The following is a 461,373-nucleotide window of genomic DNA, read 5'->3' on the forward strand; positions in this document are numbered from 1 at the left end:
TGACAGCGCAAAAGTCATGCACGCCACAATCGGAATGTACAAATAGATGTCGAATAATGACAGTAGCCACTCATCGGCATAGGAAGTAATAAGCTTAATAAACAGTGGGTGAATGAGATAGATGCCAAAGCTTAACCCTGCAAAGTGATGAAGCCTAAGATTGGCGCTGGCATGTTTTTTCAGGGTAAAAAACAGCGCTAAAGATAGGGCAATGATATTCAGGCTCAGGTATGAGTAAAAATATAGATGGGTTAGGTAGTAACTACCGAAAAGGGTAGTTGCAAGAGAGCCAATGATAATAGCAACGCACCATTTATCTTTAGCCTTGAAACCATATTTAGCCACGTACCCACCCAAGCAGAAGTAACCTAAATAGCTCAAAAAATCATTGGTAAACAAGCTCACCTTAGCACTGAGTTCAAAGTATAAAAGCACAACATTAGTTAGTGCTGAGAGCGCCGCCAGCGCAAAACACACCACAGTGAACAGCAGGAATTCTCTTTGGCTTATTGATCTCAGTATCACTCTTAGAATGGGCGCAACTAAGTACAAGAACGGGATCATAAATAGATACCAAAGATGGTAGTAAGGCTCTCCCAATGCCCAACCCTTGGCAACGGTAAAATAAGCAGTGGTGACATCGCCCTTCAAATGATGCTTAAGCAATACCCACAGAGAATAAAATAACGACCAAAATATCAGTGGGATCAGTATCTTGCGGATTCTTTTCTTGAAGAATTTTTTATTGGATTCTTGCTTATCCAACAGTAAGTAGCCACTAAGCATGATAAATAGGGGAATGCACCATAGAGTCAAAGAGGCGTATAAGTTTCCTGCCCACCACTCACGACTGCCATAAACAGAGCTTGTGATATCAATACCGCTAATAAAGTCTGATGCCACATGCAGAACGATCACTGCAAATACGGCGAATACGCGTAGGTTGTCAGCCCAGTACAGAGAAACTTTATCAGCTTGAGTCAAAGTGAGTTACCTAGAGAGCAAAGGAGAATTGCCTCTAATCTAACGCACCCTTTGCTTTGATTACTAGTTTTTGAGTAAGTAGTGAGTCGAAGTTTAATGAAATGTGCCCAATCCTGTGCATCTGCATTAAATGAGGGAGAGCGTGCACAATATTGGTGAGCATTAAATGTTAAATCAAACTTTATTTCATACGTTTTCTTTAAATACAAGGGTTTAGCTGTGTTGGCATGGCGATTGCAATACACATTACAGTTTTAGTATAAGAGCATAACTAGGTATTTCGGTTACCTAGCAACGACATTGTTGAAAAATAGACATCTAGGGTTCCGACTGTATTTGCAGTGTCTGGTCCGAGAGTTGTCAACCTCACCAGAGGTCACACGGAGGGATAAAAGCCCGGGAGGCCAACCAATGAATATTTGGTTATGTCTCTTGTGCCAATCTCAATGTGCCCCATGGAGGAGGTAACCTATGAAACATTCCCTTAAAAAGCGCTTGATCACCCTTGCTGCCACCGTATGTGTGACAGCCTCACCGTTTATTTCATCCGCTGCACTGGCTCAAGAAAAAGAGAAGTTTACTCTTGCTTGGTCTATTTACGTAGGCTGGATGCCTTGGGATTACGCAGACTATTCAGGCATTGTTGATAAATGGGCTGATAAGTATGACATCGACATCGATATTGTTCAGGTAAACGACTACGTCGAATCAATCAATCAGTACACTGCGGGCCAGTTTGATGCCACTGTGATGACCAACATGGATGCTCTAACCATTCCAGCGGCCAGTGGAGTTGACTCTACTGCGTTGATTGTCGGTGATTTTTCCAATGGTAACGATGGAATCGTACTTAAGGGGGCGAAAGGGTTAGATGACTTGAAAGGTCAAAACGTCAACCTTGTTGAACTGAGTGTCTCACACTATTTAATGGCTCGCGGTCTAGAAAGTGTTGGTCTTTCTGAGCGTGACGTGAAGGTGGTGAATACCTCTGATGCTGACCTTGTTGCGGCGTTTACTACTAAAGATGTTACCTCTGTTGTTACTTGGAACCCTCTTCTAAGTGAGATCACCCAACAACCAGAAACCTCTCTTGTCTTTAGCTCCGCAGATATTCCTGGGGAGATCATCGACTTGTTGGTGGTTAACACTGACACCCTCTCCGAGAACCCCAAGTTAGGTAAAGCATTGACTGGCGCATGGTATGAAATCATGGCCATTATGCAATCTGAAAATGGTGATGATGCTAAGTCATATATGGCACAAGCTTCAGGTACTGATCTGCCAGGATACAAAGCACAATTGTCAGCAACCAATATGTTCTATTCCCCTAGTGATGCAGTCGATTTTACTAACAGTACGACACTAGCGACAACGATGAAAAAAGTCAGCGAGTTTTCATTTGAACATGGGTTACTAGGCGAAGGTGCTCCTGATGCTGGATTTATCGGTATTCAAACACCTTCCACAGTGATTGGTGATCCTGCCAACATCAAACTTCGCTTCTCTCCTGAATATATGGAAATGGCCGCAAAAGGTCAGCTGTAACCACATAAACAGGTTCGTTTTGAGGAAGTTGAAATGACAAAAGTAATAAACCGCCATCCTACTCGATATGGGCAGCTAGTGCTGGGATTGCTGCCATTTATCATTCTGGTCATGCTGTATATCACAGCCTCAGATGCGAGATTAGCAGCTAACTCTGCAGACAAACTACTGCCTGCGTTTGGCAGTTTCGTGGATGCTATCGACCGAATGGCGTTCACTCCAAGCAGGCGCACCGGAGAGTATCTTTTGTGGGTAGATACTCTAGCGAGTTTGACCCGTTTACTTATGGGGGTTGGCATCAGTGCTCTGGTTGGTTTGTCGGTGGGCATAGCGACGGGCATGGTGCCTTTGGTGCGCTCAACCTTCTCACCTGTTGTTACCGCAGTTTCTTTGATACCACCGATGGCGGTGTTGCCAATATTGTTTATTACCTTTGGATTGGGAGAGCTGTCTAAGGTCGTACTTATCGTGGTGGGCATCTGTCCGATTATTATTCGCGATATTCAGTTGCGAGTGCAGAGCCTACCGGACGAGCAGTTGATTAAGGCTCAAACCTTAGGGGGCAGTAGTTGGCAGATTATTCTTAGAGTCGTGTTGCCGCAGATCATTCCAAAACTGATTGATGCGGTTCGTCTAACGTTAGGCAGTGCTTGGCTGTTCTTAATTGCAGCAGAAGCCATCGTCGCTACCGAAGGCTTAGGCTATCGCATCTTCTTAGTGCGCCGCTACCTGTCGATGGATGTAATTTTGCCTTACGTTTTGTGGATCACTTTACTGGCGTTTTGTATGGATTGGTTGCTGAAGAGTTTGTCCAAGCGAATCAGCCCTTGGCACCATCAGGCACAAGGAGACGATAATGGATAGTGCTCAGCCGATCATCAAGATCAAAAATCTGTGGAAAGAGTATGGCGACAACATTGTGCTGGAGAAGTTGAATCTTGAGGTGCACGAGGGAGACTTCGTTAGCATTGTCGGGGCCTCAGGATGTGGCAAGACAACGTTTTTGAATATGTTGCTGGGCACTGAGAGTCCCTCTAGAGGCGAGATATTGCTAGATGGTGAGCCCCTTAAAAATGAGCCTAGTGTAGAGAGGGGGATTGTGTTTCAAAAGTACTCAGTGTTCCCACATTTGACAGCTCTACAAAATGTAATGTTGGGTGTGGAATTTGATGCTGGGGGCGTAAGCAGTAGTTTGCTGGGTCGACTTACCGGTGGTGAGAAGGCGAAAGCACAGCAGGTCGCTCTAGCGATGCTCGAACAAGTTGGCTTGCATGCAGCTAAAGACAAGTACCCACATGAGTTATCAGGGGGAATGCGTCAAAGATTGTCTATTGCTCAATCCTTGGTCAAAAAGCCAAGAATCTTGCTGTTAGATGAACCCTTTGGAGCACTGGATCCAGGCATTCGTAAAGACATGCACCAATTGATTCAATCCTTGTGTGCTGAGCAGAGCTTGACAGTATTTATGATCACGCACGATCTGAGCGAGGGCTTTCACTTGGGCAATCGTTTGTGGGTATTTGACCATGTGCGCAAAGACGAGCAAGCACCAGAGAGGTTTGGTGCCCAAATCACCTTTGATATTGATATCGATAAGCAAGTAGTGCCGAAATTGGTGTCAGATGCCCTGCCTGAAATAACACAACAAAAGATCGCATAAGGAGTTGATATGCAAATGAATAAACCGGCCCTATTCACGGATGTATTACCGGGAGCAGCACATTGGTCGATGAAAGTGCCAAAGGGGCATGTATTACGTTTTAAAGACCTGGAAGGGGGCGCCAACCTTAGCCTGCTGATGTACAACCCAGATAACCTGCTCGAGCGCTACAACGCGCCCGATACACTAAAGGGACAGCATACCTTTAAGCTCACAAATGGGAACTGTCTCTATTCCGATATGGGCCGAGTGTTTGCTTCTATTGTTCGTGATGATACTGCTTGGATTGATTCAGTAGCAGGGGTGGCAAATAAAGAGAAGGTCACCGCTAAATGGGGCGCGAGAGACTACCAAAGCGATCGCAACCAATGGAAACAAAATGGGTACGATTCGTTGTTGGTAGAAGTGGCGAAATATGGCCTTGGAAAGCGTGACCTAGCGGCCAACCTGAATCTCTTCAGCAAGGTCTTTACCAAAGACAGCGGTGATATTTGCTATCAAGAGGAACACAGCAAAGCAGGAGATATTATCGAACTGCGCTTTGAAATGGACACCTTAGTGGTGATGACGACCTGCCCTCATCCCATGAATCCGGCCAGGCTTTACCCGTTTAAGCCCGTCGAGTTGAGCTTGCTTGAGGCCGCGCCTCTATCTCAAGAGGATGCGTGCCTAAATTCTCGCCCAGAAAATGAACGTGGATTTGAAAATAATCGCCGCTATTTGGTTCAGCACGGATCATACACAGTTTAAGGAGTCAGTGATGATAGTAGAAAGTCCATTGAAAACAGAATCTGCGCTTTATAGCAATGCAGTGCCTGCTGGGGATTATTTTATGAAGGTGGTCAAGAAAGGGCAGACGATGCGCATTCTTGATCTAAAAGGAAACCAAGCGGCAGATACCTTATTCTACAACGCCAATGAGCCTGCAGAGCGTTATAGCGCGGTAGATACGATACGAGAACAAGGTAATGTCTACTTATCGACGGGCAGCAAGATTTTATCCGATCAGGGTAATGTCATGTTGGAGATTGTTGCCGATACTTGTGGTCGCCATGACACCTTAGGTGGTGCGTGTGCAACAGAGAGCAACACGGTGCGTTATGCCATTGATAAGAAGTGCATGCATGCTTGTCGCGATAGTTGGTTATTAGCTGTGGCTGAAAATGAACACTATGGCCTAACTAAGCGTGACATCACCCATAACATCAATTTCTTTATGAATGTGCCCGTTACTGAAGAAGGGGGGTTGACGTTCGAAGATGGCATTAGCGCTCCAGGCAAATATGTAGAACTTAAAGCGCACATGGATGTGATTGTATTGCTCTCTAATTGTCCGCAGTTGAACAATCCATGTAATGCATACAATCCGACACCAGTAGAAGTGATTGTCTGGAACTAGGTCGCAGATAGACCATAGGATCATGAGCAGGGGACGACCCCAGTCATTGCTCGAGTTTAAGCCGGGACGACCCGGAAATGTTGGACTCAACTATGTTTAGTAAGGTGCTTATTGCCAACCGCGGTGCAATTGCTTGCCGCATAATCCGAACGTTAAATCGTCTTAATATCACCAGCGTTGCTGTATATAGCGAAGCTGATGCCGATAGCCTTCATGTTTCACAGGCCGAAGAGGCTTTCTCTTTGGGTGAAGGCGGAGCGAAAACGACCTATCTTGATATCGAAAAAATTATCTCTATCGCTAAGCAATCGGGTGCGCAGGCTATCCATCCTGGCTACGGATTCTTAAGTGAGAATCCCGATTTTGTTACGCGTTGCGAACAAGAGAATCTTGTCTTTCTTGGCCCGACAATGGACCAAATTAATGCGTTTGGTTTGAAGCACTCAGCTCGAGAGATCGCGGAAAATGCACAAGTACCGCTTTTGCCAGGTACAGGATTGCTTACTGATAAACAACAAGCGCTATTGTCAGCTGAGAGCATTGGTTACCCAGTTATGCTGAAGAGTACGGCGGGTGGCGGTGGTATCGGCATGGAGTGTTGTTACAGCGCAGGAGAACTAGAAGATGCCTTCGACTCAGTAAAACGCCTTAGCGAGAACAATTTTAGCAATAATGGTGTATTCCTAGAAAAATTCATTCAACAGGCTCGTCATATCGAGGTGCAGATCTTTGGCGATGGTAAAGGGCAGGTTGTTGCACTTGGTGAGCGAGATTGCTCTGCGCAACGTCGTAATCAAAAAGTGATCGAAGAAACCCCTGCTCCTAATCTTTTACCTGAAACTCGTTTGGCACTGCAAAACACCGCTATTGCTCTTGCTGAGCAGGTGAACTATCGCAACGCAGGTACTGTAGAGTTTGTATTGGACAATCAGACTCAAGAATTTTATTTCCTAGAGGTGAATACCCGTCTTCAGGTAGAGCATGGCGTTACAGAAGAGATCTTTGGCGTTGATCTAGTGGAGTGGATGGTCAAACAAGGCGAAGGCACGCTGGATTTGCAACACGTAAGTAATGGACTTGAACCCAAAGGTCATGCAATTCAAGTGCGCTTATATGCCGAAGATGCCAATAAGAATTTTCAGCCGTGTGCTGGGCTTTTAAGCCATGTTGAGTGGGCTGATATGCCTGAGCTTAGGGTGGAACACTGGATTGAAGCCGGTGTCGAAGTCTCTCCGTATTTTGATCCTATGCTGGCTAAGCTCATTGTCCACTCAGAGGATAGGGCGACGGCCATTGCTAAATTGATGAGTGCTCTCGAGCAGTCGCAGATCTATGGTATTGAACACAATCAGCACTATCTCGCACAATTACTTGCGAGTTCCTTGGTACAAACTGGAGAGGTGCTGACTCGCTCTCTGAACGATTTCCAATATAAGCCCAATACACTGGATGTTATTAACGGCGGTGTGCAAACCAGCATTCAAGATTACCCAGGGCGAGCAGGATACTGGCATATAGGTGTTCCACCTTCGGGCCCCATGGACCCCTTGAGCTTTCAACTGGCCAATCAACTTCTTGGCAACACTCAACAAGATGCAGGTTTAGAGATTGTCATTTCAGGCCCAACCCTAAGGTTCAACATAGATAAATATATTGTTGTTACTGGCGCTAAGATCCAAGCAACGCTCGATACCTTGCCCATTCCAATGGGAACCGTGATTAAAGTGTCAGCAGGCCAGGTGCTAAAGCTTGGCAAGATCACTGGCAGTGGCGCTCGTAGTTACCTAGCGATTAAGGGAGGAATCGATTGTCCTGATTACTTGGGCAGCAAATCAACCTTCACATTGGGACAATTTGGTGGGCACGCTGGGCGTACCTTAGTGGCAGGTGATGTACTGCACCTGCACTCAGTACCGTTATGTTCTGAGCTGGAAGGGCAATCAGCACAGCTTCCCGAGATACAAGATGAGTGGGATATTCGAGTTATCTATGGTCCCCATGGAGCGCCAGATTTTTTCACTGACCAAGACATTCAAACCTTCTTTGATGCTCAATGGAAGGTGCACTTTAACTCTAGCCGCACGGGCGTTCGGCTCATAGGGCCTAAACCTGATTGGGCACGCACTGACGGCGGAGAAGCAGGATTGCACCCCTCTAATATCCACGACAATGCCTATGCTGTGGGAACCATCGATTTTACGGGTGATATGCCAGTGATTTTGGGCCCTGATGGTCCAAGCCTAGGAGGGTTTGTGTGCCCCGCTACCATCGTTAAGGCTGATTTATGGAAGATGGGACAGCTAAAAGCTGGTGATAAGGTGCGATTTACGCCTGTTTCGTTGTCTTGCGCTGAAAAAGCAGAGAGAGAACAACTCACGCAAATCGATGCGCTTTCCATTTCACCCATGCCCCTTGCTAAAGCAGATGTCATCTCGCCAATCCTGAAAATCTTACCTGCTGAACAATTCGGAGAACAGGTAGTCTATCGCCCTAGTGGAGAAGATTTCTTGCTGGTGGAATACGGTCCGCAAGTGCTTGATATACGCCTTCGATTTCGCGCTCACGCCTTGATGTTAAAGCTAGAAAGCCTTGCTATTGAGGGTATTAAAGAATTAACGCCAGGGATTCGCTCCTTACAGATCCACTTCGACAATCTGCTATTGCCAAGAGATAGGTTAATGACTTTATTGGAGTCATTAGAAGCTGAAATGGAGAACATTGACGAACTTGAAGTCCCTGCTCGTGTCGTGCATTTACCGCTTTCTTGGGATGATGAAGCAACCAAGCTTGCCATCAGAAAATATGACGAAGTAGTGCGTAAAGACGCCCCTTGGTGCCCGGACAACATTGAGTTTATCCGTCGCATTAATGGCTTAGATTCGGTCGAGGATGTGAAGAAAATTGTGTTTGATGCGAGTTACTTAGTTATGGGGTTAGGGGATGTGTATTTGGGCGCTCCCGTAGCGACCCCAATGGACCCAAGACATAGATTAGTCACGACTAAGTACAACCCTGCGAGAACATGGACTCCCGAAAATGCGGTAGGTATTGGCGGCGCCTATATGTGTGTCTATGGCATGGAAGGGCCAGGTGGCTATCAGTTTGTTGGGCGAACCTTGCAAATGTGGAACCGATACCGTCGCACAGAAGCCTTCAGCAAGCCTTGGCTACTAAGATTTTTTGACCAAATTCGTTTCTACGAGGTCACCCCTGAGGAGCTATTGACCATTCGTCAGCAGCATCCTCGTGGTGAGTATCCAGTGAAGATAGAGCAAACCCGTTTTTCTTTAGCGGATTATCAAGCCTTGGTGGATGAGCATTCAGAGGAGATTGCTGTGTGCCGTAAGCGTCAGCAACAGGCCTTTGAAGAAGAGCGCCAGCGCTGGGAAGCGTCAGGGCAAGCCAATTTTGTAGCTGAGGATATCTCAGAGCTAGAGCAAGATATATTCACCCTGACCGAAGGACAGGAAGCCATCGAAAGCTATGTCGCAGGCAATATTTGGCAGACCTTAGTAGAGCCAGGTCAATGGGTTAAGGAAGGGGATGTGGTGATGATCTTAGAAGCAATGAAGATGGAGCTTGAAGTGACGGCAAGTGTTTCTGGAAAGATCCATTCCATATGCAAACCATCTGGTTCTCAGGTTCAAGCGGGGCAGCCATTGATGATTGTTGAATGCGCAGAGCAATAAGGAATAAAGTGATGCAAGAGACTAAGCAGTTATTAAGTACAGGGCAAGCGGCTTTGACTATTACCGAGTTGATTGATTCATATAAGAGTGGGCAGCGTTCGGTAACAGAGCATTTACAGCAGCTACTTGTCAGCGCTCAACAAGACACTAACAACGCATGGATCAGCACCATAGAACAGCGACAGTTAGACAACTATCTAGCCAACCTTAGTGAGCATGATATTGACGATCTGCCACTATTTGGTGTGCCCTTTGCGATCAAAGACAATATTGATCTGGATGTGCTACCCACGACTGCAGGTTGTAAGGCGTTTACTTATCAACCTGAGTCATCGGCGTTTGTGGTGGAATTATTGATCGCAGCTGGAGCCGTTCCACTTGGTAAAACCAATCTCGATCAGTTTGCAACTGGGCTTGTCGGTACTCGCAGCCCTTATGGTGAAGCGCAGAATAGCTTTGATAATAAGTATATCTCTGGCGGTTCTAGTGCTGGTAGTGCGGTAAGTGTTGCTAAGGGACAAGTGATGTTTTCCTTAGGAACGGATACCGCTGGCTCAGGTCGGGTACCTGCGGCGTTTAATAACCTCTACGGACTCAAGCCTTCAAAGGGGTTGCTCAGTTGCCGAGGGGTTGTTCCCGCTTGCAGAAGTCTAGATTGTGTAACCCTATTTAGTCACAGTGCGGATGATCTGTCTTTGCTTTTATCGATTGTAGCTAAATATGACCAAGAAGATTGTTACGCACGGATAGCACCTCAAGAATCTATCACTGAAGTAATGGGTTCTATGAAAGGCGTTCGAGTCGGTATCCCGGCAGCAGAGCAGCTAGCCTTCTTTGGTAACGACGAATACATGAAGCTGTATCAGCAAGCGGTGCAGAATATCGAGGCACAGGGCGCTAAGTTGGTTGCTTTTGATCTCTCACCTTTTCTCGAGGCTGCATCATTACTTTACAACGGCCCTTGGGTTGCCGAGCGTTATGCCGCCATTGAAGCTTTCTTTGATACTAACGTTGAAGAATGCCTGCCTGTGATACAGCAAATCGTGGGTGGAGCAACGGGTATAAGTGCTGCGGATACCTTTAAAGCCATGTATCAGTTGCAGGCCTATAAAGTAGAGTGTGACAAGTTGATGCACAGTGTCGATGTGGTGATGACACCAACCGCGGGGACGATTTACACCATTGATGAAGTCAACGCTGACCCCATTAAACTTAATAGTAATCTAGGTTATTACACAAACTTTATGAACCTATTGGATTACAGTGCGATAGCCATTCCTGCGGGCTTTACCAATCAGGGATTGCCATTTGGCGTAACCTTATTTGCGCCTGCATTTAGCGATCAGAAACTACTATCCTTGGCTGGTGTATTGCAACTAGTTCCATCTAAAGAGCCAGAGATTCAGTTGAACAACGTTGAAACCATAGACATCATGGTGTGTGGGGCACATATGCAAGGTCTGCCGCTGAATCATCAGTTGCTAGAACTCGGGGGGAGTTTGAGAGATCGAACGAAAACTTCGGACAATTATCAGCTATTTAAGCTCGCTGGCGGCCTACCGATGCGCCCTGGAATGGTTCGTAATGAAGCGCAAGGTACCTGCATTGATGTTGAAGTCTGGACTTTACCTAGAGCTAATCTAGGAGACTTCCTACTGCAAATTCCTCATCCACTGGGCTTGGGCAGTGTAGAACTGAATAATGGCGAATGGGTAAAAGGTTTCATTTGTGAACCCATCGCAATTAAAGGCGCGCAAGATGTCACTGGATATGGCGGTTGGCGAGATTTCCTTGAGGCATTGGAACAGGAAGCTGAGGTGAGCTGAATAACTCCTAAGTAGCAGGTATCAATACAAATAAGCAGAGCTGTTCTGATTAAAATAGCTCTGCTTTTTCTTTTCTACTTGAGTGTCATTTTGAGTTAAAGCTGAGCCAATTGATCAACCTTTCGTTCAGCTTTAGTCCCAGCTCCTTTTATCAGGCCCACAAGCTTATCTCCCTTCCATTGAGAGGGTTCTTTACCCATTACCATTTGACTCATCAGATTCATTTCACTTCGAATAGCCTTGGCATCCTCAGGCTCAATATCTTGGGTGGTCAGCCACTGCTCTAGCAGTGATTGTGCCTTGATGGGCTCACCCTGCTGTATGGCTTCTATTAGCTCTGCTCTTAAAGGAAGCGCTTTACCATTGCTTACGCTTGGCGCTGTTGATGAGGCTTTCTGTCTGGTGCGTAGCCACATCACAGTAGAGAGTATCCATAAGCCGGCAAAGAGAGCGGTTAGCATTGGCCAGTAGCCGCTCTCTTTCACTGGCTGAGCATTGTTTTCAGAAGCTTGCGGTAGAAGAGGTGCGCTACTTGATGACGCGTTCGCATTGACGGTCACATTGAGCCCATTGACTTCACTGGTTTGGGATTTTTTGTTTGCAGAATCCCACCATTGAACGGGGACACTTGGCAGAGAGAATTTACCGCTTCTTTTTGCTATGAGCACCTGCTTGGTCGTCATAGTCACTGAGCCATCATCATTATTGCTAAACGCTGGCTTCTCGCTGTATACGCGAAAAGCCTCAGGGTTACTGATGGTGAGATTTGGCAGTTGCGCAGCGCTTAACCCAGCCGCTGTGAGCGTGATGGTTCGTGTTAGGGAGTCACCCTCATCTATCGTCACCGAGTCACCCGAGAGCTCTTTGTTGTTATCCAGTTGCCAACTTTGCGATAGGTCTAGCTTAGATGTGGGCAGCCACGCACCTTGATAACTGTCCGGTACAGGAAGTACCTTCAAGTCGACTTGCGGAGATTTACCATCAAGAGTGATGATACGGGTACTCGAACGGCTATTGCCGTAACGAACAACGCCAGTCAAAGTGGGAACCTTTATTGAGTAATCACCACGGCTGCTTGCGGTTACTCGAAACTCCTGGTCTATGATCAGCACTTCAACACCATCAAGCGTCGCTTGATATTGCTTAGGCTCAGATAGAGGCTCGATCTGTAAGCCCTGAGCTAGGGGTTGGGTTAGGTTTGGGTTTTGCAATCGGCGAGGGTCAACCTTAACGATGATGCGTGCATCGAGCTTAGTGCTCTCGTTAGGGTAAAGTTCTTTCTTGCCAATCTTAGAGCGAACTTCAATGATATCGTCGGTAGTTGGCACTTGCTCGCCAGCTGTGACTTTCAGTGTGATGGGGGCAGTAGTTGCATCATCCACTTTAAAACTTGGAATGGTGACTGTTCCTGTTTTTTGTGGAGCTATAGACACAGTCCACACACTGGTGTCGGTGCGCTTCATGTTGATGATATTGACCGATGAACTGAAGCTAGGCCTGCCTACATAGAAGTCATCGGATAGTGCATCAAAGTTAACCTTTTCGCCATCGAGTCTTTCGTCAGCGACTATTTTGAGCTGGATAACCTCATCTTTGCTGGCAGTGGCTTTGCTCACGCTGGCAGTCATATTCAGTGCCCACGATGAGAAGCTACAAGCTAGGCCTGTCACTAGGGTTATGGTGGTGATAAGGGGCTTAAATCTAATCATTATGGTTACCAATCTTTCCCTGTTGATGAGGGAGCTGCTTTATCTTTTGCTTGAAGGAGCATCTGTGCACGAAGCAAGTAGCTAGGATCTCTTACGCTTTCCACTTGCTCTAGCTTTCTAATATCAGGGTCTACTTCCTGCTGCTGTGAAGGGGATGCTGTTTGTTGTTTGCCTTCGTCTTGCTCATTGTTATCTAACTCTTGTTTATTGGCAGTGGCTTCAGCTTCAGCTTGAGCCTGCTGTTCCTGCTGAGGCTGTTGTTGTTCTGGCTCTTCACCTCGCGCCGATTTCTCTTGTGCTTCAGAGGACTCTGGTTGTGAAGGTTGAGATTGCGGATTATTCTGCGACTGCTCAGACTGCTCAGACTGCTCAGACTGCTCAGACTGCTCAGACTGCTCAGACTGCTCAGACTGCTCAGACTGCTGGCTTGAGTCTGATTGATCTTGGTTGCTGTTATTACTTTCGGACTGCTGTGACTTGTCCTGTTGATCCTGTTTTGAATCACTATCAGAATCTTGCTGTTGCTGTTGCTGTTGCTGTTGCTGTTGCTGTTGCTGTTGCTGTTGCTGTTGCTGTTGCTGTTGCTGTTGCTGTTGCTGTTGCTGTTGCTGTTGCTGTTGCACAATATCAAGGTTGTACTTGGCATCGGCATTTTCAGGCTCTTGCTGTAAAACCTTTTGGTAGCTTGCAATGGCTTTGTCTAGTTCGCCATTTTGCGCATACGCATTACCAAGGTTATAGAGAGAATCCGTATCAGAATGACCTTCAAGGCTAGTGATAGCACCTTCATAATTGCCACTCTCATATTGGGCAGCAGCGCGCCATTTACTATCTTTGAACGCCTGACTTGCCTGTTGATAATCCTTTTCTTGAAATGCTGCAAAGCCTCTTTGGTTAGCGTTTGAAAAAGCACTATCCAAGACCGATGCTTGTGCATGGTTAGGAGTAAAACCAAAACTCAATATCATCGCAACGAATGAGAAAATAACACCCTTACGGAACAATGGAAGAGCACACAGCAGCGCCAATGGCAGCAACCAGAAACCATTGTTGATCTTGGTTTCCAGTTCCTCACCTTTGGTATTTGTGTTAACTGCATCAAATGATGACTCAGAGACAAGGTTCGCTATGTCTTGGTTGTCGTGACGGTATTTCTCGAACTGACCATTCCCTGCTCGTGCGGCCGCGCGAAGGTGATCTAGTTGGGTTTTGGCAATAACCGTTTTGCCACTGTTGGTGGTCAATAGTGAGCCATCAGACAATTGAATCGGCGATCCTGCAGCAGTGCCAAAGGCAAGCACGGATAGAGTCCAATTTCCCTCGCTTAATTGCGCCTTGATTTGCTCTAACTCTTGCGTATCGAGATCATCGGCAAACAGTACAATCTCTCCCTGATTCAAGCCGGCTTGTTTCATTATTGATATGGCCTGCTTCACTGCCAAATCTGCCCTTGCTCCTTGTATCGGCATGATCTCTGGTGACAGGTTTTGAACAAGGTTGGCTAGGGTTGCAGAGTCAGTGGTTAACGGGCTTAACGTGTAAGCATCACCGGCATAGGCTACTAAGCCTGTTTGGCCTTGGTTTAACAATGGCAATAGATCTTGCGCCTTGTACTTGATCTGAGCAAGGCGGCTGGGCTTGATATCGTTGGCATACACAGAGCGAGACATATCCAACACCAGCACTCGTGCATTCTCTGATTGAGATGCAGGGATGGCTTGTTTCTCAAAGCTAGGGCCGGCTAACGAGACGGTGATGATGGTGCCAAGCAGTGCCACCCATCCATAGTGGCGTCTGCTGTTTGATGGCTTATCTGCCATTGCTGCTGCCAGATGAGAGGCGATCACTTGTGAGTTTGTGGTTGTGCTTTTTAGCCACATTATGATTGTGGCTAGGGGTATCAGTAAAAAGAAGGCCTCGGGATAAAGAAATTCAAAATTAGACATCATTTCTCCTTATCATCACGGTCACGATAACCAATAGTAATCCGATGAATGCGGGCCACATGAACCATTCTGTTCTGGGTCTCCAAGATTGAGTCGCCTTTTGGATAGGTTGCAGGGCATTGATGGTGTCGTAGATGGTGGCTAATTCTTTCGCATCACGAGCCCTAAAGTACTGGCCTCCGGTCATATTCGCTATCTTGATCAAGGTTTTCTCGTCAAGGTCTTCTGCGGTGTTTACTGTTTGAGTCATAAAGAAGTTTTGTACCTGCATCTCGCCAGCACCGACACCTATGGTGTAGATAGTAGTGTTGAACTTCTTGGCTATTTCAGCGGCTTGAATAGGATCTAGCACGCCTGAGTTATTGCTACCATCACTGAGCAATATCATTACGCGCTGCGGAGCGTCACTATCGACAAAGGTTTTGGTTGCCAAACCAATACCATCACCAATCGCGGTTTGGGTGCCGATGAGCTTCAATACCGTCTGATCCAACTGTGTTTTTACTGTCTCACGATCAAAGGTGAGCGGCGTCTGTAGGTAGGCATGATCCGCAAAGTACACCAGTCCCAGTCTGTCTCCTGAGCGTTTATCGACAAAGTCAGTGACTACTTGTTTCACTGCAGTAAGCCTGTCGATGTAATCGTTGCCTTCTCTCATGTCTTCTTGGCTCATGGAGTAAGACAGGTCGATTACCAACATCATATCTCTATGCTTAGGGTGAACCTCGATAGGGTCGCCGTACCAAACCGGTCTTGCACTGGCAATGACGAGTAAAATCCAAGCTAAGATAGCGAATAGCTTCGCAATCTTCTCTGATTTGTCGCGCGTCACCGTCGCCTGAGTGACATGGGGAAGCACAACCAGGGATGAAGATCTCTGTTCCTTTAGCAGGCGAAATGTCAAATAGGGGAGGGGCAGCGCGAGGAGCATCCACCACCATTCAAAGGTAAAACCACTCATGATGCGTTCCAGTCTTTGTATTTTCTTTTCGGCGGCAGGGCATGCTCAATCCAATACCCGCAGTCTTCAATCAAGGATGCGTTGAAAGCTTGACCCTTGACCCCTGATGAATACAGTATTGATTGCCACTGCTCTTTGTTTTGAGCGAAGCGAGGCGTAGCAAGTTGAGAGTCCAAAAACGACAGCCATTCAGATCCGGTTAGCTTGGCAATATCGTTACGTGGGAAGTAGCTCAACGCGGCCTGTCGCACTAGCTCTTGCGCTTCTGAAACCGTTAGATTGTGGGAGCCTTGCTTTAGAATGTGCAACGCAGCTTTTTTTGCTCGTTTTTTATTGCGTAGTTTGCGCTGTATAACAAGACTCAAGATGAGAGCGATAGCGATTAGCGCAAATAGACTCCAATATCCCCAAGGTAGAGGCCAAAGGCTGGGCTCAAGAGGTAAGTGAAGGGGCTTGAGTGGCAAGGTGTGTGTCTGATCAATCTGACTCATATCGTTATACTTAAAAAGAATGCTGAAGCAATTGTTGTAATAGCGGTGAGCCGCTGGAAACCTGCGAGAGCGTAATGCCATATTGGCTCAGTTGCTCGCTTAACTGCTGTTGTTGATGCGTGAAGGCGTGCTTTATGGAATCTTTGGCCTTGCTACTGGATAAATTCACGGAGAAAACTTGATCTCTACCCTGCAGTGCTTGAATACCTTTGGCCTGCGTGTCCCCAAGCTCTATTGGGTCGTAGATCTGGATTGCTCTGACTCGGTTGTGTGCTCCAATTTGAGTTATTGAGGAAATGTCTTGCTCAGAAAGCGTCGAGAAGTCACTAAGACAGATCAATTCGCTGCCCTTACGGCACAGATTAGCAAGGGCATGAAAGGGATCGCGCGGCTCATCGGTGAGAGTAGCGCCTCCCATCGTTAAACCTTGATTATGAATTTCGCACAAGCGGTTGAGTAGCTGAAGCACAGCGGTTTTCGAGCTAGATGGACGTATTTCAGTCAGCGTATTGCCGCAGCGAATGATCGCCCCTACTCGGTCTTTGCTACCAATAGCAATCCAAGAAAGTAACGCCGCTAGATGGCACAGTTGCACAGATTTGAAGAGCAGTTGAGTGCCGGTGAACATACTCGGGGTAAGGTCGATAAACAGCACGACCGGACGCTCGCGCTCTTCAGTGAACAGCTTGGTATGCACCTTCCCTGTTCGTGCTGTTACGCGCCAATCAATTTGGCGTACATCGTCGCCCGCTTGATACTGGCGCACTTCTGAGAAGGTCATCCCTCGCCCTTTGCGCGAGCTTGTATGTTGTCCATTGAGTTGTGACCAGAGGCTCTTCGCTGGTGGCTGCCAGCGCTTGCCGTGGATCTGGTAGAAACTCAGCTCTTCAACACTGACCGTCACACCATTGCTGGCATTAGGCAAATCACCTGAGGTGATTGCCTGTTCAAGCAGGTTCGCGCTACCGTCTTTGGTGGCGAACCAGCTGTGTAGTTTAAGGCCTTCAAACATATCTGACGGCCTTAAGCTGATGCAACTGTTCGCAGAAGCTCTTCGATGACCGCATTACCGGTAACGCCTTCGGCCTGTGCTTGGTAGGTCAGCAGCAGGCGATGGCGTAGCACTGGGAAGATCACTGCATGGATGTCTTCTGGGCTGACAAAATCACGGCCCGACAGCCATGCATTCGCTCGTGCAGCTCTATCTAAGGCGATGGTGGCACGTGGGCTGACACCCATTTCAATCCATTTTGCGAGATTGTCGCTGTAAGCTCGCGGATCTCGCGTCGCCATGATCAAACGAATGATGTATTTCTCTATGGTTTCGGCCATGTGAATCGACAAAACCTGTCGACGAGCCTCGAAAATATCTTGCTGTGATAGTGGGGTGTCGAAGTGCTGAATCTCCCCTAAAGCCTCGCCTCTATTCAAGCGTAGGATCTCTAGCTCACTCTCTGCGTTGGGGTAATTGACCTCAAGATGAAGTAGAAAACGGTCGAGCTGAGCCTCTGGCAGGGGATAGGTACCCTCTTGCTCGATTGGGTTTTGAGTCGCCATTACTAGAAATAGCTCGGGCAGAGGGTAGGTGGTCTGGCCCACACTGATTTGCTTTTCCGCCATAGCTTCAAGCATGGCCGCTTGTACCTTAGCTGGCGCACGGTTGACCTCGTCGGCGAGCACCAAAGAGTGAAAAATAGGACCTGATTTAAACTCGAACTCCCCTGTTTCTGGACGGTACACATCCGTACCCGTTAGATCGGACGGTAGCAGGTCGGGTGTGAACTGAACGCGATGAAAGCTTCCTTCAATGCAGTCTGCTAGTGATTTAACCGCGCGTGTTTTAGCAAGACCAGGGGGACCTTCTACTAAAATGTGACCATCGGCCAACAGCGCAACAAGCAGTTGCTTGACGAGGTTATCTTGACCAATAATTTGAGATTCTAGGTAGCGTTGTAGTTGCTGGAATGACTGCGCTGGCATGTGTGATGTTCCTTAAAGCGAGCATTTGAATAAATAGGTAGATGGGAAATTGACAAGAAAGTTCCCATTCAATTGCTATTGTTTTGATCCTAAAAACAGGGACCGATGATTAAGGTTAATATTTGGGCATTTTATCGTGAGTTCAAGGGGTTATAGACATCACTTGATAGTCAATCATAGGCTGTTCAACGGTTTTGATATATCGCATTGAGCCTTGAATGAACGCATTTACACATTCCTATGATGACGACAGTATCTAAGTCATTTAGACTTTGAACAATTCAAATAAAAGAGCAAACTTATGTCTATTCACCCGTTCCTTAAAGGTGAGCGCGTCGCGCTTACTGCACAGCTAACCATTCAACTCATTCAAAAACCAGACCTGCAAGATATTATTGCAATGCTAGACAACCCTAAGGTTGCAGAGTATCTGTTTTTTGCCCCAGCTCCTGCCGAAATGTATGAAGGCTACTTTGGGCCCATGATTGAGGGCACGGAGCAAGCGCTTAAAGAGAAGTCTTACCCAGATAACATCATAGGCGTCATTCGAGATACGGATGGTCAGTTCATGGGTATGGCTGCTGTGACTAGTGTGATGTTCCTAGAGGGGAATCATGAGGTTGGATACCAACTTCCCGAGCATGCATGGGGTCAAGGCATCGCCACCAAGGCGTGTCAATTTCTGACACAGCTTGCATTTAATGCCTTGGGAGCACACAAACTTTGTGCTGACTGCTATGCAGGGAATGTAGGGTCTTATCGAGCGCTAGAGAAAAGTGGCCTTGTTAGAGAAGGACTGCAAAAGGACTACTACAAACTAGAAACTGGTTTTGATGACAGGTTGCATTACGGAATGACTCGAGAGCAGTTTTTGGCCCAGTAAAAAAGTCTGCCTAGTGTGACCAGATGGGCTTGGTTACTACAAAGTCACTCTCGACACTACCGGTAATATTGGGGTTCTACAGCGCCCCATATCTATTCGAATTCCCTATAGGTTCTAACTGGATGAAGAAGCCAGAAAGGGTCAATCTATGGACTTAAATCTGATGCCTAGCCAGATGTAGTCAATGGTAATGGCCTGAATAAACCTTAATTTTTGAATAGAGAATGACATGAAAAAATATCTACTTTTAGTCGCGCCATTGGTTCTTAGCGCTTGTTCTGCAATTCCAGTTCAAGAAGATGCAAAAGGGGTTCGTATAGTCTCGGATTTAGATACTGAGCAATGTGAATTTCGCGGGGAAGTATCCGCTTCTCAAGGCAACTTCTTTACCGCTGATCTTACTACTGATGAGAATATCATTAAGGGTGCTCGCAACGAACTCCGCAATGAGACATCAAAGGTTGGTGGTAATTACGTACTGATAGCCAAAGCCGTTGATTCAAGTAATGAAGGTATCAGTGCTTATGGAGATTCAAGTGGGGTTGCAGTGAGCTCTAGTAAGGGTGTCTATAGTAGTGTTCTTGTGGGTGAAGCATTCTATTGTGAATAACCATGAGTAAATATATGGACTGTGGTGAGACTAGGGCCGTAGCGTATATGGTCAAGTATCTTCAATCAATTGATCGGAAGCACGTTATAGATGACCTTAGGTTTGACAAAGAATAGAAAAAATAAAGTACACACTATCAGCGTTTAAACTAATGAAGTGTGTGCTTTATTTTTTACTAAGTTTGTCGGCTAACGTTTCTAGCTTATGCAACCATAAGGAAGAACAAGCAAGTCGCTACAATCCCGATAAGTGCGTATGGGAACTGAGTTCTAGCATGCTGCATTGCTGTCACGCCTGAACCTTGTGCCGACAATACGGTAGAGTCGCTGAAGAAACATGAGTGGCTACCTGCAGCCGACGCAGAAAGTAGAGCGGCTACGGTTAAGTGTAGTGGCACACCAAGTTGTTCACCCAAAGGTAGGACGATAGGCATTGCTACAGCAAATACACCCCAAGAAGACGCTGTTGCAAATACTAAAGCACCTGTAATCATAAAGATAATTGCAGGGAAGTACTGTGCAGATAGCAGTGGGCTTACTGTTTCAATGACGTATTGCGTCACGCCTAGTGAATCATTGACGTTTTTCAACATGAAGCCACCGATAACCGTCGCTAGTGGCAGCAGCATCACCTTAATACCATCATAGATAGCATCGAACATGGAGTTCATTGAGATCAGGTTTTGCACACCATAGAAACACACAGTAAAGATAATGGCTACGAATACACCCGCTAACAGATCAATGCCAAAGTACCAGCTTGCGCCCACTAGCACGACCATTGGAAGCAAGAAGTTGATTAGACCCATTGTCGGGTTTGTGTGTGGAGCGATATCAGAGCCTAAGTCCATCTCTACTGAGTCGTCAGGTTGTACTTGCCCGCCTTTAGCACGTTTCTCTGCGGCCTTCATTGGGCCTAGGTCTGGTATTTTTTCCATCGCTACTAACAGTACAATCGCCAATGTCACCCAGCCGTAAGCCATGTAAGGAATCGCTTGGATGTAGGCTTTAATGCCTTCGCCTGCTTCTGCAGCACCGTTCGCTTCAAGAAGAGAACTAAAGAATATCGCCCATGTAGAGATAGGAACTAGGATACAGATTGGTGCTGCTGTTGAATCGACAAGGTAGGAGAGTTTTTCACGTGAGACATTGTAACCATCCGTTACTTTCTTCATCGAAGAAGAAATAGCAATCGCATTGAGATAGTCATCGATGAAGATCAAGATACCCAACCCGAATGTCATCAGCATTGATTGCTTACGACTTTTCACCTTGGTGACCAGCATATCTGAGAAGCTCAGGATGCTGCCGCCCTTTTCAAGAATGGCGATTAATCCGCCCATCAGGCCACAGACTAGGATGATCCATGCAATGGTTTCATCCATCATTACATCCATTGAGATGCCAACAATTTCTTCCACCGCTTGAGTTGGGTTCAGCAATAGGACACCAGCGATAGCACCGGTAAACAATGCTTCAACAGTACGGTGTGTAGTCAGTGCAAATAACAGCACTAGCCCAGTCGGTAATAAGCCCATCCATCCGTAGGCTTCGCCTTCAGCATGGTTTAATCCGATAGAGGTGAACAGTAGGAACACTGCTATCGAAAAGACGGTAATGAGTGTGTGTTTACTGGTAATTTTAAACGATGCAGGCATCGTCTTGGTCTGTGTATTCATGTAATAGTTCCTTTATTAAGCCGTATGTAGCATCCAGTCGATTTCGGTCGTGGTGATCGCACTCTCAAATTCAGCCAACTCGCTATGCTTGCAGGCTAGATACAAACCGATGAACTCTTTCGAAACAAACTGAGAGAGTTCACTGACTTCAAGTAAATTCAAGGCCTCGAACATACGTCTTGGTAGTTCAGGAGCCTCTTCATTAAGAGCAGGTGGACATTGCTCTTGCGTGTATTGGTCACTCGCTAATACTGAAGACAGCACTACGGCAGCAAGGATATAAGGATTAACGTCAGCACCAGCGATGCGGTGCTCAATTCGACGATTTTTAGGGTCACTCAGTGGCACGCGGAAAGACACGCCTCTGTGATTTGTTCCCCAGTCTGCCTTAGTTGGAACATAGGCACCGGGTACGAAACGGCGGTATGAATTTACGTTAGGGCAAATTAAACCGATAGAACCAGCAGATTGAGCCAGCATTGCCGTCATTGTTTGGTAGAAAAGAGGGCTTGCTTCGCCATTGTCTTGGCTAAACAAATTGTTGTTGTCCAAATCAAGAAGGCTGATGTGAGCATGCATGCCACTACCTGCTTCATCCGCAAAAGGTTTAGCCATAAATGTGGCATCGAAGTTGTGCTGGCTAGCGACTTGGCGAATCAAGCGCTTGGCAATGATAATTTCATCACATGAGCGAAGCACATCTTGAGAGTGGTTGAAGTTGATTTCAAATTGGCCTGGTGCAGATTCGGATAGTGCACCTGAGGTGTTTAGGCCTTGCGCTTGAGCCAGGGTATTTAGGTCGGTTAGAAATCCGTCATAGTCATCTAGACCATCGACATCATAAACTTCGGTGTTCTTTTCTCGGATATTCTTGGCTGGGTTCATTGCCTTAAGTAGCCCACCTGATTGGGTTCGTTCTTTATCGATCAAGTAGAATTCAAGCTCAAACGCCATGCATGGGTATTGGTTGTTGTCTTTAAGCTGTTCAAGCTGGCTTTCAAGGATGTTGCGGATAAAGAGTGGGCTAGGCTGAGTAGCAGAATCGTCCATCATGGTGAGCAAAACTTGCCCAACATTCTCTCTTGCTGTGGGTGTTAAAGAAGCTGGAACAGGAAAACAGATATTATCTGGTTCACCAAGCTCTTCACCCAACCCAGCTGATTCCACCACATTGCCTTTGGTATCGAGCGTAATAGTAGATAGAGGCAGTGCGATTCCTTTTCCTACCTTATCCAAAGCTTCTGCAGGGATACGTTTTCCTCTTGGCGTACCGTTGATGTCGGTAAAAATAAGGTCAATAAACTCTATCGTTGGCCAATTTTGTCGAAAATTTTTAACTTCCTGTCGAAACCATTCCATTTGAACTCTCCAAGGTTTTGTTTCGCTGTGTGTGTGAAATATTAAATTTGTTAAATCTAAACACACCTAGCAATCACTTATCCGCATAAAACTATGTAAAACAGTCGTTTAAATGCATATTAAAGCAGTTTTATCGAAAATCGATGTTTGTTTTGATTAACTTATTTTTAACACCTGAATGCGTTTTGCTCAATATATCGACCGAAATTACATGCCTTTAGGTAGAAAAAATCGACATGAATCACGTTTTGTTAAATATATCGGGCAAACAGGTTGATGGTTGGAGAGTGCAAATGTAGTGTGTTTGTTAAATAAATTGTACACGGAATGGCTATGTCAGACTCTCGTAAACCAATCATCGGTGTTGTCAGTTGCAGCAAGTCTCTTGGAGGCTATCAAATACAAGCTGTAAATGAGTTCTACCTAGATGCAGTCACTGATTTTGGCGGGTTACCTATCGTAATTTCTCCAAGAAGCACCTCGGATGACCTCGAGGTGATGTTGGATGTGTGTGATGGTTTTCTGTTTCCTGGTAGTCATTCAAACGTCGCTCCACATCGCTATGGTGCTGAGCATGTTGAACTTAAAACAGATGAAGCAAGAGACGAGATTTCAATCTCTTTGCTTCGTCATGCGATAGATAGAGATATTCCTTGTCTTGGCATATGCCGTGGTTTTCAGGAAATGAATGTCGCACTTGGTGGAACTTTAACCCCTGCGGTACATGAATCTGGTTATAATGATCATAGAGAAAGCCAAACTGATGATTTTTCTGAAAAATACGCACCTTCTCATCCTGTATTGGTGCAAGAAAACAGTAATTTTGAACGCTGGCTATCTCAATACAATTGGCAAAATACGCAAAGCTTCGATGTGAACACTCTTCATAATCAAGGGGTCAAAACGTTGGCAGCTACCTTAATGGTAGAGGCGACAGCCCCGGATGGCCTTATCGAAGCCTTCAGCCTCCCAGATCAAAGGTTCTTTGTAGGGGTGCAATGGCACCCTGAATGGCAAGCAACAAGTAATCATTTCTCTAAGATCTTGTTCAAAGAATTTATGATGGAGGCTTCTAACTCTTAAAGGAGCTTTATCAATGGACAACCAACTGATTGGTCAAAATATTGTTCAGTTGCGAAAACAGCATGGATTGTCACAAAGGGAATTGGCAGAAAAAGCAGGGATCACACACAGCGCAATCTCATCTATCGAGAATGCTAAAGTCAGTCCTTCTGTGAGTTCTTTACAAAAAATAGTGAATGTATTTTCACTGTCTTTATCAGAGTTTTTTACGTTTGACCAAGCAGGGAAAGCGGAAGAAAAAGTGGTATTTAAGCCAGATGAACTGGTTGAAATGGGCAGCGATACAGTATCAATGAAGCTTGTCACCAACGGCTCTAAGAAACAGGTGATCGGTTTTCTGATAGAAGAGTATGCCCCGCAAAGCACCACTGGAACGGATGAAATAAAACATGAGGGTGAAGAGGTTGGCACGATACTAGAAGGCGAAATCACGCTGGAGTATCAAGGCAACTCTTACATCATCAAGGCTGGTGAGTCTTATGTCATAGACACCACTGTGCCTCATAAATTTATAAATCACACAGGCAAGGCTTGCAGAATGATAAGTGCGCATACGCCAACCACATTCTAGTGGGCTTTCCTTGTTGTGATAAACAAGGAGAGTGTATGAAACTTAAATCTGATTGGCTTGAACTGCAACAAAGCCTAAACATCGAAGGCAGAGCCTACATTAATGGCGAGTTTACCGAAGCCATCTGTGGTGAACGTTTAGCGGTAGTCAACCCAGCAACAGATGACATCATTACAGACATCGCTCGCTGTCAATCTGACGACGTAGAATTAGCAGTAGGATGTGCTCGTCGCGCATTCAAACAAGGAGAATGGAGTAACAGTGCTCCTTCCCACAGAAAAGCGGTTCTGAACAAATTCGCGGATCTCATCGACGCTCATAACGATGAACTGGCCCTTCTTGAAACCCTAGATACGGGCAAACCTATTGCCCACAGCTCCTCTACCGATATTCCAGGTGCAGCCAATGCGTTGCGTTGGTACGCAGAGGCCATTGACAAGGTATATGGGGAAGTGGCCCCAACTGAAAAAGACGTGCATGCCTTTATTTCTCATCAAGCTATTGGCGTTGTGGCGGCAGTCGTTCCTTGGAACTTCCCTCTATGGATTGCATGCTGGAAGCTAGGCCCTGCACTGGCGGCTGGTAATAGCGTCATTCTTAAACCTTCAGAAAAATCATCTTTAACCGCTATCTTTCTTGGCAAATTAGCCTCTGAAGCGGGCTTACCTAATGGTGTTTTCCAAGTGTTGACTGGCTTCGGTCATGAAGTGGGAGACGCGCTCTCTCGTCACTCAGATATTGATTGCATCACCTTTACCGGCTCTACGAGAGTTGCAGGTCAACTGATGATTGCTTCTGGTGAAACAAACCTAAAACGCGTTTGGGCTGAAGCGGGTGGCAAGAATGCCAACATCGTTTTTGAAGATTGTGGCGACCTAGACCGAGCAGCCGCAGAAACGGCAGGCGGATGTTTCTATAACCAAGGTGAAGTGTGCGTAGCCGCAACTCGCTTGCTGGTCCATGAAAGCATCAAAGACGAGTTCGTAGAAAAAGTCATCTTAGCTGCAAAAAATTTCCAGCCAAAAGATCCTCTCGATCCTTCTTCTTCGATGGGAGCGCTGATAGACCAAGAGCACAAAGCTAAGGTGTTGAGTTATGTTGAACTAGGCACAGAAGCAGGCGCAACCTTGCGTTGCGGTGGTGATGTTGAAGGCCAAGGTGCATTCGTTGAGCCAGTGATCTTGGACAACGTCCATAACAAGATGCGAGTGGCACAGGAAGAGATCTTCGGCCCTGTATTGTGTGTCATTCCATTTAGCACAGAGCAAGAAGCCATCGAGATAGCGAATGATTCTCAATATGGCCTAGGCGCTGCACTTTGGAGTGACAACATCAATCGCGTTCATCGCGTGGCGAAAAAGCTTCAGGCTGGTTCAGTTTGGGTGAATAACTACAACGAAGGGGACATGACGGTTCCGTTTGGTGGCTTCAAGATGAGTGGTAATGGGCGAGATAAATCGCTGCACGCAATGGAGAAATTCACCGAAACCAAAACGACATGGATTCGTCTACAACCTTAAGCTCAAAAGATTAAGGTCGTCACTGATTAGATAAGGAATATTGTAATGAACAAACATACTGATTCGTTTTACGCTAATTCGATAGATAACATCGTTGAATATCCTCAGCTGCAAGACAACATTGAATGTGATGTATGTGTAGTGGGCGCTGGTTTCTCAGGTTTATCTTCAGCACTGCACCTAGCAGAGAAAGGCTTCAAGGTCGTGGTTTTAGAAAGTGCCAAAGTAGGCTTTGGCGCAACGGGCCGCAATGGTGGCCAGATCGTGAATAGCTACAGTCGTGATGTAGATGTCATCGAAAGCCGTTACGGTGAGAAGCAAGCGAAACAATTGTGCGACATGATCTTTGAGGGTGGCGATATCATCCGAGGTCTTGTGGACAAATATCAGATTAACTGCGACTTGAAACAAGGCGGGCTATTTACGGCACTGAACGCAAAGCAGTTCAAAGGTCTTGAGCATCACAAGAAAAACTGGGAACGTTATGGCAATGATCAGCTTTCAATTCTAGATGCTTCAGAAGTCGAGTCTGCAGTGGGTACCGATGCGTACGTAGGTGGCTTGCTTGATATGCGTGGTGGCCACATTCATCCGCTGAAGCTGGCACTGGGTGAAGCGGCTGCATTTGTCTCCCTAGGCGGACAAATCTTTGAACAGTCAGCAGTAACATCCATTGAAAAGGGTGCAAACCCTATCGCTCGCACAGCAACAGGTAGCGTTAAGTCTAAGTACTTAGTTCTAGCAGGTAATGCTTACCTTGGCGGCCTTGCTCCTAACATCAGCAACAAAGCGATTCCTTGTGGTACTCAGGTAGTTGCAACAGAGCAACTAACGGATGAGCAACTGAAAACCATCCTACCAAGTGATTACTGTGTTGAAGATTGTAACTACCTGCTTGATTACTTCCGTTTGAGCGCTGACAAGCGTCTGTTGTTCGGTGGTGGTGTTGTGTATGGCGCGAGAGATCCAAAGGATATTGAGTCGTTACTACGTCCTAAAATGGAGTCGATCTTCCCGCAACTTAAGGGTGTTGGCATTGACTATCAATGGACGGGTAACTTCCTACTGACTTACTCACGAATGCCACAATTTGGTTCGTTTGCCGACAATGTTTTCTACCTTCAAGGCTATAGCGGCCATGGAGTAACTTGTACACATCTAGCTGGCAAGTTATTGGCAGAGGCTTTAACCGGACACGCTGAGCGTTTTGATGCTTTTGCAGCATTAAGACACCCATCATTCCCAGGGGGGCGCCACTTCCAGATCCCATTTACTGCAGTTGGTGCAGCGTATTACAACCTTCGTGACAAATTAGCTATCTAAGAAATAAGGACATGACATGATCAGAATCGTTAAGTTTGCAGCACTGCAGTTGACTAAAAGCTGGGATCTTGAGGCAAACCTTGAGAAAGCAAAAGCCGCTATTCGTGAAGCCGCTGAAAATGGCGCAAATGTTATTGTGCCTCAGGAGCTATTTGCCGCACCTTACTTCTGTAAAGTGCAAGCCGCGAAGTACTTTGAGTTGGCTGAAGAAACTGACAAATCTCCCTTGATTGCAGAGATGAGCAAACTTGCTAAAGAACTTGGTGTTGTTATCCCGGTTAGCTACTTTGAAAAAGCCGGTAACTGCTTCTTTAATTCGCTAGTGATGATTGATGCCGACGGTGCTGTGTTAGAGAACTACCGCAAATCCCATATTCCTGATGGCCCAGGTTACAGCGAGAAATATTACTTTAGCCCTGGTGATACAGGTATGAAGGTATGGGATACAAAATTTGGTCGTTTTGGTGCTGGTATTTGCTGGGACCAATGGTTCCCTGAGTTAGCTCGCACCCTTGCACTGCAAGGTGCAGAAGCGATTTTCTACCCAACCGCAATCGGTAGTGAGCCTCAAGATCCGACGTTGGATTCTCGTGATCACTGGCAACGTACTATGCAGGGACACTCTGCTGCTAACTTAGTACCAGTAATTGCGTCCAACCGCGTAGGTGTTGAACTAGATGATGGCATCGAGACCACCTTTTATGGGTCTTCATTTATCACTGACCACACAGGTGGAAAGTTAGCTGAAGCGCCACGTGAAAGCGAAGCGATTATTTATGCCGAGATTGATTTGCAAGAAGCCACTCAAGCTCGTCATGCATGGGGACTATTCCGAGACCGTCGCCCAGATCTATACACAGACATCGCTAAGCTATCTGTGTAGGAGAGTAACAATGAAACTCACCACCACACCTAGCAATGATGGATACTACTTCCCTGCGGAATTTAAGGCCATTGGCGAAGTTTGGCTAGCTTGGCCAGAGCGTCGCGACAATTGGCGTGATAATGCATTGCCAGCGCAGAAGACCTTTGCGCGTATTGCCAATGCAATCTCTGAAGTAGTGCCCGTGAATGTAGCGGTCAATCAAGCGCAACTTCAGCAGGCTCGTGAATTACTTAAGCCGGAAATCGAGCTGTTTGAAATCCCTTTTAATGATGCTTGGATGAGAGATATTGGCCCAACAATCGTTGTTAATAGCGAGGGGGACCGTCGTGGCATCAGCTGGAAGTTCAATGCATGGGGTGGTGAGTATAATGGCTTATATGATGACTGGAGCCAAGATGATCTAGTGGCATCCGTTGTGTGTGATGCTATAGGCCTTGACCATTACAATGCGCCATTTGTTCTAGAGGGTGGTGCAATACATACCGATGGTGAAGGGACGCTTTACACCACCGAAGAGTGTCTTCTTAGCCCTGGGCGTAACCCTGAACTGAGTCGCCAGCAAATCGAGGACAAGCTACAGCAGTACCTTGGCATTGAGAAAGTAATCTGGGTGCCAAATGGCTTGTTCAACGATGAGACAGACGGTCATGTAGATAATCTGCTACATGTAATTGCTCCGGCTAAGGTTGTACTGAGTTGGACCGATGATCCACAAGATCCGCAGTATGCGTTATCCCGTGAGGCTGAAAGATGTCTATTAGCTCAGCGTGATGCGAAAGGAAGAAACATTGAAATTATCCGCCTTCCTACACCGGGACCTCTATTTTACAAAGAAGAAGAGGCGTCGGGTGTTGAAGCCAGTGAAGGAATGACACGAGAAGCAGGAGAGAGGCTAAGTGCTTCGTATGCCAACTTCTTGATGGTCAATGGTCATATATTTCTGCCATTGCTTGATGAGTCAACAGACAAGGTAGCCATCGATATTCTGCAGCATGCATTGCCACATTATCGAATCGTCGGCATACCCTCAAGAGAAGTGCTATTGGGTGGTGGCAATATTCACTGTATTACTCAGCAAATACCAGCGTAACGATTGATTCAATGCGCAAAAACAAAGGATTTAGAGGTTAGTTCTATGCACCTTATTAACAATAAAAAACTGCTCTCTTTTATGGCCTCAGAGTCAGACAATAGCATTGCAGTTAACAACCCTGCGACTGGTGAGTGCATTGGTTATGCGCCAATCACGTCAAAAGATGAGATCCTTGATGCTATTGAACGCTCAAAACTCGCTCAGCAATCTTGGGCGGAGCAGCCAGCAAAAGCACGCTCTGCTGTGCTGCAGCAGTGGTACCAATTGCTTCTGGACAATCAAGATGACCTTGCGCGCCTAATGACGCTTGAACAGGGTAAGCCGTTAGCTGAGGCTAAGGGTGAGGTGATGTACGGTGCAAGCTTTATCCAGTGGTTTGCTGAAGAAGCTAAACGCACCTATGGCGAGACTATCCCAGCGCCAAGTGGAGACAAACGCCTTCTTACCATTCGACAACCCGTAGGTGTCACCACGGCGATTACGCCATGGAACTTCCCTATTGCGATGATTACGCGTAAAGCTGCGCCCGCTTTAGCTGCGGGATGTAGCATGCTGATCAAGCCTGCTGAGGATACGCCACTTTCTGCGTTTGCTATAGCAGAACTGGCTTATGAGGCTGGCGTACCAAGAGATTTACTCATCATAGTGCTAGGTAAACAAGCGGCAGAAGTGGGCGATATATTTACTACTCACCCAACAATCCGCAAGCTTTCCTTTACCGGCTCTACACGAGTTGGTCGACTGTTGATGCAGCAAAGTGCTCAGGATGTGAAACGCACGTCTATGGAGCTTGGCGGGAACGCCCCTTTTATTGTGTTTGATGATGCCGATATTGATAGTGCAGTTGTTGGAGCTATGATGTCGAAGTTCCGTAATGCAGGACAAACCTGTGTCTGTGCGAATCGCTTTTATGTCCACAGCAAGGTCTACGATGCCTTTGTGTCTAAATTTGATGCTGCCGTTCGTGCGCTAAAGATTGGAAACGGTATAGAAGAGGGCGTCAGTATTGGGCCTGTTATTAATCAGGCAGCGAAAAACAATATCCAATCGTTAGTCAATAAGGCGATTGAGCAGGGTGCCGAACCTACTTCGAGCATTGAAGAACTGCCTGGATTGTATCTACAGCCTGTGATCTTGAAAAATGCTAAGCACAATATGGATATCGTCTCTCAAGAGATATTTGGCCCAGTAGCGCCGGTGATTAGCTTTGATACAGATGAAGAGCTCATCGAAATGGCCAACGATACGATTTACGGCTTAGCGTCATATTTTTATAGCCAAAACGTGCACCGTGTGTGGAAGGTAGCCGAAGCGCTGCAATACGGCATGGTCGGCATTAACGAAGGCATAATTTCTACAGAAGTCGCGCCTTTTGGCGGGGTTAAACAATCGGGTATTGGGCGTGAAGGTGGTAAGCAAGGAATTGAAGACTACATGGACATCAAATACCTCTGCTTCGGCGGCAATTAATAAAGGGACAGAACAATGACCAATCAACAGCTACACCAAAGAAGAAGCCAAGTTATCGCCAAAGGTATGGGCGCTGTATATCCACTCTATGTAGAGCGTGCTGAAAATGCACATGTGTGGGATGTAGAAGGGAATAAATATATCGATTTTGCTGCTGGCATTGCTGTAACCAATACAGGGCACTCTCACCCTAGAATTACTGAAGCCGTAAAAAATCAGTTAGACAATTTCTCTCATACTTGTGCCATGGTGACGCCTTACGCTCCCTTTATTGAGCTTGCTGAAAAGTTGACTCAATTAGTTCCTGGTGACTCAGAAAAGAAAGCGATCTTCTTGACTACAGGTGCTGAAGCTGTTGAGAATGCGGTGAAGATTGCTCGTGCAAAAACTGGTCGTAGTGGTGTAATTGCATTCAAGGGTGGTTTTCATGGCAGAACCAATCTGACGATGGGACTCACGGGCAAAATTGCACCTTACAAAGCCGGCTTTGGTCCATTCCCTGGTGAGATCTTCCATGCGCCTTACCCGAATGCATTTCATGGCGTTACTGTTGAGCAAAGCATGCAGGCACTGGAAGATTTGTTTAGCTGTGATATTGAGCCTTCTCGTGTTGCTGCGATTATTTTTGAACCCGTGCAAGGTGAGGGTGGTTTTTACAAAGCTCCGACCGAGTTTGCACAGGCACTGCGTCAGTTATGTGACAAACACGGTATTGCACTGATCGCCGATGAAATTCAAACGGGCTTTGCGCGTACAGGTAAGATGTTCGCAACAGAGCATCTTGGAATTGAACCGGATATGATGACCTTGGCGAAGGGCATTGCAGGCGGTTTCCCTATCTCTGCTGTAGTAGGCAAATCTGAAATCATGGATGCGGCGCAACCTGGCGGTTTAGGGGGCACTTATGCAGGCTCACCGCTGGCGTGTGTAGCTGGCTTAGAAGTACTGAAGATCATTGAAGAAGAAGACTTGTGTAATAAGGCGAAGGGTATTGGTGAGATAGTCAATGCTCATATGACCAAGCTTCAGCAGCAAGTCCCTTCTATCGGTGAGGTTCGTACTATTGGCGCGATGATGGCCGTTGAGTTTACAGACCCTAAAACAGGCGCCCCTCTTCCAGAAGTGACCAAAGCGGTCATTGGCAAGGCTCAAGAAAATGGTGTTATCTTGTTATCTTGCGGCGTGAAGGCAAACGTTGTGCGCTTGTTGCCACCGTTGACCATAGAGTCAGAAGTGTTGGTTGAAGGCCTACAAAAGCTAGAGAATATTATTCTAGAAGTGACTCACTCTTAAATTGCCTTTTGCTTAACATTGTTGATTAAAGCCCAGTTCATAATGAACTGGGCTTTTGTCTTTATGTCAGCGATGCGTTCGATATTGACGAAATCATCGCCTCTCTACGCACCTCTAAGATCTCTTCAATCATGGTACTTTTAGCCTTCATTCCAAAGTGGTTCGCATAGTTGTGGATCTTAGTTATCTCATCCGATTTTAGCTGGTACACCTCTTGTTTAAGGCGGGCATTGGCTTCGCTTTTGATCAAACCTTGCTGCTGAAGTAGTTGAATAATTTGAGTATCTAATGGGTGTTTTTTCTTAATCATAGGGTTATTGAATCAAGTTATTAGAAGGTGAAACTTATCGTTCTTATTGTGTGTCAGGTATGTTAGGAGGCTTTGATTACACTAGTGTTGCGTTTTTATTTGCATCGCTCTATCTGCAGATTACGCTCACAAAAAATCTAGAGGCTAGCTTTGCAGCGCTTTAAAAAGCACTGAAGCCTAATGGCAATTACCGTCGCAAGATAATGACTTAGATTGATATCTGATATAACTCGGCTTTGAATGATTTAGTCCTACAAAACGTATTCATTAACGGTAGAAGATATGGGGTAGTCTGAGTGAAATTAGAGCGATTTATAAGTAAATCGCTCTGCAGACATACAAACATCTTAGGTATTTTCTATGAAATTAAAGGCAATGTTAGCGTCGCTTTTGCTCACGCTCGTGTTTACGGGATGCGCCAAAACCACTGTGGTAACAAGCGATCAAGCATCAAAAATACAAGTACTTTATACGGTACCAAGTCAGCAGAATTATGAAGAATTGGGGCTAGTTTCAACCCAGACAGGACAAACCATTTTTCATGACAGAAGCAATGAAGGCATGTTGATTAAGCTACAAGAAAAGGCTTATAAAATGGGAGCAGATGCCATCATAGTGCGATCGGTTGATGAGAGTACATGGGGCTTTGTTGGCGATAACAGCACAGGCTTTGAAAAGGGTAAGGCGACAGCGGTTGCGATTAAATTTAAATCGTAAGCGAGAAGAAAGCTTAACCGCCCAAAACATGATTGCTTTGAGCGGTTATACATCAGTCCATAGAGTGCAAGCCAAACATGTTGCCTTCGGTATCTGTTGCTAGCGTCATGAATCCGTATTCTCCAATGGCCATTTTTGGCTGCTGGATACTACCACCAGAGCTAACAACTCTCGCTTCCTCTATGGCGCAGTCTTCACAAGAGAAATAAACCAAGGTCCCGCCAGCACCGGCTGATACGCCATTCATCTTAGCTAGCGCACCTGTAGCGCCGTATTGCTCCATGTTAGATGGAAAGCCCCACATTTCAATCTCATTGGCAGCAGGGTTGTCCATTTTTTCTAACTGAACGTTAAACACGCTTTGGTAAAAAGCGATAGCTCGCGGCATATCATCAACATAGATTTCGACCCAAGCAACGGGATTTTTAGCCATGACTCCATCTCCTATAACTGTGTTTGCGTTTAAGCTTATGCACAAGTTGGGAGAATGTCAGTGTTGAACTGGTTTAATCTGATGTTAGTGAGAATTGGCTTAACACTTGCTTTGCAAGGGCTTCATCGTCACTCTCAGAAAGCCCACTAATACCCACACCACCAATAACAGCGCCGTCTTTTTCTATTGGCAGGCCGCCCATGAAGCCTGTGATCTTAGGATCTGTCCAGTAGCTGAGTTGTTTACCCGTTTCTCGAGTGTGATCACCAAGCAATTCTGTCGTACCTTAATTACCAAGCGACTTTGTCATTACATTAACTACCAAGGGATTTTGACGGAACTCATTTAGCTTACCTTTTAAAGTAATTAATGGAGCTTTAGAAGGGGCGAAGGATGTTCTATATGGATTCTAAATCCCAATTTACCGTCGATATTATCTGCAAAATCATCGATGGAAAAATCAGTATCAATAGCGCTACTACCTTGCTCAACAAGTCTCGTCGAACCGTTGAACGTTATCTCTGTCGATATCGGAAAGAAGGTATTCGCTTCATCATTCACGGTAATCGAGGGCGAACTCCAGCCAATAAGATCCCTGAATCGCTCAAGAAAGAAGTTCAAAGCCTCATACAAACTAAGTACTTCGATTTCAATTTGCAGCATCTTTCTGAAGTTCTCAAAAAGAATGAAGGTATCGTCATTAAGCGTGAAACTTTACGCTCTTGGGCACACGATATCCATCATGTTAAACGTGCAAAGCGACGTAGAAGCCGCGTCAGAAAGTACCGAGAGCGTATGGAGTTACCTGGGCTTATGCTTCAAATGGATGGGAGCCCTCATCGTTGGTTTGGGGATGAGAAATCTTGTTTGATAGCGATGATTGATGACGCTACGAGTGATATTCATGCTCAGTTTTTTCCCTCGGAGACCACTGAAGGCTGCATGAAGGTGATGAGAGCTTACATTGAGAAGCGAGGGATATTTAAGACGCTCTACGTCGATAGAGCGGGCATCTTCGGTGGTCCCAAACGGAGCAACTTCTCGCAGATGCAACGAGCTTGTGAAGAGCTCGGTATTGAAATTATCTTTGCTAACTCCCCACAAGGGAAAGGGCGTATCGAACGATCATTCGATACTTTCCAAGATAGGCTGGTACCAGAGCTACGAGTACGCAAGGTCACCGACATGGAGAGTGCAAATCGGTATCTACAAGAAGAGTTCATCCCTAATTACTGGGATAAAAAGGTTCGAGTTCAGCCCAAAAGTTCCCGCTCTGCTTTTAAGCGCTTACCTCCCAATTTAGATCTGAATGGCATCTGCGTACAAAAAGAATATCGAACAATACGACGTGATCATACGTTCGGCTTTAATAACAAAAGGTATGTCATCGATTCGCCCATTCGTTACTCTATTGAAAATCAAAAAATAGAGATCCGATGCCAGTTCGATGGCACATTCTGCGCTTATTTTGGCCACCGCCGATTAGATATCACGGAGTTGGTTGAGCCTCGTAAATGCAGTGAATATGGCAAAGAGGTTCAGCGGAAAATTGAAGCACTGGAACTCGTTGAACAGCTCGGCAGTATATCTAAAGCCGCCCGTATCCTTGGCTGTTCTCGCCAATCGCTTTATACCTATCAGAAAATCATGGCAGAAGAAGGGCCTATAGGTCTGAAACGGATCAATAAACCCCTCAAGCGCAACAAGAAGCGTATATCGGAGCATGCAGAAGACAAGATTATCGAGCTGACGCTACAGAACCCTTACTTTACATTGATGCAATTGATGATGGAGTTAAAACAACATGACATCACCGTGAGTATCGGCACGATTAAAAACATCTGGAAGGAAGAAAACCTTAATACCAGAGAGCTTAGGATTAAAAAATCACAATCGCTGAATATCGAGGTTTAAGGCGAGAAGTATCAATCCTAGCTAGAATGAAAGAGCATGACAGAATCGGTTGGTACTTATCCCGTCAAGATCCCTCAGTAATGACATTACCCGTTTCTCGAGCCCACGCTCCTAAGTTGCCACTTGGCTGTCTATCCCGAGCTGAGGTATAGGCCTTGTTCTGAGCAAGCAAGCCCGCTTGTACGCTCACTCCATCCATGCGTGAAAATGCAATCAATTCCCCATGGGTATCGCAGATACAGACGGCAATGGCTGCGTCTCTTTGTATGGCGACCTGCTCAGCCTTGTTAAGCAGTTCATGCGCTATTTTGTGGTTTAACATGCGCTGCTCCTTCTATGGGATCTCGTTGCCTAAGCTCTTTTCGAGCAGGGTGAACCATTGGCCATGAGTCAGCTTCACTTGATTGACCTGTGCACACGCCTTGATTCTATCCAAGTTTGTTGTGCCGATTACAGGCTGAATGTTGGCTGGATGGCGCGTTAGAAACGCAAGAACTATCGCTTCACTGCTTACACCGTGCTCTTCGGCAAGTTGTGCAACATATTGGGCAGTACTGCGCACAACAGCACAGTCATCATTAAGGCCTACATTGCTGAATTTCCCTTGAGCTAAAGAACCCCACGATTGCAACTGAATACCATTGGCTTGGCAGTATTCAATGGTTCCAGTATCAAAATCAGAATGCTGACCTTGGTGGTTCTGAGCCATGATGCCACCTTGTACAAAATCCAGTTTTGCGAGGCTCATTTCCAGTTGGTTGATCACCAAGGGTTGATCTAGCGCGGATTGAAGATAGCGCATCTGATGCTGGTTCATGTTGGAAACGCCAAAGTGTTTCACTTTGCCTGATTGATGCAGCTGAGCAAAGGCTTGAGCCACTTCGTCGGTTTCCATTAATGGATCAGGACGGTGAAGTAGCAAGGTATCTAAGTATTCAGTGTTAAGGCGGCGCAGGATATTCTCTACCGATTCCAAGATCCATTGTGATGAGAAGTCATAGCGCTTGGCAGCATCTTGGTCTGCAAAGCGAATGCCACACTTTGACTGAAGATAGAGAGAGTCCCGCAGACTAGGGTCTTGTTTGAGTGCCCCGCCAAAGGCTTGCTCTGCTTTACCAAAGGTATAAATATCAGCGTGGTCAAATAAGTTAATGCCACTTTCAAGGGCAGTATCAATGATGGTGCGAGTTTGAGTCACATCGCTTGAGCTTACTGGTGCATTGTTCCATCCACCACCCAATCCCATGCAGCCATAAGATAGTTGACTGACGTTAGGGAGGTAGGTAGCAAGTGGCAGGACTTTATTGTTCATTGTTCGCTCTTCTAGTCGTTATTATCTGATGGATACATTCTATTGTTCGTAGTGAAAATGATAAGAGCTTATTTACGAACTCATTGTTCGTTATAATAAACAATGGAATAGATGGAGGTTGAATGAACGAACATAAGCGAGTGGAGCGTTTGATGCTCTTTGTTGAGCTAGGAAGGCAACTTAATTTCTCTCGAGCAGCAGAAGTTCTCGGTATTTCAAGAAGCTATCTTTCGGAGCAAATAAAGAAACTAGAGAGTGAGCTTCAGGCACCACTAGTGATAAGGACAACACGGAGCGTACGTTTAACTCCGGAGGGAGAGCGAGCTTATCAACAAGGGTTAAGCATTCGTAGTGCTGTGCTTGATCTGGAGAGAAACCTCAATAGTGAACACAATGAGGTTTCAGGACTGCTGCGCCTTACCGCGCCGAAGATGTTTGCGGAATCTATCTTGATGGGGCTTTGCCGAGCATTTAAACAGCTGCATCCCGAGATAACATTTGAAATCAACTCCAGCTATCAGTCATTCAATCTCAACCAAACGGATATCGATCTAGCGTTTCGCGCCACTCAATCCCCCCCTGAGGATATGGTGGCCTATCGGCTGTTTGACTATCAGCACTGGCTGGTGGCTTCGCCTAAGTATTTGCAAAGCTTTGGCGCTGTTGAACGAATTGAAGATCTTGATAAGCACCAATGCTTAACGACCTTACATCAGCGAACTTGGCCGTTGAAAACGACTGAGGTAGAAGTGAGCGGTTGGATGGCAAGTAATGACAATCGTATGCTTCGAGAGTTTGCATTAAAAGATGAGGGTATTGTGCGTATCGCCAGCTACTTTGTTGAAAACGATGTACACAATGGTGTGCTCACTCAGGTGCTAGCAGAAGAAACCTCTGACGCATTTAACTCTTTATATATGGTATATCCGCAACTGATTTATCCTTCGGCTAAATTGAAGGCATTTGTTGAGTTTGTAAAACTTAACGTCAACACTCGTCAGTGAGGACGGTGATAGTTGGGGGCGCACTATTTCTGTACTGCACCTGACAACCAAAGGTGCCACTTTTTTGGTCATAATCGTGGCTAAAGAAGATATTTATCTCCTTTAAGGCGCTGCGTTTATCGGTGAATAGCGGTGCGGCATTTCTATTTTTGTTTGCAGTATCTCTATCCACTGAGTCAATGTCTAGCCAGGCTTGTACTTGATTGTTGAGATCAGGAAAACTCACCTTAGAGTCAATGGTAGGGTAGCCTTCGAACAAGAGGACGTTAACGCCATTGAGTGTTATTTTGCTTTCTCCTTGGTCAGTTCCTGCGAGTACAGCTTTGGTATGAACTATCTCGATAGCACTGGTCATTGCTGCTGCCGCCTCTCTTAGGCTGGCGATTTTAGTGTCGACGCGATAATCAGAATATTTTACAGAGGCAATGACCCCTAGGATAGCAAGCAATACCAAAACGATTACCAGTTCAATTAAGGTAAAACCTTTGTGCCTAAAAGATAATGATTTCATGCTATTTACTACGACTTGTCTCGAATAAACCTTACCAAAGGCTGTAGAATACTACCACTCAATCCGTATGTCATCCTATATACATTTACAGTGTAAATGTTAGGTAAAATTGGGATGATGGTAATTCGTGTAGAGTACGAATATGTGATAGAGTCGTGAGCATCATACTTGATAGGTATTAGACGGGATTATTATGGCAAGAATTACCCAGAAGCAAAAAGAAGAAAACCTAGCTAAATATAACGCACTGATTGTAAAGGTCTTCCTTGCAGAAGGTTGGGAAAGCGTTACCTATGACCGACTAGCAAAAGAGACTGGTCTAAGAAAGAGTACCTTGCAGGGATATTACCCTTCAAATCGTGAGTTTGCGATGGCATTGCAAGGCAAGATTCTACCTATCATCATGTCCTGTCTTGATTTCTCATCGCGAGAAGCATTCATTCAATCTTGGGAGCAAGCGTTAACGGAGAGAGAGTTCTCTATGGTCATTCGCATGTTTGTAGCCAATGCTGCTAAAACAGAGTCCAATCCGTCTACCCAAAGAGGCGTGTTAAAGCTTATTGAAATTGTTTCGGAGCATCTGCCGAGTGAGGACGCTCGTGAGATCATTGACTTGGTCATGGGAAGGTCAGTTATGGCGCTGTTGTTTGATACAAAGTGTGACGCTTAAGTCTTGGAAAGCGCAATTCGTTGGCTACGGAAAATAATATAATTTTTTATATTTTGTAACCCGTTGTTTATTAATGCATTTAGATTGATTAACTTTAAAGCAAACGTTTGGTTAGGCATAAATGCATTGACTCTGTGATTTATATCAACATAATACCGCCCGTTTGCGTGAAAATCGCGCACACATAATCTTTTTTGAATGTGTAGTACGGAGAGTAAAATGGCGGGCGACAATAACTATAGTCTTGGGCCGGTTCCAGCCGAGGCAAGAAAAGGTATGGCATCATTAACCATGGTGATGTTAGGACTGACTTTCTTCTCGGCTAGTATGTGGACTGGTGGTTCACTGGGCACTGGGCTTAACTTCAACGACTTCTTCCTCGCTGTTCTCATCGGTAACCTTATCCTAGGTATTTACACTTCTTTTCTTGGCTACATCGGTGCTTCCACCGGACTCTCTACTCACTTATTAGCGCGTTTCTCTTTTGGTACTAAAGGCTCTTGGCTTCCGTCAGCACTGTTGGGTGGTACTCAAGTAGGTTGGTTTGGGGTTGGTGTGGCAATGTTTGCTATCCCAGTGCAAAAAGCGACAGGCATTGATACCAACGTTCTTATCGTCATCTCTGGTTTACTGATGACAGGTACCGTTTACTTCGGTATTAAAGCCTTGATGGTGCTCTCTGCCATTGCTGTTCCTGCGATTGCCGTGCTAGGTGGTTATTCAGTATTAACCGCTGTGGACAGTGTTGGCGGTCTTGACCAGCTACAACTTATCCAGCCTGAAACCCCTATCGATTTCTCAGTTGCTTTGGCTATGGTGGTCGGTTCGTTTATTAGCGCTGGTACCTTAACTGCTGATTTTGTCCGTTTTGGCAAGAAAGCATCGGGTGCGGTTGTTATTACTATGGTTGCATTCTTTATCGGTAACTCGCTTATGTTTATCTTTGGTGCGGCGGGCGCTGCAGCAACGGGTCAAGCGGATATCTCTGATGTGATGATGGCGCAAGGCTTATTGCTTCCTGCGATTATCGTGTTGGGCTTGAACATCTGGACCACCAATGAAAATGCGCTGTATGCATCAGGTCTTGGTTTCTCAAACATTACTGGTCGCTCAAGCACCATGCTGTCAATTATCAATGGCTTGGTCGGCACCATCTTCGCGCTGTGGTTGTACAACAACTTTGTTGGTTGGCTGACTTTCTTGTCACTGGCAATCCCGCCAATCGGTGGCGTTATCATTGCTGACTTCATGATGAATAAAAAACGCTATAAAGACTTCGCTAAAGCAGAGTTTGTTGCGGTAAACTGGGCAGCAATTATTGCGATGGCAGTCGGTGTAGCATCAGGTAAATTTATCCCAGGTATCGTGCCATTGAATGCGGTATTGGGCGGAGCGATTTGTTACTTGATTCTTAACCCGTTGCTTAATAAAAAATCCCTGACGGAACAAACGGCTTAAAGGTAATTTATGAGCTCATTATTAATCAATAATGCACGACTTCCAGGAAAAGTAGGCCTTCAGCAAATCCTGATTGAAGATGGTAAGTTTGCACGTATTGTGAATGCTACCTCAATTGTAGACTTTGCGGGTAAAACTCTGGATGCCGAGGGTGGTATTGCAGTTGCTCCTTTTTGTGAACCCCATATCCATTTAGACGCAACTCAAACGGCGGGTGAGCCAAGCTGGAATATCTCTGGCACCTTGTTTGAAGGTATCGAGCGTTGGGCAGAGCGAAAGCAAACCCTAACCATGGAAGATGTGAAGTCTCGTGCTAAGCAGACCTTAAAATGGCAGATTGCTAACGGCATTCAACACGTACGTACACACGTTGATGTTTCAGACCCGACACTGCTCGCTCTACGCGCTCTGGTAGAAGTGCGTGACGAAATGAAGGAGTGGGTGGACATTCAGATAGTCGCCTTTCCTCAGGAGGGAATCCTTTCTTACCCAAATGGTAAGGAGCTACTTGAGGAAGCAGTGCAACTTGGCGCAGATGTCATAGGTGCGATTCCACACTTTGAGTTTACCCGTGAGTACGGTGTTGAGTCACTGCATTACATCTTTGAGTTGGCTCGTAAGTACGACTGCTTGATTGATGTGCATTGTGATGAGATTGATGATGAGCAATCGCGCTTTGTCGAAACTCTGGCAGCGCTTGCTCATAAATATGAAATGGGCGATAAGGTTACTGCTAGCCATACCACTGCGATGGGTTCGTACAACGGTGCGTATGCGTCTCGCTTGTTCCGCTTATTGAAGATGTCTGGCATTAGTTTTGTGGCTAACCCGCTAGTCAACACTCACTTACAAGGTCGCTTCGATGACTATCCTAAGCGCCGTGGTGTAACTCGTGTGAAGGAGATGCTTGAAGCAAACATCAACGTTTGTTTCGGTCACGATGATGTGTTTGACCCATGGTACCCGTTGGGCACTGCGAATATGCTTCAAGTACTGCATATGGGACTGCATGTTACGCAGGTAATGGGCTACGACCAAATTAACAACTCACTTGATTTGATCAGCTCGAATTCAGCTAAGGCATTAAATATTCAAGAACATTACGGTATTGAAGAAGGCAAACCAGGCAGCCTTCTTATCTTGCCGGCTGAAAATGGTTTCGACGCGGTTCGTCGTCAGGTACCAGTGCGCTACTCTGTACGTCATGGTCAAGTTATTGCTGAGACACAGCCTGCACAAACGTCAATTCACCTAGACAAAGAAGAAGCGGTAACGTTTAAGCGTTAATCATTAATTCTTGAGTTAAAAGCCAAATCCCTCGATTTATCGGGGGATTTTTACATTCCACTGTAGTCTACTCCGTTTAGCCCCTAAATGAGTCAGCAGTAACCTTTCCCAAATCTGAGAATGCTGTTTTTTCAATACTTGAACTAATGGCAAACACATGACAAAAAACACCCCGCTTTTTAGCTATTAGACAGAAAATAGGGTGTTATAGTTTATTGAGGGATAAACAAAAAGCATGTGAAAAATGACTGACTTTCAATCACGGCTACGCACAAACATGTTGCTCAATTACTTCTTAGCTATTGAATAGGAAGCTATATGTGCTTGCACGGTTTGCAACTGAAAAATCAGTCCCATTCTATTATGTGTATATATTTCAGTTGGTTAGGTGGAACACTTGGGATATGCTGAAAGTATGAATTCGTGCCTGTACGATATTAAAATGTTAGCTGTATTCATCAAAATCACGCATACATGGAGAGTAAAATGTGGTTCAAAGATATAGAGTTAGAGTCGAAAAATATAAAACTTGTGCCTTTAAGAATGGATCACAAAGATGCATTGGTGGAAGCTGCATCTGACGGTGAGCTTTGGAAATTATGGTTCACATTTGTACCAAATAACGAAAGTGTTACTGATTACATTGCGACAGCTTTAGAACAGAAAGCCAAGGGTTTAGCTTTGCCTTTTGTTGTCATCGAAAAATCAAGCGGTAAGGTTATTGGCTCAACTCGCTTTTGCAATGCAGATCCAATAAATCAACGAGTAGAAATTGGTTACACTTGGTATAGCAAAAGTTATCAAAAAACATCATGTAATACAGAGTGTAAGTTACTTCTTCTAACTCACGCTTTTGAAAGCCTCAATGCTATTGCAGTTGAATTTCGGACAAGTTGGCATAATCAAGCTTCGAGGTCTGCTATTGCTCGTTTGGGTGCAAAGCAAGATGGAGTGCTTCGAAATCATCAGAAAATGCCTAATGGTGGTTATCGAGATACAGTGGTGTTCTCAATCATCAATATTGAATGGCTTTCGGTCAAAGAGAGCTTAGAGTTTAAGTTGTCAACATACAGCTAACAGACCCTAGCAACGCTTGCTGTTTTCGCTTCGCTCAAGTTTGGTACGCGTTGCTCCGCCAAGTGCCAGTTCGTTATTCTGTTCGTCATGGACGAGTTATTGCGCAAACTCAGCCCGCGCAAACCTCCATCCATTTGGATGAAGAAGAAACGGTGACATTCAAACGCTAAACGCAAAGCCCCTCTACTTTAAGAGGGGCTATTTCCTATCTACTTGCATCTTCCGATGTTTAAGTTTTAAAACTTATAGGCAATACCACCATAAACCGTACTCATATTCCAAGTTGAACTGGAATCATCATATTTACTATCAATCTCTGTAATGTCACCCTCATAAGCCACTCTAAGTGTCAGACCTTGGAAGGCATCCATAGGAGAATAATCGAGTCCAATACCGTAATGACCTGCAGGCCCAGTGTCGCCATCGAGGATCATGACATTATCAGACTGCTGTAAGTCGATTGCGGATACGCCTACCTTTACAAAAGGACGCAAGCCGTTATCGAAGGTGTAGCCAAGGTTTGCCGAAACTGAAAAAGACTTTGGAGAGAAGACCTTGGTGCTTATGTTGCTTTGTTGCCCAGAACTAGTATTTGTAAATTTGGCATTCACTTTGCCGTAATCATTATAAGATGCCTCGACCCCAACGATGCGATTGAAAAAGTAACCGCCATACAGGGTGTAGGACATGCCCTCAGCATCTAAGCTAGCGTTTGTAATGTTAGAGTTATCCTTTGCTAAGTCGGAGACAAAGCCACCATCATCAAAGCTAGGCTTGCCAACACCCCCGCCGACATACCAACCATTGGTTTCACCAGCAAATGTTGTACCAGAGACAAGAAGAGTGCCCACTAGGACCGCTATTGTGTTTAGTTTCATATTCCCCCCCACGGAGTATTGAAAATCAAAACATGAGGGTAACAAGAAGGTTACTTATTGATACGAATGCAAACGAAGTTGTCAAAATTGTTAGCGAGTTTCATTATCATAGAAAGCGTTTGCGTCTTGCCATAACCTCAAGCTTAGTTACCGTGACTGAGCAAGATAAAGATGTTGGTAATCTATTGAAAAATCTTTCTTTTACTATTCATGGTGATATTAAAAAGTTTTGTTATGCTATTCAAAGCAGGTGAGTAAATAGGGGTTACCAAGGGCCCATAATCTTATTCATCGACAATGACCCTCGCATTTTCAATGTTAAATTTCGTTATTGATAAAGCGTATTGAAAAACAGAACTCGGATAGCACACATAAAGGGATTGCCATGCTAAGGATTGCAATAGTTGCTTTGTTATTGGTATCACCTGTTAGCCTGTCTAAGGGCTTGGTGGATGTTGACTATGAAAGCCGGCTCAACAAGCAGCAACAAGCCATTTATGAATTGATTATCGACAGTGAAGTGACGGAAGAATTTGTAGAGATCGTAACTGTAATGCTCCCATTCAAGCAACCGATCCCGCTTATATATGGCAACTCTACCACTGAAGGACACGCTCAGTTGTTGAATGAGATAGAAGAAGAGGATGTATTAGCGGACCAACAGGAATCTTGCGAGGAAACTTATCGGTTATTGCTCGACAATTGGTATAGCAATTCACAACAACCAGAGACCTCGGTGTAATTTATGTTGAGATCGAGTGTCACTCTACTCCTTCTTCTACTCTGTCATTCGTTGCTTGCTGGTGAGCATGAGTCAAGGGTAGAGCATGTACCCTCATCTTTGTTTGAGTCTGAGCAGAGACCGACACCTAGACTTGTATGGGTGTATACCTATAAATCCGAGAACGAAAATCAGAGCCTGTATCGAGCTAGGTTTATATCAAGGATGACGCCCGATTGTATTGCGCAGATCGATTTTGATTCTGTAGAGGTTTTGAACAAGATTAACCGCAAAACTGAGTTTTCTTTAGTAGAGGAACAACTTAAAGGAAAAAGACCCGCCGGATTGTTGAGTATTACCTTCGATACCAAGGTTCAAGTACTCGAACAACGGGCCAACAAGCCGGGCTCAATCTCAATCGAGCAAAGCTTGTATAACTACAATATGTTTGTCGATGAAGCTGCCTTTGCTTATCAATTGCAACCCATCTCCGAAACTGAAGTGCTGGTGGATGTGCAAGCAAGTAATACGGTACGCCCTAGTGTTCCCGGATGGGTCAATAATCTGTTCCAATCTAACGTGGACGATAAGGTGTTGCATTTTCAAGCTGCGTTAACGGCACTTTGTTCAAACTGGAAAAAGCCAAGTGAGTCCTGAATCCTACTGGTTGATTGGGTTTGCCATGGTTGCGTTGAGCGTATGGAAAACCTATACAGGCCCGGCTTTGGCTGGGTTCTTAGGGCTGAGTTATCCCGAGATGTTTATGTTTAACATCCTTCCTGCAATGGGAGCGGGGTTCTTTGGTTGGTATTTTGGTTCTGTTTTAGAAGTGCCTTTACCGTTTAAAAGAGCAGTACACTTTCGGCCTAGGCTGCGTAAGTTTTTAAGAGCATGGAATCGTTATGGACAGATCAGTATGGCTCTGCTAGCGCCGATTTTGATAGGGATTCCTGTTTTTACCTTGGTATCACGTAAGTTAAAGCAGGGGGGGGTAAAAACCTTCACCCTGCTGTTTCTCTCTATCTTGCTGTGTAGTGGCGTGAGTTATTTTGGTTTCCTGCTTCTCAATTGGCAGGAATATATCGCAATCGAAGCCTTACTTCCTGATACGGTTGATCCTAAATAACCATGCCTCGCTTCAGCGCAAGCTATTACGCATTCCTACGGTAATACAAAGGAGTCCAATCACTAGCTCACTTTTTCTCCATTTCGATTTGTAAAACTATTGCGCATACTGCGTTACGCAATTTACTCTCGCTTATACCCGAATATCTAGTTATGTGGCCAAATTCACTACACCACTACACCACTACACATTGGTACAAATACTCAAAGAAATATACTCCCAGTTTAGATATTCTGAGTAATCAGTTCAGATATGTGCTGTGTGCTAAAAGAAAATAAACCACTGATAAAGTGGTTATTTTCAATGTTATGAAGTATCTAAATTGCTGTTGCTTTATGTGAATCTCCAGAATTTAGCTGTTCCAGAGCTTCTGTGTAGCCTTTAGATGTTATTATTGCTTCTCTTCCTTTTGGAGTAATAATATGAACTTCTGGCGTAGTTTCAAGTTGATTTAGTATGAAATTTTTACCTTTATTTGTTACAGGCATCATAGCTATATCATCACCAGCACATAATACTTTGACACGCACTTGTTGCTCATTATATGAAACGTTACCGAACTCTACTTTTTGCGTTTCATTTTTATTCATCTCTTGGCAACTAACACCAGCTATACGAACGAAGAGAGTCGCTTGTGCATTCATATAGAAGTAAACTCCATTATAAACGCCCTCAGCTTCTGGAGAGAAGACCGCCGCATTTCCTGATGTATCAGTCTTCACTGTCCAACCTGATGCACATGCAATTGAAGAAGAAGACATTAGCCCTACTAACATTAACTTGAGAATCTTATTCATTTTATCTCCGGTACTTAACAAACATAATCAATGTGTATTGCAAACAAATCACTGCTACAGAGCGACCTCTTCAGAAAATTCGTCCTGACCAACTTCACTCATTGCTGCCGTATAACCTTCTGCGGAGATATAACCTGTATGGCCACGTTTAGTGTTAATAGTGACACCTTTCTTTTTCAACAACTCGTTGTTCAAGAACTCAAGGCCTGCATCAGAAACTGGTGACATTTCCATGTTACCCTCTTCTGAGCACTTTATAGTTACTTTAACTGCTTGGTCGTTGTAAGTAACAACACTTGCTTTAGGCTCGTCCATCATACAAGACATGCCAGTTGCTTTCGTATTTACGATAAGGGTTCCATCTGAATCCATATGAAAGAATACACCTTGTGTTTTTCCTTCAACCGTATTTGAAACTGCAACTTTCTTACCTTCAGTTGTAGTTTCTACGTTCCAATCTGATGCTATTGCTACTGAAGACATACCAAGACTTATCGCTATAGCCAATGAGATTTTGTTCATAATATTTCCTGATTAAATTAAATGTATTAGTGCTTTTCGCTAAGGGAATATTAAGTAATGTCCAATATTCGTTCAATAGGAGAAATAGTTTCATGGCGGGATATGATAAACAATATATAATAACTGTATTTATCATAAAAAATATAAATATCATTGGGTTATGTCTTTTTTGAGTGTGCATTATGCACAGAAGTGATAGCAGATATAAGAATGTGTAATATTGTTTGCAACAACTAAATTATAGTGTGCTTTTAGACTTTTCTAAGCTAGGCTTTAACACTGTGTTTACTTAATATAAATGTTCGTGAAGTTATTTTTATGTACAACTAATTATCAATTAGTCTAAGTCTACTATTGATAAACTGGGATGTAAGTTAATTTACGTAAAACTAAGATTAATGAAATTGAAATAGCTTGAGTTATTTTGCCAACAGGTTTATAACGCTAAAAGCAATGCAAACAGCTAGAATACTTTACGTATCGTAACTCGAAATTGTCCAGAACCTTGCTGAGGGGGACTTAACACGAAATTGCCCCATTGCGTTTACGTTAGGTTTTCTACACGGCATTGAGTTTGGCATTTAACCTACTTTTCTCATGACAAAAACTCTAGAAATGTGGCTAAATTTGTTCATCCACTACAGCCTCACTCCCTTTTAGTTTCATGGAAATGTGAAGAGCTAGTTATTTAGTAAATATAAACAATAACTTGTGAGCTATTAGGTATTTAACAATGGCACTTTATGCTCCACTAACTCCAACTGAGTTTATGGAGAAACACCGTTGAAATTAGCAAAACACCACGCTCTTAGCGCGAGCCTCATTTGCGCTGTAACATTATCAGGATGCGGCTCAAGCACTGACAACAGCGATGCCACAGTCGTACTCGATGAGTCTTACTATACCGACCTCTATGATTGGAACAAAAGCAAGGGGCTCAATGAGAGCTTTCTTGGTCGCGGTATCAACATGGGTAACTTCTTTGAGTCCCCTAGTTACGAAGGTGAGTGGAATGGTGGCCTAACCATTCAAGCTAGTGATTTTGATAATATTGCTAGTCACGGTTTTGCGAGTGTACGCATCCCTGTTCGCTGGAATGCGCATGCGCTGGAAAACGCGCCATTTACTATTGATGCAGCATTTCTATCTCGAGTCCAGCAAGTCGTTGATGAGGCGATTCAAGAAGATCTGCGCGTGATCATCAATACTCACCACTACAATGAAATGTTCTACAACAAAGGTGAGTTTCAACATCACAGAGAAAGACTCAATGCAATCTGGAACCAATTAGCCATACATTTCCCATTGGATGAATACCCAGAGGATAAGCTTGTCTTTGAGCTGCTCAATGAGCCGCATGAAGAGGTGGGTGTCGATGAGTGGAACCTACTTATCGACGACTTAACTAGCCTGCTGTGGACAGACAATGCTGATACGCAGAACAACTCCCTAGGCCAACGAAAAATCATGATTGGCACGGCTGATTGGGGCGGCCCATTCAAACTGCCGGCCCTGAAACTACCGCAAGAATCTACGCCTGACAACACCATTATCACAGTGCACTTCTATGAACCATTTAAGTTCACCCACCAAGGTGCTGAATGGGTTGATGGCGCCAACAAATGGGCAGGCATGCGTTGGCTCGGCACTGATGCTGAAAAGCAGACGCTATATAACTATTTAGATGCAGTCTCTGACTGGAATAATGTGCAAGGGCGTGGATTTGAAATCAACATCGGAGAGTTTGGTGTCTATAGCAAAGTCTCAAAGCCCGAAGATCAAAGGGCTTGGACAGCTTTCATCGCCAGAGAGTCGGAAAAACGTAGCTTTAGTTGGCACTATTGGGAGTATAGTTCTGGATTTGGCGCGTATGACCCATATGCAAAGCAGTGGCGATCTGCGCTGATTGAGGGGCTTATTCCTACAGATAAGTAACAAAACGACACTGAACAGAGCTTATATGGACACGTGATGACGTCTCGCTATCCAAGCTAGGATGACCAGATATTTACTACGATTGGTATTAAGTACAATGCAAGCGGGGCTTAAATGTATCTTGTTCTCTACTGCCGACAATATCGGTATGACTGATTTCTCACGGACAAGCCGCAGAAGCGCCCACGCAATCAGAGCTTATGGCACTTGCTAACAACGTAATTAAGCCGGCGCTTTAAAGCCAACGCCTTAATAGGTCTGGATAGACTGCCTATTAGGGCGCCAGCATATGTGTGCTACTTCAAAACCACAGCAAATCGCAATAGCTTGGTCGCGGTGGGTGTTTTTTCTGATCATCTAATTGAGAATAATTGTTTGTTACACTTTGCATCTGTTACCAGTGCGTAAATTGATATCGATTAATTTAGTTAAAAATGTGTTTCCGTAATATGGGGTAACTCTTAATCACCTTGGAACGGAAGTACTATGAAGTTAAAGTCGATTCTCGCAATATCACTCATGGCTCCACTTAGCGCTATGGCAGACCATGACCACACTATCATTGATGGTTTAGATTTTGGTCCATTAGCGCAGTTTGTTGGTACATGGAAGTCTGTTGAAAGTGGTGGCGTAGATATCTCACCGGCTCAAACAGGAACACCGCAAGGCGAAGGTGCACCAGCGATCACCCCATTTTATGAGGTGATGACGTTTGAGGTTGCGGCTGACGCGGTCAATGCGAGTGAGCAAACATTAGTAGCTCTGTACTATAAGCAAGAAGTCTTTAGAAAAGCCGACGACTCAAAGTTTCATGATCAACGAGGCTACTTCATTTACGACAAAGATAACCAGATAGTGTACAACTCATTTTGTGTACCAAGAACTACCTGTGTGACTGCTGAAGGTGTCGCAGGCAGTGAGATGTCCCTCAAGCTATCAGATCGTGGCATCGCAGAGTCTAACTATATGAAAGATAATGCATCGACCACGGATTTCTCTATGAATATTAAGGTAGAGGGCGATACCTTAACCTATTCACAAACCACAGCGCTTGATATCTATAATCGCTCATTTGCTCATACCGACTCTTCGGTACTAGAGAGAGTAAAGAACTAGTTTTATCCAAATACTTCAATCAAAGGGTGACGCTTACGTTGCCCTTTTTGCTATTTAATCGGGGTAGCGCTGTTTAATGGAAGATAGGTTGAGAAGCCAGTTTCCTATAAATAGGATCACCATGGAGGCAATCAGCACTAGAGTGGGTTCAAAAGGCGCCTTTGCAGTCAGTGCTGGTGTTGCGCCTGCAACAAACGCAGAGATACATCCTACCAAGGAGCTTGCGGTACCAGCCTTCTTTGACACGATTGAAAACGCGTAGACAAAGGTGTGTATATAGATAATGGATGCAGTAAAGAAACAGATTGCAGGGAATGCGATGAACATCCATGTCTTGGCTCCAAAGGCCATAAAGCAGATGGCGAGCAACACTCCGCTACCGATTCCCGCCCCATAAATACGCATGAGCCATTGCTTATTCCAAAGCTTTTTAGCAAGTAAATGACGATAGAATATTTGTCCGGAAAGCCAAAATACACCCATCAAGAGGCTCACTTGACCGTAAAAATCGGCTGACTTGTCGAAGCCTTGTTGAAAGATGTAGGTGGCAAAGACATTGAAAGAAGAAATGATGGCGTAAACCATGCCAGCCGCGATGGTAAGACGGATGAACTGATCTTTGGTTAACACATACGAATAGCTGTCGACTAGGGTGCTTAGGTTAAAGCGAATCCGCTCTTTTAAAGTCTCGGTGAGTACTACAGTGACAAATAGGGCAATGACACCACTCATGGCAGAGAGGAAATAGAACACTGATTGCCACCCAAACCAGGTCTGCATATGACCGCCAATGAAAGGGGCAATAATCGGTCCCATAGCCCAAACCAGACCTAGGGTAGCAAAGTGTTTGCTGAGCTCTTCTCCTTCGAATACGTCAGCTAATACAGCCCTACCGATAACGCCAAAAAATCCAGCGCAGAAGCCCTGTACTACTCGCAATGTGATGAGTTGATCAAGGCTGGTGGCATGAGCACACATAAACAGGGAAATACTGAATAAGATGGCACTGACTGAACAAAGCCACTTTCTACCCAGTACGTCTGAGATATAGCCCGAGAGGATTTGAGTAATGGCATAAGCCATGAGGTAAGACGAAACGATCAAGCTTCCAGAGTGGTCATTTTCACCAAAATGCTGAGTGATAGCGGGCAATGATGGCACCATGATGTCCACGGCAAATCCAAGGGCTAGAGTTAATGCAAATACAGAATAGAAGCAGGTTTTTTGTTGTGCATTCATTAAGTTGGGGTCATCAAGATATCGATTCTTGAGTATAGGAGAGTTCGGCAATCGAATTACATCGATTGGATGTTTCACCAGCTGATAGATCTCCTAAAAAGAAAAAGGCCTCGGCGTAATGCGAGACCTTTCGTTCTTTGAGAGTAGACCTACTTGATATTAATGTTTCTATCGCGTTGGTCGTACATATCAGGTGTGGTGTGAACCCCCCCTGCGAAACCGGCTTTCTCAAGGGTTTCTCGCACGTCTTTCACATCCTCAGCGGTGACTACCACGTCCCTCGCTCCCAAGTGATAGCGTACGAAGGTAATCAGTTCCGCTAATTGCTGATCTGATAGCACGTCCTCGAAGCTTGCCATAGGCATGAAGTTCTTGTCTTCGACCAAGTAGGTGGGCTCTAAGCCACGCACGGTAACCGCTATGGTATTGAACGGGTCACGGTGCATTATGATGCCGTTATCTAGCAGTGCCGGTGCTATTGGATCTCGCCCTTTACCGTCTTCGCCGTGGCAAGCACCACAGGTTTGTTGGTAAATAGGGTAGATGTCAGAGTTATAGGCGCTGTCGTCAAATCCTTTAGGCTTTAATACAACCGCGTCAGGACTGATGAAGTTATCGGAATCCCCTTTTATGAGGTAGTAAGACATAGATTCCACGTCTTCTCTGGTCATCAGACTGAGGCTGTTTTTCACTACATCAGCCATTCCGGCAAAGGCAGTACCTTTCGCTGAATGTCCGGTATGTAGAAAATCAGTCAATACCTCGACATCCCACCCGTCGGTGTATAGCTCATTTGAGGTAATATCCGGGGCATTCCATCCATCGATGAGATTACCTTGGAATATACGGTCAGCAATGATGGCCTGAGCAATGTTACGCGGAGAATGACATTCAGAACAGTGTCCTAGGCCTGCGACCCAATACTTACCCTTTTGCCATTTTTCTACATCGTCTACGCTCTCTTTGAGCTCTGCTGGGACATCATAGGAAAGTGGATTGGTATCCATAAACACAATGTTCCAGCTAAGCAGTCCTAATCGAATATTCGACGGGAAGATCATGCTGTTGTCATCGTTACGCCTTGGCACTGCAGTGATAGATTGTAGGTATTCCCACATGTCGAGCATGTCCTGGTCTGTGACGTACTGATAAGAGGTGTAGGGCATAGCAGGGTAGAGGTAGCCATGACGACCTTTACCATCAACCAGAGCCGCCTTAAAATCTTCAAAGTCGTACTCTCCTATACCCTCGCTGGTATGGGGTGTGATATTGGTTGAGTAGACGGTACCGAAAGGGGTCACGAAGGGCAAGCCACCGGCAAAGGGTTCACCGCCTTCAGCACTATGACAGGCTACACAGTCACCCGCGTGAGCGAGATATTCACCGCGTTCAATAGCGTCAGCGTCTAAGCTTGCAATCTTTTCATCCCAATCTAAACGCGACTTGGTGATCATAGCGCCGATCGCTAGAATTTGGTTGCGTGACAATTGCCCTTCAAAGGCTGGCATGACGTTATTGAGACCAAATCGGATAGTGTGTTGGATCTCTTCTATGCTTCCGCCGTGAAGCCAAGTGTCATCAGAAAGGATGGGTAGGCCTAGCTCTTGATTGCTGATTGAACCATCACCATGACAAGCGGAGCAGTACTGAGTGAAGAGCTGCTTGCCGAGCTCGACCTTAACCGCTGGCACATTGGAATGACGTTGATTTAAAGAAGCTAAGTAGTAGGAGAGCTTCGCAATTTCATCTTCATTGAGGACCTCGTTGTACCCTGCCATTGCGCCATTGCGGCCTTTTTCAATGGAGTGAATAATGGCCTCATCACTGCCGCCATACATCCAATCGTTGTCGATGAGGTTGGGGAAGTGCTTTTGACCTTGGGCATTGTCTCTGTGACAAGCCGCACAATGGGTTTGAAATAGCATTCGTCCTGAGGTGGTAATGGCCTCATTTTGCGCAAGGCTCATTAATGAGGTGTCAGTGACCGTTGCGAATTGCTCGTCCAAGGTTGTACTCGTGGTACTTAGTTTGTCGTCACTTTGCTCCCAGTCCACCAAGCCTTGCCAATTGCCAAGCCCTGGGTACAGAATCAAATAGCCAACGGAGATAGAGAAGGCAACAAAGTAACTGATAAACAGCAGCTTAGGTGGCGGTGCATCATTTTCATCTATGCCATCAAAGGTTGCTAAAGACTTGTTTGCGTCCGCTTCGTGATTTTTGCGCCAATACTTGACGACAACTCCCACCATTAATACAAAGAAAACGACGGTGCAGATAACGGCCCATAAGTTCCAGAAACTACTCATTGAGTTACTCCTTCTGCCGTATCAACCCCGAGACTTTGCAGGTAACGTATCAATACCTCGCCCTTGGTTTTACCGCGCACCTGTAGGCGAGCATCGGCGATTTCATCATCGCTGTACGGTACACCCAATGTGCGCAGGGTGAGCATTTTGTCAGTGATGTCATCACCAGAGAGTTTTTGCTCAAACAGCCACGGATAAGAGGGCATGATAGAGGTCGGTATGACATCTCGCGGATTAACTAGGTGCAACACATGCCACTGGTCTGAGTATTTTCTTCCCAAGTTAGTGAGGTCTGGGCCAGTACGTTTTGAACCCCAAAGATTTGGAAATTCGTAGATATCATCCGGCTCTTGGTTGGCCCTGCCGTTGCGTTTAACCTCTGGCTCTAAAGGGCGTACCATTTGCGTGTGGCACACATGACAGCCCTCGCTGATATAGATATCCCTGCCTGCAACTTCTACGGCAGTGAGTGGTTTTGCCATGCTATTGGCTGCCAGTTCTGGTCCTCGGACAATATTGGGTACAATCAGCACTAATATTGAGAAGGACGCTACAACTATGGTCGCAATGATGAGAATAACGACCGATTGAGTGAAGTCTTTACTCATTATGCCGCCTCCCTTTTAAGCACTAGTTTGGGCATTTTGACTGTCTTATACAGGTTGTACACCATCAGTAGCAGGCCGAGTACAAACAGTGCCCCACCAAAGAATCGTAAGAATAACCAAGGCGCTTTGAAATCCATGGCTTCAACGAAGCTGTAAACCAGTTCGCCATTTTCACTTTGTGCGAGCCACATATAGCCCTCACCGATACCCGCCACCCATAGCGCGATGGCATAAATAGCGACACCGGCATGCGCCAGCCAGAAGTGCCACTTAATAAGTCGTGTAGAGTACAGCTTGTCTTTGCCCCACAGTTTCGGAATGAAGTAGTAGAAAACAGCAATACCGGACATTCCCACCCAACCCAGTGCGCCCGAGTGTACGTGACCGATAATCCACTCAGTGTTGTGTGCGAGCATGTTAAACCAACGAATCGCCAGCAATGGACCCTCAAATGTGGCTAAGCAGTAGTAAAGAATGGCCGAAAAGAAGAACAGCATAATGTAATCATTTTTCAACTTCTCTTTGTTTTGCAGCAGCGTCATAGCACTGTTGAACGCACCACCCCAAGAGGGTAGCCAAAGGATCAGCGACATCACGATACCGATGTTTTGCACCCATATTGGGACAGAAGAGTAGATGAGGTGGTGAGTCCCGGCCCAGGTATAGAAGCCGACCAACCCCCAAAAGTGAATCACAGAAAGACGGTAAGAATAGATAGGTCGTTCAGCTACTTTTGGAATGAAGTAGTAGTTCATTCCAATAACGCCAGCGGTTAACAGGAAGCCTACTGCATTATGACCCCACCACCATTGAACTATGGCATCTTGAGCTCCAGCAAAGACAGAGTAAGACTTCATCATTGAAGCAGGGAGCGCCAAGTTGTTGACTACAAAAATTAGGGCGATAACGATAATAAACGCGGCAAAGAACCAGTTTGCTACGAAAATATGATTGGCCTTTCGTTTTGCTAACGTGCCAAAGAAAAGGATGGCGTAGAGGACCCATACCAGCACGATAAGCAGGTCAATTGGCCACTCTAACTCTGCATACTCTTTTGATGTGGTGTAACCCAGAGGCAGTGATAAGAGAGCGAGCAATAACACCAATTGCCATCCCCAAAACACCATCCACGCAAGGCTTTTATTGAACAAGCCACATTGTCCGGTGCGCTGGGCGATATACAAAGATGCGCCCATTAATACGTTGACGACGAAGCCGTAAATAACGCCAGAGGTGTGCAGCGGACGCAGTCGACCAAACTGGAAGTATTCCGAATCAAAATTAAGGATGGGCCAATAGAGTTGAGCGGCAAGTACTACACCGATAAACATTCCTACTACTGACCAGATTACGGACGCCACAACGAAGTATTTGACGACCTTGGTGCTGTACACCGTGGTTTCGTTTTCCATCAGAGAGTCCTCTAAGGCTGCGTGTCTTGACCAAGTTGGGAGAAGTAGTAAGAGATATCTTCAATATCTTGATCGGTGAGGGCATCTGCTTGTTGCTGCATTAAAATAGCCAACCCACTGGTTCTTTCTCGCGCTTTGTAATCTTTCAATGAGGAAATGAGGTATCCCATTTTTTGACCGCGAAGGTTCGGATAGGGGTCAAGGGTGGAAATGCCATCTTCGCCATGACAAGTCATGCAGACTTTGGCCTTGGCTTTGCCTACTTCAAACTGTGCATCTTCTTGTGCATAAGCGGTCGCGCTTAAACCTAGTATTGCGAGTAACAGCACTTTCATCGGTGTAAATCCTTTTCCGATCCTCTATTCGAACGAAAGAGAGGTGTTGACAGATGTAGCCCAAAGTATAGTTAACCATTCGAATAAGGCGTTGCTTTGGCTACTTTTTTCTACGCATCTGAATAGGAAAAGGTTTAGTTTATTGAGGTCAAACACCCTATAAGTAAGAATTTTAGGGTGCTTGGCGATGACTATCATGGTTAAGCAGGAGCTAAGCTTTGGGGTTCGTTTGCCAGAGTTTGCATGAGTTCTGAAGCGTCTGCTTGCTCATCAGTTTGCAGGTACAACTCAATGAGTCTTGTTACCTCCCAATCAGCAAAGTACTTTTGCACTGACAGCAGTTGGGTCGGTTTGTTATTGTCCAAAATGAGCCAATGGGCTTGACCTTGATGGGATTCGGAGCTGATCAGGCGTTGGTCATCTACTTGCAAATAGTCTTTCAACATAGCCGCAAGCTCGCTCATGGGTAGGGTTGATTCAATTCGATATAAATAGCCACCTTGAACCTTTTGTCGTGCCCAGTAGTCAATGTCATTCAAATTCAGAGTATCTCTGGAAATGAAGACAGCGCAGCTGGCACTGGTAAATGAGGAGATCGCGACGGCGGAATGCTTGAATTCAGGCTGCCCAGATAATTCATCGGTGGTGTTGGCAATCAGTGCACAAGGTTTACTGTTTTTAGAGGTGGTCTCGTTCCAATGTATTGGCATAAACAGCTGTGATGGGGATAGCTCTGACGTAACCTTAGCTCGCACTAACGCCTCTCCTTGGAAGTTAGACACCTTAGCTAACTGACCGTCCAATATTTGGTATTTTGACGCCGTATCGGGATGTAGTTGTACAAAGGGTTCACTGGTGTGCTCTGCCAGTTTAGGGGACAGGCCCGTTCTAGACATGGTGTGCCAATGGTCTCTAACCCGACCGCTGTTTAGGATTAATGGGTGTTTGGCATTTGTTTTGGCCAATGGAGCTTGGTAGTTAACAGCAACAAATCGAGCTCGCTTATTAGGGGTATAAAATTGACCATCGTTGAACAGCCTCTGATTTACTACTTGGTCTTGAAGCTCTGTTACTGGCCATTGCTGCGGTTTAAGCTGGCTATAGCCCTTGTCGTCTAGCTGAGTTAAACCAATTAAATTAAGGTCACGTTCTAAGTTATCATTTCCTAGAGTCGTCAGCTTGGCGTACTCAGAAAATATCTCGCCCTCATGTATGTAGTCAAAGGCCTCTTTAAACCCCATTTTCTGCGCAACCTGACTGATGATCCACCAATCGGGCTTTGCCTCTCCGGGGCTAGGCAGAATGCGTCGCTGTCTTGAAATTCGGCGCTCGGAATTAGTCACCGTACCTGATTTCTCACTCCATCCTTGAGCTGGCAAAACGACATCGGCCAAGCGACTGGTTTCGGTATCAGCAATACAATCTGAGACGACTACGAGTGGGCATTTTTCCAGCGCAGATCGTATCTTGCCAGAATTAGGCAGGCTGACCATAGGGTTGGTGGCCATGATCCACACCGCCTTTATTTTCCCCGAGTCTATGGCATCAAACATGTCGATGGCTTTCAGGCCGGGCTGTGTGGCTAGGGTGTCCGTCTGCCAGTAATCACTGACGAGTCGCAGGTGCTCAGGGTTGTCAAACTCCATATGTGCGGTAAGCGTATTTGCTAATGCGCCAATTTCTCGCCCGCCCATAGCATTGGGCTGTCCAGTGACAGAGAATGGGCCGCAGCCTGTTTTACCTATTTTACCCGTGGCAAGGTGACAGTTGAGAATAGCGTTCACTTTATCTGAGCCGCTACTGGACTGATTCACCCCTTGAGAGTAAATAGTGATTACCTTGTCTGTGTTGGTAAATTCGCGGTAAAACTGCATTAATTGTTGCTCGGTAAGCCCTGTGATTTCTTCTATATTTTGTTCTGAAAGTGCAGCGTGAATGGTCTCGTCAAAATGATCGGTATGTGAGGAGATAAACTCGTGATCCAGCTCGTCCTGCTCGATAAGGTGCGAAAGTAAACCATTAAACAAAGCCACATCTGAGCCCGATTCAATAGGCAGATGGGTATCGGCAAGCTCACAGGTATCGGTCTTTCTTGGGTCAACCACTACTATCTTTAGCGAAGGGTTTTCTTGCTTGGCTGTGCGAAGTCGTTGAAATAAAACAGGATGGCACCAAGCAAGGTTTGACCCCACAATAACCACCATTTCTGCTTGCTCGAGATCTTCATAGCAAACGGGAACTGTATCGCTACCAAACGCTCGCTTGTGCCCGACAACAGAGGAGGCCATGCAAAGGCGTGAGTTACTATCGATATTAGCCGTTCCCATGAAGCCCTTGATGAGCTTGTTGGCAACATAGTAATCCTCAGTTAATAGTTGTCCTGAAACATAGAATGCTACGGAGTCAGGGCCGTGTTGTTGGATAGTTTGTGCAAATTGTTCTGCGACCATAGTCGTGGCATCTTCCCACGACAGTGCTTCATCAGCATGGCCCGTTTTTAGGGTTGGAGATAACAGGCGACCATCATGAATCACCGTCTCTCCTAGCGCTATCCCCTTAGTACACAACTTGCCATAGTTAGAGGGATGTTCCTTATCTCCACGTATCTCCAGTTCCCCCGAATGCTTCGGCCTGGCTTCGATTCCGCAACCAACGCCGCAGTATGCACAAGTGGTCTTGATCCATCCTTCATTATGTTCAGTCATGGGCGTTCCCTTTCATGTCTTAAGCTTTAATATCTATTACCTTGCAAAAATCAAACCAAAGCCCCAAAAAAAACACTATTCAAAAATATACCTTATAAAACATTCACTTAAATTCACATCTACCCCTAAAGTGGTATGTTATTATTGCTTTAATATGCTCTTTATGATTGTTTCTGCACCATTTTGATCAATTTTGCACCGCGAATGGACATAAATTGTGAGTTTATGTTTTTCTGTGTGAAATTTGCACAGTGTTTTTGCAAAGTAATTTATGGTTAAGTAATTGTTATTAAAGGTTAATAAATTTTAATTTTGTCTTAGATCAAATTATTGGCCTCCAATTTGCAGGAGTTGGCACAGAGGCGAATAAAAATTTGGTAGTGATGGTGAGAAGTCACGATGTACCAGATATAGGAGCAAAATAATGGGAATTCAAAGCAAATATCTAGGTCGAGTAACCTTAGTTGGAGCAGGTCCAGGTGACCCTGACTTACTAACGGTAAAAGCGAGCAGAGCCATACAACAAGCTCGATTTATCATGTACGACAATTTAGTGAGTCATGAAATCCGAGCCCTGTTCCCAGAAGAAGCAGAGAAAGTCTTTGTCGGTAAATCCAAAGGCATGCACTGCGCAACGCAAGATCAGATCAACACCTTATTACTGAATGCAGCGCTAGAAGGTAAAGATGTTTGTCGCGTGAAAGGCGGAGACTCTTTTGTGTTTGGGCGTGGCGGTGAAGAGATGCTGATGCTGGCAAAACAGGGTGTAGAAGTGGATGTCATACCGGGCATTACGGCCGCTTCAGGTTGCACTAGTTACGCAGATATTCCTCTTACTCACCGCGGTTTGGCTCAAGGCTGCACCTTTGTTACCGCTCACGCTGACAAAGAGCTCGATATCAACTGGGATGCACTGGCTCAGCTGAAGCAAACCTTGGTCTTCTATATGGGGCTGAGTAAAACGGACATGTTAATGGAGAAACTGACTAAGGGGGGATTATCAGAAAACACCCCCGTTGCCTTCATTGAGAATGGTTGCACCCCTAAGCAGCGCGTATTTATCGGCAAACTTCATCAGTTAACTTCACTTAAACAACAGCATCAAATTCAGTCGCCTGCATTGATTGTAGTGGGCGAGGTTGTGTCCGTTGCTGAGCAAATGGACTGGCTTGGTCAACTGTCTGGCAGGCAGCTATGCAAAGTAGAGCATGAGCAAACACTGCAAATGACGGCATAGTCGCAAAGGTATTTGGAAGATTACGCACATTAGTAACAAAATTCGGGTTTCAAGGAATGGATATTATGAAAAAGCAAAGAGTGATAGTGGTCGGTAATGGCATGGTAGGCCACAAATACATAGAAACACTATTGCAGCAGAAAAGGGATGACATAGAAATCATTACGTTTTCTGAGGAGCCACATCTTGCCTATGACCGTGTTCATCTTACCTCTTATTTTACTGGAGGTGCTAAGGAGTTGGCTTTAGCTGATGAGGGTTATTACACCGACAATGGCGTTAAGTTTGTGGTTAGCGATAAAGTGGTCAAGCTTGATACTGATGCCAAGCAAGTGATCACCGAAAGCGGTCGTATCGAACAATACGATTCTTTAGTGCTGGCTACGGGCTCTTTTCCTTTCGTTCCACCCATCCCTGGTAATGACGGTGATCATTGCCATGTATACCGAACCCTTGAAGATTTGGATGGAATTGAGGAATCAAGCAAGCTAAGCCAAAGCGGTGTGGTTGTGGGCGGTGGCCTTCTAGGTCTAGAGGCAGCAAATGCTATCAAAGAACTTGGCTTAGAAACCCACGTAGTTGAGTTTGCGCCGCGCTTGATGGCAGTGCAGCTCGATGACGGTGGCGGTGCCTTGCTTCGCCGAAAAATAGAATCGCTCGGTGTTTCGGTTCATACGCAAAAAGCGACCAGTGAAATCGTCGCGGGTGAGAATGCTCGCTATCGAATGAACTTTGCTGACGGCTCTCATTTAGAGACCGATATGATTGTATTCTCTGCAGGTATCCGTCCTCAGGATGAACTGGCTCGTGAAGCAAACATAGAGATAGGTGAGCGTGGCGGGATAGTAGTTAACGATTACTGCCAAACGAACCTTCCCGATGTCTACGCAGTAGGTGAATGTGCCCTTTGGCAGAATCGCATCTTTGGCTTGGTTGCACCGGGCTATCAGATGGCTAAGGTTGCTGCCACTCATTTACTAGAAGGCGAATCAGAGGCCGCATCATTTACTGGTGCTGATATGAGCACTAAATTGAAGCTGCTCGGCGTTGATGTAGCGAGTATCGGTGAGGTGCATGGTCAAACACCAGGCGCTCAGTCTTACACCTTTAGTGATGAGATTGACCAAGTCTATAAGCGTCTTATTGTCTCAGAGGATGGCAGCAAGATCATTGGCGCTGTGCTGGTGGGCGATGCTGAAGCCTATGGTACTTTGCTACAAATGAAGCAAAATGACATGCCACTGCCGTCGAATCCTTCCGTACTTATTTTGCCTAATGTTGCAGGTGAAGAGTCAGCCGGTATGGGTATTGATGCCTTGCCGGATAGTGCGGTTATCTGTTCATGCTTTGATGTGACTAAAGGTGATATTAAGCAAGCGGTTCAGGCCGGCTGCAGCACGATGTCGGCTCTTAAAGAAACGACCAATGCTTCGACGGGTTGTGGAGGGTGTAGCGCACTCGCAAAACAGGTGTTGGACAGTGAACTATTAAGCCTAGGTGTAGAGGTCAACAATGACCTGTGTGAGCACTTTGCCTACTCACGCCAAGAGCTCAGCGACATCGTTCGTGTTAATCAAATCAAAACCTTCGATGAACTGCTAGAGCAATACGGCAGTGGTCACGGCTGTGAGGTATGTAAACCAACGGTCGGCTCTATCTTGGCGTCATTTTGGAATGATTACATTCTGAAGAATGAGCATATGGAGCTGCAGGATACCAACGATATATACCTAGGCAATATGCAAAAAGACGGTACCTACTCTGTTGTACCGCGTATTGCAGGCGGTGAAATCACACCCGATAAGCTGATTGTGCTTGGGCAGGTGGCTAAAGAATTTGACCTGTATACCAAGATCACTGGCGGACAGCGTGTGGATCTATTTGGTGCAGAGTTAAACGACCTACCTATCATCTGGAAAAAGCTAGTAGATGCAGGCTTTGAAACTGGACATGCCTACGGCAAATCAGTGCGTACAGTGAAGTCTTGTGTCGGTAGCACTTGGTGTCGCTATGGGGTCGGCGACAGCGTTCGCTTAGCTATTGATATCGAAAATCGTTATAAGGGTTTACGTTCTCCGCACAAGTTGAAGTTCGCGGTATCGGGCTGTACTCGAGAGTGTGCTGAGGCGCAGTCTAAAGATGTCGGCATCATCGCCACTGAAAACGGCTGGAACCTATATGTGTGTGGTAACGGCGGTATGCGCCCTCGACATGCCGACTTGCTTGCCACTGACTTAGACGAAGCAACCTTAATCCAGTACATCGACCGAATGCTGATGTTCTATATCCGCACCGCAGAGCGCTTGCAGCGTACCTCTGTGTGGCTAGAAAACCTTGAAGGTGGCATTGAGTATCTAAAACAAGTGGTGGTTGAAGACAAGTTAAGCCTAGGGGTAGAGCTTGAAAAGGATATGGCGACCACTATTGGACAATATCAATGTGAATGGAAAACCACTCTTGAATCCCCTGAAAAGCTCAAGCGTTTCAGTCACTTCATTAATACGGACCAACGTGACAATACACTCAGCTTCGTTTCAGAGCGTGAGCAAAGGTTTCCAAACAACATTACTGAACAATCAATAGACGTGGTGGAGATCGATTGAGCGCCTAAACGCTCTATTAATCCCATAACCACGCATAACCAGAAATCATTTTCGACCTAGGAGAAAGACTATGAATCACTGGCAGACCATTTGCGATGTAACGGACATCACACCAAATGTTGGAGTTTGCGCCCTGATCAATGGACGACAAGTCGCGATATTCAACTATCAGCGAGCTGGCGCGTTATACGCTATCTCAAATTACGACCCAATCGGTAAAGCACAGGTCTTATCTCGTGGGATTGTAGGTTGCATTGGCGGAGAGCCTTGTGTGTCTTCCCCTCTTTATAAGCAACACTTCAGTCTAAAAACGGGACTGTGCATCGAAGAGCCTGAGGTCAGTGTGAAAACTTATCCTGTAAGACTGCTTGATGGCGCTGTGCAGATACAGGTTTCTGAAGCCGTCGCTGCTTAACATTTTTGTCCATTCGAGCAGTAGGCTGTCGCTGGAATGAAGGAATACAAGAAAAGGAATTATATTATGGATAACAGTAAGTTCTCTCTATTTTCGTTTAGTGGCAAGATGAAGGTCTTGCATCTTAGCTGGATGGCTTTCTTCATCACCTTTGTGGTGTGGTTTAACTTCGCGCCTCTATTGCAGATGGTAAAGGAAACACTTGGTCTTACTACTCAGGAAATAAAAACCTTATTGATCCTGAACGTGGCCCTGACCATCCCTGCTCGTGTAATTATCGGCATGCTTACCGATAGGTTTGGCCCAAGGCTGGTCTATTCTGCATTGCTCGCGATATGTTCTATTCCGTGTTTTATGTTTGCTTTTGCAGATTCCTTCCTGCAAGCCGCAGTTGCACGTTTCTTGCTCGGCTTTATCGGGGCGGGCTTTGTAGTAGGTATTCGCTTAGTCTCTGAATGGTTCCCGCATAACGAGCTTGGCACCGCAGAGGGCATCTATGGTGGTTGGGGTAACTTTGGTTCAGCCGCTGCGGCGTTTACTCTGCCTTCACTTGCGTTGCTATTCGGTGGTGATGAAGGGTGGCGTTATGCTGTTGCTATAACTGGCTTGATGAGCTTGGTGTTTTCATTCATTTTTTATCGCTCTGTTTCCGATACACCAAAAGGCTCCACTTACTTTAGACCTAAGCATTTGACTGCAATGGAAGTGACGTCAAAGGGTGACTTCTATTTCCTACTACTGATGAAAATCCCAATGTATGCGGTACTGGGTCTTCTCGCTTGGAAACTGTCTCCTAGCGGTATTAGTATGCTTTCTGAAATTGTCGTGAACTCAATATACGGCGGTTTGGTAGCTCTATATTTGTTGGAAGTCAGTCAAGTTTGGAAAGTAAACAAGACGGTATTTGAAAAACCAGTTGAAGAGATTCACCAATACAAGTTTAAACAAGTTGCGGTCCTAAATGTACTTTACTTTGCTACGTTTGGTTCAGAACTGGCGGTTGTCTCTATGTTACCGTTATTCTTTGCTGAAACCTTTGAACTGACACCAGTGTTAGCGGGTATGGTCGCGTCTGCATATGCCTTTATGAACCTAATGTCTCGCCCAGGTGGTGGTTGGATTTCAGATAAGTTTGGTCGTAAACCAACCTTATTGATTCTTACTGCTGGTCTTGCTGTTGGTTATTTCTTAATGGGACAAGTAGGCAGTCATTGGCCTGTATGGTTAGCTGTTGCGGCTGCTATGCTATGTTCATTCTTTGTTCAAGCTGGTGAGGGTGCAGTGTTTGCAACCGTTCCTCTTATTAAGCGTCGAATGACAGGGCAAATTGCCGGTATGACAGGTGCTTACGGTAATGTGGGTGCAGTGACTTACTTGACGATTCTGTCTTTTGTTAGTTATCAGACGTTCTTCTACGTGATTGCGGCTACTGCAGTACTTGGCTTTGTTACCTTGATCTTTATGGAAGAACCAAGCGGTAAGATTGCAGAGGTTAATAAGGATGGTAGCGTAACCTTGATTGATGTTTCTAACTAGATAGGAGTAGGGCCCAGCTTATTTGAGCTGGGCTCTATCCGTGCAAATTACTTGTATGAATATGCCAATCTCAACGTTAAAACTCGAACATGCAGGAACGTCGCTAACGGGCACCCGTGCTCAAAATCAAGATGCGATTTTACTGAAAATCCCCGACAGTCAGCACGACCTGATGCATAAAGGTATTGTGGCTTGTATTGCGGATGGCGTGAGTTGCAGTGACCAAAGTCAAAGAGCAAGTCATACTGCCGTCGTACAGTTTGTGAATGATTACTTCGCAACGCCAAGCAGTTGGAGTATTAAGCATTCGGCGGGTAAGATTTTAACGTCAATTAATACATGGTTATATGAAGAAGGAAGCAAGCAAACCCTCAATCATAATGGGTTAGTGACGACCTTTAGCTGTGTCATCATTAAATCGAACACAGCGCATATATTCCACGTTGGTGACACTCGAATCTATTTGTTTCGGGATGGGCAATTAAAACAACTGACCAAAGATCATCAACGTATCAATTTGGCCAAGCAAGCGTATCTTACTCGCGCGTTAGGTATGGATTCCAGTCTAGATGTGGACTATCAGCAACTGAGTTTGCAAAAGGGAGACCGATTCATCCTTACCTCGGATGGAGTGCACGATGCCATTGATGTTGAACCATTAGCGGGCTCTAACGGTTTCTCACAACAAGAACTGTCTGATTTACTTTGCCATCATGCATTTGAACAAGGTAGCCAAGATAACCTCAGCGCACTTGTTTTTGATGTCAGAGATTTACCCGCACATACACTTCCTGAACATCAGAGTTCAATGCTCTCTCGCTCTATTCCCCCCGTTTTAATTGAAGGCAATCAACTCGATCAGTTTACTGTGCTTAAAACGCTCTATTCAGGCTCGCGCAGCCATGTATATTTAGTGCAAGACGAATTAACCGAGAAGAAGAGGGTTTTAAAAGCGCCATCAGAGCAATATCGAGATGATATCGACTATTTAAAAGCCTTTGCCAACGAGTTGTGGGTGGGAACTCAACTCAAAAATAAACGAGTGATGCGTGTTTATCCAAGCCCGAGTAATAGCCGATTCGTTTATCAGATTTGCGAGTACATTGAAGGCATAACTTTGCGTCAATGGATGTATGATAATCCACGGGCAAGCTTACCCAAGACTCGTGAAATATTGAATGAAATCATTCAGGCGCTTCGGGTGTTCCAGCGGGCCGATATGGTGCACCGTGATCTCAAGCCTGAAAACATCATTGTGACTCCATCGGGAGAAGTGAAGATCATCGACTTTGGCGCGGTAAGAGTTAAGGGTCTTGAAGAAATTACGCCTGAATCACCGGATAGTATTCCTCTTGGCGCGGTTAATTACATTGCCCCTGAATATATAGATTCAGGAAAAGCCACTCTGGTTTCGGATTTGTTTTCGGTTGCAGTGATCGGTTTTGAAATGCTGACGGGGGAGTTGCCTTATAAGCCAACCACAAGTCAAAACTTGCAAGCTGCAAGGCATACCAAGTGGCTTTATCGCTCGTTGTCAGATTATCGTGACGATATCCCTACTTGGGTAGACCTTGTGTTTCGCAAAGCGACTCATTACCTGGCAAATAGGCGTTATCAGGTGCTTGGTGATTTTATTACTGATTTGTATGTGCCTAATCCAGCATTACAAAAAGAGCTAAAAGAGAGCCCGCTACTAAAGCGCAACCCGGCTTTGTTTTGGAAGAGCATTGCTCTGATAATGACAGGTTTTGCGGTAGTTCAAGCGCTGTGGCTGATATCTAATTAATACAAAAAAATGACCGCTGATGTATGCGGTCATTGAGGATCAAAGTTTACCTATGCTAGTGCTTATTGAGCTGCAACAGTGATTATCTGACGGATATTACTATTAAAAACCGCTAAGTCGTCACCAAACTGATCTGATTTTGCCATGCCTTTGGTGAATGGTGTTTGGAAATTTGGATTGCCTATTAATGTCAGTTTGTTAATAGCATTTGATTCCTGATTATTTAGATACATGTTTTTAAGTTGCTTTACTATGCCACTATCCATGTTAAGTGGAATTTCCACAGTTACTTGGCTTTTCTTACTTACTTGGTCACTTTTCTTCGTCACTTTAACTTTCGCCGAACTAACACCGTCTACAGCCACTACTTTTAGTTTAGCGAATCTGCTTAAGGTATTCGCATCATCGCTATAAAAGGTTTTGCTTAATTTCATTTGCTTCTTATCAGGGTTGTATGTCATTTGGATAAACCCTTTGCTGTTTGCATCAATGGCAAAAATTTTACGGTAGTACATAGTATAAATAGCAGATTGTTGATTGTTATCCGTGCCCTCTAATTCACAGGAAAACGTCGCGTCGGAAGTTAGTCTAGTCTCACATAGTTGATAGACCTGACTCTCTGTAAATCCAGCATCTTCAAACACCATAGCTATCTGTTGATTGTCGGCTATCCAAGCATCTTGTCCCGGATTATCTGTCTTTTTTAAGCCGTCATGATCTTCTTTTGATATTGGTTCTTTGTTTTTTAGATTCTTGCTGCTTTGGGTGTGGCCCTGAATTATTTGGGACTTGCTTTGTTGTTGCTGAGAGCTGGACTTTACCAAAGCATCAATGCCTTTCTGGTTTTTCTGCAGTGCGACTACTGCTGGAGAGTTCTTCAGAACTTTTTGAACTTCGTGATCGTTTGAATTTGAGCTACCGCAGCCAGTAAGAATTACAGGGGTTAAAGCCAAAGCTAATAGCGAGCGCTTCATATTATCTGCCTTTTTAAACTCGTTCATATTGGTTATATGAAACATAACCACTACACGCAGTAAAAAACATGAAGACTTCTTTATACAATGTGCCACTTAAATCGAATATTGAGATGATGAGAAAAATGAAATGGTGAGTGCGCTATCCGTTGAAGCTAGTAAATGCAGTGCACAATGAAATTATTAAATAGTGCGACAGTATCAAAGTAAGGTGGGTTGTGTAAGCGATGGTAGAAATGAAATCTTATGTTGAATCATGTTTTTCAAGCAGATAAACAAGGAGTGCAAGTAATAGCTACTCCTTGTTGAGATTTAAATTATGGTTGTGTCGCCTTAGTAGCAAACATATTCAGTGCCTTTGCTATCTTCGAGATAACCTCATCACAGCCTGTAATGTTGTGCCTTTCTTTAAGGTAATTCGGATCGTTATAGGTAAACCAAACCAATCCATGTTCATCCTCGGAAATCAGTGCTTTTTGCGGAAGGTCGATACCCACGCTCTGCTGGCAAGCCATCAATGGGGACCCGACTTTAGGATTACCAAATAAAATTAACTCTGTAGGGCGAAGCTCTATACCCACATTTTCGGCAGCTTCTGAATGCTTGATGCGAGCAAAGGTGGTCATGTTTTTTTCTTTTAACACGGCAATTAGCTTATCAGCAGTTTTAGAGACATCGTGCGAGCTTTTTATGGAAATGAGCCCGTTGCTGGCATGGGCGCTAAAGCTCATCAAAAACGTGATAAACAAACCTAGTATTCCCTTTCTCATGTAACCTCCATCTTCATTGTTATCCAGGGCCAACAGACCCTAACAATGAAGATAGTCGTCATCGGACTAGAGTCAATGTATTCGAGTGAAGAGTGGTAGATGCCCAGCGGAATGCCAGCCCAGCGGAATGCCGCCCAGAAAAGCACTCGTGCATGACGATTTTTTCATGTACTCACGAAGTGGCATGAAGAAGAGTCACTACCACATGGCAAGAAGAGGCGTCATCTCCGAGCGCTCCTATCGGAGATCTAAGTGCTTTGTGCACGATATGATTAGATACCCGATTAATACCAAAGAGTGAAGAGCAATCAATGGATGGTATTCCTTATTTGCCATTTAACGCCGAGATCCAGCGTCTTATTCCCCAAGCCTTTCACCAAAAACAAAAATGCCCGATACATAATATCGGGCATTCAAATAATTTAACGATTCAGATTCTCGAAGGAGTTCTCGAATGAGTTCTCGAATGAGTTATTAAGCTTGTTCGCTAGCCAGAGTTTCTAGTTGAGTCATAGTTGTTTGAGAAACAAGCTCGCCATCAACGTAGTAGCTAACGTTCTCGCCGTCACGTACGCCTGTTACAACAGACTTATCGCCATTGTTGTAAGTTACGTGCATTTCGATTGTGTTTTCATCGATAGCTTCGAAAGTAGAAGACTCAACTTCACGCATTGTGATTGGGTCTATTGGTGCTTCTTTTAATGATGGGTCTAGGCCATCGTTCATGTTGTACATGGTCTTTGTTTTAGTATCAAAGATGTGTGGCTTACCGTTGATAGGGTTTTTGCCAGACCAGAATTCGATTGAGTTGAATACTAGAGAATCCACAGCAACAGTAAGGGCGTATACAGGAGCAAGAAGCATGTTTACACCACCACGAGCATAACGGTTGTCTACCACTTCAAGGTTAAACTTCATTACATAACCCGTTACTGCGTTGCTACCAATACAGCCAGTTAGTGATGCTGCCAGTGCTGCCATACCTAATACTTTTAAACCAAACTTTTTCATTTAATAAACCCTATGAACTTTGAAACTAGTGAATAATAATCAGATTAGATCTTAATAAATAGCCAATTGGTGACATCACTCTCAAGCTAAATTATCCGATAATGAAGCGAGTCTTACTATCGAACTTGCAGTTGAGGTTTTAATGTCCACTACAAAAAGAAAATTAAAGTGTGTTGCTCATTGATCGCTATTTAAATCGTGTCTCTGGCACCTGTGATATGTTTCTGTGTAATTACTGATATCAGGGACGAGGGGAAGTATATCGATAGTTAAAAATAATGCTTACCAATTTGCGCCATCAGGTTTATTAAGTGAGATTTTTACTATTTGATGAGCTTTGTGGATGCAGCGAGGTTATCTCTCTATACATTTCAATAAGATAGAGGTTCTTTTGAGAAAGAGTGATTTATCGGAGAGGTGATGAATAATAAGCAAGCATTTGTGGATCTTCTGAGTGAAGAGTATCAACAACATTTGGCCATCCCAGCGACGCAATCGCATAAGAAGCGAGAGAGTAAACAGTTTATAAGAGGGTTAATGACGGCTTCACGTCTGCTTGGTGTAAGCTTTGATGAGTTGAGTGAGGTCGTTGGTTGCCAGTCTAATCAGGTGTCATCTAATGAAGATATGTTAGAGGTGCCGACTTACATTCGTGAAAATATCGAAATTGAATCACTGTAATTTAAGGCGGAATATCTATGAAGCGACAATTTGGCATATTTATGTTTATAGCTTCTTTCACGCTAGTTCCAGATTCCGCGCAAGCAACAACAGGGTTCTTACAAAGCGAAGAGTCTCAAGCCTTTGCTAAGGTGTGTTTTTACGATGTCCTTGGTGAGACGCATAGTCTAAATATTGGTGCTACAGATCTATGCCTATTGACTCATGACTTTGATGTGACGCCAAAACTTCAACCACCCACAGAAAATGCGCAAAAGACGGGCTTTTTCAAACAGGAGCAAGCCTCAGGGTTCAGCAAGCTTTGCTCCTATGATGTGCTAGGCGAGGTCTATGTTCTTACCATAGGTGGCACAGAAATCTGCCCTCTAACCTACAAGTTTTAAGGTCTTATAAGATAGTGACTTTCTCTATAGTGATAGGGTCTACCGGCAAGTCATCAAGTCCAAATTTTGAGTGTGTTTTCACCTTAGCAATAGCATTCACTACATCCATTCCTGCAGTAACTTGACCGAATGCGGCGTAGCCCCAGCCTTGATTGTTGGTTGCGGTGAAATCCAGAAAGTCGTTGTTATCTAGATTGATAAAAAATTGTGATGTAGCAGAGTGGGGTGCGTCGGTACGCGCCATCGCAACTGAGCCGATAACGTTCTTTAGTCCGCGGTTGGCCTCATTCACAATAGGATCGTGAGAAGGCTTTTCTAACAGGTTCTCAGTATGCCCGCCACCTTGAATCATAAAGCCGTCAATCACGCGGTGAAAAATGGTACCTTCAAAGAAGCCTTCCTCGCAGTATCTCAGGAAGTTTTTGCTACTCACTGGCGCTTTTTCCAGGTTGAGCTCTATGGTTATTTCGCCAAGGTTGGTTGTTAATACGATCATGTTATTGAGTTGCCATGTAAGGTTTGGAATAAGTCCTGAGTATACACTGAATACACGGCGTAAGCTTTGGCAGAGACTAAGTGGTGACTTTGCGGTAAAATCGAGCAAAATTCCTTCATTGATCGTGTATGAGCTTTAGTGATATCCAACAAAAATTAGCGTCCTTCACCTCCCTTGAACAAGTGTTCGAGTATTTTGAGGTGGATTTTGACCGTCGATTTGTCGAGGAATATCGTGTGCCTTTGTTCAAACGCTTTAATGGGTATCTACTGCTGGCAAAGCCTGAAGATTGGTTTGCTGCTCGACGAGTACTAAGAAACGCTTACTGTAAAATCCAGCGTGGGCGACTAGAGCCATCCACTCGCTCTGCGTGTCGAGGATGTACTTCTTGTCTACGTCGTTGAGCTTTAATGGCTTAACGGCTCCTCTGTAATATCTTTCATAACAATTCTTTGACAATTTATCGCTATGTTGATTAACTGGTACGACTAGTTGATTGACCGGTAAAGTGAATGCTCTCCACGCTTAAGAAAGCCAACTTATATCTTAACTATTTTGGGTTTAGTAAAGTCCCTCTGTTGTGGCTGAGTCGCCCAAAAATACTGGTTTTGGATGAAGAGATGGTCGAGATCAAGATCCCTCTAAAACGCCGCACAAAGAACCATTTAAACAGTATGTATATTGGTGCGCTCGTTATGGGGGCTGATGTTGCTGGTGGCTTTATGGCCGCAATGAAGGCGCAAAATCAAGGGCGAAAGATCTCACTGGCCTTCAAGGGGCTGAAGGCCGAGTTTTTGATGCGCCCTGAAAGTGATGTTCACTTTATCTGTCGTGATGGTCGCTTGATTGATGAAATGCTTGAACAGACGCTAACGACGGGTGAGCGTATCAATCAGGACGTGCGCATTACAGCCATTTGCCCTGATTTACATGGCGATAAGCCCATGGCTGAGTTTGATTTAACCTTATCTATCAAAGCTCGCTAGAGTTCGAAATCAAAACTTCAGATTGATGCTGATGTCGGGATTGAGCAACTGCGAGCGTTCGTGAGCTAAATCCTTGCGGCGATTTCGCAGTTTGTTGTATTTCTTGGTGTCTGAGGTTGCTTCCATTTGGTTGTCTAGTTCTGCGATCTGCGAGTCCAAGCTCATCAGCCTTTGCTGGCGTTGATACTCTTTTTTACCTAATTGATAGTTCTTTAAGAACTGTTCATCGTGGCAGACGTTGTAGTAGGTGCGGCCTTCTGAGCCCACTTTGTAGCCGTTGTCAGCAGAGCAGTAAACTTCTGTGCCTTGTTTAAACCCTTGTTGCCACTGGGATTGGTTAACAACGACACTCGCCTCTAAGCAATCTTTCGCATAATCGTTAACAATACTCGGGTCATTGCCCTCTTTCCCATCTTGATAACCAACATCATGCCAATTTGCTGATTGACATTGCTCAGGTGTCATACTGGCACATCCCGCCAACGAAGAAGCAATAAGTGCACCGATAATTAGGCGGCTCATACCTTAGTTCCTTTTGAATCCCATACAGAAGAGTGTCTCGCTACTATATTTTCTTAGCCAGACATGATGCTTTGCATTGTATGAATTTGAGCATAGGGACGAATAGAGGTAAGAACATTGATTCAATAATTGATGGGATATTGGAGTTTTATGCACTGTTTATGCTGGATATGAAACGTATTGAGGTTAAATAGAAGCATTCATTAGTGTATTGTTTGTGTATTAAGTGTGATTTACATCTCGTTACCGTCTATTTTCGAACAAACCCTTTAACAATGAGCTTACAAGTAAGATACTGTTCCGAAAGAATTTTAATTCAATAGGGAAGTTGATTATGCAAGAATTTGTGGATTTTCTGAATGGGATCATTTGGAGCCCCTTTCTTATCTACCTCTGCTTAGGTGCAGGTCTGTTTTATTCCATCTTGACGCGCTTTGTACAAATTCGTCATTTCTTTGAGATGTGGCGTTTGCTGTTATCAGGCAAAAGTTCGGAAAAAGGCATTTCATCATTTCAGGCGCTAGCGGTTTCGCTCTCTGGTCGCGTAGGTACAGGTAACATTGCTGGCGTCGCCGCCGCTATTGGTTTTGGTGGCCCAGGCGCAGTATTCTGGATGTGGGTTGTTGCCTTTTTTGGCGCTGCAACTGCATATGCGGAATCGACTCTTGCTCAAATCTATAAAGAGGAAGATGAAGGCCAATTCCGTGGTGGCCCTGCTTACTACATTGAAAAGGCCATGGGGCAGAAATGGTATGCGTGGATCTTTGCTATCGCGACTATCTTCGCCTGCGGTGTACTGCTTCCTGGCGTCCAATCCAACAGTATCGGTAACGCAGTTGAAGCGGCGTTTGGCTCTGGCCCTGCGATTGAAACGGCTATGGGTACGTTCAGTTTCGCTAAGGTTCTAACGGGTACTTTTATTGCGATAGTACTTGGCTTTATCATCTTTGGTGGTGTTAAGCGTATTGCTCACTTTACTCAGATTGTTGTTCCTTTCATGGCTCTGGCCTACATCTTGACGGCGTTTGTCATCATCTTGCTTCACATCACTGAAGTCCCTCGTATTTTTTCGATGATTGTAGGTGATGCCTTTACTCCTATGGCTGGCTTTGGTGCTGCTATTGGTTGGGGTGTTAAGCGTGGTGTTTACTCGAATGAAGCAGGGCAAGGTACTGGTCCACATGCGGCGGCAGCGGCTAACGTGGCGCATCCTGCGCAGCAAGGTCTAGTTCAATCGTTCTCTATCTATATTGATACACTGCTGGTTTGTTCTGCTACGGCATTTATGATTCTAATTACTGGTATGTACAACGTTCACGGTGCAGGAGAGGGAGTCTTTGTTGTACAGAACCTTTCGGAAAGCATTAGTGCGAATGGGCCGGTATTTACTCAGCTTGCTATCGACAGTGCGTTACCAGGTATCGGTAAGCCATTTATTGCGGTAGCGCTATTCTTCTTTGCCTTTACGACTATCTTGGCTTACTACTACATTGCTGAAACCAACATTGCTTATATACGCCGTACCTTCAAGGTAGAAGGCCTGATGTTCATACTTAAGCTTGTTATCATCTCGGCTACCTTCTACGGTACAGTGAGAACAGCAAACCTTGCTTGGGCGATGGGTGATATTGGTGTTGGTTTGATGGCATGGTTAAACATCATCGGCATTCTAATCATTTTCTTTATGTCTAAACCAGCACTTAAGGCTCTAAGAGATTACGAAGAGCAGCAAAAGCGTGGTGTTACTGTGTACACCTTTGATCCAGTCAAACTGGGTATTAAAGGCGCAACATACTGGGAGAAGCGATTGGAGAAATCGTCCAAAGAGTAGCACGACTAAAGACTCATAATTGAGGGCCCAGAGGACTTTTCTCCGGGCCCTTTTTAGTTGTGGTTCAATAAAACTGTCATCTTTAAGGGATAAACTTATTGAGAGATTTGACACCTTAACTCGAGCATGACAATTTGCATGGGCTTAGCCATTATAGTGTGATAGATTTTGTTCATGTAATTTACTTCTGAAAGTAAATTACATGAGTTTCATTAATTTGTGATCTCCATCACGTAATTTGGTGTTTTGGTCATTAGTTAATAACCAGAAATGTGAATCCGACCACGGCATTTATCGAATTGTATTATTATAATTCTATTCCGTTGTGTAGATTGTTCCGTCTGGAGAAGTATTTTGTCTTGGCCTATTGTTTTCGATTTTTTGAGTGTGCTTTTGCTAGTAGTACTAGCTGTGGCTGCTACAAAATCAATGGATGCGCTAAGAAAGACAATTTGGTCTGCACAAAAGAACCATGTTTCTGAAGAGATAGTGCGTAAAAGCCTCGCAAAACTGAGCTTGAATCGAGCTGTTTTGGTGCTAACGATCGCTACGATAGTGATCAAGGTTGCCTTAATCTTGGGACAGGTACTCGATTTTGACTCTATTGATAAGTCTGGTCTTCTCGACGATGCAGTTGTTCAATATATCGTCGTAGAATAAAGATTCTTTTCGTTCCCGACCCTCCTCCATACCTGTTTAACTTTCTTTCATTGGATTCAAATTTACCTGGTTGATAAGTTCAACTATGATAGAGTTAATTAAAACGCTTCTATATAACTTTATGGTAAATCAATGGATAAGAACCTAATCTCTGATACGATCTTTCAACTCGTACAATCATATAAGCACGCGATACGTGGCGAGCTGCAAGCGAATGATCTTGGTTTGAATGGAATGCATGTCCGCTGTTTAGGCTTCATCAGACAACGAAATCAATGCACAGCCAATGATATTGTACAGCACTTTTCCAGAGACAAAGCGCAAGTCGCACGCCTGGTGAAAGAGATGATTGGTAACGAGTGGATCGTGAAGTCTCCTAACCCTGAAGACAAGCGTAGCCAATTCCTATCATTGACAGAGCAGGGCATTTTACTGAGTGAGCAAATCGATGCAGCTCAGCAATCTATCCAAACAAGAATGAAGCAAGACCTAAGCGACGAAGAGCTAAAAGTATTCACAACCGTCGCACAAAAATTTGCTCGTAATTTATCAGAGTAAACTCCCCATTTGGATTCGTTTGGAGATCGACATATGCAGCTAATAGAGCCCTCGCTGGAATTTGAATCATCGTTTGCTCGATTTTATGAAGATTTCGCAACGAACGATGAGATCAACTCTGATTACTACCTAGAGGGTGTGCTGAATTTCAAAGCCTACATACAGTGCCTGAAAGATGAAGCTTTGGGCATTAATCTTGTAGAGGATTATGTGCAATGTAGTCATTTTTGGCTGGTTGATGCACAGAAGAACATCTACGGAGCTATTCGAGTTCGCCATAACATCGATACTGAACTACTCGCTTTAGAAGCAGGGCATATTGGCTACGACATAGCCCCTGAATATCGTGGCATGGGTTATGGCACATTGATGCTAAAGAAAGCGTTATTAAAAGCCAAAGCGATAGGGCTGCCTAAGGCTCTGGTTGTGGCGGATGAAGATAATATGGCGTCACGCAAAGTCATTGAAGCCAATGGCGGACAGCTAGAAAACGTTGTATTTGGTAAGGTTTATCCAAATCCTTTGGCAAGGTACTGGATAGAATGTCACTAAAGACTTTTAAGCTGCTAGCCTGTCTCTTGATCACAAGCCGGACTTTAGGGTACCCGTTATGCCAGCTTGGAAAACACCTCGGGGACGACGTTTATTAACCGCATGAACCAAAGTAGTGATCCAATAAGGCAAAAATTCTATTAGATCACATTTAGGTCGACTATCAGACTTGTGTATGAAAGTCAGGCTGCTAGCTTAAAGCTTTAATTGTTCATTTCGACGTAATCTAGGCCATAGTCGGTCAATGCAATACGATTATCTTCAAGGCGAATACACTCGCTACTTTCTAGCGTGTTCAATACCCTATCTAACGGCTCGTTTAGGTAATCCGTGATTGAAGAGTTCATTTCCTCAAAAAAACACGAACCCATAGGCTGCAAAGTAAGGAATCTAAGCGTGGTAAGGCTATCTGTGTGAAGAGATGAATGTAGTTGGGAGTAGAGCTTAGATTGCATAACTGTAGTCCTTTATTTTAGTTATTTTTCTTTGCCGTTAATGTGCCCAATATTGAGTGCAATGAAAGTGATCTTGATAGCAAGATGAATATGAATCAATGGAATAACCATTATTCCAATATTATATATTGTAGTGCCTAATCGATACTCCTTTTATACGATTAGAAAATTATATTATTATCCATTTGCCTCTAGGTGCTCTAAACCAATATCGGTCAGATGAATATTTTCACCATCAATCAGGATACACTGGTTAAACTCTAATAGGTTAAGTAAGGTATCAACCTTTTCGCATACTGAGTGATAGATGAAGAACTCCAATTCATCGAGCGTGACTATTCCCATAGGCTTTAAAGACAATAACTTAAGCACAGATAGGCTATCCAAATGTAAGTCTGGATTAATCTGCTGGCACGTACTTGATGGCATAATCTAAATCCTTTATATATGGTTATGCTACACGTACAAGATGCCTTGCTAATTTATGTTAGACTGTGACTCAATCGACATTTATATTAAAAATATTATTCATTATAATATCAACCGAGCAAAATAAGTCTATAAATGTAACTGAAGATTGCTAATTGTTTGTAATTATATTTGTGATGGTTCTGATCTTTTATAAATTATGGGCAATGTACTTGTGAATATTTATTCTATATGGGTAATCCTGAATAAAAAAAGCCAGAGATCGACTCGATCTCTGGCTAGTTATTTTCACTTACTGAGTGTATTGCTATTACTTATGCTCTACTTGATACTCAAGTTGGTAGAAGTGAGCTTCGCTTTCGCCATTGGTAAATTGATTGTATACACCCGCCTTAAAGTAGCTGAGTAGGTGACTCCAGTAGTCAATGTTGTGGTTCACTTTTTGCTCACCATCTACATTCACAACAAGAGTACTGTTGCCAACGATGATATTGAAATCCGTTGCGCCAGCCTTTGCTTTACCAAGGTCGTATTGTTTGTAAGCATTCTCTGACTTACAAGCAGGCTTACCCATGTTTTCTTTACCTTTCTTACCTTTACAGATAAGCGCATTGTCTTTAATTACTGCCCAGTAGTGTCCTGCAGTTTCGCCAGCGCCTTCACGCCATACTACGCGCAGAAGTGGGTGAGGGATATTGTCTTTACCATCAACAGTAACACCTTTGTTGTGTACTTGAAGATAGGTAATTTCATTCTGCTTTGAGGTAGAGTCTTTCATTGAAGCTTCTGGGTTTACCGGCTCAATGCTTGCGTTTAGATGGTAGAAAGTATGTGGTAGCGAGGTGTTAAAGTTCTTATGAACGCGAAGCTCGTTTCTTTTGTGATCTCCCGTCATCTTAAAGACGAAAGCCTCTGATTCTTTGTCCACATAAAATACTTCATTTACAACGCCAGAAAAGTCGGTGTTGGTTGCGATGTAAAGTTTGTTGCCTTTCTTGCCTGCAGGATCAGAGATCTGTAATTCTGATTCAGAAAGAATCGGGCGGTATTGCGCATAATCCGCAGGAATACCACGGTTGTCGCCCGCGTCATCAAAGGTGATGGCGAACGCTTGAGAAGATAAGAGTAGAGTAGTGGCTAGGCCAACAAGTTTTGTTTTATGAAGCGTCATTTTGAGGTTCCTCTGAGGACGTCTAGTTTCAATATTTTGTATTATTATATTGTTAGCTTGTGCGGATAAGGAACTAATCAATTCGTTTCATGTGATCAACTTCTACTTTGCAACGGTGATGGTGAATAAGTAACTGAATATTGATAGCTGTTTCATTGTTTTTCTAAATGCAGTTGAGATTAAGTATTTGTCTGGTCTATGTTTCGGTGTGAAATCTGAACTATACATTAGTAGGATTCACCAAAATGGCTAGTTAGATAATGATTAAACTAATGATCAAAGGATTTAATCTGCTTGTCTTGATCTGCACTTCGTTCATCGGTGCGGCCTCTGAAAAAGTGAAGCTCGAGAATCTACTTTTAGCTGAGCTACATGGTTCGCCTGGTACCGAGGTGATAATCAGTAAAGTCTATATTCCCCCAAACACATCGCTACCTAAGCACTGGCACCCAGGAGAAGAGTTCGCTTACATACTGTCAGGGAGTGTCACCCTCTGGCAGGAGGGAAAAGAGGATATCGTCATTAATGAAGGCGAGGTTGCTCAAGTACCCTTTCAGCAAGTTCACACCGCAATTACCGGAGATTCTGGCGCAAGTATTATTGTGTTTAGAGTTCATGAAAAGGGCAAACCCCAACGAGTGAAAGTGGATTGATTATAAGGCAATCAATAATGAAATAATCCTCTGTTTTTGCTGAAGATTGTTATGCTTTAGAGAGTGATAACAACCTAGGTTATTTTGATATATGCCACACTTGTTCGTCAATCGGCAGCGGATGCATGATGTAGTTCATCAGAACCCTGAATTAAAACAGCAGATCTTTTGGGAATCTCTCAATGCCATTGTGTATAAAGCGGGCGGAATTATCTTCATATTGGGCAGTATTTGCTTCCTGCCGCGATTTGAAGAGTACGTAGATATTGGGGCTATTTTATTTGTCATTGGTTCGATTCTTTATCTGATTGTCGCGTTTCACGACGTGCTTGAAGTGAATGCGTTCAGAAGAAGCAATGGCGGTATAGGGCGAGAGTTATGGCTAGAGTTCATCGCTTCATTCGCCTATTTACTTGGGTCTTTGCTCTTTACTATTGGAAGTGTGTTTTTTCTTAAAGAGGTAGGTTTGACCGTTGCCGGTGCCTGGTTATTTATTATTGGCAGTGCATTGTTTGTGTTTGGCGCAGTGGTCAATGTCTTTAGAATTCTTTATGAGGATTCGGTGATTACCCTACAATTAATGAACCTTACCGCTCTGACGTTTGTATCAGGTTCAGTGCTGTTTCTCATAGCCTCCGTTCCCTATCTTTGGACTATCGACACTGCACATGATTCTCACCAGTTATTTCGTTATTTGGCTTGGCAATACATCATAGGCAGTGTCTTATTTCTGCTCGGTGGTCTGACTAACTACTTACGTGCATTGCTGATTATTCGAAAGCAATTGGCTGATGCTGAGGGCTAATAAGCGCAGCTAGAGTATGCATCATAAAGTAGGTACAAAAAAGCGAGCCAAATGGCTCGCTTTTATCGGGGTAATAGAGAGTGTTAATTACTCTTCAACGTACTCTTCAATGCTTGGGCACGAGCAGATAAGGTTACGGTCACCGTAAACGTTATCAACGCGGTTTACTGTAGGCCAGTATTTCCAAACTCGTTGTGAACGAGAAGGGAATGCGCCTAGCTCACGAGGGTAAGGACGATCCCACTCACTGCTTGCTAGATCAACCTGAGTGTGAGGTGCGTTAACCAATGGGTTGTTGTCCAGTGGCCATTCGCCATCGCGTACCTTGTTCATCTCTTTACGGATGGCAATCATAGCGTCACAGAAGCGATTTAGTTCTTCTAGGTCTTCTGACTCTGTTGGCTCAACCATTAGCGTGCCCGCAACTGGGAATGACATGGTTGGGGCGTGGAAGCCATAGTCCATTAGACGTTTTGCAATATCTTCTTCACTGATGCCTGTTTCTTCTTTAAGAGGGCGGATGTCGATGATGCACTCGTGCGCTACTCGGCCATTCTTACCGCGGTAAAGAACTGGATAGTATGGTAACAAACGCTCCATTACGTAGTTAGCGTTTAGGATTGCCACTTCTGTTGCGTGCGTTAGCCCTTGCTCGCCCATCATTGCGATGTAAGCCCAAGATATCGGTAAGATAGAAGCACTACCCATATCTGCAGCAGAGACGGCATGATCTGAGCCTTGTACGCCATTTTCGATGTGACCTGGCAGGAATGGAGCCAAGTGAGATTTAACACCGATTGGGCCCATACCCGGGCCACCACCACCGTGTGGAATACAGAAGGTTTTGTGTAGGTTAAGGTGCGAAACGTCCGAGCCGATAAAGCCAGGAGTAGTCAGACCAACCTGTGCGTTCATGTTCGCACCATCAAGGTAAACTTGACCGCCAGCAGCGTGGATTTTTTCACATACCTCTTTCACGTGTTCTTCAAACACACCGTGGGTTGAAGGGTAGGTGATCATGATGCTAGATAGGTTCTCAGCGTGCTTCTCAATCTTCGCTTCTAGGTCAGCCATGTCGATGTTGCCATCGTCATCACATTTCACTACAACCACTTTCATTGACACCATAGATGCCGTTGCAGGGTTAGTGCCGTGCGCAGAGCTTGGTATCAAACAGACGTTACGGTGACCTTCACCACGTGATTGGTGGTAGCGTTGAATAGCGATTAGGCCTGCGTACTCACCTGATGCACCAGAGTTTGGCTGCAGTGAGAAGTCGTCGTAACCAGTGATTTCACAAAGCTTGGCTTTAAGGTCTTTTGCAAGAGCGGTATAGCCTGCAGCTTGTTCAATCGGCGCGAATGGGTGGATAGCACCGAATTCAGGCCAAGTAACAGGGATCATCTCTGCCGCTGCGTTTAGCTTCATGGTACAAGAGCCCAGAGGGATCATGCCGTGCGTTAGCGAGAAGTCTTTGTTCTCTAGCTGTTTAAGGTAGCGCATCATCTGTGTTTCACTGTGGTGAGTATTGAACACAGGGTGCGTTAGGAACTCTGACTCGCGGCGGCAGTTTTCTGGAATTGCAGCAAACTCGTTCTTTGCCACTTCTGCGCTAAGCGCTTCAATAGACTCTGTCACCTGGAATACGCTAAATAGCGCGACGATATCTGCAGTAGTCGTCGTTTCATCGAAACTCACACCTAGCTTGCCGTCTAGTTTACGCAGGTTGATGTTGTCACGTTGAGCCGCGCCGTATAGCGCCTCAGTTCTATCGCCAGTGTTAATGGTAATAGTATCGAAGAACGACTTATTACATAGCTCATAGCCAGCTTGAGTTAGGCCTGCCGCTAGAATTGCTGTCATGTGGTGCGTGCGACGTGCGATGGTTTTAAGGCCTTCGCTACCGTGGAATACCGCATAGAACGCAGCCATGTTGGCAAGCAGAGCCTGAGCGGTACAGATGTTTGAGGTCGCTTTTTCACGACGGATGTGTTGCTCGCGCGTTTGCATTGCCATGCGTAGTGCTTGGTTGCCGTTGGTATCGATAGATACGCCAATAACACGACCAGGCATAGTACGCTTGTGCTTGTCACGGGTAGCCATGAATGCCGCGTGAGGACCACCGTAACCCATGGGTACACCAAAGCGCTGTGCTGAGCCAATCACGACATCTGCGCCCATTTCGCCCGCAGGCTTAATTAGAGTTGATGCAAGAAGGTCGGTAGCAACTGTAACTAGCGTCTTGTTCGCCTGTGCTTTCGCGATGATGTCAGTGAGATCACGTACATCACCGGTAGTGTTTGGATACTGAACCAGCGCGCCAAAGACGTCTTGCTCAGGTAAGGAATCTAGATCGCCAATGAAAACTTCAAAGCCGATGTATTCAGCGCGAGTCTTAACCACTTCTATGGTTTGAGGGTGAACATCGCTTGCCACGAAGAAAGTCTTGCTCTTGCTCTTACCGGCACGCTTACACAGAGTCATTGCCTCTGCCGCAGCCGTCGCTTCATCTAGAAGAGAGGCGTTTGCGATTTCCATGCCTGTAAGGTCGATGACCATTTGCTGGTAGTTTAGCAGAGCTTCAAGGCGGCCTTGAGAAATCTCTGGCTGGTATGGAGTATACGCTGTGTACCAACCTGGATTTTCTAGAACATTGCGCAGGATTACGTTTGGCGTGAAGGTGTTGTAGTAGCCTTGGCCGATAAAGGTGCGCTTAACTTGGTTCTGCTGAGCAAATTTCTTCATTTCCTCTAGCATGCCCGCTTCGCTCAGCGGTGCGTCTAGAGTCAGTGGTTTCTCTAAACGGATTTGTTGTGGCACCGTTTGTTGAATAAGGTCATCTAGGCTCTCTGCCTTGATGCGCTCAAGCATTGTTTTTTGATCAGTTAAGTTGGGACCATTATGGCGCGCAACAAATTCGTTATCTGTACTCAAACTGCGTAGTAGATCAGTCATAATTCCTTTATACCTTACTTGAAGCCTTCTACGAGACTTTAGGGGTGATTCAGTTTCCTAGATGTGTGCTGCAATTCAGGCTTTCGATGTGGAGCATGCTTGCTCTCTTATACGCGTCTCTGAATGGCAAGATCCCCGCAGTTGCGGGGATACTTAGAAGCTATTGTTTTAACTTAATAAAACCGAAGAGAGTTACTCGTCTTCGATGCTAGCTAGGTAATCTTCTGCGCTAGTTAGGTTATCTAGCTCAGACGGATCTTCTAGTTTCACCTTAACAATCCAACCGCCTTCGTACGGTTCTTCGTTGATGAGCTCAGGGCTATCTTCTAGCTCTTCGTTAATTTCAACGATTTCACCTGTGATTGGCGCGTAGATGTCTGATGCTGCTTTTACAGACTCAACCAATGAAAAGCTGTCGCCAGCTTCAATGTTTTCTTCTACTTCTGGTAGGTCGACAAATACAACATCACCTAGCATCTGTTGAGCGTGCTCTGAGATACCGATAGTAACCGTACCGTCACCGTTGTCTTTTACCCACTCATGGCTATCAGCAAACTTAAGGGTGTTGTCCATTTTTTGAATCTCCAACTTAATCAGATTTGAATTAATAAAAGCACTATTGCAGATAAAATAAACCGAGTTGTTTACATTCTCAAGTCGAAATTTCCTATTGGAAACAAAAAATTCAAGAATGCAACTTATCTCTCACTTAATCTTACTCTATGCTCTTCATCCCAAGTACCTTTTTGTGGCACACTTTTCAGTCAAGAAATGGGAAGAAAATTAAGACGAAGGACCTCATGAAAGAATCTAAACTGGATGATTATCCATCATTAACCATAGAGAAGTCCTCAGTAGAAAACAGCGTTGAACCATTAAAGTTAGGTGACAAAATTAAGTCAATCCGTAGCCAGCTTGGTTTAACTCTTGAGGAGGCAAGTCAGCGCACAGGGCTAGCCCGCTCTACGCTAAGCAAGATAGAGAACGAGCAAATAAGCCCGACGTTTCAGGCGATGCAAAAGCTGGCCTCTGGGTTAGATATCGATATGCCGCAGTTGTTTGCCCCTCCCAAGAACAAAGGTGCGAGCGGGCGCAGAGACGTCACGATGAAGGGACAGGGCAAGCCTCACCCTACGCCAACGTATGAGCATGAGTTGCTGGCGACGGAGATGTCACAGAAGAAAATGATGCCATTCAAATCTGTGGTGCATGCTCGAAGCTTTGATGAGTTTCAGGGCTGGGTTAGACACGATGGTGAGGAGTTTCTGCTCATTCTGTCTGGTGAGGTTACTCTATACACCGAATTTTATGAGCCTTTAGTCCTTGCTGAAGGTGACAGTGTTTATTACGACGCTAACATGGGGCATGCGCTGGTTTCACGCAGTGAACACGATGCCCAAATACTTTGGGTTACAGCAAAATAGACCGCTTGAATGTAGCGGTTGTGTTACGAGACGAAGTTTCCTATAGTGTCGGCAAACGTTTGCTTAACTGCGAAACTGATATCAATCATTATGAATATGTTGCTCTGAGCCAAGTTAAGAAACATGGCGCAGAACACAGCTAAGGAGAGACAATGACTGAAGCTTTACTGAAAACCCCTTTACACGCCCTTCATGTTGAAGAAGGCGCAAAAATGGTGCCGTTTGCTGGGTATGATATGCCAGTTCAATATCCACTAGGGGTTAAGAAGGAGCACTTGCATACTCGTGATGCAGCCGGTCTTTTCGATGTGTCTCATATGGGGCAGCTTCGCCTTAAAGGCGACAATGCCGCTGCGGCGCTAGAGGCCTTAGTCCCAGTTGATATTATTGATCTTGCTAGTGGCAATCAGCGCTATGCGTTCTTTACCAATGAGCAAGGCGGCATCATGGACGATTTGATGGTGGCTAACCTTGGCGATCACTTGTTTGTGGTGGTAAATGCTGCTTGTAAAGAGCAAGACATCGCGCACCTTCAGGTAAACCTACCTGCGGATATTGAGCTAGAAGTTATTGATGACAGGGCTTTGCTGGCGCTTCAAGGCCCTAAAGCGGTTGACGTATTGGCCGAGCTAAATCCAGCGGTTAAAGACATGGTGTTTATGGATGTAGCTCGCCTTGAGTTGCTTGGTGTCGAGTGTATTGTAAGTCGCTCTGGCTATACTGGCGAAGACGGCTATGAGATCTCAGTTCCTGCTGAGCAAGCGGAAGCTTTGGCTCGCAAGCTCACCGATTCTGATCTGGTAGAGTGGATTGGTCTTGGTGCTCGTGACTCGTTGCGTCTTGAGTGTGGTTTATGTCTTTACGGTCACGACCTAGACACTACAACGACGCCTGTTGAAGCTAGCTTACTTTGGGCGATCAGCAAAGTACGTCGCGCTGATGGCGAACGTGCTGGTGGCTTCCCAGGCGCAGACATCATTCTTGATCAAATTGCGACTAAAGATGTTTCGCGTAAACGCGTTGGTCTAGTGGGTCAAACGAAAGCGCCTGTTCGTGAAGGCTGTAAATTGTTTGATGCTAACGATGTGGAAGTGGGTGTTGTAACTAGCGGTACAGCTGGTCCTAACGCAGGCAAACCGGTTTCTATGGCTTATGTACGCGCTGATCTAATGGCAGCAGGCACCGAGATCTTTGCTGAAGTACGCGGTAAAAAACTGCCGATGACCGTAGAAAAAATGCCATTTGTACCGCAGCGCTACTACCGCGGTTAATTGTCTTCAATTATGTCGAAAGTGACATTGGAAGGGCACATTATCGTGCCCGTTCAAGACTTAAAACAGGTACTTGAGGCTTTGCCTGAGCATATTGAACTGACTCACGCAGAGCCTGGCTGTATTACCTTTTATGTTCAACAATCCTCAAAAAAGCCTCATCGCTTTGATGTTTATGAAGAGTTCATAGATAAAGAAGCCTTTGAATATCATCAACGCCGAGTAAAAGAATCTCACTGGGGCGCTATCACCTCTAATGTGATTCGACATTACCAAGTCTCAGAAGAAAGCTAAAAATCATGCCTCTCAATCAAGTTACTCTGGAAAAACAATCTTTTACGCCAAGCAAGGTACTGTGTGTCGGCAGAAACTACGCGGCGCATATTGAAGAGCTAGGTAATGAAACCCCAGAAGACATGGTGGTTTTTATGAAGCCAAATTCTTCTCTTAGCCAACAGCTGAACAGTTTCCATGATGAGCCCTTACACTATGAGGCGGAGTTGTGCTTTTTAGTCAAAGATGGTGAATTTTCTGGGGTGGCTATTGGTCTAGATCTCACTAAACGGCAGACGCAAAGTGCACTAAAAGCAAAAGGCCTTCCTTGGGAGCGCGCCAAGGCATTTGATGGTTCAGCGGTTGTCTCGGAGTTTGTCTCCTTTGATGGCGACTTTAAAGAGTTATCGCTTCAGCTTTGGATCAACGATGAGCTGATTCAACAAGGCGGTGTCGAGCTTATGCTGTATCCACCACAGCTGATCAAGCAAGAGCTTAACAAGTTCACGTCACTGGAAGAGGGTGACATCGTGATGACAGGGACGCCAAAAGGCGTGGGTGTTGTTAATAGGGGGGATCGATTTGTGGGGCGTGTTTTGCAAGGAGATCAATGTCTTGTAGAACAAAACTGGTTGGCGCAATAAGTAAATAAGATGTTCCCCCAAATAACCAAAAGCCCTCTTTATACAATAGGATAAAGAGGGCTTTTATCGTTATTAATCAGATAGTAACAGTGCTTAACCTATTAAATGTCTGTACGTTTAATCAAGCGTACTTCATCAAAATAGGCTTCTTCATCAGAGTTAGGTGTTCCTTGGTACGTTAGAGCGAACTCATCAATTCGAACTTCAAGCTCTTTGTTGTTTTCTACTTGATAAAGTAACTCATCCTCTCCGACCGAAGTATCAACTTCCATATAGGCAAACACTTCAACATCGCTATTGGAAGCACTATCAAACTCAAGAGTTACTTGCTTGAAGCAACTTTTCACACTTCCTTCCGGAGCATCATCGAGATCCTTAATGTGTGCTTTTGCATCCGAAATGATCGTCCCTACGCTATTTTTAACGCCGTAATGTAGCGTAGATACAGAGTCATCCCCTTTATTGTCACAGTAGTAAAGGCTATATGTCATTGGTGTGTTCATAGGAATATTTGAGACTTTTTGGCTAAGACCTGGAGTCGCACTAAAGTCATAGGTATCTTCGCCTTTTTTAAAGCGTATGCGCGCCGAGCCATTTGTACCACCTTCGTCACTAAAGGCGGAATCACCTGAACTACCCACATCCCCCAAACCTTCACTGCTACCTTCTTGTTGAATCCAAAAATCACTGCTACCACCATCGGAGCGCCACTGACCCAAGTCGCCGTCTTGAATTCCTGCATTTAGCGTTACTTCACTCGCAAGTGCTAAAGACAATTGGCCTGATGTTTCTGTAGCTCCTGTTGTGAACTCATGGATAACCAGTTGGTAATCTGTATTTGATACATCACCGTCAAAGCTGTGCTCGCCGACGCTGATATTATATTTCCCTTTCACAAAGGCAGAGACTGCATGTTTTGTGTTGGGTGTCAGCGTTACTTCTTGATATGCACTTTGATCTTCTCCTATCACAACTAAGCTTGAGTTATAGCTAAAGGTACCTGAACCTGTAACGGAGGCATTGCCCAACCAACCTTCAGTACCATTGATAAACGCATAGTTGTTCAGTTCAGTTTCGTGGATTACTGGCTCAGGTTTATCGAAAGAATAGGATTGTGGACCTACATCATCATAATTGAGTGGCTCAACTAGTGGAGAACCATTAGTAATATCATCAGCACCCGCTAGAGTGATTTCATTGCGTGTAAGGCCATCCATATCAGAGGTTACTGCAACAAATTCCCCTCTATCGTATTCAGTAGCGTCAATACTCGATGAGTTTGATGGTCGGTATAAGCCATCGATACCTTTTACCAAATGAGCACTAACAAGGCTACCTGTAACTTTGTCTGTATCTGCAAAGGAATCACCATCTACAATATTGCCAACTACAACAGAATTGCTTGCCCAACCGCGGTCAGTTTCAACAAACACAGGACCGATGGCTTTATCAACAATGTTATTTGCAAAGTAGATCTGCTCTGGCTGTTTAGACTTACCCCCGCCATCGATGTTAATACTATTGATGCTGTCAATTACGGTGTTAAATGCCACATGAACATTTTCAAGTGGCTGATAGCCATTTCCGCCATCACCAGCGCCGTCAGTACCAAGAAGCACAATGCCACCATGATGGGTCGTCGACTTGTAACGGGCACCTTCGATATAGTTGTTTGTAACAATGTGTCCATCATCGACCAGTCTCAAGCCGCCTGAATAAGGGTAACCATCACCAAAAATGAAGTTGTTAGAGATGTTGTTGTGATTACCATGGCGATTGGTAATTGAACCATAGCTGTTACGGACAGTGTTTTGTGCAATTACGTTTTTTGATGCTTTATTTGAGATAACTTCAGCCTCAGCCTGAATACGCTCAAATAGGTTACCAATAATGAATGAGTTACCGGCATAGTGGTGCGTTTCACTTAGACCAGTACGAATAGCTTCATAGTCATTGTCGCTACTGCCAGCGTAAAGCTTGCCTTGTGTGGGCGGACGGTTAGCAAAGTAGTTCGCGTAAACAGTGGTGTGTTCAGCGATTCCCCCGTTGCCCTCGTCCATTAGCCCGCTTTCTCTTACTAACGAAACAATAGGGTTCCCGGTAGTTTTACCACTGAAAATATTGTGATCAATCCAGTTATGCTTGCCGTAGAGGGCTAGCCACACGCCATTTTCCTTGTTACTGGAAAGATTTTTGTCGCCATCGATATTCACAAAGACATTTTCAGAAATACGACAATGATTACAAAGTTCAGCAGAGCTAAATCGTGTTTCTAATAATTTACTACTCGCACTTTCTCCACCATCAAAGATAAGGCCATGTAACTGAACATACTCACCGCCCATAATGATTTTGGTTTCGCCGGTGATTGTTACCTGGCCTGGGTTAGTCGCTCGAACCTTAATTGGCGCTTGTTCTGTACCTTGGCCACCAAAAACAAGCTCTGCTTCGCTATAAGTACCATCATTAATACAGACAACATCACCAGGGTTCATCGCTTTGTCGTAAATACTTGGCTCAGAAATATACTCGGTGCATTCACTTGAATCGGAGCTTAAAAGGGTTTTAACACCTTGCGGCATATCTTTCGCAAAAGGTACCTCTGATGTTATTGGAATCGAGGGATCAAGTGGCGTTCCAGGTATTGATTCATCAGGATCCACTGGAATAGATGGCTCTAGTGGCGTCCCAGGTATCGAATTATCAGGGTCGGTTACTTGGCTACTTTGACTGGAATCATTACAACCGACGATCGCTAACGTTATCAGTATGGATAAAATACTCTTGTTCATGTTCCCTCTTATTTCAAAATGTTATTTCCTGTATCAATATGTTATTTAGTTTTACTTTGTGTTTATAGCGATCGATATCTCATTTGTATTACATGAGTACAATAATATTTAAGTGCCAGAGTGGTGCTGGTGTTTTTTTTGATAAAAAACAATGGCTTATAGGTTTGGTGTGTATTGATTGAAATGATAGGCTAATGATTAAATTCTTGATGTGCCTCACAAGGTAAGGGCTGAAGTAAGCCTAATTTGAACATGGGTTGGTTATTTATTGTTGAGGGGGATCACCTTTTTGTAGGTGTGTCTAAACCTAATAATAAAGCTTTCTATTTGTCGGAAGAATAATAACTCATTGGTGTGGATTATTATTCTAAGTGAGTTTAAATATGATACTGGGGAATATTCAAGTTGTTGCATTTTCTCATGATGTTCAATAGAGAAAGCTGAACGTTACTGCTCTACGAACATAGTTTAATTATTTAAGTACCTTTATTAAATTGCATATAAGGAGCAATAGAAGTTACCAAGCAATATAAGTGGCTATCACCTTTATATGTTGGGGAGGCCTATATAGCGTACTTTTTTCCGATCCCAGAGTAACGCCTTGAGATTCAGAAGTCTCTCAGGGCGCAACTATTGAACTGGGGTTACAGTTTTTAAAGCTTGATTATTCAGACGGTAATCTTTGCTTGAGTTCCAGTAACATCTGAAAAGCACTTTCGCCTGACATCTCGTACGGATTGAAATCTGGTGAGCTTGAGAACTGCATATTGATAAGGGCAGTTAGGTAAGACTCAGGGATGTCTCCCATAGACCAATCACCAAAGACTCTGGTGTGGATCTCTTGGAAATAGAGAATCTGTACATTGTCGTGTCTTTCGTCTTTCAAAATGCGGTTATAGGTCGAGTTCACAGCCTCTCTTGAGCCCTCTAAGCACTGTAAAAAATATTTGTTGTTGTGGCTTAAAAGACCAGTTAAATGACTCTGTTGATTGAATCTCCTAGAGGTAGTAAGAATGTCATCTAAGGTATGAGAATCACAGGTTGGAGATAGGGTACTGATATAAATTAATCGAGTTAGAACCATAGCCATCACTTCTATTTTTATCAAAAGACATTATCAAATATACTCTATGTCGCTGAAATTCCTAGGTGATCCCCTATGAGTTGTGCAATTGTGAGCTCGCATCGTGACACAGAAACCATTTCAATCTATTATTCGTTGCCAAATGGCTAGTTCTGGCCAACCTCAGAGACAAATCACGATTATCGCTCCGCCGGAGACAAATTATGATTATCGCTCATTAATTTATGGAGCATGATTATGAATACTTGGGTTAAAGATGCGATCGTTTATCAGATCTACCCCCGCAGTTTTAAAGACTCAAACAACGACGGCATTGGTGACATCAATGGTGTTCGTTCGAAACTCGATTATCTTCAGCAGTTAGGCATTAATACCCTTTGGTTAAGCCCTGTTTACGACTCTCCTTGTGATGACAACGGCTATGATATTCGTAACTATCAGGCCATTCTTGCGGAGTTTGGCACTGTGCAAGACTTCGACTTATTGCTGGAAGAGTGTCATCAACGGGGAATGAAACTGGTGATGGACTTGGTGATCAACCATTGTTCGGATGAGCATGAGTGGTTTGAGCAATCGAAACAATCAAAGACGGGACCCTATGCAGACTATTTCTATTGGGCTGATGAGCCTAATGATTTGAGGTCTGTATTTGGCGGTAGTGCTTGGGAGTATTGTGAGTCTCGCCAGCAATTCTATCTACATACCTTTAGTAAAAAACAGCCAGACCTTAATTGGGAATGTTCTGTTCTGGTTTCTGAAATTGAGCAGATGGTAGATTGGTGGCTAGACAAAGGCGTGGATGGCTTTCGAGTTGATGCGATTTCGTTTTTGGATAAATCAGGTATCGAAGATGCGCCGAATGGCACCTTTGCCACAGAAGCGTGCGTGAATAGACCGAAGGGACATGCACATCTGCGTAAACTAATGAGCAAGATACACACTCGTGATGTTCTCAGTGTTGGAGAGATCAATGCCAGAGATACCGGTGAGTTGTTGGATTATGTGCTCCCTTCACGTAACGAGTTTCAAATGGCTATTGTATTCACGCCACCAGAAATCGAAGTATTTCATGAGAACCTGAACCGATATTACAAGGAGCAGGTTAAGACTCGTATTGAGGTTCAAAGGCAAGGCGCTTGGAATGCAAATTTCCTCTCTAATCATGATAAGCCGAGACAAGTATCGCTTTACGGTGATGACGGAGAGTTTTGGTTACAGTCAGCAAAAGCGTTAGCCGTACTTAACCTTACTCAGCATGGCACCCCTTATCTATACCAAGGTGAGGAAATAGGGATGACTAACTGCTATTTTGATGAGATCTCTGATTATGATGACATTGATACTGTTGCCAAATATCAAGAGCAGCTAGAGCTTGGTTTATCAAGTGATGACGCCTTGGCACTGGTAAGTAAAGCCAGCCGAGACACCAGTCGGACGCCAATGCAGTGGGATGACTCAACCTTTGCCGGTTTCAGTGAAGCAACGCCTTGGCTGAAGGTCAATGAGAACAAGAGCACGATAAACGTAAAAGCTCAGCAGCAGGATACTGAGTCTATATTGCACTTTTACCAACAGTTGATTGAATTGCGACTCAGCTCTGAGACGCTAAAAACGGGAGAGACGTCGCTGTACGATACAGAGGATGCGATTATTGCGTATCAACGTGAGAGTGATAGCTGCACCTATTCAGTGATTGTCAACCTAAGCCCTGCAAGGGTATCGGCGCCTAATCTTCCTGAACTTCAATCAGCGGAGTTGTTACTCGGAGAGGAGCTAAACGAGTCTCTAGCGCCATACTCTTTTGCGATATATAAAAGCTAGAGCAGTGAAATTAGCGTTAAACATTAATACGTTTAACGCTAGTTTCAAGTTCAGCTACACTCACTCATCATAGCTTCATGCCTGAAACCTTGTTACAAAACAACTAACTGGGCGCAACTGTCCCCTCTCATTGAATTAAGCAATAAAGCCGTTTGGATGTGAAAGATGCGATAGCGTTCAGAAATATCTATAAAGTAGTTTGTAGAATGAACAATGAAAAAAGATGACAATAAAGCTTTACAGCCTGCTTTATTAGTGTACTATCCACTTTCACTCTGTGATTCAGAGTTATTAATGAAATATAAAGTAAAAGCAAAACCCTCAGTATTCCATCGTTATTGTTGTCATCCTCAGTGTTTCCTTAGCTTCATCGTAGCATTCAATAATTCAAGATTTCAGCGTCTCGCAATATTGCGAAAATAAATGATTTAAAAAATAAGGGACAAATTATGTCTAACAAAACTACTGGTATCGTAAAATGGTTTAACGAAGAGAAAGGTTTCGGCTTTTTGACTCAAGACAACGGCGGTGCAGACGTATTCGTTCACTTCCGTGCTATCGCATCTGAAGGTTTCAAGACTCTAGCTGAAGGCCAAAAAGTGTCTTTCACTGTAGAGCAAGGTCAAAAAGGCCTTCAAGCTGCTGACGTAGTAGCTATCTAAGTTTTGTCGGCGCAGATAGCTTTGGCTGTCTGCGCCAACTTAATACCATTAACTCATAACCCAATAATTTATATCGTAACACCGTAAATAAAAACCTCTCTCACATCTGCAAAATGTAAATGTCGTCAAGTTAGTTATTTCCTTCGCTACATCAATATAAATATTAAATAAGCTTAACTATTTCCATGTTGAATTTAATTTCACAGGAAAGGTTCAGTCGTATAAAAATTAAGGATATTTATGTCTCGTTCTATCGGTCGTAAGCGCTTTTGGTTCCAAAAAAAGTGCACAGAAAATAGTACCAAATTTAAAAAAGCTAGCTAATTATCAATACTTAGCTTCGCTGTAATGTCTTAGACTCAAGCCGTTTTCGTGATCCAGAACGCTTTGAGTTAATAAGAATCTCAATTTCTACACTACTCAATCCTCACAACAAACACGTATTACTCCCACAATCTTGCTCATCTCAACTATGAGCCTAGTTTCATTTCGCACCTACTAACATTTGTAAATCCCTTGAATTCATTGGCTTCAGGCATTAGTTTAACTGCCAATAGTAAATGGATATGAGAATGACCAAATGACTTCAGAAAGCAACAATGCTCAGCCTTGGGCACAACCAATGCCACAACACCAGTTTGAATTTATGTCTAAAGTACTGTCTGCGCCTTCCCCTATTGGGTTTGAAGCGGCGATGAGTTATGGCGTGATCAAGCCTGAGTTTGAATCGTTTATGCCTGAAGGTTGGGGTATTCATCAATTCAAAGGCAACGCGAGCATCGTGTTTGACTCTCACCCAGGTCGCGACGATCTTACGAGCGTTATGATCGTCGGTCATGCGGATAAGATTCGCATGCAGGTGCGCAAGATTGATAACGACGGCAAGGTTTGGATCAATACTGATTCTTTTTTACCGACGACCTTGATTGGTCATGAAGTTCAAGTCTTCTGCCAAGACCCAGAAAAGCTAGGCGCTTATAAAGTAATTAAGGGTGGAACTGTTGAGGCACTCGGTGCTATTCACTTCTCTACACCATCACAACGTACTGGTGAGCAGGGCATTAAGCCTGAATCGATCTACCTAGAGCTGCAAATGCACGGTGAAGACCGCAAAGCACAAGTAGAGGCTCTTGGCCTGCGTGTGGGTGACCCCATTTTACTCGACCGCCCTATCAAACGAGGCGTTGGCGTGGATACCTTCTTCGGTGCTTATCTTGATAACGGCCTTGGCTGTTTTTCTGTCACTGAAGTGGCTCGCACTCTTGCTTCTGAGGGCTTAGATAACGTACGAGTACTCTACACTATCGCGACTCATGAAGAGATTGGTCGCTTTGGTTCTACCCAAGTAGTGGGTGAGCTTAAGCCTGATGTATTAATTGCAACAGACGTAAACCACGATTATGAGGCGGCTCCTGGCATTGGTGCTCGTAATATGAACCCATTGAAAATGGGCCAGGGTTTTACGATTGGTCGTGGCTCGGTAGCTTCAGAATATCTAGTTCAGGTATTTGATACCTTGTGTCGTGAGAAAAGTATCCCGTTCCAGTTGGATTTCTCTGGTCGTGATATGGGCACAGACGGCATGGCAGCGGCACTTGCTGGTGTTGATAGTGCATCAATCTCAATTGGTTACCCCATTCGTAACATGCACACTTCATCAGAATCTGCTCATACTGGCGACTTACTTGCTTCTATCGAAGCCATCACGGAAGTTCTGCGTCATTTCAATAGCATGAATGATGGAAAGGGTATTACTCGCGATGACTTGAAAAACAGCCATATTCGATTGGACAACCTTTGATCTAAAGTGATGTAACCATTGTTTAAAAGCGCTCCTATTGGGGCGCTTTTTTGTGGGGTAAAGATACATTAAACACAGTTTTACAGCCTTGAGAGCAGTATTGGATGATCAACCCCAAATGTCCTTGTATACTCTGCTAGAAAGATCCTAATTGAGACAAGGGAACAACAATGCCTAAGGCAAGTGAAATCAAAAAAAGTGCTGCGATTGAGCACAACGGTAAAGTGTACTTCGTTAAAGAAATCAACAAACTAACGCCAAGTGGCCGTGCAGGTGCAAGCCTATATCGCATGCGTATGTATGATGTAGCGACAGGCGCAAAGGCAGACGAAAGCTTTAAAGCCGATGAAATCATTAACCTAGCAGATTTCAGCCGTCACCCATCTACCTTTTCTTACATCGATGGCGATGAGTATGTGTTTATGGATAGTGAAGACTACACTCCATACAACTTCAACAAAGAGAGCATTGAAGATGAGCTTCAATTCATCAATGAAGAAACACAAGGCATCTACGTATTGCTCGTTGATGGCAGCCCAGTAGCACTTGAGTTACCTTCAGTTGTTGAGCTTGAAATTGTTGAAACTGACCCGTCAATCAAGGGTGCTTCAGCTGCTGCTCGTACTAAGCCTGCAACGCTTTCTACAGGTCTTATTATTCAAGTACCTGAGTACATTGCTGGTGGAGAAAAGGTTCGCGTGAACACCACTGACAAAGCATTCATGGGTCGTGCTGAGAAGTAATCTCTCAAGCTTCCGAATTGAAAACGCAGTCGCTTTCTGGCCACTGCGTTTTTTTATGGGTGTTATACCAATCGTAGTAAATAACTAGTTATCAAAAAGTGCTGCCTTGTTATCCAGCGTTTTATCTACGTTATTTCTGACCACTTACTTACTGTGATTGGTATTGAATCACAAATTGCGATTTTGATCTCATCGATTAGCTTTTGCATACATCTAATAGCGCTATGCTAGAGTGACGTTAATTAAATGGATATTTTCCTTATGAATTTTCCTATTAAAGCTAGCTGTCAATGTGGACAGGTTTCTTACCTATTGAAGGCTAAGCCAAAGAAAGTAATGGCCTGCCATTGTACTGAATGCCAAAAGCTCGCCACTGCTCCCTATAGTGTTACTGCCGCAGTGCTTGCGGAGGATATCGACTTCAGTGGAGAGATGAATGAATGGCGACGCTCATCGGATAGTGGCAATGTGAATGCCGCTAAATTCTGCCCGCAGTGTGGTAATCGTATTTATCATTACAATCCAGCGGAACCAACCCTTCTGAAGCTGAAGTTAAAGCCTATTGATGCTGATGTTATGGCACTGTTTGAGCCGACAGCGCATATTTGGATTAAGGAAAAGCAAAGTTGGTTTGAGGTTCCTGAGGGTGTGACTGCCTTTGATACTATGCCGACATAAGACTTCGATTAGCTTTCGAATTAGTGAGTGTTAGTTTTATTGAGATGAAAAGCACTTCATAAGGAAGTGCTATTTAGGTCTTGAATAATGATTATAAATCGAGTGGCGTTAGGTCGTGATACTCCCACTTGTCCTCGTCTGTAATTTCTCGCATTACTTTACAAGGGTTGCCCACAGCGATGACGCCTGCTGGGATATCTTTGGTCACTACACTACCTGCACCAATAATGCTTCCCTCACCTATAGTGACGCCGCCACAGACGGTGGTGTTCGCTCCAAGCCACACGTTATCGTGAAGGGTAATTGGCTTCGACGCATATAGGCCGACAGCGGAACGTTGATAAGGGTCTATAGCGTGCTCCACACAGGCAAGTACACTGCCAGGCCCTATCATTACGTTTGCACCGATGTGCACAGTAGACGTATCTAAAATAACGCAATTGTAGTTGAGAAGCGCAAAGCCTTTGAAATGAATATTGAAGCCGTAATCGCAGCGAAAGTGAGGCTCGATGTTCATGAAGGAGGTCACTGTGCCAAACAACTCTTTGTATAGTGTTTGTCTCTGTTCCATGTCATCAGGATGAGAATTATTGAGCTCGAAGCAGAGTCGCTTTGCCTTGGATTGAAGCTTTTTGTCATCACGAGCAAACTTATGGATGAACGGCTGATTTGAGGTGAGCTTGTCGATGAAGTTCATGTGTATAGTCATGTTGAAAAATCAAACTCATACTTTACCAAGTTAACGCCATAAAAAATCGGGTATTAGTCTAGGAAACATGAATTGAAGACGCTGGGATTGCTCTTTCTTTAAGCTAACTTTTGATAGAGGTATTTGAACTTTGTTGGGGAAAATGAGTAAAACTTAGTACTGCAAAGCTAGTTCAAAAAAGCTATATTTAAAGGTAAGCTCAGGTGCAGTTGCAATGAGACTGATTTAATAGCTAGCTGATGATACCCCTTATTAGTAAGGCTAAGTCACTGGGTAACGGAACTACCTAGGCAGAGTGCACTAATTGATGGAGTAGGGTATGCATAAGGCGTTTAGATTGGCTGCATGTGCAGTCGTTTCACTCGGACCGGTTCACGCAGTGGCAACCGATGGAGGAGCGAGTACATACATCGTAAACGGAATATCCGTTTCAATTCAAACGTTCCCTTCGTTTTCTAGCCTTTACTTTGACCAACTAGACACCTCCGGCTTATATCAAAACTATTGCGGTGCGACGATTCTCGATGAATATCATGTGCTTACTGCTGCCCATTGTGTCGAGGGCGACTCTTACTACTATACATACACTTCTATTGCTCCTCAGCTTGAAAACGAACAGCAGGTTCTCAGTGGTAGTGTGCAATTGATTCGCGCTAGTGAGTTCTATTATCCAGACACTTTTGTCGACAATGAAGCGCTGAGCTGGCCTGATGATATCGCTATCGTTAAGCTAGAAAACCCAATGCCAGTAGACCCTTCTGACTACGTTACCCTTGCTTCTATGAATGACATCTTGGATTACGATGTGGTGGGAACAGAGATGGTGACCATTGGCCATGGTTACACGCGTTCAGGTACTGATGACTCAGATGGTTTACAAGGCACGACTCAAAGATTGCTTTCGAGATCTGGTTGTTCGTCGGCTGGAACGAGTAGCAAACAACTCTGCCTGATTGGCGACTACAGCCCTGAGACGGATTTACTCAACTCTACCTGTGGGGGCGACTCAGGTGGCCCTTTATATTGGTACAACGGTAGTCAATACGTTCAGGTTGGCATCACCAGTTACGGTCCTACCCAATGCGGAAACCCGGACTCTGACTACTCGTCAGCGTACACTGAAGTTGCAGAATATCGAGGCTGGATTGCTGACGTACTAGCGGGACGAGAGATACCTCAGGTTATCGTTACTGAGTTCGACCGAGAAAACTATACCCCTGACGAAGGAGATTCTGGCTTTGGCGATGAATCTGGCGGTTCTTTTTCTTGGGCTTGGTTGCTCGCTTTGATCGTTGGACGTGGCCTGCAATCTCATCGTTCTAGAAACTAAATCGATTGATTCTGTTTGTTGCGTTATTAAGCGGCTGTAAACAACTATTGTTGTTATAATTGCAACAATACCCACTGACTAATCTCATTTTATGCTCACTCGTTCTGATGATCTCGAAATTCTTCTCACCGTTGTTGATAGTGGTGGCTTCTCTGCAGCGGCTGAGGCGCTAGATATCCAAGTTGCTAGAGTGTCACGCTCTGTTAGTAAGGTTGAGACACAATTGGGTGTATCTATACTCAACCGTACAACACGCCGCGTCGAGCTGACGGATGAGGGGCGACAGTTTATTGAAGGGGTTAGGTTAGGGCTTCAACAATTGCAAAAAGCTGAGGACGATATTGTTTCTCGTGGTGAACTGCCAAAAGGACGTTTACGAGTTGATGCGGCAAGCCCGTTTGTGTTTCATCAGTTGGTGCCATTAGTAAAAGAGTTCAACCAAGCCTATCCGGATATTAAGCTAGAACTGACGTCCAACGAAGGCTTTGTCGACCTTCTAGAAAAGAAAACTGACATCGCGATTCGCATCGGGTCGCTGACCGATTCAACCCTTCATGCCAGACCTTTAGGCAAAAGCCCTCTATACATTGTTGCCTCGCCGGAGTACTTGGCTAGAAGAGGCATACCACAACAAACTAGCGACCTTTCTACTCATGACATCATCGGCTTTGCGGGGGTAAAGGTACTTAATGATTGGCCGTTAAGAGGTTTTTCGCCCTTAGAACAAACCTCTACCTCAAGTAATGGAGAGACAGTTAGACAGCTGGTACTTGAAGGAAATGGAATCGCATGCCTATCCGGGTTTATGGTGAACAAAGACATAGAGGCAGGACGCTTAGTGTCCTTACTGGACGGTGACAAGATGAGCAATACGGGACGTGAGTTGGTGAATGCGGTTTACTACCGCTCTTCTAACGTGTCAAAGCGCATCTCAGCGTTTATTGATTTCATTCAGCCCAAGCTCACCTTATAAACGGCCTAGCTGGGCGCTAAGATTCTTTTTGATCTACAGAGCAGTTAGAGAAAAGAGAGTGACTCTGTTTTGCGACCTTATCAGCCGCTCCTGCTTCTTGTGAGACGTGGTAAAGGTTATTCATAAAGAACCCTACGATAACGCCAAGAATAACAAATTGTATAGGCTTTAAATTCATTTCGACCCTCATAAATGATAACGACTTAGCCTTGAAAGTTAAGCGTAGACCGAATTTAGAGGGCTTTCAAAAGCGATTTGTACCGATAGACTACCTGAAGCACACATCTGCCCAACGTGCTAAGCCGGCAGTAACAGAGCCAAAGTAGTTGCCGCTCACTACTGGTACATTCGGTAATATCGTTTGTACGGCATTTCTAAGTACAGTAGAGCGTGCAGAGCCACCAGTCATGAATATCGCGTCCGGAGTAGTCTGCGATTGTTGAACGGCTTCAAGCACTAGCTTAGTTATCTTCTCTTTCGGTACTTCAATGGCTTGCTCCATCTCTTGGCTCAACACTGGAATCTCGACTATCTCACTAAGAAGTTTGATCTTGGCAAGATAGCTTTCATCCTCAGATAACGCGATCTTGGCACTTTCTGCTTGAGAAACGATGCCGTAGCCAAGAGCACCTTGGTGCACTTCGATCATTCTAGCCAATTTGGCTGGCTCACAAGCTTCGCGATGCAGTTGTCTGAGCAGGGCTAGGTTTTCTTTGCCGTAAAAGTCGCGTTGCGCCTGAACATTATTAATCAAAATAGAGTGCCAAAATTGGCTGATAGGTATTTCAAGGCCTGATTGTTTGCGGCTTCCCTTACCGAACTCAGTCATAAATTGCTTATAAGCGATATGGATATCGAGATCGTTACCCCCTACCAGTTGGCCGGTATGACCAAGTAGAGTTTCTTTACGATCACTTTTACCCAGCCAAGATGGGCCCATTTGAATCATGGAGCAGTCGGTTGTACCACCGCCGATATCAACCACTAACACGTTTTGGTTTGAAGTTAATGTGCTCTCGTAATCGAGTCCGGCGGCAACGGGTTCAAATTGAAACTCGACGTTTTTAAAGCCAGCTCTGGTAGCCGCTCTGAGTAATATGTCTTGTGCTTGCTGGTTTGACTCTTCTCCGCCACGGCCAAGGAAGTTTACAGGGCGACCAATTACCGTATCTTCAACGGCTTTTCCAAGGGACAGTTCAGCTTGAGATTTTACGTTCTCCATCATGGCGCAGACTAAGTCTTCGAAGAAGGCGAGCTGCACGTCACGTAGCCCTCTAGCACCTAAAAAAGACTTGGGTGATTTGATGTAGTAAACATCTTTTGGATCTTCTAGGTACAGATCCAGAGCCGGCTGCCCAAACAGGATTTCCTCTTCCATAACGTCAATGCCTTCCTCGCGGTTGGCACGAATTGCACGCTGCAACACCGCCTCACCGGGCTGAGTCATTGGCGTTATCTTCTTACGACGGTACAGGTATTCAGATACTGATTCAGAGGTGGGAGCGCACAAGGTCGAAGAGATGTACTTATCGCCATTACTGAATGGAATTTGGATTGCTTGGTTATCGATAATGTGTGCCACGGAGCAGTTTGCCGTACCGTAATCAAAACCTATTGCCATGTGTCCTCCAAAGATCAGTGAGTGCTACGAAAAAGGGGCGCAATTAAACCTTGTTTAGGTAGGGGAGGTCAAGGCAGTTAAAAGAAAATAAGTAGGGCAATCCAAATGCCACTTAAATGGCTGCGTTATGTCGTATTCTAATAGATACAAAACTGAGATTGATTTGTTAATTTGGTTAATGATTTCTATGTTATTTTGTAGTTAGAAGTTATAAAAAACGGCGAATTAATCAAAGATTTAGTTTTAATAGTCATGCTGCTTCTTTCTCTATTGCATCAGTTGTTTTCTGTCTTTAATATAGCCGACATTATTGCAAATAAAAGTGCTTCTCATTTGCGTTGTCGTTGTTTGTTTACATTAGCGCACGCTTACAATGTGTCATTGTGAGTGTATAGGGCATGAAGAGTTTGTCTCATCCGTCAAATGTACCAAGCGCCAATTTGAGAAACAGCCTTTGTTTGTATTACCTTATTCATTAATAGCTAAATCACAGATTTATGAGAAACCTATGAATCACACAAAAATGCGATATCTGCTTGTTGCGGGACTATCGATGACGAGCTCTCTGGCTATGGCTAATGAGCAAGCGACATTGCAAAAATCTCAGAATATCGAGACGCAGATAACGCAAGGTGCAGCAAAGACCCAAAATAGCGTTGTTAAGAGTAGCGACAAGGCGATGCAACTAGAAGCAGACATCGCTGGGCTTAAGCAAGAAGTTCATAACCTCTCTGTCTATAACTCACACCTTGAAGGCTTGATCGCAAGCCAAGGTAAAGAGCTTGAAGGGTTTGATGCGCAGCTTTCTCAAATCGATGATACTCGCCAAAGCATTGTTCCTTTGATGTACGAAATGCTAGAAGGTCTTGAAAAACTTAATGCTGAAGATCGCCCAATCCGCACTGAAGCAAGAGCTAAGCGCCTAGATAGCTTGAATGAAATGATGACTCAAGCCGACGTTAGCGACGCTGAAAAGTACCGTCGTATTCTAGAGGCGTACCAGATTGAAATGGACTACGGCACCAAAATGGGCGCGTATTCTGGCACCATTGAAGTCGATGGAAAGCCTATCATTGCTGAACTGCTATACCTTGGCCGCGTATCTTTAGTTGCACGTTCAAATGACCGCCAACGTTACTGGGCGTGGGATGACAATAGCAACCTATGGGTGTCACAAGATGGCGGTGTGGGTCGTGAGATTGATAAGGCGTTTGATGTAGCGGCTAAGCAAGCATCACCCACTCTTCTTCAACTGCCTATTTCTCTGACTTTTGTTGAGCAGAACAAGGTCGAAACAACACAGGGTGAGGAAAAGTAGTCGATGAAACATCACCTAGTAAAGTTAAGTCTAGTGTTAGCGTCAGTACTGTGTGTACTTCCGGCTCATGCTAGCCAAACGCTTCTCAATGATACCGCAGATGCAAAAACAACCGAGCAGCAACACAACACGCAGCGAGAAGCTGAGTTTGCGTCTCAAGAGGCTAAGCTTCAAAGCCAATATGATGCTCTGGTTAAGCAGCGTGCCAATCTTAATAAGTCGATAGACTCACTCAGTACACAATTTCAAGATAATGAACAAAAGCTTTCTGAAAAAGAGAAAGAGCTGACTCTAGCCACAGGCAGTTTGGGTGAAATATTTGGTGTTGTTCGTCAATCTGCAAAAGATGTTCAATTAGAGCAAGAGCGTTCGGTTGCCTCTATTGGTCTTGAGCAAGATGTAACGACCATCAATGACATCATTGAAGCAAAGTCTATCCCTTCTAAAGATCAGCTATACGGTCTTTGGCAGTCTTATGTTCATCAGATCAAGGTAAGCTCACAAGCCTCAATCATTGGTGTGCCTTTTGTGGGTGGCTCAGGTGAGATTGAGCAGAAGCAAGTGTTGCGCATGGGCGCATTCGCCTTGGCAGATGACAATGGCTACCTAGTGTGGAACACAGATAAGCAGATCGCTACGCCATATACAGTACAGCCAAAACAAGCTCTGACTATCAATGCAAATATGGGCGCTGAAATGCCAGTGGTTGCCATTGATGCTACACGCGGTGCGCTGCTGGAACAACTAGCCAATAATCCAACCTTGATGCAACGTATTGAGCAAGGTGGCCTAGTGGGTAAGATCATTCTTGGCTTGCTACTAGTGGGTCTTTTAATTGGTCTATATCGTGCCGTGGTACTGATGTCTATCAAGTCTAAGATTGCCAAGCAGCTAAAAGATGTAGACTCACCATCAGATGACAACCCGCTTGGTAGGGTTATGTTGGTTCACAAGCAAGACCAAAGCCCAACGGTTGAAGCGCTAGAGCTTCGTTTGTTAGAAGCGGTAATGGATGAACAAGAAACGCTAGAGCAAGGTATTTCTACCATCAAGTTGTTGGCGGCGCTTGCACCTATGCTTGGCCTATTGGGTACAGTGACTGGCATGATTGATACCTTCCAGACCATTACTCAATTTGGTAATGCCGACCCTCGAATTATGGCGGGTGGTATTTCAATGGCCTTGATCACAACCGTACTTGGCTTGATCGCGGCAATGCCACTACTGCTAGTGCATAACTTACTATCGAGCCTATCTGAAGGCATTCGTAATGTGGTTGAAAAACAAGGTGTGGGCTTAGTTGCTGAGCGTGCTGAGCGTAAACACACAACGGACAGCCAAATTGCACAAGAGGCAACGGCATAATGAACGACATTGCGTCAATTTGGGCGATGCTATCAGACGTACCCCTTGTCGGTTCTATTGAAGAGCTGATGTTTCGAGGTGGTCCGGTTCTGTGGTGGCTCGCCATTGTGATGCTGGTCTTTTGGGTACTTGTTCTAGATAGAATCTTGTATTTCTTTTGGGCATTTCCAAAGAGTCAACATGACTGGGTGCTTAAGTGGCAACAACGTACAGACCGTCATTCTTGGTACGCTCTATCGCAAAGAAGCGCATGGCTATCTGCATCAGAATCTGGCCTTAAGCGTTCACTTTCTTTGATGAAGGTGTTGGTAGCTCTGTTCCCAATGCTTGGGCTATTGGGAACAGTAACGGGCATGATTTCGGTGTTTGATGTGATGGCAGCCCAAGGAAACAGCGAACCGCGCCTAATGGCGGCAGGCATTTCTATGGCCACGATTCCAACGATGGCAGGCATGGTTGCCGCACTCGTTGGTATGTTTGTTTATTCAAGATTATATGGTTTGGCAGAACGTAAACAGTTGCATTTAGAGCGTCTGCTGCGAATCCATAGCTGAAGGTTAATATTATGAGATTAGGACGCCGCCGCGAGCGTAATGAAGAGGCACAGGTGGACATGACTTCGATGCTAGATATCGTGTTCATCATGTTGATCTTTTTCATTGTAACAAGCTCTTTTGTGCGTGAATCTGGCGTTGAGGTTAATCGACCTCAAGCTGCTCACGCAACCAGCCAAAAAGATGCGGGTATTTTCATTGCCATTACAGACACCAACCAAGTGTATATTGATAAGCGCTTGGTCGATGTTGAGCGAGTGCAAGCCACGCTAGAAAGTATGATCATTGACAAGCCCGATGCCTCAGTGGTGATTCAAGCCGACAAATTTGCCTTTAATGGCACGGTTGTTGAGGTGATGGATGGAGCAAAAGGTGCTGGTATTGAAAAAATCGCACTGGCTACTGCAGCGAAGTAGAGACCTTTGATGAAACGACTATTCATTGCACTGCCCGCTGCTATTTTGATGACCTTTTTTGTCTTCGGCTTTATGACCTGGCTGGTCAATATGGGCAAGTCGCCTTTGCCTGATCAAAAGCCAATGGTCAGATTTGATATGTTACAAGTCGAGCAAGATAGCCAAACGCAGCGTCGTCAGCGCCAATTGCCAGAACCACCGGAGAAGCCTGCGCAACCACCAGAAACTCAGGTCAGTAACTCAAGTAACGTATCGGAAAATTCAATCTCGCTAGACAGTTTAGATTTGCCTCAGGTTGCTTTGGATACAGCCGTTACTGGGCTAGCTATTTCAAATCCAGGCCCGATGAAGATTGCGCAAAACCAACAGGTGATGCCATTACATCGTATGGAGCCGCGATATCCGGCAAGAGCGCTGAGCCGCAAGATAGAAGGCTATGTTGTAATGAGTTTTACCATCAATGAAGTAGGAAACCCTATCGATATTGAGGTAGTGCAGAGTGAGCCTAGCCGCGTGTTTGATAGAGAAGCAACAAGAGCGCTACAACGCTGGAAGTACCAACCCTTGGTGGTGAATGGCAAGGCGACGCCTCGAGAAGGTCAAACCGTGAAGCTGGAGTTTAAACTGCAATGATGAACAGGCAATTTGTAACTCTCGTGCTGATGGCTCTTTTATTTGGTTCAAATGTGAGTGCTCAAGAGCTTAGCCGTTCTACTGCCAATCGGGTGCATCAAGCCTATGAACTGCAAAACCAAGGCGATGATGCAAAGGCGATTGAGGTTCTAGAGAGCGTAGATTCTAGTAGAGCCTTTGACACCTCTTATGTGCAGCGAATGCTTGGTATCTTGTATTGGCAAGAAGAACAAAGTGAGAACGCAGAAAAGGCGCTATCACATTCTGTTGAACTGAAAGGGCTGCCTGCTGAGCAGCATATCGAAACTCAGCGTATGCTGGCGGATATTCAGTTATCAAATGGAAAAATGAGCCATGCACTAGACAACTACCATCAAGTTATTGCCCAGAATAAAACTCAGAAATCTTTGGGTACAGAGACGATTCAGCAGATCTGGCTTCGCGTCGGGCAAGCTAACTATCAGATGGAGAACTGGCCTTCAGTATTAACTGCATCGAAGAGCTATTACTTTGCAGGTGGCAAAACGACCACGTCAGTATTGAATCTGCGTTTGGGCGCGGAGCTATCCTTGAAGCAATGGAACAATGCTCTTAAAACGACTTTGGCATTGAGAGGGTTAGAGCCAGAAGCCGAACGCTGGTGGACACAAACACTCAACCTATATTTGAGAATGGGTAACCATCAGCAAGCGCTGTCAACACTTAAGCAGTATGAAAGAGCTGGGTTTGAGCTAACCAAAGATCAGTATCGAATGATGGCTCAGCTTTATTCCAAGCAAGGTGTGCCAGAAAAGTCTGCTCAAATATTCCATGATTTGAACAAAGGCAATGAGACGAAAGCGAAGGATCTCGCTATTGAAGCGCAGTATTGGCAACAGGCGAGAGAGTGGGATCAGTCTCTTAATGCTTGGGCTAGAGCATCCAGCAAAGATAGCGACTATCGTTGGTCTTACATTCAGTTGCTTATGCAAAACAAGCAATATAAGACAGCGATATCCCAGTTAAACAAGGTTGAAGAGAGCTCAAGAAGAGAGCTAACGAGTGTCGAAGCGTATTATCGCTTAGGTGAGCGAGAGCAGGCGCTGAAGCATGCTCAAAAAGCCAATCAGATCAAATCAGACCGAGTGGCGCTGAATTGGATTCGATATTTGAATCAACCACAATAAATAACCAATGCTGCCTTCGGGCGGCATTTTTATGCGTGTTACCTTCTGCAAAGTCAGTTAACAATGCTTAGGTCTATTTATGCCACATCAATAGAAGCCTTTTCATTTTCTTGCAGAGGATTTCGTTTAAAATGCGAACAGTATCAATGTGTTGGTGGGTAACTTGTTGCATAATAATGATGCACCCGAAAAGCATGATGGATACGCCCAACGTTTAGCCTATTGACCCACTTTGTTAGTCTTCTCTGCAAATAGGTGGTGGGGTATGAACAAGAAAATGATGTTTTGGGGTAATCACGGAGGCACTGTTGTAGCGTTTACCATTGCGATGATTGCATGGGCGTTTAACCTGCATGTGCTATTTGGCGTTTTTATCTTAGCAACATTGGTCAAAGCCGCACAAAGTCACTAAAGAGCTGTGATACAGTTTGATCATCAACGCACATTTTAATTGATGTTTTGGGTCGCTATAGCGTTGTTCTCAACGCGAACTGGCTGACCCGTAGGCTACTTTTACATTGCGCAAGTGGGCTATTTTAAGATATCGACTCTTAACTTACGTTTATCTAATTCTTCTTCTAGAAACTTCAGTAACAGTTGTGTATCTGATTCAAAGTTCTCTTGATTGTTGCGACTATCTTTCCCTAAGTCAGTCAGCTCTATGGCGTTATTTATCAATTTTTGGCTATCCCTAACGGCTACTTCACCGGATGTTGCTCGTAGCTTCTTTGCTAAATTCACATAGTTGTAGATTGCGGAAAGAGTGTTAAGAGACACTTTAGACATTAAGGAAAACCTTTGGTAGTAAACACAGAGGCAGTCTATAGGATGAACTTTAACTTAGTGTGATCACTTTACGACAATACAGATAAATAGTGGGTTTTGGCCTTCCGCTTTTAATGTGTTTCTTCTAGGGCTTCCACTACACAATGCAGCGTTCACGATAGTGGGGGAAAGCTAAAAGGCCCGCTAAATTGTGTATTTAACGGGCCCTGGTTTTTCTATTCTACTTTAAGTCTTTGGAAGTACTCTTCATACAGCACGCTGGCTTCGCCAACTTCATCCTGCCAAGTACCAGACTCTAAAGCTTCTTTTGGTGGATAAACGTTAGGGTTCTCAGCGAACTCTTTTGGAAGTAGGTCATGTGCGGTAGCAACAGGGGTTGGGTAGCCAATCTCCAATGCAATTTTCGCCGCGTTTTCTGGACGTAGTAAGAAGTCGATCATTTTGTGAGCCGCTTCGGTATTTTTTGCTCCTGACGGAATGGCTAGGCTATCCATCCAGAATATAGTGCCTTTTTCTGGCCAGATGATATCGATTGGCGCACCTTCTTCACGAGCCATATAAGCCGAGCCATTCCACAGCATACCTAGGGAGACTTCGCCAGCCATGTATGGGTTAGCAGGGAAGTCGGAATTGAATACCAATACGTTTGGCATCAGTTTTTTTAGTTCTTCGTAAGCTGCTTTGATTTCATCAGGGTTAGTAGTGTTTGGCGAGTACCCCAGTTTAGTCAGTGCAATATGGAATACCTCGCGAGAGTCATCCATCAGCATTAATTGACCTTCCCACTCAGGGTTCCATAGATCATCCCACTTGGTGACTGTTGAGCTATCAACCATGTCGGAGTTTACACCAATGCCAGTTGCGCCCCAGATATAAGGGATAGAGTAATTGTTGTTGGGATCAAATGGCTTGTTTAGGTAGTTAGGATCTAGATCGGCAAAGTGAGATAGCTTGGTTTTGTCGATTTCTTGAAGCATGCCTTCTTTACGCATTTTTGATACGAAGTAAGTGGATGGAACCACTAAGTCGTAACCAGAGCCTTGAGTTTTTAGCTTGGCATACATGCTTTCGTTTGACTCGTAGGTGGAGTAAATCACCTTGATGCCAGTTTCCTTTGTGAAGTCTTCTAGCACTTGATTTGGAATGTATTCAGACCAGTTGTAGAAATACAGCTCTTTATCTGCAGACAGTGCAGGGAAAGAGAACAGTGTCGCCGCACAAAGGGCGCTAGCATAGAGTTTACTTTTCATTACGCTTCCATTTTATTATCGCTCGAAGACTTTGCCTTCACGGTTAAGTCGGTATGAGCAATGTAAACTTATCTGCTGGCCATATCTGACCAGCAGGGTTTTAAATACCCGATAATTTTAGACTATTTCACTTTTTCTCGTGCGAGAAGCTGGGAAATAATTACCAGTATTAGAGAGACAATTAGCATCACCGTTGCCAGCGCATTCACCTCAGGAGAGATGCCCACTTTTACCATAGAGTAGATCTTAAGGGGTAAAATCTCGTAGGCAGGGCCGGTAACAAAAGAGCTAATAATCACGTCATCGAGTGATAGTGTGAAGCTAAGTAACCAGCCCGCAGCAACCGCAGGCATGGCAAGGGGCAGAATGATTTGCTTTAGGATCACCCACTCGCCTGCGCCAAGGTCCTTGGCGGCTTCCAGCATTTTCACATCAAAGCCATTTAGGCGACTGTATACAGTGACCACTACAAACGGCAGGCAGAAGGTAATATGGGCTATCAACAAGGTAAAGAAACCGAGCTGCGCACCAATCACCAAAAACAGCGCGAGTAAAGAGATCGCCATGACAATATCGGGAGACATCATTACCACAAACAACATGCCGTTCACCGCTCGCTTACCCTTGAACTGATAGCGAAACAGCGCAACGGCGGTCAAGCTACCAATAATAGTGGCTGCGGTTGCCGAAAATACGGCAATGTTTAATGAATGCCATGCCGCCTGCATCAAGCTGTCGTTATTGAGTAAGCTTTCATACCATTTAGTCGTGAAGCCTCCCCATTTCATACCAAATTTGCTGGCATTAAAGGAATTCGCGATCAGCACAATAATCGGCAGGTATAAGAACGCATACACCAAGGTCATAAAACTAAATCTGAGTGTGCGCCCCATCAATCCAGCTCCACTTTTCTATTTAACAATTTGCCAGCGCGATAATATGCATAAAGCATAATGGCCATCGCTAGAGTAAGGGCGATACTGGTCGCCGCTCCAAACGGCCAATCTCGAGCATTGAGTACCTGACTCTTAATCACATTACCTATGAGTAGGTTCTTCGCTCCGCCCAGTAGATCGGAGACATAGAACATACCGAGTGCAGGTAGTAGAACTAACAAACAACCACCGATAATGCCTGGCATCGTTAGCGGTAACACAACACGAGTAAACGTTTGTAGCTTGTTCGCTCCTAAGTCTTTAGCCGCTTCTATATAGGTATCATCAAGCTTCTCTATGGCTGAATAGAGAGGCAGTATCATAAAGGGCAGGAGTATGTAGACGAGGCCAATCATTACTGCGGTTTCTGTGTACATGATGCGCATCGGCTTATCTATGATATCGATCGCCATCAGAGACTTATTTAAGATGCCTTGAGTGCCTAACACTATCTTCAATCCATAGGTGCGAATTAGAGAGTTAGTCCAAAATGGAACGATAACTAAGAACAGCATAAAGGGGCGCCACTTAGGAGGCATCTTAGCGACGATATAAGCAAACGGGTAGCCGATGATCAAGCACATGAACGTCGCGATTATCGCCATGTAAAACGAGTGCCACAACACCTTGGCGTACAAGGGGTCCATTAGACGAGCATAGTTGTCTAAGGTAAATGTCAGCTCAATTAGGTTGGCTTCATCACGAGTTAGAAAACTGGTACCAATGATCATGACATTGGGTACAAGAACAAACAGTGTTAACCAACCAACGATCAGCGCAATGATCGCGTTCTGAAGATTAAACCTCTTGCTCATCATGCAGGACGACCTCCCAACTCTCCACCCAAGTAATAGCAACCTTTTGGCCTAATGAGTGGTCGACATCTGGGTCGTCTTCATTAAAGAATTCACTGATCATCACCTTAAGTCCAGACTCTAGCTCAATCACTGAGTCTAAGGTCATTCCCTTGTAGGTGCGTTCAATGACATGGCCAACAATGCCTTTTTGCTCTGATTCGCGAATTTCTTCCAGTCGTAAATCTTCGGGGCGAAGTAGCACTCGCAGTTTTTCATTCTCAATGATGGGTTGATCAAAGTAGACGACAGAATCGACCCCCTCGATCGTGGCACGGATACGTTTCTCGTCTAGGCGCTCTTTGGCGATAGCATCAAAGACATTAATTTCGCCGATAAAGCGAGCCACAAATAGGTTCTTTGGCTCTTCGTAGATTTCACGCGGCGTTCCATCTTGTTCAACCACGCCGTCTCGCATAACGATAATGCGATCTGACATAGACAGCGCTTCTTCTTGGTCATGGGTAACAAAAATGAAGGTAATGCCAAGTTGACGCTGAAGTTGCTTAAGCTCCATTTGCATCTGCTTTCTTAGCTTGTAGTCCAAAGCAGATAGAGACTCGTCCAACAACAATACCTTGGGTTTATTGACTACTGCGCGGGCAATGGCTACACGCTGCTGCTGACCACCTGATAATTGGCTGGGTTTGCGCTGGCTCATAGCGCCTAGGCGAACCATTTGCAGAGCTTCCATCACGCGAGGCTCAATGTCGGCTTCGGCAACTTTTTGCATGCGTAAACCAAACGCTACATTTTCAAATACCGTCATGTGTGGGAATAGTGCATAGCTTTGAAAAACCGTATTTACGTGTCTTTGCTCTGCAGGAACGTCGGTAACATCTTGCTCAGCAAGAAGGATGTTGCCATTGTCGACGGTTTCAAATCCCGCAATCATGCGTAAAACAGTCGTCTTTCCGCAGCCTGATGGACCGAGAATGGTAAGGAACTCACCGTGGTTCACATCTAGGTTTAGATTTCCGATGATTTCTTTACCATCAAAACTTTTACTTACGCCTGTTAAACGGATTACAGGTTGTTCATTGTGTTGTTGAGCGTTCAACGTCTGTATTTCTCCTACGCACCTAGTTGCCTAGGCTAGATACTTTTATTTTCGATGTGAATAAGTCGAAAGGATAATAATATCAATAAGTTAAAATAAAAAACCGTCTGAATTTTCAGGCGGTTTTAGGCCCTAATAAACGTAATGATTTGCTAGGGTCATTGATGGCCCTAAGCTTAATCGAAACTATTGAAAAATTGCATTATTTTTTAACGATAAGCCCTTGTTTTTCATCGTTGCTTCTAAACACAGGGAAATTAAGGGTACGCTGAAGTTGAGTATAGATGACGCGGTGAATAAATGTGAGTTAACAAGACGCTTCTTCTTGAGATACCGTCTATATATATCTATGATTTAATTATAATTCTTTGTCTTGTTGAATCGATGGATCTTAATCTTCTTACTACGTTTCTCACGGTTTATCGCTGCCGCTCTATAACTCAAGCGTCTGAACAACTCGATCTTACTCAACCAGCGGTAAGTGCAGCCCTAAAGAGATTAGAGGGGGTAGTTGGTAAGGCTCTGTTTGTGCGTGAGGGGCGCGGTATTGCGCCAACGGGCGCCGCTGTAGCCCTCGCCAACAAGATAGAGTCTCCATTATCAGTTTTAGAAACTGTTGAGGCTCAGGATGATGCGCTCAAAGTACACTGCAGTGAAACGGTGTTACATCTACTCAAAGATCTCCCAGGAATGGAATTCTCTGATGCTCCTCTTGATGAAGAGGAGGTCTTCGACGATTTAATGAGTCAAAAGGTAGACCTACTTATTGATGTCTTGCATAGCAAGCGTCATTCATTTGTGGTGGAAGAAGTCTTTACTGAGGAGCCCACGTGCCTGACTCGTATAGATCATCCAAGAATTGGAGAAACTCTGACGTTTGAGGATTACTATAGAGAACAACATATTGCTCTTAAGATTCGTCGAAGTGAGATGAATACGATTGACTTTCTTTCTGATAAACCAGTGGCACCGCGTTCTGTCAAAGTGGAAACCAGCTCGATTTCAGGAATGCTAATGCTTGCCTCGGATAGCGATTATATAGCATCAGCTAATCGCAGTTTGGCTGAAAGAGTAGCTCCAATGTTGGGTCTTAGAATACACAAATACCCGATACCGCTAAATAACCTTCACTATCGAATGATCTATCATAGACGTTACCTCAATGATGAAAATCATAAACAAAAAAGAGAGCAAATAAAGGCAATCTTTAAACAGCATCAAAAGTAGCTTGTAATAGCTCATATCATGACTTTTGATGCCTCCATCTGGATATGGCTACCCCTAGCAGTCGCTATAACACTTGCTTTGATTGGTAAAAAGCGCGCAGCTTTTACCACTCTTGCTGTTGCTTTATTCGGGGCTTGGTTTGAGGCTCGCCTTTCAATAATAGGGCTGTTCGTTACTGTGCTTGGCTTTGCTATTGCTTCTCAAGTACTTAGAAATAAGGGTTTTAAAAAATACCTTGCCCTAGCTGTGACGATTACTTGGTCACTGAGTATGGCGCTGCATTGGCTCCCCGGTTTTTCCAATTTATTGGTCTTGGATAAGGTGCAAACAGGCCCTGCGAGTATCCCATTTACCATGTATCTTAACCTCGACAAGCCTCTTATCTTGTTTGCTTTACTGTTGGCCTTTCCTGGGTTACTAGGTAAAGCTAAGTCCGTTGAGTGGGGGGTGTTAGTTAAGCCCTTGCTCGTTTTGGCTAGCTTATTACCTATTGCCGTTCTATCTGGTGGGCTAGAGTATGAATTGTCATTACCGAGTTGGTGGTGGCTGTTCTTGTTAAACAACTTACTGTTAACCTGTGTGGCAGAAGAAGCTATATTTCGTGGTTTCATACAGCAAGAGATAAGTAAGCAATTGGGCTGGAAAATTGGCTTAATTATCGCAAGTATTTTGTTTGGGATTGCTCACCTTGCCGGAGGCTGGCAGTTGATTGTCTTTGCGGCTATCGCTGGCGCCTGTTATGGAATGGCCTTCTATCTTACTGGCCGCCTTTGGGTTGCTGTGCTGGTTCACTTTGTATTTAATTTCATGCACTTAATCTTTTTTACTTATCCTATTGCCATTAGTTAGCCAAGCATCATTGCTTTCAATAAATATAATTTCAGTTTATGTATTAACCCAAAATAGCTTTATATATCTAATGTGACCTTTATCTCATAATCCCCTCCATGTTCTGAGCACATCGCTCATCGTACCAAACACTGGAGATTCCAATGAAAAAACTTACCGTTCTATCTGCTTCAATTGCAGCACTTCTTTCTACTACCGCTATCGCAGCACCAGTTGAAGTTTACCTAGAACAAGACGTAGCATCGAACGCAGCCGACAACGGTGATTATGTAACAGAAGCAGGCGCAACCATTCAAACGTCTGAAGATGGTTATGTAAACATTGCTTTTGATGATCAAGGATACTTGGCTGCTGGTTACGGTTATGACTTCCATATGTCTGATCAAGTAGAGCTGAACCTTTATGGTGAACTAAGCAAGTGGGACGAGGGTGGTGATGCATTGGCGGAAGCTGTGCTTACTTATAACGTAAGCGACAACTTCAATGTATTTGGTGGCTACGCATACAAACGCTCTGAGTCGAATGACAGTGATATTGACCATGGTATTAACAGCAATCAGTTCATTGCCGGTTCATCTCTTTCTTATGGCGCGATTAGCCTAGACTACACCTACACACATGAAAACAGTGACGGTTCTAAAGATGGTTACGTTCATATCGGCAACCAGTCTTTTTACACAACAGGTGACTACCATACTAACCAACACGAAGTGGTACTATCTGCAGAGATGGACAACTGGAAGCCGTACGTTAGCTACACTTACCTGAACACTAGTGATCTAGAAGATCAATACAATAACACTAACAAAAACGACAACATCGTTACTCTAGGTGTTGCTTACCAATTCTAATTAAATACTAGCAACAACACTTGGCTAGGTGTTGATTTACATGCTAGTACATAAAGCAAATGGATTTGCTTCTAATTATTCTAAGGTTTACCCATGAATAGAAGCACTCGAAATAACTACCTCATTAACACTCTTGCTATTATTGGCTTATTGCTTTTTTCCGCGCTTCCTACTGTTTCAGCAAATATTGATACAACCTCTTATCCTGTTATGGATAAAAAACTATCTGTAACTCTTGGGCTTTATATAAACGACGAGTAATTCTAGTTACTTTGTTTACCAATAAGTTATTTACGTCTGCATAGTTTTTTAACGTTAGGTATCTACATCTAATTCTCGTTCGTAGGTGTGTCAATGACATCCTCTGGGAGCAATCATATGAAAAAGTCACTCTCATCACTATTGGTTATCATCGCAACTTCCGTATCTGTGCCTGTAACTGCTGAGGATTTTGACAGTGAGTCATTGTTTAGCCGTAACAACGCTGTTATGGCGGTAGGAGCAATAGATACAATCAATCAATACTGTGTTGAACTTGGCAAAATGCCAGCAGAGCTTTTTGAAGAGTTGACCTTAGATATGCGTGAAAATATAGAGAGATTATCAATTCAAATATCTGGTGAAGAATTTACCTTTAGTGAAGAGCATGAGATGTATATCGAGGGCATATCCTTAGGTGAACGCTTGATCCGCGATGCAGAGGAAGAAGGCTATGTTAAGCAAATGTGCGATCTGCCTGAATCTAGACAGATGATTCTATAACAATGCATCGACTCTATTTCTTTAAATAACGAACAGAAAGGAAATATAAATATCATTAATGTATGCTCTTAAGCTTACTTTATATATTTATGACAAACAAGTAAGTAAACTTCTCCGCACTAGAACGAGATAGTTTCTGATAATTAACTGAAACGCAGCATTATTTAATAGCTTTGCGTTGATCAGTATATTAGATTAATTATAAGTCAAACAGGCGCAGTAGTTACTAGAGGTTTTTGTTTGTTGGTGTAATAAAAATCTATAGATAACTTGCCTTGTTTGTTTATCTGTAGGGGATAAACAAATACGAACAACACTAAAAACAACAATTATTAAGCAGCAATATAAGCTGCAAAATTACATATCTACTACAAGTCCTAGTATGTGATTATTTTCTCAATATTGGATATTGATGCAGAAATGCTACTAGATTTGCAGCACATGGAAGTGTCTTTTTTTCTTAGACTCCAGTCCAATTCCCCTTTCTTTTTAAACCTTTCTTGCTGATGTTTTATATACGTTCAACTAGCCCGCTCATGAGCATCGCATAGAGTACAGCCAGCAGATTGAGTAGATCGGCTGATATCAACGCCTTAATCTAGAAAATCTTGGGAAAAGTAACGTATTGATTTTTCTTTGAAACACAAATAGTTCATTATCTAGGTAGTGATAGTTTGGTAAAGGAAAACAATAATGACCTATAAGCTAGAGGTGGACCTACACACGCATACGTTGGCGAGTGATCACGCTTACAGCACCATACATGATTATGTCAGGGAAGCGCCCAAGCGCGGTATTCGATTGTTTGCCAATACTGACCACGGTCCCGATATGGAAGACGCCCCCCACCGATGGCACTTTGTAAATAGCCTGACCTTTCCTCGCATGGCTGATGGCGTGGGCATTCTGCGTGGAATCGAGAGTAATATCAAAGATTTGCAGGGAAACATCGATCTTGATGAGCCTACGCGCGCCAGCCTAGATATTATCCTCACGGGTTTTCATGGTCCTGTATTCGCTCCGCAAGATATAGACTCGAATACTTTAGCAATGAGTAATGCGATAAAGAGTGGCAAGGTACATGTGGTCACTCACCCTGGTAACGTCAATTTTCCTATTCATATTGAAGAGATCGTAAAAACCGCGGCGAAGGAAAACGTTGCCTTAGAGATCAACAACAGTTCGTTCCTTTTCTCTCGTAAAGCCAGTTATTCCAACTGCCACAAGATTGCTGAGTTAGCTAAGAAATATGACGCACCACTGAGTGTCGGTTCTGATGCACATAACGCCTGGGATCTAGGACGCTTTGATAAAGCCAAAGCTCTGATCACTGACGTAGATTACCCAGCGGATCGTATTATCAATAACACGGTTGATTCGCTGTTTGCTTATCTCGCTTCCAAGGGAGTTGATATAGCCGATGAGTTTGAATTTTAATCTCTAATCTCATAGAAGCTCAGTCGTTATGCTGAGCTTTTTTCTTTGAAGCGCATTTATTATGAATCTAATAACTAGAATAATTTCAATTTTTTATGTCATGGCATTGACCGGCGTGATTGCCTTTTCATTGTTTGCTGGCGCGGTGGTTGCTCCCGTGATCTTCAATTCTTCTTCGTGGTTAGGCGAATCAGTACTTAACCGCTTTCAAGAAGGCTTAATGATGACAGAGGTCTTTGTAAGGTTGTCTTATCCGTTGATCGCTGTTTGCTTATTTTCTATGGCTTACGAGTTGCTCAACTATTGGAAGAAAGACTCCGATTGGATAGCACTCATTAGCATGAGTTTGATGGTAGGCACGGGTTTGCTTTTTGGCTTCTATTTCATTCCCGAAATCTTGCACCTTCAATCACAAGGCCCGGCGGTCACGCAAAGTCCTGTGTTCGCTTCAATCCATAAAACTTCAGAGATCTGCTTTAAAATCACAGTGCTGTCTGGGTTAGTTCTAGTGCTCCGCAATATACTGAAAATGAGTCGATAGACTGTTTATTTTTGCAATCATAGTTCAGTTTTCAAGTTCTCAAATCTTCGTACAAGATATTCAACAGAACGCAATAAGCCGTATCAAAAAGTGCCTCAAGCTAGATGAATAGCTTGAGGCACTTTTACGTTTGAAAACTAAATCTGATTAGTTAACTATTTGCCATTGCCATTGCCATTGCCATTGCCATTGCCATTGCCATTGGTTTTGAACTGGAATACAACAATCGCAGGATCATGATCTGAAGAGCGGTATGGGTCGCCATACTTTGGTAGGTCACCACTGTATTGAGTCGAGTATTCAAATAGCGTCGACTCTACCGCATTGATTGGCCAAACTTGGGCATCAATAACAAAGCCCTTCAGATCTGAATCCACCAAAACATAATCGAGTGTACCTACAGTGTCGTTGTACGAGTAGCTGTAGGTGTGTGGCTTCATTTCTTCAACGATATCTAGGTAACCATATGAATGCTCGATAAGGGCACCTTCTGCACCATGAAGTGGTGTACCGTCGGTTTCATCACCACCAATGTAGGTATTGCGTGCTGCACGAGTCTCATAGCCAGAAGGTGCATGGTCACGATTGGTTAGAACTAGCATTGGATCTTCTAGACCGTAGCTGTTTAGGTCACCCATTAGTACCTTGTAGCCGTCGATTTTCTCTAGCTCTTCCGCCAGTTGGTACGCCGCAGAGACACGGAAGTGTTCACAGCTACCCTGCAGATTGACGTCATTCTTTTGATCGTCAGTTTGCTCATCTTCCCAACAAGTAGATCCCTTAGACTTAAAGTGGTTGGTGGAGATAACTAGGTTTTCTTTGGCATGGTTTACTTTGAATGAAGCGGTAAATGCATCACGCTGGTACGCACGCTTAAAGCTTCCATCTTCAAGTTGTACGTGTTGTTGAGGTAGTTCAATGATGTGAATATCACGCAATTTCGCAGCTTTATCACGATAGATCATCTTGTTAGTGATGGCGTCTGTGCCGACATAACCTTCGCCTTCCAGCTTTGAAGGCATTGCGATTTCATACTGCTCTTTCTTGTCTAAGCGACTGTTCAGCTCTTCGACAAGGGTATGGATGGCAGATTGCTCATCAAAGCCGTTGTTTTCTATCTCAATTAAGCCATAGATATCAGCATCGATAGCAATGAGAGCAGAAACAACCTTCTCCAACTGAATCTCATACTCTTCAATACTCTCAGCACCTCGGTTTTGACTTAGCGGGTTATCACGACCACCAAATGGTGAGGTGAAGAAGTTCTCCACATTAAAGCTTGAAACAACGAGTTCACCTTCTTTGAGTGTTGGTGTCGTTGGACGTTCGTTCGCAGTGAAGGTTGTGTTATCGGCTTCACCAAGTACATACAAACGATACTCTGAATATGAGTAACCTAGTACACCGGTTAGGCCTTGCTCACCAAGTTGGGCGCCAACACGAATGTAATCGTCGGTTGTTCCTGTACCATTGTCTTTGGCAAAGTCAGGATACCAAGGCACGACACCATCGGCAGCTTTTGTTGGAGATTCAACGAATAGACGTCGGTCCGCATTGCTTTCATCTTGGGCTATCGCACCGTCTGTTAGAGGGACGTTGAATTGATTAGGATGGTAGTTGACCGTGTTGTTGCTCAATACCATGTTGTTACGATAAGTGCTGTAATCGAAACCAAAAGTACGCGCAACGTGCATGTCTGTTTGATCATTTACACGAACTAACATGCCTTCATAACGTTCCAGTGTTTGTTCGAAGCTTTCATCACTCCCAATAGGGGCAATAGCAGTTGCAGAAATCGTTGCACTATTGCCCGTGATTTCTACATAAGCAGGAGTGCTACTTGAGCCAAGTTGAGTCCAGCTATAATGCTCGTGAACCTTTGCCGTGACTATGACTTCATCACCGACCTCGATACCGCTTGTGCTCGCGTTAACAAAGATACCGTCTGAGGTTTTAGGGTTCCCGTCACCTTGTTGATCTTGCATAAAGAAGCCAGTGAGCAGGTCATTACCTAAGCTTGATTTCTGTACGTGGGTAACAATACCCGTAACCTCAAAGGTCTCGTCCGATTCGTATTTATGATTTTCTGGGTCGGTATAGGGTGACCACATTCCCTCACCCTGAAGACCCATGATAGTCTCAGGCTCACCGACTGGTGGCTCTGGGGGTTCAGGAAGTTCACAGACCTCTTCAATATTGCCTAGGTCACTCCAGTCGTTTGTTGGAAGAGTGAACCACTGTGATTCATCCCAGTTCGTAGTGGCTTGATAGGTGCAACGAACAAAAGTGATGTCCTTATTGAAATCGTGGCGGTCCGTTACAGCCGAATTAGGGCCAAACATATCGACGACTTCACCGTTCAACAATAAGCGAAGGGGGTCGTCACCATTGAAGTTAGTGATGTTACCGTTGAAGTCATCAACCCTACCTTTGAGGTCGTCATCAACAGCTGAGTTGTTGTGTCCTACGACATAAGTCTGAAAAGGTAAAAGAGTGATACCAGCAAGTGAATAGTCACTTGCCCAAACGCCACCAAAGTTGGTTTCTTTTTGGAGTATATAGCCATCAAGAGTAATCTCTTGGTCACCTATATTGGCTATTTCAATCGCTTTATTATAACCAGTTCCTTCTACAACCTCAGATATAATGATATCCGCACTCGCATTCCCTGCTAATAAGAAGCAAGGCAATGTCCAAGCTATTTTTAATTTACTCATGTTATTCCTTGTAATATATATGCATTATTTTGAAACGAATTTTAGAGATATATTTCGAAAGTTAAACATGCTCATGCTAAGAGATGCTCATAGTGATATTAAATGTGTAATGCTTTGGTAATAAATCTGTTCATTTATTATCCTGCCGTTAATTCCCAAGCGGTTCTTATCACATTTTATTGAGTTTTAATCTTTGGTTTAAATAAAAAATTCACAATAAGTAAATGTAAGAGATTGTTACTATTTGTTTTTATTCAATAATATTCATTTTTTTATGAAAATGACGTATTTCTTTAATTTTTTACCATTAGTATTCTCCCCCTCTACTGACTATCGGCAGTCGCAATCAAAAATACATGGGAATAAAATGAATAAGAAAATTCTAGCAGTGGCAATCGTTGCAGGTTTAGTAGGATGTAATTCTTCTAACTCTGACAACGACAATCAAGATCGTCCTATCAAGCAGGAGTTAAAGCTTTCTATTGCTCATATAAATGATACACACTCTGCTTTTGATGAAGTTAAATCGAGCTTTGTAAGCGACTACCTAATGCAAGGTAAACCAGTGTATACCTCGTTTGGTGGTCACCCACGTCTATTGGAAGCCGCAAATGTATATAAAGAACAGGCGGAACTAGAAGATCGAGCAATGCTATTTCTACACGGTGGTGATGCATGGCAGGGGAGTGCCTACTTCAAGATAAATAAAGGGCAGATGAATGCAGATATCCTAAGCCAAATGGGCTTGGATGCTATGGCAATGGGTAACCACGAATTTGATCTAGATAACGCAACGCTTGCTGAATTTCTTAATAACATTAACTTCCCTGTCCTTGGCGCGAACATGGACGTATCGTTGGATGCCGACCTTAGTGACGCTAATAACCTGCTCCCATACACTTTGTTTGCATTTGATGGCTCGAAAAAAGAGCAAGTGACTTTAGACACAATGCCGATGGATAAGCCAGTAGTCGCTGTTGTGGGCATGGTTTTGGAAGACATGCCTGCAATTTCACCTGAAACTGGGGATGTAGAATTTCATGGTGAGGTAGAAACGGCTCAATTGATTGTCAACGAACTCCAAGATAGTGGAGTAGATAAAATTGTGCTTTTGACTCACTTAGGCTTAGCAAGAGATGTAAGAATTGCCGAAAATGTTGATGGGATCGATGTGATTGTAGGTGGCCACTCTCATACATTAATGGGGGATTTTACCAATCTAGGTATGGCTGAGAATGCTGAATACGCTCAGATTATTGAAACACCAAATGGCGGTAAAACCTGTATCGTACAAGCTGGAGAAAAAGCGCAAGCAATTGGCCATGCAAATGTTCATTTTGGGTTGAACGGAGAGATCGTTTCATGTGAGGGAGGTAATACCTTGCTTTCGTCGGATATTTTCTACGCGGATAACATTAGAGATGAAGATTCATTGCTCAGTACAGAGCAAACTGATGAAGTGGCTGGATTTATTGATGATCAAGACAACATCAATATTACCAACGAAGATCAGGACCTTAGATCTCACATCGATGTCATCTATAAACCAGCGTTAGAAGAAGCGTACGGCGCTACAATTTCTTATGTTCCACAAGACATAATCCATGAACGTAGGCCGAACGATGGTGGTACGGATGAACATGGATCTAGAGTCGCCCCAATTGTTGGTGAAGGCTGGCTGCAGTGGGCAAATTCAGACGCAGTATTAAGTGAAATTCCATATAGTTCGGTTGATTTTGCCCTAGTAGGTGCTGGTGGTGTGCGTAATTCGTTGGAGGTGGGTGACTTCCGAGAAGGTCATGTTTCTCTGGAATTGCTGCCTTTCTCTAACTACATGTCTGTAATGCAAGTGAAAGGTTCAGTAGTCAGAGACCTTTTAACCGAGACTATCACTACTAGCCTTAAAGATGATGAGCATATGGGTAAATTCCCTTATACAGGAGGCTTGCGCTATGTATTCAATGAGCAGGTTGCACAAACATCAGGTTCGTTTGAGGTACTAGAAGTTCGTAATCTCACTGGTGAGTGGGTTGCTTTAAGTGATAGTCAAACCTATACCATCACGACTACAAACTACAATGCCAATGGAAACGATAATTGGGATGCTCTTTATGAAGCTCAATCGGATTCAGCTGACCGTTATGACTTAGTTATTCAAGGAGATACGGTCGTCGCGTACCAAGTGGATCGAGTAGAAAAAAATGGAGACTCGTTAAAAGCCATTTATACAAATGGAGAGCCAAACTGTGATGATTCTAATGTACAGTGCAATACTGATGCTCAAGCAGTGATTGATTACATTGCGCAAGAGCATCCAGTGCTAGAGGAGCTTCAAGAGCCTCAAGTTACGTTAAACTTATTGGACAGATAAAACTCTCAACCAATATTTCTACCAAGCCGGCTTTCATAGCCGGCTTTTTGGTTTCAACGTAAGTGGTCTCTACTCCAATCTAAGCTTGCAGTTTTGTTGTGCCTTTCTATTTATCGTCACTCTAAAAGTGTTATCCCCTTAAAAACAGCTAGTTAATTATCTTCGGTCGTCTTTTTTATAAGGCAACACTTTGACTTTATGCGTTATTGCTATGAGTTATAAGCGTTTGGATTATTACTAATTGGGTTTGCGCATTACTATCTTTCTCCTTATTTAGTTTGCTGTGATTAGAGGAATAGCTGTGCAAGGAGAAACACAAACACGTGTTGGCATCGTCCTAGGTTTGGGAATTGTGATCATTGGAGCACTCGCTCTGCAACAAGACATCTTTTTAAGATTACTATTAGGTCTTGGGTTGGGCGTTGCTTTGACCAAGGGTTCGATTGGTTTTGCTGGTAGTGTTAACCGTGCATACCGCAGAGGTTCAACTCAGCTGATTCAAACCTTGATGCTGATGTTTGTGGTGACCGCTATTATCAATGCCGGCCTGCTTCTTTGCGGTGGTATTGAGCAATATCAGCTTTGGATAAACCCTATTAATCTAGGCTTGATCGTGGGCGGCTTGATGTTTGGCTTTGGCATGACCTTATCTAGTTGCTGCGCTTCAGGGGTCATGGTTGAGATGGTCAGTGATGTCCCTCGTGCTCTAGTGACTTTGCTTATGTTTGGTGCTGGGGTATTCATAGGTTTACCTATTCAATCTTCTTCGTCGATTGTTCAACAAACCTGGATTTCTACCTCATCCTTTGAAGGACAAGGCGTGTTTTTACCTGATCTTTTCTCATGGGGACCGCTAAACGGTTACTTGATGTCAGTGGTTTTCACCATCGCAATGGCGAGTTTGGTTATCTACATTGCCCGTCGCTATGAGAACAGTCGTAAAAAAGAAGGCTCTTATCTTGGTGTCGATGGAGAGAAAGCGCGAGAGCAGATTGTTTCTAGCTCTTCTCCGTTAGGTATGCTGAGCGGCCTGTGGACTATGAACTTTGCAGCTATCGTGATTGCGATTATTTTTGGCATCATGATGGCAACGACTTCGGCAGGGTGGGGCGCTTCTACCCCATTTGGATTGTGGTTTGGTAAATTACTCATTGCCCTAGGATTGGATTCGCATTCCGTTGCTTCCTTTACACAACGACCAGAACACCTATTTACGATGCCATTTTTTGAGCACGGCGTATCAGTACAAAACCTAGGTATCTTGCTCGGTACCTTGATTGCGGTCTTTTGGTTGGGCAAATGGGCTTCACCGTTTAAGTCTCAATACACACTTAAACACTATGCGCTCTTTTCAATCGGCGGTTTGTTGATGGGTGTGGGTACGCGCTTTGCCAATGGCTGTAACGTTGGTGCACTGTATACCCCCATCGCCAATTTTTCTCTATCAGGTTGGATTTTCTTCGGTGCCCTAGTTGCCGGAGGCATATTGGGAAATCAGTTTGCTCGCAAGGTCAAACTGATTGCGACTGCACCAACGCCACAACCAATAATGCAGTAGACCGACAGTTCTAGTTATTGAATAAAAATGGGCGTATACGAGCCCATTTTTTAGTTATTTATGAAGCCATTTGGCTAACTAAATGGTTTTTTTACTTTCAAACTTGAAACCTTCGGTTCTACCTATTGCACGCGCAATCGTTTACCTGTATTTTCCTGCAACTGAAATATTTACTCACATTTTGAAGAAAATTACTCTTTTTCGAGATGTTTTAGACCAAATAAAGGAAATAGCATGTCCGAGAATACATCAACTGCAACCGGTAGTTGGCTTGATAGGTTCTTCTTGATTTCACAGCGTGGCAGTAATGTACGTCGTGAAGTTGTCGCAGGTTTAACCACCTTCTTGGCTATGGTTTATTCTGTGATTGTTGTACCAAGCATGCTTGGTGCTGCGGGCTTTGATCAAAATTCTGTATTTATCGCCACCTGTTTAGTAGCCGCATTTGGCTCACTATTGATGGGTCTTTGGGCGAATCTTCCAATGGCAATTGGTTGTGCAATCTCACTGACTGCCTTTACTGCTTTTAGCTTAGTGCTAGGGCAGGGCATTTCCATTCCTGTTGCGCTAGGTGCGGTATTCCTTATGGGTGTGATTTTCACAGCCATTACGGTGACCGGTGTTCGTCAGTGGATTTTAACTAACCTTCCAGCAGGCATTGCGCACGGAACGGGTATTGGTATTGGCTTATTCTTGCTTCTAATCGCAGCAAGTGGTGTAGGCCTAGTCATCAAAAATCCTTTTGAGGGCCTGCCTGTTACCTTAGGTGAATTCACTTCGTTCCCTGTGATTATGTCGATGCTTGGCCTGGCTGCTATTTTTGGTCTAGAGAAACGCCAAGTTCCTGGTGGTATCTTGCTAGTGATCATCGCGATCTCGGTATTTGGTTTAATCTTCGACCCTGCCGTTCAATACCAAGGTTTCTTCGCATTGCCAAATATTGGCGGCGAAAACTCGCTGTTTGGTACTATGGATATCATGGGCGCACTTAACCCAATCGTATTGCCAAGTGTGCTTGCTCTGGTGATGACAGCAATCTTTGATGCGACAGGCACTATTCGCGCAGTAGCAGGACAAGCTAATCTTTTAGACAAAGATGGCAACATTATTGATGGTGGCAAAGCGCTGACCTCAGACTCTGTTTCAAGTATTGTTTCTGGCGCTGTAGGTGGCGCACCTGCAGCGGTTTACATTGAGTCAGCAGCAGGTACAGCTGCGGGTGGCAAAACGGGCTTAACCGCTGTAGTGGTAGGTGTGCTTTTCTTGTTCCTACTTTTCTTGGCGCCAATTAGCTACCTAGTCCCTGCATACGCAACAGCTCCGGCGCTAATGTATGTTGGTTTGCTGATGCTAGGCAACGTTCGCAAACTGGATTTTGAAGACTCTGTTGATGCACTTGCTGGTCTTGTTTGTGCTGTGTTCATTGTACTGACGGGTAACATAGTAACGGGCATTATGCTTGGCTTCTTGTGCTTGGTTGTAGGTCGTGTATTCGCTGGAGAATGGAAGAAACTAAACCTTGGTATTGTGCTGATCACTATCGTTCTAGTTGTCTTCTATGCAGGCGGTTGGGCTATCTAAACCTTGTAGCCAAATAGTTTTCTTAAATACCTAGCCTTTGGCTAGGTATTTTTTTGCCCGCTGCTTTTGAAAAGTTCCTTTCGTATCTGCACACTTAAATCTCATTCAGCTCTTCACTCTCAGAATTTCCTATAGTTCTATGCATGCTGTGCATCTGCTTGCAGACACATGATTTATCGACATAGTACTTAGAGGAAAGAGTATGAACGTCAAAACATCTAGATTTAAGCTTCCCACCGTTTACACCATACTTTTTATAATTATTGCTCTTGTAGCTGCAATGACTTGGGTTATTCCGGCAGGAAAGTACGATTATAAAACTGCTGATACTCATCAGTTGATCAAGGCTGCTGATGTGGCTGATTATTCTGGTGGAGAGCGTTTACTGCCTATCCCTGGATCTTACACAGAATTAGAGTCTTCTCCTCAGGGTGTGGGAGACGTTTTACTTGCCCCTATCAAGGGCTTCCATGAATCAGCAGATGTCGCATTGTTTGTGATTATCATCGGTGGCTTTCTTGCGGTAACCATGCGCACAGGCGCTATGGACGCGGGTGTGGCCGCGGTAGTCGATCGTTTTAAAGGTCATGAACAGTTTCTAATTCCCATTCTTATGACCTTATTCGCCCTTGGTGGTACTTCATTTGGCATGGCCGAAGAAACAGTCGCATTCTGGGCGTTAATACTGCCGGTGATGAGTGCGGCAGGTTATGACCGTATGGTAACTGCAGGTGTTATTTTGCTTGGCTCAGGTGTTGGTGTTTTGGCATCAACCGTCAACCCGTTCGCTACCGGTATTGCATCTCGCTTTGCAGGTCTGCCCATAGGCGAGGGTGTCGTGCTTCGTCTCGCTATTTGGGCTACTTTGCTACTTATCGCCATTGTCTTTGTGATGCGTTATGCGGCAAAAACGAAAGCGGATAAATCTCTATCCATACTCGATGGCGTTGAGTTTGATGATGAATTCAGTAAAGAGCCTCAAACGCTAGAGTTCACTCCCATTCGAAAACTCACAATGAGTGTGTTTTTTGGTACCTTCTTAGTCATGATCTATGGCGTGATCCCATGGTCAGATATGGGGATCACCTTTGTTCCTACTTTGGGTTGGTGGTTCGATGAACTCTCTACCTTGTTCTTTACTGCCTCTATAGTGATTGCTCTCATTAACCGTGTTCCCGAGGCAAAATATATTGAGACCTTTATCGAAGGGGCTCGAGATCTTATTGGCGTTGCCTTAGTGGTAGCAGTTGCTCGCGGCATATATGTCGTTATGGGTGACGGGCAGATTATTGATTCTATCTTGAATTGGTCGGAGGGTATGGTTCAAGGGCTTAACGGTGGCGTATTTACCGTAGTTGCCTACATAGTACATATCGTACTGGCTTTCTTTATTCCTTCAACCTCAGGGCTTGCGACAGTTTCCATGCCACTGATGGGCCCACTTGCCGACTTCTCGAATGTCAGTCGTGACATTATGGTGACGGCTTACCAATCAGCGTCGGGATGGATCAACCTGTTTGCACCAACGGCGGGTCACTTGGTTGCGGGTCTAGCTTTGGCCCGAATCCCTTATGGACGATTCCTCAAATGGGTGATGCCTTTCATTGTCATTTCTTTCTTCGTTACGTGCGTGTTGCTTTATATAGGGGCCACGATTTAACGTTGAAAAATGCGCTTATATGAGCGCATTTTTTCTCTGCTTGATTATTACTTGAGTCACATATTGAAATTTTCTGAGCGTCTATCATTTCTATATTGAGGACAGTAATTGCTCAGAGGGAATAATCATGAGACTAAAGGGGTTGCTTCAACTACTTAGTGCGTTTGTTTTGGTGTTTATGCTGATTCGTCCTGCGCTGGCTGTTGAGCCGGTGTACAGTGATTTCTTTGGTAAAGCGATTCAGGGTTATGATCCCGTTGCTTATTTTACGGAGCGCAAACCTGTAGAGGGAAGTAAACAATACAAGTATGAATGGAATGATGCGACTTGGTACTTTTCCTCAAGTAAAAATAAAAGTGCCTTTATCGATAATCCTGAGAAATACGCACCGCAATATGGTGGCTATTGTGCTTGGGCTGTGAGTCAGGGGTACACCGCTAAGATAGACCCGAGTGCTTGGTATATCCACGACGATAAGCTGTATCTAAACTATAACAAATCCATTCAAGCTAAATGGCAAAGAAACGTTCCCGAAAACATCGCTAAAGCGGATGCTAGTTGGCCAAGTTTGTTAGCCAATTAGCTCAGAGCAATGATATTCCCTCAAGAGCATGGCTCTTCGAGTAGGGTTAAGAGCTTTTGGTGTGGAACATAAGTCAATCAGGTTTGTCCGTATTGAGCCAGAAACGGCTTAGACGATTTACAACATGCTGAACAAAAGAGTTTAAAGCATACGTATGCCTTGTTTCGTTGCAATCTCTTACGTTGCATCGCAACTCTTCAATAAAAGCTTCTTCGGTTTTGTTTTCTAAAAACATCTGATACATGCTGTTCTCTTATCAAAATGGTTTATTCAATGATGTATTAGATAGAGCAAATGTCATGCCAAGAAAACAATGGGCATAATTTCAATTGGTTAAGTTAGTTGCACTAAGAGCATTGTCATATAGATAATCTTTCTTGTTATCGATAATACAAATAGTTATCATTTGGGTAATCCAATGAGAATTTGATGGAGCGAAAAGGTGAGAAGGTATGTTTTGAGTCAATCAAGATTACTTATTCTTTCTCGCCTGTTTGTGAAACAAGCTCTAATCTAAAAGAATTAGGTCGTTAACCGAGTAGTGAATATGAGCCGAAAAAAACCAACACCAAAGCGCGTCACTGTAATCAGTTCTGATCAAGTATCCCCAAATATGCAGAGAATTCGATTAAAGGGTGAAGCGTTAGCAGCGTTTCCCGAGGATTGTGAGGGGAGCTATATAAAGTTCTTATTCGATTCTGAAGGCAACACGATTGCAGCTATGGTGGAAGGACAAAGACCTGTTATGCGAACGTATACGATACGTCGCTTTATCCCTGATGAAAGTACCATTGAGGTCGATTTTGTTCGCCATATTACCCACGACTTACAATGTGGTTTTGCGGCTCGCTGGGCCAATTCCGCTATGGTCGGAGATGAAATCAGCATCATGGGGCCTGGCCCAATAGCTGATATTAACTTAGAGGCCGATTGGTTCTTCATGGTCGCGGATATGACAGGCCTTCCGGCACTATCTGCAAAGGCTCGCACTCTGCCTTCTGATGCTAAGGGCTATGCTGTAATTCAGGTTCATGAGAAAGATGATATTCAGTCCATTGAACTCCCTACGAATATGCAAGCGGTATGGATCCATGCAGGAGATTCACTAAGTGAACATGCGCAAGCACAGACATGGCTTGATGGAAATCCATTTGTCTGGGTCGCTACAGACTTCGACTCTATGCGAGAGCTGCGACAGTACTTCAGAAATGATAAAGAAATCGATAAACAAGATATCTATATCAGTAGTTACTGGAAGCAAGGCGTGTCAGAAGATGGCCATAAGGCTATCAAGAAACAAGATGCTGAAGAGAGTGGTTTTTAGCAGTCGTAATGAGATTATCAAAAGCCCTGCATTTGCAGGGCTTAGTTTTTATGGGGTTGTTAGGGTCAACAGACCCTAGCTTCTATTTGCCGGAGTAATAAATAATCACAGCGTCATCATCTAGGGCTCTAGAGAATCCATAGCCACGGTCTTGCTTGATGTCTTTATGCACTCCGCCACCAATAGCTGGGTGGCGTTGGCGGAATTGCCCCAAAGTTTGCCAGTGTGCAAGAAGCGCTTGTCGCTCGGCATCTAGCGCCCAAACCATATCGGAACGAGTTCCTTGGTGAAAGTCATCGGCATATGGGCCAATGTCACGTGCCACCTCATCACCGTAATAGATCTGAATCGCCCCAGGAGAAAGCAATAAGGCATTAGCGGCGTTGCGTTGCATCTCTAACGATTTAAATCGAGCAAAGAACAATTCAGTGTCATGTGAAGACATATAGCTTACTGGGGTATAGCCAGGGTTATCTTGAATTTCTACACTGTAATTGGTGTAGGTTTTTCGCATATCAGAGAAACAAACCGCTCCACGGTCTAGCTGCTTTTGCATATCGAAGTTAATCAACGCATCAAAGCCTTCATCGGCATAAGGTGAGCGATAAGCAGAATGAGCCCATACTTCACCCATCATCCAAAAGGCTTCTTGCGGTCGGTTGTTCTCTTTTTGCCATTGAGCAAGATTCTCACTGGCCTTTGCCTTGAGGTCGAGCCACACATCACCCTCAACGTGTTTTACTGTATCTACACGAAATGCATCAATACCAAAGCGCTTAACCCAGTCGGTTTGCCACTCTACCAAGTAGTCAGCCACACGATAATCGTCTTTCTTAACCACTCGTGTGCCAGGGTTATCCAACAACCATTGTGGTGGTGTTACAGTCTTATCCGACTCGGTTTTAAAGTCAGGCAGTCCAGCTAGGGTGAGTGTTTTATCGCTGCTTCCCGGGCTGTCATAACCAGGTAAGCCAGAGCGAACCCAATCGGCTCCCCACCACTGCGACCAGTTCTCACTCTTGTAGTCGACAAGATCATGTGAAGAGTGCCAGTTTTTGCCAGGCTCAGGCTTCCATTGTGTCAGGTCTTTACCTTGAGCATCAGGGGTGAGTACTTGCAAATTATCATGCTGAATATCCGCAAGCGTAGCGTAGCCTGGGTGGTTGATGACCGCATCGAGCATGACCTTGATGCCACGCTTATGTGCCTCTGTGACTAATGTTTTTAGGTCTTCATCGTTGCCGAAATTTTTGTCAATCTTGGTAAAGTCTCGGGCCCAGTAGCCGTGGTAGGCATAAAATGGAAATGAGCCTTTGTCGCCGCCACCGACAAAGCCGTGTACTTGCTCAACAATAGGCGATAGCCAAATGGCATCCGTGCCTAGAGATTGAATGTAATCTAGCTTTTCTATAACGCCTTTTAGGTCACCGCCATGGAAAGTGCCGACTTCTTGTTGGCCATCCTTAAGGCGACCATAGCTGTTATCGTTACCTTGCTCTCCATTGTTAAATCTATCCACCATGACGAAGTAGATATTGGCGTTGCGCCAGTCTAGTGCTTTATCTACTTTCGGTTTGCTGACAAGCTTTTCGATGAGCATGACAGCGCCAGTCTCTCGAGTGGGGTTGAAAGTGACGGTGCCATTTTTCACTGTTGCGGTTTGCCCACTAAAGGTTTCTTTAAGCTCAGTGCCATCTGCAAAGGTGCCTGCAACGTTAATTACGGCTGGCATGTCGGTATAGGTTTCACAGCCTACTTTAGGAAGTGGGCGAACGAACTCTTTCTTGGTGGACTTCTTAGGTTGACGCTTTATGGACAGCGTTTGCTCTTGGTCGTCATAGGCTATGGCGTAATCGCCGGAAAAACGTATCTTAATGGGCAGTTCTGTTTCTGCATTACAGTTCAAACCAAGGGGGGTATTAAAACGAATACGTTGCTCTTCTGGTGCAACACACTCCCCATCAATGCCGGTGACCTTAAATACGTAACTGTCTTTATTGAGAGTGACAACGAGAGGCTCGTTCGCATTTAGTGGATAATCTCTAGCGGTGGTTGTGGTGGCAATGGAGACATTTGGATCTGCATACGCAAGGCTACTTGAGAGAGTGATGGCTGATAATACAGCGCAACAAGTGAGGCTTTTGTTCATGGTCATTAATACTCAATCCCTGATTTATCGATTGGGCCTAGAATGACCAAGGCTAGGATGGAGCTCAATTAAAGTGATTAGATTTTGTAAGCGAGATCATCAACTGTGCAAAGGTTGAGGCTGTTTGAGGGATTATTTGCGCCTCACTTTTTGTTATAGTATCAACCCACTTATGCCATCAAGTTCACATCTATGCGTCTGTTTCGGTTGTCTCTTTTTGCTAGTTTATTCTTATTGTCTTGGCCGTTACTAGCAGCGACCAGTCCCACTTGGTATTACCCCTTTATTTCAGAACAGTACTCATCTTGGAGTGAGACTGATTTTCGCCAATCCGGTGAATGGTTTGATTGCGCAGAAAACGATAAACCACTGTTTTGTACCGATGAGGTGAAGATTCACCATACCCCGATGTACGCAGAAGTTACCTTTGACCATGCCAAGGAACCTGTTTTAGAGCTCAATGGTGAGTTTAGCCTCACCTATTTCAATAATCTGCAATTAGGGCTTCGACAAGATGGCTTTCAATTGATGAAAGTAGTGATTGATGGTGTGACGCTCGATGTTGAATTGGCGTTGATCAACAAATCTGAAACTGAGGTAGATAGAGAAGTACTGCAGCTGATTAACCGCTATCCAGCGACCGAGCCAAGGGCCCTTTCTTGGCGAAGTGCTGATCAGAAGCGCTTTGTTGAGTGGCGCAGTGATGGCCGTTCGATTGAGATTGTTTATCAGAGGTAGGGTGTGGCTATGAGCCTTCTGAGGCACTGAAAATGTGGTGCTTAGTTCACACTTTGTCATTTAAACACCCCAATTGAAAACTCTGCAATTGAGCCCAACAAGCTCTGCGAATAGGATGGGCAACAAAGGTCTACGGACTTAACTTATCTCTTGGAGTTTTTCATGGTACAGAAAGTATCTATAGCCCCTCAAGGGCCAAACCTATCCGAACTTGTTCAAGGTTATTGGCGTGTTGGTGATTGGGGGATGAACCCTCATCAGCGCCTTGATTTCTTGAAGCAACATGTGGATCTCGGTGTAACGACGGTTGATCATGCGGATATCTATGGCAACTATGAGTGTGAGCGTTTGTTTGGTGAGGCGTTAGCGCTAGATAAGAGCATCCGTCAGCAGATTGAGATCGTTACTAAGTGCAATATTATGTTGTGTGGCGATAAGACACCTGAGCGTAAGGTTAATCACTATAACTCGTCAAAGCAGCATATTGTTGCTTCTGTTGAGAATTCACTGCGTAACTTGCAAGTGGAAAACATCGATGTGTTGTTATTGCATCGTGCTGACGCTTTGATGGATGCAGACGAAGTGGCTGATGCATTTGCTGATCTTAAGAGCTCTGGAAAGGTCTCACATTTCGGCGTGTCGAACTTTACGCCTCGTGGTTTTGAACTGCTTCAATCTCGTTTAGACGCACCACTGGTGACTAATCAGGTTGAGATTAACCCACTCAACTTTGATGTGACTGAAGACGGCACCTTAGATCTGATGCAAACATTGCGCACTCGACCAATGGCATGGTCTTGCCTCGGCGGTGGCAGCATCTTTAGTGGTACTAATGAACAAGCGGTGCGTGTTAGAGAAGAGCTGGAAGCCCTGAAGGAAGAGCTAGGTGCAAGTAGCATCGATCAGGTTATCTATGCTTGGGTTCGCAAACTGCCTTCTAAGCCACTAGCGATTATTGGCTCTGGTAAAATAGAGCGTGTTGAGTCTGCCGTTAAGTCCCTTGAGCTAACGATGACCAACGAGCAATGGTACCGAGTCTGGATCGCTTCAAAAGGGCACGGGGTGCCATAGGCCAACCCTCATCTTAAATTTAAGACCACGCCTCGGCGTGGTTTTTTTATGCTTACGACTTATTTGAGCCCCAAGCTAGCACAATGTTAAAGGCTAATTAATACTGAAGGGTAAAGATCCAAGCAATCTTTGCTCGGTATAAAGAGCATGAGTTGTTGAATTAGGAGCAGGACGCGCGATGCAGCAGTTAAGCAGTATGATCATGCAAAGACAGCGGTGGCTGAAAACACTATTGGTGAGTGCACTGTTGCTGACGCTTACAGCATGCACAGCCAAGCTTATGTATCGTAATTTAGATTGGGCCGTTTTGGAATTCATTGAGGACTATGTCAGCTTGGATGGCGATCAAGAAGAGATACTCGAACTTCAATTGAAGCAATTTACCCAGTGGCACAAAACCGAAGAGCTTCCGCGCTACGAAGCACAATTACAAACTCTCTATGATGCAGACCTATCGCTCGTCGATGAAGATTTCTTAATTGAGCAACACCAGATGTTTAGAACGCACATCAAACGCCTGGCTAATGAGATCACACCAGAGCTCTATTCTTTGTCTAGATCTATGTCAAAAGAGCAAATAGATGAGTTTTTGCGGAATTTAACCGAACAGCATCAGGACTATTCTGAAAAATATTCTCAAACAAGCGAGCGGAAGACGAGAACCCGTTACAAGGAGCGAATTGAGAAAAATTTGCGTAGATGGTTGGGAACTTTATCGATCGAGCAAAAAAACATCGCTTATGAGTGGTCGTCAAGCATAGAGCGAACACATCAGGACTGGGCGGTCTATCGGATAGAAACTCGAGATCGTATCAAGACCATGTTCGCTCGTAGAGACGACCCGTTTTTTTATCAAAAAGAGTTAACAACCCTTATAAACAATCCAGAGCAAGGTTATTCAAGTGAGCTCATAGGCAAATTGGAGCGCAACAGAGCATTAGCCAATCAAAGTATATTAGCCATCATATCTACCGCCTCTGCGGAGCAAAAGCAGCACTTTAAAGAAGAGATAAAAGATTGGTTAGAATTGGTTCAAGAGCTGCAATCTGACTGAACCTAAAAATCAAAAGACCTTTATTTGCCTTTTTTTAGTTATTGCGCTCAAAAAACTTCGTGCTGATTTCTAAATTACACCATGATTGAAATAATTAGTTACATATCACTGGTTAAGGTCGTTGATTTTCGCGAATACACTGAACGACTATTCATCTGTTTGATATGTTGAAATGAAGTCCTATATCGAAAAGATTATTGATTTAGAAAAAGGTTGTTCAATGAAAAAATCTTTACTTGCAGCGAGCTTGGCAAGCACCTTGCTTTTAGTTGGTTGTGGCGAGGCTCAGAAGCCTATGCAATCTGCAACTGCACCAACTGTAATTGTGGAATCGGCAGCACTTATCGCCCATCAGCCAAGTAAGGCTTACGTGGGTCGCGTAGAAGCGGTCGAGGATGTAGACATTACTGCACAGGTTACTGGCTACTTAAAAGAGCGCCACTTCCAAGAAGGCCAAATAGTAGAGAAAGGACAGCTTCTTTATACAATCGAACCTTCGTCGTTTGAAGCTCAAGTAGCGAGTGCTAAAGCATCTGTTGCGCAGGCAACCGCGAATTTAAAGCGCGCAGAAAACGATTATAAGCGTGCGAAGAATCTATTACCGAAGGGCAATATCTCGCAGTCAGAGTATGACGCTCGTCAAGCAGAACAATTAGGTGCGGCTGCGCAACTTGAAGCGGCTAAGGCGCAATTGTTACTAGCAGAAGTTAATCTCTCATATACCAAGATTACAGCTCCTTTCTCTGGACGTATCGCCGATACCAAGGTGAGTATTGGTGATTTGCTGTCTGCTTCTTCTGGCACTTTAACAACCCTAGTTAGCCTTGACCCTGTGCATGCTTCTTTCCAATTGAGCGAGCGAGAGCGTCTACAACTTGGCGTCGATAAATACGAAGGCGACGGCGAGTCTAATAGTGGTGAAGTAGAGGTAACGCTGAACCTTGAAGATGGCCAGCAACACCCTGAGAAAGGCACATTAGATTTCGTGGGTAACCGTATCGACCTAACCACAGGTACCTTGGCTGTGCGTGCATCAGTACCAAACAGCAAGCATACTTTATTACCGGGACAACATATCAATGTTGTTATTGCCTCGACAGAAAGCCAACCTGCAGTAGCAATCCCACGTCGTGCGGTTCAGACTGATATTGCTGGTGATTTTGTGATGATCGTAACCGACGGCAACGTAGCAGAAAGACGTAATGTCGAACTAGGCGTACAAACACCAGAGGGTGTGATTGTTAAGACGGGTCTTGGAGAGGCCGATAAGGTTATCGTTGGCGGGCTTCAGCGGGTACGTAATGGCTTGGCTGTGCAAATAGCTGACGCGAAACCAGAAGCGTCGGAGTAACGATATGCTGAGTCGATTTTTTATCCAGCGCCCTAAGTTTGCGCTGGTTATCTCCATTATCTTGACGCTGGCGGGTGCGATTTCACTGGCGGTATTGCCTGTGTCTGAGTACCCAAGAATCAGTCCACCTTCGGTAAGCGTAACGGCCTACTACACAGGTGCAAGTGCCGAAACCGTTGAGCAGGCCATTGCCGACCCAATAGAAACTTCGGTGAATGGCGTAGAGGGCATGATTTACATGTCTTCAAAGAGTGCTAACGATGGTTCGTATAACCTTAACGTGACGTTCGAGGTCGGTACAGACCCTGATATGGCACAGGTAAACGTGCAAAACCGTGTCACGCAGATAGAGTCTAAGCTTCCTCCTGAAGTCCGCGCTGTGGGTGTGACGGTTAAGAAACGCTCTCCTGATATGTTGATGGTATTGAACTTCTATTCACCTGAAGGTACCTACGACGATCAGTTCTTGATCAACTATATCAACCTTAATGTTAAAGACCAGCTGGCGCGTGTTAAAGGCATCAGTGAGGTGAGCGTTGTTGGTGGTGGTGAATTCTCAATGCGTGTTTGGCTAGATCCAGAGAAGCTAGCAAGCTTGGGTCTCACTACGCCGGATGTCTACGCAGCATTGTCAGAGCAAAACATACAGGTAGCAGCGGGTAAAGTAGGCGCACCACCGTATGAAGCGGCGACAGATGTTACCTTTAACTTGGTAACTAAAGGCCGACTAGAGAGCGTTGAAGAGTTTGAAAATGTCATGCTTCGCGCTAACCAAGACGGTTCAGCTGTTTACTTGAAAGATGTGGCTCGTGTTGAACTCGGTAAGAAGTTTTACGACGGCTCTGGTCAGTTCCGTGGCCAAGATGCTTCTATCGTTATTTTGAACCTTCAATCTGACGCTAACGCCCTTGAAAGTGGCGGCTTAGTTATGGAGATGCTGGACAACCTCAGCGTTAACTTCCCTGAGGGAATGGAGTACGAGAGCAGCTACGACACCACTATTTTCGTTGAAGAATCTATCAAAGGGGTGGTAAAGACCCTAATTGAAGCGATCTTGTTGGTAATCGCTGTAACCTACCTGTTCTTGGGTAGTGCGCGTGCAACCTTGATTCCTGTGGTTGCGATCCCTGTATCTCTTATCGGTACGTTTGCGGTTATGCAAATCACCGGATTTACTATCAATACAGTAACCTTGTTTGGTCTCATACTCGCCATCGGTATCGTGGTAGATGATGCGATACTGGTTATCGAAAACGTTGATACTACGATGGGTAAGGACCCTTCTCTCACGCCACGCAAGGCTACCTTGATGGCAATGAAAGAGGTAACCGGTCCGATTGTCACCTCAACCTTGGTATTGCTCGCGGTATTCTTGCCGGTAGCTATGTTGCCTGGTATCACCGGGATCATGTATCGCCAGTTCGCACTGACCATCTGTATCTCAGTGGTGATCTCGTCGATCAACGCATTGACTCTATCTCCAGCATTGTGTTCATTAGTACTGAAGCAAGGCGGTGGTAACACCTCTAACTGGTACAAGGCATTTAACAATGGCTTAGACAAGGTTACAGCAGGCTATGGTCGCCTTGCTGGCTTCTTGGTGAAGAAAGCGATCTTGTTGTTCGTGTTCTTCATTGCAGCGGTGGCAGCGGTAACTTACTTTGGTAAAAACACCTCAACAGCATTCGTACCTCAAGAAGACAAAGGCATCTTGCTAGTCAACGTGCAGCTTCCTGATTCCGCGTCTCTGTCTCGTACCGAGGCTGTAACTGATGAGTTAGTCGCGCTAATTGAGCAAGAGCCAGGTGTTGAAGGTATTACAGCCGCAACGGGCTACGCGTTTATGACAGGTGCAGCTGCTTCTAACGGTGCTTCTCTGTTTATCAAGTTGAAGACATGGGATGAGCGTGCTGCGTTGGATGGCGAGCATTCGTCGTTTGCTATTTCGAATCGTATCAATGGCATTGCCGCAAACAAGATCCCGGATGCAGTAGTATTTGCGATGGGTCCTCCAGCGGTTCCTGGTATGGGTTCGGCGTCTGGATTTGAGTTTGTACTTGAGGATACGCTGGGTCGTAGCCGTACGGATTTGGCACAATTGATGAACGATGTGATTCAAGAAGCCAATAAGCAACCAGAGATTGCGTATACCTTTAGTACCTTCCGCGCCAATGTGCCGCACTACTATGTGGACATTGATCGTGAGAAAGCGAAACAGCTTGGTGTATCTCTAACGGATATTTTCCAAACCCTTCAGGGTAACCTTGGTTCAATGTACGTGAATGACTTCACTATGCTAGGTAAGAACTTTAGGGTAACCATGCAGGCTGATAGTGAATATCGTGGTTCGATGGATGATCTAGGTCGTTTCTTCGTACGCAGCAACCAAGGCGTAATGGTTCCGTTAAGCACTTTAATTACCCATGAGCAGGTGTTTGAGCCAGATGTCGCTTGGCGTTATAACATGTATCGCTCTGCGGTCATTCAAGGCCAACCAGGCCCAGGGTATTCTAGTGGTGATGCTATTGCGGCAATGGAGCGCGTAGCAGAAGAAATGCTACCACAGGGCTACCAGTACGAATGGACTGGCATGGCATACCAAGAAAAATTGGCAGGTAATCAGGCAATCTACGCGTTTGCGTTAGCTCTGATCTTTATCTACCTATTCATGGTGGCTCAGTATGAGAGTTGGACTATTCCGATTGCGATTATCCTAGTGGTACCTATCGCAACCTTGGGCTCATTCTTGGCGCTGAACTTGGCGGGAATACCTTTGAACTTGTATGCACAGATAGGCTTGGTTCTACTCATAGCGCTCGCCGCAAAGAACGCAATCTTGATTGTGGAATTTGCAAAGAATGAACGTGAACAGAACGAACTAGAAATCGATAAAGCAGCGGTTATGGGTGGTATCCTTCGCTTCAGAGCGGTGAACATGACTTCTTGGTCGTTCATCCTAGGCATCTTCCCACTGGTGTTTGCGGCAGGCGCAGGTCACATCAGCCAGAACTCGCTGGGTATTTCCCTGGTCGGCGGTCTGTTGTGTGTACTTCTAGCGGGTACTTTGTTGATCCCTGGCTTCTACGCACTAATTCAAAAACTACGTGAAAAAGCCCACGGCGGTAGCACCAAGCTTGTAGACCTTGATGACGAATAACCGATAGGGTTGAATCGATAATGAATTGAAGAGCCACATGAAAATGTGGCTCTTTTTTTGTTTAGAGGACGTCATACTGCCATTTCTATTGCCACTGCGACTGTCATGCCGCGGAATAATACCAATCACACTAAGTAAGTGATCAGAAATAGCGTAGGAAAAATTCTCGAGGACGAGGCAGAATTTTTCGATAAGTAGTTATTCTACAATCAAAAATTCTAACGCAGTCATCGAGAACTTTAACAAGCTAGGATGACCAGTTATATAGTACGATTGGTATAAGGTGGCGTATACCGCTATTTCGCCACCGAAACCTCATCGAGCAAATACAAAATGGATTGATACGAGACGCCGCTGTGATGGGATAATCCTATCTCACAGGTTCTGCTGTTGCTGAAGCCTCTAGTGCAACCCTTTGGTACCTGCTCTTTAAGTGGGTGAACGGCTGCCGCATTAAGCTCGGGTGTGGTAAAGCCTTTATCTCCTGCCCAGCCACAGCACTGAATGTGTTCAGGCACAATTACCTTTGATGTGCAGGCATTCGCCAGTGTCATCATAGTCTGCTCGAGCCCCATTCGTCTTGAGCTGCAGGTGACATGAAGCATGACGGGTTCGTTGAGCGGTTTGATATTTAGATGCTCTAGCAAATAAGCTTCAGCAAACCCCGCGGGCTCAAGGATTTCTAATGGCCTTGAGAAGTGCTCAATGCTGCGCTTGGCACAAGGGCTGGTATCCATTAGTACTGGGTATTTTCCTTGGTCACTTGCCTGCCAAAGAACAGCCTCGAGCTCATTAGATTTTGAATGGGCAAGGTCATTCATCCCTTTGCTCTCATAGGGCATGCCACAACATTGCTCATCAAGCTGTTGTGGAATAACTATTTCAAAGCCTGCTTTGTTTAAAAGGGATAGCGTCACCTCGGTGAGCGACCTTTGATCTTGGGCGTCATTTTGCTGCCCCATGTTGCGACTAGCGCAAGAGGGCATATAGACGACTTTTTTGTTTGAAGTCTGTTGTGCTGAGGCTTGCTTCGCCAAATCAAAACGGTTGGCTTGTGGGTATTCTTTTAACCAAACCGGTGTGGCCTGCTTAGTGAGTTTGCGAAGTCCGTTAGTTAATTTTTCAACGGTGTTTTCGCCCATCAATTTTGAAGCGGTTTGATTGGCAGAGAGTCCCGTCTTTGCCAGTTTACTGGTGGTGGTAAAGTGATCGGCTGTCCATTTAGCGATAGAAGTATATTTTGCGTACTTCTCAATGCGTAATTGCTTAATAAGGTCGCCAGTATTAATGCCAACAGGGCAGCGGTCAGCACAAAGCCCAGTTGCTGCGCACGTATCTATGCCTTGATAATTAAAGGTTTCTTCCAGCTCTGAGGCGCTAGTATCTTCTCCGGCATCTCGTCTGCGCTGAAGTTCGCGATACAACACAATGCGTTGTCTTGGGGATAAGGTAAGCGTCCTTGAAGGACAAACGGGCTCACAAAAGCCACACTCGATACAGCGATCAATCAAGGAGTCTGCAGCAGGCATCGGCTTAAGATTTTCTATGTGTGAGTGTGGGTTGTCATTGATGATCACTCCAGGGTTAAACAGCCCTTCAGGATCAAACAGGGCTTTTATCTGCTGCATCAAGGCATAGCCTTCTTTGCCCCATTCAAGCTCTACATACGGAGCCATGTTCCTACCGGTGCCGTGTTCTGCCTTAAGTGAGCCTTGGTATTTGACTGCGACAAGGTCGGCAACATCATCCATAAATTGACCATAGCGTTTAATTTCTGATTGAGAATCAAAGCCTTGAGTAAACACAAAGTGCAGGTTGCCTTCTAGTGCATGACCAAAAATAATCGCCTCACTGTAGTGATATTTATCGAACAAGGCTTGAAGGTCGCGAATTCCATTAGCCAAATTTTCAACAGGGAAGGCCACGTCTTCGATGATCACGGTTGTTCCCACTTCGCGCACAGCGCCCACGGCAGGGAACATTCCTTTGCGTATACCCCAAAGGGTCGCAACGGTGGCGGACTCGCTGGTGAAAGGTACTGATTCTATGATGTTATAGGTTTCTAAGCCTTGCATGACTTGCGAGCATTGTTCATCAAGTTGTTGTGGGTTATGGGCGTGAGATTCAATCAAGATAGCCGTGGCATCTAGATCTAGATGCCTAATGAACTCTGGCATTCCTGATTTGTCAGCCACAGAGCGAAGTGCTCGTCCATCCATTAGCTCAACCGCTGCGACTGGCAGTTTCGATAGCGTTGTTACCGCCAGACTTGCCTCTTCAATGGTAGGCAATACAAGCAATGCTGAGGCCTTGTTCGGATGTTCTGCTACGGTGTTGTAGGTGATCTCTGAGATAAAGCCCAGAGTTCCCTCTGAACCTATCATTAGGTGTTCGATGACGTCGATAGGATCGAGATAGTCCACTAGAGCATTAAGGGCGTAACCTGTCGTGTTTTTGAGGCGGTACTTATGTTTAATCTTTTCTGATAGCTCAATGTTGTTGTACACATTCTCACATAGTGCGGTGATTCCTTGAATGAGCTCAGGGTTAGCAGATTTAAATGCTGCGATACTTTCAGAACTGCCGGTATCAAGCTGAGTACCATTACTAAACACCAGCTTCATGCTAGCAACGGTTTTATAAGAGTTCTGGGCAGTACCACAACACATACCACTGGCATTATTCGCCGCGATACCCCCTATTTTGCAGGTGTTAATGGAGGCAGGGTCAGGGCCAATCTTTCGCTGGTAAGGGGCGAGATACTTATTAGCATCCGCACCAATAACGCCAGGTTGCAGTACAATCTGCTCACCATTATTAACGATCTCGTGCTTTCTCCAGTCATCGGTTAAAGTAATCAAAACAGAATCCGACAACGCCTGACCAGATAAGCTCGTACCGGCCGCACGAAAGGTGCAGTGAATACCAAACTCGCGACAGCTATTAATGGCAAAAATCACTTCATCTAGGTCATTCAGCTGCAACACTATCTTCGGAATCAAGCGATAAAAGCTGGCATCAGTACCATACGCAAGGCGTTTGGCTTCCTGAGTAATGATGCGTTCGGGCGCAATTTTTGATGCCAGCAAGGCTTCGAGCTGTTGAAAAGAGTCAGAGGAAGGTAATTGGGTCATTAAATGCGTCCTAGTCGAAGTGTTTTCTAGTGATTAAACGGTTTTAACTAAAGAGTCTTGAGAGAGATCGTGGATAGTTTTTGCTCCAGTGAGGGTCATGGCAACGCGCATCTCCTTATCATAGAGATCCAATAAATTCTCGACGCCTTGCCCTCCTTGAGCCGCCAGCGCATAGACGAAAGAGCGACCCAGCAAAGTGCAATCAGCGCCGAGCGCCAACATGCGAACTACATCAAGACCGGTACGAATCCCTGAGTCTGCCAAGATCTTTAGATCGCCTTTTACTGCATCAGCGATTGCGGGTAGTGCTTTAGCACTCGATAGCACGCCATCCAATTGGCGACCGCCATGGTTTGAAACCACAATTCCATCGGCGCCAAAACGCACGGCATCCTTTGCGTCCTCTTCATCGAGAATACCTTTAATGATCATCGAGCCTTCCCAGCTATCGCGAATCCATTCGAGATCCTTCCAAGATATTGACGGGTCAAAGTTAGCCCCTAACCAGCCAATGTAATCTTCAAGCTTGGTTGGCTCACCTCTGTAGGTTGAGATATTGCCTAGATCATGAGGTTTACCCAAAAGCCCCACATCGAGCGCCCAGCTCGGATGAAGCATAGATTGTGCAATGCGGCGTAAATTCGCGTTAGGACCACTCATACCCGAATGCATATCTCGGTAACGCGCTCCGGGCACTGGCATATCAACGGTAAAGACGAGAGTCTTAACCCCAGCGGCTTTGGCACGCTCTAGAACATTTTTCATAAAGCCACGATCTTTTAATACGTAGAGTTGGAACCACATCGGTCTATTGATGGCAGGCGCGACCTCTTCGATTGGGCACACTGACACCGTTGACATGGTAAAGGGAATGCCTTTTTTGTCGGCAGCTTTCGCCGCTTGTACTTCACCGCGACGCGCATACATTCCCGTTAATCCCACCGGAGCTAGGGCAATGGGCATTGCTAGTTTTTCCCCAAATAGCTCGGTCTCTAGGTTGAGCTCAGACATGTTATTGAGCACTCGCTGTCTCAGTGCGACATCACCTAAGTCTTGGGTGTTATTTCTTAGTGTTCGCTCGTCATATGAGCCACCGTCAATGTAATGAAACAAAAAGGGAGGCAGCTTTCTTTTTGCTGCAGCTCGGTAATCGGTAGAAGCGGAAATGATCATATGTCAGCTCTTTTTTGTCTTTGTTCTTGGATCAAAAATGGGTTGTTGACGGCTTAGATTAAAGGAGCGGAAAGCCGGTACGTATTGGGTAAGTACTCAACAAAATTAGTTGCTAAGTACTTACTTTAGCTCATGAAAATTATTTCATGAGCACATCTGTAAAGTGAAATCCATAAATGAGAGTGAGGCCAATAATCCCTGTCATTACAAGGTAATAAATGGTGGGAATAATTGTCTTGCGCAGGGTGGCGCCCTCGCGACCTAAAAGGCCCACCGTAGCCGATGCCGCTACCACATTATGAATCGCTATCATGTTGCCAGCCGCCGCGCCAACCGCTTGTAATGCCACCACTACCGCGCTAGAGATAGTTAACGTCTGCGCTACCTCAAATTGGAACTGGCTAAACATCATGTTTGATACTGTATTAGAGCCTGCAATAAAGGCTCCCAGCGCACCTACGGTAGCACTAAGCATAGGGAAGGCAGAGCCAACAATATCAGCGGCAAAATTTGCTGTTGTGACAGGCATGCTGGCTAGGTCGGCACCGTTAACGCCAGAGTTAATAAAGATTCGCACCATAGGGATGGTGAACAACAAGACAAAGCCTGCACCTATGAGTGTTTTGCTTGATTCTCCAAAAGCGCTTGCTAATGGCTTTAGATTTCCAGATTGTAGAATGACCGCGAGTAGGGCAACCAAGACTAAGATGCCTCCCGGAAGGTAGAGCGGTTGAATCGCTGTGCTAATGCCTGTCTCACCAAGGATATTACCGAAGGATAGGCTGACGCTCTTTAGCATGCCTTTGAATTCAGGGCTAACGCGACTCCCCACAAGGATCACCGCGAGCATTACATAAGGTGCCCACGCCTTTGTTAAACTCATTGGCTTGCCAGTGGTCTTTTGATTGAGTTCAATCTTTAGAGAGCCTAACCATTCTGCTGGCCACTTGTCTTCACTCTCAAAATCCCATTGCTTTTTGGGTACTAGGAATCCCTTCTTCGCCGCCGTAACGACAATGGCTAAGCCAAGCAAACCGCCAATCAATGATGGGAACTCAGCTCCAAGAAATACGCCTGTTAATGCATAAGGAATGGTAAACGCAAAGCCTGCAAATAGGGCAAACGGCAGAATATCTAATCCCTCTTTCCAACTCTTATTTTTACCAAAGAAGCGAGTGAGCATCATCGCCATTAGCACAGGAATAAGAGTGCCTACTACCGCGTGTATCAGAGCAACACTTGAGGTGATTTGCTGTAGATAGGCATCCCAAGTAGAGCCGTGGGCGATAAGTGATTCACCTATGTTGTGCGTATCTAGTCCTTTGTTGACACCTACGATGATAGGCGTGCCAACCGCGCCAAATGACACAGGCGTAGACTGGATCATCATCCCCATAAGGACCGCAGCCAAGGCAGGAAAACCAATAGCGACTAGCAGAGGCGCGGCAATAGCCGCAGGCGTACCAAAGCCCGATGCGCCCTCGATGAATGAGCCGAAACACCATGCAATGATGATGGCTTGTATACGGCGATCGCTGGAGATATCTGTAAAGCCGTTACGAATGACTGTTATGGCACCGGTGTGCTTTAGAGTGTTGAGTAAGAAGATGGCACCGAAGACAATCCAAAGCACCGACACCGTAATGCCAAGCCCTTGAAAGATAGAAGCAAGCACCCTGTTTACAGACATGTCCCAGAACGCTAGCGCTATTACCACAGTTAATGTAAATGCCACGGGCATGGCTTTTTTAGCGGGCCAGTTGAGGCCGACCAGTAATATCGCCGCCACAACGATTGGCGAGAAGGCCAACAAGGCCAATAATGTTTCACTCATGGGTACATCCTCGTACTCTGATTTTATTTTGGCTGTACTGCTACATCAGCTCAGGAAAGTGTTTTTGTAATGGTTTTGTTAAGCGAGTGTGAATTTAGCCCTTTATTTTTTATGGATATAGCGAAATAATGAAAATGATTAATTCCAAAATTGGCATAATAAAATGCGAGCAGATGATCTTATTCTCTTTTCTCAGGTCATAGAACTGGGGAGCTTTAGTAAGGTGGCAGAGGAAAATAACCTTACAAATTCGGTGGTTAGCAAACGAATCGCCCGATTAGAGGAGGATGTAGGCGCGCAGTTATTATATCGAACAACGCGTAAATTGAGTCTGACGGAAGCAGGGAAGACTTTGTGGCATAAAGCAAAAAATGTGACTCAAGCCACCCAAGAAGCAAAGGACGCAGTTTCTGGTTTTGGAGAAAGTATCTCTGGACATCTTAAAATGTCAGTCCCCACGATATCGGGGGATTTGATCTTGGCAGATGCGATTGCTGAGTTCTGCAACTTGCATCCAGGGCTATCAGTAGACATGTCTTTAGATAACCGATTTGTGGACCTGATTTCTGGTGGATACGACTTGGTGATCCGTACCGGTTATCTTGAAGACTCAAGCTTGATTGCTCGCCATATCATTGATTCTCAATGGGTTGTTTGTGCTTCTCCCTCCTACATAGCCAAGCATGGCAAGCCAATTAAGCCCATTGACCTCACTGAGCACAACTGCTTGCAATATGCCTACCAAACTACAGGCGCGAGTGAGTGGGAGTTTAAGGGAGATAAGGGCAACTACATTGTGAAGGTCTCAGGAAGTTTCTCTACCAACAATGCTACTGCGCTGCGCAAGTCTGCGTTAGGGGGGCATGGTATAGCCTATGTGCCGAGGTGTTTGGTTTATCATGATTTTCGTAACGGGCAACTGGTAGATATTTTTCCTGATTTGGTGGGAAAGAAATTAGGCATATATGCTGTGTACCCCTTTACGAGGCAGCCACCAAACAGGGTCAAGCTATTGATAGAGCACATTAGGCAGCGTTACTTGACCATCTCGCACTATTTTTAGCCACACAAAGCTGGCTTACATTGTCCAGTGTCGGTAACAAGCAAAGATGGGTTATACTTCTGTTTTTAAACAAGAAGTTTTTAGGTAGGGGCCTGCATGTCACTGACCACACAACTGGCGCTGTTTCGAGACGTGGTGCAGCAAGGCTCTTTTTCCAAGGCCGCTGCTCTGCATGATATGGATAACTCATCGCTGTCGAAACAGATCAAGAAGCTAGAGGTGACCCTTGGCGTACAGTTACTTAACCGCTCAACACGCTCGTTCTCCATTACCTCGGCTGGGGAGGAGATCCTAGAGCAAACACACACCCTGCTTGATACCTTGGCGCACATTCATAGCATCGCGGATAGTTATCAATCTGTTCCTAAGGGCTCGCTTCGCATTACCTCACCTATCTTCTTTGGGCAGGAATATCTGCAACCGGTAGTGACTCGATTTATGAAACAGTATCCCGATGTTCAGGTCACTCTTTCTTTAGATGATAAACGAGTGGATATCATTGCTGATCACTTTGATCTTGCGTTTCGCATTAGCAAACTAAGAGAGTCCAATTTGATTGCGAAGAAGATTGCCAACACCAATTTTGCGGTGGTGGCCTCAGAGCAATTTATCGAGCAATACGGAGAGCCAAAAACACCACAACAGCTGTTGGAATTGCCAGCCGTGGTGTACAGCAATGGCAGTGTGACTTTAGATAGGATTCGTATCAGTGAGACTGCTCACTCGACCAACATGGTAACGCTAAGGATGCAGGGGAATTATAAGGTCAGTGACGTGCGCACTATGATGGGCGCGGTAAAGGATGGCCTAGGCTATGCGCTCATCGACTTGTTTAATCTTGACCAACCTATCTCTGAAACTAAGCTGGTGCCACTGCTGACAGATCATAAGCTCTCGACCATGGAGACAGGGATCTACGCCATCTATCCTCACCGAACACAGACCCTGCTGGTGAGTGAATTTATCCAATATGTCCAGCAACACATTGGCTCTCCGGCACTATGGGAAAGCCATATCCCAAACTACAAAGACTTATATCAATAAGGCGTTCGCGAAGATCTCTGCGAATACATTAAGATGTTTTACAATGTAACGCACTGACATGGTTCCAATAATCGACTATCGCCTGTAGAGTATGCAAAAATTTGGTAGAGAGCTAATTCATCTAGTAAGTCGAATTAGTGTGCATTAAGAATAAAGGATAGATAGGTCGTGGCTGAACAAGGGCAAACTTCGCTCCGTGTTGCTGTAATTGGTGGCGGAATCGCGGGTTCTACGGCAGCGTTACATCTCGCTGAACAAGGTATAGAGGTCACTTTGATTGAACAAAGTGATGGCTTAGTCAATGGTCCACCTATCTGTCATCTTCACGCTGGTGGCAACCTTTATCGCGAGATTTCTCAGCAGCAATGTGTAGATCTACTTAAGCAGTCCATTGAGACGGTTCGCCTTTTTCCCAATGCGGTTAATGCTCGCCCAACGGTTATTGCGACGCCACTCACTGACAGTAGCGATCCCCAGTCTTTGCTACCTCGTCTATCCGTTATCCAAGAAAGTTATCAATATTTGGTCGAGCAAGACCCATTGAATTGTGTGCTAGGTGATCCTAAACACTATTACTCTCAATACAGTCGCGCACAACTAAACGCGCTTCGCGAGAGTGAGCAACCTGAAAATCCATCGAGTCATGATGACTGGATGATTCCGTTCGCTCAGCATGTGGACCTAGATAACCTCAAATACCCTGTATTGGTGGTTCAAGAGTTTGGTCTTAGCGTTTTTCGTCTGGCAGCCAGTGTTACCCTGACCTTAGAGCAACACCCTAAAGCGCACCTGATGACAGGATGTCGCTTAGAAGATGCACGCTATGTAAATAATCAATGGCATTTAACTTATCAACTAAAACAGGGTGATAAGGAACAATTAGTCGTAGACTATTTGGTCAATTCCACTGGCTATAAAACGGGTACCATTGATGATTTTACCCACCAGTCGCAAAAGCGTTTAGTGGAATTTAAATCCGCATTTATAACGCACTGGGAGAATAGTGGCATCCATTGGCCTGAGGTGATCTTTCATGGTGAGCGAGGCACTCCTCAAGGAATGGCACAGCTGACGCCTTACAGCAATGGCTACTTTCAAGTCCACGGTATGACTGAGTCCATTACCTTGTTTGATAAGGGCTTAGTTGCAAGCGAAGAGCCAAGTTCACAGCCTAGGTTACCGTTAGAGCTTGAAGCAAAGATCACTCATGGCTGGCCTGAGTCTGCGATTCAACAGCGCACCCAAAACGCAATAGGGCATATGAGTCAGCATATTCCTACCTTTACGAAGGCGACTGTGGGTGGGAAACCGCTTTTTGGCGCTCAGCAAATCCCAGGTGAAGACCCAAGGCTACGTGTAGCAGACGTCTCATTTACCGAAAACAACTATGCGCGTATCGAGTTGGTAAAAGCTTCTTCGGCTTACCAAGCGGCGAGAAAGATCAAAGACCAGTTGCAACGTATACATAGCTCTGAGCAAACGCTAATGGTATCGGGTGTCAGTGTCGAGCAGGCTCACCCGAACCTGTCAGCTTTATCTCCTGAAAGAATTGAAGTGCGAGCTAAACAGCTGGCTCGAGATAGGGGGTATCCTGAAGCTCTGGCGATTCAAACCGGAACTAATAGCTGATTGGTGAAAGCATTTAAAGAATTGTTTTACTAACATCCGCTGGACGCATTGACCCTCTCACCGACATAACATAGAGCGAACTTATAGCTCGCTCTATGTAATACTAATCGTAGTAAATAACGGGTCATCCTAGCTTGTTAAAACACTCGATAACGGCGTTTTTCCTACCCTATTTCTGACCACACTACTTAATGTGATTGGTATATTTTAGATCGCTGGATTATTTTTTAGACCAAGCAAACTTTTCAAATACCTTGTCTACTGGCGTGTGAGCAACATGGTTTACGTAGTTACTGATCACTTTTTGCGAAAGACCAAGGATCACCTCAAGTACCTGCTGCTGACCGTAACCTGCACTAAAGAATGCCGCTAGGTCTGCTTCTGATACATTGCCACGCTCACGTACTACTGCAAGAGTGAAGTCTTTTAGTGCTTGAAGTTTAAGTGTTGGCATTGCTTCATCGTTACGCAGTGCTTCAGTCAGTGCAGGATCAACCTTCATTGAGTGTGCGATACCAGTGTGTGCAGGAACGCAGTAGTGACACTCGTGCTCAACGTTGATGGTTTGCCATACAACTGTTAGCTCTTCAGCATCAAACGAGGTGTTAGTGAATTGCTGATGCAATTGCGTGTATGCTGTTAGGATTTGAGGAGATTCAGCCATTACCGCGTAAAGACCTGGAACCATACCCATTTGTTTTTGTGCGCCTTCAAGGATTGCTTTGCTTTTCTCAGGTGCTGACTCAACAGTGTGTAGTTTAAATTCGCTCATTTTCTCTTTCCTATTCTCTAACTTATTAACTTTACTTACTTATTTTACTTCTGGCTCTAGTAGAACTTTGGTTACAAACAGGCGAACCATCGGTGCTACAAGGGCTAAAACTAACAGTGCAGCTGGCACCATTTGTGACACTGCGGTTAACCATGCATCGAAGAACACACCGTTTGTTGGTAATGTTTTAGCAACCATGATAGCTGGCATGCTAAGAAGCATAGTAGGTAGAACCATAGAAACCATTAGTGGGTACTGGAACTTACGTGGGAATTTTTTCATCATGCTCTCTCTTATGCTTAACAGTGATTGGCTAACTGATGGGGCTATATTAGTCCCTATCCTTGAAATCAAAAATAGGCAACATTGAACTTGAATCTTTCATATTTGAATGATTAACTCAGGGGGCAATCCTCAAGGGTGATCAAATATGAAAGCAAAGGATATCTCCAACCTCTACTTGTTTTGCCAATCTGTCGAGTGCGGCGGTTTTGCAGCGGCGAGTCTTAAAACTCACGTTTCAGCCCCAACGTTATCAAGGGCTGTGGCAAGTCTTGAAGATAAACTGGGTGAAAAACTGGTACATCGAAATGCCAAGCAGTTCCAACTCACGACGGCAGGCGATGAATACTATCAACGCTTCGCTGCTCTATTTATGCAGCTTAATGATGAATGGACACAGCTTTCTAACAGTCAGCCAGTATTAACGGGTGAGATCCGAGTATCTTGCCCTGAGCCATTTGCGGATAATTTCCTGCAAAAGATGGCGATTGAATTTATGCAGCTTCACCCAGAAGTCTCCGTAACCATTCAATTTAGCGCAGGCACAGAGCGTTTCTTTAATGAGCAGATTGACCTTGCGATTGTGACGACTCCACCTCATGCCAATCATTTAGTTCAGCGTCAGTTGTTTGAATCATCATTAATGCTAGCAGCATCGCCAAGCTATATTGAAAAACATGGTCAGCCAAAACGAGCAGAAGAGTTGATTAATCATCAGCTACTTTCAGGTAATAACTTGCCATATTGGGAGCTAAAAGAAGATGGCAACGCGATCCGTATTCCTTATCAGCCTCGCTACTCAATCAGCAGTCTACGTCTAAATATTGACGCGACATTGGCAGGAGCTGGGATCTGTATGATGCCAAGAGCGGCATTTGAAAAGCGTGCAGAAAAAGAAGAGTTAGTAGAGGTATTGCCAGATGTTGAATACCCAACGGGTAAAGCATTCTTGGTATGGACAGACAGAAAACTGATAGCGACCAGAGTGGTTGCTTTTAGAGACATGATTTTTGAGCGTTTTGGGCAATCAACTGAATTTTTGGCTTCGATTAACTCAGAGCGAGATTAGGGGCTGTATTGATGAAATGACAAACGCCAGACTAGACGAACTAATCTGGCGTTTTTTTGTTACTTTAACGATTACTTCTTACGAAAATATAGGAATGCATTCAACCAAGCTAATCCAAGAATAATCAGCGTCATTACCGGTGGCTTTGACTGAAGTGGCAATACTTCCGCTGGCACACTTGGCAATAGGTGAACATACACCGCAACAATCATAATTGCCGTTGTTAATAGTGTTGATAGCTGCATTGCTTTATCTTTAATCGATGTTGCTAGTGCCTTATAACCCATCATCACCACAAGCAGTAGTAAACCGGCAAAAATTTCACCTAATTGCCCCATCCATCGAGACAAGGTAGGGAAAGGCAGTTCACTCAGCGCAATCTGTTTTGCAAACATAGTAGTGAACGGGTCAAAGAATTTAACTGTTCCCGCCATAACCATAAAGGCACCAAGCAGTCCTGTTAGGATTTTCTGAACCTTAGTCCCAATACTATCGGTTTTGTCATAGCTGCGAACTAAAAAAATACCAGTGATTAGCAGCATTGTGCCGATAAGAGATAACTCAAGAATTAGTTGTGATGTGCTCATAGCAAACCTTCATTACGTGTTAGCAAGTTGATGTCGCTATTCTACGAAACACAAACGAATTCAAAAATAGACAGGTTTGATTGATATCCATTCAAAAATGCAAGATTGAATTGTATATGGATTTGCCTCCTAGACCACTTTGGGGGGAGAAGTGAGCTAGGAACATCATTTTTGAAAGTCTGCCAATCCTGCTTTTGAGCACCCTTTAATCAATCCTCACTAAGCATCAACTCCAGCGCTTAATCCACCAACTCAATGTTAAGACTTTCGAGTAAATTCAGCGCCTCAAAACGAGAGAATTTAGCTCCAGATAAACGGTTATTGTTTAAGTCGATGCCAAGGTTTGATGACTCAGTGAAGTCGACTTGTTCTAGGTTGGTGCGCATAAATAGGCTGTGTCTAAAGTCACAGTAGGTCATGCTTGATTGGGAAAAATCTCCCTCTCGGAAGTCTGCATCGTGCAACTTACATTCTGTGATGGTCAGTTCTTGGAGGGTAAGTCCAAACCAAGAGCAGTCGTTGAGGATGCAGTGTTTGAAGGACAGTTCGCAGTCGGCATGGAAGCTAGGCCAGTGGGCTGTCGTCCAGTCTATACCGACCAACTTACTCTCGTTAAAAGCAACCTGATACCAACGGCTGTTAGGGATCTTGATAAGGCTAAGGTTACAGCGAACAAATGAGCAATTAATGAAACGGCAATTGGAAAGCTTGGCTCCAGAAAAATCGCAGTCTACAAACTCACATTCTTCAAATTCAATATTACTGAACTCTTCATAAGCGAACGTCTGCTTAGAAAAGGATTTGTCGTAATATTGCTCGTTATTTTTCATTCCGTAATCCGTATATAGGTCATTGTTTAGCAGGCGTTTGATAGCTGCAGATGCCCATGCCTTAGATAAATTCTATGCATGGCAAGGCTGGCGATAATCAATACCATAGACAATATCATGAAGCCCAGGCTAATCGCATCGTAGTAGCTGAGTATTGCGATCATGACGTAGCTAATACTCTGTGAAAAGGTAGAGAAAAGCTTGAGACCGCCATCAATTCGACCACGATAGTTGTTATCTACTTCTAAGTTCATCTTATAAGTTCGCGCGATGCGATTGTAGCTAGAGAAGAAGCCAACTAACAAGGTCAATCCCACTATCATCTGAGGTGAAGGTGACAGTGCCATAGCTAATACGAGCAATCCAACGCTGAATAGACACGCCATCATCGCCTTCTCCGTGGCAAATTTGCTAAGCAATACCTTGACGAAGAAGCCACACATCAATGCCCCAAGGCCATAACTTAGGCTCCAACTTGCAAACCAAGAGGCTGAAATGACTTGCTCGCTAAAGTGTATTGGGATCAGTTTAGAGAGATAGGTGAGCGCTGGGTATCCAAGACAAGAGAGTGCCAAGAAGGCATAGAATCTTGGTTGCTTAGAAAATACCTTCTTACTTTCAATCAGTTGTGATGAAAACGAAGGCGAGGATTCTTGTCTAGGGCGACGATGATAAGTGGTAAGAGAAAAGCTAAGCAGTGACAGTGTGGATGCGACTGCGGCAAAGGTCGCAAATTGAGCCATTCCCCAGAGCTCTAGGAAGACAATACCTAATGAACCCGCACCTAGTGAAGTGGCTTGGAATACAATCTCTTGGTAACTGGAGTAGGAGGCATACTCATGCTGTTGGTAATTCTCTTGGGTAAAGGCGTTGTTGGTGCACCAGGCAAGATCGTTGGTTAACCAGAATACCAGCTGGGCAAAGGCCAAAACCCAGACGGAGATAGCCGGCTCTTGGGAAAATAAAAGCAATATCAATGCTGTCGTTACCTGGATACCTTGCACCAGCATTAAGATGGCTTTACGAGAATAGCGATCAATGAAGGTGGCAAATATTGGGGTTAAGAAAAACGATGACAGTGTGCAGGCTAGAGTAGTCAGAGCAACGAAAAGCCCCATGTCGCCTTGTTGCAGTAGAAACCAGGGCAGAGCCATCATGACTAAGCCTGACGATATTCCATCCCAAAATAACCCGCTTAGGTGTGGTAAGAATTTTTTGTTCATTGTTGTTCCTTGCAAGTCCATTTGCCACAAGCTTAATAGTTAAAGTTAACTTTAAGTCAATGCTTATTTCGTCTGTTTTTGGGACAAGAGAAAATAGCAATAACTGTGTTATTATTGATAAGTGATGCTTATTAGGTGGGACTATGGCAAAAGACTTAGCGGCTAATCTAGATCTTAATTTATTGCGTGTGTTTGTGGTGCTGTTTCAAGAGAAGAACACTCGTCGTGCGGCAGAAAGGCTGCATGTTACCCAGCCTGCGGTAAGTCAGTCTCTAAAGAAACTCCGTCACCACTTTGATGACCCTTTGTTCGTGAAGGTGACGGGTGGACTAGCTGCTTCAGGTTACGCTGAGCGGCTATATGATGTTGTGGCTCCAAACCTAGAAGTTCTGTTTAGCGGTTTGTCGTATCTTGATTCTTTTTCACCACAAGAAGTAACGCAGTCAGTAAGAGTCGCTCTTTCGCCACCTGCCATGATGGCGATATCGGGTTCTTTAATTCTTAAATTTAAAGAGTTAGCACCGAATGCAGAACTATCGATAGTATCTTGGTCTGGTCAGACGATAGAAGAACTATCTAACGGCGATACTTTAATAGGGATTCATTATGGGGATATTGCTTATCCTAAGAATATTCACCGCCATCAAATCGCTATGTTGACAGCCGGTGTTGCTGTTAGAAAGGGACATCCCTTACTTAAGGAACAAAAAGTTTTCCAACAGCTAGCAGACTATCCAATAGCCTCACAAATCATCCCCGGTTGGAATGATAAAAAAGTTGTTGCTGCGGAAGTCATGGGACGTTATGGGATGAAACTAACCGTAGGATTTCGTGCTGAAGAGAGCGCCGCATTGGTTGATGTAATTAGCCAAACCGATATGTTTATGCCAATAACAAGCCTTTTTCCAAGACATAGATATAACGATATTGCCTACCCAAACGTTCAAGTTCCTGATCAAGATCGTGACTATCCTTTATATTGTTACCATCACCTACGACACCGCAGGAGCCCCATTGTTGAGTGGCTATATCAAGTTATTCAACAGGTAGTGGAAGAACAAATATCACTCAATTTCGATAACTAATACTTATTACGGCTATTACTATTGCTACTTAGAGTGGAGTGCTACGCTCCTCTATCATAACCCGCATATTTTGAGCGAAAAGCTCAATTCCATTATGCGTCACAAGGATGTTTCGCTGACATAGAGTATTCGCGCTATGAAGCATTTTATCCGTTTTGTTTCCATTTCCTTTCTTGTCTCTTCCTTTTACACATCCGCTAAAGAAGTGCACTTTTCTCCTCATATTACGGCTGGGCCTTTGGTCGGTGCGGGTATCAGTGGCGTTGGTGGTCAGCTTGGCATTACAGAAGTGTTTGGTAGCAACACGCTTTACGCCAGCTTTGAGAAAATTGATTATCAATACCTTATTGACGATGAAGAGTGGAAAACCTATAGAGTCGGGATCCAACACCCCTTGAGCAAAGAGCCTAGGATTGCTTTTCAGTTTGAGTTGGGCGGCATTGATTATCAGGGTGAGCGTAGCCTCATCTGGAGCAAAGAAAGCCGTTCTGGCTCGGGCGTTTCTACCTCTGGTTCGGTGGTATTGAAGATCAATAACTATCTTGGGGTTAGAGGCGGACTCACCCTAAATTATATCGACCGCAAGAACACTTTTTTGTCCTATTCTACGTTCTCAACCGTTCACCTTGGTGTGGTTTTAAACACAAATTTTAACGGCTAATGCTAGGTTAAATCTGATTTGATGTTGCGCTATTTCCCCTAAGTGCTCCGATGGGTGGTTATGTAAACTTTTTCTGTTCTTTAGTGTGTCATTTTCCACCCATTTTACTCTTATTCATAAGTACCGATAAACTGAGGGATTGGGTAAGGTATTGAAATTATTAACCTTAACAGAAATATGACATTTCTGGCACGGTGTTTGCTCTCTAGTCGGCAAACTGCACCCATAGAAGGGGCAGATTGACCATCAAGGAGATAAACCATGTTTAAACCCCTCACTCTACTTTCTGTTTCTGCTCTAGCTTTACTGAGCTTCAATGCCAGCGCTAACTGCGATGATGGCGAGATCGTTATTAAGTTCAGTCATGTAACCAACACAGATAAGCACCCTAAGGGCATTGCCGCATCATTGCTTGAGGAAAGGGTGAACACTGAAATGAATGGTAAGGCATGTATGCAAGTCTTCCCTAACTCAACACTTTATGATGATGACAAGGTACTTGAGGCGCTTCTAAACGGTGATGTTCAGCTTGCTGCACCATCACTCTCTAAGTTTGAAAAATTCACTAAAAAGTATCGTATTTTCGATCTTCCTTTCTTGTTTGAAGACGTCGCTGCCGTTGATAAATTCCAAAACTCAGAGGCAGGAGACAAGCTGAAAAATGCAATGAAGCGTCGCGGTCTAGTGGGCTTGGAGTTTTGGCATAACGGTATGAAACAGATGTCGGCCAATAAACCATTATTGATGCCTGAGGATGCAAAGGGACTCAAGTTCCGTGTTCAAGCCTCGGATGTACTCGTGGCGCAGTTTGAGCAACTCGGTGCTAACCCTCAAAAAATGTCGTTTAAAGAGGTATACGGCGGTCTACAGACCAAGGTTATCGACGGTCAAGAGAATACCTGGTCGAACATCTACGGTAAGAAATTCTTCGAGGTTCAAGATGGTGTGACAGAAACTAATCACGGCATCCTAGATTACCTTGTGGTGACTTCAAATGACTTTTGGACTGAACTACCAGACGATGTGCGTACTCAGTTAAACACTATTTTGATGGAAGTTACTCAGACTCGTAACTCAGAGTCGTTCAAGGTTAACCAGGCCAACAAAGAGAACGTGATCGCCGCAGGTGGCACAGTGAGAACGTTGACTCCAGAGCAACGTCAAGCGTGGGTAGATGCTCTTCAACCAGTATGGAAGAAGTTTGAGAAAGACATCGGGGCTGAATTAATCGATGCCGCGCTCGCTTCAAATCAATAACTGGATAGGGCTTCTTCGGAAGCCTTAGTTTCACCCTAAATGGCGTTCTGCTTTTATAAGAAATCTAGATCGAACTAATGCATTCTCTTTAGGTGTGATTCCCTCTCGTACAACGGATGTGAGTACTACACGATGAACGATAATCATCAAACCGAATCTACTTGGGATCGAATTGGTCGGGTGACTGACCAAATTGAAGAAACCTTAGTCGCCTTTTTTCTTGGCACAATGACATTGTTGACCTTTGCCAACGTGGTCATGCGCTATGTGTTCAATGACAACATTTTGTGGGCATTGGAGCTGACCGTTTTCTTGTTTGCTTGGCTGGTATTGGTCGGCGCGTCTTATGGCGTAAAGAAACATTTTCATATTGGGGTGGATGCGTTCATCAACATCCTACCGGATAGAGCGAGACAGGCCTGCGCTATGCTGTCCGTTGTTTGTTGCTTGGCTTTTGCTCTGCTACTGCTAGTCGGCTCTTGGAACTACTGGTATCCATTTGCAACAGACAGAGCGTGGTATGAAACCGACGATATCCCTATGCCTGAGATCTTCCAGTTTATGTCTGACTGGCTCAATGAGGGGGAGCGCTATGAAAAGCTTCCACGACTGATCCCTTATATGGCTCTGCCAATAGGGATGGGCTTGTTGACCTTTAGGTTTGTTCAAGCCGCAGTGCGAATCTTTACCGGAAAAGCGGATCGCTTAATTGCAGGCCATGAGGCCGAAGAAGAACTAGAACAACTAAAACATGACAGCGCTAATATCGCTGAAAAGGGAGATTAGACGATGGCTGTTTTGGGATTGTTTGTCATGGTTATCCTGTTCATGCTGATTGGCGTGCCAATCGCTGTATCGCTTGGATTAGCCAGTATTCTATTTTTGATGATTCACTCTGATGCCTCATTAGCGTCGGTGGCACAAACCTTGTTTAACGCCTTTGAAGGGCATTATACGCTATTGGCGATTCCCTTCTTTATCTTGGCATCCAGCTTTATGTCTACAGGTGGGGTAGCTCGTCGTATCATTCGCTTTGCGATTGCTTTAGTCGGCTGGTTTAGAGGCGGATTGGCCATGGCGTCGGTTGTGGCGTGTATGATGTTCGCGGCACTGTCGGGCTCATCTCCGGCGACTGTTGTGGCTATTGGTAGCCTGGTTATTGTGGGCATGGTGAAGAATGGCTACACCAAGGAGTTTGCTGCAGGGGTAATTTGTAACGCGGGTACGCTCGGTATTCTTATTCCGCCTTCGATTGTAATGGTGGTGTATGCCGCAGCAACTGATGTCTCCGTTGGACGCATGTTCCTAGGCGGTGTGATCCCGGGTCTTCTAGCCGGTGTGATGCTGATGATTGCTATCTACATTGCAGCAAGAATTAAAAACCTACCTGCGCAACCTTTTGCTGGTTGGAGAGAGATTGGTGCAGCAGCTAGAGATGCCAGCTGGGGCTTACTGCTGATTGTGATTATTCTTGGTGGTATTTATGGCGGGGTGTTTACGCCAACGGAGGCTGCTGCGGTCGCCGCTGTGTATGCGTTTTTGATTGCCAATTTTGTCTACAAAGATATGGGCCCGTTTGCGGACAAGTCGAACAAGAAACCGTTACTGCTAAAGGTGGTACAGACTTTTGTTCACAAGGATACTAAAGACACATTGTTCGAGGCGGGTAAGCTGACTATTATGTTGCTGTTTATCATTGCTAACGCATTGATACTAAAGCACGTATTGACAGAAGAACGTATTCCTCAGTTAATTACAGAGTCCATGCTATCAGCAGGTCTCGGCCCCATTACATTCTTGATTGTCGTAAACATCTTGCTGTTGATTGGCGGTCAGTTCATGGAGCCATCAGGGCTATTGATTATCGTTGCACCTCTAGTGTTCCCGATAGCTATTGCTTTAGGCATTGACCCTATCCACTTGGGAATCATGATGGTGGTGAATATGGAGATAGGTATGATTACGCCGCCGGTGGGACTTAACTTATTTGTCACCGCCGGGGTGGCTAAGATGTCAATGTTAGGCGTCGTGAAAGCCGCACTACCTTGGGTTGGCGTGATGTTCTTATTCCTCATCATTGTGACTTACGTACCTTGGGTATCCACTTGGCTTCCGACCCTGTTAATGGGGCCGGAGATAGTGACTCGCTAGTCGGCTTTATAGTTGTCTTTATCGAGTTGATAACGCTGCATCTTGTCGTAAAGGGTTTTACGCGCAAGTTGCAGCGTTTCCATTGTCTGCTTAATACTGCCGTGATTGTCAGTCAGTGTTTGCTCCAAGGTATACTTTTCAAACTCCGCAACTTGTTCTGCCAAGCTCAGTTCTGATTTTTCGTTGGTACTTGAATTCTCAAGTGTAAGCCGACCTAATAGCACAAAGCGCTCTGCCATATTTCTCAGTTCTCGCACATTACCCGGCCAATCATGATTGAGCAGCAAGCTTAAATCTTGAGAGCTCAATGCTTGCGAGGTTTTACCATAGCGAGAGGCGGCAACCAGTAGGAAGTGATGGAATAGGGTCGCAATGTCTTCTTTGCGCTCCCTTAAAGGGGGAAGTTCTAGGGTGACAACATTGAGACGGTAGTATAAATCTTCGCGGAAACTGCCTTGCTGGGCTGCCTGTTTGAGGTCCACTTTTGTTGCGGCTATAACGCGAATATCAATTGGGATAAGAGAGTTTGAACCGACGCGCTCAATGGCGCGCTCTTGCAGGACACGCAGCAATCTTATCTGCGCCTGCATTGGCATCGACTCTATTTCATCAAGGAATAGTGTACCGTGTTGTGCGTGTTCAAGCTTGCCAATACGACGAGATTCCGCCCCCGTAAAGGCGCCTTTTTCATGGCCGTAAAGCTCACTCTCAATCAGGTTTTCTGGGATAGCGCCGCAGTTAACCGCGACAAAATTATTGTCTCGGCGACCGCTTTGCTCATGCAAAGAGCGAGCTACTAACTCTTTTCCCGTTCCTGTCTCGCCAAAGATAAGGATGTCCGCTGAGGTATCGGCAATATGAGTAATGGTCTCTTTCAGGTGCAGTATTGCAGAGGTATCACCAATGATGCGCGGCCCGAGTGTTTGGCTGGCCTTCAATGAGTTTCGAAGACGCTGGTTTTCTATGGTGAGCTGGCGCTTTTCAATGGCTCGCTTGGTGGTATCAAGCAATCTATCAGTGGCAAAGGGCTTTTCTATGAAATCATAGGCACCCTTATGCATCGCCTCTACCGCCATAGATATATCCCCATGGCCGGTAATAAGAATAATGGGAAGCTCAGGATGTTGCTTATTGAGACCATCCAGCAGGTCTAAACCCGATAGACCAGGTAGACGAATATCCGAGATGATAACGTGAGGTAGGGTGGTCTCCAGGGCTTGCAAGGCCAACTCTGCATTTTCATAAAACTGGGCTTCAATGCCCTCTAGCTCGAAGCTCTGCTTTAATGCCGAGCGGATCTCTGGCTCGTCGTCGATAATGAAAGCGTGGCACATAATTAGTCCTTAGCCGTGAGTAGTGAAATAGTGAATCGAGCGCCGCCAAGAGGGCTTCTGGCATACTGCAAGTGACCATAAAAGCTATCGATGATCTGCCGTGAGATGGAGAGTCCCAGACCCAATCCATTGTCCTTTGTGGTAAAGAAAGGTTCGAATAGGCGCGCGATCTTTTGCTCTTCGACACCGGCGCCATTGTCATCAATATGTATGAATAGCCAACCATCAGAGCTGTTTTCAAGAGAGATAGTCAGTTTAGGTTTTTCGAGACCCTTAATCTCTTGCATCGCATTGGTAAGAAGATTGACCAGTACTTGCTCCAGTTGAATTGGGTTCGCCAACACTGAGTAGGAAGAGGGGGCGGCCTCAATAAGGTTGATATTAAGAGATTTGAGCTGTGGGTTGAGTAGTGCTTTGGTAGAGAACAACACAGGATCCAATGCTATGTAGGTGAGGTCGGTGTTATCCGATTTTTTAGCAAAGGAGCGCAGTTGCTGGCTGATGTTTGCCATTCGCTCCGTGAGCTGGGTGATCTTTGAAAAATTCTCGGAAGCTTGTTCACTGTTTCCTTTGATTAGGTAACGAGCGCCGTTATCGGCATAGCTTCGAATAGCGGCGAGAGGGTTGTTGAGTTCGTGACTAATGCTGGTGGACAACTCGCCCAATAGTGCCAGTTTTGCAGCCTGGATGAGTTCACCTTGGGTTTTTATTAGCTGTTGCTCTGCCTCTGTACGTTGGCGAACCTCTACTTGCAATTCTGCGGTACGCTCTAGCACTTGAAACTCAAGCTTTTGTTTTGCTTCTGCTTGAATTCGGTCTATTTGTTGATGCTTCAAATGTCTATGTCGCGCCAGCAATAGCAGTAGGGACAAGACACCAAATATTAGTGCGACGATAACAGCGAAATTGATCATCGACCAATACAGATGCTTGGTGGAGACTAAGCTTCGGAGGTTTAATTTGGCTCTTGGAAAGCGCTCAACGAGAGTAAGAAACTCTCCATTGGTATTATTGTCTTTTAGGTTAAGCAGGCTAGGTGAAACCGTAAGATCGCCTGTGGCATTTAAGGGCTCGATATCAGCGTTTAAGTACTGCCGACTCTGCCTGATTTGTGTAAGGGTATCTTCAGGCAGATTGGTCAGGCTTTTGAAGAGCCAAGAGGGCTCACTAGACATGAATATGATGTTGTTATCGTCGGTGGCAATAAACGCACCTTGGCTTTGCTGCCATGTAGACTCAATAGCGGATAGCTCCATTTTCACTACCACTACGCCGATAATTTCCGCCGCATAGACAACAGGAAACCCGTAATAATACCCCCTTAGCCCAGAGGTTAAACCAAGAGCAAAGTACTCACTCTCTCTACCTTGTATGGCATCCTTAAAGTAAGGGCGAAAAGCGAAATTTTTACCGATAAAGGAGCGTTCTAAAAACCAATTACTGGCCGCAATGGTTGTTCCATAGGAATCTAAAAGGTAGGTGTCGGCTGCTGAAACGACTTCGTTTACATGGTCCAGATAACGATTGGTGATCTCTATTTGAGCACTGTTATTAGGTGTCAGCAGTGCGTTGATCAGTTCTTTGTCTTTTGAGATTAATTCGGGGATATGACTGAATTTATCCAGCTCGCTGGTGATGTATTGCGAGAGCTTTTCAATATGTGTTTCTTGCTGGCTAATTAATTCGTCTTTGGTTTCGTTCCACACCCATTGCCCACCCAATACTAGGGTGCAGACAAACAAAATCAATATCAGCAAAAATTGACGATACATTGCAGTAAATCAGTGAGATTCCAACAGGTTAGCTTGTTGAAAGTATATGTTAATTTAATGTAACTGCGATAAAGGGAGGGAGTTATTGAGAGGTGTGTATCGAAATAAAAAGCGCGAGCCTTAATTAAGGGCTCGCGCTTGTCATTCTATCTAGCAAGAGAGGTTATTTTTTACCGTGTACTTGCTTGTCTTCTTCTGTCAGTTCACGAATCTTACGGCTGATTTCACGACGAGTCTTCGAGATTTCAGCACTTGTGATGATGTGGTCATCTACACGGTCTTCGTAGTCTGCTTTCATGTTTTTCACGATCATAATGATCTCATCGTGAGTCATATCTGGCTTGATGTAATCCATCAGGTTGTCTAGCAGGTCAGCACGCTTGCGGTTATCACGAATTTTCTTTTCGTTGTCGAGGATTTCGCGCTTAAGCTTATTTTTGCGACGAGCTAAATTAACAATTTCATATACGTTGTTCATTTTCTATCCTTTAGAACCAATATTAAACTTAGGAAATTAAACCATAAGCTTTGGCAAACATACAGTGTGTAGATCAAGCTCTGAAGACTGCTGCCTGCTTTTTCTGCATTGAGAGCAAAACAAACATTAATTCATATGCTTGCTATCGCAACCTAGTCAATACTTGCATACAATCTTACTAAATGAAACATGAAGATGGATCCTAAGAATGTTATTGCAATTATCCCCTCTAGAAGCTCGTATTATTGGCTGCCTTATCGAAAAAGAAGTCACTACTCCAGACTACTATCCCTTGAGCCTAAACAGTTTAACCACAGCTTGTAATCAAAAGAGCAACCGTGATCCCGTGATGGAGCTTAGCGATGCAGAGGTATTAGATGGCATTAATGCCTTAACTGACCGTCGCCTCGTGAATGATGAAAGTAGCTTTAACAGCCGCACAGCGAAATATCGTCATCGGTTCTGCAATACAGAATTCGGAGACTTACAGTTTTCTGCACAAGAGAAGGCCATTGTGTGCGTGATGTTACTGCGCGGTGCGCAGACCCCAGGTGAAATCCGCACTCGTACTAACCGTTTGGCTCAGTTTGCGGATGTAAAAGAAGTAGAAGCGACTCTAGATAAACTGGCAAATCTTGATACCCCGATTGTGGTTAAGTTGCCACGAGAACCAGGTAAGCGTGAATCTCGTTATCAGCATCTATTTTGTGGTGAAGTGGATATCGAAGCGTTAGCAACCGCTGCGCCAGTGTCCTCGGTGAAAACACCTACAGCAGAAAAACTAGAGGCATTAGAGCAAGAGGTGGCGTCATTGAAATCAGAAGTGGCTGAGCTTAGAGCCTTGATTGAGTCAGTACTCTGAACAATAAAGCCATGAGTGAGTGGTTCGTCTACTTGATTCGAAATCGTCACAACGCGCTGTATTGCGGGGTGACGAATGATCTTGAGCGCCGTTTCTCGCAACATGCAAATGGAACTGGCGCGAAGGCACTTAAAGGTAAGGGACCCTTGACACTTGAGTGGTCTACAAATGTTGAGAATAAGTCGCAGGCATTGAAGTTGGAATACAAAATCAAGCAATTGAGTAAACAGCGCAAAGAACGTTTAGTTGCCGGTGAGTCTATCGCTCTTGAGGGGCTTACGTTATGAAGCTTTTGCTGATAGGGACGCTGTTGTCATTTTCTGCTTTTCAATGTTTTGCCGAGAACATGATACTTCGCGAGTACTGGGAGTATGACATGTATTTGGACACGTATCCTGAACAAAAAAAATTAACGGAAGAAATGGAGAAGCGTATATATCAAGCGCCTGTTCCTTTAGCGACACAACAGCAGCGTCCAGTTAAAATCGATATCGTCTATCCCGGTTCACAGCTATCCGACTATTGGTGGCGCAATATTAAGACCCTAGAACTTAGATTGCAGGAGCTTGGTATTGAATACGAGCTGAATAAATATTCTTCACGCCCTAATCTGGACTACCGTCAAGAAAGTGAAAGCCTGCAACAGGTACTAAAAAACAACTCTGACTATTTGATCTTCACTCTTGATACAAGCAGACACAAGAAGTTTGCTGAGAGTGTGATGAGCAATCCTAACACCAAATTGATTCTTCTCAATATTACGACTCCTATTAAGCGGTGGGGAGAAAAACAACCTTTAATGTACGTTGGGTTTGACCACATTAGAGGGACCCAGTTATTAGCTAACGAATACAAGAAAATGTTTCCCGATTCTGCGGATTACGGCTTGGTTTATTTTTCACCAGGCTATATCAGTGAAGCTCGAGGAGACACCTTTGTTAAGTACTTAAAAGATGATGGAGAATATGCGTTAAAACGAGCGTACTTTACTAAAGCTAACCGGGAGACTGCGTATCAGGCGACTATGTCGATGATTGAGCAGGAGAGCGATCTCGATTTTATCTATGCAAGCTCAACAGATATAGCGTTTGGTGTTACAGATGCGCTGTCTGAACTAGGTAGAGAAGACATCGCAGTCAATGGTTGGGGTGGTGGCTCAGAGATTGAAGCAGTGCAGAGCGGATTGTTGGATTTTACCGTAGTCAGAATGAATGATGATACGGGGCTCGCAATGGCAGAAGCCATCAAACTCGATCTGCAAAATGACCCTGTGCCTTTGGTATATTCAGGAGAATATCAAGTGTTCACCAAAAATGATGAATCCAGTCTAGCAGAAGCCTTGAAACTCAAAGCATTCCGATATTCCAATAGGTAAGCATGAAAGTAGTCGATAGAAAGATATCACTGACCACACAGATTATCCGCGTCGCATGGGTATCTTGGTTTGCGGTGATCTTAGGTTTTTTCTTTTACAACTATCAACTTAGTACTAAGACCTTTGAGACTGAGCTAGAGCGAAATTTCAATCAGACGGCTCGTGTCGTGAAGCAGCTCATGGAAAATCGCTTGCAAACGATCCAAGTGACTCAGGATATAGCCTCGAAGTCCCGCACTCTAATCGAGCTGTTTGATTCAGAGCAATATCGTGCGGTTGATAATTACATGCTAGAACTGGAAGAGTTTGATCCTGATGGTGCCGCTGATTTTCGTTTCATGTACCGATATGGAGAATTGGCTTGGGAGGATGGGAATGCGGCATTTTATGGCTTTAGTCATGCACAGTTAATGGCCTTGGGAAATGAGGTGGATTTTAGCAATAGTTGGTATTTCTTGGTCCCGTCTACAAGTCTTGGCAATAAACACACTATGATTCGCCGCTCTCCGCTGATCAACGCCGAGAGCGGAGAATTAGTCGGTTATTATTTTGTGGTTTTAGTGCTTGATAATAACCTTAGGCTCATTCGCAATGTGATTCTAGACGGCAATATTAATGACCTCATGTTGGTAGAAAATGGAGAGGTGATTGCAGCTTCATCTCCAAAGATGATTAAGCTTCTAGAGCAAGGTTCACCGTTAAGGCTTGAAGAACAGACTCAATATGACTCTGAAATGATCAGTCAAGTTGATTTAATTGTTGGGGGTGTACTAACACCTGTGAAGGCGGTATTTGTCCAAAACACGAGCAAGCTAGATAGGGTTGAGATCAGCTTTGCTGCCTCCTTAATGCTGGCGTTGTTCGCTATAACAGCTTCGGCAGTCATCATTACTCAAATTGTGCAACGCAGAGTAGAAAGAGAAATCAAAGGGGTGATGTATTTAGCAGACAGCTTTGATAGCGCCAAGAAAACCATCTCTTTTAAAGGCTCGAACATTATTGAATTTGACCGTTTAGGGCATACCCTTCAGGCTAGTATTCGACGTGAAAAACAGAAAGAAACCTCGTTTAAGAACCTGTTTGAGTTTTCATTATTGCCTACGGCGCTGCTTAATAGTGACAAGCAGGTTCTAGAGCTAAACCCTGCCGCTATTGAGGCATTTGCTAATGACAGGGGAGCGGTAGCTCTCAAGAAAGAGCTCGATACCTATTTTGATCGTGTGCTAGAAACCCAGCAAAACGCAGAGGTTGATACGCTCGTAGAAGAGCAGATTTATCGTTGGAGTATCGCTCCAATTTTGGTCGATGGTGCTTCTCCAACACTGGTCGTCCAAGGCAAAAATATTACTCAGTTTATTGAAGCTGAGCGCCAAAGTGAACGTGCTAGGCAAGAAGCTGAACAAACCGCTGTAGCTCGCGCTGAATTTTTGGCCAAGGTGAGTCATGAGATAAGAACGCCTCTAAACGGAATCTTAGGGATGGCACAGCTTCTCAAACAAGGTGCGATCTCTGATGAACAGAAACAACAAACGTATGTGCTGCATGAAAGCAGTGAGCATCTGCTGAACTTGCTCAACGATATTCTAGACTTCTCTCGGATAGACAAAGGGGGAGTGGTGATTGAGTATTCTGAGTTTTCCCTCAATCGAGCCCTAGAAACCATAGAGTCTTTTGCTGAGCCGAGTTGTTTACAGAAGGGTTTGAAGTTTGTCGTAAATAAGAACTTTGATGACGATGTAACGGTGCGAAGTGATCAAATGAGATTGACGCAGATCTTCCTCAATCTATTGACCAATGCAATCAAATTCACCTCCAAGGGCGCAGTGGCTGTGGACGTTGAATTACGCAATCGCCTGGCGGATAGAGCGGAGCTTTATTTCTCAGTGACGGATACGGGCATTGGTATTGCTAAAGATAATCTTGATAGCATCTTCTCATCATTTACCCAAGCGGATGCCCATATTAGTCGTGAGTACGGTGGCAGTGGTTTAGGCTTGAGTATTGTTAAAAGCCTAGTTAATTACCTTGAGGGTAAAATCAAGGTTGAAAGCCAGTTAGGTAATGGTAGTCGTTTCTCTATTACAATGCCGATTCTTACCATAGAGCGAAAGCAAGCCTTGCCCGAGATACAAGAGGAGCAATCTTTTGTCTTTGAGGGGGAGGTGAAGGTGCTGTTGGTTGAAGATAACAACACCAATGCCTTTGTTATTCAAGCCTTGGGCAAAAAGCATGGCTTAGTATTTGATTGGGTAACAGATGGCGTTCAGGCTATCAAAAAAGCCCAAGACAATCAGTATGACCTCATTCTAATGGATAACCAAATGCCCAACATGGATGGTGTCGAGGCGACTGAAAAGCTTCGTAACGAGCTAGGCTTATCAACTCCAATTATCGCCTGTACCGCAGATGGCTACCAGTCAACAGCCGACGCATTCTTGTCTGCTGGGGCAAATGCCGTATTAGTAAAACCTATTCTAGAAGAGAGCCTTGTACAGACCCTGCGCAAGGTTATGGAAAACGCTTAATGTTAAACTACGAACCTATTGATATTCCCTTTAACTATCGTCACACCTGTTGGTTTTGCGCCGAGCCAGGCAATGACATAGTTCAGTTTCCTAAGGTGGCTTCACCCTATCTTGCACACGTACCTCTACAACTTCCTGCGTGTCGTGAGTGTAAATTTATTGCGACATCTTGCATCACTGATTCTATTTGGGATCTGCAGCTTCAGGTGAACAATGCACTGATGAAGCGGTACGCAAAGCACCTTGGTATTGGCGTGAACTGGACTAAGCAAGAACTGGAAGAAACCACGTTAGAGGGGACCTCTTTCAAGGGCTTTACCGATAGCGCTTGGATGATGTACGAGATCGCGAAAGGACGAGTGGACTTCTCGGGCTGGCCTCTTGCCATTAATGGAGTGCCACTGGATATTATTGATGACAACTACAGCTATGACTTTGATGGAACACGTTTTATTAACTTTGATGCCGCAGTAGAGTTTTATCAAAAAGCGGAGTCTTTGAATAAATACCTTATCGATGGATTGGTCTCATTGCTGGGGCAAGATCGCTTCGCTTATGCATTGAGAGTGGCTCGACTGCACCCTTCTATCAGCAAACGAATGGCTGATGAAGTGCTTGCAGAGATTACCGAGCAAGAGTTTGACCGAGCGGAAATGCTCAAGCAATCTGAGCATCAATCTGGATTAAAGGATGTAAACATTGAGAGTATTTCTGCTGTTACTCTCGGCAGTGAGCAGGTGCAGCCAGAGGCCATAGCTTGGGCTATGAGGCGAGGTATTCGTGATCTTCTTGAATTGCAGCAGTGTGAAGATGCGTTCTTTGATGAACATGAGCATTTAGGTGGCGTCGCTGCCTTTGCTCTCTATCATGGCTTACAACTCTATCTAGAGGCACGACAAGATGATAGTTGGGGTGAACAACACGACCCCAACCATTCTCTGTGGCATCAGAATAGCTGAGGTTGTTCCAGACACTATGCTAATTAGTCGCTCTTCACTAACAAGCGATCAAGCAAGCTTGTTGGTAAGATGCGACGAAGAAAACCAAACAAGTAAGTGGGCTGCGTGACATAGTAACGCGCTTTTGGTTTCTGGCTGGTGAGTATCTTTTTGACTGGCATAAGAACCGCTTCGGCAGGCAAGGTAAATCGATTGGTAGAGGTTTCTTTGCCTAAACGCTCAATCGTATTTTGATAGTTTTTACTGTGTCGCGAGTTGTCAGTATCTATTGTTTGCTCAAATGCCTTGAGGGCATTTTCTCGAAACTTACTCACTATCGGCCCAGGCTCAATCAGACTCACTGAGATTGGCGTGTCCATCAGTTCTAATCGCAAGGTATCGGTATACCCCTCAAGGGCAAACTTACTGGTGTTATAGGCGCCACGATATTTCATTGCCACTAATCCCAACACCGAACTGTTTTGAATGATCTTGCCACCACCTTGTTTCAGCATGATCGGAATCGCTGCTTTGGTGAGTTCATGCCAGCCAATGAGGTTAGTCTCTAGCTGTGCTCGAAGTGCTTCGGTAGGCAGGTCTTCTAAGGCGCCGCATTGTCCGTAAGCCGCGTTATTAAACAGTACATCGAGTCTTCCGCCTGTTATCTCCAGCGCATTGGTTAAGCCAGAGTGTACTGACTTGGCGCTAGTGACATCAAGCTGAACGCAATTAAGCCCTTCGCTTTTGAGTCTACTTACATCTTCACTGCTTCGGCAACTGGCAATCACTGTGTATCCCAAGTGATGTAATTGCTTGGCACAGTGATAGCCAATGCCGCTGCTGCAGCCAGTAATTAAGATTGATTCCTTCATGTGTATCCTAAACAAGAGATTGATAACAACTCAATTCGTCGAGAGTAACAGACCCTAGTAATTCAACGAATCTACTTGCTCATTGCGAGACCATAAGATTATCACTAATCGCTTGGGAGATGATCTTATAAAAGCTTACCAGTTGTTCAAGGTAGGGTGACTGACAGAAGGGCAACTTATGCGGTTACTCGCTTTAGCCGAATCTTAATCTCTTCATTAATTAGGGTCTGTTGACCTTTTGAGGTTGTTTTTGTAGCGCTTTGTTGGGTATTAATACAAGGCAGTCGCTTTTAGGTGTGGTGGTTCCACATAAAAAGTGACTAACGCGGTAGGAATGCCCAACAAAGCGCTACCCGAAGGGCTCGGCAAGAAAGGCTCGTCCAGAAGTCATTTACTCTTCGTTGAGCGACTTTTGCTTAGATGACTAGGCGGCAATTCCCTCGCCTTGATTAAATGGCTTCTGGTCGAGCAAAATTTAATCGCAAAAGGTCAACAGACCCTAGTTTAAGAGTCAAAACTTTCTAGTGCCCTGCAGGCGCTTGTGTCTTCTTGTTAGGGTTGTGTTTAGGGATCTTAAGCAAGAACAAGAACGGAATAATCAATACAAACATCAGAGTAATGAAAGAGAAGGTATGCACAAACGCAACAATCTCTGATTGTTTGTGAAGCTGCTCTTGGAGTATGACTTGGGTTGTTGGATCGCTTAGTGATGAGCCTGTGTCACTGAGCCAATGCTGAAGGTTGGGATTGTAGGGGTTGATAGATTGACTCAGAGAGTTCCATTGCTCTTGAGCGCTTCTAAATTGGTAAGTGGTCGCGATAGAGATACCAAAGGAACTGCCTATGGTTCTAAATAGGTTGAAGATACTGGCACCTGCAACGCCTTGCTCCGGTTTCAGGGTTGTATAAGCGATAGAAGATAGACTTGAGAAGACTAAGCCCATACCACACCCTTGAATGACGCTAGGCAAAATCAACCAATAGAAGTCTATATTTTCTGAATACTGCGACATGATGATACCCGCTACACCACACAGCAAGGCGCCGATAGCGACCATCCCTCTTAGGCGATCATTATTCAGAAACTTAGCGGTAGCAATAAGCGTAATGGCAGCCGCAATACCCCTTGGCGCCATTAGTAGCCCGGTGGTATCAACAGGGTAGTTTAATGCACCCTCAAGCATCATAGGTAATTGTGCTGTAAGCCCAAACAAGGCGCTGGCGAAAATGGCCATCATGATTGAACCAAAGGCAAGATTTCGGTTGCCGATCATCCAGATAGGTGCAACAGGGCTGCGTGTTTTGAAGCTACGATGAACAAAAAAAGTAAGTCCGACAATGGCAGCGATGAGACTGACTTGAATCAGGCGAGATTCAAACCAATCTAATTGGTTACCCTGATCCAGTACCATTTGTAGCATGCCAATCCCTATGGCCATAGAAATCATGGTCGGCCAATCAATGGTGGTTTTGCTTTTGTTTGAGGTTTTCACAAACACAGAAATCATTGTGAGGCAGAATAGACCGACAGGCACGTTGACGTAGAACACCCAACGCCAATCCATGTTTTGAGTAATTAAGCCGCCTAAAGTGGGTCCTAAGATGGGGCCAAGTAAAATGCCAATACTAAAAATAGACATGGCCTTGCCACGCTCTTCAGGTGGAAATACGGATATCAATAGAGATTGGGAAAGAGGAATAACAACGGCGCCAAACATCCCTTGTATGATACGAAAGAGCACCATTGCTTCAATAGATTGAGCCTGCCCACAAAGAATGGAAGAGACCATAAAGCCAGAGACCGCGACCAAAAGCAGGCGACGCTCTCCTAGGTTGCTAGAGAAGAAGCTAGTAAGGGGAATAAATATAGCTTCTGCCATTGTATAGGCAGTTAACACCCAGGTAATCGTGTCAGAGGTTGCACCAAGCGCACCTTGCATCTGCGGCAGAGCCACATTGGCGATAGTCATGTCGAGTAGCACCATGATTGCAGAGGTCATTACTGCAATCACAATCATCCATCGCTTGAAGGGGGTTATTGTCTCCACCACTATTCTCCGCTTGTTGTATCCACGGTGACTTGAGTGCTTGAGCCAATTCTTAAGATAGGCTTGCTTGCGAGATCATCAGTGATCACAATTTTCACAGGAAAGCGTTGGCCTATTTTCACCCAGTTGCCGGTGGCGTTTTCTGGTGGAAGCAGTGAAAAGCTAGTACCGCTGGCAGGAGAGATCTTCGCAAGTTTTCCATGCCATACAGCATCAGGATACATATCGACTTTAATACTGACGGGCTGACCTTCTGAAAGGCGCGGCATTTGCGATTCTTTGAAGTTGGCTTGCACCCATTGTCCATACTGCTTCACTACTGGGAACAGTGGCTGGCCTGTTGCTACGAAGGTGCCTAGGTGGATTTTTACGTCCCCCACATAGCCATCAAAGGGAGCGCTAATTTCGGTATAGCTAAGATCAAGTTCTGCTTTTGCTAGTCGTGCAGCCGCTTGCTGAACGGCAGCTGATTTATCACCCTTGCCACCTTGCGCATCAATGGCTTGTTGCAATGATGCTTGTGCTGCATGCAAACGAGCTTGTGCGTCGGCAAGGTCAGTTCGGTCAGTATCAGCTTGCTGGATAGGGACAAGCTTCTTATCCACTAAAACTTGAGTACGTTTGTAAGTCTTTTGAGCGTTGAGCAGATTGGCTTTGGCCTCATTGAGTTGAGCGATTGCGGCGTTGACACCAGACTCTTGAGACTTGTTTTGCTGTAGCGCGGCTTGGTAAGCCGCTTGCGCTTCTTTTACGGCGATTTGATACGGCTGAGAATCGACAGAGATCAGGTGATCGCCCATATTCACAAACTGGAAATCATCAACAGAGACTTGGGTGATTCGTCCTTGGACTAATGGTGCGATAGAGACGGTTTTGCCGTGCACATAGGCATTGTCGGTAGAGGGGTGAAGATTACTGTAATGCCAGTAGTATGCCATTCCACCACAGACCGCTAGCAGTATGACAGCGGCAATGTATCCTCTAATGTATTTCTTCATAGTCCATCCAAAATATGACATTAAAAATCGAATGATTTGATGGACTAGACTATATGCTCTAATTTGAGGGTTTTGTATGCGAAAAAGTGCACACTTACTTTCAGTTTCTGTGTGTTCAGCTATTGCATAGCTCAATGTGGTATTTGCTTTGGTGAATCGGTGCTAGAGATTTAATTGTGTTGAAACTGTTGTTTCCCCATTGCTATTGATATCAATGGATTGCTGGCTACTTTGTGCCTTATTGAGCAAATAACACTCTAGAGCATCTACTTCTACCTGTGACATTTCCAAGTATAATTTGGTGCGTCGATAGAGGATATCTTGCGCAGAATGTGCGAACTCATACTCAAACAAATAGTCCACCTCAACAGCATACAATTGCTCTGAAAAGCGCTTACCTAGGTCTTGTTCTTCGCGCAGTGAATGAGCAATGATCAGTGCACGAGTACCATAAATACTGACCCAACGCTCGATGATGTCTTGGTTTACAAAAGGGGCCAATTCAATTAATTGTGCAAGTAGATCTTGTTTATCAAACTGTTCTGCACCCGGTAAAAGGGTGCCATCGGTTGTGCAGGGATGCATTTCAGGAAAAAAGCGTTCTAGCTTACCTAGCGCGGCATTCGCCAACTTTCTATAGGTGGTCAGCTTGCCACCAAATACCGATAATAACGGCGCAGTTTCTAGGGAGTGCTGGAGGGTGAGGGTGTAATCTCTGGTGATTGCCTGAGGTGAGTCAGACTCATCATCGCAAAGAGGTCGTACGCCACTAAAGCTGGATATGATGTCGTCTTTGACTGTGGTGTGCTTAAAGTGTTGGTTTACCACGTCTAAGAGATAGTCTATTTCATCATCAGAAATAGTGACCTTACGAGGATCGCCTTTGTATTCGACATCGGTAGTGCCTATCAAAGAGTATTTATCTAAATAGGGGATGACGAAAACAATGCGCCCATCCTGGTTCTGTAATATATAAGCGAATTCCTGAGAGTAGATTTTTGGAACTATGATATGCGAACCCTTGATAAGGCGAATGCCCATAGGTGATTTGGTTTGCACGGTATCGGTAATGAACTGTTTTACCCAAGGTCCGGTGGCATTGACGACACAGTGAGAGCGACGGGTCAGGCGCTCGCCGGTTCGGTGATCGATAAGCTCAACGGTCCATATCTTATCTTGCTGGGTAGCAGAAACCACCTCGCAGTAGTTTCGCACTTCAGCGCCGTTCTCTTTGGCTTGCATTGCATTGAGTACCACCAATCTTGCATCATCCACCCAGCAATCAGAGTACTCAAAGCCAACCTTAAATTCGTCATACATGATGCCGTCATCGCTTAGGGAAACCTTACAAGACGCGGGCAATGAGTTGCGTGTGCTGAGATAATCGTACAAGTACATCCCAGTGCGAATCATCCAAGCAGGACGAAGGAAAGGGCGGTGAGGCAGGCGAAATCTCATCGGCCTTGCTATATGAGGCGCCTTTTTAAGGATCACTTCACGCTCTGCTAATGCCTCTGAGACCAAGCGAAACTCGTAGTGTTCTAGATACCGTAAACCGCCATGAATCAGTTTAGAACTGGCCGATGAGGTGGCACTGGCGAAGTCTTTGGCTTCAAATAGGGCGGTAGACAGTCCTCTAGAGACTGCATCGGCTGCAATACCAACACCGTTGATACCACCGCCAACTACAATAATATCGAGAATCTGTGATTCGTGGTGATCGTGCTGTAATCGCTCTGATCTTGCTTGGTTCATTAGCTAACTACCCTATGAGAACGTTTACACTTTTAACTCGAAAAGTGTCCAATGCTAGTTTGGGTTTATACGTATAGCTTAAGACATTGCGATTAAGGAAATGGAGAGGCTAGGGCGATTTTCATAGTTTTGTTTGAAAATCACCCAGAATTGAGAGAGGAGTCTCTATTTTGAGGTGCAAGACTCCAATTCTTGACTGCGGGAGTCGGTATTACTGGCTGTTAACGTAGGCTTTAAAGCGCGCTTTGGTTGCATCGTCGGCCTTGCCGTACCAGAACATCAGCATCTCTTCTTCGGTCGTTGCTGTTGTGGTCTCTGGGAGTTGCGTTGGCGTTGCATTCGCTGTTGGTGTTTCAGCAACAGGCACTACAGTTACTTTCTGTCCAGAGGCTTGTGCTGCTGTTACTGCGGCATATGCAGCACTGTTGGTGGTTGCGATTGCAGTAGCGCCACCCGCGGCATTGAACTTAATCATTTCTGTTTCGTAATCGCGGCCAATTTGCATGCCCTCATACACCAACTTGTCTTGGGTCATCTCTATGGTTTGGTTGGACTCGTTCACCAATTTCCAATCAGGGTTGTTATTGAATCTCTGTGCTTCACGGATGTTGCGGTACTTAGGAAATTCAAACTCTAGATTCTCGTTCTCAGCGGTAAACTTCGCCACGATAACGTCAGAGTTCATTTTCTCGAACTCTTGGCCTTGTTTAAAGCTAGGTACGTAGCGAAATACGATCTGGTTTTCGCCGTCAGGCAGAATTGCTGTAGAGCTTGATGAGAAGAACCCACCGTCAATCTCAGGTTCTGTGCCGTTGACAAGTAGTAGGTCAACATCCTCAGGAAGACTGATAGTGACCTCTGCAAATGCAGGTGCAGTCAGTGATAGTGCTAGTCCGGTTAGCAAAATTTTCTTGTACATAGAGCTTCTCTAAAGTTTTGGGTCTAAGACCAATTTTGATTTTGAAAAAGTTTGGCTGAGTGTTTTTATCTCTGGCAACATTCTGTGGATCAAGTGCAGTTGTTGCAAGATCATCTGTGCAGATGTGCCATCACTCTCACGCCATTGTGATAGTTTGTGTTGGATATGATTGGTATCGAACACTTTTTCATCGAAGGGTTCATCACGCAAAGCCTTCTCAATAGCATCGAGCTTAACATGAATCTCCTGATATGCATCAATTACTAGCTTGTGTGTTGTCGCGTCACTGAGTTGTGTCCTATGTGCACCCAGCGCCGACACGTAACTGAGTAGGGCATGATTTAAGGTCAAGAAACGAAAACTTTCGTTGACGGCATGCTGATATTTACCGGGTTCGGCGAGCATATTGCTAATAGCCGCGCTCAGGTTCGCGTCATGGCTATGAGCAGCACGGCGAGCGATGCGGTAGTTGAGGTCGTCGGTTTTTCCTAGTCGATACTGAGCAATAATCTGAGCGAGGTAATTTCCGTTAGCCTTAATTGCTTGCGCCATAAGATAGGGCAATTTCTTTGCTTGCCAATCAGGCAGAATAAAGTAGACAGCACCTGCAGCCAGTAGGCTTCCTATTAGGGTATCAATCAACCTTGGGACAATCACCGCATATCCAGCGCCAAGTTGAGAGAACAAGAACAACACCAATACAGTAATAATTGCTGTTGCATAAGCGTAGTTGTGTAGCCTAAATGCAAAGAAGAGTACGCTGGAAATGACAATAACGAACAGTTGCCCTTCCACTTCAGGAATAAGAGTGAGCATCACGACGCCAAGGATCAATCCGGCAAAGGTGCCACTGATCCTATGGAATAGCTTTTGTTTGGTGGAGCTAAAGTTACGCTGACAGACAAATAAGGTGGTCAGTAGTATCCAGAACCCATGCTCAATAGAGAATAACTCAATGATGCCATAGCCAACGGTGAGTGCCGTTGCGAGCCTTATGGCATGGCGAAACAGTACCGAAGAGGGGGAAAGACTGTCGCTGATTCGCTGCCACATCTGTTTGGCGGTATGCGCGGTTCTATCATCCAGCACATGATCAAACGATTGTGCATCAGGGTTGTTCACGTTATTCAGCAATCTATCGACCGTACACAAGTTATTGAATAGGTACTGAAGCTGAGCTAAAGATTGTTGCCACTCAGGGTTACGTTGTTCAATGAGGTGAGTCATTGCTCCCTGAAGTTCATCCAAAGCGATAACCGATTCTTGACTGCGTTTATAAGGCTGGTTCAGCCTTAGGGATTCCGCTATATATTCGCACTCTTTGGCGTAGGACTGAATCAGGTGTTTGAATCGAAATAGTACATCTGAGCGTTCAAAATGCAGAGCAAGGTCTTGATAACGGTAGTGACTTGAGCTGAGTCTTTCATGCATATCTTGGGCAAGGAAGTAGATACGCAAAAATCGGTCACTCGGGCCATCGACATGCCCTTTCTTTGAGCGCTTTATCAGGGTGTCACGGCATAGCTCCAACGCTTCTACCGTATTTGCGTTAAGCCTGGCTTCCGCAATGCGCATCGGCTGAGGTGTAAGCCCTATCGTCGGGTGAAAAAGGCGACTCTTTGTGTCTAGGTAGCGTGATAGCTGATGAAAGGTCTGTGAAAGACTCAGCTGAACGGGCTGCATTGGCCACAAGCTTTGCCATATTAATGAAAGCAAATAGTACCAAGCCGCCCCTAGCAGCAACAGGATTGGCTGACTCCAAATATCGGTACTTTCGCTGGCCCCCAACATGGTATAGATAGCGATCAGCAATGAACCAAAGGCGATGCTCGCATAGCGCGGGCCAATGGCGCCTAGCATGATAAAAGTGAAGGTTGAAATGAATAACCCAAGGGCAAAAGCAAGGGGATAAGGGTAGAGCACCTCGATGGAAATACTCGCAATCGCAAAACAGATAAAGGTTAGGGTCAGTGCTTTTAAACGTCCCCAGAAATTGTCGTCTGTTTCCGCAAGAGCGGCTGCGATGACGCCAAGAACCAGTGGCGTGATGAGAGTATATTGACCTAGATACCAACATGGCAGTACGACACCTAACATGGTGACTAGGATGAGAAGGCTGTAGTTAATCGTTTTATTCGCCCAGTATTGGCGAAGTGTGGCAGAAGTGTTCACAGAGTTTTAGGCTAGCCTTTTTTAATATCTTGTTACTTTACACAGGGTTAATGCGATTTGCACTCAATTGAGAAGCGACTGTGCGTGCGATCTTACTGAACTTTCAAAGAAAAACCTAAAAATTACCTACCGCTTAATGCGTTCATTGGATTAATCATAGTAAACTGAAGCGGTTCAACCCGAAATCTTAAGGACAAGTACGCTAACATGCAGTTGCAAGCCACCCCGTCAGCTCGTTTTTTCTTACAAGACGAATACTTTGATATCAAGCTAGAGAAGGATCAGTTGGTTCTTACCTCTCGAGAGAATCAAACCTCGATCCCTTTTTCGGAATGGAGCGGTAAAACCTCCATTGAGCGTGGCTTAGTATGGGGAAGCATTACCTTTTATGGCTACCAACAACAGCAAGCTGATGAAGCGGTGCAAAACGCCTGGCAGATTCAGGGGCTATCTTGGGGAAAGGCCAAGTCATTTGGCCGAACTGCAGTTCAGTATTATGAAAAATGGCACCGCTTGCAATGTCGTCAGTTGAATCTCTACTTACCTAAGTGGCAACAAAAACTGCAATTGCTGCGTCAGAAGCCCGCTTACCTTGCACACTCAGAGTGGCGTTCTTGGCAAGAAATGGTGCATGCTGATCTTGAAGAAATGAACATCAGTTTGAATGATGCAAACCAGCGCATGCCTGAAAATATGCAAGAGGTGAATCAATGGCTATGTCCTAAAGGGGACATGGTTAAGGAGCGTAATGAACTCTGGCTCACCAATGAAACTCAGAACTGGCAAGTGCTGTTTGCTCAAATTGAAAACTCTCCTCTGAATGCATCTCAGCAAAAATCTGTCTTGCTAAATAACGATCACAACTTGATCTTAGCGGGAGCAGGTACCGGTAAAACCAGCGTGCTTATGGCTAGAGTGGCGTATCTGCTACAAAGTCATCAAGCTCAGGCTGAAGAGATTGCCCTGCTCGCGTTTGGCAAAGATGCCGCCACGGAGATGTCACAGCGTCTATCCAATAAAATAGGTGTGACCTCGCAAAAGGTGAATGTAAGTACCTTCCATAAGATGGCGCTGCATATCATTCAACATGTGGATGGCAGTCCTGCGAAGGTGAGTTCGCTGGCGTCTGAGACAAAGCAAAAGCAGCAGTGGTGCGCACAGTGGCTAAAAGAACACTGGACTAACGCCACCAACTTTAAGCGCTGGCAAAAACATCTATCACAGTGGCCCATCGCTTATTTGAAGGGAGATGTAGACCTTGGTAGCCAGTTTGAAAACCCGAAATTGATCGCTTGGCTTGATCAGCAGCTGGATCAACTGTGCTCGATGAATATCACCAAGAAATCCATTCAACAGCAGGTCATTGAGCATCCTGAGTACTCGCGTCTTAATAGCGAACTGCAGTTGGTGTGGCCTTGTTATCAAGCGTGGAAACAATACTTGAAGGAACAAGGTGAATTGGATTTCCATTCAATGATAGAAAAAGCCACGCAGTATGTGTCTAAGAATCGATTTAAGGCTCCATGGCGCTACTTAATGGTGGACGAGTATCAAGATATTTCTCCAGCACGCTTAGCTTTAGTTGAAGCGATTGTGAATCAACCCTGCGAGCAAGGAAGACGCTCGTTATTTGCTGTCGGTGATGATTGGCAATCGATTTATCAATTTGCCGGTTCTGATGTAAATCTGACAACAGGCTTCCTCGAACGTTTTCCTGATGCGGCGACTCATCATCTTGATACAACGTATCGCTTTAATTCTCAGATTGCAGATGTGGCGGGTGAGTTTATACTGCAAAACCCTCTGCAACTGACTAAAACGCTCACCGCACACAAGCAGCAGAAACAAAAAGCGGTCTCGGTAGTCGCAGAAGCTAAGCTAGAGAAAACATTGCAACGAGTGAACAATTCTCATAAGTCTTTGTCTGTTTTGGTACTTGGACGCACCCATAAAGACAAACCAAGTAAGCTTAAACAGTGGCAATCAGAGTACAGTAACCTCGAGTTTAACTTTATGACCTGCCACTCGAGTAAAGGGAAAGAGGCAGATGTTGTATTACTGATGGGAGTGAACGAGCATAACTTCCCACAAAAAGAGCGCGCACCGCATCTTGATGTTGCTCTTAAATCGAGTAATGAATCTTTCCCGTTTGCAGAGGAGCGTCGCTTGTTTTACGTGGCTCTGACTCGAGCAAAACAAGAGGCAATAGTGAGTTACGATCTTCAACCATCACCCTTTATCACAGAGCTACTTGAAGGCTCTTATGCGGTGAAAAAGAAGTAAGTCACTTTTTACTGCCAAAGAATGATGTTAAGGAACGGGCGGTAGTTTTTTTGCCGTCTTGATAAGCATCTAGTGGATTGGAGTCTTGACCTGATAGCCAAAGCCCACCATGTACTACCGCTGTAAACAGAAAAATGACCGCGACTCCCATTGCAATGAGTCCGAGTATGTCGAAGTAAACCATAACCAGAGAAAAGGCGCATAGGGCTAGGCATATAAGTGTTATCTTTTTACTCATAGTGACCTCAAACATTCTCTATTGAACACTCAGTGTAATACCAATCGTAGTAAATAACTGGTCATCCTAGCTTGTTAAAACACTCGATAACGGCGTTAGAATTTTTGATTGTAGAATAACGACTTATCAAAAAGTTCTGCCTTGTTATCCAGCGTTTTTCCTACGCTATTTCTGAACACTTACTTACTGTGATTAGGGTCTGTTGATCTTTTGAGTTTATTTTTGTAGCGATTTGTTGGGTATTTAAACAAGGCAGTCACTTTTAGGTGTGGTGGTTCCACATGAAAAGGGACTAACGCCGTAGAAATGCCCAACAAACGCTACCCGAAGGGCTCGGCTAGAAACCATTTACTCGTCGTTGAGCGTCTTTTGCTTAGATGACTAGGCGGCAAGCCCCTCGCCTTGATTAAATGGTTTCTAGTCGAGCAAAATTTAATCGCAAAAGGTCAACAGACCCTAGTATAACAGTCAAATTTTGAGTGTATTTTGAGCAAAATCATAAGTGCTGATACTATATCTTCTCCCTTCTAAACAAGTATTTAAAAGCGGGTGGGCATATTCGAAAATCTAGCGTTTATCTTGTTCTGGGCTTTATGCTGTTCGCTCTAGCGACCTTGTTCTCATTTGCGTCTCATCAAAGCTTGCCTTCCGCATCTGAGCTAACGATCCGCTCAGGACAACTCAGTTCACTGAAGTATCTTACTCCGGTGAAAGGGAGCAAGTCGGTACGCTTACAACTGATTGACGGCAGTTGGTTTCAATACTCGTCTAAAGCAGGTGATATTGAGGCTGTCTATCGGGCACTGCAACGTAACGGTGGGGAGCTTTTGCAGGTGGGATATGTCAATGGGTTTAGCGGATCTCCGGTTGGTGATGAGCGCCAGTTTCATAACGTACTTTCTTTACAAATCGGCTCTCAAACAGTCAGAAGCTATCAACAAATTGAAAAAGCATGGAAAAGTGACAATCAGTTTGCGGTGATGGTGAGTAAGGGACTTTTCATCGGCAGCACCTTGCTTTTATTATTCGGTGGCGCTGTTCGTTTTCGAGGTCAATAATGCCTAAATCTTTGCATTTGAACTATTTAATCTAGCAATGGAAGAGGAACAATTGAAAGTTGTAACTACAATATAGGGGCGCACACAGCTTAAACAGTGTTTAAGAAGGAGGTTCCAATGAACCTAAAAGTCATCGTGATATTGTCTTTGTTACTGGCCGTTATTTATCTGGGATTTAATAGCAATATTCCACAGCTGAATGCTTTCAAAAATTTCATTATGGGTACCTTTACCACAGAGGTTGCGGAGAACCGCGCTGGTACCAGTAACGATAACCGACGCAAGCGTCCAGCCCCTGAACCGTATGAAGAAGATACTGAAGTGGATGCCAATATTTACGTTGAGTAGAAGTCGTTTATTGATTAGCAAATATGATTAAGCCACCTTTCACTAGAATGACTAATTTAGGTGGCTTAACTGAAAGTAGTACTCAAAGGTAGTGAGGGCTGCTCTTTGGTCGCTATTCCTTTAGGTTCGGTCCGCTAGGTGCGATCCGCTAGGTACGTTTAGCGAGGTAAGACTCATAGTCTGGGATAGCGATCTCCACTTCCTCGCCGATCAAAGAAGAGTCAAATAGGAATCGCGCGGTAGCACGGTTGGTGGCAACAGGGATATTCCATACGCTAGCAATGCGAAGCAAGGCTTTTACGTCAGGGTCGTGGGGAGCGGCATTAAGTGGGTCCCAGAAAAAGATCATTACATCAATCTTCCCTTCTGCAATCATCGCACCTAACTGCTGATCGCCTCCCATAGGGCCACTGATCAGGCTTTTAATTTCTAGACCTGTTTCACGACTAAGTAGATGGCCAGTTGTGCCAGTTGCATACAAAGTATGTTGTTCTAGCTTTTGTAGGTTTTCTTTGGTCCAGTGAAGGAGTTCTTTTTTGTAGTGGTCGTGAGCTACTAGGGCAACGTGCTTACGAGCCTGCATAGTACGGGTAGTTTTTTCCATGGTTTATATACCTAATTTTTGTTGTCGTTTTATCAGATATTACCATTACTCTTATTGACTGTGGGGACAGATTTAAAAATTTGTTTTCCCTGATAAATTTGGTAGATTGTGCGCGATTAATTCAATGTCAGTGAAAGGAATAAGTATGAACAAAGCGGTCGTTATTTTCAGTGGAGGTCAAGACTCTACAACGTGCCTAGTGCAAGCTCTCACACAATTTGATGAGGTTCACGCGATTACTTATGACTATGGGCAGCGCCATCGTCAAGAGATAGAGATTGCACAAACCCTAGCTAAAAAGCTAGGCGTGAAAGCTCACAAGGTAATGGATGTAACACTTTTAAATGAACTAGCGGTTAGTTCGTTGACCCGTGATGACATTCCTGTATCTCATGAACTGGGTGAAAATGGCCTACCTAACTCGTTTGTCCCTGGTAGAAACATTTTGTTCCTTACCTTGGCTGGAATTTATGCTTATCAGGTAGGTGCAAAAACACTCATCACTGGTGTCTGTGAGACCGATTTTTCTGGCTACCCTGATTGCCGAGATGAGTTTGTGAAGTCAATGAACTCTTCCCTTGCTTTAGGTATGGATTATAAACTAGAGATTAAGACTCCGTTGATGTGGTTAAACAAGGCCGAGACATGGGCAATGGCCGATCACTATCAAGCCCTTGAGCTGGTGCGAGATGAGAGTCTAACTTGTTACAACGGTATAGTAGGAAGCGGGTGTGGCGATTGTCCTGCGTGCGTGCTTCGAGCCAATGGCTTGCAAGATTACTTAGATGATAAGACGAAAGTGATGGAAGACTACCTCTCTAAGGTTTAAGCCCTTAATTGTAATGCTAACAAAACGCCCACTCAATTTTGAGTGGGCGTTTTGTTTTTTAATGTTATCGAGAAAGCTTCCACCTATCGAATCTATAAGAAGAAGCGAATGTATTTGCGGCGTCTGATTGCTTAATCTGCTTCCAGTTTAGTTTTAAGGAAACAAGGTAATGAGTAATAAGGCTTTAGTTGTTGAGGGTGGGGCAATGCGTGGCATATTTGCCGCAGGAGTGTTAGATGCCTTTTTGGAGCAACAGCATAGACCGTTTGATTTTGCTTTAGGCGTGTCTGCTGGCGCATCTAATATGCTTGGCTATTTAACTGGGGCAAAGGGTCGTAGTTATCGAGTTATCTCTGAGCTCGCGACTTCTCGTAAGTTCTTCAACCCTGGGCGTTTCATTCGTGGTGGAAATTTAATGGATGTTAAATGGCTCAGTGAAACCTCTATGCAACGCTATCCGCTCGATCTTAAAAAGCTGTTTGAAGCCATGCCATTTTATGCCGCCACCACCAACATCAATACCGGATTAGCGGATTACTTTAAGGTGTCTCAGGACAATCTAGCTGATGTTATGGAAGCGACTACAGCACTGCCCATCGCCTACAAAAGGACGCCCTGTTTTTCTGGTGGATGTTATGCAGATGGCGGGGTAGCGGACTCAATTCCGGTGAAAGAAGCCTATCGAAGGGGCGCTCGTGATATCACAGTGATCCTGTCAGAGCCCTTGAGCTACGAAATGAGAAAGCTCAAGAATCCTCGCCTTATTAAGTTATTACTAAAAGAGAATTCGACTATTGCAGAGGCTTTGCAAACTCGCGCAGAGCGATACAATGAATCCTTAGCGTTTATTCGTAATCCGCCAAGTGATGCCAAAATTCGCGTGATTGCACCACCAGAAGATTTTCCGGTTAAGCGCCTGACTCGTAAAAAGAAATTATTGGACATTGGTTATACTATGGGCCTAAAAGCCGGCCAGGATCACGTATTAAATCTAAAAGGAATTGAACATCTCTCACCAGAGGAATGCTCCTCTTGCTATGCCTAATCTCATCCTGATCTTGCTTACTTTTAATGCTCATAGCCCAATACACAAAGGAACAGATCAAAAAGCCACCTCAGGAGGTGGCTTCATTTATTGATGTCTCAGTGAGAACAAAGGGATTCGTAACCGTTTGCCAGACTAACCAAATAAACTTTGTGCGATTTCTTCTTTTTCTTTCGCGGTGCGAGATAAATGTCGTTCAAGGAAGCTAGAAGCCTCCGCGAGTTTTCCTTCCTCAATCAAGCCTATTAGCAGTAAATGCTCTTCACATTCTTTTCTAGGTACTGGACGTTTTCCATTTACATTGTATTCCACTAAGCGTCGCAGTCGGTTTACTCGCTTTAATGCGTCTAGCAAGAATACGTTATTGGACATGCCTACTATGGTCTCGTGAAAGAGTACCCCCGCATTAAACATATCAGCGGCAGAGACCAGTTTTTGTTTGTTGTTAAGTATGTCGACTTGGGACATACGTAGCATCCGAAGCTTAGTCGGTTCGACAACAAAGCTGAGATCCCTCAATGCTTCTGGCTCGATCAGTTGCCTGAATCTAAAGCTTTGTGCGTAGGAGGTTGGTGAGGAGATAAACTCATTAAATTCCCAACCATAGCCGATATTTCTTTGCAGCCAACCATCTTTTTCCATGGCAATGAGTGCTTCTTGAATGCCCTTTCGGCTTTGCTGGTAGCGATGAATGAGCTCGTTTTCGGTAAAGCTTTTTTTGAGACTACCCGATAGATAGTCCTGCCCGATTGCGTAACACAATGGAGAAAGGTCGGTGGCTTCACTCTCTTGAGATGAAAGGTTAACAGACTGTCTTTCTTCTGGGATCTGAGCGAGAAAGAAGCCTTGATTTGGCTTTTTGACCAAGAATCCATTTTCTTGGAGGTGATTGAATGCATTGCGGATTGGGGTTCGAGAAACCTTGAGTACTCCGGCAAATTCAGTCTCTTTGATATGGGCACCCACTTCCAATTTGTGCTCTAAAACATGGCTCAATACCCTCTCTGCAAGTAGCTGAGTAGAGCTTGGTTTTTTACTGTTCGTTGTCGTATCCATACATATCGCTTTTATTGTCTAGCCTTTGGCACATTAAATTATGATCCATTGATCACCTAAAGAGTGCAGTTCAACAGTATTACCTATTAATTGTATTTTGTGAAGGATATGCATCAATTTGAATTGCGAATGTTAATAGTGTGTTGTATTTCACACTTTCAAAATACAATAAATCGTATTTACAAAAAATTAGAAAGTAACCTGTAATTATAAGTGATTGTTTTAAAAGGAATCATATCATCATTGCGTGCTTGGTAGATGTTTTTTTGTTGTTAACGCTATGTTGACAGTAGCGAGGTCTGCTGCCATAAATGTATTTGTGTTCTACAAAATACAATTTTTGAAAATGAAAATAGCATTAATACACGCCGTTGATATCGCCATTGAACCGATAAAACGTGCATTTGAAAATGAGTGGCAAGATGCAGAGATAGTGCATCTTTGGGATCAAACCCTAAGTACCGAGCGTGCGAAGACAGATGCTCTTACTCCATTCTTGTACCAGCGTGTCAATTCTCTTTATGAATTAGCGCGAGATGCGGATGTCGACGCTGTGATGTTTACCTGCTCAGCCTTTGGTGAGGCAATTGAAGCGTTAGCTATGCGCTCTGACATTCCGGTGTTGAAGCCCAATCAAGCCATGTTTCAACAAGCTCTCGAACTGAATAAACCCATAGCTATGTTGGGTACATTTGAGCCAGCTATGCAGGGAATGATTCAGGAGTTTCACCAGCAGGGTGAAGAAACTGTACAGCTAGAAACCCTGTGCTCGCCAGAAGCTCGCGCGGCTTTGAATCAAGGAGATCTTGATGCTCACAATCAATTGCTTTTGCAAAAAGTAAAGTCACTAAATGGGATTGATGCAGTGATGCTAGCGCATTTCTCTTCATCCGTTGCTAAGTCGTTAATTGAACAAGAAACCCAGAAAACTGTGTTATCCAGTCCAGAGTGCGCAGTTCGTTATCTAAAGCGTGTTCTTTGCTCTTAATTGAATGCGTCATTTACTACAAGTACGAGAGGAAACAATGAAATTATTAGTTCTACCAGGGGATGGTATTGGTCCTGAAATTACTCAAGCAGCCGTTAAGGTTCTTAACGTTGCAAATGACAAATTTAATCTAGACCTGAGCTTTGAATTCGACGATGTCGGTTTTGATAGCTTAGAGAAACACGGCACGACTCTTCGTCAAGAAACCCTAGACAAAGCTAAGACCTACGATGGAATCATATTGGGTACTCAGTCTCATGCGGACTATCCAAAGCCGGATCAAGGGGGACGTAATGTCTCAGCAGGTTTCCGAATAGGTTTAGACCTCTATGCCAATGTAAGACCAGCACGTTCGCGCTCTTTCTTGCCAACTAATATGAGTGAAGGGAAGAGTATTGATCTTGTGATCATGCGTGAGGCAACAGAAGGTTTTTACCCGGATCGAAACATGACTGAAGGTTGGGGTGAAGTGAAGCCTTCCCTGGATATGGCACTGTCTATTCGTAAAATTACGCGCCACTGCTCTGAGCGTATTGCACGTAAAGCATTTGAGCTTGCGATGTCTCGCCAAAAGAAAGTAACGGCTATCCACAAAGCGAACAGTTTTCATATGACTGATGGTCTGTTTCTTGAAGCCGTCAACGACATTGCTAAAGAGTTTCCGGAGGTTGAGTTGGACGATCTGCTAGTGGATGCGTCAACAGCTCACTTGGTTCGTACGCCTGAGCGTTTTGATGTTTTAGTCGCGACGAACTTCTATGGCGACATCATAAGTGACCTTGCGAGCGAGTTGTCAGGCAGTTTAGGGCTTGCTGGCTCAATGATGGCAAGTGATGAGCATTGCTGTGCACAGGCACAACACGGTTCTGCGCCGGATATTGCCGGCCAAGATAAAGCAAACCCTACTTCAATGATTCTTTCTGTTTCCATGCTAATTGAATGGATGGGACAGAAACATCAGAGAGAAGATTTGATAACTGCGTCAAAGGCAATTAACGCCGCGGTTGACGCTACCCTCGAAAACCCAAATTATCGCACTTCAGATCTTGGTGGCTCATTGGGCTGTCAGGCATTTAGTGATGCGGTATCAACCCAATTAGCGAGTAGCTAATTAACCTTGCTGAGCAATGCAGTACAGCACGAAATAACGTGAAATAAGTACCCAAAATAAAAAAGGAAAAACTCATGTCATTACTAAAAAAATTCGCAGTAGTTCCCCTAGTCGCTGCGGTTTTGGCATCACCTGTGAGCTTTGCAAAGGATCTGGATTATCCAACTAAACGCTTAAATTACACCATTGCTTTTGGGCCTGGTGGTGGTAACGATTTGATGTCGCGTACTGTGGTAGAAATCCTGAAGAAGTATAAATTCTACAACCGCAATATCCGCGTTGATAATCTAGCTGGAGGCAGTGGTGCGGTCGGTTTTAACCATGTGATGCAGCAGTCAGGTAACCCTTACCACCTGACCTCGACTAGTGGCAATTTCTTAGGAACGCCATTGGTGTCTAACACTGGATGGACCTACGAAGACTTCACACCAATTGGTCTTCTCGCACAAGATGCTATGTTCATTGTCGTTCGAGAGGATTCACAATTTAAGACAGCAAAAGATTTTGTAGAGTATGCCAAGGCTAACCGCATCACGATTGGTGGCACGGGTGCAGCAGGTCCAGAGCGTGTGGTTGCGAGTTTGTTTGCTGAGAGTGCTGGCTTTGATTATGACTACGTTCCCTCTCAAGATGGGGGTGGCATGGTGACCTCACTAACGTCGAAGAGTGTGGATGCTATTGTTGCTAATCCATCAGAGGTATCTGGTCAGATAAAGGCAGGGAATTTCCGTCCACTTGCTTACTCGGAGGCTCAACGCAGTACTATCTACACTGATGTCCCTACGTTTAAAGAGCAAGGCTATGATTTTGCCTTCTCCCTGCCTCGTGGTGTGGTTATGCCAGACAATGTCGATGCTGAGATACAGCAGTGGTGGGTAGAAACGCTACAGAAAGTGGTTAATACGCCGGAATGGAAAGACTATCTAAACACTAACAGCCTTTCGGGTAACACGGTTTGGGGCGATGACTTTGCCGATAACCTTGCTGCTACAAACGCTGATTTTAAAAGAGTCTTAACTCAGATAGGCGCAATTAAGTAGGTAAATAGGTTGCGCGGTCTTGGCCGCGCAACCAAGGAGAAATTATGCGTTTTTGGTTTTCACTTAGCACCTTATTGTTTTCTGTTAGCTTTACGCTCTATGGCCTAAACACCTTGAGTATGTATGACTTAAATGGAAGACCAGGCCCTGGTTACTTTCCTTTGATCATCGGTGTTGCACTGGTTATCTGTACTGGTATCAATGTCTTTAAAGACCTAAAAGAACTGCGCAGTAACAAAGCGGTAAAACAAGACAAAGCCTTGTATCAGAAAGATACCATAGCGGTCACAGTGTGCATTGCATTGCTGATATTTACCCTGAACTCGTTGGGGGCCATCGTCTCCATGATAGCGTTCTGTTTAGCGTTTCTATCTTACTTTAACAAAGGGAAACATCTGCAGAATGTTGCTTATTCAGTGGCCTTTCCTTTGGGTGTATTTCTTTTGTTTGATGTATGGCTGCAGGCGGGACTGCCTGATGGTCTATTACGTCTCTTTTATTAATCACAGGGAAATGTGTCATGTTCTTTGTTGAAATATTTGAAAATCTTTCATTTGGTTTATCGGTGGCGTTCACGCCGGAAAATCTTTTGTTCCTACTCATTGGTGCGCTGGTGGGTATGGTAGTGGGCTTGTTCCCTGGCTTTGGCCCGGCAGCGGGTATTGCCATCTTGATCCCTATGACCTTTGGTCTTGACCCAACGACAGCCATTATTATGTTGTCGGGTATCTATTATGGGTCAATGTATGGTGGCACGATTACTTCCATATTGATTAACACCCCAGGAGAGTCTGCCACAGTGGCATCTACCTTAGATGGCTACCCGATGGCACAAAACGGTCGAGCGGGCCCTGCTCTTGTAATGCAAGCGATCGCTTCATTTGTGGGTGGAACCTTAGGCGTCATCCTTATCTGTGGCTTTGCCCCTTTATTGGCTGATTTTGCCTCATCGTTTGGCCCGTCAGAATACTTCTTGATCATCATGTTAGGTTTGCTGTTGTTGACGACTATGATGGGTGACAATCGGTTGAATGGTGTGATTTCTGCTCTGTTTGGCTTTGCCATTGCTATGGTGGGCGTGGATTCCGTAAGTGGTGCTCAGAGATACACCTTTGGTTCTCCTGAGCTTATTGGTGGCATCTATTTTGTCCCTGTTGCCATTGGTCTGTTTGGTATCGGTGAGCTTCTTTACTGCATCTACACCGGTCAGCATAAGCGTGACAATGTGCGTGTCCAATTTAACTTCCGTTCTAAAGATTTCTGGCCAACGACCAAGGATTACTTCAGCTCTCGCTATACCTTTATCCGTGGCTCTGTGATTGGTTTTGTTGCAGGGGTATTGCCTGGCTCAGGTGCAACCATCGGCTCTATCTTGGCGTATTCGGTAGAGAAAAAGGTGGCGAAGAACCCAGAGGACTTTGGCAAGGGTGAGGTTCGTGGATTAGTTGCACCGGAGACTGCAAACAATGCCGCCTCAGCGGGTGCAATGGTGCCACTAATCTCCTTGGGTATCCCAGGCTCTGGTGCTACTGCGGTTTTGTTGGGTGCCCTGATGATGTGGGGTTTACAGCCTGGACCAATGCTGATTGACAACAATCCAGACCTTGTTTGGGGGTTAGTGGCCAGCATGTATATGGGCAACATGATCTTGGTTGCGCTGAGCGTCCTAGCTATCCCTCTGTTTGTTAAATTCCTCGATATTCCTTATCGACTTGTGGTGCCTGTGATCGTCATTTTGTGTGTTATTGGCTCATATGCGCTCAACAACAGCATCGTTGAAACGTCGATGTTACTCATAATGGGATTAGTTGGCTTTGGAATGAAACTCTATGGCTACTCTCCAGCAGCGACTGTGCTTGCCCTAGTTCTAGGTGGCATGGCTGAGAGCACCTTCTTGCAATCATTGATCATCAGTCAAGGTAGTCTTTGGATCTTCGTTGACCGACCAATTTCTTTGGTCTTAACCCTTGTGATGCTTGCCACTATCAGCCTTTCGATTGCGTTGCGTCTTTATAATCGAGTGCGTGCGAACAAGGTAGAGCAAGCAAACTGTAGCCATTCTCAGTAAAGGAGGACAATAATGAAGATTGGAGTTATTGCAGACGATTTTACAGGGGCAACAGACGCCGCAAGCTTTATCGTTAAGGGGGGTATGAGTGCCATTCAATTATCGGGCATTCAAGACTCGACCAAGGGCATTGATGTCGATGCTCTAGTCGTGAGCCTAAAATCGCGTTCTTGTGATGTAAACAAGGCTGTTAAAGATTCCCTAGAGGCTTGCGATTGGTTGCTCGATGAGGGGTGTGACCTTATATATTTCAAATATTGTTCTACCTTCGATAGTACTGAGAAGGGCAATATTGGGCCTGTGGTTGAAGCACTTAAAACACGTCTATCGCAACCCAGTGTTTTGCTATGTCCTGCCTTGCCAGTAAACGGCAGGACTGTGTATCAGGGACATCTGTTTGTATTTGATCGCTTGTTGTCTGAGTCTGGTATGCGTAGCCACCCTATAACCCCGATGACAGAGTCAAACCTACTGAGAGTGATTGGATCTCAGTCTGCGGCAAAGGCAGGCTTAATCAGTTGGCATGATATCGCTCAACAAAGGATTAAGGAAAAGCAGGCAGAGCTCGAACTTGCGGGAAAGGAACTCATTATCTGTGACAGTGTGAGTGATGAGGACCTAGAGCGACTGGCTGAGGTTGCTCAATCTCAAAAACTGGTTTCCGGTGGTTCAGGTTTAGTGGGCGCGATAGCGAAAACAGTTTCTGCAACGGATGCCTCATTGGAGGGCAAGGTACAGGTTTGTGATTCCCTTAAGGGCGTCGTTCTATCAGGCTCTTGTTCTGAGGTGACGAATGAGCAAGTGAACTCATACAAAGAGATCGCACCGAGTCTAAAACTAGATGTAAGTCGTTGCCTGAATGATGAAACATACCTCGAAGAGGTCCTTGTTTGGGTGGTCAGCCATACCAAGCAAATTTGTTTCCCTATGGTCTATGCCACTGTACGCCCTGATGAACTTGCCAATATTCAATCTAAGTTCGGCCAAAAAGCATCAATTGGTGTAGAGGCATTATTCCATCAATTAGTTAAAAAGCTCTATGGCATGGGCTTCAACACCTTTATTAGTGCTGGTGGAGAGACATCGGGGACCGTTACTCAAGCCTTGAGTATTGAGAGCTTTAGAGTCGGGCAAGAGATCGCCCCAGGAGTCCCTTGGATGTCTAGCATAGATGGCGAAGTTTGGTTGGCACTTAAATCAGGCAATTTTGGTGATGTTCAATTCTTTGAACATGCGCAGGAGCAACTAAGATGACGGAACAGGAACAAAGAGTGCAGATGGTGGCACTAGCGAAATCTCTATTTGAGCGAGGCTATGCGACTGGTGGAGCGGGAAATCTATCGGTAAGGCTAGATGATAACCGTGTTTTGACGACCCCTACGGGCTCTTGCTTTGGCCGATTGGATCCAGAAACCTTGTCAGTAGTGAGCATGACTGGTGAGCACTTATCTGGGAGCAAGCCCTCAAAAGAGGCCTCATTTCATTTAGAGATATACAAGAATCGGGAACAAGCGGGTGCCATAGTGCACCTTCACTCCACTTATTTGACGGCTCTTTCTTGCTTAGACGGTTTGGATAAATCGAATGCCATACAGGCATTCACGCCATATTATGTGATGAGGGTTGGAAAACTTCCTGTCGTGGATTATTTCAATCCAGGCGACCCATGTATTGGGATGGAATTGGGTAAACTAGCGCCTGACTTTAGGGCGTATCTCCTCGCCAATCATGGTCCTGTGGTAACAGGTAAAGATCTAGTCGATGCGACAGATAATGCTGAAGAGCTTGAAGAGACGGCAAAGCTTTATTTTCAGTTAAAGGGGAGCAAGGTGGCCTATCTTTCGGATGAAAACGTGGCCTACCTTGAGACTCGCGGTGCTTAGCGAGCTATTCGGGTAAAAGACACTCTAGTTCAATGGATCTTCGATTATCCAAAATCAGATAGTGAGTGAGCATCAAACAAAAGGCCACCTGTAAGGGTGGCCTTTAATGTGGATGATTAATCTTGATTAGAGATCAAAGCGATCGGCATTCATTATCTTGGTCCACGCAGATACGAAATCGCAAACGAACTTCTCGTTGGCATCATCGCAAGCGTAAACTTCCGCCAAAGACCTCTTCGATCGCTTGTTTGACTTCTTTGAGATCAAGCGATTTAAAGGCTTGTGCATAGTCATAGCTTTCGTCGTGAGGGTTCGACTTTCTGTCATTTTGATGAAGGATTTTTAGATTGAGTTGATTTGGCCACCAATCAAGATTCTGAATGCCTCTGCCACCAACTTTTGTATTACTGCCATGCATGACAAGACATTTTCCCTGATGTTTATTGTTTTCGTTTTGCATATTCGCCTCCAGTTTGCGAAGAACGCTGTAAACCTTTTGACAATTTTTGGCGCAGCTTTGTATGAACCGCGGTCTCTTGACCTAAACCCGTTATCAAATAATAACTTCCACCTACTATGAAGGGGTAACTTAGCCCTTATAGTCTTGATTTAAATTAAATGTTAATTGAGTTTGCTAACTATTTTCATTTGGAGTGCGGCACTTAAAAGGAGTGTGGTGATAAGCATCTGTATATTAAGGAAAAAATGGAACTGGATGACTATTCGTCGAAAGTGAAAAGGGCTCCGAAGAATGTTCTTAGGAGCCCTCAATGGTTATGTTGTTGTGTCATTGTCTTAATAATCACCCTCTGATATACGGCCCTCTATCGCGTAGGGGTCGTCTTCAAATACATGGTTAGCCCTTCCTCTCAGAGCCTCCAATTGCTGTTCTAACATGTCCATCGTCTCAAAATTCCCTTCTGAGCAGGCAATGTAAATTTGCTGCTCGAGATCCTCTATTCTGTCACGTACGGTCATCATAATCGCCTCCTCGGGTATCCAGTGCTTATGCTTACGAGCGACTTACTCAATTGGCTCACCATGAAGATTTTAATCTTCATTTTCAACTAACGAGTCATACCCTGACTTTCAACGGAATTATAGTTCATAAAATAGCCAGTAATGTTGTGCGTGGAGAGGACGGTATTAAGATCTAGCGCTAAGCTTTTGACTCTACTAAAAAAGAAAATTATTAAATTTTAGTGAGACAATGATGATAGAGATCCAAGGTATTGATCACGTGGTTTTGCGCTCAACCCAAGTGGAAAGCATGTTGTCGTTCTACTGTAACGTTCTCGGATGTGAGATAGAAAGGCGTCTTGCCGACGAGGGACTCACGCAGCTTCGAGCAGGTAATGCACTGATCGACATTATTGATGTTGATAGTCCATTGGGAAAGCTTGGTGGTAGGCCACCGCAACAAAACGGGCGCAATATGGATCACTTTTGCCTGCAAATTCAGGTTGTTGATCAACAAGAGCTCCTCACATACCTGCAAGAACATCAAGTGGAACTTCTGCCCGACGCTATCCGTTACGGAGCTACTGGGTTGGGGTGGTCCTTATACGTGCACGATCCTGAGAAGAACGTCGTAGAGCTTAAACCCATTTAGGCATAGGTTCTGAGACGTATTCACAGGAGAAATTGATACTGAGCCTACACATAAGCATGTGCAATCTGTCACTGTACAAACAGTAAGCTTACGCATTATTGACATAAAAGCAGGTGGCAAAAGAGACACTATCTCTATGAGAAATTTACCCTGTTAAGCCCGATGGAATTTACTGAACAAGACAGAGCTGCCCTATACGAAACATGGATGTCCCAAAAAGCCAAAATGCGTCTAACGCAAATGGAGATCTCCCGAAAACTAGGAGTATCTCAGGCTGAATTTGGACAATTACTTCGAGGTCGTGCCCCTCTAACATATCCATTTGTTACTCGCTTTTGTGAGTACCTAAAAGTGGATCCCGCTTATGCGATCCCTTCATTGCGAGTGAGTGTGACTGTTGAAAATAGTGTCGTGACCCTATGCTCGCGCATGTCCGTCGATGGGGATATCAGAAATGTGTACGTGGATGGCAATCAAGTGGTTGTGGAGTACGAGCACCGTATTTGTTAGTTTAATAGGCAGGTCGAATGACCTGCCTATAGCTACTGTTAATCCCTAAAAATCATTGCAATTTCCTGGGAACCAAAGGTAGTTGCCATTGACTTCACCATACCTGAACTCAGTTGTGCCCTGATCCGCATTTGCGCAAAGATAGTTAAACACATCTGCACTCATGCTGTTTGCATCAACAGAAGGTGAACGCAATGTAGAATAAGCGCCTAAGCTCCACTTTAACTCATGGTCAGCATCAAAATTCGCTATGTTCAACTGGTCATAGACTGCCATATCACTAGAAAATAAACCTATAGTTCCAGTTGAAACAGTACTAGCGGTGATGGTCGAACGCTCAGCTGCATATATGTTATTAGTAACGCTTAGGTTAGAGGCATCGATACTTGCACTTCGGCTAACATTGATATTGTCAGCAGTAAGGCTTCCTCCACTAATTACTGAGTTAATTTGGGCTTCTATTGTAAGCGCACTAGCGCTGTCAACCTTAAAGATACTGCCGTTAAATGCTTGGATCATATCTCCCGAAGTTACAGTGCTTGCTTGCACTTTAGAGCCTGAATCAACAAAGAAGTTGTTCGTTACATCGATGGTGTCGTCCACCTTAAGTATTGCACCTAAACGCATAGCGATTCCGTCACTGACAGACAAATTGAGTAAGTTGACGGCACTGTTTTCTCGCATTTCCAGCCAAGTTGTGTCTAATGAATCGCCTGATAAGACGCCACCACGACGCAGAATCACTTCTGAAAATGCCGTTAGATTTGGAATCCAAGAATAACCATTGTTCTTCACTTCAACATAGTTAGCTTGAATGCTCGAGTTAGTTGCAAATTGGCTGCTCGATACGATTAAATTATTGAAAATGGCGTCTTGGTTTAACCATACGCGCGAGCCATTTATTACTTCCAAATTAGCGTCTGCTTGTATATTGTTGAATGCTAATGTTGCATTACCGTCAACAAGGTAAACTGCCCCTTCGTTGACTGTGATGTTTTCTATCCAACCAGATCCACCTCCATCGTAGTGGAAACCATTAGGTACTATTAAGTTAGTGAAACCAACATTGGGCCTGTCAATGTGCAGGCTTCCACTGCTTTGAATAGAGGCTGTTTCGCTACTATCAGGGTGTGTGGTGAAAAGCATCTGGCCACGAGTCGCCTCTGCGTTATCCCAAAGACAGTCACCTTCTATTTGTATAACAACAAAATCAGAGTTATGACTGGCTGAGGTAAACTGCGCAAGTTGGGTCTCGTCCTCTGAGCAATCCACATCATAGAAAGCGGCGCTAGATAGCGATTGAGGGTTACTTACCTTGTCTAAAAGTACCTGAAAATTATTATTCATATCGCTTGCAGTGATATAGTCGCCTTGCTTAAAGGTGACCAAATCTTCTGCTACCGCGCCGGTAGAGATCGAGAGTAGTATCAGGGTAGTAAGAGTATTTAATTTCATGCTAAATCTTCCTTAATTTAAAGCCATTTGTCTGAATCAAAGCGTGCAGTGCCGAAGGTTGCGAGTGTTTCACTGTCACAGGCATCACCGATGCCATCACTGTCGTAGTCTTTTTGTTGAGCGTTCGGTAAGAATGGGCAGTTGTCCGTTGCGTCTGAGATAGTGTCATTGTCATCGTCTATATCGGTATTATCTCCCTCGCCATCGCTATCGCTATCTACCGTCTCATAAGGGTCTAATGGGAAGGCGTCGGCATTATCTCCAACTTGGTCCCCATCGGTGTCGTGGGTTTCGCTAGGGTCCTCAGGGAAAGCATCTGCATTGTCCCCAACACTATCGCCATCTGTATCGAGGGCTTCAGTGGGGTCTTCAGGAAATATATCTGCATTGTCGCCAACACTGTCGCCATCTGTATCGAGGGCTTCAGTGGGGTCTTCGGGAAATGCATCTGCATTGTCGCCAACACTATCGCCATCAGTGTCGAGGGTTTCAGAGGGGTCTTCTGGGAAAGCATCTGCATTATCCCCGACACCATCACCATCAGTATCTATGGCTTCATAGGGATTAGTAGGAAAGGCATCGGCATTGTCACCGATTCCGTCTTCATCTGAATCCAACCATTCACTGCTGTCGCTTGGAAACGCGTCATTGTCATCCAGAAAACCGTCGTTATCTCGGTCATCGTCGTCACTATCCTCGATTGCTTTGTACTCAGTACCATCAGTGATGATGACTTCATCGGGCTCAAGGTCTTTGATAACCTCAGCGATTTCCATGACTTCAGTATTTTGTGCTAGATAGTTTTCTGTCTCGGCTATTTCATTGGCTTCTTCAACCGTTTCAGGGATAACACCTGTTGCTACTAAGTTTCGAGCTTTGTTAGCAACCTCTGGTATTTCGGAGTAGTCAGACATTACTTTATCTTGCGGAACTCCGAGCATCTCGGACACCTCAGATATTGATTCTTCCTTGGTTTTACCTGTGGTATCCATTTCGATCTTAACGATTGTCGTAAAGGGAGTGATATTAGTTTCCCCTGCAGGAGCGCTTAAGACAAAGTCGTAGTTTATGGTCGTGTCTGGCGCATCTTCATCTATGGTTTCTCCCTTTATTGCACTAACAATAACCGGATAGTCTTGGTAATTATCGACACCAGATACGTCTAATAACGCAACCCCTCCTTCTCCACTTTTAATACTGGGTTCTTCCTCATCAAAAACGCCGTTCTGGTTTATATCGAGCCAAACCAGTGCGTTTCGTAAATATCCATCAATCGCTTTTACTTCTAGCATTTCCGTATTGGCGGTAGATTGAGATGAACCGTCATCACTACAACCTGCGAGAAAGCAAGAAGATATGGCGAGCGCTAAGATCTTCTTATTCACATTCAAACTCCTTCTTGAAATATTTCGTAACACTTGTCTTTTATTCGAGTATTAACTAATAAAAATAGGCCAGCAAATGTTAATCATATGTTTATTGAAATAGATCAATTGTGAATGGGATAAAGGAATAAACAGTAAAATTACGGATATACATAATATTAAATCTGTGTTTTTATTTTTAGGTTATATATAAATACTTAAGATAAAAGAAAGCATGATTTTAAATTTTTTATTCACAGAATAACGTAGATGTTACAATCTAAGGTAAATAACGCTTCTAGTTTGGTGACATCCAAGTGCACATAGTAAATCGAATAAAAAAAGAATGGTTCTTGGTTGGTATGGTTGTGGCTATCGCCATAGCGGTATTGACTCCTGAATGGGGAAAATCGGGAGGAATATTACACCTTGATACGGTCACCATATTAGGCATAGCTCTTGTGTTTTTCCTCCACGGTTTAAGCTTGTCACCAAAAGCGATCATTGAGGGACTATCAAACTGGAAATTGCATCTATATGTTCAGAGCGCCACCTTTGTTGCGTATCCACTTCTTTGGTTGATATTTGGTCAAGGCTTTATGGCGTATATGCCAGCAGCACTTGCCTTTGGTTTCTGTTATTTATTTGTACTACCAAGCACAATTTCATCCTCCGTGGCTATGACGGCGATAGGCAAGGGTAATCTCCCAGGAGCCATTTTTAACGCTTCTCTTTCTAGTATATTGGGTGTTTTCATTACTCCCTTGCTTATTCAAGCGTTCATGGGAATGGAAGGTGCTGAATTAAATCTGATGGATTCGGTGATTTCCATTTCCAAGATGCTTTTGCTACCTATGATATTAGGTCAGTTAATGAGACCAGTGCTGCTTAATTGGACTCAAGAACATAAATCAATCGTTAATAAGTTAGACAAGTATGTAATATTACTTATTGTCTATAGTGCTTTCTGTGATTCGATAGCCCATGGTATTTGGAGTGACTTTTCACCTTTATTATTACTGGTTTCAGCGCTTATTTGTTTTGCTGTGCTTATGGTCATGGTGCATTCGATTCAGTGGGGGGCAAAACGATTGGGTTTTAATCATCAAGATGAGGTAGCCGCGGTATTTTGTGGTACCAAGAAAACTCTTGCTGCAGGGATCCCAATGGCCAAGGTTATCTTTGCTCACGATCCCAATTTGGGGATGATACTGCTGCCAATCATGCTGTATCACCCAATCCAAATTTTCTACTGTGCGGTATTGGCGAACAAGTACGCCAAGGTGTCATTGGAAGCTTCTGAGGCTAAGTAAGCTTGTAAATACAAGTATTAGCAACTGCATAGCAGCACTAGATTCCCGCTAACAACACGCGGGAATGACCTCGTTGTTAGTGCAATGTAAGCCGGCAGGTATATCTATGCCGCCGAAAGTATCACTGGGTGTTGTTGTGTAGGGTGCGGGACTATCTGCGTTTTCCAGCGGTAAACTTCTTCAATGGTTTGTGAGTTCAATACCTCCCACGGCGTACCATCAGCGACGATATTACCGTGGTTTAATACCACGATTCTATCAGCGTATTGCGCCGCTAGGTTGAGGTCATGCAACACAGCCACAACGCACGCGCCCGAATCCGCTTGCTCTTTCGCAAGCTTGAGGGTGTTGTGCTGGTGGCTTAAATCAAGTGCCGAGGTTGGCTCATCAAGAAACAACACCTTGTTGTGCTTAACCGAATCTAATTGAGTGAGCACACGAGCAAAATGGACTCGCTGCTTTTCTCCTCCCGATAAGCTAGGGTACAAGCGATCAGCAAGGGGGAGAACCCCGGTTAGATTCATTTTCTCTCTAGCAATATGACTTATCGCTTTTTGTCCCCCAGATAGGGTTAATCCGCCCAACTCCACAACTTCTTGTGCGGTGAAATTAAAAGTCAGCGAGCTAGATTGTGGCAGTACCCCAAATTGCTTGGCGAGTGACTTCTTGTCCCAATCTTGAGTGGGTTTACCGAACAGATAGTGCTGCCCTGTATAGGGCATCTCGTTGCTGAGCGTTTTAAGTAGCGTACTCTTGCCTGTGCCATTGGGACCGAGAAACACGGTGAATTCATTGGGGTAAAACTCGATGTTTACCTTATCTAATATGGTTCTGTTGCCAATGCTGACCGAAATATCAGAGCACTGAACGGATGGTGTGCGCATTAGATTCGTCCCTTTTGTGAGATAAGCAGCCATAAGAAGAAAGGCGCCCCGAGGACTGCGGTAATAATGCCCACAGGGATCTCCAAGGGAGCGACCAGAATTCGCGATAGCATGTCAGAAATGAGCAGCAGCAATGCCCCAAGCACGGTTGCAAGAGGGATCAATATCTTGTGATTTGGACCTGCAATCATTCTTCCTAGATGGGGCACGATGAGGCCGATAAAGCCTATCATCCCGGCAAGGGACACGGTCACGCCTACACCAGCAGCGGTAAGTAAAATCAAGCGGCGTTTAAGTCGTTGCACGTCGATGCCTAGATGACCCGCTTCAGCCTCACCAAGTAGTAAAGCGTTTAGGTTTGCAGACTCGCGATAGAACAGAGCTCCAAGGATTAATAACACAATGCCTCCAAAAGCCACCCCAGCAAAGTTAGCTCCTGCTAATGACCCCATTGTCCACAAGGACAGATCACGTAAGGCTTGATCATCGGCATAATAGTTTAGAAGCCCTAACATTGCCCCAGAGAGTGCACCAATAGCGACACCTGCGAGCAACATCATAGTCACAGAGGTACCGTTAGGTGATGTGCCCAACTGATACACCACAAGGGTCGTAATGGCGCCACCTAAAAAGGAAAAGATAGGCACGGTGCCAAACATTAGAAGGGCAGGGTAGGTCGCAGCAAGAGACCCAAACACCACGATAGCCAACGCCGCGCCGAGTGCGGCTCCGGCAGACACACCGATAATCCCAGGGTCGGCTAAGGGATTACGAAACAGTCCCTGCATAACGGTACCACAGATAGCTAAGATCCCGCCGATGGCGATAGCAAGCAGAGTGCGAGGCAGCCTGACTTGCTGCACTATCATATTAACGTGTGCTGGCAATTCGGCGCTGGGCAGACCTGGCATGGTGAAGTCAGGCAATAAGGCACTCATGCTTTGAGTAAAGCTGATATCCATAGGCCCAACACTGATTGAGAGTATGCTAGCAAGGTAAACCCCAAGCAAAGCGATACCCAGTAGTGCGGGTGTTGGCAGTTTCAATGATGATGCGAAATTCATGATCAGTTGCGCTCAAACGTTTGGTGCAGAGATTGGCTTAACTCAACACTCTCAATACCAAAACCGCCAATAATGGCACTGCTTGGAATTGGAATGATCTTGTTGTTAGCAGCCGCTGGTGTGGCGACTAGTAGAGGAAACTTCTCGATAATCCCTTGTTGTCCGCCTAATGCATCCCAAGTACGCTGGGCAACTAAAATGTAATCTGGTTGGACGCCTACAATCGCTTCAAATGACATCGACTTATAAGAGCTGAAATTGCGACTAATTGGGTTGGTTGCACCCGCTAGCTCAATGATCTTGTCTATCGTCGTTTCAGAGCCTGCGACTGTTGCCGGTCTTCCTTCACTCAGCATGGCAAAGATAGCTTTTGGCTGGTGTTGGGAATCAAGATTCGACAAGGTCTCAATCTGTTGATGGAGGTCTTGTTTCAGTGCTTTCGCTTGTTCTTCTTTACCCGTTATCTTAGCAATGGCATCAATGCGCCCTGCAAGATCGGCTTCGCTATCCCCTGATGGAACGGTAATGACTTCAATGCCTGCAGATTTTAATAGCTTTAGGGTTGAGTCCGGCCCCATTTCATGGGAACCAATAACATGCGTTGGATTTTGTGCCATCAAACCCTCAGCGGAGAGCTGACGATGGTACCCCACCTGAGGCAGCGAACCAGACTTATCAAAGTGGCGACTGGTTACGTCAATGGCAACCAATTGATCCTTCGCATCTAGGGCGTACATAAGCTCGGTAATGCTAGACCCAACACTAATGATTCTATTTTGCTCGCCCGTTGAGTTGGCGAAAGCGGGCAGCGCAAAGACAAGGCTAAGTATTAAGAGGAACGGTTTCATTATTTACTCTCTTCCATGACGATATTGGTAGCGTCGATATTGTTGTTTTGAAGCCAAGCGAGAACCTTAAGCATGGACTCTACGTCGGCGGATTTATCCGGTGAGATAATCAAATCTCGCTTTGGTGATGTCTGCACCTGAAGCAGCAGTTCGTTAGTAAACTCTTCCCAGTTTGGGAAGCTAATGCCATCGATGGCCCATTTAGGCTCAGAGGCAAGAATATTGATGGCAATTACTTCTTTATCTTGATCGTTCAAGACTTGAGCATCGTCTGTTTGGGGTATCGCCACATCCATGGTTTTAATGGTGATGTTTGCAGTTAACAGAAGAAACACCATGACAATGAAGATGATATCCAGCAAGGGAGTGAGGTCTGGTGTAAATTCTTCATCAAACAAACTGGATTGCGACTTGATCATGCGACGACCTCTTCACAACTCTTGGCATTGTCTTGGCAGTCAATGTAGATGCCTTCGATATGCAGGTTGGTGTGGTTTAAGGTGTATTCGATCTTGGCTAGGGTTTTCTCAACCCACATGCTAAGCAGTTGTGCGCCAGTAATGGCGGGCAGGGCGATTAACAGGCCAACCGCGGTTGTAGACATAGCCAAACCAAGGCCATCGGCAAGAACCGCAGGAGAGATTGCCCCCGAGGTGTGCGCAAGTCCTTTAAACATATCAATCAATCCAAGTACGGTGCCTAGCAAGCCGATTAAAGGGCTGATTACACCGATAATGGATAAGATACGTATCCCTGATTTGTATTGCTGACGCTTTTTAAACAACCAAATGCTCACCGCTTCTTCACGCAGTTCTTTGGTAAAGCTGCGGTGACCAAGAAGCATGCGCATCGCTTGATAAATAATGGTTTTTCCCTGTAAATCTTGCTCTATAAACTGTTCAACTTGCACTGCATTGGAGAAGTTTATGTGGTGTACCTTGGAGAGAATCTGTGTGGTATGAGTTCGTCCATTAACCAGCATGAAAAGGGTGCGTTCAATAATGAGCATCAGAGTAAGGGCTGAGAGTATCGTCAGCGGTATGGTCATCATTCCGAGTTGGCCGTGAAGCGTTATCAAGATTTGCATAGTGTGCTCTAGTTAAGTTTGCTTTTAATTAAGTTGAAAGTTAATGGGAACCTGCACTCGGTAAGCGATGCGTTGCCCTTGCTCGTTTCGGCGTTGAAATTGCCACTCTGAAACGGCATTGAGCGCCGCTTCGTCTAACAGTTTGTGTCCAGAAGAATTCACCACTGTTTGCTTGATCTGCTTCCCTTCTTCATTGATCCAAATCTCCACCAATGTGCTTCCTTGCCAGCCGCGTTTTTGTGCAAGCCTTGGATAGCTTACCGGTGTTGGCTTAGCTGAAAATGTGGGCTTCTTGACCATTTTTGGTTTGCTAGCGCTTGCGGCATTAGTTGACGCAGTTTGTGGCTCTGCGGTCTCTTTCTCGTGTTTTTTCTCTACTGGCTTTTCTTTGGGCGTAGGTTCAATCTTTTCTGGTGCTTCTGGCTTTGGTTCAGTTTTTGCCGTTTTGACCGATTGAGGTGTTACAGGTTTGGCTTCCTCTGATGTCTTCTCAACCTTCTTTTTTGGCTTTGCAACGGGTTTCGATGTTGCTTTCTTTGGCTGTGGTTTTTCTACAGCTTCTTTCTTCGTTTCACTTTCTTTAGGTGCTGGTGGCTGAGGTTTTACTTTTTTCTTTTCGGCCTTTTTTTCAGGTTGAGCTAGAGAGACAAACTTAATGCTGACCGCATGTCCTTCATTGTTACTTGCGAGGCTTATCTCCTGCTTTGGCGCAGAGAAAGAAAGAGCAACCCCATGAATTAAAAGGGAAATACCGCCAGCGAGTAGATATCTGTATTTCTTCACTGTGTTACCAATTACGTCCTAATAAAAGGCATTATGCAGATAATGCGAATAATATCAATTATCATTTGCATTATTTTTAAAGATCAATATAGTAGTCACAAATTCGAGCGAATGAGATTTGTTCTCATTTAATTCTGTGGCACAAATAATAGCAATTCGCCACGCAGAACATTGAAAAGCAAGAAGAAATAATGAATCTTGAATTGAACAACCCAGCCCTGTTTGACCCAGAAGTTGTGGGCAACCATACCCCAGACCCATTGCGCTTCGCCTTTGCAAAAAAGAAAGGCCCGCACGCAGGTGGAATGGCAAAGCCGGTTCCTACTGAACTTACGCAATCAGCACTTACAAGTGCTTTCTCCGAACAAGGGGATAAGGGACCTCGTTGTCTTTATATCCATATTCCCTTTTGCCGTGTGCGCTGCACTTACTGCAATTTCTTTCAATATGCCTCTAGCACTAAGCTCATTGATGAATACTTTGAAGCCTTGAAGAAAGAGTTGTTATGGAAGGCCGCAATGCCTTGGAGTCAGGCATTTCCTTTTCAAGCTGTGTATATCGGTGGAGGCACACCAACGGACTTGAGTGCTAACCAGATCAAGCTATTGGGCGAGATGATTCGAAGCTATTTCCCTTTAACTCCAGATTGTGAAATCACGTTAGAAGGACGTATTAATCGCTTTGATGATCATAAATTTGAATCAGCCCTTGAGGGTGGCATCAACCGATTCTCATTTGGCGTACAGAGCTTTGATACCAAGGTTCGTCGTAGTGCCAAACGATTGAATGATGGTGAAGAAGTATTAGAGCGCCTACAGCATTTCGTCAGCTATGACAGCGCCCCTATTGTCATCGATCTTTTGTATGGTCTACCTCATCAGACCCTAGATACTTGGGCCTTAGATCTGGAGTTGTACTTAGAAAGCGGTGCACACGGCGTTGACTTGTACCAATTGATAGAAATGCAAAACCTGCCAATGGGGCGCTTGGTAGAGCAAGGGAAATTGCCTGAGCCTGCCAATACTCAAGTAAAGGCGAGCATGTATCAAATGGGTGTTGAGTTTATGGCTAAGCATCATCAAAGGCGTCTTAGCGTGAACCACTGGAGTTCAGACAATCGTGAGCGTTCAATATACAACAGTCTCGCGAAGACATCGGCACAGGTAATGCCTCTTGGCGCAGGGGCGGGTGGCAATGTGAATGGCATTAGCTCTATGCAATACCGTGATATGGAAAAGTACATTGAAGCGGGTAAGGCCGATGAGTTTGCGGCAGGAATGGCGTTTTACAGTGCGCCAAATGCCAGCCTAGTAAATACCATCAAGGCAGCCTTTGACGGAGGTGTTCTTAGTGAGAGGGTGCTGCCTCAAGGCATGTTTACAGCGCTTAAACCGCTGTTTGAAGCATGGCAGAAAAACGGGTTAGTGAACCTTAGCAGTGGCTACCTTTCACTAACTCTAGCGGGACAATTTTGGTCTGTAACGCTAGCGCAAAATCTAATACAGGTCGTTTCGAGTAACCAAAAACCGAATGACTTGTTGAATAATAATATCGACAAAAAAAGCATCAAAGCAGCTTAATTTTAGGGGAAGAAGATGTACACATCATTAACGAAGCAGCAGGTATTGGAAGCAGTTGCAACCATGATGGAAAATGACGATGCAGTCCCTGTGTCGCAGATGGCCAGTGAACTGAATTTAACAGAAGGCGAGATCACTTTTGTGTTGCCTTCCAGCATGGTGACATCAGTGCCGGGTGAGAAGGCTCAAGAACTATTAGAGGCTTTACCAGCTTGGGGCAAAGTCACAACTATCGTGCATTCGTTTGGTTCAATTTTTGAGTATAAAGCGCCTTTTCCTAAAGGTAAGGTTGCGCATGGTTACTACAACCTAATGGGGCGTGAAGGTGAGCTGCACGGCCATTTGAGGTTGGACCTAGTTCAACATATCGCTTTGGTGTCTAAGCCTTTCCGTAAGATGGCAAGCCACTACATGGGCTTTTACGATGAAGCAGGAGAGTGCGTATTTAAGGTGTACCTTGGCCGCGACAAGAAACGTCAACTTTTCCCAGAACAACTTGAGAAACTAGAGCAGCTTAAAAAGGAATTTGCATAATGAGCACTCAAAACGCAGAAGATCGCGCTGAGATTAAACAACAACGCCTACAAGGTCGTTTAGGCCCAGAGGTTCAAGAGTTTCGTAACGCTTGCCAAAGTCTGCAGTTAGCGACAATTACCAAAGACGGTCTTCCACACGTTAGCTACTCTCCCTTTGCGTTTGACCAAGCGGGTTACTATATCCTAGTGAGTGATCTAGCGGCTCACGGGCAGAACCTAAAAAGCAATAAAAATGTTTCTATCATGATGGTTCAAGACGAAGCATCAGCAAAGAGCGTACACGCAAGAAAGCGTCTTACTTTTGATACTACAGCCGAGCATATTGATAAAAATTCCGAACAGGGTAAGGCTGGCATTGAAGCGCTGATCGAGCGATTTGGTGAAATGGCTCAAAACCTAGCACAGCTGGGTGATTTTAATCTCTACAAGCTGACACCTAGCAGTGGTCGCTACGTTAAAGGCTTCGGTCAAGCATTTAACGTCTCAGGTAATGATCTTGTAGATTTCCTTCACTTAAATGAAGGACACGTCGAAAAAGAGAAGCAAAAAATCGCAGAACTCACTGCCGAGCAAGACTAGCTCTCACTTTTCATAATCAAACAATAACTCTAGCCGATTGATATTTTCAGTCGGCCGGGCACTTACATTTTTATAAAACGGATTTTGGGTCAAACCATGTACAAAAAAACAAGTCTGGCATTAGCCATTAGCGCAGTGTGTGCATCATCAGCCGTATTCGCAGAAGAAACCTTTACCTTTGACGAGGTGGTTGTTTCAGCAACTCGAACTGAACAGAATAAGAGCGACGTGTCTTCCTCTGTTGCTACGGTGAGTCGCGAAGATCTCGACGCGGAAATGAACAGCAATCTTAAAGACACCTTGAAATATACCCCGGGTGTTCAAGCTCAAGGCAGTGGTCGCTTTGGAGTATCGGGTTTCAATATTCGAGGAATGGAAGACAGTCGCGTTAAGGTCATGGTTGATGGTGTTCAGCAACCCGTACCGTATAACCCAGGCGCAAGCCAGCAACGTAAATATCAGAACACAATTGAGACAGATACGTTGGCAGGTATTGAGGTGAACAAAGGCCCGTCGTCGAGTTTGTATGGTTCTGATGCACTGGGTGGCGTGGTACTGATGCGCACTAAAAATCCAGAGGATGTCTTAGTGACTGACGGTGATGAACATCGCTTTGGCATCAAGTCTGGCTATTCTTCTGTGAACAGTGAGTTTAAGAACACGGCGACTTGGGCAATGCGCAAAGGTAAGTGGGAAACCATTGCAATGTTTACCTACGCTGATGGTAGTGAATATCAGACTCACGGTGATGGAGCCGATATCTTAGGCCCTGATCGTGGTGCAGCCGACCCAGCCGATACACAGCTTTACAACGGCTTAGCTAAGGTATTCTACCAAGCGAATGACAATCATCGCTTAGGGGTGACCTTTGAATACTTCGATTATCAATATGATTCATTTCTAGCCTCTGAAGAAGGCTATGAGATCATGCCGGGCTTCATGTATACCGATTCTTCTGTTGAAGATCACAACAAACGAATGCGTATTGGCTTCGAGCATGAATGGGTAATGAACACCCTAATGGCCGATGATTTGGCGTGGAAGATCTCTTATCAAACAACAGAGAGTGAGTCGAACAACTACGATACGACGAACTGGGTTTCCAATGGATTCCCAATTTACACAGACCGTATTCGTAATCGTCAGCGTATCGCACAAGATGATTCTTACCAGTTTGATATGCAGTTCAACAAGCTGATCATGGCAGATGGGCATTATCATGAGCTGACTTATGGTGGTAGCTTCCTATACAACGACTTTGCTTTGGAGAACACCGATCACTTTATTCAAAGTGGTACAGGCGCGCCTCCAAGCTCTTCTCCAGGTAGCACAGGTCTGCCTAATGCAACAGTACAGCAATGGGGTGTCTTCGTTCAGGATCAAGCCTTCCTGATGGAGGAAAAACTGGTTCTTTCTGCTGGCCTACGTTACGACTCATTTTCAACCGACCCTGAAACAACAGATGGTTATGGCGTAGAGCATGAGAGTAACGACAATGATGCCGTCACCGGTCGTATTGGTGCGGTTTATCACGTCGCAAATTGGCTCAGCCCATACGCACAAATAAGCCAAGGCTTTAAAGCGCCAACGGTCTACGATCTTTATTACTCATACAGCGAAGGTGCCATCTTCATGGGTAATCCAAACCTAGAAGCAGAGACCAGCTTGTCTTATGAAGTGGGCTTCCGTGGCAAGGGTAAGATTTATCAGTATGAAGTGAGTGCTTTCTACAACCAATACGATGACTTCATCACGAGTAAAGTGATTGGTCAGGCTGGTGATAAAGATATCATTACTATGGTCAACATCGATGAGGCGAAAATCTACGGTGCTGAGGCGGCAGGTACTATCCTTGGCCCTCAAGGAATGTACACTAAGTTGAGCATTGCTTATGCCTATGGTGAAGATGTGAATACGGGTCGTGAGCTAGATTCTGTCGCGCCACTGACAGGTGTCGTTGGGCTTGGATACGACAATGAGAACAAGACGCTAGGTGCGTTGGTTAACTACACCATGGTAGCGAGCAAAGATAGCTGGACTGAAGATGATAACGTTGAAGCGCCTTCTTATAGTTTACTCGATGTGACGGCTTACTACCGTCCAGTACAAGACTTAACCTTGCGCGCTGGCTTGTTCAATGCCTTGGATGAGAAGTACTGGCTATACGAAGATCTGAGTGGCAAAAATGAACGCACAGACTTTGATACTCAAGCAGGTCGAAACTGGGGTGTGAACGCAGAATACTTCTTCTAACTACGTTTTTAATTGATAGCCGAGCACCTACTATTAGGCGCTCGGCTTGTTGTGTTTTAGTGAATCTAAAATACGATATTCAATCAATAGTTAAACAACATTCCAATTCAAAGCGTACAATTAACACAAGTAAATGTAGAAAGGATTTTGTGTGACCAAACAACAAGCTGGCGATATGCCAAAGCTCAATAAACAGTGGTTATATCAGCAGGCGATGAAGCATAAGAAGATGCTTATCTACGCCAACTCTATCGCATTTGTTGCGACGCTGATAAGTGTACCTATTCCTTTACTTTTGCCTCTCATGGTTGACGAGGTCTTACTTGATAAGCCTGCCAAGGGGTTGGCACTCCTCAACTCATTTTTGCCTCAAGGTCTGCAAACTGCCACCGGTTATATCGTTACGGTTCTTCTTCTGATCATCATAATGCGGATCGGAAGTCAGGCTCTTAATATCCTGCAAACCCGTCAATTTACTTTGGTATCAAAGCAACTTACCTGTCAACTACGACAATGGATCCTCGATAAGCTAGGTCGTGTGTCCATGCAACAATATGAGGAAAAGGGCAGTGGGGGACTGACGTCTCATTTGGTGACCGATATAGAGACCATTGACAAGTTCATTGGCAATACGCTGAGTCGCTTTGTGATTAGCGTGCTGACAGTCATAGGTACTGGCGGGATTCTTCTGTGGCTTAATTGGCAGCTGGGCTTGTTTATTATCTTAATGAACCCAGTGGTTATCTATCTTTCTCGCATGCTTGGGCAAAGAGTTAAGCACCTTAAAAAGAAAGAAAATCAATCTTTTGAGCGCTTCCAGCAGAGGCTAGTAGAAACCTTAGACGGTATCTATCAGCTTCGTGCTGCCAACAGAGAGCAAGAGTACTTAGGCAAGTTAAAGCAAGATGCCGAGTCTATACGTAAAGATGCTGACAAGTATGCGTGGCAATCAGATGCTGCGAACCGCTTGTCGTTTTTGATGTTTCTGATTGGTTTCGAGATTTTTCGCGCTGCGGCTATGTTGATGGTGCTATTTAGTGACCTCACCATAGGGCAGATCTTCGCGGTGTTTGGTTATTTGTGGTTTATGCTGTCGCCGGTTCAAGAGCTGCTGAGTATTCAATATTCTTGGTACAGTGCGTCGGCTGCAATGAAGCGCTTGAATGGCATTTTGGATATGCCAGAAGAGAATCGTCCTATTGCGACTGTTAATCCTTTTGAAAAGGGTGAACCTATAGAAGTTGAGTTTAAGAACGTCAGCTTCGCCTATGATGCGGAGCGAAACGTACTGGATGACTTCTCGCTAAAGATCCCGAAAGGCAAGCGTGTGGCTTTGGTTGGTGCATCAGGTGGCGGCAAGTCAACCTTGATTCAGCTCTTACTCGGTATCTATCAAAAAGACAGCGGTGACATTCTGGTTAACGGGCATAGCATAGAAACAGTAAGCTATGAGGCATTGCGAAAAGAACTGGCGGTCGTGCTGCAACAACCGATGATATTCAATGATACGCTTCGTCAGAATCTTACCCTTGGACAAGAGTATAGTGATAATGAGCTATGGAGTGCCCTTGAGGTTGCTCAGCTTATTAGTCTAAAAGAGACGCTACCTAACGGGCTCGACTCTCATATCGGCCGTCAAGGTGTTCGTTTATCTGGAGGGCAACGTCAAAGACTTGCTATTGCTCGAATGGTTCTGAGCAACCCTGAATTGGTTATTCTAGATGAGGCGACCTCAGCGCTGGATACCTCTACGGAAGCCGAATTGCATCTAGCCTTGAATCGTTTCCTGAAGAATCGGACAACACTCATTGTCGCGCATCGGCTTTCTGCTGTTAAACAGGCCGACCTTATTTACGTATTAGAGGACGGCAAGGTGATTCAATCGGGTACTCATATAGACTTGATTGAGAAAGATGGGCTATATCAAACCCTCTATGGCAGTCTGCAGGCTGGTTAAATACAATAATAAAGCCGGCTATGAGCCGGCTTGTTACTTACTAGGTGAGAGGGTTACTGTGCGACGGGCATCTCTTTCAACATAGTATCGACGTAGGATTTTATCCTTTCTTCGCTTTTCTCAGGTTCTAATTCAGGTGCAGCGGCGCCTTGAGCTAGAGCTCTCCATTTTAGCTCCATAAGTGGATAGTTATACATGGCGATGAATATAGTGCCTTTTTGCTCTGCATTGCCAAAGTCTGAGGCGGGTATGCCAGTTGCTAGCTGTGTTTTGTCGAACAGATCGTCGTCATTTAATTCAGATTCAACCGCTACCCCGTAACCAACGATGAAGTTGGGTTGCTGTTTAAGTGACACTCTTTGATAGCCCTTTTCTTCAAGGCTTTTGCTGATGGCCTCGTTAAATACGTGTTTCAATGTTTTCTTGCTGACGCCTGACTCCACATAAGCCACACCTGATTTAGGGTGCCAAGCGTAGGTTTTCGCTCCTGGTTGAATAAGTTGGAAGTCACCGCTTGACACAATACCGATGGCAAAGTTATTGGCTGGTTTAGTCGTGGTGGTACAGGCGGATAAAACTAGGGCAAAAGCTATAGCGAAAAGCCACTTCATGATCACCTCAAAACAATAGAATAAGTAATGTTAAATATTTGTTTAATTGAATGGTTCATGAGGTAGAATAGACGAGTAAACAATTAAAAGTCCAGTTAAAACGGTAACATAGGGTTGTTACATTCTTGCATACATTTATACGAAAAGGATTTCATGTGGTGAAAGGAATTTATTACCCGTGGCTGGCGAGTACTCTCGTCCTACTGAGTTACTCGTCTCTAGCGGTAGAACCACTCTTTCCAACGCCTGCTGATGCAGAGCCCACAGTTGTTGATAAAGCATTTGATTTTGTTGGTGCCGATGGTGGGTTTGACCCTGATAAAGGGGTTGATATGAGTTATATCCCGTCAGTGTTCTATAACCCAGAACAAGAGTTTGGTGCTGGAGTCTTAGTGATTGGCTTGTATCAGACTGATTCTGCAGTGAACTATGAGCAACCTTCTTCGTTTGTAATTAATACTTATGTCTCAACTAACCTCTCTCTTGGACTTAGCTTCGATAACATTACCTTTCTTAATGATGGGCGCAATCGCTTTGAGATAGTGGCAGAGGCCTATGACGAGCCGGTTGTGTATTACGGCAAGGGGTATGAGTCGGCGAGTAACGATGAAAACAAGGTGCTGTATACACAAACCCTCCTTCAGGTGACACCACGCTGGTACCACAAAGTGGCTGACAATTGGTTCTTGGGCATCGGTGGTAACATCAACTACACCGGTACGAGAGATCCTGAAGTGGGGGACGAGGTGGTGATAGGGAATCCGATATTATTTGATGACTTAGAGTCAAATACTTCCTTCGGAGTACTAGGCGTCCTTTTGTATGACACTCGTAACTTCGTTGAAAATACCGAAACAGGCACTCTGTTGCAGGCTGATTTTGGAGCCTACTACAGTGACCTTAACTCGGACTCCTTTGGTCGTTATGATATCGAGCTTGCCCATTTTATCGACCTAGAACCTGTTCCTGGAGTGTTAGCTTTGCAAGGCCAAGGTAATTTTACTTCCGGGGAAGTGCCCTGGAACCGACTGCCTGATCTCGGTGGTGCATATGCTATGCGTGGCTATATCGTAGGGCGTTATAGAGACGAGCAAATGGCTATGATGCAGGCAGAGTATCGATTGCCAATATACCGTCGTTGGGGGAGTGTCTTCTGGGCTGGTGTTGGTTCTATCGGCGAAGATTTTGATGAGTTAAGCGATGATGTACTAACCACCTACGGTTTGGGGTTACGCTATCGACTAAAGGGACGAATTAATCTGAGGGCTGACTTGGGCTTCGGTGAGGATGAGACTTTATTTTACTTTAACGTCAACGAAGTATTTTAGTAAAGACCTGCGACTGCATTAAAGATGCAGTCGCTAGTAGGTAAAGCTGAAATTGGAACTAAAAGAAATGCCCTAACCCGTGTAGTGAAGAAATGATACTTGGTAGAGCAATTAGACCAATCTTAACCGCTACAATTATGGCAATCAGTCTTCCAATTTTATGGGTTGCCGCTTTATTTATCTCATCTGCATGTTGACTGTATATCATGCTAGTTACCTCATGAGTGAATGAACTTACCGTTCAAACCTACTCTTAATTGTGGTTAAAAAAAGCGCACATCATGAAAAGTTTGAACTGCATCTAGAAGGTGGTTCGGTTCTATGATGTTGACCACATAATGGAATATGAGTGCAATTTCATGTGTTATGAGTGTGGTTTCATGACTTTTTCACTCATAGAGGAAAGATCAGATTCCCGACCGGAGTACCGGCATAGAAGAATACTCAGGAATGACAGTAATTTAGACACTCTCACTCCACTTTCCACTCTCCGCACACAGCACTCCGCTCTCCACACTCGTCATTGCCGAAGTGTTTTATCGGCAATCTGAATGATGTACGTTGCTAGACCTTCGATAGGAGCACTCGAAGGTGACGAGGGTTGCGCTTTGCGTACACCAGTGACTTAAACAAACGCGTCATATAAAAGTCTTTTTTTGGCCGGCACCCTTATCGGCAACCTTCCATTTAGTGTGCTCTAAGATTCCCGCTAAAAACGTGCGGGAATGACAATATTCTTGCCCTGAACCACGCATAAAAAAAGCTCGATGCAATTAACATCGAGCTTAATCAGGAACCGAATACAACCTCGGTTTAGTTTGTTTCTTCTTTATCCGCTGTGATCGAAAGTAGCCAGATACAAATAGCAGCAACCGCTGCAAAACCACCTATGATAATCACGGGCATAGCGCTATAGCCTAAAACATGCCAAATGATGGATTCTAATTGACTCATAACTCTCCCTTACCAACCTTCAACGCCGTGCATATCTGGCAATTTATGTGCAATACCTTTGTGACAATCTACGCAGGTCTTGTCTCCTGAAGCAAGTGCCGTAGAGTGTTGCTTAACACTGCGATCGCCCTGTTCAGAAAAGTCCATGTAATCAAATTCATGACAGTTTCGGCACTCTAGAGAGTCGTTCGCCTTTAGACGGGCCCACTCTCGCTCTGCCAAGTGTCCACGACGAGCCTTGAACTTCTCTTCAGTGTCGATGGTACCGATGATATGAGCAAATACCTCTTTGGACGCTTGAACCTTACGCACTATCTTGTCAGTCCACTCATGAGGAACGTGACAATCAGAACAAATTGCCCGTACGCCTGAGCGGTTTGAGTAGTGAATAGTTTCTTGAATCTCTTGAACGATAGGCTCATGACATCCTGCGCAGAACTCTTCAGTATTGGTGTATTCCATCCCGGTATTGAACGCGCCCCAGAATAGAAGACCACCAGCAAACCCCATGAATAATATGATGCCTGCTGCAGCCTTACTCGGGGTTGTTAGTCTCTTCCAAAACGCTTTTAAAAATTTCATAAATAGCCTCTTTTGTTAACAACTAGCAAAGGTTATTGAAGTGAATCAACAGGTTTAAATTCGTTCTCTACCAGTGGTTTCGCATTTGCTTGCGGCACGTGGCATTGCAAGCAGAAGTAACGGCGTGGAGATACGTCGGCCAACACAGCATCTTCACGGTTTACGTAGTGAGTTACGCTCACCTTAGTAGCACCCATTTCGCTAGCATTTTTCCAGCTATGACATGCAAGGCACTTGTTTGCATTCAGTGAAACTTCATATCCTCTGATGTTATGAGGGATAAGAGGGGGTTGATACACGTAGTCACTTTGGATGACTTGCTCGCGAGGGTATTTTTTGAATGAGTCTGCAGCACGTGTTGCCTCTAACTCGCTCATACCACGTAAGGATTCAACGCCACCAATACCGCCCGGATTGTAGAGCTCCGCTTGTTCTACACCAGCGTTCTCTGCTTTTTCCATATCGGTTTGTTCAAGCATAGCGTCGTCCATATCGGGTTTCGCATTGCTGACACCTTCAACGTCCGCTTGCACAATTCCTGCGCCAATAGCACTTATTGATAACAGAGCAATCAACAGCTTTTTCATTATTATTTCTCCGCCTAATGGCTAAATTTTGGGGGCTAGACTACTAGCCCCGAATATTTGACAAAGGCCTAAGCCACTTTGGTGATCTTGACTGGACATTTCTTATAGTCAGTCTGTTTAGATAGGGGATCGGTTGCATCCAAGATCAGCTTATTGATCAGAATTCGCGCATCAAAGAATGGCACGAAAACTAAGCCTTGAGGCGGGCGGTTACGGCCACGAGTTTCGACACGAACACGGATCTCGCCACGTTTGTTGGACACTAATACCTCGTCACCACGACGTAGATCTTTTGCTTTAGCATCAGCGGGGTGGATGTAGCAGACCGCATCTGGAACAGCCTTATAAAGCTCTGGTACACGACGAGTCATAGTACCTGTGTGCCAGTGCTCTAGAACACGACCGGTACATAACCACATGTCGAACTCTGCATCAGGCACCTCTGGTGGAGCTTCGTAAGGAGCGGAGATAATCCACGCCTTGCCATCTGGCTTGCCATAGAAGTCCCAATCAGAACCTTTCTTAGCGTATGGATCCGAGCCTTCTTTAAAGCGCCATTGAGTTTCTTTACCGTCAACCACTGGCCAGCGTAGACCGCGCACTTGGTGGTAAACATCGTATGGGGCTAAATCGTGACCGTGACCACGTCCAAAGGTTGCGTACTCTTCGAACAGACCTTTCTGCACGTAGAAGCCTTGTGCCTTAGCGTCGTCGTTCAGCTCTTGTGCCTCAGATAATGGGTATTTGTCGATATGACCGTTTTTAAACAGCATGTCGTACATAGTTTTACCGCGATACTCAGGAGCTTTAGCCAATAGGTCTTCAGGCCAAACTTCTTCCATCTTGAAGCGTTTAGAGAATTCCATTAGCTGCCACAAGTCAGACTTCGCTTCGCCTACGGTTTCAACTTGTTGATACCATGCCTGTGTACGACGTTCAGCGTTACCGTAAGCCCCTTCTTTCTCAATCCACATTGCAGTTGGAAGAATAAGGTCAGCTGCTTGTGCTGTCGCCGTAGGGTAAGGGTCTGAACATACGATGAAGTTTTCAGGGTTACGATAACCAGGTAGACGCTCAGTGTTGATATTTGGACCCGCTTGAAGGTTGTTGTTACACATCACCCAGTACGCGTTGAGTTTACCGTCATTTAGCATACGGTCTTGCAATACTGCGTGGTAACCTGGTTTAGGCGGAATAGTCCCTTCAGGAAGCTTCCAGATATCTTCTGCAATCGCACGGTGTTTAGGGTTAGCGACCACCATATCTGCTGGCAGACGGTGAGCGAACGTACCTACTTCACGAGCTGTACCACACGCCGACGGCTGGCCCGTTAGTGAGAATGGAGAGTTACCTGGAGTTGAAATTTTACCGGTTAATAAGTGAATGTTATAAATCAGGTTGTTCATCCAAACACCACGAGTGTGCTGGTTAACACCCATAGTCCAAAGTGACATTACTTTAGTGTTTGGATCTGCGTATTGCTCAGCCAGTTGAACAAGATGTTCTTCTGAAACGCCTGAAATTTCACTCGCTTTAGCTGCCGTATATGGTGCTACAGATTTCGCATACTCATCAAAGCTGATGCCGGTCATATTGCCTGAGTTTGGATTTGCAGCCGCTTGCTGCAATGGGTCTTCATCACGCAAGCCGTAACCGATATCGGTATCTGCTTGTTTGAAGTGAGTGTGCTTGTTAACAAAGTCTTGGTTTACTTTGTTGTTTTGAATAATGTAATTGGCGATGAAGTTCGCAATTGCAAGGTCAGATTGAGGGTGGAAAATGTAGCCGTGATCCGCCAATTCAAAAGAACGATGATAGTAGGTCGACAGAACGTTCACTTTTACGTGAGGGTGGCTTAAACGGCGATCTGCAATACGAGTCCATAGAACCGGGTGCATCTCGGCCATGTTTGACCCCCAAAGTACGAACGCATCCGCATTTTCGAAGTCATCGTAACAACCCATTGGCTCATCGATACCAAAGGCGCGCATGAAACCTACTACCGCAGATGCCATACAGTGACGGGCGTTAGGGTCAATGTTGTTTGAACGGAAGCCTGCCTTCATCATTTTTGAAGCAGCGTAGCCTTCCATAACGGTCCACTGACCAGAACCAAACATACCAACGCTAGTCGGTCCGCTTTTCTTCAATGCCTCTTTCCACTTGTCTGCCATGGTATCCATAGCAACGTCCCAAGACACGGGAGTAAATTCACCGTTTTTATCGTACTTGCCATCCGTCATACGCAGTAGAGGCTGAGTCAAGCGATCTTGGCCGTACATGATCTTGGAAAGGAAGTAGCCTTTGATACAGTTTAGGCCTTTGTTTACTGGAGCTTCAGGGTCACCTTGAGTTGCAACCACCTTACCGTTTTGAGTCCCGACTAATACCGAACAGCCTGTACCACAAAAACGGCAGGGAGCTTTATCCCATTTGATCTTGGTTTGGTCTGAACTTGCGATCAGATTGGTAGCAGAAGCGGGAAGTGAAATTCCGGCTACCGCAGCAGCGGATGCTGCAGCGTTTGCTTTCACAAACTCGCGTCGTGTCATTTTCATAATGTGTCCTCTTGCGGGGTCGGTGAACCGATGCTGGCATCGGTTGTCGCCGTTGCATGTATGTCGGTGTCAAGGTTGTCAATATCGGATTCAATCTGGTGGTAAACCAAAGCCGTACTAATTACTTCAGGTAGGTCGTTAATTTCATCAATAGTAGTCGTGATAAAACCTTCGTTCTCTGTTTCCATAACCACAACAAACTTGCCTTCATCTTCGGCGTAAATCTCGGTGGCTGAAAAACTATTTACCTTGCTTCGGACGCTTTCCATCGCATCGGGAGCACAGTAAACAACAAAACTTGAGATATGAACTTCACTGGCTGGCATTGCTATCCTCATTGCAGTCAGTCATTGATATAGCTGAAACTGGGCAGGCGCTTATGCAAGCTCCACATCCAGTACACAACTGAGAGTCTAGTTTGGGTTGGGGGACATGCCCAACGCCAAAAGAAAATTGTATTGCTATCGGTTCGCATTCGTCGCTACAGGTGCGACATTCGACATTCTTAAATGCGAGGCAAGTATCTTCAATTTTAGCCGTTATTTGCCAAGGTGCCTCATTTGTGGCATTAAAAATTGGTTCAGGACAAACGTAAGAACATTGCTTGCAGAAGGTACATTCGCCTTTTTCAAAATCTACGCTGGGGTAACCACCGCTGCCTTTAACAATGATTTTGGTTTCACAAGCGTCAATACACTTGCCACACTGGGTACAGCCATCAATAAACTCAGAGTCTGCTTTCGCCCAAGGAAGTCGTTGACCTGTTTCATAAACAAGCTGTGATTTTGAGGTGCGCCGAGTAAATAATTTCCGTTTTGATAGATCGACCAATGTTGTCCCTAAGCTATTGAGCGTAAACTATAAATATGTACTTGCATTAATACCTACTAAGTTTAGGTGAATATATTGTAGGCGATATACCTCAAAAGGGTTAAAGTGGTGCGTAAATTGTTTTAGATCAATTAGTTAATGCTACCCAGATCACGATAATATTAATGGGATTTTAAGTGAAAAAAAGAACAGCTCAGTCCGTCTCTTTCACCATTGGTGGCGCAGTGTCCTTGATGGTGATTTTGTCCGCATTGACCATCATAGTGTCTGTTGTGACGGTATATTCTAGCTTTGATGATGCCGAGGCCGTGAATGTCTCAGGCTCAATGAGGATGCAAAGCTATAGGCTCGCTTACGATATAGAGATCGATTCCCCAGAAACAATTGGGCATATCGAGCAATTTGAAACATCTTTGTTCTCACCCTCAATGCAAAACCTTATTCGCTGGAATGTACCCACTGATATTCAAGAGGACTATCAGTCCATTGTCGATCGCTGGCATGTGATGAAGGACCTGTTGCTTTCTGGAAGGTATCCTGAATATCAGCAACACGTTCCCGTATTTGTATCTCGTATCGACAAGTTTGTACTTAAATTGCAGTTAAATACTGAGCAAAAGCTTCTCAATATGGTGGTGTTCAGTGGGTTTGGTTTGACCTGCATTATCCTTATCTCTTTAGTCATCATGCGCTTTGTTAGGCTCAAGGTGTTGCAGCCATTGCAATCTTTAGTTAATGCCAGCCGAGAGGTGGAGTCGCAGAATTTCAATGTGGTGTTGAATGAATCGGTCAACAATGAGCTGGGGGCGGTGGCTTCTACGTTTAATGGTATGACTCAAAACCTAAAGAACCACTATCAAAGGTTGGAAGCAACAGTAGAAAATAAGACAGAGGAACTGCGCCATGCAAACCGCTCGCTAAAGGTGTTGTACAAAAGCACCCAGCAACTTTCTGCATCACGACTGGCACCTGCGCATTTTCAACAGATCATCAGCAATATGTCGACGGTAGAGAACGTTGGGGCCGTCAAACTGATTATCGATGATAGCGCGGGTCAATCTACCGAGTTAATCGCGGGTGAAGTCTTTGGAGATGAATGGCAAGAGACACCGTTGATTCTTGATGAGGTGAGATTGGGGAGCCTATGTCTGCAAACGACAGCACAATTTGCTGAGCAAGAGCTCATCGATAATATGTCTTACATTCTGGCTCGAGGTATCTATTACAATCAGGCGCAAAAGAAGTTTGAGCAGCTTCTTATCTATGCAGAGCGAAGTGCTATCGCACGAGAACTGCATGATTCTCTGGCGCAATCCTTGTCGTTTTTGAAGATCCAAATGAGCTTATTGAAACGCTCGATGAAAAAAGAAGGCTCAATAGCCGAAATGCCGAAGTCTTCCGCTATCGTTCAAGAAATTGATGATGGCTTGCGAGAGGCATACACCCAATTGAGGGAATTACTCGGTACCTTTAGGTTCAGTATTGATGAAGCGAATTTTGGTGATGCGCTCAATGTGTTGATTGATAAGCTACAAACCACAACGGATGCAGAGATACATGTAGAGAATAACCTCTCTTCCATACAGCTTCAGGCTTCGCAGCAAGTTCATTTATTGCAGATCATTCGTGAAGCAACCAACAATGCCATCAAACATGCAGAGGCGAACATATTGCATGTGCAATGTTTGCAAGAAGGGGATCAAATTACCGTCGCTATCATAGATAACGGACAGGGATTTGACACCGAGATTGAGAAAGCAGACCATTACGGTCTATCTATTCTCAATGAGCGAAGCCAGTATCTCAATGGCAAGCTAACCATCACCAGTGAGCCCAATGTTGGGAGCACAGTACAAATAACCTTTACCTGTAAGGATGAATCTGACAGTGAGTAGTACCTATCGCATTATGATTGTGGATGACCATCCATTGATTCGTCGTGGCATCAAGCAATTGCTGTCGTTCGAAGATGAGTTCGATATTTTGTGTGAGGCAACCAACGGTACCGAAGCATTGGCGTTGGCTCATCAACATGAACTTGATCTTATCTTACTGGACTTAAATATGAAGGGGCTGTCAGGCTTAAATACACTGCAAGCACTGAGATCTGAGGGCATTACAGCAAAGATCGTGATCCTTACAGTTTCGGATTCACCTGCAGACATTGATGCCATCGTCAAAGCGGGCGCAGACGGCTACCTATTGAAAGATAGTGAACCCGATGAACTGATTGAACACCTTCATTCGGCCTTAGATGGTGATAAGGTATACAGTGATATTGTGGCTCAGCACATTCGTGACCGTGCTGAGAATCCAAGTTTGCTAGACAGTCTCACTGAGCGCGAGCTAGAAATCCTATCAAAGGTGGCTCTAGGTCACCGCAACAAGCAGATAGCGGATGTGCTATTTATCTCTGAGTCGACGGTTAAGGTACACATGAAGAGCTTATTGAAGAAGCTACAAGTGAAATCACGTACCGCTGCGACTATTTTGTATTTAGAGCATTATGGTTAATCTAGCTACAAGTATTAAAAAAGAGGCTCTGTGCCTCTTTTTTAATGTCTAATCCAGCGTAAACCCAATCTTTACCGTCACCTGCCAATGGGCGACTTTTCCATCCTCGATATGACCACGAACTTCCTGCATCTCAAACCAGCGCATGCTGTGCACGCTTTGACTGGCTTTTTCTACGGCGTTATTGATTGCGTCATCGATACCGACGCTTGATGATCCAACAATTTCCATTTTCTTATAGGTGTGGTGTGGCATCTAGGTTCTCCTTGAAATAATGATTGGAACTTAGTAAACCTAGTTGTGCTGTGAGAATGTGGCAAGATTTGATAGCTATCAGCTTTAGATCTTTTCCTGTAGTCGACAAAGGGCTAGATCTCCGATAGGAGCACTCGGAGATGACAGGAGCAGATATCGTCGTGCCCGAAGTGCTTTATCGGGCATCTGAGAGTGCAAAGAGCAAGCCAAACCTCAGTCTGGTAGTTGAAAGCGAAGAGCTAGGGGAGTTTGAGGCTTTCCCTTTGCCCGGAAAGCGGTTAGATCTCCGATAGGAGCACTCGGAGATGACAGGGTCAGATATCGTCGTGCCTGAAGTGTTTTATCGGGCATCTGAGAGTGTAAAGGGCAAGCCAAACCTCTGTCTGGTAGTTGAAAGCGAAGAGCTAGCGGTGTTTGAGGCTTTCCCTTTGCCCAGCAAGTGGTTAGATCTCCGATAGGAGCACTCGGAGATGACAGGGACAGATATCGTCGTGCCCGAAGTGCTTTATCGGGCATCTGAGAGTACAAAGGGCGAGCCAAATCTCAATCTATCAGCTATCAGCTAGGATAAAAAAAAGGCCCCTACAAAGTAGGAGCCTAGCAATAACAAACGAAGCGTTAGCTGTGGGTTAAGCTGTCAGCTTCGCTGTCAGCATTTCTTCTAGCTTAACTTGGTCTACTGCGAACAAGCGGATACCTTCAGCGAGTTTCTCTACTGCCATTGGGTCTTGGTTATGACCCCAGAAGAACTCTGCTTCTGTTAGAGGAGTAGGGCGCTCTTTAGTTGCACCGTTATCAACAAGCTTCTCTTCAACAACGCCTTCAGCATTCTCAAGATCTTCAAGAAGAGCAGGGCTAATGGTTAGACGATCACAGCCAGCTAGCTCCAGGATTTCACCGGTATTACGGAAGCTTGCTCCCATTACTACTGTTTTGTAACCGTGGTCTTTAAAGTAGTCGTAGATTGCCGTTACTGATTGAACGCCTGGGTCTTCGCTAGCAGCAAAATCACGGCCTTCTTTAGCTTTGTACCAATCCATGATGCGACCAACGAATGGCGAGATTAGGAATACGCCCGCTTCAGCACACGCTTGTGCCTGAGCAAATGAAAACAACAGAGTAAGGTTACAGTTGATACCTTCTTTTTCAAGTTGCTCAGCAGCACGAATGCCTTGCCATGTAGACGCTAATTTAATAAGAACGCGGTCTTTTGAAATACCCGCTTCTTCATACATCTTGATTAAGCCACGAGCGCGCGCGATGCTGCCTTCGGTATCGTAAGATAGACGAGCATCAACCTCAGTTGAGATGCGACCTGGGATAATACCTAGGATCTCTTTACCAATGTTTACTGCAAGCAAGTCACCGGCGTAGTTTAATTGTTGGTCTAGGTCATCAAACTTCTGCTTAGTTTGAGCAATGACGCTATCAATCAGCGATGCGTAGTGCTCAAGTTGAGAGGCTTTCAGAATTAGCGAAGGGTTTGTTGTAGCGTCTTGAGGTTTATATTTAGCAATTGCTTCAATATCACCTGTGTCAGCGACCACTACAGTCATAGAGCGAAGTTGTTCTAGTTTATTGCTCATGTCTTGTTCATCCTATACAAGAAAAACAGGGTGGTGGGGAGTGCCACCCTTAAAGATAGGATTAATCTAAGGTATTGAAGCGAGTTTGTGAATCATTTTCATTGGAAGAATGTGATAAAAATCTTACGCAAACGTTTACCGGATTTTACAAACAGGACATGACGGTTGTTTTGGTAGAGTAAACTCTTGCCATTTCATGCTTAGAGCATCAAACATCATTAATTTTCCGGGCTTGTGCGTGCCCAAATTTGACAGCAGATGGATAGCTTCCAATGCTTGCATACTGCCGATAACACCCACAACAGGCGCTAAGATGCCAGCCTCAACACAACTCAATTCATTAGCACCAAACAGGGTGCTTAAACATTGGTAGCAAGGCTCATCATCTTGATAGGTGAAGCTGATCACCTGTCCTTCAAGCCGAATTGCAGCACCTGAAACCAAAGGCGTTTTATGTTTGTGACACAGTCGATTTAACTGGTTTCTAGTGGTGAGATTATCACTGGCATCAATTATCAACGAATGATTGGCGACGGCGGTATCAAGCTCATGGTCATCTAAGCGACGCGCTATAGCGGTTATCTCACAATTTGAATTGAGCTGGGATAGGCTAGCTTTGGCTGATTCTACCTTTAGAGCGTTGATATCGGACTCGGTATGAAGAATCTGTCGCTGTAAATTGGAGAGCTCTACAACATCATCGTCGACAATGGTTAGCTTGCCTACGCCACCAGACACTAGATAAGGCGTTGCCGCACAACCTAAGCCTCCAGCACCAATAACAAGCACTGAGGCTTGTTTGAGGGCCTCTTGCCCCTCAAAATCAAAGGAGCGTAAGATGATTTGGCGATTGTAGCGAAGCATCTCCTTGTCGCTCAAGATTTCCATGTCAGCCTCTAATAAAGTGTTGAGTTAAACAATTGGATCTGAACGGTTTCTCCCGCTTCCACTCGGCCACGCTCGCGTTCAAGAATGACAAAGCAATTTGCCAGACTCATTGAACGGAAGGCTCCAGAGCTTTGGTTTCCCGTTGTTTCCACTTCAAACTCTCCGCGCTCGTTTATGGCATAGATACCACGTTGGTAATCCGTGCGGCCTGGACTTTTCTTGAATGAAGATAAAGTCTTAGCCGGTAAGGTTGGCGCTTCTTTCCATTTACTTTCGCCACCGAGTTTAGCTAATAATGGCTGAACTAAGATGTAAGCGGTCATAAAGGCGGATACCGGGTTTCCTGGCAGGCCGCAGAATAGGGCATCATCCAATTTGCCGAATGCAAAGGGCTTGCCTGGTTTTATTGCCAGTTTCCAAAAGCCAATTTCGCCTTTTTGTTCAAGGATATCCTTGGTGAAATCGGCTTCACCGACACTTACGCCACCGGAAGTCACAACGACGTCAGCTTCTGTCTTCGCTTTTTCAAACGCTTGCGCGAGTAGCTCCACATCGTCAGGGATAACGCCTAGGTCAACAACATCACAGCCAAACTTCTCAAACAAAGGTATGGTTCCGTAGCGATTGCTGTCGTATATCTCGCCTGCGCCCAGTGGCGTTCCTACAGGCTTTAGTTCATCACCGGTGGAGAAAGTGGCCACGATAGGCTTGCGGTACACCTCAACGTGCGCGACACCGAGTGAGGCCAGCATGGGTAGGTCACGTGCAGTGAGTCGCTTCCCTTTGCTAAGCACAAGTTGTCCTATTTGGATGTCGTCACCGAGTGGGCGGATATTCTGATTGGTTTTTACATTTGAAGGGTCAAACACGATACCTTCGTCAGTCACAGTGACATTCTCTTGCATTACCACAGCGTCGCACCCTTCTGGGATTTGTGCGCCAGTCATAATGCGAATACATGTTGCTTCTGGCCATTCTCCTTGTAGAGGAGCACCTGCAAAAGATTGCCCGACTAATGGAAGCGTTGACTGTGTATTTAGGTCTGCAATTCTTACCGCATACCCATCCATGGCTGAATTATCAAAAGGGGGAACATGAATAGGGGATAATATTTCACTAGCGAGTACTCGGCCAATAGCTTTGTCGAGAAGCAGTGATTCAGTCTCTTGGACGGTATGAGTGTTTTCGAGAATTTTGGCCATTGCCTCTTCAATCGGCATCAAGCCCGGAGCGTCACAGCAACCCATCATAATTCCTTGTTAGTACAGCGATAAAAAACAAACTGTAACACGATGCCAAGAGTGAGACACTTAAGTGATTAAATTAGATGATGTAATTTTGATGAAATCCAAGTATTCTCTTTCGCCATCGCGCAAATGTTGGTCGTGCGATGCAAAGATGTACAGATGGAGAGTTAAATGTCAGGTTTAAGCGAATCAGCTCTGCTGGTAAAAGAAGCACTTGCTAATCGTGGTTTAGAAACCCCAATGGTAGCCAGTGACCTTACTGCGGAAGATAAAAAGCAGCAGATTGAGCATCACATGCGTGAGATCTTAGGCTTATTGCAATTGGATCTAACGGATGACTCTTTGCAAGACACGCCAAAACGCATCGCTAAAATGTATGTGGACGAGGTGTTTTCTGGCCTAGATTACGCACGTTTCCCAAAGATTACGGTTATCGAAAACAAGATGGACGTGAGCGAAATGGTGCGTGTGAAGGACATTACTTTGACCAGTACCTGTGAGCACCACTTAGTGACTATCGATGGTCGTGCAGCGGTGGCTTATATTCCTCGTACCAAGATCATAGGCCTGTCGAAGATTAATCGCATAGTGCGATTTTTTGCTCAGCGCCCTCAAGTACAAGAGCGCATGACTCAGCAAATCCTTATTGCGCTACAAACCTTGCTTGAGAGTGAAGATGTTGCGGTTACCATTGATGCTACTCATTACTGCGTTAAATCTCGCGGCGTAATGGACGCAACCAGTGAAACTACGACCACCGCACTAGGCGGAATCTTTAAATCTAACGCGGCCACTCGTCACGAGTTTCTTCACGGCCTGCGTTAATCGTCTAGCTTGCTATCTATTGCGGTTTAATCTTCTTGTGTTGAGGTTTAAACCGCTCCGGCCAATACATGGCCACATATCCTGCTGATACCCACAACACCAATAGCGTTGCTATTGTCAGCTCGAACATCCCAAATTTATGTAGCCAATACCAATCTTCGTGTGCCAATTCAAACCATGTGGTCAGTCTCGACATGGCAATCGCACTGATCACTGATGGGAAGGTAACTGCAGCAATGGAAGGCTGGAATTTCAGTCTTAATAGGTTGATGTAGCATAGGTAGATAAGCAAGGTCATCGTAATGGCGATGCCGGCTAAAGCCCCCGTTAGAATTGCGTCCGGTTCTGGAAAATTCACTAAATAAGCCGCAAGGGTTAGGTTGATCGGTGCCGCCATGATGGCGAGCGTTGGGCGAGCTCGGCGAGGTAATTTTCCAAAGAACACTAAGCGATAGAGAACCAACGGAAGCATGAGGAAATAGATGCCAATACACAGCATAGCCATGTTTTGCGAAAAAACTGTATGCCCCAGCTCTGATCCCGCCAACGTACTACTGATCACGCCCACGGGATAAAGGAACCAACTCGGCACAATATTGACCATCTTAAAGTTGGCGAATTGAAATCCAAAAAATAGCACCATCATGGTGATATGTAGGCCCAACGAAGCAAACCATAACACGGATGCGATATCAGGAATCTCGGTGGCGAGATAGTCACAAAGTACCAGTAACGCCATGCTCATCGGCGCCATTAAACTGCCGCTGAGGGGATGCTTAATGTCAGCGATAAAAAGACGCGGGTTAAGTGTGTACTTTAGGAGTACTGGAATCAGTATCAGAGTACCAATTAACGCTAAATAAGGACGAATGACATTGCCAACATCTGGGATATACAATGCCCATGCCTGTCCTAAACCTATCAGTCCCAGTGCAAGCGCAGCTTGCGAAGGCGGAATGTGATGGAACCGATGAAATTTGCGTAACAAGTCTCTTATTCTCCGAGGGTAAAATGGCAAATCTGGAATGTTGCATATTAAACCGCAACCGAGCGCTTATTGCCATGATCAAAAAAGTAATAAACAATTCATTATCTGGTAATACTTGCAGTTTTTAAAATATGCGCCATAGTTAAATTGTGAGGTAAAAATCGAATCTGACAGGGAGGAAAGGGTTACCTCACTTTGATTAACATAAGTGTAATCGCAACACAGCTGAAGAGCCGTAAATACTTTAAAGCTCGTTAATAGTTCTCCGGTCAACAACCCGCGAGATTCGCAAACTCACGATTGAGTAACGAGACCAAAAGGCGCATGCAAAGTGCGCCTTTGTGCTTTCTGGCGTTTGTGAAAATGAGGGTAAATAGCCCTTTTTAGGCATCGTAGACCGTAAATCCTACCTAAGTTACAGTTTGTTTCATTTTCTTGTTTTTCCTAGCGCACCTAACCTGCTGAAAATTATAGATAAATTTATGTTTTAATTATGGAAACTTAGTTTGCGTATTTCGAGAATAAGACCTCTGTTTATTATTTGTACGACAAATGTATAATCCTCCATCTTTCAAGTCGTCGCATATCAATCTTTTGAGAGCATTTCTTGCTGAGTTTGGTGTGTTTTTCAATGAGGTGGTTGATGAAGGTTGTCGAATACGCATTAATGTCTGCGTTTGCTGTTGTCATTTTGTTTGCTCTTTTTAGTACTTTTATGGCGCACGCAGGTAGTATCTGGGGTACGGTTTTAACCATTAAATAAGTATCTCGTATCGAAGATTAGGGGTCCTAGTTAAGGACAATCATGCGCCCCTTTGTTTCTCCTTTCTTGCTTGTCTTTTCCTTCTTTGTTGCATCCTTAGTTTTAACCTTTCTCCATATGATTGAATCTTGTAGACTCTAAGCATAATTCATCTGCTCAGAACGGCGTCTATGTCTCGCAAAACACCCACTAACATCATTACTGGATTCTTAGGTACAGGCAAAACCACAACCATCTTAGAGCTATTGAAGGCTAAACCCGAGAATGAAAACTGGGCAGTATTGGTCAATGAGTTCGGTGAGATCGGTATAGATGGGGCAATCATGTCTGACAGTGGTGCCCTGATTAAAGAGGTGCCGGGAGGATGTATTTGCTGCACAGCTGGTGTACCGACGAGCGTTGCAATTACCGCTTTATTACGCAGCAACCCAGACAGACTCATTATTGAACCTACAGGTCTTGGTCATCCAAAGCAGATCATGGCTACGCTCTCCTCGGCTCAGTTCAGCCCATATATCGAATTACGTTCAACATTGACCCTCACAGATGCTCGATACTTCGATAATGAAAAGTACACAACAAACCAAAATTTCAAACAACAGCTGGAAGTGGCGGATATCATCATTGCCAATAAGAGCGAGCTAGCAGCGAAAGCGCAGGTTGCGACAATGCATGACTGGCTGCAATCTCAGAATATTCACTCTACTGTTATTAACACAACAAGAGGCGACATAGAACCGTCCCTATTGGATAGGTTTGTGAAACCAAGTGATGATATGGACATTGAAGAACACCATCATCACCATGCTGCACTAGAACCTCAGTTCCAATTACCCCCTAACCAAACCCATATTCGCAAAGAGAATAAAGGTCAGGGCTATTTCTCCTGTGGTTGGCTGTTTGGCGCAGAGATTACCTTTGATTTTGATTCTCTGTTTTCAATGTTAAGCGATCTTACTGCTGATCGTGTTAAGGCTGTAATGAATACTGATAAAGGCTGCTATGCGTTCAATAAAGCGGATGGCGTATTGTCGGTGAATGACCTGTCTCTAGAAGGGTTTGAGTCGCGTATTGAGGTTATCGATACCAAGCTAATGCCGTGGGATCAATTAGAAGAGATTTTACTGAATCTTGCTGGTGGCGATAATACCAATCATACTAAGTAAGTGATCAGAGATAGCGTAGGAAAAATTCTCGAGGACAAGGCAGGGTTTTTCGATAAGTAGTTATTCTACAATCAAAAATTCTAACGCAGTCATCGAGTATTTTAACAAGCTAGGATGACCAGTTATTTAGTACGATTGGTATAAATAGCGTCTGTAAGTAGGCGCCGTCGACTAGGAGAGTTAGACGTTACATTGAGCTACAGCTAATAGATAGCTGTAGCCATTGGTCTTTGAGCATAACGAACGCTTCTTACATTTCGTGACTACATTCTTCAGATAAAACAGTTAGCTTGGTCTTTTTCTTTGTTACGATGTGGCATGCTCAATAATACCAATCACAGTAAGTAAGTGGTTAGAAATAGCGTTTTAACAAGCTAAGATGAGCAGTAATTTACTACGATTGGTATAACAAGGAATGTTAAGTTTGACGCGCTCTCTCAACTCAATAACAACCTTACTGGTTGCCTTCGCTTTTTCAGCGTTATTTGTCGCTCTATCTATTCCCCTTGGAGAGATGTTTGGCAGTATTGTTATCATCATTGTATTGAGTAAATTAGGGGTTCAAACAAAGGTTCTCAAACATACTCTGGTACTGGTCCAACTGGCACTAGGTTTGAGTGTTGGAGGACTTATTCCTCCGTCATTCTTTGCCACTGGTTTTCCTCTCATTATGTTCGTTGGACTCGTGATTTGTATGGCATTGCAAGTGTCATGCGGCTACTGGTTATTGCAGCGCTTTTCGTGGAGTAAAGGGGATAGTTTACTTGCCTCTATTCCGGGCGCTATGGCAGCTGTCATGGTATTAAACGAAGCTCAAAAGGCACCTTCAGCTAAGGTTATCTTTGTACATACCTTCCGCCTAATCTTTCTTCTTTTGCTATCAGGGATACTCGTTTCACAGCAATCAAACACCAATTTGCTCGAACAACCTCTAGGCTTCAATGTTTTGACCTTTGGTTTGGCATTTATGTTGGCTGGAGGAAGCGGAATATTATTGAATAAACTAGGAATCCCCGCTCCTTACATGGTTACTGGGATGTTAGTGGGTATTGGATTAAACGGCTTCGTGCCGGAGCTCAACCTTTCTATCTCGCCACTTATTATGATGGTAGCGATTTCTGCTCTTGGTGTAGTAATGGGGCTGAGGCTTTGTAATATATCGGCTCAAGAGTTTCGTCGATTCACGTTTGCGAGTTTATGCGTCACTGTTTTGAGCCTAAGCGTGACCTTTATATGCGCGTTTGCTTTTTCTTTTTGGCTAGACAAGCCCTTTGTTGTCCTGTCGCTTTCTTGGATGCCAGGGAGTATTGAAGCGATGACAGTCGCTGCTCTCTATTTGGGGCTTGAGCCTGCGCTTATTATGCTAAGTCATGTTATCCGCATGATGATATTGCATATGGTGCCTGTTGCGGTGGTGGCATTTAAGCCAAGACAGCGTCAATAGCTATCTGGCTAGCCTGAAATAAATTGATTGAACGATCTCATGATACTCTGTGCCCAGCCCTGAACGTCGCGGATAGGGTCACTGGTAATGAACTTCCACATATCTTCGCCAAAGAAAAGACAGGCAATGATGAATAGGCCAATCGCAGGGTAAAGTAGTCTGCGAAGCATAATTCTTCCTCCATGAAGAAAGGGCGCTTGGGACTAAATATAGAACAATTATTCTAGAAATGAAAAACCTCAGGTCATAAAATGAGCTGAGGTTTTTGTATGTAGCGGTATTTTAGCGACAGTTTAGCGCTTATTTCGAAGATATCGCTTACGACGCTCTTCTTTCTTCTTAACCTTTGCTTCTTCTTTGCGGACGGCTTCTTTCTCTACCTCGATCAACTCTTCAGTGATCATTTCAGGGAGTTCGAGAGTGACCTGACCCAGTACGCCTTGTCGAAGTTCGTGCAACAAGATTTCGGAAGCCTTGTGCAGATCGACGCGTCCACCCGAGCGTAGCGCGCCACGTTTGCGACCAATCGCTTCCATCAATTCAATTTCAGTGTCCGGCAGTTCGTCTAGCTGGTAGCGCTCCATCAAGCGTTCTGGATACTGTTGTGCCAAATACTCAACAGTGTAAAAAGCCACTTCGTCGTATTCCATTGCCGTATCTTTGATAGCGCCAGTAGCAGCAAGACGGAAACCACTATGAGGGTTTTCTACCTTAGGCCATAAAATTCCCGGAGTATCAGAGAGCACAACACCGTTTTGCAGATTGATACGTTGCTGGCGGCGCGTCACGGCAGGCTGGTTACCCGTCTGAGCTATGGTACGCCCAGCCAAGGTGTTGATGATGGTCGATTTACCTACGTTTGGAATACCCATGATCATGGTACGAATGTTCTTACCCATCGCCTCGCGATGAGGCGCTAACTTGCGACACAATTCCATGATCTTATGGATTTCTTGAGGGTTCTCGGTAGTCACAGCCATCGCCTTAACACCCTCTTGAAGCTCAAAATGCTCAATCCACATTTGTGTTAGCTCTGGATCTGATAGATCTCTTTTATTGAGCACCTTGATACAAGGCTTATCACCACGCAACTCAGAGATCATAGGGTTCTCTGACGAGTAAGGGATGCGAGCATCTAGCACTTCGATAATGACATCAATCTGAGGAACGACCTCTTCGATCTCTTTACGAGCCTTATGCATGTGACCCGGAAACCATTGGATTGTGTTGTTAACCATATAAAAATTTGCCTTTTGTTTTATGGTTTTGCCAGCGGGAGAGCGAGTAGATTGTCATTGCGTACTACCTGCTGCCACTTGAGCTTTGATGTGATGATCTTAACACTTTATTTGGCAAGCGTGTACGTTGACGTAAAGAGCAGTGTAATGAGCGCCTTTTAGCTTCATCATTATATTGAATGGTAAAAGTGGCTATAGAGGTTTTACCCAGCGGAGCATTACTCTATATTTCCACCTTATTTGATCTTGATTAAAGTAGTTTAAAGAATCTAACCCTCTCTCAGAAGTTTGGCGAATTATTGTTCATAATCTAGTAAGTCTTCAAAGCCATTAGGGTCGCAAGAAGTTAAAACATTTAGTGGAGGGAATATGTACCAACAGCTTACTGAGGGAAAGAGAGTACAGATTTGGGCGCTAAGAAAGGAGGGCAAGACTCAAACAACGATCGCCAAGCAACTCCAGATTCACAAATCGACAGTTAGTCGAGAGCTTAACCGTAATTCAGGTCCCTATGGCTACGAACCTAAGCTTGCGCAGAATATGGCGTCTTACCGGAAAAAATACCATAAAGATGTGATGGGCAAAGAGTATGAAGAGCTTCTTTTAGAACTGAGCAAGCAAGGATTCGATACTCTCAAGAGTCAGGCTTTTCTACACCACCACCATCCTGAATTAACGGTTGAAGAAGTGGATTTGCTACTGAGCAGGAGCGGGTTGTTTAGTTAGATTAACTTTCTACTAAAAGTGTGATGGATATCTCGTGTTGCACTTGCCCATTTTTGAAATAGGGGAGCTTTTCATTGCTTGTTGCACTTGCTTCAGTTTCCCTTCTACTACCTTATCCCCAACGAAATTTGTTGTTGCACTTGCTCGATAACTATCTTCTCTGTGCCGTGTTGCACTTGCCTTTTATACACTCTTGTATGATTTTAAGTTGTTGTTTTTATTGTCTATTTTGTGCTTGTATTTGTTTGGTTTTCGTCTTGATAATTTGAGTAGGGTACTTATATAGTTGTGGAGAAACTTAAAAGGTTTTAACGACACACAGTCAAGGAGCTATCCCATGAGAAAGTTCAGTCATATAGGAATACCTACACAAACCGAGCATAGCGGCGAAAATTTTATGCAGGATATTGGCCTTTACGCTACCGATTATGCGAAGAGTGAAAATCAAATTGAATGGCTACGTTTTTTAGACGATAGCCCTATGCCTGAAGAGCTAAAAATTACAGCGCACGTTGCCTATGAAGTCGACGACTTAGAAGAAGCTCTAAAGGGACAAAAAGTATTAATCGAACCATTTAGTCCAAATGAATCCCTAAAGATTGCCTTTATTTTGGAAGATGAAGCGCCGGTTGAGCTAATGCAACATGTCTAAAAATTAATAATGAAATATCAGTTAAACCAAGAATTAAAATAGGAAGGCTAGGTATGAAAAAGTTTATTAATAATGCTGAAAACATCACGGTTGAGTTACTTCAAGGTTATGCAATGACATTTCCTACCAAGATTAAGGTTGTATCTGAAAAAATCGTAACTCGTGTTACCCCTAAAGATCCTAATAAAGTCGCTATCGTCACCTTAGGCGGTGCAGGTCACGAGCCAGCATTGAGTGGTTATGTGGGCGAAGGATTGCTTGATTACTCCGTGGTGGGTGACGTGTTTGCTGCGCCCGGTGCACCTAAGGTGTTAGAGGCGTTGAAAATGGCGGATCGTCCTGCTGGTGTCCTTTTGGTAGTGTTGAATCACGAAGGCGATGTGATGTCTGCGAACATGGCAATGGAGATGGCAACAAGAGAAGGCATTAACGTTAAGATGCTATTAACCCACGAAGATATTAGTGCGGGTTTGAACAGTGACATTAAAGATCGTCGCGGGCTTGCGGGATGTGTTCCTGTCTACAAACTTGTGGGCGCAGCTGCTGAAGAAGGACTCAGCCTTGAAGAGGTTTATAGAGTCGGCGAGAAATTCAATCAGTCTATGGCAACCCTTGCAGTAGCAATGAGCAATGCTACTCATCCACAATCAGGTATGGCGATTGGTGATCTTGCCAGTGATGAGATGGAAATTGGAATGGGGCAACATGGCGAGGGCGGTGGCGGTCGCATGAAAATACAGACCGCTGACGATACTGCGCACATCATGATTGACCAACTCTGCAAAGCTATTGATGTTAAGCCTGGTGATGACTTGATGCTGATGATTAATGGCTCAGGGGCTACCACTTTGATGGAAATGTTTATCGTTGCTCGTGCCTGTCATTTATCCCTACAAGAGAAGCAAACTAGCGTTGCTCGCTCAAAAGTAGAAGAAGTACTGACGGTACAGGAAATGGCCGGATTCCAAATGTGCATCGGCAAATTTGATAGTGAGACGCTCAACTATTGGGATAAGCCATGTAATGCACCTTATTGGGTTCAACAATGATTTAGGTTCTTGAGCGAGGTTTATCTCGCTGAATAAAACAACTAGCCCTACGAAATATTGAGTACGTGTATTTGATTATCCACGTAGGGCTGCGTATTGCCTAAATAATGGAGGAAATTATGACCGCATTAAATTCTGAGTTGCTATTCAATATGTTCGAGCATGCTGCGACTAATATCCTAGGCAACGTTGAATTGCTTAATGAATTGGATGGAAAAACGGGTGATGGCGATCATGGGACTACCATGTTGCGGATATGCCACTGCATAGAACATTTTCTAGAAAAAAGAGAGGGGAACTGGCGCGAGGAAATCGACAATCTTGGTTGGGATGTGATGAGTAAAGATGGCGGTTCTGCAGGTATGCTGGTGGGTAACCTCTTTATGGGAATAGGAGAGGGCTTAACTAGGGAGCAGCTAAGTGCAGAAGAAACTGCTCAAGCCTTTCAAAATGGTGTCGAGCGAGTGATGCACTTCAGTGGTGCCCATGCAGGTGATAAAACCATGCTTGATGCCTTGATCCCTGCGATACAAACAATGCAAGAAGATGTCAGCAAGGGTGCAGAGTTAGAAGATATGTTTGAGCATGCAGCTAAGGCCGCAAGGCAAGGTGCAGAGGCCACCAAGCAAATGATGCCGATGAGAGGCCGGGCGAAACACATGGGCGAGCGCGCATTGGGGCATATTGATCCGGGGGCCGTGAGTATGGCCATTTTATTTGAATCGTTTGATGAAGCTATTCATTTAGTGCACTAGGGGGCGAGCATGGCTGACAAAAATGGCAACGTCTTAGCAAAAAGTTATGGGCTTGATACCCCAGCCAAAAACTACCCGTTTCATGTAAAAGGTATGGAAAATGTCGACTGGGGCATGAAAGATAGGCTGAGCCGTATCTTTCGACCGGATAGTGGCAAGACCGTTATGCTGGCTTTTGATCACGGTTACATCATGGGCGCTACGGCTGGACTAGAGCGATTGGATTTGGCGATAGAACCCTTGGCCGAGCATGCTGATGCAATGATGGCCACTCGAGGCGCTATCCGAAGTTGTATTCAACCGAACCACAATAAGCCCTTGATACTGCGCGCTAGTGCTGGAAGCACAGTGTTGAAAGAAGACCTCAGTGATGAAGTTGTTGGTGTGGATATTGATGATGCGATTCGAATCAATGCCTCGTGCCTTGCAATACAGGTTTTCGTTGGCGCAAAGGGTGAGTGTTCAAGCTTAAATAACTTGGTGAAAACCATAGATGCTGGTGCGCGATATGGCATTCCAACACTGGGAGTGACCGCTGTAGGTAAGGAGATGGAACGAACAAATAGATACTTTATGTTGGCCACTAGAGTGTTAGCAGAGTTAGGGGCTCACATAGTGAAAACCTATTACTGCGACGACTTTGAAAAGGTAGTGGCGGCATGTCCTGTTCCTGTTGTCGTTGCTGGTGGAAAGAAGGTCCCTGAGCTTGATGCGTTAACTATGGCGTACCAGGCGATTCAAGCGGGTGCGGCTGGAGTGGATATGGGAAGAAACGTATTCCAAGCGGAAGATCCCGTGGCAATGATCAAAGCTATTTCTGGTGTGGTTCACGATCAATTAACCCCAACGCAGGCGCTAGACCTTTACCACACTGAAATACATTTAGCTCAATAAGGAAGGTAAATCATGAAATTTTCACAGTTTATATTTATACCGATTATCGTCGCGTTCTTGGCATTGACCATTCAGGTTTTGGATCAGCTGGTCGCTCCTCTAATGCCAGTGGTCGGCAACGTCGGTTTTGGTTGGATCGCCTTTATTGCATGGGCTATGTATTTTATGGCTGGCTGCAATATTGATGGTGGGATTAAGACTGTATGTGGCTATGTAGCAGGGATTGTGGCGTCAGTTGCGATCATGGAACTTGGTGGCGCTTTTGCCGCATTGGGATTCTTTGCTTTTCCTGTTGCCATCTTCTTTGTGGTAGTGCCGTGTATTTGTTTAGAGAGGTTTCCTCCGTTTGATTTCGTTCCAGCATTGTTTGTAGGGGCGGGCACATTCTTTGGTTTTATGTCTTATGTCTCCGGCGCTACATATGTGACAGCAACAATTACTGAGCTGATTTATTGCTTGATTGGTTTGGGATATGGATGGATGACGGTCGCATTGCGCACACGATATGAACAATATGTTGAAGATCATGCACACGAAGGTGAACATCTTCCGCATTAATTAAGGATAAATGTCTAAAAGCTCGGCCCGCAGCGGTCGAGCTTTTTCTGTTACACCTAAAATCTCAAATCAAGCTAATCTTTAATAGAGACCCTAATTCAAGGAGGGAGTATGGGATACGTTCTAGTGACGGGTGCCAGTGAGGGCATTGGTAAGGCTATTGCCTATAAATTTGCAAGGCAACATCATCCGCTTATCTTGGTATCACGCCAAGTCGATAAGCTCAATGTTATTAAAAAAGACATTGAAGAGTGCTATGGGGTTGAGGTGATCATTTGCCCTGCGGATCTCGCTGTGCCACTAGCAGTAGACGAAATGTACGACCGAGCTATGAAGCATGAGATTGAAGTTTTTGTTAACAATGCAGGCTTTGGTGATTACAACAGAGCGTGGGATGCGGATGTCGATCACGTCGCGAAGATGATCGATGTAAATGTTAAAGCGCTCACTAGACTCTCCTTACGATTCATTCAAGACCACAAGAGTAAGCCTGCAACATTGATTAATGTGTCGTCTGCTATGGGCTACGCTATTTATTCCGATGCAGTGGCGTATTCTGCGACAAAATTCTATGTCTCGGCGTTCACCGAAGGGATTGCGCAAAACCTCAAGGAAGGTGCTTTCCCCCTTAGGGTTAAGCTACTTGCCCCCGGTCCTGTCACTACAGAGTTTGAAAAAAACGCCATTACAAAATCCAGTATGAGCGAGAATCAATGGGAGGGACCGCATACCGCAGGGGAAATGGCAGACTTTGCTTATCGTTTGTATGCCAGTGACCAAATACTTTCTTTGCGAGAAGGTGAAACCATGCGGATCCAAGACCCGCTATTTGGGTACGAATAGAGCAAGTTAAGGGGTGCTTGCAGTTATTTGTGATGCGCCACTAACAAAGGCGTGTAGTAGGCTCTTTCACCACTATCAGGTTTCGATATAATTCTAAGCCCATTCACAGTTCATGCACTGACGTGCCGATGAGTTGAACATGCTTGAGAATCTGACGTGAAAAAACTGTTGTTGCTGCTAGATAGTATGATCTACTTTGATCGGCAGGTGCTAAAAGGTATTCAAACAAAAACTGAAGAACTCAGCCTCAAGGTTGAGCTTCACCTAGAGTCCTACACGGATACTAATTATCTGCGCTCCCAGAAGTGGGATTACGTTATTGCTGACCTCAATAAACCTAATGTCAGTGATGCTCTGCAAGATCTTTGCCTCCATACCTTAGTGTTTAGAAACCATGACGGGGGGGACATTCCTACAGGTTTTTCTTCCGTTACTGTCGATAATTTTGGCCTCGCTGATACAGCGCTGCAAAGCTTTAAAAACAGTGGCTATCAAGCCGTTGGTTACTACACTAGCCAGCAAGACAAAGATGCGCAGTGGTGTTTAGAGCGCCGTGCAGGTTTTACCCAGTCGGCCCAAACCGGCGGCTTTACCATCGTAGCGAATATTGAACAGGCAATTGCTAACAAGGATTTCCCAATAGGGGTGTATTGCTCTTCAGATCGCTCGGCAAGAAAACTGGTCAATCTCTGTTATCGTAATTCAGTCAGTGTGCCTGAGCAGGTTTCCATCATAGGCACAGACTATGATGATACGGAGCGGATGTTATCTTCAATTCCTCTTAGTTCTGTTGCCCTAAACCCGGTTGAATTAGGTAAGATTTGTATAGAAACGCTATTTAAATCAGTTAGGTACAAAAAAGCCTATCAAGAGGTGTTCTCCTCATACGAGCTGATCCATGGTCGTACAACGCAATCTGCACTTAAGCTAGATACGGTTCTGGTGAAGGCTGAAAGTTTTATTCGAAATAACTTTCATCGAAACATCAAGATAAAGCAGGTGACTGAATATTGTCGTGTATCAAGAAAAACCTTGGATAGTCGTTTCTTAGATAATTATGGTGAAACTACCCACCAATTTATTACCAAACAACGATTGGATAGAGCTAAGCATCTGCTTGTGTCAACCGATGATAGTATTGATGCTATTGCCAAACAATGTGGTTATCCCAACCAGTGCTATCTTTCTCAAGTGTTTTCAAAACTGCTAAGAACAACACCTAATCGTTACCGTCAGCAAACAGAAGATAAAGCGTCTTAAACATGCACGTTTATTAGTTATTTGGCGCTGTAACCCTTCTTTTTTATATATTTGGTAAGTTTGATTATCAATTTTATAACTGCGCTCTATCAAGCAGAGTTTCTTGGTATTAATCGCGATAATCCCATGCATTGTTTAAACGGAGTATCGTGATGACCCTATACAAAGATGCAGCATTCTCAACCCAAGAAAGGGTAGCTGACTTGATGGCGAGAATGACTATAGAAGAAAAAATTGCTCAACTTGGCGCTCAGTGGCTAATTCTAGATCCAGAAGGTGACCATAGAGAGCGAGAGCTTGAAATGAGTGATAGCGAATCTGGACGTACTGTCAGTGACAAATTAAAGCTGGGTATCGGTCAGATAACTCGCCCGCTAGGAACACATACGGTTTCTCCTGTTGATGGCGTTAAAGCATTAAACGAGCTTCAAAAATTTCTTGTGGAGGAGACTCGCCTTGGCATTCCCGCCATCTCTCACGAAGAATGTCTTGTTGGTTTGATGAGTTCAGAGGCGACCTTGTATCCGTCTTCCCTTAACTATGGACACACTTGGAATCCTGAGCTTATTTATAACGCGGCGAGTGACATCGGCCGTCAGGTTCGTGCGGTGGGTGCAAAACAAGGGCTTGCTCCTGTACTAGACGTGTCGAGAGATGTTCGCTGGGGACGCACGGAAGAAACTCTGGGTGAAGATCCATACCTAGTTGGCGTTATGGCCATAGAATACGTTAAGGGTTTGCAGGGCGAAAACAGAGACCTGTATGCAACTCTAAAACACTACGTAGGTCACTCAGCCAGTGAGGGAGCCCGTAACCACGCTCCTGTTAATCTAGGCTTTAAAGAGCTTAATGATACCTTTATGTTGCCATTTGAAATGGCGGTTAAACTCGGTAACGCAGGTTCAATCATGCCGGCTTACCATGATATCGATGGCGAGCCGTGCCATGCGTCTCATTATCTACTTACTGAGGTGTTGCGTGAACAATGGGGCTTTGATGGATTGATCGTAGCTGACTACGGTGGTATCGATCTACTTGCGGCTCACCACGCCGTTGCGGCGGACAGTGCTGAAGCGGCAGCACTTGCATTTAACGCGGGTCTTGATGTTGAACTGCCGGACGATGCTTGCTCGAACCGCCTAACAAAGGCGCTAGAAGCCGGTCTTATTACCATCGATACCATAGATACCATCGTTGAGCGCATCTTGAAAACCAAGTTTGAATTTGGTTTATTTGAGAACCCTTACACTGAGACCCCAACAGAGCCACTGCACAACGAGAAGAGCACAGAGCTTAGCTACAAAATTGCCAGTGAATCTGCAGTACTACTAAAAAATGACGGCACCTTACCTTTGTCTAAACAAACGCCTATTGCGGTTGTGGGTGCAACAGCCAACGATCCTCTAGCATTATTAGGTGGCTATAGCTTCCCTGTACACTTGATCTTAAGTGATACCGACAGTGGTGAGCTGAACTCAAATACTTTGCTGCAGAGCCTAAAAGAATCGTTTGAATCTGTGGAGTACGCAAAAGGCTGTGACATCCTGACTGAGCGTCGCGCCAACGCGCCAGTGTTCCCAGGTGATGTAAGCATGGCCATTGCACAAGACCAAACGTCACCAGTGAGTCAAGACACCTCATTTATCCAACAGGCTGTAGAGGTAGCTCAGCAAAGTGAAGTTATTGTGGCATGCGTGGGTGATTTGGCAGGCCTGTTCCAAACGGGCACTATCGGAGAAGGTTCAGATACCGATAGCCTCGAATTGCCAGGTGTGCAGCGTGAGATGCTGGATGCACTGCTAGATACGGGCAAACCTGTGGTAATACTAGTAACAGGTGGTCGTCCTTATCAATTGGGTAGAGCCGAAGACGAAGCGAGCGCCATTTTGTATGGATGGGCTCCGGGCCAAGAGGGAGCAAATGCGATTGCTGATATCCTTTCTGGCGAGGTGAACCCAAGTGGTAAGTTAACCTTGTCTATCCCTAAAAATGTCGGGGCAGTACCGTATTTCTACAACCATAAACTCAAGAGTGCGGGTACGCCAATTGCTTATCACTTTGGTTCTGCGTACAACTTTGGATTTGGATTAAGCTATACGCAGTTCGATTATAAAGATGTACTCGTGGGCAATACTAGCGTCGAATTTGATGGCAGTGTCGAGGTATCGGTGACCATCACCAATACGGGCAAGCGAGCGGGCGCAGAGGTGGTGCAACTCTATACCCGAGACAAGTTATGCTCTGTAGTGCGCCCGGTAAAAGAGTTAAAAGGATTCCATAAAGTATGGCTGCAACCAGGTGAGAGCAAACGTATCACCTTCAGTTTGCCAGTAGATATGCTCAACTTTACCAATGCCAAGCATCAACGCGTTGTTGAAGGTGGCGAGTTTGACATTATGATTGGTCGATCATCAAGCGAGATTGAACACAGCTCTATCGTTAACGTCAATGGTAAGGTAAATACCCTACCTAAAGAGTGGCGTATGATCTGTGAAACAAAAGAAGTTCAGTCGGCGTAAGCTACTAAACACAACAGGCCTTAATTCAAGCCACTCTTGCGAGTGGCTTTTTTGTTTGTTTCTGATTGCTGATGTAAGTGAGCTTTACACTTATCAGACATTAGATTATTATCAGTACCAAGTACTTAAAATTTCATGCGAAAGGGATTATTCAAGCAGATAAATGTTTCCTTGGCGTCAACTGGTAATCAAAAAATGGAATTTTGTGGGTATTATCGCGCTAGTTTTTTATAACGAACAAACTTCTTCAGGTGATTAATGAAAAACAACTACTCTATTCTTGCTATAGCCGTCTCATCATTGTTGATGGGGTGCTCTGACTCCGATTCCGATTCTGCACCAGAGACTTTTACGATCTCAGGGGTTGTACTAGACGATATATATCAGGCTAATGCAGAGGTTTGTATCGATTTTGAAGGATTGGATAATACTTGTGATTCATCATACTCCGCTATGACTGATGAGAATGGCCGATTTGAGTTTGAAGTTAATACCGAAGAGAAAGAACGTCTTTCAGAAGCAAAAATCACCGCCAAAATATCTAACGCGAACGGCTCAAACAATTACACTGCTCAAGCAAATACAGACTCAATCAAATACCAATCACTGATGATTGGATTTGAAGAGCAAGAGGTTGTTGTATCTCCATTCACTACGCAAGTAGTTAATGAAATTGCTTTAGATACTACGAACCTTATTAATGAAGCTTCTTATAAAAAATCGTCTAACACAGTTGTTGGTAAACAAAACTTAGATAGTGCAGATAATTTGTTTGAAGACTATCTGCTAGCAAGTGATCAAGATGTTTCTGATCGAGCGACCATAGCTAAGCAAGATATGGAAAAAGCCAATGAGATCAAGCAAGAAATCCTGAATGATATAAATGACAATCCAGACTCTCCTTACGCTGATTGGGATACTATCGAGGTAATTGTCAGTAACTTTTGGCAGCATAGCCATCACAACCATGAATTCACTCATCGTGTCGAGCATCTTGTCTACGCAACCAGAATTAATTCTCAGGGTCAGGAAGAAGACCGTAAAGAAGGTATTCAATGGTATGTTGAAGAATATCAAGATGGATTAGGCCTCCCATTGCAAAATTGGAGTGAAGAGCGAACTTGGATTTCAGGAAATACAGTACAAGTTCACGCCTTTTGGGAGTTTGACTATGACCAAGATGGTCTGTTTCTATTCAAAGGTGAAAAAGGCGCAGAGTATCAGTATCAAATCAATGAATCTGGATATGAGCAATACAGTGGTTATGAAACTTACAACGAAGGAAATCCAGCAGACGAAGGTGCTCAAGATCGAGGCGATAGAGAATGGGTGGAGAACTGCCCTATTGTTGAAGAGCTAGATAAGATCGGAACTGGCGATGTATTAGATACTTGTGTGGACTTCGTTGAGTATAGAGATGTAAACACCGCAGAGATAAAAAAAGGACTTCAAACCACCGATAATATGACGGAATGGCAAGCTCCTATTGGTACGCCTGTTGATGTGCAAAATGATAATCAGGATTACTACGAAGAAAGAACTCAAGAGTGGATGGATGACGAATCCAATTCATACACAACCAAACACGATTGGAATGCCCTGCATTACCATGATCCTGACATAGCACATCCAGAACCATTTAATGAGATCAAGATTGAAGGTGTGGATGAAAATGGAGAGAGTTTCTCGGATCACTCTACTCCGTATTGGGACAATATGTTGAGTCCGACGAATGATCTTGGGTTACGCGGAATTCAGATTTACAACCAAGTAAACCCGTTTAGCTGGAAGAGTACATCAAACGTTTTCTTACAAGAACGATACACTCAACATCTTGATGGTTCAGAAACCTATGTTAGTACAACACTGCGATTTGAAGGTGGAGATCAAGAACTTTATTATGTTGATGCAAGTGGCAAGCCAGAGATCTGGTCTGAAACAAACATTGAGTGGGATGAAGAATCGCAAGTTCTTGATGCAAAAATCAAGATCTATGACAAAGATAACCTTGATCTAGAGCCTGTGGTTAAACACTTCTTACTAGATAACTATGCACAATATGGAGATGCGATCTTTGCTGATATGAAGATTGATGGCTATCCAGGGAATGTTAATCGCCTTGCTTTTACTTCCGATATCTTTAGAGAGTCTGTTATCTGGAATGTGAGTGTGGAGAGTGAGCATGTCGAGCTACAACAAGTTGCAGACTTTATTTTTAAATCGGGCGAGAGCTTTTCATTTAAAGGGTATGCACAAGACTATGATATGAACAACCATCCATTTAGTACATGTGGTGAAGCTGTTCATGGTGGGATACAGAACCTTCTGCAGTTTGAAAAGGGTGGAGACATATATATTTCGATCCGTTGTGATGATGGTACGGGCGGTTCTTGGGTTAACGAAACTTACACACTCCAGATTGATGCAATTGATACCACAGGAAACTTTGTTGCTACATTGAAACAATGGGCACATGGTTCAAATATACTGGATGCAGACCCTCTCGCAACCGCAACTGTAACTTTCCAAAGGGCTAACTAGGTAACAGTAACTAGCTAATTCCTCAAAGCGCCATTCTATTGGCGCTTTTTTGTATTCATAGAAAAGGCTAGGGGATTTTCATTGCCTCATCAAGCATGAGTTGTAATTTGGATAAGACTAACAAGGATTTATCCGTCTTTGCGTGGTAACATTCGGCCCGTTTTCTTGCTATAGCCTATGCTATTGCTATCCACCTGTTTCTAATGAGTAATCTATGCCATTTACCAAGCTTGGTTTAAGCACACCTATCCTCAATGCCATCAATAAAGTTGGTTACGATAAGCCTACACCCATTCAAGAAAAAGCGATTCCGATCGTCCTAGAAGGGAAGAACCTGATTGCGGCAGCGCAGACTGGTACGGGCAAGACGGCGAGCTTTGTATTGCCAATCTTGGAGATGCTAAGCAAAGGTGAAACTCAGCGCAAGAAGCGTATTCGCGCCCTGATAGTGGTGCCAACGCGTGAATTAGCGATTCAGGTGGATGAAAAGATTAAGCAGTATGCTGAAGAGACCAAGCTCACCTCAATGGCCATGTATGGCGGGGTAGAATATCAACCGCAGAAGCAAGGCCTAATTGACGGTGTGGATGTGCTGGTTTCAACGCCGGGGCGCTTGATTGACCTTTATGGTCAAAAAGCGGTGTACTTTGAAGAGGTTGAAGTGCTGGTGCTTGATGAAGCTGACCGTATGTTGGACATGGGCTTTATTGAAGACATCAACAAGATCATTGCTCGTCTGCCACAAGATATTCAAAATTTATTATTCTCAGCAACCTTGTCTAACCCTGTTCGCGACCTTGCAAAGAGTGCAATTAACGACGCGGTAGAGATCTCTATTGCTAAGCATAGTGCTTCGAAGTCGAATATTGAACAATGGCTTGTGACGGTAGATAAAGATAAGAAATCTTCTTTATTGGCGCATATGATCAATGAGAATCAATGGGACCAAGCGCTTATCTTTATTGAAACTAAACACGGAGCAGCTAAGCTAGCGGCTCAACTTGAGAAGCGTGGTATTGCCGCAGAACCCTTCCATAGTGGTCGTAACCAAAAGGTTCGTGCTCAACTACTTGAGGACTTCAAGGCGGGTAAGATCCAGTACATGATTGCCACCGGAATTGGTGCACGTGGTATCGATATTGACGGGCTTCCGCGAGTGATTAACTACGACCTACCTTATCCTGCGGATGAGTATGTGCATCGAATTGGACGTACCGGCCGTGCGGACAAGAACGGCGAAGCTATCTCCTTTGTATCTAGAGATAACTTTAAGAACCTTTGCATGATTGAAAGTCGTCTTGGTCATTTGATTGAAAGACGTGAAATCGAGGGCTTTATTCCAAGCAAGGAAGTGCCGATCTCGATCTTAAACTACGTACCAAAACATAAAAGAGAGCCTAACGATTAGGTTTCTTTGATCGAATGAGAAAGGAGATACGATGACAAGTGCAAACAAACAGAAGGTTAAAGACCTATTAATAGCGACGCGTTATGGTATCTCCGCATCTGAGATGAAAACCGTTATTGATGTTGAACAGCAAGATGCATTAGCGATTATTGCTGAGCTAAAAAGTGATGGCGAAGACATTCAAAGCTTGGGCGAAGGAATGAACCCAGAGTATCTAGTTCTATATTCCATTGGGGAGATTGAGCCTTAATTTGATCATGAGGCTAGCGAGCGTCGTAGGTATTAGCGAACGCTGGTTGGAGAGGCATGATGAGGATTTTGATTTGGGTTTTATCTATGACAACAATGAGTGTTTTAGCATCGAGTAAGAGTGACGCATCTTTCCTGCACCTTTCAGAGATGAAGTGGCAATATCGCATCTTGTTGATACAAGATCGTCACGATTACCAACAAACGCTAACCAATGCCTCGGCAGAGATTGCAGACAGGCACCTAGTCTGGTTTCTCGTATCGCCTTCCCAAGTTGTTTCTAACTTGGCCGGTTCTGTTCCTGAGCCATTGCAACAAGATGTCAGACAGCGACTCTCAGACAAACCTGTGGTGCTGATTGGTAAAGACGGCGGAACAAAAATGCGAGAAGAGCGCCTAAGCTTACCCTCTATATTTTCCACCATAGATTCTATGCCCATGCGACAAGCTGAAATGAATAGCAAATTACTTTGAATCAGAGACAAAAATGCCACCTAAGAGACAATTCTAGGTGGCATTTTTTATGGTGTTTTTTGCTTACGCTGTTGCGATTTTTTAAGCTGCTCTAGGCGGTCATAAACAGCCTTGATTACTTTTCTTCATCCACTGTCCAGTGAATAATGACCTCTTTTTTACCCCACTCTCGCGCTTTTTCAACATCGTTACCCATGTAGATATCAATCTTCTTTGTCCAACGCTTATTCATCTTGTCGAGCACCAAATAAGTACCATCTAATCCTTCAATGGTGACTTCTTGATTGTGGGTGAGCCCCATTTCGATGAGATCACGTGAAACCGCGATAGACTTCATGCCTGGCTCTAGAGTATCCCCCCAAGCAGCTAAATTTGGTGTTGAGTCAGTTTCACCAACACTTGAGGTATACGCGCTAGCTGTCACCTTTAAGGATTGCTCATTACTGTCACACGCTGACAGAGCAAAAACCGCCAGTGTGATAGCGATATAAGAGTTAAATTTCTTCATAATGTCGTCCATTACCATTCAAAAATCCATATTGCGAATAACGATAGCGCCAGTCGAACGCTACTGCGTCATAGTAGCGTATTGCGTGATGTCTCAGCTATAACAAAATGCACTCATTGTCATAGAGCTTGTATTGTTGTTCCCTTGCTCTATCAGCTATGAATTAGATACAAAAATGCCACCTAAGAGAGAACTCTAGATGGCATTTTTTATGGTGTTTGTTGCTTACGCAATAACAGTTTCTTGAGGTGCGCTTGCTGCGAAAGCTGGCTTGCCAACAGGCAGGATAGTGCGCCCGTACTCTGCGTTCAGAACCTGTGCCATTGCGAAGTAGATCGCTGAAGCACCACAGAAGATACCTTCGATACCAGCAATGAAGCCGATAGTGCTGTTGCCAGTGAAGTCGTGAGCGGCCAGTAGGAAGAATAAAACGGTAAGTGAACCGAATACTACTTGTTTAGCGCGTGGGTAACGCAGCGAACCAATGAACATGAAGCCTGTGAAGATGCCCCATAACACAAGGAACCAAGCCATAAAGCCTGCTGGGCTTGCTGGTAGACCCATATATGGCATTACAATGATACCCACCAGGGTTAGCCAGAATAGACCGTAAGATGTAAACGCGGTAGTACCGAAAGTATCACCACGCTTAAAGCACATGATGCCCACAATAACTTGGCTCAAACCACCGTAGAAGATACCCATAGCGAGGATCATAGAATCCATTGGGAAGAATCCTGCGTTGTGGATGTTCAGTAGGATGGTAGTCATACCAAAACCCATCAGTCCTAGTGGAGCTGGATTAGCCAGTTTGTTTGACATTGAGTTACCTTATTCAAAAATGTGCGTAAAAATTCGACGGAGAGTTTAATGTAGACCCACTAAATTACAAAAGAATGAAAATGAGAACTAAGATTCTGTTTTTGGATTCTGTCGTGCATGACAAGCAATTAATGAAAGAATGTTGTGGTTCTGTCCTGAAAGCGCTTGGGCTTAGGCTAGTAAAGTAAAAAGGGGAGCAGCAAGTGCTGATCCCCTTAAGTCTTCAACTGTGCAACCTAGAGCTTAGTTAGTTCTAGGAGATGATTTCGCATATACGATGAATCCAAGACCTGCAATCGCACTAGATAGAACGAAAGACGTGATATTGGATGGAATGAATCCGTACAGCGCATAGCCTGTACCAGCGATAGCAAGAATGACAAACAGTGGCAGAGCAGGAACACGAATTAGGCGCTGTGCACCTGGCTGAGTTGAACGTAAACGCCAGACACCGATAAATAACAGTGCGTAGATGATCCACATAAGCGCAATAGGCAGGTCGCCATACAGATCAAAGATACCGTCATGAACACCGGTTCCAGCAAGGGCAAAGCCCACTAGCATGTAAAACGCCAGCAAAACCAACATGGTCAATCCAGAGCGAACCGGTAGGTTGGTTCTTGTGGAAACCGATAGCAGTGCTTGAGAGCCAATGAAGTTGCGGCGCATAGCAAGAGAGTAAGGCATACGCATACCTAACAGCATCAAGCCGTTAAAGCCGCCTAGTGCAGAGATAACGATGAAGAAAGATAGGGTTCTACCTAGGCTCTCACCAAAGAGCAGGTTAGCCACTTCAGAAACACCCATTTCACCATTGGCAAAAGCAGCACCCTCAGCCACTGATAACAACCCAAGGGTGAAGATGACGTATACCAAACCAATGATCGCTAGACCGCCAACCATAGCCAAAGGCAGGTTGCGCTGCGGGTTCTTGATTTCGTGTGCAATCGTGGTCACAAAGATCCAGCCATCGAAGGCAAACAACACAGGGATCATGGCACCTGCAATTGCAGCGGCAAAGCTCACCTGAGTTACTGAAGCGATCGCATCGGCAGATGCTGTAACTGCGTCGCCTTGGTAGAAGAAACCAAACAATGCGATAGCCAAAAGTGGGATCAGCTTTATTAGCGTTGCGATGCGCTGAAGTAGTCCGCCCAAAGATTCAGCCAACAGGTTAGCTGCGGCAAAGGTTACGAAATACAATGCAGAAAGACCTGCCAATACAGGCAGTGTGGGTTCAATTTGCAAAAATGCACAGGTAAATACCGCTGAGTAATAAAGGATAACAGCAAGAATGAGCGGTATATAAAGAACGGTTTGTACCCAACCAACGAAGAACCCAAAGCGCTCACCCCATGCGGTTTCACTGAACGACATCAATCCGCCGGTTTTAGAGCCCATTGATGCAATCTCTGAGATCACTATGGCTGCAATAGTGGTGAGTAACGCCGCTAAAACCCATGCGATCACTGCATAGGTGCCATTGCCACCTGTGGCTTGCAGAACAGGGCCTGCTTTAAAGAAAATGCCAATACCGACAACGATACCAACAACGAGTGACACTGCCGTACCTAAACCGTATTTAGGCTGTAACTTCTCGTGCACTTTTACTACCTCAATTAACTTCTAGCAAAAATCTTGAGCGATAAAACTCAAGCAAAAAATCCAAGGCGTGCAGTTTAGACTAACTGAAAATAAATGCGACCATAGTCATATAAGATAGCGATGGATTGCTCTAGATAATTATAGATTTCATCAAGGATAGGAGAGAAAGCAAGCGTTCTAAAGGTATCTAACGAATAAAAGACTGAGCCTGATTGATGCTATCAATGACCTTAGCTCTATCGACGCCTAAACGATTAGAGTCCAATACCATTGTCCAATGGGCGATAGCTTGCTCATATCGTGCGCTCATAAAGTGATCTGAGGCCATCAGTTGCAGTGCTGTTTCGTTAAATGGATCCATCTCTAGGGTAATGTCCAGTAACCCCTGAACATCGGCAGTGATGGTTTGTGAGTGTTGATAGTACTGGGCAGCAGCAAGGGCGGCAAATTGTCCTGCATAAGGGGCTTTAGAAAGCCTTATTGCGTAGTCAAAGCAGGTCGTTGCGGAGTCAAATTCATATTGGCCCATATACAATTGGCCAAGTTCAAACCAGGCCTTAGCATCGTTAGGGTTGTCGGTAAGATGTTGCTGCTTTTCCTCCATGACTTGTTCGATGGTCATCGGCTTCATAGCAAGGGGAGGGAGCGGTATTTCGTCTTTTAGTAAAAACCAAACACCCGATGCCAAAGTAAAAACAACCACAGTCGCCAAACTTGAAAGAGCTAGGCTAGCATTATTTGACAGCTGTCTGCGCAGCGCCACATAGAGTATGCCCGCTGTAATTAAGACTAAGCTGAATAATATCGCTGCCGTGCTTTGCATTGATTCTCCTGTGGCCCTTGATACTGCTGTGACAAGCAGGCTCCGAATTTATCGGAGCCTCGGTTGGATCGCTACGTTTTTAAGCAACGTTTAGTAGGTTGCTTCACGCGCTTTGGCTTCTTCTTCCCATTTTGGTACAACCGTCTTCAAGAAGTGTTCTTTCTCAGCATTCATCGCATCCATATCCATGCCAAGAGCCGCTTGTGCTTTCTCTTTGGTTGATATGTCAGGGATTTGTACTGGGTCTGTAATACCCTTCTTCGCAAGAAGGCGAATCGTCTTCGTTCTTGCATCTGCGGCTTTGTCTACCGCGGTACCTAGCACTTCTAGCGCAATCTCTGGAGCATGCATGTGCACACCGTGTGATGCGATAGCGTAATCCCAGCGCCATTGAGCATGACGAATATCTTGTAGGATTGGCTCCATCTCTTGCTCTGTCGCGCCAGCATCCCAAGCAGCTTTTGCCTCAAAGTGAGCTGCAACAATTTGCTTCTCTGCAGTCAACTTCATGTTTAACACTTGCGCTTTACGCGTTGAAACTATGCCTTGAAGTTGATCTTTGCTTTGAGTGTGACAGCTTGCACAGGTATCTTCGAAACGGTCGAATGGGTTACCAATCTTATGATCTGTGTAAACAGTACCATCTTCTCTTTCTACCTTAGGCATATGACAGTCAGCACACACGACGTTATTCTTGCCATGAATACCATCACGCCACGTTTCGTAGCCAGGGTGCTGAGCTTTTAGCATTGGGGCTTTAGATACGCCATGGGTCCAATCTGCAAAGCCTAGAGCATCGTAATAAAGTTCCATTTCGCCTACGCTTGTCCCCATATCCCAAGGGAATTTAACCGCATTTTTAGCGTCTTTCACGAAGTAGTACTCAACGTGGCACTGCGCACAAACGCTAGCTTGTTGGTCTAAACGAGATTGCTCCTCGAAAGGCTTGCCAATGGCTTGCATGGCGCGATCGACATAAGGGCGAGTAATGGCTAGTTCGGGTTCACCATTTTTGAATTTTTCGCTACCGGTATCATGGCAGTCAGAACAACCAATAGGGTTAACGATTTCGCCACCAAGGCGAGCCCATTTACCTTCAAAATAGCCGTCTTCACCGCGCTCATCAATGACACGAGCAACGTCAGGGCTCTTGCAGCTCCAACACGCCATTGGCATAGGTCCTGACTCTGCATCAGTAGGCCCGCCGGTACGCAAGGTTTGCCTTACATCGTCAACCGCATAAAAATGGCCGCGTGCTTTGTTGTAATCTTTGGCAAAGCCATAACCCGCCCAAAGGATGACCATGTTTGGATCACCAGCAAGCGCGTCGTCTATTTCTTCACTTTCGCTGGTGGCTTTCCAGCTATGATATTGATCGGGATGTGCTTCTTCGAATGCTTGATTACGCGGATCAATGCGTACTCCATCCTCGGCAGACGCAAAAGCACTGCAGGTCAAAAGACCTAACAAAGCTATAGGCGCGAAAAACCCTAGTTTCCACTGTTTGTTCACAATGCTATCTCCATATTCTCATTTTATGAATTGCGTTGTGGGGCAGCTTCCTAAAAAGAATCGGAGGTGAAGCCTATACGGTGGAGCTATATAGACAACGGAATAAGTGTAAGTGATAAATAAGAGGCCACAGTAGCTATTAATAGCTAAATTGATCTAGGTCAATTTATGCTATAGGAACAGATCACAAAAACTAACTTATATGTAAAAATTGATTAATGAGAATAATTATCAGTTATAAATCAACTACTTATAATATTTTCAGTGATTTATTTAATGGATCTGTGTCACTAATGCGGGTCAATAGACTCGTTATGTAGCACATAAGTAACTATTATTATCGTGTAAAGCGTTGTGGCTTATCCTAAATAAGAATTGATTGCACTTAGCTCAAATAATATTGAACTGAGAGTTGTTAATTAGTGGTCGAAATAAATTGGAATCAGTTCTATTTCGATTTAAGGAAAGGATACGATGGGCAATATTAAATTGACCATAGCCACAATGCTCCAAGCTTTATTGGCGCTGTGCCTATTTGGTTATTCTATTAATGCTTTGGCCAATGATGGTGTCCCTAGTGATTCAGCGACATCAGAGCGCTTTAAAGTAGAGTTGATAAGAGACAAAGATTACAAATGTACTCAATGTCATAAAGACTCTAAACACACTTTAGCTGGATCTCATGGACAAAATGTCATCGATGCAATCGGTAAAGAAGCCAATTGCACCGACTGTCATAGCAACATCGGGCCAGATCACCGCGACGGTGGAACAACCGTCATCAAATACACTGATGCTCAGTCTCAAGCAGGGACAGATAAGCAACAGCAATCCCCTGAGATGATACTTAAGGCAAACAGTACTTGTATGGATTGCCATACGCCCGAAGGCCTACGTGAATCCAGCTGGACTCACGATGTACACGCTAAGAACCTCACTTGTTCTAACTGCCACACGGTTCATGGAACCGATGCCAAGGTGCTGTCTTATGACCATAAGGCTATCGTCGGTATGTGTGTAGATTGTCATTCAGACTTCAACCACAAGCGCGAAGAGTAGGAGATGATATGAGTTGTTCTAGAAGAAACTTCATAACTGGCGCAGGCGCGGTCATCTTTACTACAGGTGTTGGCACGACAGCGGCAATATCGAGCCGAAGCTCGTTTGCCAGTGTCGAAGAAGAGGCGAAGATCAAATACGGCATGCTACATGATGAGAATGCCTGTATTGGATGTACTGCGTGTACTGAGGCATGCCGAGAGGTGAATAATGTCCCTGAGGGAGTCAGCCGTTTAGAGATTGAGCGCTCTGAACCCATAGGCGAATTCCCTGACGTGGAGTATCGATTTACTCGAGACTCTTGCCAACATTGTGAGAACCCGCCTTGTGTGTATGTGTGCCCAACGGGGGCCGCTTACAAGGATGAGAAGACTGGGATCGTTGATGTTAATAAAGAGAAGTGCGTGGGTTGCGGTTATTGCCTAGCAGCATGTCCGTATCAAGTGCGCTTCTTCCATCCAGAAAACAAATCAGCGGATAAATGTAATTTCTGTCGCGATACCAATCTTGCCGAGGGCAAGCAACCAGCGTGTGTTGAAAGTTGCCCAACCAGCGCATTGGTGTTCGGCGATCTGAATGATCCTAACAGCAATATCAACCAAGCAATTCAGGCCAAGCCAGTTTATCGTGACAAGGTCACTTTGGGTACTAAGCCTCAACTGTATAAAGTGCCGTTTGATAAGGGGGAGGTGTAACATGAATAGTGCATTTCATTTCGACTCGTTGGTGTGGGATTGGATCATTGCTATCTATCTTTTCCTCGCAGGGATGTCCGCAGGTGCGGTGATTGTTGGCTTATACCTTAAACGCAAGGTAATCACCGGCGACGCATCGGAAAATGGCATCATGAAAGCCATCGCATGGTTAGCCCCCTTTGGCATCATTGTGGGTCTATTGATATTGGTATTCCACCTGACTAAGCCACTCGATTTCTGGAAAATCATGATTTACTACAACCCAACGTCGGTAATGTCGATGGGTGTGATCCTATTCCAGGTCTACATGGCGGTATTGTTTGTCTGGATTGGCATCATATTTAGAACCACCATTATGAAGTTACTAGGTGATAAGTTTCAGTTTGTAGATGGCCTGCTTCTCAAGTTCAAAAGCTTCGAGAATGGCATAGAGTTATTCCTAGGATTCCTAGCCATTGCTCTGGCGGCCTACACAGGATTCTTGTTGTCAGCGTTGCAAACCTATCCGATGCTCAACAACCCTGTTCTGCCGATCCTTTTCTTGTTCTCTAGTTTGTCTTCAGGCGCGGCGGCGTGTTTGTTGTTTGGCATACTGGTGTTTAAAGAAGATGCCCATAGCTCAAGTGTGGCGTGGATTCATAGCTTTGAACGTCCAGTAGTGATGTTTGAATTGTTTGTTCTCGTTACATTTTTCACTGGTCTTATCTTTACCGGTGGACAACATGAAGCAGCCGCTTGGAATGCCATCGGTGGCGGGTTCTGGTCGAACTGGTTCTGGTTTGGTGTGGTGGGAATCGGTATGTTGTTGCCATTGGCAATGAACTACTTTAGCCCTTCTACTACTAAGCATAATCACGGCTTTATTCTTACAGTAACAAGCTTGAGTTTGATTGGTGTGTTAATGCTACGTACCTTTGTATTGTATGCAGGACAGATGACGGTCATTTAGATTTCGTCTGCTCAATACCCAGGTAACTTGGATTCGTTCGAGCTACTTGGGTTTATTTTTATAGGGAATGGGATGCTAGCGAATCTAGGGTTGTTTTGTTTGATCCTGACGGCAGTAGTCAGTAGTTGTGGCGTCACATTAGGGCTTTATAGCCTTTTGCTGCGCAAGCAAACTGTTGTGCCTGCGACTATCTCTCGTTCTTTGTCCGCTGTTGCCTTCCTTTTTTCTGGGATATCGCTATTGCTGCTGAGTTATGCGTTTGCCAGTGATGACTTCTCACTTTTGTATGTCTCGGATAATTCCAATAGTGCCTTAGCGTTGCCGTTTAAGATCGCTGCCACTTGGGGCGGTCATCAAGGCTCCATGCTGTTTTGGGTTGCCATAATTTCAGGCTGGGCTGTATTAGTTTCCAGGCGAAATAATAGTGCGAGTGATTTTCATGCTAGCTGGCTGATGTTGGCGTTGGTGGCAATTTTTAGCTGGTTTACTCTGCTGGTATCGAATCCCTTTGCAATGAATGAGGTGATGCCTCTTGAGGGGCGAGACCTTAACCCTATGCTACAAGACATAGGGCTTATTATTCATCCCCCGTTGTTGTACGTAGGTTATGTGGGATTTGCCTCTGTGCTGGCGTTAACCTGTGGCTACTTGATAGAGGCAAAGGACGAAGCAGATATCTTTAAGCGCTTAACCCGTCATACGCTATTGGCATGGGTCTTCTTAAGCGCAGGGATCATTGTTGGTGCGGGGTGGGCTTACTACGAGTTAGGTTGGGGTGGCTGGTGGTTCTGGGACCCAGTTGAAAATGCTTCTCTTCTCCCTTGGCTAACGGCGACGGCGTTAGTGCATTCCGTCATGGCAAGCCGAAAGCAAGGCCAGCTAAAGGTGTGGACCTTCTCGCTGGCAATAGTGACCTTCTGCCTTAGTATCCTGGGCACTTTTATTGTTCGTTCTGGGGTATTAACTTCGGTACATGCGTTTGCTGTTGACCCAAACAAGGGGCTGACATTGCTGGGGATTCTTAGCTTAGTGTTTGTGAGTGCCTATGTTCTGCTTATCCATCGCGCCGCTTCAATCAAGTCCAATGCTATCTCACGATTCTCCAGTAAAAACACCTTTATCTTGTGGGCTATCAACCTGTTTGTATTAGCCACAGCGATTGTCCTTCTCGGCACGTTTTATCCCATGCTGTACCAATTGCTCGGCTTAGGTAACATCTCCGTTGGTGCGCCTTATTTTAACTTGTTGTTTGCGCCATTAACGATTATTGCTCTGGTGGCAATGGGGTTAAGTCCACTACTCAAATGGCAGGCGCGGTCGGGTGTTTTTCCAAGGAAACTGGCGCTCATAAGCGCGTCGGTGAGTGCTTTATTGGCCTTTACCTTTATTCGTTACTACGCCCATCAAGACAGTGAGGTCGCAGCCACATGGTCCACCTATGCGTTCGTTACCACTTGGGCGGCACTATGGCTCACTGTGACCCATGTTCTTCGTTGCTTGCGAGTGCGCAAACAGGAATACAGATACAAGGTTTACCTGGTCTCTGTTGCTCATATTGGCGTCGCTATACTGGCCTTTGGAGCCAGCATGAACAGCTATTACTCTTACGAGCTGACCGTTAAGTTTGGTCCGACCAAACTGGGCTCAAATAGCGAGGTTCAGTTTGGTGATTATAAGATCAATTACCAACACACTAAGCTCTACGTTGCACCAAGCTATACCGCTGAACAGGGCGTCATCGAGATTACTGAGCCATCCGGCAATAGCGTGATTGCAAGACCGGAGAAGCGTCACTACCCCGTTCGCGTAATGAATATGACCGAGCCTTCATTAACGCCGTATTGGAATGGAGATGTGTATATCACCCTTGGAGAAAAGATCGATCCCGAGCATTACGCGGTTCGAATTCAGTTTAAGGCCTTTATTCGCTGGATTGGTATAGGTGGCCTGTTAGTGGTTTTTGCTGGTATCGGTTTACTTATCCGTGGTGTGTGGGTGAAACAATTTAATCCACGCAAGCGAAGAGCGATTACGCGGGAGTATCAAGCATGAGGAGACTATGGCGCTTGATGGTTTTATTGGCGTTAAGCCTCCCCTTCGGTTCACTTGTCCATGCGGCGGGTTATCAAAGCATCTCTCATCCTGTCGATTTGTTTGAGTTTGATTCTGTGGCTCAGCAAAAACAAGCGATTCATCTGGCTAAAACCTTGCGCTGCCCCATGTGTCAAAATCAAAATTTGATTGAATCTAACTCGGCGGTCGCCAAGGACATTCGACTTCGAGTGTTCGAGTTGGTGAAAGCTGGAAAGTCGGATCGTGAGGTGAAAGAGTATATGGTGGCGAGATACGGTGAGCACGTACTCTATCAGCCTTCGTTTAGCATGAAGAATGCCTTGTTGTGGGGGATTCCTATCGTACTAGGGTTGTTCATGATTGGTTTTAGTGTTGGGCATATTAAGCGTTCGATTCGAGGGATACATTGAGACAGCAATACCACTTCAGACGCTCTTTAGATGGTCAACTTTTGATCTGGGACGTAATCAAACTCGTTGAGATGGCACAAGCAATGCCAGTCATCACTGTGTCTCTTGATGCAATCCAAGAGCTAGATGAGGCCTTTTGGTATGATCTTGGCGGTGCTAAGCCAACCTGTCGCAATGTTGCTGAGCATGCCAAGTTGATTCAACAGACTGACCTTAACTATCCCATTATCTTATGTCATGAAGGACGGGTGATGGACGGCATGCATCGGGTTTGTAAGGCCTTGATGCAAGGCGCTACACATATCAAGGCTGTGCAGTTTACAAAACCTATTGCACCGCATTTCATCGACGTTGACCCAGAGACACTCCCTTATTAACCCTCGTAAAGCTCTAGTGGCAAATCATCAGGGTCTTTAAAAAAGGTAAAGCGATTTCCGGTAAATTCATCAACGCGCACTGCTTCTACCTCTACCTCATTGCTTTCTAAGTGCTTTATACAGCTAGCAAGGTCATCGACTTTAAATGCTAAATGTCTTAGCCCCTGAGCTTCTGGAGTGCTTGGGCGTTGTGGTGGAGATGGAAAAGAGAATAGTTCTATTTGTGTTCCATCAGGTAAGGCGAGATCAAGCTTGTATGAATCTCTATGTGCTCGATAGTTTTCTGCGATGATGTCTAAGCCAAGAATATGAGTGTAGAAGTGCTTTGATGTTTGATAGTCGCTACAGATGATGGCGACATGATGCGTACCCTTTAACATGGCAAATCCTGAGTCGTTGTTATTAGGCCATGGTAACACGAATAAAAAAGCTCAGCCGCGAGGGCTGAGCAAAGTCTCTAACAATGAGAGAGGAATAACATAGGTGGATTATTTCTTGCTCATCTCGTCCATTTGCTTTTGCAGCTGGTCGATTTGATTTAGTTTTGCCTTCACACCCAATGAAGTCTGGCTGATTGCCGCAGGGTTCAGAACTTGACCTTCTTGACGAGGGTACTGTCCTAGGGTTGCAAAGAACTTACCAAGCTCATCTTGTACCGGTACGAATAGCCACATGTTGTCTGCCATCCAGCGTAGGTACATGCCTGATTCGTGCGGTGCTTTCTCAAATGGGTCAGCACGTAGGTGGATGATCTTCGGCCAGTTAGACTCAAAGCGCACGGCGTCAGTGATGTTACCTTCTAGCGTTGCAAAGTGCAGTTTCCAGTCATTCCAGCGAATAGCGTTTAGCTCGCCGTTTGCAGTGAAGTAAAGCAGTGACTCACGAGGCCCTTGTTCTTGCTTACCTTCAAAGTAAGGCATGAAGTTATAGCCATCGATGTGTACACGCCACTCTTTACCGTTAGACGTGTAACCCTCAGCAAGCTTCTCCTTCACATCAGGAACACCAGCAGCGGCCATGATAGTTGGCAACCAATCTTGGTGCGCCATCATGTCGTTGTAGCGAGAACCAGGTTCAATGACGCCAGGCCAGCGAACAAGCTGAGGAACGCGCATACCGCCTTCCCACGTTGTGCCTTTCTCACCGTGGAATGGAGTAGCACCGCCGTCCGGCCAAGATACTGTCTCTGCACCGTTGTCGGTAGAGTAGATAACGATAGTATTGTCAGCAATACCCAGGTCATCCAGTTTGTCTAACAAAATACCAACGTGGTCATCATGTTCTAACATGCCATCGGCATAGATGCTGATGCCTGATTTGCCTTGGTATTTCTCTTGAAGGCGAGTCCAAACGTGCATACGTGTTGTGTTGTGCCAGATGAAGAAAGGCTTGTCCGCTTTAACGGCTTTTTCCATAAAGGCTAGAGAAGAATCTAGGAACTCTTCATCAGCAGTTTCCATGCGCTTACGCGTCATAGGGCCCGTATCTTCAATGCGACCGTCAGCGTAAGACTTGATCACACCACGAGGGCCGTAGTTCTTGCGAAACTCAGGGTCTTTTGGATAGTAGTAAGTCTCTGGCTCTTCTTCAGCATTAAGGTGGTAAAGGTTACCGAAGAACTCATCAAAACCGTGTTTTGTTGGCAGGTGTTGGTCTTGGTCACCCAGGTGGTTTTTACCAAACTGAGCCGTCATGTAGCCTTGATCTTTCAATAGATCAGCAATGGTTGGCGCCCAATCAGGAATGCCGTGAGTTGAACCAGGCATGCCGATGGTTAGAAGGCCAGTACGAAACGGTTCTTGACCCGTAACGAACGCGGCACGACCTGCAGTACAGGATTGCTGACCGTAGTGATCGGTAAATAGAGCACCTTCGTTAGCAATACGGTCGATGTTAGGCGTTTCATAGCCCATCATACCTTGGTTGTATGCGCCGATATTCCATAGACCAACATCATCGCCGAAGATGGCAAGGATATTTGGCTTGTCTGCGGCTACAGCTGACGCTGAGGCAGCTAACATTCCTGCTGAAATAGCCAGTTTGCTGAATTGATTAGTCATTGAGACTCCATCACGTTTAGTAGGGAAAAGGATTGCGACAGTTCAGCGAAGCAGAATTAGGCTTTTAACGTTACCCGCGACTAACACTAAGAGGCGAAAAGATGACTTATCTGAACTGCTGTTGGCACATAATGTAATTTTCAAGATGAGCGTTGTCGCTTTATAGACTGTATAACCATTGGTAATACAGCATCGATTTTCTTTATCAATGGAATGGGAGTTCAACGATGAGTGCTTTGTATATGAAGGGTTCAAGAGCTCTAATCATCTGAGGTGCCTAAATTAGTATCATTTTGTAGCAATATTTAACGCCGCAATTTTTGAGATAGACGTCAAATTATGAGATCAATATTATCTAGTCTCATACACAACAAGTAGAATAGCGCCACATTTCAACACCATTAAGCCTTTCCAAGCACAATGAAAAAATACGCACTGATTGCAGTTATTCTCTCCATTGCGGGGTTCTCTGCATTTTCCCTTCATACGACCGAAAAAGAAGCGCCAAAAGTGTCGAGCGCTCTCACCGTGGATACGACTTTTGCAGGGCAGGATACCCTTGAGCGTAGCGTTCATATGTTGGGCAATACATTTGCTCACCAATCCGTCGATATCAAACCAGAAGAGAAAGGAAAGGTCTCAAAGGTTTTGGTTAAATCGGGAGAGGAAGTTAAGAAAGGACAATTGCTATTTCTGCTTGATGACCGACATCAGCGCGCTGTGGTTCAGCGAGAAGCCGCGAGCTTGAAAGAATTGCAACGCCAGCACAGTAATTTACTGCGACTCTTACCTAATGGCGCCGTTCCGCAAGGAGATGTGGACGCAGCGCTGGCTAATGTTGAAATGCAAAAGGCTGAGTTAGATCTCGCTAGGGCAACGCTGCAAGACAAGCGAGTCACTGCCCCATTCTCGGGTACTTTGGGCCTAGTCGATATTACTATTGGGCAAAATGTAGAAAGCGAGAGCGTATTAACCACGCTTGATGACTCGAGCCATCTTAGATTGAATGTGGCACTTCCCGCTAAGTATTTGCGTCAACTTAAGGTCGGACAAACCACTAATCTCTCAAGCATTGAAGGGGCGAAGTCTGTAAAGGCCACTCTGACAAGTTTGGATAGCCGAGTAAACAGTCAAACGCAAAACATCCAAGTGCAGTTTCGCATCGACAATGATGAGGCAGACCTAACCCCAGGCAGTCTTGTACTAGGTGAATTACCGCTGCCGACCCAGGCCGAAGTCACCGTTCCTTTGCAGTCAGTGGTGTATCGAGGGCATGAGCGCTTTGTGTATGTGGTGCAAGATAGCAAAGTAGAAAAACGTCATGTGGAAAAGCGAACAGTGACACTTGGTGAGCGCACGGGTGAGAAAGTACAAGTCCTAGAGGGGCTGCAGGTTGGTGAAGAAATTGTTTATCGCGGCACGGTGAAGCTGCGTGAAAATGCAGAAGTGGAAGTCATTGAAACGGTAGACACTCACTTGCCAAGTGGTGACGTTTAACCATGAAACTGTCCGATTTTGCAATGTATCGCCCAACCTCGGCGATAGTGTTAAACATTCTGTTTATTGTGTTTGGCTTAGTTGGCGCAAGTATGCTGGCCGTTCGAGAAATGCCCGATGTGGAAACTAGTGTGGTCTCTGTGGGTACATCCTATGGCGGTAGTGCTTCATCCATAGTTGAGAGTCAAATAACTAAGCCTATCGAGGACCAACTTAGCGGCATCGATGGTATTGATTATATTTGGTCCTCTTCGTGGGATGGTTGGTCTGGCATCAACATTACCTTTAAGTCCGGTTACGACATGATTCAAGCGGTCAGCGATGTGCGCGATGCCGTAAGCCGAGCACGTGGTAGTTTGCCTGACGACGTTGATGAACCTATTGTGCGCAAGAACAGCAGTGAGGGTGACCCTTTCATGTGGCTCAATCTCACTAGCACTAAGCACGATCGCATCGAATTGAGTGACTATGCACAGCGGATATTAATAGAGCGCCTAAGCTTGGTGCCGGGTGTCAGCTCCATTAATACCTCTGGTGTGATTGAACGCGTGTTGTATGTGGAGATCAACCCAGAAGATCTTGCCGCACGCCAGTTAACCACCACAGACGTGGCGCAAGCATTGCGAGCAGAGAACCTGCAACTTCCTGCTGGGTATGTGAGGAATGAATCACTGAATGTGGTGGTTCGTTTAGAGCGTCTGTATCAAAAAGCTGAAGATTTTGAGCAGCTACAAATTGCCGAGAAAGACGGTCAATCTGTGCTTTTAAAGGACATTGCCAATGTCTACATAGGCGCCAAAAAAGAGACCACCACTTTTAAAGCCAATAACATCGATAGTATGGGCCTTGGCATTGTGGCTATGTCTCAAGCAAACCCTCTAACGGTATCGGATTCTGTTCTGGATGAACTCAAGTCATTGCAGCACTTTTTGCCTGAGGGTGTTGAGCTACAGGTTGATTACGACAGTACGGTTTTTATTCGTGAGGCTATAAAAGAGGTCTACATCACGCTGGCCATTACTGCTGTGCTAGTGACGGTAGTGCTGTATCTCTTTTTGGGACGACTCTCGACCACGATTGTTCCTGCGATAACCGTACCGGTTTCTCTTATCTCGGCATTTTCTGTTGCTTACTTGTGCGGTTACTCCATCAATCTAGTCACACTGATGGCCTTGATTCTGGCCATTGGCTTGGTGGTGGATGATGCCATCGTAGTGGTGGAAAACATTGTGCGCCATAGACGAAACGGTGCGCCGGCTATGGTGGCAGCGTTCAAGGGAACCAAAGAGCTTAACTTTGCCGTAATTGCCACCACACTGGTGTTGATCATGACCTTCCTGCCATTGATCTTTCTAGATGGAAAGCTAGGCAACATGTTCGCAGAATTTGCGGTTATTTTGTCTGCCGCTGTGGGCTTTTCATCCATTGCAGCCCTTACTCTTGGTCCCGTTTTAAGCGAGCTATTGTTCCGTAAAGAACTCGAAGAGCCCAACCGCGTTTGTTTGGCTGTCGATAACGGCGTAAGCCGTATCCAAGCACTCTATCGCAAGCGCTTAGAGTCGGTCCTGAAGTGGAAAACTTTCTCTCTATTTGTACTTATCGTCTGCTCTGCGGGGCTTTACTTTGTCTATCAACAACAGCAACGAGCGTTTGCGCCAGTGGAAGACAGAGGTGCGGTGAACGTTTATGTTGGCGGCATAGAAGCCACCAGCTATGAGCGAATGCTTAAGAGCATGGAGCAAATTAATGATCGCTTGATGCCACTCGCCTCAGAAGAGGGGCCCGTGGCCTCGCTTAATTATTCAACTCCTGCATTTGGCACATGGGCAGACCATCAAGGTTTCTTTATTATTCGCCTAAAGCACTGGAACGATAGAGAGATGAATGCCACTCAAGTGGTCAATCATATTAAAGAACTGACCCGTGATGTGACTGACGTGCAGGTGTTCCCCTATCAACCAGGCTTTGGTGGCGGAATGGGGGAGCCAGTGCAGTTTGTGCTGCAGGGTGAAGAATATGACGTCATCTATGAGATTGCCAAAGAGCTGGAAAAATCAGCGGAATCCAGTGGCAAGATGGATGGTATTAAGCTTGATTACAACCCGACCACACCAGAGATTTTATTGACGGTCAATCGAGAGGTCGCTCGAGACCTGGGTGTCAGTGTTAACGAGATCGCCTCAACCTTAGAAGTGTTACTCGGGGGCGCAACAGAAACTCGCTTTGAAGAGTCTGGTGAAGAGTATGACGTCTACCTTAAGGCAAATGAAGCTCAATTTAACTCTGCGGCGGACCTGAGTAAGGTGTATCTTCGCTCGAAAGAGGGAGAGTTAATCTCTTTAGATATCTTAGTGTCTGTGAATGATGTGGCTTCTGCGCGTGGCCTATTTCATTATCAACGCAAGAAATCCATTACCCTTAAAGCAAATTTAGTGGATGGAGTAACGCTAGGTGGCGCTTTGAATTACCTAGAGCAGCAGGCATCACCATTACTACCGCCTGGGTATACCTACGATTACGCGGGAGAGTCAAAGGATTACTATGATAACCAACGTGAAGTGTGGCTTATCTTTGCGCTGTCATTATTTGTCTCTTACTTGGTGCTTGCCGCGCAGTTCGAAAGCTTTGTGAGCCCTACGATCGTCATGTTGACGGTGCCGATAGGCTTGTTGGGCGGTCTGATTGGTATCTTGTTAGCTGGAGACAGCTTTAATCTCTATTCTCAGCTGGGGATGCTTATGCTCATTGGCATGGCGACAAAAAATGGCATCTTGATCGTAGAGTTTGCCAATCAGCTAAGAGACCGCGGTCAAGACGTTAAACAAGCGATTCTTAATGCTTCAGAACAGCGCCTTCGCCCAATTGTGATGACGGCAATGACCACACTTCTTGGCTCTATACCTATGTTGATTGCTACAGGGGCGGGTTCAGAGACGCGCTTCTCTGTGGGTATCGTTATCTTCAGCGGTATGCTGCTGACCACAGTGGTGACTTTGTTTGTCATACCGAGCCTTTATCTTTGGATTGGAGGTCATAGCCACTCCCCTGAAGCTCGTGTTAAGCAGGTCAATAACTTATTGGCGGAGCACACTTAAAGAAAAGATGCATCTTGTCGCATGTGGTTAATTTTTAGTCTATAACTCAATGGCTAAGCGTATAACTGATGTTGCTTTATGAGCTCAGTTTCGATCTCTTCGAAATTGAGCTAGGAATACACGACAAGGAGTTTCTATGAAGTCTTTCAATGGTGCTAAATGTAGGCTAGCTATCATAGCATCGGTACTAGTGGGGGTATCCACCGCCACTGTTGCTGCGGAAAAGCCCAATATCTTGGTGATCTGGGGTGATGATATTGGGCAGTCCAATATCAGTGCATACACCTTTGGTTTGATGGGCTACAAAACCCCAAATATAGACCGAATTGCCAAAGAAGGCATGATGTTCACCGACTACTACGGCGAGCAGTCGTGTACGGCAGGTCGCTCTACCTTCATTACTGGACAAAGTGTGCTGCGTACTGGCCTGAGTAAGGTGGGTTTACCTGGGGCAGATCTTGGCTTACAGGCAGAAGATGTCACCATCGCTGAGGTGCTCAAACCTATGGGTTACGCCACTGGGCAATTTGGTAAGAACCACCTTGGGGACAAAGATGAGCACTTGCCAACCTCACATGGCTTTGACGAATTCTTTGGCAACCTATACCACCTTAATGCAGAGGAAGAGCCTGAGAATATCGACTACCCGAAAGACCCAGAGTTTCGTAAGAAGTTTGGTCCGCGTGGTGTCATCAAATCTTATGCTGACGGCAAGATTGAAGATACAGGGCCACTGACGCGTAAGCGGATGGAAACGGTCGATGATGAAACCTTAGCGGCGGCCATTGATTTCATGGGGCGCTCAGTCAAAGCAGACAAGCCTTTCTTTGTTTGGTGGAATGCCACCCGAATGCACTTTAGAACCCATGTGAAGTCAGAACTCGCTGGTTCCACTGGCATAAGCAATTACGCTGACGGTATGGTAGAGCACGACAACCATGTTGGGGAGTTACTTAAAGCGGTCGATGATCTTGGCATCACAGATAACACCATTGTGTTTTACTCAACGGATAACGGACCACACATGAATACGTGGCCAGATGCGGGCTTAACGCCGTTCCGCGGAGAGAAAAATACCAACTGGGAAGGCGCTTATCGTGTCCCTGCAATGGTTCGTTGGCCGGGTAAGATAGAAGCGGGAAGCGTGTCTAATGAGATCATGCATCACATGGACTGGTTACCCACCTTTGCCGCCGCTGCTGGTGACGACGAAATCAAAGAGAAATTGGTGAAAGGGACCTCTGTTGGTAATACTAAGTACAAGGTTCATCTTGATGGCTATAACTTCTTACCACACCTAACGGGTGAAGAAGAGCAGGGTCGCCGAGAAGAAATCTTCTACTTTACTGATGACGGTGATCTCGCCGCTCTTCGTTACAACAAGTGGAAGGTGGTGTTCCTAGAGCAACGCTCTACAGGAACCTTGAACATCTGGGCTGAACCGTTCACGCCACTTCGCGTTCCAAAGATATTCAACCTAAGAATGGACCCCTACGAGGTTGCCGACAGAACCTCCAATACCTACTACGATTGGATGCTAGACCGCGCCTTTATGTTAGTGCCGGCACAGACCTACGTTGGCAAGTACTTGGCAACCTTTGAGGAATTCCCTCCAAGACAAAAAGCGGCAAGCTTTAGCTTGGATCAGGTAATGGAAAAACTGCAAACCCCGCAGAATAAATAAAACAAGGGGTAGAAACCTAAGACCAGGGCCAATTATTTGGCTCTGGTCTTTCTTTTTAAGCTATTGTTGTTAGTAGAAAAATTAAAAGTACGTTCGCTATAAGGGTAGTATGTTGAAACGATTTGGCAGGAAGCTATTTTTGTTCATCGCAACGATGGGAATTGGGTTCGCTCTATCAGTTGCGCAGGCTGAAGACGCAGGGTTTGTGGGAAGCAAGGCTTGCCTTGATTGTCATCAGCAAGAGTACCAACAGTGGCTGGGCTCCGACCACGAAATGGCAATGAAACACGCAGATGAAGCGAGTGTATTGGGTGACTTCAATGATGCTAGGTTTGAGTTTGCAGGGGTCGAAAATCGTTTCTTCAAAAAGGGCGAACAATATTGGGTCAATATTCAGGGTGATGACGGTCAATATCGTGATTATCAGATCAAATATACCTTCGGCTACGATCCTCTTCAGCAATATATGGTTGAGTTTGAGGATGGTCGTGTTCAGTTAATCCCATTTGCTTGGGATTCTCGCTCAAAAGAAGAAGGGGGTCAGCGCTGGTTTCACCTCTATCCAGACCTAACACCAACCGATGAGTTTTATTGGACTAACTCAGGGCAAAATTGGAACTTCATGTGTGCCGATTGTCACTCAACCAATCTAGAAAAGAACTACGACCGTGAAAAAGACATCTACGCCACCACTTGGTCTGAGATCAACGTGGGATGTGAGGCTTGCCATGGAAAAGGCCAAGCGCATATGACCTGGGCAAATGGTGATAGAACCAGTCAAGTTGTTCATCTGGGGTTTGACCGCGACCTTTCAAAAGCCGTGAAAGAGTGGGTGTTTGAAGAAAACATGCCAGCCCTGCAACCTAAGAGCATTCACCCTACCGACCAAATGACCATGTGTGCCCAATGCCACAGCCGTCGCACTCAACTGACTGAAGATAAAGACCATGTGCAGGGCCACTTACTTGATCGCTATCGATTGAGCCTTATTACGCCAGAGCTCTATCATGCGGATGGGCAAATCTTTGATGAGGATTATGTCTATGGCTCGTTTCTTCAATCAAAGATGGCGGAGAAAGGTGTGAGCTGTACCAATTGTCATAACCCTCACACCGCTAAGCTGGAAATTGTCGAGGAGGCGGTGTGTAGCCAGTGTCATTTGCCGACGAACTTTTCACCGGAAAACCATACCTTCCACGATAAAGACTCTGAAGCCTCAAAATGTACCACTTGTCACATGCCTGAGACGACTTACATGCAGGTTGATCCACGACGAGATCATAGCTGGCAGATCCCAAGGCCAGATCTCAGCACCCATTTAGGCACGCCTAATGTGTGCACCTCTTGCCATGAAGACCAAACCAATGAATGGGCATCTGAGTCATTAGCAAAATGGTTCCCCAATTCAAAACATCAAAATCAGCAACACTTCGCCGTGGCATTTTATGCGGCGGAAATTGGCTATCAAGGGGCTGAAGATGCACTGGCTTATACGGCGCAAGATAATACACAAAGGGACATTGTTCGAGCCTCTGCCACCAGTCGTTTAGCCCCTTATCAAGGAAAGAACATCACAGTGGCGCTTGCACGGGCAGTGAAGCATGACAGTGAGTTGATTCGAGTTTCTGCGGTGCAAGGCTCTGCAAGCTTTGAATTAAGGGATCGCTGGCAAATACTCGCGCCATTATTGGAGGACAAAGTACTAGGTGTGCGTACAGAAGCGGCAAGCGCGCTGGTGGTTTACTGGGCTGAGTTAAACGAGCAGCAAAAACAAGCCCTAGCTAAGCCATTGCAAGAGTACGTGGAGATACAAGAATTTAACTCCGACAGAGGCTTTGGGCGTACTAACTTAGGAAACGTCTATCGAGCGCAAGGTAATTATGCACAGGCGATTAAGGAATATGAGGGAGCCAAAGCGGTTGAGCCCTATTTTGCCAATAGCTACGTGAATCTTGCCGACCTTTATCGTGTACAAGGAAAAGAGCCACAAGTATTCTCGACTCTTAAGCAGGGCATTAAGGCGCAGCCAAAATCTGGTGCGTTACGATACAGCGCCGCTCTGTCACTACTGCGCCAAGGCAAAAATAATCAAGCCACTCAATATTTGCAACAAGCAACAGAGGTTGAGCCTGACAATGCGCAGTATTGGTATCTGTATGGCTTGTCGTTGGAATCGACAAGCGTGCCGCAGGCCTCTAAAGCGTTGGATAAATCCTTTAGAATCAGCGGCAACCCTCAGCAGCTCTACGCTCGATGCGAGATGTTGGTGAAATACAGTAAAGACCCAAGTATCGAGTTCCAAGCGCGTCAGTGCATCATTGAGCTTGAGAAATACGCCCCGCCAGAGGTGGTTAAAGGATTGCGAGCTAAGCTATAACGACGAACCTGTATAACCATTAGTTATGTTTATCTTGCGTAGAATAGAGATATTCGATGTTTGAGGATGAATTATGAGTGCGTCACAAGAAGCGGTTTCAGCGTTAGTCTCTCAGGTAGAGCAGTCTGTTGTTGGGCAGCGACACGTTGTTGAATCTTTAGTGTTAGGTCTACTAACTAATGGTCATGTATTGCTAGAGGGGCTTCCGGGAACCGCAAAAACCCGCTCTGTAAAGGCACTAGCGGATGCACTGCTCTCATCCTTTGGCCGTATTCAGTTTACCCCCGATCTGTTGCCCTCGGACGTCACTGGTACAGAGGTCTATCAAGACGTTGCTGATGGTTCGGGCAACAGCAAGCCACAACTGCACTTTCAGCCAGGCCCCATCTTCAATAGTATTGTGCTGGCGGATGAAATTAACCGCGCACCCGCTAAGGTACAGGCAGCGCTTTTAGAAGCAATGGCAGAGGGCACCATTACTGTGGGTGACGAGACGCATCAACTGCCTGATCTGTTCATGGTATTAGCGACACAAAACCCCATCGAGCAAGAAGGGACCTACCCTTTGCCTGAGGCGCAAATGGACCGCTTTATCTTAAAGGTAACGGTGGATTATCCCGACGATGATGCAGAGATGGACATCATGCGCTTGGTACGCTCTGAAGAGACCTCAAGCAACACTCAATCACAGCAACAGAACATAACCTCGATCGATCCAGTGCACGTGCTTAAGGCAAGAGAAGAAATTGCTAAAGTTGAGGTGTCGGAGATCGCAGAGCGTTATATCGTTGCCCTTGTCATGGCGACGCGTCACCCTAATCGCTACCCTGAATCAAATCTCTCTCGCTGGATTCAAGTCGGCTCAAGCCCTCGCGCAACCATAGCACTGGATAAATGCTCAAGAGCCTATGCTTGGCTCAAAGGCAGAGAGTACGTGCAGCCAGATGACGTTCGAGCTGTCGCTCATGGCGTACTTGGGCACCGACATACTCAAAGTTATGACGCATTGGCAGAAGGGATTTCTGCGAAGCAGGTAATCGATGAGCTTCTTGATACCGTAGCCATCGGCTAGTTGCTTTGCGGAGGTAACGCTATGAAATCAGCTCAACGTGAAGCCGGTGATGCTCGAATCTATTGTCAATATGCCCGCTTAGTTCAACTGCAGGGGCAGGTGAGCTCTTTCTCCTTTTTACCCCAATTGAAGGCGGGCACTATTTTGTCTGGCCGCCACCAATCCCTGTTTCGTGGCCGAGGATTAAATTTTGAAGAGCTGCGTCACTATCAAAATGGCGATGATATTCGCAACCTTGATTGGAAAGTCACAATGCGCACAGGTAAGCCGCACGTACGAGCCTACACAGAAGAAAAAGATCGCAACGTTATTTTGTGTGTTGATCAGCGCTCTAGTCTGTTCTTTTCCTCTATCGAGGTAATGAAATCCGTCGTCGCTGCTGAGGTTGCTGCTTTGAGCGCTTGGCGAGTGCTTAAGGACAGTGATCGAGTGGGCTTTGTTATGGCAAAGCCCAATAGCATTGATTGGTATAAACCGCAGCGCAGCCGCTCCCATTTGTTACATCGACTAAATTGTCTTGCCGAAGCCAATCAGTCCCTTAATGTTTCCTCTCAAGATAGTGAGTCGGCATCATTTGGACAGTTGATGTCGGTCATTACCCGCGTCGCAACCAAAGGCTCTACCGTCATAGTGCTCAGTGATTGGCATGGGGCAAAAGAGTCTGATGTTGATAGGCTGCAACAGCTTCAGGAGCATAATGATGTGCTTACGGTATTGATCTCTGACGAGTTAGAAGAAGAACTTCCTGCACGCTCTAATTGGGTGATGGGAGACGGTACCCATCAGCTGAATATCAGTGAATCGTCAAAGCTCAAGCAAGCTAATCTCGGATTAAAGCAACATCAAGAGCTCAAAAAGAGTCAGCTGGTACGTTTGATGGCAGCAAAAGGGCTACCTTTGATTCATCTAGATACATCCGGCAATCATCTAGAGCAATTTAAGCGTGGTATGGGAGCACATCGATGACGATACATACGCCACCGCAAAGCTATATGTTGCGTGATATTGTCGAGGTTGCTGTGGCACCGTCAGTCAGTTGGATGCCGCAAACCATTGGCTGGAGAGTCGTTGCTGTCATTGCATTGGCCTGCGCTATCGTTTGGTCCTATAAAAGCTTACAGCGTTGGTGGAGCAACCGATATCGACGTGAGGCCGTAGCCAGCCTGGATATGATGTTACAGGCGTGCAAAACCGCACAGGAAACAGATAAAGTCTATCGTCAGCAGATCTCTCAAGATGTGTATCGCGTTTTGAAGACAGTGTTGTCGGCGGTTGATCCACAAACACGACCGTTATATGGGCAGCCTTTTTTGCAATCTCTTGATGCTCAGAGCGAACCTAGGCTTGATGTATTCGCCAGTAAATGGTCGCATTGGCCTCAATCATTGCTTGTAAAGCAAAACGCCCTTGATAAGACGGAACTCTTGGCCTTGATTGCTGATAGTCAAGTGTGGGTGAAACAGCACCTTGCTCTAGCTAAAAATGCACAAGGGGAGATGAGCGATGCTTGATTCTTCTCTGGAGCTTTTGCACCCCTATTGGTTATTGGCTCTGCCTTTACCACTACTGGTGCACTGGCTCATTCCGGCCTATCGTACTAAGCAATCTGCCATAAAGGTCCCTTTTTTTGGCGTCTTGCTTAAGGCTCTAGGGGAGTTGCCGAACGAGGGTGCCAGCCAACTGCGTCCGTCCTTATGGCAGCGATGCATTTTGGTGATGTCATGGTGTTTAGTGATCTTTGCCTTATGTAAACCGACGATTCTCGGCGAGCCTCAAATACGTGAACGCTTAGGGCGTGATGTGATGGTGGTGGTGGATTTGTCTGGCTCTATGGCTGAGCAAGACTTCACTTCGCAAAGTGGTGACAAAATCTCTAGGTTGGATGCGGTAAAAGAGGTACTCGAAACCTTCGTCGAATCAAGAAAAGGCGATCGATTAGGGCTTATCTTATTTGGCGATGCGGCCTTCATTCAAACACCGTTTACAGCAGACCAAACGGTATGGCTTAATCTGCTTCAGCAAACTGATGTTGGGATGGCAGGAGCGAGTACCTATCTTGGTGATGCTATAGGCTTGGCTATCAAGGTGTTTGAAAACAGTGCCGAAACTCGCGGAGAAGGCGCACGTGAAAAGGTCGCGATTGTGCTGACCGACGGCAATGATACGGGAAGCTTCGTTGAGCCAATCGATGCCGCTAAGGTTGCTAATGCAAAGGGGGTGAAGATCCATGTGATTGCCATTGGCGATCCTGCCACTGTGGGTGAACAGGCCTTGGATATGAACACCATTTCGCGTATTGCGTCAGAGACAGGTGGTGAGGCATTTGAGGCTCTAGATAGAGAAGCACTGACCCGAGCTTATGAAGAGATTGGAGAGTTAGAGCCTCAACTCTATGAAAGCTCGACCTATCGCCCTAAAACCAGCGTGCACGCCTACCCAATTATGCTGGTGGTTGTCCTGTATTTGCTGGCCTTCATGGTCAGTACAGTGAAACGAATGGCGACAACGAATACCAATGAGACGACGAAGGAGAAAACGGATGTTTGATTCTCTTTTGTGGCAACAAGTGTTCACTCAATTTCATTTTATTAGGCCGCTATGGCTCCTTGCTCTTATTCCTTTAATGGCCGTGGTCTATCTGCGTTGGAAGCATGAGACCGTTGGTAGTTGGCAAGCCTTGCTACCAGATCATCTAAGAAAGCCTTTGACCATCGGCGATATGGGGTGGCGAAAGCAACTGCCTCTAAAATTGCTATTTGTCTCTATGTTGCTGGCAATTATTGTCTGCGCAGGGCCTACCTGGCAAAGATCACCATCGCCTTTTGGTGAAGACAAGGCATCACTACTGATTGCGTTGGATAACAGTCCCTTAATGCTGAACGAGGACTTGCCACCTAGCAGATTAGAGCGTTCAAAGCAGAAGGTGCAGGATCTCTTAGCACTTCGTGCTGGCGGGCAAACAGGCCTAGTAGTGTATTCTGGCACAGCTCACCTTGCCATGCCAATGACCAAAGACAGCTCTGTATTTGCTCCTTTCTTGGCGGCCATTGAGCCTAGCATTATGCCTGTCGAAGGGAAAAAAGCGGACAGCATTATAGCGCTTATCGATGAACAGTTGGCTAGTGATAAAGCGGGAACCGTACTTCTTATTAGTGACGGTATTACACCAAACAGTCTCGAACCACTTGCCCAATACTTTAATCAAAGTCGTCATCAACTGCTTGTTCTAGCCGCAGGCAACCAGCAAGTGCAAAGCAGTAATCCAATGGATCTCAACTCGCTGAAGCAATTGGCGAGTGAAAGCGGTGGGAGCATAGAGGTGATTTCCATTGATGGTACCGATATTAGCGCACTAAATCGAAAGATTGAACGTCATATGCAGCTTAACAATGAGTCAGCAATGCCATGGCAAGACATGGGGTATTACTTGCTAGTGCCTATCGCTTTATTGCTACTGTTTTGGTTTAGAAAGGGCTGGCTTGTTCAATGGGCACTGCTGTTTTGTGTTCTCACGCTTGCTTTGCCTGTGAACAAGGCTTATGCGTCGCTCGAGATGCACAAAGCCGAATCCACAGAGGCAAGCGTGGAACTAACGCAGTGGGACAAGGTTTCTCAAATGTGGGTCGATCTATGGCTGACTCCAGACCAGCAAGGGCAGTGGCACTTTAATCGACAAGACTATCTTGAGGCGGCGATTCATTTTCAAGACCCGCTTCGCAAGGGCATAGCCTATTATTATGCTGGAGAATTTAAACTGGCTCATGCGCAGTTCTTAAATGCAGACTCAGCCCTGTCACTGTTCTATGCGGGCAATGCGTTGGCCAGACAGCGCGAGTATCTCAAAGCTAGGGATTTGTTCGCCTATCTGCTAAAACAAGAAAAATGGGAGCTACCAGAACAACTTACCACGGATGTGGAGCATAACTTGAAGGCGATGCAGGCCATTGTTGATGAGGTGAATCGGCTCAGTGAGAGTCAGGCAGGCACCACAGACGGCCCTGAAGACTCAATGGAGCTAGGTGATAAGCCTCAGACAGGGGATGGCGCAGAAGACCAAGCGGTGGCAGCAATGATGCTAAAAGAGACGCTCAATGCCAATGAAATACTGGGTAGTGATGAGCTTGCTGATAAGTGGCTGCGTAAGGTGGAGTCCGACCCTAAGTTCTTTCTAAGAGCCAAGTTTCAAATTGAGTTACTTAATCGTCAAAGTGAGGAGCCAAGTAATGCGAAGTAACCTTTGGCGCCTTATCTTAAGCGCTTTCATGTCGATGGCGTTTACGACGAGTAGCTTTGCCAGTGACGTAGCGCAGCTGCAACGCAGTGGCGGTGTGCAGATCAAGAGCTGGTTGAATGATAATCAAGATATCGAACAACCAGAGCAGGTCACTATCAACGAGCAGCTCACCCTGTATATAGAAGTATCGACACCGCGCTGGTTTACGGGCGGGACTCGCATTGGTGGCATTGAAATACCGGATGTCATAGCCAAGCAGCGTTCTCAACTTGCGGTTAATTACGCAGAGAGGCGAAAGGGCGCGACCTGGTCAGTACAGTTATGGGAGATTAATTTGTATCCGCAAAGGAGCGGCGAGTTTGTTATCCCACCACTTGCGGTGCAGGTACAAGTCTCTGTTGACAGTGGCGTGAATGTGAAAGGTAACCTCTACACCGAACCATTGCGATTTACGGCTAGCTTACCAAGCGGGCTATTGACGGAAGAAACGCTTTGGATTAACAGCCCTAAGGCTGAAATAAACCAGCAGTGGCAACAGTCTAATCAAGAACTGAAGGCCGGAGATACCATTACCCGAACCATCCGTATTGAGGCAACAGATACCTTGTCGGTGTTATTACCTTCGGTAATGTCTACCGATAGCGTGAATAGAAATAAAAATTATCAAGCATATGCAAAGCCAGTGAGGCTGTCAGATACGCAAAATCGAGGTCAGTATCAAGCACAGAGCGTCGAGGAGGAGGTTTATGTGCTACAAACTGGGGGAGAGCTAACCTTTCCTGAGTACTCGATATTTTGGTGGGATTCAGAGCAAGGTGAATTGCGAGAATTGAGACTTGAGGGGCAGTCTTTCAAAGTGTCCCATACCTTCTCTTCGTGGGTGCGCTATTATAAAGATAACTTACTGATTACACTCTTTGTTTTCATTGTAGTTATTGGGTTTTATTTAGCGTTAAAACGCTATTATAAGAGCCAACCTAAGCCTGCTTGGTGGGTGTTTGTTCAAGAATTGAAATTAGGCAATGATCAGCGAATCCGGGCCTGTTTGTATGTTCGATTACGCTCTCAATCGGGTGATTTACAATTGAATGCATTGTCGAGCACTGTTGATTGGCAAATACTAGCGAACCAAATTCAAGACGAAAAGATCTCTTTTATTAAGGGATGTTCTCTATGGCGAGAAATAGGAAGACTGGCTAGTCAAAAAAATGAGCAAAGGAAATCGCATTATCTCGCTTTGCCTCAATTGGCGAGGTTAAATGAGCGCTACAAAGGCCCTAGATATTAGCCTAGGGGTAAACACAATAGGAACCTATGAAAAGTACTGAGCTTAATTTAATCCCTTTCTTTGTCGCTGTGTACGAAGAAAGCAGTATGTCTAAAGCCGCCAATCGTCTTGGGGTCAGCCAGCCAGCAGTAAGTAAGTCTTTAAAGCGCCTACGAGAGATTTATGACGATCCTTTGTTCCATAGAAGCCCTACAGGGGTTACGCCTACGACTTTTGCTGTTGATATTTACCCAGCGCTGTCTGCCTCGTTTAAGAATTTCACCTCCACCTTGTCTGCAACACGAGACTTTAACCCAAAAGATTCTCATCGTATCTTTTCGATTGCTTGCATAACCACTGTGGCTTACCAATTGATGCCGGATCTATTGGCGGCCATAAAAAACAAAGCGCCTAATATCGACCTTGAGGTACACCCTCTGTTTACCGAGGATCATGAGTCAGATTTGCGTTTGCAGCGATACGACTTGGTCATTGATATGCGACCAATGGAAAGGACATCGTTAAAGGTAATAAAGCTGGGTAGGGAAAGCATCAAGGTGATCGCTAGAGAAGGTCATCCAAGACTCTCTGGTGAGATTACCGTAGAGCAATTTCTAGCAGAGGGACATATCGCGGTGTCTCGTTGGAAGAGTCGAAGTGCGCTCTTGCATCACTTCAAAGAGTTGGATAATCGTAGGATTGTGTACCGCTCTCCTGGTGTACTTGAGGTGCTACCTGTGGTGTGTGGTACTGATTACCTTGCCCTGTTCCCAGTGTCTATCATCGAAACCATGGCCACGCATTTCCCGATACAAACCTTAGAGGCACCGTTTCTGGATATATCAGAAGATGTTTGCATGCTTTGGCATCCAAGTAGAACCACAGAAAATGGCCACAAATGGTTACGAAGCCAAGTGCAGTCAGTGTCAAAGGTGATCTTTAAAGATTAGGGTCTGTTGACCCCAGTGTGATGATATAAAAGGCCCACTTGGTATTATCACTCCTTAACAATACCAAGAGGGTCGTTAGTCTATATGTTATAGGCTATGCCAGCGTTTACCCGCTTCGAATCCTACGAGCGACGACATACGTTCTAAATATGTCGATGGAGTGCACTGGGTGTTTTCTTGCGCTTCAGTGAACTGGTTAAAGAAGGATTTGTAAATGGTGAACATATCTTCATTTGTACCAGTAATTGCTTCTTCTCTTGCTAGCTTTCTCGCTTTTTGAGTCAGGTAACTCTCAATTACGCTTGATTCCCCACGCAGTAAAGCGTGTTTGTTGATCCAGCCTAACTCGCCATTTGCGATGTCAGTAGTGATAGAGCTTTTAAGCAATGATAGTTTGGTTGTATCCATTGATGCATTCCTACTTAGTAATTATCAAAAGACCACTTTTCCAGCACAGCTCGCCTGTGACATAGGGAAAAGATCGGGGGCATGCTAGACCCAGAAAGCATCTTCGTCTACGAAATTCACACAAATTTACATTTATACCTATAAAGTGGTACATGAGCGGTATGCACCTCATTGCACTGCTTTTTTTCTTTCTAAATGAGGGATATACTCCAGTCTACTTGTCGGAGTGCCATAAGGCTGAGACCGTTAACTCGGGATCCGTTGAACCTGATCAGGCTAATACCTGCGAAGGGAACAAGAGTAGAGATCATAACACCCCAGATCTCTATCCCCAGATCATAGCTCTATCTGAGCGATGATCTGTCTTGTTGCATCAAAATCCGTCAAGCATTTTTAATAACCAATAGGAAAAATGCTATGTCGACACGTAAACAAGCAAGGCTAGACGCCAAAAACTTTATCGACTCATTGTCGGTAACGCCTTACCCCAACTCCACCAAACGCTACATTCAAGGTACTAGAGAGGATCTGCAGGTACCCGTTCGCGAAATCTCGCTACAAGATAGCTTGATCGGTGGTAGCAAGGACAACCCTCTATTTCAGCCCAATGAGCCTATCCACGTTTATGATACCTCGGGTGTCTACACAGACCCCAAGCATCACATCGATCTTTACTCGGGCCTTCCAAAACTAAGAGAGCAGTGGATATCAGAAAGAGGCGATACTGAGCTTCTTGATGATGTCAGTTCGGTATATACCAAGTCTCGCCTTGAAGACGATACGCTAGATGAACTGCGCTACGGTAACCTTCCTAGAATTCGTCGAGCCATTAATAAGCAGTGTGTGACTCAACTTCATTATGCGCGTCAGGGCATCATCACCCCTGAGATGGAGTACATTGCCATCAGAGAAAACATGGGGAGGCAAAAATTTGCCGATGAGCAACTCAATCATCAACACCCAGGTCACGCCTTTGGTGCCAACCTTCCCAAGGAAATCACACCAGAGTTTGTGCGCAAGGAAGTCGCTGAGGGCAGGGCTATCATCCCATCAAACATCAATCACCCAGAAGCGGAACCTATGATCATCGGGCGTAACTTCTTGGTGAAGGTCAACGCGAATATTGGTAACTCTTCGGTAAGTTCCTCGATCGAGGAAGAAGTAGAAAAGTTGGTATGGTCTACTCGATGGGGAGCGGACACGGTAATGGACCTGTCCACGGGGAGAAACATCCATGAGACTCGTGAGTGGATCTTGCGCAACAGCCCTGTGCCTATTGGTACTGTGCCTATGTATCAAGCCTTGGAGAAGGTAAATGGCATCGCTGAGAACCTTAATTGGGAGGTGATGCGCGATACCTTGATTGAACAAGCAGAGCAAGGGGTGGATTACTTCACCATTCACGCGGGTTTGTTACTGCGTTACGTGCCAATGACGGCAAAAAGAGTAACCGGCATTGTTTCTCGAGGTGGGTCTATCATTGCGAAATGGTGCTTGGCTCACCATCAAGAGAGCTTCCTCTACACCCACTTTAGAGAGATTTGTGAAATCTGTGCCAAGTATGATGTGGCGCTGTCTTTAGGAGATGGCCTGCGTCCGGGCTCTATCGCGGATGCGAATGATGAGGCTCAGTTTGCTGAATTGCGTACCCTTGGCGAGTTGACTAAGGTAGCGTGGGAGTATGATGTGCAGGTGATCATTGAAGGACCAGGGCATGTACCTATGCATATGATCAAAGAGAACATGGATGAGCAACTGGAGCATTGTGATGAGGCACCTTTCTATACGTTAGGGCCCCTCACCACTGACATCGCTCCTGGATATGACCACATCACCTCAGGTATCGGAGCCGCTTTGATTGGTTGGTACGGCTGCGCCATGCTGTGTTACGTGACGCCGAAAGAGCACTTGGGCTTGCCTAATAAAGAAGACGTCAAAACGGGGCTGATTACCTATAAGCTCGCGGCTCATGCTGCCGACCTTGCAAAGGGGCATCCTGGCGCGCAGATCCGCGACAATGCCTTATCCAAGGCGCGATTTGAGTTCCGCTGGGAGGATCAGTTTAACCTGTCTCTTGATCCTGAAACCGCTCGCGCCTTCCATGATGAAACCTTGCCTCAAGAATCTGGCAAGGTGGCACATTTTTGCTCTATGTGTGGCCCTAAGTTCTGCTCAATGAAGATCTCGCAAGAGGTCCGAGAGTATGCCAAGGATATTGAACAAGTCGCCGAGGATCAGTCTTTGCATATTAAGATGCTTGATGATCCCCTTGAAGGGATGCGTCAAAAATCTCAAGAATTTCTCGATACGGGTGCTGAGCTATACCATCCCAAGGAGCTAACCAGTCAGTCAGATTAACCAGTAACAGAAACACAAAGGGCTATCCAAGTGGATAGCCCTTATTATTTGTTGTTCGCAATTAACGGAAGTCTATTTCTCGCTAACCACTTCTCGCAATACCGTCCCTGTGGTGCCACTTGGCTGAGTGATCCCTAGGCTATTGGACAGTGTTGGTGCAATGTCATACGGAGTGACTTCGCGCTCAACCCTTTGAGGCTTGATCTTGTGCCCAGCAAAGATAACCGGGACATGGGTATCATAGCGCCATGGAGAGCCATGCGTAGAGGCCACGGTTAATCCGTCCATATCATTGATGTAGGTACGCGGTGCAAAGACCAAGTACACATCGCCAGAGCGATTCGGATGGTAGTTGTTGCTGACCATTTTGTTAATATGAGTGTCAGCCAAACGCCCGGAAGCCACATCGGAGCTGGTGACGGCGTAGGCGACGCCCTCAATCTTCATCACCTCTTGCGCGATGGCGGTTTGTAACTTGGCCAGATCGATGCCTTTCTCTTTGATTAGCTCATGATTCAGGTAAACATAAGGCTGTGCGTAAAGTCGAAAGATCTCTTCATCAACCCCGAACTCGGACTTAAGGCGTTGCTTAAGGCTGTCCGTGAGCAATGATTTTTTATCAAAGTAATTGGCGCGCTTAAGCCCCAATGTCGCCGCGATAGGAGATGCCTCTGGTGCTCCATGATCTGCAGACAATACAATCAGGGTATTGTCCAAGCCGACATGATGGTCAATATCTGCAAACAGGCTCTTCAATGTTTTATCTAGGCGAATAAGGTTATCCTCAGCCTCTAGGCTTGACGGACCATACAGATGCAACACGTAATCGTTTGAAGAAAAACTCACCGAGAGGTAATCGGTCACATCGCGACTGCCTAGCTTCTCTTGTTGCAATAAAACCTTGGCAAAGTCTGCAGTGATCTCATCACCTGCAGGGCTAACCGTGAGCATGGTTGAGTAGTATTGATAGCTTGCAGGGCCATAAGGGTGGGGAAACGTTCGTTTGAATCCCGCTAGATCAAACTTTTGCTCCTGAGATAGTTCTTCAAGGGTGTATTTATCTCTATCTAGAGCAAGCTCCCATCGCTTGCCGGAGTACTGTGCAGGGATGTTCTTTTCGTTCCACCTATTAACCCACACGGGATAGGCATCGTAGTAGTAATCACTAGTGACGAACTCAGAGGTTGCCTTTGAAAACCAAAATGCCTTGCCGGTATGTCCAGCCATAGAGATGGCACCTCGATCCTTAATAGAGACTCCAAAGACCTTAGATTGACCACTGTTTGATATCGTTAACTCGTCACTGAATGTCGATACTAAGATGGGAGAGGGAGATCGCCCATCTTGTTTAGCCGTGCGTTGAGTGGGGTCGATTTCGGTAGATTGGTCAACGCCAGCACCGCTGCTCAGCATGCTGTAGTCACCGTCTTCTACATTGTAGATAAGGCGTTCAAGACCTCTGTCATACCAAACGTTACCCACCATGCCGTGCACTGATGGTGGCGCACCTGTGGCTAGGGAAACGTGGCCGACAATGGTTTCTGTATTGCCGTGTTGATAATGGGCGTTGGTGTAGTAGACCCCCTGATCCATCAGGTAACGGAAGCCGCCTTCACCAAAATTGTGCTTGTATCGCTCAAGAAGGTCGCCACGAAGTCCATCAACGGTTATCTGTAATACGAGCTTGGGCTTAGCCTCAGCAGAAAATACAGGAGAGGAGATAAGACCTAGGCCTATCAAACTCATCGCACAGTAGCGTTTCATCATTGTTTTATTCATCCTTTTAACGAATTAGCGCGCGTCTCTAACAAGGCGCAGTCCCATATCCGACATAATTATAGACTGGCTAGCAAAGTCTCTTCGGTAGTTTTCAGATTCATTGTCGGCATAGGAAAAACTGCCACCGCGAACAGACTTATGGGCAAGTCCAATATCGGTATCTTGTGCGTTACTTGGATTGTGTATTGGTGAACTGCGATAAAATGTTGCTTCGTAGGCATCGATAGTGAATTCGCCCACATTGCCTGTCATGTCATACAGTCCTAGTTCATTAGGTTTCTTTTGACCAACGCGGTGTGCTCGATTGTTGGCATTGCCTGCATGCCATGCGACCTCATCGATGTTGTTTGAACCACTATAGGTATAGCCCTTAGATTGATTGCCACCACGCGCGGCAAATTCCCACTCGGCCTCAGTGGGCAAGCGGTACTTTTGACCTGTGATTTCATTGAGTTTGTCGATGAAGTAGTTCGCTTGCTGCCAACTTAAGTTATTGACTGGGATTTGAGGGTCTTTGAAGAAGCTTCTTGAATGGCCCATTACCTCTTCAAACAAAGACTGTGTGACCTCGAACTTAGAGATATAAAAGCTATCCACACTCACTTGGTGGGCGGGTTGCTCTGAGGCTTTGGCATCATCCGAGTCGGAACCCATGATATAAGCGCCCCCGGCAACGAATACCATGTCGGCTTCGATCTGAGCGGTCAGAGGGTGAGGTTCAAATAGTGAGCATCCTGTTATTGTTAACACTAGCGTCCATGCTAATAAAGGGCGAATAGTCGTCAAGCGCAGGTTCATATTTGGTCTCTGTCAAAAAATGAGACATTAGTTTAACAATTCTCAATTTTCCAAATGGTTATATGCGCAATAACAAGCCTTTGATATAACCAAAAGTTAAAATAAGGCTGTTTTTGGCATCCAAGATAACGGTATCGATATGTTGTTGACTCAAGGCCCGCAATTTAACGGCAAACCCTCAAAGCGAATGCATGTAATGGCGAAGCCCATTGGTGCTGCGTGCAATATTGATTGCAATTACTGCTACTACCTGAGCAAGCAGGACCTGTTGGACTACAAGAAGGGTTGTTCTCCAGAGATGAGTGAGCACGACCTTGAGCAATACATTAAGCAGTATATCGAGGCTCAAAATACGCCGGAGATTATCTTTTCATGGCAGGGTGGAGAACCGACTTTATTAGGGCTCCCTTACTTTGAAAAGATCGTTGAACTGCAGAAAAAGTATCAGCCTGTTGGCGTAAGCATCTCAAACGATTTGCAAACCAATGGCACCTTGCTGAACGCAAAATGGTGTCAGTTTTTGAAAGAGAACAACTTTTTGGTAGGCCTGAGTATTGACGGCCCAGCCATGTATCACGACGCCTATCGAACTAATAAAGCTGGGCGTGGTACTCACAAGCAAGTCATGGAAGCGGTGAAGCTCCTTCATGAATACCAAGTGAGTTTTGCTACGCTGACCTGTATCAATAACCTTACCAGCCGTAACCCTTTAGAGGTTTATCGATTCTTGCGTGACGAAGTAAAGTCGCCACAAATGCAGTTCATCCCCATTGTGGAACAAAAAACATTCCGCGATACCGCACCTCAGACATGGGAAGAGCAGCAGCAACCGCGTCAAGGTGATAAACGACTGATCCCGGGCTCAAAAAATTCTGTAATGGAGTCATGGTGTGTATCCGATGAGGCATGGGGTAACTTTCTGATTGCTGTATTTGATGAATGGGCGAGCCGTGATGTCGGCAAGGTGTTTGTGCAATATTTTGAAGCCTTTGTTGAGACTTGGATGGGGCGCAGAAATCCATTGTGCACATTAGGTGAATTTTGCGGTAAGGGTTTGGCGATGGAGCCAACAGGTGACGTATTCGCTTGCGACCATTATGTTTACCCAGAGTATAAAATTGGCAATATTCACGTCGATAAATTGGATGATTTGGCGTTCTCAAGTAAACAGCAGAGTTTTGGGTTTAATAAAACCAAGAGCCTAACCGAGCAATGCAACACATGTGATTACAAGTTTGCTTGCTTTGGTGAGTGTCCAAAGAATCGCTTTATTCGCACCCGTTCTGGTGAGCCAGGGCTCAATTACCTTTGTGCTGGGTGGCACAAATTCTATAAGCACGCAGACCGTTCCATTGCACATTTACTGAGAGTAATGGGCTACCCCGTCGCACATGGCAAGTTTAGCGATAAGATCGTAAGAGAGGCCATGTCTCAACCTCAGCCAAGCAATACCTTTGGTGCCAAGTTTTGATGAGTGTAAGAACCAATTTCTTTATTGCCTTAGCAGTGATGATGGCTTTACTCTTGTTTGCTCCATCTTCTAGCGCGGCCAATCGAACGGTAGAGCAGCTGTCATATATCGCTCAGGACAAAAATAACAAGCGCTCTGAGCGTATTGACGCATTAGAGCAGTTAACCCGTTTTCCAAGTCAAAGTGCCCTGATCGCTATCGCTCGCGGGCTTAAGGATAGTCATCATGATGTTCGGGAGGCGTCGGTTCGAGCATCAGCGCCATATCAATTTGCTCACCGCTGGCGTCTGCTGTCTCCGCTCATGGACGATTTAGTTTTAGATGTGAGAATAGCGGTCGCTGAAAACCTTGTCGTCGATTACGCAGCAATGAACGCAGTTCAAAAGAGACAGTTTGATCCTTTGTTTGATGACTGGGCTTCTACTTTGATTCTAGAAGATACTCCAGAATCTATGATGGCATTGGGCGAGGGTTATCTGCATATTGGTGACTATGGGGCCGCCAGAAATGTCTACGGGCAATTGATAGAGAGAGCCGAGGGCGGAGTCGATGCGTGGATTGGTATTGCTGAAAGCTATCGGCTTAATAAACAAGATGATGAGGCGTTAACTTCACTAAACAAAGCTTTAGTCGCTTTCCCAGAAGAGCCAAGATTACTGTATGCAAAGTCTCTAACGTTGGTGAGGCTTAACAAGCCAAAGCAAGCCGCGCAGAGCATGGACCATGCAGCTAATGTTGCGAAAACTAACAGTCAATATTGGTATGTCAATGGCGTACTTCAGGAGGCTTATGATCAACAACTGGCCTTAGACTCACTGAAGAAAGCCTATCAAATCTCAGAACAGCCAGAGCAGTTATATGCAATATGCGACTTTAAGATTCGCCATTCGGATAGTAGAGCGGAGGTATGCGTGATGCAGCTAGAAAAAATCGCGCCGCCACATGTTGTTGCCAATTTACGGAGTCGAATTGAGCAACGGGACGTTGTTACGAACTAATGCTCGCTTAACGTTTTTGCACAGCTTGCCAAAGCGCCTAATGTCATCAAAGTTGGGCGCAGTGCCATCTGAGATATAGTGCTCCCAATAACTAAGCTCTGTATCAACCAGTTCCATAAGTTTTTTAGGGCAGCCTACGCAATCTGTACCTGTACCGCAGACAAAGGTTTCATCTTCATACAGAGGTAGCTCAAGCTTTACCTGCTCGATAATATTGTGCATTGCAGTAAGGCGGTCAGGTTTGCGAGCGAGCATGGTCAATCTTTATACCATATAAAAGCACTATCATAATACAAATAGACTTGTGGTGTAGAGATATTTGAATAAAAAAAGTCTGCACTTTCTGTTTCAAAGTGCAGACCTTTAATTTTAATACGAGTTGTTCATCTATTACAGTCTAAGCGGCTTCTGCTTGCGCTGGGCAATCATGCTGCTGGGCGCGCTTATCCAATGCACCGCTAAAGCGAGTGAGAAGCAGTGCTACAATCACTACCACGCCGCCAATCCATGGAGTATGCATCAAACCAAGGCTTTCGTGAGCAACAATCATACCGCCCCCCCAAGAACCTATCGCGATACCTACGTTAAACGCGGCAATATTAAGTCCTGACGCTACATCAACTGCTTCAGGTGTATGCTTCTCAGCAAGGCTCACTACGTAAACTTGTAGGCCAGGCACGTTACCAAAAGCAAATGCACCCCACACCAAGATAGTCACTACCGCTGCAATAGAGTTGTAAGCCGTAAAGTTAAATACAAACAGTACAGTGGCCAAGCCTGAGAAGATGACTGTTAGCGCTTTGATTGGGCCCATCTTGTCGGCCATTTTGCCGCCCCAAATGTTACCAATCGCCACTGATACGCCATACACCAACATGATGATGCCGATGGCACTTGGGTTAAAGCCTGACACGTCTTGCAAGATAGGTGCTAGGAAGGTAAACGCTGTAAATGTACCGCCGTAACCTAGTGCTGTAATTGCATACACAAGCAGTAGACGAGGCTGAGTTAATACTTTTAACTGTGCTGATAGTTTTGCCGCTGGTGGCTGTTTTAGGTTGCTTGGCACAAGAAGAGCACTACCAATTAACGCAATAAGCCCCAAGATTGCCACAATCAAAAACGTTGCCTGCCAACCAAATGTTTGGCCAATATAAGTTCCTAGAGGCACACCCGTTACTAGAGCCACTGTTAAGCCAGTAAACATAATCGCGATAGCACTTGCTGCTTTCTCTTTAGAGACTAAACCTGTTGCAATAGTCGACCCAATAGAGAAGAACACGCCATGAGCAAGACCAGTTAAGATGCGCGCAAGTATCAAGGTGTTGTAACTAGGCGCCTGCCATGCCAAAAGGTTACCTGCGACAAAAAGGCTCATTACTGCAAGAAGTACTTTTTTACGGTTCCACTTACCCGTAAGCGCGGTAAGCACTGGAGCACCAATCGCCACGCCAAGAGCATATAGGCTAACAAGAAGTCCAGCGGAAGGGACTGACACATTAAGGTCAGTGGCCATAGTAGGAATCAAACCTACAATTACAAATTCTGTTGTTCCGATTGCGAACGCACTTAGCGTCAACGCTAGTAATGCTAAAGGCATAATCTTTCTCTCTCTATGCTGATACGGTGTGTATCAATCGATGGAGTGGATTATTCAGTAAAACCGGTTTGTGAAAAATAGTGTCTTTAACAAATTACTTTTGTTGTTTTTGAAATAATGAGAATTGAAAGCTGTCAGAGAGTAGCGATGTGCGCATGCTGTAAAGGGGCCCACAAAGGCCGATCCACTTCATCCCCGAACGCTTCTATCGGGGATCTATCAACGTACATGCATTTAGATTGCCGATAAGAGACCTCGGCAATGACGAGATTTCCTAGGATAGCAGGGTGCACAAAGGCCGCCCCACGTCATCCCCGAATGCTTCTATCGGGGATCTATTAACGTACATGCATTTAGATTGCCGACCGGAATGCCGGCCCAGCGGAATGCCGGCCCAAAAAAGACCCCGGCAATGACGAGTGTGTCTAGGTTAGCAGGGTACACAAAGGCCGATCCAAGTCATCCCCGAACGTTTCTATCGGGGATCTGAAACGTACAGGCTAGAGATTGCCGACCGGGGTGCCGGCCCAAAAAAGATCCCGGCAATGACGAGATTTCCTAGGATAGCAGGGTGCACAAAGGCCGCCCCACGTCATCCCCGAACGCTTCTATCGGGGATCTATTAACGTACAGCATTTAGATTGTCGACCGGGGTGCCGACCCAGCGAGGTGCCGGTCCAAAAAGACTTCGGCAATGACACGTTTACCTAGGCCCCAGCATCGGCATTAAAACCTAGTTTCTAGCCTTTTAAAAACAAGAACCCCTAAGACGCAAAAAAGCACGCCAACATGTGGCGTGCTCTTAGTCAAAACAGCTGTAATTATGGCTGCTGCTTAGTCGGCGCTAGCGCAATCTCGCGAATACACACATTTTGAGGTTGTTGGAATGCAAACAGTACAGCGCGAGCTACGTCATCGGCAGCAAGTACACCGCCCATGTCTTCTTTCCAAGAATCGTAACCGTCTTTAATCTCTTGAGATGAGGTGTGAGACAGCAATTCAGTCTCTACAGCACCAGGGGCAATCGTCGTCACACGTACATTATCAGCAGCCACTTCTTCACGAACGTTTTCGGAAATCGCATGTACCGCAAATTTAGTGCCGCAGTACGCCGCATGGTTAGGGAATGTTTTCTTACCCGCAATTGAACTGATGTTAATGATGGTACCGCTGTTGCGAGACTTCATTGGTGCTAGTACAGATTGCATGCCATTCAGTAATCCCAATACGTTCACATCGAACATGCGCTTCCACTCTTGCGCATCTTGAGTGTCGATTTGACCAAGAAGCATAGTACCGGCGTTGTTAACTAAACCGTCTACAGGGCCAAATTGTGCTTCTGCTTTTGCAATAGCAGCTTCAAATGAGCCTTGGTCGGTGACATCCACTTTTTCACATAGTGTGTTTGGAAGTTGAAGAGCCTCTAGTCTTTCAACACGGCGTGCAAGAAGAAGAAGAGGGTGCCCCTCGTCACTTAAGCGACGTGCAATCGCTTCACCGATACCTGAACTTGCGCCAGTAACAACAATAAGTTTTTTCATCATTCTTCTCCGAATATGGTTTGCAACACCCTTTGTGTCGATGAAGGCCATTCTAGTGAAGAATCTTTTGTTGATATATATCCCTTTAGGTAAAACACTGTTGCTATACTGCAACAATAACCTTGTGAATCTTTGAGGAAAGAATATTGAATAACAAAATACCGCCACCGTTAGTGATGCTGGCGTGCGGTGGGTTAGGGGGCTATATCGATGGCTTTTCGCTTACATCGGAGCCATTGGTATGGCTGTTAGCAATCGCCGTCTTTGCTGCTGGAGTATGGCTGGCCGTGGTTTCCATCGTTTCCTTTAAGCAGGCTAAGACCACGATCAATCCATTGGATCCCTCTCAAGCAAGCCTATTGGTGTCTCATGGCGTATTTAGATTTAGCCGAAACCCCATGTATGTATCACTCACCTTGTTCCTAGTGGCTTGGTCTTGCCTGTTACTGTCTGTAGCCGCGTTGGGATTTTGTGGCGTGTTTGTGTTGTATATAACCCAGTTCCAGATAAAACCTGAAGAGAAGGTATTGATGGTGAAGTTTGGCAAGCAGTATGAAGACTATTGCCACAAGGTGAGAAGGTGGTTATAGCCTATGTTGAATAAGGTGAACCTGTCGGAGATTCGTTCCTTTGTATTAATTGCACAGCTTGGCAATTTCACTCGCGCTGCCGATGCGCTAAAGGTGTCTCGTTCTCACATATCACGGCAGATGACACAGCTAGAGTCTGATCTAGGGGTGACCTTGTTGGTAAGAACCACTCGCACTCTCAAGCTTACTCAAGCAGGACAAAAACTATTTGCGCAGTGCCAGTTAGCTTTAGGGCATATTGACCAAGCGCTATTGTCGGCAATAGATGATGTTGAAGAAGTGAGGGGACACATTGCCATCAACTGTGTTGGTGGGGTATTGGGCGAAGATATCCTGGTACCTATGATCAATGAGTTTATGTCTCTATATCCAGATGTGCACATGAGTCTGGACTTTAGTAGTCATAGGGTCGACTTGATACAAGATGACTTTGATATCGCCTTTCGCATGGGAACGTTGCAAGATGCCAGCTTTGTCGCTCGAAAGTTACTTGATATTGATATGGTCACCTTAGCCAGTCCACAATACCTTCAGCAACATGACGTTATTTCTCACCCTAAACAACTAGAGAAACATCGCTGCTTAACTGGGTCTGTGAATCGTTGGAGTTTCGTTGGCAACGGTAGCCGTGAAAACTTTGAAGTGAATATTAGTGGCAATTTACAGTGTAAAAATGGTCGCGCTTTGGTGAACGGCGCTTTGTTAGGCAATGGTGTTATTCGTGTACCTCTGCTGTATTGTCAAAAGGAGGTCGAGGACAAAAGATTACAACAAGTATTTTCCGATTGGCATATACCTAGTGTAGACTTTTCAATGATTTACCATAAAGACAGATTCAGACCCGCACGTTTGGTTAGGCTGATTGAGTTTATCTACCAACAATTTGAATCACTGAGAACCGAACGTGATGCCCGAAAAGGAAAATAAGTGAATAGCTATCAGATTTTGTATAAAAAGAATGTGGTGTTAGCCGTGAATCTCGGCAATGCCAACGCTTCAGAAGAAATAAAAAGCCTTAATGAACAAGGGTTTAAGATTTTTAGTCGTATCATACAGGCAGTCTCTGAGGATCGAGCGGTTGCTATCTATCGTGCGGAAAACCAATCTACACATAGTGAACATGACGTTAGTATCAAGAATGTGTTTCTATTCAAAACCAATCGATTACGACGTCTTCCCTATCTGGGGTATTCGTTCTCAAGCTTTGTGGTTGCGGCGTTGAGTATGTTTATGCTCACACAGCAGGCGGGTAATTCAGGTGGTGGCGGTGCACTATTCTTACTCTTCCCGATCCTAATAGCGTTATTCTGGTTCTCTATTGGCCTATCGGTAGCACGCTGGAAAAACTGTGGTCATAAAGGGTGGTATTACGCGATTGCTTTGGTGGTCACTATGCTGATAGATACCTTCTTGATGGGGGTGGCAAGCACTGTACTATGGTTATATTTACTGTTTAACCCGCAATCAAAGAATATATAAGATAATAAAAAGGGGCGAATGCCCCTTCATAATATAAATTCAACATCCATTTGTAGTGGCAATTTCTATCAGTCTAGGCAAGCAGAGATTTATTCGACTTTAATAGCCTCTCAAGTTGCGGTGTTAAGTTGGTTCTTTTAGACATAGTCAATCGACCTGCCTCGTATAACTCCACAAGTACCCCATTACCACATGCATTGCATTGACCTTCACAACACATCTCATCTAGAAATGTATCCATCTTGTATGGGGATAATTTGAACCGTTCGACTTCATTGCCCTTATTGCAATTATATATAACCACTTCCATCTTCACTCCTTGAAGAATCTTATCTATTACTACTATTGCTACTACTATTACCCATAACACTAAAGTATTAAATTGAGCTAGTGCACATATTTTCTAACATGAAATAGTTATGTGAAAGCGATCAATAAAAATACGCTCTTATGTCAAGATTTTGCGATATGTATCTAGTTGTATACCTGCGTGCTGTTGCCAAAAATATAACAGCACGCAGTAAGCCCGTGAGTTCAATGTGATCGCTATCTAAATAATAGTTTTCTCAGAGGTGTTTTCATCACTAGATAAGTAAACGTGAATGAGAGGATGCTGCTGCCTAGCCACACCAACAGATCCTTTTGCCAAGTACCTAACTCAAAAAATCCAGCGAAATTGATGAGATAGATAACAAACAATAGGTGTGAGACATAGACACCAAGTGTCAGGTTTGCCAAGGGTTGAACCCATTTATGGCTGCCTAAATTAGGGTTGGCCAGTAGCCAAAAGAAGAAACCTAATGCCCAGATGGGTGTGCCAAAAAGATAGTCATGAACACGGAAATCCACATCAAAGCTAAGCAGATAGAAAGCCTCAAAGAAATGAATGACCAAACCCAATACCGTCAGCAAAATAGCAAGATTTGAGCCTATTCGAAGTTCAGAGCGACGAATCTCAAACCCTAGCATGATCATTAATAAGCTAAAGAAGGGGCCATTTCGAGTGTAAAACGGGGAGGCTATATCGGTTGCGTCGAAATAACTTCCAGCAAGAACGCCATAGATAAATAACACTAACCCTAGTGGTAATAGTAAACGACTTAGCTTTAATCTTATTGCTAGGGCAATGATCGCGATGCTTATTATTAATGCAGGTAAATACCAAAGATGAACCAAGCCACCCTCAAGAATGGAGTTAAAAGGCGTTTGCGCTAAAAAATCCCAATACATTTGACGTTCAGCTAAATACCCATCGGTTGCGACAGTCATTAGATTGAAGGGGGCAGCAAGGTAAATAACGCTCCAAACTAGCCAAACTATTGTTAGAGGCTTTATGTAGGTGAAAGCGGTAGGGATAGGGTTCAGGGATAACTTAGGTTGAAGCACGTAACCCGTCAACAAGAAGAAGTAGGGCACAGCAAAGCGACATAACTGATTGATGAAGTTGCCGAACCAAGCCGTGTCATTATAAAGCGGATAGGTGACGAACAATTGGCAGTGGATGGTTATTACGGCCAATATGGCGATTATTCGACCTAATTCTAGGCTAGGAATGCGTTGATTTTGAGTGGACATAAACAGATTCTTTAATGATGACACTGCTTTGTATATCAGACGTTGCATATGGTCTAGAGCAGAGTCAGAGCTTTACTTGAAAGTATTAAGCCTGTCTCAGTTTTATCGATAGGTGAACAAGGTTATTAACAAAAACAAAACAGGCCCGCCAAAGCGAGCCTGTTATTAACTTTTTGGAAGATTAAGCAGCGGCAAGTTGTGCTGATTTTTCTTCGCTGATAGGGCGAGTCACTAGAGATAGTGCAACACACACACCCATCATTACAGCAGAGATAGTGTACGCAAGACCGTAGCCTTCACCGTGAGTCATAGAGAAGCCAACAACTGCTGCGCCGATAGCACCACCGATACCCCATGCAGTGTAAAGCACACCGTAGTTAGTACCGTAGTTCTTAAGACCGTAGAATTCAGCTGTGATTGATGGGAATACCGCTAGTAGCGTACCGTAACCTACAGCTGCAATCGCAGTACCAAGAATCAGCGTTGCTTCTGATTTAAAGGTGGCAAATAGAACCATGTTAACGCCTTGCAAAGCAAATGCGATGAACAATGTGCGTAGGCCACCAATCTTGTCAGATAGGATACCCGCGCCGATACGACCGCCTGAGTTAAATACGGCAAGGATAGATGCTAGGTATACCGCGTTTGGTAGGTTCGCTTGAACACTTGCGATAGTAGTGATGTTACCAATGATCATAAGGCCAGTCGCAGAAGCAAATGCGTACATGATCCATAGAGAGTAGAACTGAGGTGTTTTCAGCATTACTTTCCAAGAGATGTCGTTGCTCTTCTTAACAGCAACAGGTGCTTTACCTGCTTTTACCTTAGGCGCTTCTGGTACGTAATCTGCTGGTGGGTTGTTGATTGTTGCCGCTAGAGGTACAGCAATAACAAGTACACCAACACCAAGGATAAGGAAGCTCTGGTCAATACCGTAGTTAGTAATAAGTGTAGAAGTCAGCGGAGCAAGGTATACCGCAGCGAGACCGAAGCCAGCAGCAATCAAACCGTTTACTAGACCTTTCTTAGATGCGTGGAACCATTTCATCGCAGCAGGAGAAAGACATGCGTAACCGAAACCGATACCAGCACCAGCCACCACACCAAATGTCATGCTCAGCATTGCAGGAGTCGTTGCAAAGCTTGAGGCAATCATACCTAGACCCGTTAGCGTAGCACCTAACATAAGGATGTTACGCGGACCCATGCGGTCCTGAAGGATGCCAGCAACAAGAAGAGCGATAGAGAAAGTAACCGTTGCGATAGCGTATGGTTGAGATGCATCTGCTGCATTCCAGCCTAAATCAGTAACTAGAGCTTTGTTGAATACACTCCATGCGTAAAGAATGCCTAAGCAAAGGTTGATACAGAATCCTGCAATCAGGATGCGCATCGCTTTATCAATCTTTTTCATCGTTTGTTCTCGGTGCCGTGATGGCTAGGTTGATTGTGTTAATTGTCTGAAACGTTAAAAAACTTTTTAGGTTTCTCAAAATTTCTAAGAGCGAGATGCGCGAATTGTACACAAGTTTTTTGTGATTTGAATCTCTTTTTACGAAAAATGGAAAATAATTTTGCGCTTTTTCGCCGTTGGCAAAAATTGAGAGATGGTTCGCAAATTTTGCAGCGATTTTCGCAGGATAAAACACTGGCTTTTACCTATTTATCTAACGGAATGTGATGTATTCGGCGTCTATGAAAGAAAGTTTTGCCTTAGCATTTTCTTAACAATTTAAACATCTAGATCGTTAATACCATCGAAAAACGGTTATATGGTGCTTAATTGATTTAAAACAATGTTAAATTGTTGCTCAGGTGTAAAATTAATGTGTATTTCAATGATTTAGACGAAAAATCGCTCAAAAAAACAGCTTGCAAACGAGTGTTTTTCAGTCAAAATACAGTGAAATCTAAGATTCCAAATTTGAAAGGATGCTTTACTAAGCTTTAGTGAGGTTACACATGAAAATATTTTTACTTCTACTTATCTCTGTTTCCGCGGGCGCAGCATCAGCTGAGCACCTAACTTCTTTCCTTTACGGACTGAGTACAGCATCGCTTGCTGTAGGTGTTTGCTTCTGGTTGGCTTTCCGTTCATCTCGTTGGCCACAACTTGCAGTGTTCCTTCTACTAACAGGCATGCTTTGCAAACTGACTATTACCGTTGTTTCGACCATTGTGGGTGTTAACGCCGGATTGATTACTTCGCCGTTGATCTTCTCACTTTCGTACCTATTTTTTGCGATCGCGACGACTTACGTGTACTTCTACTTCAAAGATAAAAGCACAAATCGCAAGCTAGGCTTGAATCAAGCGTAATCCTTAGCGTTTGGAATCATTATGAAAAACCGCTGTCGCGAAAGCACAGCGGTTTTTTTGTACCTGTTCACTTTTAGCCCCAAAATTTCACTATTCTTATATCAGTCACACTAAATTAGCTAGGATGATCAGTTATCTAGTAGGATTGCTATTACATACGCTTAAGCAATAGATGTTGAGGTATCGATCATGTACCGCCTGTATTCTCCGCAGCAAATTAAACAAAGTGAACCTCAAGCAGCCGATCTCGCCGGAATTACCCTTTATCAATTAATGGAAAGGGCTGGGCACGCCGCTTTTGAACGCTTGCAGTCCATGCTACCTAATGCCGGAAGAATTTTGGTTTGTTGTGGCTCAGGAAATAATGGTGGTGATGGTTTTGTGGTGGCTCGATTAGCGCTAGAGCTTGGTTATGAAGTAGACGTGTTTCAGCCTCCCTACTGTGAATCCAATACCCAAGATTCAGCGCAAGCGAAACAGCGATGGCTAAGTCATGGCAAAGTAATATCTAGCAATATCGATGAGTTAGGACACTATGACCTTATTGTTGATGGCCTGCTAGGTACGGGGTTAACAGGTAATGTTCGAGACAATCTTGCTAAGGTGATTAACAGCCTTAACCAATCCAAACTTCCAATTCTCAGTCTTGATATTCCCTCAGGTTTACATGCTGACACGGGCAGGATATTGGGGGTTGCGGTTAACGCTACTACTACGGTTACCTTCATTGGTAATAAAAGAGGGCTTGTAACAGGGCAGTCTAGGGATACCGTTGGCGAGCTTTACCTAGCCGACCTTGGTGTTGGATCTGAGTTCTCAAGCTTGGAAACAGAGTTAGCCTGCATTTTTGATAAAGAGGAAGCAAATGCCCGACTACCTAAAAGAAAGCACACTTCTCACAAGGGCCAGTGCGGTCGCACGTTATTAGCTGGCGGCCATCAAGGTACCAGTGGCGCTATTATTCTGGCCGCTCAGGCAAGTTGCCGCGTGGGGGCTGGATTAATTAGCGTGATGACTCATCAAGATACCATTAATCCATTGCTTGCACGCCAGCCTGAGGTAATGGCCATTGCTATAGATAAAGCGAGCGATGCAGAAATGCTTGTAGATGCGATGAACTCTGCGACCGTTATTGCATTAGGACCAGGGCTAGGCACAGATGATTGGTCTAAAAGGCTGTTTAAGCAAGGGATAGCGCAGTTAAAACCTAAAGTCATTGATGCCGATGGGCTGAACCTTCTTGCTCAAAGTGCTTCATCTTATGATTTAAGCCAAACCATTCTAACCCCTCACCCAGGGGAAGCGGCAAGGTTATTAGATTGTTCTGTTCAAGAAATAGAGCAAAATCGCTATGAAGCAGTTGAGAAGATCCAGTCAAAATATCAATGTGTGGTGCTGTTAAAGGGAGCAGGTACCTTAATATGCGATGGACAAATGACCTATGTGATCACAGCGGGAAATTCTGGCATGGCAAGCGGGGGAATGGGAGACGTGTTAACAGGCGTCATTGTCGGTTTGCTATCTCAAGGATTAAGTTTGATGGACGCTGCCTGTTTAGGGGCTTGGCTACATTCTACTGCCGCAGATAGAAATGCCAAACAATGTGGCAAGATTGGTATGCTAGCCACAGATTTGTTGCCAGAAATTCGTTTATTAGTGAATGGCTTAAGCCAGAATGGCTAACCAAGCCAACTCAATAGAAAGAAACTAAGTTGGCTGATTCTTCTAGCTATTATCGCACTCAGTCGCCTAGTGAGGTGGATGCGCGTCTACGGTCGGTTGCACCGTATAACTTCCCATCTTTAAACTCGATAGCATTCAGGCCACTGACGACTGGAATTACATGAACCTCATAGCCCATCTCAGTAAACTCCGGCACCAGTATCTCTGCAAAGGTGCGTTTTTCGACGAGTAAGCCAGTTGGATTGTAAGGTTTGGTGCGGTCGATCTTGGTTCCATACTGTATGTTCGGCAAATCGATGGCTGATTGTGCTGACATGTCCCAATCAATGACACCGACTACAGTTTTAAGAACGTAGCCAGGAATTTGCGAGCTTCCAGGACTTCCAACCACCAGTTTTAGGTCGCCACTTGGTGCCATCACCATCAATGGAGTAATGGCTGATCGAGGACGCTTTCCTGGCATGATGGCGTTTTTCAGCGCTTGCCCATTCACCTTAGGTGTAGAAGAGAAGTTGGCCATTTGCGCATTCAGTAGTACGCCATCTACCATCACTCCAGAACCCATACCCGTGCCCACAGTGCTAGTCATGGCAATGGCATTACCCTGTGCATCCACGATGGATATATGCCCGGTATCTTGGCTCTCAAAGCCGTCTAGGCTGGCTTGGTTCTTGGCTGAAACCTTGCCTGGTTTGACATCTTCTTTACTCATGATCCCTTGTTTTGGGATCAGCTCACCACGAGCTTGAAGGTAGTCTTTGTCGAGTAGTTCATTTACAGGGGTGTCGACAAAGCTTGGGTCTCCGGCATAAGCAATACGGTCCTCTTTGGCCAGCCTCATGGCCTCTGTCATGAGACGCCAAGGCTCGGCATCGGTGTAATGCATTTCATTGATCTTGTGGGATTCTAGCATCTCTAAGCTTTGAGCAACCAAAACGCCCCCTGATGCGGGATAGCCAAACGAGATGATATCGTGGCCACGGTAGGTCGATTGAACGATGTCTCGCTCGATAACTTGATAATTATTGAAGTCTTTGACACTTAGAGGGTGACTGTTATCGCCTAGTCTGGCATTCACCGTTTGAACAATATGCTCGGCCAATGGGCCCTGATATAGATAGCTATCACCATGTTTGGCAATCTGTTTAAGCGTTTCAGCCAACTCAGGATTGGTCATCTTGGTTCCAGTCGGCTTAATTTCTCCATCTTCCCAATACAAAGAATGGAGCTCAGGATCATCTTCGAGTCTTGATTCTTCACGCACCACGATATCGTAGGTATAGCTATTCATGGAGTAGCCGTTCTCAGCGTAGTCTATCGCGGGCTTTAATAGCTCTGCCCACTCTAGCTTGCCGTGCTTTTGATGGGTGGTGTAAAGCAATTTTAGTGTGCCTGGGATAGCGACTGACCGCGGACCAAGTATCTCATTTCGTGAAATGGCTTTACCGTTTTCATCTAAGAACATATCCGGCGTGGCGCTAGATGGGGCAGCGTCGCGACCATCGTAAGCAATGAAGGAGTTGCTTGCCTTTTCGTAATAAAGAGCAAAAGTGCCTCCGCCAATTCCAGTCATATCGGGTTCGACAACCGACATCACCATCTGCATTGCAACCATCGCATCTATCGCGTTCCCGCCCTGTTTTAGGATTGAATAGCCGGTGCTGGTTACATACTGATTGGTTGCGCTGACCATAAATTGATCACCCGTCGCATCCGATGTTGTAGGCAGAGGATAAGGACTTGCAAAAAGAGCGCTAGAAAATGTGGAGAGGAGTACCAAAACGGAGCGTTGCATATGACCTCTATAACTGTATTTATTTGCCAAGAGTAATAGTAGACGTTGATTGAGCATCTTAACTGCTTTGCTTGGTTAGTAAAATATCAATTAGTATGATTTTATACTTATAAATCAACACTATAAGTCTAGGTTATAGTTGAGGGTTTGCATTGATAGTTTTGCGTAATGATAGAGAGGGTTCTGAACCGCAGCATAGTTTGCATAGTGATTTAGTGACAAAGGTGTTGAGTGACTCAGTCGCCAAATTAAAGTGAGTTTTTCTGTGTTTTTTGTCGATACCGAGCAAAATATGAAAAATATTGAGTAGTCAGAGAGTGATTTTTATACAGCTGAATGGTGTTGGGAGGCTGATAATGAGACCGAGATCACTGTCTATTGAACAAGGGGAGTGCTGTAGAAGGAGAGCGTGTAAATTTTGGCTTTGGTAAGTATTTGATTTTAAATAATAATTTAATATTTGAAAGGCGCAGATTTGCAAGTTTCAAGATAGTAGCACAAAAAAAAACAAAAAATCAGTCTTGCGACAAATTTATCTGGCTCTATAATGCTGAAAACCGGAGCGTCTGCCAACGCTCCGGTTTTTTTGTGTCCGAAGAATGGTCAACGCTTCTGCCAAAGCACGACCTGCATTGTAATTGGCACATCATCTATTGAATCAAGGAAATATCACAATGCGTATCGAACAAGAACTTAAGTTAGGCTTTAAAGATGTATTATTCCGCCCTAAGCGTTCTACTCTAAAAAGTCGCTCTCAAGTAAATTTAACCCGCGATTTTACATTCAAGCATAGTGGTCGTCAATGGTCTGGTGTACCTGTAATTGCAGCTAACATGGACTCGGTAGCAAGCTTCGAAATGGCTGCTGCACTAGCTGAGCATGGCGTAATGACAGCGGTTCACAAACACTACACCGTTGAGCAGTGGGCTGAGTTTGCAAAAACTGCAGACAAGAAAACACTAAACAATGTTTTTGTTTCTACTGGCACATCAGATGCTGAGTTTGAGAAAACTAAGCAAATTATGGCATTGAGCGAAGATTTCATCTTCATCTGTGTTGATATCGCTAACGGTTACTCTGAGCACCTTGTTGAGTACGTGCAACGAGTACGTGCTGAATTCCCTGACAAAGTTATCTCTGCTGGTAACGTAGTAACGGGTGATATGTGTGAAGAGCTAATCCTAGCGGGCGCAGACATCGTTAAAGTGGGCATCGGCCCAGGTAGCGTATGTACGACTCGCGTTAAAACAGGTGTTGGTTACCCACAACTTTCTGCGATCATCGAATGTGGTGACGCAGCACACGGCCTTGGCGGCATGATCATCGGTGACGGTGGTTGTTCATGTGCTGGTGACGTATCGAAAGCATTCGGCGGCGGCGCTGACTTCGTAATGCTTGGCGGTATGCTAGCAGGCCACGAAGAGTCTGGTGGCGAAGTAGTTGAGCAAGACGGCAAGCAATACATGAAGTTCTACGGCATGTCTTCACAAAGCGCGATGGACAAGCACTCTGGTGGCGTTGCGAAATACCGTGCAGCTGAAGGAAAAACCGTACTATTGCCATACCGTGGTAGCGTTCACGGCACCATCTCTGACATCCTTGGTGGCGTACGTTCAACATGTACCTACGTAGGAGCAGCAAAGCTTAAAGAGCTAACCAAGCGTACTACCTTCATCCGTGTACAAGAGCAAGAGAACAACGTGTTCGGTAAAGAGTAAGTCTGAGATACTTCGGAAATTACGAACTAAAAAGAGCCGCTAAAGCGGCTCTTTTTTTGGTCGAAAATCGATAAGTGTCGGCAAAGTGTCGGCAGTGTAGTGGGAAATGTCTACGAATAAAGGTTCGAAAGAGGGTTGAAAGTAATGGCCTCTGTTAAATGATCAGGTGCAAAATGTGCGTAACGCATGGTCATTGTTATATCAGAATGACCAAGGATATCTCTGAGAACTAAAATGCTCCCACCGTTCATCATAAAGTGACTTGCAAATGTATGTCTCAATACATGGGTTGCTTGTCCTTTCGGGAGATCAAGACCTAGCTTGTTTTTTAGAATGTAACGAAAAGAGTGATAACAATCTTGTTCAAACAAACGTGCTGATGTTCCTTCACTTATCAGTTTATAGACCTCTTCTGAGATCGGGATGGAGCGATTTTTTTTGCTTTTGGTTTTGATTAAATTAACCCTGAAGGATTTTTTTCCGGATTTCTTATTCACAGCGGCTTTTAATTGAGAGCGTTCTAATTTTGCTGCTTCGTTCCATCGAGCACCGGTTGACCCGCATAGGGTCATAATTTTAAACATGTCTGCTTTTTTGTGTGCTTGTACATGTTCTATTAACTCTATTAATTGGTCGTTGGTGAGATACCCCATCACGGTTTCGTGTTCTTTAAAGGGCTTAATCTTGTCTAAAGGGTTTGGTCCGTGCCATTCTTCAAGTTCAATTAATTTATTGAATATCCCTTTAAATCGACGTAATTCAGAGTTGAGCGTAGAAACGCTAGGTGCACCTTTATTCCAACGTCCTTCGGTAAAAAGGATCTCCCCGCGCTGGCGCTTTCCGCGAAAATCAGCAAATGTTTTAGCATTAAAGGCACTTGCAGTGGGGTTCCCCATAGCATGCGCCATCTTAATCATTTTGCTGTAAATCGGGCCCTCATTCTTGAGTGTTGAACCATACAAACTGTGCCATATATGAACAATCTCAACGAGTTTACGACGTTCAACTTTAACATCTAACGAGGTTTTTTCATTTGCTTGCTCAAGCAACTGCTTTTCGTATTGAACGGCCTCACCTTTGGTTGCAAAACGTTTCCTTACTCGTTTTTTATCTCGTCCATAAGGATATGCATCTAAAAGCCATGGCTTCTGCTTGTTATCTCCGACTTTTTTTATGGTCATAATTTATACCTACTTGTATTTCAAGTTTGAAATTTTGTATGTTAGCTAGAGCTCTCACTCTAAAAACTGGAGTATTTTCAGAGTGAGATCTCTAGCTAATCAATGTCTTACAAGAAGGTAGTTTGATTGTGACCCAGCTTTTCTAATGCCTCCCTGGCTGCAAGCTCCCTCATTGCCACCATATTAACCAGGGGTTTCTCGCCTGGACGGTCCTTGGTTTTAATGATGATTTGCCCACGACGTGCATAATCTTTGACTGTGTTGAGGGGGATACCTGTATCTCGGCTGTATACCTCAAAGGTTACGAATGGGGCTGATGTAGTGACTAAATGGCATAGCATAGAAGGCTCCATTTTGTTTTGTTGAATCGTCATTTGTGTAGAGTACCTCGGATCAATTTTCGGGAAAGTCACAAAGCTGATTTGAAAGAAGCTTCTAGTGACGCCATAAAGAATTACTATATATAGTCGCCATGGTTCATAATGATCCTATATATAGTGTTTCAGTTGAGATTCGTTGCACTTCGTCTGTGCAGGAAGGATTAAATCACGGTCGCAAAAACGATTGGTGTTTGTTGTTAGATCTTACGAGTCGACTCGCAAATAAATAGTTTTTGAACCCAGTTATGGACGATTTTTAGGCAAAAATCTCCGACGGGTAGACTTCTCATACCAAGCTATCAGTAGGTAGGGTAATGTATATTTACCCTCTGAAACAATGACTTACACTCCGGGGTGGGTAAAGCAGGTTCACTTTTATCATCAATCTGGCTTGAATTATCTATCTAGGATCTTGGTATTGACGACGTTACCGAGCAGCAAACCTAACGAAGCATTGGATAGTTGTGAATTTTGAACAGAAAACGTACTACTTGAATGAAAGTATTGAACTTGAACTTGAACTTGGGAAAGGGAAAGGCCAGGTGCTGGGAACGCTAAAATTGCTTTTATCTAACGCTAAGAACATATTAGTTAGCGCTGAAAGAAGCTACTTGCGGGGGTCATACAAAGTCCTTTTCTATTGATTTGGCCTCTACTACGAATAGGGTTAGTTTGAATGGCCCTCGTTACTTCGCTAGTTATTACTATCATTAGCCAGAAATAAAACACGACACCGTTTTCTTTACCCACCCAGATACCTACTGAGCGGTAGGTGCAAGCTGAGCTAATTGGCTTGAGTAAGGTGAGAATAATGCTTTTCGCCACTCTACACTCTGTTTGGAATCAAGATGCTTTGGATAGAGAAATGTGCACTACCGCCGAATCAAGGTAACCCCAATGGTGGAAGTAAAGGTCAGTAGCTAAATGACGTAATACGTTGCCTCACTATATCTGCTAGGTGAGGATTAGCAGCCAATGATAATAACTACTGATTGTGTGACTGGGATAGGGGCGAAAGCTTTACACACAGCGCAGGGCAGACCGAAATGCTAGTAGGAAAAAAGCAACGGATTGTGACCAAATTCGTGCCTAAATCGCAAGGAAAACACTTGTGATTGGGTAGGGGAAGGCGCAGCCGAAATGCAGTAAATTCCTCCAAGTTAGGTAAGTGACCTAGAGGCAAATGGAGCAGTGAAATTGAGGTGCGACTTATTGGTTTTTTAGCTTCGATGGTAGATCGTCGATGGTTTTGCTTTCAAGACTAACTCAGACATACGCCCAAAGGGCCTGAAAGGGATAATATTGACTGTTACCCTGTAGCCACGATTTTTCTGAGGCATTGCCACAGGTCAAGATCTGAGTTGATCTTTAGCTGCGTTCCAGTATGAGTCTCAGGCAGGAGAAAGACTTCCGAAAATGGCCACCTTTTGTCTTTAAAATACTAATGAGAGACCGTTTATGCATGATGTGAGTCGCCTTGGGACAACAGCGCCTTAGAGGTAAAGTAACCGAGGCAGACCCCAAAGTATCTCATTGCATTTATTTTCCACAATAATGGTATCTTCAAAATCTTTCTTTTTTGAAAGGAACATCCCTTTGTCAGGGATAGTCGATATGGGTGGCAATTGTTGATACAAAACGTTCATCACTGCTGATTCAACGCGTTCATGAATTCTTTTTTCATCACCTAAATCGACAACGAATAATCTGAAGTTAGCTAGCTGATCATTAATCAGTGGGCTTAGGTCCGAACGACGCCTCTCATATTCGTCTCTATGATTACGTGCATAATCCCAACCATGCCAATGTTCATTTCGGATTCCATTTTTGATTGAGAGCATATCAAGCACATTGTACTCGCCGTTCAAGTAAGAACGGGAGTGTTCTTTGAATCGTGCTTTGAATAAACGCCGTGTTATTCCTGCTGCATAAATAAGGTAGCCGCCAGAGAACTCAAAGGTTTGAAGGTAGACCCCTTTTTGTTCTGGAAGAGGGGCCAATTTATTCGTTTCTTCAAAACCGGGCCAACTATAGGGCCCAGTCCAATTCAAAGGCTTAATCATACAGTGCTTTACTTCGCCGAAAATAACTACAGTTTATGTTAGAAGTTATCTATTTAGAAATCATCCCTCATGTATGCCGCAAGTAAGCATCGAGCTATATGTATTGGGTTACTACGGGACAACAGCGCCTTAATGCTGCTGCTCTAAAACCCTTATTCCCTTTTCTGAGCTAACGCACTTATCTGTGTGAACACCAAGCACTTAGTAAGGCCAACCTGCGCTCTAAGATAACCTCAGTTGAAGCAAGTCCTTTGGTGAATCGCAGCACCAACTCCATAAATGTGCGGCTCATAGAAATCTTACCAACGCGAGCACCATTCTGAAATATCTTTATCTATAAGATCCATGTTCGGTTCAAAACCGTATTTCATACAGTGTTCTTTATATTGCAATCTAAGATGATTGGATGTCTCTAGTTTAAATACCTCTTCCAACTCAGCGACTCTTTCATTTCTTGGATTTGGCTTAACAAACAATGAGGCCAAGGACTTTAAGAATAAGTTGGATTTGAGTTGACGAACTTCATTTATGAGATCTTTCCCACTTATTCCTACCACTGATTCAGCATGACGCATAGCCACTTCAACATGAGTTGGCTCACGCTCAATCCATATCTGCCTAGCAACAACAGCTCTTTTTCGCATAGCCTCGGCCTGCCGTTTGTCACTTGGACGATAGTCTAACGCATGATCCGAGCTCACCTTTGATGGTACGTCCATATTCTCCGAACTAAAATAAGTGGAAGCCACTTCCATCACAGCTCTATTAACCGCATCGTCAAAAACAGTTCTTAAAAGTTCATATAGAACCTTGTGTTCGTTTTCCTTACCATAGGCCAAGTTAGATAAGCTGACTGAAAACGGTGTATTATCCCACAGTCCTCGCTCATACTTGATCCGCTTTTCACCATAAGCGTATTTCGCTGACACCTCTTTCTTGACATCATTCAATAGCTGAGCGTAGCCATCGTACCAAGCAGCGATAATGACTCTCTTACGTTGATTTTCTCGCTCTCGTGCCTGCATTTTCTCAGCTAACGCCTGATCTTTTCGCTTCTTTTCAAGGAACCACTCTAGCTTTTCTCCCTCAAGACCTTGGCCATTTTCTGTCTTATTAAAGCCACTTTCACAAGAATCAAACTTACCGATGTATTTCTCTTCCAAGGCATCTAACTCATGCGGTTGGCACAACTCCAGAACCTCAAATTGGAAGAGCTTCGGCTTGTGAATTCGCCAAGCACGCTGTAGCTTGTCATTGTGATGTTTTTGGTGAGATAGATCGTAAAAGTGCTTACGCCAACGTCGGCCAATATTTTTCGCCTGACCTATGTAGGACTCACCCGATTTGATCTGATAGATTCGATAAATGCCGCAAAACCCCTGAGTAGAGTCGATAGCTCTTTCTTTGTCTTTGCGAGGTTTAAGCGGAGTCGGCATACGTTTTTTCTTCAAACGAAGCCATGCAGCTTCATTAACGTCCTCTACCTCGACGAGCTCAGGCTCTACCGCTTCAGGCTCGATAGAAACCAATGCAGTTCTTTCAAGTGCTACACCCGAAATTACTTCTACATCTTCAGCATCATAATCGTCAGCTGTCAGCGAGGCATGTGTTGGCTCATACTGAATTTCTGAGCACAAATATTCATTGCTTTTTGAACTCACGCACAACTCCATTTGGCGAGGTTAACCACATGTAAAATAGAACCTTTTTCTTCTATTATTTAACTTTTAGCAAAGCTTGGACGCTAATGTTTTCCTTAGATTAGTCTGCACCTGAAAGAACATCAACATTTTTCGATTCTACGATTTTTGAGATCAATTCATCACTGAATCCATCATCAAATTTACTTACCAAAGCTCGATTTGAAAAGGGACAAAAGCGATTTATGAATATCTCATTAAAATGTACCCAAGCTGGATCGGCATGAATAGGGTTGATAAAGTAAAGGATACTATCCGGAAGTGATTTAGCGGTTGAGACGATGCGATTTTTTACCAAAAATAGAAGTTCAAAGAAAAGAATTATAGAAGAGTGGGTATATGAACGCGTTGCTGATGAGCTTGAAATGGGTGAAATCAGAAAAGGGCTATGGACGAAAGCGAGAGGAATGTCTGATGGTGATGCGAACAAGTGTGAGAGTATTTATATTCAATTAAGGGCAGAGTCAATAGTTGACGAAGCAAAGATCATTCATGAAGCCGATGAAACCCAAATTAAAGAGCTCAAAATAAAACTAAAGGAGATGGAAAAGAAAGCAACAGCCCAACTAAGCAATAGTGAACCTAATTCATTGAGAAATAAGAATCCGGAAACACATGATAATTTAGAGCTACCCGATGATATGCCGAGTTATCTTAAGCCTCGAAATGCTACTAGCAAGGGTATACCTAAAAACGAAAATAAATATGAACAGTTGCAGGCGATGAATCTTCATGATGAGCAAAAAGAGGGCGACCTAGCAGAGAAGCAAAGTAAATCTCGATTTCTCGGGCGTATTCTCCCTCCACGCTAAGTAGCCTTGATTTATTCATTGCGGGTGAAGACTCGCTCAATTCAAAAGAGGCCCAGCGTATCTCTTATACAGGTATACACTCAGAAGTAGACTTTAAAGGCACAGTGCATCGGGACAAAAGCGAGTTGAATAACGCTATGTTTTTATCAATATAGATATTTAGGTTCTTGCATGGAAAGAAAGTTTGAAAGTGTTAGGTTGCCACCGGGAGTACGCAAAGGGATACCCAAGGTATATTTATTTCAGGGAAAATCTGGTAAATGGGTACTCCGAACACGCAGTCATATCATTCATAAATTTTTCAGTCAGGAAGATGCAGAGAGTTGGTGGAACCGCTTGTGTGACCATCGTGGAAGCCCACTGAAGAAAATTAACTACTTTGCACCCACCGCAAAAGCTAGAAGCGTAGACATAGGGCCGGCAGTAGGAGTTAGTAAAGAGAAAGTAGAAAAGCTGGCTAGAGATGCTGTAACCAGTGGTTATGAACCTAAATAGCTAATGAATCCATATCATTCCTCCCTTGGGACAAAAGCGCCTTAGATACCGGCCTAAATCGCAAGTTTATCTTATTTACATGAGATTAAGGGTTTGAATTGCCTCTACTGTCATTTTCGAACGGTCCCCTTTTTGGGGAGGAAAACCTGCTCCTCGAAAGTAGGTTTTTATTAATTGATTCCATTCCGAGTCGTGATAATCATCACTTGGCTTAAAAAGGTCAGAGTTGTACCAACATTCTTGAGCAATCATTGTGAGAATAACTTGGTGGTGTTCGGCATCAAGAGCTCCTTCGTACATATGGACTATTTGGTGCTCCCCAAGATATTCTGCAATTTGTTTAGCATCAGCTCTAGATTGCGTTAATGAACTAGCTATCTGTTTATTAAAGCAAAAAAGGACAACACCAAATAGTCTGAGTAACCTACAACCAAAAACAATATTGGTGCCCAATGCTTTTTCACCTGACAATTGCTGATAAATTTCAATGTAGCGAACTAAGGTCTCGACTTCTCGTAAAGATAAATGCTGAACTTTTATTATGTGGCTGATAAAAGAAAACTCGGCGTTTTCAGTTAAGTTTAGTGTTCCCAAAATCGGACTTTGCCTCACGAGGTTTCGGTAGTGGTGAACAGAAACTAGAGAATTGGTATAGCTAGTTGATTCAGAGAAGGAGTTCGGTAGGATAAAGGTAAATTTAAGAAATTTGTCTAAATATTGCTGAGCATTAACACTGTCTCCATATCTATGATTAATTGATGCTTTTAGTTGATTGGTATTGGTAGCTAGTACAAATTGAACCCCTTTGACTGAGAACGTGTGTTTAATCACCTCAAGTAAACTGACAGCAAAATCTGGTCGACATCGGTCGAGTTCATCGATGAAAATTATAATTGGCTTCTCTTTTGTCAGGTCAGCCATCGTTTTTTGTAAAGTTTCTAAGCTTTCATTGGCCTTAATATGGTCTTTTAAAAGCGACTCGACTGATGAATCTATAGTTTTGTCTGCTATTTGCTGAATTTCTTTATCAAATCCCTCAAAAACTGTATCAGTATCTTGTTTTAGAACGTGGGCAACGCCCGCTTTCGCCAAAGTTTTTAGACTATACCTAACAGTAGGTAAAATTTTCTGAACAAAGATTTCTCGCTGCTCACCATCGGGGAGAATTTTCAAAATTTCAGCCAATATTGTTAGCAAAGGCTCATCTGCATGGTCAGCTTGAAATGCATCGACATAAATCAAATGATGCGTGTCTTTTTCCATTATTAGGTTGACCAGTTTGAGGCAAAATTCGGTTTTCCCCGTTCCCCATCCACCATCTATTACCATAGGAGAAACATCTATTGGGGATTCAAGTAACAAAGATACTTTTTCTGCTACAGATTTTCGTTTGAAGTCGTCGCGTTCGGCAAAAGTTATATTTTTCATTTACTCAAGATCTCATAACAAAGTGGTTTTCATGTTTAGGGCATTGCATGATGGTTCCTTAAGTCTCACAACTCTCTGAAATCCTTAGCGCATCTTCTATTTCGACACCAAGGTATTCAATCGTCCTTTCTAACTTAGCATGACCAAGAAGCAGCTGGATAGCGCGTAAGTTCTTGGTTTTGGCATAGATCAAAGAAGCCTTAGTTCGACGTAAAGAATGAGTACCGTATTGCGTTTTATCTAGTCCAATTTCAGTCACCCAGCGATTAACCAAGGTGGTGTAGTAATGGTATGAGATGGGTTGCCCTTCACGTCGTGGGCTTGGGAATAGATAGTCAGTCGGCGAGAGTGAATTCTGGATGATCCACTGTGACAAGGTTTGTTGAGTCTTGGGTGTGATCTCAAAGTGTACTTCCTGCTGAGTTTTCTGCTGTTTAACGATGGTTCTCGACATTACACAGCCACTGCGACTGACATCTTGGACTTTCAGATTCCGCAAATCACACGACCTTAACTTACAGTCGATGGCTAAATTGAACAGCGCCAACTCAAAGAGGCGTTCTTCAAGCTCAAGCCGAATACGGATACGCCAGATATCTTCCAGTTTGAAAGCCTTTTTCTGTCCAACTCGTTTACCTTTATTCCATGCCACCATAATGAACTCCGCAACAAATAGATTGTGAATTAACCTCCAAAGTTTGGTGCATATATGGGGTTAAAGGGCTTATCAGTTTATGCCATTCATCAAAAAACTCGCATTCATAGTGAACTAACACCCCGTTTTATGTCTCTTAGGGTGTTATTATGTAACAAGTTTTTTGACCCATAGAGTTTCTCAACATGAATCAAACAGAACAGCAGTATTTGAAAGAGCTTGAAAGTAAGCTTTGGAACGCAGCGGACAAACTCCGTTCTACGTTAGACGCAGCACAGTACAAACATGCTGTGTTAGGTCTCATTTTTGTTAAGTACGTTTCTGACGCATTCAAACTACGTCAAGATGAGATCAAAGCAGACATTGCTAATCCTGATCACGAATACTACTTAGATTCTGCTGACTTTTCGGAAGAAGAACTAGCAGAAGAGATTGCTATTGAACTGGAACAGCGTGATTTCTACACAGAGAAAAACGTGTTCTGGCTACCTACTGAATCTCGTTGGCAGTTCCTGCAAGATAACGGCCCACTGGTTATTGGTGGTGCTGAGCTAGATATCAATGGCAAAACTAAGAAAATTACTTCTGTTGGGCACCTTATTGACAATGCTCTAGAGGGTATCGAGCGCGATAACCCGAAACTGAAAGGTGTACTTAACAAGTCATACTCTTCATTGAAGATTGACCAAGCTAAGCTTAATGAGCTTATCAACCTGATTGCGACTATTCCGTTTGTTCATGCCGACCTAAACAGTAAAGACATTCTAGGCCACGTATACGAATACATGCTTGGTCAGTTTGCACTTGCTGAAGGTAAGAAAGGTGGTCAGTTCTACACGCCAGCTTCAATCGTTACGTTAATCGTGGAGATGATTGAACCGTTTGAAGGTCGAGTGTACGACCCTGCAATGGGTTCTGGTGGTTTCTTCGTTCAATCAGAGAAGTTCATCGAGCGTCATGCAAACGAGAAGAAGGTTGATGCCCTTACTCAGAAGCAGAAGATCTCTATCTACGGTCAGGAATACAACCATACAACGTGGCAGCTAGCAGCGATGAACATGGCAATCCGTGGTCTGGATTACGACTTCGGTAAAGAGCCTGCTAGTACCTACACTAACGTACAACATCCTGATCTTCGTGCTGACTTCATCATGGCTAACCCTCCATTCAACATGAAAGAGTGGAACACAGGTGTTGATGATAACGATCCTCGCTTCAAATACGGTCAACCACCATCGGGTAACGCTAACTTCGCGTGGATGCAGCACATGCTTCATCACCTTGCTCCCGAAGGCTCTCAGGCGCTTCTGTTGGCAAATGGCTCGATGAGTTCAACGACCAACAACGAGGGTACTATTCGTCAGGCGTTAATCGAGAACGACTTGATTGAATGTATGGTAGCGCTTCCCGGTCAACTGTTTACCAACACACAAATCCCTGCCTGTATTTGGTTCTTAACCAAGAACAAGAACCCTCGTGTTGATAAGGCTGGTCGTAAGCTGCGAGGTCGTAAAGGTGAAGTTCTGTTTATCGATGCCCGTAACCTTGGTTTCATGAAAGACCGTGTATTACGTGACTTCAGCTTTGATGACATTAAGAAAGTAGCTGACCTATTTCATGCATGGAAAACAGGTGAAGAAGTTCATGGCGTAGCTTATGAAGACCAAGTAGGCTTCTGTAAATCAGCAACACTTGAAGAAATCACGAAACATGACTTCGTACTGACTCCGGGTCGTTACGTTGGTGCTGCGGAAGAAGAGGATGATGGCGTTCCTTTTTCTGAGAAGATGGCAACTCTGACTTCCAAATTAAGTGAGCAGTTTGCCGAATCGGCAACGCTAGAAGCTGAGATCAAGAAGAACCTAGCGGGGTTGGGTTATGAGCTTTGATTTGCCTTTTGAACTGCCAGTAGGTTGGGAAGCATTTACAGTTGATGAGTTAGTAAAGAATAAAGTTATTGCTAAGCCATTGGATGGAAATCACGGAGGAACTCACCCGAAAGCCTCAGATTATGTTGAGTCGGGCATTCCATTTGTCATGGCATCTGACCTATCTGGTGGTCGCGTTGACTTGACTGCGTGTAAGTTTATTACTCACGAACAAGCTTCAGGTTTGAGAAAAGGCTTTTCCAAAGTCGGTGACGTTTTGTTATCTCATAAAGCTACTATTGGTCGAACGGCAATAGTTCAAGACAATGATCACGACTATATTATGCTCACCCCTCAAGTTACCTATTATCGAGTGTTGGATGAAAGCAAGCTAAGTAATATTTATCTAAAATCATATTTTGATTCACGTTTCTTCCAGAATGTTTTGGGGTTATGGGCAGGTTCTGGTTCAACTAGGGCTTACCTTGGAATAACGGGTCAACTAAAATTACCTGTTATCGTTCCACCAATCGAAATTCAAAAAGTGATTTCTCGACAAGTAAACGCGCTGACTAAGAAAGTTACTGTTAACAATCAAATCAACCAAACTCTAGAAGAAATGGCGCAAGCTATCTTCAAATCGTGGTTTGTTGATTTCGATCCAGTAAAAGCCAAAATGAACGGCGAGCAACCAGAAGGAATGGATGCGGTTACTGCCTCGCTATTCCCAGAAAAGCTCGTTGAGTCTGAGTTGGGTTTGATTCCTGAAAGCTGGGAAGTTCGCTTGTTGAACCAGACATCTGAAATCAAATATGGAAAAAACCTACCGAAGACAAAGCTGTTGGACGAAGGCTATCCCGTATTTGGTGGAAATGGCGTAATAGGATATTACAGCTCCTACTTATATGAGGATGAGCAAGTATTAGTCTCCTGCCGTGGGGCAGCTTCAGGTAAGGTATTAAGATCACTACCTAAAAGCTTCATAACTAACAATTCATTAGTCATTGATCTATCTAACAGTATCTTGAACATCAACTATGTAGAACCTTATTTAAAAGGTTGTAATTTAGAAGAATACACATCTGGTTCAGCACAACCTCAAATGACAGTTGCCAATATGGCTCCGGTTCAAATACTCGTACCAAATGAAGATATTCTGAAGTTGTTTGATGAAATGGTTAAACCTCTGAAATCGAAAATTAGAGCAAACGAAAGACAAAACATTTCATTAGCAGCCCTACGTGACACACTACTTCCTAAATTGCTTTCCGGCGAAATCGAACTTACCAGTAGAAGCGAGGATCTATAGATGCCTACGGTTGGTTGGATTCAGGAAACAGCGATTGACCATTTTTATGAAAGGGGAACAGTTTCAGGAACAATTAGTGTAAAGCCTGTAACCTACAGCTGCAGGCATTGTGGAAAAGAGTTCCCGACTAAAGATGAAAGGGATTGGCATGAAGTTGAACATCCAATAGCTAATCCTATTCTCATCATTGACGGTCGAGAGGTGCAAAGCACTACGTTCAAGGTTACTAATGAAACTCAACCTAAAAAAATTGAGGCTGCTTTCGTTAAAAGATTTGTAGTCAACAATACTGAAGTCACTGGCATAAATGAATTACGCGAGTTAATTGCCAATGCTAAACAGCAGTTCTTTGACATTCAGCTATATGGTAACGAGACAAAAAAAGTAGTTTCGATTGATGTTCAGATCGCGGAATCTAGCAATTTAGCTAAGGTAGATGAAGAGTTTGCGCGGTGCTTTTGTGATACGGACTTTGGCGGTGATGCAGTAACGAGGTTTGTGAAGCAGACAGAAGGCTTACATGGTTGTGACTGGTACAGAGATGGTCTAGTTAGATATATTCAAGGTATTTTAGCCAAAGATCATAGGACAGATCTTCTTCAGTTTGGAGACTTCTCGTCTCGTCTAAATCAGTCATATTCTCTGTTGGCCGCTTACGACACTCCTTTGGCTCTATCTTTGTGCCAAATGATAAGGTTCGTAATGAATGATTTTCGGATTGTAAACCGAAAGAGCTTCATACCTGCATTAGATATCGCATTGAAATTCTTTAATAGAATGGAAGTTAGTAGTGCAACCATTGAGTTACATAAGCAATACAAGTTGCCCATAGACTATGCTTCTGAACTTATTCTTAATCGTTTCGTTAGTTACTACAGCGATTTTGGATTTGATACTTTGGTTAAAGAAATTAAGTCGACGAACCGTTCTGTTTTGTCGCTTCAAGATAAGCAGAAACTTGATTACCTTTGCTTTCGTAAAGCAGAAGATGAAGCAAATACAGAGATGATTAAACACTATGCTCGACGTGTTAAGAATCTTACAGAATTTTCCGAGCAATTTAGAAATTAAATAGGGTCATGAAAATGAACACTAAAAGAGAAACTCTCAGCCTTTCGGGCAAAAAAAAAGAAACGAGTAAACAAAGTGAGAGTGCGGCAGCGACTAAAAAGGTAGAGAAAAAGGACGTTACAACTTCTAAAAAACAGTTAAAAACACTTGCCGATATCATACATGATGTTTATCGCTTTGAACTGAAGAAAGATGGGACCCCTAAATCTATAAAAGTTAGCCGAGATCATTTAAATGCCCTAAAGCGTCTTAAGACTGTGGAAGATGAGCAATTTCAGTTAAACGAGAGCTTAATTAAGAATATTGCTGAACTTGATCCAACGTATAAGCATCTACTTGAACTGATAGTCTTTGCGGCGACTACACCTGTGAAAGTGAGGCATGCATTGATAAATTTTGCTGTACGCACAATTAGTCACAATTGGTCGGGAAGACTCGCAGGAAGTGAAAATGTTTTCGTTGAGTTTGCAGACAAAGTAGACATTACAAATAGGGATGTAATATCAGTCATTTGCAATAGACTGAAGAGCTACTTTGAACAACAGATACAGAACCGCAAGAAATCTGACTCTGATTCAAACGTTCAAGTTGATAAGCCAGAGGGCGAGTTCAAAATTAGCGCACAAGCGTTGAAGGAAAAATCTTCAAACTTAATAGCAATTGCATGCTTATGGGGCCTAGAAACAGGTAAGTGCTCTGCTGAAAAAGCGATAACACAGATGCAGGCTGTGTTATTAGGAGATGAAGAAGCTATTAATTTGGAGAGTAATGCTTGTTATGCGTATGCTGACTCGATAAGAACTCCAAATGAAGGTTTTAATGCTGTTATTCGCTACTTTGAATGGAAACGTGAATTAAGTGAAGAAAGACGTAAGCACGCCGAAAGCCAGTTGCAAGCTAAAACTGCTGATATAGCAAACCATATAAATCATATTTCGGCTCTAGAGCAAGAATTGAAAACTAAAAACGATGAAGTTCAAGCTCTAAGAGGTCAGATTGAGGAAATGCAAAAAGATTCACATGAAAGGCAGTTATCAGAGCAGGCTTCGCGAGTACATTTAAGAGATGACGCAGGTAAGGCTAAATCGAAGGCATATAACCTACTGACTGAAGATGTTGACCCAGCGATACAACTAACTTTGAAGGCATTAATGAGAGAAAAACCAAAAGTTGACGTTGCAATTCACAAACTTGAAGGGGCGCTAGAGAGAATTGAGGAGAACTTACGATGGTTCAAGTAGTTGGTATTGATTTTGGAACTACTAATAGCCTTATTTCAGTAGTGACCTACGATGGACGTGTTTATTCATTCGATGATGTCGGAAAGCCCCACCCATCAGTGGTGCGATACGAGACAGATCAAGTTATCTGTGGCAGGAAAGCAAAAGAAAAATTAGAGAAAGCTGGTGTTGGTGTGTTAGGCAACACAGTCCGTGGCCCTAAAAAGTTGCTAAAACAAACTGCTATTAATGTTGATGGACGTATTGTTAATCCTGTTGATGTAGTTACTGATTTAGTTCGCTATTTAAAAGACGAAGCTCTTAATGATGAAAATGCCGAAGCGGCTGACTTGACACGAGCTGTAGTGACAATTCCTGTTGATATGGATGGTCAAGGTAGAGTTGCTTTGAGAGAAGCTCTTCTGAACGCAGGTATTTATGTCGAAACTTTCGTTCATGAACCTTTAGCTGCACTTTATGCCTATTTCAAAGATTTGGATGATACAGAAGATGCTTTTCGACGCTTTGAAGGTCGTATGGTTCTGGTTTTTGATTGGGGAGGAGGAACACTAGATCTAACTCTATGTAAAGTAGTAAATGGGGCTCTTGTTCAAGTTCAAAATAAAGGTAATAACACTGTAGGCGGCGATTATTTGGATGAAGCCATAGTGTCGTATGTAGAAAAACAACATGCTAAGCAACATGGTTGGGACGAGGACAATTATCTTGAACGAAATCCTGATATGAAAGCAAAGCTTCTAGTTGCATGTGAAAAAGCAAAGATAGACCTTTCTTCAAAAGAAAAAACCAATGTGTTTTTACCTGAATATTATCAGGGAGATGATGAAGAGTCTGAGATCGATGTTTGGTTGACTAGAACTGAAATTGAGCAAGTCTGTTTTCGATTGATTCAAAAAGGAATACGAGAAATTGAAATGCTCTTATCACCTGAGCAAGCGGATATAGACCCTCAAACAATAGCACTATGTTTGGCAACCGGTGGCATGGTTAGCATGCCAACGATTAAACGACAATTGAGTGAAATCTTCGGTGTAGCCGCGCTCCACATTTCCAAAAAAGGCGACCGTATTATTTCAGAGGGAGCTGCTAGAATTGCTGCTGACAAATTGGATGTTACTCTGGCAAAACCATTTGAGTTACTGGAAGCTCGAAATTCAGTAGTAACAATGCTTAGACAAGGTACGGCTCTACCCAAACGAGGTTTTTCAATTCAACAAGAACAGTCTATGTATTGCACGGATCCACGTGATGGAACGGCATTAATGACGTTCAAAAGACCGACTATGATTGATAAAAGCGGAGCTTCTGACGCTAGAACCAATTATGGCAATGTTTCCGTGCCAATTAATCCTCATTTCCCTCCTTTGAGTGAACGTATAGTCGTTAATGTTCGAATTGATGACAATTTGATCGCACATGTTTCAGCTATTGGTAGTGATGAAGGGGAAGAGGTCAAAGCTCAGTTCTATGAGCTAGAGTTCGCTCTCAAGGCTACAAAAGGGCCAACTCATAGCAAAAAAAAAACTGAACAGTTAGATGCAAGTACAACTACTGGTGCAGGCACTGTAGCTTTAGCAAACGTATCTCGCTCCGAGCATAGGTGGGAGTTGGTACCCGGTGAGTTAATTAAAGAGCACAACGATAAAAATCCTTACCTAAAGAAAAATTATACTGAGCAGCAACGCATTGAATTGCTCAGGTATCAACCATGTTCTAGGTGTGGTGCAAAATGGAAGAAAAATTGTTGTACTTAGACTGTCCTATGTTGAAATCGCTTTCCGGCGAAATCGAGTTAGGAAGAGCAGGAGAATGTATTAATGACTGAGCAGCTTCAAACAGCAATTGCCTCTGGTGATATAGAAACCTTTAACTCGATTCTTAGTGAACAACCTGAACTGGTTAATCACGTATTTGAAAAAGAAAATCTCACCCCGTTTGAGCTAGCATTGAACTTTGGGTTCTCTAAGCTAGCTACAGCGGTCTCCGAGGCCGAAGGCTTTGATATCAACCATAATGGGCATAACCCATTGAGACTTGCTATTGATTTGGGCTATTTAGAGCTTGCTAAGCAATTGTTGGAGCAAGGTGCTAACCCAAACTATCGACCAACCATGATGAGTAGTGCTTTATTACTCTGCTTAGACAACGAGTATTTTGATTTAGCTACAGTGATGGTTGAGAAAGGAGCTGAGGTTAACATCCGGAATGACAAAGGTTGGACACCTCTCATATGGGCTTCAATGAAAGGTCGAGTGAAAGCTGTAGATTTTTTGCTAAAGCATGGTGCTTTAGTCGACATTTGTAACAACGATGGTTGGAATGCTGTTACAGGCGCCTACTTTAAACAACGTTTAGAGATAGTAGGAAAGCTACGTTCCGAAGGCGCAGTATTTAGCGCTAAGTTCTCTGAAGCAGCCATGTTATCTGCATTTAAAAATGGCCACATCAAACTCGCTCAAGAGCTTTTGGAAACAGGTTTAAATCCTGATGTTGAAGATGAAGAAGGGCAGTCTCTATTGATCCTAGCAATAGAGAAAGGTAATCGAGATTTTATCAAGGCGGTAATTTCAGCTGGAGCTAATGTAAATGTTGCAAATAGTTCCTCGATAACGGCACTTAGTTTGCTAGTAGCGAACGACGATTACGAAATGGTGAAACTTATGATTGAGAATGGTGTCGATGTAAACTTGGTTAGTAATTCGTCAAGAAGTATCCATGTGGCATCAAAGTTAGATCATCTAACGACAGCAGAGTTATTGATCGAGAGTGGAGCCGACATTAACAAACTGGATGCAAATGATTACTCACCACTAATGGTTTGTGCAGCATCCAATAGCGTTAAAGTTGCCTCTTTATTACTAAAAAATAAAGCGAATACAAAACTAAAAGCAGCCTATCGTGGCGATGCAAGGGAAATTGCAGACAAGAACAAGAACTACTTTGTTCGAAAAGCTATTGATGAAGCACTGGAGAATGTCGAGTGATTGAGCAAAGCTCGGTCTTTGATGCTGTTCGTCGGGGTTATAACGACCTAGAACTCTCGAGTGGCGGTGAGATTCTTGATTACTTTGCTGGCATTAGTCCTGACGTTATGTCGGGACATATCAGCAACATCAAAGGTATTGTCTTTGAGCAAGAGGTAACCAATGCCTTAAATGAACAAGGGTTTGAGGCAATTATGTTTGAGGCAACGAACCATCCAGTTTCAGATATTGCTTTGATGAGTGATAGTGACATTGCCGCAGAAGTCCAACTTAAAGCGACAGATAGCATTTCATATATCAATGAAACTTTGGCAGAAAACACCGACATTCCAATCATTGTAACAAGTGAAGTTGCTGAAGGTATTGATAGTGCGCTTGTTATTGACTCGGGCTTAGACAACGTGGCTTTAGAAGATGTAGTTGTAGAAACTCTGTCAGGGGCTGCAATAAGCTCAGTTGGTGATAGTGTGGCTAGTGACGCAGTGAGTGAAGGACTAGGTGAACTAGTTGCTGATGTGGCTTTACCTATCAGCCCTATTGGTGTTATTGGGGCTTTGTTTGGTTTACCATTCTTATAAGAGGAAACATGGCTAAGTTTTATCCAAACCTTGAAAATATTTCTCGACTAAAGGTAAAGCCAACAGAAGGAGAGTTGGCGTTGCTAGGTGTTTTTGAGCAGTCACTGGATGATAGCTTTGAAGTTTTTTTCAACCCTTTTTTAGATGGTGATAGACCTGATTTTATAATAGTAAAGGAAGGGGTCGCCATATTTGTTGTAGAAGTAAAAGATTACACTCTGTCAAACTACAAAGTTGACAGCTATAACAAATGGTCAGTTAAATCTGAGAGAGGGGAGTCGAGAATATCTTCACCTCAGTCTCAAGCTTTCACTTACAAGAAAAACTTGTATCAGCTGCATCTGCCTGTTTTGGGGTTAGAACAGTTAGGTAATAGAAATTTTTTTAATCTCGTTCATCCATTTGTATACCTTCATAAAGCGAGTAGAGAGCAAGTTAATAAGCTGTATCAGCCGGCTGAAGAAGAATTAAGGCAAAAGACAAATGAACTGTTTATTGCCCGCCGAAATCAGAAAATCAAAATCGATGTCTTCAATCGACAAACTGAAGGGTTATCGCGAACAAAGAAACGCATTGCTCGCGATAAGTCTATCGCTTACGCAGGGGATCAGACTACAAACTTAGTCAACAAGATCAAGAGTATTTCATCTCATGTGCTATTTGATAAACGTGTATATGATGACCTAAGACGTCGCTTAATGCCAAGTGAACACACGAAAAAGCAAGGCAAGTCGATTCCTTTAGACGACAAACAAATTAAATTAGCACTAAGTAATCAAGGTAAGGAAAAGATCAAAGGTGTAGCTGGTTGTGGAAAAACAGCAATTATCGCACAACGAGCCGTTAATGCTTATAAACGACATGGTGGGAAAGTGTTGATTGTTACCTTCAACATCACACTAAAAAACCTTATAAAAGACAGAATTAGTGACATTTTGGGCTTCAGAGATGAGCAAAACTTTGCCGTTAGCAATTACCACCAGTTTTTTAATTCTCAAGTCAACGAATCAGGTCAAGATATCAGCGATCTGATTGATAAATATGGCCTAGATAAGCTCTACAAAACAGATGTATTCAAGGACTACGACCTGAGCCGTTTTGATACTATTCTAGTCGATGAAGTACAGGACTTTGAGAGTGAATGGGTGAAAATTCTGAGGGATAACTTTCTTTATTCTGAAGCAGAAATGGTGTTATTTGGTGATGAATCTCAAAATATCTACGAGCGAGAAACGAAACGAGCAGCAGTTATTGCGCAAGGTTTTGGAAACTGGAAAAAGTTAAAGCGTTCGTATCGCACCAATCTAGACTCACCATTAAATCAAGTGTTTAAAGATTACCAATCCAAGTATCTCATTGAAAAATATACAGACACTGAAGTTCTAGAAACAGTACCGGTACAACAAGGGTTTACTTTTGAAACGTTGGAATACCATTCATGCCAAGATAATTGGGTAAGCCAGTCGTTTGAGTTGATACAAAAGGTCATTAAAACTAATAAGCTTGTCCCAAATGATGTAGTTGTACTGTCATCCAGCATATATCTTGTGCGAAGACTCGCGGAGCAATTTGCAAACCTTGAAAAAACGCATTGTATGTTTGAAAACTACAAAGAGTTAAGTCAGATAATACAACCATATAATTCTGATTTAACCCAAGAACGATTGATGATGATGTCTGAAGAGGAATTGCGATTAGCTATAAACCAGCATAAAGAGTTAAAGACAGACATTGAACGTGCAAGACGAACTAAGAAGAACCATTTTTATGCTAACAGTGGCCTGATAAAGTTATCAACGGTTCACAGTTTTAAAGGGTTAGAGTCAAAGACAGTTTTTTATCTTTTGGATGATAGAGATACACCTGAGATAGTTTACACATCAATTACTCGTTCTGTAGAAAATCTTATTGTTCTAGATGTCAGTGAAGAAAGTCAGTTTTCTGAGTTTTTTAATTCAAATATGAATAATCAAAACAATGGTGGAGGTCTGTTTTAATGATCACAGAAGACCAACTAGAACAACAGTGCCTTGATTGGTTTATCGATCAAGGTTATCTCTACAAAAACGGCTACGACATCGCACCTGACGGAGACTCACCCGAACGTGATGATTATCATCAGGTGGTGCTGAAGCAACGTTTATTTAATCAGTTGGTGATTTTAAACCCTGAATTACCAGTAGAGAGCCTTAATCAGGTAGTGAACACAGTAAGCACACCTGAAACACCTGTGCTTATAAAAAATAATCGAGCCTTTCATAAGCTTCTGATAGAGGGTGTACCTGTTGAGTACACCGTCATTGAAGACGGTCAGCCGACTCCAAAACACACCCATGCTCGCTTGATGGATTTTGCTAACCCTGATAACAATGAATTTTTAGTCGTAAATCAATTCACTATCACTGGTACTAAGGGTAATCGTCGTCCAGACGTTGTAGTGTTTATCAATGGCTTGCCAATATCCGTTGTTGAGCTGAAGAACCCAGCCGACGATCATGCGGATATATGGAATGCCTATAATCAGCTACAAACATACAAAGATGAAATTGCTGAGCTATTCGTGTTCAATGAAGCTCTGATTATTAGTGATGGATGGACGGCACGTGTTGGCTCGCTCACAGCGAACAAGGAACGTTTCTTACCTTGGAAAACGGTCTCTGGCGAGGATGATAAGCCGCTGCTTGAGTTCCAACTTGAAACGATGGTTCGTGGCTTCTTCAAACCAGAACTTTTATTGGATTACATTCGCTACTTTGTTCTGTTTGAAACCGACAGCGATAAGATCATTAAGAAGATTGCGGGATATCATCAGTTTCATGCCGTCCGAGCTGCGGTAGAAGCGACCGTAAAAGCAAAACAGGCCGAAACAGACTTTTCTTTGGTTGCAGATAATGTCGCCAAGTATCAAGTTCAAGCAACTAAGGGATTAGACAAGATAAAACCCGGAAGTGGTAAAGCGGGTGTTGTCTGGCATACCCAAGGTAGCGGTAAAAGTATCTCCATGGTTTGCTACGCCAGTAAACTGCTTCAGCAACCAACAATGAATAATCCTACGATTGTCGTCGTGACCGATCGTAACGACCTAGATGGCCAGCTTTACAACACATTTGGTATGGCTCAAGAGACACTAAAGCAGATCCCTCAGCAAGCTGATGATCGGGATACGCTGCGAGAGTTGCTACTGAACCGTCAATCTGGCGGCATTATCTTCACAACTATTCAGAAGTTTGCACTTTTGGCTGATGAGACGGAACACCCGGTTTTATCAGGTCGAGCCAATATTGTGGTGGTCTCTGATGAGGCTCACCGAAGCCAGTATGGTAACAAGTCTAAGCTGGTTGAAGTCAAAGATGAGAATGGGACTGTCAAAGCACACAAGTATGTTTATGGCTATTCCAAGTATATGCGTGATGCTTTACCTAATGCCTCGTTCATTGGTTTTACAGGCACACCAATCGCTATGGATGACAAAGACACACGTGGTGTATTTGGTGAGTACGTTTCTATCTATGACATTCAAGATGCGGTCGATGATGGTGCGACGGTTCCCATTTACTATGAATCTCGATTAGCCAAGCTAGATATCAATCAGGACAAGATTGAAGTTCTCAACGATGAAGTTGAGGATGAGATTGGAGAAGATGAAGAAACCGCTGACCGCGAAAAGATCAAATCGCAGTGGGCTGCTTTAGAAAAGTTGGTGGGAGCCGAGCCTCGCATTCAGCAAGTTGCCAAAGACCTTGTTAATCACTTTACTACGCGTACTGCTACTTTCCCCGGTAAGGCAATGATAGTTGCGATGAGTCGAGAGATCTGTGTCGATCTCTACAATGCTATTGTCGCGATTAAGCCTGAATGGCATAGCCTCGATCCGGAGAAAGGGGCGATTAAGATTGTTATGACGGGCAGTGCTTCTGATAAAGAGAAGATGCAGCCTCATATTCACGACAAGAAGACTAAGAAGCTTTTCGAGAAGCGCTATAAAGACACCGAGGACGAACTGCAATTGGTGATTGTTCGTGACATGTGGTTAACCGGTTTTGATGCGCCATGCTGTCACACCATGTATGTCGACAAGCCAATGAAGGGTCACAACCTTATGCAGGCTATCGCTCGTGTAAACCGTGTGTTTAAAGATAAACCAGGTGGTTTGGTGGTTGACTATATTGGCATTGCCAATGAGCTGAAAAATGCACTCAAAACCTACACCAATAGCCAAGGTAAAGGTCAGCCCACTGTAGATACGGCTGAAGCTTTCGCGGTGTTGATGGAAAAGGTTGATGTCATTCGTGGAATGTTTGCAACCCCAGTGGATGGTAGCGTTTTTACCTATCGACCTGACTTCGAAACAGATGCGCTCAAACTGTTACCGGGTGCGGTAAACCACCTTTCTGGTTTATCTCACAGCGATAGCAATGGTAAAGAAGTACGGGATGGTAAGCGTCGCTTCCTAGATGTAATGGCAGCACTCACAAAAGCGTACTCGCTCTGCAACACCATGGATGAAACGCGTGGCTATAAGAACGAGATAGCGTTCTATTCCGCGATTAAGACAGCTTTCATCAAGCACTCCACAGTCGATAAGAAACGTACAGACGAGGAGAGGAATACTGCTCTCAAGCAGATCCTTGATAACGCTGTTGTGGCTGATGGTGTGGATGATATCTTCACGATGGTTGGCCTTGATAAACCGAATATCGGACTTCTCTCTGAAGAGTTCTTGGAAGATGTAAAGAACATGAAAGAGAAGAACCTCGCGGTAGAACTGCTCGAAAAGCTACTACGTGACGAAGTGAAAGCTCGCATGAAGAATGACGTGGTACAGGAGAAGAAATACTCCGATCGCATAATGTCGACGCTTCAAAAGTATCATAACCGCAACATTGAAACGGCTCAGGTGATTGAAGAGCTGATTCAGTGGGCAAAAGAGATGCAAGAGGATGCAGAGCTGCTCGACAAACTGAACCTTTCTGTTGATGAGATCGCTTTCTATCGCGCACTTGTCGAAAACGAAGCTTCGGTTCGAGAGTTAGGTGATGACAACCTGCGCAAACTCGCAATTGAGCTGACTAATCAACTACGTAAATCAGCAACCGTGGATTGGCAAAAGCGTGAGAGTGTTCGTGCACGTATGCGCAATTTAGTTCGTCGTTTGCTACGCCGCTGGAAGTATCCGCCTGATGCGGCTGAAGAGGCGATTAAGCTTGTATTGGAGCAGGCTGAAGTGCTGGCTGATGGGTGGTATGCATCTTAAGTAGAATAAAGGTAAGGTTCTAGAGCCTTGCCTTTTGTGTATTTATTCATAGCTGGCTTCTACATGAAGTACGCTATTTGTAAGGTAACAATACAATAAGGTAATGAACTGGGTGTTGTTTAGACTATTGACCCTGAAAGATTTCTGTAAATTAACGATGTAGGTACTTCCGATCGACTGTTGTAGCCGTCTTTTTTATGGTTTTTGCTTTGCAATCAGCACTGAGGTGCGAGTCGTAGGTCTAGCATACTAGCAATCCCATTCGTGTGAGTTGGTGTTCAAGGCAGTACGCTTATCTGTAATACGGCCCGAATTATCTCCATCGATAAACTAATTTTCTGCATTTAGGCGTATGAAACCACTGTACCGTATTTCTGTGCTGTAACACCAAAGTGGAACATGGAATAAGCAATATAGAATGCTTCCCGTTACTAAGGGGCCCTTTGTTCTTTGAGTATTTTATTTTCAGCATCACTAAGTACGTCGCCCCGATAACCCATTTTTTACGAAAATAAACTTTGAACGCTGAAACCAAGTGGCTAGGGCTTTAACTTTCAATCTGCACAGTTGGCTCAAAAGTAAAACTGAACACGAAATCTAAGAGCACTTGTTTGTAATACCTAAAATACAAGGCAGAGGGGACTTCCCGAAAGGCCATTGAAAATGGGTAGGACCGACCCTTTTGGAAAGGGAACCTAAACGACTCCGCTCTCTGCCTTGTTTTCTCAGTGTGGCGATGTTGTCTCAGTCACCTGCGGCCAACTGAAGGGTTGTCCATCATAGACCAGTCAGCATAACTGCTAATCAAGGAAGTCTTCGAAAGAAAAATAGCGAGAAACCATGGAGATAAAGTCGTTGACTAGTCGCGTAGTTGGCGACTTTATTTCACTGCTGTGTGCGAAACACACAGCATTATCTTGTATCTCAGCTGTTGAACTCCTTGTTGGTTATTTCCAGATGGAACTCAGCGCAACTATCAGAAATCCCCTTAACCAACGAAATAGACTTGTCTGTTTGCTCTGTGTGGCTGACTATTCATGCCTTGTCTTTGTCTTTCTCCTTTGGCAGCGACGTTGTGCTGCTGCTTCGAAGCACGGTAAGTCAATGCTCGGGAGAAAGTTTTAATGTTGCTCCAGTCGAAAAACACAACATCCGTATTCATGGTGTTGCTAGATTTAGCGCGCTGCTCGCGCATTTCCAAACTCTAAATTCAGAATGAGAAAAAAACCTAAATTTCTTTTTTCCTGCGTTGTGAATGGGACTTTCGGGGCCGATTCGACCTGATAGAGTGATTGTGAAATCAATCAAATCAATAAGGTGGACATCATGTTGAGATTCTTCGGTGCAATGTTTGTTGCAATAGTGGTACTGCTGTCTTGCTCAGTAGGGGTATACAAAGCGCAAGATGATACGGTAAACCTGTATGAGTGCGCTAATCTTCAATGTCGGTACACGAGTGAAGTATTGGAAGGTAACTACTACATAGGGTTTGAAGATAAAGGGTGGGTAACGTTGTTGATGTCAGGCAACCAAGCGGTGCTTTCTGATGAGCTCGAGCTTCAATTTATGGGGTTTAACCCCTGGGTTGAAGGGATGAATTGGGTGCATTGGATGTTGATGCTTTGGGTCGCGTATATCGCGTTTACTTCCGCTAAATATCGAATGCGCTATGACATTTTGGATGTGCGCTTCAGAATGATTCAAGACGAACTGTCCGACAAGTTGGCGGAACTGGCTCGGTACAAAGGAAAGCAAGAGTTCTAACATGAGACAGGGTACAACAGCACTCCACAGTCGGAGCGCTGTTGTACCAATCGCCCAGTGATTACTCGGATGGGGCTTCGTCTTGAACGTTATCTTCTCCCGAATCTTTAAACTCTTCCGGTAATACACCTTCAACAAAGGCTAATCGCAACTTCCACAGTTCGCTTTTCAAGTATGATGTATTGTGCTCTGTCATCTTGATGTGGTGCTCTATCTTCTCAATATGCTCATTAAATTGATTGTATTTCATACCTTTTACCTCACGCTGAATTAATGGTATTTGTAGACCTGAATTGGCTTTCAACTGAGTTAGGTGAAGTAACTGCATTTAATTTTGGAGTTGTGTTTTTTATACGGTTATGGATATTGAGTCATCAAAATAGGGAAGGCATCTATGATGAGAGACGTCCGCTATCGCAAGTAGGCGAGGGTGATATCAGGCCGAAGGTGCCCTAATTCTTGAGACACAGCTTTTAGCGCGTCTTCGTATCGACAATAACGCATCAGTGTTTCCATTCGTTGTTGAGCATAGGTGTGTCTCAATCCGTGTGCTCCATGGCTCCAGTTAAGCACTCTTGTGGACGCTTTTGAGAATGAATCTGACCATTGCTTACCAAAGCCAATGTCGTAGTAGGTTTTGTAAGGAATATCTCTATCAGTTCGCCAGATAGGCTTTTCAAGCCGTCGTTCTTCCAATTCATCAGCGAGCGCTCTTGGAAGCCTTGCTTCCCTGCATAAACCCCCTTTACCAACGACAGTGTATGCGACCCAATCCTCCTGTCCTGCAAAGCGATATTCTGAATGGGCCTCTCGAAAATCGGGCTCTCTTTCTTCTTTAGGCAATAGGGTTCCCAGTTCATGGGCTCTGAAGCCTGCTGCTGCCGCAATACGAGTAGTCAGAGAGTGTCTGTCGCTTTGAGCCTGTTGAATCAAGTCAATTTGTTCATCGTCATAAGCTCGGGAGCGGGTGACTTCTTCTAGCTCAGTCTCTATGACCTCAAGGGTTTGCTTTTGGGCTAATTCACCGTTGTATCGCAGCAGAGACTGAATGGCTTGTCGGTCCATATCTAATTGCTTCTGACCCACGCAGACAGCGCGGTCTGTAAGAAACTGCATGGCGTGTTCTTTGGTGGCATGCCGAAGGCTGGTGCTCTTGTTGAGATTTAAATGCTGGGTGAACAGAGTGAGAGAGCGAGCGTAGTTTCGCTTGGTCCCCAAGCTGGGAAGGTTCAGTTTTTTCATCACATTCGAGGTTTGTTTCTTTGCGACTTTTAAGGGGTTTTTAATCTTGGTCATGTTTCTTAATCCATCGGTAAACGGTAGTTCGAGCTACCTTGATTTTTGTGTTGGTGAGCAGCCATGCATGTATTTCAGTGGTATTAGCCCCATTGCAATACAGCGCCAAAATCTGAAAGCCATACTTGTTTAACTTTGACGCAAGATAGCGCTTGCTTTTGCGTTGTATTTTTCGTTTTTCTCGCAGATTTTTGAGTTCTTTCTCAGCATTGAATTCTTCCATTACTTACTCACATTATTCGTTCGAGACCTCGTTAGAAATACCTCTTTAGGTACCGGTCTGAGTCTTCGACTTAATGCTTGTCAGCGTGCGAGAGACTTCAGCGTGTTTGACCACTTTTAACCCTTTCTCGAGCGGTTTCTTCTCGTCTTGAATGGGTCAAGTTCCCCTGTTTCATCTGTTCAGCTCAGGAAAGTCATGCTTTTCAGCGCCCGATGTCGGTGGGCTCCGGCTCTGCTCTGTGGCTAGACTCGATTTCGTCTGTTCGAGGTCAGTCGGTCCCGTCAATTCAGACATTTCGGTCTTAACGTGACGAGTCATATCGCTTCCTGCTCTTTTATGAGCCTCTATACCTACCAATGCAGGCTCCGGTTCGAGAGTCCGGACGCGTTAGTGCTTTGCACTGTTACTTTGGGTATGCGTAAAAGTCAGGGAGGAAAGTAGTGTCGTGCTCCAAAAGTGGAGCTTTTGGTGTGCGTGTGCTTGTCACTGTGGTTTTGAGCGCGTTAGCGCGGTGAAGCCTTATGCAGATTTAGGCCTCGCTGTGTCGAAAGTGTTCGACACAGCGAGGCCGATAGGCCGAGAAAATTTTTGAGCCCATGCACAAATCAGTGTGTATGGGCGAGGAGATTTTAAGGCGTTAAAAAGAACGCAAGGAGATTGCAATTTCGTAGATAACGGAAAGCATTAGCTTTGATGGTTTTAGCTTGGATAAAGTAGGGAGGACATTCAATAGCATGTCTTCTCAAAGAGATATTATCTCGACATAAAGATGAGTTGCTAATTTGGCAACCAACAACAATTGAACTAAACAGATGTGGAAAGGCATCGATTGTCTATATTTAGCTTTTAAAAGTAACATTTTGACGTACAATGCGTACCAAGTATTATATGTTGTTTTTGTCTGGAATATCCAATATTCTATTGTTGGCGCAAAATGGTAGCACGTGAAGACGATGGTTCGCGTACACTTCGTCACGTAGTTTACTGCCAGCAATTTGTGAATAGAAAGCGGCACTTTGATAATAGATATTGACGAGTCAGGCGCATATAAAGATTAGATTTGAGAAAGGTGCCAAGTTCAGGCCCAGTTTAAGACACTTTAGCAACAACTGTGTTTCTCTAGGTCTAACCAAAGATGAAGTTTCTGTACGATTAAAAGTTTCGACTAAAGCAGATCTGATAACTTTAATCGATTGCTTTGCGCGAAGATTTTCTCTGCATTAGTGTGACTAGCGCTATACCGCGGATAACAAATGAACTTATCCTACAAAATGAAATCAAATGTGCTTAATAACCACATTTGAACGGGTGTATCACTAGTAATCTAGGGTGTAACCATGGCTTGATGTTGAATAAGAGATATTCTGATAAGAGACAGTATTTGTCTCTAGTGGCTGTTAAATTTTAACTCGAGTCTTTCTTTGCATTTACCAACATCGCATGCAATTAGGCTGAACACATTTATATGATTTTTGACTACTCGACCTACTGAAAATTATGAAAATAGAAGAATTTGTACAGCAAATCACCGCAGTAAATAGAGCTTGGAAAGTAGCTCAAGAAGATTGTGATAACTACATCAATACACATATAGCGAAAATATTGCAGGAGCAAAAGTCTGCCTGGCAGGTTGAGTTTTACCGGTCTTATCCTACAAGTGTTTGGTTTAAAACAGATGTAGAAAACTTTCCTTCTGGTGACGTTTTTAGCGTTAGATTTGGCAATGAAGCAGTCAGGTCTACAGATGGAGATTCTAAATGGAATGCCGAACATATACCTAAGATTTTGCTTAAATCTCTTTTAACTGAATCAGAATACTTAATAGCTACACAACCAAAAGTTTGATTATGTCCTTAATTAATATTGTATTTATCTCATTTACAGTCGTTCTAGCAATTAGCTGTCTGGCGAAACTTCTATCATCTAAAGCACGGCATACTAAGACACTTGAGAAGATAGAAACTTCCTTTGAGGAGTTGGTATCTAGCAGAGGTGTACCGCTCTTTCAATTGAGTGATGAAGCGCAACTCTTAGCGAGCCAATCATGCGCGACACATAAAAGCAACAAGGGAAAGTTACTTTCTTTCGAAGATTCTTCAGTACTTCTACTTCGCTCTGTTGATTCAATTGTTACTCCTTTCAATAGTACTGCTTATAAATCGGTACCAGCAATACTTACAACAATAGGTATTTTGGGTACCTTTGTTGGTATTACTTTAGGTCTTGGTGCTCTTGACGGAATGAGTAAAGACTCCTCGAAACTCGTTGAACAAGCGATGGGGTTGATGGAAGGTTTAGGGACCGCATTTCTGACCTCAATCGCAGGTATGGCCGCTAGTTTTATTTTTATGATTATTCTTTCTTGGGCCATTGCAACTCAGGCTAAGAAGAGAAATGCACTTCTTCTCGAAATCCAACAAAGCTCAAAGTTGATCTCAGGTAATGATTTACTTCATCAATTGGTAGAGCATCAAAAAGAGAGCAAAAATGATTTAGCTGATTTTTCTGGGCTTATATCAGCTATCCAGCAATTAGTTGCTAAACCATCAGCGTTGTCAGCTTCTGAGTATCAAGAAATATCTGCTCGCAATACAGAAATTGTCGAAGGTAGAATTGATGAGCTTAAATCCGCCGTCTCTCACGAATTACAATCTCTGCAACAAGATGAGCAGTTACTAGCAAAAACTATTGCTCAGAGCCTTTCGGATTCCCTCAAAACTGAAGTTACTCAGCCAATTGCGCATGAGCTGTCAGCAATCACTACTAAAGTCAGTGTTATTGATGCTTTAGTTGAGAAAACAGTTACTCAGGAGCAGTTTGAGGAGAGTCTTTCTCATTCAGTAACTGTTCCAACCGTTCATAAACTGGAAGAGGTTATTACGGAAAACCGCCAGATGAACGAAGCGATGTTTGCTCTTTCAAGCGTACTTGAAAACTTTTCTGAGTCTCAGGCCACCCCCCTAACTGAAGAGCAGCTGGTCGACGCATTGAAGAAAGAGTTAGCAGAACCAATTGGTATTCGACTTAGTCAGAACAACCAAACTACGCATGAGGTAAGCGAAGGAATCTCTGAACTATCAGTAGTTATGTCTCAACTTGTGAATTCTACTCTGACTCAAGAGCAATTGATCAATGCAATGCAAGCTGAACTGGAACAACCGATTAGGGCACGACTTGACCAAAACAACCAAACTGCCCATGAAATTAGTGAAGGTATCTCTGAACTAACGGAAATAACCTCACTAATGAAGGGCTCTGCTTTGACTTATCAACAGTTGAGCAAAGTACTTCAAGACGAGGTACAAAACCCACTGAGTAGTCGCTTGGATCAAAATAACGAAACGGCAAATGAAATCAAACTTGGTATAGAAGACCTCTCGCGTTCGCGCATGGAAGAATTTGAGCACCTGGTTGAGAAAATGGGTGAAGAGGTAGTTCTGCCAGTAACTTCTGAACTGAGTGAAACAAACAAAATTGTGTCTCGTTTTGCAGATGTTACCGACGAACTGACCACACAGGTTGGTGAGTCAAACATTGAAATGGCGAAAGCTACCGCTGAGCTGGTGAAATTCCAAAACGATACTCTAGGCAAGCTAGATAGTTTTGCAGGTTCACTTGACCGTTCGTTAAATGAATTTGCAGACAATAGTACCAAAGCGCTGTCTGAAATCTCTGAAGAAGTTACCGGTATTGTTAAGCTGGGCAATGAATCCATAGAGAAGCAGACTAAGGCCTTCTCAACCATCATCGCAGACTCCAAGGAGATGTTTGACGAGCAGGCTAATACGCTTCGCACCGTCGGGGATGAATCCGCTAAGCTGATGAGCTGTGCTCGCCAAGAACTCGAAGCAGGTCTTGGTGATATTGATAGTAAGGTCGCTCGCATGTCAAATACTGTGCAAACAGAGCTTGAGAGTTTCAGAGATGCCTATCAAGCAAACCTAACTCATTACTTTGAAGAACAGAATCGTCTACTCGATGATTCTTTGAATGAGCAGAAAAGTGGCCTGAACCAAGTAGTTGAGAACTTTAGAGGCGTCTTTGAAGAAGAGTACACCAAACGTAAAGAGCTTCTTAACGATCTAGATCAACAGTTCAAGCAGCTTGCAGATGCGGCAGATCGAGTCCAATCGATGGCGAAAGCGATGGGATTAGAGAAAGCAACTTGGGCAAGTGAAATCCAGTTGGTTCAGCAGTCAATAGGGCGCCAAGTAACAGAACTTGGTAAAGCTTTCTCAGAGTCTTCCTCTCAGTTCGTGGCCGTTGCCTCGCAAATTCGCCCAGAGATGGATGATTACTTTAAGCGTGCAAATAAGTCAGTTGAAGAGTACTTCTCTTCATTTGATGCTACTTCGTCTCGAATTTACGGTCGTTTGGATCGTGCAGTAGACCTAATGAGTACAGTCATTGAAGAAGCGCAACATGAAAAAGCCGAACTTGCTGACAAGAAAGAGCAGGTCGTTTAATGGAAAACCTTACTGATTCTTCAGAAGAGCTAATCGACGAAACAGGTACCTGGCTATCAATTAGTGATTTGATGGCTGGCTTGCTAATGGTATTTGCTTTGCTACTGATAGCAACATTGGCTCAGCTGTTTCAATACCAAGAGCAATCAAAGAGCAACCGAGTTGTTATTATTGAGGAAATTCAAAAAGGTTTAGAGAAAGCAGGTATCGAGTCTAAAGTCGACTTAGAAACAGGTTCCTTATCATTAATTGAAGGATTAAGTTTTTCAAATAATAGATCTAGTCTGGACAAATCTTCGCGACAATTTTTAAACAAGTTGATCCCTATCTACAGCCAAGCGATCTTCTTAAACGAAAAAACGTCTGAAGAGGTTTTACACTTGGTTATTGAAGGGCACTCTGCGCAAGGTGAAGGACAAGGACGTGCTATGTCATTGAGTTTAAGTCGAGCAGAGGCGGTGACATCTCATATAGAACAGATGATATTTGCTTACAAAGGCCGTTTTATCGAGAAAATCTTACCAGCAGCTAGAGGTAATTTGGACGCAGACACAAACTTATCTGTTGTTCAGAACAGAAAAGTGGTTTTTCGTTTTGAGTTCAAGAGTCATGACTTGACCGAGCTAGTGGGTAAATAGAATGAATCGAAACTCTTGGTTTTTAGAGCCAGCGTTGCCGTCAACCATAAAGGTTAGCTCTCTTACTCCTCCTCTAGGTGGAGGCAGTCATCAAAACCAGAATCCATCCAGCTCTTTTACGCAGAAGAAGCTCGTAGAGCTGATTGAAAAACTGGAAAAATCAGAGCCTTTGTCATCTCTTGAGTGGTTAATAGTGCTGCGCTCTGAAGAGGAATACCAGGGTCTTGAAGCATTAGAAAAAGAACGAGCAGTAAAAACAGTGTGGGCAGCTCTTGAAAGAGATGAAGAGAAGTTTTCAGAACTAGCTAAGAAGTTGGTTTCTGGGATGGCTCGCAACTATGTTGCTATAGCGAGCTGGCTGTTGGGTAGCTTCCCTCGTGTTTTGCCAAAGTCTTTTCCGAGGCTTATAAAACAACAAATAGAGATAGCGCGCTACTTGGTTGCGGAGCAATACTTGCTATGTGCAAAAGCGGCCTTGACCAATGGAAAGGGCATAGATCTGTTTTTCAGTGGCTTAGATCTTGAACATCAAGGTTCGCATATAATCGCTATCGCATTGCAGGCGGAAGTAGCAATGCCGTTGAACCCTTCCACTGCCCAACTGACTTGGTGGAGAAGCTGTCAAGACTTTGTTTCTGAAGACAATACGATCGAGCAACTTGAGCGTCTGCTGGAAAAAACAAGATCTATTAGCAGTCATTCACCATTTGAAAAATGGATAAAGCATCGCTGCTTGCCTGATTCTAAAAACACGATCTGGTATCGACTGTCAAAAGTATCGCAATTAAAGCTAAAGAGCTTTTTTAACGTTACTGAATATAAGTCGGTGTCAAAAATCTTCGAGCTTTTAATTGAGACCAGTGACGATAGCTCTCTCAACGAACGGCAGGTGAAGAACCTCAGAAGCCGTATCATGTTTTGGGCCAATTACAATGATGTATTTAAACGAGTCCGTTTCTTTCTCACAGATAGGTCATCTTCGATTTTGAGAGACAAAGTGAATCTCGATGAGCTTCGTATTCAAACCATGACGTCGTCACCACTCAATAATCAGAGTGAGATCTGCGTATTCGATATGGGTGACTACTTCTTGGTTGAGCGCTTTATTGGACCTCATTTTGATTTGGGAATTTTCGAACGAACAGATGCGCTTGAGCAAGCATTATTTGAGAGCGAGTATTTGGATGCTGAGACTATCAGCCAATTAGAACCTGATTGGGTTCATGACCATCTGAGTTACTACCAAAACCGGATCGCAAGATTTTTGAATAGCAAAGGAATAAGACCAGGAAAGAGAGCGCCAGCTCACTGGTTAAAATCGTTAGCCCCAGAACAACAAAGACAAGTCGATGACGATAGAGACAGGCGTTATCGGAATATATTAGACAAAGCAACTTACTTTAAAACAGGAAGAAGATTCTAATGAGTAGCATCTTTCAAGACCCATTGACGATTACCTTTAGTGCATTAATCATCATTGGCGCACTAATTACAGCATTTAAATTGCATGGTGCGACCGGAAAATTGATTAAACAACTTAATCAGGTAAACAGTGAACTTGGCAAGTTAAAGCACCAAGTTGAGTACGATGACAGCGGTAATGAAATTGAACAGGATTGGACTCCTAATTCAGCGTCTATTGCATATCAAAACTACGACAAGATGCATTCACTGATTCAAAAAGTAAAGTATCTAGCACCTTCATGGGGAGCTTATCGTAGAAGCATGCAGCTTCCGGATACTCACTACACCCGCAAACAGGGGCAACCGCCAGCACTGAGAAATACTTTACAGGTTAACTCAGTATTCAATATGGAGACGGTTGTTGAGCCACATGTGAATGTTCGTCAATACACGGCTATCCCGAACATGCTGACGGGCGCTGGTTTATTGTTTACCTTTGTTGGTTTGATGATAGGTATTGGTGAGGCTTCGGTAGGTCTAAGTTCATCAGATATTGAATCGGCTAAAGCTTCGTTAAACCCGCTTCTATCTGGCGCTAGCATTGCATTTACTACCTCTGTAGTGGGTATTATCTGCTCTATGATTTTCTCTTGGTATGAGAAGTCGCGCTTCCATAAATTAGAAATCACAGTGAAAGACTTTAGTGATTATTTAGCGTCGCATATTGAGATGATTGACTCAGATAAATTGGCTGCGATGCAACTTGAAGCAACTGAAGCTCAGACAAAAGCACTGTCTGATTTCCAAGTGGACCAACAACGAATTACCGATGACACCATTCGCCGTGTATCTCGTGAATTCCGAGAATCCTTACTGGAGACTGCAGGCACAGAGATCAAGCAGATGGGTGTTGTCCTTCAGGAGATGAATACAGGGTTGTTGTCTAATATCGAGCGTTTCTCAGACGCGCAAGACAAGACATTGGAGACGACTTCGAAACTGACTTCTAATCTAGAGGCCTCGGTTCAAAGCTTGACCCAACAGCTAGCGACTTCAGTGGATGAGATGTCGTCTCGTGAAAAAGAGGTGATTACTCACGTCGAGAGCGTAGTTTCGGCGATGACAGATACAGTTCAAACGAAAGTAGTGGAGATTTCTGAGAACTACACAACCACCATGCGCGAAACGTCCGCTGAGTTTGCGAATATCCCGCAGCAGTTGGCTCAGCTAACGTCTGAACACATGAATAGTTCATTGCAGCAATATCAAACACTGACCAGTGAAATGTTGCCACAGATGCTAGAGCAGGTAGCAGAGAGTCTGAGTGAGCAGGTTTCTAATCTAGCTCAGCAGATGCGCACTGCAGAGTCTGCTGTAGCAGATTCGATAGCTCAACTTCCTTATGTGGTTGATAGTTTCAAGAAGATGAATACAGAGCTCGTTGGCAATGTTCAAGTGGTTAATCAGCTGAACTCAAGCTCGATGAACTGCTTGGAAGGATTCAACCAAGTGATGACTAACTTAAACTCTGCATCGCATCAGTTCGTTGAGGCTAACCAACAAACAAGTGACACGCTTCAGCAGTTCCAAGGCTTGGTTGAGCAAGTTCAAGTTAGCGTTATGACTACCGGCCAATCAAACAAAGCTATCTCAAATGCCGCAGAGCAACTGAATTCACTTGTTTCCTCGCAGGCTGGTTTTGCTGCTCAGTTTGAAGCTTCTCTGAATCAGTCTTTTGATCAACTCAATCAAGGCTTAGAACAATACGTTACCCACGCAAATAACCAGCTACTGAACATGGACAGCAAGTCTGCAGATGTTGCTAACAACCTAATGGAAGCGGCGAATGAGATTGGTGCGCTAGTAAACGATCTTTCGAGTACTGAGTATAAGAAGGCAGCTCAAGCGTGAGAATAAAGAGACACGGTGAAGAATCAAGCTACATGATGTCTGTTTCAGACATCATGTCTGGTTTGATGTTCATCTTCATAATTACCCTTGCGATCTTTGTTATCGACTTCTTGATTTCGTCGAGAGAACATGAAGAAAAGTTGCAAGAGTTGACTCAGATCCTGAGTAAATTTGAAGAGAATGATCGCATGCGTGGCGCCATGCTGACCGATATTCAAGATGCGCTAGCTAAACGTAGCATCGAGGTAGATATCGATGTGGAGCATGGTGTGCTTCGCCTAAATGAGAATGCTATCCGATTTTCTACGGGGTCGGCAGATCTGCGAGGAACGCAGCTAGACCGTTTGGAGGTTGTGGCTGAAGTACTAGCAGAGATTTTACCTTGTTATGGTAGTAACCAACCTGATAATGGAAAGTGTTTAGTTGATACTCAGGGTAAGATTGATTCTGTCTTTATTGAAGGACACACGGACAATGTCCCTATTGGAGGGCGACTTGCTCAAAAGTATAAGGATAACTGGGAGCTATCTGCGGATAGAGCCATGTTTACTTATCGTGAAGTTACTATCAGTCAGCCTCTGCTTGCTTCAATGCTAAATACCAATACTCAACCAGTGATCAGTGTGAGTGGCTACGGTGAGGGTAGGCCTGTTCCTGGACATGAACATCCTTATCCCAAAAGCGATCCTATCAACCGACGTATTGACTTCAGATTTATTATGACGCCACCAACAGTCACTGAGGCTCAAAATGCAATGGAGGGGAATCTCTGATGAGTAACTTCAGAGTCGCATCGTCATTGACTCATGCTTCGAGGCATATAGGCTCGCAATTAATGAATCAATCTTGGGCACCGACAGATGATGAGTTGCGTATTGGCTTTAAGCATACAGAGCGTTTAGCTCAGCAAAAACAGTTAAACACCAAGAACGTTTCTCTCTACGGTCAGAGGGTTATGGCGCATTTATGTGTTTTAGAGCCCTCGAAGCGAGCTGCTATGGGTAATGTACTGGAAGTCGAAGATTTCTGGCCACAAGCTCACTCGGTTTTTAAGTCACGCAACGATGTCATTAGCTGTGATGTACTTCTAACCAATATAGATAATCTGGCTCAGTCCAAGCTTTCGACGAAACTGCCAGAGCTAGCATCTGATATTTTTAATCTTTCATTAAATGTGAAGCTTGGTTCTAGTAGAGCTAAGCGCTTCGCATCCAATCATCAAGGAACTTTAGATAAAGGTGTTAGTAGCTTTGTTGGAGGTATAGAAGCTCAGCAGCTAGAGTGGATAGATGAAAAATTTGAACTCTTTAGCAGCTTAACAACAGAATTTGTCGATTCGCCTAATTTCCACTGGGTGAACCATTTCTTCCGCGTCTATGTGAAGCAAGGGTTTGTTTCTAATATCGATGTCTATTGTTCAGCAGAGACGTTGTCCGAGCTTCGTCGCTACATACCTCAAAGCACAGCACTGAGAGAGATTAGCGGTAAGGACATTTACGTGGTCATGCAGATTGGAAACGCTGTTGTTGCTTACTCAACGCAAGCCGAGGAATGTTTTATCGCTGAGCTAGGCACTAAAGTAGCCACCTTTAATGAGGTTGTTTACCAGTTGCCAGTACTCAAGTACAACCTAGGTATTCACTTGAGCAAAACCGGACTGTGGCAGTATCGAGCTTCATACATGCTAAAGAATGCGACAAAATTTGCACCTAAACGTGCTGACTACATGGTGAAGTAACGTGGCGAGTAAAAAATACTCAGACGATGGAAGCTATATTCTTTCTGTCTCAGACATCATGTCAGGTTTGATCTTTGTATTCATTATATTGCTCGCTGTGTTCATGATTTCTTTGATGACAGCAAACGAAGATAGCTTGCGTAAAGAGAATGAATATCAAGCCAATCTCGCAAAACTCAAAAGTAGAGAAGCGGAGCTTATTGAAAAAGAGCAGCAAGCCAACAAGATGCGAGTCAGCCTTGAGCAAAAGAATGCAGAGCTACTGAAGAAAGAAGTGGCATCTAAGGAGCTGCAGACGAAGCTTGAAGAACAGAACGATAAGCTGGTTACCGAGAGAAACGTCGCGAGAGGATACCTATCTGAGATAGCGAAAAATTCGCAAACTCGAGAGGCTTTACTTGAAGATATCGAAAGCACACTTCAGAAGCATGGGCTGGTGGTAGACATGGATATGAAGCATGGCGTGATGCGCCTTGGTGAAGATGCGATTCTCTTTCCAACAGGTAAAGCGACTCTGAATGACGCTTATCTTGAGCGTTTGCAGACAGTTTCCAATGTTCTGTCGCAGATTCTTCCTTGTTATGCAGCAATACAGCCGGAAAACCTGCAGTGTCTTCCTGAAACCAAAGGAAAACTGAACTCGGTCTTCATTGAAGGACACACCGACAATGTTCCAATCAGAGGTGCATTGCTAAACCAGTTTGCAGACAACCGAGATCTATCCACCGCACGAGCCAATTACACATTCAATAAGCTGGTTAATGATACTGAGCTTTTGAAGCAGATGCAGAACGAGCAACAGCAGCCTGTATTTAGTGTCAGTGGTTACGGTGACGACAGGCCAGTGGCAGATCATGCTCATCTTGAGCCAACTAATGATCCCAAGAATAGGCGTATAGATTTTAGGTTCATTATGTCGCCACCTTCTACCACAGATGTTGAGAAAGCTCTCGATGGGAACCTAGGATAGTTATTTGATAGTTTATTAAAAATCATGTTTGGTCTCGAACGTGGTTTTTTCTTAAACGATATGGCGCAAAGTGATCAGCATAACCTCACAGTCATAGATAGTATGGTTATGTGATGTGCATGAGTTCATCAATGTATAAAGCTTGCCCATGAACAATCACATATGAAATGACGCATCTCAGGAAATGAGGAGTTCGAATGCTTACACCTATTATCGAAGTCTGTGATGATATGAGAATATCCATTCACCATTTCCGGGTAGAATTTGGATAATGAATAAAATTCCCAAGAGCAAATTAAACTCCAATGTGAACCTTCGGAAGATCTTCAAGCAGTGCGTCTACTACATGAGTTTCAAAAAAGTTAGAGCGTCAAAACAGTTACAAATTTTAAGTGAAGTTACATCTAGTATAAGTGAATCATAGCTTTGACAGATTTTTTCAAGCTATACCTACAGGTTAAGGAAGCCTCGACGAGCAGTGAGTGTGTTACAAATAACGATCAACTGGTAACTGACTTACTCCATCATTCATGACGGCTGTGGTTATTTTATATCGACAGCCAATAATTTAATAAGCGGTCATCTTGTGATATCTAATACTTCTAACATATCTACACAGTCAGTTTCTGACTGGCTTAAACAATTCTGCCTTACTCGCAGTGATAAAATTCATTCTAATCAACCACTTTACCAGCTTCATATGACTCAATCGGAATATCGCGAGTTGGAGGTAGTGTTATCGAAAAGCCGAGATTTCCAACACACGTTACGTTTTACTAAAGAGTGGTGTGGCGCATTCACTCTTTATTGTGCGGAGTGGTTTAGGCGAGAGTATACCCAGAATTGGAGCTGGGAACCTATTTTTAACCGTTTAAAGTTTCGTCTATCGTCTGGCGATATTAGTGAAGCGATCCCTATGGGGCTTGAGGATTATTGGGGTAAAACTTTGTCGCGTTACAGCCAGTCTAATCGTAATGATTATTTAGGTTCTTTGTTTAGAGAGGGTGGGTTACCTTCTAATTTACTATCGCAGAATGACAATCACTATCAATGGACCTTTAACTCGGTGTTTGACAAGTACCAGGTCGCAAAAGAATTTGGTGATAGTGCGGTCAATGCCTACATTAGCAGTAAGGTTGTGTACCTTCCAGAATCGCTGCAAGGTGAAGAGTCAATAGAACTGATTCGAAACATGGTAGAAAAGCTAGACAGTTTTGTACACACCTACAATCTCGATGAACAAGCCGACCCAGTTGACTACCTAGAGCAAAATTATCCTCAATGGCGCGAAGTGTTCCCTTTACCATTGGATAGCGCTACAGGCACTTCGTTCTTAAGTCAGTTGCTTTCACGCGCAACGGAAGAAGTGCGTAAGGTAGCAAAGAAACGCCGCGATTTACGTTGTAAACACTATATCGATTTCGCTAACCAAAGTGTGATTAGTGATGTTTTATTACCGCTGAACATCATATTTGATATAAACCCAGTTCAATTGAGTAGTAGTCGAATTGAACTGGCTATCTTTGAAGGTGAGCGTCACTTAGCATCCCTTGGTACCTGCTTTGCTCAGTTTGAAAATGACAAAACGGTTGTTCGAATTCGCCAAAGTTTAGCATCAGTAGTGCGTGATTCGACAGGCAGTGAACTGTACGTTGTCGCATTGCAATCGGGTAGGCAGTTAGCTCAAGAGAGACTTGCAGGCAGTGCGGTTGATTGCGAAGAAACACCACTTACGTTAGTTCCGAGTGATGGTCGATGGCTCGTCGCAGGGCAAGCCACAGCCCGTACTAAGGTAGAAGAGGTTCTCGTACTGGCGCCAAGGTTTACAGAGTACACATTACAACGTGGTAGTTACACTCGTAATCCATTGCTCGTATTCCGGAGTTTAGAAACCTATACCTTAGAGGGGAAGGTTTCTCTTTCATTAGAGAATGGAGATACGTTTGTCATTACTACTGGTGCAGAATACTATGCTGATGATGTCTTCACTTTAAAGGGAGACCTTCTACCTTGGAAAACCATACCATCTCTAGTGTTTAAAGGCGTGCCGAAAATTGCAACGCAAGACGTTGGAGATATTGGCCTTGGCTTGAGTACCTACTTAAATGGTGAAGTTGCCCACAGCCTTGCTCCATCAGAAGTTAATGGTCGCCAGTTGTTGTCAGTCAAAAACCGTGACAACGAGGTGCTACTTAGAAAACGAATAGGTATTCTTCCTAAAGACTTTAAGTTGGAGTTGGTTCCGGGTGTGACTCCTTCAGAAGGTCGCGTACTTGTTTCCAGCCAGTCGCCACTCGTAGCGCATATTACAAACAAAGAGTTACAAGCTTCAGTTAAAAAGCCAGAAACAGGTATAACAGAGATTTATTTGAATTCTAATGGAATGCCTCCTGCGACGTTTGCACTAAATATTCAAGCTTCTTTGCTGTCTGAGCCCATTACTCTGATTGTGCCATATCCATCGACAGGTGTAACTGCGTTCAATGGAAACGGACTGCCTTTACAACGTCGTTTGTCGCTCGAAGATTTAGTCGGGAGTCGTATCAATCTCTTCACTCAGCAGGGAAGGCCAACACTTTACGAAATTACATTACTGAATTTATCTAAGCACAGTTCAGGACGCCGAGCTGCAAGCTTCAATTGGGATTACCGTGTAATCGACAAGCCTGTTGAGGTCAGCTTATATGGTCTTCGAGATCATGTCCTTGAACTACTATCGTTGAGCGAAAACTTAGACTGTGAGGTCGAACTTTCAATCAAAGGCTGTGGGCGAACGGAGCGTTTCGTCATTAGCTATTACTCAACGACTGTTAGCTACTACGATACAGGTACCAACTTAGTGAGCTTAAATAGTCGCACGCTGAGAGATGCATCTGGGGTTAAGGCGATCCTAACGGATCTCACTAAACCTGAACAAGCGCCACATCCACTAATCAGTCGTGTTAGCGAAGGGGTCGACACGGGAGAATATGAGCTCCCAAGTTTTCTGAATGATGGTGGACCATGGTTAGTATTACCGGCTGAAAACTCCAAAGTTGCATTTCGAGCTCGTTTCATTGCTAGCGATAAAAAAGATAGCGATGTTTTAGAAATCAATACATTGCAAAAAGCGGCCCGAGCATTTAATCCTCGTGATGAAGTGACCAGTATTGCAAAAGTGATTTCGCAAATGGCTGATGATTGGAACCATAGCGGTTGGACATATTTGCAAAGCACATGGAAGCAATTTCAATATTTACCAATGTCCACTTTTGAAGTGTGGCGTCATTTAGTACGAAACCCTAAAGCACTTGCCATCGCTTTGTTCAAATTTGATATGGACGCACAGTTTATCGCAAAACTTGAGACTCAACTGCCTGTTGTGTGGGAATTTGTACCGATCCAATGTTGGTTGGACGCTAAGAAGTTGTTTGGTGATGCTTTGCAAAAGCTTGGTGTAACTGGCGAAATGCAAGCAGATCTATTGGGCAAAATGATAGACAAGTTAACGCAGGAAATTTCTTCGCTTTCAGCCCTAGCACAATACCTTAAAAACGAAAAACTAGCTCAGCCATTTCCCATTCAGATCATGCAACCAATGATTCAAGGGCAGTGGTATCAAGATTTACTACGGCTACATAGTGATAATGATCATTGGCCGAATGATGGAGGGGACGACTTGCGTCAAATGTGTTCCTCCCTGGGTCTCATGCCATTCGACTTGACGGTAAATGCAGGGTATCAAACTGGTGTTGTATATGCGCCAATCTTTGCAGCTGGCGTCGCCTGTGGTCGAGTACCACAAGAAATTATTTCACGTTTTGAGCACAAAATGTTATTCGATTTTCGCCAGCTAAAAAACTTTGATCATCAATGGTTTGGTCCTTTGTTTAGTTACGTGGTCAACTACCTTACATGCAGCGCTTCTTAGGAGCATAGAATATGAATCGTTATTTCTCTTCTTTGGTTGAGCAGTCAATTAATCGCTCACAAGAGGCTACTTTAGGCGTACTTGGCGTCGCTAATTCAAGCTTACGCGAACACTTGAAGCAAGTGATGTCTGCCGAGAGTGGTGAGCCCCAATCTTTTATGGCGCCGCCGTTGTTCGAACACACCTTTGGGTGGGAGTTCGCTGAGCCCAATATGAAAAACTTAAAGGGTGGGTTACTTAATAGTGCAGTGGTTGATTCTCTCGATGACAAGTCCAATGGACGTTATCGTTTTGGAACCGAATTCCATCCCTTCAAACACCAGCTTACAGCATGGAAAACCTTACTTGATGAGAAACCGAAATCAGTAGTGGTTACCTCTGGCACAGGTTCGGGTAAAACTGAGTGTTTTATGGTTCCGGTAATCAATGACTTATATGAAGAGTATGCACAAACTCAACAATCTCTTGTTGGTGTTAGGGCGCTATTTCTGTATCCGCTTAATGCGTTGATTAATTCTCAACAAGAACGTTTGGACGCTTGGACGCAACACTTCGGCAGCAATCTTCGCTACTGTTTGTATAACGGCAATACAGAAAACAGTGAAAACAAAATGCGCTCGGCACAGAAAAAGCGTCCAAATGAAGTATTATCAAGGGAGTTACTGCGTAAAGAACCTGCTCCTATTTTGGTTACCAATGGCACGATGCTTGAGTACATGCTAGTTCGCCAAGTTGACTCACCAATTATAGAACAATCTCGTGCACAAAAATCTCTTCGTTGGATTGTACTTGATGAGGCTCATACTTACGTTGGGTCACAAGCTGCTGAATTATCACTTCAACTTCGTCGCGTGTTACAGGCTTTTGGGGTTGAAGCGAAAGATGTTCGCTTCGTTGCAACTTCTGCGACGATTGCGGGAGACGAAGCAGCAGGACAATTACAAACATACCTTGCCAACCTTGCTGGGGTTGAAACTGACCAAGTTAAAGTTATTGGTGGACGACGTGTTATCCCAAAGCTTGATTTTGTCGAAAAAAAATCACTTAGTCTCGAAGAGGCAGAGTCAATCGAACCGAAAGGCACTGAAGTTAAAAAAGGCAAGTATGACCCTGACGTAGCTCCAGAGCGATTTAAAGCACTGTGCGCTCATCCAGTAGCACTTAAGATACGAGAGATCATTGTTGATAGTGATAAGCCACTTACTTTAAAAGATATTGCTCAACAAGTATCAATAACACTGAATGGTGAGGTTATATCCCAACAGAAGTTGCTGCGATGGATAGACGTGTTGACTGGTACTAAGCCAGATGCATCAAGTGAAGCATTTTTGAAAGTAAGAGCTCATTTTTTTCAACGAATGACTAATGGGTTGTTTGCGTGTATTGATAAAGATTGCGGCTGTAAGAAAAACACGGCATTAGAACAAGGCTGGTCATTTGGCATGGTCTATGCGACTCACCGCCAGAAATGTGATTGTGGTGCACCAGTGCTAGAATTGAGTTTTTGTATTGAATGTAACGAACCACATCTTCTCGCCAGGGATAACAAAGGAAAGCTGGGCCAATGGAATGGAAGCGCTGGAGACGAATTTTCACTTCAACATGAGTCGGGAGAAGATGAAAATCAGCAAATCCAAGATGCTGAGGAAAACTCTAACACTCCTAAAATTTTTGGTAGTCGACTCGATGAAGAAGGGCATTTTGGTTCAATGATTATAAGCCCTGAGGGTAACCTCGGTTCATTGAATGGCGAAGGTTATGCACTGACTCATGATATGTCAGGACAGTCTCACTGTTGTAACTGCGGTTTTAGTGGTTTTAGTGGAAGCATGCCTTTAAGACGCGCAATGTTAGGTGCGCCATTTTACATAGCTAATGTTGTACCAACTCTATTGGAGTATTGCCCTGACTTTGAAGGGGAAAGCAATCACGTTGGGCCCCAGTCTTTGCCAGCTAGGGGGCGCCGATTAATTACGTTTACGGATAGCCGCCAAGGGACAGCTCGTCTTTCAGTACGAATGCAGCAAGAAGCTGAACGTTCAAAATTACGTGGTGCTGTCGTTGAAGTACTTAAGAACAAACAACTCGATAGCATGGCAAACCAAGAAGTAGTGAATGAGGGTATTTCGCCTTCAGAGCTGCGTGAGAAAGCTGCAGGCCTTCGTGGGCTTGGTATGGCTAGCATGGATGAAGCTGCTGAACAGTTAGAGCGTCAGGCTGATGCGCTTGAATCAGGAGCTATGGCATTTAAGCCAGTGTCTGTTTCATGGGTTGAAATGATCAATGAGTTAGCCAGAAAGAGCGACTTCAAAGGTGCAATGAAACTCTATAACCAATACTTATCCCCTGAAGTATTTAAAGATAGCGACGGCAGTTTAAAGCTAGCTGATATGTTGCTGTTTAGAGAGTTTTCTCGCCGACCAAAACGTCAAAATAGCAGTGAAACTCAAGGTTTAATAACAGTCAGTTATCAAGGAATTGAAACGCTTACGCGCTGTCCTGAAAAGTGGGAATTACATGGGTTGTTACTAGAAGACTGGAAGGACTTCATTAAAGTTGCTCTCGATTTCTACGTGCGTGAGAACAACTTTATGCGTATGGAAGATGAGGGGTGGATTAAGTGGATAGGTGGTCACTTTTCTGCAAAAGCTCTTCGCAACCCAGAATCTGACGAAAAAGATGAATGGCGTATTAAACGGTGGCCACAAATTAAAGGCTCACAACTCCAGAGGTTAGCTAAGCTGCTAAGTCTAGGTACAGGGCTAGATGCGAGTTCAAGCCATGGGCAGGATATCATCAACGGTTGGTTGAGGGACGCATGGAAAGTACTCACTGTAGATGCACGTGTGCTTACGAATGATGGTAACCAATATGCGCTTGATCGTCATAAAATGGACTTTTCTTTACTCGAAAAAGCGTACGTGTGCCCGATAACTAACAAGCTAATAGACCGCACATTTAAAGGTTTTACCCCTTATCTTCCACGTAAGGTCGAAGACCCTAAACTATATATTTGTACCGAAGTGCCATACCCACACATTTGGGAGTACGACATTAGCCAACTCGATTACGAAGAGGGCTTAAAATCATTGCGTAGTCAAGCCGCTCAGGATGACGCGATTCAAAAGTTGCGTAGCACTAACTTGTGGACTGATGTCAACGACCGAGCTCTAGAAGGTGGCTTCTATTATCGAACAGCAGAGCACTCAGCACAGCAAAGCGCTGACAGGCTGAACGATTACGAAGACATGTTCAAGCAAGGAAAAATTAACGTTTTAAACTGCTCAACGACTATGGAAATGGGGGTAGATATTGGCGGTATTTCGGCGGTAGTAATGAACAATGTACCACCACATCCGGCTAACTATTTACAACGAGCGGGACGTGCAGGGCGTAGCAAAGAGTCTCGTGCTATTTCGTATACTTTGTGTAAAGGCAATCCCCATGATCAGCGAGTTTTTGATAATCCTAAGTGGCCATTTGTTACCCAGATTCCTGCGCCCTATGTGGCATTTAATTCGGAACGTTTGGTACAAAGGCATGTTAACTCTTTATTGTTCTCGCTTTTCTTAAATCGCCATGTTGGGACAACGAACAAAGAGAAAACGAAACTGAATCTGGAATGGTTCTATTTGCCTGAACAAGATTCCGTGTGTGACCGTTTGTTGGATTGGTTAGGTAGTGATGCACTACAGTGGTCTAAGTCACTGGAGAGCTTAGTAAAAGGCACTGCTTTAAACGATCACACTTGCGAGACGTTATGTGATATCTCAGCGGATACAATTCGCCAATTGCGAGATCGTTGGTTTGAAGAATACCGCTATCTAACAAAACAATTGACGTCCGCGCTCAGTGATTCTCCTTATGAGTATCGCATTAACAAAGAACTCTATCGTTTAAAAAATGAGTTTGTTCTGCGTGAGTTAGCGTCGAAATCGTTTTTACCAGGTTATGGTTTTCCAACGGACGTTGTGAATTTTGATAACAATAATATTCAGGACTTTATTCGTGAAAAGCAGAATAACAAAACACCTAAGTCGGACCGAATTGACAATGTTTCGCGCAGCCGTGGTTTACCAAGCCGTAACCTTGCCGTTGCGATTCGTGAGTATGCGCCAGGTTCGGAAATTGTTTTAGATGGTCGAGTGTTTACTTCTGGAGGTGTGTCACTGCATTGGCAAAACGTACACGCTGATACCAATGAAGCACAAAAATTTGATTTAGCATGGCGTTGTGATTCTTGTGGTCACACCGGCTATGAGACTCAAGCGTCAGTGATGGCGGATCTGAATTGTAGTAACCCAGAATGTGCTAAACCAATTAAGCAAAAGCATATTCGCAGAGTGTTACAACCAACCGGCTTTGTGACTGATTTTTACGCAACGCCGACCAATAACATCGCTATGCAAAAATTCATTCCAGTTGAGCCGGCTTGGGTGAGTGCCGGGAACGCTGCGAGAGTGAGCTTACCGAATGATAAAATTGGGTACATGTTATCTAACACCGAAGGCACAGTGTTTAACCACACCTCTGGTGAGAACGGTACAGGTTACGCGTTGTGCATGACATGTGGTCGAGCTGAATCAATGGACAAAAATGGACATTTCCCTAAGATTTTGAATCCAACAAAGCCGCATCGTCCGCTTAAAGCACCGCAACGCGACAAGAAAGGTGATGATTCGGTAGAGTGTGATGGTTCGCCAACGTTGATGGAGTCCATTCACCTTGGTGCCCACACTAAGACTGATGTGTTTGAATTGAGTTTGAAAAATCCAGTTAGCAATGAATACATAGCAGATGACGCTGATGGGAGAGTGGTTGCAACCACTCTTGCGGTAGCCCTGCGCGCTGCACTGGCTGAACAACTTGGTATTTCGACATCAGAATTGGGTTATGCATTGCGTCCTGCAATCGTATCTGAAGGCGAAGTCGCGCTTGTAATTCAATTGTTTGACACTATTTCTGGAGGTGCGGGCTTCGCGAGCTCTGCGCATTTGCACGTTGAATCTTTATTACGAAAAATGGTTCGCAATCTAGAATGTCAAAGCTGTGAAACAGCTTGTGGTGATTGTTTATTGCAATCCGATACTCGCCGAGACTCTGATAGTTTAGATCGTCAAGCCGCTAAAGATTGGTTAGGCGATGGGTTTATTAACTTTGTCGGCTTGCCAGAAGATGTTCAATTGTTAGCTGGTGGCTATTATCAACCAAGTTCTATTGACCAAGCCGTGCGTCATTGGATTAACCAAGGGGCAACTTCGGTATTGTTTCAGTTACCGAACGATTTTAATAACTGGGACCTTTTAAATCCCAAGTTTAGAAATAGTTTGGTGACATACCTTGCTAAGGACAATGTTGACGTTACGATCGTGTTGCCTAATGTTGAACTAGACAGCGAAACGGAAATCGAGCTGATTGCTCTGCAAAACCTTGGTGTGAATTTCGCGTTATGTCAATCACAGACAGAACTGAATTCGAATATCGCGGTCCAGTTAAAAACTAGAAGCAATATAGTTTCACTCGCTACTGATACATATGAAAACTCTACACCAGGAGTAGGTTGGTTGAATGCTGGTGGGCTAGTGGTCGAAAGTGTCCAACTTAATTTAATAGATACAAAGCCTAAGCTTTTTGAAGTAAGCACGGCCAAACAAAGTGCGAAGAATGGTGAGTGGGAAATTACTACCCAGCTAAATGGCAAGTTAACGGGCTTTGGCGAACGATTTTGGATGCATCTATTTAAAAACGATGGTGACGAACTGCTCAAGTTATTGTCGAATGACCCTGTTGTCGAAGTCGCATACAGCGACCGTTATCAACAAAGTCCAGCTAGTTTGTTGCTTATCACACAAGTGCTTGGGTCACTGTGCAATGTGCTTTCCGCAAAACCGGTGTTGAAAGTCGCGACCTTGTTTAACGAAAAGGAACGTTCAGGTCAGTTTTTACATCAAGATTGGCTTTATCAAGATGATCACTTTGCAGTGTTCAAAACATGGATTGAGCATAAAGCCAAAGTGGAGCCGGTTCTTACCGTAGTTGATAGCCGAGCAGACATCGCTCACCGCAGGCTTCTTACTCTGACACTAGCTTCTGGCCAGAAGATTCATTTCAAGCTAGATCAAGGGATGGGGTACTGGCGTTTGTTCGAGCCACAATCAAACTTCCAAAGTATAAAATTTGGTTTTGAACTAGATCCCGTCCACCAGTTGGCACAATTACAAAAACTTGAAAAAGGGATTGCAGTAAGAAACAGTGAAGACTGGAGTACGGATATTTCGTATTCAATCCAAGAGTAATGTGGTTTAACTACCAGCGCTGTCTGATGTATTGTCGACAGCGCTAACCTTTTGTAAACATCCCCTAAAATAGGTGTATTCCGATTTAGAGTCATTTCTAGAGTAAACAGACAAAAACTAACATATGTTCATATGCAAAGCAGTTAGAGGAGGTTTAAAACATGTGGGCTATCTACTTTTGGTCTATGGACGACTTAACTGGACAGTTTATGTTTGAAATACTAGAGCAAACACTAACCAAAGATATAGGTGGGGCTGAAACTACTTTAGATTATTACAAAAATAATCATCCAGTTTCAAGGGCAATATACGAAATCAGAGTAGTGACTGTTCACTAACGGAAGAGTAGCTAGAGAGTTCTGCTCTAGTAACCTTGCTCGTCAAAGTAAGCGCAGTTCTGATTTAGTGTAGTACATGTAATCCAACGGTGGCTGTAAATGACTCTGTGTAACTGCCTCGATTGCGAAGTTATTTTCGTTCAGTACGCGCTCTTTTATAAGCTTGTAAAAGAATGTTCTCGAATTTACTCGTTAGAGGACAGATTGTTTATGATTGAGTTGAAAGTAATAACCTTTCGAGGGGATTACCAGCGACCTACCACATTAATGCATCAATTTACTACACCTGTGATAGCGAACAAGTGAATTGATACTAAGTTAATATATACATAAATAGATACGAATGTATTTATGTATTCACAGTGTCAATTAGTTGAATAATAACCCTCTTACTATATCAAATACTCACTGATTCCTGACGTTATCTTTACTTAAATAGATCTGTATTCGCTAGTCTATTAATGAAGGATATAAAGTTTCATATAAGGATATTAAATGAAAACTCACCATAAGTTATTTTCACAACTTATAAGTTTATTTTTTCTATTGCTCTTTGCTAGCAGTAGTCTTGCCGCTCAAGTGACCCATGTTTCTGAAGGCAAAATTGATAATAAAACCAGTATTGTCATTAGCTTAGAAGGAACAGTTCGTCGTCCTCTTGACATACCTGTGGTAAAGGATGAAAAGCGTGTTAACGCAAAATGGATACTGTCTGCTGATAGAACCTTCCAATACTTACCGATTAAACAATTTGGAATTGGTGAATATTCGGTGTCTTTGGCTGGTGCTCAACGAGGGGATCTAGACAAGGTCGAGACTATCTCTATTTACGAGTCCTCGCCATCAGTCCGAGTGTTGGGCCAGGGACCTTTTATTAATGCCAGTGGGGACAGGGCTGTTCCTATTGAAAGCGTTAATGCAACTGGTGCTTTGGCTTCTATCTACAAGGTTGAAGATACGCCTGAGCTATTTTCTGAATTCTACTATTCTAAGAGATTGAGTACTTGGTCAGCGCAACGTCTAAGAAAAAACTTTACCCACCAAACAGATCTAAGTTTCAAGCTTCCTCCAGCTGATGCCAACGAATCGAAAGTATCAAACCTAAAGCTTCCAGATGAGCTGCCCAATGGTTGGTATATCATTGCCATAAAACCCACTAATTCTTTTGATGACCCTAGTATCTTTCATGTTTTGCTCTCTGATATTGGCCTGCAGGCTAAGGTGTTTGATGAACAAGTGTCCTTGCAAGCTATTGATTTAAAGCATAATCGCCCGTTAACAACGGCGAAAATTACGCTACTTGGTAAGAATGGCGTTCGCAATACTGCAACCTTAAGTAATGGGTTTGCTCAATTTGATTATGCGAAACGCTCTAGTGACGATGTGTTTGTGGTCCACACGGGCAGCTCTCTTGCGGTGTTACCACTGAAAGAAGTTCCTTTAGATTTGTCTGACTTTGATGTTGGGGGAGTGAAAGACAAGGTCCTTAACGCGTTTGTATTCTCAAATCGAGACCTATTCAAGCCCGCAGAAAATGTGCCGGTGAATATTGTGGTGCGCGAAGAGTCAGGCAAGCTGAGTAAAACCCAAAGCGTTTTTGTAGAAGTTGTCGCTCCTGATGGAAAGGTAGCGATATCACGAACTTTGAATGAGTCTTTATCGGGTTTCTTTTCGCTGGATTTTACTATTCCAAGTTCCGCAAAGTTGGGTAAGTGGAGTCTAAATGTTCGTTCCAATCGTTCATCTAGCAACAACCTAGGTTCGTTCAACTTTAATGTCTCGGAGTTTGTTCCTGAGCGAATGGACTTGTCGGTCACTCTACCAAATTCAGTGGTTGCTGGTGAGGCTATTACTGGCAAGGCAGAAGGGCGTTACTTGTTTGGACAAGCAGCGGATGGCAATAAACTGGAAATTAACCCGACTTTACGCTCTATTGAGCATTTTACTGGTAAGTACAGCGACTATTTTGTCGGTAAGAAGCATTACATCTCCTATCGACAAACTCCTGATTCGGTAGAGATGAAACTCAATGCGAAAGGGGTAGGAAGCTTCACTTTAGATTCTATTTCTTCTAGTGCGCTGGACGGCCCTGCATTGTTAACGACAAACAATCAATTGTTTGAAACTGGCGGCGCTACCACAACTCGAGTGAGCAAAGTGCTTGTCTCCAACGGTAAATCCATTGTTGGTTTAAAACCAGCTTCTGACCAATTCGGCTATTTTGAAGATGCCCGATTTGGTTTAATCCTATTAGATAGCCTTGGTGAGAATGCGGTTGAAGGCAATATCAATATTAAGGTAGAGCGGAACCGAGGTGGTTACTACTGGATATACAACCAAAGCTCTGGTTGGGATTTACGACGCGATGATAAATGGAGAATCGTTGAATCTAAATCACTTGATATTAATACCAAACAAAATGAACTAACGATCCCTGTTGAATGGGGTCAATACCGCATTATTGCCACCGCACCAAGTGGTCAAGAAACTGTGTATCCATTTTATGTCGGCTGGCGTGATGGTGATAATCAAATCCCGGTAAAGCCTGATCAACTTTCAATGAAATTGGATAAGGAGAGCTACCTTGCAGGTGATTATCTTAATGTGGATATAACGTCGCCGATTAACGGTTTAGTGTCCCTCGAGTTGGTGGGTGATAAAACGTATGTGCACCAAACAATTAAGGTTAATGGAAAGCAAACAGCTCGCCTTAAGTTGCCGAGCAATCTTGAAAGACATGATCTCTATATAGTAGCGACGTTAGTCAATGCCGATCAGTCGTACGTGCGAAGATCGTTAGCGGTGGCACCAGTAAAATTGTACCGAGAACATAGAAAGCTCACTGTTGAGATTGATGCTCCTTCGAAGCTTGAGCCATTTACGACACAAAACATCAAAGTAAAAGTGTCAGGTAAAACAGACCTCGATGAAGCCTATGTTGTACTGTCTGTGGCAGATAAAGGCATTATCAACATGTCGCGCTACCAAGTCCCTAGTATTTTTGATTGGTTCTATGGGCACAAACGCCTGGGGGCTGACATCATTGACCTGTATTCAAGACAGTTTGAATCGCGCCCTTCTTCGTTTATTCGCCACAGATATGGCGGCGATGAAGATGCGACTGGTAATAAACCAATGGACAACTTAGTGGAGAGTAAGACTTTCAACACGGTTCTTGCGCCAGTTAAGGTGAATGGCAAAGGTGAGGCAAACATCGGCTTAGAAATACCTGATTACAATGGCGAAGTGCAGTTGGTTGCGACGGTTTTTGATGGCAATAAATTTGGTCAGAAAGTCGAAGATATCGCAGTAAGTGCCCCTATTGTAGCTGAGCTATCTGTACCTAGGTTCTTTGCTACCGACAATCAAAGTCAGGTGATGGTTGAAGCATCAAATCAAACCGATGATGTGCAAACTATTGAGTTGGCTTTGACAGCTAGCAATGGGATTTCACTGCAAGGTCAAAGTAGTAAAACAGTAAAACTAGCGCCGCAGCAAAAGGCCCATTTCCCAGTAAAAGTGAAAGTGGGTAATGTTATTGCGATGTCACAACTCACTTTGAGTGTGAACAGTGATGTATACAGTGTAGAGAGAAACTGGAGTGTGCCCGTTCGCTCGCCTTCCCCTTACATTACAAAGAAGACGACGCGAACTTTAGCTACTGGAGACTTTATCAATGTAACCCAAGCGCAGTGGAATGGTGTTCTTCCAATGGATCAGGGTATTAGCTCAATATCCTTTAGCCGAGTGCCTGAGATTGAATCGACAGCATTTGTACAAGGTTTGTTCCGTTATCCGTACGGTTGCGTTGAACAAACTACAAGTACTGCTTATCCATGGTTATTAGAGGATCAGTCCCTAGCACCACTCAAAGAGAAAGTACTTGGGGAGCGTACAGATAAGGATATGTTGCAGCGTGCAGTACTGCGCCTAGCGGACTATCAAAGATCTAACGGCGGTTTTGGTTTATGGGGCCGCTCCTCTCGAGAGGAAGCATGGCTCACCAGTTACGTAGCAAGCTTCTTCTTTGAGGTGAATGAAGCTTATCCTGGGTTAGTGAATAAGTCAGTTATGGATAAAGCGTTTAAGCGCCTACGTGATTATATCTATCAGAACTACAATACCGATGACAAAGCTTATGCAGGATATGTCTTATCGCGTGCGGGCCTGCTTTCTTATTCTGATGCTAAATCGTATCTATCTAAGTTAGATTCGGACAACAGCCTAACCAATGCTTATCTCGGCGCCATTTTCTATAGCTTGGGCGATATGCGTACCAGCAAGAAGTATTTTGGAGCGGTGGAGTACAGCAGTAAGCTTTATAGTCGCCATTATTACTACGACAGTCGCCTTTCATCGAACGCTAAGATAGTGTCGATGGTGAGTGCATTGGAATCTCAAGGTCCAATTAACGATCAATTAGCTGAGCTTCGCATTGAATCTGCTAAAGACATATTTAACGACCTTAATGCCCGACGATACTTCAGCACACAAGAAAAGTACGCGCTAGCAAAAGCTGGCTTTGAGCTTAAGGCCTTAAATGAACAAGAGGTACTGGTTTCTTACAATGGACAAGAAATAAGCGTAACTAAGCCTGTGCCAATGGAACAAGGTGATAAATTTTATAATTCATCGAACGACGTTGTTTATGTCACGGAATCCATTGAAGGTTATGCCGACCCAAGTGTTCTTAAGAGCTCGGTTGCGTTTGATAGAACAAGTCGAGAGTACTTCGATACAAGTGGTAAACCATTATCTCGCTCTTCTATTAATGTAGGTGACACCGTGATTGCTAAAGTCACAGTCCGCCTTAAAGAACATATTAATCGAGCGATGTTAGTTGATTACTTACCTGCTGGTATGGTGTTAGAGAACCCTAACTTTACCGCCTCTCAGGAATTATTGGACTCATTAAACTTTGTATCTGATAGCGCCGAAATGGAAGAGTTCAGAAATGACCGTTATGTGACGGCGTTGAATCTTCGAGCACATCGTACCTATCATTTTTACTACGTGATGCGTGCTGAGACCCCTGGGGTATCTGACGTCCCGAATGTGTTTATTGAGGACATGTACGCACCAGAACGATATATCTATCAACCTGGCTCTGTGCGTAGTTTGAGTATCAAATAATGAAGTTGCGAGTTATTAAAGCACTGACCATGGCTACAGCTAGCGCTGTAGCTATGGCTGCGGTTATTTGGTACATGCTCAATTGGCAATTTCCATTACCCGAGAAAAACGCTAAGAGCATAGCAATCAATGTGATTTCTGCGGAGGGGGAAACACTAAGGCAATTTGCAGATGCGAATGGCACGTTCCGTATTCCAGTCAAAGTAAGTGATGTTTCTCTCATCTATCTAGATTCATTATTAGCTTATGAGGACAGCCGTTTTTACTCTCACAATGGTGTGGATATTAGAGCCTTGTTGAGAGCATCTTATCAGCGACTTCGCTATGGGAGAATAGTCTCAGGAGGCTCTACAATCACGATGCAAGTTGTTAGGGTCTTATATCCGATAGAGCGCTCTTATGCTGGCAAACTGGTGCAAATCTTTCGAGCTTTGCAATTAGAGCAGCACTACAGCAAGCAAGAAATCTTAAACCTTTATCTTACGCATGTGCCTATGGGTGGCAATATCGAAGGCGTTGAGGCAGCGAGCCAGCGATACTTCGGAAAGTCGTCCCACAATCTCAATATCTCTGAAGCTGCACTGTTAACCGTAATACCCCAAAGGCCAAGTCTGTATCGTCCAGACCGATATCCTGAAGAGGCTAAGCTAGCCAGAAATAAGGTGCTAAGGCGTCTTATCCAAGAAGGGGTATTGTCAAAACAAGAATATGAACTGCTAAAAGGGGAATCGGTGGTTGCAGGACGAATGCCCATCAAACGCAAAGTGCCGTTACTCGCTCGAGAGTTAAAAAGTCACACTGCAGGCCAATCTGCTGTGGGTACCTTCATCGTTAAGGAGCTACAACAAAATGTCGACTCGATAGTTGCCCAGCGTTTTCGAGCGCTCTCTAATGAACTTTCTGTTGCAGTGATGGTAGTAGAGAATGAGTCGGGTAAGGTTCTGGCGTATAAAGGGTCGCTGGAGATGGATAATGTGCGCAGTTTTGGTCATGTAGATATGACCAAAGCGGTCCGTTCGCCTGGCTCTACGTTAAAGCCTTTTGTGTACGCTAAAGCATTAGATGAGGGCTTAATTCACTCTGAGAGTTTGCTGTTAGATATTCCCATGGAATTTGGCGATTACAAGCCTCAGAACTTTGATAAGCGATTTCAAGGAGAGGTCTCTGTAAGTGAAGCATTGCAGCGTTCTAAAAACGTGTCTGCAGTTTACTTACTCAGCCAGTTAGGGGTGCCTAATTTTGTCGAGAGCATGCAGGTGATGTCTTCTTCACTGCGATTAGCAGATATGAACTTAACTGTGGTGTTAGGTGGGGGCGGGTCAACCCTTCGCGAACTGGTGATGTACTACACAGCGCTGAGTCGTGAGGGCGTATCCATTAAACCTCGCCTTAGCATGGATTTTTCCATAGAAGAGTCGAAAATAATCAGTGCTGAAAGTGCATGGATAACAAAAGCGATCTTACAAGACTTGCGCGCACCTGATCGACCAAGAGCGAAATATGGGCGAAAAATAGCGTGGAAAACAGGCACAAGCTTTGGCTATAGAGATGCTTGGGCGATAGGAACGAGCAATGACTATACGGTGGGTGTGTGGATGGGTAGGCCGGACGGTTCGCCTTATGTAGGTCAAACAGGCGCAACAATGGCAGCTCCGATCTTGTTTGATGTTTTTGATCTATTACCAAAAGATACACAGAAAAACGCTAAGCCAGAAGCGGTAGAACGAGTGCAAATCTGCTGGCCTAGCGGACTTGCTAAAGCTATGGTGACGACAGAGGACTGTTTGGATAAACGCACTGCGTGGACGATTGATGGTGTCACGCCGAGAACCTTGCGAAGAGATATGCGTTTGTCATCATCCAACAAATGGCCACAGGAACTAATGTCATGGAAACAGAAGCACTCTGACTCCGCGCGGTTTATCGACATAATTCAACCTCAAGATGGCAGCCATATTTATCCTTATCAGGGCCAACTGTTATCTCTAAAAGCCTCAAGCAAAGACGTACGTTGGTATCTAGACGGTATTGTTAGCACCAGCAGCATCGAAGTTGAATCTTTATCAGGGCTACATGAGATAAAGGCTTGTAACCAAAATGTCTGTAACGCAATCCAAATTACAGTTTACTAAACGTATGGTTAGTTCGAAATTATGATTAAAAAATGCTTTCTTGTTTCAGTAATTATGCTGGTTGGCACCGCTATTTATTTAGCTTGGTTGCCTTTCAAGATGGTAGTGAACTCAATTGTGCCTACTGAGGTTATCACCACCAGTATTAATGATGACATTCGCCAAGGTCTAATAGAGCAACCCGCTTTTATCCAAAAAGTAGAGTCGCACAAAGGCTCTGCAAAAAGATATTTGTATCGTACACCACTCACCATGTTTACCACTGTCGATACTGGTCTTTACGATGTGTACGCCACCTACATCAATGGCAAAGGTGAATGGGTGACAAGAATGGGAATATACCCAGATAAAAATGCGGAAGTGTTCTTCCCGAAACAAATCGGCGGTATAGGAGGAGAGGTCGTTGGGCTTATGATCGCGACGATCAATAACATGATGGAGTGGGGTGTGTTGAAGCCGATGATCTATCACACGACCAACAATCCCGACACCAGCTTTGTAAGCAACGGATATGAAGCAGTGCCGAGGTTAGTTAAATGATGGTTATGGTGTAAAGATCTTGTTGAACTAGGCCAACCTATCCCGCTATTTTCATGTATTGTTCGTTAAATTGAGTGGCGATTTAATAAGCTTAAGACCCTCCCAAATGCTCTTAGCTCGCCATTGTCTACTCCAGAGACGGCAACAAATGACAGCATCAAAAACTACAAGTGCAGTAAGGACTTAGTCTATTTTAAGTCTGCTGAACTATGATTGAGTTGCGACAAATATCGCTCAGTTTCCAGCGCTAGCACTTCTTTGAGTGATATGATTTTTGTTGGACTGTATCCGTTAGAAAACCAAGTTGTAGGCTTGTACCATTTGAATTTTTTTAACTCTAATTCAGCGATATCATTAAGAATGCGTAATGCCATCATTTCATATCTCGCCGAAATTTCTTCTATAAACAAAGCTTGTTGTCGGACCTGCTTAAGCTCTTCTTTGGCTTGCGGTAATATGAATTTGAGTTGTGATATCTCTGCGTTAAGTTCTTTTGTTGCCTCAACTATTTTCTGAGCTTTTTTGTATGCGCCTTTTGAAGCAAAATACAAAACAGGTAAAGCGACAATTCCTCCAAGTGCAGCCATTCCACCGGTCATGCCTGCTCCGCCCGCTGCCAATGAACCGCCTCCAAACCAAGCTAGTGTTGCATTGGATGCCGCAACACCGGACAGGCCAGCAATACTAGCACCAGTTGAAGCGGAGCCGACGGTTGAAACTAGAGCCCAGGCTCCAACTGCAGTTGTACCTCCCACAACGCTGCCAAACCCAGCATCTACTACCGTATTGAAAGAGGTATTGAAGGTACTGATACTATTGATAGCTTGAGTTGAATTGGTAACTTCTTCTATTTCACATTCTTGATTCAGTACTGCTTGAACTTGTTGTAATACTGAATCTATTGACTTCAGGCGAATCCCAACTTGTTTAAACAAAACATCTATTTGTTTTTTTAGATTATCAACTTGGTCAAATAGTGGCTGATACTCTTCCAATACTCCGTCATATGCTAATTTTGCTTCTTCAACCTTAGTTGAACCACCAAAAGTAACTACTTTCGACGTAAATTTAAGAGTGTTGTTTAATAGAGTCATCGCTGGGCCTAGTGGTGGATAGTGCCCCAAGTGTATTTAGGTAGTGAAACTAGAGAAAGGAATAGTACGAATTCCAAAAGCAACTAGCCAAACTGGGTAGCACAATCATTGAGCATTAACTTATCTTACAACAGGATAAATAGGCTCACCCCAAAGCTCATGAGGGTTATTGATCATGATTTCTATCACCATAGGTACAAAGCTAGCAAGAAGAGCAGTGCAATCTTCTATCTGCTGGCGATTTACCTGACTGTTCCAGGTGGCGCCACCATGAAGCAGTTGATTTCGTAGGGTATAGAGTCGATTAAATATGATGCTTAGAACTTTGTCTGTTTTTCCGCTAGAGAGTGCTCGATGGCTGCTGCTAACGGATTCGGTCCGTTGAATCTTCCATTGTTCTTCTGAGATGGAACCATTCTGAGCGTCCCAATATGACTCAAAGATAAACTCATTGTTGAGCACGATACGAATCGTGTTTGAATATTCTTGCCATATGAAATTAGAGATGGATTTGCTCTCGTCCAGATCTACGATCTTCGTTAGAAACTGCTGAAATTTGCTGCGCTCTGACAGTAGTATCGAACGATCAATATGCTGGGCGTAAGCTGCATTAAATGCTATCCAATAGAAGATAAACTGACTATCCAAGTCTTCCGAGGATTCAGCTTTAGACAGCCAACTCAGTGCTCTATGAACTCTGACCGAAAGTGATACAGGATGCTGTTCTCTGACACTACGATGTAGGTCTTTAAGTCGTTCAAAATGCATATGAATCCTCTTCAAAGTTCATTAAATCAATTAGTTATGCATTCATCATGCAATAAAAATAGCTATTAGTATGAGTCGTGGCTCAAATAATCAAGATCAGAGTGGGTCTCGAGGGACCGTTCTTTATCTACTATTCATCACTTCAAATAACACCAGTTCTTGTTCAGCACCAATGATGACATAAATTACTATTTTCTATGACTGTCTTTACTTGCTGGTGGCGCAAGATGGCAAAAATCCCCTTCTCTAATTCGTTACACTTGCACTTCTTTTTCTGACACCCGAATCATCAATCTTTAGCGGTTATTAGACAGTAGAAAATCATTTATTTGACACCGTTGGTGGTTTTATAATACGCTTCTTGTGTCAAATAAAGGTGGCGCTATGAAAGAATACACAATTCAGCAGTTGTCCGACTTAACGGAACTGCCAGTTAGAACCATAAGGTTCTACATTCAAAAAGGGCTTGTAGATAGGCCGATAGGTGAGCGGAAAGGAGCACGATACTCCGATGAGCATATTGCTCAGTGCCTAAAAATTAAGAAGTGGACAGCAGCGGGCTTGTCTCTCGATAAAGTAGCGCAGGCATTAACAGAGCCACCAGCAGAAATACCCACACCAGCAAAGGCTGTGGGTGAGGTGTCGATGAAAACTTGCATACATCTTGCGGATGGTGTCGAGCTTACTATTGATGCCGACATTGCAAAACTGTCAGCGAGTGAGATACGAAGCTTGGCTAATACAATTATTGAACAATTGGGAAATAAATAATGAATTCAGTGACATCATCTCCATTACAAGGAGCATCGATTGCTATCGATTTGAATCTTCCTTGTGCCTCAACTCGCTTAACGCAAGTTTTTGTTAATGACAGTGATAGTGTCATTGAAGCTGTTTTTCAATTCCCGGTTCCTCGCAATGCTGTGCTAGGTGAAGTCTCTGTGGTCATCGCTGGTGTGAGATACGAAGGTCAGGTTTCAGCCAAACATAGAGCAGAACAAACCTATGAAAAGGGTGTATCAGAAGGCAAACGTAGCGTTTTGATTTCTGATCTTGGTGATGGGTTATATGAAGTCAATTTAGGTAACCTGGATGTAGAAGAAACAGCTGAAATTGAACTGTGCATCCATCAAATGATGATGTTTGATAATGGTCAGGCTAAGTACTTCTTACCAACGGTTATTGCGCCAAAATATGGTAGGAGCCGACTTCGACTAGAGCATCAGCCAACAAATAATGCTTTGGTGGAATATGCTTTTGAAGGACATATCAATATCCCTTCTGGTACAACGCTTACTGCAGGATCGCACAGTCTAGATATGCAAGCAGAGCAGGGGTTCTTCTATGGGCATCTAGACCAAGATATTAGCTTTACCTTCGATGCAAGTGAGCTCAAGAGTCATGCAATTAGTGTTGAGCATGATGGTGGTTACTCTGTTATGGGTTGCGTGGCAGCAAATGTCAGTCCACATAATCAAGGTAATGAGCGAGCAGTGCAACTGTTGCTGGATTGTTCTGGGTCAATGGGGGGTGTTTCAATGAGCCAGCTCAAGGACGGCCTTGAAGAGGCGCTACTTGACGTATCTATGACGCGAAAAATCAACGTTATTAAGTATGGCTCCAATCATCAAAGCTTGTTTCTGGAGCCTAGAGAGTTCTCGGGTGCTTATAAAGAAACTGTTTCGGAATGTGTTAACCAATTACGTGCTGACATGGGTGGCACGAACATTTATGGAGCGCTTGAGACGGCACTAGATCAAGTCTCGAAGTCTGGCGTTGAAACAGACATCATATTAGTGACCGATGGTCAGGTCTGGGAAGATGAAGACGACTTTGGGCGATTGCTAGAACAATCTGAAAAGCTGGGCGTGCGTATATTTTGCATTGGGGTAGGTTACGCTATCTCTGAGAGCATCTTGGGCAGGTTATCGGAGCGTACTAATGGTACTTTAAGTTTGGTTAACCCTCATGAGAATATGGCGAATGCAATATGTGATGTGATGGCAAAAAGCCAGTTCGGTGGGATGGCAGTGACCATTGCTCTTGAGGGAGACAAGTCGGCTTTTGTTGAACACCCTAGCTTTATCTACGGTCGTCAAATGGTGCCATTTTTCGCAAGAAGCCTAGCGCACCCGCAAACTGTGAGCATCAATATTGGTGAGCAACCACAAAACATTGCTGTGATAGCAGCTTCAAATGCGACAGAGCAACCTGTTAAGCAGCTTGTCGCCAATAGCTATATTGGCTCATTGTCTGAGTTGGAAGCGACACAGTACGCTGTTTCTCAAGGAATAGTGAGTAAATATACAAGCTATGTAATGGTCAGCACAGAAAGTGTTGAGAATGCAGATGGAATGCCAGAGTTAAAGCAAGCACCGCAAATGCAGAAGCGAGATAGATTAGCTTCACCGGTGATGATGCATAAGTCATGCAAGCACATTTCATCGGCAAGTTATTCATCGTCTTTGATCCCTGATGCTTGTCTTGATTTTGATGATGATCTTAGCGTGGATATGATTGAATGGTCTAGCGATCCTGAACCTTTGGTGCTTAGCTATTTAGAACAATTGACTCAAATCGACCAATATCTAGATAGAAGGCACGCTAAAGCGAAGCCGGCCAGAGCCGTATTATTGCTGTCATTCCTAATTGCGAATGGCTTTGATATTGAAACGCCAAACCAGAAAGTAGATGAAGCGCAATATTGTGCGTCTTTCTTATTGGATTTGGCTGATAGCCAAGGCTTTGAGTTCTCTGTTCGAGTAAGAATGCTACTTGAATCTTTTAAGCAGCTAGAGAGTATCTAGCTTTTTGGACGGTAAGAGCATTAGCTCTTACCGTTAATTTATGTGTTTTTATACTGAGATGAATATGATCAAGACATACATTGCGACGGACATTAATGGCAAGACTGTGACAGTATCTGCCTACACGGAAAGTGATGCTAGGCAGCAAGCTGAACAACTTTTAGGTTGGGGACAAGTCGTTTCCATGAGAGAGCTATAACTCCTAAAATTACCAATCCTCGAGTGCTCAATTCAACAGGTTCTACTGTTTGAGTAACTCGCGATAATCATGTTCTTTATCAACAACAGCGAGCACGTAGTGCCGTGTTTCAGCGTAAGGAAAACGGTTCGTTAATGATTCATAAATATCGTTGAGAGCGCCGGAGAACTTTCATAATCACATGGCATTAAGTGATAAGAAAAATATCTGGAAAAATGTAATTGTTAGTACGTATTTCATACAGACATTAGTGATAACTCAAATTCCTAGAATGGATGCAGTTATTGTTGTTTTCTATGGTTAGTGGATAAACTAGTAGAGGCTAAATATGAAAAAAGAACTGAGCAATGCTGATATCATGTCGTTTCTTGATAAAGTGGATAAACGACGAGAGAAGCTTCGTTCTCAAACTCAATTACATAAAGCGCTGGCTGAGCTAGATGATAGAACGACAGGAAACTCAGGCACTAGAGATTATGCTGACAAAGCATTTGATGATGCAAAGTACTTTGGGATAACAGAACGTTTTTGACGTTGTCTCATCTAGGACAAATTACCTTCTTTGGCTTTATACATTTGAGAATAGTTGAAGCTTTAACGCTGATACTTTGGACAGCTACTTCCGAATCTAAGTCTTACAACACTTCCGAAGATGCCCGTTTTGAGTAGTTAAAAATAAAACTAGTACACCAACACATAGCTTTTGCTTAGGTATGGTGGACATAAGAGTATTTAAGTCAGGGCTGATTGCTTGTGCTTTCTAGCAATTTCTTGTACTCATGTTCCTTATCCACTACGGCAGAGACGTAGTGACGAGTTTCAGAATAGGGGAACTGCTTTGTTAGTGATTGGTATAGTTGTTTAAACTCGGTTCTGTTTACAGCATCCCTTAATCTTTCGATAGAGGTGGTCTTAGTGAAGTGCTTTGCGACCGCACCAATACCGGCATTATAGGCTGCGATGGAAATGAGCAACCTAGAGTGTTCCGATTCAATATCTTTCAAGTACTTTTCTGTCAGAATATGAAGATATGCTGAGCCAACTTGTATGTTCAATATCGGATTCATCAATGATTCGTTCGGTATTTTTTGCCCGTCGAGAAAGAAGTTTGAGACGTCAGCGGCTGCGCTTTTCTCCATGATTTGCATTAGACCATAGGCGGGTGCCTTTGATACGGCATTGGGATTAAAGCGACTTTCGTTGTAGATGATAGCGAGAATAAGAGAAGGGGGCACTTGCCATTGTTTCGCGGCCATTTTTATATCATCTAAATATACGAGAGCCTTGTTGTCCCAGTATTGCTTCTGAGGGGTAATGCGGGTGGTAAGGATTCGCTCACCTTTGCGGGAAACCACTTCCGTAGTCACTGTGTTTGACTGTTGGACTTCGACGATATCGTCGATTTGTCTTTGCACCTGGCTTTGATGTGCTTGTTTGGCTGTCGATGAATCGTCAATAGTCTCGATGACAAGGGTTTTGCTTTGATAATCCTCTGTGGTTCGAGTTTGCAAGTCAGCTGAGTAATAAGTAGCGTACCTAAGCTTGTCCGTTTTAGTGTCAGCCCAGTGTGCTTTAGATTTAGCGACCTGCTGCTGATAATGTCTTTGATTGGCAGTAGATTGTGTTTGAAACTGCTCTTTGATAGTAGCTTGGGCATCTTGATAAGATGCGTTACTTAATAGGGGGACCAGTGCTATCAGCAAGGCACTTAACTTGAGTCCAACATTTTTGTTGATTAACCTGCTGATAGTCATACCTTATTTATCCCACAAGTAGCTGTAAGAAAGCCCAATTCTGTCATCTGAAGAGTCAAATAATGGCTCCTCCCAAGAAGCCACATCTAACGTGTGACGACCATAGCTTAGACCAATGCCAAATGAGGTGGCATCATTGAAGATCTCGTCATCAAACTGTCGCAAGCCAGCTCTGAGTGTTAGCTGTAACCCATCTTCGGTATTGGCTCCAAAGATAGCTAACTCTCCGCCAAATCGATTTTCAACTACGTTTTCAGAACTACTTAAGAAAAAGTGAGAAGAGTCCACATAGTCGTAGCTTCCGGTAAGCATGGTTCCAACATCACCAAAGAAGGTGGTCAATGCCAAGCTTCCTGCCAGTGCAGTTTTACTCGGCCTAATGATGATTTCTCGTCCACCGCTAAAACTACTTGAGTCGTAACTCATTTCCGTCTGGTAGCTAGCACCAAGATTTATCTGATAGCCAACCGCAGAGTGGGAAGTAAATGACATCATGTCTTGAGTTGACCATTTGTAGCCAACCGTACCCCCAAACTCGTAATCATCGGTAATGGCGTAGGTGGAGCCTGCATCGACCTGGGCCATATCACCAGTAACACCAAAGTGATGGTTGTCGACCTTAAATGCTAAACCCAAGCCGAGAAAATTACGGTCAATGTCTTTAAAGTTGGCATACCAGGAATCGGGGTCTTGAGTATTCTCACGAGTTTGAATTGTGCTTGACTGGTAATATAAACCTAGAGCGAAACCTGTCTTTGTAAATAGAGTTGCGGCCGCGTAGCTAAAATCTAGATCACCGGCCTCAATGCTATTATTTTCGTCGTTTCGTTTTCGCGTTTCTGCACCTTCGATCGTAAAATCTACAGCGTCTGTGCTAACTCCAGCAAGACCTGCTGGGTTATATATCCATCCAGTTCCATCATTGGATAATGAATGAAAAGCCTCTCCCATCCCCTTTGCTCTAATGCCTTCGGCAGTAGCAATAGATGACGTTGTTGAGAGTGTGAGTAATGTCAATCCTTTAACAAACTTGTTCACTTGTACCTCATAATTCTATGGACATCTGTACAGTACATTTTGTAACATATCGTTATTGTGCTTAACAAGGTTTTAGCTTTTGCAGGGAGGTAAATTGCGATCTAAACCAGTATTGCGCTATAAAAAATATGATGTACGACTTCTCCTTGTCATTACCGCTCTTATTCTTACTGGTTGTAGCACGTCAAACCCTCAGTGCGAACAAGCTTACCAAGAGTCACTTGAAGCCCCTCCTGGCGTATTCAAAGAGGTGGGTACTGGAGCAACATTCGGTGAAGCGAAACAACAAGCTCTTGAAAAGTTGGCTTATCAAAAAGAACTGCATATCTATCATCAGGTCGAAGTGAAAGAGACCATATTGGATGATTCGACCTCATCAAATGAATTTACTAGTGAGACTGAATTAACCTCCAACGCTTTGTTTAGAGCCCCTCTTCTTCAAAGCTATTCATGTGGCCAAAATAGTAAAATGGTGGTCGCAACTGTAGATAGTCGGACGCTGTCTCAAAGACTGGCAGATGTAGAAAACATTCACGCCTCGATATCTAAATGGTTTAAAGGCTCTAGCTGGGTGTTAGTCAATCAAGACTATGCTTTTTCTTTGGCCAGTAAAGGACTCGTGTTGCCCTTACGTGATGAGGATTTGTTGGATGTTTTTGACTCTCCAGATCCCAATATCAGTATTAATGGAAAAATGATTTGGTATGGAAAAAGGAGCGATAAATATCAGATCAATATCAATACATCGAGCTCACTGCACAGTTTGATCAAGTTAGGTGAAAATGGTCAGTTTGATGTGTTGTTTACGGATAAAAAAACACAATCTCACAAGTTTCAGGGTAAGGGCATTTTAAGGCATTTTGAGCAAGGTTCATCTGCGTTATTTATGCTTGTCGAGCATAAGCAGCCGATAGGGCAGTTTTTACCCAATGTAGGAGATGTTCTTACTCTCTCACAGCAACAGGCAGCATTGTCTCGTTTTGCAAGGCAATGGCAGCTTAATGATTGGGAGATAGGAACAGCACGGTATTACATCGCACAATAAAGGAAGATGTTATGAAAAGGATATTTGGATTGGCTTTAATTGCGTCGGCGCTGACCGCATGTAGCTCGACAGAGGAAGTAGCAAAAGCGGACTGTGCGTTCCCTGATAAATCAGAAGCACCAAGTTGGTACTGTGAGAAAGCAACGTCTACAGATCAGCCAAGTTATTTTTACTTGGGCTCTTCATCAGTGAAAGCTGAATCATCGACACAAGAACGTTTAGCTGTGGCTAATGCGACAGTAAAGTTGAGCCAGGAGCTTGATTCCAGCATCACCAGCTTGGTGAACGAGCGCGAACAGATCAACACCAGCGCAGGTGTTAGTGTCTCTAAAAAGTTTGTTGAGATTTCGAGTACGCTTATGACAGACACCAAGCTAACAGGGGTTCGTCAATACGAATCTGCAGTGGATGAATCTGGGCAACGTTGGGTACTCGTTGGTATTTCTCAGGCTGACTATCTCGATATAAAGCAACGAGTTATTGCTCAGTCTATTGAAGACCTGCAACAGCAACCGCTGACAGATGCAGAGCAAACTGAAGTGTTCTCACTGAAGTCATTGCTGAACTAATCTTGCTCTATGAATAGATGTAAACTTCTGTTTTCTATACTGATGTTGTCCATCCTTGTGGGGTGTGCGACTCAGTATAGTGACAATGAAAAAGCGTATGCTTTATATCAAAAAGGTGTCGACTCGTTTGAGAGTGGGCAGATATACAGCGCCCAAGATTATTTTAACGATGCTAAGTCTTACGTATCATCGGATACCTACCTTAAAATAGGAACCAAGAGTGAGTACAGCGAAATGACCTGTGTTAAGCGCTGTACGTTTACTCGAAATGTCAGTGGTAATCACGTTGAGTACAACCCGAACTACTATCTAAATGAAATTAAAAATGAAATTTACGAGCAAGAAAAACGCAAAGAATTAGCAGGGAAAATGGAAAACGCACCCAAATTAAAGGTATTAATGAGACTTGATGATACCGATGGTGACCGTATTCTTAACGCTGATGAGAAAGGGATTTTAACGGTACTTGTAACTAACACGGGCAAGAGTGATGCGGAGCAATTAACGCTGAAAGCAAAATCGAGCTTATCCTCGATTGCGTTTGCTGATAGCACTCAAGTGATTCCTGTTCTTCAAGTGGGGGAGAGTAAAAGGCTTTCATATCAGGTCACGAACTCTCTGCTCAGTCAAAGCAGAAAGGCAACCATTGCACTTTATGCTGAAGAGAAAGATGGAATACTTGAAGGTGATATCAAATCAAGTCTCTCAATTCGAACCTCAAAATATCGCACTCCAAAACTGACGCTAAAGCAAAAACCAAGTTCTAAAACGGTTGTTGCTGGAGATAGTACATGGCAAGTCTTTCAGCTTTGTAATGCCTCTAGTTACCCTGCACTGAATCTTCGTTTGTCCTTAACAAAACTGGATGTTGAATCTGTATATTCCAATATAGAACAGAGAGATATTCACGTTATTCCAGCCAAGGAGTGTCGAGAAGTGGTGGCACACTTCAAGCCTGAAGTTTCATTGAAACAAGGATATCGATTGAGAACGGCCTTAGTAGTCAATGACAATAAAACCGAGGTTGCCCATCTGCGTTTGGGGACTCGTGTTGACTACAGCGCAATGAGTGACGTCGAATTTATACAAGTGAAGTAGCGGCACTTGATAAAATGGTTCCAGAGTCTATTTCTATGTATGAATCTTTGTTTTTTGGGATGTAAATGGATGCGTTAGGCATTACTTCTTAGTTACCAGCGCAAAGGTTGCAATCGGCAATGATAAAGCCACTCCAATAGTCATGAGCGTGCCAAGCTGTTCTAAGTATTTGAACAAGATATCACTGATTGAAAGCGTATAGGTTACGCCTAGGATAATCATAAGATAAACAGCGAGCCCGATATAAAGGGAGCCTTCCAGTGCTCCTCTAATGTCAGTGGCTGAGGGCAACATGTACAAAGTGATGCTGGCAAGAACGAAAAGGCTCGCTAGGTCCAAAAGGGAAGAATGAATGGCTATTGAATATAGGGTTTCAGGGTAATCAGACCAAGAAGCACTTTGTAATTGAGCAATCAAGCTACTGACATAGGTCAACTGCGTTCCCTGGTATAAACAAACGCCCCCTATGATAAGAGGTGCAATTGATACCAACACATGCCCAACTGAACCCAACATGCTGTCAGGGCGTGTAAACATAACATACCCCATCGTCGGATTAGCTCTTGTCGGCATACGAAACAAGCAAACCTGTGTAACTTTGAAGCCGAGCATCTTAGCAATTAAGTAATGGCTCAACTCATGAAGAGTGACCCCAACGATGCCTGTTACAAACACAATCAAAGAACGAAAACGGCTCGTGTGTATGCATGAGTTGGCTAGGTATATTGCTAGAATGGCAATTAAGAAGTTCATGTAGTGGAAGCCTGTTCTTTGGAATAAGTATAAATCGTGAATTGCTTTGACATACAGACGTATGAAAGTAAGTAGATTTCCCTTATCAAAGCTGATAATAAACTTTATACCGAAGGGAAACTTCACTATGCCACTGCATCGTGACCCACACAAAACTATCTTTCACAAAACCTATAAACTAGGCCCCAAAGTGTCGGCAAAAATGTCTGCAGAGCTCATTATAACCCATTTCATACCACCAATATTCAATAACTTATGTGTTTCCCGCCTTGTTGCATAACGACCTAAGTTATTGATAAATAAGAAATGTGTGGTTCTTCTGATTTTCTACGGCATGTCTTCACAAAGCGCGATGGACAAGCACTCTGGCGGCGTTGCGAAATACCGTGCAGCTGAAGGAAAAACCGTACTATTGCCATACCGTGGTAGCGTTCACGGCACCATCTCTGACATCCTAGGTGGCGTACGTTCAACATGTACTTACGTAGGCGCAGCAAAGCTTAAAGAGCTAACTAAGCGTACTACCTTTATCCGTGTACAAGAGCAAGAGAACAACGTGTTCGGTAAAGAGTAAGTCGACAACAGTTCGTAAATCTCGAAATGAAAAGAGCCGCTTTTAGCGGCTCTTTTTTTGTTTAGATATTCAGCTAATAACAGTGATAGCTTCAGCTTTTAGGTTTGGTTATCTGTAGGCATGGCACTATTTTAGAACTGCAGCTCTTACTTGCTGTTCTAGTAAGTATAGGGTGTTGGCTCCTTCCATATATTGGGGATAATCTTGGAAGTTTTGTTGATGTTCTGGCGTCATTTGCATGATTTCTTCTGCTCTCATTAGCTTCCAATATAGAGGAGAGGTGCGCAACATAGCTAGCAGAGGTTTAAAGACCTCTTTCTCATAGGCCAAATAAAGATATTCTGTAATTATTTCACGCTCATCTTCAGACTGGATAGTCGTTTGAATGGCAGAAAGGGCTTTTTGATAATTAATATTTTGCTCGAGGTTCTGCATTACAGAGGTATTGTCTTCCGCTAATTTTTGAAGCTCATTGTTCACGCTATCTAACCAGGATTCTTTGGTTAGTTCATCATTTGTAATATTCTCAAATTGATGAACAAGTTTTTTTTCTATCTTGGTTTGAGCCTTCATAAGAACCTTGCGGACTTGCTGAAACGGCAGTTGATAGGTCTTTGACAGCTCAATAATTAAGGCGTGATATCCATCTTTAGGGAAGTGCATATTGGCTTTAAATATTGCGATAGCGTGCTCTTGTTCAGAGGTCAATTCACTCATTATTTATTAGAACCTTTGTTGTGATTTTGCAATGTTTCCAGATTTGTTACTAGCCAAAGCCTATAGACCAAAGCCGATTTTAGGTAGCATACGCACTGAACGAACGCCCCATGGTGTTAAATCTGGTTTTGGCTGTCCAGTGTAGTTACCCAAACAGATATAGCCTTTGGACAAGTAACGGTAGAGAAAATCGCCACCTTGCAACTTCGCGCTCTTTTCATCACTGAATGGCAAATGGATACGTTCTACTCTCAGGTCTGGCGCCATTTTAAAAGCAGAATAGGCTGATGATTTTACATCGTAAGCATCAAGGTTTTTTAACAGAGCTTTGTCAGACATAGATGCTTTCTTACGAATAAAAAGCATAATTAAGTGTTTTTGCTGCTCCGATGAAACAATAAGCATTTCCATGATAGGTGCTCCTTAAAATGATATGCAGTATATAAGGTTGAGAGATTTGAGGCCACGAATTAGGTCAGTGTTAGCCTCTTTTTCAAAGCGTAACCATAACGTCATGCATAAAATGAGTAGCAGCAAAGCGGTTTCTACCAACCTGATGATACATCCGTTTTTATGCTTCTTATTTATTTGCTGCCATAAATGCAACGATAGAATCGACGGCGGTATCTATATTGTTTTCGTATGTTGCATCCGCTCTCTTTGGCGGTTTGAAACTGTGGTCTCCGTCGGGAAGATAGACTACCTCAATGGACTTAGACAATGGATAGCTTTCTACCTCATGGCGCTTACCGAAGGTATCTTTTTCTCCTTGAATAACGAGCATAGGAGTATCTATGGTCTCAAGGTGTTCTGTTCTTAATTTGTCTGGTTTTCCTGGTGGATGGAATGGATAGCCAAGACATAAACAACCCTTCGCTTCGGTTCTTTCTAAAATCATAGAGGCAACTCGACCTCCCATGGACTTACCACCGATAAATAAAGGGAGGGTAGGATTTAGATTTTCTATCTCAGCCAGAAAAGCCTGTTCAAGCTTATCCATTTTGTCTGGCGGGCGGCGTTTACCGAGCTCTTTTGCTTTTTGCATATAAGGAAAGTCAAACAAGTGCACTGACACTCCTCGTTCGGTTAACTTTTTGGCAATAGTTTGCATAAACTCATTGTCCATTCCAGCACCAGCGCCGTGCGCGAAAATAAACTCAGCCCAACTCATCTCTATCCCTTAAGATTAATTTCAATCTACTTGTTACCATCAAACGTCGCTTTTAATTGTTCTAGCAACGCTTTTTGCTGTTCCGTTAATTGCGTCGGAGTATCAACTTGAATGACGACGAGTAAGTCACCCGTGACGCCTTTACGGCTGGTAACCCCTTTACCGGATACTTTAAATTTACGTCCGCTTTGCGTTCCAACGGGCACTTTGAGTTTAAATCGGCTGTCGAATACATTCACCTCAACTTCGCCACCGAGTGCAGCGGTCACCATATCAATATGACTGGTATAGATTAAGTTGTTTTCGTCTCTCTTCAATACAGGGTGTGAGCGAATGTTTATGATAATGAGCAAATCTCCCGAGGGTCCACCATTGGCACTAAGACCGCCTTTCCCAGAAAAACGGATTTTTTCACCGTCTTTTATTCCTTCTGGGATCTTAACGTTAATCTTTTTTTGTTGGCCGTTTATTGGTAGCTCAATGATTTTCTCTGCACCTTTCACGGCATCAACAAAATCAACGCTTAAGTTGAACTCAAAATCTTGCCCTTTTCTTGGGCGAGTGCGACCGCCTCCTCGCGATTGTGCAAATATATCTTCAAAACCGCCGAAGCCTTGGCTTTGTTGTCTGAAACCACCACCAAACATGTCTTCAAAGCCACTGCCAGAGAATCCAGATTGTCGTTGGCGCTGACCAAAGCCGCTGTTATCAAACGCGGCGTGACCAAACCTATCGTATTCTTGACGTTTTTCTGTGTTGGTTAATATCTCGTAGGCTTCTTTGACTTCCTTAAAGCTTTCTTCAGCCTGAGCATCATCAGGATTTTTATCTGGATGATATTTCATTGCGAGTTTTTTGTAGGCTTTTTTGATTTCTTTTTCTGAGGAAGCCTTAGAGACACCTAATACTTCATAATAATCTCTTTTGGACATGCTCTTTTTTCTCACTAAATTAACGCAAAAAGGGCGCACGAGTAGCCTCTTACGCCCTAAATAATGCCGCAATGGTATTCTTCTAAAATGAAGAACACAAACACTAAAGCATTTGCTGTAGATCCAAGGGCATAAGTGACAACTAGAGCCTGTGCCCTTGGGGCAAAGAGAAGAGATGAAAAGGTTAATCCACAAAGAGAAAGGATCACGCGGTAAGGATTATGGGCCTAGACTGCAACGGCGTTGTTAATGATCAATTCCGATCTGTGTAGCTAGCCCACTCAACCTACCGCTAGTCAGTCCTCTATATCGAGACATTGCTGTTTCAGAGGTCGAGCGGTCGTGATAGCCAGAGTCAGTTTTCCACTGAGCTAGTGTATTGTTCTGCACCATCAATACTGGACATTGAGTTAAATGGCTTTCCATGCTCATAGTTATCCATAGGACGAACGGCTAGGGGTGCCAGTTCGCCGATTTTAACTGACTGAATGGTCTTCAGTCTATTCGGGTAATAAAGGTTTGCTCGTCATCCACAAAAGCCACAAAGCCGCCGTAATAGATAAACACTCGACCACGCCCTTCAACTAGGCAGGCAAGCTGTGGGTTTAAATCTTCTTCGTTATTCTGGCTTTGAAAGGTGCCGGTATCGGTGATTACGCCGCTGAGTGCAGGCAAATATCCATAAGTGCGCTTAGCTTGCTCAATCAGGCTCAATTCGCTGGCAGTAGAGAAGCAAGAGGGGATTGCACCGGCGTCTTCGATAAACATCGTTTTTAGTTCTTCGAAAGCTGTAATCACCAGCCAGTCGATGCCGTTCACATGATGGATAAACATAGAGTTTCTCGTAAATTCTGATGCGGAGATTTTATCACTATCAGAGGAGAACGTATTAGGGTTTGTTGACCTTTTGAGGTTATTTTTGTAGCGATTTGTTGGGTATTAATACAAGGCAGTCGCTTTTAGGTGTGGTGGTTCCACATGAAAAGTGACTAACGCGGTAGAAATGCCCAACAGACCCTAGAGATTTAGTTGCTAAAGGCAGCAGTTTTACGCCATTTCCGGTCATTCAACAGACCCTAGATATATGGAAGGTAATCATTCTATTTTTTTAGTATGTAGATCATACATTTAGACACAATTTTATTGTGGTTACTCTTGCCATTCTGCTTGCTCCCTCGAATAAAATCCTAGGCCTCTGTGTTAATTTGAAATGAGTTAAGCAACTAAAACTCAGGGGTTAAATTCATGTTTAGTGTTCATTTGGCGTTACTGCTTATCGTAATATTCGTGGGGATTCGCTATGGCGGTGTCGCCTTTGGTTTGCTCGGCGGCTTGGGTGTTTCCATCATGGGGGTGGTCTTCGGAGTGTCAGCGGGATCGCCTCCAGTCTCCGTGATGCTCATTATTCTTGCTGTGGTTGCTGCATCAGCCACGCTTGAAGTCACCGGCGGTTTAGCACTGTTAGTTAAATTGGCGGAGAAAATGCTTCGTCGTAATCCAGACCGCATTGTCTTTTTAGCACCATTAACCACTTGGGGCCTGACCGCGTTAGTTGGGACAGGGCATTCAGTTTATCCTCTATTACCTGTGATCTATGATGTCGCTTACTCAAAGGGGATCCGCCCAGAGCGCGTAATGCCAATGTCTACAGTGGCAAGTCAAATGGGCATCACGGCTTCACCTCTTAGTGCCGCCGTTGCTGTTATGGTGACAGCATCCTTTGATAACAGTTGGGGAATTGGCCTGGGTTCTGTCTTATTGGTGACTATTCCTGCGACGTTTTTGGGGGTAATGGCCGCTTCTTTGTTCTCGCTTCGTCGTGGCAAAGAGTTGACCGATGACGCAGAGTTTCAAAAGCGTTGTGAAGACCCTGAATTCAAAGCTCAACTTGTAAGTGAAGTCATGGGATCTGAGCAAACAGCTGAAGAGAAGAAGATAGCTAAACGTGGACTGGGGTTGTTTCTGGGCGGTATCGCTGTATTGGTGTGTATTGCCATGTTTGGTATGGAACTATTGCCGAAGGGAACAAGCTTAGGCGTGCTGATCCAGATGCTGATGCTATCGGTAGGTGCAATCATTTTGATCACTTGCAACGTAAACACTAAGAAAATTGTCCGCAGTAATGTATTCATTGCAGGCATGTCTGCATTAGTCACCATTTTTGGTATAGCTTGGTTGTCCGATACCATCATTTCTCACCATAAGTCAGGCATCATTGAAGTGATGGGTGACATGGTACAAGCCAAGCCATGGTTGTTTGCTATCGCATTAGCCATGGGGTCTGCGTTCATTAAATCACAAGCGGCTTGCTTAACTGCATTACTACCATTGGGCATCAGTTTGGGCATTGATCCTGTCGTATTGATCGGAGTCATACCCGCTTGCTACGCTTATTTCTTTTTTCCATTTTATCCATCTGATCTTGCGGCAATTGAGTTCGACAGGACAGGAACAACTCGAATTGGTAAATACGTATTGAACCATAGCTTCATGGCAGTGGGCTTAATTGGAGTGAGTGTAGCGACCTGTTGTGGCTATTTTATCTCGATGGCGGTCAATTAAAATAGAGACAACTTAGCCGGAGTGAAGAAAGGGTCATTTGTTAATTCAACCAATGACCCTTTTTGTTGCATTGCTCTCTGATAAACATAGGTTCAACGATCTCTTCGCTTTCCTCGAAGTTCTTTAGAAATCCGATACGCCTGTAGAAGGAAAGCTCTACTATTCTGTGGTATTGTTTTTTGGGGGGATTAGCGGAAGTGTTCGAATACCCAATCGAAAAAATCGTCTGTTAAAAATAGCGTGCTGTTGAAAAAGTCAAAGACAAAATCTACAAGTAATGCGTTATCGCTTTCACTTGGCCAGAAGTGATTATGAAGTAGCTTACAAGTTGAATGTTGGGTAGATATTTAGAATGGATGGTTGAGCCGAAACTAAGTTGTTTACATAGGTTATGTTGATAAATTTGGAGGGTTCTAATGCTTATTAGAACCCTCCATACTTACTAGGCTAACTCTCGTTGCTCCCTTTGACAGGAATTACATTGCTAATGAATCTATTAATAAGCCGATTCAGGCTCGTAATAGAGGTTAGCGTTGTGTTTATCCACTAGCTCAGCAGCCAAGATGACGCGAGAGGGGGAGGTATGATACAGATTGCCCAATCTCTCGTTCTTCAAGCCTGTTACGCTCAGTGCAATGGCTGAGGCCACCATATTTGGTGGGTAGGTGACGGTTGCACGAACCACTGGGTCGCCATCAATAACCATCTTCATAATATCTTTAGAACCAGCGCCACCTAGCACGGTTTTAACGTCTGTTCGGCCAGATTCTTTGATGGCTTGCATTACGCCCTTAAGCATATCGTCATCTTGGCACCATACCGCATCAATTTGAGGGTGGCGTTGTAACATATTCTCCATTACCGCCAATGCTTTCTGGGTGGACCAGTCTGCAGGTTGGCTATCAAGGATCTCAATGTTTTTGTGCCTTGCCATCTCTTCATTGAACGCGTCAACGCGTTGCTTGTTGATAGGAATTGACATGCCTTCTAGCACTACAATTTTACCCTTATCGTTCATTTCTGAGGCAAGCCACTTACCACTCACGGTTCCCAGCCCAGCATTGTCACCAGCGATGAAGACGTTTTGCGCCGAATGCGCAAGCTCACGGTCAACCACGACAGTGTAGATGCCTTTGTTATAGGCTTCTTCAATGACGGTTTGCAGTGTTGCTGGGTTATGAGGAAGGATGACTAGTGCATCAATACCACGAATCATGAGGTCTTCAACATCGCCCACCTGCTTAGAGCCAGAACTGGCTGCAACCACATAGAACTCGAAGTCTTTTTCTTGCTTTCTAAAGTCAGCAGCGGCCTTTTCTGCCCACCACAACACGCCTCCTGTCCAACCATGATCCGCTGATGGTACTGAAATTCCAACCTTGTAGGTTTTAGCCCACGCCTGAGATGTGCACAGCATTAATGCCAGAATCATTCCAAAGCCTAACTGTGCAAGTTTTTTTATTTGTAGCATCTGTTAGTTCCTCTATGTTACAGGTTTTGACGGGTTACTCTGAACGCTTAAATTGCATTAATACTGCGAGCAGAATAACGGCGCCTTTTACCGTTCCTTGTAGATATGGGCTTACACCCAGTAGGTTAAGCATGTTGTTGATAATGCCTAGTATGATTGCGCCAACTACGGTTCCCCATATAGATCCTTTTCCGCCTGACATGGCCGTACCACCGATAACAACGGCAGCAATGACGTCTAGTTCATAGAACAGACCCGCATCCCCAGGGCTTATAGAATTGAGCCGAGAAGAGAGCATGACAGCGGAAACACCGACGGTGAATCCTAGTAACACAAAAGTGAGAAAAACGATTTTTTGTACATTGATGGCGGAGTAGGTCGCAACCTTAGGGTTTGACCCGACAGCGCAGACATGGCGGCCAAATGCGGTGTGCTTAAGAAGCACGTGTCCAATGACTGCCAATATCAAGAACACCCAAACAGGAATAGGTAACTCCAAGAAGTAGCCCGTTCCGATTTTCGGGTAATTAGGGTTGCTGGATACGACCTCACCGGCATCGCTAAGATAAAGGGTCAGCGAGCGATAAATAGACATTGTCGCTAGGGTTGCGACAAAGGCGGTGATCTTGCCCACCGTGGTCAACAGCCCATTAATGGCACCAAACAACGCGCCCAATACCATAGCGGCAACTATCGCAAGACTCACCGACATCCAGCCAATGCCCAAATAGTTGAGTAGCATGATGATCAATACGCCCACCAAAGCCAATGTGGAACCTACAGATAGGTCAATTCCACCGGCAATGATCACGAAGGTCATGCCTAGCGCAATGATCCCGGTATAAGAGACCTGCCGCAGGATATTGGTGAGGTTACGAGGTATCAGAAAATGCTCACTCGCTATTGCAGAGATGGCAAACAATACCGCTAAAGCGATGAGTGGCGCATAATTTCCCCAGTTTATGCGCTTAAGGCGTTCGCTGACTGTTGGTGAGCTTTGAGCGCTAATATTGTCTTCGGTAAGGTGGTGCAAATTATCACTCATAGAACCATTCCTTCTGCTTCTGATGTTGCTTCGGGATGAGTTAAGCCAGCGGCTAGCAACATGATTTGCTGTTCGGTGATGTCTTCCCCAATCAATTCCCCTTGTTGCTTACCCTCTCGCATCACAATTACCCGATTCGCAAGCCCAATCAGCTCTTCCATTTCAGAAGAGATGACGATAACAGCCAACCCTTGTTCAGTGAGGCTCTGAATAAAGTGATAGATGTCTTTCTTGGTATTAACGTCAACGCCACGAGTAGGCTCATCTAAGATGAGTATTCTTGGGTGGGTATCCATCCATTTTGATAGATAGACTTTTTGTTGATTTCCACCGCTTAAAAACTGAAGCTCTGTGTCTAGGTTGTTGGTTTTTATATCAAACTTTTCAACAAACTGTTCTGACTGTTGCTTTGTTTTTTTGTGCGCGATTAGGCCATTGGTGTATTTGTCCAGAGAAACCAGAGTAATGTTCTCATGCAGGTTAAAATTGAGAATCAGTCCGCTTCCTTGTCGGTCTTCACTCAAATACGCCAAACCCTGATTAACCGCATGCTTAACATTGGAGATTCGATAGTGATCGCCAAAGATCTTGGCTTTACCACTGGCGATAGGGCGTAATCCCATCAATGCTTCGGCGATCTCGGTTCTACCGCTACCCACGAGACCTGCAAACCCAAGCACCTCACCACTGTGGACATGAAAACTCACATGCTTAACCAGTTTCTTGAGGCTAAGGTCTTTGACCTCAAGAGCTACCTCTGATTTTGGGGTGGTACGCGGAGGGAAGATTTGATGGAGTTCGCGACCGACCATTTTAGTGGCCATATCGTGTTCGTTGATCTCGGCAACCTCGTCAACGGACACTAACTCGCCATCGCGTAGGATCATCAAGCGATCACATAGGCGTTTTACTTCCTTCAACTTGTGAGAGATAAATAAGATAGTGACGCCTTGCTTTTTAAGCTTATCAATCAGCGCAAAAAGAATATCCACCTCATGATTGGTTAAAACCGTCGTCGGTTCATCCATGATCAAAATACGTACATCGTTAACCAGTGCTTTTGCAATCTCTACCATCTGCTTTTCAGCAACGCTCAGTTGCTCAATCAGTGCGTCGGTAGAGAGTGGGGTATCGAGCATGGCTAACAATTGCTCGGTTTTCTTCCTCATGGCTGTTTTGTCTAGCAAGGCATATTTGTAGCTGGTTTTGTTGATTAACTCCTGCCCAAGAAAGATGTTCTCAAACACATTCAATGTGGGCACTAGGTTAAATTCTTGAGGGATCATGGCGATCCCGTGAAGTTTTGCATCCGAAGGAGCTCGAATATTGACGGGGTGGCCATCGATCTCAACCGTACCGCTGGTGGCGTGGTAAATCCCATTAATGATCTTTAATAATGTGGATTTACCCGCTCCATTTTCTCCGAGTATGCCAAGTACTTCTCCAGCATGAATATCGATACAGATGTCATGCAGGACGGTCACGCCGGAGAAGGCTTTGCTAATATTCTTCAGGCGCAATAGTGGAGCTATCGCAGTTTGAGCCATCTAAAACTCCTTAATCGATACCCAATGTCCATTTTGCTCTGAAGAGGCGATGACGGCGCTGATAAACCTCAGGCCATCCAACCCTGTATTTACGTCTGGCATCAAACTTCCCTCTAACACATCTTCAAGTCTGTCGCCTTGCTTGATGCGTGAGATACAATCTGCGGCCTCGGTGTAAAGGTTGGCAAATCCCTCGAGATAACCCTCAGGGTGGCCACCGGGCGTTCGCACTAAATGGCTTCCGGTATCTATGTAGGCATTACCACCTCGAGTGAGTAATTGCGTCGCTTGCCCAAGTGGACTAAAAAAGAGCTGATTAGGGTTCTCTTGGGCCCACTCTAGGCCACCTTTATCGCCGTAAATACGAATTCTCAATCCATTTTCATTGCCGGGAGCGACTTGGCTGCTCCAGAGCATACCTTTGACATTGTTATCAAAGCGCAACATGGCTTGAACATTGTCATCGAGTCTTCGTCCTTCCACGAAGGTAGTGAGCTCGGCACTGACTTGTTGCAAACTCAGTTGAGACATGAAGCACGCCAGATTGTAGGCATGGGTGCCAATATCACCTAAGCACCCAGCAGGACCAGAACGGCTCGGGTCGGTACGCCATTGCGCTTGTTTGTTATCGGTATGCTCTGTATCTGTGGTCATCCAGTCTTGAGGGTATTCAACCTGGATCAACCTCAGCTCCCCTAAGTCACCTTGATGAATCATTTGTCTGGCTTGACGTACCATGGGGTAGGCGGTGTAGTTGTGGGTCAACACAAACAAAACACCAGACTTGGTTGCGATATCTTTTAGCTGCTTGGCATCCTCTAAGCTTGAGGTCATGGGCTTATCGCAAATGACGTGAATGCCGGCCTCAAGAAAGGCTTTTGCCACAGGAAAATGCATGTGATTGGGAGTCACAATAGCAACTGCATCGATTCCATCTTCTCTTTGCGCTTCTTGCGTCGCCATTTGTTTGAAGTCTGAATAGGTGCGTTCAGGGTCAATGCCGAGTGCCTTGCCTGAGCGCATGGCTTTTTCTGTGGTTGAACTAAGAGCACCTGCAACCAGTTCATATTTCCCATCAATACGTGAAGCAATACGGTGCACAGCACCGATAAAAGCTCCCTCACCACCGCCAACCATACCTAGTTTTAACATTGTCATAATGGGCCCCTTAAACTAAACCAAGAATACGGCGGTTTGCTTGCAGATCCGTATCGGCATCAGCGAAATCATCGAACGCTTTGTCCGTTACTCGTATGATATGGCGGTTAACAAATTCAACGCCTTCGGCAGCACCAGATTCGGGGTGTTTCAGGCAACATTCCCATTCGACGACAGCCCAACCATCAAAGTCATACTGGGACAATTTAGAGAACACAGCGCCAAAATCCACTTGCCCATCGCCCAAAGAACGGAAGCGACCCGCTCTGTCAGTCCAGTTTTGATAGCCGCTGTAAACGCCCTGCATGGCAGAAGGGTTAAACTCTGCATCCTTAACGTGGAACATCTTGATTCTTTCGTGGTAGCGGTCAATAAAGGCCAAGTAATCAAGCTGTTGCAATACAAAATGGCTTGGGTCATAGAGGATATTGGCCCTTGGGTGATTATCCACGGCCTCTAAGAACATCTCGAACGTGATACCGTCGTGCAAATCTTCACCAGGGTGGATCTCATAGCAGACATCGACACCGGCTTCATCGAATGCATCTAAGATAGGCTTCCAGCGTTCGGCAAGCTCTGCAAAACCGGTTTCAACTAAGCCTTGTGGTCGCTGTGGCCATGGGTATAAAAACGGCCATAGTAATGCGCCAGAAAAGGTGACATGAGCGGTTAGGCCTAGATTTTTTGAGGCCTTTGCCGAAAGCATAAGCTGATTGACTGCCCACTTTTGACGAGCTTCTGGGTTCTTGTGGACATGAGGTGGGGCAAATCCATCAAACATTTCATCGTAGGCAGGGTGAACAGCAACCAATTGTCCTTGTAGGTGGGTACTGAGTTCGGTGAGTTGAACACCATATTTTGCCAGTACAGCGAGGAGGGATTGGCAATAATCTAGGTCGTTGGCGGCTTTTTCTAAGTCAATCATGCGAGGATCCCAAGTTGGGATTTGAACGCCTTTATAGCCAAGTTCACTGGCCCATTCAACAATGGATTCGAGTGAGTTAAACGGTGCATCATCTGAGCAAAATTGCGCTAAAAAGAGCGCAGGACCCTTTATTGTTTTCATATTCAATCCCTTCTATATTTACGATAAATGCAATCGATTACATTACGATAAAGAAATAAATGACTGTAATTGAAACTAATGCACCAATCGTGTTCTGAGTGAAAAATAATCTACACAAGCTACTATACAAGTAAATTTAAGTGTTTTTAGCAAGATGTGAGCGATCTGTGACCAGTGTGGGTGATTTATGGCAGATTTGTGATCACTTGATTTAGAATATTTGACCTAGTGAACAATTTTTGTCACAGTCAATATAATGTAATCGATTGCAGTGTATTGTGTGAATTTGGAGAGGATGTCATGCCGACAATTAAAGACGTAGCTAAAATTGCAGGAGTCTCTACTGCAACCGTTTCACGTGCGGTTGCTCAGCCCCATAAGGTGTCGGTGAAAACTCGTCAAAAAGTTGAGCAGGCTATCCAAGAGACAGGTTTTACACCAAACGCAACCGCGCGCAATTTACGCCGCAATGAATCTAAGGCTGTGATTGTGATTGTTCCGGATATCGCCAATATGTTCTTTGCCGATATCGTGCGAGGAATACAACTTGTGGGGCAAAAACACGGTTATAAGGTGTTGTTAGGGGATACTATGCATACCGTAGAGCGAGCCGAAGTCTATTTGGAACTGGCACGTTCAAAACAAGCTGATGGAGTGATCTCATTGACCTCTGAATTGCCCGAACAGTATCGCTCTGGCTCGGATATTCCAATGGTGATGGCGTGTGAATACTTCTCTGACTCATCCATTCCTATCGTTAGGATCGACAACGACGAAGCGGCTAAAAAAGCGATTGAATATCTTGTCGATCTGGGTCATCAAGACATTGGGTGTATTACTGGTCCCATGAGCAACCCGATTTGTGAAGCGCGTAAGTCTGGTTTTGTCTCGGCGATGAGTGCGGCCAATTTGCACTTTGACGATGCTTCTTTTGAATCTGGAGATTTTAGTTTTGATTCTGGCTACATCGCTTTCAATCGCTTGATCAAACAGAAATCAATGACTGCGCTGTTTTGCTTCAATGATATGATGACATTAGGTGCTATGCATGCGGCAGAAGAAGCCGGAATTCGTATACCGGAGCAACTGTCTATCGTAGGTTTTGATGACCTTTTGTTCAGCCAATACAGTAGCCCACCGATCACCACGATTAAGCAGCCACAAAAGCTGATCGGTGAAACCGCCATGAATGTATTGATTGGGTTGTTAACCAAGGGAGATGCCCCTAAAGAGACGGTGATTCAAACTCAACTGCTGGTTCGAAAGAGCTCGACGACACCTGGTCACATAGCCTCACGTCGAACAAGTTCAACCAATAGCGATGTAGACAACTAACGCTATCGTTTAAAGTGATGATCGATAGCGGTGCCTATTTACTCGACCAAAAACAACGCCAAATCCAATTTAATATCAAAGGAAGATAGATGAAAATTCATTACCTTGAGGTGGTAACACCTGATGTTGCTCTCGCTTGTGAGACATATTCTTTGCTTCATAGCGTTCAATTTAGCGCAGCAGATCCAAGTCTTGGCGGCGCGCGCACGGCAACACTGGCTAATGGTGGAAAACTGGGTATCCGAGCACCACTTCGAGACACTGAACTGCCAATAGTACGCCATTACATCCTTGTGGAAGATATTCAGGCCACTGTAGATGCGGCGCAGGAGTCCGGTGCAGAAGTTGCTGTACCTCCTATGGAACTGCCGGGGCATGGTCAGTGTGCCATCGTCATTCAAGCTGGGATTGAGTTGGGCTTTTGGCAACTCTAGATTCAGGTAAGAAGCAATGCGTTATTGTTGATGCTTAGCATTAAGGTGAAGCTCGCGTAGGGTGTTTCAATGACTGATTGTTTAATTGCTATGCGCTCAGAATAAAATTGAGGATTGAGAGATGAAGTCTGCACCGATTAAGGATGAGATTACGTTTGATGATTTTGCGAAGGTTGATATTAGAGTTGGCAGGATCATCGATGTTAGTGAGGTTACTAAATCTGACAAATTGATGAGACTAACAGTTGATTTTGGTGACCATACTCGTGCTATTCTCGCGGGAATTAAGCAAGAGCGTGAGAACCCAAAAGAAATCGAGGGTAAACAAGCGCTATTTGTAGTGAACCTGCCGGAACGAAAGATGGCGGGTGAGGTATCTCAGGGAATGCTGTTTGATATCGGCTACGAAGATAAATTAACACCTTGTTTAGCCTGTCCAGAAACGGAAGTACCTAATGGTGCCAGAGCAGGTTAACGGGGAATTCACCTTATTAAGTGGCGACCTTGTCACAGGAACACGATTTCACGCAGGTTTTAGCGTTTAATGCGCTGTTTAGGCTTGGTCGTCGTCATGAATCAAAGAGAGAAGTATGGTTTATATGTACCTAGCGGTAGCGATTGTTGCTGAAGTTATTGCAACAAGTGCACTAAAGGCGTCTGAAGGCTTCACACGCATTACTCCCAGCGTCTTAGTGGTAATAGGTTACGCTGTTGCTTTCTATTTCCTCTCACTAGTACTAAAAACCCTTCCCATTGGTGTGGCATACGCGATTTGGTGTGGTTTAGGCATTGTCCTCGTTACCATAGTCGGCGCATTGGTATATGGTCAAAAGTTGGATTTGCCTGCTGTCATCGGGTTATCACTTATCATCACAGGCGTCGTGGTCATGAATGTATTCTCAAATACGGTCAGCCACTAGCAAATCGTTTAACTACAATCTCTGACGCTTGGCGTGACATGATAAGTTAATATCGAGTAGACCTGTTAATCTGGGCTATGTCTAATAGTCCAGATTCAAGGTTTGTATGCGCACGATAGTTTTATTTATAGCAACGTTATTGAGTGTTAACTCAATGGCCAAAGTGAATAACAACTCAGAAGATTATGAGATAGTGGTTCACTGCGCTAATAATCCCAATGATCAAAGTACAAAGTGCAATAAGTTAAAAAAGAAATAATCTTTGATGACCACTCTTGATCTAGGATGTTCAATGACGAGTCAACGTGGATTTCAAGTAAGAATGAAGCGTTTTAGATAGGGATAATGCCATGTTCCTATCTTGCGCGATTGCCTAGAATAGAAGTAACCATATTTCATTGTAAACCATAAATTCAATCAATCTTAACTTTACTGGGTAAACTTATTCTAGGTGGAAAATTCATTTTATTTTTGATGAATTTAATGAACTAGCGTTTTGTCTGTACCAATAGAATTTTGGTATCTTTCCAATCTATTGGCTTAGAAAACAAGTAACCTTGGAAATTATTGCACTTTCGTTCTATTAAGTAATTTAGTTGGCATCTTGTCTCAACCCCTTCAGCAATGACCATAATCTTTAGTTTTTTCCCAAGCTGAATTATGGTATCTAGGATTTGTATGTTGATAGAACCTTGATCGATACTTTTTACAAAGAATCGGTCTACTTTTATATAGTCAATAGGTAGTTTATTCAACATGGATAGCCCTGTATATCCAGTGCCAAAGTCATCAATTGCAATTAAATATCCTAGATCTCGCAATATTTGCAAATGGGTAATGGTTTCATCGGTAATCAGCTCACGCTCGGTGATTTCTATGACAGGCAGGTATCCCATACTGGCAATATCGTCATAGTATATTTTCAGTTTATTAATGTTTTTATCAGATTGCAGATAACTAGGGGGTACATTGATACCAATTTTCTTTTTATTAAATCTCCATTCGCTTTGCGAGAGGTCTTGAATTACTAGTTTAAATACTCTATCAGTCAATGGATTAATCAAACCATGCCTCTCTGCGATCGGAATGAACTTTTCAGGAGAGATAAAACCCATAGTTGAATGATTCCAACGCACTAGAGCTTCAAAACCTGTAATATGACTATTCTGGTCAAATAAAGGCTGATAGTTCATATGAAATCCGCCCCGAGTAATTGCTTTTCTTAGCGCACTAATCAGTGCCGATTCCTCACTTGTTTTATGAATTAATAGATAGCTAACCAACAACATAGTTAGAAGTGTAAAAATAAAGATGCGTAGGAAGAGGTAAAAATAATGACTGAGTTTAATATTGATATGAAATGTCACATCTCTAATGTCATAGTAGCCAAACTGATTTAATTTATCGGTGACAGATTCAGTTTCAAAGAATTGAATATCCTCAAAAGCATCACCATAAATGGATCGGGTCCTTGCTATTATAAAGCTTCTATGAACAAGTACAAAAGCTTGGATCTCATCTATTTCTCGTTTTACTAAGATACCATTTGATAGGATATTAGAGTTCTTATTATGGTCAATTTGCTCTTTAAATGTAGAGAATAGATCATCTGTCCCGCAAACATACTTCCCTTGAACTGTGATATAGACGGAGGTGATTAGGTTCCCGTTGAATAGAGGGCTATAGTTGTCACAACCCACAGTTCTATACCTATTAACTAATTCATTTTTCCGAAAGTTGGTATACCCAAATATTGCGTTAGACTCTTCTTTGAAGGCAATTTCTTTTTCTCTTAAATCAGTTTTTGTCATTATTAGTGTGGCATAAGAAGATATCAAAGTTGATATTAGTATAATAATAATTGTTAGGGATTTTGATAATTTCAATGGCTTACGCTACGGATTAGTTAGAAAAGAAATAGCACTGTAGTCGGGATTACATGTTTCATCATTATGGTGTGCACTAGAAAAAAACGCTTGTCCATATGGCCAAGCGTATTTAGCAAGAAGACTAACAATGTTTGAGGAAAAACTAGAACTGGTAATTAAACTCTATGCGATGGTCACCATCGGTAAAGTCTGTATTTTCAGTCCAGTTGGCAAAATAACGGACGTTAGCTCTAGGTGTGATTTGGTAGCTAGCCGCAAACTCGTGTGCAAAAACGGCATCACTACCTTCAAAACCAGAGTCTTTAAACGTACCAGAACCTGAAATGGTGCCCATGTACATAGGGTTGTAGTTCAGCCAGAATTTATCTGTCACCGCAATTTTTGCATACATACCAGCAACATAGAAGGTACCGTGCAGATTGTAACGGTCTCGAGCTTGGTCGGCATCCAGATCACCACCAGTGCCTGGTACTAGCTCTTCTCCAGCCGCTACACCAAGACCTGCTAGAGGGTATAGGTTCAGTATTCCCATTTTTGGTAGAGCTTGAATGAAGCTGTAAGAGGCAGAACCCTGATTGCTATCAAAATCCCACGCAACATCAACTTGTGCACCGCGACCATTGGTCAGATCAACGGTAAAGTTTCTAAAGCGAATAGAGTCAATGCTGTCGTCTGTTTCACGGTTACTCCAACCTAAGGCCTCGCCAGCAAATCCTTTAATTTCTAGAACATTCATACCCATAGTGATGTCACTACCGGTATCGTAGGTTTGACCTATTTTGAGGTTCAATCCTTTATCTGTGTATCCCAAACCGGCTTGTGTGAAAACGGCCAAAGGATCAGACATATCTTGAACTTCAGTGTCCTCTTCAGAAGCAGCTGAGAATGACGTAACGCTAGCGAAAATAGCACTCAACAATAGGGAGCGACGCTTATTAACCATGAAAACCTCGATAAGAATGAGAAGTCGCGTCCCTGTACTTCATTTAAGTTGGGAATCACTATAAAGAGATATGTAAGTTAAGAGAATTTGCTTATACTTAACAAATGGTTAAGCACTGCTTAATGCATCATTTTTGAGGGAAAAATAAATGAAAATTGATCTCAATCTTCTCAAGGTATTTGCAACCGTTTATCAAGAGAAGAGCTTGAGCCGTGCGGGTGAAAAGTTGTTTGTTACCACACCTGCAGTCAGTCAGAACATAAAGAAGCTTAAAGAGTCGTTGGGGGAGGAACTGTTTGTTCTTTCGAATAGGCAATTTATACCAACGCCTTATTCCGATGATTTGTATCGGAAGGTACAACCTTTACTAGACGGCATCTCGCTGGCAATAACAGAGAGCAAAGAGTTTGTGCCTGCTGATTTAACAGAATCCTTTCGTTTAGAAATTAACCCTCACATTCAGTCATGGTTAACTTTAAAGTTGTATAAAGAGTTCTATCATCAGAGCCCAAACCTGACATTGATCAGCCATACCATTTCACCCAATACATTGGACTCTCTAACGCAGGGTTCCATCGATATGGCGATCCATTTCGAGACGGATAATTTGCCTCCTGAGATTGTCGCTATCCCGATGACTCAGTTGCAATTCATTATTGCTGTGCGCTCAGGGCATCCATTTAAAAAGGAAACGGCGCGAATGGATGAGTTGTTGCAATATCCAGTGGCACACACAGACTTGGCTTATTTAGACCCTAATAAGCATTCTAGGCTTGAAGAAGAAGTCGTCTTAGAAGGTAAGGAGATCAAGGTATCGCTTCGAACAACCTCGATAGCTGCGCTTTTAGAGGTGATCAAGTGTACCGACACCATAGTACCGTGTTTGCCTCAGGTGATTGAACAGTACCCTAACGAGCTAAGAAAAATTGAGATTGTAGGAATGGATCAGATCCGAACTATGGATGTGCACGCCTTTATTCATAGAAAGAACCTGGGGTCGAAGAAGTTCGATTGGTTGCTTAATTTGGTGGAAGAAACGCTCTCTTCTCCTTAAGAAGCATCACTTTGGCGCTCGCTCGAAGTGCTTATGCTAAAAGAAGACATCGAGAGTGAAGTCTAATTGAGGCTTGTACTGATAGATTGGAATCAAATGATGGTCGTTGATTCTCTTCTGGTTTACCCAGAAGAACCAACCCATATTCAATACTATAAGTACGCCCTTGAACGCTTTTCTATCCAGTTAAACAAACGAGACAACAGGAAACATAGGCCAAAGTAAACAGCACCTACAATCAGCCAGATCTCGAATATCAGGCCAGAAGAGTTGGCCATCTCCGTGCCCACGAAGGTCATTTCTTGAATTGAGATCAATGACACTATCGAGGTGTCTTTGACTAATGATATCGCTTGTCCTGCTAAGGGAGGCGTTATGGCTGTCAATACTTGTGGCCCTATGACATATCGATATTTAGCTAGGCTAGACAAGCCTAATGAGTCAGCCGCTTCCCATTGACCCTTAGGGATGCTTTCTAATCCTGCTCTGATGACCTCAGCGATGTAAGCCGAGGACAATAAACCAATGCATATCACGCCAGAGACGAGGTTTTCCCATAGGTTTGCTGGACCAAATAAAAAGCTCTGCAAAGCGTTTATCTCACCATTGTGTTCACGCAATACACCTTGTAAACCCAGTAGTGGTATCAATTGGTTTGAGACAAAGAAGTAAAAAATAAACACAAAGACCAGTGGCGGAATATTGCGCACTAACTGGATAAAGATAAGGGCGGGTGTTCGAAACAGTGCAACCTTGGAATGTCTTGCTACTCCAAGTATGGTTCCAAACGAAAGCGCTAGGGCCATACTCCAAATACTTAAGCGTAGGGTGGCTACTAAGCCCTGGAAAAAATAAGGGATCTTGCCTTCAGAGGGCGGAATGAAAATGAGGTTAAACGCGTCTTCCCAGCGCCAATGATAATGAATACCTACTGCCGAACGATAGTACAACCAACCAGCCATTACGCAGATAATAGTAAGTAAAATACCATCTAGGCGGTTCAGCTTTTTATACCAAGGCTTTGTTTGCACTTGAGGTTTCTTAGTGATTGATGCGCTCGTACTACTCACGTCATTCCTGTTTGATGTATCAAAGGTCAACAGACCTAAGTTAAAAGTAATCAGAGGCAGTGCAAGCTAGGTGCACTGCCGATCTAACAACTAGTGCCTATTGCCCTTGAGCAATTTGGTTTTGCCAATCTAGGGTAGAGAACCAGTATTCGTAGCGCTCTTTCAGCCAACCGTCCTCGGTACGAGCCTTGATCCACTCGTTAAAGAACTCGGCTTTATCCGTTTCACCCAGGCGAACCGCAAAGGCTTCATTACCCTTAGCTAATCGCTCAGTAAATGGAATGAATAAGGTGTCTGCATGTTTGATGGCCTCATGCTCGGGTTTTGGGCTCGAAGCAATTACAGCATGCGCATTGCCGTTCAGCACTTCTTGGAATGCTTGAGCGTCGTCATCAAACTGAAGCACCTTGGCTTTAGGGAATGTGTCACGAGCTACCTGCACGGTATGGGCGCCACGTCGAGCAGCAATTTTTACCCGGCGAGAGTCAAAATCAGAGATCTTGTTGAAACCCTCGGCCAACTCTTTGCTTGCTGCAAGTTGGACACCTGAGTGGGAGTATGGGTCAGTAAATAGCACACTCTTAGAGCGCGCCTCAGTAATAGACAACCCGCCAATGATCACGTCAAATTTTTGAGAAAGTAGTGATGGAATGATGCCATCCCAGGCGGTAGGAACAAACTCTACCTTCCAACCCGAATCGGCTGCTAAACGCTTCGCAACGTCGATCTCAAAGCCGATCAGGTCGCCATGCTTATTACGCATTGCCCACGGGACAAAGGTTGACATCCCAACACGTAATGTTCCGCGATCGTTTATTTTATCTAAGTTTGGAGTTGATGATGCAAGCGTCGGAAGACTGACGGCGAGCGCCAGTAATGCGGTGATTGCGGTCTTAAATAGCTTCATGCTGAATAATCCTTATTGAGTTCGCCAATTGGCTCCAAATTTGTGTTCGAGCCAAGCTGCAATGGCAGAGAGTGAGAGTGTGAGAGCCAAGTAAATAATTGCCACAGAGAACCAGATCTCAAATGGCATTGCCGTTTCAGAAACAATGTTTCTGGCTTCAGTAGTGAGGTCAAATACAGCCATAACACTCACAATTGAAGAGTTCTTAATTAAAGAGATTACCTCGTTGGTCAGCGGTGGTAATGTCCTTTGAATCATTTGCGGAAGAGTGATATCCCAGAAGGTATAAACCTTGGATAAACCCAATGAATGAGCAGCTTCAAATTGCCCCTTCGCGATACTGTTTAATCCGGCACGGAATATCTCAGCTGTGTATGCCCCCTGAAACAGCGCTAAGGCTAAGATAGCGGTGCTAAATCGATCCAATCCAATCACGGGCCCAAACACGAAATACAACAAGTAGATTTGCACCAGTAATGGAGTATTTCGGATCAGTTCTACATAGCCAGTGCCTAGGGATCGCCCCACGATAGAATTAGAGTTTCTGAGAAGGGCGGTGATCAAGCCAATGATTAATGTGGCTATCAGTGACAGCAGTGAGATTTTTATGGTGACTAGAAGCCCCTCAGCAAGCTCAGCAGGCCACCATTCACCATCTTCATAAAACGCAATGTAATCTGGAACTCGTTCCCACTGCCAAGTATATCCCATGGCTTGAGCGCCGGAGTCGAGGATCCAGGTAACCGCGACTATAAGAACCAGGATTTGGAAAATTGCGGATAGGGCTGGCTTAACGATACGTATGAACATCAATAACTTAATATCTGCTTGAGGAAAGAGCGTGTCCTCTCATGTTGAGGATTTTCAAACAGTGCTTCAGGTGTATTAGATTCCACTATCTGCCCCTCATCCATGAAGATAACTCGATCGGCGACTTGTTTTGCAAACCCCATTTCGTGGGTGACGCAAACCATAGTAATCCCTTCCTTTGCAAGCTCAACCATCACATCGAGAACCTCATTGATCATCTCAGGATCAAGGGCTGACGTGGGCTCATCAAATAATAATAGCTCGGGCTTCATACACAAAGAGCGCGCAATAGCGACTCGTTGTTGCTGACCACCTGAAAGCTGCACAGGGTATTTGTAAGCCTGCTCTTGAATATGTACTCGCTCCAAATAGTGCATCGCGATTTCTTCAGCTTCTTGCTTACTCTTTTTTAGCGTGCGTATTGGCGCTAGTGTGAGGTTTTCTAGAACGGTTAGGTGTGGGAATAGGTGGAAGTGTTGGAAAACCATCCCCACCTTGCCTGGATTTTTAAACTGACAGGGTAATGCATGGTCGAGCACTGTAAGCTCACCATTATCAAAAGGCTCTAGTTGATTGATGCAGCGAATCAGGGTTGATTTGCCAGAGCCAGACGGGCCACAGACAACAACAATCTCACCTTTATGGATAGATAAATCGATGTCTTTTAGAGCGTGAAAGCCGCCATACCACTTGTTAAGCGATTGAAACTTAACCATTCCTTGTTGATTGTTCAAACTTTTATTCATTGATAGTGCATGTACAAATTACCTTATCAATTTAGACACTCCAATGCACATGAATTTGGTGATATTCACAACGTTCAAAAGGGTTTAATCAGAATCCAGAAATTATACGATCTCTAAAACCGATTTTTTGAATAATTCATAGAACCATTGATGGGCTGGGCTTGTTTCGTGCCGACTATGGTAAATAAGGAACATGGGTACATGGTACTTGGCGTGTTCTTTCAACGAATATATCTCTACAAATTCTTCATTGAAGTTAGCCATATTCTTTAATCCGTTGGAGCCAAACAGAACAGCGTTAGTCGTTCGAGTGATCTCAAGCAAGGTCAGCGTTTGCGAGCTTCTTAACTTTGGTTTGTCTTGTGTTTGCAATAGGTCTTGGTAGATCTGAGTAATGGGAGAACGGAAAGAGAGTAGTCTGTCATCTTCAATGGTCATACCGATCAGCGAGTAATTGAGAATCTCAGCTATGTCTGGGTTCTTTATCTTGGTTAATGGGTGATTCTTTTTCACATACAGAACAGGGTAAAGACTACCCAATTTCTCGGAGCGATACTTAGGGTCGTGAGTAGGCTCATAATGGATAGCAAAGTCTAGTTTATTGGCATCAAGCAACTGAAAGGGGTTGGCCTTTGTGGGAGTCTCTTCAATTGCGGAAAATGGTGCATGCTGAGATAAATGTGCATAAAGCTTAGGTATTAAAGTTGAACCCATGAAGGTGGGTAGTGATAGTGAGAAAGTGTCATCACACAACAAAGGATCAAACTCATCGGTATCAAATAACTGCTGTAAAGATGGCAGAATTTTGTTCAACTCTTTTTCTAACTCTAGAGCCTTACGAGTGGGGATTAAACCCTTGGCGGTTCGTGTAAATAACGGGTCATCAAAGGTTTCTCGTAAGCGCTTTAAAGAGCGACTTACCGCCGATTGAGTAAGGTAGATCTCTTCGGCAACACGTGACACATTCCTTTCTTTGAGTAGTAAATCCAGAATAACGAGTAGATTGAGATCGACTCTGGAAAGAGACTTTAACTTTTCCATAGTATTATCACTTTAAATCATAACTATACTTGATTATTAGTAATTGGACGCAAATTGCAAGCTTGAATATGATTACTTCATACAGTTAATAAGTAATCAATTGAGGGTTAAGATATGAATAAGATAATGAAAGCGATGATGCTTGCGACGACTGGGCTCACGGTAGCTTCAATGGCATCAGCTGCCACTTATGAAGCAAAAGTACCAGCGAGTATCATTACACCATCTCAAGTTGAGTCTGAATACTTGGGCGAGTTAAGCTACACCGATGGTGCTCCGAGTGCAGAGACAACACTTAAGGCAAATCGATTTGTAGATGTTGCGGATGCGGTTCGTGTGTTTCTTTCTGGCATACCTGTTGCCTCGATTCAGGGCCTATTAGCAGGGCATGAAAGTGTAGGGATGGTGCCTAACCAAACTATTGCTATTTCTGAACAGATGTTAAATGCGAAAAGTTTATGGCTAACAGCAAATACCACTACACCCTATGTGACCACTGAGATTGACGTTAAAAATGGCCCAGTTGTACTAGAAGTAGGTTCGCCTATTCTAGGCTTGCTAGATAATGCGGCATTTAAGTTTGTATCTCGCGTTGGTGTGACTCACCCACAAGATCAGGGTAAAGGTGGAAAATACTTTATCTACCACAGTTCTTACACAGGAGAAATTCCAGACGGCATGATTCCAGTGGAAACTGATGGTTACCAGCATTGGTTACTAGTACGCATTATTACTACTCCAGCAAATGTTGAAGCGGACATTCAAAAGCTAAAAGACACGATGAAACTCTACCCTTATGGTTCTGAGCCTAAAACCGAGTTCATGAATATTTCGGGAGTTCAATACAATACCGTTCACGCTATGGATGAGACTTTCTACGATGAGATCAACACACTTATTCAGTATGAGCCAATCGAGGTTTTTGATAGTGAATGGTTGTCTTTAGCAAAACGTGTAGGTATCGAGAAGGGACAAGAGTTTGAGCCTAACCAATATCAGCAAGAAGTATTCAAAGAAGCGGCGAAGATAGCGACTGCGGAAGCTCGGTCTTATTACTATGCGCCAACTAAAGAGCAGATGGTGTACGACGATCGCAATTGGTTTACGCCATTAGTTTCAGGTCATGAGTTTAAAGATGAAAATGGGGTTGTAGATGCAGAAATGCGCGCAACGTTCCATTTCATGGCAACAGGCATCACACCCGATATGGTGGCATCAACTCCAGGACAAGGTTCGGACTATTTGCTAGCGACAATTGATAGTGAAGGACAAGTTTTGAATGGTGACAAACATTACACTGTAACTTTACCGGCAAATGCACCCGCCACGAAATTCTGGTCATTCATGATTTATGATAACCAGACTCGCTCTATGTTAGAGACAGATCAAGTGAAGGCGGGTATTGATGGATTAACGGAAAGCGTTAAGAAGAACGAGGATGGCTCAATCACTATACACTTTGCCCCAGAAGCACCAAAAGGTGCAGAAGGTAATTGGGTTCAAACGTCGCCTGGTAAAGGGTTCAACCTTATTTTCCGTATGTATGGCCCGACTGAAGCTTGGTTTGATAAGTCATGGAAGCCAACAGACGTAACCTTGATTAAGTAGACTACTTAGCTATTCAAATTGAAACTAAAGGCTCTAACGAAAGTTAGGGCCTTTGTGTTTTGTAGGATTGCATACGTCATCATCGATTAACGATATTTAGGTGTAACAATTACATTACCTCTTTTCGCAAAATGAAGAGGGGGACAGTGTGGTGAAATTAACGCAGTGGATCGCACTTCTGTTTGCGACGCTTCCTCTATCTGTTTACAGTGCCACGTCAAGTAAAATCACCATCTCTGGCTTACCAGAGTCTTTAGAGACAAACCTGACTTATCATTTAGATTCACTAGATAGTGAGTCGATGACAAGAATGGGCAATGTAAAACTGACTAAAATCGTTAGTGAGGCGCTCAATCCATTTGGTTACTATCATCCCGCAGCTGAATTGACACGTGTTGATGATAAGGAGATCAAACTGCAGGTGTCCCTTGGCCCTGTAACTATCATCAAAGAGCAGGATATTGTTATATCCGGCGAAGCAGCCAATGACTCTGAACTCTCTAAGATAGTGGAACAAAGTAAACTTAATCCGGGGCGTGTCTTGCACCATCAAGAGTACGATAACCTCAAGAGCAAGATTCAATCTTTTGCTTTGAGCCGCGGTTATCTGGACGGTCAATTCACCGAGGCACGTTTAGAAGTCATTCCTAGTAGCAATGAAGCTAATATTCGTATTCATTTCAATAGTGGCGATCAGTATTACTTTGGTGATACCCGTATTTCGAACAGTCAAATAGAAGCCGAACGGCTGATTGGTCTTAAAGACTTTGAGCGGGGGGATCCCTTTGATGTGGTGAAGCTCAGTGAGTACCAAGTCTCCCTTTCTGAAACGGGATGGTTTAGCGCCATTGATGTCCACCCTGATTATGTGGCAACAGCAGACCTAGAGGTGCCAGTAGAGGTTAATGTTGCTCCCCGTTCGAAGAATGTTGTTGAAGTAGGTGGTGGTTATTCGTCGGATGTCGGTATTAGAGGATCGCTAAACTGGATTCAACCTTGGTATAACTCGCGTGGTCACAGCTTTCAAAGCGCTGTCAGTGTATCAGTGCCTGAACAATCCTTGTTGTTAGGCTATAAAATCCCAACAAGGGATATATTAAACGATTACTACGGGATTAAGTTTGAGACTAAGCACGTCGATTACTTAAACACCTTGAGCCTTTCAAGCGATCTGACCTTTGAGAAGCATTGGAGGCTAGATAATGACTGGCAAAGTACCGTGTTTGTGAAGTTCCTCTACGAAGATTATCAACAGGCAACGGATGAGGGTTTGTCGAAACTCCTGATACCCGGAATCTCATTCTCTTATATCGATAAACATCAACAACAAAAGCAGGTACAGCATAAGCATATATATTCGATGGAGTATTCGGATTCACATCTTATCTCAGACACTCAGATATTGCGTCTTACTGGTGAAAGCGCGCTTTCTTGGAAAATTACTGACTCTCAGAGGCTGAACTTTAGGGTGAACATGGGGGCCAACATCTCGGATTCCTTGTCTGATATACCTTCATCTTTACGTTTCTTTGCTGGTGGCGATGGAAGTTTACGTGGCTATGACTATGAATCTATCTCTCCAGTGAACGAAGATGGAGAATTAAAAGGGGCGCCCTATATGCTGACTACGGGTGTTGAATATCAACATCGTATATTTGATGCATTTTGGATAGGTGGCTTTGTTGATGTGGGTGATGCTTTTGAATCTCGATTTGAACCAAAGGTTGGTACAGGCTTGAGTGTTATTTGGGATTCTGGCTATGTCCCGATTAAGTTAGACGTCGCTCATGGCTTGGATGCAGATGAGGGTGATCAATGGAAGATTTACTTGTCCTTAGGTGCTCAATTCTAGGAATCATAGGCAATATGGAATGATGAGCATTAAGATACAGATGAGCGCTTGAGGATCTTAAAGCCTGCACACTGGTTAAATTTAGCAAAACTGGCAAGCTCTTTGGCTAAATCCTCTTCAAACGCACTGTCGTTCTTCAGTGTTTTTTCGATATAAAGATGAGTGACATGCAGGGTTTTTGTGGGTTTATCTACTCGGCAATCAGCACGAGCAATCAGTTGTCCATCCCAAACGATAGGTAAGCAAAAATATCCATACTTCCGCTTGTTAGCGGGGACGTAACATTCTAATTGATAGTGGTAGTCAAACAATTGGCTGATGCGCTTTCGTTGGATCAATACATTATCGAACGGAGAAAGAATATGCGCTTTTTGACGAGAGAGCTTGGAGTTGAGTAATTGTGTGGCATCAGATACAGCAAACCATTGCTGAGAACCAACCTTAAATTCTTCTATTTTATTGAGTTCAAGTAATTCATTTAAGGCCTGTTGCACCAAGGGTTTTGTTCCTTTAAGCAAGTAGGTCATCTCGGTGAGGGAGCCAATGCCGTGCGCGGTGAGGTAATTCAGTACCAAAAAGCGTCCATACTCGTCTTGGCTAGGTATTGTGGTGTCTATGCCATCGGGTAGCACATTCTCAGTGAGGTCATAGACCTTATGAAAACTCCTCCGCTCAGTGATCATGAGATCACCCTGCATGTACAACAGCTCTAACGCTTGCTTGGTGGGTTTACTTTCCCAACCGGTTCGTTTTAATACCTGAGAATCGAAATCTTTGGCCATTAATGGCCCTTCCTCTGTAATTTTCGATAGCACGTTGTTCATCAGTTTTTGGTCTTTCTTAAACCAATGGCTTTGTTGGCCAGACCTAAATGTGTGTTTACGAGGCAAGGTAAAGCGGTAGTTCTTCATTGGAATATAAGATGCGGCGTGGGACCAATACTCAAAGAGGTCTTTTTTTGCTACTAGCTCATCTAGAAAGTGAGGCTGATAATGGGCATTGCGGCTCCAAAGCACGTGGTGATGTGCTCGTTGTACCACAGAAATCGTATCTATTTGCACGTACCCTATTTTTTCAATTGATCTCAATGTGTGTGCCTGCGGATTACTCGGCGATGCGTTAATACATAGCCCTTGAGAGAGTAACGCAATTTTTTGAGCTTCTTGTCGAGATAGAAAGTTCATAGGTGTACGGCTATTCTACAATGGTTCGAATGGTATTGAGTATAAACGGGTATCCCTCTTGATGATGGCTTAACGAATGTCAGTGATCACTCGACCATCTTCGAGCTTTTCTCCTAGCTCAGCACTATCTAGCATTTGTCCAAGTGGTGATTGCGGGGTGATCACGACTACGTCATGCTCAAGTTTATATCCACCACAGATTGGCAGAAACCAGCAGGTCATACGGTTATCAATGGTGACTAATGCACCAAGGTCGATGTCGTCGTCTTCCCCGAAATCGCGCAATACCATAGAGTTTAAGCGATTGATCATTGCATCACAGTCTGCCACGCGTTGTGATTGACCATGTGCTAGATAGGCAGCCTCTAACGCTACGGTATCATATTGGGTTTCTGCAACGCTTTGCTCATGTGTAGCGTCATCGTGCGCACTATCAGCAGCGTGCAGGGCATTGTTGCGCTGAGTCTTTAGGATTTGTATTAGGTTTTGTCGCAACAGCTCTTTGTCGATCATGATGCTCAGTCTTTGCTTAAAACCCTATGGTATCGAACTCTAAGCAATAGTGCGATGCCGATAACCAGTGAGTAGATAAGTACTTTTGTCAGTTTTGAATCCATGCTCAAAAACGATACGCCATTTTAAGCATGGGCCCAAAGAAACTATAGTCGACCTTAAGGCTTGTATGCTCGGCTTCGTAGCCTACGCCAAGGTCATAGTAGTTAAAGGATGCACTAACACTAAAGTTGTCAGTGACATAGTAGCGAGCTGTCATTTCTATCTCATACATCCAACCTGATACTTCCTCATATTCCAAGTAAAAGGCGTGAACATGGCTTTTGAGCTCGATATTCTTGTGCACCCTATGCTCCACTAGAAACCCTAGATTGGGTAATGGTGCAGTGATGCCACTATCAAACCCTTCGGAAATGAGAGCCCTATCTGACGCGTTATTTTGATGAGCTTCCACATCTATCTTTCCGTCCATGCCAAATTCTAATCGCGTGACATGAAAACCCGCGAGAAAATGGATGTCTAGGTGGTCCGAATGAAAGAAACGATAACCGTATCCGAGGCGCATGATATCAATATTCAGGGTGGTTAATAGATCGGCTTCACCTCCAATGGTATAGATATGATCATCAACCTTTAGTTGAAACGGACGTGCGACATAATCTTGATACCCAGTACGGTGCAATCGGCGCCAATCGAGATAGATCTGGTGCTTCTCATTGATGCGATATTCTAGGTTTAAGTAGGGTAGGACATCGTCATGAGGCAGATTGAGCTCTGATTCAAAATTAAGGTCGACATACTCTTGATGAAAAGGGTCATACACCTCTATATCGGTACTTGTTTTAGAGAAAAATGCACCAAGTTCAATCTCAAAGGAACCGGCATAGGCTAATGGAACAAATAAATTGATACTCAATAGCACGATACAACGGCTAGTAAACCAGCTGCTTCTCAAACCCATATCCCCTACAACAACGAAAGCGACGGTCTAAACACTGCTACGGGCAGTGCTTAATGATGGTAAGCAAGAGTGCGAACTGATTAAGTACGCACTCGCTATATGAGAGTGAAGTGTTAGAGCTCTGACTCGCTGTTCATCTTCCTAAACATCCAGTCGGTTGCCTTGTGCATCTTGCTGTAGTTCGGATTTTTGGTCGTGACGGTGTCAGCAGATTGCCAAACGGGTTTGTCTTCGGCATTCAGTGAAACCTGCCAATACAGTTCTTCTTTCTTGTTCAGCAAATAGTGTTCGATCTGCTTGGCAAACTCAGTACTGTGAATAAAAACACCGAACTCGATATTGAGGTTATCTGAACGAGGATCGAAGTTAGATGAACCTATGTAGGTCAGCTTACTATCCAAGATAAGGGTCTTATTGTGGTAATAAGTATCCGCATGGTAGTAGTGGTCTTCGTTTATCGCATCGTCTTTGTATTCAAGAAGGTTGACGCCTTTTTTGAGCAGAGTAGTACGGTGTTTTTCGTAATAGGCAGGTATAAAACCAGAGTCATTTGATGCCGATGAATTGGTGATCAGCGTGACCTTTGTATCCTTGTTAGTCAGCCTATCGATCGTTTTAAATTCACCATCGGATGGCACGACGTAAGGCGTTGAGATAATAGCGGTTTCTGCATTATCTAAGTATTCACTGATGGTTTGTTCTGCGCGAGTTCTGAAATAAGGTTTGTTATCGTGTAGCTTGTTTAGAGAATCAAACACAGGAGTCACCTGTACAGACAGGGCTTCTGGCTTTGAAAGTCTCGCGATACTGCGTTCGATGACGGCGATTGTTTCAGGGTTCTTGTTGCTTGCTTTGGCATAGGCCTTATCAAAGTTTTGGAATGCTTTGTTATCCTTGATTGAGATGAGATCATGGATGGGTGTGACGTATTCACTCTCCCATAGCAACTCGTAGTTATCAGCGAAAGGCTCGATGATGTCTCCGCTAAATAGCGTATCCATGTCAAAGAAGTTAGCTTCTTTGCTAAATCCGAAGTATTCGTCACCAATGTTTCGACCACCTAAGATCATTGACTGATGATCGGCATTAAAATATTTCTCATGCAGGCGATTATCGAGTTGCTGCTGGTTACCGGCATAATCAAATACGCGTCCAAACCAGCCAATCTTTCGTGAATTGAATGGGTTGAAGATCTTGATCTGTATATTCTGGTGCTGATCGAGCTCTGCCAGCCACTTTTCGTTGAATACCAATAAGTCATCAAGGGTCAGACGTACCTTTACACCTCTATCTGCCGCTTGTTTGAGCTCATCAAGAAGCATCAAGCCAAGGGTGTTTTTATCCCAAGAAAAATAGGTCATATCTATCGAGGTATTTGCATTGCGGACCAGATCAACGCGACGGGCAAACGCCTCATCAGCGGTAGGGATTAAATACGCCTGTGCTTGGTAGTCATTGCTAACCCAGCTTGCTTCAAAGCTGTCTTCAACGACAGGGTAGGGTTGGGCACATCCTGTGACCAAAGCAATCAGCACCAGTGTGCATGCCGTTTTGAATTTGCTAAGTGTCATAATTAACCTTGATTCATCGTGTTTAGACATAGAAACGGCCAGCAAGCTGGCCGTTACAATAGGATGTAGGAGAGAATTTAGTTTAGGTACCACTGCCAAGGCATAAGACCTTGTTCTTCAAGTCCGGTTAGGCGACCTTCACGAAGTTTTGGGTCCACACCTGGGTTGGTTACGTAATCCCAATCTGGCGCTGTAGTGAACCCTTCGCCATCAATCACTAGCACGTTGTCTGATGAATCGTATTGATAGTTGTTGAACAGGTCATCGCTAAACCAAAGGCGCGACATTTCGTTCATCAAGGCTTTATCACTCTTGCTTGGGTAAACCTCGCTGCCATCAAAGCGCAATGATTTATTGAACACAAATGGTAGTTCTGAACCATTACAAGAGGCTGCGATACAACCGATGGTCTTGAATAAATCAATGATAGAAAGCTTGTTATATTCTTCCTTTTCATCATCCCATCCGGTCATGTAGTTCCACATGTTAAAGCTTGGTTTATGATCAAAGCGGTATAGTGTCGCTTGATTCTCGCTGTTTGCCGCCATATGACGCGCAGGTCCATCGAACAAGGTATCGTTTAGCAGTGTTTTAAACTGTTTCATGTTCGTAGTTGCGCCACCAAAGCTAGCTTCTGAGTTAGGATAGAAGTCAGCTAAGTTCAATAATGCTTCAGTTTGGCTTGGGGCCGTAATCTCTACACCATCTGCTAAACAACTAATGGTGGATAGAAGGTCACCTATTTTAATTAGGTCAACAATGTCACCTAGTTCGACTCTACCTAATAGATAGTCCCAGAAGAATTTAGTTAAACTTTCACCATCTATACCTACACACAGAGCCATCTGCATGGTGTTCATGTTTGTATCAACACCAAAATATAAGTTTGTTACAGCACGATAAGCACTGTCTGGTAGAGTAAGTTGTGTCGAAATATCCTCTACATTCATGCTAGAGATTCTTTGTTTTAACAGTGCAATATTTTTTGGATCTTGCAACCATAGTGTTAATCCCATAGCGACTTGGTTTGGGTCGTCACTTGCTGTTAGCTCAACGAGTTCCGATAAATCATCGCCTCCAAGAATTTCATGAATGACCATAGGTGCCAAGAATGTAACAGAGAATAACATACCAAAGCTGTTAGCCTCTTGAGCATTGGTGCCCAGAACTGTAGGTACTGTTAGTTTGTCATTGAGCGGCGATACATTCGCTGTTTTACAAGCTGCAGGAGAATCATCTAGCTTTGTACAGCCAATATACGGAGAAAATGGCATCAATGTCGACATAGGAGTGTTATCTGATTCCGGCCGAAGTTCAATATCTCCCATTACGGGTACTGAGGCTACGAGCGATAATGAATTTAACAACCAATTTGCTAGCTGATCAATCCCACCCACGGCTACTCTTTGAGATTCCATGATCTCGGTAATATCAGTACCTGCTGTAAAACCTTTGCTTCTGTCTTTAGCAACATCGTAGCTAGGGTATTCAAACCCGTATGGGTTACTTTGCATGATCGCACGCTGGAAGTAATAGCCAGAGACGTCTTCGTCTTGTTGGAGAAAACCAATAGACATAGCGCCAGAGCCTTGGCCCATAACGGTGACCTTTTGAGTATCGCCACCAAATTTGTCGATATTATTGTGCACCCACTCTAAAGCAGTTTTTTGGTCACCAATACCATAGTTACCATCAGTGTTCTCACCCTCAACCCATTGCGTACCTAAGTGACCTAAGCGATAGTTAAAGCTCACGTAGATAAAAGGCTTTCCATCATCGCTTCCTTGAGCAACTACTGTATCACCATGTACGAGTGCTTCTGAGCCAGCGCCGTACTCAAAATCACCGCCGTGGATGAACACGTATACAGGAAGGTCTGCATCAGCCTCCACGCCAGCAGGACGCCAGATGTTTAGGTTCAAACAGTCTTCATTTTGTTCCTGTACAGTTGCACGATTTTGCATGCACGCAGCGCCAAACTCAGTGGCATCGACGGTTTCGTCTAGTTCTTTTATATCGCTATGCTCAAAACGGGTTTGAGTTGCGTACTCGATGCCTTTAAAGGTTTCAACGTTAACGCGCTTTTCTTCGCCAGCTAGGGTCGTGATAACCACAGATTCTTTCATTGCTTCAACCGTTGATTCACCCACCTCTAAAGAGAACTTTTCAGAAGGTAATGGCAATAGCGGCTCAGGATCATTTGGGAATGGAACGGTTGGTTCCACATCGGTATAACACGCAGAAAGTGTTGTGCTGATGGCTATAGCGATAAGAGAACGGTGTAATAAAGTCATGATTTTTTCCACATTCAAAATTCAGTTTGGAGCACTTGTCTATAAGTGACGCCACGGTGTAAACAATCGAATCTTGGCGCTCTCTATCCCTTGCGCTATTCGAACTACTGTTTCTTGGGCGTCATAATAAGGTGCGATTCAAATTTGATTGAATCGCATATGTTGGATTGAATCCTACGTAGTGCATCGCCCAGTATTTGAGCTACGCACCATGGATTAGGGGTTAGAAACGGTACCCAAAGTTCAATGTCATTGAGTCGCGTGTTTCACCCTTGTTGTATAGAAAAGACATTTGGTAGTGCTTACCAAACTGTTTATTGACACCGACTAGAGCAGCCCATTGGTTAAGATCAACGCCCACATCATAATCAAACTCAATATCTCCCGTTATTACAGTACCTTGCATACGACTCTTTAGGCCTTGGTATTCCGCACCCACGAATATCTGAGCTCGGTAATCAACCAGTTGGTAGCCCAGCATAGGTTGTACAGTGATAAGACCGTCACCCCAGCTTGAACCGCCTTCAATTCGAGTGGCTGAATACGTGCCTGTTACAGAGGCAAAGAATTCTTTATAGCCAACAGATAGCGTTGTACCAATACCGACTAGGTCATATTTAAGGTTCAAGGGAACATTTAGACGTCCTGTGGTACATAGAGCTGAAACTCCATCACACAAGGCATCGCCTAAACCAGGGGCATAGTTCTCTATTTTATCGCGCAGACCTTGTCCTATTTCGCCTGTGTATTGGGCATCAACATTGGCATCGACATTGATCTTTCCGAAGTAACCAAACATGTTCCAAAATGGCAGAATATTGACATCGCCACGCAGTGTAAGCACTTCGGCGTTTACATTGGCGAATGTTTCATTCGGGTCAAAGAATTCGTTAAGTCGAACACCACCAATAATGAAATCGTTAGTTGGTAGGCTCATGTTTTGGTTTCTATAAGCCATAGAGATACCAAATGGCAATGGAAGGTCGATACCTTGACGTGCCACCATGTCGCCCATCAAAGGGAAGACTCTATCTACATCAACACGTTCTTCGACTAAGCGAGGATCAGAGGCTTCATTTAATCGCTCTTCATCGATAATATCGACACCATCGGCGTCATATAGAGCGATCGGAGTTACTGATTCAACGATATGAACCGGTTTTTTACCCTTTGTGCCCGTCTTCTCGACGCGTTTTTCCATGATGATAAGCTTGCCTGAATCTAGGGTCTGAAAAGTGATGTCTTGGCGATAGTTTTCAATATTGTAGCCATTCAATTTGAACGAATTAGTGTTGCTGATTACCATGTTCTTTGGCTGACCATCAGACACAAGTACCTCAACCGTCATAAAGCGAAAATAAGCAATATCTTGCGGTAGACCGTATTTTGAATAGTTAAAGGTAATGGCTACATCACCGTTTTCTAACTCTGCAGCCTTAATCGAAGAGGCATCATAACTTTGTGCCCAGTTACGCAAACGATATTGAGTGCGAGTACTTTGTTCTATTTCATCAACAGCATCTAGATGCTCGTCAATCTTGCTTCTTTCATGCTTGATTCGAAGATCAATATTGCCTTTCTGATCGGTACTCTTCACCAGAAATACAGAAGAGTTCCTGACTTCATCGTTGATATAAACTGTACGGTCGACTTGCTCTACAAGATGTTCGCCCATTTCCAATGAACTGATGCCGAGCTTTGGCAGATCATCGTCGATACCATAGTGGCTAAAGATCTTCTTTCCTTTTAACTCTGGCTGAAACTCAACTTGTTCAGCCATCGTGTTGTAAGAGAACATCAGCACGGTAGGTGCGATGAGTGTTGATATTGAGCGCTTAGCTACCTGTTTAAATACGTTGTTCATTATTGTTCACTTCTACCTGTCAGAACCCCAAACCTATGAGCATTCAGAAATTTAAACTTTCATCGAACACCCTTTGTTCGACGTAATGACAAGCCCACTCTCTGATTGTTAAACCAGGTAAACCAAGTAGGTTTTTGTCGTAAAAATTAACTGTGGGGCGGATATTAGAGACAAATTAAGCTAGGCGAGAATCACTTATGTAGGATGGCACCCTGCATTAGTTGAATGAGATGTTTTTGAAATAATGACGGAGCAGAGGCAAAAGCTATACATGAGAGGTTGGAGTATTTTTTAGAGGTTTTGCCTTAATGACAGCTTGAAGGGTTTTGTCCTACACCAGAGATTATTTGGATTGATGCCTCTGCATTATTATTCGCGCCAGCTTTGCCATTGCCTGACGGTAGGTGGCACTTTTCTTGTTAATAATTATTAGAGGCATGCCATGGCGCGCAAAATAAACATTGTTTCCATTGTATTACTGTCGATCTCCGTGGCAGCTTGTAGTACTACTCACACCTTAGATAAACGTGTAACCGAAGAAAACTACAAAGATGTTACCTTGGACACTAGTCTTCAATTTGAAGAGCCGTTGCGTTTCTGGGCGTCAGAAAAGCCAGAGTTTCTTTACAATGAGAACACCCAGAGAACACCGATTAAGGTCGAAGGTGATACCCTAAATATCCTCGCGTTATCAGGTGGAAGTTCAAATGGTGCTTATGGCGCTGGTGTACTTATGGGATTAAGTGATACGGGGCAATTGAAAGACTACAGCGTGGTGACGGGGATTAGTGCTGGGGCCTTGATTGCTCCGTTTGTCTTTGCTGGTGGCGATGAAATAGCGCGCCTTGAAGAGGTCATTTTAGGCATTAATGATAAAGACGTGCTGGGAAAGAAGAACTTTTTGAACACAGTATTTAAAGACGCATTTACCAACGGCAATAACTTCATCGAATTCATCGCAAAAGCCTACCCAGAAGAGATGATTGATAAGATTGCTGAGCAACACCGAAACGGTAGACGCTTATTTATTGGCTCTACGCATTTTGATTCTGGCGAGTTGATGGTTTGGAACTTGGGAGCGATAGCAAACAGTGACCTACCAAACAGAGTTGATTTGGTGCACAAGGTTTTGGCGAGTAGTGCTTCCATTCCGGGCGTATTTCCACCGCAGTTCTTTAATGTTCGCGATCAAGAAACTGTATTGGAAGAGATGCACGTTGACGGTGGATTGGCAGCACAGGTGTTCTACAATCCTTCCAATTTTGATTACAAGTTAGTGTCAGAGTCACTGAACCTGACTAATCCACCACAGCTAGACGTGATTCGAAATGGTTTCTTGAAGTCCCCATATAAGCAGGTTAACGATAAAGGCGTAGCACTGCTTACCAAGAGTGTTTCTGGGCTCACCGTGATGCAAACACGCGGTGATATGTACCGAATGAAGTATCTGAGCAGTGATAAAGGCTTAGAGATGCAGTTCACTTATTTAGATCAGGACTTTTCTGAGGCGAAGCAATCGAAAGATCTATTCGATCTTGAGTACATGAAAGCAATATACCAGTATGGCTATGATAAGGCGGTAACTGGTGGTTTGTGGGATACTGAGTTACCACTATAATGATCTGAAAAGCCGGCTATAGTTAGCTATAGCCGGCTTTTAATTGAGATAACTAAAGATTATTTATCTGAGTTGGTAGAGCCAATCTTATGAATTGCAAGGTCAGCACCAATGAATTCTTCTTCTTGGCTAAGACGCAAGCCTGCGAACTTGTTCACCAAGCCGTACACTATGATACCGCCAATAACCGCAACCAGTACGCCAGCTAGTGTGCCAACGATTTGAGACATCAAGCTTACACCTCCAAGACCACCAAGTGCTGGTAAACCAAAGATACCTGCGGCAATCGCGCCCCAAACACCACAAAGACCGTGAAGTGGCCATACACCCAATACGTCATCGATCTTAGTACTGCGTTGCAACCAGGTAAATACCCATACAAACAGAGCACCAGCCACACCACCTACCACAAAGGCGCCCACTGGATGCATTAGGTCAGAGCCTGCACATACCGCAACTAGACCCGCTAAAGGACCATTGTGAATAAAGCCTGGGTCATTCTTACCAACAATCAACGCAACCAAAGTACCACCAACCATGGCGGCCAAGCTGTTCACTGCAACTAAACCATTAATGCCATCAAGCGTTTGCGCCGACATAACGTTAAAGCCAAACCAGCCAACAGTTAGTACCCATGCACCTAAGGCAAGAAAGGGAATGTTAGAGGGTGCAAATGCAATACCAGGTTTTCTACCTTGACGGGTGCCCAGTAGATAGATAGCCACTAATGCAAGCCAACCACCCATGCCGTGCACCACAACGGAGCCTGCAAAGTCGTGGAACTCTGCACCAAATTGGTTGTTCAACCAGTCTTGGAATCCGAAGTTTCCGTTCCAAATGACACCCTCAAAGAATGGGTAAACAAAAGCAACAATTAGAGCCGAAGAAATTAGGAAAGGGCGGAACTTAGCACGCTCGGCAATGCCCCCAGAAACTATCGCTGGTATTGCAGCAGCAAATGTTAGAAGGAAAAAGAACTTAACCAGTTCATAACCATTGTTTTCTGTCAGCGTTTCAACGCTCACGAAGAAGTGCTGTCCATAAGCAATCTGATAACCAATAGCAAAGTAGGCGACTGCTGCCAAAGCAAAGTCAGCCATGATCTTAACTAATGCATTTACTTGGTTCTTATGACGAACCGTACCAACTTCTAAAAAAGCAAAGCCTGCGTGCATGGCTAAAACCATGATTGCGCCTAGAAGAATAAATAGAGTGTCTGCGCTTTGGGCTATTGCATCAATTGATTGACTAATATTGTCCATAAAACTGTGTCCCGGAGTGTATTAAAATTCTGGCAATACTTAAGCAAGAACCGTTCCAACTAGTGCTAATAATGAAGAAAAATAGCCTTTTGAGTAATCAAGTGGGCTGAAGAGCGCTTTTCTTTATGTATTGAGACAATCTGTTGCTGATTATTTAAGATCTATATAAGAACTTCAATCAAGGCTTGGATATCACTTGTTACTGTTTTGCATGATATTGGTGCGGCGAATGAGCGTGCGCACATTATTGGTGCGTCAATCTAGTGCAAGGTTGGCATTTGTGTTGGTGCAAGATGTGCAAATGCAAGTAATGGAGTAGAAAGTAATGGAGTAGGCGATAGGGGCTAAAGGGTCGGGGCTGATTGTCAGCGATAGGCAAGGCTTTCTAAATTCGACTCAGCTTAGATTGAGGAAGATGTGGTTCGTGGACTGAAGTTACCTACCTACAAACAAAAAGCCCTAGCTAATAAGCTAGGGCTTTGAGATTAATACTTAATCTTGGGGGGAGATTAAGCTGCTTGTTTAGTGCCACCTGCTCGAGATGCATTCACAAGTAGGATACCAACACTTAGTACGATTGAACCACATAGTAGGAACAATAGTCGTCCAGTTGGCTCGTTCGGGATAAGAGCCATAGCTAGGATACCGAAACCAGCGGTGCTGATTAGCTTACCAAGCATTGAACGTTGTTTAGTATCAAGGTTTTGCTGCTCTTCACCTTCTGCAACAACAGGTGTGTTCCAGTTAATGAATAGTTGCTCAACTTCTTTCTCACGCTCTGGAGTACGGCCTTTGAACAGTAGAGTAGAGGCGATGAAGAAACCACCAGTAAACACTACGTGTGCAGCCAAGCTTAGACCAACTTTCAGGTCAGCCCACTCACGAGCAGTTAGAGCATGTTCTAGACCAAATACGTTTTGGATGTCATCTGCAGTAAGTGCGATACCGAAGATGTAAGAAACAATACCACCAACGATTAGTGTTGCCCAAGCAGACCAATCTGGAGTGTTGCGAATCCACATACCTAGTAGGATAGGGATTAGCATTGGGAAGCCAATCAATGCGCCGATGTTCAGTACGATATCAAACAAGCTTAGGTGCTTAAGTGAGTTAATGAACAGACCGATACCAATGATGATGATACCCATGATAACTGTCGTAAACTTACTTACTGCTACTAGCTCTTTCTGAGACGCGTGAGGGCGTACGATAGGGCTGTAGAAGTTCATCACGAAGATACCAGCGTTACGGTTAAGACCAGAATCCATTGAAGACATAGTCGCCGCGAACATAGCAGACATCAGTAGACCAACCATACCAGCAGGCATTACGTTTTGTACGAATGCTAGGTATGCTGCGTCACCTGCTTTACTACCCATGCTTGCATACTGTGCTGCAAAGTCAGGTTGGAAAGCAGCCATGTACCAAGGTGGTAGGAACCAGATTAGTGGACCAACGATCATAAGGATACAAGCTAGGCCTGCAGCTTTACGTGCGTTGTCACTGTCTTTAGCACAAAGGTAACGGTATGCGTTGATACTGTTGTTCATTACACCGAACTGCTTAACAAAGATGAACACAACCCAAAGGATGAAGATGCTCACGTAGTTAAGGTTGTTGCCCAGCATGAAGTCGCCTTGGAAGTTGTCTACGATGTTTCCTAGACCACCACCTGCAAAGTATGCAGCGATTGCACAAGTAATTGTAACAGCCATGATTACTAGCATCTGCATAAAGTCAGATGCAACAACCGCCCAAGAACCACCAGTAACAGCCATCAACATGAGAACTAAACCGGTAACTACGATGGTTGCTTCCATTGGGATGTTGAATACAGCAGCTACGAAGATAGCAAGACCGTTCAACCAAACACCAGCAGAAATCAAGCTGTCAGGCATACCTGCCCAAGTAAAGAACTGCTCTGAAGTTTTGCCGAAACGCTGACGAATTGCTTCGATAGCGGTTACTACACGAAGTTGACGGAACTTCGGAGCAAAATAGATGTAGTTCAAGAAGTAACCAAATGCATTGGCTAGGAATAGGATAACAACGACGAAACCGTCGCTGAACGCGCGTCCTGCGGCTCCCGTAAACGTCCATGCTGAAAACTGTGTCATGAAGGCGGTTGCACCAACCATCCACCATAACATTTTACCGCCACCCCTGAAGTAGTCACTGGTAGATGTTGTAAACTTTCTAAACATCCAGCCAATAGCCATTAAGAAGAAGAAGTAGGCGAGAACAACAAAAGTATCAATAGTCATTTTTTTCAGCCTTAAAGGTCTTTAGATTAACTGCGAATAATATTAGCGTTTTTCGTGGTTTATTAGTACTACAATATACACCTAACGTGATCTAGAGCACGTTTTTGGGTTTGGGTGCAAGAAGGTGTATTTTTCTTTTTAAATCAATAGTTTAAATTGATTTTGAGTGTTTGCAATCCCATTATTGGTTACTTATATGCCAAATACGAAAGTACTTTAGTATTACAAGATGTAACGGCTATTTTGACCTACTAAACTCGATTTTATAAGTGCTAAAAATAGTTTAGTAGTTAATGGATTAGGCTAAGACAATGAGTGTAGTACGAATCACTTAGTTATCCAAAAATCATACGATAAGTGTACATTTCATCTAGGTTTTTTTTTTTGGGGGGGGGGTGGCATGTTCAAACCTTGTGCGCTTCCGCTAACAACTAACGGCTAGTCTGATATAGACAGATTTGATTAATGGCAATTGTTGGCGCGAGGCTCTGTGCTGATATTACAGACATATGCCGAACAAACCGTCGTTTCCGATGTGTTTTATCGGGGAACTTTTATAGATATAGATGCCCGACCAGAGTGCTGGCTCAGAAAAGCCCTCGGGCATGACGAGTACCCTGATCTGACTTGTGATTAAGAGACAGACTAATAGCTATCGGCTAGGCTTTCAGCAATGACCGTCATCCTGAACTTGATTCAGGAGCTTAGAGAGTGCGTTATTTAACTATTGGCACTAGCTCAGGTTCTGACTTTCGTCAGAATGACGCTTTGTAGTGGTAACACAGCGAAGCAGTACTTTTCAGCTATCACCAATGCCCGTCACCCTGAACTTGATTCAGGAGCTTGGAGAGAACGTATATATTCCAGACACAAAAAAAGCGAGCCTAGGCTCGCTTTTTCAAAATAATTGCAAAGCAATATTAGCTAACGTGAGCTACTGCGTCGCGAACTAGTTCACCTAGCTCGTCCCACTTGCCTTCGTCCATTAGCTTAGTAGGAACCATCCAAGTACCACCACATGCAAGAACTGCAGGGATGTTTAGGTACTCGTCAACGTTCTTAAGGCTAACACCGCCAGTAGGCATGAAGTTTACAGGGTAAACAGCAGTTAGTGCTTTAAGCATTGGAACGCCACCTGATGGTTCAGCTGGGAAGAATTTAAGAGTACGTAGACCCATTTCCATTGCTTGTTCAACTAGGCTTGGGCTGTTAACGCCAGGTACGATTGCAACGCCTTTGTCTAGGCAGTACTGAACTGTACGAGGGTTGAAACCAGGGCTAACGATGAAGTCAACACCAGCATCGATAGAAGCATCTACTTGCTCGTTAGTTAGAACAGTACCAGAACCGATTAGCATTTCTGGGAATTCTTTACGCATAACGCGGATAGCTTCAACTGCACACTCAGTACGTAGAGTGATTTCAGCACAAGGCATGCCGTTTTCAACTAGAGCACGACCTAGAGGAATTGCATCTTCAACGCGGTTGATAGCGATTACTGGGATAACTTTTAGGCTAGCTAGTTTATCGTTTAGAGTTGTCATGTTATTTCCGTTAAATTTTGTTTGATTCTGAAGATTCAGAAGCAATTATAAAGACAGTTCAGGCATTGCTTCAGCTGGGATGATAGCACCCGCGTACTGAATTACTGTACCCGCTACCGCGTGGCCACTCGCTGCTGATTCGATAGCTGTACCGCCACATAGGCGTTTTGCTAGGAAACCTGCGCTGAAAGAGTCACCCGCTGCAGTAGTATCAACAATGTTATCGATCTGGTTAGCTGAAACGTAGTTAGCGCTTTCGCCTTCAACGACTAGACACTCTTTACCGCCACGCTTGATAACAAGCTCTTTAACGCCAGCTTTAGTTGTACGCTCGATACATTGCTCAACGTTTTCGTCACCGTAAAGGTCTTGCTCATCGTCAAAAGTCAGAAGTGCAGTATCTGTATGGCTAAGCATTTTCAGGTACCATTTCTGAGCTTCTTCTTGGCTAGCCCATAGTTTTGGACGGTAGTTGTTATCGAAGAATACTTTACCTTCGAAGTTCTCTAGGAACTTGAACAACTCGTTGCGGCCATTTTCAGTCAAAATAGCTAGAGTGATACCGCTTAGGTAAACAGCATCATAACCACTTAGTGTTTCAACCAGTGACGCTGATTCAGCTTGGTCAAACATGAACTTAGCTGCTGCATCGTTGCGCCAGTAGTGGAAGCTACGCTCGCCCGTGTCATCAGTTTCGATGTAGTAAAGGCCAGGTTGCTTGTTTGAAAGACGAGCAATTAGGCTTGTATCGATGTTCTCTGATTCCCACTTCGCTAGCATGTCAGCACTGAATGGGTCTTGACCCAATGCAGTCACGTAGCTAGTTTTGATACCGTGTTTGTGAGTCAAACGAGATAGGTACAGAGCTGTGTTTAGAGTATCACCACCGAATGCTTGCTTTAGAAGTTCACCTTTCTGCTGAAGTTCTACCATGCACTCGCCAATGATCGCAATGTTTAATGGTTTCATATGCTTACCTAAGCTTAAATGTGCTTTAAAGATTACTTAAGGAAATCTTCACGTGCTGGAGAGAACAAGTCTAGAAGCTCACTGCCTTCTTCTAGAGCTACAGCGCCGTGTACAAAGTGCTTAGGAGCAATGTAAGCGTCGCCAGCAACAAGGATTTTCTTCTCGCCTTCGATCTCAGCTTCAAAGCTACCACAGATAACGTAACCGATTTGGTCATGAATTTCGTGCGCGTGAGGGTGGCCGATAGCGCCTTTTTCAAAACGAACACGAACGCCCATTAGCTCGTCAGTGTAACCAACGATTTGACGGCTAAGACCTTCGCCTAGATCTTCCCAAGGTTGTTCTTTTGAAACGAAAAATGGATTCATGATGAGGTTCCTTAATGGTTTTGAGTTTTTACAAACTAAAAAATTAACTTTAACTATGCATATAATAATGGATTATTTTTAATTGTCATACAATAAGTTTATAGTTGTGTGACATAGGTCAACTGTAAGCAAGTTTGTTTACCTACAATATGCAAACGATAGAGAGAAATGGAAGTATAGGTAACAAAGCGTTATTTTTTGAAATTGTTTATGTGACAGCATTCATTCTTTTTTGACCGCCACATAGGATTAAAGTTAATATTGTATTACTTTATGTGGGTTTACAATAATTCTCGTTCGTAGAGGAAGAACTACAAAATGACGACACAACCTATATTGCTGACTGGCGAAGAGATCAATGAACTTCGCAAGGAAGTTGGCCGTGACACCCTGATGGGCAAGACCATCGCTAAGAACGTTGCACAACTTGAGCGTTTCATGAGCCTACCACTAGAGGTACCGGGTCACGGTGATGGCGGGAGCTATGAGCACAACCGCCACAAAGATAACTACACCTACATGAACATTGCAGGTCGTCTTTTCCTCATCACTGAAGAACAGAAATACGCTGACTTCGTGACTGCATTGCTTGAAGAGTATGCAGACAAGTACCTAGAGCTCGGTTTCCAAGTACAGAAGAATACTAACCCAACGGGTCGTATTTTCCACCAGATCCTCAACGAACATGGTTGGTTGCTATTCTCCAGCATCGCGTACTCTTGCGTTGCATCAACTATGACTGAGGCGCAGCGTCAGCGCATCATCGATCGCATCTTTATCCCTATGATTGAGATGAGTATTGATAAATACTCACATCGCTTTGACCACATTCACAACCACGGTGTTTGGGCTGTTGCCGCTGTTGGCGCATGTGCCGTAGCGATTGGTAAACCAGAATACCTAGAAATGGCGGTGTACGGTAAAGACCGTGACGTATCAAGTGGCTTCCTAGAGCAAGTGTCTAATCTGTTTGCTCCATCTGGCTACTACCTAGAAGGTCCTTACTACTCACGCTTTACGATTCGCCCATTGGTGTTGCTGGCTGAGATTATTCATCGCCATATGCCAGAAGTGGATATCTACAACTACAAAAATGGCGTAGTGGGCAATACAGTACAAGCTCTATTGGCATCGGCGTATCCAAACGGTGTATTCCCTGCAATGAACGATGCGTCTCAAAGCATGAGCATTGCGGATATGGGTGTGCAGGTTGCTGTAAGCATTTACGGCGCGCACTACTCACTAGACGACAACATTTTGGGTATGGCGAAGATTCAAGACGGTGTTTGGATGCATCCTTGTGGTCTTAAAGTGTCTCGCGCCTATGAAGAAGCATCAGCAGAACGCACTATCGGCATGCCATTTTGGCCAAGTGTAGAACTAAACGAAGGCCCTGATGGAGACAAAGGCGCACAAGGCTTTGTTCGTATGCAGGACAAAAATGGCGATGTTACTCAGCTAGTGATGAACTACGGTCAACACGGTATGGGTCACGGCCACTTCGACACATTAGGCATTACGTTATTCAATCGCGGTCATGAAGTACTTCGCGAATACGGTTTTGCTCGTTGGATTAACGTTGAGCCTAAGTTTGGCGGTCGTTACCTTCCTGAAAACCCGTCATACGCTCGTCAAACCATTGCGCACAATAGCGTTACCATTGATGAAACCTGTCAGAACTACTTTGATGTAGACCGCGCAGATTCAGTTCATGGTTTACCGCATTTCTTCCAAGTAAACGACGATAACCTGAAGGGTATGAGTGCATTTGCTAACGATCACCATGATGGTTTTGCTCAGCAACGTAGCGTATTCCTACTTAATCTAGATGAACTAGAAGCGCCGCTTCTAATCGATTTGTATCGCGTAGTGGGTGAGGGTGAGCATCAATATGATTACTCTCATCAGTACAACGGACAGATTATTCGTACTAACTTCGAGTATGAAGCATACACAGAGCTGGAAACCCTAGGTAATGATCATGGTTATCAGCACCTGTGGAAGGTGGCTGCTGGCGAAGCAAATGAGACAGCTCTAGTGAGCTGGTTACAAGATAACAGCTACCACACTTGGCTTGGTACTAGCTCTAACAGCAATGGTGAAGTGATCTTCACACGCTCTGGCGCTAATGACCCTAGCTTCAACCTACGCAGCGAGCCTTCATTCATTCTACGTAGCCGTGGTGAATCCACTCTATTTGCTTCCGTTGTTGAAACGCACGGTTATTTCAACGAAGAGTTTGAGCAATCAGTGAATGCTCGTGGCCGAGTTCAGGACATTCGCGTGCTTGCTCACAACGAGACAGGATCTGCTATCGAGATCACCACACAAGATTCTATCGTGACTATGCTTGTTTCTAATCAAGCGGATGTCACCGAAAGTACAGTTAATCAAATTATAATTAATGATAAGACCTTCAACTGGACAGGACACTATTCAGTGGAAGTTAAAACCCAATCTCAGGAGACGATTTAATGAGCTACCAACCATTGCTGCTTAACTTTGAAGAAGCAGCTGAACTCCGTAAAGAACTTGGCAAGGATAGCCTATTAGGTAAAGCATTAGCGCGCGACATTAAACAAACCGACGCGTACATGGCTGAAGTAGGCATTGAAGTACCAGGACACGGTGAAGGTGGTGGCTACGAGCACAACCGTCACAAGCAAAACTACATCCACATGGATCTAGCGGGCCGTTTGTTCCTAATCACGGAAGAAACAAAATACCGTGACTACATCGCTGACATGCTGACGGCTTACGCGAAGGTATACCCAACGCTTGAAAGCAACGTGAGTAAAGATACTAACCCTCCAGGTAAGATCTTCCACCAAACGCTTAATGAAAACATGTGGATGCTTTACGCGTCTTGTGCATACTCATGCATCTTCCACACGCTTTCTGACGAGCAAAAAGCACTGATCGAAAACGACCTGTTCAAGCAAATGATCGACCTGTTTGTTGTGACTTACGGCCACGACTTCGACATCGTTCATAACCACGGTCTTTGGGCTGTAGCAGCAGTAGGTATCTGTGGTTACGCAATCAACGACCAAGAGTCAGTAGATAAAGCACTTTACGGCCTGAAAATGGACAAAGTAAGCGGCGGTTTCCTAGCTCAGCTTGACCAACTGTTCTCGCCAGATGGCTACTACATGGAAGGTCCTTACTACCACCGTTTCTCTCTACGCCCGATCTACCTGTTCGCAGAAGCGATTGAGCGTCGTCAGCCTGAAATCGGTATCTATGAGTTCAACGACTCAGTGATCAAGACAACCTCTTACGCAGTATTCAAGACAGCGTTCCCAGACGGTTCTCTACCAGCATGTAACGATTCATCTAAGACGATTTCTATTAATGATGAAGGCGTTGTGATGGCAACTAGCGTTTGTTTCCAACGCTACGAGCAAGCTGAAACCTTACTAGCAATGGCTAATCACCAGCAAAATGTATGGGTTCATACTTCTGGTCTGACTCTATCTAATGCCGTTGAAGCGGCTGATGAAATCAAGCCATTTAACTGGGGTAGCCTATACATCACAGATGGCCCTCAAGGTGAGAAAGGCGGTCTAGGTATCCTACGTCACCGTGACGCGCAAGATGACGACACTATGGCGCTTATCTGGTTTGGTCAGCACGGCAGTGATCACCAATACCACTCTGCACTGGATCACGGTCACTACGACGGTCTGCACCTAAGTGTATTCAACCGTGGTATCGAAGTACTGCACGACTACGGTTACGGCCGTTGGGTAAACGTTGAACCTAAGTTTGGCGGTCGCTACATTCCTGAGAACAAGTCTTACTGTAAGCAAACTGTTGCTCACAACACAGTGACTGTTGATCAGAAAACTCAGAACAACTTCAACACAGCGCTAGCTGAGTCTAAGTTTGGTGAGAAGCACTTCTTCAACATTGACAATGACAAGCTACAAGGCATGAGTGGTCGCATCTCTGGCTACTACGAAGGCATCGATATGCAGCGCAGCATCATCCTTGCTGAGCTTGAAGAATTTGAAAAGCCTCTAGTGATTGATGTTTACCGCATCCAGTCTGAAGAAGAGCACCAGTACGACCTACCTGTACACTACACTGGTCAAATCATCCGTACTGATTTTGAATACAAAACTAACGCGACTCTAAGTCCTGTTGGTGAGTCTGATGGTTATCAACACCTATGGAACCTAGGTTCTGGCAAGGTTGAAGGCAGCTCTCTGGTTAGCTGGCTTGTTAACAACAGCTACTACTCACTAGTAACTAGCGCACAAGCAGCAGACAGCGAAGTGATTTTTGCTCGTCTAGGTGCAAACGACCATGACTTTAACCTACGCAGCGAACCAGCAATGATCATGCGTCAGTCTGGTAAAGACCATGTGTTTGCTTCTGTTCTAGAAACTCACGGTTACTTCAACGAAGAGTTCGAGCAATCTGTAAATGCTCGTGGCCTAGTTGAGTCTGTAAACGTTGTTGCTGACACCGCTGACGGTACTGTAGTTCGTATTCAAACTACCTCTGGTAACACTTACCACTTCGGTATCTCTAACCGTGCTGAAGATGCTCAACAATCTGAGCACACAGTTGGCGAGTTCACTTGGACTGGTTCTTTCGCTCAAATCTAATGATTTGAGTCGCCAATTGAACTAGGTTGGCATAATAAACAATAACGGATGTAGGCCTCTTGGCTTACATCCTTTTTTTTATGCGTATTATGTAGGTAGTTATGAAATATTTTGTTGCATATTAACCCGTCTAGATAGTGTGGAAAGTAAAGAAGTTGGCGATACGCAACAAAACACATAGGTAATTCTAGTTAAAATATGGACCATCATTTCAAAAATATTATCCAATAATCGATAGTTACCTAGGAGCCCCATGGAGTCGTTAGACCTCACCATAGTACTTGCGTACTTTGTATTCGTAATTTTTGCCGCACTTGTTTTTAAACGCTTTGCTAAAAACTCTTCAGGCTTTATTCGTGGTGGTGGGGCAATGATGTGGTGGATGGCGGGTGCGACAGCCTTCATGACACAATTCTCAGCATGGACCTTTACTGGTGCGGCTGCGAAGGCGTATGAAGATGGGTTGACGGTACTGTTTTTGTTTTGGGGAAACGCTTTAGGCTTCTTTGTTGCGGCGTTTTATTTTGCTGAACGCTATCGCAAGCTTCGCGTCGATACGCCAATGGAAGTGATTAAGCTTCGCTTTGGTAAGGTATCCGAGCAATTTTATACCTGGTTGAGTTTCCCTCTAGGCATCCTTTCGGCAGCTATTTGGCTAAATGGCTTGGCCATATTTGTGGCCGCGGTCTTTGGTATCGATTTGTACGTCACCATTATGATCGTTGGCGCTCTGGTTACCTTTGTCGCAGTGAGCGGAGGCTCATGGACGGTATCTGCTACCAATGTGATTCAGCTTATTTTATTGGTATCCATCACTATGACGGTGGGTGCCTTTGCTCTCTATAGCAGTGGCGGACCAGTCAATGTAGTCGAGGCCTTTCCTGGGAACTTTTTAGTCGGAGAGGGCATTCAATACTGGCAAATCTGTGCGGTGTGGGTTGTTATCATTATGAGTAAGCAAACCATCAACACCAACAATGTACTCACCTGTTACCGATTCCTGGTGACCACCAATGAAAAAGAGGCAAAGAAAGCTGCATTGGTAGCCGGGGTTTTATTCGTGGTAGGCCCTGTGATGTGGTTTATTCCGCCATGGGTAACCGCTGGTATGGGGGTTGATCTACAGTCTTACTATCCAAATCTAGGCAGTAGTGCAAACAATGCGGCGTACCTGTTTTATATCGATTATTACATGCCCAAAGGCATTTTAGGGCTAGTGTTAGCGGCGATGATCGCGGCGACCGTAGCACCTATGACTACGGCATTGAACCGAAATGCAGGTGTCTTTGTTCGTAACGTGTATCAGTCAGTGATTAATGTGAATGCGACTGAGCGTCAGCAGATGAAGATGGGCAAGATAGCCACTTTAGTGTCTGGACTCTTGTCAGTCGGCGCGGCATTACTGTTTGCTTCTGTTCGTGAATACAGCTTCTTTGATCTTATGATGTTATTTGGCGCGTTACTGCAGATGCCATTATCCATACCGTCTTTATTGGCATTAGTCGTTTTACGCACACCTGATTGGTCTGGCTGGGCAACGATCGTCGTCGGTTTAGTCGTGTCTGCATTTATGCATTTCATCTTTGAAGTAAACTGGCTGTTGTCACTGTTCAATGCTGAGTCTTTTACCCACCGAGAGTATGTAGACTTGACTGTGGTTTGCGCCCTGGTTGCTCAAATCGTCATTACAGGCGGTTTCTTCATGAGTACCCGTTTATTTTATAAAGAGCGGCATGGCCAACGTGCAGAGCAGTATAACGGGATGCTAAGCAATCTAGTCACACCTATAGATAAAGCAGAAGAAGCCGAGGTGGATCGTCGTCAAGGAAAGTACTTGGGGTTGATGAGTCAACTGCTGGGGGCTCTGATTGTCTTTATCGGTTTGTGGTTTGACTCTTATGCCGACAAAGCCGTATTCATCATCATTGGCAGTCTTATATTGCTTGCCGGCGGTCATTTATACCGCAGTCGTAAAGCGCCGCACGAGCAGTTAGCTTAACGGTAGCGTCCTATAAGTTGACTACATACTCGAGGTCAGACTCTGACCTCTCTAATTCCTTATATTCATAGTTGTATTAGTGTGGAAACAATTGCAGGTTTCTCCTAGGCTAAAAAATAAACAGATAAGGAATGTTATGTTGCAGCTAAGGATCTTGGGCATAAGTACTTCTATTGCAATCCTCTCTTTTTCTTCCTATGCCTCGCAAAACGTAAAAGTCTGCGAGGCTTGTCATGGTGCTGACGGCAAGGGTTTACCGAATGTTGCCCCTATGTTAGCGGGACTCAACGCTGATTATCTAGAGAGCCAGTTAATCCTTTATTCGTCTGGTGCGCGGCAAAATGCACTAATGAAGCCTATGGCGGATCAACTTTCCGATCCTAAGGTTAGACGAGAGGCCGCTGAGTATTTTTCAACACTCCCTACTTTTACCTTTGATCAATTAGAGCAACGTGGTGCAAGCGCTAAGATGGACAGTCCATATCGTAAATTGGTTTATCAGGGTGATTGGGATAGAGACATTCCTGCGTGCGCAACTTGTCATGGATCCAGCGGTATGGGAGTAGAAAAATTCCCCCGCTTAGCCAGCCAGCATGCGGACTATACCAAGACGCAGTTGCTTGCTTGGAAGAATGGCACGCGCAGTGGTGATCCCTTAAATGTGATGAGTACTATCGCTAAAAAACTTACTGATGAAGAGATCACGCATATCGCGGAATACTTCGCATCATACCGTTACTAAGGGGTTGGCATGAAACGATTAATAAAAACGCTGACTTTGTCCATTGTCTCTACCTATGCGTTTGCGGACAGTGAATTACCGGATAAGCAGGCAGAAATTCCAGCGGTATCAAAAAGTAGTTCTGTTGAATACCTCAAGCCACGTTCTCTAGACACTATTCCAGACACTGAATTCGGTGAAAAAGTCGAGCTGGGCTATTCGTTATTTGTGAATTCTCAGCAAATGCGTGGTAAATACGTAGGCAACGAACAAAACTGCGTGAATTGTCATATGCAAGCAGGGATGAAAGCCAATGCGGCTCCTCTATGGGGCGCTTTCATGGCCTACCCAGCTTATCGCAGTAAAAATGACAAGGTAAACAGCTATGCTGAGCGCATACAGGGCTGTTTTACTTACTCGATGAACGGAAAAGCACCCAATGAAAATTCCGAGGAACTGGTTGCGATCGCAGCCTATTCATATTGGTTGGCCATGGGAGGTATCTTGGATCAACATGGTATGGGTGATCAACCTGTTCCTGAACTGTCTGATCAAGAAATTCTTCAAGGCGGTAAACGTGAAGGGTTTAAGTTACCTGACAGTATTGTGGACCTTTATCCAGTAGACGAACGCAGTAAATTAGCTGGTCGAGGTTACCCTAAATTGGCTGACCCCGAGCAGAAACCTGATCTCACTCGAGGCAAACTCGTTTATACAGAAAACTGCGCCGTGTGCCATGGCGAAAATGGAGAAGGTATTAAGGGTTCCGATGGTCGTTCATATCTACCGCCATTGTGGGGAGCGGGCTCTTATAACTGGGGGGCAGGCATGCACAGAGTGAACACGGCCGCCTATTTCATTTATGAGAATATGCCTCTAGGCAAGAGTATACAGCTTACAGAGCAACAAGCCTGGGATGTGGCTGCCTTTGTGAATAGTCATGAAAGACCACAGGATCCTCGTTTTAAGGGCGACGTTAAAGCCAACGCTGGCAAATATCATAATCACGATGGTTTTTACGGAAAGAGCGTAAATGGAAAAACAATGGGTGATCACGCTTACCCAAGCGGTGAGCAAGTGATTAAGTAAAACTATGGCTTTATAGACTAAGCCCAGCTGAATTTCAGTTGGGCTTTTATTTGGTGAGGAGTAAAGGGAGTCAAAAACTGGGCTCAATAAACACACCCTGTCAGATCCTAATCGTACATCAATTTTTTTGCTTTCTCGGCATTAAACTCTTTTAGTGATTTTCTAGCTAGATGCCTAAATGGTAGCGCCTTTACAATTTCTTCAAAGGGTTGAATCGCAAATGCCCAGAAAATCGAACCGTCTAACACCATAATAATTAGTGCACATAACGGGATTGAAACAACCCATTGACCAGTAAAGTTGATTTTAAACACTGCGGTAGTCTTCCCAAGGGCACGCAACACATGACCATGCACCGTGTTATAGCCTCGAACGATAGGAAGGAAGATATACAGCGGTGCAATGGTGGCTAGAGCTATGTAAGTGGCGGGGTCGAGATTAGGGTATATATCGGCAATGAACAGACTCAAAATACCAAAGAACACCGCGCAGATAATCGAGATGCATACGGCAATATCAATGCTGGTATCCACATTTTTCGCCAGATCGTCCATCTTATTAGAGCCGATGGCTTGGCTGATGGATATTGCAGAAGAGTGTGCCCATGCAGTGATAAATTGCGTACCTGAGCGAAGCCAAGGCATCACTAGTGTGATGGCTACATACGCGTTGATGTTGAGCTGAGAGTAAAGCAATTGGTAAACGGTGGCACCAATGGACAAGATGGTGACGTTAGCGGCAACTGGAAAAATTTCGACAAAATGATTTTTGATGCTGTGCCTGATGCCATCAATATGCTTTTTAAATGGCAGGTCGACCTCGTTTGACAGGTGCATACAGGTAAGTAGGTAAGCCATCCTAATCACTATGGCGATTAGGGTACCTGTCGCAGCTCCTTTAACGCCCATGCCTTCAAAGCCGGCAAAGCCGTAGATTAGGAAATAAGAGGTAAAAGCATTAATGGGCATCTCTATGAGATAGCCTTTAAATGGGATTTTAGTTCGACCTAAGCTGTTAAAAAGCGCAATGATTACCTGAGTGATAGCATTGAACAGTACTAAGTACTGGGAAACCGATAGGTAGTCGTTAATCTCTTCATACAAAGAGGTGTCGTTGGTCAGTGCTTCGATAAGCTGGTGATCAAAAAACTGCAGTAGGGTTAGAAAGAGCGCCGCTACCGAGAAGTTAATGATCATTCCGGACCAGAACCCCTTAGCTAAAGATGCCTGAACACCAGAACCAACGGCGCGGCTAAGCACTAGCTGTGTACCATTGGCTAAAGCCATCTGAATACCGATAATAAAGGCAACGATGGTGCTAGCGATACCCATAGCGGCAAGGGAAACCTCACCTAAGGGCGATACTAAAAAGGTGTCGATCATCAACATTGACTGCATCAACAGTGCATTCAACGCCAATGGCCAAGCTATAGAGATGTTTTTTCTAACGTAAGATTGAGCTGGCACAGCATTACCTTGGTATTAACGAACAAAAGCGAATCAAGCAAGACTTGATTCGCTGGTAATTAAATAGTACTTAATTTCTACAATGGTGCCATTGGCTGCAGATACAATCAATAATCAAAACGTTAGTTTGATATTTATAGCTTCTAACTGAAAAGTTTATGAAGCTTTAGCTAACGCTTGGTTCTCATCGTCGAGTAGGCTTTGAGACGCATCGCGTGCTTGAGTCGCGTTACCTGACATGATGCCATCGTAGATTGCTTTGTGTTCTTCTAAACAGAAGCGTCCGCCAACAGCAGAATAGTCGATAAATTGCTTGAAGATAGTCGACAAAATATTGCTAAAAGGCACGTAGAACTGGTTACCAGTAGCTAGGAATACTGTCTGGTGGAACAGATGATCGTTAATCGTCCAGTTCTCATAGTCAAATTCATTCGCTGCAACGGTCATGCGCTGGAAATACTTTGATAATTCTTTACGCTGCTCTGCTGTAGCATTGGTCGCAGCGAGTGCGCACGCTTCAGGTTCAATCGCCTTACGTAAACCCAGAAACTGAGCTAGGAAAGGTTTGTTGTCTTCTAAGTCTTGAATCCAATCTAAGAATTGAGGATCTAGGAAGTGCCACTGACTGCGTGGGCAGATACGAGTCCCAACCTTAGGCTTAGATTCGATAAGGCCTTTAGCGGATAAAAGCTTGGTTGACTCGCGCAGAGCGGTACGGCTAACGCCAAACGCCTCACAAAGCTCCGTTTCACACGGGATTTTTTGATTCTCTTTAAGCTCACCAGACAGAATCTTTCGTGCAATCTGTCTAGCAACCTGAACATGTATTCGGCGGTCTGAATTCTCCACCAACGCAAAAAGCGACATTTTTCTACCACCTGAGTTATATACAAAAGCCAGCTGAAACTGGTCTTAAATGGTCACCAATTTTGGGTGACGAAAGGATGTGTAGCCTTTCATTGTGCGGTGAGGCGCAGCATGGGTAACAAAGTAATACGTTTAAAGTTCATGAGACAACTCAGCGAATACTTAACATTGAGAGGGTAATCATCGTTTTTATTAAAGTTTAGTCTCTCTTGTGAAACCACAGTCACTGCGAGTACAGGGTATCAAATTTAACAATTACCGAGTTAGCAATTGCAATGAACCTCTACATTCACCATGAATTAAAATAATACAATAACATTTTACAACATCAACTAATTCTGAGATATAAGTCAATTTACAGGCAAGAATTCAGACTTTAGTCACGTTAGGGGCGGCGTTGCACAATCGATGCTATGCTTTATGTTAATGAGTTGTATGACGAAAGTGATAAGGAGAGGGGTTGGGTAGGCGTTGTGTTACCACTATGATCCCCCCATTAGACGGGGTATGTCACGTTTACACTATAGGTTTGTGGCGCATTTGAATCAGAGTGGTATATTTGGCCTTAGATAATACATTAATAATAAGTAAGTTTAAATTATGTCAGGTTCCTTCAATTCAATCGCAGGCTCAAAGCGCAGTTTGCACGTACAGGTTGCTCGCGAAATTGCTCGCGGCATTCTTTCTGGAGAGCTAGCTCAAGGCTCAATTCTGCCAGGTGAGATGACCTTGTGTGAGCAGTTCGGTATTAGCCGTACAGCACTTCGTGAAGCCGTAAAACTTCTAACTTCAAAAGGTCTTTTGGAGTCACGTCCAAAAGTGGGCACCAAGGTTGTCGACAGAGCATACTGGAATTTCCTAGATCCTCAGCTAATTGAGTGGATGGATGGTCTAGCGGATGTTGACCAATTCTGCATGCAATTCTTGGGTTTACGCCGTGCCATTGAGCCTGAAGCATGTGCACTTGCTGCACAATTCGCTACTGCTGAACAACGCATCGAACTATCAGAAACCTTTCAAGAGATGGTAGACGTTGCGTCAGAGGCAGAGTTGAATATCGAGCGTTGGACAGATGTAGATACTCGCTTCCATAGCTTGATCTTTAACTCTACAGGTAACGATTTCTATCTGCCGTTTGGTAATATTTTGACGACTATGTTTGTGAACTTTATTGTTCATTCGTCAGAAGAAGGCAGTACTTGCATCAACGAACACCGTGAAATTTACAACGCGATCATGGCCGGCAACAGTGACAAAGCACGCCAAGCATCTGCAGAGCACTTGCAAGCGACAAATCACCGTCTTCCTGAAGTAAGTTAACCAATTCTCAGCTAATATTGTAAAAGCACGCTTATGCGTGCTTTTTTTATGTGAAAAATTAACGATTTATAGAAATAAATCACAGTCACATTAGTTACAATTTCGTTACTAACTCGAATGTTAGATATATAATAAGACTAATCAGCCGTTTGGCGGTTTCACCATAGTTTACGAGAACTTCTATGCCTCAATCTCTATTACCTAATATCATTCAGTTTATCAGTCAGATTGACCCTTTTGACAAGATTCCCAAGCCAGCTCTTAGAGAACTCGCGTCTCAGGTGAAAATCACCTATCTCAGTAAGGGAGAAGATGTTGATCTCTGTGTTGAGGGTGATGAGAAGTACCTGTATATCGTGCGTACCGGTTCTATGGAGCAGCGCAAATCTGATGGTGTACTCCGCGCTCGCCTTGGGCCTGAAGATTTATTCGGTTTTACGTTCCTAGATTCTGAAATCGATAGCGACAAAGGCTACAAGGCTGTAGCGATTGAGCATACGTTACTGTATTTAATTCCTCACTCTGCACTGCAGCAACTGTTTAAATCATCTCCTGAGAGCGCGGAACACTTTGCTTCTCAAGCGCAAGTCCGCCTCAAATCGGCTCTAGATGTCGTATGGTCAAATCGTGAAAAAGGCTTATTCATAAAACGAGTAAGCGAGGTCGCTAGTGGTCGAGTTGCGGTCATGCAGGCGAACAACACAATACAAGAAGTTGCTCACGAGATGCGTATTGTGAAGCGTACTTCTTGCGCTGTTATCTATGATAACGATGAAATCGTGGGTTTGATTACAGATAGAGATATGACCAAGCGAGTGATCGCGTTAGGTGCGTCTATCGATCAGCCGATCTCTTCCGTAATGACTTACTCGCCATTAACCATCGCACCCGATGATTTAGTGTTGCATGCTGCTTCGGTAATGATGCAATTCAATATTCGCAACTTGCCAATTGTTGAAAACAACAAAGTGATTGGCTTATTAACCACCTCTCACCTAGTACAGAATCACCGTGTTCAAGCCATTTTCTTGATTGAGAAAATTAAGTACGCCACCAGTATTAAGTCTTTGTCGAGCTTTACCCCAGAAAGACAAGCTATCTTCGAAGCCTTGGTAGAAGGGAAGGTTGCACCAGAGGTCATTGGGCAGGTAATGACGATGATCATGGATGCGTATACTCGCCGAATTATTCAGATATCTATTGATAAGTTGGGTCCACCGCCATGCGAATTTGCGTGGATTGTTGCGGGCTCTCATGCGAGAAACGAAGTACACATGTTGTCAGACCAAGACAGTGCAATCGTACTGACTGATGAGGCAACCGATAGTGACAAGATTTACTTCAAACATCTTGCTAGTCTGGTATGTAATGGGTTGGCAAGCTGTAGTTATCCGCTATGCCCAGGTAACTATATGGCTGCAAACCCAAAATGGTTGCAACCAGTTAGCATGTGGAAGCACTACTACAAAAAGTGGGTAGCAAATCCAGAATACGAGCGTCTGCTTAACATCAGTGTATTCTTAGAAATTCGTTCCGTTTACGGCAACAATGACTTTGAAAAAATACTTCGCGATGAAATGCATATGAACATTCGTAATAGCCGTGAGTTCTTACTTTCACTGACAAACGATGCGGTGAATACCAGCCCACCATTAGGCATTTTTAACAGCCTTGTTTTAGAGAAATCAGGTGAGAACAAGAAGACACTGAACGTTAAGAAGTATGCCATTAACCTCATTATCGATTTGGCGCGAATCTATGGCTTAGCGGTAGAAAGTGATACGTCAGCGACAGATAAGCGCTTTCAAATTGCGTATGAGAAGGGCTTACTGTCTGAAGATTCGTACAAGAACATTCTTGGCGCATACGAGTTTATCTTGTCGTTTAGATTTAGCCATCAGTTGACTGCACTTAAGAAAGGCGAAGAGCCAAACAACCATATCGACCCAAATAGCTTTGGTAGTTTTGAGCGCGGGCATCTAAAGGATGCGTTTAGGATCATTGCCGATCTGCAAGAGGCTGCAAAAGTGAGATTCGGGACGCGATAGATTATGTTTAAATATTTTCATCCTTTAGAAAGCACCAAGCGTAAAAGAAAGTCACTCGTAGATAGTAAGACGACACCAAGACTGTTCAAGAGATTGCTAGAGAACCCTACTCCTGAGGTAGAGACTCTACACAATGAATTGGATTACATTATTCTGGATCTTGAGACCACAGGATTAGACAGCGAAAATGATCTGATCTTGTCGATAGGCTGGGTGGTGTTATCCAAGAGAAAGGTAGACCTTACCACTGCCTGTCATTTCTATATCAACCAAGAGTCTCAGGTTAAGCCAGAGACGGCGATAATCAACCACATCACTCCACAGATGCTTGATGAAGGCGTGTCTATACACGACGCAATGCGATCATTTTACGATGCGGCTTTAGGCAAAGTTATTGTGGCTCATGGATGTGTGGTCGAAACTAACTTCATTAATCAGTATCTCAAGAGTAACTACCACGTATGGAACTTGCCTTTGATTTGGTTGGACACGCTGTGTATTGAGAAGAAGATGGCCAAAGCGCGTAATGATGTCGAAGATGTTGATCTAACGCTATCTGGTACTCGTGCACGCTATAATCTTCCTGAGTACAATGGTCACAATGCATTAAGTGATGCTTTGGCTACGGCAGAGTTATTAATGGCTCAGACTAAGCGACTAGAGCCCAATCATGATTTGAAATTTGGGTATTTGTTTAAGTTGGGGAACTAGACCTTAAAGCGAGTTTCTAGGGTTAGAGAATAAAGAAAGCCAGCATAATGCTGGCTTTATTGTTTCTAGCTTCGTCCACTTTGGGAGTGTGATATTAGAAGCTGTAAGTAAGACCTACACGGCTACGTAGTTCACGAGTCGCTGAAGTAGAACTAGCGTTCACATCACCAAACTCAACGAATGGGTACCAGTCGCCAAATTTTCGGCCAGCTGTTAGGTTTAGCTCATAGTTTTCTGATTTGCCGTCCCAAAGAATCCAGCTATCTTCAGCATCGTAGTAGTTAGCTTCGAAGCCAAATTTCCAATCTGCTACAGAGTAGTTTACGTTACCAGTGATACGGTGACGGAATTGTGTGCTGTCGCCGTTGCTGTGCGTTCTGATGTCGTAACGGTAACGAGCACTTAGGCTAAGGCCGTCAACGCTTTCTAGAGCGTAGGTAGCACGTAGTTGAGGCTTGTATGTCATACCAGCTGTACGGGCTTCGATTGGCATGCCTGGTTGGATTGTCCAGTTAGTGCCGTCAATCTTGTGACGGTAGCCTAGGTCTAGCTCCCAGCCGTTGTTTTGTAGGTCCTTCATAAAGTCGCCGTCAGCGCCTTTAAATTTAAGCTCACCGCTAAAGTAGAAGTTACCAATGCTGTCACCCATTTTCACACGAGTAGCATGTTGTTCTGTGTGACTTTTGTATTCGTGACGAATGTTTAGTGATGCAGCACTTACTGAACCAGCAGCTACAGTAGTAAGTAGTGCTAGAGTAACTTTGTTTAAAGCTTTCATGTATAACCCTTCGGAGTCATTGTTGGTGTTAATGTATGACAAATATATTAAGGGCTTTGGTTGAACGCTGCATGTGATCGTCGTCACCTTAGGTGTGAGTTTTAGGTTTGTAGGGCGTTACACCCTGTTACATTCGATCTTAAGTTATTGTTTTTGAATACAGATAGTTAGAGTGAAAAAGGTTGCATAAAAAAAGATAAGGGCGATAGAAGTGTGTGTCACATCATTCTTTATTTATATATATTAATAATACAATTGAATTCTAGTGTGTATAAAAGGTGATCTGTATCACGAAGGAGCGGTGTTTACAGAGAACTTTTGAAAAAGCGGTTAAACCATAACTGCTGTATGCAATGTAGGAATAGAAGGTTTAAGCGTATGTAAACAAGCTAATTGCATGGGATACCTAGGCGATAGACACTCCACCGCCTAAATATACAGCATGTTTATGCTTTAAAAACTGTAGCTAATACCAACACGTGTACGAAGTTGGCGGTCATCAGTCTTTGAGCCGTCTTTACCTTTGATATTCCAAAATTCTACGTATGGACGGAAGTTGTCAATTTTATAGCCGACTTTCAACCCAAGGTCCCAATCCCAGTTCTCGTTGTTGGCTAGGCGAACATCATCGTAGTTGTGGTTGTAGTTGGCTTCATAGCTAAGTTGAAGATTCTTCCACGCTTCATCTGAGAATTTGTAAGAACCTGTCAGAGTAATCTTACCTTGCTGGATGGTCTTTCCTGCACGAACGATAGTATCGCCGTCGGCTGAACTGGTGTCTGAAGCGCTATCTGTAAAGGTTTGGAATTCATGGCGGTAACGTAGGGCAGTGGTTAAACCGAAATCTGCTTTATAACCAATACGTAGCTGAGGTTTGTAAGTCGTTTTGTTATCACCAAACGTGATCGGCATTCCAGGCTGGATATACCAGTTTTTATCTAGAGTATACGCAACACCCCAGTCAAACTCGGAATCACCGCGCTCTACTTGATTAAAGAAGTCTGACTTATCTTCACTGTTAAACTTTTGCTCAACGCTGAAGTAAAGTTTTGCTGGATCAGAGAGTTTAACGGAAGAGCCAATTTTAATACGGTGTGCAAACTCTTCACTTTCGTGTTTGTACTCGCCACGGTAGTCAAGAGAACCAGCATTTACAGATGCTGCTGCAACTGTAGTAAGTAGTGCGATTGTTACTTTATTCATTGTCTTCATTGTTGATTTACCTTTGCTTACGTTTGGCAATAAGTCGTAATGTATGACAAGGATCTTAGGTTTTTGCAGTGATGTGTGATGTGACGTAGATCTCTATGACGAGCGTATTTATGTTTTTTTTGCGGCGGGAATTACCTTGAAACTTGTTGCAAAGCTTTATATACAAGGGGGTGTAGAAGTTCCAATTATTTTTCTAAAACAAGCCGAACGCTGTTCTATTGTCCGAAGTTATAGATGGCGTTATATGTTTTTATAATACAAATGGCAGGCGAGTGTGATCTAGTTAAAAAAAAAGCGGCACAAGGTCGTTTTAACCTAGAGTTACTGATGTGCACAGCTGCTTTTCTTATGGAGTGCGTAGGCTAAGAGCTGATTGCTACTTTAAATCTGAGCTAGAGAGCTGAGGAACAAACAAAAATACCCCCCGATTGCAGTTATACAATTGGGAGGTATTTCACCTACGCTAGATTGGCTATAAAGTTATTGCACAATTTGGTTAGTGTCTTCGAAGTCTTGATTGGCAATAGAGGCTCTAACAGCATGTATTGCTACAGGTCGATACTCTGAAGTCATAACATCAGTTTGAAGTGTCGTATATGCACCTGTAAATTCATTGTTTTCAATACTGAAGTTGCAGTCGTCGGCGGTAACAATTTGGCTACTAGAGTTACCTAGTCTAATTGCTGCGGATTCACTCGTTGAGTTGCCCGCTAGGTTAAAAGTATTACCTTGAATTACGCTTCCAGATTTGTCTTTATTACAAGCAGAATACATAGCCATGTTTAAATATGAAGAGGGGAGGTTGTTAAAGGTACTATCGACCAGATTGACTTTTCCTTCTGTATATATCCAGCTTGACTTATTGTTCAAGTTATCAGCATTAGTGTTCTCAGCATTAATAGTCAGATTCGTCAGGGTTGCAGGTTCACCAGTAACATCTTCTGTGATTACGATAGCGCCAGAGCGGGCGGTAGAACCAGAAACAACGCAAGCAGATTCTGTGCCAATATGGCTGTTATTGAAAATAATGTCGCGAATTTCCGCTCCTGGAGCAGTAACTAAAATACAAGCCTGACCAGTAAATTGTGCTAGACCAGCACCGTCAAGAATAACAGCTTTATTGAGTTCGATAACTCCAGAATTAAAGCTCCCACTAGCTGATAGGCCTATGATGTCACCGTCTTGAGCTAAGGCAATTGCTGCATTTACTTCTTCAATTGTCGCCGGCTTCCCATCAGTGGCGTTTTCTAAAGCGGCGATTACATCTTCATCTACAATTTCGGTTGCAGAGTAAGAGGTTGGAACACCATCTTTAGTGCAAGACATGTCTAGCTCGTTGTCCGCTACAGTGTAAGTACATTGATTACCATCAAAGGAAACTGATCCTTCCTCGTCTGCAGAATATGAAGAACTTGTGAAGGTGTAGCCACTAGTAACATCACCTGTGTAGATGCTAAGAGCACGGGTGCCTTCTTCATCATTAGCAAAAAGGTAAGGCTGCGTTCCACTTAACGATCGTGCAGTGGTGTCACTGACCATATCCCAATAAATGTTTTCAATAGAATAAACGTCAGATGGTGGTGGAGTTACCTCTGGTGGTGGGGCTGTTTCATTATTTTCACTGCCAATATCAAAATCACACCCAAACAAAAACGCACTGGAAATAGCTACTGCAATAGCTGTCTTTGAAACCTTCATAATTTTCTCTCTTTTATTTCTCGTTATGGCTTAGCGGAGCGACGGTGTAGTTTTCCGCTAAGTCATTACTAATTATTATTTTTGTTTGATTGACTAGAACGAGTAAGCGATACCTATACGAGTTCTAAGTTGGCGGTCGTCGCTGGTAGAGCCGGCACCTTTGACGTTCCAAAATTCCATGTATGGTCGGAAGTCGCCAAATTGGTAACCGATGATTGCACCTAGGTCCCAGTTTTCATTGGTGTTGTTGTAAAGGCGAACATCGTCGTAGTTGTGCATGTAGTTTGCTTCATAGCTTAGGCGAAGGTTCTTTAAGGATTCTTGTGAAAAACGGTACGAACCTGTCAGCGTCCACTTGCCCTCTTGGAAGGTTTTACCTGCAGAAGCAACGCTAGAGCCATCAACTAAAGTTCGGTTACCGTTGCTGTCGCTGCTAGAGTACTCTCGAAATTCATGACGGTAGCGAAGAGCAGTAGTTAGGCCAAAACTTGATTTGTAACCAACACGTAGTTGTGGTTTATAAGTAGTGCGTTCATTACCAAAGGTAATTGGCATACCTGGCTGAATGTACCATTGCTTGTTTATATCGTAGCGAATACCCCAATCAAACTCGGAATCACCACGTGTCATTTCATTCCAAAAATCTGTCGGATCGCTACTGTTGAACTTTTGCTCAACGCCAAAGTAAAGTTTAGTATTATCAGCAATAGTAACTGAATCGCCGATCTTGATACGTTGAGCGTAAGTTTTCTCATCATGTTTGTATTCTGCACGGTAGTTAAGAGAACCTGCGCTGACTGAACCTGCGAATAGAGAGGCTACCACTACCAATGCGATTTTATTGTTTTTCATGTAATTTAACTTTCCTTAGTCTGTTGCGTATCTTGACTTAATGTATGACAAATAGATTAAGTGGTGTTTTCAAAACTTGCACGTGACCGACATCACTTCAAAGGTGGGTTTTATATTTTTTGCTGTAATGCATTGTTACATGGGTGGCTAAGGTATTGTTTTAAAGGGACTTGATTTTCTATGGTGATGTTGTCGAATAGAACGAGTGGGCTCTGGAAGTGTGTGATGTGTCGTTCTTGCTTTATGAATATTGACAATTAAAGTGGGGGCAAACACTTATGAACAGTGATCTATTTCACTGATGTGATTGTCGAGAGGGGGAATAGCCTTTTAGGGGAGGAGTAGGCACGCAATTGATTAAGGATAGGCTAGTTATCAAAAAGCAAAGCGGCACAAGGCCGCTTTAACATTTGTAATAGCGACTGTTACTGGTGGGTGATTTTGATCTCACTGAAGCTTACGTCGAAGATTTGACCGGAAAGAGAGGAGCTAGGCTCTATTTGCGGGTAGATACCTGCTTTGAAGTAGAAACTGTTATCGCTATGTGCCCAGTTTGGATCTAGTGCGTAACCGGTATTTTCAATCTTTTCACCCCAAGCGAATGTTTTACTTACGCCTGCAGCCTCTAAAACAATACCATTTTCATTCACTTCGATATTGTATCTCCAATCTGAGTTTGCCTGAGCCGTGCCTAGGTCCACACTGAACGATTTACAGTAGCTACAAGATTGATCGTCAGGTAAAAACGTATTGTTTAATATTGCCCTAATAGGCTTATTTCCACCTTCCCATTGTAATTTAATCAGGGCTTGCTTGATTTTATAGCCGTGCACCTGTCCCACAATGACCTTTGGATCTTTCCCTGAGATGTTCGGATAATCTTCAATCTGTAACTGTGCTTGAAGCTGATGATTTTCATCATCTACCACTGTCCAATTTTGAGCTGACGAAGAGCAAATGCTAGAAGCGTTATAGTTATATAACTCTCTTAACTCTGAACGTGCATACTTGGTGTTGGTAGTGGTTGATATTCCTGCGTCACCTAAATCAACGATGAAATGAACGTCATCATTATCAGCAACATAAAAGTAGGGTAGGGATGTCTCTAATGAGAACACATCCTTGCCACTGCATTTATTCGGCAGTAACTCCGTTGCGCTGTCGCGTGTATTCAAACCTGAACTGACGCCAAAGTGTTCTTTGTAATATGACTCGCTGACTGGGAGTGTGATTTTCCATTGTTCTATATTCCAGCCATTTCCGGGTTCTAAAGGTAGCTCTGGTGTGGTTGGGCCGTTATCTTGTTCGTTATTACTGCTAGAACCTTCCATGCAACCCGTTAATGCAGTTGCTAAAAGCAATGGCATGATGATATGTGTTTTCTTGTTCATATTTTTGTCTTAAATTGTTCATAATGTTGAGCTAAGAATAAAAAATCCTCATCAAGCAATTGATGAGGATTTATCTTATCTAGTAGTCAAACTTTGCTCTTTCTAGTAGGGACTAGAATAGGTCTGAATGTAGGTCATCAAAATAGGTGTACGTACCTTTAGAACCATTATCCCCATTATAAAGTGCCATAGCTGTTGGGGAACCACCTGCATTTTCAGCTTTGAAGGTAGGGTAATCGTTGCCATCAATATTGACAGTAACATCATCACCTGCCCAAGTGATGGTTACATCTACCCATGTGTCTTTAGAATAAGAAGCAAGTGATTGTTGATTGCCGGAGATATCTCTGTACTTAATTTCGGAAGAAGTAAATACAACTTCAGTAAAACGACCACTTGATGATGAATCGTTATTCGTGCCTAAGAAAATGTATGATGCTTTTACATAACCATCCGTAGGGATGTAAACAGAGGTAGAAACAGATCCTGAATTTGCAGCACCGGCTGCAAAATCACGCCCGACTATACCTTTGTTGTTATTAGTTGAAGAGTCAGCACCATCTTCAATTCGTAGAGAATTGGTCCCAGACTTAGCAAAGTCATCACTAATCACGGCTGTATTAAGTACGCCATCAACATTCTTTAGTTGGTAAACAGGGCTCGCAACATCAATTTGCGTACCTACAGTATAAGAGTCGAAGTTGTCCGTAACATCACCTGGAGGAGGTGTGATTCCACCATTATCACCCCCATTGTCTTCACCGTTACCTAAAACCATAACATCGATTGCACGGTTGTAGCGGGAGTTGGTTAATTCATCTCCAACTCCATAATTATCAAAGTCATCTTCAAAGATAAGCTCGTTTTCTGCTTCGGTACCGCTATAGATTTTTAAGTTATCTGCGATTAACTCTAGATCGGCTTTTGTCTTAGAGTCACCAACTTTCAGCGAGATTAACTCTACAGGGTCACTACTTGTAGCTGCGTACGGGCCATAGGTGTCATCACCGATAGAAAAACTAAACTCATCTTCAGTCCAGCTAACTTTAACTTTTAGTTCTTCGCCAGGAGTGTATGTACCTCCAGTCTCAACTAAGCTAGAAGAGTTATCGCGATATTTAACGTTGCCTTCACCCAGTGCTATCTCACCACGAAGGTGTGCGTTACTTGAACCTGCAGTAGTGTGGAGTTGGATGTATGCATTTGCAGCTGCATTTTCACCGTTGATTGCAGTATTGTCTTGGTAAGTTAGGTCTACTGTTAAGAAGCCAACAGGAATGTTATCTACTACAGTTTCAGATTTACTCTCAGACGTCTTTATGCGAAGTATACCGGTATCAGCTACAGAAGAATCTTGGATCTGAACATAGTTCTGTGCATTTTCTACCGGTGGTAAACCGCCACCGCCATTGTCACCGCCACCATCTGTAGAGTTATTTTCACTGCCTACATCAAAGTCACAGCCGAACAAAAAAGCTGATGAAATCGCTACTGCGATAGCTGTTTTAGTAATTTTCATATAATTCTCTCTTATAATTTGTTGTTAAGGCCAGACGTTGGAAATGTAGGGTCTAAAGTCTGACCATTTTTATCTATTAGATTTGTGTAACTTAGAATGAGTAAGCTACACCAATACGTGTTCTTAACTGACGGTCATCGCTTGTTGAACCAGCACCTTTAACATTCCAGAATTCCATGTATGGGCGGATGTCACCAAATTGGTAACCGATGATTGCGCCTAGGTCCCAGTTTTCGTTGGTGTTGTTGTAAAGACGAACATCATCGTAGTTGTGCATGTAGTTTGCTTCGTAGCTAAGACGCAGGTTCTTTAAAGATTCTTGAGAAAAACGGTACGAACCTGTCAATGTCCACTTGCCTTCTTGGAAGGTTTTGCCAGCTGAAGCAACACTAGTGCCGTCAACTAAAGTGCGGTTGCCGTTGCTGTCGCTGCTTGAATATTCTCTGAACTCATGGCGGTAGCGAAGGGCCGTAGTTAGACCAAAGCTCGCTTTGTAACCTACGCGTAGTTGTGGTTTATAAGTAGTACGCTCGTTACCGAACGTAATTGGCATACCTGGTTGAATGTACCATTGCTTATTTAGATCGTAGCGAATGCCCCAATCAAACTCGGAATCACCACGTGTCATTTCGTTCCAAAAATCTGTTGTATCGCTGCTTTGGAATTTCTGCTCAACACTAAAGTAAAGTTTTGTCTTGTCTGCAATGTTTACAGACTCACCAATCTTAATACGCTGCGCGTAAGTCTTTTCATCGTGTTTGTATTCTGCGCGGTAGTTAAGAGAACCAGCGCTAACAGAGCCTGCGAATAGTGATGCTATCACTGCTAATGCGATTTTATTGTTTTTCATGGAATTTCACTTTCCTTTGTGTGTCTTTTTATTTGACTTAATGTATGACAAATAGTTTATGGAAATGAAACGCGAGAAACTGTGACGAAAGTACAGTTTATTCTTTAGATAGGTTTTTTATAAAAAAAAATGGGAGCTAGATCGCTAGAAAATCCGATTTTTAGAACGATAAACGTGCGAAGTTCAAGTTTTTTGCTTGGTTTATATGACTGTAATGTGTGTGTTTTTAGGTTTGTATGCCGGTGGTTGCAGTAATTGTGGATGTTTATTTTGTCACTGTAAAAGCATGTAGTTATGAGTGTGATTTTTGTGCATCTGGACGCTTAGTGAGCTGTTGAATTTAGATTTTTTATTTAGGTAAAGTTGCTCAGTTGACTCTCTTTATTTGGTGTCATTTTGAATCTGAAATCGCTTTTATTTGTAATAATTTCTTACAAAAAACACATCCATTTATAATACAAATAGATGTGTTTAACAGATAAAATGAGCGTCAATCTCCATGTACATTAATATTGTGGTCTTAACAATTTACTCATTACTGTGATTAACGGATGTGCCAATGGATTTCATATCTCGGTAATATCTGTTCTTTATCTCTTATTGATGTGGGTAAATTATTGTATTTAAAGACTATGATGTACAAGTGCATGTCAAGTTGAGGGCTGTGATTGCGAACAGTAACTGCGTCTCGGAGTTGGCCTATAGCTGTAGTAACGAGACAACTGCCAACTTAACAAAGTTGGTGGTAATGTTATTGCAACTAGAGAAGTGTAACTACTTGTTTGAATTGTTTGTGACTGTATAAAAACTATCGGCCGAAATGTTTAACGTTAACCACTCATTCGATCTAACCGTGGCAATGCGAGTTCTCAAAATAGATAAAAAGGGCTTTTGCGAGTGAATTTATGCCAGCTTCGAACAGTAGTTATTTGTTTCGTATGAAGAGGAGGACAACTTAGTCGTTTGGGAGGGTAACAAAACGGGTAATATTTGATGTGCTACCGCGAATTGGAAAAAAGAAAGCCATAGCGATCGCTATGGCTTTGGATTAGAGTCAGGTGTTGTTGATTAGAACAAGTCTGAAGCTAGGTTATCGAAGTAAGCGGTATTTACATTACTACCATTATCACCTGTATACAGTGTTAGCTGTGTTGGGATATTTGTAGTTGTTAATCCAGTACTTGCTTGATCAATGTCACTTGCTATTACTTGTCCATCTAAAGATACGGTAAATTTACCTTCAGCAGTCCAAGCTAGTGTCACTGTGTACCATTGGTCTTGCACAATATCTGAAATCTTCACATCTGAATCACCAGCTTCATATTTTAGCTGCGTTCCAGATTGGTTAAGTTCGAAATATCGGTCAGAGTTGTTTTTACCTACACCAACGTTTATATAAGTAGACTTAGTATTTGTCGATGGGAAGTAGGCATCGATACTAACTGACCCAGCAGCAGACTCTGCTGCAAACGCACGAGTAGCAAAAGGTTTGTTATCAGTGTTTTTATCCTCTAGGAACAATGATTGAGTACCACCGTTAGATTTAGCATTGCTCACTTCAGCCGTAGTAGTACCAAATTCATCGTCAAGGATGTTATACGTTTTCCAGTCAGAAGAAGCATCGCTGATAAGTGTACCTGCTGTGTATGATTCGAAATCGTCAGTAACATCACCTTCTTCTGGTGGATCAACTGGATCTACAGGGTCTGCAGGCTCTACTGGAGTATCACCGACAACTACTGCTTCTGAACTGTTATTGTTGTAAGGAGAACTATTCAGAACTGTTCCTACAGCATAACCATCAAAGTTATCATTAAAGACTAATGTCTCAGAACCACTATCATTTGAGTAAACTTCAAGATTATCAGCAAGTACCTCATAATTGTTGGTACTGCCATTATCACCAAGTCTGATAGCAATAATTTCTACAGGAGCATTTTCAGGGATTTCATTCGGCGCGTACGAGTGTTCTACATCGTTCACTTTGAAGTTAAATACACCGTCGTCCCAATTAGCTTCGATTTTTAGTTCTTCGCCTTCTTCGTAAGAACCAACTATCTCAACGAGTGCTTTGTTATTATCACGGTATTTAATTTTTCCGGCTTCTAAAGCGATTTCACCATGCATATTGATGGTAGAAGTGCCTGAAGCATAGAATGAAATGTAGGCGTTCTTGCTGTTAGCATCCCCGATAGAGTCTTCGTCTTCTTGATAAACAAGATCCACGGTTAGCTTACCTGAAGTAATAGGATCTAAATCAATGTCCGAAAGCTTAAGTCTAAGCTCACCAGTGTCAGTATCTAGCGTATCAATAATTTGAACATAGTTGTTGAAACCAGCATCAGCATTTGCTGCATCGACTGCTGCTTTGATGTCAGCATTGCTTGTATCATCGGCACCGATAAGAACGCCTTCAGAAGCAGTGTCTACTGTAAGTACTCCGTTATCTACGGTATATGTACCTGATACTTCGCTACCTGTACCTGCTTCATCGTAGTAGGTAAAAGTGATTTCACCTGCTTCAGCATCATCTGTATATGGAGTTACTTTTATTTCATATACGTTAGGAGTAGCATCATCATCATAATATTTTAGGTTTGTACCATCAAAGACGTAAACATTTGGTAGGCCAATAGCCTGAGTTGAAGCGCCAGAAGCGTCTTCAAAATTCCATAGTGGACCGACTACTGCTGAAGTAGGAGTAGAACCGCCACCTTCGCTACCGCCACCATCACTGCCCGAATCTGGGCCTACATCAAAATCACAGCCAGCTAATAAGCCAGCAGATAGCGCTACAGCTAGTGCTAATTTAGTCTTTTTCATATTGATATCTCACGTTCGTTTGTTTGTTGTTAAAGCCCCCATTCCATCGGGGGCATATTGTGTTACGTCTTTTTAGAACGCGTATTTTAGACCGATACGAGTTCTTAGCTGGCGGTTGTCTTCTGCAGAAGACCCTTGGTCAACTGTCCAGAATTCCATGTATGGACGGAAGTTATCGATTTGGTAACCAATGATAACGCCTAGATCCCATTCCCAATCTTCACCGTTTGCTTTACGTTCGTTTTCGTAGCTCTTGTTGTAGTTTGCTTCATAGCTAAGTTTTAGGTTTTTTAGGCTCTCTTGAGAGAACTTATAAGAACCAGTAAGAGTCCACTTACCTTGTTGGATAGTTTTGTCTGCGCGATCTACTTTGTTGCCGTCAGTGTCAGTGAATGTGCCACCTTCGCTGTTGTAGTCTTGGAACTCATGACGGTAACGAAGAGCGGTAGTTAGACCAAAATTCGCTTTGTAACCCACGCGAAGCTGAGGTTTGTATGTGGTTTTTGTTTCGCCAAAGGTAATTGGCATACCTGGTTGTACGTACCAGTTCTTATTGATCTTGTATTGAACACCCCAATCAAACTCAGAGTCACCACGTGATGTGTTGTTCCAGAAATCAACTGATTTGTCTTCGTTTGCTTCACTTTGCCATTTTTGCTCGATGCTAAAGTAAAGTTTTGCCTGATCAGATAGTTTTGTGCTTGAACCAATCTTTGCACGGTGAGCCCATTTTTCGTCATCGTGTTTGTATTCTGTGCGGTAATCAAGGGTTCCGGCGTTTACTGCGCCTGCGAAAAGTGTAGCTACCACAGCTAATGCAATTTTATTGTTTTTCATGGGGAGGTTTACCCTTTTTGTCTGTTTGACTAATTGACTTAATGTATGACAAATAGTTTATGGTAACACTTGGTTACAAACTGTGACGAAAGTACAATTTGATGCTCAGCGTTCAAACGCATAAAAAAAAGTGAGGGCGACCTCTCAAAATTCACACTTGATCGATTAAAAAATGAGCGATCGGTTTGCTGTTTTAGGGTTTTGGAGCTTAAATTTTGTCTTTTTTGTGCTTTTCGAGGGTTTTTTGATACGAAAACTCGAATCTAAACTGGATTTTCAACTCTTATTTGTAACGGTTTATTGCTATTTGTGAGCAAAATGTCATTAAGAAAAGGTAAAACTTGGCATTGTTGATTGAGGATCTTAGAAGGAGTTTTTATTAGCCCAAGAGATATAAAACAATACAATTGGTGAATATTAAGAGAGGCTTGTGATTCATAGTAGTAATACAAAAACTAGTAAAGCAGTAGCTTATTGTAGAAAAAATCAAGTTTTACTAAGCAGTAGATGCCTCTATTTAGATAGGTAATTAACACCAACAGGCTCTATATCATTGCCACTTAACCATTTTTTAGCTTAGCAGACGTCAATATCTCTAATTCTTTCTCTCTAAAGGACACGTAACTAGATAGTGTTTGCAAAATACTGTCTAGTTTATAATCAGGATGACACATGAACTCGATATAGCTTACTTACGGGTTCGCTTTGTGTGCCAATATTTCCCACCCTTACACCTTCGCATAAAAGCCAACATCAAATGCATCAGAACAAGGAACTTTTAGGTCTTGTTGGCGTTCGTTTACTACATCTGCGCGTCTTACTAGTAATCCAATTTCATTAGCGAAACTGATAAAGCTATATTTGAGCGCTGGGTAGACAGCAGCAAAGTGATGACTATCTATATGGTTTACTTACAGACCAGACTTTATAACTTGCCGATATTGAACAGTAAACTCTCGTGTTATTTGCGCAGAAGCGATGTTTGCTTTGCTGCTCTGTGGGCTTATCGGGATTTTGTAACGATCAAGTGAATACATCGAAAGTGCATCTTGGTGAATATAAAGCCAATTGAAAGCTAGCGTAGCTTATAAAAATAACTGCATATGCTGTAACGGGTCTTAGATGATTACAATCAAAGAATCGTAAGCTATCAACAACAAAAAGCCTCTTGCTGTCTAGAGCAAGAGGCTTAATTGAATTTATCTAGTGCGTTCTATTAGTAAAGAATAACCATAAACATACCAATTAGCGTTAATAGCGTGTTAGATACAGCATAAGGAACTGTATAACCTAGCATTGGGATGTTGCTGTTAGCTCTTTCACCAACCATTGCCACTGAAGCTGTGCTGGTGCGAGCGCCACCACATACCCCTAGGTTAATAGCAGGGTGGAACTTAAAGATATATTTACCAATAAGCGGTGCAAGCAACATAGGGATAGCGGTTGCAGCCGCGCCAATAGCAAATAAACCAAAACCTGCATTTTTAAGACCAGCGATAAAGCCTGGACCAGCTGAAATACCCACGATAGCAATGAACACGTTTAGACCCACTGAATTCATGAACCATTGTGTTGGCTCAGGTAGACGAGCAAACGTTGGGTGAATTGAACGTAACCAACCTAGAACCAGTCCACCAATTAACACACCACCTGATACAGACAAGGTCACTGGTGCGCCACCGATATTGACAGCTAGTGCTCCTATTAAACCGAAGACTACGATGAACAAGCCAACCCAAACCATATCGGTTTCAGTTGTGGTTCTATCTGCGTGACCCACTTCTTTTTCCATACGCTTGGTATGAGTCTCAGTACCGGTAATGCTGAGGATATCTCCACGGTGTATTTCAGTTTGTGCTAGTAGTGGTACTTCTTGGCTCGCTGCACCACGGGTTATTTTGTTAAGGAATACACCACGAGCGTAATCTTCTTCTGCTAATGATACCAAGGTACGGTTTGCAAATTTCTTGTTAGTTACCACTAGGTCTACAGTTTCTAGTGGCAGATTATCAAGATCGTTGTCGACGACTTCAGTCAGGAACTGTTGTGCATGAACGAGAGCATCAGAGTGGCCAGTTAGTGCGATAACATCTTTATCTAATAGCTGACTTGTTGGCCCAAATTCGATGATCTCACCATTGCGTTTCACTTTTTCTATGAATAGACGCTCTTCGTCGTGTTGAGCTTCAAATTTTGAAACAGTCATTCCAGCAATCTTGCTGTTAACTTCATAAGTGCGTGATTCGCTGCGATGCCAAACTCGAGCAATACCGTCTTCAGGAGTGCCTTCTGAAAGTTCTTTCTCGTATTCTTTACACGCTTCCTCTAGGTTCACACCAAGAAGGATAGGACCAACATAAGCTAGGATCATGCCTGTGCCTATGGTTCCGAATAGGTAGCATATCGCATAAGCCACCGGGATTTGGTCTAGCATTTCTTTCGCGTTGCTCATGCCTGATGAGTTAATGGCATCCGTCGCTAGGCCGATTGAAGCCGAGATAGTTTGTGCACCAGCCCAAAGACCAGCCGCTAGGCCAACATCGTAACCCGCAATTTTAGCGCCAGCATAGGTTACAGCGAAACAAAGTAGTGAGATAACAATGGCAAAGATGGCTTGTGGAGCACCATTTTTAGCAACGCCCCTAACAAACTGGGGTCCCACACCGTAACCTACAGCAAATAGGAACATGGTAAAGAAGACAGATTTCACTTGTGACGAGATAGCAATATCCAATTGACCAACGAGTACACCCGCAATCAAGGTACCAGTTACAGCACCAAGGCTAAAATGCCCAAAGGTTATCGCGCCAATCCAGTACCCAAGGCCTAGTGTCACAAATATTGCTAAAGCTTGGTGTTCACGGAAAACTTTTACAATCCACATTGGTTCTGCTTTTACAGGAGCCTGGATTGTGGCTGTTTTTGCAGTTTGAGTTGTTGCTTCAGCTTGTTGTGCTGGTGCGCTTTGTTCTTGAGCCATAGCCGAACTAAACAGGCTAATAGGTGTAGTAGATTGTTGTGCGTCAAGATTGACGTTGCCCGCTAGCATGAATACAGCTAACAAACTCATAAATACGTGCTTCATAAATTTTGAAGGACGTAGCTTTGCAAATATTGCCATTTTAACCTCGAAGAGAATTTTTGCTTATATTGCAGACCAAAGAAGCCCCTAGCTCTTGGTAGATCACCTGAGCCGACTTTGGTGTGCATAATTAGTTTGGTTATGGGGCTAGGAATCTAGCCCCATAGTGTTATTGATTAACCGTGATTGAAGGTGCTTGCGCTTGCTTCATCTACAGAATTGACTATTGGGAAATTCTGAAACTTTTCGATAGTGCGTTTTAGGTCTTTAACCAGTAGATCAACCATGTCGTGACTTACGCCGTGACGAATAAGGATTCGCATGATCACTAAGTCTTCACGATTAGATGGCATTGAGTAAGCTGCAATTTGCCATCCACGGGCACGAATCGCGTCACTAAGATCAAACAAGTTGAAACCCGCTTCGACATCTTTTTTCAGGCTGAAACTCATTGCTGGAATACCACCTCGGCCATCATAGATGATGTCGAATAGACCCATTTTTGCTACTTCATCAGATAGGTACTGAGCTGAGTTGTAGCAAGCTTCGTGAATGCGTTTGTAACCTTCTTTACCAAGACGCAAGAAGTTGTAGTACTGAGCAACGATCTGGCCACCAGGGCGAGAAAAATTCAGTGCGAACGTTGGCATGTCGCCACCTAGGTAGTTCACACGGAAGATAAGATCTTCAGGTAAATCGCTAGCTTCACGGAATACAACCCAGCCCACACCTAGTGGTGCCAAACCATATTTATGGCCTGAAGCATTGATTGATTTAACGCGAGGGATACGGAAATCCCATTCTAGTTCTGGTTCAACGAACGGTGCGATAAAGGCACCACTTGCACCGTCAACATGCATTGGAATATCTAAACCAGTCTCAGCTTCTAGTTGATCTAGTGCATCTGCGATTGCTTTTACTGGTTCGTATTGACAAGTAAATGTCACGCCGAGTGTAGGAACAACACCGATAGTGTTTTCATCAGCACGAGCCAACACTTCTTCAGGAGTCATCAACAAGCGGTCGCCTTCCATAGGGATCTCACGAAGTTCGATATCCCAGTATTTTGCAAATTTGTGCCAGCACACTTGAACAGGACCACAGATAAGGTTTGGTTTATCAGTAGATTTACCTTCCTTACGACGCTTTTCACGCCAGCGCCATTTCATTGCCATGCCGCCAAGCATTGCTGCTTCACTTGAGCCTGTAGTAGAACAGCCCATTGTGTTTTCAGGGTCTGGAGAGTTCCAAAGGTCAGCCAACATACGCACACAACGGTCTTCAATTTCAGCTGTTTGCGGATATTCATCTTTATCGATCATATTTTTATCGATACATTCATCCATGATTTTATGGATGTTTTCGTCTACCCATGTTTGACAGAAAGTAGCTAGGTTTTGACGAGAGTTGCCATCTAGAATTAATTCATCAGATACTAGCTGGTAAGCCGCACTAGGATTTGATTCATTAGTAGGAAACAAGTTGTTATTAATTTTACGATCTAGTAGTTCATCAGCAAATACGTCATCAATAGACTGGATGTTTACTTCGTTCTGTAGCATGTGTAGCTCCGCAATTTTAATTTAAAGTAGATGATTTCTAATTAGTGTTTAAGAAAGTCATCTCGGTTAGGACGAGACGAATTATTACCGAAAAATTCAATCGGTACATAATTAGAAAATAAAACATCAATAATTTAAAATTCATAAAAATATTGAGTAATCTTTAAAAGATAAAATTCTTATTATTAACGTGTTTTTCAACTCTGTGTGCTGTCGAATCGAACTTTTATCTAGAACGCTTCTTACCTTGTTCAGTATTTACTGACTAAGCCAGACATAGTTTGTGATTGCGTTGACGAGCAAATCAGTAAAACCATGGAAGAAGGTTATTCCTTGTCTAATAAACTGACTTATTGAGATATAAAGAAAATATAATCATTAAAAATCAATTGCTTAATTGTTTTTCATAAGGATATTTTATCTATTAATGATGCTCGGTTTATTACTTTATCGACCAGGGTACATATACTTTGTTGAAGATTTTGAAGGCAAGTTTGCAAAGGTTCTCTGTTAAGCAAATCGCCGATTAAACCCATTTGATGTCTATTTCGAGGTTGATTATGCAAGAGCATATAATTCATGGCAGTGTTGATTCTTTGCTATTACCAATTACAGTTTTGTCATTACTTTTATCAGCAGGTTTCCTGTTCACGATAACATTATTAGTAGAGGTTACTTTACCTAAGGTACGAGAACTTTTTAAAAATAGAGCTGTGAAGTTATTTAACTTGTCTTTTTATAACAACAGAAACAATAGGGTATAACCCATGAGCGATCATGTTTTATTTGGCCATATATATATACCTGGCTTTATGGTGTGGGTCATTCTTAGTTTGATAGCACTATTTGCTGTGAAGTCTTTATTAGGCGGATTTTTACGTAAACATAATTTTGTAAACCCATCATTGATTGAATTATGCCTAGTAGTGATTGCTACTGGTCAACTACTTATATTACAGGTGCAATAGAGTGAATATTTTAAAATTTGTTTTGCCAGCTGCTTTGGTGCTAGGTGCTGGCGTCACGTGTTACTCATCATATACAGCGTATACAGAATCGTTGTGGACAAGAGATGCAAAGATTCATGTTGAGATCGCAGAAATATCTCCCAAGGTTTCAGGGGAGATCGTATCTATTGATGTTAAGGATAATCAGTATGTCAACGCTGGTGATCTGCTGTTTGTTATCGATGATGCGGACTACAAAAATAATCTGTCTCAAGCTAAATTTGCTTCATTAAAGGCACTAGCAGAACTGAAGCAATCGCAGAGTGTTTATCGCCGCGATTCTAAACTGCTTCCTGCAAAGCTTATCTCTCAAGAGCAAGTCATCACTGAGAAACTACAGGTTGAGGCAAACAAAGCCGAGTACCAGCAGAGTAAAGCGAACCTTGATAAAGCGGAGTTAGACCTAAGCAGAACCAAGGTTTATGCACCAAAGAATGGTTACGTCACCAATCTAAATCAGCGAGTGGGGAACTTCATTAACACTGGTGAGACCTTTGTAGCTTTAGTGGAAAGCGATACCTATTATGTTCAAGCTTATTTTACTGAAACCAAGATCAAAAACATTCATGCAGGAGACAAGGTTACAATTAGTCCATTCTCGTCTGGAGATTCTTTCGAAGGAAAAGTAGAGGGTGTAGGCCGTGCTATTTCTGACCAAAGTGCTGATAACTCTGGGTTGATTTCAGACGTTAACCCAACGGTTCCTTGGGTACGATTGGCTCAGCGAGTTCCTGTACATATCAGTATCCCATTGGATGTCATCGCTAAAGAAAGATTGATTGCCGGCACAACTGTTTCTGTGGATGTTGAATGATGCTAGTAAATTTGATTAGACAATGGTCAAACCCGGATTCAGTCACCTTTGCTTTACGCTTTTGTTTGGCCGTAATGTTGACCTGGATGGCATCTTTATTGCTAGATTCTCAGGCTACAGGTACGGCTATGATGACAGCTGCCATCATTCAGATAACAGGGAATAGGGGTGCAAGTTTTAAGAAATCGGCAGCTCGATTGGCCGGAACGGTTATCGGAGGTATGTATGTACTCTTCGTTGCCAGTGTGACCATGATTGATGCTTGGCTTTTTAACTCCTTTATTATATTGGGGATTGTGGTCAGCCTTGGTATCTCTTCTTACTTTCATCGCCGTGTTGCTTATATGTTTGCGGTTGTGGGGATCACATTGTCTTTAGTTGGCTTTCCTATTGCAGCCGAAGCCGATCTGACCAACTTATTCGATCACGTGCAACTGAGATGTATTGGTATCTCATTTGGGATTTTAATGTCCATGCTTGCTGGGTTCATTATTCCCTATGCTGATGACAAGCGAGAGTTGTTATTTGTGAAAGGCCAAACAGACAGATTCATCGCAGAGCTTTTTCACTCAGAGGCGTCAAAGGTGACGAAACTCATACGCGCATTCTTGAGCCTGGTTGGAAAGAAATGGCTTGCGGTAGATGATGAGATTTATGGTAGTGAAGGTAACCGAAGTGTAAAGCAGAAGAGCAGAGCAACTTTCTATGACTGTATCAATATTGGTGTTCAAGCCATCGAGCTTAGAAAGTTGGGTGATGCCATCGGTATGTCAAAAGAAGCATGGCAGAATCTAGAAGAAGATAACTTTGAGTTGGATCCTAATTCAGATTTTGTGACTCGATGGGAACTGTCAGATTTGTCTTTAGTCGATCTCTTTGTTTCTCATGCAACTGATTTCTCAAAGCAACTCAAAGCGTTTAAACAACAAGAGGTTGTCTACGACTACAGCGAAACCAAATATGTGGATGACATTAATAGCTTCACCGATGGTTATTTGGTTCTGTGCAACATGGCAAGAGCCGCATTCGCCTTGTTTTTACTCTCTTTTATGTGGATTGAGTTGCAATGGACCGATGGAATGAGTGCCATCATCATGGCAGGAATGATTAGCTCGGTCTACGCCGCCAATCCAGGAGCAGAAGGTGCTTTTAGTACCAATGTTTACGCACAATTTGTAGCGGGAGCATTCGCCTTTTTGATTAACTTTATTATTATGCCTATTGGGTCGCCGGTGATTATGTTTATCACAGGTTTTGTTGGCGTTTACATTATGGCTTATGGATTCTGGCAAAGCCGCTCCTTGTTAAAAGTTGTGTTTATGGTGTCACTGTTTTCGTGGAGCAATCTCGTTCCATTAACCAATGTTCCATCTTATGATTTTGCTCACTTCTTGAATTCTGTGTTAGCGAATTTGGTTGGACTGCTGGTGTTATGGACGTCATATCAACTGTTACCTTCAAGAAAAACAGCTGACGTGATCAAAAAGCGTCTAACGCGTTTGATTAAGAGGCTTAAGCAAGGGGAGAAGAACGTCAAAACCAAGATCAACATTAATAACTTAATCTTGTCGTCTTACTCTTTTTTGATTGATGAATCTGATGATGACTCTGTGTTTACTCTTTTGTATACCAAGGCCCTAACCAGAATCTTAGATGAGGAAGAACTCAGTGTTGAGCAACGTAAATTATTGCTTTCGTCGCTAGACAAGAATAAAAAGAATCTAGTCTTGAATCAAAACTTGACCGAGCTTATCGAGGATAAAATGGCAGGGAAAGAGCAGGTTCGTTATAACTGGTTTGCATTGTCGCGATTACTGAACGCTTAACTAAAAAATGTTGTGAAACAAAAAAGGCTTATCTCTTTTTGAGATAAGCCTTTTTTGTTTATCTGGTCTACTGATAGCCAGATCTTGAGGATTGAGCCCTACTTGCAGGCAAAGTTATTTACGGTAATTGTTCCTTAAAATAATGAATCGCTAAAACGCGCTATTCCGGTCTGGTTGATTCAGCAGACCTAACCTACCCATCGATTTCCTCAGTGACTATATGAAAATTATAGGGTCACAAATTCCGTCTTTAACTTACTGTATTTAAAGGGTATTACCTCGGAGTTATATATTTATTATTTATTGATATGATCATGTTTTATATCAATAAATCAAAAATTTAAAGATGAGAGAAGCTTGTGATTTGGTTTATTTCTTCTTCCTTGTGGTTACGCATAATTCGTCTCGACTTCAACGCTACCCCATATAGGAATACCAACGTGAAAACTAAATTACTTGCACTTACGATGGCGACACTACTAGCAGGATGTGCCAGCGCATTACCTGAAAAAGAAGAAATGTCTTTGCTTAACGGAAACCACACATACGCAGAGCTGGACTACAAATCAGATGAAAAAGGCCTTTATTGGCAAGCTGACGACTTTAAAACTGACCAATACCAAAACGTCATTATTCAAAAAGTAAACATTCAGCTTAGCGACAGTATTAAAGGCAAGATTAGCCCAGAAGTGATCGCAAAGTTTGAAGCCGACATTAAAACTTCCCTAACAAAGAAGTCGAGCAAGCTTTTTCCAGAAGATGCCAACGGCAAGAAACAGGCAACTGTGGACGTTAATATCATCAAGATCGAAGACCTAGAAGAAGATATTCGAGTGATGGAATTTATTCCTGTTGGCGCAGTAGTAGGGCTAGTAAAAATGGCGGCAGGTACTCGCGACCGCTCAGTGCGCTTAATTGTAGATATTGATGTGAACGATAAGGACGATGGTCATCTTTTAGCTCGACGAGTCTTTGCTGTTAATAACAACGGTGTACTTGAGAACGACGACTCTAAGATCACCGATAAGGTGTTGGAGAAAGATGTAAACAAGATCTCTCAGCAAGGCGCTGAATTTATTCTTCACACACTTTACATGTAAGGGTTGAACAATGAAATTATCTACTAGCATGTCTAAAGCCTTATTATTGTTAATTGCATTGGGAGCAACACAAGCAGAAGCTGGTGAAGATACTGTCGACGAGAATCAAACTTACGACAATTGCTTGCTGCGTCAGATTCATTTAGATTCAGACCAAACCGATCTCGAAGAGATAAAGATTGCCTGTCAGCAAGACGACAGAAAGTCAGGAACAACTCGTCATGAGATGGAGAAGAAAATAGGTGATAATCCATTTAGCATTACTCCTTATCGCCAGAACTATTTTCTGCCAGCGACGCATATGACCGACCCAAATACTGGTCCGTATACTGATGCAGTTTTTGGTGAGAGCTCAGATGACATCATGAACCAAGAGATCAAGTTCCAGATCAGCTTTAAAGTGCCAATTGTTACCGACGGTATTTTTAATGATGATGACGAGATCTACTTTGGCTTTACTCTGAAATCATTTTGGCAAGCTTATGCAGGAGATATTTCATCGCCGTTTCGCGATACCAACTATCGCCCAGAGATTTTCTATGAATCTAAGCTACCAATCGACGCTGGTGATGGTATTTGGTTCACTCGCGTTGGTTTCGAACATGAATCTAATGGTCGAACAGAAGAGTTGAGTCGCAGCTGGAACCGCATATATGCAGGACTAGGTTACGAAGAAGAAGATTTCATGGTTTATCTAGAACCATGGTACAACATGGGTGGCATGGATAGTGACAACAAAGATATTGAAGATTACCTTGGGCATTATGAGTTGACGGCAGCGTATAAAGTTGACGTATTCGAATTTACTAGCGTTGCACGTTACAACTTCTCGACCGGCTACGGTGGCATAGAGGCGGGCATGAGCTTCCCTTTGCTTAAACGAGTTCGCGGCTATGTGCAGTATTATCAAGGTTATGGCGAGAGCTTAATAGATTACAATTACAATATTCAACGCATTGGCGTTGGCATCATTCTTACTGACATTATTTAAACGACCAACATTTTTTACAGAGACTAAGCAATGACTAATATTATCTCTATCCAGTCGCATGTTGTATTTGGCCATGCAGGCAACAGTTCAGCGGTATTCCCTATGCAAAGAATGGGCGTAGAAGTATGGCCAATACATACCGTTCAATTCTCTAATCATACCCAGTATCAACAAGGGTGGACGGGTCGAGCATTTGACTCGTCGGATATCACGGAACTAATGTCGGGCGTAGATAAGATTGGTCAACTAGAAAACTGTTCGGCATTACTCTCTGGTTATCAAGGCAGTGCTTCCCAATGTGATTCGGTGGTTTCGGCTGTATCTAAACTCAAAGAACGCAACTCAAAAGCAATCTATGTATGTGATCCTGTAATGGGAGACCCAGAGAAAGGTTGTATCGTAGCCGATGATGTGACGGATAAATTAGTCAATGACTTAATGCCGATAGCGGATGTGATCGTACCTAATCAGTTTGAGCTTACTCAATTCACCGATATGCCTATCGAAACGTTACAAGATGCGGTTGCGGCTTGTCAGTATGCGTTGAGCAAAGGGCCTAAAATGGTTCTAGTAAAGCATCTGCATTCTTTATCTAGTGATAGTTTTTCAATGATGCTTGCGACGGTTGATGGTGTGTATCTAGCACAAAGACCACACTTGGAGTTTGCGAAACAACCCGTGGGTGTCGGTGACCTGATCACTGGCTTGTTTACTGCGGGACTGACTAAGGGGTGGGAACCAAAGAAAGCCTTTGAACACGCGCACAATGCCGCGTTTGGTGTGCTTAGGGTTACTCAAGAATCTCAAACTTGGGAGTTGCAAACCATTAAAGCGCAAGATGAATTTGTAAACCCGAGTTCAGATTACGCAGTTCAAAAAGTAGGTTAAAAGTATTATAGAGCTCAAGTATCCTTTTTCTTGTAAATTAGGGCACTTGGGCTTTTTTGTTGTTGTCTGTTAAAGCCCCCGATTTTACTTAACCTAGCAATGTGCGCTTTCAGATTCCAGCTCAAGGCTGGAATGACGTTTTTTGCGAAGTATCTGCGTTTAAAAGTCCTATCCATTAAGCAATGTGCGCTTTCAGATTCCAGCTCAAGGCTGGAATGACGTATGTTGCGAGGTATCTGCGTTTAAAAGTCCTATCCACTAAGCAATGTGCGTTTTCAGATTCCAGCTCAAGGCTGGAATGACGTTTGTAGCGAAGTATCTAGGTTTAAAAGTCCTATCCATTAAACAATGTGCGCTTTCAGATTCCAGCTCAAGGCTGGAATGACGTTTGTTGCGAAGTATCTATGTTTAAAAGTCCTATCCATTAAGTAATGTGCGTTTCAAGATTCCAGCTCACGGTTGGAATGACACTTTTTATGTACCTGTGCTGGAGCGTGACCATAATAGCTTGTAGCTTGTAGCTTGTAGCTTGTAGCTTGTAGCTTGTAGCTGATATGACCCCGTAAAAGTAGACACGGGGTTTTAGTTTATTGAGGTCATATCATTCAATCCTGGCAACTGTAGCGTCATATATGGACCCACCCAGTTTGCAAGTCATTTTACATTCTTGGTTATTGAGTCATTGTCGTTCATATATTCGGCCTGTTTACTGAGCTCTATCGTGCTCATGGCCTTGATGTAATCTGCACCCAATGCTCTTTATCATTCCCACGGCTTCTGATGAGCCAATGACGGTGTCAGAGTTTCACTGGGGCGGGATGACCGCTAACCATCGATGTAAAATGTATCGCAACTGACGATGAGTGTTGTTTAACTGGTTAATTCCCTACTGTTTAGAGCGTTAGCATTATCAAGTTATGCTTCTTTAAGTTGGTACGGTTTGTTGTGTGTAATCACAGCCCAGACAATGCGTGCCAACTTATTTGCTAATGCTACACAGGCTTTGTTAAAGCTTTTCTCATGCTTCAGATTAGTTGCCCAGACGCTCACCTTGTCTTCTTTCCTATCTGCATATTGGAGTACACTCCTCGCTCCGTGTATCAGAAGCGCTCTGAGTACGACGTTACCTTTCTTGGTGATGCCATACAGTTGAGATTTCCCTCCAGTTGAGAACTGTCTCGGAACCAGACCACACCAAGCAGAGAAGTGTCGACCACTCTTAAACTGTGTCCCTTTCCCAATGGCTGCATACAACGCTAGCGCGGTGATAGGTCCGATACCCACGACACTTTGCGCTATCTGACAGACATAATTTTCTTTAGCAAAAGCCTTTAGCTTGCTCTCGACCTGTTCAATACGGTCGTTTAAGGACAAGAACTCCTGGTACAGTTCATTGAACAAATCTCTAGCGACCCAGGTCAGTTCGTTACCTGGGTCTTCTAAGAACTCTGGAACGGACCTACGCAAGGCTGAGATACCTCGATTCATACAGAGCCCATACTCAAGCAGTAATCCTCGTATCTGGTTCATTAGTTGAGTGCGTTGCTTAATCAAGCGTTGCCTAATACGCAGGTACATTTGAGCGTCTTGTTGGTCAATGGTTTTTATCGGTACAAACGTCATATTGTCACGTTGTGCGGCTTCCGCTATCGCTTCTGCGTCGTTGTAGTCATTCTTATTTTTACGACGATATGAAGTGACATGTTGCGGAGGGACGAGTTTAACCTCATGCCCAAGCTTGATGAGCTCCCGAGCCAAGTGATTAGAGGCACCACAGGCTTCAATGGCAATTGTTTGAGGAGCTAACTTAGCAAAGTATGAGAGTGTAGCCGCGCGCTTAAGCTGCTTCTTATATGTGATTTTTCCGCGTGATGTGACGAACACTGCATGAAAAACATTCTTGGCAATATCTAATCCGACCGTTACATTTGTCATGTGGACCTACCCTTATTTAGATGCTTGTTTGTTCAACTTCATCTTGGCGCATTGTGACGCCGTGTAAAGGGTGGGTCCATTTCATTATTCCCGCATGTTGTTAGCGGGAATCTGATTGCGTGAAGAAACAGATCCCCGACCAGAGTGCTGGCCCAGAAAAACGCTCGGGGATGACTGGCTTTAAGAAGAGACTTGTAGTTGAAGGTTTCAAGCTGTCGGCTTGATATGTCCTTTTTGCGAACTGCGATTCTGGCGAATAACTCAATAGATTCTTCTACGTTTCCATCCTTGTTCGGTGAGCTAATGATGAGCTTAGTTAGTGACATGTTGCGTGTCTCCCGACAGCTTAGTGTTATGGAAACTCCCTCATTTTATGACTATCCTCAAATTGAGCTCAAGAACATCTTATTACTCGTAGTCTGCTCTTGAAAATCGGTAAAGTTTCAGTGTGTTAGAGTCCTTGCTTTTAAATTAATGCTAGGGCGTTCAGTTCGGAGCGAGCATGGCATCAATTAATGAATCAAATAACTTTTTCTACTTCACTCTTTCGTTAGTTTTGATCTTTGTGATGGGCGCCTTAGCCAAGGAAGTAGAAGGGGAGCAACTGAACTTTATTATTAAGCCTTTGATTTTGAATAGCTTCATCATCTGCTTAGCGAGCATGAAATTCGCTCGTGGCTGGTACATATACCTGGTTGTGGTCAGTGCTTTAATGGGCCTTGCGATATTTGTTCACTCATTTATGGCTGAACAATACCTAAGTGTCATTATGTTGCTTTTGATACTTGCCTTTTGCTTTGGCGTTTTTCAATCGACGGCACATCAAATCTTGCTATCTGATCAGATCGACAACAATAAGCTGATCGGTTCTATTGCTCTGTTTCTGGTCTTGGGACTTGGCTGGGCGGCGGTTTATCTGCTTTTGATCACCTATAACCCGATGGCGATAAATGGCATAGAGGCTGAAGAACATTGGGGTGATCACTTTGCTGTAGTGACTTACTTTAGTTTTGTTACGCAAACCACGCTAGGGTATGGGGATTACAGTCCTAATAGCCCTTTGGCTCAGGTAGTAGTGTATTTGCAAGCCGTTACTGGGGTATTTTACATGGCTGTAGTAGTGTCGAGCTTAGTCGGAGCTAGGAAAAGATAGGGTAGCAATAAAACAAAAGCACCGGTTAGGTGCTTTTGTTAATTAGGTTAGTGTTATTCGTTGCTCTCTAATTGTTTGCTGTGATCATCAGCTAGGAAGGTGTACACGGTCGGTACAACAAACAAGGTAAACAAAGTACCAACAGTCATACCAACGGTGATAACTAATCCGATAGAGAAACGGCTTTGTGCACCAGCGCCAGCTGCAGTAAGTAGCGGTACAACACCCACAACCATAGCCGCTGTTGTCATAAGGACTGGGCGTAAACGTTCAGCTGCTGCTTTCTTGACCGCTGCAATTTTGTCTCCGGCAAATTCAGGTTGAATCTGGTTGGCAAACTCAACGATCAATATCCCGTGCTTACTGATCAAACCAATTAAGGTAACCAATCCTACTTCAGTGTAGATATTCAAAGTATCGATACCCAAATACAGAGGTATCATCGCACCGAATATAGACAGTGGCACACTCGTTAGTACAATCAGTGGATCTTTAAAGCTCTCAAATTGAGCTGCGAGCACTAAGTAAATGATAACCAGGGCCAGAGCAAACGTAGAGACTAACGAAGCACCTTCTTGCACGTACTGACGTAGCTGACCTGATGAGTCGATGGCATAGCCGCTAGGTAGTAACTGCTCAGCACCTTCTTGCATCACCTTGTAGGCTTCACCAATACTCACTCCTGGCATCATCTTAGCTTCAATGGTTGCACTGTTCAGTTGTTGGAATTGATCCACAGCTGATGGTTGAACACTTTCCGTAATATCAATCACTGCAGAGAGTGGCACCATGCTGCCGTTATTTGAGCGCACATAGTACTGATTAATGTCGTTCCAAGAGCTACGATCCATGCGCTCAACCTGAGTAATAACCTGGTAACTGCGTTCATCAATAGCAAAGTAGTTAATAAAACCTTCGCTCACATAGCGAGTCAGAACATTACCCACTTCTTGTGCGCTTACATTCATTAAGGCTGCTTTGTCACGGTTTACCGTAATCTCCACCTGAGGCTTTGTAAATGTAAGATCGTTCTGAACATAGACAAACTTGCCACTGGTTACAGCAAACTCTTTTAGTTTCTCTGCGTATGTGTACAGTTCCTCATAGGTACCCGTTGGTGTCTTAATGACCAGCTGGAAGGGTAGGCCTTGGGCTGTCCCTGGCAGGTCTGGAGGAGAAACGGTAAATACTTGTAGCCCAGGAAAATCTACCGTGTCGTTTTGGAATCGAGTCATCATCTCTTTGGCAGAGGCTTCACGAGAATCCCAATCTTTTAGTACGCCCAAGCCAAAGAATTTCGAGTCTCTCTGGTATCCATTTACCATAAGGGTCATTTCGGTTTCTGGGTAACTCCCCATGGTTTTTTCTAATGGTTGTGTAAAGTTAGCCACATAGTCAGTATTTGCCTGAGAAGGACCTTGCCCCATCATGATAACAACGCCTTGGTCTTCTTGTGGCGCAAGTTCGCTTGCAGTATGAGTGAACATAAACACAAGTGAGATCAGAAAGGTAGCAACCAAAGGCCAAACCAATAGACGATTCTTAAGTACGACAGTCAGTAAGTTCTCATACTTTTTAGTAACGCCAGCGATGACTTTGTCAATCTTCTTCACAAGAGCACCTTCGAGTACCTCTTTGTTCAGCATCTTGGATGTCATCATTGGTGTCAGTGTTAGGGCGATAAAGCCTGAAATAAGCACTGATCCCGCTAGCGTAAATGCAAACTCAGTGAATAGCTTACCAGTTAAGCCTCCCATGAAACCGATAGGTGCATATACCGCTGCTAGGGTAATCGTCATTGAGATGACTGGACCTGCGATTTCTCGCGCACTCTTGATTGCAGCATCTACGGGTGACGCGCCTTGCTCTAGATGACGGAAGGTATTCTCAACCACTACGATGGCATCATCTACTACTAATGAAATGGCCAGAACCATCGCCAGCAGTGTCAATAGGTTGATACTAAAGCCCATACTCATCATCAAGAACAATGAGCCGATCAAAGATAATGGGATCGTCACCAATGGGATGATCATTGCTCGCATTGAACCAAGGAATGCAAGAATGACTATGATTACAATCGCCGCAGCTTCTATGAGTGTTTTTGTTACTTCCTCAATAGAGCTGTTGATGAATTTAGTTGAATCATAAACAACCTCTGCTTTCATACCTGTCGGCAGATTATCAACTACTGAAGGGAGAACTTTATATAAGCCATCCACAACCGTCAGCGGGTTTGAAGTTGATGTATTGCTGATTGCCGTCGTGATAGAGCTGACACCATTGAACAGCACGCGTGAGTCATAAGTGTTTGCTCCTAGTTCGACAGAAGCAACGTCTTCCAGGTGTATCAATTGGCCGTCCGCACTCTTGAGTGCGATGTTCTTAAACTCTTCCACTGAAGACGCATCAGTGTGTGCATTAATGTCAATTTCAATAAAATCAGCTTTCAGTTTACCTGCGGCACTTACAGCGTTACTGCTCTTAATCGCGTTCTGTACATCAGATGCGGTGATGCCATAAGCGGCCATTTTGCTTGGATTCAACCAAATTCGCATGGCAAAGTCACTTTGGCCAAGCTGATCGATTTTAGACACACCATCAACGGTTGAAAACGTAGGCTTAACTACTCGGCTCACATAGTCTGAGATCTGTTGTGTTGCTAACGAATCACTAGAAAATGAGACATATAAAATTGGCGACTGTGAGGTCGATTTCAGAATACTTGGGTCTTGGGTACCAGCAGGAAGTCGATACTTTACTTGCTGAACAAGAGATAAGATCTCAGTTAGAGCCTTATCCGTTGGATAATCCAGTTTCAAGTTAACGGTAATCAAGGATTTACCTAAGCTACTTTCAGAAGTCATGTAGTCAATTCCCTCTGCTTGGGCAATCTGTGCCTGCAGGGGTTGTGTTACATAACCTTGGACGCTGGTGGAACTTGCTCCAGGGTAGTTTGTGGTAACGGTAATAACGCCTGTTTCAATCTGAGGGTATTGACGCACTTGCAGTTCAGAAAAGGCTTTCAGCCCTAGAATTAACAAGACCAAGCTCAATACAGTCGCTAAAACTGGTCGTTTTATGAAAATGTCAGTGAAATTCATGAATACGCCTATCTATGACTTGTGTGATTCAGTTGGAAAAGGGCGTGAGTTGTTTACTTTTACTACGGTGCCTTTTTTCAATTGTTGCTGGTTAGACGTTACGATCTCTTCACCTTGCTTTAGACCCGATAGAATGCCTATTTGGTCATCTTGACGTGGTCCCACTTTAATCAGCTTTTGCTGAACGGTTTTCTGTCCATTCTCTGTGGTCACCACATAGACACTGTCGCCATATAATGAGTATGAGATGGCTACCTTAGGGACTGGAACGATAGAGACTGTCTTATTAAGTACGATTTCAGCGTTGATATACATGCCATTGACAAGTTGATTGCCTTCGCCTTCAACCTTCGCTCGAACGTTGATGTTATGCGATTGCTGGTTTGATGATGGCTGAATTGCAGAGATAGTCGCTGTAAAGGTTTTACCCTTGTATGCATCGTTGCTGAACGTGACTTTTTGTCCTTCAACTAATAATGGCTGAAAGCTTTCTGCTACTGAGATGTCGATATAGTTGTCATTGATACTCTCTAGATCAACGATGAGAGAACCTGGGTTGATGTAATCACCGACGTTCAAAGTTCGAATGCCCAATTTACCTGCGAATGGGGCTTTGATGCTCATAAAATCAATTTCAGAAGCAATGTATTCAAGATCAGCTGATTGTGCAGCATATTGAGCTTGAGCCTTATCAACAGAATTTCTAGCCGTACTATTTGTTTTAAGAAGAATAAGTTGGCGTTCTAATTCAATCTTTGAAAGTTTTACTTTTGCGAGTTGGTTATTATATTTTGACTTTAATAAAGAGTCATCTAGTTGAACGATAACATCGCCTTTAGAAACTGTTTGACCAGATTTAAAGTTGATTTCTTTTACTTGGCCAGAAATTTGGCTAGTCACTTGCGTTGATTGGTTCGATGTAACTTGTCCAACAGCTTTTACTGTTTGTGTCCATTGTTCATTTTTGGACATAATAGTAGTAATAGCGACGGGTGGTTTTTTATATTCGCTCATTTTCTTAGAAATCATATTATTTCTAAAGGTATTGAATCCAAAAACGAATACTAGTATCAGTATTACAGTTAATAGGACGAATGATATTGCTCTCTTAGACATAGCCTTTCTTACTTGTGTATGGAAGTTGCTAATAATTTAACGGGTATTGCTCATCAAGTAATAAATCAATGCTAATGAATATCTAACATTCGATAAAGAAAATATAATCTAACTATTTCAATGGTTTAGTTGTAAGTTAGGTAAATGTATAAAATAAAAAGGTTATGCGATATTGATGTATCTTATGTTCATTCTATTTAAAGTAGTCGGGTACTTAACGAGGATAAACACATGACTAGTAATAAACAAAACACTAAACACGCAACAGCAGAAAAAATGAAAAGAGTGTACGGAACAGAAGTAGAGCATAAACATAATAAAGACCATTTAGAATTTGAAGATAAGCAACAATCACATCCTAATCAAAAGCACGGTGGAGCTAATGAAGGGCACAAACACTTAATTAATCATCATCCAGACGGTCATCATAATAAAGAACATCATGACAAGAAACACAGTCATAAAAAATCATCTCGCTTGCATCATAAAACAAGCACTAAGTAGTAAATAGCTCAATAACTTGAACAATTTAATGAAATTAATACTGGAATAAATAATGAATCGTAATGATGAAAAATCACTAGAGACGCTAAGTCCTTTTGAAGTAAAAGATACCTTGATGAAATTGGCGAGCAATAATAAGGACCACGTTATGATTAACGCTGGTCGTGGTAATCCTAATTGGATAGCAACTGAACCTCGTGATGCATTTTTCCAACTTGGTATTTTTGCTCTACAAGCGTCTAAATCGACATATTCACAGTATCCAGGCTTTGGTGGAGTGAGCGACCAATGCTGTATTTCTGCGCGCTTCTTGTCGTTTTGCGAGGACAATGAGCAGGTCGAAGGCATACGTTTTCTTTTAAATGCCTTTAGTTACCTCACCACTCAACTTCATATTGATGCTGATGAGCTAATCTATGAGTGGGTAGAGGGTATCCTAGGCGACAACTATCCTGTGCCAGATCGCATGCTGAAAAATAGCGAAATTATTGCGAGAAAATACATAGAGCAGGAAATGGGGCATAAATCCAATCTGCCTAACTCGCACTTTGATTTGTTTGCTGTCGAGGGTGGAACCGCAGCGATGGTGTATATCTTTAATACACTTAAATCAAACCGCTTGTTGAACAAGGGGGATGAAATTGCTATTGGTGCTCCGGTGTTTACCCCTTACTTGGAAATGCCTGAACTAGAAGACTATAGCCTGAATAAGGTAGAGATCATGGCTACCGAAGCAAATCACTGGCAGATCCCTGACAGTGAATTAGAAAAGCTTCGTGATCCAAAGATCAAGGCGTTCTTCTTAGTTAACCCAAGCAATCCAGCATCAGTGAAACTGAGCGATGAAACTTTGCAGAAGATTGCTGATATTGCAAATGAAAGGCCTGACCTAATCCTGTTGACTGATGATGTTTACGGTACGTTCACGGATAAATTTACCTCTTTGGCATTGTTAGCGCCAAAAAATACCATCTTAGTTTATTCATACTCTAAATATTTTGGGGCGACAGGTTGGCGTCTTGGCGTCATTGCGGTAAACGAAGACAATATCTTTGATCGAATGATTGCTGACTTGCCAGAGGCTACGCGTAGCCAGTTGAACAAACGTTATAGTGGCATCAGTTTAGATCCACAAAATATTAAGTTTATTGATCGTCTTGTTGCTGATAGCCGAGCTGTGGCATTGAACCATACTGCGGGACTTTCAACGCCTCAACAGATTCAAATGTCACTATTCTCTTTGCTTGCGTTGCTAGAAGGAGGCAAAGACTATCAGGACAATGCGAAGCGAATCGTTCGTTCTCGTTACCATGCTTTGATGGAGCAATCTCAAACAGAGCCAACAATCTCTGAAGATGACCAAAGTGGTGCTTTTTACTATGTAGAAATCAATATCCAAGACTTGGCTGCATCTACTTATGGCGAAGACTTCTTTACTTGGATGAAAGCAGAGTACGAACCACTAGACTTCTTGGTACGCCTGGCTGAAGAAAGCGGCATTGTGGTCATGCCTGGTGGCGGTTTTGATGCTCCTGAATGGTCACTTCGAGTATCGCTAGCTAACCTACCTAAGTCTGCTTACTCTGAGATTTCAACAGCGATAAACACTACTTTAGAAGGTTACAATCAGACTTTTTTGAACACTAAATAGTCAAATTATTCAATAAAACCTCTTCTGAGAAATCAGTCGAGGTTTTTTTTTGTATTTTGGAGAATACTAACCAATACTTCTTCATAAGATACAATAGGTTATAAAAGATTTATGAAGACTCAAAAAGAACAATTTAAAATCGACGAGTGGATGTTCGTTCCCTATGAGGATAAGTTTATTCTTCATGGTGAAACGATTGTCATCGATAATCGATTATCTAAGCTCTTTCATTTTCTGTGTGAAAATCCAGACACGGTTTTTTCTAGGGATGAATTGATTAATGAGGTTTGGAATGGCTCGATTCTTTCAGATCAAGTGATTACCCAAGCGATTTTTGAGTTACGTAAAATCCTCAAACAACATGGTAATCACCCATACGGTTACATTGTAACGGTTCCAAAGCGTGGCTATAAGTTAGATGCAACTGTAGAGAGAGTCATTGAATCTCCCAAAGCTCTCATTGACAATGTATTCAGGGACGAGGAACCGGAAGCCCAAGAAGATATCGTTTCTGCAGACAATATTGATGAGGTTGCAGAAGACAGTACCTCAGAAGCAGAATCCTCAGAGTTGGAGACTACTCCGACAGTTGATGTTCAAAAAGCCAATGGGCAGAAGAACGACACTCAAAAAGGGAAGGTAACAGAAAAAGACAGCAGTGCTGCTCTTATTACTGCGTCAACAAAACCAAGCCTGCGTAAATCAAACAACAAACCTTGGTGGGCTCTGCTAGCAGTGCTAGTCGTGGCTATAGTGATTGGGCTGTATGTAAAAAATACGCAGAAAGCCCCAGAAGTGGTTCAATCTAAAAGTGTCAGCATTGCCGATGAGCCTGAAGCAACAAAAAATTACCTATCTCTTGAACCAAGGTATGTTCATGTGATTGTTGACCCTAAGATGCTGGATGATGACTATAAGATTGGGATAGCGAAGACGATCTTAGATTTTTTGAAGGTTTATCAAGACGTTCGCATAACCTACAGTGGGCCAGCGTCTAAGGTCGCAGCTCATGAAATTACACTTGATACCAGCACTAGCCAAAACAAAAACTACTTAGAGATAGAATATGTCAACCGTATCTCTGGCCATAAACACCTAGATAGAAAATACGATATATCAGGGCCTGCCATAAAATCATCAATAAAACGCGCGCTAGATGATATGTTGGACTCTTTTCATATTGAAATCGATAAAGATATTTTGGCAAAGCTTGTCGATGAATTACCCGATAATGAATATGCAATTCAATCGATTCTTACCGCCTACGCAACGATATATCACCCATACACTCACGGGAGAGGCATAGAGTTGATTCAAGAGGCTGAGAGTTATGCTCCAGATGATCCTTATACGATAGCAACCAGTTATACTTACAGTATCTCTTATCTTTATTTACACCCTACTAGTAACAATGACAAAGCCATCGCTGATTTGAATGCTAGAACTACTGAGAAGTTCGCTCTATTTACGGATGAAGAGAAGAAGATACCTAAGGTAATGGAAGCAATGGCAATGATGGCTTTATCGAATGATGACTCTCTGAAAGCGACCAATATTTTGCAAGCCATACCTTATAATAGAAAAACGGTCATTTACTATATACTAAATGGCAAGGCGGCTGAACTTAGGGGGAATCGCGATTCTGCTGAAGAGTTTTATTACAATGCTGTGCTTGAAGCATCTTCGACATTAACTTTGAATCTTGCCGAAGTGCTATTTTTTAATAGTGACCTTTCGGATATAAAACAGAAGATAGAAGAGAATAGCTTCTAGGTAAGACATGCTTACGCAAAGGGCACTGTATATTTAATACAGCGCCCTTTTTTATTATAAACAATTGCTTATCCTTACACTAATTGAGTATGGTATACCCGCGTTCAGTCATACAGTTTCTCATCACTTTGTTCTTTTCAGTACCATAATCTTGTTGAGCAAGTTGTTTATTAGCCGAGCTACCTAAAACACCTGTCACTAAACCAATGCCTGCACCAATTTCAGCTCCCTTTGTACCTGAACCGCCGGTAATAGCCCCAGCCCCAGCGCCAAGGGCAGCCGCTCTTCCCATATGTCGAACTGTTGTTCTTCCTGTACTCTGAGTAGCCTGCATTTGTACTTGATCGCTTAATTGCTCGCATTGATACATATCAGCGCTGTATTTCTCTTGATCTAATCCTTTGGTGTCAATAATAAGGTTCTGTGCAAATACGTGTGGAGTTAATATTGCGCACGTTAGTACAGCTAGTGTTATCTTTTTCATCTCTTTACCTGTCAATTGAGTAACTGAAGTGAGAGTAAAGGATCTTTTAGATAAGGTAATAAAGTGACTATAAAGCTTCGATAATGGATTTGAAATCTAATCAATATCCTATAAAACCTCAAAATCGCCATCTAAAATACAGATAAAAAATCGATAAAGTTACAGTCTAAGCGATTGATTTTAATGGATTATATAAAAAATAGCATAGCATGAGGCTATCCTGATAACAAAATCTAATTTCTAACTTAAAATTCTCGTCACTTTAAGAAAGCAAGCAACTGAGAGAATAAATGTCAGCTTCAATGAACTTATATAAATCAAAAGCCTTCGAAAGTTTTTCATACTACATCGGAGCGATTAAACATGAATCAACCTCTATTAATGAAGAAGATTACTATCTAAGTAATCATGACTTTATGATTTCAAATGTTGATATGAAAAATGAAGAGGTAATGCCAGAGCGTTATGGTGATGAGTTTATGTCAATCAACTATATAGAAGATGTTGCATTGGATTCGTATCAAGATGATTTTTCAGAAGAGCATGAAGACCTTAATTGGAAAGATTACCTTTCATCAGAACTAAAAATAGCATTACAAAAACTGGACTGTATCAGTCGAGACGTCATTTTATATCGTTGGCTAGCTCATGAGAAAGAAAGTATTCAAACGCTATCGAGAAAACACAATATAGATGCAGAGCATATTCTGCATATTGAAAACTCTACGTTATATAAATTAAGAGAGTTAATGGGACATATTCCATTATCTAACGTGGCTTAATCAACAAATATCAAACTGGTAATGCAATGAAACACATACTTAAAATTATGCCACTTCTTATATTAGCTGCGAGTGGAAATACAAAAGCTGACTCTTTGAGTGAGGTATACAATTTAGCAAAACACAATGATCCTCAGCTTTTACAAGCTTCGGCTCAACGAGATACCGCTTTTGAAGCTATTAACTCAACTAGAAGTAACCTGTTGCCACAGATCGATCTCACTGCAGGATATGCCTATCAAGACACCGATCGTCATACGACTGATGGTAGTACTAGCAATATCAGCTTGGGTTTGTATCAGTCTATTTTTGACCGCAGTAGTTGGGTTGCCTTAAGCATATCAGAGAAAACAGCTCGTCAAGTTGATGCGAGTTATGCTGCCACTCAACAGACGGTGATCTATGAAGTGATAGAGGCGTACTTTAACGTATTGCGTGCTGAAGATGATTTATTGTTTATCCAAGCTGAGAAAGAAGCTGTCGCAAAACAATTGCACCAAACAGAGCGTAGATTCGAGGTGGGTTCTGCCCCTATTACTGATGTTCAGGATGCAAGAGCACAGTATGACAGCGTGGTAGCACAAGAGATTCAAGCTGTTAATGCTGTAGATAACGAATATGAAGAACTGCGAGCGATTACGGGGCAGGAGATTTCACAACTGTCAGCCCTAGATATGACACGATTCTCAGCATCGGCTCCGCGCTTATCTCCTGGTGAGTTAGTACAGAAAGCCACGAAAGAGAATCTTCAACTGCTAGCTGGGCGTATTCAACGAGACATTGCAAAAGAACAGATTACATTGGCTGATTCTGGGCATTTACCTACCATCTCTTTGACGTCTGGTTATAGCTATATGAAAAACTATGATGAGCCAAATGATCCAGCTACAGGCAAACAATTAGACGATGACGAGAACCAGTTCAACCTTGGAATTACCATCGACTTACCCATCTATTCAGGGGGAAGCGTAACCTCACAAGGCAAGCAGGCTCAGTATCAATACATCGTCGCGAGCCAAGAGCTTGAAGAGATTTTTCGTGATGTAGAGAAAAATGTTAGAGCTTATAGCAATAACATCCGTTCATCTATCGGCTCAATCAAGGCGTATGAGCAATCGGTAGTGTCTGCTAAATCGGCACTGACTGCTACAGAGCAGGGCTTCACGGTTGGTACTCGCACCATTGTTGACGTTTTAGAGAGCACACAGAACGTGTATCAAGCAGAGAAAAATCTATCTGATGCCCGCTATCAGTACATCATCTCTCAAATCCAGCTCAAGCAAGCACTTGGTAGCTTGAGTGAACAGGATATCTTCGACGTGGATTCGGGATTAATTGCAGCTAAGTAGTTTTTAATTCAATTAATGATTGTGCCCTGTGAAAGCGTGTATGGGCACTTGTTAACTCCCTATTTCCGTTGGAGTTCTCGCCTAAATACAGGAAATAAAGATGCAAATTAACACATACAATCTTGAAGTTTCTTCAAAGATTCGTTCCATGATTGAAGAAGAGTATAAGTACCTTCACCGGTTCAACCAGTTCATTCTTCTGCTTAAATGCGACATCGAGGAATTCGATGCAAGTTTGGACAGTTATCAGGTGACCCTTACGCTTTATCTACAAGACAAAACCTACACTATTATCAGTTGCGATTGGGAACTTGAAGACGCCGTAGAAGAAGCCTTTATTAGTTTGCAAGATAAGCTAATGAGGCAGCAAGCTCGACTGCGCCTAGGATTCATCAAAGGTACATTTGAACGCCTTTGGATGGCCGTTAGCTCAAACCCTCATAGTGTAGGAAAGCGAGCAAGATATTAATGGGGTTGTTTAGTAGTAATGATGGTTCGTAGTTTTGGCGATTGATGCACTGGCGTTACCGTAAATAATTTTTTGATAGATCTTGAGGCAATGCTTTACTAGAAAGGCTCGCTAGCTGGTTTCAGTGAATCAGTTGTTTGGTGTGATTTGAGAGGTGTGCACTTTTTACGGAGTGTCTTGGTTCACGAATACGGGTTCAGAAACAAAGTTTTAGCGCGTAAGTCGAACGCTGCGTAGGCAGAAACCTAAGGTAGAAGCATAAAGACTCCTAAGCCCATTCTTTTCCTCAATAATTAAGTCTTACAATAAGATTAAGAGAGCGGGGCATTTGTCTGTGAATGTGATCCCATATTCTGTCTACACAGCTTTCAATTAAATTGAATTAGGAGTAATTGTAAGTAAATGTATCGAATTGTTATGTTTGGTTTTTTTGAGAGCTGGACATTTGACATGACGCAAAATAATGCAAGTTTACCGATCAATTTGTAGATTTAAACTTGCATTTCTTATTTGTAATACAATATACTTAATGCTGTTGAGTTAAGGCATTGCCTCGGATGGACTTGCTTGTTTAGAGCAAAGAGAGTCGTTGTTTTGAATAAACAAAGCAATGAATTAACTGACCAAAGAATCTAGATGTAACGCTCTGTGAGCGGTGCATTTGACACAATTACTAAAGAGAGTGAATTCAACTAAGAATTTGGTCTTAATAGTGAAGCTCCATAACTACTAATAATAGCCTAAGCATACCCTTCTAGTGTTTAGGCTCGGTACACCACCGATTTACCCATAGGCTTTGCACTTGCCTATGGGTTTTTTTTTTGCCTCTATTTCAGTGCTTCGGCTCGCTAGAGATTTTTACCAATGATTCTATTTTTCACTATGGGTGGATCTTTACGACTGTGGGTCAAATCGTATCCCCAACTCCTATTTTTATGCCAATCGTAGTAAATATCTGGTCATCCTAGCTTGTTAAAACACTCGATAACGGCGTTTTTCCTACGCTATTTCTGACCACTTACTTGCTGTGATTGGTAGTAACCTTACGCAACGTTGTAACACTTAGGCAAAGAAAGCAGGTAAGTACACCGCTTTAACGCGTTCTTAAGACTCTTTATATGAGGCAACTTCCAAGCGACTCGTCCTTAATTGTTCACTTTTCCTGCCGAGATAGGACATTGTTCCATGTCATAACTTCGAACTTTCAATGAAATGGCGGTTCAATTAAGTAGTATTATTTGTTTTGAAATGTGTCATCTGCAACATGTTTGACTTGAGTTTTATCAGCTACATTTACTTTGGCTCCGAACATAAGCCTCATGCCTTTATACGTCAGGCCTTATATAATGGCGTCCTAGAAGCCATTAGTTACATTTGTGGGTATTTTGTAGCGATTTATGGGGCTTTTTGCTCTTGATCACTTGTATGATTTAATCTAGAGCTAGTCTTGAGTCATGGGTCACATTTATGAAGTATTGTAATACAAAAGATAGGGATATCTGTTTAGACTGAACTGGATTTGAAATAATTATTTACAGTTTAAGGTAATGCAATGGATCTCAATACTATAATTGTTGGCATCTACTTCCTATTCTTGATTGCGATAGGTTGGATGTTTAGAACATTTACAAGCACCACTAGTGACTACTTCCGTGGCGGCGGTAACATGCTTTGGTGGATGGTTGGTGCAACTGCGTTTATGACTCAGTTCTCAGCTTGGACATTTACTGGTGCGGCTGGTAAGGCATACAACGATGGTTTTGCAGTAGCAATCATCTTCCTGGCAAACGCTTTCGGCTACTTCATGAACTTTGCGTACTTTGCGCCTAAGTTCCGCCAACTTCGCGTTGTAACTGTAATTGAAGCTATTCGTATGCGCTTTGGTGCAGCGAACGAGCAAGTATTTACTTGGTCTTCAATGCCTAACAGTGTTGTATCTGCAGGTGTTTGGCTTAACGCGCTAGCAATCATCGCTTCTGGTATCTTCGGTTTCGACATGACAATGACCATCTGGATTACAGGTTTGGTTGTACTTGCTATGTCTGTAACAGGCGGCTCATGGGCGGTAATCGCATCTGATTTCATGCAGATGGTTATCATCATGGCGGTAACGGTTACTTGTGCTGTAGTTGCTGTTGTTCAAGGTGGCGGTGTTGGTGAAATCATCAATAACTTCCCTGTAGGCGACACTGGTTCTTTCGTAGCGGGTAACAACCTTAACTACCTAAGCATCTTCAGCATCTGGGCATTCTTCATCTTTGTTAAGCAGTTCTCTATTACGAACAACATGCTTAACTCTTACCGTTACCTAGCGGCAAAAGATTCTAAGAACGCTAAGAAAGCTGCACTTCTTGCATGTGTACTTATGCTTGGTGGTGTATTCATCTGGTTCATGCCTTCTTGGTACATCGCTGGTCAAGGTGTAGACCTATCAGCTGCTTACCCAGACGCAGGTTCTAAAGCTGGTGACTTCGCTTACCTATACTTCGTACAAGAATACATGCCAGCAGGTATGGTTGGTCTTCTAGTAGCAGCAATGTTTGCAGCAACTATGTCTTCTATGGACTCTGGCCTAAACCGTAACTCAGGTATCTTTGTTAAGAACTTCTACGAAACAGTTGTTCGTAAAGGTAAAGCTTCAGAGAAAGAGCTAGTAACAGTATCGAAGATCACTTCTACTGTATTCGGTATCCTGATCATTCTTATCGCACAGTTCATCAACTCACTTAAGGGTCTGAGCTTGTTCGATACAATGATGTACGTTGGTGCCCTAATCGGCTTCCCAATGACTATCCCTGCATTCCTTGGCTTCTTCATCAAGAAGACTCCAGACTGGGCAGGTTGGGGTACACTAATCGTTGGTGCTATCGTTTCTTACATCGTAGGTTTCGTTATTAACGCTGACATGGTATCTCACGCATTTGGTCTAGAAGAACTAACTAAACGTGAATGGTCTGATGTTAAGGTTGCTATCGGTCTTATCGGTCACATCACACTAACAGGTGGTTTCTTCATCGCTTCTACTCTGTTCTACAAGCCTCTAACTGCAGAGCGTCAAGCAGACGTAGACAAGTTCTTTGGTAACCTATCAACGCCTCTAGTTGCAGAATCTGTTGCACAACAGAAACTGGATAACAAACAGCGTGAAATGCTAGGTAAACTAATCGCAGTAGCTGGTCTTGGTGTAATGCTAATGGCATTCCTACCTAACCCAATGTGGGGCCGCGGTGTGTTCATCCTGTGTGGTGCTATCGTAGGTGGTGTTGGTCTGCTCCTAGTTAAAGCTGTTGATGATTCTGTTGAAGATCTTAAAGAGAGTGTTGCTACTAAATAATCACTTAGATTAAAGCAAACTTGAATATTGAAGCGGGCCTTGGGCCCGCTTTTTGCGTTTTTGAGGGGATGGGAAGTTAATAGTTTTTAGCTGCGAGCTGCGAACCCTAAGCCGTAAGTTAAAATAGCGATTTGCTTTTGTTTTATTGGGGGTATGGGTTGTTCAGCAGGTGAAGATATCTCCGACTGGTACGCCAGCCCGGAAAGCACTCGGAGATGACGATGGGTTGTGGTGAGTTTCGGATGTGGATTTACGGTTCTATGGACTTAAAGCTCTATGGTCCGTTTCCGTCGTCCCCGATTGCTGTTATCGGGGACCTAAATAGTTCATCAGGTGAAGAGATCTCCGATAAAAGCGCTCGGAGATGACGAAGGGTTGTGGTGAATTTCGGATGTGGATTTACGGTTCTATGGACTAAAGCTCTATGATCCGTTTCCGTCGTCCCCGATTGCTGTTATCGGGGACCTAAATAGTTCAGCAGGTGAGGAGATCTCCGATAAAAGCACTCGGAGATGACGTTGGGTTAGAGACGAAGTTGGGCTAAAGACGACAATTGGTAAATTTGAGATTTTATGTCTTCTGCTCGTCGTCCCCGAATGCTGTTATCGGGGACCTAAATAGTTTAGCAGGTGAAGAGATCTCCGATAAAAGCGCTCGGAGATGACAATGGGTTGTGGTGAGTTTCGGATGTGGATTACGGTTCTATGGACTTAAAGCTCTATGGTCCGTTTCCGTCGTCCCCGAGTGCTTCTATCGGGGACCTAAATAGTCCAGCAGTTGAAGAGGTCTCCGACTGGTAGGCCAGCCCGAAAAACACTTCGGAGACGACGTTGGGTTTGATGCGACGTTGGATTAGAGACGACGGTGTGGTTGGAGATAACATGTAAACGATTTAGCTCGTTCTGGCGTTTATTCTCAATCAAGTGGTCGCGTTGTAATTCTCAGATCTGAACTACTTAAGCTCCAATAGTAATACTATTGCGCTTGCTGGCGAACCTTCTCTTAAATTTATCCATAACCTAATTAATGAATGCCAACTCCCATTTACATAATTAATGTGATCAGGCTCTGCTAATTTTACCTGTAACCGGGTATTGCTACGTGTAACAGCATGTTTCTAGTTGTGTTTCTTAAAGTTTTTAAACGTTATTTAATGTTAGATCTAGATCACTTGTATGATTTATTCATCAACACTTCACGAGGTATTCGTCACATTTAAACCTTATTGTAGTACAAGTCAGTGTTGGTTCTGGTTAGACTTTTTTGCACTTACACAATAAATCAATCTCACTAGGGTTAAACAATGGATCTCAATACAGTTATTGTTGGCGTCTATTTCCTATTCTTAATTGCAATAGGATGGATGTTCAGAACGTTTACAAGTACAACAAGTGATTACTTCAGAGGCGGCGGTAGCATGCTTTGGTGGATGGTAGGCGCTACAGCCTTCATGACCCAATTTAGTGCTTGGACGTTTACTGGTGCAGCGGGTAAGGCGTACACGGATGGTTTTGCAGTAGCAATTATCTTCCTAGCGAACGCATTTGGTTACCTAATGAACTACCTATACTTCGCTCCTAAGTTCCGTCAACTACGTGTTGTTACGGTAATTCAGGCGATTCGTATGCGTTTTGGTTCTTTCAACGAGCAAGTATTTACTTGGTCGGGTATGCCAAACAGCGTTATCTCTGCGGGTATCTGGCTGAACGGTCTAGCCATCATTGCTTCTGGCATCTTTGGTTTCGACATGACGACGACTATCGTTCTGACGGGTCTAGTAGTACTAGTAATGTCTGTAACTGGTGGTTCGTGGGCGGTAATTGCATCTGACTTTATGCAGATGGTTATTATCATGGCGGTAACAGTGACGTGTGCGGTTGTTGCTATTATTCAAGGTGGTGGTGTTGGTGAGATTATCAATAACTTCCCTGTGGATGAGGGTGCATCTTTCGTTTCTGGTAACGACCTTAATTACCTAAGCATCTTCGGTATCTGGGCATTCTTTATCTTTGTGAAGCAGTTCTCTATCACGAACAACATGCTTAACTCTTACCGTTACCTTGCGGCTAAAGACTCAAAGAACGCAAAGAAAGCAGCACTTCTTGCGTGTGTTCTAATGACATTAGGCCCTGTAATCTGGTTTATGCCTTCTTGGTTCATTGCCGGTCAAGGTGTTGATCTAGCAGCGGTTTACCCAGAAGCTGGCTCAAAAGCTGCTGACTTCGCTTACCTATACTTCGTACAAGAATTCATGCCTGCTGGTATGGTTGGTCTTTTAATTGCAGCAATGTTCGCAGCAACAATGTCTTCAATGGACTCTGGCCTAAACCGTAACTCAGGTATTTTCGTTAAGAACTTCTACGAACCAATCTGTCGTCCAAATGCATCTGAAAAAGAGCTAGTAGTTGTTTCTAAACTAACGTCTACCTTCTTCGGTATCGCAATTATCCTTGTAGCGCTATTTATTAACTCGCTAAAAGGTCTAAGCTTATTCGATACAATGATGTATGTAGGTGCTCTAATCGGCTTCCCTATGACTATTCCAGCATTCTGTGGCTTCTTCATTAAGAAGACGCCGGATTGGGCAGGTTGGGGTACGCTTGTAGTGGGTGCGGTTGTTTCTTACTACGTAGGCTTTGTAATTACAGCAGATATGGTTGCGAACTGGTTCAACCTAGAGCCTCTTACTGGTCGTGAGTGGTCAGATATGAAGGTTGCTATTGGTCTTATTGGACACCTAGTGTTTACAGCAGGTTTCTTCTGCCTAACAACACTGTTCTACAAGCCACTTACCGCTGAGCGTCAAGCGGATGTAGACAAGTTCTTCG

The 461,373-nt window shown here is 44.1% G+C and carries 388 protein-coding genes, 3 pseudogenes and 2 riboswitches (2 of these 393 cut by a window edge); of the genes and pseudogenes, 223 read left to right on the plus strand and 168 right to left on the minus strand.

All coding sequences use genetic code 11. The features are described from left to right. Positions 1–984, minus strand: the 5' portion of a protein-coding gene (locus D5I41_RS04445) for an acyltransferase (RefSeq protein ID WP_119008699.1). It extends 54 nt beyond the left edge of the window; only the first 984 of its 1,038 coding nucleotides appear in the window; it begins with the start codon at positions 982–984; its stop codon lies beyond the left edge, outside the window. A gap of 307 nt (positions 985–1,291) precedes the next feature. Then, positions 1,292–1,389, plus strand: a riboswitch (guanidine-I (ykkC/yxkD leader). 66 nt (positions 1,390–1,455) lie between these two features. Between D5I41_RS04445 and D5I41_RS04450 the strand changes: the two genes are divergently transcribed. The 7 genes from D5I41_RS04450 to atzF all read left to right on the plus strand — a co-directional run bounded on the left by D5I41_RS04450 (position 1,456) and on the right by atzF (position 11,103). Continuing rightward, a complete protein-coding gene (locus tag D5I41_RS04450; protein WP_119008700.1) occupies positions 1,456–2,529 on the plus strand; it encodes a putative urea ABC transporter substrate-binding protein in 1,074 nt (357 codons plus the stop codon). A gap of 33 nt (positions 2,530–2,562) precedes the next feature. After that, a complete protein-coding gene (locus D5I41_RS04455) occupies positions 2,563–3,393 on the plus strand; it encodes an ABC transporter permease (RefSeq protein WP_119008701.1) in 831 nt (276 codons plus the stop codon). Next, on the plus strand, positions 3,386–4,189 hold the full coding sequence (locus D5I41_RS04460; protein ID WP_119008702.1) for an ABC transporter ATP-binding protein: 804 nt from the start codon (positions 3,386–3,388) through the stop codon (positions 4,187–4,189). Before D5I41_RS04455 ends, D5I41_RS04460 begins: the two co-directional genes overlap by 8 nt. Before the next feature lie 9 nt (positions 4,190–4,198). Next, entirely contained in the window at positions 4,199–4,939 is a 741-nt protein-coding gene (locus D5I41_RS04465; RefSeq protein ID WP_235868856.1) for an urea amidolyase associated protein UAAP1, read from the plus strand. A gap of 10 nt (positions 4,940–4,949) precedes the next feature. Further along, a complete protein-coding gene (locus tag D5I41_RS04470; protein ID WP_119008703.1) occupies positions 4,950–5,588 on the plus strand; it encodes an urea amidolyase associated protein UAAP2 in 639 nt (212 codons plus the stop codon). Positions 5,589–5,680: 92 nt separating this feature from the next. Then, the gene (uca, locus tag D5I41_RS04475; protein ID WP_119008704.1) at positions 5,681–9,277 is read left to right on the plus strand and encodes an urea carboxylase; all 3,597 of its coding nucleotides are present in this window, start codon (positions 5,681–5,683) and stop codon (positions 9,275–9,277) included. An 11-nt stretch (positions 9,278–9,288) separates the two neighbouring features. Beyond that, complete coding sequence (atzF, locus tag D5I41_RS04480; protein ID WP_119008705.1) at positions 9,289–11,103, plus strand: allophanate hydrolase; 1,815 nt, start codon at positions 9,289–9,291, stop codon at positions 11,101–11,103. 95 nt (positions 11,104–11,198) lie between these two features. Here atzF and D5I41_RS04485 read toward each other — a convergent pair whose 3' ends face one another. Genes D5I41_RS04485 through D5I41_RS04510 form a run of 6 tightly spaced genes read right to left on the minus strand, consistent with a single transcriptional unit; the run spans position 11,199 to position 18,190 of the window. Continuing rightward, the gene (locus D5I41_RS04485; protein WP_119008706.1) at positions 11,199–12,812 is read right to left on the minus strand and encodes a BatD family protein; all 1,614 of its coding nucleotides are present in this window, start codon (positions 12,810–12,812) and stop codon (positions 11,199–11,201) included. 5 nt (positions 12,813–12,817) lie between these two features. Further along, positions 12,818–14,758 carry a vWA domain-containing protein gene (locus tag D5I41_RS04490; protein WP_119008707.1) on the minus strand — a complete coding sequence of 647 codons (1,941 nt, stop codon included), beginning with the start codon at positions 14,756–14,758 and terminating at the stop codon, positions 12,818–12,820. Next, positions 14,751–15,719, minus strand: a complete 969-nt coding sequence (locus D5I41_RS04495) for a vWA domain-containing protein (protein WP_119008708.1) — start codon at positions 15,717–15,719, stop codon at positions 14,751–14,753. Before D5I41_RS04495 ends, D5I41_RS04490 begins: the two co-directional genes overlap by 8 nt. Next, positions 15,716–16,210 carry a DUF4381 domain-containing protein gene (locus D5I41_RS04500; RefSeq protein WP_119008709.1) on the minus strand — a complete coding sequence of 165 codons (495 nt, stop codon included), beginning with the start codon at positions 16,208–16,210 and terminating at the stop codon, positions 15,716–15,718. The genes D5I41_RS04495 and D5I41_RS04500 overlap by 4 nt, the downstream gene beginning before the upstream one ends. Positions 16,211–16,220: 10 nt before the next feature. Further along, complete coding sequence (locus D5I41_RS04505; protein ID WP_119008710.1) at positions 16,221–17,222, minus strand: DUF58 domain-containing protein; 1,002 nt, start codon at positions 17,220–17,222, stop codon at positions 16,221–16,223. Between the two features lie 11 nt (positions 17,223–17,233). Then, entirely contained in the window at positions 17,234–18,190 is a 957-nt protein-coding gene (locus D5I41_RS04510; protein WP_119008711.1) for an AAA family ATPase, read from the minus strand. 301 nt (positions 18,191–18,491) lie between these two features. Here D5I41_RS04510 and D5I41_RS04515 point away from each other — a divergent pair, with 301 nt between their 5' ends. After that, on the plus strand, positions 18,492–19,073 hold the full coding sequence (locus D5I41_RS04515) for a GNAT family N-acetyltransferase (RefSeq protein ID WP_119008712.1): 582 nt from the start codon (positions 18,492–18,494) through the stop codon (positions 19,071–19,073). Between the two features lie 229 nt (positions 19,074–19,302). Next, positions 19,303–19,683 carry a DUF4156 domain-containing protein gene (locus D5I41_RS04520; RefSeq protein ID WP_119008713.1) on the plus strand — a complete coding sequence of 127 codons (381 nt, stop codon included), beginning with the start codon at positions 19,303–19,305 and terminating at the stop codon, positions 19,681–19,683. 202 nt (positions 19,684–19,885) lie between these two features. Here D5I41_RS04520 and D5I41_RS04525 read toward each other — a convergent pair whose 3' ends face one another. Together D5I41_RS04525 and D5I41_RS04530 are read right to left on the minus strand one after the other, a co-directional pair. Then, on the minus strand, positions 19,886–21,361 hold the full coding sequence (locus D5I41_RS04525) for a Na+/H+ antiporter NhaC family protein (RefSeq protein WP_119008714.1): 1,476 nt from the start codon (positions 21,359–21,361) through the stop codon (positions 19,886–19,888). A 15-nt stretch (positions 21,362–21,376) separates the two neighbouring features. Then, on the minus strand, positions 21,377–22,720 hold the full coding sequence (locus D5I41_RS04530) for a glutamine synthetase family protein (RefSeq protein ID WP_119008715.1): 1,344 nt from the start codon (positions 22,718–22,720) through the stop codon (positions 21,377–21,379). 333 nt (positions 22,721–23,053) lie between these two features. On the opposite strand from D5I41_RS04530, the gene D5I41_RS04535 reads away from it, so the two are divergent. The 8 genes from D5I41_RS04535 to gabT are packed head-to-tail and all read left to right on the plus strand — an operon-like array spanning position 23,054 to position 31,959. Next, positions 23,054–23,803 carry a gamma-glutamyl-gamma-aminobutyrate hydrolase family protein gene (locus D5I41_RS04535; protein WP_119008716.1) on the plus strand — a complete coding sequence of 250 codons (750 nt, stop codon included), beginning with the start codon at positions 23,054–23,056 and terminating at the stop codon, positions 23,801–23,803. A 13-nt stretch (positions 23,804–23,816) separates the two neighbouring features. Further along, the gene (gene puuR, locus D5I41_RS04540) at positions 23,817–24,374 is read left to right on the plus strand and encodes an HTH-type transcriptional regulator PuuR (protein WP_119008717.1); all 558 of its coding nucleotides are present in this window, start codon (positions 23,817–23,819) and stop codon (positions 24,372–24,374) included. 35 nt (positions 24,375–24,409) lie between these two features. Then, on the plus strand, positions 24,410–25,894 hold the full coding sequence (locus tag D5I41_RS04545; protein ID WP_119008718.1) for an aldehyde dehydrogenase: 1,485 nt from the start codon (positions 24,410–24,412) through the stop codon (positions 25,892–25,894). Between the two features lie 45 nt (positions 25,895–25,939). Continuing rightward, positions 25,940–27,217, plus strand: a complete 1,278-nt coding sequence (locus D5I41_RS04550) for an NAD(P)/FAD-dependent oxidoreductase (protein WP_119008719.1) — start codon at positions 25,940–25,942, stop codon at positions 27,215–27,217. A 16-nt stretch (positions 27,218–27,233) separates the two neighbouring features. Next, entirely contained in the window at positions 27,234–28,100 is an 867-nt protein-coding gene (aguB, locus tag D5I41_RS04555; protein ID WP_119008720.1) for an N-carbamoylputrescine amidase, read from the plus strand. 10 nt (positions 28,101–28,110) lie between these two features. After that, positions 28,111–29,193, plus strand: a complete 1,083-nt coding sequence (gene aguA / locus D5I41_RS04560; protein ID WP_119008721.1) for an agmatine deiminase — start codon at positions 28,111–28,113, stop codon at positions 29,191–29,193. Positions 29,194–29,238: 45 nt separating this feature from the next. After that, positions 29,239–30,666, plus strand: coding sequence for an NAD-dependent succinate-semialdehyde dehydrogenase (locus D5I41_RS04565; RefSeq protein WP_119008722.1), 1,428 nt, complete (start codon positions 29,239–29,241; stop codon positions 30,664–30,666). 15 nt (positions 30,667–30,681) lie between these two features. Further along, a complete protein-coding gene (gabT, locus tag D5I41_RS04570) occupies positions 30,682–31,959 on the plus strand; it encodes a 4-aminobutyrate--2-oxoglutarate transaminase (RefSeq protein WP_119008723.1) in 1,278 nt (425 codons plus the stop codon). A 61-nt stretch (positions 31,960–32,020) separates the two neighbouring features. Here gabT and D5I41_RS04575 read toward each other — a convergent pair whose 3' ends face one another. Beyond that, positions 32,021–32,269, minus strand: a complete 249-nt coding sequence (locus D5I41_RS04575) for a hypothetical protein (RefSeq protein ID WP_119008724.1) — start codon at positions 32,267–32,269, stop codon at positions 32,021–32,023. 360 nt (positions 32,270–32,629) lie between these two features. Here D5I41_RS04575 and D5I41_RS04580 point away from each other — a divergent pair, with 360 nt between their 5' ends. Beyond that, complete coding sequence (locus D5I41_RS04580) at positions 32,630–32,986, plus strand: hypothetical protein (RefSeq protein ID WP_119008725.1); 357 nt, start codon at positions 32,630–32,632, stop codon at positions 32,984–32,986. A 52-nt stretch (positions 32,987–33,038) separates the two neighbouring features. On the opposite strand, the gene D5I41_RS04585 is transcribed toward D5I41_RS04580, so the two are convergent. Together D5I41_RS04585 and D5I41_RS04590 are read right to left on the minus strand one after the other, a co-directional pair. Beyond that, a complete protein-coding gene (locus D5I41_RS04585; RefSeq protein WP_119008726.1) occupies positions 33,039–33,419 on the minus strand; it encodes a VOC family protein in 381 nt (126 codons plus the stop codon). A gap of 73 nt (positions 33,420–33,492) precedes the next feature. Beyond that, positions 33,493–33,690, minus strand: a pseudogene (locus tag D5I41_RS04590) (heme-binding protein); the annotation flags it as partial. Positions 33,691–33,812: 122 nt separating this feature from the next. Here D5I41_RS04590 and D5I41_RS04595 point away from each other — a divergent pair. Next, positions 33,813–35,333 carry an ISNCY family transposase gene (locus tag D5I41_RS04595; RefSeq protein ID WP_119008727.1) on the plus strand — a complete coding sequence of 507 codons (1,521 nt, stop codon included), beginning with the start codon at positions 33,813–33,815 and terminating at the stop codon, positions 35,331–35,333. An 88-nt stretch (positions 35,334–35,421) separates the two neighbouring features. Here the strand turns inward: D5I41_RS04595 and D5I41_RS04600 are convergent. Then, positions 35,422–35,655: pseudogene (locus tag D5I41_RS04600) on the minus strand (GlcG/HbpS family heme-binding protein); the annotation flags it as partial. A 12-nt stretch (positions 35,656–35,667) separates the two neighbouring features. Then, positions 35,668–36,645, minus strand: coding sequence for an aldo/keto reductase (locus tag D5I41_RS04605; protein ID WP_119008729.1), 978 nt, complete (start codon positions 36,643–36,645; stop codon positions 35,668–35,670). Between the two features lie 122 nt (positions 36,646–36,767). Here D5I41_RS04605 and D5I41_RS04610 point away from each other — a divergent pair, with 122 nt between their 5' ends. Continuing rightward, positions 36,768–37,649 (plus strand): LysR family transcriptional regulator, encoded by an 882-nt coding sequence (locus D5I41_RS04610; RefSeq protein ID WP_119008730.1) that lies wholly within the window; start codon positions 36,768–36,770, stop codon positions 37,647–37,649. Here D5I41_RS04610 and D5I41_RS04615 read toward each other — a convergent pair. Then, positions 37,633–38,160: a type IV pilin protein gene (locus D5I41_RS04615; RefSeq protein ID WP_119008731.1), complete on the minus strand. Its 528-nt coding sequence runs from the start codon at positions 38,158–38,160 to the stop codon at positions 37,633–37,635. The two genes, D5I41_RS04610 and D5I41_RS04615, sit on opposite strands and share 17 nt — an antisense overlap. 193 nt (positions 38,161–38,353) lie before the next feature. Here D5I41_RS04615 and D5I41_RS04620 point away from each other — a divergent pair, with 193 nt between their 5' ends. From D5I41_RS04620 to D5I41_RS04635, 4 genes are all read left to right on the plus strand, one after another. Continuing rightward, a complete protein-coding gene (locus D5I41_RS04620; RefSeq protein ID WP_119008732.1) occupies positions 38,354–38,830 on the plus strand; it encodes a TetR/AcrR family transcriptional regulator in 477 nt (158 codons plus the stop codon). Positions 38,831–39,049: 219 nt separating this feature from the next. Beyond that, complete coding sequence (gene codB, locus D5I41_RS04625; protein ID WP_119008733.1) at positions 39,050–40,288, plus strand: cytosine permease; 1,239 nt, start codon at positions 39,050–39,052, stop codon at positions 40,286–40,288. Between the two features lie 9 nt (positions 40,289–40,297). Continuing rightward, a complete protein-coding gene (locus D5I41_RS04630) occupies positions 40,298–41,575 on the plus strand; it encodes a cytosine deaminase (RefSeq protein ID WP_119008734.1) in 1,278 nt (425 codons plus the stop codon). Positions 41,576–42,061: 486 nt separating this feature from the next. Next, complete coding sequence (locus tag D5I41_RS04635; protein WP_119008735.1) at positions 42,062–42,652, plus strand: GNAT family N-acetyltransferase; 591 nt, start codon at positions 42,062–42,064, stop codon at positions 42,650–42,652. Positions 42,653–42,888: 236 nt separating this feature from the next. Here D5I41_RS04635 and D5I41_RS04640 read toward each other — a convergent pair whose 3' ends face one another. Next, positions 42,889–43,530, minus strand: a complete 642-nt coding sequence (locus tag D5I41_RS04640; RefSeq protein WP_119008736.1) for an outer membrane beta-barrel protein — start codon at positions 43,528–43,530, stop codon at positions 42,889–42,891. Positions 43,531–43,915: 385 nt separating this feature from the next. Here D5I41_RS04640 and D5I41_RS04650 point away from each other — a divergent pair, with 385 nt between their 5' ends. Genes D5I41_RS04650 through D5I41_RS04660 form a run of 3 tightly spaced genes read left to right on the plus strand, consistent with a single transcriptional unit; the run spans position 43,916 to position 45,377 of the window. Next, positions 43,916–44,272 carry a hypothetical protein gene (locus D5I41_RS04650; protein WP_119008738.1) on the plus strand — a complete coding sequence of 119 codons (357 nt, stop codon included), beginning with the start codon at positions 43,916–43,918 and terminating at the stop codon, positions 44,270–44,272. Between the two features lie 3 nt (positions 44,273–44,275). After that, a complete protein-coding gene (locus D5I41_RS04655; RefSeq protein WP_235868857.1) occupies positions 44,276–44,908 on the plus strand; it encodes a hypothetical protein in 633 nt (210 codons plus the stop codon). After that, the gene (locus D5I41_RS04660) at positions 44,898–45,377 is read left to right on the plus strand and encodes a hypothetical protein (RefSeq protein WP_119008739.1); all 480 of its coding nucleotides are present in this window, start codon (positions 44,898–44,900) and stop codon (positions 45,375–45,377) included. The genes D5I41_RS04655 and D5I41_RS04660 overlap by 11 nt, the downstream gene beginning before the upstream one ends. Before the next feature lie 317 nt (positions 45,378–45,694). On the opposite strand, the gene D5I41_RS04665 is transcribed toward D5I41_RS04660, so the two are convergent. Together D5I41_RS04665 and D5I41_RS04670 are read right to left on the minus strand one after the other, a co-directional pair. Continuing rightward, positions 45,695–46,174: a hypothetical protein gene (locus tag D5I41_RS04665; RefSeq protein ID WP_119008740.1), complete on the minus strand. Its 480-nt coding sequence runs from the start codon at positions 46,172–46,174 to the stop codon at positions 45,695–45,697. Positions 46,175–46,228: 54 nt separating this feature from the next. Continuing rightward, the gene (locus D5I41_RS04670; protein ID WP_119008741.1) at positions 46,229–46,696 is read right to left on the minus strand and encodes a hypothetical protein; all 468 of its coding nucleotides are present in this window, start codon (positions 46,694–46,696) and stop codon (positions 46,229–46,231) included. A 783-nt stretch (positions 46,697–47,479) separates the two neighbouring features. On the opposite strand from D5I41_RS04670, the gene D5I41_RS04675 reads away from it, so the two are divergent. Both D5I41_RS04675 and D5I41_RS04680 read left to right on the plus strand, forming a co-directional pair. Next, entirely contained in the window at positions 47,480–48,631 is a 1,152-nt protein-coding gene (locus D5I41_RS04675) for a glycoside hydrolase family 5 protein (RefSeq protein WP_119008742.1), read from the plus strand. A gap of 486 nt (positions 48,632–49,117) precedes the next feature. Beyond that, entirely contained in the window at positions 49,118–49,747 is a 630-nt protein-coding gene (locus D5I41_RS04680) for a heme-binding beta-barrel domain-containing protein (RefSeq protein ID WP_119008743.1), read from the plus strand. Between the two features lie 54 nt (positions 49,748–49,801). Here the strand turns inward: D5I41_RS04680 and D5I41_RS04685 are convergent, their stop codons facing one another. The 6 genes from D5I41_RS04685 to D5I41_RS04710 form a co-directional block, all read right to left on the minus strand. Further along, positions 49,802–51,064, minus strand: coding sequence for an MFS transporter (locus tag D5I41_RS04685; protein ID WP_235868858.1), 1,263 nt, complete (start codon positions 51,062–51,064; stop codon positions 49,802–49,804). Positions 51,065–51,135: 71 nt separating this feature from the next. Beyond that, positions 51,136–53,292 (minus strand): c-type cytochrome, encoded by a 2,157-nt coding sequence (locus D5I41_RS04690; protein WP_119008745.1) that lies wholly within the window; start codon positions 53,290–53,292, stop codon positions 51,136–51,138. Further along, positions 53,289–53,903, minus strand: a complete 615-nt coding sequence (locus D5I41_RS04695; protein ID WP_186811067.1) for a cbb3-type cytochrome c oxidase subunit II — start codon at positions 53,901–53,903, stop codon at positions 53,289–53,291. Before D5I41_RS04695 ends, D5I41_RS04690 begins: the two co-directional genes overlap by 4 nt. After that, on the minus strand, positions 53,900–55,312 hold the full coding sequence (gene ccoN, locus D5I41_RS04700; protein ID WP_119008747.1) for a cytochrome-c oxidase, cbb3-type subunit I: 1,413 nt from the start codon (positions 55,310–55,312) through the stop codon (positions 53,900–53,902). The genes D5I41_RS04695 and ccoN overlap by 4 nt, the downstream gene beginning before the upstream one ends. An 11-nt stretch (positions 55,313–55,323) precedes the next feature. Continuing rightward, the gene (locus tag D5I41_RS04705; RefSeq protein ID WP_017031882.1) at positions 55,324–55,647 is read right to left on the minus strand and encodes a c-type cytochrome; all 324 of its coding nucleotides are present in this window, start codon (positions 55,645–55,647) and stop codon (positions 55,324–55,326) included. 200 nt (positions 55,648–55,847) lie between these two features. Continuing rightward, a complete protein-coding gene (locus D5I41_RS04710) occupies positions 55,848–58,352 on the minus strand; it encodes a molybdopterin oxidoreductase family protein (protein ID WP_119008748.1) in 2,505 nt (834 codons plus the stop codon). A 424-nt stretch (positions 58,353–58,776) separates the two neighbouring features. Here D5I41_RS04710 and cobA point away from each other — a divergent pair, with 424 nt between their 5' ends. From cobA to D5I41_RS04735, 5 genes are all read left to right on the plus strand, one after another. Beyond that, positions 58,777–59,589, plus strand: a complete 813-nt coding sequence (cobA, locus tag D5I41_RS04715) for a uroporphyrinogen-III C-methyltransferase (RefSeq protein WP_119008749.1) — start codon at positions 58,777–58,779, stop codon at positions 59,587–59,589. A 65-nt stretch (positions 59,590–59,654) separates the two neighbouring features. Beyond that, the gene (gene nirB / locus D5I41_RS04720) at positions 59,655–62,192 is read left to right on the plus strand and encodes a nitrite reductase large subunit NirB (RefSeq protein WP_119008750.1); all 2,538 of its coding nucleotides are present in this window, start codon (positions 59,655–59,657) and stop codon (positions 62,190–62,192) included. Between the two features lie 70 nt (positions 62,193–62,262). After that, positions 62,263–62,607, plus strand: a complete 345-nt coding sequence (gene nirD, locus D5I41_RS04725) for a nitrite reductase small subunit NirD (RefSeq protein WP_119008751.1) — start codon at positions 62,263–62,265, stop codon at positions 62,605–62,607. Between the two features lie 66 nt (positions 62,608–62,673). Next, complete coding sequence (locus D5I41_RS04730) at positions 62,674–64,143, plus strand: NarK family nitrate/nitrite MFS transporter (RefSeq protein WP_119008752.1); 1,470 nt, start codon at positions 62,674–62,676, stop codon at positions 64,141–64,143. Positions 64,144–64,198: 55 nt separating this feature from the next. Then, positions 64,199–65,929: a bifunctional protein-serine/threonine kinase/phosphatase gene (locus tag D5I41_RS04735; protein WP_119008753.1), complete on the plus strand. Its 1,731-nt coding sequence runs from the start codon at positions 64,199–64,201 to the stop codon at positions 65,927–65,929. A gap of 62 nt (positions 65,930–65,991) precedes the next feature. Here the strand turns inward: D5I41_RS04735 and D5I41_RS04740 are convergent, their stop codons facing one another. The 3 genes from D5I41_RS04740 to D5I41_RS04750 form a co-directional block, all read right to left on the minus strand. Continuing rightward, complete coding sequence (locus tag D5I41_RS04740; RefSeq protein WP_147094820.1) at positions 65,992–66,903, minus strand: hypothetical protein; 912 nt, start codon at positions 66,901–66,903, stop codon at positions 65,992–65,994. Positions 66,904–67,220: 317 nt separating this feature from the next. Then, the gene (locus tag D5I41_RS04745; protein ID WP_119008755.1) at positions 67,221–67,673 is read right to left on the minus strand and encodes a DUF302 domain-containing protein; all 453 of its coding nucleotides are present in this window, start codon (positions 67,671–67,673) and stop codon (positions 67,221–67,223) included. 474 nt (positions 67,674–68,147) lie between these two features. After that, positions 68,148–68,684: a DUF3332 family protein gene (locus tag D5I41_RS04750; protein ID WP_119008756.1), complete on the minus strand. Its 537-nt coding sequence runs from the start codon at positions 68,682–68,684 to the stop codon at positions 68,148–68,150. 420 nt (positions 68,685–69,104) lie between these two features. Between D5I41_RS04750 and D5I41_RS04755 the strand changes: the two genes are divergently transcribed. Then, positions 69,105–69,365: a hypothetical protein gene (locus D5I41_RS04755; RefSeq protein WP_119008757.1), complete on the plus strand. Its 261-nt coding sequence runs from the start codon at positions 69,105–69,107 to the stop codon at positions 69,363–69,365. 17 nt (positions 69,366–69,382) lie between these two features. Then, the gene (locus D5I41_RS04760; RefSeq protein ID WP_119008758.1) at positions 69,383–69,748 is read left to right on the plus strand and encodes a hypothetical protein; all 366 of its coding nucleotides are present in this window, start codon (positions 69,383–69,385) and stop codon (positions 69,746–69,748) included. Between the two features lie 4 nt (positions 69,749–69,752). Here the strand turns inward: D5I41_RS04760 and D5I41_RS04765 are convergent, their stop codons facing one another. Next, positions 69,753–70,244, minus strand: coding sequence for a peptidylprolyl isomerase (locus D5I41_RS04765; protein ID WP_119008759.1), 492 nt, complete (start codon positions 70,242–70,244; stop codon positions 69,753–69,755). Positions 70,245–70,372: 128 nt separating this feature from the next. Between D5I41_RS04765 and D5I41_RS04770 the strand changes: the two genes are divergently transcribed. Both D5I41_RS04770 and D5I41_RS04775 read left to right on the plus strand, forming a co-directional pair. Beyond that, a complete protein-coding gene (locus D5I41_RS04770; protein ID WP_082961379.1) occupies positions 70,373–70,648 on the plus strand; it encodes a nitrogenase-stabilizing/protective protein NifW in 276 nt (91 codons plus the stop codon). Between the two features lie 108 nt (positions 70,649–70,756). Further along, the gene (locus tag D5I41_RS04775; RefSeq protein ID WP_119008760.1) at positions 70,757–71,230 is read left to right on the plus strand and encodes a DUF4442 domain-containing protein; all 474 of its coding nucleotides are present in this window, start codon (positions 70,757–70,759) and stop codon (positions 71,228–71,230) included. Positions 71,231–71,239: 9 nt separating this feature from the next. On the opposite strand, the gene D5I41_RS04780 is transcribed toward D5I41_RS04775, so the two are convergent. Next, positions 71,240–71,752: a DUF2799 domain-containing protein gene (locus D5I41_RS04780; protein WP_119008761.1), complete on the minus strand. Its 513-nt coding sequence runs from the start codon at positions 71,750–71,752 to the stop codon at positions 71,240–71,242. A gap of 334 nt (positions 71,753–72,086) precedes the next feature. On the opposite strand from D5I41_RS04780, the gene D5I41_RS04785 reads away from it, so the two are divergent. The 4 genes from D5I41_RS04785 (at position 72,087) to D5I41_RS04800 (ending at position 75,353) form a co-directional block, all read left to right on the plus strand. Further along, positions 72,087–73,583: an alanine/glycine:cation symporter family protein gene (locus D5I41_RS04785; protein WP_119008762.1), complete on the plus strand. Its 1,497-nt coding sequence runs from the start codon at positions 72,087–72,089 to the stop codon at positions 73,581–73,583. 387 nt (positions 73,584–73,970) lie between these two features. After that, positions 73,971–74,243 (plus strand): hypothetical protein, encoded by a 273-nt coding sequence (locus D5I41_RS04790; RefSeq protein WP_235868889.1) that lies wholly within the window; start codon positions 73,971–73,973, stop codon positions 74,241–74,243. Between the two features lie 132 nt (positions 74,244–74,375). Continuing rightward, positions 74,376–74,801: a MarR family winged helix-turn-helix transcriptional regulator gene (locus D5I41_RS04795; protein ID WP_119008764.1), complete on the plus strand. Its 426-nt coding sequence runs from the start codon at positions 74,376–74,378 to the stop codon at positions 74,799–74,801. Between the two features lie 33 nt (positions 74,802–74,834). Then, a complete protein-coding gene (locus tag D5I41_RS04800) occupies positions 74,835–75,353 on the plus strand; it encodes a GNAT family N-acetyltransferase (RefSeq protein WP_119008765.1) in 519 nt (172 codons plus the stop codon). A 203-nt stretch (positions 75,354–75,556) separates the two neighbouring features. Here D5I41_RS04800 and D5I41_RS04805 read toward each other — a convergent pair whose 3' ends face one another. From D5I41_RS04805 to D5I41_RS04815, 3 genes are all read right to left on the minus strand, one after another. After that, entirely contained in the window at positions 75,557–75,808 is a 252-nt protein-coding gene (locus D5I41_RS04805) for a hypothetical protein (RefSeq protein WP_119008766.1), read from the minus strand. 177 nt (positions 75,809–75,985) lie between these two features. After that, entirely contained in the window at positions 75,986–76,237 is a 252-nt protein-coding gene (locus D5I41_RS04810; RefSeq protein WP_119008767.1) for a hypothetical protein, read from the minus strand. 310 nt (positions 76,238–76,547) lie between these two features. Then, positions 76,548–77,408 (minus strand): polysaccharide lyase family 7 protein, encoded by an 861-nt coding sequence (locus D5I41_RS04815; RefSeq protein ID WP_119008768.1) that lies wholly within the window; start codon positions 77,406–77,408, stop codon positions 76,548–76,550. A 272-nt stretch (positions 77,409–77,680) separates the two neighbouring features. Between D5I41_RS04815 and D5I41_RS04820 the strand changes: the two genes are divergently transcribed. After that, the gene (locus D5I41_RS04820; RefSeq protein ID WP_119009235.1) at positions 77,681–78,061 is read left to right on the plus strand and encodes a cupin domain-containing protein; all 381 of its coding nucleotides are present in this window, start codon (positions 77,681–77,683) and stop codon (positions 78,059–78,061) included. 91 nt (positions 78,062–78,152) lie between these two features. Further along, the gene (locus D5I41_RS04825) at positions 78,153–78,866 is read left to right on the plus strand and encodes a YrhK family protein (protein WP_119008769.1); all 714 of its coding nucleotides are present in this window, start codon (positions 78,153–78,155) and stop codon (positions 78,864–78,866) included. Between the two features lie 87 nt (positions 78,867–78,953). Here the strand turns inward: D5I41_RS04825 and gcvP are convergent, their stop codons facing one another. Together gcvP and gcvH are read right to left on the minus strand one after the other, a co-directional pair. Beyond that, positions 78,954–81,821, minus strand: coding sequence for an aminomethyl-transferring glycine dehydrogenase (gene gcvP / locus D5I41_RS04830; protein ID WP_119008770.1), 2,868 nt, complete (start codon positions 81,819–81,821; stop codon positions 78,954–78,956). 192 nt (positions 81,822–82,013) lie between these two features. Next, positions 82,014–82,394 carry a glycine cleavage system protein GcvH gene (gene gcvH, locus D5I41_RS04835; protein ID WP_102550378.1) on the minus strand — a complete coding sequence of 127 codons (381 nt, stop codon included), beginning with the start codon at positions 82,392–82,394 and terminating at the stop codon, positions 82,014–82,016. Positions 82,395–82,621: 227 nt separating this feature from the next. Here gcvH and D5I41_RS04840 point away from each other — a divergent pair, with 227 nt between their 5' ends. The 4 genes from D5I41_RS04840 (at position 82,622) to D5I41_RS04855 (ending at position 85,433) form a co-directional block, all read left to right on the plus strand. Then, a complete protein-coding gene (locus tag D5I41_RS04840; RefSeq protein WP_119008771.1) occupies positions 82,622–83,245 on the plus strand; it encodes a helix-turn-helix domain-containing protein in 624 nt (207 codons plus the stop codon). Between the two features lie 152 nt (positions 83,246–83,397). Continuing rightward, positions 83,398–84,516 carry a glycine cleavage system aminomethyltransferase GcvT gene (gene gcvT / locus D5I41_RS04845; RefSeq protein WP_119008772.1) on the plus strand — a complete coding sequence of 373 codons (1,119 nt, stop codon included), beginning with the start codon at positions 83,398–83,400 and terminating at the stop codon, positions 84,514–84,516. A gap of 12 nt (positions 84,517–84,528) precedes the next feature. Further along, complete coding sequence (locus tag D5I41_RS04850) at positions 84,529–84,810, plus strand: putative quinol monooxygenase (RefSeq protein ID WP_119008773.1); 282 nt, start codon at positions 84,529–84,531, stop codon at positions 84,808–84,810. Between the two features lie 5 nt (positions 84,811–84,815). Continuing rightward, positions 84,816–85,433, plus strand: a complete 618-nt coding sequence (locus tag D5I41_RS04855) for a fumarylacetoacetate hydrolase family protein (RefSeq protein ID WP_119008774.1) — start codon at positions 84,816–84,818, stop codon at positions 85,431–85,433. A gap of 101 nt (positions 85,434–85,534) precedes the next feature. On the opposite strand, the gene D5I41_RS04860 is transcribed toward D5I41_RS04855, so the two are convergent. Both D5I41_RS04860 and D5I41_RS04865 read right to left on the minus strand, forming a co-directional pair. Beyond that, on the minus strand, positions 85,535–88,225 hold the full coding sequence (locus D5I41_RS04860; RefSeq protein WP_119008775.1) for a polysaccharide lyase 6 family protein: 2,691 nt from the start codon (positions 88,223–88,225) through the stop codon (positions 85,535–85,537). A 664-nt stretch (positions 88,226–88,889) separates the two neighbouring features. Then, on the minus strand, positions 88,890–89,309 hold the full coding sequence (locus D5I41_RS04865; RefSeq protein ID WP_186811063.1) for a BLUF domain-containing protein: 420 nt from the start codon (positions 89,307–89,309) through the stop codon (positions 88,890–88,892). 237 nt (positions 89,310–89,546) lie between these two features. Between D5I41_RS04865 and D5I41_RS04870 the strand changes: the two genes are divergently transcribed. The 5 genes from D5I41_RS04870 to D5I41_RS04890 all read left to right on the plus strand — a co-directional run bounded on the left by D5I41_RS04870 (position 89,547) and on the right by D5I41_RS04890 (position 95,014). After that, positions 89,547–91,130, plus strand: coding sequence for an alpha-glucosidase (locus tag D5I41_RS04870; RefSeq protein ID WP_119008777.1), 1,584 nt, complete (start codon positions 89,547–89,549; stop codon positions 91,128–91,130). Between the two features lie 449 nt (positions 91,131–91,579). Further along, positions 91,580–91,792, plus strand: a complete 213-nt coding sequence (gene cspE / locus D5I41_RS04875; protein WP_017029860.1) for a transcription antiterminator/RNA stability regulator CspE — start codon at positions 91,580–91,582, stop codon at positions 91,790–91,792. Positions 91,793–92,372: 580 nt separating this feature from the next. Next, a complete protein-coding gene (locus tag D5I41_RS04880; protein WP_119008778.1) occupies positions 92,373–93,593 on the plus strand; it encodes a M28 family peptidase in 1,221 nt (406 codons plus the stop codon). A 170-nt stretch (positions 93,594–93,763) separates the two neighbouring features. Further along, positions 93,764–94,336, plus strand: coding sequence for an elongation factor P-like protein EfpL (gene efpL / locus D5I41_RS04885; RefSeq protein ID WP_102550382.1), 573 nt, complete (start codon positions 93,764–93,766; stop codon positions 94,334–94,336). Positions 94,337–94,597: 261 nt separating this feature from the next. Beyond that, positions 94,598–95,014, plus strand: coding sequence for a GFA family protein (locus D5I41_RS04890; RefSeq protein ID WP_119008779.1), 417 nt, complete (start codon positions 94,598–94,600; stop codon positions 95,012–95,014). A 91-nt stretch (positions 95,015–95,105) separates the two neighbouring features. Here D5I41_RS04890 and D5I41_RS04895 read toward each other — a convergent pair whose 3' ends face one another. After that, a complete protein-coding gene (locus D5I41_RS04895) occupies positions 95,106–95,723 on the minus strand; it encodes a sugar O-acetyltransferase (protein WP_235868860.1) in 618 nt (205 codons plus the stop codon). A 319-nt stretch (positions 95,724–96,042) separates the two neighbouring features. Here D5I41_RS04895 and D5I41_RS04900 point away from each other — a divergent pair, with 319 nt between their 5' ends. Together D5I41_RS04900 and D5I41_RS04905 are read left to right on the plus strand one after the other, a co-directional pair. Then, positions 96,043–97,053, plus strand: a complete 1,011-nt coding sequence (locus D5I41_RS04900; RefSeq protein WP_119008781.1) for a S1 family peptidase — start codon at positions 96,043–96,045, stop codon at positions 97,051–97,053. A gap of 91 nt (positions 97,054–97,144) precedes the next feature. Next, entirely contained in the window at positions 97,145–98,026 is an 882-nt protein-coding gene (locus D5I41_RS04905; RefSeq protein WP_119008782.1) for a LysR family transcriptional regulator, read from the plus strand. Positions 98,027–98,042: 16 nt separating this feature from the next. Here D5I41_RS04905 and D5I41_RS21185 read toward each other — a convergent pair whose 3' ends face one another. Further along, a complete protein-coding gene (locus D5I41_RS21185) occupies positions 98,043–98,204 on the minus strand; it encodes a hypothetical protein (protein ID WP_162892792.1) in 162 nt (53 codons plus the stop codon). A gap of 90 nt (positions 98,205–98,294) precedes the next feature. Beyond that, positions 98,295–99,647, minus strand: coding sequence for a molecular chaperone (yegD, locus tag D5I41_RS04910; protein WP_119008783.1), 1,353 nt, complete (start codon positions 99,645–99,647; stop codon positions 98,295–98,297). 508 nt (positions 99,648–100,155) lie between these two features. On the opposite strand from yegD, the gene D5I41_RS04915 reads away from it, so the two are divergent. The 7 genes from D5I41_RS04915 to D5I41_RS21190 all read left to right on the plus strand — a co-directional run bounded on the left by D5I41_RS04915 (position 100,156) and on the right by D5I41_RS21190 (position 105,511). Next, positions 100,156–100,965 carry a DUF3450 domain-containing protein gene (locus tag D5I41_RS04915; RefSeq protein WP_119008784.1) on the plus strand — a complete coding sequence of 270 codons (810 nt, stop codon included), beginning with the start codon at positions 100,156–100,158 and terminating at the stop codon, positions 100,963–100,965. A gap of 3 nt (positions 100,966–100,968) precedes the next feature. Further along, complete coding sequence (locus D5I41_RS04920; protein ID WP_119008785.1) at positions 100,969–102,330, plus strand: MotA/TolQ/ExbB proton channel family protein; 1,362 nt, start codon at positions 100,969–100,971, stop codon at positions 102,328–102,330. After that, positions 102,330–102,884 carry a MotA/TolQ/ExbB proton channel family protein gene (locus tag D5I41_RS04925; RefSeq protein ID WP_119008786.1) on the plus strand — a complete coding sequence of 185 codons (555 nt, stop codon included), beginning with the start codon at positions 102,330–102,332 and terminating at the stop codon, positions 102,882–102,884. The genes D5I41_RS04920 and D5I41_RS04925 overlap by 1 nt, the downstream gene beginning before the upstream one ends. An 11-nt stretch (positions 102,885–102,895) precedes the next feature. Next, complete coding sequence (locus D5I41_RS04930) at positions 102,896–103,300, plus strand: ExbD/TolR family protein (RefSeq protein ID WP_017029848.1); 405 nt, start codon at positions 102,896–102,898, stop codon at positions 103,298–103,300. A 9-nt stretch (positions 103,301–103,309) separates the two neighbouring features. Then, positions 103,310–103,933, plus strand: coding sequence for an energy transducer TonB (locus tag D5I41_RS04935; RefSeq protein ID WP_119008787.1), 624 nt, complete (start codon positions 103,310–103,312; stop codon positions 103,931–103,933). Further along, a complete protein-coding gene (locus tag D5I41_RS04940; RefSeq protein WP_119008788.1) occupies positions 103,930–105,099 on the plus strand; it encodes a tetratricopeptide repeat protein in 1,170 nt (389 codons plus the stop codon). Before D5I41_RS04935 ends, D5I41_RS04940 begins: the two co-directional genes overlap by 4 nt. Before the next feature lie 265 nt (positions 105,100–105,364). Beyond that, complete coding sequence (locus D5I41_RS21190) at positions 105,365–105,511, plus strand: hypothetical protein (protein ID WP_162892793.1); 147 nt, start codon at positions 105,365–105,367, stop codon at positions 105,509–105,511. 119 nt (positions 105,512–105,630) lie between these two features. Here the strand turns inward: D5I41_RS21190 and D5I41_RS04945 are convergent, their stop codons facing one another. From D5I41_RS04945 to potA, 5 genes are all read right to left on the minus strand, one after another. Then, entirely contained in the window at positions 105,631–105,885 is a 255-nt protein-coding gene (locus D5I41_RS04945; protein ID WP_119008789.1) for a hypothetical protein, read from the minus strand. A gap of 215 nt (positions 105,886–106,100) precedes the next feature. Continuing rightward, positions 106,101–107,135 carry an extracellular solute-binding protein gene (locus D5I41_RS04950; protein ID WP_119008790.1) on the minus strand — a complete coding sequence of 345 codons (1,035 nt, stop codon included), beginning with the start codon at positions 107,133–107,135 and terminating at the stop codon, positions 106,101–106,103. A 122-nt stretch (positions 107,136–107,257) separates the two neighbouring features. After that, positions 107,258–108,028 (minus strand): spermidine/putrescine ABC transporter permease PotC, encoded by a 771-nt coding sequence (gene potC / locus D5I41_RS04955; RefSeq protein WP_017029840.1) that lies wholly within the window; start codon positions 108,026–108,028, stop codon positions 107,258–107,260. Continuing rightward, complete coding sequence (gene potB, locus D5I41_RS04960; RefSeq protein WP_186811066.1) at positions 108,028–108,885, minus strand: spermidine/putrescine ABC transporter permease PotB; 858 nt, start codon at positions 108,883–108,885, stop codon at positions 108,028–108,030. Before potB ends, potC begins: the two co-directional genes overlap by 1 nt. After that, the gene (gene potA / locus D5I41_RS04965) at positions 108,869–109,984 is read right to left on the minus strand and encodes a spermidine/putrescine ABC transporter ATP-binding protein PotA (protein WP_119008792.1); all 1,116 of its coding nucleotides are present in this window, start codon (positions 109,982–109,984) and stop codon (positions 108,869–108,871) included. Before potA ends, potB begins: the two co-directional genes overlap by 17 nt. 384 nt (positions 109,985–110,368) lie before the next feature. On the opposite strand from potA, the gene D5I41_RS04970 reads away from it, so the two are divergent. From D5I41_RS04970 to D5I41_RS04995, 6 genes are all read left to right on the plus strand, one after another. Beyond that, on the plus strand, positions 110,369–111,211 hold the full coding sequence (locus D5I41_RS04970) for a LysR family transcriptional regulator (protein ID WP_119008793.1): 843 nt from the start codon (positions 110,369–110,371) through the stop codon (positions 111,209–111,211). Between the two features lie 18 nt (positions 111,212–111,229). Further along, on the plus strand, positions 111,230–112,060 hold the full coding sequence (locus D5I41_RS04975) for a CPBP family intramembrane glutamic endopeptidase (RefSeq protein ID WP_119008794.1): 831 nt from the start codon (positions 111,230–111,232) through the stop codon (positions 112,058–112,060). Between the two features lie 143 nt (positions 112,061–112,203). Further along, on the plus strand, positions 112,204–112,911 hold the full coding sequence (locus tag D5I41_RS04980; protein WP_119008795.1) for a hypothetical protein: 708 nt from the start codon (positions 112,204–112,206) through the stop codon (positions 112,909–112,911). Positions 112,912–113,289: 378 nt separating this feature from the next. After that, positions 113,290–113,673 carry a hypothetical protein gene (locus D5I41_RS04985; protein WP_119008796.1) on the plus strand — a complete coding sequence of 128 codons (384 nt, stop codon included), beginning with the start codon at positions 113,290–113,292 and terminating at the stop codon, positions 113,671–113,673. A gap of 693 nt (positions 113,674–114,366) precedes the next feature. After that, the gene (locus D5I41_RS04990; protein ID WP_119008797.1) at positions 114,367–115,110 is read left to right on the plus strand and encodes a phosphatase; all 744 of its coding nucleotides are present in this window, start codon (positions 114,367–114,369) and stop codon (positions 115,108–115,110) included. Positions 115,111–115,171: 61 nt separating this feature from the next. Next, positions 115,172–115,651 (plus strand): DUF4149 domain-containing protein, encoded by a 480-nt coding sequence (locus D5I41_RS04995; RefSeq protein WP_119008798.1) that lies wholly within the window; start codon positions 115,172–115,174, stop codon positions 115,649–115,651. 155 nt (positions 115,652–115,806) lie between these two features. Here D5I41_RS04995 and D5I41_RS05000 read toward each other — a convergent pair whose 3' ends face one another. Continuing rightward, positions 115,807–118,368 (minus strand): ExeM/NucH family extracellular endonuclease, encoded by a 2,562-nt coding sequence (locus D5I41_RS05000; RefSeq protein WP_119008799.1) that lies wholly within the window; start codon positions 118,366–118,368, stop codon positions 115,807–115,809. Between the two features lie 367 nt (positions 118,369–118,735). On the opposite strand from D5I41_RS05000, the gene D5I41_RS05005 reads away from it, so the two are divergent. From D5I41_RS05005 to D5I41_RS05030, 6 genes are all read left to right on the plus strand, one after another. Next, a complete protein-coding gene (locus tag D5I41_RS05005; protein WP_119008800.1) occupies positions 118,736–120,739 on the plus strand; it encodes a bifunctional metallophosphatase/5'-nucleotidase in 2,004 nt (667 codons plus the stop codon). Positions 120,740–121,040: 301 nt separating this feature from the next. After that, a complete protein-coding gene (locus D5I41_RS05010) occupies positions 121,041–122,297 on the plus strand; it encodes a YeeE/YedE family protein (RefSeq protein WP_119008801.1) in 1,257 nt (418 codons plus the stop codon). Between the two features lie 234 nt (positions 122,298–122,531). Beyond that, positions 122,532–123,878: an NCS2 family permease gene (locus tag D5I41_RS05015; RefSeq protein WP_119008802.1), complete on the plus strand. Its 1,347-nt coding sequence runs from the start codon at positions 122,532–122,534 to the stop codon at positions 123,876–123,878. A gap of 202 nt (positions 123,879–124,080) precedes the next feature. After that, entirely contained in the window at positions 124,081–125,538 is a 1,458-nt protein-coding gene (locus tag D5I41_RS05020; RefSeq protein ID WP_119008803.1) for a YfcC family protein, read from the plus strand. 127 nt (positions 125,539–125,665) lie between these two features. Then, positions 125,666–126,121, plus strand: coding sequence for a YHS domain-containing (seleno)protein (locus tag D5I41_RS05025; protein ID WP_119008804.1), 456 nt, complete (start codon positions 125,666–125,668; stop codon positions 126,119–126,121). Positions 126,122–126,668: 547 nt separating this feature from the next. Then, positions 126,669–127,445 (plus strand): siderophore-interacting protein, encoded by a 777-nt coding sequence (locus D5I41_RS05030; RefSeq protein WP_119008805.1) that lies wholly within the window; start codon positions 126,669–126,671, stop codon positions 127,443–127,445. Between the two features lie 82 nt (positions 127,446–127,527). Here the strand turns inward: D5I41_RS05030 and D5I41_RS05035 are convergent, their stop codons facing one another. Further along, positions 127,528–129,600: an alpha-amylase gene (locus D5I41_RS05035; RefSeq protein ID WP_119008806.1), complete on the minus strand. Its 2,073-nt coding sequence runs from the start codon at positions 129,598–129,600 to the stop codon at positions 127,528–127,530. A 186-nt stretch (positions 129,601–129,786) separates the two neighbouring features. Here D5I41_RS05035 and D5I41_RS05040 point away from each other — a divergent pair, with 186 nt between their 5' ends. The 5 genes from D5I41_RS05040 (at position 129,787) to D5I41_RS05060 (ending at position 136,965) form a co-directional block, all read left to right on the plus strand. Next, on the plus strand, positions 129,787–130,332 hold the full coding sequence (locus D5I41_RS05040) for a hypothetical protein (protein WP_119008807.1): 546 nt from the start codon (positions 129,787–129,789) through the stop codon (positions 130,330–130,332). A gap of 162 nt (positions 130,333–130,494) precedes the next feature. After that, positions 130,495–131,403, plus strand: a complete 909-nt coding sequence (locus tag D5I41_RS05045) for an aldo/keto reductase (protein WP_119008808.1) — start codon at positions 130,495–130,497, stop codon at positions 131,401–131,403. 178 nt (positions 131,404–131,581) lie between these two features. Further along, on the plus strand, positions 131,582–132,457 hold the full coding sequence (locus D5I41_RS05050) for a DUF6279 family lipoprotein (protein ID WP_119008809.1): 876 nt from the start codon (positions 131,582–131,584) through the stop codon (positions 132,455–132,457). Between the two features lie 220 nt (positions 132,458–132,677). Continuing rightward, on the plus strand, positions 132,678–133,808 hold the full coding sequence (locus tag D5I41_RS05055; protein ID WP_162892794.1) for an efflux RND transporter periplasmic adaptor subunit: 1,131 nt from the start codon (positions 132,678–132,680) through the stop codon (positions 133,806–133,808). A 4-nt stretch (positions 133,809–133,812) separates the two neighbouring features. Beyond that, positions 133,813–136,965, plus strand: a complete 3,153-nt coding sequence (locus tag D5I41_RS05060; protein WP_119008811.1) for an efflux RND transporter permease subunit — start codon at positions 133,813–133,815, stop codon at positions 136,963–136,965. Between the two features lie 296 nt (positions 136,966–137,261). Here the strand turns inward: D5I41_RS05060 and D5I41_RS05065 are convergent, their stop codons facing one another. The 3 genes from D5I41_RS05065 to D5I41_RS05075 form a co-directional block, all read right to left on the minus strand. Next, a complete protein-coding gene (locus D5I41_RS05065) occupies positions 137,262–140,099 on the minus strand; it encodes an FAD-binding and (Fe-S)-binding domain-containing protein (RefSeq protein ID WP_119008812.1) in 2,838 nt (945 codons plus the stop codon). A gap of 33 nt (positions 140,100–140,132) precedes the next feature. Next, positions 140,133–141,272: an FMN-dependent L-lactate dehydrogenase LldD gene (gene lldD / locus D5I41_RS05070; RefSeq protein WP_119008813.1), complete on the minus strand. Its 1,140-nt coding sequence runs from the start codon at positions 141,270–141,272 to the stop codon at positions 140,133–140,135. 139 nt (positions 141,273–141,411) lie between these two features. After that, positions 141,412–143,106 (minus strand): L-lactate permease, encoded by a 1,695-nt coding sequence (locus tag D5I41_RS05075; protein ID WP_119008814.1) that lies wholly within the window; start codon positions 143,104–143,106, stop codon positions 141,412–141,414. A 163-nt stretch (positions 143,107–143,269) separates the two neighbouring features. Here D5I41_RS05075 and D5I41_RS05080 point away from each other — a divergent pair, with 163 nt between their 5' ends. From D5I41_RS05080 to D5I41_RS05090, 3 genes are all read left to right on the plus strand, one after another. Continuing rightward, positions 143,270–144,169: a LysR family transcriptional regulator gene (locus tag D5I41_RS05080; protein ID WP_119008815.1), complete on the plus strand. Its 900-nt coding sequence runs from the start codon at positions 143,270–143,272 to the stop codon at positions 144,167–144,169. Between the two features lie 96 nt (positions 144,170–144,265). Next, positions 144,266–145,213, plus strand: coding sequence for a LysR family transcriptional regulator (locus D5I41_RS05085; protein WP_119008816.1), 948 nt, complete (start codon positions 144,266–144,268; stop codon positions 145,211–145,213). A gap of 168 nt (positions 145,214–145,381) precedes the next feature. Further along, positions 145,382–146,842 (plus strand): FAD-dependent oxidoreductase, encoded by a 1,461-nt coding sequence (locus tag D5I41_RS05090; protein ID WP_119008817.1) that lies wholly within the window; start codon positions 145,382–145,384, stop codon positions 146,840–146,842. 220 nt (positions 146,843–147,062) lie between these two features. Here the strand turns inward: D5I41_RS05090 and D5I41_RS05095 are convergent, their stop codons facing one another. Together D5I41_RS05095 and D5I41_RS05100 are read right to left on the minus strand one after the other, a co-directional pair. Further along, positions 147,063–147,614 carry a carboxymuconolactone decarboxylase family protein gene (locus tag D5I41_RS05095; RefSeq protein WP_119008818.1) on the minus strand — a complete coding sequence of 184 codons (552 nt, stop codon included), beginning with the start codon at positions 147,612–147,614 and terminating at the stop codon, positions 147,063–147,065. A gap of 39 nt (positions 147,615–147,653) precedes the next feature. Further along, positions 147,654–147,899 carry a DUF2798 domain-containing protein gene (locus D5I41_RS05100; RefSeq protein ID WP_235868861.1) on the minus strand — a complete coding sequence of 82 codons (246 nt, stop codon included), beginning with the start codon at positions 147,897–147,899 and terminating at the stop codon, positions 147,654–147,656. 145 nt (positions 147,900–148,044) lie between these two features. Between D5I41_RS05100 and D5I41_RS05105 the strand changes: the two genes are divergently transcribed. Continuing rightward, the gene (locus D5I41_RS05105) at positions 148,045–148,965 is read left to right on the plus strand and encodes a LysR family transcriptional regulator (RefSeq protein ID WP_119008819.1); all 921 of its coding nucleotides are present in this window, start codon (positions 148,045–148,047) and stop codon (positions 148,963–148,965) included. Positions 148,966–149,036: 71 nt separating this feature from the next. Here D5I41_RS05105 and D5I41_RS05110 read toward each other — a convergent pair whose 3' ends face one another. From D5I41_RS05110 to D5I41_RS05120, 3 genes are all read right to left on the minus strand, one after another. Continuing rightward, a complete protein-coding gene (locus D5I41_RS05110; protein WP_119008820.1) occupies positions 149,037–149,552 on the minus strand; it encodes a hypothetical protein in 516 nt (171 codons plus the stop codon). A gap of 239 nt (positions 149,553–149,791) precedes the next feature. Beyond that, complete coding sequence (locus tag D5I41_RS05115; protein WP_119008821.1) at positions 149,792–150,382, minus strand: pentapeptide repeat-containing protein; 591 nt, start codon at positions 150,380–150,382, stop codon at positions 149,792–149,794. A gap of 26 nt (positions 150,383–150,408) precedes the next feature. After that, positions 150,409–151,605: an MFS transporter gene (locus D5I41_RS05120; RefSeq protein ID WP_119008822.1), complete on the minus strand. Its 1,197-nt coding sequence runs from the start codon at positions 151,603–151,605 to the stop codon at positions 150,409–150,411. Between the two features lie 143 nt (positions 151,606–151,748). Here D5I41_RS05120 and D5I41_RS05125 point away from each other — a divergent pair, with 143 nt between their 5' ends. The 5 genes from D5I41_RS05125 (at position 151,749) to D5I41_RS05145 (ending at position 156,759) form a co-directional block, all read left to right on the plus strand. Next, positions 151,749–152,690, plus strand: coding sequence for a LysR family transcriptional regulator (locus D5I41_RS05125; RefSeq protein ID WP_119008823.1), 942 nt, complete (start codon positions 151,749–151,751; stop codon positions 152,688–152,690). Positions 152,691–152,826: 136 nt separating this feature from the next. Next, positions 152,827–153,351 carry a hypothetical protein gene (locus D5I41_RS05130; RefSeq protein ID WP_119008824.1) on the plus strand — a complete coding sequence of 175 codons (525 nt, stop codon included), beginning with the start codon at positions 152,827–152,829 and terminating at the stop codon, positions 153,349–153,351. A 261-nt stretch (positions 153,352–153,612) separates the two neighbouring features. Then, complete coding sequence (locus D5I41_RS05135) at positions 153,613–154,608, plus strand: TRAP transporter substrate-binding protein (protein WP_119008825.1); 996 nt, start codon at positions 153,613–153,615, stop codon at positions 154,606–154,608. Between the two features lie 132 nt (positions 154,609–154,740). After that, on the plus strand, positions 154,741–155,394 hold the full coding sequence (locus D5I41_RS05140; RefSeq protein ID WP_065598527.1) for a TRAP transporter small permease: 654 nt from the start codon (positions 154,741–154,743) through the stop codon (positions 155,392–155,394). Between the two features lie 3 nt (positions 155,395–155,397). Beyond that, positions 155,398–156,759 carry a TRAP transporter large permease gene (locus tag D5I41_RS05145; RefSeq protein WP_119008826.1) on the plus strand — a complete coding sequence of 454 codons (1,362 nt, stop codon included), beginning with the start codon at positions 155,398–155,400 and terminating at the stop codon, positions 156,757–156,759. Here D5I41_RS05145 and D5I41_RS05150 read toward each other — a convergent pair. The 3 genes from D5I41_RS05150 to D5I41_RS05160 form a co-directional block, all read right to left on the minus strand. Continuing rightward, positions 156,756–158,093, minus strand: a complete 1,338-nt coding sequence (locus D5I41_RS05150; RefSeq protein ID WP_119008827.1) for a sigma-54-dependent transcriptional regulator — start codon at positions 158,091–158,093, stop codon at positions 156,756–156,758. The two genes, D5I41_RS05145 and D5I41_RS05150, sit on opposite strands and share 4 nt — an antisense overlap. A 2-nt stretch (positions 158,094–158,095) precedes the next feature. Then, complete coding sequence (locus D5I41_RS05155) at positions 158,096–159,865, minus strand: sensor histidine kinase (RefSeq protein WP_119008828.1); 1,770 nt, start codon at positions 159,863–159,865, stop codon at positions 158,096–158,098. Between the two features lie 163 nt (positions 159,866–160,028). Further along, positions 160,029–160,343, minus strand: coding sequence for a DUF496 family protein (locus tag D5I41_RS05160; protein ID WP_017029875.1), 315 nt, complete (start codon positions 160,341–160,343; stop codon positions 160,029–160,031). 208 nt (positions 160,344–160,551) lie between these two features. On the opposite strand from D5I41_RS05160, the gene D5I41_RS05165 reads away from it, so the two are divergent. The 5 genes from D5I41_RS05165 to D5I41_RS05185 are packed head-to-tail and all read left to right on the plus strand — an operon-like array spanning position 160,552 to position 166,064. Continuing rightward, positions 160,552–161,205: a YceH family protein gene (locus D5I41_RS05165; RefSeq protein WP_119008829.1), complete on the plus strand. Its 654-nt coding sequence runs from the start codon at positions 160,552–160,554 to the stop codon at positions 161,203–161,205. A gap of 11 nt (positions 161,206–161,216) precedes the next feature. Further along, positions 161,217–161,492 (plus strand): GIY-YIG nuclease family protein, encoded by a 276-nt coding sequence (locus D5I41_RS05170; protein ID WP_119008830.1) that lies wholly within the window; start codon positions 161,217–161,219, stop codon positions 161,490–161,492. Then, positions 161,489–162,580: a substrate-binding domain-containing protein gene (locus tag D5I41_RS05175; RefSeq protein WP_119008831.1), complete on the plus strand. Its 1,092-nt coding sequence runs from the start codon at positions 161,489–161,491 to the stop codon at positions 162,578–162,580. Before D5I41_RS05170 ends, D5I41_RS05175 begins: the two co-directional genes overlap by 4 nt. 2 nt (positions 162,581–162,582) lie before the next feature. Then, positions 162,583–165,105: a LuxQ periplasmic sensor domain-containing protein gene (locus tag D5I41_RS05180; protein ID WP_119008832.1), complete on the plus strand. Its 2,523-nt coding sequence runs from the start codon at positions 162,583–162,585 to the stop codon at positions 165,103–165,105. Beyond that, positions 165,105–166,064 carry a hypothetical protein gene (locus D5I41_RS05185; RefSeq protein ID WP_119008833.1) on the plus strand — a complete coding sequence of 320 codons (960 nt, stop codon included), beginning with the start codon at positions 165,105–165,107 and terminating at the stop codon, positions 166,062–166,064. Before D5I41_RS05180 ends, D5I41_RS05185 begins: the two co-directional genes overlap by 1 nt. A gap of 23 nt (positions 166,065–166,087) precedes the next feature. Here the strand turns inward: D5I41_RS05185 and D5I41_RS05190 are convergent, their stop codons facing one another. From D5I41_RS05190 to yccS, 6 genes are all read right to left on the minus strand, one after another. Then, positions 166,088–166,915 (minus strand): SDR family oxidoreductase, encoded by an 828-nt coding sequence (locus tag D5I41_RS05190; protein WP_119008834.1) that lies wholly within the window; start codon positions 166,913–166,915, stop codon positions 166,088–166,090. A gap of 521 nt (positions 166,916–167,436) precedes the next feature. Then, complete coding sequence (locus D5I41_RS05195; RefSeq protein ID WP_119008835.1) at positions 167,437–168,933, minus strand: DHA2 family efflux MFS transporter permease subunit; 1,497 nt, start codon at positions 168,931–168,933, stop codon at positions 167,437–167,439. 32 nt (positions 168,934–168,965) lie between these two features. Next, positions 168,966–169,961, minus strand: a complete 996-nt coding sequence (locus D5I41_RS05200; protein WP_119008836.1) for an HlyD family secretion protein — start codon at positions 169,959–169,961, stop codon at positions 168,966–168,968. Positions 169,962–170,123: 162 nt separating this feature from the next. After that, positions 170,124–171,716: a glycerol-3-phosphate dehydrogenase gene (glpD, locus tag D5I41_RS05205; protein ID WP_119008837.1), complete on the minus strand. Its 1,593-nt coding sequence runs from the start codon at positions 171,714–171,716 to the stop codon at positions 170,124–170,126. Positions 171,717–171,927: 211 nt separating this feature from the next. Continuing rightward, positions 171,928–172,635, minus strand: coding sequence for a DUF2057 family protein (locus tag D5I41_RS05210; protein WP_119008838.1), 708 nt, complete (start codon positions 172,633–172,635; stop codon positions 171,928–171,930). Positions 172,636–172,644: 9 nt separating this feature from the next. Further along, a complete protein-coding gene (yccS, locus tag D5I41_RS05215) occupies positions 172,645–174,807 on the minus strand; it encodes a YccS family putative transporter (RefSeq protein ID WP_119008839.1) in 2,163 nt (720 codons plus the stop codon). A 207-nt stretch (positions 174,808–175,014) separates the two neighbouring features. Between yccS and helD the strand changes: the two genes are divergently transcribed. Further along, positions 175,015–177,090 carry a DNA helicase IV gene (gene helD / locus D5I41_RS05220; protein ID WP_119008840.1) on the plus strand — a complete coding sequence of 692 codons (2,076 nt, stop codon included), beginning with the start codon at positions 175,015–175,017 and terminating at the stop codon, positions 177,088–177,090. 1 nt (position 177,091) lies between these two features. On the opposite strand, the gene D5I41_RS05225 is transcribed toward helD, so the two are convergent. Further along, a complete protein-coding gene (locus D5I41_RS05225) occupies positions 177,092–177,328 on the minus strand; it encodes a hypothetical protein (RefSeq protein ID WP_119009237.1) in 237 nt (78 codons plus the stop codon). Positions 177,329–177,921: 593 nt separating this feature from the next. Here D5I41_RS05225 and D5I41_RS21400 point away from each other — a divergent pair. Both D5I41_RS21400 and D5I41_RS05240 read left to right on the plus strand, forming a co-directional pair. Beyond that, positions 177,922–178,386 (plus strand): hypothetical protein, encoded by a 465-nt coding sequence (locus tag D5I41_RS21400; RefSeq protein WP_235868862.1) that lies wholly within the window; start codon positions 177,922–177,924, stop codon positions 178,384–178,386. Between the two features lie 117 nt (positions 178,387–178,503). After that, on the plus strand, positions 178,504–178,734 hold the full coding sequence (locus tag D5I41_RS05240) for a hypothetical protein (RefSeq protein WP_119008841.1): 231 nt from the start codon (positions 178,504–178,506) through the stop codon (positions 178,732–178,734). 148 nt (positions 178,735–178,882) lie between these two features. Here D5I41_RS05240 and D5I41_RS05245 read toward each other — a convergent pair whose 3' ends face one another. Next, positions 178,883–179,338 (minus strand): methylglyoxal synthase, encoded by a 456-nt coding sequence (locus D5I41_RS05245; protein ID WP_119008842.1) that lies wholly within the window; start codon positions 179,336–179,338, stop codon positions 178,883–178,885. Positions 179,339–179,462: 124 nt separating this feature from the next. Between D5I41_RS05245 and queC the strand changes: the two genes are divergently transcribed. Both queC and D5I41_RS05255 read left to right on the plus strand, forming a co-directional pair. After that, complete coding sequence (gene queC, locus D5I41_RS05250; protein ID WP_119008843.1) at positions 179,463–180,167, plus strand: 7-cyano-7-deazaguanine synthase QueC; 705 nt, start codon at positions 179,463–179,465, stop codon at positions 180,165–180,167. A gap of 169 nt (positions 180,168–180,336) precedes the next feature. Further along, a complete protein-coding gene (locus D5I41_RS05255; protein ID WP_119008844.1) occupies positions 180,337–181,212 on the plus strand; it encodes a patatin-like phospholipase family protein in 876 nt (291 codons plus the stop codon). A gap of 135 nt (positions 181,213–181,347) precedes the next feature. Here the strand turns inward: D5I41_RS05255 and D5I41_RS05260 are convergent, their stop codons facing one another. Then, positions 181,348–182,268, minus strand: coding sequence for a GntR family transcriptional regulator (locus D5I41_RS05260; RefSeq protein ID WP_119008845.1), 921 nt, complete (start codon positions 182,266–182,268; stop codon positions 181,348–181,350). 346 nt (positions 182,269–182,614) lie between these two features. Here D5I41_RS05260 and D5I41_RS05265 point away from each other — a divergent pair, with 346 nt between their 5' ends. From D5I41_RS05265 to otnC, 7 genes are all read left to right on the plus strand, one after another. Further along, on the plus strand, positions 182,615–183,256 hold the full coding sequence (locus D5I41_RS05265) for an aspartate/glutamate racemase family protein (RefSeq protein ID WP_147094819.1): 642 nt from the start codon (positions 182,615–182,617) through the stop codon (positions 183,254–183,256). Between the two features lie 37 nt (positions 183,257–183,293). Beyond that, positions 183,294–184,367, plus strand: a complete 1,074-nt coding sequence (locus D5I41_RS05270; RefSeq protein ID WP_119008847.1) for an isocitrate/isopropylmalate dehydrogenase family protein — start codon at positions 183,294–183,296, stop codon at positions 184,365–184,367. A gap of 74 nt (positions 184,368–184,441) precedes the next feature. Further along, positions 184,442–185,407 (plus strand): Bug family tripartite tricarboxylate transporter substrate binding protein, encoded by a 966-nt coding sequence (locus D5I41_RS05275; RefSeq protein WP_119008848.1) that lies wholly within the window; start codon positions 184,442–184,444, stop codon positions 185,405–185,407. A 44-nt stretch (positions 185,408–185,451) separates the two neighbouring features. Beyond that, positions 185,452–185,910 (plus strand): tripartite tricarboxylate transporter TctB family protein, encoded by a 459-nt coding sequence (locus D5I41_RS05280; RefSeq protein WP_119008849.1) that lies wholly within the window; start codon positions 185,452–185,454, stop codon positions 185,908–185,910. Between the two features lie 17 nt (positions 185,911–185,927). Further along, complete coding sequence (locus D5I41_RS05285) at positions 185,928–187,475, plus strand: tripartite tricarboxylate transporter permease (protein ID WP_119008850.1); 1,548 nt, start codon at positions 185,928–185,930, stop codon at positions 187,473–187,475. Positions 187,476–187,487: 12 nt separating this feature from the next. Beyond that, positions 187,488–188,729 carry a 3-oxo-tetronate kinase gene (gene otnK, locus D5I41_RS05290; protein WP_119008851.1) on the plus strand — a complete coding sequence of 414 codons (1,242 nt, stop codon included), beginning with the start codon at positions 187,488–187,490 and terminating at the stop codon, positions 188,727–188,729. Continuing rightward, the gene (gene otnC / locus D5I41_RS05295; protein WP_119008852.1) at positions 188,726–189,358 is read left to right on the plus strand and encodes a 3-oxo-tetronate 4-phosphate decarboxylase; all 633 of its coding nucleotides are present in this window, start codon (positions 188,726–188,728) and stop codon (positions 189,356–189,358) included. Before otnK ends, otnC begins: the two co-directional genes overlap by 4 nt. 202 nt (positions 189,359–189,560) lie before the next feature. Here the strand turns inward: otnC and D5I41_RS05300 are convergent, their stop codons facing one another. Both D5I41_RS05300 and D5I41_RS05305 read right to left on the minus strand, forming a co-directional pair. Further along, positions 189,561–189,818, minus strand: coding sequence for a hypothetical protein (locus D5I41_RS05300; protein ID WP_208639136.1), 258 nt, complete (start codon positions 189,816–189,818; stop codon positions 189,561–189,563). A 335-nt stretch (positions 189,819–190,153) separates the two neighbouring features. Continuing rightward, positions 190,154–190,336, minus strand: a complete 183-nt coding sequence (locus D5I41_RS05305) for a hypothetical protein (RefSeq protein ID WP_186811065.1) — start codon at positions 190,334–190,336, stop codon at positions 190,154–190,156. 232 nt (positions 190,337–190,568) lie between these two features. Between D5I41_RS05305 and D5I41_RS05310 the strand changes: the two genes are divergently transcribed. Next, positions 190,569–190,970 carry a VOC family protein gene (locus D5I41_RS05310; protein WP_119008854.1) on the plus strand — a complete coding sequence of 134 codons (402 nt, stop codon included), beginning with the start codon at positions 190,569–190,571 and terminating at the stop codon, positions 190,968–190,970. A 162-nt stretch (positions 190,971–191,132) separates the two neighbouring features. Then, positions 191,133–191,480: a helix-turn-helix domain-containing protein gene (locus D5I41_RS05315; RefSeq protein WP_119008855.1), complete on the plus strand. Its 348-nt coding sequence runs from the start codon at positions 191,133–191,135 to the stop codon at positions 191,478–191,480. 45 nt (positions 191,481–191,525) lie between these two features. Here D5I41_RS05315 and D5I41_RS05320 read toward each other — a convergent pair whose 3' ends face one another. Both D5I41_RS05320 and D5I41_RS05325 read right to left on the minus strand, forming a co-directional pair. Further along, positions 191,526–192,935 carry a hypothetical protein gene (locus D5I41_RS05320; RefSeq protein ID WP_119008856.1) on the minus strand — a complete coding sequence of 470 codons (1,410 nt, stop codon included), beginning with the start codon at positions 192,933–192,935 and terminating at the stop codon, positions 191,526–191,528. 17 nt (positions 192,936–192,952) lie between these two features. Continuing rightward, positions 192,953–194,320, minus strand: a complete 1,368-nt coding sequence (locus D5I41_RS05325) for a thrombospondin type 3 repeat-containing protein (RefSeq protein WP_119008857.1) — start codon at positions 194,318–194,320, stop codon at positions 192,953–192,955. A gap of 290 nt (positions 194,321–194,610) precedes the next feature. On the opposite strand from D5I41_RS05325, the gene D5I41_RS05330 reads away from it, so the two are divergent. Continuing rightward, positions 194,611–195,612, plus strand: coding sequence for a bile acid:sodium symporter family protein (locus tag D5I41_RS05330; protein ID WP_371860091.1), 1,002 nt, complete (start codon positions 194,611–194,613; stop codon positions 195,610–195,612). Between the two features lie 104 nt (positions 195,613–195,716). On the opposite strand, the gene D5I41_RS05335 is transcribed toward D5I41_RS05330, so the two are convergent. From D5I41_RS05335 to D5I41_RS05360, 6 genes are read right to left on the minus strand one after another with little or no spacing between them, the layout of a single operon-like run. Further along, positions 195,717–196,496, minus strand: coding sequence for a heme ABC transporter ATP-binding protein (locus tag D5I41_RS05335; protein WP_119008859.1), 780 nt, complete (start codon positions 196,494–196,496; stop codon positions 195,717–195,719). After that, complete coding sequence (locus D5I41_RS05340) at positions 196,496–197,560, minus strand: FecCD family ABC transporter permease (protein WP_119008860.1); 1,065 nt, start codon at positions 197,558–197,560, stop codon at positions 196,496–196,498. The genes D5I41_RS05335 and D5I41_RS05340 overlap by 1 nt, the downstream gene beginning before the upstream one ends. A 2-nt stretch (positions 197,561–197,562) precedes the next feature. After that, the gene (locus tag D5I41_RS05345) at positions 197,563–198,408 is read right to left on the minus strand and encodes a heme/hemin ABC transporter substrate-binding protein (protein WP_119008861.1); all 846 of its coding nucleotides are present in this window, start codon (positions 198,406–198,408) and stop codon (positions 197,563–197,565) included. After that, on the minus strand, positions 198,408–198,827 hold the full coding sequence (locus D5I41_RS05350; protein ID WP_119008862.1) for an ExbD/TolR family protein: 420 nt from the start codon (positions 198,825–198,827) through the stop codon (positions 198,408–198,410). Before D5I41_RS05350 ends, D5I41_RS05345 begins: the two co-directional genes overlap by 1 nt. Beyond that, the gene (locus D5I41_RS05355) at positions 198,824–199,495 is read right to left on the minus strand and encodes a MotA/TolQ/ExbB proton channel family protein (protein ID WP_119008863.1); all 672 of its coding nucleotides are present in this window, start codon (positions 199,493–199,495) and stop codon (positions 198,824–198,826) included. Before D5I41_RS05355 ends, D5I41_RS05350 begins: the two co-directional genes overlap by 4 nt. A gap of 24 nt (positions 199,496–199,519) precedes the next feature. Further along, positions 199,520–200,278, minus strand: coding sequence for an energy transducer TonB (locus D5I41_RS05360; protein ID WP_119008864.1), 759 nt, complete (start codon positions 200,276–200,278; stop codon positions 199,520–199,522). A gap of 191 nt (positions 200,279–200,469) precedes the next feature. On the opposite strand from D5I41_RS05360, the gene hutW reads away from it, so the two are divergent. From hutW to D5I41_RS05385, 5 genes are all read left to right on the plus strand, one after another. Next, positions 200,470–201,858 carry a heme anaerobic degradation radical SAM methyltransferase ChuW/HutW gene (gene hutW / locus D5I41_RS05365; protein ID WP_119008865.1) on the plus strand — a complete coding sequence of 463 codons (1,389 nt, stop codon included), beginning with the start codon at positions 200,470–200,472 and terminating at the stop codon, positions 201,856–201,858. Between the two features lie 15 nt (positions 201,859–201,873). Continuing rightward, positions 201,874–202,392 (plus strand): heme utilization cystosolic carrier protein HutX, encoded by a 519-nt coding sequence (gene hutX, locus D5I41_RS05370; protein WP_119008866.1) that lies wholly within the window; start codon positions 201,874–201,876, stop codon positions 202,390–202,392. After that, positions 202,392–202,973, plus strand: coding sequence for a heme utilization protein HutZ (gene hutZ, locus D5I41_RS05375; protein WP_119008867.1), 582 nt, complete (start codon positions 202,392–202,394; stop codon positions 202,971–202,973). The genes hutX and hutZ overlap by 1 nt, the downstream gene beginning before the upstream one ends. Positions 202,974–203,069: 96 nt before the next feature. Beyond that, positions 203,070–205,226 carry a TonB-dependent hemoglobin/transferrin/lactoferrin family receptor gene (locus tag D5I41_RS05380; protein ID WP_119008868.1) on the plus strand — a complete coding sequence of 719 codons (2,157 nt, stop codon included), beginning with the start codon at positions 203,070–203,072 and terminating at the stop codon, positions 205,224–205,226. A gap of 175 nt (positions 205,227–205,401) precedes the next feature. After that, positions 205,402–207,183, plus strand: a complete 1,782-nt coding sequence (locus D5I41_RS05385; RefSeq protein ID WP_162892809.1) for an ABC transporter ATP-binding protein — start codon at positions 205,402–205,404, stop codon at positions 207,181–207,183. Positions 207,184–207,236: 53 nt separating this feature from the next. On the opposite strand, the gene D5I41_RS05390 is transcribed toward D5I41_RS05385, so the two are convergent. Further along, on the minus strand, positions 207,237–207,794 hold the full coding sequence (locus tag D5I41_RS05390) for a DUF4136 domain-containing protein (protein WP_119008870.1): 558 nt from the start codon (positions 207,792–207,794) through the stop codon (positions 207,237–207,239). Between the two features lie 158 nt (positions 207,795–207,952). Between D5I41_RS05390 and D5I41_RS05395 the strand changes: the two genes are divergently transcribed. Beyond that, positions 207,953–209,122 (plus strand): BamA/TamA family outer membrane protein, encoded by a 1,170-nt coding sequence (locus D5I41_RS05395; RefSeq protein ID WP_235868864.1) that lies wholly within the window; start codon positions 207,953–207,955, stop codon positions 209,120–209,122. An 813-nt stretch (positions 209,123–209,935) separates the two neighbouring features. Here the strand turns inward: D5I41_RS05395 and D5I41_RS05400 are convergent. From D5I41_RS05400 to napF, 6 genes are all read right to left on the minus strand, one after another. After that, on the minus strand, positions 209,936–210,076 hold the full coding sequence (locus D5I41_RS05400) for a TIGR02808 family protein (RefSeq protein ID WP_119008872.1): 141 nt from the start codon (positions 210,074–210,076) through the stop codon (positions 209,936–209,938). A gap of 9 nt (positions 210,077–210,085) precedes the next feature. Continuing rightward, positions 210,086–210,658, minus strand: coding sequence for a NapC/NirT family cytochrome c (locus D5I41_RS05405; protein ID WP_119008873.1), 573 nt, complete (start codon positions 210,656–210,658; stop codon positions 210,086–210,088). 32 nt (positions 210,659–210,690) lie between these two features. Next, positions 210,691–211,245 carry a nitrate reductase cytochrome c-type subunit gene (locus tag D5I41_RS05410; RefSeq protein WP_371860088.1) on the minus strand — a complete coding sequence of 185 codons (555 nt, stop codon included), beginning with the start codon at positions 211,243–211,245 and terminating at the stop codon, positions 210,691–210,693. Positions 211,246–211,313: 68 nt separating this feature from the next. Further along, entirely contained in the window at positions 211,314–213,803 is a 2,490-nt protein-coding gene (napA, locus tag D5I41_RS05415; protein ID WP_119008874.1) for a periplasmic nitrate reductase subunit alpha, read from the minus strand. Continuing rightward, on the minus strand, positions 213,800–214,129 hold the full coding sequence (locus D5I41_RS05420) for a chaperone NapD (protein ID WP_119008875.1): 330 nt from the start codon (positions 214,127–214,129) through the stop codon (positions 213,800–213,802). Before D5I41_RS05420 ends, napA begins: the two co-directional genes overlap by 4 nt. Continuing rightward, the gene (gene napF / locus D5I41_RS05425; protein WP_119008876.1) at positions 214,116–214,634 is read right to left on the minus strand and encodes a ferredoxin-type protein NapF; all 519 of its coding nucleotides are present in this window, start codon (positions 214,632–214,634) and stop codon (positions 214,116–214,118) included. The genes D5I41_RS05420 and napF overlap by 14 nt, the downstream gene beginning before the upstream one ends. A 176-nt stretch (positions 214,635–214,810) precedes the next feature. Between napF and narQ the strand changes: the two genes are divergently transcribed. Both narQ and D5I41_RS05435 read left to right on the plus strand, forming a co-directional pair. Next, positions 214,811–216,529, plus strand: a complete 1,719-nt coding sequence (gene narQ, locus D5I41_RS05430) for a nitrate/nitrite two-component system sensor histidine kinase NarQ (protein ID WP_119008877.1) — start codon at positions 214,811–214,813, stop codon at positions 216,527–216,529. 13 nt (positions 216,530–216,542) lie between these two features. Next, complete coding sequence (locus D5I41_RS05435; protein WP_119008878.1) at positions 216,543–217,148, plus strand: response regulator; 606 nt, start codon at positions 216,543–216,545, stop codon at positions 217,146–217,148. A gap of 48 nt (positions 217,149–217,196) precedes the next feature. Here D5I41_RS05435 and D5I41_RS05440 read toward each other — a convergent pair whose 3' ends face one another. The 4 genes from D5I41_RS05440 to moeA all read right to left on the minus strand — a co-directional run bounded on the left by D5I41_RS05440 (position 217,197) and on the right by moeA (position 221,124). Beyond that, positions 217,197–217,403 (minus strand): dodecin, encoded by a 207-nt coding sequence (locus tag D5I41_RS05440; RefSeq protein WP_119008879.1) that lies wholly within the window; start codon positions 217,401–217,403, stop codon positions 217,197–217,199. A gap of 629 nt (positions 217,404–218,032) precedes the next feature. Next, positions 218,033–218,989, minus strand: a complete 957-nt coding sequence (tal, locus tag D5I41_RS05445; protein WP_119008880.1) for a transaldolase — start codon at positions 218,987–218,989, stop codon at positions 218,033–218,035. Between the two features lie 135 nt (positions 218,990–219,124). Continuing rightward, the gene (gene moeB, locus D5I41_RS05450; protein ID WP_119008881.1) at positions 219,125–219,877 is read right to left on the minus strand and encodes a molybdopterin-synthase adenylyltransferase MoeB; all 753 of its coding nucleotides are present in this window, start codon (positions 219,875–219,877) and stop codon (positions 219,125–219,127) included. An 8-nt stretch (positions 219,878–219,885) separates the two neighbouring features. Beyond that, positions 219,886–221,124, minus strand: coding sequence for a molybdopterin molybdotransferase MoeA (moeA, locus tag D5I41_RS05455; protein ID WP_119008882.1), 1,239 nt, complete (start codon positions 221,122–221,124; stop codon positions 219,886–219,888). Between the two features lie 171 nt (positions 221,125–221,295). Between moeA and folE the strand changes: the two genes are divergently transcribed. Next, on the plus strand, positions 221,296–221,949 hold the full coding sequence (gene folE, locus D5I41_RS05460; protein WP_017032013.1) for a GTP cyclohydrolase I FolE: 654 nt from the start codon (positions 221,296–221,298) through the stop codon (positions 221,947–221,949). A gap of 16 nt (positions 221,950–221,965) precedes the next feature. Here folE and D5I41_RS05465 read toward each other — a convergent pair whose 3' ends face one another. After that, positions 221,966–222,937 carry a TDT family transporter gene (locus D5I41_RS05465; protein ID WP_119008883.1) on the minus strand — a complete coding sequence of 324 codons (972 nt, stop codon included), beginning with the start codon at positions 222,935–222,937 and terminating at the stop codon, positions 221,966–221,968. A 933-nt stretch (positions 222,938–223,870) separates the two neighbouring features. Between D5I41_RS05465 and D5I41_RS05470 the strand changes: the two genes are divergently transcribed. Beyond that, positions 223,871–224,866, plus strand: coding sequence for a CobW family GTP-binding protein (locus D5I41_RS05470; protein ID WP_119008884.1), 996 nt, complete (start codon positions 223,871–223,873; stop codon positions 224,864–224,866). A 424-nt stretch (positions 224,867–225,290) separates the two neighbouring features. Next, on the plus strand, positions 225,291–226,310 hold the full coding sequence (locus tag D5I41_RS05475) for an AbrB family transcriptional regulator (protein WP_162892796.1): 1,020 nt from the start codon (positions 225,291–225,293) through the stop codon (positions 226,308–226,310). 8 nt (positions 226,311–226,318) lie between these two features. On the opposite strand, the gene D5I41_RS21200 is transcribed toward D5I41_RS05475, so the two are convergent. Beyond that, positions 226,319–226,480 carry a hypothetical protein gene (locus D5I41_RS21200; RefSeq protein WP_162892797.1) on the minus strand — a complete coding sequence of 54 codons (162 nt, stop codon included), beginning with the start codon at positions 226,478–226,480 and terminating at the stop codon, positions 226,319–226,321. 123 nt (positions 226,481–226,603) lie between these two features. Further along, positions 226,604–227,548 (minus strand): ribosome biogenesis GTPase YlqF, encoded by a 945-nt coding sequence (gene ylqF, locus D5I41_RS05480; protein WP_119008886.1) that lies wholly within the window; start codon positions 227,546–227,548, stop codon positions 226,604–226,606. A gap of 369 nt (positions 227,549–227,917) precedes the next feature. On the opposite strand from ylqF, the gene D5I41_RS21625 reads away from it, so the two are divergent. From D5I41_RS21625 to D5I41_RS05545, 13 genes are all read left to right on the plus strand, one after another. Continuing rightward, positions 227,918–228,274, plus strand: coding sequence for a helix-turn-helix domain-containing protein (locus tag D5I41_RS21625; protein WP_119008887.1), 357 nt, complete (start codon positions 227,918–227,920; stop codon positions 228,272–228,274). A gap of 337 nt (positions 228,275–228,611) precedes the next feature. Further along, positions 228,612–228,926 (plus strand): hypothetical protein, encoded by a 315-nt coding sequence (locus D5I41_RS05490; protein ID WP_119008888.1) that lies wholly within the window; start codon positions 228,612–228,614, stop codon positions 228,924–228,926. Positions 228,927–228,979: 53 nt separating this feature from the next. Then, entirely contained in the window at positions 228,980–229,975 is a 996-nt protein-coding gene (locus tag D5I41_RS05495) for a dihydroxyacetone kinase subunit DhaK (RefSeq protein WP_119008889.1), read from the plus strand. Positions 229,976–230,094: 119 nt separating this feature from the next. After that, positions 230,095–230,730 (plus strand): dihydroxyacetone kinase subunit DhaL, encoded by a 636-nt coding sequence (gene dhaL, locus D5I41_RS05500; RefSeq protein ID WP_119008890.1) that lies wholly within the window; start codon positions 230,095–230,097, stop codon positions 230,728–230,730. 9 nt (positions 230,731–230,739) lie between these two features. Beyond that, positions 230,740–231,624 (plus strand): 3-hydroxy-5-phosphonooxypentane-2,4-dione thiolase, encoded by an 885-nt coding sequence (gene lsrF / locus D5I41_RS05505; RefSeq protein WP_119008891.1) that lies wholly within the window; start codon positions 230,740–230,742, stop codon positions 231,622–231,624. A 12-nt stretch (positions 231,625–231,636) separates the two neighbouring features. After that, a complete protein-coding gene (locus tag D5I41_RS05510; protein WP_119008892.1) occupies positions 231,637–232,182 on the plus strand; it encodes a DUF1097 domain-containing protein in 546 nt (181 codons plus the stop codon). A 111-nt stretch (positions 232,183–232,293) separates the two neighbouring features. Beyond that, positions 232,294–233,025 (plus strand): SDR family NAD(P)-dependent oxidoreductase, encoded by a 732-nt coding sequence (locus tag D5I41_RS05515; RefSeq protein WP_119008893.1) that lies wholly within the window; start codon positions 232,294–232,296, stop codon positions 233,023–233,025. 156 nt (positions 233,026–233,181) lie between these two features. Next, positions 233,182–234,285 (plus strand): helix-turn-helix domain-containing protein, encoded by a 1,104-nt coding sequence (locus tag D5I41_RS05520; RefSeq protein WP_119008894.1) that lies wholly within the window; start codon positions 233,182–233,184, stop codon positions 234,283–234,285. A 152-nt stretch (positions 234,286–234,437) separates the two neighbouring features. Then, positions 234,438–236,804 (plus strand): glycoside hydrolase family 3 N-terminal domain-containing protein, encoded by a 2,367-nt coding sequence (locus D5I41_RS05525; RefSeq protein WP_119008895.1) that lies wholly within the window; start codon positions 234,438–234,440, stop codon positions 236,802–236,804. Between the two features lie 258 nt (positions 236,805–237,062). Next, positions 237,063–239,345: a hypothetical protein gene (locus D5I41_RS05530; protein ID WP_119008896.1), complete on the plus strand. Its 2,283-nt coding sequence runs from the start codon at positions 237,063–237,065 to the stop codon at positions 239,343–239,345. 214 nt (positions 239,346–239,559) lie between these two features. Continuing rightward, on the plus strand, positions 239,560–240,753 hold the full coding sequence (locus D5I41_RS05535; RefSeq protein WP_119008897.1) for a DEAD/DEAH box helicase: 1,194 nt from the start codon (positions 239,560–239,562) through the stop codon (positions 240,751–240,753). A gap of 31 nt (positions 240,754–240,784) precedes the next feature. After that, the gene (locus tag D5I41_RS05540) at positions 240,785–241,003 is read left to right on the plus strand and encodes a hypothetical protein (protein WP_119008898.1); all 219 of its coding nucleotides are present in this window, start codon (positions 240,785–240,787) and stop codon (positions 241,001–241,003) included. Between the two features lie 86 nt (positions 241,004–241,089). Then, positions 241,090–241,476, plus strand: coding sequence for a DUF4174 domain-containing protein (locus tag D5I41_RS05545; RefSeq protein WP_235868865.1), 387 nt, complete (start codon positions 241,090–241,092; stop codon positions 241,474–241,476). Between the two features lie 115 nt (positions 241,477–241,591). Here D5I41_RS05545 and D5I41_RS05550 read toward each other — a convergent pair whose 3' ends face one another. The 5 genes from D5I41_RS05550 to nrfA form a co-directional block, all read right to left on the minus strand. Then, positions 241,592–241,984, minus strand: coding sequence for a 3D domain-containing protein (locus D5I41_RS05550; RefSeq protein WP_162892798.1), 393 nt, complete (start codon positions 241,982–241,984; stop codon positions 241,592–241,594). A 225-nt stretch (positions 241,985–242,209) separates the two neighbouring features. Beyond that, positions 242,210–242,806: an acetate uptake transporter gene (locus D5I41_RS05555; RefSeq protein WP_119008900.1), complete on the minus strand. Its 597-nt coding sequence runs from the start codon at positions 242,804–242,806 to the stop codon at positions 242,210–242,212. 243 nt (positions 242,807–243,049) lie between these two features. Then, complete coding sequence (locus D5I41_RS05560; protein WP_119008901.1) at positions 243,050–244,411, minus strand: APC family permease; 1,362 nt, start codon at positions 244,409–244,411, stop codon at positions 243,050–243,052. Positions 244,412–244,598: 187 nt separating this feature from the next. After that, entirely contained in the window at positions 244,599–245,234 is a 636-nt protein-coding gene (locus D5I41_RS05565) for a TPR domain-containing protein (protein ID WP_119008902.1), read from the minus strand. Positions 245,235–245,324: 90 nt separating this feature from the next. Then, positions 245,325–246,710, minus strand: coding sequence for an ammonia-forming nitrite reductase cytochrome c552 subunit (nrfA, locus tag D5I41_RS05570; RefSeq protein ID WP_371860090.1), 1,386 nt, complete (start codon positions 246,708–246,710; stop codon positions 245,325–245,327). A 510-nt stretch (positions 246,711–247,220) separates the two neighbouring features. Here nrfA and nrfB point away from each other — a divergent pair. The 6 genes from nrfB (at position 247,221) to D5I41_RS05600 (ending at position 252,309) form a co-directional block, all read left to right on the plus strand. Continuing rightward, positions 247,221–247,805: a cytochrome c nitrite reductase pentaheme subunit gene (gene nrfB / locus D5I41_RS05575; protein WP_119008904.1), complete on the plus strand. Its 585-nt coding sequence runs from the start codon at positions 247,221–247,223 to the stop codon at positions 247,803–247,805. Between the two features lie 8 nt (positions 247,806–247,813). Further along, the gene (nrfC, locus tag D5I41_RS05580; RefSeq protein WP_119008905.1) at positions 247,814–248,500 is read left to right on the plus strand and encodes a cytochrome c nitrite reductase Fe-S protein; all 687 of its coding nucleotides are present in this window, start codon (positions 247,814–247,816) and stop codon (positions 248,498–248,500) included. Position 248,501: 1 nt separating this feature from the next. Then, complete coding sequence (gene nrfD / locus D5I41_RS05585) at positions 248,502–249,449, plus strand: cytochrome c nitrite reductase subunit NrfD (RefSeq protein WP_119008906.1); 948 nt, start codon at positions 248,502–248,504, stop codon at positions 249,447–249,449. A 72-nt stretch (positions 249,450–249,521) separates the two neighbouring features. After that, entirely contained in the window at positions 249,522–251,501 is a 1,980-nt protein-coding gene (locus D5I41_RS05590; protein ID WP_119008907.1) for a heme lyase CcmF/NrfE family subunit, read from the plus strand. After that, positions 251,498–251,932, plus strand: a complete 435-nt coding sequence (locus D5I41_RS05595) for a cytochrome c-type biogenesis protein (protein ID WP_119008908.1) — start codon at positions 251,498–251,500, stop codon at positions 251,930–251,932. Before D5I41_RS05590 ends, D5I41_RS05595 begins: the two co-directional genes overlap by 4 nt. After that, positions 251,929–252,309, plus strand: a complete 381-nt coding sequence (locus tag D5I41_RS05600) for a hypothetical protein (RefSeq protein WP_119008909.1) — start codon at positions 251,929–251,931, stop codon at positions 252,307–252,309. Before D5I41_RS05595 ends, D5I41_RS05600 begins: the two co-directional genes overlap by 4 nt. Here the strand turns inward: D5I41_RS05600 and gloA2 are convergent. Both gloA2 and D5I41_RS05610 read right to left on the minus strand, forming a co-directional pair. Continuing rightward, complete coding sequence (gene gloA2 / locus D5I41_RS05605; protein WP_119008910.1) at positions 252,306–252,689, minus strand: SMU1112c/YaeR family gloxylase I-like metalloprotein; 384 nt, start codon at positions 252,687–252,689, stop codon at positions 252,306–252,308. The genes D5I41_RS05600 and gloA2 overlap by 4 nt on opposite strands. Positions 252,690–252,797: 108 nt before the next feature. Then, a complete protein-coding gene (locus D5I41_RS05610; RefSeq protein WP_119008911.1) occupies positions 252,798–254,369 on the minus strand; it encodes an arylsulfatase in 1,572 nt (523 codons plus the stop codon). 420 nt (positions 254,370–254,789) lie between these two features. On the opposite strand from D5I41_RS05610, the gene D5I41_RS05615 reads away from it, so the two are divergent. From D5I41_RS05615 to D5I41_RS05665, 11 genes are all read left to right on the plus strand, one after another. Further along, the gene (locus D5I41_RS05615; RefSeq protein WP_119008912.1) at positions 254,790–255,866 is read left to right on the plus strand and encodes an efflux RND transporter periplasmic adaptor subunit; all 1,077 of its coding nucleotides are present in this window, start codon (positions 254,790–254,792) and stop codon (positions 255,864–255,866) included. A gap of 2 nt (positions 255,867–255,868) precedes the next feature. Beyond that, entirely contained in the window at positions 255,869–258,961 is a 3,093-nt protein-coding gene (locus D5I41_RS05620) for an efflux RND transporter permease subunit (protein WP_119008913.1), read from the plus strand. Between the two features lie 136 nt (positions 258,962–259,097). Further along, entirely contained in the window at positions 259,098–260,645 is a 1,548-nt protein-coding gene (locus D5I41_RS05625; RefSeq protein ID WP_119008914.1) for an arylsulfatase, read from the plus strand. 109 nt (positions 260,646–260,754) lie between these two features. Continuing rightward, a complete protein-coding gene (locus D5I41_RS05630; protein WP_119008915.1) occupies positions 260,755–263,022 on the plus strand; it encodes a multiheme c-type cytochrome in 2,268 nt (755 codons plus the stop codon). Positions 263,023–263,095: 73 nt separating this feature from the next. Then, a complete protein-coding gene (locus tag D5I41_RS05635) occupies positions 263,096–264,094 on the plus strand; it encodes an AAA family ATPase (protein ID WP_119008916.1) in 999 nt (332 codons plus the stop codon). Positions 264,095–264,115: 21 nt separating this feature from the next. Then, positions 264,116–265,060, plus strand: coding sequence for a DUF58 domain-containing protein (locus D5I41_RS05640; RefSeq protein ID WP_119008917.1), 945 nt, complete (start codon positions 264,116–264,118; stop codon positions 265,058–265,060). Next, positions 265,057–265,605, plus strand: a complete 549-nt coding sequence (locus D5I41_RS05645; RefSeq protein ID WP_119008918.1) for a DUF4381 domain-containing protein — start codon at positions 265,057–265,059, stop codon at positions 265,603–265,605. The genes D5I41_RS05640 and D5I41_RS05645 overlap by 4 nt, the downstream gene beginning before the upstream one ends. After that, on the plus strand, positions 265,598–266,641 hold the full coding sequence (locus D5I41_RS05650) for a vWA domain-containing protein (RefSeq protein WP_119008919.1): 1,044 nt from the start codon (positions 265,598–265,600) through the stop codon (positions 266,639–266,641). Before D5I41_RS05645 ends, D5I41_RS05650 begins: the two co-directional genes overlap by 8 nt. After that, the gene (locus tag D5I41_RS05655) at positions 266,634–268,328 is read left to right on the plus strand and encodes a VWA domain-containing protein (RefSeq protein ID WP_119008920.1); all 1,695 of its coding nucleotides are present in this window, start codon (positions 266,634–266,636) and stop codon (positions 268,326–268,328) included. Before D5I41_RS05650 ends, D5I41_RS05655 begins: the two co-directional genes overlap by 8 nt. Then, complete coding sequence (locus tag D5I41_RS05660) at positions 268,318–269,616, plus strand: BatD family protein (RefSeq protein WP_119008921.1); 1,299 nt, start codon at positions 268,318–268,320, stop codon at positions 269,614–269,616. Before D5I41_RS05655 ends, D5I41_RS05660 begins: the two co-directional genes overlap by 11 nt. Positions 269,617–269,642: 26 nt before the next feature. Further along, complete coding sequence (locus D5I41_RS05665; RefSeq protein ID WP_119008922.1) at positions 269,643–270,545, plus strand: LysR family transcriptional regulator; 903 nt, start codon at positions 269,643–269,645, stop codon at positions 270,543–270,545. Positions 270,546–270,632: 87 nt separating this feature from the next. On the opposite strand, the gene D5I41_RS05670 is transcribed toward D5I41_RS05665, so the two are convergent. Further along, positions 270,633–270,953, minus strand: coding sequence for a hypothetical protein (locus D5I41_RS05670; protein WP_119008923.1), 321 nt, complete (start codon positions 270,951–270,953; stop codon positions 270,633–270,635). Positions 270,954–271,165: 212 nt separating this feature from the next. Beyond that, a riboswitch (TPP riboswitch) is annotated at positions 271,166–271,264 on the plus strand. A gap of 106 nt (positions 271,265–271,370) precedes the next feature. On the opposite strand from D5I41_RS05670, the gene thiC reads away from it, so the two are divergent. After that, on the plus strand, positions 271,371–273,311 hold the full coding sequence (gene thiC, locus D5I41_RS05675; protein ID WP_119008924.1) for a phosphomethylpyrimidine synthase ThiC: 1,941 nt from the start codon (positions 271,371–271,373) through the stop codon (positions 273,309–273,311). Between the two features lie 72 nt (positions 273,312–273,383). Here the strand turns inward: thiC and D5I41_RS05680 are convergent, their stop codons facing one another. Beyond that, positions 273,384–275,057, minus strand: coding sequence for an alkaline phosphatase family protein (locus D5I41_RS05680; protein WP_371860089.1), 1,674 nt, complete (start codon positions 275,055–275,057; stop codon positions 273,384–273,386). A 45-nt stretch (positions 275,058–275,102) separates the two neighbouring features. Beyond that, on the minus strand, positions 275,103–275,888 hold the full coding sequence (locus tag D5I41_RS05685; protein ID WP_119008926.1) for a formylglycine-generating enzyme family protein: 786 nt from the start codon (positions 275,886–275,888) through the stop codon (positions 275,103–275,105). A gap of 139 nt (positions 275,889–276,027) precedes the next feature. On the opposite strand from D5I41_RS05685, the gene D5I41_RS05690 reads away from it, so the two are divergent. After that, positions 276,028–277,359, plus strand: a complete 1,332-nt coding sequence (locus D5I41_RS05690; RefSeq protein ID WP_102329111.1) for an anaerobic sulfatase maturase — start codon at positions 276,028–276,030, stop codon at positions 277,357–277,359. Beyond that, on the plus strand, positions 277,359–278,357 hold the full coding sequence (locus tag D5I41_RS05695) for a tetratricopeptide repeat protein (protein ID WP_119008927.1): 999 nt from the start codon (positions 277,359–277,361) through the stop codon (positions 278,355–278,357). Before D5I41_RS05690 ends, D5I41_RS05695 begins: the two co-directional genes overlap by 1 nt. On the opposite strand, the gene D5I41_RS05700 is transcribed toward D5I41_RS05695, so the two are convergent. The 3 genes from D5I41_RS05700 to D5I41_RS05710 form a co-directional block, all read right to left on the minus strand. Next, positions 278,316–278,612: a hypothetical protein gene (locus D5I41_RS05700; RefSeq protein WP_017243771.1), complete on the minus strand. Its 297-nt coding sequence runs from the start codon at positions 278,610–278,612 to the stop codon at positions 278,316–278,318. The genes D5I41_RS05695 and D5I41_RS05700 overlap by 42 nt on opposite strands. A 142-nt stretch (positions 278,613–278,754) precedes the next feature. Then, entirely contained in the window at positions 278,755–279,957 is a 1,203-nt protein-coding gene (locus D5I41_RS05705; protein ID WP_119008928.1) for an MFS transporter, read from the minus strand. A gap of 821 nt (positions 279,958–280,778) precedes the next feature. After that, entirely contained in the window at positions 280,779–281,498 is a 720-nt protein-coding gene (locus D5I41_RS05710; RefSeq protein WP_102377083.1) for an SDR family oxidoreductase, read from the minus strand. 146 nt (positions 281,499–281,644) lie between these two features. Between D5I41_RS05710 and D5I41_RS05715 the strand changes: the two genes are divergently transcribed. The 3 genes from D5I41_RS05715 to D5I41_RS05725 are packed head-to-tail and all read left to right on the plus strand — an operon-like array spanning position 281,645 to position 283,567. After that, positions 281,645–282,088 (plus strand): methyltransferase family protein, encoded by a 444-nt coding sequence (locus D5I41_RS05715; protein ID WP_235868866.1) that lies wholly within the window; start codon positions 281,645–281,647, stop codon positions 282,086–282,088. Positions 282,089–282,091: 3 nt separating this feature from the next. Next, positions 282,092–283,015: a LysR family transcriptional regulator gene (locus tag D5I41_RS05720; RefSeq protein WP_119008930.1), complete on the plus strand. Its 924-nt coding sequence runs from the start codon at positions 282,092–282,094 to the stop codon at positions 283,013–283,015. Then, positions 283,016–283,567, plus strand: coding sequence for a DUF805 domain-containing protein (locus D5I41_RS05725; protein WP_119008931.1), 552 nt, complete (start codon positions 283,016–283,018; stop codon positions 283,565–283,567). 546 nt (positions 283,568–284,113) lie between these two features. On the opposite strand, the gene D5I41_RS05735 is transcribed toward D5I41_RS05725, so the two are convergent. After that, entirely contained in the window at positions 284,114–285,142 is a 1,029-nt protein-coding gene (locus tag D5I41_RS05735) for an acyltransferase (protein ID WP_119008933.1), read from the minus strand. Between the two features lie 181 nt (positions 285,143–285,323). Then, positions 285,324–286,556, minus strand: coding sequence for an L-lactate MFS transporter (locus D5I41_RS05740; RefSeq protein ID WP_119008934.1), 1,233 nt, complete (start codon positions 286,554–286,556; stop codon positions 285,324–285,326). A gap of 548 nt (positions 286,557–287,104) precedes the next feature. Between D5I41_RS05740 and D5I41_RS05750 the strand changes: the two genes are divergently transcribed. Both D5I41_RS05750 and D5I41_RS05755 read left to right on the plus strand, forming a co-directional pair. After that, positions 287,105–287,461, plus strand: coding sequence for a hypothetical protein (locus D5I41_RS05750; RefSeq protein WP_017027913.1), 357 nt, complete (start codon positions 287,105–287,107; stop codon positions 287,459–287,461). Positions 287,462–287,650: 189 nt separating this feature from the next. Continuing rightward, positions 287,651–289,144 (plus strand): NAD(P)H-hydrate dehydratase, encoded by a 1,494-nt coding sequence (locus D5I41_RS05755; protein ID WP_119008936.1) that lies wholly within the window; start codon positions 287,651–287,653, stop codon positions 289,142–289,144. 58 nt (positions 289,145–289,202) lie between these two features. Here the strand turns inward: D5I41_RS05755 and ggt are convergent, their stop codons facing one another. Next, positions 289,203–290,939, minus strand: a complete 1,737-nt coding sequence (gene ggt, locus D5I41_RS05760) for a gamma-glutamyltransferase (RefSeq protein ID WP_119008937.1) — start codon at positions 290,937–290,939, stop codon at positions 289,203–289,205. A gap of 674 nt (positions 290,940–291,613) precedes the next feature. Here ggt and D5I41_RS05765 point away from each other — a divergent pair. After that, positions 291,614–292,657 carry a GMP reductase gene (locus D5I41_RS05765; RefSeq protein WP_119008938.1) on the plus strand — a complete coding sequence of 348 codons (1,044 nt, stop codon included), beginning with the start codon at positions 291,614–291,616 and terminating at the stop codon, positions 292,655–292,657. A gap of 110 nt (positions 292,658–292,767) precedes the next feature. On the opposite strand, the gene D5I41_RS05770 is transcribed toward D5I41_RS05765, so the two are convergent. From D5I41_RS05770 to D5I41_RS05790, 4 genes are all read right to left on the minus strand, one after another. Next, positions 292,768–293,838, minus strand: a complete 1,071-nt coding sequence (locus D5I41_RS05770; RefSeq protein WP_119008939.1) for a phage integrase — start codon at positions 293,836–293,838, stop codon at positions 292,768–292,770. 107 nt (positions 293,839–293,945) lie between these two features. After that, positions 293,946–294,212: a restriction endonuclease subunit S domain-containing protein gene (locus tag D5I41_RS05775; protein ID WP_307723756.1), complete on the minus strand. Its 267-nt coding sequence runs from the start codon at positions 294,210–294,212 to the stop codon at positions 293,946–293,948. A 1,499-nt stretch (positions 294,213–295,711) separates the two neighbouring features. After that, positions 295,712–296,281: a hypothetical protein gene (locus tag D5I41_RS05785; protein ID WP_119008942.1), complete on the minus strand. Its 570-nt coding sequence runs from the start codon at positions 296,279–296,281 to the stop codon at positions 295,712–295,714. Positions 296,282–296,580: 299 nt separating this feature from the next. Then, a complete protein-coding gene (locus tag D5I41_RS05790; protein ID WP_162892799.1) occupies positions 296,581–297,942 on the minus strand; it encodes a GIY-YIG nuclease family protein in 1,362 nt (453 codons plus the stop codon). Between the two features lie 320 nt (positions 297,943–298,262). Between D5I41_RS05790 and D5I41_RS05800 the strand changes: the two genes are divergently transcribed. Next, complete coding sequence (locus D5I41_RS05800) at positions 298,263–298,793, plus strand: hypothetical protein (RefSeq protein ID WP_119008945.1); 531 nt, start codon at positions 298,263–298,265, stop codon at positions 298,791–298,793. A 171-nt stretch (positions 298,794–298,964) separates the two neighbouring features. After that, positions 298,965–299,288 carry a hypothetical protein gene (locus D5I41_RS05805; RefSeq protein ID WP_119008946.1) on the plus strand — a complete coding sequence of 108 codons (324 nt, stop codon included), beginning with the start codon at positions 298,965–298,967 and terminating at the stop codon, positions 299,286–299,288. Between the two features lie 75 nt (positions 299,289–299,363). Here D5I41_RS05805 and D5I41_RS05810 read toward each other — a convergent pair whose 3' ends face one another. Further along, positions 299,364–300,716, minus strand: a complete 1,353-nt coding sequence (locus tag D5I41_RS05810; RefSeq protein WP_119008947.1) for a KAP family P-loop NTPase fold protein — start codon at positions 300,714–300,716, stop codon at positions 299,364–299,366. Positions 300,717–300,774: 58 nt separating this feature from the next. Further along, a complete protein-coding gene (locus tag D5I41_RS05815; RefSeq protein ID WP_119008948.1) occupies positions 300,775–301,371 on the minus strand; it encodes a tyrosine-type recombinase/integrase in 597 nt (198 codons plus the stop codon). Between the two features lie 185 nt (positions 301,372–301,556). Here D5I41_RS05815 and D5I41_RS05820 point away from each other — a divergent pair, with 185 nt between their 5' ends. The 9 genes from D5I41_RS05820 to D5I41_RS05860 all read left to right on the plus strand — a co-directional run bounded on the left by D5I41_RS05820 (position 301,557) and on the right by D5I41_RS05860 (position 315,676). Further along, entirely contained in the window at positions 301,557–303,260 is a 1,704-nt protein-coding gene (locus tag D5I41_RS05820) for a type I restriction-modification system subunit M (protein WP_119008949.1), read from the plus strand. Further along, positions 303,250–304,548: a restriction endonuclease subunit S gene (locus D5I41_RS05825; RefSeq protein ID WP_119008950.1), complete on the plus strand. Its 1,299-nt coding sequence runs from the start codon at positions 303,250–303,252 to the stop codon at positions 304,546–304,548. The genes D5I41_RS05820 and D5I41_RS05825 overlap by 11 nt, the downstream gene beginning before the upstream one ends. Next, positions 304,549–305,619: a hypothetical protein gene (locus D5I41_RS05830; protein WP_119008951.1), complete on the plus strand. Its 1,071-nt coding sequence runs from the start codon at positions 304,549–304,551 to the stop codon at positions 305,617–305,619. It begins immediately after the preceding gene. 14 nt (positions 305,620–305,633) lie between these two features. Next, positions 305,634–306,860 (plus strand): hypothetical protein, encoded by a 1,227-nt coding sequence (locus tag D5I41_RS05835; protein ID WP_119008952.1) that lies wholly within the window; start codon positions 305,634–305,636, stop codon positions 306,858–306,860. After that, positions 306,848–308,614: an Hsp70 family protein gene (locus D5I41_RS05840; RefSeq protein ID WP_119008953.1), complete on the plus strand. Its 1,767-nt coding sequence runs from the start codon at positions 306,848–306,850 to the stop codon at positions 308,612–308,614. The genes D5I41_RS05835 and D5I41_RS05840 overlap by 13 nt, the downstream gene beginning before the upstream one ends. Before the next feature lie 63 nt (positions 308,615–308,677). Next, positions 308,678–309,844 carry an ankyrin repeat domain-containing protein gene (locus D5I41_RS05845; protein WP_119008954.1) on the plus strand — a complete coding sequence of 389 codons (1,167 nt, stop codon included), beginning with the start codon at positions 308,678–308,680 and terminating at the stop codon, positions 309,842–309,844. Beyond that, positions 309,841–310,422 carry a hypothetical protein gene (locus D5I41_RS05850; RefSeq protein WP_119008955.1) on the plus strand — a complete coding sequence of 194 codons (582 nt, stop codon included), beginning with the start codon at positions 309,841–309,843 and terminating at the stop codon, positions 310,420–310,422. Before D5I41_RS05845 ends, D5I41_RS05850 begins: the two co-directional genes overlap by 4 nt. 8 nt (positions 310,423–310,430) lie before the next feature. Beyond that, positions 310,431–312,419 (plus strand): nuclease-related domain-containing DEAD/DEAH box helicase, encoded by a 1,989-nt coding sequence (locus D5I41_RS05855; protein WP_119008956.1) that lies wholly within the window; start codon positions 310,431–310,433, stop codon positions 312,417–312,419. Continuing rightward, on the plus strand, positions 312,419–315,676 hold the full coding sequence (locus D5I41_RS05860) for a type I restriction endonuclease subunit R (RefSeq protein WP_119008957.1): 3,258 nt from the start codon (positions 312,419–312,421) through the stop codon (positions 315,674–315,676). Before D5I41_RS05855 ends, D5I41_RS05860 begins: the two co-directional genes overlap by 1 nt. 988 nt (positions 315,677–316,664) lie before the next feature. Here D5I41_RS05860 and D5I41_RS05865 read toward each other — a convergent pair. Further along, positions 316,665–316,871 (minus strand): hypothetical protein, encoded by a 207-nt coding sequence (locus D5I41_RS05865; RefSeq protein WP_119008958.1) that lies wholly within the window; start codon positions 316,869–316,871, stop codon positions 316,665–316,667. 131 nt (positions 316,872–317,002) lie between these two features. Between D5I41_RS05865 and D5I41_RS05870 the strand changes: the two genes are divergently transcribed. Next, positions 317,003–317,440, plus strand: a complete 438-nt coding sequence (locus tag D5I41_RS05870) for a hypothetical protein (protein ID WP_119008959.1) — start codon at positions 317,003–317,005, stop codon at positions 317,438–317,440. A gap of 61 nt (positions 317,441–317,501) precedes the next feature. On the opposite strand, the gene D5I41_RS05875 is transcribed toward D5I41_RS05870, so the two are convergent. The 4 genes from D5I41_RS05875 to D5I41_RS21205 form a co-directional block, all read right to left on the minus strand. Beyond that, complete coding sequence (locus D5I41_RS05875; protein WP_119008960.1) at positions 317,502–317,690, minus strand: hypothetical protein; 189 nt, start codon at positions 317,688–317,690, stop codon at positions 317,502–317,504. A gap of 161 nt (positions 317,691–317,851) precedes the next feature. Next, positions 317,852–318,736: a site-specific integrase gene (locus D5I41_RS05880; RefSeq protein ID WP_119008961.1), complete on the minus strand. Its 885-nt coding sequence runs from the start codon at positions 318,734–318,736 to the stop codon at positions 317,852–317,854. Then, complete coding sequence (locus D5I41_RS05885; protein ID WP_119008962.1) at positions 318,723–318,959, minus strand: hypothetical protein; 237 nt, start codon at positions 318,957–318,959, stop codon at positions 318,723–318,725. Before D5I41_RS05885 ends, D5I41_RS05880 begins: the two co-directional genes overlap by 14 nt. A gap of 171 nt (positions 318,960–319,130) precedes the next feature. After that, positions 319,131–319,277: a hypothetical protein gene (locus D5I41_RS21205; RefSeq protein ID WP_162892800.1), complete on the minus strand. Its 147-nt coding sequence runs from the start codon at positions 319,275–319,277 to the stop codon at positions 319,131–319,133. A gap of 1,179 nt (positions 319,278–320,456) precedes the next feature. Between D5I41_RS21205 and D5I41_RS05890 the strand changes: the two genes are divergently transcribed. From D5I41_RS05890 to D5I41_RS05950, 13 genes are all read left to right on the plus strand, one after another. Continuing rightward, on the plus strand, positions 320,457–320,804 hold the full coding sequence (locus tag D5I41_RS05890; protein WP_235868867.1) for a hypothetical protein: 348 nt from the start codon (positions 320,457–320,459) through the stop codon (positions 320,802–320,804). A gap of 2 nt (positions 320,805–320,806) precedes the next feature. Next, positions 320,807–323,425 (plus strand): MotA/TolQ/ExbB proton channel family protein, encoded by a 2,619-nt coding sequence (locus tag D5I41_RS05895; RefSeq protein WP_119008964.1) that lies wholly within the window; start codon positions 320,807–320,809, stop codon positions 323,423–323,425. Further along, complete coding sequence (locus D5I41_RS05900) at positions 323,425–324,063, plus strand: OmpA family protein (RefSeq protein WP_119008965.1); 639 nt, start codon at positions 323,425–323,427, stop codon at positions 324,061–324,063. The genes D5I41_RS05895 and D5I41_RS05900 overlap by 1 nt, the downstream gene beginning before the upstream one ends. Position 324,064: 1 nt before the next feature. After that, entirely contained in the window at positions 324,065–325,486 is a 1,422-nt protein-coding gene (locus D5I41_RS05905) for a hypothetical protein (protein ID WP_119008966.1), read from the plus strand. Next, positions 325,486–327,378, plus strand: coding sequence for a hypothetical protein (locus D5I41_RS05910; protein ID WP_119008967.1), 1,893 nt, complete (start codon positions 325,486–325,488; stop codon positions 327,376–327,378). Before D5I41_RS05905 ends, D5I41_RS05910 begins: the two co-directional genes overlap by 1 nt. After that, positions 327,375–328,151: an OmpA/MotB family protein gene (locus D5I41_RS05915; protein WP_235868868.1), complete on the plus strand. Its 777-nt coding sequence runs from the start codon at positions 327,375–327,377 to the stop codon at positions 328,149–328,151. The genes D5I41_RS05910 and D5I41_RS05915 overlap by 4 nt, the downstream gene beginning before the upstream one ends. Before the next feature lie 62 nt (positions 328,152–328,213). Next, positions 328,214–329,116 (plus strand): hypothetical protein, encoded by a 903-nt coding sequence (locus tag D5I41_RS05920; protein WP_119008969.1) that lies wholly within the window; start codon positions 328,214–328,216, stop codon positions 329,114–329,116. Position 329,117: 1 nt separating this feature from the next. Continuing rightward, positions 329,118–330,086, plus strand: coding sequence for an OmpA/MotB family protein (locus D5I41_RS05925; RefSeq protein WP_119008970.1), 969 nt, complete (start codon positions 329,118–329,120; stop codon positions 330,084–330,086). Between the two features lie 586 nt (positions 330,087–330,672). Further along, positions 330,673–333,996 carry an STY4851/ECs_5259 family protein gene (locus D5I41_RS05930; RefSeq protein ID WP_119008971.1) on the plus strand — a complete coding sequence of 1,108 codons (3,324 nt, stop codon included), beginning with the start codon at positions 330,673–330,675 and terminating at the stop codon, positions 333,994–333,996. Positions 333,997–334,007: 11 nt separating this feature from the next. Continuing rightward, a complete protein-coding gene (locus tag D5I41_RS05935) occupies positions 334,008–340,292 on the plus strand; it encodes a DEAD/DEAH box helicase (RefSeq protein ID WP_119008972.1) in 6,285 nt (2,094 codons plus the stop codon). An 833-nt stretch (positions 340,293–341,125) separates the two neighbouring features. Next, a complete protein-coding gene (locus D5I41_RS05940; protein ID WP_119008973.1) occupies positions 341,126–345,763 on the plus strand; it encodes an alpha-2-macroglobulin family protein in 4,638 nt (1,545 codons plus the stop codon). Beyond that, the gene (gene pbpC, locus D5I41_RS05945; RefSeq protein WP_119008974.1) at positions 345,763–347,895 is read left to right on the plus strand and encodes a penicillin-binding protein 1C; all 2,133 of its coding nucleotides are present in this window, start codon (positions 345,763–345,765) and stop codon (positions 347,893–347,895) included. The genes D5I41_RS05940 and pbpC overlap by 1 nt, the downstream gene beginning before the upstream one ends. 21 nt (positions 347,896–347,916) lie before the next feature. Then, on the plus strand, positions 347,917–348,435 hold the full coding sequence (locus tag D5I41_RS05950; protein ID WP_119008975.1) for a hypothetical protein: 519 nt from the start codon (positions 347,917–347,919) through the stop codon (positions 348,433–348,435). A 188-nt stretch (positions 348,436–348,623) separates the two neighbouring features. On the opposite strand, the gene D5I41_RS05955 is transcribed toward D5I41_RS05950, so the two are convergent. Then, positions 348,624–349,529 carry a hypothetical protein gene (locus tag D5I41_RS05955; RefSeq protein ID WP_119008976.1) on the minus strand — a complete coding sequence of 302 codons (906 nt, stop codon included), beginning with the start codon at positions 349,527–349,529 and terminating at the stop codon, positions 348,624–348,626. Between the two features lie 120 nt (positions 349,530–349,649). Beyond that, complete coding sequence (locus D5I41_RS05960) at positions 349,650–350,297, minus strand: HEPN domain-containing protein (protein WP_119008977.1); 648 nt, start codon at positions 350,295–350,297, stop codon at positions 349,650–349,652. Positions 350,298–350,681: 384 nt separating this feature from the next. On the opposite strand from D5I41_RS05960, the gene D5I41_RS05965 reads away from it, so the two are divergent. The 4 genes from D5I41_RS05965 to D5I41_RS05975 all read left to right on the plus strand — a co-directional run bounded on the left by D5I41_RS05965 (position 350,682) and on the right by D5I41_RS05975 (position 353,835). After that, complete coding sequence (locus D5I41_RS05965) at positions 350,682–351,068, plus strand: helix-turn-helix domain-containing protein (RefSeq protein WP_119008978.1); 387 nt, start codon at positions 350,682–350,684, stop codon at positions 351,066–351,068. Then, positions 351,068–353,104 carry a VIT and vWA domain-containing protein gene (locus D5I41_RS05970; protein WP_119008979.1) on the plus strand — a complete coding sequence of 679 codons (2,037 nt, stop codon included), beginning with the start codon at positions 351,068–351,070 and terminating at the stop codon, positions 353,102–353,104. The genes D5I41_RS05965 and D5I41_RS05970 overlap by 1 nt, the downstream gene beginning before the upstream one ends. Positions 353,105–353,168: 64 nt before the next feature. Beyond that, positions 353,169–353,303, plus strand: a complete 135-nt coding sequence (locus D5I41_RS21510) for a hypothetical protein (protein ID WP_268978197.1) — start codon at positions 353,169–353,171, stop codon at positions 353,301–353,303. A 328-nt stretch (positions 353,304–353,631) separates the two neighbouring features. Further along, positions 353,632–353,835, plus strand: a complete 204-nt coding sequence (locus tag D5I41_RS05975; protein WP_119008980.1) for a hypothetical protein — start codon at positions 353,632–353,634, stop codon at positions 353,833–353,835. Positions 353,836–354,040: 205 nt separating this feature from the next. On the opposite strand, the gene D5I41_RS05980 is transcribed toward D5I41_RS05975, so the two are convergent. Both D5I41_RS05980 and D5I41_RS05985 read right to left on the minus strand, forming a co-directional pair. Continuing rightward, positions 354,041–355,057, minus strand: coding sequence for a transglycosylase SLT domain-containing protein (locus tag D5I41_RS05980; protein ID WP_119008981.1), 1,017 nt, complete (start codon positions 355,055–355,057; stop codon positions 354,041–354,043). Positions 355,058–355,060: 3 nt separating this feature from the next. After that, complete coding sequence (locus D5I41_RS05985) at positions 355,061–356,095, minus strand: hypothetical protein (RefSeq protein ID WP_147094817.1); 1,035 nt, start codon at positions 356,093–356,095, stop codon at positions 355,061–355,063. Between the two features lie 94 nt (positions 356,096–356,189). Between D5I41_RS05985 and D5I41_RS05990 the strand changes: the two genes are divergently transcribed. The 3 genes from D5I41_RS05990 to D5I41_RS06000 are packed head-to-tail and all read left to right on the plus strand — an operon-like array spanning position 356,190 to position 358,807. Continuing rightward, a complete protein-coding gene (locus tag D5I41_RS05990; protein WP_119008983.1) occupies positions 356,190–357,140 on the plus strand; it encodes a hypothetical protein in 951 nt (316 codons plus the stop codon). Positions 357,141–357,151: 11 nt separating this feature from the next. Then, entirely contained in the window at positions 357,152–357,709 is a 558-nt protein-coding gene (locus tag D5I41_RS05995) for a hypothetical protein (RefSeq protein ID WP_119008984.1), read from the plus strand. A 9-nt stretch (positions 357,710–357,718) separates the two neighbouring features. Beyond that, a complete protein-coding gene (locus tag D5I41_RS06000; protein ID WP_147094816.1) occupies positions 357,719–358,807 on the plus strand; it encodes a hypothetical protein in 1,089 nt (362 codons plus the stop codon). Between the two features lie 81 nt (positions 358,808–358,888). On the opposite strand, the gene D5I41_RS06005 is transcribed toward D5I41_RS06000, so the two are convergent. Further along, entirely contained in the window at positions 358,889–359,560 is a 672-nt protein-coding gene (locus D5I41_RS06005) for a zinc metalloprotease (protein WP_119008986.1), read from the minus strand. 325 nt (positions 359,561–359,885) lie between these two features. Between D5I41_RS06005 and D5I41_RS06010 the strand changes: the two are divergent. After that, a pseudogene (locus D5I41_RS06010) lies at positions 359,886–360,134 on the plus strand (IMP dehydrogenase); the annotation flags it as partial. Positions 360,135–360,260: 126 nt separating this feature from the next. On the opposite strand, the gene D5I41_RS06015 reads toward D5I41_RS06010, so the two are convergent. The 6 genes from D5I41_RS06015 to D5I41_RS06040 all read right to left on the minus strand — a co-directional run bounded on the left by D5I41_RS06015 (position 360,261) and on the right by D5I41_RS06040 (position 363,788). After that, complete coding sequence (locus D5I41_RS06015) at positions 360,261–360,851, minus strand: hypothetical protein (protein ID WP_119008987.1); 591 nt, start codon at positions 360,849–360,851, stop codon at positions 360,261–360,263. A gap of 60 nt (positions 360,852–360,911) precedes the next feature. Further along, a complete protein-coding gene (locus D5I41_RS06020) occupies positions 360,912–361,262 on the minus strand; it encodes a hypothetical protein (protein ID WP_119008988.1) in 351 nt (116 codons plus the stop codon). A 169-nt stretch (positions 361,263–361,431) separates the two neighbouring features. Next, positions 361,432–362,022 (minus strand): alpha/beta family hydrolase, encoded by a 591-nt coding sequence (locus tag D5I41_RS06025; RefSeq protein WP_119008989.1) that lies wholly within the window; start codon positions 362,020–362,022, stop codon positions 361,432–361,434. 26 nt (positions 362,023–362,048) lie between these two features. Then, positions 362,049–362,954 carry a DnaJ C-terminal domain-containing protein gene (locus tag D5I41_RS06030; RefSeq protein ID WP_119008990.1) on the minus strand — a complete coding sequence of 302 codons (906 nt, stop codon included), beginning with the start codon at positions 362,952–362,954 and terminating at the stop codon, positions 362,049–362,051. Positions 362,955–363,200: 246 nt separating this feature from the next. After that, positions 363,201–363,380 carry a hypothetical protein gene (locus D5I41_RS21410; protein ID WP_147094815.1) on the minus strand — a complete coding sequence of 60 codons (180 nt, stop codon included), beginning with the start codon at positions 363,378–363,380 and terminating at the stop codon, positions 363,201–363,203. Between the two features lie 69 nt (positions 363,381–363,449). Then, on the minus strand, positions 363,450–363,788 hold the full coding sequence (locus tag D5I41_RS06040) for a cytosolic protein (RefSeq protein WP_119008992.1): 339 nt from the start codon (positions 363,786–363,788) through the stop codon (positions 363,450–363,452). 411 nt (positions 363,789–364,199) lie between these two features. On the opposite strand from D5I41_RS06040, the gene D5I41_RS06045 reads away from it, so the two are divergent. Beyond that, entirely contained in the window at positions 364,200–365,516 is a 1,317-nt protein-coding gene (locus D5I41_RS06045) for an anaerobic C4-dicarboxylate transporter (RefSeq protein WP_119008993.1), read from the plus strand. Between the two features lie 496 nt (positions 365,517–366,012). Here D5I41_RS06045 and D5I41_RS06050 read toward each other — a convergent pair whose 3' ends face one another. From D5I41_RS06050 to D5I41_RS06070, 5 genes are read right to left on the minus strand one after another with little or no spacing between them, the layout of a single operon-like run. Continuing rightward, the gene (locus tag D5I41_RS06050) at positions 366,013–366,987 is read right to left on the minus strand and encodes a substrate-binding domain-containing protein (protein WP_186811062.1); all 975 of its coding nucleotides are present in this window, start codon (positions 366,985–366,987) and stop codon (positions 366,013–366,015) included. A 34-nt stretch (positions 366,988–367,021) separates the two neighbouring features. Beyond that, positions 367,022–368,032: an ABC transporter permease gene (locus tag D5I41_RS06055; RefSeq protein ID WP_119008994.1), complete on the minus strand. Its 1,011-nt coding sequence runs from the start codon at positions 368,030–368,032 to the stop codon at positions 367,022–367,024. Continuing rightward, entirely contained in the window at positions 368,029–369,579 is a 1,551-nt protein-coding gene (locus D5I41_RS06060; RefSeq protein ID WP_119008995.1) for a sugar ABC transporter ATP-binding protein, read from the minus strand. Before D5I41_RS06060 ends, D5I41_RS06055 begins: the two co-directional genes overlap by 4 nt. Beyond that, entirely contained in the window at positions 369,580–370,737 is a 1,158-nt protein-coding gene (locus tag D5I41_RS06065) for a Gfo/Idh/MocA family protein (protein WP_119008996.1), read from the minus strand. Between the two features lie 10 nt (positions 370,738–370,747). Beyond that, complete coding sequence (locus D5I41_RS06070; RefSeq protein WP_119008997.1) at positions 370,748–371,803, minus strand: sugar phosphate isomerase/epimerase family protein; 1,056 nt, start codon at positions 371,801–371,803, stop codon at positions 370,748–370,750. 300 nt (positions 371,804–372,103) lie between these two features. Between D5I41_RS06070 and D5I41_RS06075 the strand changes: the two genes are divergently transcribed. The 4 genes from D5I41_RS06075 (at position 372,104) to D5I41_RS06090 (ending at position 374,492) form a co-directional block, all read left to right on the plus strand. After that, complete coding sequence (locus D5I41_RS06075; RefSeq protein WP_119008998.1) at positions 372,104–373,138, plus strand: LacI family DNA-binding transcriptional regulator; 1,035 nt, start codon at positions 372,104–372,106, stop codon at positions 373,136–373,138. 89 nt (positions 373,139–373,227) lie between these two features. After that, positions 373,228–373,572, plus strand: a complete 345-nt coding sequence (locus D5I41_RS06080) for a VOC family protein (protein ID WP_119008999.1) — start codon at positions 373,228–373,230, stop codon at positions 373,570–373,572. Positions 373,573–373,693: 121 nt separating this feature from the next. Beyond that, positions 373,694–374,047 carry a tRNA-binding protein gene (locus D5I41_RS06085; protein WP_119009000.1) on the plus strand — a complete coding sequence of 118 codons (354 nt, stop codon included), beginning with the start codon at positions 373,694–373,696 and terminating at the stop codon, positions 374,045–374,047. A 115-nt stretch (positions 374,048–374,162) separates the two neighbouring features. Next, positions 374,163–374,492: a DMT family transporter gene (locus D5I41_RS06090; protein ID WP_119009001.1), complete on the plus strand. Its 330-nt coding sequence runs from the start codon at positions 374,163–374,165 to the stop codon at positions 374,490–374,492. Positions 374,493–374,980: 488 nt separating this feature from the next. On the opposite strand, the gene D5I41_RS06095 is transcribed toward D5I41_RS06090, so the two are convergent. After that, complete coding sequence (locus tag D5I41_RS06095; RefSeq protein WP_119009002.1) at positions 374,981–376,303, minus strand: EAL domain-containing protein; 1,323 nt, start codon at positions 376,301–376,303, stop codon at positions 374,981–374,983. Positions 376,304–376,523: 220 nt separating this feature from the next. Then, positions 376,524–377,324, minus strand: a complete 801-nt coding sequence (locus tag D5I41_RS06100; RefSeq protein WP_119009003.1) for a hypothetical protein — start codon at positions 377,322–377,324, stop codon at positions 376,524–376,526. 148 nt (positions 377,325–377,472) lie between these two features. Here D5I41_RS06100 and D5I41_RS06105 point away from each other — a divergent pair, with 148 nt between their 5' ends. Then, a complete protein-coding gene (locus D5I41_RS06105) occupies positions 377,473–378,378 on the plus strand; it encodes a LysR family transcriptional regulator (protein WP_119009004.1) in 906 nt (301 codons plus the stop codon). A 152-nt stretch (positions 378,379–378,530) separates the two neighbouring features. Here D5I41_RS06105 and D5I41_RS06110 read toward each other — a convergent pair whose 3' ends face one another. From D5I41_RS06110 to D5I41_RS06130, 5 genes are all read right to left on the minus strand, one after another. Then, positions 378,531–379,448: an amino acid ABC transporter permease gene (locus D5I41_RS06110; protein ID WP_119009005.1), complete on the minus strand. Its 918-nt coding sequence runs from the start codon at positions 379,446–379,448 to the stop codon at positions 378,531–378,533. 97 nt (positions 379,449–379,545) lie between these two features. Next, entirely contained in the window at positions 379,546–380,355 is an 810-nt protein-coding gene (locus tag D5I41_RS06115; protein WP_119009006.1) for a transporter substrate-binding domain-containing protein, read from the minus strand. Between the two features lie 12 nt (positions 380,356–380,367). Beyond that, the gene (locus D5I41_RS06120; RefSeq protein ID WP_119009007.1) at positions 380,368–381,165 is read right to left on the minus strand and encodes an amino acid ABC transporter permease; all 798 of its coding nucleotides are present in this window, start codon (positions 381,163–381,165) and stop codon (positions 380,368–380,370) included. Beyond that, entirely contained in the window at positions 381,165–381,911 is a 747-nt protein-coding gene (locus tag D5I41_RS06125; RefSeq protein ID WP_119009008.1) for an amino acid ABC transporter ATP-binding protein, read from the minus strand. Before D5I41_RS06125 ends, D5I41_RS06120 begins: the two co-directional genes overlap by 1 nt. 102 nt (positions 381,912–382,013) lie before the next feature. Then, positions 382,014–382,952, minus strand: coding sequence for a LysR family transcriptional regulator (locus D5I41_RS06130; protein WP_119009009.1), 939 nt, complete (start codon positions 382,950–382,952; stop codon positions 382,014–382,016). Positions 382,953–383,066: 114 nt separating this feature from the next. Here D5I41_RS06130 and D5I41_RS06135 point away from each other — a divergent pair, with 114 nt between their 5' ends. Continuing rightward, positions 383,067–384,560, plus strand: coding sequence for a DUF1254 domain-containing protein (locus D5I41_RS06135; protein WP_235868869.1), 1,494 nt, complete (start codon positions 383,067–383,069; stop codon positions 384,558–384,560). A 148-nt stretch (positions 384,561–384,708) separates the two neighbouring features. Further along, entirely contained in the window at positions 384,709–386,412 is a 1,704-nt protein-coding gene (locus D5I41_RS06140; protein ID WP_119009011.1) for an autotransporter assembly complex protein TamA, read from the plus strand. 29 nt (positions 386,413–386,441) lie between these two features. Here D5I41_RS06140 and D5I41_RS06145 read toward each other — a convergent pair whose 3' ends face one another. The 6 genes from D5I41_RS06145 to D5I41_RS06170 all read right to left on the minus strand — a co-directional run bounded on the left by D5I41_RS06145 (position 386,442) and on the right by D5I41_RS06170 (position 394,799). Beyond that, positions 386,442–387,596 carry a winged helix-turn-helix domain-containing protein gene (locus D5I41_RS06145; protein WP_119009012.1) on the minus strand — a complete coding sequence of 385 codons (1,155 nt, stop codon included), beginning with the start codon at positions 387,594–387,596 and terminating at the stop codon, positions 386,442–386,444. 69 nt (positions 387,597–387,665) lie between these two features. Next, a complete protein-coding gene (locus D5I41_RS06150) occupies positions 387,666–388,109 on the minus strand; it encodes a hypothetical protein (RefSeq protein WP_119009013.1) in 444 nt (147 codons plus the stop codon). 106 nt (positions 388,110–388,215) lie between these two features. Next, on the minus strand, positions 388,216–389,064 hold the full coding sequence (locus tag D5I41_RS06155) for a porin family protein (protein ID WP_119009241.1): 849 nt from the start codon (positions 389,062–389,064) through the stop codon (positions 388,216–388,218). A gap of 119 nt (positions 389,065–389,183) precedes the next feature. Then, positions 389,184–390,641, minus strand: a complete 1,458-nt coding sequence (locus tag D5I41_RS06160; protein ID WP_119009014.1) for a phospholipase D family protein — start codon at positions 390,639–390,641, stop codon at positions 389,184–389,186. A 77-nt stretch (positions 390,642–390,718) separates the two neighbouring features. After that, positions 390,719–392,935 carry a carboxylesterase family protein gene (locus D5I41_RS06165; protein WP_119009015.1) on the minus strand — a complete coding sequence of 739 codons (2,217 nt, stop codon included), beginning with the start codon at positions 392,933–392,935 and terminating at the stop codon, positions 390,719–390,721. A 223-nt stretch (positions 392,936–393,158) separates the two neighbouring features. Then, positions 393,159–394,799 carry a hypothetical protein gene (locus tag D5I41_RS06170; protein WP_119009016.1) on the minus strand — a complete coding sequence of 547 codons (1,641 nt, stop codon included), beginning with the start codon at positions 394,797–394,799 and terminating at the stop codon, positions 393,159–393,161. 442 nt (positions 394,800–395,241) lie between these two features. Here D5I41_RS06170 and D5I41_RS06175 point away from each other — a divergent pair, with 442 nt between their 5' ends. Next, positions 395,242–396,417 (plus strand): patatin-like phospholipase family protein, encoded by a 1,176-nt coding sequence (locus tag D5I41_RS06175; protein ID WP_119009017.1) that lies wholly within the window; start codon positions 395,242–395,244, stop codon positions 396,415–396,417. Positions 396,418–396,476: 59 nt separating this feature from the next. Here D5I41_RS06175 and D5I41_RS06180 read toward each other — a convergent pair whose 3' ends face one another. The 5 genes from D5I41_RS06180 to D5I41_RS06200 all read right to left on the minus strand — a co-directional run bounded on the left by D5I41_RS06180 (position 396,477) and on the right by D5I41_RS06200 (position 402,824). After that, positions 396,477–397,679 (minus strand): ammonium transporter, encoded by a 1,203-nt coding sequence (locus D5I41_RS06180; RefSeq protein ID WP_119009018.1) that lies wholly within the window; start codon positions 397,677–397,679, stop codon positions 396,477–396,479. A 509-nt stretch (positions 397,680–398,188) separates the two neighbouring features. Further along, the gene (locus D5I41_RS06185) at positions 398,189–399,943 is read right to left on the minus strand and encodes a sodium:solute symporter family transporter (RefSeq protein ID WP_119009019.1); all 1,755 of its coding nucleotides are present in this window, start codon (positions 399,941–399,943) and stop codon (positions 398,189–398,191) included. A gap of 920 nt (positions 399,944–400,863) precedes the next feature. Further along, positions 400,864–401,487, minus strand: coding sequence for a bifunctional 4-hydroxy-2-oxoglutarate aldolase/2-dehydro-3-deoxy-phosphogluconate aldolase (locus tag D5I41_RS06190; RefSeq protein WP_119009020.1), 624 nt, complete (start codon positions 401,485–401,487; stop codon positions 400,864–400,866). Between the two features lie 45 nt (positions 401,488–401,532). Further along, the gene (gene kdgK, locus D5I41_RS06195; RefSeq protein ID WP_119009021.1) at positions 401,533–402,456 is read right to left on the minus strand and encodes a 2-dehydro-3-deoxygluconokinase; all 924 of its coding nucleotides are present in this window, start codon (positions 402,454–402,456) and stop codon (positions 401,533–401,535) included. Positions 402,457–402,488: 32 nt separating this feature from the next. Next, complete coding sequence (locus D5I41_RS06200) at positions 402,489–402,824, minus strand: cupin domain-containing protein (protein WP_119009022.1); 336 nt, start codon at positions 402,822–402,824, stop codon at positions 402,489–402,491. A 318-nt stretch (positions 402,825–403,142) separates the two neighbouring features. Here D5I41_RS06200 and D5I41_RS06205 point away from each other — a divergent pair, with 318 nt between their 5' ends. From D5I41_RS06205 to D5I41_RS06225, 5 genes are all read left to right on the plus strand, one after another. Next, complete coding sequence (locus D5I41_RS06205) at positions 403,143–405,299, plus strand: heparinase II/III domain-containing protein (RefSeq protein ID WP_119009023.1); 2,157 nt, start codon at positions 403,143–403,145, stop codon at positions 405,297–405,299. After that, a complete protein-coding gene (locus tag D5I41_RS06210; protein WP_119009024.1) occupies positions 405,299–407,440 on the plus strand; it encodes a heparinase II/III domain-containing protein in 2,142 nt (713 codons plus the stop codon). The genes D5I41_RS06205 and D5I41_RS06210 overlap by 1 nt, the downstream gene beginning before the upstream one ends. Before the next feature lie 253 nt (positions 407,441–407,693). Continuing rightward, a complete protein-coding gene (locus D5I41_RS06215; protein WP_119009025.1) occupies positions 407,694–409,439 on the plus strand; it encodes a sodium:solute symporter family transporter in 1,746 nt (581 codons plus the stop codon). Between the two features lie 136 nt (positions 409,440–409,575). Then, the gene (locus D5I41_RS06220) at positions 409,576–410,181 is read left to right on the plus strand and encodes a c-type cytochrome (RefSeq protein WP_119009026.1); all 606 of its coding nucleotides are present in this window, start codon (positions 409,576–409,578) and stop codon (positions 410,179–410,181) included. Between the two features lie 9 nt (positions 410,182–410,190). Then, positions 410,191–411,249: a c-type cytochrome gene (locus tag D5I41_RS06225; protein WP_119009027.1), complete on the plus strand. Its 1,059-nt coding sequence runs from the start codon at positions 410,191–410,193 to the stop codon at positions 411,247–411,249. 107 nt (positions 411,250–411,356) lie between these two features. Here D5I41_RS06225 and D5I41_RS06230 read toward each other — a convergent pair whose 3' ends face one another. Next, positions 411,357–412,646 carry an MATE family efflux transporter gene (locus D5I41_RS06230; protein WP_235868892.1) on the minus strand — a complete coding sequence of 430 codons (1,290 nt, stop codon included), beginning with the start codon at positions 412,644–412,646 and terminating at the stop codon, positions 411,357–411,359. A 225-nt stretch (positions 412,647–412,871) separates the two neighbouring features. Then, entirely contained in the window at positions 412,872–413,582 is a 711-nt protein-coding gene (locus tag D5I41_RS06235; protein WP_119009029.1) for a FadR/GntR family transcriptional regulator, read from the minus strand. A 600-nt stretch (positions 413,583–414,182) separates the two neighbouring features. On the opposite strand from D5I41_RS06235, the gene D5I41_RS06240 reads away from it, so the two are divergent. The 3 genes from D5I41_RS06240 (at position 414,183) to D5I41_RS06250 (ending at position 417,661) form a co-directional block, all read left to right on the plus strand. Then, positions 414,183–414,902, plus strand: a complete 720-nt coding sequence (locus D5I41_RS06240) for a FadR/GntR family transcriptional regulator (protein ID WP_119009030.1) — start codon at positions 414,183–414,185, stop codon at positions 414,900–414,902. Between the two features lie 182 nt (positions 414,903–415,084). Further along, positions 415,085–416,950: a DUF294 nucleotidyltransferase-like domain-containing protein gene (locus D5I41_RS06245; protein WP_119009031.1), complete on the plus strand. Its 1,866-nt coding sequence runs from the start codon at positions 415,085–415,087 to the stop codon at positions 416,948–416,950. 3 nt (positions 416,951–416,953) lie between these two features. Beyond that, positions 416,954–417,661 (plus strand): 3'-5' exonuclease, encoded by a 708-nt coding sequence (locus tag D5I41_RS06250; RefSeq protein WP_119009032.1) that lies wholly within the window; start codon positions 416,954–416,956, stop codon positions 417,659–417,661. 94 nt (positions 417,662–417,755) lie between these two features. Here the strand turns inward: D5I41_RS06250 and D5I41_RS06255 are convergent, their stop codons facing one another. From D5I41_RS06255 to gad, 11 genes are all read right to left on the minus strand, one after another. Then, positions 417,756–418,439 carry an oligogalacturonate-specific porin KdgM family protein gene (locus D5I41_RS06255; RefSeq protein ID WP_119009033.1) on the minus strand — a complete coding sequence of 228 codons (684 nt, stop codon included), beginning with the start codon at positions 418,437–418,439 and terminating at the stop codon, positions 417,756–417,758. Between the two features lie 453 nt (positions 418,440–418,892). After that, positions 418,893–419,651: an oligogalacturonate-specific porin KdgM family protein gene (locus D5I41_RS06260; protein ID WP_119009034.1), complete on the minus strand. Its 759-nt coding sequence runs from the start codon at positions 419,649–419,651 to the stop codon at positions 418,893–418,895. A 480-nt stretch (positions 419,652–420,131) separates the two neighbouring features. Further along, positions 420,132–421,349 (minus strand): hypothetical protein, encoded by a 1,218-nt coding sequence (locus D5I41_RS06265; RefSeq protein ID WP_119009035.1) that lies wholly within the window; start codon positions 421,347–421,349, stop codon positions 420,132–420,134. A gap of 93 nt (positions 421,350–421,442) precedes the next feature. Further along, positions 421,443–422,201, minus strand: a complete 759-nt coding sequence (locus D5I41_RS06270; RefSeq protein WP_119009036.1) for an oligogalacturonate-specific porin KdgM family protein — start codon at positions 422,199–422,201, stop codon at positions 421,443–421,445. 425 nt (positions 422,202–422,626) lie between these two features. Further along, positions 422,627–423,592 carry a polysaccharide lyase family 7 protein gene (locus D5I41_RS06275; protein WP_119009037.1) on the minus strand — a complete coding sequence of 322 codons (966 nt, stop codon included), beginning with the start codon at positions 423,590–423,592 and terminating at the stop codon, positions 422,627–422,629. 112 nt (positions 423,593–423,704) lie between these two features. Next, on the minus strand, positions 423,705–425,111 hold the full coding sequence (locus D5I41_RS06280) for a hypothetical protein (RefSeq protein WP_119009038.1): 1,407 nt from the start codon (positions 425,109–425,111) through the stop codon (positions 423,705–423,707). Between the two features lie 91 nt (positions 425,112–425,202). Continuing rightward, positions 425,203–425,961 carry an oligogalacturonate-specific porin KdgM family protein gene (locus D5I41_RS06285; protein WP_119009039.1) on the minus strand — a complete coding sequence of 253 codons (759 nt, stop codon included), beginning with the start codon at positions 425,959–425,961 and terminating at the stop codon, positions 425,203–425,205. A 1,068-nt stretch (positions 425,962–427,029) separates the two neighbouring features. Then, positions 427,030–428,784 carry a hypothetical protein gene (locus D5I41_RS06290; RefSeq protein ID WP_119009040.1) on the minus strand — a complete coding sequence of 585 codons (1,755 nt, stop codon included), beginning with the start codon at positions 428,782–428,784 and terminating at the stop codon, positions 427,030–427,032. A gap of 72 nt (positions 428,785–428,856) precedes the next feature. Next, on the minus strand, positions 428,857–429,621 hold the full coding sequence (locus D5I41_RS06295; protein ID WP_119009041.1) for an oligogalacturonate-specific porin KdgM family protein: 765 nt from the start codon (positions 429,619–429,621) through the stop codon (positions 428,857–428,859). Positions 429,622–430,837: 1,216 nt separating this feature from the next. Then, complete coding sequence (gene aspT, locus D5I41_RS06300; protein WP_119009042.1) at positions 430,838–432,742, minus strand: aspartate-alanine antiporter; 1,905 nt, start codon at positions 432,740–432,742, stop codon at positions 430,838–430,840. Between the two features lie 137 nt (positions 432,743–432,879). Continuing rightward, positions 432,880–434,265 (minus strand): glutamate decarboxylase, encoded by a 1,386-nt coding sequence (gene gad, locus D5I41_RS06305; RefSeq protein WP_119009043.1) that lies wholly within the window; start codon positions 434,263–434,265, stop codon positions 432,880–432,882. A 767-nt stretch (positions 434,266–435,032) separates the two neighbouring features. Between gad and D5I41_RS06310 the strand changes: the two genes are divergently transcribed. From D5I41_RS06310 to pdxY, 6 genes are all read left to right on the plus strand, one after another. Further along, entirely contained in the window at positions 435,033–435,233 is a 201-nt protein-coding gene (locus D5I41_RS06310; protein ID WP_119009044.1) for a DUF1656 domain-containing protein, read from the plus strand. A gap of 1 nt (position 435,234) precedes the next feature. Then, positions 435,235–436,086 (plus strand): efflux RND transporter periplasmic adaptor subunit, encoded by an 852-nt coding sequence (locus tag D5I41_RS06315; RefSeq protein ID WP_119009045.1) that lies wholly within the window; start codon positions 435,235–435,237, stop codon positions 436,084–436,086. Further along, positions 436,083–437,912 (plus strand): FUSC family protein, encoded by a 1,830-nt coding sequence (locus tag D5I41_RS06320; protein WP_119009046.1) that lies wholly within the window; start codon positions 436,083–436,085, stop codon positions 437,910–437,912. The genes D5I41_RS06315 and D5I41_RS06320 overlap by 4 nt, the downstream gene beginning before the upstream one ends. 440 nt (positions 437,913–438,352) lie before the next feature. Then, complete coding sequence (locus D5I41_RS06325) at positions 438,353–439,012, plus strand: DUF3313 family protein (protein ID WP_119009047.1); 660 nt, start codon at positions 438,353–438,355, stop codon at positions 439,010–439,012. Between the two features lie 10 nt (positions 439,013–439,022). Further along, a complete protein-coding gene (locus D5I41_RS06330; RefSeq protein ID WP_119009048.1) occupies positions 439,023–440,003 on the plus strand; it encodes a phospholipase A in 981 nt (326 codons plus the stop codon). Between the two features lie 30 nt (positions 440,004–440,033). Further along, entirely contained in the window at positions 440,034–440,891 is an 858-nt protein-coding gene (gene pdxY, locus D5I41_RS06335) for a pyridoxal kinase PdxY (protein WP_119009049.1), read from the plus strand. 915 nt (positions 440,892–441,806) lie between these two features. On the opposite strand, the gene D5I41_RS06340 is transcribed toward pdxY, so the two are convergent. Continuing rightward, entirely contained in the window at positions 441,807–442,826 is a 1,020-nt protein-coding gene (locus D5I41_RS06340) for an IS110 family RNA-guided transposase (RefSeq protein ID WP_119009050.1), read from the minus strand. A 502-nt stretch (positions 442,827–443,328) separates the two neighbouring features. Between D5I41_RS06340 and D5I41_RS06350 the strand changes: the two genes are divergently transcribed. Continuing rightward, positions 443,329–443,979 (plus strand): potassium channel family protein, encoded by a 651-nt coding sequence (locus D5I41_RS06350; protein WP_119009052.1) that lies wholly within the window; start codon positions 443,329–443,331, stop codon positions 443,977–443,979. Between the two features lie 53 nt (positions 443,980–444,032). Here D5I41_RS06350 and D5I41_RS06355 read toward each other — a convergent pair whose 3' ends face one another. Together D5I41_RS06355 and D5I41_RS06360 are read right to left on the minus strand one after the other, a co-directional pair. Then, positions 444,033–447,083, minus strand: coding sequence for an efflux RND transporter permease subunit (locus D5I41_RS06355; RefSeq protein WP_119009053.1), 3,051 nt, complete (start codon positions 447,081–447,083; stop codon positions 444,033–444,035). A gap of 12 nt (positions 447,084–447,095) precedes the next feature. After that, positions 447,096–448,112, minus strand: coding sequence for an efflux RND transporter periplasmic adaptor subunit (locus D5I41_RS06360; protein ID WP_162892803.1), 1,017 nt, complete (start codon positions 448,110–448,112; stop codon positions 447,096–447,098). A 318-nt stretch (positions 448,113–448,430) separates the two neighbouring features. Here D5I41_RS06360 and D5I41_RS06365 point away from each other — a divergent pair, with 318 nt between their 5' ends. From D5I41_RS06365 to D5I41_RS06375, 3 genes are all read left to right on the plus strand, one after another. Next, complete coding sequence (locus D5I41_RS06365; RefSeq protein ID WP_119009055.1) at positions 448,431–448,703, plus strand: hypothetical protein; 273 nt, start codon at positions 448,431–448,433, stop codon at positions 448,701–448,703. Between the two features lie 52 nt (positions 448,704–448,755). Beyond that, positions 448,756–450,354 carry a bifunctional aspartate transaminase/aspartate 4-decarboxylase gene (locus tag D5I41_RS06370; RefSeq protein WP_119009056.1) on the plus strand — a complete coding sequence of 533 codons (1,599 nt, stop codon included), beginning with the start codon at positions 448,756–448,758 and terminating at the stop codon, positions 450,352–450,354. A gap of 111 nt (positions 450,355–450,465) precedes the next feature. Next, positions 450,466–452,127 (plus strand): winged helix-turn-helix domain-containing protein, encoded by a 1,662-nt coding sequence (locus D5I41_RS06375; protein WP_119009057.1) that lies wholly within the window; start codon positions 450,466–450,468, stop codon positions 452,125–452,127. Positions 452,128–452,206: 79 nt separating this feature from the next. Here D5I41_RS06375 and D5I41_RS06380 read toward each other — a convergent pair whose 3' ends face one another. Next, positions 452,207–452,611 (minus strand): glycine zipper family protein, encoded by a 405-nt coding sequence (locus tag D5I41_RS06380; protein ID WP_119009058.1) that lies wholly within the window; start codon positions 452,609–452,611, stop codon positions 452,207–452,209. Positions 452,612–452,901: 290 nt separating this feature from the next. On the opposite strand from D5I41_RS06380, the gene D5I41_RS06385 reads away from it, so the two are divergent. The 5 genes from D5I41_RS06385 to D5I41_RS06405 form a co-directional block, all read left to right on the plus strand. After that, a complete protein-coding gene (locus tag D5I41_RS06385; protein ID WP_119009059.1) occupies positions 452,902–453,393 on the plus strand; it encodes a sigma factor-like helix-turn-helix DNA-binding protein in 492 nt (163 codons plus the stop codon). 26 nt (positions 453,394–453,419) lie between these two features. After that, a complete protein-coding gene (gene tolC, locus D5I41_RS06390; protein WP_280525085.1) occupies positions 453,420–454,742 on the plus strand; it encodes an outer membrane channel protein TolC in 1,323 nt (440 codons plus the stop codon). A 100-nt stretch (positions 454,743–454,842) separates the two neighbouring features. Continuing rightward, positions 454,843–455,211: a hypothetical protein gene (locus D5I41_RS06395; protein ID WP_119009060.1), complete on the plus strand. Its 369-nt coding sequence runs from the start codon at positions 454,843–454,845 to the stop codon at positions 455,209–455,211. A gap of 1,552 nt (positions 455,212–456,763) precedes the next feature. Then, a complete protein-coding gene (locus D5I41_RS06400) occupies positions 456,764–458,545 on the plus strand; it encodes a sodium:solute symporter family transporter (RefSeq protein WP_119009061.1) in 1,782 nt (593 codons plus the stop codon). A gap of 1,303 nt (positions 458,546–459,848) precedes the next feature. Continuing rightward, positions 459,849–461,373 carry the 5' portion of a sodium:solute symporter family protein gene (locus tag D5I41_RS06405; RefSeq protein WP_119009062.1) on the plus strand. The gene runs 251 nt beyond the window's last position, so only the first 1,525 of its 1,776 coding nucleotides appear in the window; it begins with the start codon at positions 459,849–459,851; the stop codon falls past the right edge of the window.

The organism is Vibrio superstes, assembly GCF_003569005.1.
GTDB lineage: Bacteria > Pseudomonadota > Gammaproteobacteria > Enterobacterales > Vibrionaceae > Vibrio > Vibrio superstes.

Bases quoted from the DNA above. Each gene is read 5' to 3' on its own strand.
- D5I41_RS05635 (WP_119008916.1), top strand. From the start codon at position 263,096: ATGAGTGCGTCACAAGAAGCGGTTTCAGCGTTAGTCTCTCAGGTAGAG.
- D5I41_RS04550 (WP_119008719.1), top strand. From the start codon at position 25,940: ATGAACAAACATACTGATTCGTTTTACGCTAATTCGATAGATAACATC.
- D5I41_RS05020 (WP_119008803.1), top strand. From the start codon at position 124,081: ATGAACGTCAAAACATCTAGATTTAAGCTTCCCACCGTTTACACCATA.
- D5I41_RS06255 (WP_119009033.1), bottom strand. From the start codon at position 418,439: ATGAAAGCTTTAAACAAAGTTACTCTAGCACTACTTACTACTGTAGCT.
- D5I41_RS04745 (WP_119008755.1), bottom strand. From the start codon at position 67,673: ATGAGAAAGGGAATACTAGGTTTGTTTATCACGTTTTTGATGAGCTTT.
- D5I41_RS04450 (WP_119008700.1), top strand. From the start codon at position 1,456: ATGAAACATTCCCTTAAAAAGCGCTTGATCACCCTTGCTGCCACCGTA.
- lldD (WP_119008813.1), bottom strand. From the start codon at position 141,272: ATGATCATTTCCGCTTCTACCGATTACCGAGCTGCAGCAAAAAGAAAG.
- D5I41_RS06090 (WP_119009001.1), top strand. From the start codon at position 374,163: ATGGTTTATATGTACCTAGCGGTAGCGATTGTTGCTGAAGTTATTGCA.
- D5I41_RS05860 (WP_119008957.1), top strand. From the start codon at position 312,419: ATGATCACAGAAGACCAACTAGAACAACAGTGCCTTGATTGGTTTATC.
- D5I41_RS05410 (WP_371860088.1), bottom strand. From the start codon at position 211,245: ATGAAAAAGCTGTTGATTGCTCTGTTATCAATAAGTGCTATTGGCGCA.
- D5I41_RS04920 (WP_119008785.1), top strand. From the start codon at position 100,969: ATGAAACATCACCTAGTAAAGTTAAGTCTAGTGTTAGCGTCAGTACTG.
- D5I41_RS04490 (WP_119008707.1), bottom strand. From the start codon at position 14,758: ATGTCTAATTTTGAATTTCTTTATCCCGAGGCCTTCTTTTTACTGATA.
- D5I41_RS06025 (WP_119008989.1), bottom strand. From the start codon at position 362,022: ATGAGTTGGGCTGAGTTTATTTTCGCGCACGGCGCTGGTGCTGGAATG.
- D5I41_RS06145 (WP_119009012.1), bottom strand. From the start codon at position 387,596: ATGAACTTTCTATCTCGACAAGAAGCTCAAAAAATTGCGTTACTCTCT.
- D5I41_RS06120 (WP_119009007.1), bottom strand. From the start codon at position 381,165: ATGTTCATACGTATCGTTAAGCCAGCCCTATCCGCAATTTTCCAAATC.
- D5I41_RS05050 (WP_119008809.1), top strand. From the start codon at position 131,582: ATGCAGCAGTTAAGCAGTATGATCATGCAAAGACAGCGGTGGCTGAAA.
- D5I41_RS05120 (WP_119008822.1), bottom strand. From the start codon at position 151,605: ATGAACAAAAAATTCTTACCACACCTAAGCGGGTTATTTTGGGATGGA.
- D5I41_RS05935 (WP_119008972.1), top strand. From the start codon at position 334,008: ATGAATCGTTATTTCTCTTCTTTGGTTGAGCAGTCAATTAATCGCTCA.
- D5I41_RS04620 (WP_119008732.1), top strand. From the start codon at position 38,354: ATGGCAAGAATTACCCAGAAGCAAAAAGAAGAAAACCTAGCTAAATAT.
- D5I41_RS04975 (WP_119008794.1), top strand. From the start codon at position 111,230: ATGACTTTTGATGCCTCCATCTGGATATGGCTACCCCTAGCAGTCGCT.
- D5I41_RS05755 (WP_119008936.1), top strand. From the start codon at position 287,651: ATGTACCGCCTGTATTCTCCGCAGCAAATTAAACAAAGTGAACCTCAA.
- nirB (WP_119008750.1), top strand. From the start codon at position 59,655: ATGAAAAAGCAAAGAGTGATAGTGGTCGGTAATGGCATGGTAGGCCAC.
- D5I41_RS06175 (WP_119009017.1), top strand. From the start codon at position 395,242: ATGGCGCGCAAAATAAACATTGTTTCCATTGTATTACTGTCGATCTCC.
- D5I41_RS05140 (WP_065598527.1), top strand. From the start codon at position 154,741: ATGAACGATAATCATCAAACCGAATCTACTTGGGATCGAATTGGTCGG.
- glpD (WP_119008837.1), bottom strand. From the start codon at position 171,716: ATGAACCAAGCAAGATCAGAGCGATTACAGCACGATCACCACGAATCA.
- potB (WP_186811066.1), bottom strand. From the start codon at position 108,885: ATGAGCAAGAGGTTTAATCTTCAGAACGCGATCATTGCGCTGATCGTT.
- D5I41_RS06190 (WP_119009020.1), bottom strand. From the start codon at position 401,487: ATGACAACTCTAAACGATAAACTAGCTAGCCTAAAAGTTATCCCAGTA.
- D5I41_RS05880 (WP_119008961.1), bottom strand. From the start codon at position 318,736: ATGACCAAGATTAAAAACCCCTTAAAAGTCGCAAAGAAACAAACCTCG.
- D5I41_RS05620 (WP_119008913.1), top strand. From the start codon at position 255,869: ATGAAACTGTCCGATTTTGCAATGTATCGCCCAACCTCGGCGATAGTG.
- D5I41_RS04855 (WP_119008774.1), top strand. From the start codon at position 84,816: ATGCCTCTCAATCAAGTTACTCTGGAAAAACAATCTTTTACGCCAAGC.
- D5I41_RS05955 (WP_119008976.1), bottom strand. From the start codon at position 349,529: ATGACTCTATTAAACAACACTCTTAAATTTACGTCGAAAGTAGTTACT.
- D5I41_RS04530 (WP_119008715.1), bottom strand. From the start codon at position 22,720: ATGGAATGGTTTCGACAGGAAGTTAAAAATTTTCGACAAAATTGGCCA.
- D5I41_RS06200 (WP_119009022.1), bottom strand. From the start codon at position 402,824: ATGAATCCATTTTTCGTTTCAAAAGAACAACCTTGGGAAGATCTAGGC.
- D5I41_RS05015 (WP_119008802.1), top strand. From the start codon at position 122,532: ATGTCCGAGAATACATCAACTGCAACCGGTAGTTGGCTTGATAGGTTC.
- D5I41_RS05055 (WP_162892794.1), top strand. From the start codon at position 132,678: ATGAAAAAATCTTTACTTGCAGCGAGCTTGGCAAGCACCTTGCTTTTA.
- helD (WP_119008840.1), top strand. From the start codon at position 175,015: ATGCAGTTGCAAGCCACCCCGTCAGCTCGTTTTTTCTTACAAGACGAA.
- kdgK (WP_119009021.1), bottom strand. From the start codon at position 402,456: ATGAAACCATTAAACATTGCGATCATTGGCGAGTGCATGGTAGAACTT.
- thiC (WP_119008924.1), top strand. From the start codon at position 271,371: ATGTCGACACGTAAACAAGCAAGGCTAGACGCCAAAAACTTTATCGAC.
- D5I41_RS06385 (WP_119009059.1), top strand. From the start codon at position 452,902: ATGTCAGCTTCAATGAACTTATATAAATCAAAAGCCTTCGAAAGTTTT.
- D5I41_RS21625 (WP_119008887.1), top strand. From the start codon at position 227,918: ATGTACCAACAGCTTACTGAGGGAAAGAGAGTACAGATTTGGGCGCTA.
- D5I41_RS05080 (WP_119008815.1), top strand. From the start codon at position 143,270: ATGCGAGCAGATGATCTTATTCTCTTTTCTCAGGTCATAGAACTGGGG.
- D5I41_RS05550 (WP_162892798.1), bottom strand. From the start codon at position 241,984: ATGAAGAAATTTAACTCTTATATCGCTATCACACTGGCGGTTTTTGCT.
- D5I41_RS05210 (WP_119008838.1), bottom strand. From the start codon at position 172,635: ATGTACAAGAAAATTTTGCTAACCGGACTAGCACTATCACTGACTGCA.
- D5I41_RS04970 (WP_119008793.1), top strand. From the start codon at position 110,369: ATGGATCTTAATCTTCTTACTACGTTTCTCACGGTTTATCGCTGCCGC.
- cspE (WP_017029860.1), top strand. From the start codon at position 91,580: ATGTCTAACAAAACTACTGGTATCGTAAAATGGTTTAACGAAGAGAAA.
- D5I41_RS05280 (WP_119008849.1), top strand. From the start codon at position 185,452: ATGCGTTTTTGGTTTTCACTTAGCACCTTATTGTTTTCTGTTAGCTTT.
- D5I41_RS06020 (WP_119008988.1), bottom strand. From the start codon at position 361,262: ATGGAAATGCTTATTGTTTCATCGGAGCAGCAAAAACACTTAATTATG.
- D5I41_RS04905 (WP_119008782.1), top strand. From the start codon at position 97,145: ATGCTCACTCGTTCTGATGATCTCGAAATTCTTCTCACCGTTGTTGAT.
- D5I41_RS05095 (WP_119008818.1), bottom strand. From the start codon at position 147,614: ATGAGCGAATTTAAACTACACACTGTTGAGTCAGCACCTGAGAAAAGC.
- D5I41_RS05405 (WP_119008873.1), bottom strand. From the start codon at position 210,658: ATGAAATTTTTAAAAGCGTTTTGGAAGAGACTAACAACCCCGAGTAAG.
- D5I41_RS05490 (WP_119008888.1), top strand. From the start codon at position 228,612: ATGAGAAAGTTCAGTCATATAGGAATACCTACACAAACCGAGCATAGC.
- D5I41_RS05245 (WP_119008842.1), bottom strand. From the start codon at position 179,338: ATGGAAAAAACTACCCGTACTATGCAGGCTCGTAAGCACGTTGCCCTA.
- D5I41_RS06275 (WP_119009037.1), bottom strand. From the start codon at position 423,592: ATGAACAAGAAAACACATATCATCATGCCATTGCTTTTAGCAACTGCA.
- D5I41_RS21400 (WP_235868862.1), top strand. From the start codon at position 177,922: ATGCTGTTCGCTCTAGCGACCTTGTTCTCATTTGCGTCTCATCAAAGC.
- D5I41_RS04495 (WP_119008708.1), bottom strand. From the start codon at position 15,719: ATGAGTGGTTTTACCTTTGAATGGTGGTGGATGCTCCTCGCGCTGCCC.
- D5I41_RS05855 (WP_119008956.1), top strand. From the start codon at position 310,431: ATGGCTAAGTTTTATCCAAACCTTGAAAATATTTCTCGACTAAAGGTA.
- D5I41_RS05135 (WP_119008825.1), top strand. From the start codon at position 153,613: ATGTTTAAACCCCTCACTCTACTTTCTGTTTCTGCTCTAGCTTTACTG.
- D5I41_RS05910 (WP_119008967.1), top strand. From the start codon at position 325,486: ATGAGTAGCATCTTTCAAGACCCATTGACGATTACCTTTAGTGCATTA.
- potC (WP_017029840.1), bottom strand. From the start codon at position 108,028: ATGGGGCGCACACTCAGATTTAGTTTTATGACCTTGGTGTATGCGTTC.
- D5I41_RS06015 (WP_119008987.1), bottom strand. From the start codon at position 360,851: ATGAGTGAATTGACCTCTGAACAAGAGCACGCTATCGCAATATTTAAA.
- D5I41_RS04755 (WP_119008757.1), top strand. From the start codon at position 69,105: ATGAATAATAAGCAAGCATTTGTGGATCTTCTGAGTGAAGAGTATCAA.
- D5I41_RS05265 (WP_147094819.1), top strand. From the start codon at position 182,615: ATGAAAATAGCATTAATACACGCCGTTGATATCGCCATTGAACCGATA.
- D5I41_RS04615 (WP_119008731.1), bottom strand. From the start codon at position 38,160: ATGAAATCATTATCTTTTAGGCACAAAGGTTTTACCTTAATTGAACTG.
- pbpC (WP_119008974.1), top strand. From the start codon at position 345,763: ATGAAGTTGCGAGTTATTAAAGCACTGACCATGGCTACAGCTAGCGCT.
- D5I41_RS04605 (WP_119008729.1), bottom strand. From the start codon at position 36,645: ATGAACAATAAAGTCCTGCCACTTGCTACCTACCTCCCTAACGTCAGT.
- D5I41_RS04935 (WP_119008787.1), top strand. From the start codon at position 103,310: ATGAAACGACTATTCATTGCACTGCCCGCTGCTATTTTGATGACCTTT.
- otnK (WP_119008851.1), top strand. From the start codon at position 187,488: ATGAAGATTGGAGTTATTGCAGACGATTTTACAGGGGCAACAGACGCC.
- D5I41_RS06180 (WP_119009018.1), bottom strand. From the start codon at position 397,679: ATGGACAATATTAGTCAATCAATTGATGCAATAGCCCAAAGCGCAGAC.
- D5I41_RS06165 (WP_119009015.1), bottom strand. From the start codon at position 392,935: ATGACTTTATTACACCGTTCTCTTATCGCTATAGCCATCAGCACAACA.
- D5I41_RS05515 (WP_119008893.1), top strand. From the start codon at position 232,294: ATGGGATACGTTCTAGTGACGGGTGCCAGTGAGGGCATTGGTAAGGCT.
- D5I41_RS05145 (WP_119008826.1), top strand. From the start codon at position 155,398: ATGGCTGTTTTGGGATTGTTTGTCATGGTTATCCTGTTCATGCTGATT.
- D5I41_RS04520 (WP_119008713.1), top strand. From the start codon at position 19,303: ATGAAAAAATATCTACTTTTAGTCGCGCCATTGGTTCTTAGCGCTTGT.
- D5I41_RS06205 (WP_119009023.1), top strand. From the start codon at position 403,143: ATGACGACACAACCTATATTGCTGACTGGCGAAGAGATCAATGAACTT.
- D5I41_RS05085 (WP_119008816.1), top strand. From the start codon at position 144,266: ATGTCACTGACCACACAACTGGCGCTGTTTCGAGACGTGGTGCAGCAA.
- D5I41_RS06210 (WP_119009024.1), top strand. From the start codon at position 405,299: ATGAGCTACCAACCATTGCTGCTTAACTTTGAAGAAGCAGCTGAACTC.
- D5I41_RS05905 (WP_119008966.1), top strand. From the start codon at position 324,065: ATGAATCGAAACTCTTGGTTTTTAGAGCCAGCGTTGCCGTCAACCATA.
- D5I41_RS04860 (WP_119008775.1), bottom strand. From the start codon at position 88,225: ATGAACAAGAGTATTTTATCCATACTGATAACGTTAGCGATCGTCGGT.
- D5I41_RS05190 (WP_119008834.1), bottom strand. From the start codon at position 166,915: ATGAAGGAATCAATCTTAATTACTGGCTGCAGCAGCGGCATTGGCTAT.
- D5I41_RS05970 (WP_119008979.1), top strand. From the start codon at position 351,068: ATGAATTCAGTGACATCATCTCCATTACAAGGAGCATCGATTGCTATC.
- D5I41_RS05705 (WP_119008928.1), bottom strand. From the start codon at position 279,957: ATGCCTTTAGCATTACTAGCGTTGACGCTAAGTGCGTTCGCAATCGGA.
- D5I41_RS04985 (WP_119008796.1), top strand. From the start codon at position 113,290: ATGAAAAAGTCACTCTCATCACTATTGGTTATCATCGCAACTTCCGTA.
- D5I41_RS05045 (WP_119008808.1), top strand. From the start codon at position 130,495: ATGGTACAGAAAGTATCTATAGCCCCTCAAGGGCCAAACCTATCCGAA.
- D5I41_RS04770 (WP_082961379.1), top strand. From the start codon at position 70,373: ATGAGCTTTAGTGATATCCAACAAAAATTAGCGTCCTTCACCTCCCTT.
- D5I41_RS05680 (WP_371860089.1), bottom strand. From the start codon at position 275,057: ATGAGTTTGATAGGCCTAGGTCTTATCTCCTCTCCTGTATTTTCTGCT.
- puuR (WP_119008717.1), top strand. From the start codon at position 23,817: ATGGACAACCAACTGATTGGTCAAAATATTGTTCAGTTGCGAAAACAG.
- D5I41_RS06080 (WP_119008999.1), top strand. From the start codon at position 373,228: ATGAAAATTCATTACCTTGAGGTGGTAACACCTGATGTTGCTCTCGCT.
- D5I41_RS04990 (WP_119008797.1), top strand. From the start codon at position 114,367: ATGACCTATAAGCTAGAGGTGGACCTACACACGCATACGTTGGCGAGT.
- D5I41_RS05350 (WP_119008862.1), bottom strand. From the start codon at position 198,827: ATGATCAAGTCGCAATCCAGTTTGTTTGATGAAGAATTTACACCAGAC.
- D5I41_RS05260 (WP_119008845.1), bottom strand. From the start codon at position 182,268: ATGGATACGACAACGAACAGTAAAAAACCAAGCTCTACTCAGCTACTT.
- D5I41_RS04705 (WP_017031882.1), bottom strand. From the start codon at position 55,647: ATGAAAGTGCTGTTACTCGCAATACTAGGTTTAAGCGCGACCGCTTAT.
- D5I41_RS04850 (WP_119008773.1), top strand. From the start codon at position 84,529: ATGTCGAAAGTGACATTGGAAGGGCACATTATCGTGCCCGTTCAAGAC.
- hutZ (WP_119008867.1), top strand. From the start codon at position 202,392: ATGAGCACTCAAAACGCAGAAGATCGCGCTGAGATTAAACAACAACGC.
- D5I41_RS05275 (WP_119008848.1), top strand. From the start codon at position 184,442: ATGTCATTACTAAAAAAATTCGCAGTAGTTCCCCTAGTCGCTGCGGTT.
- D5I41_RS06085 (WP_119009000.1), top strand. From the start codon at position 373,694: ATGAAGTCTGCACCGATTAAGGATGAGATTACGTTTGATGATTTTGCG.
- D5I41_RS21510 (WP_268978197.1), top strand. From the start codon at position 353,169: ATGATCAAGACATACATTGCGACGGACATTAATGGCAAGACTGTGACA.
- D5I41_RS04930 (WP_017029848.1), top strand. From the start codon at position 102,896: ATGAGATTAGGACGCCGCCGCGAGCGTAATGAAGAGGCACAGGTGGAC.
- D5I41_RS05685 (WP_119008926.1), bottom strand. From the start codon at position 275,888: ATGAACCTGCGCTTGACGACTATTCGCCCTTTATTAGCATGGACGCTA.
- D5I41_RS06000 (WP_147094816.1), top strand. From the start codon at position 357,719: ATGAATAGATGTAAACTTCTGTTTTCTATACTGATGTTGTCCATCCTT.
- D5I41_RS04900 (WP_119008781.1), top strand. From the start codon at position 96,043: ATGCATAAGGCGTTTAGATTGGCTGCATGTGCAGTCGTTTCACTCGGA.
- D5I41_RS06280 (WP_119009038.1), bottom strand. From the start codon at position 425,111: ATGAAAATTACTAAAACAGCTATCGCAGTAGCGATTTCATCAGCTTTT.
- D5I41_RS06310 (WP_119009044.1), top strand. From the start codon at position 435,033: ATGAGCGATCATGTTTTATTTGGCCATATATATATACCTGGCTTTATG.
- D5I41_RS05320 (WP_119008856.1), bottom strand. From the start codon at position 192,935: ATGAAATTAAATACTCTTACTACCCTGATACTACTCTCGATCTCTACC.
- D5I41_RS06160 (WP_119009014.1), bottom strand. From the start codon at position 390,641: ATGACACTTAGCAAATTCAAAACGGCATGCACACTGGTGCTGATTGCT.
- D5I41_RS05400 (WP_119008872.1), bottom strand. From the start codon at position 210,076: ATGAGTCAATTAGAATCCATCATTTGGCATGTTTTAGGCTATAGCGCT.
- D5I41_RS04865 (WP_186811063.1), bottom strand. From the start codon at position 89,309: ATGGTTCTAACTCGATTAATTTATATCAGTACCCTATCTCCAACCTGT.
- D5I41_RS06370 (WP_119009056.1), top strand. From the start codon at position 448,756: ATGAATCGTAATGATGAAAAATCACTAGAGACGCTAAGTCCTTTTGAA.
- D5I41_RS05495 (WP_119008889.1), top strand. From the start codon at position 228,980: ATGAAAAAGTTTATTAATAATGCTGAAAACATCACGGTTGAGTTACTT.
- gcvH (WP_102550378.1), bottom strand. From the start codon at position 82,394: ATGGACAACACCCTTAAGTTTGCTGATAGCCATGAGTGGGTAAAAGAC.
- D5I41_RS05810 (WP_119008947.1), bottom strand. From the start codon at position 300,716: ATGAAAAATATAACTTTTGCCGAACGCGACGACTTCAAACGAAAATCT.
- cobA (WP_119008749.1), top strand. From the start codon at position 58,777: ATGGGAATTCAAAGCAAATATCTAGGTCGAGTAACCTTAGTTGGAGCA.
- D5I41_RS05305 (WP_186811065.1), bottom strand. From the start codon at position 190,336: ATGACCGTACGTGACAGAATAGAGGATCTCGAGCAGCAAATTTACATT.
- D5I41_RS04890 (WP_119008779.1), top strand. From the start codon at position 94,598: ATGAATTTTCCTATTAAAGCTAGCTGTCAATGTGGACAGGTTTCTTAC.
- gloA2 (WP_119008910.1), bottom strand. From the start codon at position 252,689: ATGTTAAAGGGTACGCATCATGTCGCCATCATCTGTAGCGACTATCAA.
- D5I41_RS06055 (WP_119008994.1), bottom strand. From the start codon at position 368,032: ATGAGTGATAATTTGCACCACCTTACCGAAGACAATATTAGCGCTCAA.
- aguB (WP_119008720.1), top strand. From the start codon at position 27,234: ATGATCAGAATCGTTAAGTTTGCAGCACTGCAGTTGACTAAAAGCTGG.
- D5I41_RS05610 (WP_119008911.1), bottom strand. From the start codon at position 254,369: ATGACTAATCAATTCAGCAAACTGGCTATTTCAGCAGGAATGTTAGCT.
- D5I41_RS05710 (WP_102377083.1), bottom strand. From the start codon at position 281,498: ATGAAAAAACTTATTGTTGTTACTGGCGCAAGTTCAGGTATCGGTGAA.
- D5I41_RS05125 (WP_119008823.1), top strand. From the start codon at position 151,749: ATGGCAAAAGACTTAGCGGCTAATCTAGATCTTAATTTATTGCGTGTG.
- D5I41_RS05785 (WP_119008942.1), bottom strand. From the start codon at position 296,281: ATGATTAAGCCTTTGAATTGGACTGGGCCCTATAGTTGGCCCGGTTTT.
- D5I41_RS04535 (WP_119008716.1), top strand. From the start codon at position 23,054: ATGTCAGACTCTCGTAAACCAATCATCGGTGTTGTCAGTTGCAGCAAG.
- D5I41_RS05720 (WP_119008930.1), top strand. From the start codon at position 282,092: ATGTTGAATAAGGTGAACCTGTCGGAGATTCGTTCCTTTGTATTAATT.
- D5I41_RS06355 (WP_119009053.1), bottom strand. From the start codon at position 447,083: ATGAATTTCACTGACATTTTCATAAAACGACCAGTTTTAGCGACTGTA.
- napA (WP_119008874.1), bottom strand. From the start codon at position 213,803: ATGAAAATGACACGACGCGAGTTTGTGAAAGCAAACGCTGCAGCATCC.
- D5I41_RS06260 (WP_119009034.1), bottom strand. From the start codon at position 419,651: ATGAAGACAATGAATAAAGTAACAATCGCACTACTTACTACAGTTGCA.
- D5I41_RS05170 (WP_119008830.1), top strand. From the start codon at position 161,217: ATGAGTGAGTGGTTCGTCTACTTGATTCGAAATCGTCACAACGCGCTG.
- atzF (WP_119008705.1), top strand. From the start codon at position 9,289: ATGCAAGAGACTAAGCAGTTATTAAGTACAGGGCAAGCGGCTTTGACT.
- D5I41_RS05155 (WP_119008828.1), bottom strand. From the start codon at position 159,865: ATGTATCGTCAATTTTTGCTGATATTGATTTTGTTTGTCTGCACCCTA.
- yegD (WP_119008783.1), bottom strand. From the start codon at position 99,647: ATGGCAATAGGTTTTGATTACGGTACGGCAAACTGCTCCGTGGCACAC.
- D5I41_RS05695 (WP_119008927.1), top strand. From the start codon at position 277,359: ATGAGTGTAAGAACCAATTTCTTTATTGCCTTAGCAGTGATGATGGCT.
- D5I41_RS05975 (WP_119008980.1), top strand. From the start codon at position 353,632: ATGAAAAAAGAACTGAGCAATGCTGATATCATGTCGTTTCTTGATAAA.
- D5I41_RS05835 (WP_119008952.1), top strand. From the start codon at position 305,634: ATGAACACTAAAAGAGAAACTCTCAGCCTTTCGGGCAAAAAAAAAGAA.
- D5I41_RS05830 (WP_119008951.1), top strand. From the start codon at position 304,549: ATGCCTACGGTTGGTTGGATTCAGGAAACAGCGATTGACCATTTTTAT.
- D5I41_RS21190 (WP_162892793.1), top strand. From the start codon at position 105,365: ATGAACAAGAAAATGATGTTTTGGGGTAATCACGGAGGCACTGTTGTA.
- D5I41_RS05980 (WP_119008981.1), bottom strand. From the start codon at position 355,057: ATGACTATCAGCAGGTTAATCAACAAAAATGTTGGACTCAAGTTAAGT.
- D5I41_RS06340 (WP_119009050.1), bottom strand. From the start codon at position 442,826: ATGACAAATGTAACGGTCGGATTAGATATTGCCAAGAATGTTTTTCAT.
- D5I41_RS05195 (WP_119008835.1), bottom strand. From the start codon at position 168,933: ATGATTGTGATTGCAGTAATGACCTCTGCAATCATGGTGCTACTCGAC.
- D5I41_RS05690 (WP_102329111.1), top strand. From the start codon at position 276,028: ATGTTGTTGACTCAAGGCCCGCAATTTAACGGCAAACCCTCAAAGCGA.
- D5I41_RS05385 (WP_162892809.1), top strand. From the start codon at position 205,402: ATGCCAAAGCTCAATAAACAGTGGTTATATCAGCAGGCGATGAAGCAT.
- D5I41_RS05825 (WP_119008950.1), top strand. From the start codon at position 303,250: ATGAGCTTTGATTTGCCTTTTGAACTGCCAGTAGGTTGGGAAGCATTT.
- D5I41_RS05960 (WP_119008977.1), bottom strand. From the start codon at position 350,297: ATGCATTTTGAACGACTTAAAGACCTACATCGTAGTGTCAGAGAACAG.
- nrfC (WP_119008905.1), top strand. From the start codon at position 247,814: ATGAGTTGTTCTAGAAGAAACTTCATAACTGGCGCAGGCGCGGTCATC.
- D5I41_RS04950 (WP_119008790.1), bottom strand. From the start codon at position 107,135: ATGAAAAGTAAACTCTATGCTAGCGCCCTTTGTGCGGCGACACTGTTC.
- D5I41_RS05100 (WP_235868861.1), bottom strand. From the start codon at position 147,899: ATGATGAAAAAATTCCCACGTAAGTTCCAGTACCCACTAATGGTTTCT.
- D5I41_RS05775 (WP_307723756.1), bottom strand. From the start codon at position 294,212: ATGACGATTCAACAAAACAAAATGGAGCCTTCTATGCTATGCCATTTA.
- D5I41_RS05840 (WP_119008953.1), top strand. From the start codon at position 306,848: ATGGTTCAAGTAGTTGGTATTGATTTTGGAACTACTAATAGCCTTATT.
- gad (WP_119009043.1), bottom strand. From the start codon at position 434,265: ATGCTACAGAACGAAGTAAACATCCAGTCTATTGATGACGTATTTGCT.
- D5I41_RS05380 (WP_119008868.1), top strand. From the start codon at position 203,070: ATGTACAAAAAAACAAGTCTGGCATTAGCCATTAGCGCAGTGTGTGCA.
- nirD (WP_119008751.1), top strand. From the start codon at position 62,263: ATGAATCACTGGCAGACCATTTGCGATGTAACGGACATCACACCAAAT.
- D5I41_RS04730 (WP_119008752.1), top strand. From the start codon at position 62,674: ATGGATAACAGTAAGTTCTCTCTATTTTCGTTTAGTGGCAAGATGAAG.
- D5I41_RS21205 (WP_162892800.1), bottom strand. From the start codon at position 319,277: ATGACTCGTCACGTTAAGACCGAAATGTCTGAATTGACGGGACCGACT.
- D5I41_RS05065 (WP_119008812.1), bottom strand. From the start codon at position 140,099: ATGACCCAATTACCTTCCTCTGACTCTTTTCAACAGCTCGAAGCCTTG.
- D5I41_RS04980 (WP_119008795.1), top strand. From the start codon at position 112,204: ATGAAAAAACTTACCGTTCTATCTGCTTCAATTGCAGCACTTCTTTCT.
- aguA (WP_119008721.1), top strand. From the start codon at position 28,111: ATGAAACTCACCACCACACCTAGCAATGATGGATACTACTTCCCTGCG.
- D5I41_RS06320 (WP_119009046.1), top strand. From the start codon at position 436,083: ATGATGCTAGTAAATTTGATTAGACAATGGTCAAACCCGGATTCAGTC.
- D5I41_RS06330 (WP_119009048.1), top strand. From the start codon at position 439,023: ATGAAATTATCTACTAGCATGTCTAAAGCCTTATTATTGTTAATTGCA.
- D5I41_RS04610 (WP_119008730.1), top strand. From the start codon at position 36,768: ATGAACGAACATAAGCGAGTGGAGCGTTTGATGCTCTTTGTTGAGCTA.
- D5I41_RS05420 (WP_119008875.1), bottom strand. From the start codon at position 214,129: ATGCCAGCCAGTGAAGTTCATATCTCAAGTTTTGTTGTTTACTGTGCT.
- D5I41_RS05005 (WP_119008800.1), top strand. From the start codon at position 118,736: ATGAATAAGAAAATTCTAGCAGTGGCAATCGTTGCAGGTTTAGTAGGA.
- ylqF (WP_119008886.1), bottom strand. From the start codon at position 227,548: ATGGTTAACAACACAATCCAATGGTTTCCGGGTCACATGCATAAGGCT.
- D5I41_RS05845 (WP_119008954.1), top strand. From the start codon at position 308,678: ATGACTGAGCAGCTTCAAACAGCAATTGCCTCTGGTGATATAGAAACC.
- D5I41_RS05665 (WP_119008922.1), top strand. From the start codon at position 269,643: ATGAAAAGTACTGAGCTTAATTTAATCCCTTTCTTTGTCGCTGTGTAC.
- D5I41_RS06100 (WP_119009003.1), bottom strand. From the start codon at position 377,324: ATGGTTAATAAGCGTCGCTCCCTATTGTTGAGTGCTATTTTCGCTAGC.
- D5I41_RS06150 (WP_119009013.1), bottom strand. From the start codon at position 388,109: ATGATCGACAAAGAGCTGTTGCGACAAAACCTAATACAAATCCTAAAG.
- D5I41_RS06045 (WP_119008993.1), top strand. From the start codon at position 364,200: ATGTTTAGTGTTCATTTGGCGTTACTGCTTATCGTAATATTCGTGGGG.
- D5I41_RS04880 (WP_119008778.1), top strand. From the start codon at position 92,373: ATGACTTCAGAAAGCAACAATGCTCAGCCTTGGGCACAACCAATGCCA.
- queC (WP_119008843.1), top strand. From the start codon at position 179,463: ATGTCAGTGAAAGGAATAAGTATGAACAAAGCGGTCGTTATTTTCAGT.
- D5I41_RS05965 (WP_119008978.1), top strand. From the start codon at position 350,682: ATGAAAGAATACACAATTCAGCAGTTGTCCGACTTAACGGAACTGCCA.
- D5I41_RS04665 (WP_119008740.1), bottom strand. From the start codon at position 46,174: ATGAATAAGATTCTCAAGTTAATGTTAGTAGGGCTAATGTCTTCTTCT.
- D5I41_RS05130 (WP_119008824.1), top strand. From the start codon at position 152,827: ATGAAGCATTTTATCCGTTTTGTTTCCATTTCCTTTCTTGTCTCTTCC.
- D5I41_RS04740 (WP_147094820.1), bottom strand. From the start codon at position 66,903: ATGAAGCGCTCGCTATTAGCTTTGGCTTTAACCCCTGTAATTCTTACT.
- aspT (WP_119009042.1), bottom strand. From the start codon at position 432,742: ATGGCAATATTTGCAAAGCTACGTCCTTCAAAATTTATGAAGCACGTA.
- D5I41_RS05340 (WP_119008860.1), bottom strand. From the start codon at position 197,560: ATGAATTTCGCATCATCATTGAAACTGCCAACACCCGCACTACTGGGT.
- D5I41_RS05770 (WP_119008939.1), bottom strand. From the start codon at position 293,838: ATGACCATAAAAAAAGTCGGAGATAACAAGCAGAAGCCATGGCTTTTA.
- D5I41_RS06270 (WP_119009036.1), bottom strand. From the start codon at position 422,201: ATGAAAAACAATAAAATCGCATTGGTAGTGGTAGCCTCTCTATTCGCA.
- D5I41_RS04465 (WP_235868856.1), top strand. From the start codon at position 4,199: ATGCAAATGAATAAACCGGCCCTATTCACGGATGTATTACCGGGAGCA.
- D5I41_RS05300 (WP_208639136.1), bottom strand. From the start codon at position 189,818: ATGCAAAACGAAAACAATAAACATCAGGGAAAATGTCTTGTCATGCAT.
- hutW (WP_119008865.1), top strand. From the start codon at position 200,470: ATGAATCTTGAATTGAACAACCCAGCCCTGTTTGACCCAGAAGTTGTG.
- D5I41_RS06060 (WP_119008995.1), bottom strand. From the start codon at position 369,579: ATGGCTCAAACTGCGATAGCTCCACTATTGCGCCTGAAGAATATTAGC.
- D5I41_RS05670 (WP_119008923.1), bottom strand. From the start codon at position 270,953: ATGGATACAACCAAACTATCATTGCTTAAAAGCTCTATCACTACTGAC.
- D5I41_RS06215 (WP_119009025.1), top strand. From the start codon at position 407,694: ATGGAGTCGTTAGACCTCACCATAGTACTTGCGTACTTTGTATTCGTA.
- D5I41_RS05885 (WP_119008962.1), bottom strand. From the start codon at position 318,959: ATGGAAGAATTCAATGCTGAGAAAGAACTCAAAAATCTGCGAGAAAAA.
- D5I41_RS04505 (WP_119008710.1), bottom strand. From the start codon at position 17,222: ATGTTTGAAGGCCTTAAACTACACAGCTGGTTCGCCACCAAAGACGGT.
- D5I41_RS06030 (WP_119008990.1), bottom strand. From the start codon at position 362,954: ATGTCCAAAAGAGATTATTATGAAGTATTAGGTGTCTCTAAGGCTTCC.
- efpL (WP_102550382.1), top strand. From the start codon at position 93,764: ATGCCTAAGGCAAGTGAAATCAAAAAAAGTGCTGCGATTGAGCACAAC.
- D5I41_RS05890 (WP_235868867.1), top strand. From the start codon at position 320,457: ATGAAAATAGAAGAATTTGTACAGCAAATCACCGCAGTAAATAGAGCT.
- D5I41_RS05645 (WP_119008918.1), top strand. From the start codon at position 265,057: ATGACGATACATACGCCACCGCAAAGCTATATGTTGCGTGATATTGTC.
- D5I41_RS05000 (WP_119008799.1), bottom strand. From the start codon at position 118,368: ATGAGTAAATTAAAAATAGCTTGGACATTGCCTTGCTTCTTATTAGCA.
- D5I41_RS06075 (WP_119008998.1), top strand. From the start codon at position 372,104: ATGCCGACAATTAAAGACGTAGCTAAAATTGCAGGAGTCTCTACTGCA.
- D5I41_RS04525 (WP_119008714.1), bottom strand. From the start codon at position 21,361: ATGAATACACAGACCAAGACGATGCCTGCATCGTTTAAAATTACCAGT.
- D5I41_RS04670 (WP_119008741.1), bottom strand. From the start codon at position 46,696: ATGAACAAAATCTCATTGGCTATAGCGATAAGTCTTGGTATGTCTTCA.
- D5I41_RS05345 (WP_119008861.1), bottom strand. From the start codon at position 198,408: ATGAAACCGTTCCTCTTAATACTTAGCCTTGTCTTTGCGCTGCCCGCT.
- D5I41_RS04630 (WP_119008734.1), top strand. From the start codon at position 40,298: ATGAGCTCATTATTAATCAATAATGCACGACTTCCAGGAAAAGTAGGC.
- D5I41_RS04840 (WP_119008771.1), top strand. From the start codon at position 82,622: ATGAAAGAATCTAAACTGGATGATTATCCATCATTAACCATAGAGAAG.
- D5I41_RS04710 (WP_119008748.1), bottom strand. From the start codon at position 58,352: ATGACTGAACATAATGAAGGATGGATCAAGACCACTTGTGCATACTGC.
- D5I41_RS05590 (WP_119008907.1), top strand. From the start codon at position 249,522: ATGCTAGCGAATCTAGGGTTGTTTTGTTTGATCCTGACGGCAGTAGTC.
- D5I41_RS05870 (WP_119008959.1), top strand. From the start codon at position 317,003: ATGTTGAGATTCTTCGGTGCAATGTTTGTTGCAATAGTGGTACTGCTG.
- D5I41_RS06185 (WP_119009019.1), bottom strand. From the start codon at position 399,943: ATGACTATTGATACTTTTGTTGTTCTCGCCTACTTCTTCTTCTTAATG.
- D5I41_RS06220 (WP_119009026.1), top strand. From the start codon at position 409,576: ATGTTGCAGCTAAGGATCTTGGGCATAAGTACTTCTATTGCAATCCTC.
- D5I41_RS04795 (WP_119008764.1), top strand. From the start codon at position 74,376: ATGGATAAGAACCTAATCTCTGATACGATCTTTCAACTCGTACAATCA.
- D5I41_RS04805 (WP_119008766.1), bottom strand. From the start codon at position 75,808: ATGCAATCTAAGCTCTACTCCCAACTACATTCATCTCTTCACACAGAT.
- D5I41_RS04750 (WP_119008756.1), bottom strand. From the start codon at position 68,684: ATGAAAAAGTTTGGTTTAAAAGTATTAGGTATGGCAGCACTGGCAGCA.
- D5I41_RS05950 (WP_119008975.1), top strand. From the start codon at position 347,917: ATGATTAAAAAATGCTTTCTTGTTTCAGTAATTATGCTGGTTGGCACC.
- D5I41_RS05535 (WP_119008897.1), top strand. From the start codon at position 239,560: ATGCCATTTACCAAGCTTGGTTTAAGCACACCTATCCTCAATGCCATC.
- D5I41_RS04690 (WP_119008745.1), bottom strand. From the start codon at position 53,292: ATGAGTAGTTTCTGGAACTTATGGGCCGTTATCTGCACCGTCGTTTTC.
- D5I41_RS06395 (WP_119009060.1), top strand. From the start codon at position 454,843: ATGCAAATTAACACATACAATCTTGAAGTTTCTTCAAAGATTCGTTCC.
- D5I41_RS05630 (WP_119008915.1), top strand. From the start codon at position 260,755: ATGTTGAAACGATTTGGCAGGAAGCTATTTTTGTTCATCGCAACGATG.
- D5I41_RS04635 (WP_119008735.1), top strand. From the start codon at position 42,062: ATGTGGTTCAAAGATATAGAGTTAGAGTCGAAAAATATAAAACTTGTG.
- D5I41_RS06380 (WP_119009058.1), bottom strand. From the start codon at position 452,611: ATGAAAAAGATAACACTAGCTGTACTAACGTGCGCAATATTAACTCCA.
- D5I41_RS06290 (WP_119009040.1), bottom strand. From the start codon at position 428,784: ATGAAAAAGACTAAATTAGCACTAGCTGTAGCGCTATCTGCTGGCTTA.
- D5I41_RS05660 (WP_119008921.1), top strand. From the start codon at position 268,318: ATGCGAAGTAACCTTTGGCGCCTTATCTTAAGCGCTTTCATGTCGATG.
- D5I41_RS05115 (WP_119008821.1), bottom strand. From the start codon at position 150,382: ATGAAAAATAACGAGCAATATTACGACAAATCCTTTTCTAAGCAGACG.
- D5I41_RS04940 (WP_119008788.1), top strand. From the start codon at position 103,930: ATGATGAACAGGCAATTTGTAACTCTCGTGCTGATGGCTCTTTTATTT.
- dhaL (WP_119008890.1), top strand. From the start codon at position 230,095: ATGACCGCATTAAATTCTGAGTTGCTATTCAATATGTTCGAGCATGCT.
- D5I41_RS04650 (WP_119008738.1), top strand. From the start codon at position 43,916: ATGCTAAGGATTGCAATAGTTGCTTTGTTATTGGTATCACCTGTTAGC.
- D5I41_RS05530 (WP_119008896.1), top strand. From the start codon at position 237,063: ATGAAAAACAACTACTCTATTCTTGCTATAGCCGTCTCATCATTGTTG.
- D5I41_RS05920 (WP_119008969.1), top strand. From the start codon at position 328,214: ATGAATCAATCTTGGGCACCGACAGATGATGAGTTGCGTATTGGCTTT.
- D5I41_RS05390 (WP_119008870.1), bottom strand. From the start codon at position 207,794: ATGAAGTGGCTTTTCGCTATAGCTTTTGCCCTAGTTTTATCCGCCTGT.
- D5I41_RS05150 (WP_119008827.1), bottom strand. From the start codon at position 158,093: ATGTGCCACGCTTTCATTATCGACGACGAGCCAGAGATCCGCTCGGCA.
- D5I41_RS04500 (WP_119008709.1), bottom strand. From the start codon at position 16,210: ATGAGTCAGATTGATCAGACACACACCTTGCCACTCAAGCCCCTTCAC.
- D5I41_RS05315 (WP_119008855.1), top strand. From the start codon at position 191,133: ATGGAATTTACTGAACAAGACAGAGCTGCCCTATACGAAACATGGATG.
- D5I41_RS04925 (WP_119008786.1), top strand. From the start codon at position 102,330: ATGAACGACATTGCGTCAATTTGGGCGATGCTATCAGACGTACCCCTT.
- D5I41_RS05625 (WP_119008914.1), top strand. From the start codon at position 259,098: ATGAAGTCTTTCAATGGTGCTAAATGTAGGCTAGCTATCATAGCATCG.
- D5I41_RS05900 (WP_119008965.1), top strand. From the start codon at position 323,425: ATGGAAAACCTTACTGATTCTTCAGAAGAGCTAATCGACGAAACAGGT.
- moeB (WP_119008881.1), bottom strand. From the start codon at position 219,877: ATGGAAATCTTGAGCGACAAGGAGATGCTTCGCTACAATCGCCAAATC.
- gcvT (WP_119008772.1), top strand. From the start codon at position 83,398: ATGACTGAAGCTTTACTGAAAACCCCTTTACACGCCCTTCATGTTGAA.
- D5I41_RS04945 (WP_119008789.1), bottom strand. From the start codon at position 105,885: ATGTCTAAAGTGTCTCTTAACACTCTTTCCGCAATCTACAACTATGTG.
- tal (WP_119008880.1), bottom strand. From the start codon at position 218,989: ATGAGCAATAAACTAGAACAACTTCGCTCTATGACTGTAGTGGTCGCT.
- D5I41_RS05655 (WP_119008920.1), top strand. From the start codon at position 266,634: ATGTTTGATTCTCTTTTGTGGCAACAAGTGTTCACTCAATTTCATTTT.
- D5I41_RS05180 (WP_119008832.1), top strand. From the start codon at position 162,583: ATGAAAGTAGTCGATAGAAAGATATCACTGACCACACAGATTATCCGC.
- lsrF (WP_119008891.1), top strand. From the start codon at position 230,740: ATGGCTGACAAAAATGGCAACGTCTTAGCAAAAAGTTATGGGCTTGAT.
- D5I41_RS06245 (WP_119009031.1), top strand. From the start codon at position 415,085: ATGCCTCAATCTCTATTACCTAATATCATTCAGTTTATCAGTCAGATT.
- D5I41_RS05035 (WP_119008806.1), bottom strand. From the start codon at position 129,600: ATGACCATGAACAAAAGCCTCACTTGTTGCGCTGTATTATCAGCCATC.
- D5I41_RS04515 (WP_119008712.1), top strand. From the start codon at position 18,492: ATGTCTATTCACCCGTTCCTTAAAGGTGAGCGCGTCGCGCTTACTGCA.
- D5I41_RS05650 (WP_119008919.1), top strand. From the start codon at position 265,598: ATGCTTGATTCTTCTCTGGAGCTTTTGCACCCCTATTGGTTATTGGCT.
- D5I41_RS06130 (WP_119009009.1), bottom strand. From the start codon at position 382,952: ATGGAAAAGTTAAAGTCTCTTTCCAGAGTCGATCTCAATCTACTCGTT.
- D5I41_RS05995 (WP_119008984.1), top strand. From the start codon at position 357,152: ATGAAAAGGATATTTGGATTGGCTTTAATTGCGTCGGCGCTGACCGCA.
- D5I41_RS21200 (WP_162892797.1), bottom strand. From the start codon at position 226,480: ATGCTTCGCAGACTACTTTACCCTGCGATTGGCCTATTCATCATTGCC.
- D5I41_RS04545 (WP_119008718.1), top strand. From the start codon at position 24,410: ATGAAACTTAAATCTGATTGGCTTGAACTGCAACAAAGCCTAAACATC.
- D5I41_RS05740 (WP_119008934.1), bottom strand. From the start codon at position 286,556: ATGAAAAAGATTGATAAAGCGATGCGCATCCTGATTGCAGGATTCTGT.
- codB (WP_119008733.1), top strand. From the start codon at position 39,050: ATGGCGGGCGACAATAACTATAGTCTTGGGCCGGTTCCAGCCGAGGCA.
- D5I41_RS04780 (WP_119008761.1), bottom strand. From the start codon at position 71,752: ATGAGCCGCCTAATTATCGGTGCACTTATTGCTTCTTCGTTGGCGGGA.
- D5I41_RS21185 (WP_162892792.1), bottom strand. From the start codon at position 98,204: ATGAATTTAAAGCCTATACAATTTGTTATTCTTGGCGTTATCGTAGGG.
- D5I41_RS04800 (WP_119008765.1), top strand. From the start codon at position 74,835: ATGCAGCTAATAGAGCCCTCGCTGGAATTTGAATCATCGTTTGCTCGA.
- D5I41_RS04585 (WP_119008726.1), bottom strand. From the start codon at position 33,419: ATGGCTAAAAATCCCGTTGCTTGGGTCGAAATCTATGTTGATGATATG.
- D5I41_RS04785 (WP_119008762.1), top strand. From the start codon at position 72,087: ATGCAAGAATTTGTGGATTTTCTGAATGGGATCATTTGGAGCCCCTTT.
- D5I41_RS05435 (WP_119008878.1), top strand. From the start codon at position 216,543: ATGATTGTGGATGACCATCCATTGATTCGTCGTGGCATCAAGCAATTG.
- nrfD (WP_119008906.1), top strand. From the start codon at position 248,502: ATGAATAGTGCATTTCATTTCGACTCGTTGGTGTGGGATTGGATCATT.
- D5I41_RS06230 (WP_235868892.1), bottom strand. From the start codon at position 412,646: ATGCAGTCAATGTTGATGATCGACACCTTTTTAGTATCGCCCTTAGGT.
- D5I41_RS04655 (WP_235868857.1), top strand. From the start codon at position 44,276: ATGTTGAGATCGAGTGTCACTCTACTCCTTCTTCTACTCTGTCATTCG.
- D5I41_RS06125 (WP_119009008.1), bottom strand. From the start codon at position 381,911: ATGAATAAAAGTTTGAACAATCAACAAGGAATGGTTAAGTTTCAATCG.
- D5I41_RS05565 (WP_119008902.1), bottom strand. From the start codon at position 245,234: ATGCAAAGCACGGCAGCGATATTATTCAGCTTAGTCTTAATTACAGCG.
- D5I41_RS05440 (WP_119008879.1), bottom strand. From the start codon at position 217,403: ATGCCACACCACACCTATAAGAAAATGGAAATTGTTGGATCATCAAGC.
- D5I41_RS05940 (WP_119008973.1), top strand. From the start codon at position 341,126: ATGAAAACTCACCATAAGTTATTTTCACAACTTATAAGTTTATTTTTT.
- ccoN (WP_119008747.1), bottom strand. From the start codon at position 55,312: ATGGAAAACGAAACCACGGTGTACAGCACCAAGGTCGTCAAATACTTC.
- D5I41_RS06050 (WP_186811062.1), bottom strand. From the start codon at position 366,987: ATGCTACAAATAAAAAAACTTGCACAGTTAGGCTTTGGAATGATTCTG.
- D5I41_RS04470 (WP_119008703.1), top strand. From the start codon at position 4,950: ATGATAGTAGAAAGTCCATTGAAAACAGAATCTGCGCTTTATAGCAAT.
- D5I41_RS06375 (WP_119009057.1), top strand. From the start codon at position 450,466: ATGAAGACTCAAAAAGAACAATTTAAAATCGACGAGTGGATGTTCGTT.
- D5I41_RS05875 (WP_119008960.1), bottom strand. From the start codon at position 317,690: ATGAAATACAATCAATTTAATGAGCATATTGAGAAGATAGAGCACCAC.
- D5I41_RS05510 (WP_119008892.1), top strand. From the start codon at position 231,637: ATGAAATTTTCACAGTTTATATTTATACCGATTATCGTCGCGTTCTTG.
- D5I41_RS05545 (WP_235868865.1), top strand. From the start codon at position 241,090: ATGACAACAATGAGTGTTTTAGCATCGAGTAAGAGTGACGCATCTTTC.
- D5I41_RS05895 (WP_119008964.1), top strand. From the start codon at position 320,807: ATGTCCTTAATTAATATTGTATTTATCTCATTTACAGTCGTTCTAGCA.
- D5I41_RS06365 (WP_119009055.1), top strand. From the start codon at position 448,431: ATGACTAGTAATAAACAAAACACTAAACACGCAACAGCAGAAAAAATG.
- D5I41_RS04815 (WP_119008768.1), bottom strand. From the start codon at position 77,408: ATGACGCTTCATAAAACAAAACTTGTTGGCCTAGCCACTACTCTACTC.
- D5I41_RS04825 (WP_119008769.1), top strand. From the start codon at position 78,153: ATGCCACACTTGTTCGTCAATCGGCAGCGGATGCATGATGTAGTTCAT.
- D5I41_RS05800 (WP_119008945.1), top strand. From the start codon at position 298,263: ATGCGATTTTTTACCAAAAATAGAAGTTCAAAGAAAAGAATTATAGAA.
- D5I41_RS06265 (WP_119009035.1), bottom strand. From the start codon at position 421,349: ATGAAGGTTTCAAAGACAGCTATTGCAGTAGCTATTTCCAGTGCGTTT.
- D5I41_RS04820 (WP_119009235.1), top strand. From the start codon at position 77,681: ATGATCAAAGGATTTAATCTGCTTGTCTTGATCTGCACTTCGTTCATC.
- D5I41_RS04580 (WP_119008725.1), top strand. From the start codon at position 32,630: ATGAAATTAAAGGCAATGTTAGCGTCGCTTTTGCTCACGCTCGTGTTT.
- D5I41_RS05175 (WP_119008831.1), top strand. From the start codon at position 161,489: ATGAAGCTTTTGCTGATAGGGACGCTGTTGTCATTTTCTGCTTTTCAA.
- D5I41_RS05555 (WP_119008900.1), bottom strand. From the start codon at position 242,806: ATGTCAAACAAACTGGCTAATCCAGCTCCACTAGGACTGATGGGTTTT.
- D5I41_RS04485 (WP_119008706.1), bottom strand. From the start codon at position 12,812: ATGATTAGATTTAAGCCCCTTATCACCACCATAACCCTAGTGACAGGC.
- D5I41_RS04765 (WP_119008759.1), bottom strand. From the start codon at position 70,244: ATGATCGTATTAACAACCAACCTTGGCGAAATAACCATAGAGCTCAAC.
- moeA (WP_119008882.1), bottom strand. From the start codon at position 221,124: ATGGGTTGCTGTGACGCTCCGGGCTTGATGCCGATTGAAGAGGCAATG.
- D5I41_RS04915 (WP_119008784.1), top strand. From the start codon at position 100,156: ATGAATCACACAAAAATGCGATATCTGCTTGTTGCGGGACTATCGATG.
- D5I41_RS06170 (WP_119009016.1), bottom strand. From the start codon at position 394,799: ATGAACAACGTATTTAAACAGGTAGCTAAGCGCTCAATATCAACACTC.
- D5I41_RS06095 (WP_119009002.1), bottom strand. From the start codon at position 376,303: ATGACAAAAACTGATTTAAGAGAAAAAGAAATTGCCTTCAAAGAAGAG.
- D5I41_RS04775 (WP_119008760.1), top strand. From the start codon at position 70,757: ATGCTCTCCACGCTTAAGAAAGCCAACTTATATCTTAACTATTTTGGG.
- D5I41_RS06105 (WP_119009004.1), top strand. From the start codon at position 377,473: ATGAAAATTGATCTCAATCTTCTCAAGGTATTTGCAACCGTTTATCAA.
- D5I41_RS04735 (WP_119008753.1), top strand. From the start codon at position 64,199: ATGAATATGCCAATCTCAACGTTAAAACTCGAACATGCAGGAACGTCG.
- D5I41_RS04510 (WP_119008711.1), bottom strand. From the start codon at position 18,190: ATGCCAGCGCAGTCATTCCAGCAACTACAACGCTACCTAGAATCTCAA.
- D5I41_RS05640 (WP_119008917.1), top strand. From the start codon at position 264,116: ATGAAATCAGCTCAACGTGAAGCCGGTGATGCTCGAATCTATTGTCAA.
- D5I41_RS04760 (WP_119008758.1), top strand. From the start codon at position 69,383: ATGAAGCGACAATTTGGCATATTTATGTTTATAGCTTCTTTCACGCTA.
- D5I41_RS06235 (WP_119009029.1), bottom strand. From the start codon at position 413,582: ATGTCGCTTTTTGCGTTGGTGGAGAATTCAGACCGCCGAATACATGTT.
- D5I41_RS05270 (WP_119008847.1), top strand. From the start codon at position 183,294: ATGAAATTATTAGTTCTACCAGGGGATGGTATTGGTCCTGAAATTACT.
- D5I41_RS05805 (WP_119008946.1), top strand. From the start codon at position 298,965: ATGGAAAGAAAGTTTGAAAGTGTTAGGTTGCCACCGGGAGTACGCAAA.
- D5I41_RS04565 (WP_119008722.1), top strand. From the start codon at position 29,239: ATGCACCTTATTAACAATAAAAAACTGCTCTCTTTTATGGCCTCAGAG.
- D5I41_RS06065 (WP_119008996.1), bottom strand. From the start codon at position 370,737: ATGACAATGTTAAAACTAGGTATGGTTGGCGGTGGTGAGGGAGCTTTT.
- D5I41_RS06005 (WP_119008986.1), bottom strand. From the start codon at position 359,560: ATGAACTTCTTAATTGCCATTCTAGCAATATACCTAGCCAACTCATGC.
- D5I41_RS05820 (WP_119008949.1), top strand. From the start codon at position 301,557: ATGAATCAAACAGAACAGCAGTATTTGAAAGAGCTTGAAAGTAAGCTT.
- D5I41_RS05815 (WP_119008948.1), bottom strand. From the start codon at position 301,371: ATGGTGGCATGGAATAAAGGTAAACGAGTTGGACAGAAAAAGGCTTTC.
- D5I41_RS05615 (WP_119008912.1), top strand. From the start codon at position 254,790: ATGAAAAAATACGCACTGATTGCAGTTATTCTCTCCATTGCGGGGTTC.
- nrfB (WP_119008904.1), top strand. From the start codon at position 247,221: ATGGGCAATATTAAATTGACCATAGCCACAATGCTCCAAGCTTTATTG.
- gcvP (WP_119008770.1), bottom strand. From the start codon at position 81,821: ATGACTGATCTACTACGCAGTTTGAGTACAGATAACGAATTTGTTGCG.
- D5I41_RS04460 (WP_119008702.1), top strand. From the start codon at position 3,386: ATGGATAGTGCTCAGCCGATCATCAAGATCAAAAATCTGTGGAAAGAG.
- D5I41_RS21410 (WP_147094815.1), bottom strand. From the start codon at position 363,380: ATGGAAAGCCATTTAACTCAATGTCCAGTATTGATGGTGCAGAACAAT.
- gabT (WP_119008723.1), top strand. From the start codon at position 30,682: ATGACCAATCAACAGCTACACCAAAGAAGAAGCCAAGTTATCGCCAAA.
- D5I41_RS05525 (WP_119008895.1), top strand. From the start codon at position 234,438: ATGACCCTATACAAAGATGCAGCATTCTCAACCCAAGAAAGGGTAGCT.
- D5I41_RS05540 (WP_119008898.1), top strand. From the start codon at position 240,785: ATGACAAGTGCAAACAAACAGAAGGTTAAAGACCTATTAATAGCGACG.
- D5I41_RS06250 (WP_119009032.1), top strand. From the start codon at position 416,954: ATGTTTAAATATTTTCATCCTTTAGAAAGCACCAAGCGTAAAAGAAAG.
- D5I41_RS05355 (WP_119008863.1), bottom strand. From the start codon at position 199,495: ATGCAAATCTTGATAACGCTTCACGGCCAACTCGGAATGATGACCATA.
- D5I41_RS05255 (WP_119008844.1), top strand. From the start codon at position 180,337: ATGAGTAATAAGGCTTTAGTTGTTGAGGGTGGGGCAATGCGTGGCATA.
- D5I41_RS04640 (WP_119008736.1), bottom strand. From the start codon at position 43,530: ATGAAACTAAACACAATAGCGGTCCTAGTGGGCACTCTTCTTGTCTCT.
- D5I41_RS05030 (WP_119008805.1), top strand. From the start codon at position 126,669: ATGAGCCGAAAAAAACCAACACCAAAGCGCGTCACTGTAATCAGTTCT.
- D5I41_RS04680 (WP_119008743.1), top strand. From the start codon at position 49,118: ATGAAGTTAAAGTCGATTCTCGCAATATCACTCATGGCTCCACTTAGC.
- pdxY (WP_119009049.1), top strand. From the start codon at position 440,034: ATGACTAATATTATCTCTATCCAGTCGCATGTTGTATTTGGCCATGCA.
- D5I41_RS05310 (WP_119008854.1), top strand. From the start codon at position 190,569: ATGATGATAGAGATCCAAGGTATTGATCACGTGGTTTTGCGCTCAACC.
- D5I41_RS06360 (WP_162892803.1), bottom strand. From the start codon at position 448,112: ATGATTTCTAAGAAAATGAGCGAATATAAAAAACCACCCGTCGCTATT.
- D5I41_RS06240 (WP_119009030.1), top strand. From the start codon at position 414,183: ATGTCAGGTTCCTTCAATTCAATCGCAGGCTCAAAGCGCAGTTTGCAC.
- D5I41_RS05040 (WP_119008807.1), top strand. From the start codon at position 129,787: ATGCGTCTGTTTCGGTTGTCTCTTTTTGCTAGTTTATTCTTATTGTCT.
- D5I41_RS06040 (WP_119008992.1), bottom strand. From the start codon at position 363,788: ATGTTTATCCATCATGTGAACGGCATCGACTGGCTGGTGATTACAGCT.
- D5I41_RS05865 (WP_119008958.1), bottom strand. From the start codon at position 316,871: ATGCGCGAGCAGCGCGCTAAATCTAGCAACACCATGAATACGGATGTT.
- D5I41_RS05700 (WP_017243771.1), bottom strand. From the start codon at position 278,612: ATGCTCGCTCGCAAACCTGACCGCCTTACTGCAATGCACAATATTATC.
- D5I41_RS05185 (WP_119008833.1), top strand. From the start codon at position 165,105: ATGTTAAACTACGAACCTATTGATATTCCCTTTAACTATCGTCACACC.
- D5I41_RS06070 (WP_119008997.1), bottom strand. From the start codon at position 371,803: ATGAAAACAATAAAGGGTCCTGCGCTCTTTTTAGCGCAATTTTGCTCA.
- D5I41_RS05735 (WP_119008933.1), bottom strand. From the start codon at position 285,142: ATGTCCACTCAAAATCAACGCATTCCTAGCCTAGAATTAGGTCGAATA.
- D5I41_RS05165 (WP_119008829.1), top strand. From the start codon at position 160,552: ATGTTATTGCAATTATCCCCTCTAGAAGCTCGTATTATTGGCTGCCTT.
- folE (WP_017032013.1), top strand. From the start codon at position 221,296: ATGTCAGGTTTAAGCGAATCAGCTCTGCTGGTAAAAGAAGCACTTGCT.
- D5I41_RS05240 (WP_119008841.1), top strand. From the start codon at position 178,504: ATGAACCTAAAAGTCATCGTGATATTGTCTTTGTTACTGGCCGTTATT.
- D5I41_RS06350 (WP_119009052.1), top strand. From the start codon at position 443,329: ATGGCATCAATTAATGAATCAAATAACTTTTTCTACTTCACTCTTTCG.
- D5I41_RS06295 (WP_119009041.1), bottom strand. From the start codon at position 429,621: ATGAAAAACAATAAAATTGCATTAGCTGTGGTAGCTACACTTTTCGCA.
- D5I41_RS05025 (WP_119008804.1), top strand. From the start codon at position 125,666: ATGAGACTAAAGGGGTTGCTTCAACTACTTAGTGCGTTTGTTTTGGTG.
- hutX (WP_119008866.1), top strand. From the start codon at position 201,874: ATGTACACATCATTAACGAAGCAGCAGGTATTGGAAGCAGTTGCAACC.
- D5I41_RS05160 (WP_017029875.1), bottom strand. From the start codon at position 160,343: ATGAACAACGTATATGAAATTGTTAATTTAGCTCGTCGCAAAAATAAG.
- D5I41_RS05060 (WP_119008811.1), top strand. From the start codon at position 133,813: ATGCTGAGTCGATTTTTTATCCAGCGCCCTAAGTTTGCGCTGGTTATC.
- D5I41_RS06135 (WP_235868869.1), top strand. From the start codon at position 383,067: ATGAATAAGATAATGAAAGCGATGATGCTTGCGACGACTGGGCTCACG.
- D5I41_RS05750 (WP_017027913.1), top strand. From the start codon at position 287,105: ATGAAAATATTTTTACTTCTACTTATCTCTGTTTCCGCGGGCGCAGCA.
- D5I41_RS05105 (WP_119008819.1), top strand. From the start codon at position 148,045: ATGAAAGCAAAGGATATCTCCAACCTCTACTTGTTTTGCCAATCTGTC.
- otnC (WP_119008852.1), top strand. From the start codon at position 188,726: ATGACGGAACAGGAACAAAGAGTGCAGATGGTGGCACTAGCGAAATCT.
- D5I41_RS05470 (WP_119008884.1), top strand. From the start codon at position 223,871: ATGTCTCGCAAAACACCCACTAACATCATTACTGGATTCTTAGGTACA.
- D5I41_RS05075 (WP_119008814.1), bottom strand. From the start codon at position 143,106: ATGAGTGAAACATTATTGGCCTTGTTGGCCTTCTCGCCAATCGTTGTG.
- ggt (WP_119008937.1), bottom strand. From the start codon at position 290,939: ATGCAACGCTCCGTTTTGGTACTCCTCTCCACATTTTCTAGCGCTCTT.
- D5I41_RS05335 (WP_119008859.1), bottom strand. From the start codon at position 196,496: ATGCGCACACCATCCGTTCAGTGCTCTGATATTTCGGTCAGCATTGGC.
- D5I41_RS05595 (WP_119008908.1), top strand. From the start codon at position 251,498: ATGAGGAGACTATGGCGCTTGATGGTTTTATTGGCGTTAAGCCTCCCC.
- D5I41_RS06225 (WP_119009027.1), top strand. From the start codon at position 410,191: ATGAAACGATTAATAAAAACGCTGACTTTGTCCATTGTCTCTACCTAT.
- D5I41_RS04995 (WP_119008798.1), top strand. From the start codon at position 115,172: ATGAATCTAATAACTAGAATAATTTCAATTTTTTATGTCATGGCATTG.
- D5I41_RS06285 (WP_119009039.1), bottom strand. From the start codon at position 425,961: ATGAAAAACAATAAAATCGCATTAGCAGTGATAGCATCACTATTCGCA.
- D5I41_RS04575 (WP_119008724.1), bottom strand. From the start codon at position 32,269: ATGATTAAGAAAAAACACCCATTAGATACTCAAATTATTCAACTACTT.
- D5I41_RS05765 (WP_119008938.1), top strand. From the start codon at position 291,614: ATGCGTATCGAACAAGAACTTAAGTTAGGCTTTAAAGATGTATTATTC.
- D5I41_RS04810 (WP_119008767.1), bottom strand. From the start codon at position 76,237: ATGCCATCAAGTACGTGCCAGCAGATTAATCCAGACTTACATTTGGAT.
- D5I41_RS05225 (WP_119009237.1), bottom strand. From the start codon at position 177,328: ATGAGTAAAAAGATAACACTTATATGCCTAGCCCTATGCGCCTTTTCT.
- D5I41_RS05110 (WP_119008820.1), bottom strand. From the start codon at position 149,552: ATGAGCACATCACAACTAATTCTTGAGTTATCTCTTATCGGCACAATG.
- D5I41_RS04870 (WP_119008777.1), top strand. From the start codon at position 89,547: ATGAATACTTGGGTTAAAGATGCGATCGTTTATCAGATCTACCCCCGC.
- D5I41_RS05200 (WP_119008836.1), bottom strand. From the start codon at position 169,961: ATGAAGAAATACATTAGAGGATACATTGCCGCTGTCATACTGCTAGCG.
- D5I41_RS04595 (WP_119008727.1), top strand. From the start codon at position 33,813: ATGTTCTATATGGATTCTAAATCCCAATTTACCGTCGATATTATCTGC.
- D5I41_RS06115 (WP_119009006.1), bottom strand. From the start codon at position 380,355: ATGAAGCTATTTAAGACCGCAATCACCGCATTACTGGCGCTCGCCGTC.
- D5I41_RS06400 (WP_119009061.1), top strand. From the start codon at position 456,764: ATGGATCTCAATACTATAATTGTTGGCATCTACTTCCTATTCTTGATT.
- uca (WP_119008704.1), top strand. From the start codon at position 5,681: ATGTTTAGTAAGGTGCTTATTGCCAACCGCGGTGCAATTGCTTGCCGC.
- tolC (WP_280525085.1), top strand. From the start codon at position 453,420: ATGAAACACATACTTAAAATTATGCCACTTCTTATATTAGCTGCGAGT.
- D5I41_RS05285 (WP_119008850.1), top strand. From the start codon at position 185,928: ATGTTCTTTGTTGAAATATTTGAAAATCTTTCATTTGGTTTATCGGTG.
- D5I41_RS04455 (WP_119008701.1), top strand. From the start codon at position 2,563: ATGACAAAAGTAATAAACCGCCATCCTACTCGATATGGGCAGCTAGTG.
- D5I41_RS04895 (WP_235868860.1), bottom strand. From the start codon at position 95,723: ATGACTATACACATGAACTTCATCGACAAGCTCACCTCAAATCAGCCG.